Source organism: Arthrobacter sp. 01T414 (assembly GCF_056398965.1).
The window spans coordinates 1-452,117 of sequence record NZ_JBFTQK010000001.1 but is presented as its reverse complement, the minus strand read 5'-3'; the positions used below and the strand labels follow the sequence as shown (position 1 = coordinate 452,117).

General features: G+C 67.5%; 424 protein-coding genes, 3 tRNA genes, 1 rRNA gene, 2 pseudogenes and 3 riboswitches (1 of these 433 running past the window's edge). Of the genes and pseudogenes, 185 read left to right on the top strand and 245 right to left on the bottom strand.

Annotated elements, in window-relative coordinates; translation table 11 throughout:
• A protein-coding gene (locus AC1DK9_RS02150) for a tyrosine-protein phosphatase (RefSeq protein WP_476914862.1) crosses the window boundary here: on the bottom strand, window positions 1–443 show its 5' portion. Its footprint begins 265 nt before the window's first position; 443 of the gene's 708 nt are visible here — the first part of the coding sequence; it begins with the start codon at window positions 441–443; its stop codon lies off the left edge, out of view.
• Entirely contained in the window at window positions 436–1,089 is a 654-nt protein-coding gene (locus tag AC1DK9_RS02145; RefSeq protein WP_476914861.1) for a GNAT family N-acetyltransferase, read from the bottom strand. Before AC1DK9_RS02145 ends, AC1DK9_RS02150 begins: the two co-directional genes overlap by 8 nt.
• 97 nt (window positions 1,090–1,186) lie before the next feature.
• On the opposite strand from AC1DK9_RS02145, the gene AC1DK9_RS02140 reads away from it, so the two are divergent.
• A complete protein-coding gene (locus AC1DK9_RS02140) occupies window positions 1,187–1,627 on the top strand; it encodes an SRPBCC family protein (RefSeq protein WP_476914860.1) in 441 nt (146 codons plus the stop codon).
• A gap of 34 nt (window positions 1,628–1,661) precedes the next feature.
• On the opposite strand, the gene AC1DK9_RS02135 is transcribed toward AC1DK9_RS02140, so the two are convergent.
• From AC1DK9_RS02135 to AC1DK9_RS02120, 4 genes are all read right to left on the bottom strand, one after another.
• The gene (locus tag AC1DK9_RS02135; protein ID WP_476914859.1) at window positions 1,662–2,534 is read right to left on the bottom strand and encodes a 3-hydroxyacyl-CoA dehydrogenase family protein; all 873 of its coding nucleotides are present in this window, start codon (window positions 2,532–2,534) and stop codon (window positions 1,662–1,664) included.
• A gap of 2 nt (window positions 2,535–2,536) precedes the next feature.
• Window positions 2,537–3,346, bottom strand: coding sequence for an enoyl-CoA hydratase/isomerase family protein (locus AC1DK9_RS02130; protein ID WP_476914858.1), 810 nt, complete (start codon window positions 3,344–3,346; stop codon window positions 2,537–2,539).
• Window positions 3,346–4,557: a thiolase family protein gene (locus tag AC1DK9_RS02125; protein WP_476914857.1), complete on the bottom strand. Its 1,212-nt coding sequence runs from the start codon at window positions 4,555–4,557 to the stop codon at window positions 3,346–3,348. Before AC1DK9_RS02125 ends, AC1DK9_RS02130 begins: the two co-directional genes overlap by 1 nt.
• A gap of 124 nt (window positions 4,558–4,681) precedes the next feature.
• Window positions 4,682–5,350 carry a pentapeptide repeat-containing protein gene (locus tag AC1DK9_RS02120; RefSeq protein ID WP_476914856.1) on the bottom strand — a complete coding sequence of 223 codons (669 nt, stop codon included), beginning with the start codon at window positions 5,348–5,350 and terminating at the stop codon, window positions 4,682–4,684.
• A 207-nt stretch (window positions 5,351–5,557) separates the two neighbouring features.
• On the opposite strand from AC1DK9_RS02120, the gene AC1DK9_RS02115 reads away from it, so the two are divergent.
• Window positions 5,558–5,734, top strand: a complete 177-nt coding sequence (locus tag AC1DK9_RS02115; protein WP_476862553.1) for a CsbD family protein — start codon at window positions 5,558–5,560, stop codon at window positions 5,732–5,734.
• Between the two features lie 123 nt (window positions 5,735–5,857).
• On the top strand, window positions 5,858–6,622 hold the full coding sequence (locus AC1DK9_RS02110) for a dienelactone hydrolase family protein (protein WP_476862554.1): 765 nt from the start codon (window positions 5,858–5,860) through the stop codon (window positions 6,620–6,622).
• 145 nt (window positions 6,623–6,767) lie between these two features.
• Here AC1DK9_RS02110 and AC1DK9_RS02105 read toward each other — a convergent pair whose 3' ends face one another.
• The gene (locus tag AC1DK9_RS02105; protein ID WP_476914855.1) at window positions 6,768–8,228 is read right to left on the bottom strand and encodes an amino acid permease; all 1,461 of its coding nucleotides are present in this window, start codon (window positions 8,226–8,228) and stop codon (window positions 6,768–6,770) included.
• A 564-nt stretch (window positions 8,229–8,792) separates the two neighbouring features.
• Here AC1DK9_RS02105 and AC1DK9_RS02100 point away from each other — a divergent pair.
• From AC1DK9_RS02100 to AC1DK9_RS02090, 3 genes are all read left to right on the top strand, one after another.
• Entirely contained in the window at window positions 8,793–9,050 is a 258-nt protein-coding gene (locus AC1DK9_RS02100) for a hypothetical protein (protein ID WP_476862556.1), read from the top strand.
• On the top strand, window positions 9,047–10,774 hold the full coding sequence (locus AC1DK9_RS02095) for a hypothetical protein (protein ID WP_476862557.1): 1,728 nt from the start codon (window positions 9,047–9,049) through the stop codon (window positions 10,772–10,774). The genes AC1DK9_RS02100 and AC1DK9_RS02095 overlap by 4 nt, the downstream gene beginning before the upstream one ends.
• A 90-nt stretch (window positions 10,775–10,864) precedes the next feature.
• Window positions 10,865–11,614, top strand: coding sequence for a lysostaphin resistance A-like protein (locus tag AC1DK9_RS02090; protein WP_476862558.1), 750 nt, complete (start codon window positions 10,865–10,867; stop codon window positions 11,612–11,614).
• On the opposite strand, the gene AC1DK9_RS02085 is transcribed toward AC1DK9_RS02090, so the two are convergent.
• Window positions 11,571–12,944, bottom strand: coding sequence for a hypothetical protein (locus AC1DK9_RS02085; RefSeq protein ID WP_476862559.1), 1,374 nt, complete (start codon window positions 12,942–12,944; stop codon window positions 11,571–11,573). The genes AC1DK9_RS02090 and AC1DK9_RS02085 overlap by 44 nt on opposite strands.
• Window positions 12,945–13,055: 111 nt before the next feature.
• Here AC1DK9_RS02085 and AC1DK9_RS02080 point away from each other — a divergent pair, with 111 nt between their 5' ends.
• The 4 genes from AC1DK9_RS02080 to AC1DK9_RS02065 are packed head-to-tail and all read left to right on the top strand — an operon-like array spanning window position 13,056 to window position 16,585.
• Entirely contained in the window at window positions 13,056–13,496 is a 441-nt protein-coding gene (locus AC1DK9_RS02080; RefSeq protein WP_476862560.1) for a VOC family protein, read from the top strand.
• A gap of 21 nt (window positions 13,497–13,517) precedes the next feature.
• Entirely contained in the window at window positions 13,518–14,471 is a 954-nt protein-coding gene (locus tag AC1DK9_RS02075) for a 1,4-dihydroxy-2-naphthoyl-CoA synthase (RefSeq protein ID WP_476862561.1), read from the top strand.
• A 10-nt stretch (window positions 14,472–14,481) separates the two neighbouring features.
• A complete protein-coding gene (locus AC1DK9_RS02070) occupies window positions 14,482–15,645 on the top strand; it encodes an AMP-binding protein (RefSeq protein ID WP_476862562.1) in 1,164 nt (387 codons plus the stop codon).
• A gap of 58 nt (window positions 15,646–15,703) precedes the next feature.
• Entirely contained in the window at window positions 15,704–16,585 is an 882-nt protein-coding gene (locus AC1DK9_RS02065; protein WP_476862563.1) for a 1,4-dihydroxy-2-naphthoate polyprenyltransferase, read from the top strand.
• Between the two features lie 180 nt (window positions 16,586–16,765).
• On the opposite strand, the gene AC1DK9_RS02060 is transcribed toward AC1DK9_RS02065, so the two are convergent.
• Window positions 16,766–17,074 (bottom strand): DUF4229 domain-containing protein, encoded by a 309-nt coding sequence (locus AC1DK9_RS02060; RefSeq protein WP_476862564.1) that lies wholly within the window; start codon window positions 17,072–17,074, stop codon window positions 16,766–16,768.
• 169 nt (window positions 17,075–17,243) lie between these two features.
• Here AC1DK9_RS02060 and AC1DK9_RS02055 point away from each other — a divergent pair, with 169 nt between their 5' ends.
• Both AC1DK9_RS02055 and AC1DK9_RS02050 read left to right on the top strand, forming a co-directional pair.
• Window positions 17,244–17,666 carry a PLD nuclease N-terminal domain-containing protein gene (locus AC1DK9_RS02055; RefSeq protein WP_476862565.1) on the top strand — a complete coding sequence of 141 codons (423 nt, stop codon included), beginning with the start codon at window positions 17,244–17,246 and terminating at the stop codon, window positions 17,664–17,666.
• Window positions 17,667–18,304: 638 nt separating this feature from the next.
• The gene (locus AC1DK9_RS02050; protein ID WP_476862566.1) at window positions 18,305–18,979 is read left to right on the top strand and encodes a hypothetical protein; all 675 of its coding nucleotides are present in this window, start codon (window positions 18,305–18,307) and stop codon (window positions 18,977–18,979) included.
• Window positions 18,980–19,533: 554 nt separating this feature from the next.
• On the opposite strand, the gene ccsB is transcribed toward AC1DK9_RS02050, so the two are convergent.
• From ccsB to AC1DK9_RS02025, 5 genes are read right to left on the bottom strand one after another with little or no spacing between them, the layout of a single operon-like run.
• On the bottom strand, window positions 19,534–20,634 hold the full coding sequence (gene ccsB, locus AC1DK9_RS02045) for a c-type cytochrome biogenesis protein CcsB (protein WP_476862567.1): 1,101 nt from the start codon (window positions 20,632–20,634) through the stop codon (window positions 19,534–19,536).
• Complete coding sequence (gene resB, locus AC1DK9_RS02040; protein WP_476862568.1) at window positions 20,634–22,454, bottom strand: cytochrome c biogenesis protein ResB; 1,821 nt, start codon at window positions 22,452–22,454, stop codon at window positions 20,634–20,636. Before resB ends, ccsB begins: the two co-directional genes overlap by 1 nt.
• Window positions 22,454–23,209 (bottom strand): cytochrome c biogenesis CcdA family protein, encoded by a 756-nt coding sequence (locus AC1DK9_RS02035; RefSeq protein ID WP_476862569.1) that lies wholly within the window; start codon window positions 23,207–23,209, stop codon window positions 22,454–22,456. Before AC1DK9_RS02035 ends, resB begins: the two co-directional genes overlap by 1 nt.
• Before the next feature lie 10 nt (window positions 23,210–23,219).
• Window positions 23,220–23,831 (bottom strand): TlpA family protein disulfide reductase, encoded by a 612-nt coding sequence (locus AC1DK9_RS02030; protein ID WP_476914854.1) that lies wholly within the window; start codon window positions 23,829–23,831, stop codon window positions 23,220–23,222.
• A 2-nt stretch (window positions 23,832–23,833) separates the two neighbouring features.
• Complete coding sequence (locus AC1DK9_RS02025) at window positions 23,834–24,499, bottom strand: histidine phosphatase family protein (RefSeq protein WP_476862571.1); 666 nt, start codon at window positions 24,497–24,499, stop codon at window positions 23,834–23,836.
• A 214-nt stretch (window positions 24,500–24,713) separates the two neighbouring features.
• Between AC1DK9_RS02025 and AC1DK9_RS02020 the strand changes: the two genes are divergently transcribed.
• The 3 genes from AC1DK9_RS02020 to AC1DK9_RS02010 all read left to right on the top strand — a co-directional run bounded on the left by AC1DK9_RS02020 (window position 24,714) and on the right by AC1DK9_RS02010 (window position 27,247).
• The gene (locus AC1DK9_RS02020; protein WP_138768379.1) at window positions 24,714–25,262 is read left to right on the top strand and encodes a YceI family protein; all 549 of its coding nucleotides are present in this window, start codon (window positions 24,714–24,716) and stop codon (window positions 25,260–25,262) included.
• A 269-nt stretch (window positions 25,263–25,531) separates the two neighbouring features.
• Window positions 25,532–26,176, top strand: coding sequence for a hypothetical protein (locus AC1DK9_RS02015; protein WP_476914853.1), 645 nt, complete (start codon window positions 25,532–25,534; stop codon window positions 26,174–26,176).
• A gap of 213 nt (window positions 26,177–26,389) precedes the next feature.
• Complete coding sequence (locus tag AC1DK9_RS02010; protein WP_476862573.1) at window positions 26,390–27,247, top strand: hypothetical protein; 858 nt, start codon at window positions 26,390–26,392, stop codon at window positions 27,245–27,247.
• A gap of 60 nt (window positions 27,248–27,307) precedes the next feature.
• Here AC1DK9_RS02010 and AC1DK9_RS02005 read toward each other — a convergent pair whose 3' ends face one another.
• Together AC1DK9_RS02005 and AC1DK9_RS02000 are read right to left on the bottom strand one after the other, a co-directional pair.
• Window positions 27,308–28,003 (bottom strand): redox-sensing transcriptional repressor Rex, encoded by a 696-nt coding sequence (locus AC1DK9_RS02005; protein WP_476862574.1) that lies wholly within the window; start codon window positions 28,001–28,003, stop codon window positions 27,308–27,310.
• Between the two features lie 103 nt (window positions 28,004–28,106).
• Window positions 28,107–28,379, bottom strand: a complete 273-nt coding sequence (locus AC1DK9_RS02000) for a glutaredoxin family protein (RefSeq protein WP_476914852.1) — start codon at window positions 28,377–28,379, stop codon at window positions 28,107–28,109.
• A 119-nt stretch (window positions 28,380–28,498) separates the two neighbouring features.
• Between AC1DK9_RS02000 and AC1DK9_RS01995 the strand changes: the two genes are divergently transcribed.
• A complete protein-coding gene (locus tag AC1DK9_RS01995; RefSeq protein WP_476914851.1) occupies window positions 28,499–29,317 on the top strand; it encodes an HAD family hydrolase in 819 nt (272 codons plus the stop codon).
• A gap of 182 nt (window positions 29,318–29,499) precedes the next feature.
• On the opposite strand, the gene AC1DK9_RS01990 is transcribed toward AC1DK9_RS01995, so the two are convergent.
• From AC1DK9_RS01990 to AC1DK9_RS01975, 4 genes are all read right to left on the bottom strand, one after another.
• A complete protein-coding gene (locus AC1DK9_RS01990; protein WP_003792170.1) occupies window positions 29,500–29,598 on the bottom strand; it encodes a 30S ribosomal protein bS22 in 99 nt (32 codons plus the stop codon).
• Between the two features lie 194 nt (window positions 29,599–29,792).
• Complete coding sequence (locus AC1DK9_RS01985) at window positions 29,793–30,005, bottom strand: helix-turn-helix domain-containing protein (RefSeq protein WP_138768374.1); 213 nt, start codon at window positions 30,003–30,005, stop codon at window positions 29,793–29,795.
• A 193-nt stretch (window positions 30,006–30,198) separates the two neighbouring features.
• Window positions 30,199–31,311 (bottom strand): 3-deoxy-7-phosphoheptulonate synthase, encoded by a 1,113-nt coding sequence (locus tag AC1DK9_RS01980; protein ID WP_476862577.1) that lies wholly within the window; start codon window positions 31,309–31,311, stop codon window positions 30,199–30,201.
• A gap of 243 nt (window positions 31,312–31,554) precedes the next feature.
• Window positions 31,555–32,274, bottom strand: a complete 720-nt coding sequence (locus AC1DK9_RS01975) for a FadR/GntR family transcriptional regulator (protein WP_476914850.1) — start codon at window positions 32,272–32,274, stop codon at window positions 31,555–31,557.
• 102 nt (window positions 32,275–32,376) lie between these two features.
• Here AC1DK9_RS01975 and AC1DK9_RS01970 point away from each other — a divergent pair, with 102 nt between their 5' ends.
• A complete protein-coding gene (locus AC1DK9_RS01970; protein WP_476914849.1) occupies window positions 32,377–33,735 on the top strand; it encodes an alpha-hydroxy acid oxidase in 1,359 nt (452 codons plus the stop codon).
• A gap of 80 nt (window positions 33,736–33,815) precedes the next feature.
• Here AC1DK9_RS01970 and gdhA read toward each other — a convergent pair whose 3' ends face one another.
• The 3 genes from gdhA to AC1DK9_RS01955 form a co-directional block, all read right to left on the bottom strand.
• On the bottom strand, window positions 33,816–35,153 hold the full coding sequence (gene gdhA, locus AC1DK9_RS01965) for an NADP-specific glutamate dehydrogenase (protein ID WP_476914848.1): 1,338 nt from the start codon (window positions 35,151–35,153) through the stop codon (window positions 33,816–33,818).
• Between the two features lie 139 nt (window positions 35,154–35,292).
• On the bottom strand, window positions 35,293–35,823 hold the full coding sequence (locus tag AC1DK9_RS01960) for an ArsR/SmtB family transcription factor (RefSeq protein ID WP_476862580.1): 531 nt from the start codon (window positions 35,821–35,823) through the stop codon (window positions 35,293–35,295).
• 100 nt (window positions 35,824–35,923) lie between these two features.
• Window positions 35,924–37,147, bottom strand: coding sequence for an acetoin utilization protein AcuC (locus AC1DK9_RS01955; protein ID WP_476862581.1), 1,224 nt, complete (start codon window positions 37,145–37,147; stop codon window positions 35,924–35,926).
• 103 nt (window positions 37,148–37,250) lie between these two features.
• Between AC1DK9_RS01955 and AC1DK9_RS01950 the strand changes: the two genes are divergently transcribed.
• Together AC1DK9_RS01950 and AC1DK9_RS01945 are read left to right on the top strand one after the other, a co-directional pair.
• The gene (locus AC1DK9_RS01950) at window positions 37,251–38,684 is read left to right on the top strand and encodes a TrkH family potassium uptake protein (protein ID WP_476862582.1); all 1,434 of its coding nucleotides are present in this window, start codon (window positions 37,251–37,253) and stop codon (window positions 38,682–38,684) included.
• A gap of 40 nt (window positions 38,685–38,724) precedes the next feature.
• Window positions 38,725–39,363 (top strand): potassium channel family protein, encoded by a 639-nt coding sequence (locus AC1DK9_RS01945; protein WP_175321539.1) that lies wholly within the window; start codon window positions 38,725–38,727, stop codon window positions 39,361–39,363.
• A gap of 74 nt (window positions 39,364–39,437) precedes the next feature.
• On the opposite strand, the gene AC1DK9_RS01940 is transcribed toward AC1DK9_RS01945, so the two are convergent.
• The 9 genes from AC1DK9_RS01940 to AC1DK9_RS01900 form a co-directional block, all read right to left on the bottom strand.
• Window positions 39,438–40,934: an FAD-dependent oxidoreductase gene (locus tag AC1DK9_RS01940; RefSeq protein WP_476914847.1), complete on the bottom strand. Its 1,497-nt coding sequence runs from the start codon at window positions 40,932–40,934 to the stop codon at window positions 39,438–39,440.
• A gap of 84 nt (window positions 40,935–41,018) precedes the next feature.
• Window positions 41,019–41,603: an HhH-GPD-type base excision DNA repair protein gene (locus AC1DK9_RS01935; protein WP_476862584.1), complete on the bottom strand. Its 585-nt coding sequence runs from the start codon at window positions 41,601–41,603 to the stop codon at window positions 41,019–41,021.
• Window positions 41,604–41,659: 56 nt separating this feature from the next.
• A complete protein-coding gene (proC, locus tag AC1DK9_RS01930) occupies window positions 41,660–42,493 on the bottom strand; it encodes a pyrroline-5-carboxylate reductase (protein ID WP_476862585.1) in 834 nt (277 codons plus the stop codon).
• A gap of 269 nt (window positions 42,494–42,762) precedes the next feature.
• The gene (locus AC1DK9_RS01925) at window positions 42,763–43,104 is read right to left on the bottom strand and encodes a YciI family protein (protein WP_476862586.1); all 342 of its coding nucleotides are present in this window, start codon (window positions 43,102–43,104) and stop codon (window positions 42,763–42,765) included.
• A 98-nt stretch (window positions 43,105–43,202) separates the two neighbouring features.
• Window positions 43,203–44,222: a Ppx/GppA phosphatase family protein gene (locus AC1DK9_RS01920; RefSeq protein ID WP_476862587.1), complete on the bottom strand. Its 1,020-nt coding sequence runs from the start codon at window positions 44,220–44,222 to the stop codon at window positions 43,203–43,205.
• A gap of 84 nt (window positions 44,223–44,306) precedes the next feature.
• Entirely contained in the window at window positions 44,307–44,753 is a 447-nt protein-coding gene (locus AC1DK9_RS01915) for an SseB family protein (RefSeq protein ID WP_476862588.1), read from the bottom strand.
• A 130-nt stretch (window positions 44,754–44,883) separates the two neighbouring features.
• A complete protein-coding gene (locus AC1DK9_RS01910; protein ID WP_476914846.1) occupies window positions 44,884–45,909 on the bottom strand; it encodes a type IV toxin-antitoxin system AbiEi family antitoxin domain-containing protein in 1,026 nt (341 codons plus the stop codon).
• A 141-nt stretch (window positions 45,910–46,050) separates the two neighbouring features.
• On the bottom strand, window positions 46,051–48,789 hold the full coding sequence (gene topA, locus AC1DK9_RS01905; protein ID WP_476914845.1) for a type I DNA topoisomerase: 2,739 nt from the start codon (window positions 48,787–48,789) through the stop codon (window positions 46,051–46,053).
• Between the two features lie 169 nt (window positions 48,790–48,958).
• Window positions 48,959–49,621 carry an ArsR/SmtB family transcription factor gene (locus tag AC1DK9_RS01900; protein WP_476914844.1) on the bottom strand — a complete coding sequence of 221 codons (663 nt, stop codon included), beginning with the start codon at window positions 49,619–49,621 and terminating at the stop codon, window positions 48,959–48,961.
• A gap of 29 nt (window positions 49,622–49,650) precedes the next feature.
• On the opposite strand from AC1DK9_RS01900, the pseudogene AC1DK9_RS01895 reads away from it, so the two are divergent.
• A pseudogene (locus tag AC1DK9_RS01895) lies at window positions 49,651–50,952 on the top strand (MFS transporter); the annotation flags it as partial.
• A 60-nt stretch (window positions 50,953–51,012) separates the two neighbouring features.
• On the opposite strand, the gene AC1DK9_RS01890 reads toward AC1DK9_RS01895, so the two are convergent.
• Window positions 51,013–52,656 (bottom strand): DUF7059 domain-containing protein, encoded by a 1,644-nt coding sequence (locus AC1DK9_RS01890; protein WP_476914843.1) that lies wholly within the window; start codon window positions 52,654–52,656, stop codon window positions 51,013–51,015.
• Between the two features lie 184 nt (window positions 52,657–52,840).
• A complete protein-coding gene (locus tag AC1DK9_RS01885; RefSeq protein ID WP_476914842.1) occupies window positions 52,841–53,593 on the bottom strand; it encodes a MerR family transcriptional regulator in 753 nt (250 codons plus the stop codon).
• Window positions 53,594–53,765: 172 nt separating this feature from the next.
• Between AC1DK9_RS01885 and AC1DK9_RS01880 the strand changes: the two genes are divergently transcribed.
• From AC1DK9_RS01880 to AC1DK9_RS01870, 3 genes are all read left to right on the top strand, one after another.
• A complete protein-coding gene (locus AC1DK9_RS01880; protein WP_476914841.1) occupies window positions 53,766–54,221 on the top strand; it encodes a hypothetical protein in 456 nt (151 codons plus the stop codon).
• 40 nt (window positions 54,222–54,261) lie between these two features.
• Complete coding sequence (locus AC1DK9_RS01875) at window positions 54,262–54,804, top strand: hypothetical protein (RefSeq protein ID WP_476914840.1); 543 nt, start codon at window positions 54,262–54,264, stop codon at window positions 54,802–54,804.
• Between the two features lie 63 nt (window positions 54,805–54,867).
• Window positions 54,868–55,410: a DUF6023 family protein gene (locus AC1DK9_RS01870; protein WP_476862600.1), complete on the top strand. Its 543-nt coding sequence runs from the start codon at window positions 54,868–54,870 to the stop codon at window positions 55,408–55,410.
• 66 nt (window positions 55,411–55,476) lie between these two features.
• Here AC1DK9_RS01870 and trhO read toward each other — a convergent pair whose 3' ends face one another.
• Window positions 55,477–56,370 (bottom strand): oxygen-dependent tRNA uridine(34) hydroxylase TrhO, encoded by an 894-nt coding sequence (gene trhO / locus AC1DK9_RS01865; protein WP_476914839.1) that lies wholly within the window; start codon window positions 56,368–56,370, stop codon window positions 55,477–55,479.
• 162 nt (window positions 56,371–56,532) lie between these two features.
• On the opposite strand from trhO, the gene AC1DK9_RS01860 reads away from it, so the two are divergent.
• Window positions 56,533–57,225, top strand: coding sequence for a GNAT family N-acetyltransferase (locus tag AC1DK9_RS01860; protein WP_476914838.1), 693 nt, complete (start codon window positions 56,533–56,535; stop codon window positions 57,223–57,225).
• Window positions 57,226–57,285: 60 nt separating this feature from the next.
• A complete protein-coding gene (locus AC1DK9_RS01855) occupies window positions 57,286–59,700 on the top strand; it encodes a DEAD/DEAH box helicase (RefSeq protein WP_476914837.1) in 2,415 nt (804 codons plus the stop codon).
• A gap of 26 nt (window positions 59,701–59,726) precedes the next feature.
• On the opposite strand, the gene AC1DK9_RS01850 is transcribed toward AC1DK9_RS01855, so the two are convergent.
• The 7 genes from AC1DK9_RS01850 to ssd form a co-directional block, all read right to left on the bottom strand.
• Entirely contained in the window at window positions 59,727–60,116 is a 390-nt protein-coding gene (locus AC1DK9_RS01850; protein ID WP_476915232.1) for an Rv3654c family TadE-like protein, read from the bottom strand.
• Window positions 60,116–60,556, bottom strand: coding sequence for a TadE family type IV pilus minor pilin (locus AC1DK9_RS01845; protein ID WP_476914836.1), 441 nt, complete (start codon window positions 60,554–60,556; stop codon window positions 60,116–60,118). Before AC1DK9_RS01845 ends, AC1DK9_RS01850 begins: the two co-directional genes overlap by 1 nt.
• Window positions 60,557–60,642: 86 nt before the next feature.
• Window positions 60,643–60,942: a DUF4244 domain-containing protein gene (locus AC1DK9_RS01840; RefSeq protein WP_476914835.1), complete on the bottom strand. Its 300-nt coding sequence runs from the start codon at window positions 60,940–60,942 to the stop codon at window positions 60,643–60,645.
• A gap of 141 nt (window positions 60,943–61,083) precedes the next feature.
• Window positions 61,084–61,698 (bottom strand): type II secretion system F family protein, encoded by a 615-nt coding sequence (locus tag AC1DK9_RS01835; protein WP_476914834.1) that lies wholly within the window; start codon window positions 61,696–61,698, stop codon window positions 61,084–61,086.
• Entirely contained in the window at window positions 61,695–62,558 is an 864-nt protein-coding gene (locus AC1DK9_RS01830) for a type II secretion system F family protein (protein ID WP_476914833.1), read from the bottom strand. Before AC1DK9_RS01830 ends, AC1DK9_RS01835 begins: the two co-directional genes overlap by 4 nt.
• Window positions 62,555–63,820 carry a TadA family conjugal transfer-associated ATPase gene (locus tag AC1DK9_RS01825; protein WP_476914832.1) on the bottom strand — a complete coding sequence of 422 codons (1,266 nt, stop codon included), beginning with the start codon at window positions 63,818–63,820 and terminating at the stop codon, window positions 62,555–62,557. Before AC1DK9_RS01825 ends, AC1DK9_RS01830 begins: the two co-directional genes overlap by 4 nt.
• Window positions 63,817–64,923 carry a septum site-determining protein Ssd gene (gene ssd, locus AC1DK9_RS01820; RefSeq protein WP_476914831.1) on the bottom strand — a complete coding sequence of 369 codons (1,107 nt, stop codon included), beginning with the start codon at window positions 64,921–64,923 and terminating at the stop codon, window positions 63,817–63,819. The genes AC1DK9_RS01825 and ssd overlap by 4 nt, the downstream gene beginning before the upstream one ends.
• Window positions 64,924–65,186: 263 nt before the next feature.
• Here ssd and AC1DK9_RS01815 point away from each other — a divergent pair, with 263 nt between their 5' ends.
• Window positions 65,187–66,941: a bifunctional 3'-5' exonuclease/DNA polymerase gene (locus AC1DK9_RS01815; RefSeq protein WP_476914830.1), complete on the top strand. Its 1,755-nt coding sequence runs from the start codon at window positions 65,187–65,189 to the stop codon at window positions 66,939–66,941.
• Between the two features lie 167 nt (window positions 66,942–67,108).
• Window positions 67,109–67,366 (top strand): YegP family protein, encoded by a 258-nt coding sequence (locus AC1DK9_RS01810; protein ID WP_476914829.1) that lies wholly within the window; start codon window positions 67,109–67,111, stop codon window positions 67,364–67,366.
• Between the two features lie 45 nt (window positions 67,367–67,411).
• Here the strand turns inward: AC1DK9_RS01810 and AC1DK9_RS01805 are convergent, their stop codons facing one another.
• Genes AC1DK9_RS01805 through AC1DK9_RS01795 form a run of 3 tightly spaced genes read right to left on the bottom strand, consistent with a single transcriptional unit; the run spans window position 67,412 to window position 70,339 of the window.
• A complete protein-coding gene (locus AC1DK9_RS01805; RefSeq protein WP_476914828.1) occupies window positions 67,412–68,092 on the bottom strand; it encodes an NUDIX hydrolase in 681 nt (226 codons plus the stop codon).
• Window positions 68,089–68,892: an endonuclease III gene (nth, locus tag AC1DK9_RS01800; RefSeq protein ID WP_476914827.1), complete on the bottom strand. Its 804-nt coding sequence runs from the start codon at window positions 68,890–68,892 to the stop codon at window positions 68,089–68,091. The genes AC1DK9_RS01805 and nth overlap by 4 nt, the downstream gene beginning before the upstream one ends.
• Before the next feature lie 58 nt (window positions 68,893–68,950).
• The gene (locus AC1DK9_RS01795) at window positions 68,951–70,339 is read right to left on the bottom strand and encodes a hypothetical protein (protein ID WP_476914826.1); all 1,389 of its coding nucleotides are present in this window, start codon (window positions 70,337–70,339) and stop codon (window positions 68,951–68,953) included.
• 442 nt (window positions 70,340–70,781) lie between these two features.
• Between AC1DK9_RS01795 and acs the strand changes: the two genes are divergently transcribed.
• Genes acs through AC1DK9_RS01775 form a run of 4 tightly spaced genes read left to right on the top strand, consistent with a single transcriptional unit; the run spans window position 70,782 to window position 74,841 of the window.
• Window positions 70,782–72,806, top strand: a complete 2,025-nt coding sequence (acs, locus tag AC1DK9_RS01790; protein WP_476914825.1) for an acetate--CoA ligase — start codon at window positions 70,782–70,784, stop codon at window positions 72,804–72,806.
• A 28-nt stretch (window positions 72,807–72,834) separates the two neighbouring features.
• Entirely contained in the window at window positions 72,835–73,260 is a 426-nt protein-coding gene (locus tag AC1DK9_RS01785; protein ID WP_476914824.1) for an SRPBCC family protein, read from the top strand.
• Between the two features lie 58 nt (window positions 73,261–73,318).
• Window positions 73,319–73,792, top strand: coding sequence for a type II 3-dehydroquinate dehydratase (gene aroQ, locus AC1DK9_RS01780; RefSeq protein WP_476914823.1), 474 nt, complete (start codon window positions 73,319–73,321; stop codon window positions 73,790–73,792).
• A gap of 2 nt (window positions 73,793–73,794) precedes the next feature.
• Window positions 73,795–74,841, top strand: a complete 1,047-nt coding sequence (locus tag AC1DK9_RS01775) for a DUF2332 domain-containing protein (protein ID WP_476914822.1) — start codon at window positions 73,795–73,797, stop codon at window positions 74,839–74,841.
• Between the two features lie 38 nt (window positions 74,842–74,879).
• Here the strand turns inward: AC1DK9_RS01775 and AC1DK9_RS01770 are convergent, their stop codons facing one another.
• Window positions 74,880–76,064, bottom strand: coding sequence for a MarP family serine protease (locus AC1DK9_RS01770; protein ID WP_476914821.1), 1,185 nt, complete (start codon window positions 76,062–76,064; stop codon window positions 74,880–74,882).
• 191 nt (window positions 76,065–76,255) lie between these two features.
• On the opposite strand from AC1DK9_RS01770, the gene AC1DK9_RS01765 reads away from it, so the two are divergent.
• A complete protein-coding gene (locus AC1DK9_RS01765; RefSeq protein ID WP_011693220.1) occupies window positions 76,256–76,933 on the top strand; it encodes a Crp/Fnr family transcriptional regulator in 678 nt (225 codons plus the stop codon).
• 417 nt (window positions 76,934–77,350) lie between these two features.
• Here AC1DK9_RS01765 and AC1DK9_RS01760 read toward each other — a convergent pair whose 3' ends face one another.
• From AC1DK9_RS01760 to AC1DK9_RS01750, 3 genes are read right to left on the bottom strand one after another with little or no spacing between them, the layout of a single operon-like run.
• Complete coding sequence (locus AC1DK9_RS01760; RefSeq protein ID WP_476914820.1) at window positions 77,351–78,262, bottom strand: NUDIX hydrolase; 912 nt, start codon at window positions 78,260–78,262, stop codon at window positions 77,351–77,353.
• Between the two features lie 17 nt (window positions 78,263–78,279).
• Window positions 78,280–78,849, bottom strand: a complete 570-nt coding sequence (locus tag AC1DK9_RS01755) for a RidA family protein (protein WP_476914819.1) — start codon at window positions 78,847–78,849, stop codon at window positions 78,280–78,282.
• A gap of 2 nt (window positions 78,850–78,851) precedes the next feature.
• Entirely contained in the window at window positions 78,852–79,007 is a 156-nt protein-coding gene (locus AC1DK9_RS01750; RefSeq protein WP_175321496.1) for a DUF4177 domain-containing protein, read from the bottom strand.
• A 37-nt stretch (window positions 79,008–79,044) separates the two neighbouring features.
• Between AC1DK9_RS01750 and AC1DK9_RS01745 the strand changes: the two genes are divergently transcribed.
• The 5 genes from AC1DK9_RS01745 to AC1DK9_RS01725 all read left to right on the top strand — a co-directional run bounded on the left by AC1DK9_RS01745 (window position 79,045) and on the right by AC1DK9_RS01725 (window position 86,308).
• Window positions 79,045–81,348, top strand: coding sequence for a transglycosylase domain-containing protein (locus AC1DK9_RS01745; RefSeq protein WP_476914818.1), 2,304 nt, complete (start codon window positions 79,045–79,047; stop codon window positions 81,346–81,348).
• Window positions 81,345–82,292 (top strand): metallophosphoesterase, encoded by a 948-nt coding sequence (locus AC1DK9_RS01740; protein WP_476862249.1) that lies wholly within the window; start codon window positions 81,345–81,347, stop codon window positions 82,290–82,292. The genes AC1DK9_RS01745 and AC1DK9_RS01740 overlap by 4 nt, the downstream gene beginning before the upstream one ends.
• A 189-nt stretch (window positions 82,293–82,481) precedes the next feature.
• Window positions 82,482–84,299: an ABC transporter ATP-binding protein gene (locus tag AC1DK9_RS01735; protein ID WP_476914817.1), complete on the top strand. Its 1,818-nt coding sequence runs from the start codon at window positions 82,482–82,484 to the stop codon at window positions 84,297–84,299.
• Complete coding sequence (locus AC1DK9_RS01730; protein WP_476914816.1) at window positions 84,296–86,128, top strand: ABC transporter ATP-binding protein; 1,833 nt, start codon at window positions 84,296–84,298, stop codon at window positions 86,126–86,128. Before AC1DK9_RS01735 ends, AC1DK9_RS01730 begins: the two co-directional genes overlap by 4 nt.
• A 103-nt stretch (window positions 86,129–86,231) precedes the next feature.
• Window positions 86,232–86,308: transfer RNA gene (locus AC1DK9_RS01725), tRNA-Pro, on the top strand.
• A 177-nt stretch (window positions 86,309–86,485) separates the two neighbouring features.
• On the opposite strand, the gene AC1DK9_RS01720 is transcribed toward AC1DK9_RS01725, so the two are convergent.
• A complete protein-coding gene (locus AC1DK9_RS01720; RefSeq protein WP_476862246.1) occupies window positions 86,486–86,731 on the bottom strand; it encodes a hypothetical protein in 246 nt (81 codons plus the stop codon).
• 143 nt (window positions 86,732–86,874) lie between these two features.
• On the opposite strand from AC1DK9_RS01720, the gene AC1DK9_RS01715 reads away from it, so the two are divergent.
• Window positions 86,875–88,140 carry a helix-turn-helix domain-containing protein gene (locus tag AC1DK9_RS01715; RefSeq protein ID WP_476862245.1) on the top strand — a complete coding sequence of 422 codons (1,266 nt, stop codon included), beginning with the start codon at window positions 86,875–86,877 and terminating at the stop codon, window positions 88,138–88,140.
• Window positions 88,141–88,179: 39 nt separating this feature from the next.
• Here AC1DK9_RS01715 and AC1DK9_RS01710 read toward each other — a convergent pair whose 3' ends face one another.
• Window positions 88,180–89,127 (bottom strand): phosphoribosylaminoimidazolesuccinocarboxamide synthase, encoded by a 948-nt coding sequence (locus tag AC1DK9_RS01710; RefSeq protein WP_476862244.1) that lies wholly within the window; start codon window positions 89,125–89,127, stop codon window positions 88,180–88,182.
• Window positions 89,128–89,129: 2 nt separating this feature from the next.
• A complete protein-coding gene (gene purD, locus AC1DK9_RS01705) occupies window positions 89,130–90,458 on the bottom strand; it encodes a phosphoribosylamine--glycine ligase (RefSeq protein WP_476862243.1) in 1,329 nt (442 codons plus the stop codon).
• Between the two features lie 180 nt (window positions 90,459–90,638).
• Here purD and AC1DK9_RS01700 point away from each other — a divergent pair, with 180 nt between their 5' ends.
• Genes AC1DK9_RS01700 through AC1DK9_RS01690 form a run of 3 tightly spaced genes read left to right on the top strand, consistent with a single transcriptional unit; the run spans window position 90,639 to window position 93,762 of the window.
• Window positions 90,639–92,252 (top strand): molybdopterin-dependent oxidoreductase, encoded by a 1,614-nt coding sequence (locus AC1DK9_RS01700; protein ID WP_476862242.1) that lies wholly within the window; start codon window positions 90,639–90,641, stop codon window positions 92,250–92,252.
• Between the two features lie 58 nt (window positions 92,253–92,310).
• Window positions 92,311–93,327, top strand: a complete 1,017-nt coding sequence (locus AC1DK9_RS01695; RefSeq protein ID WP_476862241.1) for an asparaginase — start codon at window positions 92,311–92,313, stop codon at window positions 93,325–93,327.
• Between the two features lie 3 nt (window positions 93,328–93,330).
• On the top strand, window positions 93,331–93,762 hold the full coding sequence (locus AC1DK9_RS01690; protein ID WP_476862240.1) for a sterol carrier family protein: 432 nt from the start codon (window positions 93,331–93,333) through the stop codon (window positions 93,760–93,762).
• Between the two features lie 51 nt (window positions 93,763–93,813).
• On the opposite strand, the gene AC1DK9_RS01685 is transcribed toward AC1DK9_RS01690, so the two are convergent.
• Window positions 93,814–94,575: an SDR family oxidoreductase gene (locus AC1DK9_RS01685; protein WP_476914815.1), complete on the bottom strand. Its 762-nt coding sequence runs from the start codon at window positions 94,573–94,575 to the stop codon at window positions 93,814–93,816.
• A 147-nt stretch (window positions 94,576–94,722) separates the two neighbouring features.
• Between AC1DK9_RS01685 and AC1DK9_RS01680 the strand changes: the two genes are divergently transcribed.
• Window positions 94,723–95,679, top strand: a complete 957-nt coding sequence (locus AC1DK9_RS01680; protein WP_476862238.1) for a CHAD domain-containing protein — start codon at window positions 94,723–94,725, stop codon at window positions 95,677–95,679.
• Window positions 95,680–95,774: 95 nt separating this feature from the next.
• Here AC1DK9_RS01680 and selB read toward each other — a convergent pair whose 3' ends face one another.
• The 3 genes from selB to AC1DK9_RS01665 all read right to left on the bottom strand — a co-directional run bounded on the left by selB (window position 95,775) and on the right by AC1DK9_RS01665 (window position 99,036).
• Window positions 95,775–97,571, bottom strand: coding sequence for a selenocysteine-specific translation elongation factor (gene selB / locus AC1DK9_RS01675; RefSeq protein WP_476862237.1), 1,797 nt, complete (start codon window positions 97,569–97,571; stop codon window positions 95,775–95,777).
• 3 nt (window positions 97,572–97,574) lie between these two features.
• The gene (gene selA / locus AC1DK9_RS01670) at window positions 97,575–98,906 is read right to left on the bottom strand and encodes an L-seryl-tRNA(Sec) selenium transferase (RefSeq protein WP_476862236.1); all 1,332 of its coding nucleotides are present in this window, start codon (window positions 98,904–98,906) and stop codon (window positions 97,575–97,577) included.
• Window positions 98,907–98,941: 35 nt separating this feature from the next.
• Window positions 98,942–99,036, bottom strand: a tRNA-Sec gene (locus AC1DK9_RS01665).
• A 94-nt stretch (window positions 99,037–99,130) separates the two neighbouring features.
• Here AC1DK9_RS01665 and selD point away from each other — a divergent pair.
• The gene (selD, locus tag AC1DK9_RS01660) at window positions 99,131–100,102 is read left to right on the top strand and encodes a selenide, water dikinase SelD (protein WP_476862623.1); all 972 of its coding nucleotides are present in this window, start codon (window positions 99,131–99,133) and stop codon (window positions 100,100–100,102) included.
• 65 nt (window positions 100,103–100,167) lie between these two features.
• Here the strand turns inward: selD and nrfD are convergent, their stop codons facing one another.
• The 8 genes from nrfD to AC1DK9_RS01620 all read right to left on the bottom strand — a co-directional run bounded on the left by nrfD (window position 100,168) and on the right by AC1DK9_RS01620 (window position 109,960).
• Window positions 100,168–101,259, bottom strand: a complete 1,092-nt coding sequence (gene nrfD, locus AC1DK9_RS01655; protein ID WP_476914814.1) for an NrfD/PsrC family molybdoenzyme membrane anchor subunit — start codon at window positions 101,257–101,259, stop codon at window positions 100,168–100,170.
• A complete protein-coding gene (locus AC1DK9_RS01650) occupies window positions 101,256–102,260 on the bottom strand; it encodes a 4Fe-4S dicluster domain-containing protein (protein WP_476862234.1) in 1,005 nt (334 codons plus the stop codon). Before AC1DK9_RS01650 ends, nrfD begins: the two co-directional genes overlap by 4 nt.
• 100 nt (window positions 102,261–102,360) lie before the next feature.
• The gene (gene fdh / locus AC1DK9_RS01645) at window positions 102,361–105,669 is read right to left on the bottom strand and encodes a formate dehydrogenase (RefSeq protein WP_476862233.1); all 3,309 of its coding nucleotides are present in this window, start codon (window positions 105,667–105,669) and stop codon (window positions 102,361–102,363) included.
• A gap of 132 nt (window positions 105,670–105,801) precedes the next feature.
• Window positions 105,802–106,977, bottom strand: a complete 1,176-nt coding sequence (locus tag AC1DK9_RS01640; protein ID WP_476862232.1) for a zinc-dependent alcohol dehydrogenase — start codon at window positions 106,975–106,977, stop codon at window positions 105,802–105,804.
• A 70-nt stretch (window positions 106,978–107,047) separates the two neighbouring features.
• Window positions 107,048–107,527, bottom strand: a complete 480-nt coding sequence (locus AC1DK9_RS01635) for an HAD family hydrolase (protein ID WP_476862231.1) — start codon at window positions 107,525–107,527, stop codon at window positions 107,048–107,050.
• Window positions 107,524–107,763 (bottom strand): HAD family hydrolase, encoded by a 240-nt coding sequence (locus tag AC1DK9_RS01630; protein ID WP_476862230.1) that lies wholly within the window; start codon window positions 107,761–107,763, stop codon window positions 107,524–107,526. The genes AC1DK9_RS01635 and AC1DK9_RS01630 overlap by 4 nt, the downstream gene beginning before the upstream one ends.
• Window positions 107,750–108,052, bottom strand: coding sequence for a YegP family protein (locus AC1DK9_RS01625; RefSeq protein ID WP_476862229.1), 303 nt, complete (start codon window positions 108,050–108,052; stop codon window positions 107,750–107,752). The genes AC1DK9_RS01630 and AC1DK9_RS01625 overlap by 14 nt, the downstream gene beginning before the upstream one ends.
• 144 nt (window positions 108,053–108,196) lie before the next feature.
• Window positions 108,197–109,960: a glycoside hydrolase family 15 protein gene (locus tag AC1DK9_RS01620; protein ID WP_476862228.1), complete on the bottom strand. Its 1,764-nt coding sequence runs from the start codon at window positions 109,958–109,960 to the stop codon at window positions 108,197–108,199.
• Window positions 109,961–110,063: 103 nt separating this feature from the next.
• Here AC1DK9_RS01620 and AC1DK9_RS01615 point away from each other — a divergent pair, with 103 nt between their 5' ends.
• Together AC1DK9_RS01615 and AC1DK9_RS01610 are read left to right on the top strand one after the other, a co-directional pair.
• The gene (locus AC1DK9_RS01615) at window positions 110,064–110,822 is read left to right on the top strand and encodes a DUF72 domain-containing protein (protein ID WP_476862227.1); all 759 of its coding nucleotides are present in this window, start codon (window positions 110,064–110,066) and stop codon (window positions 110,820–110,822) included.
• Between the two features lie 48 nt (window positions 110,823–110,870).
• The gene (locus AC1DK9_RS01610; RefSeq protein WP_476862226.1) at window positions 110,871–111,953 is read left to right on the top strand and encodes an App1 family protein; all 1,083 of its coding nucleotides are present in this window, start codon (window positions 110,871–110,873) and stop codon (window positions 111,951–111,953) included.
• Here AC1DK9_RS01610 and AC1DK9_RS01605 read toward each other — a convergent pair.
• The 4 genes from AC1DK9_RS01605 to AC1DK9_RS01590 all read right to left on the bottom strand — a co-directional run bounded on the left by AC1DK9_RS01605 (window position 111,950) and on the right by AC1DK9_RS01590 (window position 115,007).
• Window positions 111,950–113,482 (bottom strand): GH1 family beta-glucosidase, encoded by a 1,533-nt coding sequence (locus AC1DK9_RS01605; RefSeq protein WP_476862225.1) that lies wholly within the window; start codon window positions 113,480–113,482, stop codon window positions 111,950–111,952. The two genes, AC1DK9_RS01610 and AC1DK9_RS01605, sit on opposite strands and share 4 nt — an antisense overlap.
• 104 nt (window positions 113,483–113,586) lie before the next feature.
• Entirely contained in the window at window positions 113,587–113,976 is a 390-nt protein-coding gene (locus AC1DK9_RS01600; protein ID WP_476862224.1) for a hypothetical protein, read from the bottom strand.
• 102 nt (window positions 113,977–114,078) lie between these two features.
• On the bottom strand, window positions 114,079–114,459 hold the full coding sequence (locus AC1DK9_RS01595) for a DnaJ domain-containing protein (RefSeq protein WP_476862223.1): 381 nt from the start codon (window positions 114,457–114,459) through the stop codon (window positions 114,079–114,081).
• Window positions 114,460–114,581: 122 nt separating this feature from the next.
• Window positions 114,582–115,007 carry an Hsp20/alpha crystallin family protein gene (locus AC1DK9_RS01590; protein ID WP_476862622.1) on the bottom strand — a complete coding sequence of 142 codons (426 nt, stop codon included), beginning with the start codon at window positions 115,005–115,007 and terminating at the stop codon, window positions 114,582–114,584.
• A 143-nt stretch (window positions 115,008–115,150) separates the two neighbouring features.
• Here AC1DK9_RS01590 and AC1DK9_RS01585 point away from each other — a divergent pair, with 143 nt between their 5' ends.
• A complete protein-coding gene (locus AC1DK9_RS01585) occupies window positions 115,151–115,438 on the top strand; it encodes a MerR family transcriptional regulator (RefSeq protein ID WP_476862222.1) in 288 nt (95 codons plus the stop codon).
• 29 nt (window positions 115,439–115,467) lie between these two features.
• Here the strand turns inward: AC1DK9_RS01585 and AC1DK9_RS01580 are convergent, their stop codons facing one another.
• Complete coding sequence (locus AC1DK9_RS01580) at window positions 115,468–116,250, bottom strand: phosphatase PAP2 family protein (RefSeq protein ID WP_476862221.1); 783 nt, start codon at window positions 116,248–116,250, stop codon at window positions 115,468–115,470.
• A 194-nt stretch (window positions 116,251–116,444) separates the two neighbouring features.
• On the opposite strand from AC1DK9_RS01580, the gene AC1DK9_RS01575 reads away from it, so the two are divergent.
• Entirely contained in the window at window positions 116,445–116,654 is a 210-nt protein-coding gene (locus tag AC1DK9_RS01575; RefSeq protein ID WP_476914813.1) for a hypothetical protein, read from the top strand.
• Between the two features lie 136 nt (window positions 116,655–116,790).
• Here the strand turns inward: AC1DK9_RS01575 and manD are convergent, their stop codons facing one another.
• From manD to AC1DK9_RS01540, 7 genes are all read right to left on the bottom strand, one after another.
• The gene (manD, locus tag AC1DK9_RS01570) at window positions 116,791–118,020 is read right to left on the bottom strand and encodes a D-mannonate dehydratase ManD (RefSeq protein WP_476914812.1); all 1,230 of its coding nucleotides are present in this window, start codon (window positions 118,018–118,020) and stop codon (window positions 116,791–116,793) included.
• A gap of 65 nt (window positions 118,021–118,085) precedes the next feature.
• Window positions 118,086–119,075 (bottom strand): sugar kinase, encoded by a 990-nt coding sequence (locus tag AC1DK9_RS01565; RefSeq protein WP_476862218.1) that lies wholly within the window; start codon window positions 119,073–119,075, stop codon window positions 118,086–118,088.
• On the bottom strand, window positions 119,072–119,746 hold the full coding sequence (locus AC1DK9_RS01560) for a bifunctional 4-hydroxy-2-oxoglutarate aldolase/2-dehydro-3-deoxy-phosphogluconate aldolase (RefSeq protein ID WP_476862217.1): 675 nt from the start codon (window positions 119,744–119,746) through the stop codon (window positions 119,072–119,074). Before AC1DK9_RS01560 ends, AC1DK9_RS01565 begins: the two co-directional genes overlap by 4 nt.
• Before the next feature lie 5 nt (window positions 119,747–119,751).
• Entirely contained in the window at window positions 119,752–120,900 is a 1,149-nt protein-coding gene (gene dgoD, locus AC1DK9_RS01555) for a galactonate dehydratase (protein ID WP_476862216.1), read from the bottom strand.
• 7 nt (window positions 120,901–120,907) lie between these two features.
• Window positions 120,908–121,789, bottom strand: coding sequence for a carbohydrate ABC transporter permease (locus tag AC1DK9_RS01550; RefSeq protein WP_476862215.1), 882 nt, complete (start codon window positions 121,787–121,789; stop codon window positions 120,908–120,910).
• Window positions 121,786–122,751 carry a carbohydrate ABC transporter permease gene (locus AC1DK9_RS01545; protein ID WP_476862214.1) on the bottom strand — a complete coding sequence of 322 codons (966 nt, stop codon included), beginning with the start codon at window positions 122,749–122,751 and terminating at the stop codon, window positions 121,786–121,788. The genes AC1DK9_RS01550 and AC1DK9_RS01545 overlap by 4 nt, the downstream gene beginning before the upstream one ends.
• A gap of 149 nt (window positions 122,752–122,900) precedes the next feature.
• Window positions 122,901–124,190, bottom strand: coding sequence for an ABC transporter substrate-binding protein (locus AC1DK9_RS01540; protein WP_476862213.1), 1,290 nt, complete (start codon window positions 124,188–124,190; stop codon window positions 122,901–122,903).
• Window positions 124,191–124,324: 134 nt separating this feature from the next.
• Here AC1DK9_RS01540 and AC1DK9_RS01535 point away from each other — a divergent pair, with 134 nt between their 5' ends.
• Window positions 124,325–125,062 (top strand): FadR/GntR family transcriptional regulator, encoded by a 738-nt coding sequence (locus tag AC1DK9_RS01535; protein ID WP_476862212.1) that lies wholly within the window; start codon window positions 124,325–124,327, stop codon window positions 125,060–125,062.
• A gap of 3 nt (window positions 125,063–125,065) precedes the next feature.
• On the opposite strand, the gene AC1DK9_RS01530 is transcribed toward AC1DK9_RS01535, so the two are convergent.
• From AC1DK9_RS01530 to AC1DK9_RS01515, 4 genes are all read right to left on the bottom strand, one after another.
• Entirely contained in the window at window positions 125,066–125,359 is a 294-nt protein-coding gene (locus tag AC1DK9_RS01530) for a hypothetical protein (RefSeq protein ID WP_476862211.1), read from the bottom strand.
• A gap of 247 nt (window positions 125,360–125,606) precedes the next feature.
• Entirely contained in the window at window positions 125,607–126,137 is a 531-nt protein-coding gene (locus AC1DK9_RS01525) for a MarR family winged helix-turn-helix transcriptional regulator (RefSeq protein ID WP_476862210.1), read from the bottom strand.
• A gap of 65 nt (window positions 126,138–126,202) precedes the next feature.
• Entirely contained in the window at window positions 126,203–127,234 is a 1,032-nt protein-coding gene (locus tag AC1DK9_RS01520) for an aldo/keto reductase (protein WP_476914811.1), read from the bottom strand.
• Window positions 127,235–127,272: 38 nt separating this feature from the next.
• The gene (locus AC1DK9_RS01515) at window positions 127,273–128,145 is read right to left on the bottom strand and encodes an NAD-dependent epimerase/dehydratase family protein (protein ID WP_476914810.1); all 873 of its coding nucleotides are present in this window, start codon (window positions 128,143–128,145) and stop codon (window positions 127,273–127,275) included.
• Window positions 128,146–128,293: 148 nt separating this feature from the next.
• On the opposite strand from AC1DK9_RS01515, the gene AC1DK9_RS01510 reads away from it, so the two are divergent.
• The 4 genes from AC1DK9_RS01510 to AC1DK9_RS01495 all read left to right on the top strand — a co-directional run bounded on the left by AC1DK9_RS01510 (window position 128,294) and on the right by AC1DK9_RS01495 (window position 130,572).
• Window positions 128,294–128,758: a universal stress protein gene (locus tag AC1DK9_RS01510; RefSeq protein ID WP_476862207.1), complete on the top strand. Its 465-nt coding sequence runs from the start codon at window positions 128,294–128,296 to the stop codon at window positions 128,756–128,758.
• Complete coding sequence (locus AC1DK9_RS01505) at window positions 128,755–129,513, top strand: SRPBCC family protein (RefSeq protein WP_476914809.1); 759 nt, start codon at window positions 128,755–128,757, stop codon at window positions 129,511–129,513. Before AC1DK9_RS01510 ends, AC1DK9_RS01505 begins: the two co-directional genes overlap by 4 nt.
• Complete coding sequence (locus AC1DK9_RS01500; protein WP_476914808.1) at window positions 129,510–130,187, top strand: hypothetical protein; 678 nt, start codon at window positions 129,510–129,512, stop codon at window positions 130,185–130,187. Before AC1DK9_RS01505 ends, AC1DK9_RS01500 begins: the two co-directional genes overlap by 4 nt.
• A 133-nt stretch (window positions 130,188–130,320) precedes the next feature.
• Window positions 130,321–130,572, top strand: coding sequence for a DUF6480 family protein (locus AC1DK9_RS01495; protein ID WP_476862204.1), 252 nt, complete (start codon window positions 130,321–130,323; stop codon window positions 130,570–130,572).
• A gap of 47 nt (window positions 130,573–130,619) precedes the next feature.
• On the opposite strand, the gene AC1DK9_RS01490 is transcribed toward AC1DK9_RS01495, so the two are convergent.
• The 3 genes from AC1DK9_RS01490 to mgtA all read right to left on the bottom strand — a co-directional run bounded on the left by AC1DK9_RS01490 (window position 130,620) and on the right by mgtA (window position 135,236).
• Window positions 130,620–131,033: a DUF302 domain-containing protein gene (locus AC1DK9_RS01490; protein WP_476914807.1), complete on the bottom strand. Its 414-nt coding sequence runs from the start codon at window positions 131,031–131,033 to the stop codon at window positions 130,620–130,622.
• A 3-nt stretch (window positions 131,034–131,036) separates the two neighbouring features.
• Entirely contained in the window at window positions 131,037–132,389 is a 1,353-nt protein-coding gene (locus AC1DK9_RS01485) for a phosphoribosyltransferase family protein (RefSeq protein WP_476914806.1), read from the bottom strand.
• Window positions 132,390–132,494: 105 nt separating this feature from the next.
• On the bottom strand, window positions 132,495–135,236 hold the full coding sequence (mgtA, locus tag AC1DK9_RS01480) for a magnesium-translocating P-type ATPase (RefSeq protein WP_476914805.1): 2,742 nt from the start codon (window positions 135,234–135,236) through the stop codon (window positions 132,495–132,497).
• A gap of 328 nt (window positions 135,237–135,564) precedes the next feature.
• Between mgtA and AC1DK9_RS01475 the strand changes: the two genes are divergently transcribed.
• Window positions 135,565–136,299 (top strand): GAF and ANTAR domain-containing protein, encoded by a 735-nt coding sequence (locus AC1DK9_RS01475; protein ID WP_476914804.1) that lies wholly within the window; start codon window positions 135,565–135,567, stop codon window positions 136,297–136,299.
• Here AC1DK9_RS01475 and AC1DK9_RS01470 read toward each other — a convergent pair.
• The 4 genes from AC1DK9_RS01470 to AC1DK9_RS01455 all read right to left on the bottom strand — a co-directional run bounded on the left by AC1DK9_RS01470 (window position 136,296) and on the right by AC1DK9_RS01455 (window position 138,712).
• Window positions 136,296–137,000 (bottom strand): esterase/lipase family protein, encoded by a 705-nt coding sequence (locus AC1DK9_RS01470; RefSeq protein ID WP_476914803.1) that lies wholly within the window; start codon window positions 136,998–137,000, stop codon window positions 136,296–136,298. The genes AC1DK9_RS01475 and AC1DK9_RS01470 overlap by 4 nt on opposite strands.
• Window positions 136,997–137,797 (bottom strand): alpha/beta fold hydrolase, encoded by an 801-nt coding sequence (locus AC1DK9_RS01465; RefSeq protein WP_476914802.1) that lies wholly within the window; start codon window positions 137,795–137,797, stop codon window positions 136,997–136,999. The genes AC1DK9_RS01470 and AC1DK9_RS01465 overlap by 4 nt, the downstream gene beginning before the upstream one ends.
• 93 nt (window positions 137,798–137,890) lie before the next feature.
• Complete coding sequence (locus tag AC1DK9_RS01460; protein WP_476862197.1) at window positions 137,891–138,280, bottom strand: DUF1304 domain-containing protein; 390 nt, start codon at window positions 138,278–138,280, stop codon at window positions 137,891–137,893.
• An 84-nt stretch (window positions 138,281–138,364) separates the two neighbouring features.
• Entirely contained in the window at window positions 138,365–138,712 is a 348-nt protein-coding gene (locus tag AC1DK9_RS01455) for a cytoplasmic protein (protein ID WP_476914801.1), read from the bottom strand.
• Between the two features lie 133 nt (window positions 138,713–138,845).
• Between AC1DK9_RS01455 and AC1DK9_RS01450 the strand changes: the two genes are divergently transcribed.
• On the top strand, window positions 138,846–139,094 hold the full coding sequence (locus AC1DK9_RS01450) for a hypothetical protein (RefSeq protein WP_476914800.1): 249 nt from the start codon (window positions 138,846–138,848) through the stop codon (window positions 139,092–139,094).
• Window positions 139,095–139,160: 66 nt separating this feature from the next.
• Here AC1DK9_RS01450 and AC1DK9_RS01445 read toward each other — a convergent pair whose 3' ends face one another.
• The gene (locus AC1DK9_RS01445; RefSeq protein ID WP_476914799.1) at window positions 139,161–139,574 is read right to left on the bottom strand and encodes a VOC family protein; all 414 of its coding nucleotides are present in this window, start codon (window positions 139,572–139,574) and stop codon (window positions 139,161–139,163) included.
• 157 nt (window positions 139,575–139,731) lie between these two features.
• Window positions 139,732–140,298 carry a type 1 glutamine amidotransferase domain-containing protein gene (locus tag AC1DK9_RS01440; protein WP_476862193.1) on the bottom strand — a complete coding sequence of 189 codons (567 nt, stop codon included), beginning with the start codon at window positions 140,296–140,298 and terminating at the stop codon, window positions 139,732–139,734.
• Between the two features lie 213 nt (window positions 140,299–140,511).
• On the opposite strand from AC1DK9_RS01440, the gene AC1DK9_RS01435 reads away from it, so the two are divergent.
• A complete protein-coding gene (locus tag AC1DK9_RS01435) occupies window positions 140,512–140,763 on the top strand; it encodes a DUF2630 family protein (RefSeq protein WP_476914798.1) in 252 nt (83 codons plus the stop codon).
• A gap of 66 nt (window positions 140,764–140,829) precedes the next feature.
• On the opposite strand, the gene AC1DK9_RS01430 is transcribed toward AC1DK9_RS01435, so the two are convergent.
• The 4 genes from AC1DK9_RS01430 to AC1DK9_RS01415 all read right to left on the bottom strand — a co-directional run bounded on the left by AC1DK9_RS01430 (window position 140,830) and on the right by AC1DK9_RS01415 (window position 145,100).
• Window positions 140,830–141,597: an enoyl-CoA hydratase/isomerase family protein gene (locus AC1DK9_RS01430; RefSeq protein ID WP_476914797.1), complete on the bottom strand. Its 768-nt coding sequence runs from the start codon at window positions 141,595–141,597 to the stop codon at window positions 140,830–140,832.
• On the bottom strand, window positions 141,594–142,862 hold the full coding sequence (locus tag AC1DK9_RS01425; protein WP_476914796.1) for a CaiB/BaiF CoA transferase family protein: 1,269 nt from the start codon (window positions 142,860–142,862) through the stop codon (window positions 141,594–141,596). The genes AC1DK9_RS01430 and AC1DK9_RS01425 overlap by 4 nt, the downstream gene beginning before the upstream one ends.
• On the bottom strand, window positions 142,859–144,178 hold the full coding sequence (locus tag AC1DK9_RS01420; protein ID WP_476914795.1) for an MFS transporter: 1,320 nt from the start codon (window positions 144,176–144,178) through the stop codon (window positions 142,859–142,861). Before AC1DK9_RS01420 ends, AC1DK9_RS01425 begins: the two co-directional genes overlap by 4 nt.
• Window positions 144,179–144,248: 70 nt before the next feature.
• The gene (locus AC1DK9_RS01415; protein WP_476914794.1) at window positions 144,249–145,100 is read right to left on the bottom strand and encodes a maleate cis-trans isomerase family protein; all 852 of its coding nucleotides are present in this window, start codon (window positions 145,098–145,100) and stop codon (window positions 144,249–144,251) included.
• 171 nt (window positions 145,101–145,271) lie between these two features.
• Between AC1DK9_RS01415 and AC1DK9_RS01410 the strand changes: the two genes are divergently transcribed.
• The 3 genes from AC1DK9_RS01410 (at window position 145,272) to AC1DK9_RS01400 (ending at window position 148,789) form a co-directional block, all read left to right on the top strand.
• Window positions 145,272–146,090 carry an IclR family transcriptional regulator gene (locus AC1DK9_RS01410; protein ID WP_476914793.1) on the top strand — a complete coding sequence of 273 codons (819 nt, stop codon included), beginning with the start codon at window positions 145,272–145,274 and terminating at the stop codon, window positions 146,088–146,090.
• Between the two features lie 117 nt (window positions 146,091–146,207).
• A complete protein-coding gene (locus AC1DK9_RS01405; protein ID WP_476914792.1) occupies window positions 146,208–147,203 on the top strand; it encodes a CapA family protein in 996 nt (331 codons plus the stop codon).
• A 119-nt stretch (window positions 147,204–147,322) separates the two neighbouring features.
• Window positions 147,323–148,789, top strand: coding sequence for a S8 family peptidase (locus tag AC1DK9_RS01400; RefSeq protein ID WP_476914791.1), 1,467 nt, complete (start codon window positions 147,323–147,325; stop codon window positions 148,787–148,789).
• Window positions 148,790–148,886: 97 nt separating this feature from the next.
• On the opposite strand, the gene AC1DK9_RS01395 is transcribed toward AC1DK9_RS01400, so the two are convergent.
• Together AC1DK9_RS01395 and AC1DK9_RS01390 are read right to left on the bottom strand one after the other, a co-directional pair.
• Window positions 148,887–150,368, bottom strand: a complete 1,482-nt coding sequence (locus AC1DK9_RS01395) for a purine-cytosine permease family protein (RefSeq protein WP_476914790.1) — start codon at window positions 150,366–150,368, stop codon at window positions 148,887–148,889.
• A gap of 193 nt (window positions 150,369–150,561) precedes the next feature.
• Entirely contained in the window at window positions 150,562–151,596 is a 1,035-nt protein-coding gene (locus tag AC1DK9_RS01390; protein ID WP_476914789.1) for an LLM class flavin-dependent oxidoreductase, read from the bottom strand.
• Between the two features lie 325 nt (window positions 151,597–151,921).
• Between AC1DK9_RS01390 and AC1DK9_RS01385 the strand changes: the two genes are divergently transcribed.
• The 4 genes from AC1DK9_RS01385 to AC1DK9_RS01370 all read left to right on the top strand — a co-directional run bounded on the left by AC1DK9_RS01385 (window position 151,922) and on the right by AC1DK9_RS01370 (window position 156,380).
• Window positions 151,922–153,286, top strand: coding sequence for an ammonium transporter (locus tag AC1DK9_RS01385; RefSeq protein WP_476862182.1), 1,365 nt, complete (start codon window positions 151,922–151,924; stop codon window positions 153,284–153,286).
• A 116-nt stretch (window positions 153,287–153,402) separates the two neighbouring features.
• Window positions 153,403–155,277, top strand: a complete 1,875-nt coding sequence (locus AC1DK9_RS01380) for a Na+/H+ antiporter (RefSeq protein ID WP_476914788.1) — start codon at window positions 153,403–153,405, stop codon at window positions 155,275–155,277.
• Between the two features lie 34 nt (window positions 155,278–155,311).
• The gene (locus AC1DK9_RS01375; RefSeq protein ID WP_476914787.1) at window positions 155,312–155,629 is read left to right on the top strand and encodes a DUF6221 family protein; all 318 of its coding nucleotides are present in this window, start codon (window positions 155,312–155,314) and stop codon (window positions 155,627–155,629) included.
• Between the two features lie 100 nt (window positions 155,630–155,729).
• A complete protein-coding gene (locus AC1DK9_RS01370) occupies window positions 155,730–156,380 on the top strand; it encodes an NADPH-dependent F420 reductase (RefSeq protein ID WP_476914786.1) in 651 nt (216 codons plus the stop codon).
• 54 nt (window positions 156,381–156,434) lie between these two features.
• Here AC1DK9_RS01370 and AC1DK9_RS01365 read toward each other — a convergent pair whose 3' ends face one another.
• The 4 genes from AC1DK9_RS01365 to AC1DK9_RS01350 form a co-directional block, all read right to left on the bottom strand.
• Window positions 156,435–157,043: a DnaJ family domain-containing protein gene (locus AC1DK9_RS01365; RefSeq protein ID WP_476914785.1), complete on the bottom strand. Its 609-nt coding sequence runs from the start codon at window positions 157,041–157,043 to the stop codon at window positions 156,435–156,437.
• A gap of 105 nt (window positions 157,044–157,148) precedes the next feature.
• Window positions 157,149–158,030 (bottom strand): MBL fold metallo-hydrolase, encoded by an 882-nt coding sequence (locus AC1DK9_RS01360; protein ID WP_476914784.1) that lies wholly within the window; start codon window positions 158,028–158,030, stop codon window positions 157,149–157,151.
• A 2-nt stretch (window positions 158,031–158,032) separates the two neighbouring features.
• A complete protein-coding gene (locus tag AC1DK9_RS01355; RefSeq protein WP_476862176.1) occupies window positions 158,033–159,721 on the bottom strand; it encodes a long-chain-fatty-acid--CoA ligase in 1,689 nt (562 codons plus the stop codon).
• A 402-nt stretch (window positions 159,722–160,123) separates the two neighbouring features.
• Entirely contained in the window at window positions 160,124–160,903 is a 780-nt protein-coding gene (locus tag AC1DK9_RS01350) for an SDR family NAD(P)-dependent oxidoreductase (RefSeq protein ID WP_476914783.1), read from the bottom strand.
• Window positions 160,904–160,994: 91 nt separating this feature from the next.
• Here AC1DK9_RS01350 and AC1DK9_RS01345 point away from each other — a divergent pair, with 91 nt between their 5' ends.
• Window positions 160,995–161,534, top strand: coding sequence for a tryptophan-rich sensory protein (locus tag AC1DK9_RS01345; protein WP_476862174.1), 540 nt, complete (start codon window positions 160,995–160,997; stop codon window positions 161,532–161,534).
• 77 nt (window positions 161,535–161,611) lie between these two features.
• Here the strand turns inward: AC1DK9_RS01345 and AC1DK9_RS01340 are convergent, their stop codons facing one another.
• From AC1DK9_RS01340 to AC1DK9_RS01325, 4 genes are all read right to left on the bottom strand, one after another.
• Window positions 161,612–162,109, bottom strand: coding sequence for an SRPBCC family protein (locus AC1DK9_RS01340; RefSeq protein WP_476914782.1), 498 nt, complete (start codon window positions 162,107–162,109; stop codon window positions 161,612–161,614).
• Window positions 162,110–162,121: 12 nt separating this feature from the next.
• Window positions 162,122–162,511, bottom strand: coding sequence for an ArsR/SmtB family transcription factor (locus AC1DK9_RS01335; protein ID WP_476862172.1), 390 nt, complete (start codon window positions 162,509–162,511; stop codon window positions 162,122–162,124).
• Window positions 162,512–162,558: 47 nt separating this feature from the next.
• Window positions 162,559–164,514, bottom strand: a complete 1,956-nt coding sequence (locus AC1DK9_RS01330; RefSeq protein ID WP_476914781.1) for an ATP-binding protein — start codon at window positions 164,512–164,514, stop codon at window positions 162,559–162,561.
• A gap of 82 nt (window positions 164,515–164,596) precedes the next feature.
• On the bottom strand, window positions 164,597–165,019 hold the full coding sequence (locus tag AC1DK9_RS01325) for a DUF7793 family protein (protein WP_476914780.1): 423 nt from the start codon (window positions 165,017–165,019) through the stop codon (window positions 164,597–164,599).
• Window positions 165,020–165,429: 410 nt separating this feature from the next.
• Between AC1DK9_RS01325 and AC1DK9_RS01320 the strand changes: the two genes are divergently transcribed.
• Complete coding sequence (locus tag AC1DK9_RS01320; protein ID WP_476862168.1) at window positions 165,430–165,633, top strand: hypothetical protein; 204 nt, start codon at window positions 165,430–165,432, stop codon at window positions 165,631–165,633.
• Between the two features lie 131 nt (window positions 165,634–165,764).
• Entirely contained in the window at window positions 165,765–167,012 is a 1,248-nt protein-coding gene (locus tag AC1DK9_RS01315) for an NYN domain-containing protein (protein WP_476914779.1), read from the top strand.
• On the opposite strand, the gene AC1DK9_RS01310 is transcribed toward AC1DK9_RS01315, so the two are convergent.
• From AC1DK9_RS01310 to AC1DK9_RS01275, 8 genes are all read right to left on the bottom strand, one after another.
• Window positions 167,009–167,974: a sugar kinase gene (locus AC1DK9_RS01310; protein ID WP_476862166.1), complete on the bottom strand. Its 966-nt coding sequence runs from the start codon at window positions 167,972–167,974 to the stop codon at window positions 167,009–167,011. The two genes, AC1DK9_RS01315 and AC1DK9_RS01310, sit on opposite strands and share 4 nt — an antisense overlap.
• Window positions 167,971–168,645, bottom strand: a complete 675-nt coding sequence (locus AC1DK9_RS01305) for a bifunctional 4-hydroxy-2-oxoglutarate aldolase/2-dehydro-3-deoxy-phosphogluconate aldolase (RefSeq protein ID WP_476914778.1) — start codon at window positions 168,643–168,645, stop codon at window positions 167,971–167,973. The genes AC1DK9_RS01310 and AC1DK9_RS01305 overlap by 4 nt, the downstream gene beginning before the upstream one ends.
• A 60-nt stretch (window positions 168,646–168,705) precedes the next feature.
• A complete protein-coding gene (locus AC1DK9_RS01300; RefSeq protein ID WP_476862164.1) occupies window positions 168,706–169,473 on the bottom strand; it encodes an SDR family oxidoreductase in 768 nt (255 codons plus the stop codon).
• Window positions 169,470–170,504, bottom strand: a complete 1,035-nt coding sequence (locus tag AC1DK9_RS01295; RefSeq protein ID WP_476914777.1) for a zinc-dependent alcohol dehydrogenase — start codon at window positions 170,502–170,504, stop codon at window positions 169,470–169,472. Before AC1DK9_RS01295 ends, AC1DK9_RS01300 begins: the two co-directional genes overlap by 4 nt.
• Window positions 170,505–170,555: 51 nt before the next feature.
• The gene (locus AC1DK9_RS01290) at window positions 170,556–171,278 is read right to left on the bottom strand and encodes an amino acid ABC transporter ATP-binding protein (protein WP_476914776.1); all 723 of its coding nucleotides are present in this window, start codon (window positions 171,276–171,278) and stop codon (window positions 170,556–170,558) included.
• Window positions 171,279–171,292: 14 nt separating this feature from the next.
• Entirely contained in the window at window positions 171,293–171,982 is a 690-nt protein-coding gene (locus tag AC1DK9_RS01285) for an amino acid ABC transporter permease (RefSeq protein ID WP_476914775.1), read from the bottom strand.
• Window positions 171,975–172,646, bottom strand: a complete 672-nt coding sequence (locus AC1DK9_RS01280; protein WP_476862160.1) for an amino acid ABC transporter permease — start codon at window positions 172,644–172,646, stop codon at window positions 171,975–171,977. The genes AC1DK9_RS01285 and AC1DK9_RS01280 overlap by 8 nt, the downstream gene beginning before the upstream one ends.
• 86 nt (window positions 172,647–172,732) lie before the next feature.
• A complete protein-coding gene (locus AC1DK9_RS01275; protein ID WP_476914774.1) occupies window positions 172,733–173,458 on the bottom strand; it encodes a transporter substrate-binding domain-containing protein in 726 nt (241 codons plus the stop codon).
• Between the two features lie 321 nt (window positions 173,459–173,779).
• Between AC1DK9_RS01275 and AC1DK9_RS01270 the strand changes: the two genes are divergently transcribed.
• Complete coding sequence (locus AC1DK9_RS01270; RefSeq protein ID WP_476914773.1) at window positions 173,780–174,514, top strand: GntR family transcriptional regulator; 735 nt, start codon at window positions 173,780–173,782, stop codon at window positions 174,512–174,514.
• On the opposite strand, the gene AC1DK9_RS01265 is transcribed toward AC1DK9_RS01270, so the two are convergent.
• From AC1DK9_RS01265 to AC1DK9_RS01240, 6 genes are all read right to left on the bottom strand, one after another.
• Window positions 174,511–175,260, bottom strand: coding sequence for an SDR family NAD(P)-dependent oxidoreductase (locus AC1DK9_RS01265; RefSeq protein WP_476915231.1), 750 nt, complete (start codon window positions 175,258–175,260; stop codon window positions 174,511–174,513). The genes AC1DK9_RS01270 and AC1DK9_RS01265 overlap by 4 nt on opposite strands.
• Before the next feature lie 14 nt (window positions 175,261–175,274).
• Entirely contained in the window at window positions 175,275–176,117 is an 843-nt protein-coding gene (locus AC1DK9_RS01260) for a fumarylacetoacetate hydrolase family protein (RefSeq protein ID WP_476914772.1), read from the bottom strand.
• Between the two features lie 119 nt (window positions 176,118–176,236).
• Window positions 176,237–177,430 carry a fumarylacetoacetate hydrolase family protein gene (locus tag AC1DK9_RS01255; protein ID WP_476914771.1) on the bottom strand — a complete coding sequence of 398 codons (1,194 nt, stop codon included), beginning with the start codon at window positions 177,428–177,430 and terminating at the stop codon, window positions 176,237–176,239.
• Entirely contained in the window at window positions 177,427–178,914 is a 1,488-nt protein-coding gene (locus AC1DK9_RS01250; RefSeq protein WP_476914770.1) for an aldehyde dehydrogenase (NADP(+)), read from the bottom strand. The genes AC1DK9_RS01255 and AC1DK9_RS01250 overlap by 4 nt, the downstream gene beginning before the upstream one ends.
• Window positions 178,911–180,257, bottom strand: a complete 1,347-nt coding sequence (locus tag AC1DK9_RS01245; RefSeq protein ID WP_476914769.1) for an L-fuconate dehydratase — start codon at window positions 180,255–180,257, stop codon at window positions 178,911–178,913. The genes AC1DK9_RS01250 and AC1DK9_RS01245 overlap by 4 nt, the downstream gene beginning before the upstream one ends.
• Window positions 180,258–180,391: 134 nt before the next feature.
• Window positions 180,392–181,120: a GntR family transcriptional regulator gene (locus AC1DK9_RS01240; RefSeq protein ID WP_476862153.1), complete on the bottom strand. Its 729-nt coding sequence runs from the start codon at window positions 181,118–181,120 to the stop codon at window positions 180,392–180,394.
• 220 nt (window positions 181,121–181,340) lie between these two features.
• Between AC1DK9_RS01240 and AC1DK9_RS01235 the strand changes: the two genes are divergently transcribed.
• From AC1DK9_RS01235 to AC1DK9_RS01220, 4 genes are all read left to right on the top strand, one after another.
• Window positions 181,341–182,675, top strand: coding sequence for an MFS transporter (locus AC1DK9_RS01235; RefSeq protein WP_476914768.1), 1,335 nt, complete (start codon window positions 181,341–181,343; stop codon window positions 182,673–182,675).
• Window positions 182,676–182,808: 133 nt separating this feature from the next.
• Complete coding sequence (locus tag AC1DK9_RS01230) at window positions 182,809–183,837, top strand: DUF6454 family protein (RefSeq protein WP_476914767.1); 1,029 nt, start codon at window positions 182,809–182,811, stop codon at window positions 183,835–183,837.
• A 41-nt stretch (window positions 183,838–183,878) separates the two neighbouring features.
• Window positions 183,879–185,576 carry a phospholipase C gene (locus tag AC1DK9_RS01225; RefSeq protein ID WP_476914766.1) on the top strand — a complete coding sequence of 566 codons (1,698 nt, stop codon included), beginning with the start codon at window positions 183,879–183,881 and terminating at the stop codon, window positions 185,574–185,576.
• A 195-nt stretch (window positions 185,577–185,771) separates the two neighbouring features.
• Window positions 185,772–186,704 (top strand): alpha/beta fold hydrolase, encoded by a 933-nt coding sequence (locus AC1DK9_RS01220; RefSeq protein WP_476862149.1) that lies wholly within the window; start codon window positions 185,772–185,774, stop codon window positions 186,702–186,704.
• 13 nt (window positions 186,705–186,717) lie between these two features.
• Here AC1DK9_RS01220 and AC1DK9_RS01215 read toward each other — a convergent pair whose 3' ends face one another.
• The 9 genes from AC1DK9_RS01215 to AC1DK9_RS01175 all read right to left on the bottom strand — a co-directional run bounded on the left by AC1DK9_RS01215 (window position 186,718) and on the right by AC1DK9_RS01175 (window position 196,620).
• Window positions 186,718–187,098 (bottom strand): hypothetical protein, encoded by a 381-nt coding sequence (locus tag AC1DK9_RS01215; protein ID WP_476914765.1) that lies wholly within the window; start codon window positions 187,096–187,098, stop codon window positions 186,718–186,720.
• A 455-nt stretch (window positions 187,099–187,553) separates the two neighbouring features.
• Window positions 187,554–189,035 (bottom strand): FGGY-family carbohydrate kinase, encoded by a 1,482-nt coding sequence (locus AC1DK9_RS01210; protein WP_476914764.1) that lies wholly within the window; start codon window positions 189,033–189,035, stop codon window positions 187,554–187,556.
• A gap of 126 nt (window positions 189,036–189,161) precedes the next feature.
• Window positions 189,162–190,055, bottom strand: coding sequence for an NAD-dependent epimerase/dehydratase family protein (locus AC1DK9_RS01205; protein WP_476914763.1), 894 nt, complete (start codon window positions 190,053–190,055; stop codon window positions 189,162–189,164).
• Window positions 190,056–190,187: 132 nt separating this feature from the next.
• On the bottom strand, window positions 190,188–190,796 hold the full coding sequence (locus AC1DK9_RS01200) for a DAK2 domain-containing protein (protein ID WP_476914762.1): 609 nt from the start codon (window positions 190,794–190,796) through the stop codon (window positions 190,188–190,190).
• Between the two features lie 21 nt (window positions 190,797–190,817).
• Entirely contained in the window at window positions 190,818–191,819 is a 1,002-nt protein-coding gene (locus AC1DK9_RS01195) for a dihydroxyacetone kinase subunit DhaK (protein WP_476914761.1), read from the bottom strand.
• 57 nt (window positions 191,820–191,876) lie between these two features.
• A complete protein-coding gene (locus AC1DK9_RS01190) occupies window positions 191,877–192,950 on the bottom strand; it encodes an ABC transporter permease (protein ID WP_476914760.1) in 1,074 nt (357 codons plus the stop codon).
• On the bottom strand, window positions 192,947–194,002 hold the full coding sequence (locus tag AC1DK9_RS01185) for an ABC transporter permease (RefSeq protein WP_476914759.1): 1,056 nt from the start codon (window positions 194,000–194,002) through the stop codon (window positions 192,947–192,949). Before AC1DK9_RS01185 ends, AC1DK9_RS01190 begins: the two co-directional genes overlap by 4 nt.
• Window positions 193,999–195,513: a sugar ABC transporter ATP-binding protein gene (locus AC1DK9_RS01180; protein WP_476914758.1), complete on the bottom strand. Its 1,515-nt coding sequence runs from the start codon at window positions 195,511–195,513 to the stop codon at window positions 193,999–194,001. The genes AC1DK9_RS01185 and AC1DK9_RS01180 overlap by 4 nt, the downstream gene beginning before the upstream one ends.
• Before the next feature lie 60 nt (window positions 195,514–195,573).
• Entirely contained in the window at window positions 195,574–196,620 is a 1,047-nt protein-coding gene (locus tag AC1DK9_RS01175; protein ID WP_476914757.1) for a substrate-binding domain-containing protein, read from the bottom strand.
• Window positions 196,621–196,810: 190 nt separating this feature from the next.
• On the opposite strand from AC1DK9_RS01175, the gene AC1DK9_RS01170 reads away from it, so the two are divergent.
• The 3 genes from AC1DK9_RS01170 (at window position 196,811) to AC1DK9_RS01160 (ending at window position 200,647) form a co-directional block, all read left to right on the top strand.
• Window positions 196,811–197,566: a DeoR/GlpR family DNA-binding transcription regulator gene (locus AC1DK9_RS01170; protein WP_476914756.1), complete on the top strand. Its 756-nt coding sequence runs from the start codon at window positions 196,811–196,813 to the stop codon at window positions 197,564–197,566.
• Window positions 197,567–197,882: 316 nt separating this feature from the next.
• Window positions 197,883–199,511 carry a purine-cytosine permease family protein gene (locus AC1DK9_RS01165; protein WP_476914755.1) on the top strand — a complete coding sequence of 543 codons (1,629 nt, stop codon included), beginning with the start codon at window positions 197,883–197,885 and terminating at the stop codon, window positions 199,509–199,511.
• Entirely contained in the window at window positions 199,508–200,647 is a 1,140-nt protein-coding gene (locus AC1DK9_RS01160) for a cyclase family protein (protein ID WP_476914754.1), read from the top strand. The genes AC1DK9_RS01165 and AC1DK9_RS01160 overlap by 4 nt, the downstream gene beginning before the upstream one ends.
• A gap of 24 nt (window positions 200,648–200,671) precedes the next feature.
• Here the strand turns inward: AC1DK9_RS01160 and AC1DK9_RS01155 are convergent, their stop codons facing one another.
• The 9 genes from AC1DK9_RS01155 to AC1DK9_RS01115 all read right to left on the bottom strand — a co-directional run bounded on the left by AC1DK9_RS01155 (window position 200,672) and on the right by AC1DK9_RS01115 (window position 204,817).
• Window positions 200,672–201,016, bottom strand: a complete 345-nt coding sequence (locus AC1DK9_RS01155) for a hypothetical protein (protein ID WP_476914753.1) — start codon at window positions 201,014–201,016, stop codon at window positions 200,672–200,674.
• Window positions 201,013–201,636: an Asp23/Gls24 family envelope stress response protein gene (locus AC1DK9_RS01150; protein ID WP_476914752.1), complete on the bottom strand. Its 624-nt coding sequence runs from the start codon at window positions 201,634–201,636 to the stop codon at window positions 201,013–201,015. Before AC1DK9_RS01150 ends, AC1DK9_RS01155 begins: the two co-directional genes overlap by 4 nt.
• Window positions 201,633–202,226: an RNA polymerase sigma factor gene (locus tag AC1DK9_RS01145; protein ID WP_476914751.1), complete on the bottom strand. Its 594-nt coding sequence runs from the start codon at window positions 202,224–202,226 to the stop codon at window positions 201,633–201,635. Before AC1DK9_RS01145 ends, AC1DK9_RS01150 begins: the two co-directional genes overlap by 4 nt.
• Before the next feature lie 118 nt (window positions 202,227–202,344).
• Window positions 202,345–202,575: a CsbD family protein gene (locus AC1DK9_RS01140; protein ID WP_476914750.1), complete on the bottom strand. Its 231-nt coding sequence runs from the start codon at window positions 202,573–202,575 to the stop codon at window positions 202,345–202,347.
• Between the two features lie 47 nt (window positions 202,576–202,622).
• Window positions 202,623–203,228: a hypothetical protein gene (locus AC1DK9_RS01135; protein WP_476914749.1), complete on the bottom strand. Its 606-nt coding sequence runs from the start codon at window positions 203,226–203,228 to the stop codon at window positions 202,623–202,625.
• Window positions 203,225–203,806 (bottom strand): hypothetical protein, encoded by a 582-nt coding sequence (locus AC1DK9_RS01130; RefSeq protein WP_476914748.1) that lies wholly within the window; start codon window positions 203,804–203,806, stop codon window positions 203,225–203,227. Before AC1DK9_RS01130 ends, AC1DK9_RS01135 begins: the two co-directional genes overlap by 4 nt.
• Window positions 203,803–204,156 carry a hypothetical protein gene (locus AC1DK9_RS01125; RefSeq protein WP_476914747.1) on the bottom strand — a complete coding sequence of 118 codons (354 nt, stop codon included), beginning with the start codon at window positions 204,154–204,156 and terminating at the stop codon, window positions 203,803–203,805. The genes AC1DK9_RS01130 and AC1DK9_RS01125 overlap by 4 nt, the downstream gene beginning before the upstream one ends.
• Window positions 204,153–204,344 (bottom strand): DUF2273 domain-containing protein, encoded by a 192-nt coding sequence (locus tag AC1DK9_RS01120; RefSeq protein WP_476914746.1) that lies wholly within the window; start codon window positions 204,342–204,344, stop codon window positions 204,153–204,155. The genes AC1DK9_RS01125 and AC1DK9_RS01120 overlap by 4 nt, the downstream gene beginning before the upstream one ends.
• Window positions 204,341–204,817, bottom strand: coding sequence for an Asp23/Gls24 family envelope stress response protein (locus AC1DK9_RS01115; protein WP_476862138.1), 477 nt, complete (start codon window positions 204,815–204,817; stop codon window positions 204,341–204,343). The genes AC1DK9_RS01120 and AC1DK9_RS01115 overlap by 4 nt, the downstream gene beginning before the upstream one ends.
• 251 nt (window positions 204,818–205,068) lie before the next feature.
• Between AC1DK9_RS01115 and AC1DK9_RS01110 the strand changes: the two genes are divergently transcribed.
• Window positions 205,069–205,728: a Type 1 glutamine amidotransferase-like domain-containing protein gene (locus tag AC1DK9_RS01110; protein ID WP_476862137.1), complete on the top strand. Its 660-nt coding sequence runs from the start codon at window positions 205,069–205,071 to the stop codon at window positions 205,726–205,728.
• A 30-nt stretch (window positions 205,729–205,758) separates the two neighbouring features.
• Here AC1DK9_RS01110 and AC1DK9_RS01105 read toward each other — a convergent pair whose 3' ends face one another.
• The 6 genes from AC1DK9_RS01105 to AC1DK9_RS01080 all read right to left on the bottom strand — a co-directional run bounded on the left by AC1DK9_RS01105 (window position 205,759) and on the right by AC1DK9_RS01080 (window position 211,006).
• On the bottom strand, window positions 205,759–206,049 hold the full coding sequence (locus tag AC1DK9_RS01105; RefSeq protein ID WP_476862136.1) for a hypothetical protein: 291 nt from the start codon (window positions 206,047–206,049) through the stop codon (window positions 205,759–205,761).
• A gap of 74 nt (window positions 206,050–206,123) precedes the next feature.
• Window positions 206,124–206,846 (bottom strand): SDR family NAD(P)-dependent oxidoreductase, encoded by a 723-nt coding sequence (locus AC1DK9_RS01100; protein ID WP_476862135.1) that lies wholly within the window; start codon window positions 206,844–206,846, stop codon window positions 206,124–206,126.
• Window positions 206,847–206,864: 18 nt separating this feature from the next.
• Window positions 206,865–207,635, bottom strand: coding sequence for an SDR family NAD(P)-dependent oxidoreductase (locus tag AC1DK9_RS01095; RefSeq protein WP_476862134.1), 771 nt, complete (start codon window positions 207,633–207,635; stop codon window positions 206,865–206,867).
• Entirely contained in the window at window positions 207,632–209,026 is a 1,395-nt protein-coding gene (locus tag AC1DK9_RS01090; RefSeq protein WP_476862133.1) for an MFS transporter, read from the bottom strand. The genes AC1DK9_RS01095 and AC1DK9_RS01090 overlap by 4 nt, the downstream gene beginning before the upstream one ends.
• Window positions 209,026–209,913: a polysaccharide deacetylase family protein gene (locus AC1DK9_RS01085; RefSeq protein WP_476862132.1), complete on the bottom strand. Its 888-nt coding sequence runs from the start codon at window positions 209,911–209,913 to the stop codon at window positions 209,026–209,028. Before AC1DK9_RS01085 ends, AC1DK9_RS01090 begins: the two co-directional genes overlap by 1 nt.
• Window positions 209,914–209,917: 4 nt before the next feature.
• Window positions 209,918–211,006, bottom strand: a complete 1,089-nt coding sequence (locus tag AC1DK9_RS01080) for an asparaginase (RefSeq protein ID WP_476862131.1) — start codon at window positions 211,004–211,006, stop codon at window positions 209,918–209,920.
• 285 nt (window positions 211,007–211,291) lie between these two features.
• On the opposite strand from AC1DK9_RS01080, the gene AC1DK9_RS01075 reads away from it, so the two are divergent.
• Window positions 211,292–212,332: a LacI family DNA-binding transcriptional regulator gene (locus tag AC1DK9_RS01075; protein WP_476862130.1), complete on the top strand. Its 1,041-nt coding sequence runs from the start codon at window positions 211,292–211,294 to the stop codon at window positions 212,330–212,332.
• 13 nt (window positions 212,333–212,345) lie between these two features.
• Here the strand turns inward: AC1DK9_RS01075 and AC1DK9_RS01070 are convergent, their stop codons facing one another.
• Entirely contained in the window at window positions 212,346–213,815 is a 1,470-nt protein-coding gene (locus AC1DK9_RS01070) for a PucR family transcriptional regulator (RefSeq protein WP_476914745.1), read from the bottom strand.
• Window positions 213,816–213,929: 114 nt separating this feature from the next.
• On the opposite strand from AC1DK9_RS01070, the gene pxpA reads away from it, so the two are divergent.
• From pxpA to AC1DK9_RS01040, 6 genes are all read left to right on the top strand, one after another.
• The gene (pxpA, locus tag AC1DK9_RS01065; RefSeq protein ID WP_476862128.1) at window positions 213,930–214,673 is read left to right on the top strand and encodes a 5-oxoprolinase subunit PxpA; all 744 of its coding nucleotides are present in this window, start codon (window positions 213,930–213,932) and stop codon (window positions 214,671–214,673) included.
• A gap of 36 nt (window positions 214,674–214,709) precedes the next feature.
• Window positions 214,710–214,949 carry an acetyl-CoA carboxylase gene (locus AC1DK9_RS01060; RefSeq protein ID WP_476862127.1) on the top strand — a complete coding sequence of 80 codons (240 nt, stop codon included), beginning with the start codon at window positions 214,710–214,712 and terminating at the stop codon, window positions 214,947–214,949.
• Entirely contained in the window at window positions 214,949–216,304 is a 1,356-nt protein-coding gene (locus tag AC1DK9_RS01055; protein ID WP_476914744.1) for an acetyl-CoA carboxylase biotin carboxylase subunit, read from the top strand. The genes AC1DK9_RS01060 and AC1DK9_RS01055 overlap by 1 nt, the downstream gene beginning before the upstream one ends.
• Window positions 216,301–217,206 carry a 5-oxoprolinase subunit B family protein gene (locus tag AC1DK9_RS01050; RefSeq protein ID WP_476862125.1) on the top strand — a complete coding sequence of 302 codons (906 nt, stop codon included), beginning with the start codon at window positions 216,301–216,303 and terminating at the stop codon, window positions 217,204–217,206. The genes AC1DK9_RS01055 and AC1DK9_RS01050 overlap by 4 nt, the downstream gene beginning before the upstream one ends.
• Window positions 217,196–218,179: a 5-oxoprolinase subunit C family protein gene (locus AC1DK9_RS01045; RefSeq protein WP_476862124.1), complete on the top strand. Its 984-nt coding sequence runs from the start codon at window positions 217,196–217,198 to the stop codon at window positions 218,177–218,179. Before AC1DK9_RS01050 ends, AC1DK9_RS01045 begins: the two co-directional genes overlap by 11 nt.
• A gap of 155 nt (window positions 218,180–218,334) precedes the next feature.
• Window positions 218,335–218,679 (top strand): cupin domain-containing protein, encoded by a 345-nt coding sequence (locus AC1DK9_RS01040; protein ID WP_476862123.1) that lies wholly within the window; start codon window positions 218,335–218,337, stop codon window positions 218,677–218,679.
• Between the two features lie 29 nt (window positions 218,680–218,708).
• Here the strand turns inward: AC1DK9_RS01040 and AC1DK9_RS01035 are convergent, their stop codons facing one another.
• Complete coding sequence (locus AC1DK9_RS01035) at window positions 218,709–219,482, bottom strand: GOLPH3/VPS74 family protein (RefSeq protein WP_476914743.1); 774 nt, start codon at window positions 219,480–219,482, stop codon at window positions 218,709–218,711.
• A 138-nt stretch (window positions 219,483–219,620) separates the two neighbouring features.
• Between AC1DK9_RS01035 and AC1DK9_RS01030 the strand changes: the two genes are divergently transcribed.
• The 7 genes from AC1DK9_RS01030 (at window position 219,621) to AC1DK9_RS01000 (ending at window position 225,298) form a co-directional block, all read left to right on the top strand.
• Entirely contained in the window at window positions 219,621–220,280 is a 660-nt protein-coding gene (locus tag AC1DK9_RS01030; protein WP_476914742.1) for a M15 family metallopeptidase, read from the top strand.
• Between the two features lie 165 nt (window positions 220,281–220,445).
• On the top strand, window positions 220,446–220,778 hold the full coding sequence (locus AC1DK9_RS01025; RefSeq protein WP_476862620.1) for a DUF7793 family protein: 333 nt from the start codon (window positions 220,446–220,448) through the stop codon (window positions 220,776–220,778).
• Window positions 220,779–220,853: 75 nt separating this feature from the next.
• Window positions 220,854–222,392 (top strand): putative bifunctional diguanylate cyclase/phosphodiesterase, encoded by a 1,539-nt coding sequence (locus tag AC1DK9_RS01020; RefSeq protein ID WP_476914741.1) that lies wholly within the window; start codon window positions 220,854–220,856, stop codon window positions 222,390–222,392.
• A gap of 9 nt (window positions 222,393–222,401) precedes the next feature.
• Window positions 222,402–223,193 carry a class I SAM-dependent methyltransferase gene (locus AC1DK9_RS01015; protein ID WP_476914740.1) on the top strand — a complete coding sequence of 264 codons (792 nt, stop codon included), beginning with the start codon at window positions 222,402–222,404 and terminating at the stop codon, window positions 223,191–223,193.
• Window positions 223,194–223,209: 16 nt separating this feature from the next.
• The gene (locus AC1DK9_RS01010) at window positions 223,210–223,845 is read left to right on the top strand and encodes a PAS and ANTAR domain-containing protein (protein ID WP_476914739.1); all 636 of its coding nucleotides are present in this window, start codon (window positions 223,210–223,212) and stop codon (window positions 223,843–223,845) included.
• A gap of 48 nt (window positions 223,846–223,893) precedes the next feature.
• Complete coding sequence (locus AC1DK9_RS01005; RefSeq protein WP_476914738.1) at window positions 223,894–224,466, top strand: MOSC domain-containing protein; 573 nt, start codon at window positions 223,894–223,896, stop codon at window positions 224,464–224,466.
• Window positions 224,467–224,548: 82 nt separating this feature from the next.
• On the top strand, window positions 224,549–225,298 hold the full coding sequence (locus tag AC1DK9_RS01000; protein WP_476862116.1) for an ABC transporter permease: 750 nt from the start codon (window positions 224,549–224,551) through the stop codon (window positions 225,296–225,298).
• Window positions 225,299–225,312: 14 nt separating this feature from the next.
• Here AC1DK9_RS01000 and AC1DK9_RS00995 read toward each other — a convergent pair whose 3' ends face one another.
• The 3 genes from AC1DK9_RS00995 to AC1DK9_RS00985 form a co-directional block, all read right to left on the bottom strand.
• Window positions 225,313–226,119 (bottom strand): creatininase, encoded by an 807-nt coding sequence (locus AC1DK9_RS00995; protein WP_476862115.1) that lies wholly within the window; start codon window positions 226,117–226,119, stop codon window positions 225,313–225,315.
• A 101-nt stretch (window positions 226,120–226,220) separates the two neighbouring features.
• Window positions 226,221–227,477, bottom strand: a complete 1,257-nt coding sequence (locus AC1DK9_RS00990) for an aminopeptidase P family protein (RefSeq protein ID WP_476914737.1) — start codon at window positions 227,475–227,477, stop codon at window positions 226,221–226,223.
• 47 nt (window positions 227,478–227,524) lie between these two features.
• Window positions 227,525–229,069 carry a purine-cytosine permease family protein gene (locus AC1DK9_RS00985; RefSeq protein WP_476862113.1) on the bottom strand — a complete coding sequence of 515 codons (1,545 nt, stop codon included), beginning with the start codon at window positions 229,067–229,069 and terminating at the stop codon, window positions 227,525–227,527.
• Window positions 229,070–229,214: 145 nt separating this feature from the next.
• Here AC1DK9_RS00985 and AC1DK9_RS00980 point away from each other — a divergent pair, with 145 nt between their 5' ends.
• Window positions 229,215–230,714: a helix-turn-helix domain-containing protein gene (locus AC1DK9_RS00980; RefSeq protein WP_476914736.1), complete on the top strand. Its 1,500-nt coding sequence runs from the start codon at window positions 229,215–229,217 to the stop codon at window positions 230,712–230,714.
• Here AC1DK9_RS00980 and AC1DK9_RS00975 read toward each other — a convergent pair.
• A complete protein-coding gene (locus AC1DK9_RS00975) occupies window positions 230,711–231,382 on the bottom strand; it encodes a GntR family transcriptional regulator (RefSeq protein ID WP_476862111.1) in 672 nt (223 codons plus the stop codon). The two genes, AC1DK9_RS00980 and AC1DK9_RS00975, sit on opposite strands and share 4 nt — an antisense overlap.
• A 155-nt stretch (window positions 231,383–231,537) precedes the next feature.
• On the opposite strand from AC1DK9_RS00975, the gene glyA reads away from it, so the two are divergent.
• From glyA to purU, 7 genes are read left to right on the top strand one after another with little or no spacing between them, the layout of a single operon-like run.
• Window positions 231,538–232,848: a serine hydroxymethyltransferase gene (gene glyA, locus AC1DK9_RS00970; protein ID WP_476914735.1), complete on the top strand. Its 1,311-nt coding sequence runs from the start codon at window positions 231,538–231,540 to the stop codon at window positions 232,846–232,848.
• Window positions 232,845–234,065 carry a sarcosine oxidase subunit beta family protein gene (locus tag AC1DK9_RS00965; RefSeq protein ID WP_476862109.1) on the top strand — a complete coding sequence of 407 codons (1,221 nt, stop codon included), beginning with the start codon at window positions 232,845–232,847 and terminating at the stop codon, window positions 234,063–234,065. Before glyA ends, AC1DK9_RS00965 begins: the two co-directional genes overlap by 4 nt.
• Window positions 234,066–234,092: 27 nt before the next feature.
• A complete protein-coding gene (locus AC1DK9_RS00960; protein WP_476914734.1) occupies window positions 234,093–234,503 on the top strand; it encodes a sarcosine oxidase subunit delta in 411 nt (136 codons plus the stop codon).
• Window positions 234,500–237,475 carry a sarcosine oxidase subunit alpha family protein gene (locus AC1DK9_RS00955; RefSeq protein WP_476914733.1) on the top strand — a complete coding sequence of 992 codons (2,976 nt, stop codon included), beginning with the start codon at window positions 234,500–234,502 and terminating at the stop codon, window positions 237,473–237,475. The genes AC1DK9_RS00960 and AC1DK9_RS00955 overlap by 4 nt, the downstream gene beginning before the upstream one ends.
• Complete coding sequence (locus AC1DK9_RS00950; RefSeq protein ID WP_476914732.1) at window positions 237,468–238,103, top strand: sarcosine oxidase subunit gamma; 636 nt, start codon at window positions 237,468–237,470, stop codon at window positions 238,101–238,103. The genes AC1DK9_RS00955 and AC1DK9_RS00950 overlap by 8 nt, the downstream gene beginning before the upstream one ends.
• Window positions 238,103–239,476 carry an L-serine ammonia-lyase gene (locus tag AC1DK9_RS00945; RefSeq protein ID WP_476914731.1) on the top strand — a complete coding sequence of 458 codons (1,374 nt, stop codon included), beginning with the start codon at window positions 238,103–238,105 and terminating at the stop codon, window positions 239,474–239,476. The genes AC1DK9_RS00950 and AC1DK9_RS00945 overlap by 1 nt, the downstream gene beginning before the upstream one ends.
• Before the next feature lie 3 nt (window positions 239,477–239,479).
• Complete coding sequence (purU, locus tag AC1DK9_RS00940; RefSeq protein WP_476914730.1) at window positions 239,480–240,376, top strand: formyltetrahydrofolate deformylase; 897 nt, start codon at window positions 239,480–239,482, stop codon at window positions 240,374–240,376.
• A gap of 19 nt (window positions 240,377–240,395) precedes the next feature.
• On the opposite strand, the gene AC1DK9_RS00935 is transcribed toward purU, so the two are convergent.
• A complete protein-coding gene (locus AC1DK9_RS00935; protein ID WP_476914729.1) occupies window positions 240,396–240,938 on the bottom strand; it encodes an ArsR/SmtB family transcription factor in 543 nt (180 codons plus the stop codon).
• A 73-nt stretch (window positions 240,939–241,011) separates the two neighbouring features.
• On the opposite strand from AC1DK9_RS00935, the gene AC1DK9_RS00930 reads away from it, so the two are divergent.
• The 6 genes from AC1DK9_RS00930 to AC1DK9_RS00905 all read left to right on the top strand — a co-directional run bounded on the left by AC1DK9_RS00930 (window position 241,012) and on the right by AC1DK9_RS00905 (window position 248,431).
• A complete protein-coding gene (locus AC1DK9_RS00930) occupies window positions 241,012–242,262 on the top strand; it encodes an MFS transporter (RefSeq protein WP_476914728.1) in 1,251 nt (416 codons plus the stop codon).
• A gap of 122 nt (window positions 242,263–242,384) precedes the next feature.
• The gene (locus tag AC1DK9_RS00925) at window positions 242,385–243,161 is read left to right on the top strand and encodes an electron transfer flavoprotein subunit beta/FixA family protein (RefSeq protein WP_476914727.1); all 777 of its coding nucleotides are present in this window, start codon (window positions 242,385–242,387) and stop codon (window positions 243,159–243,161) included.
• A gap of 10 nt (window positions 243,162–243,171) precedes the next feature.
• A complete protein-coding gene (locus tag AC1DK9_RS00920) occupies window positions 243,172–244,155 on the top strand; it encodes an electron transfer flavoprotein subunit alpha/FixB family protein (RefSeq protein ID WP_476914726.1) in 984 nt (327 codons plus the stop codon).
• A 2-nt stretch (window positions 244,156–244,157) separates the two neighbouring features.
• The gene (locus tag AC1DK9_RS00915; protein ID WP_476914725.1) at window positions 244,158–245,921 is read left to right on the top strand and encodes a cytochrome b/b6 domain-containing protein; all 1,764 of its coding nucleotides are present in this window, start codon (window positions 244,158–244,160) and stop codon (window positions 245,919–245,921) included.
• 99 nt (window positions 245,922–246,020) lie between these two features.
• Window positions 246,021–246,965, top strand: a complete 945-nt coding sequence (locus tag AC1DK9_RS00910; RefSeq protein ID WP_476914724.1) for a hypothetical protein — start codon at window positions 246,021–246,023, stop codon at window positions 246,963–246,965.
• Between the two features lie 77 nt (window positions 246,966–247,042).
• Entirely contained in the window at window positions 247,043–248,431 is a 1,389-nt protein-coding gene (locus AC1DK9_RS00905; RefSeq protein WP_476914723.1) for an MFS transporter, read from the top strand.
• Here the strand turns inward: AC1DK9_RS00905 and AC1DK9_RS00900 are convergent.
• From AC1DK9_RS00900 to AC1DK9_RS00880, 5 genes are all read right to left on the bottom strand, one after another.
• Complete coding sequence (locus AC1DK9_RS00900) at window positions 248,428–248,769, bottom strand: YciI family protein (protein ID WP_476914722.1); 342 nt, start codon at window positions 248,767–248,769, stop codon at window positions 248,428–248,430. The two genes, AC1DK9_RS00905 and AC1DK9_RS00900, sit on opposite strands and share 4 nt — an antisense overlap.
• 88 nt (window positions 248,770–248,857) lie before the next feature.
• A complete protein-coding gene (locus tag AC1DK9_RS00895; protein WP_476914721.1) occupies window positions 248,858–250,093 on the bottom strand; it encodes an RNA polymerase sigma factor in 1,236 nt (411 codons plus the stop codon).
• Complete coding sequence (locus tag AC1DK9_RS00890; protein WP_476914720.1) at window positions 250,090–250,413, bottom strand: YciI family protein; 324 nt, start codon at window positions 250,411–250,413, stop codon at window positions 250,090–250,092. Before AC1DK9_RS00890 ends, AC1DK9_RS00895 begins: the two co-directional genes overlap by 4 nt.
• Before the next feature lie 133 nt (window positions 250,414–250,546).
• Window positions 250,547–252,547 carry a vWA domain-containing protein gene (locus AC1DK9_RS00885; protein ID WP_476914719.1) on the bottom strand — a complete coding sequence of 667 codons (2,001 nt, stop codon included), beginning with the start codon at window positions 252,545–252,547 and terminating at the stop codon, window positions 250,547–250,549.
• A gap of 25 nt (window positions 252,548–252,572) precedes the next feature.
• Entirely contained in the window at window positions 252,573–253,961 is a 1,389-nt protein-coding gene (locus tag AC1DK9_RS00880; RefSeq protein WP_476914718.1) for a sigma 54-interacting transcriptional regulator, read from the bottom strand.
• Between the two features lie 92 nt (window positions 253,962–254,053).
• Between AC1DK9_RS00880 and AC1DK9_RS00875 the strand changes: the two genes are divergently transcribed.
• From AC1DK9_RS00875 to AC1DK9_RS00865, 3 genes are all read left to right on the top strand, one after another.
• Window positions 254,054–254,722, top strand: coding sequence for an MSMEG_4193 family putative phosphomutase (locus AC1DK9_RS00875; RefSeq protein WP_476862088.1), 669 nt, complete (start codon window positions 254,054–254,056; stop codon window positions 254,720–254,722).
• Between the two features lie 25 nt (window positions 254,723–254,747).
• On the top strand, window positions 254,748–255,449 hold the full coding sequence (locus AC1DK9_RS00870) for an SCO1664 family protein (protein ID WP_476862087.1): 702 nt from the start codon (window positions 254,748–254,750) through the stop codon (window positions 255,447–255,449).
• Between the two features lie 507 nt (window positions 255,450–255,956).
• On the top strand, window positions 255,957–258,362 hold the full coding sequence (locus tag AC1DK9_RS00865) for a P-loop ATPase, Sll1717 family (RefSeq protein ID WP_476862086.1): 2,406 nt from the start codon (window positions 255,957–255,959) through the stop codon (window positions 258,360–258,362).
• 157 nt (window positions 258,363–258,519) lie between these two features.
• Here AC1DK9_RS00865 and AC1DK9_RS00860 read toward each other — a convergent pair.
• The 18 genes and pseudogenes from AC1DK9_RS00860 to AC1DK9_RS00775 form a co-directional block, all read right to left on the bottom strand.
• Window positions 258,520–259,128: pseudogene (locus AC1DK9_RS00860) on the bottom strand (ABC transporter ATP-binding protein); the annotation flags it as partial.
• Window positions 259,129–259,404: 276 nt separating this feature from the next.
• Window positions 259,405–260,364 carry a PfkB family carbohydrate kinase gene (locus tag AC1DK9_RS00855; protein ID WP_476862085.1) on the bottom strand — a complete coding sequence of 320 codons (960 nt, stop codon included), beginning with the start codon at window positions 260,362–260,364 and terminating at the stop codon, window positions 259,405–259,407.
• 96 nt (window positions 260,365–260,460) lie between these two features.
• Entirely contained in the window at window positions 260,461–261,885 is a 1,425-nt protein-coding gene (locus AC1DK9_RS00850; protein ID WP_476862084.1) for a glycoside hydrolase family 32 protein, read from the bottom strand.
• Between the two features lie 310 nt (window positions 261,886–262,195).
• Entirely contained in the window at window positions 262,196–263,293 is a 1,098-nt protein-coding gene (locus AC1DK9_RS00845; RefSeq protein ID WP_476862083.1) for an ATP-binding cassette domain-containing protein, read from the bottom strand.
• Window positions 263,290–264,243, bottom strand: coding sequence for an ABC transporter ATP-binding protein (locus AC1DK9_RS00840; RefSeq protein WP_476862082.1), 954 nt, complete (start codon window positions 264,241–264,243; stop codon window positions 263,290–263,292). The genes AC1DK9_RS00845 and AC1DK9_RS00840 overlap by 4 nt, the downstream gene beginning before the upstream one ends.
• Window positions 264,240–265,166, bottom strand: a complete 927-nt coding sequence (locus AC1DK9_RS00835; protein WP_476862081.1) for an ABC transporter permease — start codon at window positions 265,164–265,166, stop codon at window positions 264,240–264,242. The genes AC1DK9_RS00840 and AC1DK9_RS00835 overlap by 4 nt, the downstream gene beginning before the upstream one ends.
• Window positions 265,167–265,198: 32 nt before the next feature.
• The gene (locus tag AC1DK9_RS00830) at window positions 265,199–266,176 is read right to left on the bottom strand and encodes an ABC transporter permease (protein ID WP_476862080.1); all 978 of its coding nucleotides are present in this window, start codon (window positions 266,174–266,176) and stop codon (window positions 265,199–265,201) included.
• A 123-nt stretch (window positions 266,177–266,299) separates the two neighbouring features.
• Window positions 266,300–267,973, bottom strand: a complete 1,674-nt coding sequence (locus AC1DK9_RS00825; protein WP_476862079.1) for an ABC transporter substrate-binding protein — start codon at window positions 267,971–267,973, stop codon at window positions 266,300–266,302.
• A gap of 77 nt (window positions 267,974–268,050) precedes the next feature.
• Window positions 268,051–269,121 (bottom strand): LacI family DNA-binding transcriptional regulator, encoded by a 1,071-nt coding sequence (locus tag AC1DK9_RS00820; RefSeq protein WP_476862078.1) that lies wholly within the window; start codon window positions 269,119–269,121, stop codon window positions 268,051–268,053.
• 261 nt (window positions 269,122–269,382) lie between these two features.
• A complete protein-coding gene (locus AC1DK9_RS00815) occupies window positions 269,383–270,381 on the bottom strand; it encodes an aldo/keto reductase family protein (protein WP_476862077.1) in 999 nt (332 codons plus the stop codon).
• Complete coding sequence (locus AC1DK9_RS00810) at window positions 270,381–271,889, bottom strand: glycoside hydrolase family 32 protein (RefSeq protein WP_476862076.1); 1,509 nt, start codon at window positions 271,887–271,889, stop codon at window positions 270,381–270,383. Before AC1DK9_RS00810 ends, AC1DK9_RS00815 begins: the two co-directional genes overlap by 1 nt.
• A gap of 242 nt (window positions 271,890–272,131) precedes the next feature.
• On the bottom strand, window positions 272,132–272,413 hold the full coding sequence (locus AC1DK9_RS00805; RefSeq protein WP_476862075.1) for a substrate-binding domain-containing protein: 282 nt from the start codon (window positions 272,411–272,413) through the stop codon (window positions 272,132–272,134).
• A gap of 495 nt (window positions 272,414–272,908) precedes the next feature.
• Window positions 272,909–274,990: an ABC transporter ATP-binding protein gene (locus AC1DK9_RS00800; protein ID WP_476914717.1), complete on the bottom strand. Its 2,082-nt coding sequence runs from the start codon at window positions 274,988–274,990 to the stop codon at window positions 272,909–272,911.
• A complete protein-coding gene (locus tag AC1DK9_RS00795; RefSeq protein WP_476914716.1) occupies window positions 274,987–276,723 on the bottom strand; it encodes an ABC transporter ATP-binding protein in 1,737 nt (578 codons plus the stop codon). The genes AC1DK9_RS00800 and AC1DK9_RS00795 overlap by 4 nt, the downstream gene beginning before the upstream one ends.
• A gap of 184 nt (window positions 276,724–276,907) precedes the next feature.
• Window positions 276,908–277,276 (bottom strand): VOC family protein, encoded by a 369-nt coding sequence (locus tag AC1DK9_RS00790; RefSeq protein WP_476914715.1) that lies wholly within the window; start codon window positions 277,274–277,276, stop codon window positions 276,908–276,910.
• A gap of 45 nt (window positions 277,277–277,321) precedes the next feature.
• Window positions 277,322–277,516 carry a hypothetical protein gene (locus tag AC1DK9_RS00785; protein WP_476862062.1) on the bottom strand — a complete coding sequence of 65 codons (195 nt, stop codon included), beginning with the start codon at window positions 277,514–277,516 and terminating at the stop codon, window positions 277,322–277,324.
• Between the two features lie 81 nt (window positions 277,517–277,597).
• Window positions 277,598–277,873 carry a DNA gyrase subunit A gene (locus AC1DK9_RS00780; protein WP_476914714.1) on the bottom strand — a complete coding sequence of 92 codons (276 nt, stop codon included), beginning with the start codon at window positions 277,871–277,873 and terminating at the stop codon, window positions 277,598–277,600.
• A gap of 59 nt (window positions 277,874–277,932) precedes the next feature.
• On the bottom strand, window positions 277,933–278,148 hold the full coding sequence (locus AC1DK9_RS00775) for a hypothetical protein (RefSeq protein WP_476914713.1): 216 nt from the start codon (window positions 278,146–278,148) through the stop codon (window positions 277,933–277,935).
• A 134-nt stretch (window positions 278,149–278,282) separates the two neighbouring features.
• Here AC1DK9_RS00775 and AC1DK9_RS00770 point away from each other — a divergent pair, with 134 nt between their 5' ends.
• From AC1DK9_RS00770 to AC1DK9_RS00760, 3 genes are read left to right on the top strand one after another with little or no spacing between them, the layout of a single operon-like run.
• Window positions 278,283–278,801 carry a hypothetical protein gene (locus tag AC1DK9_RS00770; protein WP_476914712.1) on the top strand — a complete coding sequence of 173 codons (519 nt, stop codon included), beginning with the start codon at window positions 278,283–278,285 and terminating at the stop codon, window positions 278,799–278,801.
• Between the two features lie 58 nt (window positions 278,802–278,859).
• Window positions 278,860–279,789 (top strand): VOC family protein, encoded by a 930-nt coding sequence (locus tag AC1DK9_RS00765; RefSeq protein ID WP_476914711.1) that lies wholly within the window; start codon window positions 278,860–278,862, stop codon window positions 279,787–279,789.
• Window positions 279,786–280,340, top strand: coding sequence for a GNAT family N-acetyltransferase (locus tag AC1DK9_RS00760; RefSeq protein WP_476914710.1), 555 nt, complete (start codon window positions 279,786–279,788; stop codon window positions 280,338–280,340). Before AC1DK9_RS00765 ends, AC1DK9_RS00760 begins: the two co-directional genes overlap by 4 nt.
• Before the next feature lie 52 nt (window positions 280,341–280,392).
• On the opposite strand, the gene mraY is transcribed toward AC1DK9_RS00760, so the two are convergent.
• On the bottom strand, window positions 280,393–281,496 hold the full coding sequence (gene mraY / locus AC1DK9_RS00755; RefSeq protein ID WP_476914709.1) for a phospho-N-acetylmuramoyl-pentapeptide-transferase: 1,104 nt from the start codon (window positions 281,494–281,496) through the stop codon (window positions 280,393–280,395).
• An 810-nt stretch (window positions 281,497–282,306) separates the two neighbouring features.
• Here mraY and AC1DK9_RS00750 point away from each other — a divergent pair.
• The gene (locus AC1DK9_RS00750; RefSeq protein ID WP_476914708.1) at window positions 282,307–283,362 is read left to right on the top strand and encodes a S66 family peptidase; all 1,056 of its coding nucleotides are present in this window, start codon (window positions 282,307–282,309) and stop codon (window positions 283,360–283,362) included.
• Here AC1DK9_RS00750 and AC1DK9_RS00745 read toward each other — a convergent pair.
• Complete coding sequence (locus AC1DK9_RS00745; RefSeq protein WP_476914707.1) at window positions 283,359–283,922, bottom strand: hypothetical protein; 564 nt, start codon at window positions 283,920–283,922, stop codon at window positions 283,359–283,361. The genes AC1DK9_RS00750 and AC1DK9_RS00745 overlap by 4 nt on opposite strands.
• A gap of 20 nt (window positions 283,923–283,942) precedes the next feature.
• Window positions 283,943–284,980 carry a redox-sensitive transcriptional activator SoxR gene (gene soxR, locus AC1DK9_RS00740; RefSeq protein ID WP_476914706.1) on the bottom strand — a complete coding sequence of 346 codons (1,038 nt, stop codon included), beginning with the start codon at window positions 284,978–284,980 and terminating at the stop codon, window positions 283,943–283,945.
• A 387-nt stretch (window positions 284,981–285,367) separates the two neighbouring features.
• Between soxR and AC1DK9_RS00735 the strand changes: the two genes are divergently transcribed.
• From AC1DK9_RS00735 to AC1DK9_RS00710, 6 genes are all read left to right on the top strand, one after another.
• Entirely contained in the window at window positions 285,368–285,703 is a 336-nt protein-coding gene (locus AC1DK9_RS00735) for a hypothetical protein (RefSeq protein ID WP_476914705.1), read from the top strand.
• A gap of 14 nt (window positions 285,704–285,717) precedes the next feature.
• Window positions 285,718–286,326, top strand: coding sequence for an alpha/beta fold hydrolase (locus AC1DK9_RS00730; RefSeq protein WP_476914704.1), 609 nt, complete (start codon window positions 285,718–285,720; stop codon window positions 286,324–286,326).
• 107 nt (window positions 286,327–286,433) lie between these two features.
• A complete protein-coding gene (locus AC1DK9_RS00725) occupies window positions 286,434–286,871 on the top strand; it encodes a VOC family protein (RefSeq protein WP_476914703.1) in 438 nt (145 codons plus the stop codon).
• Window positions 286,872–286,914: 43 nt separating this feature from the next.
• Window positions 286,915–287,310 (top strand): VOC family protein, encoded by a 396-nt coding sequence (locus tag AC1DK9_RS00720; RefSeq protein ID WP_476914702.1) that lies wholly within the window; start codon window positions 286,915–286,917, stop codon window positions 287,308–287,310.
• 72 nt (window positions 287,311–287,382) lie between these two features.
• On the top strand, window positions 287,383–288,219 hold the full coding sequence (locus AC1DK9_RS00715; protein ID WP_476914701.1) for an MBL fold metallo-hydrolase: 837 nt from the start codon (window positions 287,383–287,385) through the stop codon (window positions 288,217–288,219).
• A gap of 66 nt (window positions 288,220–288,285) precedes the next feature.
• The gene (locus tag AC1DK9_RS00710) at window positions 288,286–289,044 is read left to right on the top strand and encodes a YcnI family copper-binding membrane protein (protein WP_476914700.1); all 759 of its coding nucleotides are present in this window, start codon (window positions 288,286–288,288) and stop codon (window positions 289,042–289,044) included.
• A 5-nt stretch (window positions 289,045–289,049) separates the two neighbouring features.
• Here AC1DK9_RS00710 and AC1DK9_RS00705 read toward each other — a convergent pair whose 3' ends face one another.
• The 4 genes from AC1DK9_RS00705 to AC1DK9_RS00690 form a co-directional block, all read right to left on the bottom strand.
• Window positions 289,050–290,801 (bottom strand): copper resistance protein CopC, encoded by a 1,752-nt coding sequence (locus AC1DK9_RS00705; protein WP_476914699.1) that lies wholly within the window; start codon window positions 290,799–290,801, stop codon window positions 289,050–289,052.
• 94 nt (window positions 290,802–290,895) lie between these two features.
• Window positions 290,896–296,415, bottom strand: coding sequence for an Ig-like domain-containing protein (locus tag AC1DK9_RS00700; RefSeq protein ID WP_476914698.1), 5,520 nt, complete (start codon window positions 296,413–296,415; stop codon window positions 290,896–290,898).
• A 639-nt stretch (window positions 296,416–297,054) separates the two neighbouring features.
• The gene (locus tag AC1DK9_RS00695) at window positions 297,055–297,975 is read right to left on the bottom strand and encodes a 2-hydroxyacid dehydrogenase (protein ID WP_476862045.1); all 921 of its coding nucleotides are present in this window, start codon (window positions 297,973–297,975) and stop codon (window positions 297,055–297,057) included.
• 73 nt (window positions 297,976–298,048) lie between these two features.
• Window positions 298,049–298,210: a hypothetical protein gene (locus AC1DK9_RS00690; protein WP_175322402.1), complete on the bottom strand. Its 162-nt coding sequence runs from the start codon at window positions 298,208–298,210 to the stop codon at window positions 298,049–298,051.
• Between the two features lie 173 nt (window positions 298,211–298,383).
• On the opposite strand from AC1DK9_RS00690, the gene AC1DK9_RS00685 reads away from it, so the two are divergent.
• The gene (locus tag AC1DK9_RS00685; RefSeq protein WP_476862044.1) at window positions 298,384–299,220 is read left to right on the top strand and encodes an alpha/beta fold hydrolase; all 837 of its coding nucleotides are present in this window, start codon (window positions 298,384–298,386) and stop codon (window positions 299,218–299,220) included.
• 308 nt (window positions 299,221–299,528) lie between these two features.
• Window positions 299,529–300,005 (top strand): hypothetical protein, encoded by a 477-nt coding sequence (locus tag AC1DK9_RS00680; RefSeq protein ID WP_476862043.1) that lies wholly within the window; start codon window positions 299,529–299,531, stop codon window positions 300,003–300,005.
• A gap of 75 nt (window positions 300,006–300,080) precedes the next feature.
• On the opposite strand, the gene AC1DK9_RS00675 is transcribed toward AC1DK9_RS00680, so the two are convergent.
• Window positions 300,081–300,356, bottom strand: coding sequence for a hypothetical protein (locus AC1DK9_RS00675; RefSeq protein ID WP_476862042.1), 276 nt, complete (start codon window positions 300,354–300,356; stop codon window positions 300,081–300,083).
• 38 nt (window positions 300,357–300,394) lie between these two features.
• Window positions 300,395–301,057, bottom strand: a complete 663-nt coding sequence (locus tag AC1DK9_RS00670) for a uracil-DNA glycosylase (protein ID WP_476914697.1) — start codon at window positions 301,055–301,057, stop codon at window positions 300,395–300,397.
• Between the two features lie 106 nt (window positions 301,058–301,163).
• On the opposite strand from AC1DK9_RS00670, the gene AC1DK9_RS00665 reads away from it, so the two are divergent.
• The gene (locus tag AC1DK9_RS00665; protein ID WP_476914696.1) at window positions 301,164–301,688 is read left to right on the top strand and encodes a DUF488 domain-containing protein; all 525 of its coding nucleotides are present in this window, start codon (window positions 301,164–301,166) and stop codon (window positions 301,686–301,688) included.
• A gap of 9 nt (window positions 301,689–301,697) precedes the next feature.
• Here AC1DK9_RS00665 and AC1DK9_RS00660 read toward each other — a convergent pair whose 3' ends face one another.
• Window positions 301,698–302,681: an aldo/keto reductase gene (locus AC1DK9_RS00660; RefSeq protein ID WP_476914695.1), complete on the bottom strand. Its 984-nt coding sequence runs from the start codon at window positions 302,679–302,681 to the stop codon at window positions 301,698–301,700.
• A 37-nt stretch (window positions 302,682–302,718) separates the two neighbouring features.
• On the opposite strand from AC1DK9_RS00660, the gene AC1DK9_RS00655 reads away from it, so the two are divergent.
• The 4 genes from AC1DK9_RS00655 to AC1DK9_RS00640 all read left to right on the top strand — a co-directional run bounded on the left by AC1DK9_RS00655 (window position 302,719) and on the right by AC1DK9_RS00640 (window position 305,398).
• Complete coding sequence (locus AC1DK9_RS00655; protein WP_476862038.1) at window positions 302,719–302,880, top strand: hypothetical protein; 162 nt, start codon at window positions 302,719–302,721, stop codon at window positions 302,878–302,880.
• A gap of 32 nt (window positions 302,881–302,912) precedes the next feature.
• Complete coding sequence (locus tag AC1DK9_RS00650; RefSeq protein ID WP_476914694.1) at window positions 302,913–303,713, top strand: hydroxypyruvate isomerase family protein; 801 nt, start codon at window positions 302,913–302,915, stop codon at window positions 303,711–303,713.
• A gap of 89 nt (window positions 303,714–303,802) precedes the next feature.
• On the top strand, window positions 303,803–304,282 hold the full coding sequence (gene bcp, locus AC1DK9_RS00645; RefSeq protein ID WP_476862036.1) for a thioredoxin-dependent thiol peroxidase: 480 nt from the start codon (window positions 303,803–303,805) through the stop codon (window positions 304,280–304,282).
• 168 nt (window positions 304,283–304,450) lie between these two features.
• The gene (locus AC1DK9_RS00640) at window positions 304,451–305,398 is read left to right on the top strand and encodes a hypothetical protein (protein WP_476914693.1); all 948 of its coding nucleotides are present in this window, start codon (window positions 304,451–304,453) and stop codon (window positions 305,396–305,398) included.
• Between the two features lie 102 nt (window positions 305,399–305,500).
• Here AC1DK9_RS00640 and AC1DK9_RS00635 read toward each other — a convergent pair whose 3' ends face one another.
• Window positions 305,501–306,349, bottom strand: a complete 849-nt coding sequence (locus tag AC1DK9_RS00635; protein ID WP_476914692.1) for a class I SAM-dependent methyltransferase — start codon at window positions 306,347–306,349, stop codon at window positions 305,501–305,503.
• Between the two features lie 196 nt (window positions 306,350–306,545).
• On the opposite strand from AC1DK9_RS00635, the gene AC1DK9_RS00630 reads away from it, so the two are divergent.
• The 3 genes from AC1DK9_RS00630 to purM all read left to right on the top strand — a co-directional run bounded on the left by AC1DK9_RS00630 (window position 306,546) and on the right by purM (window position 309,821).
• A complete protein-coding gene (locus AC1DK9_RS00630) occupies window positions 306,546–306,872 on the top strand; it encodes a hypothetical protein (RefSeq protein WP_476862033.1) in 327 nt (108 codons plus the stop codon).
• Window positions 306,873–306,948: 76 nt separating this feature from the next.
• Window positions 306,949–308,655, top strand: a complete 1,707-nt coding sequence (gene purF / locus AC1DK9_RS00625; protein WP_476914691.1) for an amidophosphoribosyltransferase — start codon at window positions 306,949–306,951, stop codon at window positions 308,653–308,655.
• A complete protein-coding gene (purM, locus tag AC1DK9_RS00620; RefSeq protein WP_476914690.1) occupies window positions 308,652–309,821 on the top strand; it encodes a phosphoribosylformylglycinamidine cyclo-ligase in 1,170 nt (389 codons plus the stop codon). The genes purF and purM overlap by 4 nt, the downstream gene beginning before the upstream one ends.
• 87 nt (window positions 309,822–309,908) lie before the next feature.
• On the opposite strand, the gene AC1DK9_RS00615 is transcribed toward purM, so the two are convergent.
• Window positions 309,909–310,688 carry a VOC family protein gene (locus AC1DK9_RS00615; protein WP_476862030.1) on the bottom strand — a complete coding sequence of 260 codons (780 nt, stop codon included), beginning with the start codon at window positions 310,686–310,688 and terminating at the stop codon, window positions 309,909–309,911.
• Window positions 310,689–310,976: 288 nt separating this feature from the next.
• The gene (locus AC1DK9_RS00610; protein WP_346959438.1) at window positions 310,977–311,210 is read right to left on the bottom strand and encodes a DUF3073 domain-containing protein; all 234 of its coding nucleotides are present in this window, start codon (window positions 311,208–311,210) and stop codon (window positions 310,977–310,979) included.
• Between the two features lie 247 nt (window positions 311,211–311,457).
• Here AC1DK9_RS00610 and AC1DK9_RS00605 point away from each other — a divergent pair, with 247 nt between their 5' ends.
• On the top strand, window positions 311,458–312,426 hold the full coding sequence (locus tag AC1DK9_RS00605) for a hypothetical protein (RefSeq protein ID WP_476862029.1): 969 nt from the start codon (window positions 311,458–311,460) through the stop codon (window positions 312,424–312,426).
• A 146-nt stretch (window positions 312,427–312,572) separates the two neighbouring features.
• Here AC1DK9_RS00605 and clpB read toward each other — a convergent pair whose 3' ends face one another.
• Complete coding sequence (gene clpB / locus AC1DK9_RS00600) at window positions 312,573–315,230, bottom strand: ATP-dependent chaperone ClpB (RefSeq protein WP_476862028.1); 2,658 nt, start codon at window positions 315,228–315,230, stop codon at window positions 312,573–312,575.
• A 447-nt stretch (window positions 315,231–315,677) separates the two neighbouring features.
• Here clpB and AC1DK9_RS00595 point away from each other — a divergent pair, with 447 nt between their 5' ends.
• From AC1DK9_RS00595 to AC1DK9_RS00570, 6 genes are all read left to right on the top strand, one after another.
• Window positions 315,678–316,736 carry a LacI family DNA-binding transcriptional regulator gene (locus AC1DK9_RS00595; protein ID WP_476862027.1) on the top strand — a complete coding sequence of 353 codons (1,059 nt, stop codon included), beginning with the start codon at window positions 315,678–315,680 and terminating at the stop codon, window positions 316,734–316,736.
• Window positions 316,737–316,855: 119 nt separating this feature from the next.
• Window positions 316,856–318,175, top strand: coding sequence for an MFS transporter (locus tag AC1DK9_RS00590; RefSeq protein WP_476862026.1), 1,320 nt, complete (start codon window positions 316,856–316,858; stop codon window positions 318,173–318,175).
• A 93-nt stretch (window positions 318,176–318,268) separates the two neighbouring features.
• Entirely contained in the window at window positions 318,269–319,033 is a 765-nt protein-coding gene (locus tag AC1DK9_RS00585) for an SDR family oxidoreductase (protein ID WP_476862025.1), read from the top strand.
• Window positions 319,034–319,052: 19 nt separating this feature from the next.
• Window positions 319,053–319,985 carry a 3,5-dioxohexanoate:acetyl-CoA acetone transferase gene (kce, locus tag AC1DK9_RS00580; protein WP_476862024.1) on the top strand — a complete coding sequence of 311 codons (933 nt, stop codon included), beginning with the start codon at window positions 319,053–319,055 and terminating at the stop codon, window positions 319,983–319,985.
• Between the two features lie 4 nt (window positions 319,986–319,989).
• Complete coding sequence (locus AC1DK9_RS00575; protein ID WP_476862023.1) at window positions 319,990–320,979, top strand: glycerate kinase; 990 nt, start codon at window positions 319,990–319,992, stop codon at window positions 320,977–320,979.
• Between the two features lie 169 nt (window positions 320,980–321,148).
• The gene (locus tag AC1DK9_RS00570) at window positions 321,149–321,652 is read left to right on the top strand and encodes a carboxymuconolactone decarboxylase family protein (RefSeq protein WP_476862022.1); all 504 of its coding nucleotides are present in this window, start codon (window positions 321,149–321,151) and stop codon (window positions 321,650–321,652) included.
• A 22-nt stretch (window positions 321,653–321,674) separates the two neighbouring features.
• On the opposite strand, the gene AC1DK9_RS00565 is transcribed toward AC1DK9_RS00570, so the two are convergent.
• The 5 genes from AC1DK9_RS00565 to AC1DK9_RS00545 all read right to left on the bottom strand — a co-directional run bounded on the left by AC1DK9_RS00565 (window position 321,675) and on the right by AC1DK9_RS00545 (window position 325,907).
• Window positions 321,675–322,751: an SDR family oxidoreductase gene (locus AC1DK9_RS00565; protein ID WP_476862021.1), complete on the bottom strand. Its 1,077-nt coding sequence runs from the start codon at window positions 322,749–322,751 to the stop codon at window positions 321,675–321,677.
• A gap of 96 nt (window positions 322,752–322,847) precedes the next feature.
• Window positions 322,848–323,897, bottom strand: coding sequence for a sulfate/molybdate ABC transporter ATP-binding protein (locus tag AC1DK9_RS00560; protein WP_476862020.1), 1,050 nt, complete (start codon window positions 323,895–323,897; stop codon window positions 322,848–322,850).
• Window positions 323,894–324,739: an ABC transporter permease gene (locus AC1DK9_RS00555; protein ID WP_476862019.1), complete on the bottom strand. Its 846-nt coding sequence runs from the start codon at window positions 324,737–324,739 to the stop codon at window positions 323,894–323,896. The genes AC1DK9_RS00560 and AC1DK9_RS00555 overlap by 4 nt, the downstream gene beginning before the upstream one ends.
• Complete coding sequence (gene modA / locus AC1DK9_RS00550) at window positions 324,736–325,500, bottom strand: molybdate ABC transporter substrate-binding protein (protein ID WP_476862018.1); 765 nt, start codon at window positions 325,498–325,500, stop codon at window positions 324,736–324,738. The genes AC1DK9_RS00555 and modA overlap by 4 nt, the downstream gene beginning before the upstream one ends.
• Window positions 325,497–325,907: a TOBE domain-containing protein gene (locus tag AC1DK9_RS00545; RefSeq protein WP_476862017.1), complete on the bottom strand. Its 411-nt coding sequence runs from the start codon at window positions 325,905–325,907 to the stop codon at window positions 325,497–325,499. The genes modA and AC1DK9_RS00545 overlap by 4 nt, the downstream gene beginning before the upstream one ends.
• Window positions 325,908–326,069: 162 nt before the next feature.
• Here AC1DK9_RS00545 and AC1DK9_RS00540 point away from each other — a divergent pair, with 162 nt between their 5' ends.
• The 4 genes from AC1DK9_RS00540 (at window position 326,070) to AC1DK9_RS00525 (ending at window position 328,911) form a co-directional block, all read left to right on the top strand.
• Entirely contained in the window at window positions 326,070–327,404 is a 1,335-nt protein-coding gene (locus AC1DK9_RS00540) for an FAD-binding oxidoreductase (protein ID WP_476862016.1), read from the top strand.
• Window positions 327,405–327,413: 9 nt separating this feature from the next.
• Window positions 327,414–328,283 carry a DUF4031 domain-containing protein gene (locus AC1DK9_RS00535; RefSeq protein ID WP_476914689.1) on the top strand — a complete coding sequence of 290 codons (870 nt, stop codon included), beginning with the start codon at window positions 327,414–327,416 and terminating at the stop codon, window positions 328,281–328,283.
• 80 nt (window positions 328,284–328,363) lie between these two features.
• Complete coding sequence (locus AC1DK9_RS00530; RefSeq protein WP_476862014.1) at window positions 328,364–328,516, top strand: ribbon-helix-helix domain-containing protein; 153 nt, start codon at window positions 328,364–328,366, stop codon at window positions 328,514–328,516.
• Window positions 328,513–328,911 carry a VOC family protein gene (locus AC1DK9_RS00525; RefSeq protein WP_476862013.1) on the top strand — a complete coding sequence of 133 codons (399 nt, stop codon included), beginning with the start codon at window positions 328,513–328,515 and terminating at the stop codon, window positions 328,909–328,911. The genes AC1DK9_RS00530 and AC1DK9_RS00525 overlap by 4 nt, the downstream gene beginning before the upstream one ends.
• Here AC1DK9_RS00525 and AC1DK9_RS00520 read toward each other — a convergent pair.
• From AC1DK9_RS00520 to AC1DK9_RS00505, 4 genes are all read right to left on the bottom strand, one after another.
• The gene (locus tag AC1DK9_RS00520) at window positions 328,901–329,416 is read right to left on the bottom strand and encodes an SRPBCC family protein (RefSeq protein ID WP_476862012.1); all 516 of its coding nucleotides are present in this window, start codon (window positions 329,414–329,416) and stop codon (window positions 328,901–328,903) included. The genes AC1DK9_RS00525 and AC1DK9_RS00520 overlap by 11 nt on opposite strands.
• Window positions 329,417–329,457: 41 nt before the next feature.
• Window positions 329,458–329,859, bottom strand: coding sequence for a YccF domain-containing protein (locus tag AC1DK9_RS00515; protein ID WP_476862011.1), 402 nt, complete (start codon window positions 329,857–329,859; stop codon window positions 329,458–329,460).
• 75 nt (window positions 329,860–329,934) lie between these two features.
• The gene (locus AC1DK9_RS00510) at window positions 329,935–330,486 is read right to left on the bottom strand and encodes a YceI family protein (RefSeq protein ID WP_476862010.1); all 552 of its coding nucleotides are present in this window, start codon (window positions 330,484–330,486) and stop codon (window positions 329,935–329,937) included.
• A gap of 145 nt (window positions 330,487–330,631) precedes the next feature.
• Window positions 330,632–331,231, bottom strand: a complete 600-nt coding sequence (locus AC1DK9_RS00505; protein ID WP_476862009.1) for a phosphoribosylanthranilate isomerase — start codon at window positions 331,229–331,231, stop codon at window positions 330,632–330,634.
• Window positions 331,232–331,375: 144 nt separating this feature from the next.
• Here AC1DK9_RS00505 and AC1DK9_RS00500 point away from each other — a divergent pair, with 144 nt between their 5' ends.
• From AC1DK9_RS00500 to AC1DK9_RS00480, 5 genes are all read left to right on the top strand, one after another.
• On the top strand, window positions 331,376–332,017 hold the full coding sequence (locus AC1DK9_RS00500; protein ID WP_476914688.1) for a HutD/Ves family protein: 642 nt from the start codon (window positions 331,376–331,378) through the stop codon (window positions 332,015–332,017).
• 66 nt (window positions 332,018–332,083) lie between these two features.
• Window positions 332,084–332,151: riboswitch (guanidine-III (ykkC-III) riboswitch) on the top strand.
• Window positions 332,152–332,160: 9 nt separating this feature from the next.
• Complete coding sequence (locus tag AC1DK9_RS00495) at window positions 332,161–332,484, top strand: DMT family transporter (RefSeq protein WP_476862007.1); 324 nt, start codon at window positions 332,161–332,163, stop codon at window positions 332,482–332,484.
• The gene (locus AC1DK9_RS00490) at window positions 332,484–332,897 is read left to right on the top strand and encodes a DMT family transporter (RefSeq protein ID WP_476915230.1); all 414 of its coding nucleotides are present in this window, start codon (window positions 332,484–332,486) and stop codon (window positions 332,895–332,897) included. The genes AC1DK9_RS00495 and AC1DK9_RS00490 overlap by 1 nt, the downstream gene beginning before the upstream one ends.
• Window positions 332,898–333,042: 145 nt before the next feature.
• Window positions 333,043–334,053, top strand: a complete 1,011-nt coding sequence (locus AC1DK9_RS00485) for an aldo/keto reductase (RefSeq protein ID WP_476914687.1) — start codon at window positions 333,043–333,045, stop codon at window positions 334,051–334,053.
• 20 nt (window positions 334,054–334,073) lie between these two features.
• Window positions 334,074–334,724, top strand: coding sequence for an MBL fold metallo-hydrolase (locus AC1DK9_RS00480; protein WP_476914686.1), 651 nt, complete (start codon window positions 334,074–334,076; stop codon window positions 334,722–334,724).
• Window positions 334,725–334,817: 93 nt separating this feature from the next.
• Here the strand turns inward: AC1DK9_RS00480 and AC1DK9_RS00475 are convergent, their stop codons facing one another.
• The 3 genes from AC1DK9_RS00475 to AC1DK9_RS00465 form a co-directional block, all read right to left on the bottom strand.
• The gene (locus tag AC1DK9_RS00475) at window positions 334,818–336,707 is read right to left on the bottom strand and encodes a DEAD/DEAH box helicase (RefSeq protein ID WP_476862004.1); all 1,890 of its coding nucleotides are present in this window, start codon (window positions 336,705–336,707) and stop codon (window positions 334,818–334,820) included.
• A 394-nt stretch (window positions 336,708–337,101) separates the two neighbouring features.
• The gene (locus AC1DK9_RS00470; RefSeq protein ID WP_476914685.1) at window positions 337,102–338,508 is read right to left on the bottom strand and encodes an MFS transporter; all 1,407 of its coding nucleotides are present in this window, start codon (window positions 338,506–338,508) and stop codon (window positions 337,102–337,104) included.
• Between the two features lie 61 nt (window positions 338,509–338,569).
• Window positions 338,570–339,607: an Lrp/AsnC family transcriptional regulator gene (locus AC1DK9_RS00465; protein ID WP_476915229.1), complete on the bottom strand. Its 1,038-nt coding sequence runs from the start codon at window positions 339,605–339,607 to the stop codon at window positions 338,570–338,572.
• A gap of 143 nt (window positions 339,608–339,750) precedes the next feature.
• Between AC1DK9_RS00465 and AC1DK9_RS00460 the strand changes: the two genes are divergently transcribed.
• Complete coding sequence (locus AC1DK9_RS00460) at window positions 339,751–341,010, top strand: M20 metallopeptidase family protein (protein ID WP_476914684.1); 1,260 nt, start codon at window positions 339,751–339,753, stop codon at window positions 341,008–341,010.
• A 23-nt stretch (window positions 341,011–341,033) separates the two neighbouring features.
• Window positions 341,034–342,323 carry an MFS transporter gene (locus AC1DK9_RS00455; RefSeq protein WP_476914683.1) on the top strand — a complete coding sequence of 430 codons (1,290 nt, stop codon included), beginning with the start codon at window positions 341,034–341,036 and terminating at the stop codon, window positions 342,321–342,323.
• 136 nt (window positions 342,324–342,459) lie between these two features.
• Here AC1DK9_RS00455 and AC1DK9_RS00450 read toward each other — a convergent pair whose 3' ends face one another.
• Window positions 342,460–343,689 carry an MFS transporter gene (locus tag AC1DK9_RS00450; protein ID WP_476862616.1) on the bottom strand — a complete coding sequence of 410 codons (1,230 nt, stop codon included), beginning with the start codon at window positions 343,687–343,689 and terminating at the stop codon, window positions 342,460–342,462.
• Window positions 343,690–343,904: 215 nt separating this feature from the next.
• On the opposite strand from AC1DK9_RS00450, the gene trmB reads away from it, so the two are divergent.
• Window positions 343,905–344,828, top strand: a complete 924-nt coding sequence (gene trmB, locus AC1DK9_RS00445) for a tRNA (guanosine(46)-N7)-methyltransferase TrmB (RefSeq protein ID WP_476862000.1) — start codon at window positions 343,905–343,907, stop codon at window positions 344,826–344,828.
• Window positions 344,829–344,997: 169 nt separating this feature from the next.
• Window positions 344,998–345,816: a DUF1206 domain-containing protein gene (locus tag AC1DK9_RS00440; protein WP_476862615.1), complete on the top strand. Its 819-nt coding sequence runs from the start codon at window positions 344,998–345,000 to the stop codon at window positions 345,814–345,816.
• Between the two features lie 40 nt (window positions 345,817–345,856).
• On the opposite strand, the gene AC1DK9_RS00435 is transcribed toward AC1DK9_RS00440, so the two are convergent.
• Complete coding sequence (locus AC1DK9_RS00435; protein ID WP_476914682.1) at window positions 345,857–346,531, bottom strand: anti-sigma factor; 675 nt, start codon at window positions 346,529–346,531, stop codon at window positions 345,857–345,859.
• Complete coding sequence (locus AC1DK9_RS00430; RefSeq protein ID WP_476914681.1) at window positions 346,528–347,028, bottom strand: sigma-70 family RNA polymerase sigma factor; 501 nt, start codon at window positions 347,026–347,028, stop codon at window positions 346,528–346,530. The genes AC1DK9_RS00435 and AC1DK9_RS00430 overlap by 4 nt, the downstream gene beginning before the upstream one ends.
• Before the next feature lie 153 nt (window positions 347,029–347,181).
• Here AC1DK9_RS00430 and AC1DK9_RS00425 point away from each other — a divergent pair, with 153 nt between their 5' ends.
• Window positions 347,182–347,724, top strand: coding sequence for a COG4315 family predicted lipoprotein (locus tag AC1DK9_RS00425; RefSeq protein WP_476914680.1), 543 nt, complete (start codon window positions 347,182–347,184; stop codon window positions 347,722–347,724).
• Here AC1DK9_RS00425 and AC1DK9_RS00420 read toward each other — a convergent pair.
• Entirely contained in the window at window positions 347,721–348,638 is a 918-nt protein-coding gene (locus AC1DK9_RS00420) for a DMP19 family protein (RefSeq protein WP_476914679.1), read from the bottom strand. The genes AC1DK9_RS00425 and AC1DK9_RS00420 overlap by 4 nt on opposite strands.
• Window positions 348,639–348,800: 162 nt before the next feature.
• Between AC1DK9_RS00420 and AC1DK9_RS00415 the strand changes: the two genes are divergently transcribed.
• Complete coding sequence (locus AC1DK9_RS00415; RefSeq protein ID WP_476914678.1) at window positions 348,801–352,262, top strand: DEAD/DEAH box helicase; 3,462 nt, start codon at window positions 348,801–348,803, stop codon at window positions 352,260–352,262.
• A gap of 103 nt (window positions 352,263–352,365) precedes the next feature.
• Complete coding sequence (locus AC1DK9_RS00410; RefSeq protein ID WP_476914677.1) at window positions 352,366–353,982, top strand: FG-GAP repeat domain-containing protein; 1,617 nt, start codon at window positions 352,366–352,368, stop codon at window positions 353,980–353,982.
• 18 nt (window positions 353,983–354,000) lie between these two features.
• Here the strand turns inward: AC1DK9_RS00410 and AC1DK9_RS00405 are convergent, their stop codons facing one another.
• From AC1DK9_RS00405 to AC1DK9_RS00375, 7 genes are all read right to left on the bottom strand, one after another.
• Window positions 354,001–354,399, bottom strand: coding sequence for a hypothetical protein (locus tag AC1DK9_RS00405; RefSeq protein ID WP_476861993.1), 399 nt, complete (start codon window positions 354,397–354,399; stop codon window positions 354,001–354,003).
• 258 nt (window positions 354,400–354,657) lie between these two features.
• Window positions 354,658–355,080: a heat shock protein transcriptional repressor HspR gene (locus AC1DK9_RS00400; protein WP_476861992.1), complete on the bottom strand. Its 423-nt coding sequence runs from the start codon at window positions 355,078–355,080 to the stop codon at window positions 354,658–354,660.
• A 10-nt stretch (window positions 355,081–355,090) separates the two neighbouring features.
• The gene (locus AC1DK9_RS00395) at window positions 355,091–356,071 is read right to left on the bottom strand and encodes a DnaJ C-terminal domain-containing protein (RefSeq protein WP_476914676.1); all 981 of its coding nucleotides are present in this window, start codon (window positions 356,069–356,071) and stop codon (window positions 355,091–355,093) included.
• A gap of 229 nt (window positions 356,072–356,300) precedes the next feature.
• Window positions 356,301–356,969, bottom strand: a complete 669-nt coding sequence (locus tag AC1DK9_RS00390) for a nucleotide exchange factor GrpE (RefSeq protein WP_476914675.1) — start codon at window positions 356,967–356,969, stop codon at window positions 356,301–356,303.
• A 2-nt stretch (window positions 356,970–356,971) separates the two neighbouring features.
• Complete coding sequence (dnaK, locus tag AC1DK9_RS00385) at window positions 356,972–358,831, bottom strand: molecular chaperone DnaK (RefSeq protein ID WP_476914674.1); 1,860 nt, start codon at window positions 358,829–358,831, stop codon at window positions 356,972–356,974.
• A 325-nt stretch (window positions 358,832–359,156) separates the two neighbouring features.
• Window positions 359,157–359,609 carry a hypothetical protein gene (locus tag AC1DK9_RS00380; protein ID WP_476914673.1) on the bottom strand — a complete coding sequence of 151 codons (453 nt, stop codon included), beginning with the start codon at window positions 359,607–359,609 and terminating at the stop codon, window positions 359,157–359,159.
• Window positions 359,610–359,808: 199 nt separating this feature from the next.
• On the bottom strand, window positions 359,809–362,043 hold the full coding sequence (locus AC1DK9_RS00375) for an MMPL family transporter (protein WP_476914672.1): 2,235 nt from the start codon (window positions 362,041–362,043) through the stop codon (window positions 359,809–359,811).
• Window positions 362,044–362,218: 175 nt separating this feature from the next.
• Between AC1DK9_RS00375 and AC1DK9_RS00370 the strand changes: the two genes are divergently transcribed.
• From AC1DK9_RS00370 to AC1DK9_RS00355, 4 genes are all read left to right on the top strand, one after another.
• Window positions 362,219–362,710, top strand: a complete 492-nt coding sequence (locus AC1DK9_RS00370; RefSeq protein ID WP_476914671.1) for a MarR family winged helix-turn-helix transcriptional regulator — start codon at window positions 362,219–362,221, stop codon at window positions 362,708–362,710.
• 28 nt (window positions 362,711–362,738) lie between these two features.
• Window positions 362,739–363,554 carry a methyltransferase domain-containing protein gene (locus AC1DK9_RS00365; RefSeq protein WP_476861983.1) on the top strand — a complete coding sequence of 272 codons (816 nt, stop codon included), beginning with the start codon at window positions 362,739–362,741 and terminating at the stop codon, window positions 363,552–363,554.
• A 126-nt stretch (window positions 363,555–363,680) separates the two neighbouring features.
• Window positions 363,681–364,232, top strand: coding sequence for a dihydrofolate reductase family protein (locus tag AC1DK9_RS00360; RefSeq protein WP_476861982.1), 552 nt, complete (start codon window positions 363,681–363,683; stop codon window positions 364,230–364,232).
• A gap of 77 nt (window positions 364,233–364,309) precedes the next feature.
• Window positions 364,310–364,933 (top strand): LysE family transporter, encoded by a 624-nt coding sequence (locus AC1DK9_RS00355; protein WP_476914670.1) that lies wholly within the window; start codon window positions 364,310–364,312, stop codon window positions 364,931–364,933.
• A gap of 68 nt (window positions 364,934–365,001) precedes the next feature.
• Here AC1DK9_RS00355 and AC1DK9_RS00350 read toward each other — a convergent pair whose 3' ends face one another.
• Together AC1DK9_RS00350 and AC1DK9_RS00345 are read right to left on the bottom strand one after the other, a co-directional pair.
• Window positions 365,002–366,054, bottom strand: a complete 1,053-nt coding sequence (locus AC1DK9_RS00350) for a S1C family serine protease (protein WP_476914669.1) — start codon at window positions 366,052–366,054, stop codon at window positions 365,002–365,004.
• Entirely contained in the window at window positions 366,051–366,821 is a 771-nt protein-coding gene (locus tag AC1DK9_RS00345; RefSeq protein WP_476914668.1) for a DUF4386 family protein, read from the bottom strand. Before AC1DK9_RS00345 ends, AC1DK9_RS00350 begins: the two co-directional genes overlap by 4 nt.
• A gap of 203 nt (window positions 366,822–367,024) precedes the next feature.
• Here AC1DK9_RS00345 and AC1DK9_RS00340 point away from each other — a divergent pair, with 203 nt between their 5' ends.
• Both AC1DK9_RS00340 and pabB read left to right on the top strand, forming a co-directional pair.
• Window positions 367,025–367,609, top strand: a complete 585-nt coding sequence (locus AC1DK9_RS00340) for a low molecular weight protein-tyrosine-phosphatase (protein ID WP_476914667.1) — start codon at window positions 367,025–367,027, stop codon at window positions 367,607–367,609.
• Entirely contained in the window at window positions 367,606–369,669 is a 2,064-nt protein-coding gene (pabB, locus tag AC1DK9_RS00335; RefSeq protein ID WP_476914666.1) for an aminodeoxychorismate synthase component I, read from the top strand. The genes AC1DK9_RS00340 and pabB overlap by 4 nt, the downstream gene beginning before the upstream one ends.
• A gap of 41 nt (window positions 369,670–369,710) precedes the next feature.
• On the opposite strand, the gene cls is transcribed toward pabB, so the two are convergent.
• Entirely contained in the window at window positions 369,711–371,186 is a 1,476-nt protein-coding gene (cls, locus tag AC1DK9_RS00330) for a cardiolipin synthase (protein ID WP_476914665.1), read from the bottom strand.
• Window positions 371,187–371,279: 93 nt separating this feature from the next.
• Here cls and AC1DK9_RS00325 point away from each other — a divergent pair, with 93 nt between their 5' ends.
• A complete protein-coding gene (locus AC1DK9_RS00325; protein ID WP_476914664.1) occupies window positions 371,280–372,257 on the top strand; it encodes an aminodeoxychorismate lyase in 978 nt (325 codons plus the stop codon).
• A gap of 8 nt (window positions 372,258–372,265) precedes the next feature.
• On the opposite strand, the gene AC1DK9_RS00320 is transcribed toward AC1DK9_RS00325, so the two are convergent.
• On the bottom strand, window positions 372,266–373,027 hold the full coding sequence (locus AC1DK9_RS00320; protein WP_476861974.1) for a hypothetical protein: 762 nt from the start codon (window positions 373,025–373,027) through the stop codon (window positions 372,266–372,268).
• 180 nt (window positions 373,028–373,207) lie between these two features.
• Window positions 373,208–373,322, top strand: a riboswitch (SAM riboswitch).
• Between the two features lie 14 nt (window positions 373,323–373,336).
• Here AC1DK9_RS00320 and AC1DK9_RS00315 point away from each other — a divergent pair.
• The 3 genes from AC1DK9_RS00315 to AC1DK9_RS00305 are packed head-to-tail and all read left to right on the top strand — an operon-like array spanning window position 373,337 to window position 375,293.
• Window positions 373,337–373,654, top strand: a complete 318-nt coding sequence (locus AC1DK9_RS00315) for a DUF1737 domain-containing protein (protein ID WP_476861973.1) — start codon at window positions 373,337–373,339, stop codon at window positions 373,652–373,654.
• Window positions 373,651–374,088 carry a rhodanese-like domain-containing protein gene (locus AC1DK9_RS00310; protein ID WP_476861972.1) on the top strand — a complete coding sequence of 146 codons (438 nt, stop codon included), beginning with the start codon at window positions 373,651–373,653 and terminating at the stop codon, window positions 374,086–374,088. The genes AC1DK9_RS00315 and AC1DK9_RS00310 overlap by 4 nt, the downstream gene beginning before the upstream one ends.
• Window positions 374,085–375,293 (top strand): O-succinylhomoserine sulfhydrylase, encoded by a 1,209-nt coding sequence (locus AC1DK9_RS00305; protein ID WP_476861971.1) that lies wholly within the window; start codon window positions 374,085–374,087, stop codon window positions 375,291–375,293. The genes AC1DK9_RS00310 and AC1DK9_RS00305 overlap by 4 nt, the downstream gene beginning before the upstream one ends.
• Here the strand turns inward: AC1DK9_RS00305 and AC1DK9_RS00300 are convergent.
• The 5 genes from AC1DK9_RS00300 to AC1DK9_RS00280 all read right to left on the bottom strand — a co-directional run bounded on the left by AC1DK9_RS00300 (window position 375,290) and on the right by AC1DK9_RS00280 (window position 381,303).
• Complete coding sequence (locus tag AC1DK9_RS00300) at window positions 375,290–376,537, bottom strand: glutamate--cysteine ligase 2 (protein ID WP_476914663.1); 1,248 nt, start codon at window positions 376,535–376,537, stop codon at window positions 375,290–375,292. The genes AC1DK9_RS00305 and AC1DK9_RS00300 overlap by 4 nt on opposite strands.
• A 65-nt stretch (window positions 376,538–376,602) precedes the next feature.
• Window positions 376,603–378,126, bottom strand: coding sequence for a UDP-N-acetylglucosamine 1-carboxyvinyltransferase (locus tag AC1DK9_RS00295; protein ID WP_476914662.1), 1,524 nt, complete (start codon window positions 378,124–378,126; stop codon window positions 376,603–376,605).
• 129 nt (window positions 378,127–378,255) lie between these two features.
• Window positions 378,256–379,059 carry an energy-coupling factor transporter transmembrane component T family protein gene (locus AC1DK9_RS00290; protein ID WP_476914661.1) on the bottom strand — a complete coding sequence of 268 codons (804 nt, stop codon included), beginning with the start codon at window positions 379,057–379,059 and terminating at the stop codon, window positions 378,256–378,258.
• On the bottom strand, window positions 379,056–380,657 hold the full coding sequence (locus tag AC1DK9_RS00285; RefSeq protein ID WP_476914660.1) for an ABC transporter ATP-binding protein: 1,602 nt from the start codon (window positions 380,655–380,657) through the stop codon (window positions 379,056–379,058). The genes AC1DK9_RS00290 and AC1DK9_RS00285 overlap by 4 nt, the downstream gene beginning before the upstream one ends.
• Before the next feature lie 13 nt (window positions 380,658–380,670).
• Entirely contained in the window at window positions 380,671–381,303 is a 633-nt protein-coding gene (locus tag AC1DK9_RS00280) for an ECF transporter S component (protein WP_476861966.1), read from the bottom strand.
• A gap of 69 nt (window positions 381,304–381,372) precedes the next feature.
• A riboswitch (TPP riboswitch) is annotated at window positions 381,373–381,515 on the bottom strand.
• Between the two features lie 123 nt (window positions 381,516–381,638).
• On the opposite strand from AC1DK9_RS00280, the gene AC1DK9_RS00275 reads away from it, so the two are divergent.
• Window positions 381,639–382,178 carry a heme-degrading domain-containing protein gene (locus AC1DK9_RS00275; RefSeq protein ID WP_476914659.1) on the top strand — a complete coding sequence of 180 codons (540 nt, stop codon included), beginning with the start codon at window positions 381,639–381,641 and terminating at the stop codon, window positions 382,176–382,178.
• 41 nt (window positions 382,179–382,219) lie between these two features.
• Window positions 382,220–382,483, top strand: a complete 264-nt coding sequence (locus AC1DK9_RS00270; protein WP_476861964.1) for a DUF4235 domain-containing protein — start codon at window positions 382,220–382,222, stop codon at window positions 382,481–382,483.
• A gap of 94 nt (window positions 382,484–382,577) precedes the next feature.
• Here AC1DK9_RS00270 and mnhG read toward each other — a convergent pair whose 3' ends face one another.
• Genes mnhG through AC1DK9_RS00240 form a run of 6 tightly spaced genes read right to left on the bottom strand, consistent with a single transcriptional unit; the run spans window position 382,578 to window position 388,979 of the window.
• Entirely contained in the window at window positions 382,578–382,970 is a 393-nt protein-coding gene (mnhG, locus tag AC1DK9_RS00265; protein WP_476914658.1) for a monovalent cation/H(+) antiporter subunit G, read from the bottom strand.
• Window positions 382,960–383,235: an MrpF/PhaF family protein gene (locus tag AC1DK9_RS00260; protein ID WP_476914657.1), complete on the bottom strand. Its 276-nt coding sequence runs from the start codon at window positions 383,233–383,235 to the stop codon at window positions 382,960–382,962. Before AC1DK9_RS00260 ends, mnhG begins: the two co-directional genes overlap by 11 nt.
• A complete protein-coding gene (locus tag AC1DK9_RS00255; RefSeq protein ID WP_476914656.1) occupies window positions 383,232–383,777 on the bottom strand; it encodes a Na+/H+ antiporter subunit E in 546 nt (181 codons plus the stop codon). Before AC1DK9_RS00255 ends, AC1DK9_RS00260 begins: the two co-directional genes overlap by 4 nt.
• The gene (locus AC1DK9_RS00250) at window positions 383,774–385,387 is read right to left on the bottom strand and encodes a Na+/H+ antiporter subunit D (RefSeq protein ID WP_476861960.1); all 1,614 of its coding nucleotides are present in this window, start codon (window positions 385,385–385,387) and stop codon (window positions 383,774–383,776) included. Before AC1DK9_RS00250 ends, AC1DK9_RS00255 begins: the two co-directional genes overlap by 4 nt.
• Complete coding sequence (locus tag AC1DK9_RS00245) at window positions 385,384–385,950, bottom strand: Na(+)/H(+) antiporter subunit C (protein WP_476861959.1); 567 nt, start codon at window positions 385,948–385,950, stop codon at window positions 385,384–385,386. The genes AC1DK9_RS00250 and AC1DK9_RS00245 overlap by 4 nt, the downstream gene beginning before the upstream one ends.
• Window positions 385,947–388,979, bottom strand: a complete 3,033-nt coding sequence (locus AC1DK9_RS00240) for a Na+/H+ antiporter subunit A (RefSeq protein ID WP_476914655.1) — start codon at window positions 388,977–388,979, stop codon at window positions 385,947–385,949. The genes AC1DK9_RS00245 and AC1DK9_RS00240 overlap by 4 nt, the downstream gene beginning before the upstream one ends.
• 229 nt (window positions 388,980–389,208) lie before the next feature.
• Here AC1DK9_RS00240 and AC1DK9_RS00235 point away from each other — a divergent pair, with 229 nt between their 5' ends.
• From AC1DK9_RS00235 to AC1DK9_RS00225, 3 genes are read left to right on the top strand one after another with little or no spacing between them, the layout of a single operon-like run.
• Entirely contained in the window at window positions 389,209–390,609 is a 1,401-nt protein-coding gene (locus AC1DK9_RS00235) for an MFS transporter (protein ID WP_476914654.1), read from the top strand.
• A 39-nt stretch (window positions 390,610–390,648) separates the two neighbouring features.
• Entirely contained in the window at window positions 390,649–391,131 is a 483-nt protein-coding gene (locus tag AC1DK9_RS00230; RefSeq protein WP_476861956.1) for a cation:proton antiporter regulatory subunit, read from the top strand.
• A 5-nt stretch (window positions 391,132–391,136) separates the two neighbouring features.
• Complete coding sequence (locus AC1DK9_RS00225) at window positions 391,137–392,333, top strand: cation:proton antiporter (RefSeq protein ID WP_476914653.1); 1,197 nt, start codon at window positions 391,137–391,139, stop codon at window positions 392,331–392,333.
• A gap of 16 nt (window positions 392,334–392,349) precedes the next feature.
• Here the strand turns inward: AC1DK9_RS00225 and dcd are convergent, their stop codons facing one another.
• The 4 genes from dcd to AC1DK9_RS00205 form a co-directional block, all read right to left on the bottom strand.
• Entirely contained in the window at window positions 392,350–392,925 is a 576-nt protein-coding gene (gene dcd, locus AC1DK9_RS00220) for a dCTP deaminase (RefSeq protein WP_476861954.1), read from the bottom strand.
• Window positions 392,926–392,990: 65 nt separating this feature from the next.
• The gene (locus AC1DK9_RS00215; protein WP_476861953.1) at window positions 392,991–393,440 is read right to left on the bottom strand and encodes an SRPBCC family protein; all 450 of its coding nucleotides are present in this window, start codon (window positions 393,438–393,440) and stop codon (window positions 392,991–392,993) included.
• Between the two features lie 125 nt (window positions 393,441–393,565).
• Window positions 393,566–394,687 carry a glycosyltransferase family 4 protein gene (locus AC1DK9_RS00210; protein ID WP_476914652.1) on the bottom strand — a complete coding sequence of 374 codons (1,122 nt, stop codon included), beginning with the start codon at window positions 394,685–394,687 and terminating at the stop codon, window positions 393,566–393,568.
• A 143-nt stretch (window positions 394,688–394,830) separates the two neighbouring features.
• Entirely contained in the window at window positions 394,831–396,204 is a 1,374-nt protein-coding gene (locus AC1DK9_RS00205) for a glycerophosphodiester phosphodiesterase (protein ID WP_476914651.1), read from the bottom strand.
• Between the two features lie 304 nt (window positions 396,205–396,508).
• Between AC1DK9_RS00205 and AC1DK9_RS00200 the strand changes: the two genes are divergently transcribed.
• A complete protein-coding gene (locus tag AC1DK9_RS00200) occupies window positions 396,509–398,371 on the top strand; it encodes a right-handed parallel beta-helix repeat-containing protein (RefSeq protein WP_476914650.1) in 1,863 nt (620 codons plus the stop codon).
• Here the strand turns inward: AC1DK9_RS00200 and AC1DK9_RS00195 are convergent.
• The 9 genes from AC1DK9_RS00195 to AC1DK9_RS00155 all read right to left on the bottom strand — a co-directional run bounded on the left by AC1DK9_RS00195 (window position 398,300) and on the right by AC1DK9_RS00155 (window position 412,957).
• Window positions 398,300–399,523: an O-antigen ligase family protein gene (locus AC1DK9_RS00195; protein WP_476914649.1), complete on the bottom strand. Its 1,224-nt coding sequence runs from the start codon at window positions 399,521–399,523 to the stop codon at window positions 398,300–398,302. The genes AC1DK9_RS00200 and AC1DK9_RS00195 overlap by 72 nt on opposite strands.
• Window positions 399,524–399,585: 62 nt before the next feature.
• Window positions 399,586–401,025, bottom strand: coding sequence for a Wzz/FepE/Etk N-terminal domain-containing protein (locus AC1DK9_RS00190; protein ID WP_476861949.1), 1,440 nt, complete (start codon window positions 401,023–401,025; stop codon window positions 399,586–399,588).
• 54 nt (window positions 401,026–401,079) lie between these two features.
• Window positions 401,080–401,844: a CDP-alcohol phosphatidyltransferase family protein gene (locus tag AC1DK9_RS00185; protein ID WP_476861948.1), complete on the bottom strand. Its 765-nt coding sequence runs from the start codon at window positions 401,842–401,844 to the stop codon at window positions 401,080–401,082.
• 117 nt (window positions 401,845–401,961) lie between these two features.
• Window positions 401,962–407,481 carry a PKD domain-containing protein gene (locus AC1DK9_RS00180; RefSeq protein WP_476914648.1) on the bottom strand — a complete coding sequence of 1,840 codons (5,520 nt, stop codon included), beginning with the start codon at window positions 407,479–407,481 and terminating at the stop codon, window positions 401,962–401,964.
• Window positions 407,474–408,772, bottom strand: a complete 1,299-nt coding sequence (locus AC1DK9_RS00175) for a polysaccharide biosynthesis protein (protein WP_476914647.1) — start codon at window positions 408,770–408,772, stop codon at window positions 407,474–407,476. The genes AC1DK9_RS00180 and AC1DK9_RS00175 overlap by 8 nt, the downstream gene beginning before the upstream one ends.
• A complete protein-coding gene (locus tag AC1DK9_RS00170) occupies window positions 408,772–409,218 on the bottom strand; it encodes a DUF4352 domain-containing protein (protein WP_476914646.1) in 447 nt (148 codons plus the stop codon). Before AC1DK9_RS00170 ends, AC1DK9_RS00175 begins: the two co-directional genes overlap by 1 nt.
• A 368-nt stretch (window positions 409,219–409,586) precedes the next feature.
• A complete protein-coding gene (locus AC1DK9_RS00165; RefSeq protein ID WP_476914645.1) occupies window positions 409,587–410,735 on the bottom strand; it encodes a glycosyltransferase in 1,149 nt (382 codons plus the stop codon).
• Between the two features lie 175 nt (window positions 410,736–410,910).
• The gene (locus AC1DK9_RS00160; RefSeq protein WP_476861943.1) at window positions 410,911–411,369 is read right to left on the bottom strand and encodes an FAD synthase family protein; all 459 of its coding nucleotides are present in this window, start codon (window positions 411,367–411,369) and stop codon (window positions 410,911–410,913) included.
• Window positions 411,370–411,379: 10 nt separating this feature from the next.
• The gene (locus AC1DK9_RS00155; RefSeq protein ID WP_476914644.1) at window positions 411,380–412,957 is read right to left on the bottom strand and encodes a sugar transferase; all 1,578 of its coding nucleotides are present in this window, start codon (window positions 412,955–412,957) and stop codon (window positions 411,380–411,382) included.
• Window positions 412,958–413,602: 645 nt separating this feature from the next.
• On the opposite strand from AC1DK9_RS00155, the gene AC1DK9_RS00150 reads away from it, so the two are divergent.
• From AC1DK9_RS00150 to AC1DK9_RS00140, 3 genes are all read left to right on the top strand, one after another.
• Window positions 413,603–413,676: transfer RNA gene (locus AC1DK9_RS00150), tRNA-Gly, on the top strand.
• A gap of 98 nt (window positions 413,677–413,774) precedes the next feature.
• Window positions 413,775–413,924 (top strand): hypothetical protein, encoded by a 150-nt coding sequence (locus AC1DK9_RS00145; protein WP_476861941.1) that lies wholly within the window; start codon window positions 413,775–413,777, stop codon window positions 413,922–413,924.
• On the top strand, window positions 413,921–415,081 hold the full coding sequence (locus AC1DK9_RS00140; protein ID WP_476914643.1) for a N(5)-(carboxyethyl)ornithine synthase: 1,161 nt from the start codon (window positions 413,921–413,923) through the stop codon (window positions 415,079–415,081). Before AC1DK9_RS00145 ends, AC1DK9_RS00140 begins: the two co-directional genes overlap by 4 nt.
• A gap of 112 nt (window positions 415,082–415,193) precedes the next feature.
• On the opposite strand, the gene AC1DK9_RS00135 is transcribed toward AC1DK9_RS00140, so the two are convergent.
• The gene (locus AC1DK9_RS00135) at window positions 415,194–416,558 is read right to left on the bottom strand and encodes an MFS transporter (RefSeq protein ID WP_476914642.1); all 1,365 of its coding nucleotides are present in this window, start codon (window positions 416,556–416,558) and stop codon (window positions 415,194–415,196) included.
• 155 nt (window positions 416,559–416,713) lie between these two features.
• On the opposite strand from AC1DK9_RS00135, the gene AC1DK9_RS00130 reads away from it, so the two are divergent.
• Window positions 416,714–417,568, top strand: a complete 855-nt coding sequence (locus tag AC1DK9_RS00130) for a LysR substrate-binding domain-containing protein (protein ID WP_476861938.1) — start codon at window positions 416,714–416,716, stop codon at window positions 417,566–417,568.
• A 216-nt stretch (window positions 417,569–417,784) separates the two neighbouring features.
• Complete coding sequence (locus tag AC1DK9_RS00125) at window positions 417,785–418,141, top strand: hypothetical protein (RefSeq protein WP_476914641.1); 357 nt, start codon at window positions 417,785–417,787, stop codon at window positions 418,139–418,141.
• A 138-nt stretch (window positions 418,142–418,279) separates the two neighbouring features.
• Here AC1DK9_RS00125 and AC1DK9_RS00120 read toward each other — a convergent pair whose 3' ends face one another.
• Together AC1DK9_RS00120 and AC1DK9_RS00115 are read right to left on the bottom strand one after the other, a co-directional pair.
• Complete coding sequence (locus AC1DK9_RS00120) at window positions 418,280–421,822, bottom strand: bifunctional proline dehydrogenase/L-glutamate gamma-semialdehyde dehydrogenase (protein WP_476914640.1); 3,543 nt, start codon at window positions 421,820–421,822, stop codon at window positions 418,280–418,282.
• A gap of 306 nt (window positions 421,823–422,128) precedes the next feature.
• Window positions 422,129–423,592, bottom strand: coding sequence for an amino acid permease (locus AC1DK9_RS00115; protein ID WP_476914639.1), 1,464 nt, complete (start codon window positions 423,590–423,592; stop codon window positions 422,129–422,131).
• 142 nt (window positions 423,593–423,734) lie between these two features.
• Between AC1DK9_RS00115 and AC1DK9_RS00110 the strand changes: the two genes are divergently transcribed.
• From AC1DK9_RS00110 to AC1DK9_RS00100, 3 genes are all read left to right on the top strand, one after another.
• A complete protein-coding gene (locus AC1DK9_RS00110) occupies window positions 423,735–424,643 on the top strand; it encodes a LysR substrate-binding domain-containing protein (RefSeq protein WP_476861935.1) in 909 nt (302 codons plus the stop codon).
• An 84-nt stretch (window positions 424,644–424,727) separates the two neighbouring features.
• Complete coding sequence (panD, locus tag AC1DK9_RS00105) at window positions 424,728–425,156, top strand: aspartate 1-decarboxylase (protein ID WP_476914638.1); 429 nt, start codon at window positions 424,728–424,730, stop codon at window positions 425,154–425,156.
• Between the two features lie 153 nt (window positions 425,157–425,309).
• On the top strand, window positions 425,310–426,236 hold the full coding sequence (locus AC1DK9_RS00100; RefSeq protein ID WP_476914637.1) for an AEC family transporter: 927 nt from the start codon (window positions 425,310–425,312) through the stop codon (window positions 426,234–426,236).
• A gap of 50 nt (window positions 426,237–426,286) precedes the next feature.
• Here AC1DK9_RS00100 and AC1DK9_RS00095 read toward each other — a convergent pair whose 3' ends face one another.
• The gene (locus tag AC1DK9_RS00095; RefSeq protein WP_476914636.1) at window positions 426,287–428,500 is read right to left on the bottom strand and encodes a discoidin domain-containing protein; all 2,214 of its coding nucleotides are present in this window, start codon (window positions 428,498–428,500) and stop codon (window positions 426,287–426,289) included.
• Between the two features lie 401 nt (window positions 428,501–428,901).
• On the opposite strand from AC1DK9_RS00095, the gene AC1DK9_RS00090 reads away from it, so the two are divergent.
• The 9 genes from AC1DK9_RS00090 to galK all read left to right on the top strand — a co-directional run bounded on the left by AC1DK9_RS00090 (window position 428,902) and on the right by galK (window position 441,024).
• Window positions 428,902–429,975 carry a GmrSD restriction endonuclease domain-containing protein gene (locus tag AC1DK9_RS00090; RefSeq protein ID WP_476914635.1) on the top strand — a complete coding sequence of 358 codons (1,074 nt, stop codon included), beginning with the start codon at window positions 428,902–428,904 and terminating at the stop codon, window positions 429,973–429,975.
• Window positions 429,976–430,188: 213 nt separating this feature from the next.
• On the top strand, window positions 430,189–431,505 hold the full coding sequence (locus tag AC1DK9_RS00085; protein ID WP_476914634.1) for an ABC transporter substrate-binding protein: 1,317 nt from the start codon (window positions 430,189–430,191) through the stop codon (window positions 431,503–431,505).
• A gap of 42 nt (window positions 431,506–431,547) precedes the next feature.
• Window positions 431,548–432,501: a carbohydrate ABC transporter permease gene (locus tag AC1DK9_RS00080; protein WP_476861929.1), complete on the top strand. Its 954-nt coding sequence runs from the start codon at window positions 431,548–431,550 to the stop codon at window positions 432,499–432,501.
• Window positions 432,498–433,445 carry a carbohydrate ABC transporter permease gene (locus tag AC1DK9_RS00075; protein ID WP_476861928.1) on the top strand — a complete coding sequence of 316 codons (948 nt, stop codon included), beginning with the start codon at window positions 432,498–432,500 and terminating at the stop codon, window positions 433,443–433,445. Before AC1DK9_RS00080 ends, AC1DK9_RS00075 begins: the two co-directional genes overlap by 4 nt.
• Window positions 433,446–433,447: 2 nt before the next feature.
• Window positions 433,448–435,589 (top strand): beta-galactosidase, encoded by a 2,142-nt coding sequence (locus tag AC1DK9_RS00070; protein WP_476914633.1) that lies wholly within the window; start codon window positions 433,448–433,450, stop codon window positions 435,587–435,589.
• Window positions 435,590–435,598: 9 nt separating this feature from the next.
• The gene (locus tag AC1DK9_RS00065) at window positions 435,599–436,396 is read left to right on the top strand and encodes a DeoR/GlpR family DNA-binding transcription regulator (RefSeq protein ID WP_476861926.1); all 798 of its coding nucleotides are present in this window, start codon (window positions 435,599–435,601) and stop codon (window positions 436,394–436,396) included.
• Window positions 436,397–436,521: 125 nt separating this feature from the next.
• Entirely contained in the window at window positions 436,522–438,693 is a 2,172-nt protein-coding gene (locus AC1DK9_RS00060) for an alpha-galactosidase (protein ID WP_476915228.1), read from the top strand.
• 1 nt (window position 438,694) lies between these two features.
• On the top strand, window positions 438,695–439,858 hold the full coding sequence (gene galT / locus AC1DK9_RS00055; protein WP_476914632.1) for a galactose-1-phosphate uridylyltransferase: 1,164 nt from the start codon (window positions 438,695–438,697) through the stop codon (window positions 439,856–439,858).
• Window positions 439,855–441,024 carry a galactokinase gene (gene galK, locus AC1DK9_RS00050; protein WP_476914631.1) on the top strand — a complete coding sequence of 390 codons (1,170 nt, stop codon included), beginning with the start codon at window positions 439,855–439,857 and terminating at the stop codon, window positions 441,022–441,024. Before galT ends, galK begins: the two co-directional genes overlap by 4 nt.
• A gap of 13 nt (window positions 441,025–441,037) precedes the next feature.
• Here the strand turns inward: galK and AC1DK9_RS00045 are convergent, their stop codons facing one another.
• On the bottom strand, window positions 441,038–442,027 hold the full coding sequence (locus tag AC1DK9_RS00045; protein ID WP_476861922.1) for an LLM class flavin-dependent oxidoreductase: 990 nt from the start codon (window positions 442,025–442,027) through the stop codon (window positions 441,038–441,040).
• Window positions 442,028–442,195: 168 nt separating this feature from the next.
• Here AC1DK9_RS00045 and AC1DK9_RS00040 point away from each other — a divergent pair, with 168 nt between their 5' ends.
• The 4 genes from AC1DK9_RS00040 (at window position 442,196) to AC1DK9_RS00025 (ending at window position 446,752) form a co-directional block, all read left to right on the top strand.
• Window positions 442,196–443,065 (top strand): aldo/keto reductase, encoded by an 870-nt coding sequence (locus AC1DK9_RS00040; RefSeq protein ID WP_476914630.1) that lies wholly within the window; start codon window positions 442,196–442,198, stop codon window positions 443,063–443,065.
• A gap of 63 nt (window positions 443,066–443,128) precedes the next feature.
• Window positions 443,129–443,830 (top strand): type 1 glutamine amidotransferase domain-containing protein, encoded by a 702-nt coding sequence (locus tag AC1DK9_RS00035; RefSeq protein ID WP_476914629.1) that lies wholly within the window; start codon window positions 443,129–443,131, stop codon window positions 443,828–443,830.
• Between the two features lie 87 nt (window positions 443,831–443,917).
• Window positions 443,918–445,618 carry a helicase HerA-like domain-containing protein gene (locus tag AC1DK9_RS00030; protein WP_476914628.1) on the top strand — a complete coding sequence of 567 codons (1,701 nt, stop codon included), beginning with the start codon at window positions 443,918–443,920 and terminating at the stop codon, window positions 445,616–445,618.
• A 141-nt stretch (window positions 445,619–445,759) separates the two neighbouring features.
• A complete protein-coding gene (locus tag AC1DK9_RS00025) occupies window positions 445,760–446,752 on the top strand; it encodes a hypothetical protein (RefSeq protein WP_476914627.1) in 993 nt (330 codons plus the stop codon).
• 107 nt (window positions 446,753–446,859) lie between these two features.
• Here AC1DK9_RS00025 and AC1DK9_RS00020 read toward each other — a convergent pair whose 3' ends face one another.
• The 4 genes from AC1DK9_RS00020 to rrf form a co-directional block, all read right to left on the bottom strand.
• Window positions 446,860–448,821: an NHL domain-containing thioredoxin family protein gene (locus tag AC1DK9_RS00020; protein WP_476914626.1), complete on the bottom strand. Its 1,962-nt coding sequence runs from the start codon at window positions 448,819–448,821 to the stop codon at window positions 446,860–446,862.
• Entirely contained in the window at window positions 448,821–450,977 is a 2,157-nt protein-coding gene (locus AC1DK9_RS00015) for a bifunctional copper resistance protein CopD/cytochrome c oxidase assembly protein (protein ID WP_476915227.1), read from the bottom strand. The genes AC1DK9_RS00020 and AC1DK9_RS00015 overlap by 1 nt, the downstream gene beginning before the upstream one ends.
• A 108-nt stretch (window positions 450,978–451,085) precedes the next feature.
• On the bottom strand, window positions 451,086–451,373 hold the full coding sequence (locus tag AC1DK9_RS00010) for an HU family DNA-binding protein (RefSeq protein WP_011776355.1): 288 nt from the start codon (window positions 451,371–451,373) through the stop codon (window positions 451,086–451,088).
• 656 nt (window positions 451,374–452,029) lie between these two features.
• Window positions 452,030–452,117: ribosomal RNA gene (gene rrf, locus AC1DK9_RS00005) — 5S ribosomal RNA — on the bottom strand; the annotation flags it as partial.

Sequence of the window (452,117 nt, the reverse complement as noted above, 5' to 3'; positions counted from 1 at the left end):
AGCATGGCCGCGATCATGCCGCTGCGGTCCCGTCCGGCCGAACAATGGATTATGACGCCGCCGGGAGCTGCCGCTACAGCTTTGAACACCGCCGCGAGCTTCCCGGGGAAGATCCTGGCGTTGTCCGGGTAGGACACCGGGTTGTTCAGGTACGGCACACAGAGCGCGCGGAATTCAGCGTTGCTGGGATCCTCGGTGGGCGAATGCACAATGTCGAACGCCGCCAGGGTCTCCTCGCTCACTCGTGGATCGGTGTCCCGCCGGCGGATTTCGTCCGGATTCCGGAGGTCGATCACTGTCCGGATGCCGCCGTCGTAGGCCTGCTGCCAGCCGGTCTCGGTGAGCCATTCGCGGCGTCCCATCCGGTACACGCTGCCCGCAACGTGCCAGGCGTTGACAGCCCCGTCCCAGTTGACGGCCCCGCACTCCGGCAGGCTACCCACGGGGTCCCTGCTCCCGCTGCTTGGCCAGCCGGAACTCCAGGCCGCTTCGCACCATCGGCCATTCATGTTCCAGGATGGAGAACACCACCGTGTCGCGCAGCACGCCGTCGGCCGTGCGGGTGTGGCTGCGCAGTACGCCATCCTGTTTGGCGCCGAGCCGGGCGATCGCCTCCCGCGACTGGTGGTTGAGCCAGTGCGTGCGGAATTCCACGGCCGGGCAGCCGAGTGTTTCGAAGGCATGCCGGAGCAGCAACAGCTTGGAGTCCGGGTTGCTGCCGCTGCCCTGCGCCGACGCGGCGTTCCAGGTGGAACCGATCTCCACCCGGGGTGTGGCGGCGTCGATGTTCATGTAGGTGGTCATGCCGATCACCTTGCCCGGACCGCCCGTGGCCGGGTCGAGCAACCGGGTGGTGAACGGCAGCATCGAGCCGGCCTCCTGCAGGGCGAGCCGCCGGTCGATCTCGGCCGCCATCGCCTCCGGAGCCGGGACCGAGGTGTACCAAAGTTTCCAGAGCTCCCCGTCCCGGACCGCCTCCACCAGGCCGTCGTGGTGGGCATGGCTCAGCGGCTCCAGCACCACGTGCTGGCCGGTGAGCGTGATGGGTTCAATGCGCGGCGGGGTGGTGGTCGGCGGGGTGGTAGTCACTGCACCATCCTAGGCACGCCGGCGGCCGCGGGGCGCGGCCTGGGGGGGTCGGTCGCGGGTCGCCCTGGGGGCTGGACGCCGCGGGTAGGCTGGGCCCATGATCACAGTCACCGGTACGGTCCGCACGCCGCTGGAGGCCGGCCGGGCCTTCGACTACCTCTCAGCCTTCGAGCACACCCCCGAATGGGACCCCGGCACCCCGGTCGTCAAGAAGCTCACGGACGGGCCGGTCGCCGTGGGCCACCGCTACCGTGCAGAGGCGGAGTTCCGCGGCAAACGGCAGGCGCTGACCTACGAAGTGGTGGAACTGGCCGGATCCGTGATCAAGCTGCGCGGCGAAAACAAGAGCGTCGTTTCCGTCGACACCATCGAGGTCCGGCCGGCGGGATCCGGCAGCGAGGTCCGCTACACCGCGGAATTCCAGCTGAAGGGCTGGCGGAAGGTCGCCGAACCATTCGCCAGGCCCGCCTTCCAGTCCTTGGCTGACCCCGCGATGGACGGCATGAAGCGGACGCTGGACTCGCTAGCCGCGCACTAGGAAGCGCGCGGCACCCGTCCCGTCCGGGAATGGCTCAGGCGGTCCAGTCGAAGAATCCCTTGCCGGTCTTGCGTCCCAGTTCGCCGCGGGCCACCTTGTCCCGGAGGATCTGCGGCGGCGCGAAGCGCTCCCCCAGCGTGGACGCCAGGTACTCGGCGATGCCGAGCCGGACGTCGAGGCCGACGATGTCCGTGGTGCGCAGCGGGCCGGTGGGGTGCTTGTAGCCCAGGACCATGGCGTTATCGATGTCTTCGGGCGAGGCGACGCCCTCCTCCACCATGCGCATCGCTTCGAGGGCGATCGCGACGCCCAGCCGCGAGGAGGCGAAGCCCGGGGCATCGTTGACGACGACGGCGGTCTTGCCGAGCGCGCCGACCCAGCCGCGGGCCGCGGCGGCAAGCGTTTCAGAGGTCTGTTCGCCGAGGACGACCTCGATCAGCGTGGATGCGGGGACCGGGTTGAAGAAGTGCAGGCCCAGGAAGTTCTGCGGACGCTTCAGCTCGCGGGCCAGCCCGTTGACCGAAAGCGAGGAGGTGTTGGAGGCGAGGTAGGCATCCGCGGCGAGCCGTTCCTCGATTCCTTGCAGCGAGGCGACCTTCAGGTCCCAGTCCTCGGGTACGGCTTCGATCACGAGCTGCCGGTCCCGGAAGTCGTCGTAGTCCACGGTGACGGAGAGCCGGGAGACCATTTCGTCGAGGTTGGCGTCGGTGGCGCCGCGTTCGATGCTCTTGGCCGCCGCGGACTCCACGCGTTCGCGGGCCGCTTCGGCGGATTCCTCATCGCGTTCGACGACGAGGACGTTGGCGCCGTTGACCAGGAAGGCGTGCGCGATGCCGGCGCCCATCCGGCCGCCGCCCAGAACTCCGACCGATGCGGGAAGGCCCTCGGTGTGCACGGAATTGCTCATGGTTACTTCGTCCCGTCTTGCTGGTCTGAACTCTTGGCTGTCTTTTTGTTCTTCTTGTCCAGGAAAGCCTGCATGCGGTCGAACTTCGCCTGCGACTCGAAGAGAATGCCCTGCGCCAGCTGGTCGATCAGCGGGTGCGCCTCGGCGGGGGCATGGAACACGGACTTGGTGATCCGCACCGCCAGCGGGTCCTGCTGCGCGATCCGGTCGGCCAGCGCGTGCGCGCCGTCCATCAGTTCTGCGGGTTCGTGAATCTCGGTGATGAGCCCGACGGCGAGGGCCCGCTCGGCGCGGAGCACAGCGCCGGCCAGGAGGATGTCCTTGGCCACGGGCTCCCCCACCAGCTCCTTCAGGCGCCAGCTGGCCCCGGCGGCGGCGAGGATGCCGAGCCCGGTTTCCGGGTTGCCGATCCGGACCCCGGGCGTGCCGATCCGGAAGTCCGCCGCGTAGGCCAGCTCGGCGCCGCCGCCCAGGCAGAAACCGTCGAGCGCCGCGATGACCGGCATCGGCAGCTTGGCGATCCGCACGAAGATGGTGGAGTTGATGCCCTGCAGGGCGTCGTCGCGACGGCGTTCGCGCAGCTGGGCGATGTCGGCGCCGGAGGCGAACACCCCTTCCGCGCCGGTGAGGATCAGCACCTTGGGGGTCTGCTCGAGGTGGGCGCAGACGCTGTGGAGTTCGTCGACCATCTGCTGGTCGATTGCGTTGCGGACCTCCGGACGGTTGAGCTGCACCACCAGCCGGTCCTCGCGCTCCTCGACCAGGAGCGTCCCGAAGCCTGCGGCGTTCAGGCCGCCCAGCCCGGCCGCCACTAGACGCGCTCCAGCAGCATGGCCGTGCCCTGGCCGACGCCGATGCACATGGTGGCCAGGCCGATCTTGGCGTCCTCGCGTTCCATCCGGCCCAGCAGGGTGATGGCGATCCGGGAGCCGGACGAGCCGAGCGGGTGCCCCAGGGAGATCGCGCCGCCGTCGCGGTTGACGATCTCCGGGTCGAGCCCAAGCCGGCGCATGCTGGCCAGCGACTGGGTGGCGAAAGCTTCGTTGAGTTCGACGGCGCCGAGGTCGCCGACGCTGAGCCCGGTGCGCTTGAGGACCTTCTGGGTCGCCGGGACCGGGCCGATGCCCATGATCTCGGGCTCGCAGCCGGCGGAGGCGCCGTCCATGATGCGCGCCCGGGGGGTGAGGCCAAGCTTCTGGATTGCCGCTTCGGAGGCGACGATGATCGCGGAGGCGCCGTCGTTGAGGGTCGAGGAGTTGCCGGCGGTGACGACGGAGCCGCCCGCGACGACGGGACGCAGTCCGGCGAGCACGTCCATGGTGGTGCCGGACCGCGGGCCTTCGTCGGTGTCCACGATCGTCTCGCCCTTGCGGGTCTTGACGGTCACGGGAACGATCTCGTCGGCGAAGCGTCCGGCGGCGATCGCATCCAGTGCCCGCTCGTGCGAACGGACGGCGAACGCGTCGGCGTCCTCGCGGGAAATACCGTCCACACGGGCTACTTCCTCTGCTGTCTCGGGCATGGAGTAGGTCATTTTGCCATCCCGGGAGAGTTCGCCCTTTTGGAACAGCGGGTTGGCGAAGCGCCAGCCGATCGAGGTGTCGAAGATCTGGCCCGGCTTGGCGAAGGCGGTCTGCGGCTTCTCCTGCACCCAGGGCGCGCGGCTCATGGATTCAACGCCGCCGGCAATGACGATGTCCGCGGCGCCGGACTTGATCATCTGGCTGGCCATGATGATGGCGCTCAGGCCGGAGGCGCAGAGCCGGTTAACGGTGATGCCGGGGATGTGGAGCGGGAGTCCGGCCAGGATGGTGGCCATCCTGGCTACGTTGCGGTTTTCCTCCCCGGCCCCGTTGGCGTTGCCGAGGATGACCTCGTCGATGGCGTCCGGGTCCACTCCGGCGCGGGCCACGGCTTCGCGGACCACCAGCGCCGCAAGGTCATCGGGCCGGACCGCCGAAAGGGCGCCGCCGTAACGCCCCACCGGAGTGCGGGCACCGCCAACAAGAAAAGCCTCGACCATGAGAACATCCTTCACCAAGGGAGCAGGGCCGGCAGCAGAGTAAATTACCGACCGTTCGTTCTATAAAGATTACACAACGGGTCAAGGGGGTCAACCGGACGGCCCCGGATGACGCGGCCGGAAGTCAGGCCACGGTGATGCCCAGGTGCCCTGCCAGCAGCGGGGCCAGCAGGGTGAGCTGGTACTCGTCGACAATAAGCCCCGCAAGGCTGCCGAGGCCGCTGAGGGACCGGAACTCCGTGCCGCGGAGGTCGAAGTCCTTCAGCCGGGCGCCGGTGAGGTCCAGGCTTCCGATGGTGCAGTTCCTTAGGGCCATGCGGGTGGCCGTGCAGGAGCCAAGGTCCAGCTCGTTGATGATGCAGTCGCTGATCTGCACATCGACCAGCTTGGAGCCGCGGAGGTTGACGTAGTCCAGCTTCCCGCCGTCGATCCGCACCGACTGCCAGCCGCTCTCGTAGAGCTCGGCGGACCCCCAGCGGGGGTTGCGGATCTCGACGTCGCGCAGGCTTGAGCGCGCGGCGGTGAGTACCGGGGCGTAGACCTCCGCCAGGCGGCAGTCGCGGAAGCTGGCACCGCGCAGCTGGGTCTCGTTGAAGGATGCGCCGTTGAACTCGCACTCCGCGAAATCCGTGCCGCTGAGCTCCAGCCCGTCCGCGGCCGCGCGGCTGTAGCGGATGCCGTCGTAGCGCTCTCCGCGCCGGAAATCGGGGGCGGGATCCTCCGTGAGTTCGGTCAGCCGGACCGGGGCGAGGCGCGGCGCAGTGACTTTGGGCGCGCGCTGGGGCATGGCCATCACAGCGGCACCGCCTCGTTCGCGGCCCCGGCGGGGGCGGTGTTGGACTCCATGACTAGAGCCTAGCCGCGCCCGGGAAACCTCCGGGAAAACCTTCAGCCGGGGCCGGGCCGATTGATTCGGCAAAGGACTTGAAATAGTAAGCATGCTTCGTGTTATGGTGAAACTGCGTTGAATTTCAACCGGAAACGAAAGGTGGAGCACACCATGGGTATCGGAGACAAGATTCAGAACGAAGCGGAGCACCTCGGCGGCAAGGCCAAGGAAGCTACCGGAAACGCCACGGACAATGACCGCCTGAAGGCCGAAGGCCAGAAGGATCAGGTCGTCGCCGACGCAAAGAAGGTCGGCGAGAACGTCAAGGACGCGGTCAACCGCGACTAATCCTCGACATCGACGGCGTCGGACATTCCTTTGGGGGATGTCCGGCGCCGTTTTTTGTGCCCGGATGGAAGACTGTCCGAACATGGCACCAGCGTGACCCGGCAGTACGACACAGGAGCGAAGATGGCCAGCAACGCCCCCGAGGGGAAACAAACCCCGGATCTGCACAATGTCGACCTCAGCAAGGCCAGCATCGCCGCCGGCGGATCGCCGCGGCTGCTCGGCTACCTGGCGGAGCCGGAGGGCGAGGGGCCCTTCCCCGCCGTGCTGATGATCCACGAAGCCTTTGGCCTGGATGAAATCACCGTCCGGCACGCGCAGCGGATGGCGGCGGCCGGCTACCTGACCCTGGCGGTGGACCTGTTCAGCGACGGCGGCACCCGGCGCTGCCTCGTTTCGACCATGCGGTCCCTGGCCGCCGGGCAGGGCCGGGCGTTCACCGACCTCGCGACGGCCAGGCAGTGGCTCCTGGACTCGGACCGCACCACGGGAAAGATCGGCGTTATCGGTTTCTGCATGGGCGGCGGCTTCGCCCTACTGCTGGCCAATGACGGCTTCGACGCCGCGGCGGTGAACTACGGCAGGCTGCCGAAGGACCCGGAAACCGCGCTGGCGGGTGCCTGCCCGATCGTTGCCAACTTTGGTGCGAAGGACCGCAGCCTGCGCGGTACGCCGGCCCGGCTCACGTCCGTCCTCGAGGGCCTCGGCGTCGAGCACGATGTCAAGGAATTCGCGACCGCCGGCCACTCTTTCCTAAACGACGCGGAGATCGGGCCAAAGGCGCTGCGTCCGCTGTTCCGGGTGATGGGCGTGGGCCCGGATCCGCAGTCGGCGCCGGAAGCCTGGCGCCGGATCGAGGACCATTTCGCCCGGCATTTGAAGGGCTGAACCTCGTCGATTGCTCCAAGGACGCCGTTTTGAGGCCTCAAAACGGCGCCAACGGAGCAATCGATGGGTCCGGGACAGACGACGGCGGCGGCCCCCTTGCACAGGTGGCCGCCGCCGTCGTCGTGTGTGGGTTGGAACCCGCCGGCTAGCTGTACAGCTCGCTCTTGGGCTCGTTGTGTTTGACCTTCTGCCAGCCGAGCCAGAGCACCACCGCGAAGAACGGGATGGTCGCCAGGGTCCAGAGGCCCAGCTGGAAGACCTCGCCGGACTTGCTGGTCATGGTGTCGAAACCGATCAGCACCGTGATGGCCAAGAGTGCCACGAGTCCGGCCCAGCTGGTCCACGGCGACCCCGGCATCGGCAGGGAGGAGGCCTTGCCCTTGGTCTTGCGCAGTGCGATCTGGCTGGCGAAGATCGAGCCCCAGGTGAAGATGACGCCGATTGAGGCGGTGTTCAGCGCCAGGTCGAAGGCGTGCGAACCGCCCAGCCAGATGTTGAGCAGGATGCCGACCAGGTAGACCGAGCCGATTGCCAGGATCGCGGCGTAGGGCACGTGGCTCTTGGACATCCGGGTCAGCCACTGCGGGGCATGCCCGTTGTTGGCCATGGTGCGGAAGATCCGGCCGATCGAGTACAGGCCCGAGTTGCAGGAGGACAGCGCGGCGGTAATGACGATCATGTTCATCACGTCGCCCATCCACGGCAGGCCCATCTGGCCGAAGACGGTGACGAACGGGGAGGTGCCGGCCTTGTACTGGTCCGAGGGAAGCAGCATGGCCAGGAGGGTCACCGAGCCGACGTAGAACACCACGATGCGGATCACGACGGCGCGGATCGCCTTGGGGACCTCCTTGGCCGGGTCCTCCATCTCGCCGGCGGTGATGCCGACAAGTTCGATGGCGTTGTAGGCGAAGATCACGGCGTTCAGCACGAGGATCATCACCAGGGCGCCCTTGGGGAACATGCCGCCGTCGGCCGCGAAGAGGTTGTTCACGGAGGCGTGGCCGGCGCCGACCTTGGCGTTGGTGACCACCATGAAGGTGCCGACGGCCAGGAAGATCAGGATCGCGGCGACCTTGAGGACCGAGGCCCAGAACTCGAATTCACCGAAGGCCTTGACGCTCAGCAGATTCACGCCGACAAGGAGCAGCAACGCCGCGATGGCGGTCAGCTCCACCGGCACGTTGGGGAAGAAGAACTGGAAGTACAGCCCGATCGCGATCAGCTCGGCGATGCCGGTCATGGCCCAGTTGATGAAGTACATCCACCCGGACAGGTAGGCGCCCTTCCGGCCGAACATCTCGCCCGCGTAGCTGACGAATGAACCGGACGTCTGGCGGTACATGATCAGCTCGCCCAGGGCCCGCATCAGCAGGTAGGCGATGACGCCGGCGATGGCGTAGGAGAAGATCAGGGCGGGGCCGGTGGAGGCCAGGCGCCCGCCGGCGCCCATGAAGAGGCCGACGCCGATTGCGCCGCCCATGGCGATCATGGTGACCTGGCGGCCGTTCAGGGACTTCTTGTAGCCCTCGGCGCTGAGGGTCGAGTCGACGACGGCGGATTGCGCCGGCGCGCTCTTAACATCTGTGGAAGTACTTTGTGGCACAACTGTTCCTTGTAGGTCGGGGTGTTGGCGGGACGGACATCGGCTCCGGGAGCACAAATTCGACCGAATCCTGCCCTTTGCCCGGGGAAACGGGCAGGGGCGAAGGCCGAAACTCTCAACGGGTTGCAGCGTCGCGCGGCACGTCCATACTACTAGCTTTCAGCGCCGCGCCGTGACGCGGGCTACACCGGCTGGTGCGCCCAAACCGCCCGCCAGGGGGCAGGAAACCGCAATTAAAACCGTGTTTTGCCGCAAAGTCGCTGGTCAGGCGGCAGTTTCCATTACTCTAAGCACACCGGCCGGGACTTGCTCCCGGCCGTGACGCCTGCAACATCACTGCAGGCCACGGCGGTACGCCGTGAGTCAGGGGGGACTATGAAACAGAGAGCGCTACTGCCCGCAGTGCTGCTTCTCGCACTAGCGGGGTGCTCGAGCGCCGGTTCCGGTCCGGCCGGGCCCAGCGAAAGCCGCACCGCAGCACCATCAGCAACAGCAACGCCATCGCCGGCGCCGGACACCTCCGCGCCCGCAGATGTTTCCACTTCGCTGAACGCACCCGACGCCTTGCGGCAGCCCGTCTGCCGCGCGACGGCCGGCGGGTCGTGGTCCTTCACGGGGACCCTCGTCAACAGCAGCGACAAGAGCAAGGTGTTCACCGTGGCGATCGCGGTCACCTCGGGCCCTGCGGTGGCAGGGCACACGATCATCACCAAAACCGTCGCTGCAGGCCAGTCGGCCCAGATCACAGCCACGAACTTTGCCAAGACCAACGACAGTGCCGGGACCTGCACGCCGGTCGTCTCCGTAGAGGATGCGAAATGAAAAAACTACTTCTCGTCACCGCGGTGGTCTTCGGCTTGGCCGCCCCGCTGGGGGTTGGACCGGCCTTCGCCGAGACGGCGCCGGAGGTCACTTCCAGCCCGACAGCGACTCCCACCGACACTGCGGTGCCGACCGAGTCGGCGTCGGCCCCCGCAGATCCCAGCCCGGAAATCACAGTGAGCCCTGCGGTGACGGTGGAACCCACCGTTGAGCCGACGGCTCCGGTTGTGACGCCGAGTCCGACTCCGACGCCGACTCCGACTCCTACCCAGGAACCGACGCCCGCGCCCTTCGTGGTCGAGGGAGCCATCCAGGCGAAGTGGACCGAACTGAAGGGTGCAGCCGGTCCCCTTGGCGCGGCGACCGCCAACCAGGTGTGCTCTCTGGGAGTCTGCAGCCAAGCGTTTGTGGGCGGATCCGTGTTCTGGACCGCCGCCACCGGCGCCCACGCGGTCCTGCGGACAGCCGGCCACGCCGGCCCCCGCTGGCACGTCCAGGGCGGCCCGGAGCTCTACGGCTACCCGGTCACGGACGAGACAGCCGTCTCCGGCGGAACGATCCAGAAGTTCTCCAGCGGCCGGTACCTCGCGTGGACCACGAAGGGTATCCAGCAGATTTGGTCGCGGGGCGGCATTGGAGGCCTGTGGCGCGCCATGGGTGAGGTGAACGGGCTCGGCCTGCCGGTCTCCGCCGAGGTCTGCGGGCTGACGGCCCGGGGCTGCTCGCAGTTCTTTGTCAACGGAGCCGTGTTCTGGTCGCCGAAGACCGCAGCCCAGGTAATCAAGGGAACGCTTTACACCCGGTGGAAAGCGGCACGCGGGGAAGCCGGCGTCATGGGCTATCCCACCGGCGCGAGAATCTGCGCCCAGGCGGGCGGCGGATGCCTGCAGCGTTTCCAGGGCGGAACCGTTTACTGGTCCTCGACGACCGGTTCATGGATCTCGCGCGGCGGCATCGGCGCCCGGTACGTCACCGCCGGCGCCACCCGGAGCAGCCTGGGATATCCCCTGGCGAACGAAAAATGCGCCAGCGGGCAGTGCATCCAGGCCTTCCAGCGCGGGTTCATCGGCTGGGCAGGCCGAGCGGGCGCCCGGGTGTACGGAATGACGGAGTGCCAGAACCTCAACAACGGCAAGTCCAAGTACCCCACCTACGGAGCAAACCGTGTCCTGCTCACCTGGACACAGGGTTACGGGCTGAACCACGCAACCAACCTGTACTGCATGAAGGTCGCCGGAACGTATGTGCCGGACTGGCGGACTGACGGTTATGTCGGCAAATCCGGGTTCAAGGCACCGGGAGTGCCGTCCGGCCCCACCCGGAACCTGTTCTCCCCCACGGGCTCGTTCTCCGTGACCGAGGCCTTCGGCCTGGGCAACCCGGGAACGAAGCTTTCCTACCGGACGCTGAACCCCCGTTCGCGCTGGGGCGGCAACCCCTGGACGGCCACGTACAACAAGTACCACGAGTCCTCCTCCTGGGTGGGCTGGGATGAGAACATGTGGTGGTTCGCCAGCCTGGGCTACTACCGCCAGGGCGTGGTGATCAACTACAACCGGCCGAAGATTGTCCAGGATGCAGGCTTCGCCATCTTCCTGCACATGAAGAAAATCCCGACGGCCGGCTGCATCTCGCTGGATGACTGGGCTGTGGTCGACTACATCCGCAAGTCCACCCCGGGAGACCGGATCATCATGGGCACCTACAAGTCGCTGTTCCGGTAGGAACACGAAGATCAGCAACGGCAGCTAACGCCCGGCGCCCTCGGCCCGGGCGTTAGCTGTGTCCGCGCAGCGGCGGACTAGGCTGGGGTTATGGGCACAGCTCTCCGTCAACCACCCCCGCCGCGTCCGGAACTGTATGCCTTCTCCCGGCTGGACTACTTCACGGCGGGAATCTACGTGGCAGTGGCCGCCTTATTCGCCGTCGCCTCGGGGCTGCTGGCACCGCTGGTGCTGCAGCTCTCGCCCAATCCGGCGGTGGCGTCCTACGCCGTGAACCTGGCCTTCTATACGGTGATCGGTTTACTCGCGCTGGCAGCCGCCCGCCAGGTCGCCCGCCGGGACCTGCGCGTGCTGGCCACCAGGCCCTGGTTCACCCTGCTGATGGTGCCGCTGGCGGTTGTGGCTGCGATGATCCTGACCGCCGTCCTGGTGGCCGTCAGCGGCCCTCCGCAGACCTCCGCGAACCAGGCCGGCCTGCAGGCCATCATGCAGCAGGTGCCCGCCTGGCTGATGGTTCCCCTGCTCGTGGTGGTGGGGCCCTTTGTGGAGGAGTACATGTTCCGCCACCTACTGATCGGCAAACTGAGCCGGAAGCTGAACCTCTGGCTCTGCTGTGCGCTCTCCGTGGTGCTGTTCGCGGCCCTGCACATCGTCGGCCAGGAGTCCCTGACGCTGCCGGTGCTGATGCCATATCTCGCCATGGGCGCTACCTTGGTGTTTGTCTACGTCTGGACCGGCAAGAACGTGATGTTCTCCTACTTTGTCCATGCCGCGAAGAACCTGCTGGCTGTCATCTTCATCTACGCCATCCCGCCGGAGATCCTGGAGCAAGTTCAGTAGCTCCCGCGCGGAGGGGGCCACCGCGGTGTAGGCCTTTACGGGTCCGGAGGGAGTCGCGCAGCTCGGGCAGCCCGAATTCGCTGAGCAGGGCAAAGTAGGCCAATGCGTGAGCATGATTGGAGGCAAAGCGGTGCTCTGGGTCCATGTCCAACATCATGGAGCGCACCTTGTCGTCGAATGGATCAAAGAGGAGTGGAACCAACCTGTCCGCCTCCCAAAAATCGCGTGCGGACAGCACCAAGGTACTGAGTTCGTTGAAGGTCACATCGACCCGGGCCAAATAGGCGAAGCACGGCTGCCAGCGTTGGGTATCCAGGAAGACGCCGGTCCGTTGCAGCGAGATGACACGCGCCAACGACCCCACGTCGTTTCCCAGCGCCATCTCCTCCTTCAGCCCGCGAAGCGCAGCGACGTCAGGATTTAGCAGGTTCGCGGCGTCCACGTCCGTCGGCAAAACGCCTTCCGCCACAAAATGGACAGACGCTCGAGTTTCTGCACCGTCGCCGTCGAAATCGCTTGCTACGAACGTTCGGCCGCGCACTCCCAACACCATGTAGTCATCCTTTGTCACGACGACGACGCCGCATCCCAATTTCGCCGGGGAGGGAAGCCCGCTGAGATCTTCGAGCCGGGTTGGCCGCTTGTTCCAGCGTTCCCGCAGGGTCTGCTCGGGACCGCCGATGGCAGCCTTTTCCTCCGCAGTGAGATGCCGGTCCAACGATGCGCTCGTCGATGCCCAGACGAAGTAACTGGTCTTCCTCGGTACCAGCTCGTACACCGTTTCGCTTAGGGCACGGGAGCGTACGGTCTTCACCACTCCTGCATTGACGATGTCGATCGCTTCGTCGTCAGTGAACACCACGGACTCAGCCGCCGCCTTGCGAACCAGGTCCTGCAGTCGTCCATCCCTCAGCGCTGGCCATTCCTCCGGAACGCGCTGCTCCCGGTCGTCAAGAGGGGCAAACTCGAAGCGCACATGCGTTGACAGCGGGTCGCTCCCCATCGATGCCACCGGGATGATGCCGGGGATTGACATCTCACCCAGAACAAGGGCCCGCCCGTGTTCGGCTTGCCGTCGAAGGGCGGCGAGAACTCTGTCACGACGACGGCGGCGTATCCGGGCGGATAACGCATAGAACGTGATGATGAGAGCCGTGGCGGCGTTGACAGCCGCGCCGAGAGCTGCCGAGCCGAGTTGGCCCATGAATCCTAGGAAGCGTCCGTCGTCGGACGGCTCGCCCATGGCCAGAAGGAACCACGATGCCGCCAGCAGCACCATGACCAGCAGCAGCCACAATCCCGCCGTCCTCAAATTCGTCTTGAACAACACGCCCCCATAACTTCCTGTGCAGATCCGCAAAAACCCGAGTCTACGCTCGAGGATCTTGCGATCAGCCGCGAACGCCTAGCGCCGCGGACTCCGTCGTCGTAGGTTTCTCCCATGGCACTGAACATCCAGATCGCAGTTGACTGCATCGATCCGCACGGCCTCGCCGATTGGTGGGCCGAAACCCTCGACTGGGCCGTGGAGCCGCAGGACGAGGACTTCATCCGCTCCATGATCGAACAGGGCTTCGCAACCGACGCGGAGACCAAGCTGCACCACGGGAAGCTGGTCTGGCGGACCGGCGCCGCCATCCGGCCGCCGGAGGACCTCGAGGCCAAACCGCCCACCCGGCGGATCCTGTTCCAAAGCGCGGCGGAGCCGAAAAGCGTCAAGAACCGCATCCACTGGGACGTAAACCTGGCCGGCGCGGACAAGGACGAGGTCCGGGCCACCCTCGAGGCCCGGGGCGCCACGTTCCTCTGGACTGCCAACGAGGGCCCGCATTCCTGGCACACCATGGCGGACCCGGAAGGCAACGAGTTCTGCATCAGCTGAGCCGATTACTAGACTCGGACTGTGAGCAACGAAATCCCCGCCAAGGTGTCCGACGTCTTTGACCCCACCCGCTGGCGCACCGTAACCGGCTTCGACGACTTCCAGGACATGACCTACCACCGGCAGGTGGAGCGCGCCGCGGATGGCACCGTGGTCCGCGACCTCCCCGCCGTCCGGATCGCCTTCAACCGTCCGGAGGTGCGCAATGCGTTTCGGCCCGGCACGGTGGACGAGCTGTACCGCGCCATGGATCACGCCCGGATGACCCCGGATGTTGCCACCGTCCTGCTCACCGGCAACGGCCCGTCCGCCAAGGACGGTGGGCACTCCTTCTGCTCCGGCGGAGACCAGCGGATCCGCGGCCGCGACGGGTACCGCTATGCGGATGGCGAAACGAAGGAGACCATCGACCCCGCTCGCGCCGGCCGGCTGCACATCCTCGAGGTCCAGCGGCTGATGCGGACCATGCCCAAGGTGGTCATCGCCGTCGTCAACGGCTGGGCAGCCGGCGGCGGCCACTCGCTGCACGTCGTCTCCGACCTCACCATCGCTTCCCGGCAACACGGAAAGTTCAAGCAGACGGACGCGACCGTGGGCAGTTTCGACGCCGGCTACGGCTCGGCGCTGCTGGCCCGCCAGATTGGCCAGAAGGCCGCCCGCGAAATTTTCTTCCTGGCGCGCGAATATTCCGCCGAGGACATGGTCCGGATGGGCGCCGTGAACGAGGCCGTGGACCACGAACGGCTCGAGGAGGTGGCGCTGGAGTACGCCGCGGACATCGCCCGGCAGTCCCCGCAGGCCATCCGCATGCTCAAATTCGCCTTCAACCTCGCCGACGACGGCCTGGCCGGCCAGCAGGTCTTCGCCGGTGAGGCCACTCGCTTGGCGTACATGACGGACGAGGCGGTGGAGGGCAAGGAGGCCTTCCTGGAGAAGCGTGATCCGGACTGGTCCCAGTTCCCGTACTACTTCTAAGGGAACCGCCATGACTTCCGGAGCGGTGAACATCGAGCCCGCCCTCGCAGCCCTCGCGGCCGCCCTCCGAGGGGAGGGACCCGCCGTCGAACTCTCCGCCGGCCCGGACGGCTCCCCCGTCGTCGGGCTGGTGGAAACGCCCGGCTTCGAGGACGCCGCCGTCGTGGTCCGGACCTCCGGCTCCACCGGCGTGCCCAAGGCCACGGTCCTGACCGTGGACGCCCTGGCCGCCTCCTCGATGGCAACGGCCATGGCACTCAAGGGCGAAGGCCAGTGGCTGCTGGCCCTGCCGGTGCAGTTTGTGGCCGGGGTCCAAGTGCTGGTCCGGTCTCTCTTCGCCGGCACCCGGCCGTGGGCGATGGACCTCTCTGGCGGTTTCACCCCGGAGGCCTTCACTTCCGCGGCCCGCGAACTCACGGACAAGATCCGTTTCACTTCCCTGGTTCCCACGCAGTTGCAGCGGCTGCTGGAGGAGCCCTCGGCGGAAACACTGGCAGTCCTCCGGCGCTTCAACGCAGTCCTGCTGGGCGGCGCCCCGGCGTCGGCGGAGCTGCTCTCCGCGGCCCGCGAGGCCGGCGTCCGGGTGGTCACCACCTACGGCTCCGCCGAGACCTGCGGCGGCTGCGTGTACGACGGCGTCCCGCTGGAGGGCGTCGAGGTCAGCATCGCCGCGGACGGCCGGATCCTGCTCGGCGGCGCCACCATTGCGGCCGGGTACCTCGACGAGCCCGGGCTCACGGATGCCGCGTTTACGGAGGCCGACGGGACGCGCTGGTACCGCACCAACGACTTGGGCGCGCTGTCGGCGGACGGAGTCCTTGCCGTGCTCGGGCGCGCCGACGACGTCGTCATCACCGGCGGCGTCAAGGTCTCCGCCGCGCATGTGCAGGCAGAGCTGGAGAAGCTCGACGGCGTCCGGGCGGCCTTCGTGGCGGGTGTCCCCTCCGCCGAGTGGGGCCAGTCGCTGGCGGCCTACGTCGTCCTGGCCGACGACTCTCCGGAGGCGGCGGATGACCTCGCAGCGCGCTTGGCTGCAGGCGACGCCCCGGGGTTGGCGGGGGCGCTGGTCCCTAAAACCCTGCTCACCGCCGCGGAACTGCTGATGCTTCCGAACGGAAAACCGGACCGGCTGGGCATGACAGTTCGGCTGGACGCCCACCATCAGGGAAAATAGAAAAGCTTCACGCACGTCTCTTCACCAGATCAACACCCAAACCAACGAGGTACTGAACGTGGCCACAGCCGCACAATGGATCCAAGGCGCCCGACTGCGCACCCTGCCAGCCGCGATCGCGCCGGTCCTGATCGGGTCCGCAGCCGCCTATGAGATGAACGCGTTCCGGCCCGTCAACGCCCTGTTGGCCGCCATGGTGGCCTTGCTGCTCCAGATTGGCGTGAACTTCGCCAACGACTACTCGGACGGCATCCGCGGCACCGACGAGGACAGGGTGGGCCCGCTCCGCCTGGTGGGTTCCGGGCTCGCGGAGCCTGAGCACGTCAAGCGCGCTGCCTTCGCGGCGTTTGGCCTGGCAATGCTGTTCGGACTGGTGCTGGTCATCATCACGCAGGCTTGGTGGCTCATCCTCGTGGGTGTGGGCTGCGTTCTCGCTGCCTGGGGCTACACCGGGGGCAAGAATCCCTACGGCTACCTTGGCCTGGGCGACCTGTTCGTCTTTGTGTTCTTCGGGCTCGTCGCCACGCTGGGCACCACCTACACGCAGGCCGGCCAGCTCAGCCTCGCGGCCATCATCGGCGCGATCGGCACTGGCCTCATCGCCTGCGCCCTGCTCATGGCCAACAACGTGCGGGACATCCCCACCGACCGCGTCGCCGGGAAAAAGACACTGGCTGTCCGGCTTGGAGACAAGCACGCCCGCGAAAGCTACGTGCTGATGCTCGCCGTCGCGATCCTGCTGGTGATTGTGCTGGCGCCCGGGCGGCCGTGGATGCTGATCGTGCTGCTGCTGATCCCGGCAATCCTGATGCCGTCCTGGCTGATGATCGCGGGCCGGCGCCGCAAGAGCCTGATCCCGGTGCTGAAGCAGACGGGGCTGATCAACCTGGGCTACGCCGTGCTGTTCTCGCTCGGCCTGGTGCTGAGCCGCGGGTTCTAGGGGCGTTCGGGGGGGTCTGGGGGCGCCTTCGGGGCACTCTGGGGGCTAGGGGCGCTCTGGGATCTTCTGAGGGAAACTCTTAGTGCCCTCTGCGAGCCTGGGCCGGTCGCTCTGGGGGCACCTGCGCGTTAGGCTTTCGTAGACTGGTGCAGCCCCGCCTCAGTCGGGTTACCGCAGGTGCTAGGAGTCCTTGGGCCGGCTGTCGGTGCGTACGGTGACGTCGGGGTGCTCGTCCACCAGGCGGTCCTCAACGGCGGCGTCCTCGACCTCCCCCGCGCTGCGCAGCGGCTTGGCCTTGCCGGAGAAACGCTGGTGGATCGAGGCGGTGGCCGCGTCGCGCTGCTTTTGGAAGAACAGGAAGCTGATCGCGAAGGCCATCATCCCGGCGCAGAGCGCGGCCAGCAGCCAGCCGAGCTGCAAGTAGACGAACAGGGCGAACAACGGCACGAACAGCACCAAGCGGATCAGGGAGTATTTCAGGAAAGCCACACTCCCAGTTTAGCCGTCCGGGCCCGTCACAGGCGCCGGTGGCCGGGTAGCCGGGTGGTGGCGGTGCGCGAAGATAGCGCGGGTGGGTAGGTTCAGGGCCGGCCGCCCGGCGGTTGCTCGGCGTCGGCCCCCCGGCGCCGGAAGCTCGCGCGGAGGCTAAACTGAAGCTATGCTCCGTGTCGTGGTACCAATCGTTGTACTGGTCGTCTTTGTCTACGGACTGATCGACCTCATCCGGACTGACCCACGCCTGACCAAGGGCATTTCCAAGCCGGCCTGGATCGTGGTGCAGATCCTTCTCCCGGTGATCGGCGCGGTTCTCTGGTTCCTCATCGGCCGGCCCCGCGGCGAGGCCGCAGCAGCCCCGTCCAGCTACCGCCACCCCACCGCCCCGGACGACGATCCGGACTTCCTCCGCAATCTGGAGCTGCGCCGGCGCAACCAGGCGGAGGCCGACCGGCTGAAGAAGCTGAAGGACGAACTGGACGCCAAGGAGCGCGAACTAGGGGACGCAGGCGACCACCGCGGCCCGGGATCCGGCGAAGCCCACGGCAGCGGAGACCCCACGCAGGGCACCGACGAGGTCAAGTAGCTCCGGCTCCGCCGCTCTAAAGACACCCGAGGGGCCGCCAAGCACGTTGCTTGGCGGCCCCTGCGCTTTCACGCCCAGCCCAGCCTGCCGATTTCATAGCTCCCGCCACGCTTCCCTCGTACCGCGGCCTTCCCTCCAGCTCGCGCCATTCGCCACAGATGGCCGGTATGGCCGCCCGCCTGGGGCCATCTGTGGGCGAACCGCCGTCGCCTGTTGGCCGTCCCTGCGCCGGGCCCCTGGCGCCCACTAGTCCTCCACATCCTCCCTGTCCTGTGGATAACGCCCGACCCTGCTCGTACCGGGCGCAGACTTTCCATATGCGCCATCCCAGCGAGCTCCCACCGAGGCTTCGAAGCACGCCATTTACGCTCGCGGAGGCCCGAGCGGCGGGACTGAGCCGGCGTCGGACACGCTCCCGCGATCTTGTCAGCCCCTGCCACGGAGTACGCGCCGCCGCCACGACGCCGCGCACCCTACTGGCACGCGTGCATGCCTTGGCTGCTGTGACGTACGCGGTGGTGAGCCATGCAACCGCTGCCCTGCTCTGGGGCTTTCCCCTCCCGGCGGCTGTGGCGGACCTCGACGTCGTTCATCTAACCAGCCGGCCGGGCAATCGGGCTGTGCGTCGAAAGAATGTCGTGGGCCATCAACGGTGGCTTGAACCCGAAGAGATCGTGGCCGGTTCTAGGGTCCATTGCACATCACCGCTGCGGACCTGGTTCGACCTGGCCAGCATGCTTAGCCTCGACGACCTGGTGATTGCCGGCGACTTCCTGCTGCAGCGGAGGCATCCCCTGGCCACGCTCGACGAGCTCGACGCGTACCTCAGCGGACGGAAGGGAAGGCCGGGTTACCCAAAGGCCATGCGGGCCAGGGCGCTGCTCCGCGCTGGCACGGACTCCCCCAAGGAGACCGAGCTCCGCCTGCTCCTTGTCCGCCACGGCCTGCCCGAGCCGGCCATCAACGTTCCGATGTTCGATGCCACCGGCGGCTGGATCCAAGACCCCGATCTTTCATACGAACAGGAACGCGTCGCAATACAGTACGACGGCGGCCACCATGCCACTCCGGCGCAGCGTCGCAGTGACATCTTCCGGGACGAGAGCGCGCGGGATGCCGGGTGGCGGGTAGTCGTGCTGACCCAGTGGGATCTGACCCCCCTCGGTCCGGGCATGGAGCCAACGGCTGTCACTAGGGTGCGGGCCGCGTTGATGGAGCGAGGCTGGGCGCCCGATCGCAGACGGAAGCCGAAGCGGTCCGGCCGCACCTTCGGCTCCGATCTGACGCAAACGGCCGCTAACCGGGCGGGATAGCGGCCATCTGTGGCGAATGGACGGTTCACGTGGAAGGCGTAGCGGCCGTCTGTGGCGAATCGCGGGGTACGGGCCACGTTGGAGCGACTGGGTTGGAGGCCAAATGCGGAGGGAAGCCGAACCCCCTACGCACCCACCCCGACACCCCGGTACCCAGCCGATCGGGCTGTAACTCCGGTGCCATCAAGCCTGGCCGACGCCGTCGTCGCCACCCATCTGATACAAATGGCCGCTAACCGGGCGGCTTAGCGGCCATCTGTGGCGAATGGATGCTTCCCGCGGAGCGCGTAGATCGCTGGCGCGACGGGGTTGGAGGCCAGGTGGAGAAGTAAGCCTGGCTCCAATTCGCAGCCACCCCGACGCCCCCGTGCCCAGCAATTCGAGGTACAACTCCAGTGCCATCGAGCCTCGCCGACGCCGTCGTCGCCACCCATCCGACGCAAATGGCCGCTAACGGGGCACGTTAGCGGCCATCTGTGGCGAACCGAGCACTCGGCCGCAGCGACTCAAACCGATTCTGCACCCCTCGTCGCCGAAGCGCAGGAACTGAGCGTCTACAGCCCCGAGTAGGAGTGCAGTCCGTTGAAGAACTGGTTGACGATGGTGAAGTTGAAGACCACGCACAGGTAGCCCACGATCGAGAGCCAGGCCGCGCGTGTACCGGTCCAGCCGCGGGTGGCCCGGGCGTGCAGGTAGCCGGCGTAAACCACCCAGATTACGAAGGTCCAGACTTCCTTGGTGTCCCAGCCCCAGAACCGGCCCCAGGCCTTCTCCGCCCAGATCGCGCCGAACATCAACGTGAAAGTCCACCCGACAAAAGCAATCGCGTTGATGCGGTAGGACAGGTTCTCCAGGCTCAGGGCGTTGGGAACGAGGCGCATGAAGCCGAGCTTGTCGGCGCCACCGGCGGCAACGGTCTTCTGCCGGTGCGACTGGACCAGCTGCAGCGCGGACATCGCGAAGGTCAGCGTGAAGAGGGCCGAGGACAGCACCGCGATGGAAACGTGGATGATCAGCCAGTAGCTCTGCAGCGCGGGCACGAGGTGTCCCACGGGCGTCCAGAACGCGACGGACGCGGCGACCAGCATGATGATGGCCAGGCCGATCACGAAGGTGCCGAGGAAGCGCAGGTCGCGGCGGATCAGCACCAGCAGGAAGACCGCAACGGCCACGAATGCGCCGGTGGTCAGGAACTCGTACATGTTGCCCCACGGCACCCGGCCCGCGCCGAGCGCACGTGTGATGACGCCGGCGGCGTGGATGGCGGCACCCAGCACCGCGAGGGCGACGGCGACCCGCGCCGGAACGCGGCGCTCAGCGCCGTAGCGCATACCGCCGTCGGCCGTCAGGCCAGCCCCGCTGCCCTGGCTGCCGGAGACCGACGACGTCGGGCGCTCGGCCCGGCCGACCGGCCCGGCCACCTCGGAGTCGGCGCGGTCCACGGAGGCCGAAGAGGCCCCGACACCGGCACCCACCGGAACGCGGGCTGCCTCGGCGCCGGAGAGTTCCGCTGCTTTCTGGTCCACCGCGCGCAGGGTCTTGCTGCTCTTGGCCAGGTCCCAGGCGAAGGCGATGAACGCCACCGTGTAGGTGCCGGCCGCGAGCAGCATGAAGAGCTCGCTGTATTGGCCCATGGTTTCGTTGATGGGGAACATTACTGATCCTTCTTTGACTCAGGAGAGCCTGCTGTGGACTGGATGAAGTCTGTTGCGGGTTGTTCCGAGGAGGCGTCCGTGCCGGTGTCGGCGCCGGTGTCCGCCCGGCCATTATCCGCCGTCGCGCTGGGAGCAGGCTGGGAATCCTCCCCCGGTTCGTCCAGCGGCCAGGCTGCCGAGAGCAGGGCGCGGATGGCGGCGGCTTCGCCGGCCAGGCGGTGGTCCTCGCCGCGGGCCAGCAGTCCGTACTCCACCATGGTGCGGCCGTCCGCGTGGGTACCGGTGCGAACCCAGACACGGCGGCGGTTCACGTACAGCGAGGTGACCAGGCCGGCGACGGCGAGCAGCGCGAAGAACAGCGCGTAGCCCTGGCCGGGGTTGTGGTGGATATCAACGCCAACGTAGCGCTTGACGCCGTCGAAGCTGATGGTGCCCTTGCCGTTGGGCAGGGTGTGCGTGGTTCCCGGGGTCAGCACGATGCCCTTGGTGGGCAGGTTGCGGGCGTTCAGCGGCGTCAGTTTCTTCACGTCGAGCTCGAACACGTTCTGCGGAGAGCCGCTGTCCAGTCCGAGGTCGCCGTAGTACGAGTTCAGCGTCAGCTGCGGATTGAACAGTTCCGGATCGCCGCTGAAGGAAACGCCTTCCTTGGTGATGAACGCGGTGGGCAGGAAGAAGCCGGCGAAGGCGAGCTGCTCGGGCTTGGCGTCGGGAACCTTGATGACCACCGAGGAGTAGTAGTTGTCGCCCTGCAGCTTGGCCACCACCGGGCCCTGCATGGCGATGTTGCCGGCGCCGTCCCGCACCGTGACCACCGGGGCGTAGCCGTTGCCGGTCAGGTAGATGCTGGTTCCGCCCAGGCTGAGCGGGTCGTTGACCTTCAGCACTTCCTTCTTGGCAGGCGCGCCCGGGTTCTCCTTCGTGGTCACATCGGCCTGGAAATCGATGGGCTGGCCGAACTTGCCCTTCGATTCGCGGTCAAAGGTGATGTGGAACTTGTCCAGCTGGATGGAGTAGGGCTCCAGCTGGCTGCTCTGGAAATTGGTGCCCGGGCTGAACTGGTCGTAGCCCACGAGGGTGTTCACGAAGGTGTCCCCCTCGACCAGGATCCGCTGGCCGCTGTAGCCGAACAGGCCGCCGGCCGCGACGGATACCAGCACGCCGATCAGGGCCGTGTGGAAGACGAGGTTGCCCACCTCCCGGAGGAAGCCGCGTTCCGCGCCGAGCGAGGGCCGTTCGCCGTCGCGGTCCCGCACGTCGACGCGGTAACCGCGTTTCTTCAGCAGGGCGGCGGCGTCGTCGATGGCCCGCGACGCCGGGATGCCGGCGTCGGCGGGTACCACCAGGGTGCCGTACTCGGGCAGCCGGGACAGCCGCGCCGGGGTGCGAGGGGGCTGGGAGCGCATCGCCTTGTAGTGCACGATGGCGCGCGGCACCACGCAGCCGATCAGCGAGGTGAACAGCAGGATATAGATGGCGGAGAACCACGCCGAGGAGTAGACATCGTAGAGCTGCAGCGAGTCCAGGATCTTGCCGTAATCCGGGTGGTCCTTGATGTACTGGGTCACCACGGCGGGGTTCGCGGGCCGCTGCGGGAACAGCGAACCGGGAACGGCGGCGACGGCGAGCAGGAGCAGCAGGAACAGCGCGGTGCGCATGCTGGTCAGCTGCGTCCACGCCCAGCGGAGCATGCCCACCGGTCCGAGCGACGGCAGTACAGCGTCAGCCTTGGCGGCGGAAACAGCGGTGTCGACGGAGCCGCTGCCTGCCTCGGGCGTGCCGGGGGACGGGGATTTCTTCTCTACGTTCACTCGCTCGCTCATCAGATCGGCAATTTCACATCGGTTTGGAACCAGTACTGCAGCCCGGAGACCCAGGCCCCCCAGACCCCGCTGGCCATCAGCACGCCCAGGACGATCAGGATCCCGCCGCCGGTGCGCTGGATGGCGAGCCGGTGCTTGCGGAAGAAGGAGAGCACCCCGATGCCGCGGCGGACGGCCAGGGCGATCAACAGGAACGGGATGCCCAGCCCAAGGCTATACACGAACGCCAGGAGGGCGCCCTTCGCCGCGGACGATCCGCCGGACAAGCTCAGCAGCTGGACCGCCGAATAGGTCGGGCCGATGCAGGGCGCCCAGCCAAGGCCGAAGGTGATGCCCAGTAAAGGCGCACCCCAAAGCCCGGCGGGTGGCTTCGCGTGGATCTTCGCATCGCGCTGCAGCCAGCCGAAGCCGCCCATGAACACGATGCCCATCACAATCACCACGACGCCGAGTACCTGGGTGATCCAGGCGTTCTGCGACCCGGTGATCAGCGTTCCCAGCTGGCCGAAGGCCCCGCCGAGGAGGACGAAAATCACCGAGAAGCCGAGGACGAACAACCCGATCCCGGCCAGCATTCGGCCCCGCTTCTGCTTCTGCAGGTCGACGCCGGTCAGGCCCGTCACATAGCCGAGGTAGCCCGGCACCAACGGCAGCACGCAGGGCGAGAGGAAGGACACGAGTCCCGCCAGCAGCGCCACCGGAATGGCGAGCAGCAGCGAACCGTTCAGGATGGCTTCGGCGAAGGGGCTGTTCATGGCGCGTGCCCTACTCGGCCACGGCGGCTGCGATGAGGGACTTGAGGGTGCCCTTCTGGATCTCGCCGAGCACGCGGGCGGAGACCCGGCCCTGCTTGTCGAGCACCAGCGTGGTGGGAACCGCGCCGGGCGGAACCAGCCCGGAAACGGCCAGCAGCACCGCGCCGTCCTTGTCGTTGAAGCTCGGGTACGTCAGGTTGAAGGTCTTGTCGAACGCTTCCGCGGTGGGTTTCTCATCGCGCAGGTTGACGCCGAAGAACTGGACGCCTTGGCTCTTGAATTCCTGGTGCAGGGCTTCCAGCGACGGCGCCTCCACCCGGCAGGGCGCGCACGCGGCGAACCAGAAGTTGAGCACGGTCACCTTGCCTTGGAACTGCGACGCCGTGACGGTGGTGCCGTCGAACAGGGTCCCCTTGATCTCCACCGGCTTTTTCCGGTCGGCAGCGGCGAACTCGGTCACCGAGCCATCGCCGGCGACGTAGTTCTTGTTATCCCCCGCCTTGGCCTGCTTGGCGAGGTCGTCTTCCTGCGCGCAGCCGGTGAGCCCCAGAATGGCGGCCAAGGCCGCACCGCCGGCGGTGAGGGCACTGCGCCGGGACAACCCCGCATCGTTTCCGAACATGCTCAAGCCCCCGGGGTGCTGGACGCACCGGGCAGGAGGACGGCGGCAGGCTCGCTGTAGTCGACGCGAAGAAGCGTCCCGTCCTCGTTGAATACGAGGGAAGTCACGGAGGTGAGTGTGCATTCGCGCTTGCGCGGATCGTGCCATAACGGCCGGCCCTCTGCACTGAGCCGGGTGGCCCAGATGGGCAGCTGGTGGCTGACCAGGATCGCCTCGGCGCCGTCGCCACCGAGCTCAAGGGCACGGAGCCGCGCATCCTGCACCGCGGCGGTCACACGCGCGGCCTGCTCCTTGTACGGCTCGCCCCAGGACGGCCGGAGCGGGTTTCGCAGCATCGGCCAGTGCTTGGGCTTGAAGATCTCGCCCTTGGAGACCTGCAACCCCTGGAAGTAGTTGGCGGCCTCGATAATCCGCTCCTCGGTGGCGATCTCGAGGCCGAGGGCCTCGGAGATCGGCTGCGCCGTTTCCTGCGCGCGGGTCAACGGCGAAGCCGCGAGGTGAACGATTTTAGCCCCCTGCGCGGCCCGATCGCTGAAGTGCCCGGCAAGCATCCGGGCCATCTCTCGGCCCAGTTCGGAGAGGTGGAACTCAGGCAGCCTGCCGTACAGGACGCCTTCGGGATTGTGGACCTCGCCGTGGCGGAGCAAGTGAACAGTGGCTTGGGGCATGTGTACCAGTTTCTCAAAGGGCAGGGGCAATGACGAAATCTTCTACGAGAGGTAGAACTGAAACTTTTTCCGAAATGTTCCCCGGGTGCGGAATAAAAGATGCAAATGCATGTTTATACTGGGTGAAGCAGTTAGTTGAGACTTCAACCAATGAAGTTCCGGCCGACGATCAGATGACCTTCCGCACGACCCACCCGACTCAAGGAGAACCACCATGGCACTTCCCGCAAACCTCACCACCGGCACCTGGACCCTCGACTCCTCGCACAGCGAGATCGGCTTCACCGTCCGCCACGCGGGCATCAGCAAGGTCCGCGGCCAGTTCAAGGAAGCCGACGCAACCCTGGACCTCGCCGAGAACGTCGCCGACTCCAAGGTGAACGCCACCATCAAGACCGCGAGCTTCGATTCCGGCGACGCCAACCGCGACGGCCACGTCCGCGGCGAAGACTTCTTCGACGTCGAGAAGTTCCCGGAGATCTCCTTCGTTTCCAACGCCATCGTCCCCAAGGGCGACGCCTACGAACTGCAGGGCGACCTGACCATCAAGGGTGTCACCCGCCCGGTGGCGCTGGAAACCGAGCTCAACGGCGTTGCCGTTGACCCGTTCGGCAACACCCGCGCCGGCCTGACCGCCGAGACCACGATCAGCCGCAAGGACTTCGGCCTGACCTGGAACGCCGTCCTCGAGGCCGGCGGCGTGCTGGTCAGCGACAAGGTTGCCATCAACCTCGAACTGGCTTTCATCGCCCCCGCAGCGTAGTACCTCTCCGTCCCGAGCGACGGACGGAGCCGGCCCAGCGCCGGCACCCCTCCAGACACCCCGCGCCATTCCCGGATGGCGCGGGGTGTCTGGCTTTCCAGGGTCCGGCCCCGGGGCCAGCCAGGAGTCTGACCCAGGGTCCGCGCAGGGGTGCGCTGGGCGCGTTGAACAAGGGCGCCTGGGCGCGTTGAACAGGGGCGCCCAGCAGCCTCGCGTCCGGCTCCGGCGCCGGCTAGGAAGCACCGATTCAGCGGTCTAAAGTGAAATCCATGAGTACTACCGGCGACGTCCCCGAGCCAGATCAGCCAGGCGCCAATCCGCAGGGACCGGGCAACGTCCCGCCGGCCGGACCAGGCCCCGAGGGCCCAGCGTCGCAGGGACAGCCCGGGGTGCCGGGCCACCCAGGCGCCCCCGGACAGCCGGGCCGCCTCGGCGGATTCCGGCTCGAGTGGCCGGCCGACCGGCCCCAAAACTTTCGAGGCACCCTGCCCGTGGGCGGCTACTCCGGGATATTCAGCGTCCCGGCCATGCCGATGGAGCTGAAGGCCTCTTACTGGGTCTGGGTCATTGGCGGGTTGCTGGGCTTGCTCGCAGGGGTGATCGGCGTCTTTGGCGCCCTGGTGCTCTTTGTGGTTTCGCCGCCGTCGGGCATCCTGCTGCTCTTGCTGGTACTGGTGGCGGTTGGCTTGGCCGCCGCGCAGGTAACGCTGGCAATGAAGATGAAGGAGGGCTGGGAGTGGGCCCGCTTCGCGCTGACCATTGCCGCCGGAGTCAGCCTGGTGCTGGCGTTGGCCAGCATCGGCGTCGCTGGCGGCGGCAGTTGGCCCGGCTTCGCCATCAGCCTGCTGGCGACCGTGCTGATGTGGCTGCCAAAGTCGCAGGCCTGGTTCGACGCAACCAAGGGCCGCATCTGACGTTCATTTGCACGGAGCGGCGCCATGCCGCCCAAGGTCCGGAAGCCCGGGCTGCGCGGTCACGGCGACCCCGAAAATGCCCCTCAGAATCCCTCTGCGGAATGACCCAAACGGGCGCAGGCGCGGGGTACGGTGTAGTTAAACCACGCTGGGGGCAGGGTTATAGACACTGGTCCCGGCAGCCCATCCCGTCATCGAATGCAAAGGACCGCCATGAGTAACCCGCCAGTCGAGCCTTCCAACCCGGACGGACCCGAGTCGGGCAAGCAGGCTCCGCAGTACGGCCAGCAGCCGCCCGCCTATGGGCAGAACGCGCCCCAGTACGGCCAGCAGCCGCCCGCCTACGGGCAGAACGCCCCGCAATATGGCCAGCAGTACGGCCAGCAGGCGCCTGGATACGGCCAGAACGCTCCGCAGTACGGCCAGCAGTACGGCCAGCAGCCGCCGGCGTACGGGCAGAACGCGCCCCAGTACGGCCAGCAGCCGCCGGCTTACGGGCAGGCGCAGGGCCAATACGGCCAGAGCCCCTATGGCCAGTCCCCCTACGCACAGTATCCCTCGGAGCTCCCCGCGGGCGGGGCCGGGACCCGGCCGGCTCAGCTGGACCTCGCCTTTTGGCTCATCATCGGTGCGGGCATCCTGTCCTTCATCAGCAGCCTGGTGATCGCCTTCACCGCCCCGGACTACCTTGAGACCTCCATGCAGCAGGCCGCGGCGCAGCAGGGCAAGAGGCTCACGGCTGACGATCTCAACGCCGTGCGCGCCATCGTCCCCATCAGCGGCATCATTGGCGGCCTCATTTCCTTGGGCCTCTATGCCCTGGTTGCATTCCCGGTCCGCAAGGGCAAGAACTGGGCCCGCATCCTGGGAACGGTCTTTGCCGCCTTCTCGCTGCTGGGCCTGTTCGGCGGCGCGTTCGCCCTGGGTGTCCTCTCCGGCGTGCTGCAGATCATCGTGATCCTGATGGGCGTGGCCGGCATCGTGATCCTCTACCTGCCGACGGTGTCGCCCTACTTCAGCAAGCAGCAGCCGTTCGCCAACCCGTACGCGCAGAACCCTTACGGCCGCTAAGCCGGGGCCGTAAGCCAGCACCTCAGCAGGGGGCGTGGGAGCCGGAGGGACCGACTGAACTCAGTCGGCGTCTTCCGGGTCCTGCGCCCTTTGTGCGTGGTAGGCGAGGATCTGCAGTTCCGTGGCCATGTCCACCTTGCGGAGATTGACTCCCGGCGGCACCTGCAGCATGACCGGGGCAAAGCTCAGGATGCTCCGCACGCCCGCGGCCACCACCCGGTCGCACACGCTCTGCGCCACAGCGGCGGGCAGCGCCAGGACCACCATGTTGGTCCGGGTGCGTTCCAGCACGGCTTCCAGGTCAGCGGCGTCGCTCACCCGCAGCCAGCCCACCTCGCTCCCCACCACCATCTGGTCGGCGTCGAGGATCGCAACGATGTCAAAGCCCCTGGATTCGAAGCCGCCGTACCGGGCCAGGGCCTTGCCGAGGTTGCCGGCACCGACGATCGCGACCTTCCAGTCGTGAGTCAGGCCCAAGGCCGCGGCAATGTGCCGGTTCAGGTACTGCACCTCATAGCCCACGCCCCGGGTTCCATAGGAGCCCACATAGGAGAGGTCCTTGCGTAACGTGGAGGAGCTGACGCCGGAAGCCTCAGCCAGCGACTCGGAGGAAACGCGGTCCACGCCTTCAGCCAGCAGGGTGGTCAAGGCGCGCAGATAGAGCGTCAGCCGCGCCACGGCCGCGGGCGGGATCTGCTTGGCGGCAGGTCCGGCTCCCCCGGGCAGGGCGTCGGGTGAAGAATCCAGCGAAGTCACTATCTGCTCCATTGCGTCGCGTTGTGACTCCACTCTAGAGCCCCCGCAGTTCAGGCCACAAAGCAGCAGCCCGCGGGTCCCCGGTTGCCTGGCCGGGGCGCGCTCAGGCCGACTGGCCGAGGGCGCGGCGCAGGGTCCGGGCCAGCCGGACCTCGTCGATCCGCCAGAAATCCCGCTGGACTCCGTCCACCAGCAGCACCGGGATCTCCTCGGCATAACGCTCGCGAAGCTCAGCGTCGTCGTCGATCGACCGCTCGGACCAGCCGAGCCCCAGCGCAGCGGTGACCCGGCCGACGGCGTCCCGCGCGTCGGCGCACAGGTGGCAGTCAGCTTTGGTGATGAGTACGACGTCGGGGCGGGGCGCGGTTTCAGCCATGCCTCCACGGTAGCCCGGCGCCCGGCACGACGTCGACGCGAGGCTCGTCCGGCTCGCGCGGCCGGTGCGGCGGCGCCGTTCTGCGCGTGGGATCCCCCGGCATTGACTAGACTCGTGGCATGCCCGAGGAGAAGATCGTCGCTGTGGCCACGCGGCCCGTTGCGTCACCGCAGCACGGCGAAGCCGCCTTCTTCGACGTTGACAACACCCTCATGAGGGGCGCCAGCCTCTTCCATGTGGCCCGCAAAATGCATCAGCGCGGGGCGTTCACCATTCCCCAGGCGGCGGGCTTCGCCTGGAAGCAACTGATGTTCGTGTTCCGCGGCGAAAACATCGAAGACGTCCACGCCGTCCGCGACACCGCGCTGAGCCTCGCCTCGGGGTTCACCGTGCAGGACATCGAAGCCCTCGGCGAGGAAGTCTACGACGAGATGATCGAGTCGCGGATCTGGCCCGGCACCAAGGCCTTGGCCGAACAGCATCTCCGGGTGGGGCGCCGCGTGTGGCTCGTCACCGCCACGCCGATCGAGGTTGCCACCGTAATTTCCACCCGGCTGGGCCTCACCGGTGCCCTCGGCACGGTGGGCGAGATCCGCGACGGCTCCTACACCGGGAAGCTGGTGGGCGACATCCTGCACGGACCGGCCAAGGCTGTCGCAGTGCGCGCGATTGCCGAGGCGGAGGGCCTGGATCTCAACCGCTGCTGGGCCTACAGCGACTCGCACAACGACATTCCGCTGCTCAGCATGGTCGGCCACCCGGTAGCCATCAACCCCGATGCACGGCTGCGCCGCCACGCCCGCGAGCACAACTGGCCGGTCTACGACTTCCGGTCCGGCCGCCGCGCCGCCACCCTGGGCCTGAAGGCCGCCACCATCGGCGGAGCCATCTACGGTCTTTGGCGCGGCTTCTCCCGCTTCCGCGGCCCCACCGTCTAGCCGCCCTCCCCCGGGACCGCCCGGCCCGCCGCTGCGCCTTCGGACGGCCGCGCCTTCGGACGTGCGCACCCCGGATCCGCGGCGCGCTTGTCCGCCACCGCCGCGTCTTCCCGTCTCCGAGGCCCAAAAGAAAATGCCCGCCGCCGGAAAGGCAACGGGCATTGACGCTGTTCGAAGTATCTCTACTTCTTATTGCGACGCTGGTGGCGCGTCTTGCGAAGCAGCTTGCGGTGCTTCTTCTTGGCCATACGCTTGCGACGCTTCTTAATAACTGAACCCACGAAAGTTCCTTACCGGCTAGATGCAGTACCTGCCTGTTGGGGACGGTCCGCGGGCTAGGCAAGCAGACTAAACAACTGACAGGTTCTTACAATGACGTAAAACGTTCCTTAACAGGGTACCGCCTATCCGGGGCACACCACGACCGCAGGCCCCGCGGAGGGGTCTGTCGCGGCCCGGTATGACAGTGGAAGACTCAGGCCGTCTCGGTGTGTCCGTCGACGACAGCACCCTTGAGGTACTGTTCGACGGCGTTTTCCGGAACCCGGTAGGAGCGGCCAAAGCGCACCGCCGGCATTTCGCCGGAGTGCACCAGGCGATACACGGTCATTTTGGATACCCGCATGACGTCCGCGACCTCGGCCACGGTGAGAAAGCGCGCGTTGGAGAAGTTGGCCTCCGAAGACATTTCCCTATTCCTTTTGCTCAAGCGAACGGCTGCCCCGTCTGAACGACATGGCGGTGTGCCGATGCTGAGCCATCAAACAACCATGTGCTAGATACTCTAGGGGTTCATGGTGCCAATGTGAAAGGTTTCCGCAGGATTCTGCGAAGGATTTCCGCAGGATTTTTCCGCCCGGGCCGCCCTCCGGCACCCGCACTCAGCCCCGGACGCGCCGGGTGCGTGCCGAGGCCGCCAGCTGGTCCAGCAACGACGCGGTGACGTCCCAGTCCATGCAGGCGTCGGTGACGCTCTGGCCGTAGAGCAGCTGGTCGGCTCCGGCAGCGTGTTCGGCAACGTCAAGGGACTGCGCCCCGCCCACGAGGAAGCTCTCCAGCATGATGCCGGCGATGGCCGAGGCGGAGGCTCCGCCGTCTTCGAGCTGGGCGCCGATCTCCAGTGCCACCTCGGCCTGCCGGTGGTGGTTCTTGCCGCTGTTGGCGTGGCTGGCATCCACGATCAGCCGCGGGTTCAGGTGCTTGGCGGCAAGCCTGGCGGAGGCAGCCTCGACGTCGACTGCGGAGAAGTTGGGGCCGTCGCTGCCGCCGCGCAGGATGACGTGGGTGTCGGGGTTGCCGGCGGTGCTGACCAGGGCCGCCCGGCCGTCGTCGTCGATTCCCAGGAAGGCCTGGGCGGCCCCGGCGGCGCTGCAGGCGTCGAGCGCCACCTGCAGTCCGCCGTCGGTCCCGTTCTTGAAGCCGATCGGCATGGACAGCCCGGAAGCCAGCTGCCGGTGGATCTGGCTCTCGGTGGTGCGCGCCCCGATGGCACCCCAGGCGACGAGGTCGGCCACGTATTGCGGGCTGATGGGCTCGAGGAATTCCGTGGCGGTGGGCAGTCCCAGTGCGGTGACCTGCTGCAGGAACCGGCGCGCGGCGCGCAGGCCCGCTGCAATGTCGTGGCTGCCGTCCAGCCGCGGATCGTTGATCAGGCCCTTCCAGCCGACCGTGGTGCGCGGCTTCTCGAAGTAGGTGCGCATGACGATCAGCAGGTCTTCGCGGTGCTTCTCGGCCTGGCTGACCAGCCGGCGGGCGTATTCCAGCCCGGCCTTGGGGTCGTGGATGGAGCACGGGCCGACGATCACCAGCAGCCGGTCGTCGACGCCGTCCATGATCGCGCGGACCTCGTCCCGGCCGCGGCCGACGACGTCGGATCCCCGGGCATCCAGCGGGAGTTCCGCGATGATTTCCTGCGGGGTGGGCAGCGCGGTGAATTGGCTGACGCGCAGGTTGGATGTGGCCTGGTGGCTGTCAGGGGCTGCTTCGATGCTCATGTTCGGGTCCTGTTCCGGGTGCGGAGCGGGCCCTGATCAGAACCCGCCGGAGAAATGGCGAAGGGCAGAGAATCATCTCTGCCCTGTTGGCTCTGAAGGTGTGTTGGATGCGTGTCAGTTAGACGCGGGCCCCTCCAGAGCCAACGAAAAATACGCATACCAACGGTTAGTCATGCCATTGACCATAGCCCGCTCCGGCGCCGGAGCACAAAGCGGCGGCGTAATATTCCGACGGCCGGCCCGTCAGCCCTGCGGTGCGGCCGCCCCGTGCCCCGCAGGCGCTTCGCCAAGCCCGGCCTCCGCGTAGTAGCCCTCGATGTGCTCCGCCACGAGCCTGGCCGCCCCGGCGCCGTCGTGCTGGTTGATGGCGGCCAGGATGCCCCGGTGCTCCTGCCGCAGCCGCGCGGCGGTGGCGTTCCAGTCTGGCAGGTTCCCGGTGAGCCGCCCGGCGTAGTCCTGGATGGCCTCGCGCAGGGAGCCCATCATGGCACTGACCACGGCATTGCCCGCGGCGTCGGCCAATGCCAGGTGGAACCGGACGTCGAGTGCCAGGAACTCTTCGGTGGCTGTGCAGCCCTCCATTTCCGCCAGGAGGGCGGCCGCCTCAGCCAGCGCCGCCGATCCGGGCTGCGCGCGGGCCGCGGCCCAGGACTCGAGCAGCACCCGGGTCTGCACTATGTCCGCCACGGGGAAATGCGACGTGGCGACGTGGAGCCGCAGCGCCGCGCCGAGCGCCGACGTCGGGTCCGAGATCACCACCGTGCCGGCGTCGGGACCGGAGCCCACCCCGGCTCGGACAACGCCCATGGCCTCCAGGATCCGGATCGCCTCGCGCACCGAGGTGCGGGAGACGCCCAACTGCTCGGCAAGGGTGCGCTCCGCCGGAAGCCGGCCGCCCACCACGAGCCGTCCGGTGGAGAGCTGTTCTTCGATCCACTGCAGGACGAGGCGGTGCGTGCGCATGAACCAATCGTAGTTGATGTGGTTGGACCACATACCCTAGAGTGTGGTTGGACCACAGTCTTGGCTTGAGACCCGTCGGAATCAGACGCCCCGGAGGCAGCAATGACGCAACCCCTGAAGTTCAGCAACCCCGGCAACCCGGAGGCCCCCACGACGCCGGAGGACACTGCCACCACCCACGACAGTGCGGTGCCGGCTGCCGATGGCGTTCCGGCGTCTGGTGGTGTGCTGCCGGCCGCGCTCAGGCGCCGGGTACCCAAGTACGCGGACCTCGCACCGCTGATGCAGTTCAAGAAACCGGAGTTGGGCCGCGAGGCCAGGTTGCGGAGGGCGAGCACCATCTGGGACCTCCGTGACATGGCCAAGCGGCGCACGCCCAAGGCACCCTTCGATTACACGGACGGGGCGGCCGAAGCGGAAATCACCCTGCGCCGGGCACGCCAGGCCTTCCTCGACATCGAGTTCCGTCCCGGCATCCTGCGCGACGTCTCCAGCGTGGACCTCAGCACGCAGATCCTGGACAAACCCTCCCGGCTGCCCTTCGGCATCGCGCCCACAGGCTTCACCCGGATGATGCAATCCGAAGGCGAGTATGCCGGCTCTACGGCCGCCGCGGCCGCCGGCATCCCGTACACGCTCTCCACGATGGGCACCGCGTCGATTGAGGACGTTGCCGCGGCCGCCCCGGGCGGACGCAACTGGTTCCAGCTCTACCTCTGGACCGACCGGGACCGCTCGCTGGAACTGATCGAGCGCGCGGCCAGGGCAGGCAACGACACGCTCATGGTGACGGTGGATACCGCCGTCGCGGGCGCCCGCCTGCGCGATGTCCGCAACGGCATGACCATCCCGCCGGCGCTGACGCTCAAGACCGTGCTGGACGCCTCCTACCGGCCCGCGTGGTGGTTCAACTTCCTCACCCACGATCCGCTGACCTTTGCCTCCCTGTCGCGCTACACCGGCACCGTGGCGGACCTCATCAACTCGATGTTCGATCCCACGCTGACCTTCGAGGACCTCGATTGGCTGCGCGAAACGTGGAAGGGCAAGCTCGTGGTCAAGGGCATCCAGACCGTCGAGGACGCGCGCAAGGTTGTGGACCACGGGGCGGACGGCATCGTGCTCTCCAACCACGGCGGCCGCCAGTTGGACCGCGCCCCCATCCCGTTCCACCTGCTCCCCGAGGTCTCCGCGGCGCTCAAGGCGGACAACAGCGGCGCTGCCGTCATCCTGGATACCGGCATCATGAGCGGCGCGGACATCATCGCCGCGCTGGCGCTGGGTGCGGACTTCACCCTGATCGGCCGCGCCTACCTCTACGGCCTGATGGCCGGCGGCCGGGCCGGCGTGGACAGGGCCATCCAGATCCTGGAGACGGACATGCGCCGCACCATGGCGCTACTGGGCGTCAGCCGGATCTCAGAGCTCACCCCGGACCACGTCCGGCTGCTGACCCGCTAAGCCTCCGGCGCGCGAGAGGACAGCTCACGGCGGTGTTTTTGCCGAACACTGCCGTGAACTGTCCCCTCGGCGGGGAGGCCTCAGATAAGGCCCTGGGCGAGCATCGCATCGGCCACCTTCACGAAGCCTCCGATGTTCGCGCCCAGCACGTAATTTCCGGGCTCCCCGTATTCCTCGGCCGTGGCAGCACAGCGATCGTGGATTCCGATCATAATTTCGCTCAGCCGGTCCTCGGTGTGCGCAAACGACCACGAATCGCGGCTCGCGTTCTGCTGCATCTCCAGCGCGGACGTGGCGACGCCGCCCGCGTTGGCGGCCTTCCCCGGGCCGAACAGGACACCGGCCTGCTGGAAGACGGCCACGGCTTTACGGGTCGAGGGCATGTTGGCGCCCTCGGCCACGGCAAGCAGTCCGTGGCGGACCAGCCGGGCCGCTGCCTCGCCGTCGAGTTCGTTCTGGGTGGCGCACGGCAGCGCGACGCTCGCGTCGAGGTCCCAGACGGAACCGCCCTCCACGTAGTCGACGGCGGAGCGCCGGGCCGCGTAATCCTTGAGCCGTCCGCGCTCGAGCTCCTTGATCTGGCGGAGCAGCGGGACGTCGATCCCGGCCTCGTCCACGACGTAGCCGGACGAATCGGAGCAGGCCACTACGTTGGCGCCGAGGGACTGGGCCTTGGCGATTGCGTGGATTGCCACGTTGCCGGAGCCGGAGACCACCACGCGCTGTCCGTCGAAAGACTGGCCACGGGTCTTGAGCATTTCCTCGGCAAAGATCACGGTGCCGTAGCCGGTTGCCTCCGGCCGCACCAGGGAGCCGCCCCACGTGATGCCCTTGCCCGTCAGCACGCCAGATTCGTAGCGGTTGGTGATCCGCTTGTACTGACCGAACAGGTAGCCGATTTCACGGCCGCCGACGCCGATGTCCCCGGCCGGGACGTCCGTGTACTCGCCAATGTGGCGGTACAGCTCGGTCATGAAGGACTGGCAGAAGCGCATGATCTCGGCATCCGAGCGGCCGCGGGGGTCGAAGTCGGAGCCACCCTTGCCGCCGCCGATCGGCATCCCGGTCAGGGCGTTCTTGAAGATCTGTTCGAAGCCGAGGAACTTTACGATGCCCAGGTTCACGGAGGGGTGGAACCGCAGCCCGCCTTTGAAAGGCCCGAGCGCGGAGTTGAACTCCACCCGGAAGCCGCGGTTGATCTGGACGCGGCCGGAATCGTCCATCCACGGGACCCGGAAGATGATCTGCCGCTCGGGTTCGCAGAGCCGTTCGAGCACGGCTCCCTCGAGGAACTCCGGGTGGCGGTCGTGGACCGGGCCGAGGCTTTCGAAGACCTCGGTGACCGCCTGGTGGAATTCCCCTTCGCCGGGGTTCCGCGCCAGCACCGTGTCCCGGATGGCTTCAAGCCGTGCGTCCATTGCAACTCCTCAACCCATGGCGCCCCTCATTGGGCGCAACAAAACAAGCCTTTCCATAGTTGCACCGGGCAAGTGGGGAATTCTATTCGGGCAGCCGGGTGAGCCCCCGTATGACGTGCGCGCCGGAACGGCGAGGCAGCTACTTCTTGCGGCCGAACTTCGGCAGGTTGGCGAGCAGGTCCGCGGCCCGGGTGGCGGCGCGGCCCACCGTCCGGCCGATCTGCTGCGGCCGCCTGTCATCCCCGGCGGTGCCGACGGGAAGGGCGACGGCGGGGCTCAGCGTGCTGCCCGCCGGCAGGTCCGCCAACGCGGGAGCGGCCGGCTCGGATCCGGCCGCTGCCGCGGCGGCGAGGCTTTCCGGAACAGCCGGGGCCTGGGCGGCGGCCTGCGGCGCCGGTTCGGCAACGCGGCCGACGTCGAACGTCTCCAGCCAGCTGGCGACGCCGGCAAGCGGCTTGGGGTTGAGGGCGTAATAACGCTTCTGGCCCTGGGCACGCATGCTGACGAGGTCGGCCTCGCGCAGGACTTTGAGGTGCTTGGAAATGGTGGGCTGGCTCGCCTCGAGTTCCTCGACCAGCTCCCCCACCGCTTTGTCCCCCTCGCGGAGGGACACCAGAATGTCGCGCCGGGTTGCCTCAGCAATGACGGCAAATACGTCGTCTGTCACCATGCTCTCCACCCTAGCGACATATACGCCAGATGGCATCCACTAAATTACGGGCGTCCGGATGGGCGCTGCCTGGGCCGGGCCGGCGGTTCGAAAACGACCCTCAGTCGAACCACGGATCCAGGCCGTAGAGCGGGAAAACTTCCTTGCGGGTGGCCATTACGGTGCGGTCCACCTCGTCGTTGGGGTCGAAGCCGACCTCCCAGGACCGCCACCAGAGATCGACGTCGTCGCCCATCACCGTGGGCGGTTCGACGCCGTACTTGGATCCGTATTTCTCGCGCACGTACCGCCGCCAGTCCTCGGGAACCGGCGTCCGCAGCGGCACCGGCCGCCCCGCGGCAATCGCGACCAGATGGCTCCAGGAACGCGGCACCACGGTGATGACGTTATAGCCCCCGCCACCGGTGGATATCCACCGGTTGTCGCAGTACCGGGCCGCGAGGTTGCCGATCGCGGTGGCGGCCTCACGCTGCCCGTCCACGCTGATGTTCAGGTGTGTCAACGGGTCCAGGCGGTGCGAGTCACAGCCATGCTGGCTGACGATGACTTCAGGTTCAAAGGCTCCCACGAGCTGCGGCACGATTGCGTGGAAGGCCCGCAGCCAGCCGGCATCCCCGGTCCCGGTCGGCAACGCAACGTTCACGGCACTGCCCTGTGCATTGGGGCCGCCAATCTCGTTGGCGAAGCCCGTTCCCGGGAACAGCGTCAGCCCGGTCTCGTGCAGCGAGATCGTCAGCACCCTCGGGTCGTCCCAGAAGATGCTCTGCGTTCCGTCACCGTGGTGGGCATCGACGTCGACGTAGGCCACCCTCTGCACGCCGCCGTCGAGCAGCCGCTGAATGGCCAGGGCGGCGTCGTTGTAGATGCAGAAGCCGCTGGCCCGCTCGCGGGAGGCGTGGTGCATGCCGCCGCCGAAGTTGACGGCCCGGACCGCGCTGCCGTCCAGGATGGCGGCCGCCGCGAGCAGGGAACCCCCGGCCAGCCGCGCGCTGGCCTCATGCATGCCGGCGAAAGCCGGGTCGTCTTCGGTGCCGAGGCCGCGTTCCAGGTCCGGGGTGTCCGGGTCGGCGCTGACCCGGCGGACGGCGGCGACATAGTCCGCGCTGTGCACGGCACCCAGTTCCTCATCGGTGGCCACCGAGGGGGCCGCCACACTCACGTGGTCCAGGTCCAGCAGGCCCAGGCTGCGGGCCAGCCGCGCGGTGAGCTCCATCCGTTCCGGCGCCATCGGGTGGCTGTGGCCAAAGTTGTAGGCCGTCATGGCGGAGTCCCACACCACCGTCGTCGGCAGGGCGGTCTGGGCGAGTCCGGGCAGGAAGGTCATCAATCACAGGCTACCGGAGCGCACCGCGCCGATCCCCAGTCGTTGCGCGGAATATAGTGGTTTACTACTGAAGGACGCCGTTTCAACCGAGGACAAGCCGCACATGACGCAAAGCCAGTCGAGGTCACCGAGCCCGACCAGCTGGCACCCCGGCCAGCCGGAACGCGAGGGCCTGTGGATCTTCACCCGGCTGCGGGACTTCGTCGACGACATCGCCAATACCTCCCCGGCCCGCCTGGCCGTCTCCGCCTTCGCCATCGTCGTCCTGATCTTCACCACCCTGCTTTCCCTGCCGGCGTCCTCCGCCACGGGGCAGGCAACGCCGCTGCACCAGGCCCTCTTCACTGCCGTGTCGGCCGTGTGCGTGACCGGGCTGACCGTCGTCTCCACGGCGGTGCACTGGTCCTTCTTCGGCCAACTCGTGATCCTGGTCGGCATCTTTGTCGGCGGTCTCGGCACCCTGACGCTGGCCTCGCTGCTGGCCCTGATGGTCAGCAAGAAGCTCGGCGTCCGCGGCAAGCTGATCGCCCAGGAGGCCATGAACAACGCCGGCCGCCTCGGCGAGGTTGGCACCCTGCTGCGGATCGTCATCGTTACCTCCGTGGTGATTGAGGCTATCCTGGCAGCGGCGCTCATTCCCCGGTTCCTGGCCCTTGGCGAAAGCCTCGGCCAGTCGGTCTGGCACGGCGTGTTCTATGCCATTTCCGCTTTCAACAATGCCGGCTTCACTCCTCATTCGGACGGCATCGTGCCTTACGAGACGGACCTGTGGATCCTCATTCCGCTGATGATCGGCGTCTTCCTCGGCAGCCTCGGCTTTCCCGTGGTCATGGTGCTGCAGCAAAACGGGCTGAACTGGAAGAAATGGAACCTGCACACCAAGCTGACCATCCAGGTCTCCCTGATCCTGCTGGCCGCCGGCACCGTGCTTTGGGGCCTGATGGAGTGGGAGAACATGCGCACCATCGGCGGGATGAGCTTGGGCGACAAGATCACCCACTCGCTCTTCGCCTCGGTGATGACCCGTTCCGGCGGCTTCAACCTCGTAGACCAGAACCAGATGGACTCCACCACCATGCTGCTGACGGACGCGCTGATGTTCGCCGGCGGCGGCTCGGCGTCGACCGCCGGCGGTATCAAGGTGACCACCATCGCGGTGATGTTCCTGGCCATCATCGCCGAAGCCCGCGGCGACGCGGACGTGAAGATCTACGGCCGCACCATCCCGGAAGGCACCATGCGGGTGGCTATCTCGGTCATCGTCGCCGGCGCCACCCTGGTGGCCGTCTCCGCCCTGCTGCTGCTGCAAATCAGCGGCGCGTCCCTGGACCGGGTGCTGTTTGAAACTATTTCCGCATTCGCCACCGTGGGCCTGAGTACCAACCTCAGCGCCGAACTGCCCCCGGCGGGCGTCTACGTCCTGACAGCCCTCATGTTTGCCGGCCGCGTCGGCACCGTGACCCTCGCCGCTGGGCTGGCCCTGCGCCAGCGCAGCCAGCTGTACCACTACCCGGAAGAGAGACCGATCATTGGCTAGTTCCTCAGGCGCCGTCAACCGCCCCGCCCACAACGCGCCCGTGCTGGTGATCGGGCTGGGCCGCTTCGGCGCGTCCACCGCCGAGCAGCTCGTGAAGCAGGGCCGCGAGGTGCTGGCGATCGAACGTGACCGGAACCTCGTGCAGAAATGGGCCAGCGTGCTGACCCACGTGGTGGAGGCAGACGCCACCAACATCGATGCGCTCCGCCAGCTCGGCGCGCAGGAGTTCAGCTCCGCCGTCGTGGGCGTGGGCACGTCCATCGAGTCCTCGGTGCTGATCACGGTCAACCTCGTGGACCTCGGCATCGAGCACCTCTGGGTCAAGGCGATCACGCCCTCGCACGGCAAGATCCTGACCCGGATCGGCGCCAACCACGTGATCTACCCGGAAGCCGACGCCGGTGTCCGCGCCGCGCACCTGGTCTCCGGCAGGATGCTCGACTTCATCGAGTTCGACGACGACTTCGCGATCGTGAAGATGTACCCGCCGCGCGAGACCGTGGGCTTCACCCTGGACGAGTCGAAGGTGCGCTCCAAATACGGTGTCACGATCGTGGGCGTGAAATCACCGGGTGAGGACTTCACCTACGCCCGGCCCGAGACCAAGGTTTCCGCGCGGGACATGCTCATTGTTTCCGGCCACGTGGACCTGCTGGAACGCTTCGCCGCCCGGCCGTAGCGCCTGCGGTTGGTAGCTAACGCCGCCGCCTGCCTGGCTCAGCCACCCGGGCCGGCCGCCGCCGCCTGCCTGGCTCAGAGGGCATCCGGCGGCGGGCCCGCTGCGAGGTTCCTGGTGGCGGGCCCCTGGAGCACTGTGCCGTCAGTGCTGAACCGGGAGCCATGGCAGGGGCAGTCCCACGTCACGTCGGCCTGGTTGAACTCCACGGTGCAGCCGAGGTGCGTGCAGACGGCCGAGACCGCACGGACTTCCCCCGCGGGACTGACGTACACGGCGGTCTTGGCACCGTGGACGTCCACCACCTTGCCTTCTCCCGGCGCCACGTCCGCCGGAACACCCCCGGATCGCGGCGTCTCCTCCGCCAGCGGCCGGGACGGGGCCGCAATTCCCCCCTGGCTCCGGGTGCTGTCGAACACGGCTGCCCACGCGTTAGGGGTGCCGCCCAGGGTGTCCCGGAGGATCAAGGCAGCGGCAGTGCCGTTGCTGAGTCCCCATTTTCGCAGCCCCGTGATGACGTGGACGTGCCGGAACTCCGGGGCCAGGCGGCCGACGTAGGGCAGCCCGTCGGCGGGCATCGCGTCCTGGGTGGACCAGCGGAAGGCGATCTCCCCGGCTCCCAGGCGGTCGCGGGCAAAGGTCCCCAGCCTCCGGTAGCGTTCGGCGGAATCGACGGTTTCGGAGGCCCGGTGTCCTTCGCCGCCGGCCAGCACGTAACTGGTGCCGTCGACGTCGGCGGTGAGGATGGAGCGCATTGGCTCATCAACGCTGACGAAGCTGGCATCCAGCGGGGCGACGGTGCTGCGGGCTGCGACGACATACGAGCGGTGGGCGTAGCAGCGTTCGGCGTAGCGTGCGCCGTCACCGAACGGCAGGTTGGTCGCGACGATGATGTCTTTCGCCCGGACCCTTCCCCGGTCCGTCTCCACCACGGCGGGAGCGCCGTCGCGGTAACCGGTGGCGGCCGTCTCCTCAAAGACGAAGCTGCCGTTTCCGTCCACGGCACGGGCCAGGCCCTGCACGTACCGGAACGCGTGGATCTGGGCCTGCCCGTCGAAACGGACGGCGCCCCGGACCGCGAACGGAAGCGGGACATCGGTGGTGAAGGATGCGGGCAGGCCCAGCCGCGCCGCCAGTGCCGCTTCCTCCCGGACCCGGGCCAGCGCCTCGACCGATTCGGCGTAGGTGTAATTGGCCACCCGCCGGAAGCCGCAGTCGATTCCCTCCGCCGCCACAACGGCCGCGATGTGTTCAATGGCCGCCTCGTTCGCCTGCCCGTACGTGGCGGCGGCGCTGTCCCCGTGGCGGGCCGCAAGGTCGGTGTAGGCAAGCCGGTGCAGCGAGGTGACCTTGCCCGTCGTGTTCCCGGTGACGCCGGTACCTACCCGCGCCGCCTCCAGGACGGCCACCGTCTGGCCGGCCCGTTTCAGGGCCAGCGCGGCAGTCAGTCCTGCGATGCCGCCGCCGATCACGGCAACGTCCACGTCCAGGGGCGCGTCGAGGGGCGCGTAGGTGGCAGTCCCGCCGGTGGCAGACCAGAGGGAGAGGAGTCGTCCTGCCGGCTGTTCATCCACGTCCCCGACCTCCACGCGCTAGGTACCTCCGCCGTTCCCTCCGACGTCGGGCGTCCCGGCGTCGGAGGCTGAGCTACCGCAGGATCAGGGCCCTGCGGTCTTCGCCGTCTTAGCCGCGGCCTTGGCAGCCTGCTTGCTGGCCCGAACCTTGCTCAGCGACTCCGGATCCACAATGTCAGCGACCGACAGGTAGGAGTTTTCCTGGCCGTAGTGGCCGGCAGCCTCGCGCCAGCCATCGGCCTGGAGCCCGCACTGCTTACCCAGTAGCGCCAGGAAGATCTTCGCCTTTTGCTCGCCATAGCCGGGTAAAGCCTTAAGCCGCCGCAGCACTTCCTGACCGTCTGGCTCGCCCCTCGTCCAGATGGCAGTGGCATCGCCGTCCCAGTTCGTCTGTACGGTCTCAGCCAGGGCTTGGACGCGCCCGGCCATGGATCCGGGAAAGCGGTGCACGGCCGGGCGCTCCTTGAACAGCTCGACGAACTGCTGCGGGTCGTAGCCTGCAATCGCGGCGGGATCCATGGACCCAAGGCGGGTCCGGATCTTTTCCGGGCCGGCAAAAGCCGATTCCATGGTCACCTGCTGGTCCAGCAACATGCCGGTGAGCAGGGCAAAGGCGTCGTCGCTGAGGAGTTTGTCCGCCGCAGGGTCTCCGGTGATGTGCAGTTCCATGGGTCCTATCCTGCCACCCGGCCCGCTCCGCGTCATGGGCTGCGCCGGCGTTCCGGTCAGCCGAGCTGCTTGGTGATTTCGGCCGCGCGCTCGGCGGCGGCCCGGGCGCCGTCGGCGATGATCGCCGGGAGTCCGCGCTCGTCAAAGGTGGCGATCGCCCGCTCCGTGGTGCCGTTCGGGCTGGTCACCGCCTTGCGCAGGGCGGCGGGGTCGGCGCCCGGCTCGGCCAGCATCAGCCCGGCACCAGCAACCGTTTCGCGAGCCAGCAGCAGCGAAAGCTCGGCATCCAGGCCCAGCTCGGCGCCCGCCGCCGCCATTGCCTCGGCCAGGTAGAAGGCGTAGGCCGGGCCGGAACCGCTGATGGCGGACAGCGCGTCCACCTGTTCCTCGGGGATCTCGACGACGGTGCCGACGGCGGCGAAGATGTCCTTCGCCTGCTGCAGTTGCTCCGCCGAGCAGTGCTTCCCGGCGGAGACGGAGACGACGCCGCGGCCCAGCCGTGCAGGCGTGTTCGGCATAGCGCGGATCACCGGCTGTCCGGCCGGAAGCGCCGCTTCCAGCTGCTCCAACGACACCGCCGCGGCGACGCTGACCACGATGGTCTCCGGCGAGAGCGAACCGCTGATCTCCCGGGCCAGATCGGCGATGCCCACCGGCTTGACGCCCAGCACCACGACGGCGGCGCCGGTGGCGGCCTGGGTGTTGTTCTCCGGTTCTTCTTCGCCGGCGATGGCCGTGATGCCGTGGTGCCGCTCGGCCAGTTCGGCCGCCCGCTCGGCGCGGCGCACCGTGGCGACGATGTCCGCGGGGTCCGTGCCGCCCGCGATCATGCCGCCCATGATTGCCTCGTTCATTGACCCACAGCCCAGGAATGCGATTCGGTTGCTCATTCCCCCATCATTGCAGTCCCGCCCGATTCACAGCCAGCTCACATCCTCAGCGCAGCTTGCTCACAAACTCGAAGATTAGCGTAGGTACTACCTCATTGAGGGTGCGAGTGATGATAGGCAGTCATGCGGATGTCTGCCCGGCACCGGTGGGCTGCAGCGGGTTTCCCCCATTTTCCCGTAGCAGACCGCCGGTGCCTTCGTCGTTTAACGTTGTTCCGCCTGTCTCGTCCCGTCGAGTGCTGGACTCCGGGCTAGTGCCAGGTTCCGGGCTAATGCTGGATTGGCCGCACTTCGATGGGAAGCGTGGTGGCGCGGGCCATCTTCCCCGCCCAGTCCAGGGCGGCGTCGAGGTCGGGCGCGTCAATCACCGTGAATCCGCCCAGGTGCTCCTTCGCCTCGGCAAAGGGGCCGTCCGTGATGAGCATCCCGGCCCCGTCCTGCCGCACGACCGTGGCCGTGTCCGTGGGGTGGAGTCCCGCGGCGAAGACCCACGCTCCGGCGGCCTTCATTTCACGGTTCAGGGCCTCGAGGTCCCGCATGATGGGCTCCAGGACCTCCGGGGCCGGAGCCGGTCCGACGGGCTGGTAAACGCTGAGCAGGTACTGTGCCATGATGCGGTCCTCCTTGACGATTGGGCCGGCGGATTACCGGCCTTCACCCTTAAGACGAACGGCGCGCCTCCGGATCGACACCTGGGCTCTCGCGCCCGTTACGTTTCGTCCGGGCCCTCGGGGTCGGGGAGCTGCGGCACGGCGGGCTCGTCGGCCTGGGCAACATGCGGCGCGGGCTGCAGCGGCCCCTCGAAGACCAGCTGGTCCAGCCGGCGGAGGATCAGCCCTTCACGGAGGGCCCAGGGGCAGATTTCCAGGCTGGGAAACTCGAACATTTCGAGGGCCGCTTCCGCCACCAGCGCCCCGGCCAGAAGCTGGTGGGCGCGGGCTTCGGAGACGCCCGGAAGGTTCAGCCGGTCCTCCACCTCCATGGCCGAGATGCGTTGCGCCCACAGGCCAAGGTCCGTGGCGAACAATTCCCGCTTGACGTAGGGCCCGGCGCCGCTGGGGGCCGCGCCGGCGATGCGGGCGAGCGAGCGGAAAGTCTTGGAGGTGCCGGCCACGTGGTTGGCCTTGCCCAGCTTCTCGAAGTCCCGCACCACCGGCTTCAAGGTGGTCCGGATGTGACGGCGCAGTTCCTTGACGCTCTTGGCCGACGGCGGGTCCTCCTGCAGCCAGTCGCGGGTGAGCCGGCTGGCGCCGAGCGGGACCGACGTCGCCAGTTCGGGCAGTTCGTCCTCCCCGTAGGCCATTTCGAAGGAACCGCCGCCGATGTCCAGGTTCAGCATGGGGCCCGCTCCCCAGCCGTACCAGCGGCGGACGGCGAAGAACGTCATGGAGGCCTCTTCGCTGCCGGAAAGCTCGCGGAGGGTCACGGTGGTCTCGTCCTTGACCCGGGCCAGGACGGCCGAGCCGTTGGTGGCCTCACGGATCGCGGAGGTGCAGAACGCCAGCAGGTCCTCGGCCTTGTGCTTGGCCGCGAACTCCCAGGCTTCGAGGACGAACTCGATCAGCTCATGCTGGCCGGAGTCGTTGATGTTGCCGTCCGCATCGAGGAACTGCACCAGGGAGAGCGGGCGCTTATGCGAGGCGAACGGAACCGGGCGCGCGCCAGGGTGGGCATCCACGAGGAGGAGGTGGACAGTGTTGGACCCGATATCGAGGACGCCTAGCCGCATGCTGCCATTATTCTCCCCGGAGGGACTCTGCCCTAACCGGGCGCCCGGCGGGGCGTCGTGCAGAGTCCGCCCGGCGTGGAGGCCTTAGGCCTGGCTGTCGTCCTCCGCGTCCGGTTCCTGCTCGGCCGGCTTGAAGTCGCGGCGGATGTTGGCCACGCCCTCCGGATCGATTTCAAAGCCGTAGACGGCGCCGGGGTTGATGACCATGCCCAGCTGGTCACCGAGGTTGCCGATGATGGCCGAGCCCTGGGTGCCGAGCACGTTGGGGGCCGCCGCGAGGTACTGTTCGGCGACGCGGCTCGGGTGCGAGAAGACGGCCAGCACGGGCTCGCCGGCGGAGTTGGCGAGGACCAGCGGCTCCACCTGGGAATCCGGGCCTTCGAGCGTGTCGGAGCTGACGATGTAGACCTCGTTGTTGAGGAAGGACAGGATGACATCCACCGGGTTGGCGTCCGGCTGCTCCCCCCGGGCGAGCTTCTCTTCGAGGTCGTTGAGCGGCTGGAGGTCCATGGGTGCTGGCTGTTCAGTCATGTTCCTACTCGATCACGTTGAGCCTTGGTCCGCAATTCCTTCCTGGGCGCCCGGCCGGTTCGCGGGTTCCCTTCCTGCTCGCGGTACGGACACCGCGAGCCCGGCTCAAGCCCGCAAGCAGACGGCCATCTCAACCAGCCAGCAACCGAAGCAGCCTAGCCTTCAGCTCCTGCTCGCGGAACAAGTCCCGCCATTCGAGCCGGATGAACTTCCAGCCGAGTTCCATGAGTGCTTTCTCGCGGCGCCGCTCGGCAAAAACGGCCTCGGCAGTGGGCTGATAGTCGAAGTATTTGCCGCGGCCGTCGAACTCCCCCGCCACCCGCTGCTCCGGCCATGCGAAGTCCAGCCGGCATGTCCCCAGCCTCGTCCGGACCTCGAATTGGAGCTCCGGGGCAGGGATCCTCAGCCGCCTGAACAGGTCGCGGGCAAGGGTTTCGCCGGGCGACTCGGAGCGCGGATCCGCATGCGCGAGCACCTTCTTCAGCGTCGCGACACCGGGCGCCCCACGGAGCCGGGCGCACTCCAGTTCCAGTGCCTCCCGGCTGGCACCGAGGCGTAGGGCATGGTCCATCAGGATCAGTCCCTGCGAGTAATTGAGCACCAGGCAGCTGTCCGCAGCCGTTCGAACCAGCGAGGTCACCCGGTGCCCTGCCACGTGCACGATATCGGCGGGAGCCAGCGCCCGGGTGTGGGCCTTCACGTCTCCTGCGTGGCCACCGGAGGACGGGAGGAACGGCACCGTGAGGTGGATCGTATCGTCTACTTGCCAAAGAAAGAGCCCGTGGAGCCTGGCTGCAGTGGTGTGGCTAAACACGTAAGTGCCCGTTGAGCTCGTCAGGCAGCGGTGGGCGTAGGCCTCGATCCGGCAGCGGGAGGCCCCGTTCGCATCGAGAGTCACCCAGAAGGAGCGTCGGACGTAGCAGCCGCGGCGCAGCTTGAAGATGGCGCCGCTTCCAGCCAGCTGCCGGATTTGCCGTGCGGACAGGCCTCGGTCCAGCAGTTCCTCGGTGCGCCACAGCTTGGCGCTACCGGACAACGTCGTGTCCAGGACTGCTGCCGAGGGGTGCCGGGCCGTCGTCGCGGGCTGGACCGGCTCCGCGGAAGCGGCCCAGAGGGCGGCGAGGGGGTCCTCAGGCTGGGCGGTGGCGTATTCCATGCCGCCAGCCTGCCTCCGCCGCCACGGACGCGACAGCCCCGTGCAGCAGTTATGTGGACAACGACTCGCGGGTTCCGTCCGCCGTCGGCGTCTTCTGACGTCGAGCAGGGAAGGAACCCGCGAGCTGGAGCGAAATGCCGCCTATTTCTTGGCGGCGGCCTTCCGGGCGGGGGCCTTGCGGGCCGCTGGCTTGCGCTTGACCGGGCCCTTGGCGCGCTTCTCTGCGAGGAGTTCGACGGCCTGTTCCCGGGTGAGCTCCTCGATGGAGGTGCTGCGCGGCACGGTGATGTTGGTGACGCCGTCGGTGATGTACGGGCCGAAACGGCCTTCCTTCACCACGATGTTCTTCTCCGAAACCGGATCCGGACCGAACTCCGCCAGCGGCGGCACGGCGGCACGGACGCCGCGCTGCTTCGGCTGCGAGTAGATCTCCAGGGCCTGTTCCAGCGTGATAGTGAAGATTTCCTCTTCCGAGCCGATCGAGCGCGAATCCGTGCCCTTCTTCAGGTACGGGCCGAAGCGGCCGTTCTGCACCGTGATGGGGTTGCCCTCGGCGTCCTGGCCGAGCACCCGCGGCAGGCTCATCAGCTGCAGGGCCTCGTCCAGGGTCACGGTGTCCACGCTCATGGAGGCGAACAGCGAACCGGTGCGCGGCTTGGCCTTGACCGGCTTTTTCGGGGGCTTCGGCTTCCCGTTCTTGTAGTACTCCACCGGCTGGTTGGCGAGCTGCTCCTCGGTCATCTCAGGGATGACCTCGGTGACGTAGGCGCCGTAGCGGCCGTTCTTGGCGACGACGGTGTGCCCGGTGTGCGGGTCCGTGCCGAGCACGCGCTCCTCCGGGGCTGCGGTCTCCATGAGCTCGACTGCCTTGGCTGCGGTGAGCTCGTCCGGAGCCAGGTCCTCGGGGACGTTGGCGCGAGCGGACTCGATGACCTCGCCGGTCTTCGGGTCCACGGTGGGCACCGAGCTTTCCAGGTACGGGCCGAACTTGCCCACCCGCAGGGTGATGCCGTCGGTGATCGGGATGGAGTTGATTTCGCGCGCGTCGATCTCGCCCAGGTTGTTTACGATGCTCAGCAGCCCGGGCTCGGAGTCCTCGCCGAAGTAGAAGTGCTTGAGCCAGGCCGGTCCGGCTTCCTGGCCGTTGGCGATCTTGTCCAGGTCGGCTTCCATATCGGCCGTGAAGTCGTAGTCCACGTAGTCGTGGAAGTGCTGCTCGAGCAGACGGATCACGGAGAAGGCGATCCAGCTCGGCACCAGCGCGGAGCCTTGCTTCCGGACGTAGCCGCGGTCCTGGATGGTGGAGATGGTGGAGGCGTAGGTCGACGGACGGCCGATGCCCTTCTTTTCCAGTTCCGCGGTCAGCGACGCTTCGGTGTAACGCGGCGGCGGGGAGGTTTCGTGCCCGACGGCGACAATCTCCGAGGCGGTCAGGGCGTCGTCCTTGGCCACGTTGGGCAGGCGGCGCGCTTCGTCGGAGTCCTCGTCGCCGCGGCTCTCGTCCTTGCCTTCCTCGTACGCTGCGAGGAAGCCCGGGAAGGTGATGACCGTGCCGGAGGCGGAGAACTCGGCGTCCCGGCCCGCGGCCGCGCCGCCAACGGTGACCGCACCGAGGCGGATGGTCGCGGTGGAGCCCTTGGCGTCGGCCATCTGGGAGGCGACGGTGCGCTTCCAGATCAGCTCGTAGAGACGGAACTCGTCGCCGGAGAGCTGCTTGGCGACCTGCGCGGGGGTGCGGAAGGAGTCGCCGGCGGGGCGGATGGCCTCGTGGGCTTCCTGCGCGTTGGCTGCCTTGCCGCTGTAAACGCGCGGAGACTGAGGGACGTACTCGGGACCGTACAGCTCGGATGCCTGGCGCCGCGCGGCGGTGATGGCCTCGTTGCTCAGCGCATTCGAGTCGGTACGCATATAGGTGATGTAGCCGTTTTCGTAGAGCCGCTGCGCCACCTGCATGGTGCTCTTCGAGGAGAAGCGCAGCTTGCGGCCGGCCTCCTGCTGCAGCGTGGAGGTGGTGAACGGCGCCGCGGGACGGCGGGTGTACGGCTTGGTGTCGACGGAGCGGACACGGAAGTCCGCGTCCTGCAGGCCGGCGGCGAGGGCGCCGGCGAGTTCCTGGTCCAGGTGGACGACGTTGCGCGAGGTGAGCTCGCCGTCGTCGTTGAAGTCACGGCCGCTGGCGACCTTGGAGCCGTCCACGGCGGCCAGTTTCGCCTTGAAAGAGCCGGAGTCCGCACCGAACTGGCCGGTCAGGTCCCAGTACGACGCCGACTTGAAGGCCATGCGCTCGCGTTCCCGGTCAACCACCATGCGGGTCACCACGGACTGCACGCGGCCGGCGGACAGGCCGCGGGCCACCTTGCGCCACAGCACCGGGGAAATCTCGTAGCCGTAGAGGCGGTCCAGCACACGGCGGGTTTCCTGCGCGTCGACGAGGTCCTGGTCCACATCGCGGAGGTTGTCCATCGCGCGGTGGATGGCTTCCTTGGTGATTTCACCGAAGGTCATCCGGTACACGGGGACCTTGGGCTTGAGGACTTCCAGCAGGTGCCACGCGATGGCCTCGCCCTCGCGGTCCCCATCGGTTGCGAGGTAGAGCGCGTCGGCGCCCTTGAGCTGGGCCTTGAGTTCGGCGACCTTCTTCTTCTTGTCCGGAGACACGACGTAGTACGGCTTGAAGTCGTGTTCGATATCGACGGCGAACTTGCCCAGCGGCGTTTTCTTCAGCTCGGCGGGGAGCTCGGACGGCTGCGGCAGGTCGCGGATGTGACCGATGGAGGCCTCAACGATGAAACCTTCGCCCAGGTACTTGGCGATGGTCTTGCTCTTGGCCGGAGACTCCACAATCACGAGTTTCTTGCCGGTGGGGGCCTTGCTTGGCACGGTGCTCCTACAGAAAAAGGTTGCTCGGGCAGATGCGCCCATACCCGCCTAGTTCACCATATTTTGCAGATTCCCGCGCATCCGGCTGCAAAAGTCGGCCCCACGGGCACGACTTGCGGACGTCACGAAGCAACCGCGGCTGCGGCCGGGGGAACTGCGGCGGTTCCGCCTAGGAGGGCTGCGCGGCAGTGCCCCGGTCATCGGGAATCATCGACCACATGGTGGCCATCCGGACGGCCCCCTCRGGCACCCGGTCCGGGTCCTCGAGCTCGTAGTCCTTGAGCAGCTCGAAGAGCCTGTCGTTGAGCTCCCCGGCTTGGGCCGGCGTCAGGTGAAGCAGGTTGCTGGCCAGCACCACGGCCGAGGTGCCGTCCACGGCTTCGCCGCGCTGGCGCCGTTCGTCCCTGGCCTTGGCGTAGGCGTTGACGCGCCGGCGGTACGCGTCCAGCTCCAGGTCCAGGACGGCAAATTCCGGGCTGGCCACTCCCCCGCCCGAATTGATGGTGAAGTCTGTGCCGGCCGCCTTCCAGCGGCGCTCCCGGGCGTCGCCGGCGGTCGCAGCAGGTACCACAATGCCCCACTTTTGCAGGGCCCGCAGGTGGTAGCTCATGGCGCTCGGGGTGAGGCCGGTCTGCGCAGCCAGCTCCGTGGCCGTCCGGCTGACCTGGGTGGAATACAGCTCGGAAATGACCTCGAGCCGCGCGGCGTGGGCCAGGGCCCGGATCGCCTTCGGGTCAGTGATCTCGACCTTTTTCTCCGGGCGCGGCCTGCGCTTGGCGGCCGGAGCGGCGGTCTCAGCGGACAGCTCCGCCTTCGGGGTTTCTGCATTCACGTTCCTAGTCTACCGACGGCCGCCAAACTATGAAAGGAATGCTTGACACCACCTTCCCGGCGGGATACTTTGCACTTATGAAACAGATACTTCATAAAGAGCGGGTCGCCGACGGCACGCCCTCGCTCTGGGGCAACCGCGACTTCCTGCTCGCCAGCAGCTCCAGGTTCCTGGCGACGGCCGGCATGGGCGCCGTCGTCGTCAGCGTGATGCTGCACCTGCAGAACGTCGCCGCCGCCGGGACGACGCCGGCTGCCGGGCCCTGGCTCGTGGCGGCCTACCTGTTGTGCTCGGCGTTGCCGCTGGTGCTGCTGGCCCCCTGGGCGGGCCGGCTCGCGGACACGCGGGATTCCCGCACGCTCGCGACGGCGTCGTCCGTGCTCAGCGCGGTGGCCGTAGCCGGCATGGGGCTGGGCCTGCAGTACGTGGACAACCACATCCCGGTGCTGTTCGCCATGACGTTCCTCCTCGACACCGCACAGGCGGTGGCGGGACCGACCTGGCAGGCCTTGCTGCCCCGGATCGTCGGAGAGGAACGCACCCCGAGGGCGCTGGGCACCATGCAGGCCACCATCATGATCGCCGGAATGGCGGGGCCGGCGGCGGGCGGGCTGCTCAGCGGCTGGGGCGGCTCGGGGCTGGTGTTCGCCGTGGCGAGCGGCTGCTACCTGGCGATGGGGGTGGGCGCACTGCTGATCCGCACCCGCCGCGGTACCGCGGCCGAGCTGGCCGGCCGGGAGGCGCCGGCCCTGCTGGATGGCCTGCGGCTGATCCGGCGGGACAGCCTCGTGTGGGCCCTGGTCCTGGGGGCCTTGTTCTTCATTCTCGTCGGCGAGGCCACCAACGTGTTGGAGGTCTTCCTGGCCCGGGGTGAACTCGGCGCAACCGAGACCGAGTACGGGCTGCTGGCCGCGGCATTCGGGCTCGGCATGGCGGCGGGTGCGGCCGTGGCGGGCCGGATCAAGACGCCGCAAGCCCGGCTTCGGGTGCTGCTCGCAACCATGGTCCTGACCTCGGCCTTCCTGGGGGTGATGGGGCTGGTGCCGACGGTGGGGCTGCTATTCCTGGCCTACACGGCGATGGGCACGGCCTGCGGTGCACTGAACGCCTGCTTCGGCGCGATCGCGATCCTGCGCATTCCGGAGAGCGGGCGCGGGCAGGCCATGGCCATCATCGGCGGCATGACCCGCGCCGTGTCCATTGCCGCCTTGGCCATCGGCGGCCTGCTCGGCGCGGTGCTGCCGATCCGGCTGAGCTTCCTCCTCACCGGCGCGGGYGRCGTGCTGGTGGCCCTGGCCGTGACCGCCTACGTGCTGCCCAGGTTCGGGCACGAGGGTGCGCCCGCCGCGGCGACGCCGGCCGCGGCGCAGGCGCCGGCCCTGCCCGCGGAATCAGTCGCTGGCGGGGAGCAGGAAACCGTCGCGCACCAGGTTGCCGACCTCGTCCAGGAGCCCTTGCCGGAAGGCCGCACTGTCGTACCCCTCGAAGCCGCCCAGCAGGGCGTCAAGGGCGCCGATGATCTGCCCGACGGAGAGTTCGCCGTCGCACGCTGAAACGAAGCCGGCCAGCTCGGTGCTGAGCAAATTGGTGCGGCGCAGGCCGGCGCCCTGGCGCAGCAGGATCACGCCGGGGTGTTCGGCGCCGGGGCGCTGGTGCCTTTCCTCGGTGACGTCGTCGGCCACCACCAGGTGCGCGGATTCCAGTTCGTGCGCGGCCAGCCAGTCGGCGCGCTCGACGGCGGCGCCCAGGTGCGGACCCACCGGCTGTTCGATCGGGTAGCCGATCTCCTCGAAGCGGGAGATCACCGGCCGGGCGCCGGCCGCGGGGCGCCGCAGCCAGATCATTCCGAAGCCGATGCCTTCCACGTTCCGCGCGGCGAAGTCGTCCAGATACGCGGCGTACGACTCCTGGTAGAGCCGCCGGTCGCGCGCTTCGGAGGCGTCCTGCAGCCAAGTCTCGGCGTACTGTTCCGGGCTGACCTGTTCGCGCTGGATGAACCAGACGTCCGCGTCCGGGCTGGCCCAGCTCCGCGGCCGGTCGTCCCACGCTGTGCCCGCCGGGATCTCCCAGTTGCCCAGCAGCTGGGCGGTGCCGCCGGGGGCGAGGACCGAAGGGAGGTCCCGGACGAGTGCGGCCACGATCTCATCGCCCGGGAGGCCGCCGTCGCGGTAGGTGAACTGGTCCGCGGCGGTTTCCCCGGCGCCGCGCGGGGTGATGACAAAGGGCGGATTGGAGACCACCAGTTCGAATTCCTGGCCCGCCACCGGATCCAGCAACGAGCCCAGCCGCAAGCTCACCCGGCTTTCCAAGTCGGCGGGGTCCAGTTGCAGCGCCGCCGCGTTGAGCATCAGGTTGAAGCGGGTGAAGGCCAGGGCACGTTCCGAGATGTCGGTAGCCGTGACGTGCTCGGCATGGTGCAGGAGGTGGAAGGTCTGGATGCCGCAGCCGGTGCCGAGGTCCAGGGCGCGGGACACATGCCGGCGGGCGGTGACCTGCACCAGGGTGGTGGACGCCTGCCCGATGCCCAGCACATGGTCGTGGCGCAGCACGCCCGGCCGCTGGTGGGCGGCCAGGTCGCTGGCCACCCAGAGCTCGGCCCCGCCGTTGCTGACGGTGTCTTCCCCGGAGCTCCCCTCCCAGCCGTACGGACGCAGGTCCACCTTCGCCTGCACCCGACCGTCCCCCGACGCCTCCACCAGACCCAGCTGCAGCAGTCCTTCGGTGCGGATGCCCGGCAGGGCGGCGTCGAGCGTTCCGGCCGACTGCGGTTCGGCCAGCAGCCACAGACGGACGACGGCGGCGAGCGCCGCCGTCGTCGTCCCGTCCTGGGCAGCGTGCCCGGTGACGATCAGGGCCGGAATGAGCTGGTCCCGGGCCAGGGCCGCGTGGGCGGCCTGCCCAAGCAGCTCCGCGACACCGTCGACCGTGTAGCCGATGCGGCGCAGATCCGCGGCGAGCGCCGGCAGCAGATCCGGGAGATCGCTGCGGGGAGCGTCGGGGGTGTTGCCGGCCGTGAAAAGCGTAGAAGGAGTCACCGGACAAGTTTAGGCGCGGCGACTACCGTGCTGTGGGTTCCCGCCCCGCTTTCCCCGCCGCCCGGCTCCACGCGTCCCCGCTCCACGCGGCCCCGCCCCCCGGCTCCATGCAGCCCCGGCTCCACGCGGCCCGGTCGATGTCGCCATCCCGCCGATGTCGCCATCCCGGAGCTGCGCTGCGGCGTTAGAGGTGCTTGTCCGCGTACGCCTGCAGTGCGTCCCGCACGAATGCCGCCCCGGCGGGGCCGCCGTAGTTGGCGGCGAAGCGCGGATCCGCAACGTACATCTCGCCCAGGCCGGACAGGTATTGCTTTACGTTCCCGCCGGCTGCGGGGGTTCCCGGGATCCCGGCGAGCCATTCGACGTGGCGCCGGGCGAGGTCCTGCGCTTCCGGGCCGTCCGGGGCGACGCCGGACTCCGCCGCCGTAACCCACTCCTGGCTTAGCCGCGTGGACCGCTCTTTCCATGCGTCCTTTTCGGCAGCACCCATCCCGCGCCACCAGGCGTCGCCCTGCGCGTACGCGTCCTTGCCCCAGCGCTCTTGCACCTCGCCCTTGTACTGGGTGTGGTCGAAGCCGTCGAACATTTTCTCTGCCATGAGTTCCCTCCCTGCCTTGATTTCCCTGAGTGTGTGCTGGACCGAGGCGATCTGCCGCGCCAGCCTGTCCTGCTCCTGGCGCAGCCATTCGAGGTGGCCGGCCAGCGCGGGTTCGGCCTCCTGCTCCTGGTCGAGGACCTCGGCAATGGCCGGCAAGCCCAGGCCCAGGTCCCGCAGCAGCAGGATGCGCTGCAGCCGCAGCAGTGCTGCCTGGTCGTAGTACCGGTAGCCGTTCTCCCCGACCCGGCTGGGTTTGAGCAGCCCGACGGCGTCGTAGTGGCGCAGCGTCCGGCTCGTGGTGCCGGCGATCTTCGCGACCTGTTGCACCGACCAGTCCATGGTTCTCCCTCCCGCCGCCATGGGTTGCTGGCCGCTACGCCGAGCCTAAAGCTTGACGCCGCGTCAAGGTCAAGGATCACCTAGCACCGGGGTCGGGTGCTCGAGCTGATCGCCAGCTAGGGGTCCGGGGCCCGGTTCAGGAAGGCGCGGTCCCAACGGGTAAGTTGGAGGCATGCTTTACGCTCCGCCGCTGCCGTCCCGCTCCCGCGTCGTCCGTCGCCTCCTCGCCGCCGCGGCCGGCGCCGCCGTCGTGGTTGGTGCCTCGGCGTGCGCGCCCGGGGGCTCCATCGAATCCGCCGAYGTGAACGCGTGGAAAGCCACCGCCCTGCCGTCGGCCAGCGGCGTCGTGCTGGCCGACGCCGGCAAGATCCTGAACCGTGACCCGGTCGCGAAGGACGCCAGGGTCGCGGCCGGCAGCTACACGCTGACCATGACGTGCGACGGCGGCGGCAAGGAGTTCTTCGAGGTCACCCTCGACGGGAACCACCTCACTGAGGCCGGGGCCGCCTGCAACGGCAGCCGGGAAACCGCCAGGATCAAGGTGCCCTCCGCCGGCACGCTGAAGATCAGCGCCTCGAGCGTGGACGCCCCGCTCATCTTTGCCTACCAGTTGGTGGCCGCGGCCTGACCTGACTTGCGCCGGGCGTCGCTGCCACTAGGCTCGGGGCATGATTGCTGCTGGGGGTAAGCAAAGGGCCCGTGCCTGGGCGCCGCTGTTCGCGTTGGTGCTGGCGGCAGGGCTGGCCGGCTGTGAGGTCGCGGACGACGTCGGCGTGCCGGGTCCCGACGCGGCTCCCTCCGCAAGGTCGGCCGCACCCCGGCCGCCGGCGCCAACCCAGGATGCGGAGCTGGCCGCCCAGACTGCCAAGAGCATGACGGAAGTTCAGCGGCTCCTCGGGGGCCCGTCCAAAAACGAACTGATGTCGGCCTTCACCGGGGTCGGCTTCCGCCAGACCACGCCGCGCACGGCCGGCGGCCCGTATACCGTGCGGATCGCCTGCGCCGGAACACCGAGCGTACGCCTGACGGTGACACAGCCCGACCGCCGGGACGGGACGAGACTGACGCGCAGCGTCACGTGCGGGCGGCCCGTCGAGGCTGTAGTGAAGCTGGGTTCGGGGCCGACCACGGTGCAAATCGCCCCGAATACAACCGAACCCGATCCGGCAGCCGCGGTGGGGTTCCGGCTGGAGCGCCGCCCGTCCGCATAGGGCCGCAATCGCCAGGCCTGCGGTGCTCTGGCCCGCCGTCGCGGCCGGGCATACAGTCGGAGTATGCCCTCCGCGCAGGCGACCCTGCCGCTGCGGTCGCGCGGCGTGCTCACCGCCGTCGTGCTGGCCGTTGCACTGGCGTGCAGTTCGTGGCTGGCCGCTTGCGAGTACAGCTACGACGACGGTCGTTCCGCCGGGGAGGCTTCGTCGCAAGCGACCACGTTCACGGACGCGGCCCTCCCCCAGGACCCCGCCATGAACCGGCCGGTGATGGGGGCGGAACTCAAACACTGGGTGGGGGAAGCGATACCGGATGCCCAGGGCCAGGTCTTCCATACGGGCTATGGGCTGCTCGACGCCGGCGCGACGCGGACTGAGACCACCACGCAATTGCCGAGCGGAACCTACGCCCTGACGCTGGTCTGCCGCAGTACCCGGCGGGTGTCATTCACCGTCCGGGACAAGGAGAGCGTTCTGGTGGATTTGAGCCTGCGGTGCGGCACCTCGCGGGTAAACGTGGTGCAGCTCGGCGCGGACACGTTGCTGAAGGTTCGGATCGAATCCCAGGCGCCGGCGAACTTCGCGTACCGCGTGAGCAGGATCTGAGCGCCGCCCGTTAGTGGCGGCGGGGCGTGGCCTCAGGCGGGGCGTGACCTCAGGCGGGGCGTGACCTCAGGCGGCGCAGCCGTCCGGGCACCGCAGGGTGGCCGGGTCCGAGGCGCAATCCGCGCAGTACAGCGTCAGGGTGCGGCAGCTCGGGTTGGAGCAGTTCTCGAACTTGCTCGTGGGGGCGGCGCAGCGGACGCACTGGCCGATGGTCTTGGCATCCTCGCTGAACTCCAGGTGCATTCGCTTGTCGAACACGTACAGCGAGCCTTCCCAGAGCCCCTGGTCCTTGAAGGCCTCGCCGTAGCGGACGATGCCGCCGTCGAGCTGGTAGACCTCTTTGAAGCCCCGGTTGACCATCAGGCTGGAGAGGACCTCGCAGCGGATGCCGCCGGTGCAGTAGGTGACCACCGGCTTGTCCTTGAGCGCGTCATACTTGCCGGACTCAAGTTCCTTGATGAAGTCGTGGGTGGTCGCGACGTCGGGAACGACCGCGTCCTTGAATTTTCCGATCTGCGCTTCGAAGCCGTTTCGTCCGTCGAAGAAGACGACGTCTTCCCCGGCCTGCTTCTTGGTCTCCACGAGCCGGTGCAGTTCCTCGGGTGCCAGGTGCGTTCCGCCGCCGACGACGCCGTTTTCGTCCACCTTGAGCTCGCCCGGCGCGCCGAAGGAGACAATCTCGTCGCGCACCTTGACGCTCAGGCGGGGGAAGTCCGCCGCACCGCCGTCGGACCACTTCACGTCGATGCCGCGGAAGCCCTTGTATTCCCGGGTGGTCTTCACATACTGCTTGACGGCGCCGATTTCGCCGCCGACGGTCGCGTTGATGCCGTCCTTGGAGATGATGATCCGCCCGGTCAGCCCGAGTTTCTCGCAGAGGGCACGCTGCCAGAGCCGGACCGCCTCCGGGTCCGCGATCGGGGTAAAGCCGTAAAAGAGCACAATTCGATTCAAAGCCACGTATTTAAGCGTACTGGGCGGGGCAAAACCCGGGGCGGGTCCCGGCGCTTAGGCGGCGGCGCAGGCGCGGGGGGCGCCCTTCACTGTCACAATTGCGTAAGCAACGGCCCTCACCGAACCCGGCCCCTGTTGCTTGTGGCGGGGCTGGAATACGCTCATCTCATGAGTCTTGAAGCCATGGTTGACGACACCACCCACCTCCTTGAGGTCTGGGTTGCCGGGTGGGCCGGTTGCCGGGGTTATGAGACGCGCACGGAGGGCCGCTTCCCCGCGGCGCTCAGGGCTGACACGACCCACGAATGGGAATACTTCGCCCATGACCCCTCGGAATCCGAGTTCGAGGCGCTGGCGGCCAAGACCGCCGAAGTCCCGGCCCGCATCCTGACGATCCTCACCAACGATGTGCCGCGCTACACGGCCCTGGCCCAGCAGAACGGGCTGAACGTCACGTCCGCCACCCAGACCATGATGATCGTGGACATGGAAACCCAGGACGCCGAGGACCCCTGGCTTCCGGACGACGACCTGCGCTGGGTGCCCTCCACGGCGGGCGGAGTCCACCACGCCGTGGTCTACGCCGGCGAAGAGGTGGCCGCCAGCGGGCGGGTGTTCGTCGCGGACCACACTGCCGTCTTCGACAAGATCGTCACCGAACCCGGGTTCCAGCGGCGCGGACTCGGCAGCTTCATCATGCGGGCCCTGGCCGCGCAGGCATTCGAACACGACGTCGAGAGCGGGCTCCTGCTGGCCTCCCTCGACGGCCAACAGCTCTACTCGCATCTTGGCTGGACCACGGTGTGCCATGTGTTGATGCTCTCCGCCTCGGACGAGGGCGCCGACCTGTCCGTGGGGTGAGCCTGCCTCCGCGTCGATGCCTGCCCCGGGCGATTTGAGCCCGGGTGAAACAATGTTGGAGTGAATCCACATGAGTCCCTGATCCCGTTGCTGGGCCGCGGCCCGGACCCGGAACAGCTGCGGCATGTGCGCACGATACCTGCCCGGAAAGCCGTCAACGAACCGTGGCCGGAGTGGGTCCACCCCGATCTGGTGCAGGCCTACGGCTCGCTCGGCATCCACGAGCCCTACCGCCACCAGGTGCAGGCGGCCGAACTCGCCCACGCAGGCGAACACGTGGTGATCGCCACCGGCACCGCCTCCGGCAAGTCCCTGGCCTACCAGCTGCCGGCACTGGACGCGGTGCACCGCTCCGAACTGCGCGTTTTGGCCGACCCCGGCAAGATCCACGACGACGGCGCCGTGACCCTCTACCTCTCCCCCACCAAGGCGCTCGCCGCCGACCAGCTGGCTGCCATCCGCTCGCTCAACCTGCCCACGGTCCGTGCGGAAACCTACGACGGCGATACCGACCCGGCGTCCCGCCGCTGGATCCGGGACCACGCCAACGTCATCCTGGCCAACCCCGACATGCTGCATTTCGGCATCCTGCCCAACCACGCCTGGTGGGCCCGGTTCTTCCGCCGGCTCCGCTACGTGATCGTGGACGAGGCACACAGCTACCGCGGCGTGTTCGGCTCGCACGTAGCCAACCTGATGCGCCGTCTGCGCCGGATCTGCGCCTACTACAGTCCCGGCACCTCCCACCCCGGGCCTGTGTTCATCGCCGCGTCGGCCACCGCGTCAGACCCGGGCACCTCCTTCGGCCGGCTCATCGGCGCTCCGGTCCGCGCGGTGTCCGAGGACTGCTCGCCGCACGGCGCCACCACCGTCGCGTTCTGGGAACCCGCGCTGACGGAGTTGCGCGGCGAAAACGGCGCCAAGGAACGCCGGACCGCCGTGGCCGAAACCTCGGACCTGCTGGCCAACCTCGTCTCCTCCCGCATCCGCACCATCGCGTTCATCAAATCGCGCCGCGGAGCCGAGACGATCGCCTCCATCACCAAGCGCCTCCTGGATGAAGTGGACCCCAGCCTGCCGCAACGCGTGGCGGCCTACCGCTCCGGGTACTTGCCGGAGGAGCGGCGGGCCTTGGAAAAGGCGTTGCGCTCCGGCGAGCTGCTGGGGGTGTCGAGCACGTCCGCGCTGGAACTGGGCATCGACATCTCGGGGCTCGACGCGGTCCTGGTCGCCGGCTGGCCGGGAACCCGGGCCTCGCTGTTCCAGCAGATCGGCCGGGCGGGCCGCGCCGGGCAGGATGCCATAGCCGCCTTCGTCGCGAGCGATGATCCGCTCGATACGTACCTGGTGAACCACCCGGAGGCGATCTTCGATGTCTCGGTTGAGGCCACCGTCTTCGACCCCTCCAATCCCTATGTCCTGGGGCCGCACCTGTGCGCCGCCGCGGCGGAACTTCCCCTGGGCTACGCCGAGCTGCAGCTGTTCGGCCCGACAGTCGAGAAGCTGCTTGACCAGCTGGTCGCCCAGGGCTACCTGCGCAAACGTCCCGCGGGCTGGTTCTGGACCCACCCCCAGAGCGCCGCGGCCATGGTGAACCTGCGGGCCGACGGCGGCGGTCCGGTGAGCATCGTGGATGCCGACACTGGGTCTTTGCTCGGCACCATGGATTCGCCCCAGACGCACTATCAGGCGCATACCGGAGCCATCTACGTCCATCAGGGCGAAAGCTACGTCGTCGAGGATTTGAACGAGGACGAGCACTGCGTCGTCGTGCGCCGGGCCAACCCCGACTACTACACGACCGCGCGGGACGTGACCCAGATCGAGGTCCTGGAGACGCTCCGCACCACGCAGTGGGGCGACGTCGCGGTGCACTTCGGCGACGTAAAAGTGACGACACAGGTGGTCTCCTTCCAACGCAAGGCGCTGATTTCGAACGAGATCCTCGGCGAGGAACCGCTGCAGCTGGGCGCCCGGGACCTCTTCACCAAGGCGGTGTGGTTCGTGATGGACAACCGCTCCCTGACCGGCGCAGGGCTGATCGAGGCACAGTTCCCCGGCGCCCTGCACGCAGCCGAGCATGCGGCCATCGGGCTGCTGCCGCTGGTGGCCTCCAGCGACCGCTGGGACATCGGCGGCGTGTCCACGGCCATCCACGCCGACACCGGCGTGCCCACGATCTTCGTGTACGACGGCCACCCCGGCGGCGCGGGTTTCGCCGAGCGCGGCTACGACAAGGCCAGGGTGTGGCTCTCCGCGACACGCGACGCCATCAAGGCCTGCGAATGCGAGTCCGGCTGCCCGTCCTGTGTCCAGTCGCCCAAATGCGGAAACAAGAACAACCCGCTGGACAAGGACGCCGCCGTCGCGCTTGTCGAGATGCTGCTGGCCGACGCCACAGACCTCATGGGCGGCAGTGCCGAGGACCAGGGAACCGCGCCGGCCGCCGGGCACGTCAGCCACCAGCCAGGCTAGACCGGCGACCGTTTTCCGGGGCCCGCTTACCTGGGCCCGTGCGCCGGCCCGGAGCCCTCCGCCGGCGGAGGTCCTGCCCGGGCCAGGCCGGTGGCCGAACCGAACACCGTGCGGGATCGGAGTTCCGTCCGGACCTGGACGGTGTCGCCGGATTCGACCGAACAGCCCACGAGCCGCGCACCATGGCGTCCAGCGGCGTCGGCGGCTACGGCACAGGGTTCGCCGCTAGTGAGTCCACGGGCGGCATCCGCGGCCGCGAGTGCCGCCATATCCGCTGCCGTCGCGGCCTGCGAAGCCATTACCGCGGCCTGACCCAGCAGGACGACGATGGTCGTCGCCAGCAGCAGCACCATCCCCAGGCCCAGCGCAAGGACGCTCCCCGCACCTAGTTCCGGGTCCCGCACCATGGCCGGCATCACGCTGGACAGGCGAGGGCAAGGGGCGCCGTCGCCGGGGCGGAGAGGGACGGCGCGGATAAGGCCGGCGCGTCAGGGGCCTCGCTCCGCGCCCACGCCTTCGCGGTGAGGGTCCATGGGACCAGCGGACCCACCGCGCCGCTGACGGTCCCGGACACGGTGACGCTGAGCCAGACGCCGTCGGAGGCCACGGCAGCCAGCGCCGAATCCCCGGCAAGCTGCCGGACGATCCCACCAACGGCGGCTGCGTCTTCACCGCGCGCGAGCGCCCTCGCGCCGGCCCGGGCGGCTTCCTCGAGCCGAAGCTGCGTCAGCCCCGCGGCGGACCCGGCCAGCAGCAAGCCAAGCAGGAGCACTACGGCCGGCAGCGCGACGGCGAACTCGGCCGTTACGGCGCCCCGGGCCGGTGCTGCGCCGTTGCCCGCCCGGGATCCTCGCATCAAGGCGGCCACGTGCCGCGGCCGGCGAACTCCCGTTTGCGCGGAGGTACGTGCCAAGGCGCCCGGCCCGCCCCGGGAGCACCGGATCACGGCAGCGCCAGCGCAGTGCGGATGAGGTTCAGCAGAAATCCCCGGACCTCGTCGCTGCGCATGATCAGCACGAGCAGACCTGCGAAACCGACGGCGGCGAGCGTGGCGATGGCGTATTCAGCCGTTGCCATCCCCGCCTCGGACCCAAAGAGCCTTCCCCATCTGCGGGCCAGACGGGGAACGGCCTGGACCGGCGGCCCCTGCCGGGCGCCGGGGTAGATTTCCAGCACCTCTGCGGTTCCAGTCTCGGCGGTCGCACGGTCGGTTCCGGCGGGGGTGCTGCGGTGAAATGTCATGGGATTTCCTCTCTGGTTGTTCCGGTGCAGGACCGGCTCATTCCAATGTCGATCCCACGCCGTGCGCCGGTAAGTGCGGTCCGTGGCCAAGTGGACAACTCCGGCTGTTGAGGAGAAGTCGGTGCACCGCGGATCCGTCCCTCAGGGTCCGTGGGGCAGCATCGCCAGTAGCACCGGCACGATGCCCAGGCACACAAACGCGGGCAGCGAACACAGCCCGAGCGGGACGACGAGCTTCACGCCCAATGCCGCGGCCCGCTGCTCGGCAGCCCGGAAATGCTCGCGGCGCAGCCGGGCGGCTTGCGCATAAAGGATGGCCGCGGACGGCACGCCGGTCAGCGCGGCGAAGGCCAGGGCGTCCCTGAGGGCCAGCAACCGCGCTGGAACTGCATGGGTACTCCGCCACGCCGTCTCCCAGTCGGCGCCGATCGCGAGGGCGGAGACGACAGGCGTCAGAGCGCGCCCGAGCTCGGGGTCTGCGCGGCCGGCAACTAGTTCCAACGAGCGCCCGAGCCCTGCTCCGGCGTCCAGCATCGCACCGATCAGTTCCAGCATCAGTGCCGGATCACGGAGCCCGACGCCCGGTTCGGGCGCCGTCTTCGCGTCGCCGCCTGCGCCTCCCGCAGGCGCCCCGCCAGGCGGACGTCGGCCCAGCCGCCGCCACCGCATGCCTGCACGGCGTTGGTCGGCGAGCGCCACGACCACCGCCGCGGCCAGCAGCGCGGCCACCGCGAAACTGCCCACCGGAGGGATCACCACTGCAGCCGGGCTGCCGCCCGGACGAGACGGGCGGACCAGATCCTACCCGCGGCGGTGAGGGCGAGCCCGGCGACGAGCGCCGCCATGCCGAAGGGCGTCCCGAGCAGGATGCTCAAGGGGTCCACGCCGAGCAGGACACCGAGGCCAAGCCCCAAAAAGGGCAGCCAGGTCAGGATGCGGACGGTTGCCCGGGGGCCGGCGAGTGCGGTCTGCCGTGCGGCTTCGGCGTCCTCCTCGGCTTCCAGGTGGGCGGCGAAGCGGTTCAGGACCTCGGCAAGCGGGCAGCCGCTGGCCTCGGCGACGTCGAAGCATGCTGCAAGTTCCACCCAGACCGCCCGTTTCCTTTCATCAGGACCAGCGTGGGCGCCGCCGCCGGCACCGGTGGCAGCGCACGTCCGGATGGCCGACGCGACCGGGGCTCCCCGCAGTGCGGCAGCCCGGGCTGCCGCCAGAATCGCCCGCGATGTCGCATCCAAGGCGTCGGGTGGCCCGGTGCCCCGGTTGTGTCGCCAGCTCCTGCCCTGCCTCCTGCCCTGCGTGCGGTCAGGCAATTCCCGGTCCGCGTAGAGAAGCCAGAGTTCGTCCCACAGCCGGGCGGGTGTCCGGCCGCCCTTCAACAGCGCGGCCAGCTGCTGAACCAGCACGGCCATGGGGACAGCAGCCGCCACCCTGCCCTTCCTGCGCAGCGGCGCGAAGCGGCCACCCCGGCCTTCTGCCCGCCGCCCGACGGACAGCTCCGGTGCGGACCTCACGAAGCGGCCTGGAAGAGACCGCCGAATACGCCGGGCGGGCCCACCGGGCGGCGCTAGCGCCAGCCAGGATGCGAGGGCCAAGACTCCGGTCAGGAGGGCCGTCATGGCGGGCCGGCCGCGGCGCGGATGCCTGAGTTGTCGGGCGCAGCAGCCGGGTCCAGGCCCAGGCGGTCGGCGAACTCCGGCCATGCGGGCCCGGCGCGGACCTCGCCTCCGACCGTTTCCAGCGCTACGGCCACGGCCAGGCCCCCGGCGTCTTCCCCGACCAGCCCCACCGATGCCACCCGACGGCCGAGTCGTGTCCGTTCCAGGTGCACGACGGCGTCGAGGGCGCTGGCTGCCTGAAGTCGGACGGCGTCCGGCCCCATCCCCGCGAGTGCCCCGAGCGCCGTCAGCCGGGCCGGGACCGCCGCGGCGGTGTTGGCGTGGATCGTGCCGCCGGCCCCGTTGTGCCCGGTGTTCATGGCGGAAAGTAGCTCCCGGACCTCGGCGCCGCGGCACTCGCCCACCACAAGCCTGTCGGGCCGCATCCGCAAGGCCTGCCGGACCAGCTCGCCGAGATCAACGGCGCCGCCGCCCTCCAGGTTGCTGTGGCGCGATTCGAGGGACACCACATGCGGATGGATGGGATTCAGCTCCGAAGCATCCTCGATCAGGACCAGCCGCTCACCGGGCTCGCAGAGCCCCAGCAGCGTGGCAAGCAGTGTCGTTTTTCCCGAGCCCGTCGCGCCGCTCACCAGGAAGCTCAGGCGCCGGGCCACCATTCGCCGAAGGACGTCCTCGATGAACAGGCCGAACATGCCGCTCCTGCCGAGCTCAGCCAGGGAGAAAACGGACTCTCGGCGAATTCGCACGCTTAGCAAGGTCCCGGCCGTGGAGATCGGCGGCAAGACGGCGTGCACCCGGTAGCCGCGGTCGAGCCTGACATCCATACAGGGCGAGCCGTCGTCCAGCCGCCGGCCGCCGGCGGCCACCAGCCGGGCCGCCAACGCACGGACCTGCGCCTCCCCGGCAAAGCTGACCGGGGCGCGTTCAAGACCGCGCCCGCGGTCCAGCCAGACCGAGTCCGGGCCGTTGACGAAGATGTCCGTCACGAGCGGGTCGCGGGTCAGCGGCTGCAATGGCCCCAGCCCATTCAGTTCGGCACTGATGCTTTCGACAGCCGCCAGCGCCCCAGCGGTGCCGAGGAGTTTTCCGCTCCGTTGGACGGCTGCGGCCACCCGGGACGGGGTGACGGGCCCGGCGTCGGCCATGACCGACTCGCGGACGGCCTCAAGCAGCCGGGCGTCCACGCTCGGCTGGTGCCCCCTCGGCCTCCGGAGCCGCGGGCCGTCAGCGTCCGGCGCGCCGGCCGCGTGGGAGCTCACGGGTACTCGTCAGCGCCGAAGTCAAGGACAGCGTCGGTAAAGCGCTTCACGCTGTGCCGCCGTCCGGCTTCCAGCAGGCGGCCTAGCTCCGTGGCGGCGGCCGTACCGCGGACCTCGGGCATGATGCTCTGTACCGGCAGCCCCACGGCTTCGGAAATGAGCCGGACGTCCAGCGCGGCTCCCGGCTTCGCCCGGATAACCAGCGAGGTGTCCACCGGGGGAAGTTCGGTCACCAACCGGGCGGAGGCCACCGCGGCCCGGAGCTGGGCTGGCAGGACGACGAGCACGCGGTCACATTCCCATGCGAAGGCGCGCAGCGATTCGCGTCCGCGGCCGACATCGAGCACGACCAGTTCGTAGCAGCGGCGTGCGGCGTCGAGCACGCCGGCCACCGCGGCCGCGTCGACGTGCGTGGGCCGTTCCCTGTTGCCGGGCCAGGACAGAAAGGAGAAACCACCCGTCTCGGGCAGCGACTCGTGAAGTTGGTCCGGGTCGATGCTGCCGCTGGCCTCGGCAAGGTCGGGCCAGCGGAGCCCGGGCACGTCCTCGGCTGCGAGGGCCAGTTCGAGGCCTCCGCCCCAAGGATCCCCGTCGATCAGGAGCACACGGGCACCGAGCCCTGCGGCGGCCTCCGCCAGCCAGATAGCGGCGGTGGTGGCGCCGGCACCACCGCATCCACCGACCACTCCAAGGACATGGCCACCGGGGTCCGGCGCGTGGGAGCGGCTGAGGTACTCGGCAAGCCAGGGTCCTCCCTCCGGGAGGACGGCTACACGTTCCGCCCCCATGACCGCCGCCAACTGCCAGAGGCCGTCGCCTTCGCCGCTCAACCCGACGAGGACTGCCGGCGCACGGCGCCGGATCGGCAGTTCGCGGACGTCACATCCAACCAGCACCGCCCAGGCAGATTCCCAGTGCTGGGCCGCCTCCGCGGCATCCCGCGCCACAATTAGCTGCCTCCCGGCTGCGGCCACAATCCCTTCCACTTCGCCGCGCAGCACCTCGGAGCCCGTCACCAGCAGCGTCTCCGCAGACCCGCCGGGAAGCCACGACCCGGGGATAGGGGCCGCGTCGGGTGCGGCGTCCGGTCCCGACCTGCTCACCGGCTGACTCGAAGGGAGCTGGCTGCTAAGGGGCTCGCGGAGTTGATGCCTGCTCATGCCACCACTTTCTGCGCTGCGGGCGCTGCTTCCACCCGCCGACGTCGGCTATGTGGAAAACCGGGGCGATTCCGTGTGCCCCGGCACGGTCCGGCGCGCCCCGGGGCGGCCCGGTCCCCTCCGCCCCCAAAGCGCCCCGCCCAGACAAACGGCCCCGCCCCCACCCCGGTCCACCTGCCCTGCCCCGGCAGGGCAGAATTGAGCCTATGCATCTGCTGCTCGCCGCCCACGCCGACGGCGCCGCCCTGCAACGGCTCACGCCGGCCGGCCACCCCGATCCCGAGGCCCCGGCGGCGCGCGTTGTCAGCGCCGACGAGCTGCCCGGCGTCGTTCGCCAGCTGGAGCAGCAGCGCCCGCGTTGGATCTGGCACCGAACGCAAGACTGGTACCCGGCGCTGCTGGCCGCCGGGGTAGAGCTGGAACGCTGCTATGACCTGACCCTGTGCGGCGCCATCCTGGCTCATTCGGAGTTCACCTCGCATACCGAGTATGCCCGGAATGCGGAGAAGCTCACCCAGGACGACGACGTCCAGCAGCCGCCGCGGGCACTGCAGCCCCCTCCCCCGCCCGCTGACCAGGGCGCCTTGTTCGAGGACCCGGGGCTGCGCGCGGCCCCGCGTTATTCCGCCGAGCAGCTGCGCGCAGAATACGCCGCGCAGCAGGAAGCCTTGTCCGACGTCGCGCCGGACAGCGTCGCGCCGGACAGCGTCGCTCCAAATGCCGTCACTCCGGACGGCGGACGCCGGAAGCAACGGCTCCAGTTGCTGCTGGCCGCCGAATCCGCCGCCGCCATGATTGCCGCCGAGATGCAGCACACCGGCGTCCCCTGGCGCGAGGAACTGCACGAACGGATCCTCGAGGACTACCTCGGCCCGCGGCCGGCCCTAGGCCACCGCCCCGCCAAGTTGGAGGCCCTGAATAGCGAACTCCGCCGCCTGCTGCAATCCCCGGCGCTGAATCCTGACTCCCCACAGGAACTGATGCGGGCCCTGCACCGGAACGGCATCGAGGTAAAGAGCACGCGCCAGTGGGAGCTGAAGGAATCCAGCCACCCGGCGATCGAACCGCTGCTGGCCTACAAGAAGCTCGCCCGGCTGCACGCCGCCAACGGCTGGGCGTGGCTGGACGCCTGGGTCAAGGACGGCCGCTTCCGGCCCGAATACGTGGTGGGCGGGGTTGTGTCCGGACGCTGGGCCTCACGCGGCGGCGGGGCACTTCAGATCCCGCGCCAGATCCGCGGCGCCGTGCACGCCGACCCCGGCCACAAGCTGATCGTCGCCGACGCCTCGCAACTGGAGCCCCGCGTGCTGGTGGCGCTTGCCCAGGACTCCAGGATGGCGGAGGCCGCCCGAGACAAGGACCTCTACGCCGGCATCGCCGCGCAAGGTTTCGGCGGCGACCGGGCAAAGGCCAAGGTCGCGTTGCTCGGCGCAATCTACGGTGCCACCACGGGCGAATCCGGACGGCTGATGCCGCAGCTGGCCCGGACCTATCCCCGCGCCGTCGGCTTTGTCGAGCAGGCCGCGCGCGAGGGCGAAGCGGGCAAGACCGTCACCTCCCGGCTGGGCCGCAGCAGCCCGCCGCCCTCGGAGCGGTGGCTGCGTAGCCAGCAATCCGCCACCGCAGAGGAACAGCGCCGGGCCGAGTCGCTGGCGCGCTCGCGCGGGAGGTTCACGAGGAACTTCGTGGTCCAGGGTTCCGCCGCCGACTGGGCAGCCTGCTGGCTGGCGGAATTACGACGGCGGCTGCGGGGGTTGCGCGCGGACGGCTCTGCCGCCGGGGAACTGGTCTTCTTCCTGCACGATGAGGTCATGGTGCATTGCCCTGCCGACGCCGTCGATGCCTGCATCCGGGCCATCGAGGAATCCGCGGCCGCCGCCAAAGAGTTGCTGTTCGGCAGGATACCGGTGGAATTTCCGGTGAGCGTCGCCGTCGTCGACTCCTACGACAACGCTAAATAGCTGCCCATATGCGCTGTCCGACGCCGGGCCGGACACCCTGGGTAACGTACCCGTCAGTAGCGTTGCGCCCGCTCTGAGAGCCCCGTTACGCTCGAAAGAGGCCGGCGATGATCCCGATTGATCCGCCGGTGCAATGCAACAAGGCAGGGAATTGGGGAGGCAGCAGAGTGGCTGGCGTTTTCGAGATTGCAGAAGCCGGAGACGAGTCGTATTTCTTCAGGCTGACGGCACCGGACGGGACAGTAGTTGCTGTTTCACCGCTTTTCAACACCATCAAAGGAGCGGCCGCGGGCATCACCGCGGTGCGCGAGAACGCCGCGACCGGGTTGGTCGTGGACCGGTCCGGCGGAAAGCCTGGCGGCAAGCCGGGCGCCCGGCAGTCCGTCACCCAGTCCGGTAACAAACCCGCCGCGGCGGCGTACTGACGGCCCGCGGCGGCGTCCTGACGGCACAATATCGGGGACCCGACCTCAGCCGTCTATCCCGTGAAGGCGCGTCCGGTCCCACGGGACAGCCCAGCCGAGCTGGTCGAACAACTGATTGAGGATCATGCCGGTGAAGCCCCAGACCACCACGCCGTTGACGGTAAAGGCCGGGCTCTGAAAGGTCTGGCCGGCGCGGCTGACGGTCGCCATCACCCTGTTGTCGGGGTCCAGCAGGTCCCGCACGGGCACCCGGAAGACCTGCGAGGACTCGCCATAGTCCACCACCCGAACCGGTGACTGGGACGCCCACCAGCCCAGCACGGGGGTGACCAGGAAGTTCCCGCGGGGCAGCGCCAGCTCGGGCATGACGCCGAGAACCTCCACACCCAGCGGGTCCAGCCCCGTCTCCTCCTCAGCCTCCCGGAGGGCGGCCTCGATCACGGATTCCCCGGGGTCGATGCCGCCGCCGGGGAAGGCCACCTGGCCCGGATGATCATCCAGGGTCTGCGCGCGCTGGAGCAGCAGTACGTCCAGATCCGCCGGCGCCAGCAGTTTCACCGACGTCGCGGGGACGTCATCCAGCGAGCCGAACAGCATCAGCACGGCGGCCCGGCGGACCCGTTCGCCGGGCTCCACCGTAAGCTCACGCCAGCGCGGATCCGGTGACGGGGCCGTCCCGGCCTGCACCGCGGCCACGAGGTCGATCAGGTCCTGGCGGGCGGTCATTGCGGCCTTCTCTGCGATTCCATCCGGATTTCGGCGGCGCGATGCGTTTCGGCCAGCAGCTTCGCCAGCAGTTCCTCCTGGCCCGGGGCGAGTTCGTACTTCAGCAGCTTCCTGGCCTTCTCCGGATCCGTTTCGCCGGCTCCGAAGCTGGGGCACCAATTCGCCACGGCGCAGGCTCCGCAGGCCGGCTTGCGGGAATGGCAGACGCGCCGACCGTGGAACACGACGCGGTGCGAGAGCATCGTCCAGTCTTTTGGCTCGAACAGTTCGGCGACGTCAGATTCGATCCGGACCGGATCATCCGAATCCGTCCAACCGAAGCGGCGGGCCAGCCGGCCGAAGTGCGTGTCCACCGTGATGCCGGGGATCCCGAACGCGTTTCCCAGCACCACGTTGGCGGTCTTGCGCCCGACGCCGGGCAACTTCACCAGGTCTGCCAGCCGGCCGGGCACCTCGCCGTCGTAGTCGTCCACAAGCTTGGTGCACAACGCCATCAGGTTCCGCGCCTTGGCCCGGAAGAACCCAGTGGGTTTGATGATCGCTTCCAGCTCTGCGGGCTCGGCTTCGGCCATGCTGCGGGCGTCGGGGTACCGGGCGAACAACAGCGGAGTGATCTGGTTGACCAGCACATCCGTGGTCTGGGCCGAGAGCACCGTGGCCACCACGAGTTCGAAGGGACTGCGGAAATCCAGCTCTGCGTGCGCATACGGATACTGCTCGGCCAGTGCCTTGTTTATCCGGCGGGCGCGTCGCTTGAGTCCAAGCAAGGTCTCCCCACCAGCCTGCACGCGAGGCTTCACGGCAGCGGGCTTCGCGGTAGCGGGCTTTGCGGCGCCGACTTCGGTGGCCACGGTCCGGCTAGCCGCGTTCGATGTTGCTGAGATCCCGGAGCACGCCGACGCGGCCGTCCGTGTGCTGGACCAGGAACTCGTGGCCGCGGTCCTCCAGGGCCAGGACCCAGCCGCCGGGTTCGACGACGAAGGCCGGGGCGCCGGTGCGCTCGTCCACGGCGGTCCGGGGCTGTGCAACGGCGAACCAGAACGCCTCGTAGGCCGGGGCGGCCGCATTGCTCTCGGGGCGGCTTGCCGGGTCCACCGTGGCACCGATCGGCTCCTGCGAACGGACCTGCGGGGTGAGGGCCGTGGGTGCCTCGTGGCCTGCGGCGGACGGCGCCGCGGCCGCTGCCGCAGCCGGGACGCTGGCCGCCTGCGTCTCCTCCAGGGCCGCGCTCTGCCGCGCGGGTGCCTCCGAGGTGGCCGGGGATCCCGTTGAAGTTGCCGCAGCGGGAGCGGCCGCGGACTGCTCCGCGGCCACCCGGGCCGCTTCGCCTGCGGCGGGAGCCGGGGCGTACGCCGCCGTCGGCGTCGGCGATACGGCCGGCGTCGCGGTGGGGACGACGCCGTGAGCCTGGGTGGCGGGCTCGGCGGCGGCCGGGCGGGCGTATGCCGCGGCGGCGCCTGCGGCTCCTGCAGCTGCAGCGCTTGCACCTGCACCGGCGGCACCGGCTGATGACCCGCGGCCTTCGCTTGCAAGCGGGGCCTTTTCGGCAGGGCCCGCCGTCTTGTCCGTGGTCATCCGCTTGACCCAGCCAGCCAGCGGGCTGCCGCCTTCCCGGGGCGTTGAGGCTTCGCCGGCGGGCTTGGGTGCCTTGGGCGCACGCGGCTTGCGCACCGGCACCGCGGCTTCCCGCGCCACAACGTGGGCGGGGGTTTCGGCGCGGTGCAGGAAGTCGCCGGCGAGGCTGGGAATCAGCCGCGCGAGCACGGTGGCGGTGAAGAGTCCCAGCGAGCCAACGAGCCCCACCAGAAGGCTCGGCACGAATGCGCCGGCAGAGGCCAGGAAGAAGAACGCCAGGCTAAAGGACGCCACCACGGAGGCGAACTGGTCGATCGAGAGGGAACCGATCCGGATCTTCGTGCCCGGGCTGACGCGTCGGGCCACGAAGAGGGCGGCGACAATCAGCGGCAGCAGGACCCCCAGGCCCAGGAAGAAGAAGTTGCCCAGGCTCCACAGGTTGTAGCGGTCCACGAACATCGGGATCAGGGAGGCGATGAAGAGCAGCAGGGTGGAGCCGAAGACGGTGAGGTCGCGGACCGTGAAGGGCCCCACGACGGCCTCGTTGTTCTTCGGGTTCGGCTTGTCCACGGTGAAGCGTGGCTGGTCCCCCTGGCCGCCGGCCTGCGCCGGGCCTGCCTGGCCCTCGTTGCGGAGGGGCGCGTGGAGCTGCCCGTTGCTTTGCTCGTTCATTCTGTTCTCCTTAGCGTGGCCGCACCCTGGACAGTGCCGCCTAACGGCAGGCGAAACAGGACCGCCAGCGGCCCCGTCGCCCCCCATTGGATGTCACAACTCCGTCTCAGCCTAGCCAAGTGCAGAACCGATCACTAGCTGCCCGGCCGTAACTCCAGCACCACTCCGGGGAGCCTTTCGCCCTGCGCGTAAAGCGGGGTTCGGCGCGGCTCCCCGCAGGCCACGCCACCGCCCGCACCACTCGGCGCTTAATAAACACCGCTCACGGCTCCCTTTGTGACGGGGCACACGTTCTGTCACACCTGCGCGTTAGTGTGTATTTCGGAACAGCTCTTTGCGGTACGCCCGTGACCAGCCGATGCCCGGTGCCACGCAAGCACCGGGGACAGCGGCGGGATCGGTCGTTCCGCACAGCACGGATCGATGAATGATGAGGTTCACCATGTCCCAGCAGACCCCCGGCTCCACCACGGCCACCCAGGCGCCCCGGCAGGGCGATGCGTTCGAAAACCTGTCGCAGGAGAACCGCAAGTTCGCCCCTTCGGCCGAGTTCGCCGCCAACGCAGTGGTCACCGCCGCCGATTACGCCGAGGCCGACGCCGACCGGCCGGCTTTCTGGGCCAAGCAGGCCCGCGCGCTGCTGAGCTGGAGCAAGGACTTCACCGAGACCCTTGACTGGTCCAATCCGCCTTTCGCCAAATGGTTCGTCGGCGGCGAGATCAACGCCGCCTACAACGCCCTGGACCGTCACGTCGAGGCCGGCAACGGTGACCGGGTTGCCATCTACTTCGAGGGAGAGCCCGGGGACACCCGCAGCTACACCTACGCGCAGCTGACGCAGGAGGTTAAGAAGGCCGCCAACGCCTTCGAATCCCTCGGCGTGGCCAAGGGTGACCGCGTGGCCGTATACCTGCCGATGATCCCCGAGGCCGTCATCACGCTGCTGGCCTGCGCCCGTATCGGCGCCATCCACTCGGTTGTCTTCGGCGGCTTCTCCGCCGAGGCGCTCCGTTCGCGGATCGACGACGCCGAGGCCAAGCTGGTGGTCACCGCCGACGGCACTTACCGCCGCGGCAAGCCCAGCGCCCTGAAACCGGCCGTCGACGAGGCGCTGGCCCACGACGGGCACACCGTCCAGAACGTCGTCGTCGTCAAGCGCAACGGCCAGGACGTGGACTGGCACGAGGGCCGGGACCACTGGTGGTCCGACACGGTCGATGCCGCCTCGGACGAGCACACCGCCGTAGGACACGACTCTGAACACCCGCTGTTCATCCTCTACACCTCCGGCACCACCGGCAAGCCCAAGGGCATCCTGCACACCACCGGCGGCTACCTCACCCAGGGGGCCTACACGCACAAGGCGGTCTTCGACCTGCACCCGGAAACGGATGTGTACTGGTGCACCGCCGACGTCGGCTGGATCACCGGCCACTCCTACGTGGCTTACGCGCCGCTGATCAACGGCGCCACTCAGGTCATGTATGAGGGCACCCCCGACTCGCCGCACCAGGGCCGCTGGTGGGAGATCGTGGAAAAGTACAAGGTCTCCATCCTCTACACGGCCCCGACCGCCATCCGCACCTTCATGAAATGGGGCAAAGAAATTCCGGCAAAGTCGGATCTTTCCTCCATCAGGGTGCTGGGCTCGGTGGGCGAACCCATCAACCCCGAGGCGTGGATGTGGTACCGGGAGGTCATCGGCGCCAACGCCGGAAAGAACGGTGAGAAGAAGGAGAACCCGGCCCCGATCGTGGACACCTGGTGGCAGACCGAAACCGGCGCGCAGATGATTGCGCCTTTGCCCGGGGTGACCGCCACCAAGCCGGGATCCGCCCAGGTCCCGCTGCCCGGCATCGCCGTGGACGTCGTCGATGAGGCCGGTGAATCCGTTCCCAACGGCGCCGGCGGCTACCTCGTGATCCGGGAGCCATGGCCGGCCATGCTGCGCGGCATCTGGGGTGACCCGGAACGGTTCAAGGAAACCTACTGGTCCCGCTTCGAAACGATGTACTTCGCCGGCGACGGCGCCAAGAAGGACGATGACGGCGATATCTGGCTGCTCGGCCGGGTCGATGATGTCATGAACATCTCCGGCCACCGGCTCTCCACCGCGGAGATCGAGTCCGCCCTCGTGTCCCACCCGGCCGTGGCGGAAGCCGCCGTCGTCGGCGCAGCGGATGAGACCACCGGCCAGGCAGTCGTGGCGTTTGTGATCCTGCGCGGGGACGCGGTGGACTCGGGCGACTCGATCGTCCAGGAGCTCCGCAACCACGTGAGCAAGGAGATCGGGCCGATCGCCAAGCCCAAGACCATCCTGGTGGTGCCGGAACTGCCGAAAACCCGCTCCGGCAAGATCATGCGCCGCTTGCTCAAGGATGTCGCCGAGGGCCGCGAGGTGGGTGACGCCACCACCTTGGCGGACAACACCGTGATGGCCCAGATCGCGCACTCGCTCAAGAAGTGAACACGGTTCCCGTCCTGGGCCGCACCGGGTGACTTTTTCCGTATCGCGCCGGGTCGACGCGCCGGCCGAGGTGGTCTGGAAGCTGCTCACGGATACCGGCCAGTGGCCGGCGTGGGGGCCATCAGTCAGCGGCGTCGAACCGGCAACAGCGGGACTGGAGTCTTCGGAGCTTCGGTCCGGCAGCCGCGGAAGGGTCCGCACCATCCTGCGGGTGGCCCTGCCGTACACCGTGACGAGGTTCGAGGCAGGGCGGTACTGGCAGTGGTCTGTTGCCGGGGTGCGCGCCACCGGGCACCGGGTGGAGCCGCAGAAGGATGGCGGCTGCCTGGTCATCTTCACCGTGCCCTGGTGGGCGCCGGCCTACCTGCCGGTCTGCGCCCTCGCGCTGCGGCGGATTGAACGGCTCGCGAGCGGTCCGGGCAGTCCTGCCGGCCGGGGACAGGTCCGTGAATGATGAACTTCGCAGGACACATCAGGGGCATGGTCCGGGACAACGCGATACATTGGCAGGCATGAGCGAAGCCACCTCCCCGGACGCCCGGCGCGGCACCATCCTGGTCCTGAACGGGCCCAACCTGAACCTGCTGGGCACCCGTGAACCGGAAAAGTACGGCACGGCCACCCTGGCCGACGTCGAGCAGCTTGCCAAGGAGGCCGGCTCGGCGCACGGATTCGACGTCGATTGCTTCCAGTCCAACCATGAAGGCGCCCTCGTTGATGCCATCCATGCCGCCAGGGGCAAAGCGGTCGGCATCGTCCTGAACGCCGGCGCCTACACCCACACCTCGGTGGCCATCCGGGACGCCCTCACCGCAGTGCAGCTTCCCGCCGTCGAGGTCCACATAACCAACGTGCACGCCCGCGAACCGTTCCGGCACCACTCCTATCTCTCGGACATCAGCAAGGCCGTGATCGCCGGGGCGGGCATCCTGGGCTACCGCTTCGCCGTCGACTACCTCGCCGAGCTGCACGCGGACCGGGACTGAGCATGTCCCCCGGGGCGCAGCCGGCAGGGACGGCGGAGTGGTACCGCCACTTCGGCACCGTCGACGCCCCCGGCAACTCCCCCTGCTACGCGGAGTGGTCGCAGGGCATCGCGGACGACCCCGAACTCATCCGGCGCATCGACGCGTGGCCGCACAACAAACGCCAACCGCTCCTGATGCTGGCGGCCGCCCGCTTCCTCGGCGCCCGGATCGGCCCCTATGCGGAGTTCCGGAGGTTCCTGGACGCTCACTGGGACGGCATCTCCCGGATTGTCTTTTCCCGGTCCACGCAGACGAACGAGGCCGGCCGATGCGCCGCGTTGCTCCCGTCCCTCGCCCGGATAGCCGCCGCGGAGAAGCGTCCGTTGGCCCTTATCGAGGTCGGCGCCTCGGCGGGCCTGACGCTGTACCCGGACCACTACGGCTACGAATTCGACGACGAGGCGGGCAGCGTCACGCAGCTGGCTCCGGCGGGCGCCGCGCCCGGGACCTACCCGGTGCTGCGTTGCGCCACGGCAGGGCCGGTGCCACTGCCGGCCGCGCTGCCACTGGTCGCGTGGCGGGCCGGCATCGACCTGAACCCGCTGGACATCCGGGACCCGGAAGATGTCGCCTGGCTGGAGGCGCTGATCTGGCCCGAGCAGGAGTTCCGCCGTGAGCGGCTGAGCCAGGCAATCGCCGTCGCGCGGACGGATCCGCCGCTGCTGGTGGCCGGGGACCTCAACGAACAACTCGTCTCCCTGGCCGGGCAGGCACCGCCGGAGGCCGCCCTGGTGGTGTTCCACAGCGCGGTCATGGCCTACCTCGATGCCGCCGGCCGCGAACAATTCCGTGACACCATCGCCCTGCTGGCCGCGGACCGGGGCTGCCACTGGCTCTCCAACGAGGGCCACACCGTCATCGTGCAGGCGGACGGATCCAGCGTGGTTCCCGAAATGGACGAAGCACGGCTCCGCGGTCGTTTCCTGCTTTTGGAGGACGGCCTGCCGGTGGCGATCGCTGGCCCGCACGGCCAGAGCCTGGAGTGGATCGAGGCCGCCGGCGGCTGACGGGCTGGGCCGCCCGTCCCCGACTAGTTCGGCGCAGGCTATTTCTTAATGCACTGGCCCGGCGACACGGCGTCGCCCAGGCCCGGGGCCTTTGCAGCCACGGGGCCGAGGTCGTTCATGGTGATGGCGAAGCCCAGCGAAGGCTCGGACGTCGACTTCGCGAAGACGACCCCGGCCACCTGCCCGCCCGTGGTCAGCAGCGGACCGCCGGAGTTCCCGGGCTGCACGTCACCCGCGAGCCGGTACACATCCTCGGCGGCGGCGTTGTTGCCGTAGATGTCCGGGACCAGGACCGTCGTGATGTCCCGCACCGTGGCCGGCTTGGACTGGAACGGGCCGCCGTGCGGATAACCCGCGAACGCTGCCGGGCTGCCAGCGGGAAGGTCGCGTCCCAGCGGCAGCGGCGCGGCGCGTAGCCCGTCCACGGCCAGGATGGCGAGGTCATGCCGGCTGTCGAAGTACACCACCCGGCCGGGGAGGGCTCCCCCGCCGGGGACCTCGACAACGGGCTCCGGGACGCCGGCCACCACATGGGCGTTCGTCACGACCCGGCCGGGCGAGACCACAAAGCCGGTGCCGGTCTGGTTCTGGCCGCACTGGTAGGCGGTCCCGGCGATCTTCAGCACGGACGCGGCTGCCTTATTCAATGCGGGGGTGTCGGTGCTGGCATCCGGCACTGGCACAGGCCGGCCGCCGACACCACCTTCAAACAGAGTCGGAATCCCGTCCCCGATCACGGCCGAGCGCAGCTGGGCCATGGAGGTCTTCAGGGGCGTGGGCGTAACACCGTCGATGAAGCCGATCACCTTGGAGTCGGCCAGCTGTTGGGAAACGACCGGAACGCCGAGCGCGCTGATGCTGAACGCCAGCATGGACATCACCAGGGCGGACACGGCGAGGTTGACTCCGCCGCCCACCACCCGGTCGGCCAGCCGGAGCGGGCTGATCTTCACGACGCTGCGGATCCGCCGTCCGATCATGGTGCCCAAGCCGTGCCCCAGCATCATCAACAGCACGGCGGTGGCAATGATGGCGGTAAGCCGCCAGCCGGGATCGCCCACGAGGTCGCTGACGATCGGAATCGACACGAAGGCCGCCACGGCCCCCGCCGCGAACCCGGCAATTCCGCCAAGCGTCACCAGGAAGCCGTTGCGCAAGCCGTAGATCAGGTAGGACAAGAGCGTCAGAATCAACGCCAAGTCCAAGATGGTCAAGCCGAACACCGGGGCTCCTTAATGACTGGTAGGTGCCCATTCTACCGGCGCGGGCTGACAGTTTGCCGGGTCCCGCAGCAGCCCGGGACGTCACCCGCCCGCCGTTTAGTGCGTTTCGGTGCCAAGTACGTCACAGAAGCCGCAAAATTCTGAAACAATGGCTGAAGCGCCCCAGCCGACACAGTAAGTCAGGAGATTTCATGGATATCGAGGTATTGCGCCGCGCACCCCTTTTCGCCACGCTCGACGACGAGGCGTTCCGTCTGCTGACGGACGAACTCACCGAGGTGGACCTCTCACGCGGAGCCTCGGTATTCCGGGAAGGCGACCAGGGCGACCAGCTCTACTTCATCGTCTCCGGCAAAGTGAAGCTCGGCCGTACCTCCCCGGACGGCCGTGAGTCCCTGCTCGCCATCCTCGGCCCGGGCGAATTGTTCGGCGAAATGGCGCTGTTCGACCCGAGCCCGCGGACCGCGACGGCCACCGCCGTTTCCGAGACCCGCCTGGCCGGGCTGAAGAACGAGAGCCTCAACGCCCTCCTGCGCACCCGCCCCGAGGTCTCGGCCCAGCTGCTGCAGGCCCTCGCCCGGCGACTTCGCCGCACCAACGACTCGCTCTCCGACCTGGTCTTCTCCGACGTCCCCGGACGCGTGGCCAAGGCGCTGCTGGACCTCGCCGACCGCTTCGGCCGCCCCGCGACGGACGGTGTCCTGGTGGCCCACGAACTCACCCAGGAAGAGCTGGCCCAGCTGGTCGGCGCCTCGCGCGAGACCGTCAACAAGGCCCTCGCCGAGTTCGTCCAGCGCGGCTGGCTGCGCCTTGAGGCCCGCGCCGTCGTGATCCTCGACATGCAGCGCCTCCGCCAGCGCTCCCGCTAGGGTTCCGCACCGAGTTCGATAACCACAGAGTGCCGGCCCGTTTCCATGGGCCGGCCCTCGGTGGTTTTCGCGGCAGTTACCTCCGGACATGCCCATCCTTGCCCGCCAAGAGTGGACATACTCCCACTATGTCCATTGCCCAGCTGGGACGTTGAGCATGTCCAGCAACGAATTCCGGTCCCAACGAGCATGTCCATTTCTCACCTCGAACGATGAGTAGGGCCGGCTCGAACGATCGGAGCCGGCCCTTGGCATGTCGGGATCCGGAAAGTGGCATTCGGAAGCGTGCGTCTAAGCAGGGCCCCCGCCGTCAGGGTTCCCTGGCCGAGCTTGCGAGGTTAGGCAGACGGTGGGGAGGAACGAGCGAGCACGCGGAGGATGTCGCTTTTCGGGGCCAATACCGGCCCGGCGGGCACGTTACCGTTCGCGCTGAGGTTCCCCGGCCACGGTCTTGGCGGCCTCGACTTCCAGCATCAGGCGGCCGCCTTCCTCCACCAGGGCCGGCTGATAGGCGTGCGCCTTGCGTTTATAGCTGAGGTAGGCGATGCAGCCGTTGGCCGCGGCCATCTTCTCCAGCATGATCTCCGATCCCGGGACCAGGAGCTGGCCGAGCTTCAGGCCTACTGTGTTCGGCTGGCCCACCTCGTCGCCCAGTGCGGTGGTGTCGCGCTCGGCGATCGCCTTGCGGACGCACACCCAGCGCGCCCACACGCCCTTGCTGGCCAGCAGCGAGGGCTGCTGGTTCATCGGGATGGTCGCGGCGAAGTAGCGCGTGTTGAAACGGCGGTGGGCGAAGTCGGGGCTCAGCCAGTTCACCAGCGGCTTGAGCAGGTCGGTCCGCACCGAAAGCCCGCGCTTGGCGAGCACGTCGGTGAAGGACTTCTCCTGGCCGGCCACGGCTTCGCGGGCGCGCATCCACTCGGCCGTGGACGTCGCCTCCACGGTGGTGGAAAGGTCCGGCCCGGCCAACAGGACGCCCGTTTCCTCGAACAACTCGCGGATGGCGCCGATGACGTGCCGGCGTGCCAGCCCGACGTCGGACGTTCCCATCTGCTCGGCCCACCACTGCGGGGCGGGGCCCAGCCAGTTCACGGCGTCGTCGTCGGACGTTTCGAGCGAGCCACCGGGAAAGGCGAGGACGCCCAGCGGCGAGGCCCCGGGCCGGTAGCCCAGCCAGGTCTCCAGGCCGGTGGGCGAATCCCGGAGCAGGACCACGGAGGAGGCGTAGCGCGGTGCCCGGGGGGTCCGCTCGCCGTGTTCAAGCCAGCTGCGGGCTGCCCCTTCAAGGTCCGGGGGAAGATCGAACAGGCGTCGTGCTAGGTGCGGCAAGGAAAACGACCGGCCTTCTAGGCGAATTCGGCGATCAGTTCGACCTCGACCGGAGAGTCGAGCGGCAGAACTGAAACGCCGACGGCGGAACGTGCGTGCTGGCCGGCGTCACCCAGGACCTTGCCCAGGAGTTCGGAGGCGCCGTTGATGACACCGGGCTGGCCGGTGAACGAGGGGTCGGAGGAGACGAAACCGACCACCTTGACGATCCGGGTGATCCGGTCCAGGTCGCCGATCACGCTTTTCACGGCGGCCAGGGCGTTGACGGCGCAGACTTCGGCGTAGCGCTTGGCCGCTTCCGGGGACACGGTGGACTCATCCGAGGTCCCCTCGGTCCCCGAAGAGACCTTCCCGGTGGCTTCGAGCTTGCCGTTGATGAAAGGCAGCTGGCCGGAGGTGTAGACGTGGTTGCCGGAGATGACGGCCGGAACGTAGGCGGCCACCGGGGCGGCTACCTCGGGAAGCGCCAGGCCGAGCTCGGCAAGGCGCTGTTCGACGGCGGACGACGCGCCGGTGCCGGCGGCACTTTCGGCCGTGCTCGCGGGGCTCGCTGCCGCGGCCGGAGCGGTCGTTTCGGGGGTGCTCATGGCTAGTTCTTCTCCCGCTTCAAGTAGGCAACCAGGCCGTTTCCGTCCGGGCCCGGAACAACCTGGACGAGCTCCCAGCCGTCGTCGCCCCACTGGTCCAGGATCTGCTTCGTCGCGTGGATAATGAGCGGAATCGTGGCGTACTCCCATTTGGTCATGAAGTAAAGCCTAGTCCTTGCCGGTAAAGTGGAAAACATGGCGACTGGTAAGAACCCTTTATTCGACACGGCCACCACCCTCGGAAAGCTCGTACTTTTCCTGGGCGTGAGCGCGATTTGTGGTGTCCTGGCGGCGGGCCTGCTGGTCCCCGCGGCCGCCGTCTCCGGGAACGCGGCGAGCGGTTCGATCAAATTCTTCGAGACCCTGCCGGCCGAATTGAAGGTTGAACCGCCGAGCCAGTCGACCAAGATCCTGGCCTCGGACGGCAGCGTCATCGCCACAATCTACAAAGAGAACCGCACCCGCGTGTCGCTGGATCAGATGTCCCCGTACATCAAGGACGCGGTGGTCGCCATCGAGGACAGCCGCTTCTACGAGCACGGCGGCGTGGACACCACCGGCATTCTCCGCGCACTGGTCGCCACCGCGCGCGGCAATAAGCAGGGCGCCTCGACCATCACGCAGCAGTACGTGAACAACGTCATCAACTCCTCCCTCGAATCCGAGGGCAAGAGCGACCAGGTCCTGCTGAACGGTGTTAACAAGGGCGTCGGTGACAAGCTACGCGAGATGAAGCTGGCAATCGCGCTGGAAAAGAAATTCTCTAAGCAGCAGATCCTTGAGGGCTACCTGAACATCGTCTTCTTCAACCGCGATGCGTACGGCATCGAGGCGGCGTCGCGGCTGTTCTTCAGCACCTCCGCCAAGAACCTGTCGCTGCCGCAGGCCGCGCTCCTGGCCGGCGTCGTGAACAGCCCGTCCTTCTACGATCCGGTCACGCACCCGGACAACGCCAAGGTCCGCCGCAACCTCGTGCTCAAGGCGATGCTGGCGCAGGGCAAGATCAAGCAAGCGCAGTACGACACCGCCGTCGCCACCCCGGTCAAGACCAAGGTCACCCAGCCGCGCCAGGGCTGCGCCTACTCGTCCACCGCTCCGTACTTCTGCGACTACGTGCTGCACCTGCTGCTCAACAACCCCGCCTACGGCGCGGACGCCAAGGAACGCGAGCGGAAGATCTTCCGCGGCGGCCTGACGATCAAGACCACGCTGGAGCCTAAGGCCCAGAAGGCAGCCGAGGCGCAGGTCGATGCCGCCGCCGGCGCGAACCCGAACAAGTGGGGAGCCTCCCTGGTCTCCGTCGAACCGGGCACGGGCAAGATCACCAACATGGCCCAGAACACCAATTGGCTGCCGGCCAAGGGGAAATTCGACACCCAGATCAACTTCAACGTCGACAAAAACGACGAAAAGGGCAATGACCTCGGCGGCCTGGGCGGCGCCCAGCCAGGCTCCACCATGAAGCCGTTCACCTTCGCCGAATGGTTGGACGAGGGCAAGTCCATGAACACGGTGGTGGACGGCTCGGTGCGCGAGTATCGGACCGGCTTCCCTTGGCGGAACTCCTGCGGCACCACCGTCGGCACGTACAGCACCGCGGAGAAGAACGCCGGCGGCAACGCCACCGATGACCTCCAGAACGCGGAGCCGGACTACTACAAGCCCATGACGGTCCTTAAGGGTCTCTACAACTCGATCAACACCATCACCTTCGCCTCCGCCGCACAACTGGATTTCTGCGGCATTCAGCGGATCGTGGACGCGGTGGGCCTGCACAACGGCCTAGACAACAAGCCGATTGACATGTTCAGAGTGCCTAACCTGCTCGGCTCCACCCAGACCTCGCCGCTGACCATGGCCACCGCGTTCGCGACGTTCGCGAACGATGGCCGGTACTGCGCACCGATCGCGATCACCTCGGTGACGGATGCCACCGGAGCCAAGCTTCCCGCCCAGGCCACCAACTGCCGGGACGCCCTGAAGCCAGAGGTTGCGCGCGGCGTGAACTACGCGCTGCAGGAAGTGCTCAACCGCGGCTCCGGCTCGCTGATCCAGCCCCGCATTTCCACCCAGACCAACTTCCCGATTGCGGCCAAGACCGGTACCTCCAACAACAACGGCTCCACCTGGGTGGTGGGCCACACCACTGGCCTGGCGACGGCGGCCTGGTTCGGCGATCCGCTGGGTGGCCAGACACGGTCCGGGCAGAACATCACGATCAACGGCCAGTTCTATGAGGGCATCGACGGCTACATGATCGCCGGGCCGATGTTCTCCAGGTTCATGGCCGAGATCGCCCCGTCGCACGGCACCGATCCGTTCCCGGAGCCGCCGTCGAACCTGCTGGCCGAGCCATACCAGCAGCCCACCAACAACGACGCCGGCAAGAACAACAACTTTGTGCCGCCGGCGAAGCAGAACCCGGCGCCGTCGTCACCGGCTCCGTCGGCACCGGCTCCGGCACCGGCACCCAAGCCCGGGCCCTCGAAGAAGCCATGATCAGCGGAACCAAGCTGGCCAGCCGCGCCCGAAGCATCGGGCGCGGCTTTGCCGTAACCACCGCCGTCGGCGCCGCGGCCGGGGCCGCCGCGACCGGTTACGGATTGTGGGAGAAGAACCAGTTTGTGCTGCGGGAGGAGTCGCTGGCCATCCTGCCCGCCGGGTACGGTCCGCTCCGGGTGCTGCACCTGAGCGACATCCACTTCGTCCCCGGCCAGCACCGCAAGGCCGCATGGCTCCGCTCCCTCGCCGAGCTCCAGCCGGACCTGGTGGTGAACACCGGCGACAACCTTAGCCACACCAAGGCAGTCGATCCCCTGCTGGAGGCGCTGCAGCCGTTGATGGAGTTCCCGGGCGTCTTCGTCCCCGGCTCGAACGACTACTTCGCCCCCCGGCTCAAGAATCCCGCTTCGTACCTGCTGGGGCCCTCCAAGTCGCGCCCGGACCCCGTCGAACTGGACTGGCCGCGGCTCCGGGCAGGCTTCGGCATGGGGGGCTGGATTGACCTCACCAACCGCTGCCAGTCGCTCGTGATTCGGGGCCTGCGCGTGGACTTCTCCGGCGTGGACGATCCGCACCTGCGCCTCGAGCGCTACGCCGGCTGGCCGCGCGGCACCAAGGGCCAAGACGCCAAGCCGCACCTGCGGATCGCCGTCGCCCATGCCCCGTACCAGCGCGTGCTGGACCACTTCACCGAGGACGCCGCGGACCTGCTGCTGGCCGGCCACACCCACGGCGGCCAGATCTGCGTCCCGGGCTACGGCGCCCTCGTGGCCAACTGCGACCTGCCCACCTGGCGGGCCAAGGGACTGCACGACTGGGAAAGCAACGGACGCACGACGCCGGTCAACGTCTCGGGCGGCATCGGCACCTCGCGCTTCGCCCCGGTCCGGATCGCCTGCAAGCCCGAGGCCGTGCTGCTCACGCTCACCGCCCGGGCCTAGGCGCGGAACTCCTCGTCTTCCGGGGGACATGCCCATCCCCGGGCTCCATTGCGGAACATAATTACTGCAACAGATTTCGGAACGGCCCGATATCCTGTGAACCGGGTCACGCGATGGCCTAGGGTAGTTGCTACAGGAAACTACATCCAGTTGCGTAATCCATTTCGCAGTTGCAGCTAAGAAGCAGGCATGGCCAAGCAGACCCCGTTTTTCTCATCCATCAGCCGTCTCTATCCGCACGTCAGGCCGATCATGCCGCGCCTGGTCATGGGCCTGTTGTCCGCCCTGCTGGCCAGCATCGTCGCGCTGGCCATCCCCCAGGTCTTGCGGGTCCTGATCAACGATTGGCTGCGGCCCGGCGGCAGCGGCCAAGCCGTCTGGATCGCCTCGGCCGTGATCCTGGTGCTGGGCATCGCCGAAGCCGGGCTCGTGGCACTGCGCCGCCAGTTCGTCATCAACCCGGCCACCACCGTGGAGACCCGGATGCGGGTGTCGCTGTACGACCACCTGCAGGACCTGACGGTGTCCTTCCATGACCGCTGGGGTTCCGGGCAACTGCTCTCGCGCGCCATGACAGATCTGAACTTCCTCCGGCGCTGGATGGCCTTCGGCGCGATCATGCTCGTGGTCACCACGCTGACCGTGGTGATCGGCGTCGTCGTTATGTTCTCCATGAGCTGGCAGCTGGCCCTGATCTTCCTGGCCGCCGCGGTGCCGATCATGATTTACGGCTTCCGCTTCCGGACCCGCTTCAGCAAGGTGGCCCGCCGCAGCCAGGACCAGGCCGGGGACCTGGCCACCACGGTTGAGGAATCCGTGCACGGCATCCGCGTGCTCAAGGCGTTCGGACGCAGCCGCGAGGCGCTGGAGAACTTCAACGAACAGGCCGAGGAGCTCCGCCAGACCGAGATCTCCAAGGCCAAGCATCTGGCCGCCTTCAGCCTTGTGGTGACGCTGCTGCCCGAGCTGGCCCTCGGTGCCGGGCTCGTCGTCGGCGTCATGCTGGCGGCCGGCGGCCAGCTGAGCATCGGCTCGCTCGTGGCCTTCTTCGCCACCGCGGCCGTCATCGCGGCGCCGGTGGAATTCTGCGGCATGCTCCTGGCGATGGCGCTGACCGCCAAGACCGCCGTGGACCGGCACTTCGAAGTGATGGACTCGGTCAACACCATCACCAGCCCGCCGGAGCCGCGCCGTCCCGCCGAGCTCAAGGGCGCCCTGGGCTTCCACAATGCCAGCTTCGCCTTCGAGGACGCGCCGGACAAGCCGATCCTCAAGGACATCAGCCTGGACATCCGCCCCGGCGAAACGATGGCCCTGGTGGGCATCACCGGCAGCGGCAAGAGTGCCCTGCTGCAGCTGGTGCCGCGCCTCTTCGAGGTCAGCTCTGGCTCCGTCACGATCGACGGCGTGGACCTGCGCGACTTCAGCGTGGAAGAACTGCGCACCGTCGTCGCCGTCGCCTTCGAGGACACCACCCTGTTTTCCAGCTCCGTCCGGGACAACGTGCTGCTCGGAGTGCCGGGACACGAGTCGGCGGAACGCCGGGAGCAGATCCTGGCCGAGGCGCTGGACACCGCCCAGGCACACTTCGCCTACTCCCTCCCGGAAGGACTGGACACCCTGATCGGCGAGGAGGGCCTCAGCCTCTCCGGCGGACAGCGGCAACGCATCGCCCTCGCCCGGGCCGTCGCCGCCCAGCCCAAGGTCCTGGTCCTGGACGACCCGCTCTCCGCGCTGGACGTGAACACGGAGGAGCTGGTGGAAGCCAGGCTGCGCGAGGTGCTTGCCGACACCACCACCTTGATCGTGGCCCACCGGCCCTCCACCGTGGCGCTGGCCGACCGGGTGGCGCTGCTGGAGGACGGCCGGATCTCCGCCGTCGGCACCCATACGGAACTGCTCGCCGAGAACAGCCACTACCGCTACGTGATTGCCAGCCTGGACCCGGAACCACGGGACCTCGACTCCGAATTGTCCGCGCTCGAGGCCGAGGAGGTTTCCCGATGAGCACCACCACCTTCGGCACGGCCAACGAGGACAACGCCAACCTGTCCAAGGCCGAGAGCAAAGCCGTCCGGCGGCGCTCCCTGGCCCTGCTCGGTTCGCTCATCCGGCCCGTGCGCCTGCGCTTCTGGCTGACCATCGCCGCCGTCGTGCTGTCCCAGGCCGCCCGTGTGGCCGGTCCGGCCCTGATTGCCTTCGGCATCGACCACGCCCTGCCGGCCCTGCGCGGCGGGGACAACCTCCCGCTGGTGCTGGCCGGCGTGGCCTACCTGGTCGCGGCCGTCGCGACGGCCGGGCTGACCGCCCTGTACGTGACCTCGACGGCGCGACTGAGCCAGGCGATGCTGCTGGACCTGCGCGTGCGGGTCTTCCGACAGACCCAGCGGCTGAGCCTGGAGTTCCACGAGAAGTACACCTCGGGGCGCATCATCGCCCGGCAGACCTCGGACCTGGAGGCGCTGCGCGAACTCCTCGATTCCGGGGTCAGCTCGCTCGCCTCCGGGTTGCTGTTCATGATCTTCACCGCGGCCACCGTGTTCGCCCTGGACTGGCGCAGCGGGCTGCTGGTGCTCGCCGCCGGCGTGCCAATGTATTTCCTGTCCCGCTGGTACCAGAAGCATTCCGAGATCGCGTTCCGTGAATCCCGCGTCGTCTCGGCCCGGCTGATCGTCCACTTCGTCGAGACCATGACCGGCATCCGCGCCGTCAAGGCCTTCCGCAAGGAACGCCAGAACGCCGAGCGCTACGCGGAACTCTCCGAGGACTACCGCAAGGTCACCGTCCGCTCCATCAACCTCAACGGCGTCTTCCAGCCCGGCCTGGTGCTGATCGGAAACGTCTGCGTCGCCGTCGTGCTGCTGTCCGGCGGTTTTCGTGTCCTCAGCGGCGAGCTCGCCGTCGGGGTCCTGCTGGCATTGATCCTCTCCACCAAACGCTTCTTCCAGCCTGTGGACCAGATGGCGATGTTCTATAACTCCTTCCAGAGCGCCCAGGCGGCGCTGGAGAAGGTCTCCGGCCTGCTGGAGGAAGTTCCCACCGTCCGGCCGCCGAAAAACCCCGTGGCACTGCCTGAGGCGAAGGGCCGCATCGACTTCGAGAATGTCGAGTTCCGCTACGGCGACGGACCGGTCATCATTCCCGCCATGGACCTGCACATTCCCGCCGGCCAGACGGTGGCGCTGGTGGGCCAGACGGGCGCCGGGAAGTCCACCCTCGCCAAGCTGATCGCGCGCTTCTACGACGTTTCCTCCGGTTCGCTCACGCTCGACGGCGTGGACCTGCGACAGCTGACGACGGCGGACCTGCGCCGCAACGTCGTCATGGTCACCCAGGAAGCCTTCCTGTTCAGCGGCTCCGTGGCGGACAACATCGCCCTCGGCAGGCCCGAAGCTTCCCGGGAGGAGATCGAGGAGGCAGCAAGGGCCGTGGGCGCGCACGAGTTCATCACGGCGCTTCCGGACGGTTACGACACGGACGTCAACAAGCGCGGCGGACGGGTCTCGGCCGGGCAGCGCCAGCTGATCAGCTTCGCCCGGGCCTTCCTGGCCCGGCCAGCCGTCCTGATCCTCGACGAGGCCACGTCCTCGCTGGACATCCCGTCTGAGCGGATGGTCCAAGCCGGGCTGGCGAGCCTGCTGCAGGGCGTGAGCTCCGGCCAAGCGGGCCGCACCGCGCTGATCATCGCGCACCGGCTCTCCACGGTGGAGACCGCGGACCGCGTCCTCGTGGTCCATGACGGCCGCGTGGTGGAGGACGGTACGCCCGCGGAACTGATCGGCGGCGGCGGCCGCTTCGCCAGGCTGCACGGGGCGTGGAAGGATTCGCTGGTCTGATTCCCGGCTCCGGTCCCCCGCGGGCGGCGTCGTTTGCGGCACCGATTTCGCATCCGGGGCCGGAATCGGATACTCTTGTGAAGTTGCTTTTGAAGTAACGGATCGGGATGTGGCGCAGCTTGGTAGCGCGCGTCGTTCGGGACGACGAGGTCGCAGGTTCAAATCCTGTCATCCCGACCAATCAAAGAGGGCCTTCCACTTGGAAGGCCCTCTTTTTTGTCCCCGCCAGCCATCGACTGCTCCGTAGTCGCCGTTATGACCCCTCAAAAGGGCCGTTTCGGAGCACTCGATGGACTGGGCCGGGCAAAAAGGAGCCCCGGGACACCTAGGGTGTCCCGGGGCTGCCTGGAGCGTTGCTTACATCGGGTCCGGCCAGTTGCCGATCCGGGTGGTGCTCGCCATCGGATCCGGCCAGTTGCCGATCGCCGAAAGCGTGCCCTTGCTCGTGCCCATGGGATCGGGCCAGTTGCCGATCGCCAGAGTGTTGTTGCTCATGGGGTCCGGCCAGTTACCGATGGCACTTACTGACAGCACTGCGGGAGCCGCTGCGGAGAACGCCAGAGCCCCGGCCAAGGCGACGGAGGCAGCAATCTTCTTGAACATGTGGGTTCCTCAATACGAGTCGGAAATACGATTCGGAAAGTTACAAAGCCAGCACCAGCCCTTGTTGACATACATTGTAAAATTACTTGCACAGAGACTGTCAAGCATTTAGTACATCGACTGTCCGGAATTAGGAGGAACCCGTGGGGAACGGATTCGGGGAGAAACTCCGAGCTGAACGGCTGGAGCGCGGCCTCACCCAGGCGGAGCTGGGCAAGGACCTTTTCTCACCCAGCTACATCTCGCTGCTTGAGACTGGCCGCCGTGAACCGACCGCGGATGTTATCGAAGAGCTCGCCCGCCGGCTGGAGCTGGCGCCCAAGGCTTTGGAGGCCTGGAGCCAGCCGGTGTCGGTCAGCGACGCCGAATACGTGCTCGCGGGGCTGTACGCGCGACAGGCCTGGGATCTGCGCGATTATCCGCTGGCCGCCAGCCACGCCGCCACTGCCGCCCAGATCGCGCTGGAGGGAAAAAACACCAGCGCCTGGTGGAACATGACCTACATGCAGGCGGAGTGCCTCATGAAACAGGGGCAGTTGAAGGAGTGCCAGAACTTGGTGCAGCGGCTGCTGGACCACCCCATGGCCGCCGAATCGGCCGGCCTGGGGGTGCGTGCCCGGCAGATGCTGGCCGCCGTGTGCCACGGCCAGGGCCAGCTGGCAGTCGCCGTCGAGCACGCCCAGGAAGCGGTCCGGCTCTGCGCCCAGCTCCCCAAGGGCTCCACGTTGATCATTGGCGCGCTCCGCGCCCTGATCGGTGCCCTCGCCGAAAGCGGCCGGCTCGACGAAGCCTGGCAGTACTGCCAGGAGATGAACGAGCAGATGGATGGGCAGTCCATCTCCCAGCTGGCCGGCGAGGTCGCCTGGGTGATCGGGAACGTGGCGTTCATGCGGCACGACTACGCCGAGGGCATCAAGTACCACGAGAAGGCTGCCACGCTGCTCTCGCCGGCAAGCGACATCGACCTCTGGGCCAGGTTCAACAAGGCCTCCGCCGCCGTGCGCCTGTCCTCCGGGATCGTCGAACCGGAAACCCTGTCCTCGATCGAACGCGCCGAACTGGCCCTCTCGATCGTCGGCGGCAACAAGACTGACCGGCTTGAGGTGGCCTTCATCCGGGCCCGCTGGCTCTACCTCACCGGGGACATCGTCGGCGCGGTTCAGAAGCTGCGCGAGATCCACGCCGAACGGGACGCGCTGGCCAAGCACGTCGCCGGCGAGGTGGCCCTACTGCTCGGCAAGGCGCTCAAAGCAGCCGGCGAGTCCGATGAAGCCCTCGTCTACCTGGAGGAAGCGCAGAAAGACTTCAGCGCCGCCGGGGCCTCGGACCGGGTCCAGCAGGCCATGGACGCGGTGCTGGAAATCCGGCTGGCCAAGCGCCGCGCCGAAGCCGCCGCCGCGGGCAGCTAGGCGACCCGGCAGCTAGGCGACCCGGCCGCAAGGCAGCGCTTAGGCGAAGGTCCTGCCGGTGAGCAACTCGTACGCCTCCACGTAGCGGCTGCGGGTGCGGGCGACGACGTCGGCCGGCAGCGCCGGCGGCGGGGTGTCGGAGGACTTGTCCCAGCCCGATTCCGCCGAGGTCAGCCAGTCGCGCACGTATTGCTTGTCGTAAGACGGCTGCGCCTTGCCCGGCTCGTAGGTGGCGGCATCCCAGAACCGCGAGGAGTCCGGCGTCAGGACCTCGTCGGCGAGGGTGATGACTCCGGTCGCGGCGTCGATGCCGAACTCCACCTTGGTGTCCGCCAGGATGATGCCCCGGCCGCGGGCGATCTCCTCCGCTTTGGTGTAGATCTCCAAAGTCAGCTCGCGGAGCCGGGCGGCGACGTCCTCGCCCACCAGGTCGACGACGGCGTCGTAGGTGATGTTCTCGTCGTGCTCCCCCACCTCGGCCTTCGCTGACGGGGTGAAGATGGCCTCGGCGAGCCGTGACCCGTCCACCAGGCCGCCCGGCAGCGGGATGCTGCACACGGTGCCGGACTGCCGGTATTCGACCAGCCCGGATCCGGTCAGGTACCCACGGGCGATGCATTCCACCGGGAACATGTCGAGCTTCTTGCAGATCATGGCGCGGCCTTCGACCGCGGCTGGGACACCGGCGTCGACCGTGGACGCGAGCACATGGTGCTCCACGCCCAGCTGTTCGAACCACCACAGGCTCAACTGGGTGAGGATACGGCCCTTGTCCGGGATCTCGCTGGCGAGGACATGGTCGTAGGCGCTGATGCGGTCGCTGGCAACCACCAGGACGCACTCGTGGCCGACGCGCTCGGTGATGGACTCGTCCGCCGGGATATAGAGGTCGCGAACTTTACCGGAGTAGACGTGCGTCCAGCCGGGAAGGTCCAGCGCCTCGGTCTCCAGGCCGCCGGCGGGTTTGGCGGATTCGGTGGTGTTCATGCTCAAGCCTTCGCTTTCCCGGCAGCGGCGGCCGCGACAGCCGAAGCTGCGCCGGGCGCCGTCACCTTGATTTCGCCGCGCGCGGCCTTGCCGCCGATGTCGGTGCGGAACTGGCCGCCGTCGAGCTGGACGAGTTCGACGCCGTCGTACGCCCGTTCGCGGGCCTCCACGAGGTCCGTCCCGAGCGCAACCACCGCGAGGACGCGGCCGCCCGCGGAGACAACCTTGCCCTCGTCGTCGAGCTTGGTGCCGGCGTGGATGACGTGCACGCCCTCAATGGCCTCGACCTTCTTGAGCCCGCGGATCCGGTCACCGGTGCGGGGCGTGCCGGGATAGTTTTCGGCGGCGACGACGACGGCGACCGCCGACTCCTTGGACCAGCGCAGCGGCTGGACCTTGTCCAGTTCCCCCTTCGCGGCAGCCATCAGCAGGCCCCCGAGCGGGGTCTTGAGCCGGGCCAGGACAGCCTGGGTTTCCGGGTCGCCGAAGCGGACGTTGAATTCGATGACGCGGGTGCCGCGCGAGGTCAGGGCGAGGCCGACGAAAAGCACGCCGACGAACGGTGTGCCGCGGTGGGCCATCTGGTTGACGGTGGGCTGCGCCACCCGGTCGATGACCTCCTGGACGAGGCCTTCGGGGGCCCAGTCCAGCGGCGTGTAGGCGCCCATGCCGCCGGTGTTGGGACCCTCGTCGTTGTCGAAGATCCGCTTGAAATCCTGCGCGGGGGAAAGCGCCACCGTGGTGCTGCCGTCGCAGAGCACGAACACGGAGACCTCGGGGCCGTCGAGGAATTCCTCGATCACCACGGTCCCGCCGGCGTCGAAGCAGCTCTGCGCGTGCGCCAGCGCCTCGTCCCGGTTGCGGGTGACGACGACGCCCTTGCCGGCGGCCAGCCCGTCATCCTTCACAACGTAGGGGGCTCCGAAGGTGTCGAGGGCGTCGGCGGCTTCCTCGGCGTTGGAGGCTACGCGAGCCATCGCGGTGGGGACGCCGGCCTCGGCCATGACCTCCTTGGCGAAGGCCTTGGAGGCTTCAAGCTGGGCGGCGGCCTTGCTGGGGCCGAAGACCGGGATGCCTGCGGCGCGGACCGCATCGGAGACCCCCGCGGCCAGTGGTGCTTCCGGTCCGACCACCACGAGGTCGACGGCGAGCTTGGTGGCCAGCGCGGCGACGGCGTCGGGATCGTTCGCGTCGATGGCGTGCGTGGGGACCAGCTTGCTGATACCGGCGTTGCCCGGGGCCCCGTGCACCTCGGAAACGTTGGGGTCGGCGAGCAAGGATCGGACAATGGCGTGTTCGCGGCCGCCGGGGCCGATGACAAGTACCTTCACAGTTCCCAAGGGTACTTTGTGGACCCTGCAGGCTCCTAAGCTGTGACCGTCGCCGGGCATGCCCAGTCCACGCCGCGAGCGCCGGACATGCCCACTCCCCGCCGCAGGCGCCGGACATGTCCGCTCTTCGGCTCTCGGGACAATCCGCGGGCCCTCCCGCTCCGAACATCCTGTATGAACATGCCCAGCACCCCGAAGCCCGGCACCACCCGCCAGCCCAGGAAGCGGCCAGCGCTGCTGTCCGGGCCCACCGCGCTCGCCGCGCTGGCCGGGGTGGTTTCGGCCGCCGTCGTGCTGGCCGTCGCGGAACTGATCGGCGCCTTCTTCACGGCGCGGGCGACGCCGCTGATCGCCCTGGGCTCGACCTTCATTGACTTCACCCCGCCGTGGATGAAGGACTTCGCCATCGCCACCTTCGGCACGAATGACAAGGCCGCCCTGTTCGTGGGGATGGGCCTGACCATCCTGCTGCTGGCCTGCGTGCTGGGCATCGTAGCCTTCCGCAAGTGGGCCCTGGGCGTGGCCGGCGTGCTGCTCATGGGCGCGGTGATCGTAGCCAGCGTGGTGACGCGGGCCAGCGTGAAGCCCCTGGATGCCATCCCGTCGCTGATCGGCACCGTGGCCGGCCTGGTGGTGCTTCGGTTCCTGATCGGCAAGCTCTGGCGGACCCGGGAATGGCCGGAGGTGGCCTCCGACCGGGGCGCCAAGGAGCCGGACCGCCCCGCCACAAGCCGCCGCGCCTTCTTCACCGCCAGCGGCATCACCGCGGTGGCCGCCGCAGCTGCCGCCACCGGCGGCCGGCTCCTGAGCGCCGCCCGCAGCAACGTCGCCCAGGCCCGGGAAGCCCTGAAACTCCCGGCCCCGGCGAAGGCCGCCGCCGCCGTCCCCGCCGGCGTCCAGTCCAAGGCTCCCGGCGTCACCCCGTGGCTCACCCCGAACAAGGATTTCTACCGGATCGACACCGCGCTCAGCGTGCCGGAAATCGACGCGCAGTCCTGGGAACTGCGCATCCACGGCCTCGTGGAGCAGGAGGTCCGGCTCAGCTTCCAGGACCTGCTGGATGCCCAGCTGATCGAATCCCACGTCTCGCTGACCTGCGTCTCCAACCCGGTGGGCGGCAACCTGGCCGGCAACGCCAAATGGCTGGGCATGCCCATCCGGGATGTGCTCAAGATGGCCCGGCCCAAGGACGGCGCGGACATGGTGCTCTCCACCTCCGTCGACGGCTTCAGCGCCTCCACCCCGCTGGAGGTCCTGCAGGACGACCGGGACGCGATGCTGGCGATCGGCATGAACGGTGAGGCCCTTCCGCTGGAGCACGGCTACCCGGTGCGCATGGTGGTTCCCGGGCTGTACGGCTTCGTCTCGGCCACCAAGTGGGTCGTGGACCTGGAAGTGACCCGCTTTGCGGACAACAAGGCCTACTGGACGGAGCGCGGCTGGTCCGAGCGCGGTCCGATCAAGACCATGGCCCGGGTGGAGGTCCCCAAGTCCTTCGCCAAGGTCCGCGCCGGAAAGGTCGCGATCGGCGGCACCGCCTGGGCGCAGACCCGCGGCATCACCAAGGTGGAGGTGCAGATCGACAACGGCCCATGGACCGAAGCCGTCCTCGCGGCGGAGGCCTCCGTGGTGACCTGGCGGCAGTGGTCCTTCGAGTGGGATGCCACCCCGGGACCGCACTACATCAAGGCCCGCGCCACCGACGGAACCGGCGAAGTCCAGACGGACAAGCGCGCCGATCCCGTGCCCGACGGCGCCTCCGGCTGGCAGTCCGTCATGGTCACCGTGGAGTAACTCGGCTGAGCCCGTGGAGTAACCGGGCTGAGGCCGCCACGCACCATAGACTTGCAGCATGCCTTTGAACTCGCATGCCACCTTCACTGTTGAGTCCGCCGTCGAACTGGCAGTCGTTGAACGCAGCGGCTTCATCGAATCCCGCCACATCGGTTCCGCCGTCGTGATGGCCGCGGACGGCAACGTCGTCACCGAACTGGGCGACATCACCACACCGATTTTCGCGCGGTCCACGCTCAAGCCGTTCCAGGCCCTGGCCTCCATGCAGTCGGGCGTCCCGCTGCGCGGCGCGCAGGTGGCGATTGCCTGCGGCAGCCACGTCGGTTCCCTCGACCACATGGATGTGGTGGAGGGCATGCTCAAAGCCGCGGGAGTGAAGGAAGACCAGCTCCAGTGCCCCGCCGCGTGGCCCGAGGACGAGACCGCCCGGACCTGGCTGGTCCAGACCGAACGCGGGAAGTCCCGACTGGCCTTCAACTGTTCCGGGAAGCACGCCGCGTTCCTGTGGGCGTGCACCGAGAACGGCTGGGACACGCACAGCTACCTTGAGCCCAACCACCCGCTGCAGCAGCGCATCCGGTCCGTGATCGAGGAATACTGCGGCGAGAAAATCGCGCACCTCGGCATCGACGGCTGTGGCGCACCGGTGGCCGCCGTGTCGCTCACCGGCCTGGCCCGCGCCTTCTCGAGGCTTGCCAAGGCTCCCGGAGACAACAACTCCAACGCCCGCGCCGCCACGATCGCCACCTCCATGCTGGACTACCCGTGGGCCGTGCAGGGCCGGGGGCAGGCCAACACGATCGTCATGGACGAGCTCGGGATCATCGCCAAGATCGGCGCCGAGGGCGTGCTGGTCATGGCCACCCCGCAGGGGGTCTCGGTGGCGTTGAAAGTCCTGGACGGCAACATCCGCGCGACGACGCTGGTGGGGCTGACCCTGCTCGCCGCCGCCGGCGCCGTCGAGATCCCGGAGGTCTCCAGCGTGCTGGAGAAGGTCGTCGAACCGGTGCTGGGAGGCGGCCGTCCGGTCGGCAAGATCCGCCTCGGCCACGCCGTCTCGGCGCTGCTGGACTAGGCCGTGGCAGTCTCACGGCGCCGGATCCCGGTGGACGAGGGCCGCGCGGCCTTGGCCTCCTGGCGGGACGCCACCGCACCGGCACCCGACGTCGCACCCGATGTCGCAGGGAACGCAGCGGCGGACCCCGTTGCCGGCTCAGCGGGTCCGGTGTCCCGCAGCACGCTCGCGACGGCGGTGCGCTACTCCCTCGAGGAAGTCACCGCCCGGGCACCCGGCAATTCGGTGGAGGTCCGCGTCCCGCCGTTCGGGGTCACGCAGTGCGTCGAGGGTCCGCGGCACACCCGTGGCACTCCCCCGAACGTCATCGAATGCGACGCCGCCACCTGGCTCGCGATGGTCACCGGCCGGTTGAGCTGGGCGGACGCCGTCGACTCCGGCCGGGTGGCCGCCTCGGGGCTCCGGGCCGACCTGTCCGCACTGCTGCCGCTCTAGGTCAGTCCAGCCAGCGCAGTCCAGTTCCGGGGCGACTCCCGCGCCTAAGATTCAGCCGCGCCCGATGAATGGCATCCCCGCGGCGGTGATGACGAGGGATCCCACACTCGCGGAGGCGGGCATTCCGGCCATCAGCAGCACGGCGCGGGCCGCGTCCTCAACCGGAAACGTCGGCTCCGGCCTGCGGCTGCCATCGGCCTGGAGCGCGCCGTCGTCCACGCCGATCTCGTCCATCAGCCCGGTGGCGGCGTTGCCGATGTCGATCTGGCCGCAGCTGATGCCGAAGCCGCGGCCGTCGAGGTCAATGCTCTTGGTCAGGCCGGTGACCGCGTGCTTGGTGACCGTGTAGGCGACGGTGCGCGGCCTGGGTGAGTGCGCCGCGATCGAGCCGTTGTTGATGATCCGGCCGCCCTGCGGCGATTGCGCCTTCATCGCCCGGACCGCGGCGGCGGTGCACAGCATGGAGCCGGTCAGGTTCACGGCCACCGTGGCATTCCAATCCTCGACGCTGACCTCATCCACCGAGGCCTCGGGACCGAACACGCCGGCGTTGTTGAACAGCACGTCCACCCGGCCCCACTGCTCGAGGGCGACGGCGAAGAGCCGTTCGACGTCGGCCGGGCGGGTAACGTCGCAAGGGAACGCGAGCGCCTGCGCGTGGCCGGCCCCGGTCGCCAGGAGCGGCTCCTCCCGCCGGCCGGCCAGCACGACCCGGTAGCCTTCGGCCAGCATGAGCCGGGCCACCGCCCGCCCGATCCCGGAACCCGCTCCGGTCACGACCGCGACCCGGCCAAGGTGGTGCTGGTGCGTCATGTGGGGCTCCTGGGGTGGCGTGGCGGTTCCGGTCCCGGACAGCCTATGCCGAGATGACACTTCGCGGCAGTGCCGGAGACAAACATTGCCGTGATCTGTCATCTCGCGGCCCACGTCAGGGTCTTGCACCACGAAGTAGAGTGAAGCGTGGCAACCACCGCGGGCGAGGCCTTGCTGGCTTACCTGGACCAGCAGCTCGCTGAACTGCGCCAGCACGCCCCAGGAGTCCGGGAGAGACAGCCGGAAGCGGTCCACCAGATGCGTGTCGCGGCCCGCCGCCTCCGCTCCCTGCTGGCCTCGGGTCGGCCGTTGTTCGACGACGGCGCCGTGGAACCGCTACGGGACGAACTGCGCTGGCTCTCGGGACTGCTGGGCACGGCCCGCGATCCGGGAGTGGTCCGCGAGAGGCTGGCGACCCTGCTCGCCCAGGAGCCCGAAGCGCTCCGCGGGATTTCCGGACCGCACGGCCCGGCCGCCACCCGGATCGACGAGGAGCTCGATGCCTTGGCCGCGGCGGGATTCGTCACGGTCCTCGAGGCGCTCAGAAACGAGCGCTATGCCCAGCTGCTGGCGGATCTGGAACGATTCGTCACCGACGCTGCGCTGTCACCCACGGCCGCCGGCGCTCCCAGGGCGAGGTTCGGCAAGCTCGTGACCAAGGACCGGCGGCGGTTACAGCGCGCCGTCACAGCGCTTCCAGCAAGGGCAGGCGACGCCGGCGCCCGGGATGCGGGCCTGCACGAGGTCCGCAAAGCGGCGAAGCGGCTGCGCTACTCCGCCGAACTGGCCGCCTCACTACCCAAACGCACCGGGAAGAAGCACGCAAGCAAGAAGCGGCGCCGGACCGCCAAACGGACAGCGAAGTCCGCGCGGACAATCCAGCAGTTACTGGGCCTGCACCAGGACAGCGTGGTGGCACGGCAGCGGCTGGAGGAGCTGGCCCGCCGGGCCCAGGACAGCGGGGAGAACGCCTTCACCTACGGACGGTTGCACGCAAAGGAGGAGGCCCTGGCGGCCGCCACCGAGCGGGACTTCCTGGACTTCTGGGATTCGTCGTCCCGGCCTGCGCTGGGCGGGTTGAGGACAAAACAGCCGCCCAGCTAGCGGCCCATCAGGCGCGGCCCGCCGCCCGGGGAAACGCGGCACGGACTGCGCGGCACGGACTGCGCGGCCGGTCGTACAGGATTAGCGCCCGCGGGTTAGCGCACTACGGTGCGGTGGCCGGCATCCAAACGCCGGGTCCAACCGCGCGAGTCAAGATGCTCCAGCAGTGGAACCGCGATGCGGCGGGTGGTGTCGAGCGCCTGACGCGCCTGGCTCGTGGTGAACGGCTGCTCAAGGCGGGCCAGCGCACGCATGGCAACGGCCGGCGCCGAAGGTAGCAGCACCACCCCGTCGCGCAACCGCAGCAGGCGGCCCGCCCGTTCGGCGGCAGCCAGCTCCCGGGCGCCCAAGCCCAGCGCGGTCAGGTCGTCGGCTTCCGGGGCGTGGAACGGGGCCGCGGAAAGCCGGCGCTCCAGCTCAGCGACGGCGGGCTCGGCGGCGCCGAGGTCGTCGCGGCTACCGGGCACCCGGATGTGTCCGGCGTCGGCCTCCAGCGTCGCGCCGTCGATCACGTGCGGCAGCAGCCGTTCGTCCGGCAGGCTCAGCAGGCCGGCCGCGGCCCCCATGGAGAGACCGGGGGCCAACGGGTCCCGTTGCCGCAGCTCCTCGACGGCAGTCCGCAACCGCTGCTGCCACGCCTCGAGGACGGGAGCGTGCACCCACCAGTCCCCCATGACATGGATGTCGTCGAATCCTGCGGGGTCCTGACCGGTCAGCAGCCCCAGCCGCCTCAGGTGGTCCTCCCGGACCGCACCGCGGGCCGCTACCGCCCCGGCGAGGTCGCCTGTGGGGTCCATCGCGGCGAGCCGCCGCGCCCACTTGGCCCCGTCGCCGCGGCGCACCAATTCGGGCGGGTCGGCGTCGAGGATGCGGGCGCCGCCCAGGACGGAGTGCCGCCCCGGATCCCGCAGCACCAGCCGGTCCCCCAGCACCAGGGGCAGGGCCCGGTCGAGGACCAGACGGGCAAGGTCGGCACCGAAGGGGCGCAGCCGGGCTGGCACCGCGGCGGTTCCCACGTGCACCATGATGTTCTCCGGCACCTCCGTGTACTCCAGGCCCGAGGCTCGTTGGATGCCGACGACGGCGGTGGTGGGCCAGGCGTCCGGAGTCACCAGCACGTCGCCCCGGTGGATCTCGGCGGGGCCGACGTCGCGGAGGTTCAGGGCCACCCGGCTCACCGGTTCCACGGAGGTCCGCGCGATGTCGCAGCTTTGCAGCGCGCGGATGGCCACCGGCCGCTCGGTGGCATCCCCCAGCAGCATCAGCCGGTCGCCGCGCGCCAGGGTTCCGGCGGCGAGGGTTCCTGTCACCACGGTCCCGGAGCCGGTGATGGTGAAGGACCGGTCCACCCAGAGCCGCACTCGGCCGGTGAGGATTGGCGCCGGCACCCCGGCGAGGACGTCGTCGAGCGCGGCGCGCAGCTCGTCCAGCCCGGTGCCGTCAATGGCGGAGACGGCGACGGCGGGAGCGTCACGCAGGCCTGTTCCGGCCAGCTCGGCGCGGGTCCTGGCCAGGACCTCGGCGCGCCGCTGCTCCGTGGCCCGGTCGGAGCGGCTCAGGACGATCACTCCGTGCTCGATGCCGAGGGCCACGACGGCGTCCCGGTGGTCACTGGACTGTGCCTGCCAGCCCTCGTCGGCTGCGACCACGAAACAAACTACGGGCGCCGGGCCGATACCGGCGAGCATGTTCCCGAGGAACCGCTCGTGTCCCGGCACGTCGACGAAGGCCACGTCGCGGCCGGAGGGCAGCGCAGTCCACGCATAGCCCAGGTCGATGGTCAGTCCGCGGCGGCGTTCCTCTTCCCACCGGTCCGGTTCCATCCCCGTGAGGGCGCGGACCAAGGTGCTCTTGCCGGAATCAACGTGCCCGGCCGTGGCGATGACGTGCATAATTCAGGCTGCGCCCCCGGCATCGGCCGCCGCAAATCGTGACTGGGCTTGGCGGACTGCGTCGAGGATCCGGTCGTCGTCCGCGGCGGGCACGCAGCGAAGGTCGATCAGGCAGGCGCCGTCGTGCACGCGCGGAAGCACGGCCGGGCTGCCGGTACGCAGCGGCCCGGCGAGCCGCTCCGGCAGCCGCAGGGCCCAACCCGGCAGGGGCACGCCGGGGGCGCCGCCGCCGCCGACCCTGCCGTCGTGGGCCACGACCGGGACGCCGAGGGCCGCGGCGAGCCTGTCGGTGCGCCGGCGCAGCTCCCCGACGTCGGCGTGCAGGGCCTGGGACACGGGCGTGGCCCCGCCGGTGAGGGTGGCTTCGAGGGCGGCGAGGGCGAGTTTGTCGGCACGGACCGCCCGGGCCAGGGGATGGCGGGCCAGCCTGTCGATGATGTCCTTGCGGCCCAGCAGCAGGCCCGCCTGGGGCCCGCCCAGCAGCTTGTCGCCGCTGGCGATGACGACGTCGGCTCCGGCCAGCAGCGCGGAGGTCACGTCCGGCTCGTCCGGCAGCAGCGGGTCGTGCGTCAATAGTCCGCTGCCGAGGTCGGCCACCAGGGGCACGCCGCCGGACACGGTGAGCCGGCTCAGTTCGGTCAGCGGCACGGCGGAGGTGAATCCGTCGACCCGGAAATTGCTGGGGTGCACCTTGAGCACGCACCCCGTCTGCGGTCCCAGGGCGTCCGCGTAGTCGGCCAGGTGCGTCCGGTTCGTGGTGCCGACCTCCCGGAGCACCGCGCCGGTGGACTCCATCAGGTCCGTAAGGCGGAAGCCGGCGCCGATCTCGACCAGTTCGCCGCGGCTCAGGACCACGTCCTTGCCGGCCGCCAGGGCGGTGGTCGCCAGAACGAGTGCGGCCGCTCCGTTGTTGACCACCAGCGCGGCCTCCGCCGCGGGGCAGGCAGCAAGCAGGGCCGCCCGGGCGCCCGCTCCCCTGCTGGAGCGGCTGCCGTCCCGAAGGTCGAGTTCGACGTCGACGTAGCCGCTGGCGGCGACGAGGGCTTCCTTGGCGGCGTCCGAGAGCGGCGCGCGCCCGAGGTTGGTGTGGACAATGACGCCGGTGGCATTGAGCACCGGCCGCAGGGTGGTTGCCCGGCGGCCGTTCACCGCCGCCGTCAGCGTCGTTTCCACCAGGGCGGGGGCCAGTTCGCCGCGCCGGGCCCGGTCCTGGACGTCCCGGACCAGCTCGCGGATGACGTGGCCGCCGAGCCGCCCGGCGGCTTCCCGGACGGAGGGCAGGGCAAGCAGGTCGTTCGTCCGCGGAATGAATCGCCGGGGGTCGATCTGGTCCACGGTCCTCCTCGGCCGGCGGCAGTGACGCCTGAAGTTGGCGGTGGCGGACGGGAATCGAACCCGCCAGGCCGAGATGCTCGGCCGCACCGGTTTTGAAGACCGGGGGGCCCACCAGGACCCGGACGCCACCGCGCCTCAATATAGCAGGGTTGCCTTGGGGGTACGCTGGGCGGGTGACCGAGGCCCAGACACCCACCCGGAAGCCGGAGGAGAGCGCCGCGCCCATCCGGCTCACAGGCTTTGCCCACGGCGGAGGATGCGCCTGCAAAATCCCCCCGGGCGAACTCGAGGACGCCGTCCGCGGCCTGATCGGGCACCCCGGGCCGGAGGTGCTCGTCGGACTGGACAGCGGCGACGACGCCTCCGCCGTCCTGGTCCGCGAGGATCTGGCGGTGCTGACCACGGCCGACTTCTTCACTCCCGTGGTCGATGACGCGTACGACTGGGGCCGCATCGCCGCGGCCAACGCCCTCTCCGACATCTACGCCATGGGCGGCCGGCCCGTGACGGCCATCAACCTGCTCGGCTGGCCGCGTGGCGTGCTGCCGATGGAACTCATGACAGAGGTGCTCCGCGGCGGCCTGAGCGTCGCCGCCGAGGCGGGCTGCCCGGTGCTGGGCGGCCACTCCATCGACGATCCGGAGCCCAAATACGGCATGGCCGTCACCGGCGTCGCCCACCCCGATCGGTTGCTGCGCAACGACGCCGCCGAGCCCGGACTGCCCATCACGCTGACCAAGCCCATCGGCGTCGGGTTGCTCAACAACCGCCACAAGCAGACCGGCGAGGTCTTCGCCGAAGCGATCGAGACGATGGCGCGGCTCAACCGCGACGCCTCCGACGCCGCCCTAACCGCCGGGGTCAAGGCGGCCACCGACGTCACCGGCTTCGGCTTGCTGGGACACCTCTACAAGATGGTCCGCGCCTCCGGGATCGGCGCCGTCATTGACCTGCAGTCCGTCCCCCTGGTGGACGGCGCCCGGGCGGCGCTCCGCGACGGATTCGTCTCCGGCGGCACCAAGCGCAACCTCGACTGGGTGCGCGCCCACCTCGACGCCGACACCGGGATCACGGAGGATGACCTGCTGCTGCTGGCGGACGCGCAAACCTCCGGCGGCCTGCTCGTGGTGGGCGAGGTGCCCGGCTACCCGGTGATCGGCCATACGACGGCGGGCCAGGGCATCCGGATCCGCTAGACCCGGCGCGCCGACGGCCCGAGCAGGGCTGACTGCCCGGGCCCGGATCGTCAGCTGCCGGCGCGTCAGCTGCCGGTGGTGATGGCGTCGCCGGTAATGCCGGCGGCACGCCGCGCCGCCAGGCGCCGCTTCTGCGGTTCGATCGTGTAGCGGGGATCCTTGGCCGAGGCGAGCCCGGCCTCGAACACGCCGAAGCGGGTGAGTGCCGAGCCTGCCAGCAACGCCAGTCCCGACGCCGCCGCGACCGCCCGGTTCCGGCCTCCGAGCAGGGTGCCCAGTCCGCCGGCCAGGACAAGCCGCTCGCTCCACTTCAGCATGGTGCCGGCTTTGCCTTGGTGCAGGGGCTCCGCGGCCACCGGATCCATCCGCCGTTCCATGATCTTCATCGCCACCACGTCCCCGACCACGCCGAGCAGCGCGAGGTTCCGAGCGGGTCCGGCCTCGCGGACCGGGGTTGTCACCATCGCGAGCCCCGCGGAGGCCAGGCTGGCGGAGCTGACGAACACGAACGGCAGTTCCCCGTGCATCTCGTTCCAGGTCGGCGTCGCGGTGTCGCCCAGCAGGACGGCCGTGTAGGCCGCCAGCGGTCCCGCGAAGACGGCGGCTTCGAGGCCGGCCGGGCCTTCGACGGCGCGGAGCACGCCCCGCAGCGGTCCCAGCGGCAGCCGTTCGCCGCTCATCCGGTCGATCTCCGCGACGGCGGCCACGCCGGCTCCCGCGCTAAACGCGCTCAGGATCCACGAGCCGACGCTCATCGGCGAGGTCACCTTGAAGGTGCGCAGCATGTTCAGGAAGCGCTCCGGGCGTCCGAGGTCCTTGACCAGGGCGCCAGCGCCGAGGCCGACGGCGCCGAGGGCACCGAGCCGGGCGTTCCGGCGCAGCAGCGGCCGTCCGCTCAACTGGCCGCCGGCTGCCAGCAGCGCAGAGCCCCCGGCAACACCGCCGAGGAAGAGGTATGCGGCGACGTCGTCGCCCCAGGGGGCCGGCTTGACCACCGGACGGCCGTAGTACGAGGTGAATTCAGGTTCCGGCACCATGGGCACTTCCCGGGAGCCGTCACCGTTTTCCCTGCGCCGGCCGGTGCCGCGTTTACCGCCCTCCCGCCGGCGTCGGGCAGGCTCGGTGGGCCGGAAGCTGTCGAATTCCGAGAGCGTCACTCGCGTCCTCCCAGGAACGCCACCGCGGCGGCGACGGCCATGCCGGCTACCGCCATGCCGGCCCGCCGGTACATCTTCGGCAGGTCCGCCGTGGGCACCCGCGGGTCCGGCGGGAGGCCGTAGACCTCGGGTTCATCCAGCAGCAGGAAGACAGAACCGGTTCCGCCGACGCCGTCGTTCTCGTTCGCGCCGTACAGCCGGGCCTCGGTCATGCCCTGGGCGTGCAGGGTGGCAACCCGTTCCTTGGCGGTCTCCACCATGTCGTCGTGGTCGCCGAACTTGATGGACGTCGTCGGGCAGGCCTTGGCGCACGCGGGCGTCTCGTCGGCCACCAGCCGGTCGTAACACAGGGTGCACTTCTGGGCGACGCCCGCGTTGGGGACGTCGGCATGCTTGGCGTGCTGTTCCTCCCTGCTGGCGGCAACCTTCACGGTGCCGTTGCTGCGGCGCTCGATCACGCCGAACGGACACCCGGCCACGCAGGTTCCGCAGCCGTTGCAGACGTCGTCCTGGACAACGACGGTGCCGAACTCGGTGCGGAACAACGCTCCGGTGGGGCAGACGTCGAGGCATCCGGCGTGCGTGCAGTGCTTGCAGACGTCAGAGGACATCAGCCAGCGGAAGTCCGCCGTGTCCGGCGGGGTGGTATCGGCGTCAGCGAGGTCCGCCACGCTGGGTGGGGCCGGCGGACCGATGCGCGGCATGCCAAGGCTGACCAGGGCACGGCCTGATTCCCGGGCCTCAGCAATGCGCTCCTGGCCCTGTTCGATGAAGGCGACATGCCGCCAGGTGCTGGCACCCAGCGACCCGGTGTTGTCATAGGAGGACCCGAGCAGTTCGAGGTTTCCGTCCTGCGGGTTGTGGTTCCACTCCTTGCAGGCAACTTCGCAGGCCTTGCAGCCGATGCAAATCGATGTGTCGGTGAAGAACCCCTTGCGCGGATGGTTGTGCTCCCAGTGGGCATCGGCGGTGGGGTCGGTCGGTCCGGTCAGCTGGCCCATTCGGTCCTCCAAAGTCGGGTCGGTGTCCGGGCGGCGGCGATGTGCCGCCACCCGGACCGGGCAAGATGTGCTGCGCTCGGGGCAGCTGGCGGGGCGGGGATCACGGCGTCTGCCCGCCCGGATGTTCGCCCTCGGCGGCCGGATGGGTCACCGTGCTGTTACTGGTCTCCACCGTGAGCCCGGCCCGCGCCTGGTACTCGGCGACGAGCGCCAGCAGCTCCGGTCCCCGCGGCCTGCGCCCAGGGCGGATGTCACAGGAGGCCACCTTCGATTCCTGGATCTGGACGTTGGGGTCGAGGGTCACGCCCAGCAGGTCGTTGGCAGCGTCGCCACTGACGACGGCGCTGTTCCCGACGCCCCAGTGATAGGGCAGCCCGATCTGGTGCACGGTGTGGCCACCCACGGTCAGCGGCGTCATCCGCTCCGTGACCAGCACCTTCGCCTCGATGGCCGAGCGCGCCGAGATGATGGTGGCCCAGCCGTACGGCTCCAGTCCGCGCTCGGCGGCCAGTTCCGGCGAGACCTCGCAGAACATCTCCGGCTGCAGCTCGGACAGGTACGGCAGCCATCGGCTCATGCCCCCGGCCGTGTGGTGCTCGGTGAGCCGGTACGTGGTGAACACGAACGGGTAGACGTCAGCGCCAGGGTCGCCTGCGCTGGGCGCGCTGAGGTTGTCCTTCCGGGGGTACTTCAGGCGCGCCGGGCTCTGCTGCTGCGGGTACAGCCCGTTGGCCACTGGCGACTCCTGCGCCTCGTAGTGGGTCGGCAACGGACCGTCCACGAGTCCCTTCGGCGCGAACAGCCAGCCCTTGCCGTCAGACTGCATGATGAACGGATCGTCGCCGCTGAGCGCGGCCGGACCGCCCACCGACGGGTCGGGCTTGCTGCCGGGGGCGAGGGTCGGCGGGAAGTCCGGGACGTCGTCGCCCACCCACTTGCCCTGCTCCTCGTCCCACCAGATGTATTTCTTGCGTTCGCTCCACGGCTTGCCGTCCGGATCGGCGGAGGCCCGGTTGTACAGGATCCGCCGGTTGGCCGGCCACGCCCAGCCCCACTCGGGGGCCGCGGGGCCCTGCTCCTGGCCCGGCTTCCGGTTGGCTGCCTGGTTGACGCCGTCGGCGTAGACGCCGGTGTAGATCCAGCAGCCCGCCGTCGTGGAGCCGTCGGCGCGGAGTTCGGTGTAGGCGGAGAGGGGCTTGCCCGCGTCGGGGCCGGTCAGGTGACGGCCGTTGATTTCGGCAAGCACCGACTCGGGGTCCGGATCGCCGTGGTCGTCAGTGGGGTAGTCCCACGTCAGGTCCAGCAGCGGCCGATCCCGTTCGTCCTGGGAACCGGCAAGCCTCTGCCGGATCCGGTGCCCCAGTTCGTAGAAGAACTGGAGTTCGCTCTGGCACTCGCCCGGCGGGGCCACGGCCTGGTGGCGCCACTGCAGCAGCCGCTGGGTCTGGGTAAAGGACCCGGCCTTCTCCACGTGCGTTGCCGCCGGCAGGAAAAAGACCTCGGTCTCAATGTCCTCGGTGCGGAGCTCCCCGGATTCGATTTCCGGGCCGTCCTTCCACCAGGTCGCCGATTCGATCATGTTCAGGTCGCGGACCACCAGCCACTTCAGGTGGGACATGCCCAGGCGTTGCATCCGGCCGTGGGCCGAGCCGACCGCAGGGTTCTGGCCAAGCAGGAAGTAGCCTTCCACCTCGTCCCGGAGCATGCTCATGACGGTCTCGTAGGTCCCGTGGGCACCGGTCAGGCGGGGCAGGTAGTCGTACGCCCAGTCGTTGTCCGCGGTCGCCGCGTCACCCCACCAGGCCTTGAGCAGGCTGATGGTGTACGCGTCGGCGTCGGCCCAGAATCCCTTCTGGTTTTTCGAGGCGTTCGCCTTGAGGTACTCCTCCAGGGTGTCGTGCCGGCCGGCGCTGGGCATCGGCAGGTAGCCGGGCAGCAGGTTGAACAGCGTGGGAATGTCGGTAGAGCCCTGGATGCTGGCATGGCCGCGCAGGGCCATGATTCCGCCGCCGGGGCGTCCCACGTTCCCCAGCAGCAGCTGAAGGATGGCGGCGGCGCGGATGAACTGCGCTCCCAGGGAGTGCTGGGTCCAGCCCACGGCATAGGCGAAGCAGGTGGTCCGGTCGCGGCCGGAGTTCTCCGTGAGGGCCTTCGCCAGATAGGCAAAATCCGCTTCGCTGATGCCGCACATGTCGCGCACCATCTCCGGGGTGTAGCGGGCGTAGTGCCGCTTCACGATCTGGAAGACGGTCCGGGGGTTCTGGAGCGTGTCGTCCCGCAGCACCTCGGCGTGCTCGAGGGGCGGGCCGCCGCTGCCGAAGGTATCACCGGAGGCCCGGGCGCCGGCCTCTGCGCCGTGCTCAGGACCGGCCGGTTCGCCGATGGAGCCTTCCTCGGCCTCCTCGTAGGCCCAGGACGAGTTGTCGTAGGCGCCCTTCTCCGGATCGAACCCGGAGAACAGGCCGCCCAGGTCCTCGGCGTCGCGGTAATCCTCGTGGACCAGCGTGGCCGCGTTGGTGTACGCGGTCACGTACTCCTTGAACCACAGGTCATTGGCGATGACGTAGTTGATGAGGGCACCAAGGAGCACGACGTCGGATCCGGCCCGGATCGGCAAGTGCTTGTCAGCGACCGCCGAGGTGCGCGTGAACCGGGGGTCGATGTGGATGACCTTGGCTCCGCGCGCCTTGGCCTCCGCCACCCACTGGAATCCGACCGGATGGCACTCGGCCATGTTGGATCCCTGAATGATGATGCAGTCGGCGTTGGCCATGTCCTGCAGTGATTGCGTTGCACCACCGCGTCCAAACGAGGCTCCCAAACTGGGAACCGTGGCGGAGTGTCATATACGGGCTTGGTTCTCCGTCTGTACCGCCCCGGCGGCGGTGAAGAGCTTCTTGATCAGGTAGTTCTCTTCGTTGTCCAGGGTGGCCCCGCCCAACGAGGCGATACCCATGGTGCGCCGCAGCAGGCGGCCTTCGTCGTCTTCCTGCTGCCAGGTCCTGCGCCGGCTTTCGATGAACCGGTCGGCGATCATGTCGACGGCGGTGGAAAGGTCCAGCCGTTGCCATTCCTTGGCGCGCGGGGCACGGTACAGGACCTTGGTCTGCCGGCCCGGCGAGTTAACCAGCTGTTCGCTGGCGGAGCCCTTGGGGCACAGCCGGCCGCGCGAAATGGGCGAATCGGGGTCGCCCTCGATCTGGACAACCTTCTCGTCCTTGACGTAGACGCGCTGTCCGCAGCCGACCGCGCAGTAAGGGCAGACGCTCTGCACGACGCGGTCCGCCGTGGCGGTGCGCGGCGCGATCGCCTGGGTCTTGGCCGAGGTCACGGCGGGCCCGCGCCCCAGCAAATCGCCGGTGCTCAGCTGCCGGATAACCGGCCATTGAAGAAAACTTCGCGGTGCCATTTCAGGAGCATATCCCAATCCAGGAACGAGTGACAGGACAGGTTTTCGGCATATCCGCCCGCGTTCCTACGTGTTTTCAAGGGCAGTCTCGCTGCCGGTCGGCCCCCGGAGGACAGACCGGCAGCGGCACCGCTACGGCTTCAGGACAACCTTGATGCAGCCGTCCTGCTTCTTCTGGAACTTTTCATACATGGCCGGGGCTTCGTCCAGGCTGGCCTGGTGCGTCACGAGGTCCATAACCCCCAGCGGGTCGGCGTCGGCTTCGACCAGCGGCAGCAGGTCCTCGGTCCACCGCCGCACGTTGCACTGGCCCATCCGCAACTGGATCTGCTTGTCGAACATGTGCATCAGAGGCATCGGGGTCGCGCTGCCGCCGTAGACTCCGCTCAGCGAGACGGTGCCGCCCCGGCGGACCGCATCCAGCGCCGTGTGCAGGGCGGACACCCGGTCCACTCCGACGGTCTCGAAGGCCTTCTGTGCCAGCTTGTCCGGCAACAGCCCGGCCGCGTGCTGGGCGAAGGCAGCCACGGGCGAATCATGGGCCTCCATGCCGACCGCGTCCACGACCGAGTCGGCGCCGCGGCCCTGGGTCATCGAGCGCAGCTCATCGGCCACGCCCTTGGAGTAGTCAAGGGTCTCGACGCCGTGCCGTTCCGCCATCGCGCGGCGCTCCGGCACGGGATCGACACCAATGACGCGCAGGCCGAAGTGTTTGCCGATCCGCGAGGCGAACTGTCCCACGGGTCCCAGGCCCAGCACCGCGAGGGTGCCGCCGTCGGGTACGTCCGCGTACTTCACGCCCTGCCAGGCCGTGGGCAGGATATCCGAGAGGAAGAGGTAGCGCTCGTCCGGGAGTTCCGATCCCACCTTGATGGGGCCGTAGTCGGCGTGCGGGACCCGCAGGTATTCCGCCTGGCCGCCCGGCACGGAGCCGTACAGCTCGGAGAAGCCGAAGAGTGAGGCGCCGGAACCCTTCTCCTTGACCTGGGTCGTTTCGCACTGGGACTGCAGGCCCTGGCGGCACATGAAGCAGTGGCCGCAGGAAATGTTGAACGGGATGACCACGCGGTCACCCTTGGCCAGGTTGGTGACGGCGCTGCCCACCTCCACGACGACGCCCATTGGCTCATGGCCGACGATGTCGCCTTTGTGCATGTAGGGGCCGAGGGTCTCGTAAAGGTGCAGGTCCGAGCCGCAAATAGCCGTCGAGGTGATGCGCACGATCGCGTCAGTGGGTTCCTGGAGCACCGGATCCGGAACTTCTTCCACGCTTACGGACCGTTTGCCCTGCCAAGTAAGTGCCTTCATGTGCTTGCCTTTCGGTTGCGGTCTGAGGGGAACAGTTGGGGAAGGGGGCSGGGGGTGCGGGCCGGGGGCGTCAGTTGCCCCGGACCCGCGCGGCCAGCTTGCCGATGGCGCTCCCGGCGAGGTTGTCCAGCAGCGCCCGCGGGCTTTCATAGACCTCCGCGGCGCCGGCTGCAAGGAGTTCAGCCTCGCTGGTGCCCCCGCAGGTGAGGCCGATCGCCGGGATGTCCAGCTTTCCGGCGGCGTAAATATCCCAGACGGCGTCCCCCACGTAAACGGCGTTGCCGGCGGGTACGTCGACGGCTTTGAGCGCCGCGGCCAGGATGTCCGGCGCGGGCTTGCTTTCCTTCGCGTCCGCGGAGCTGGTGGCGGCGTGGATGTAGGCATCGGCGTCGATGGTGGCGCGGAGAATTTCGAGGTCCCGGTCCCGGGCGGAAGAGGCGAGCGCGACGGCGAGGCCCGACTCGAAGCACTGCGCCAGCAGCTCCCGCGCACCGTCGAGCCGGCGCAGCGAGGGCCAGAAAGTAGAGAAGACGGCGGCATGGGAGGTCATGATGTCCGCGTCGCCGTCCGGATCGCGGTTTCCGGCAGCAGACGGTCGAGGATCCGGTCCCCGCCCATCCCCACCGAGCGGTGGATGCTGGCCATCGGGACGTCATAGCCCGCCTGCCGGAAGGCCTGCCACCACGCGAGCGTGTGGATATAGGACGAGTCGACCAGCGTCCCGTCGACGTCGAACAGGACCGCGGCCTGGCGCTCCCTGGCGGGCTGGTTGTCAGTGGTGGGCACGGGTACGCTTCGTGGCCGCCAGGGTGCCGCCGGAGAGCGAGGAGCCGCGTCCGGCGCCCCCGCCGGTCCGCCGCTTGGCCAGGGAGGCCATGACGGCCGACTGGCTGTCGCCGCTGCGGTCACGGATCAGGCCGGTGCCGGCGATCTCCCGCGCCTGGGCGATGCCGGCCACGGCCGCGCGCTTCGTGGGGAAGGTAACCGAGACGGCCATCAGGTCCCCGGCAGCGTCCACCATCCGAATCCGGTAGCCGCCGTCGGGCGCATCCACGAGCTCGAAATATCCAGCCATTGCATACTCCTTCAATCCTCCACCCCGCCTGGGGATATTAGTAAGTATACTTATCTAAGCTCTGGAGGAAAGTCCGGATCCGCCTCGGGGCCATGACCTACGCCGCCGGGCGGCCCGGTTGGCGGGCGGTTTCAGCAGCCCGGGTCAGCGGCCGTCCCCCTGCAGGTGGAGGGCGCTGCGCACCAGGGCAAAGTGGCTGAAAGCCTGGGGCGTGTTCCCCAGTTGCCGCGCCCCCTCGACGTCCCATTCCTCGCTCAGGAGCCCGACGTCGTTGCGCAGCGCCAGCAGCCGTTCGAACAGCTCCCTGGCCTCACGGCGCCGCCCGGCACCGATCAGCGCGTCCACCAGCCAGAAGGAACACGCGAGGAAGACACCCTCGCCGCCGGGGACGCCGTCGTCGCTCTGATCCTGCCGGTAGCGGAGCACAAAGCCGTCCTGGGTGAGTTCCCGCTGCACCGCCTCGATGGTGCCGATAACCCGCGGATCATCCGGGGCAAGGAAGCCCACCCGAGGAATCAGCAGCAGGCTGGCGTCGAGTTCGGGCCGCCCATAGGACTGCACGAAGGTGTTGCGTTCGGCGTCGAAACCGTTGGCCATCACATCGGCGTGGATCTTGTCCCGCAGGGCCTCCCAGCGGTCCGCCGGGCCGGAGAGGCCGAAATCACGGACGCCCTTGACCATCCGGTCCGCCGCCACCCAGGCCATCACCTTGGAGTGGGTGAAATGGCGGCGCGGTCCGCGCATCTCCCAAAGACCGTTGTCCGGCCGGTCCCAGGCGGTCTCCAGATGCTCCATCAGCGCCACCTGGACGTCCCAGGAATCATCGCCGTCCTGCAGCAGCGAGGTCCGGGTCAGGGCAAGGCAGTCCAGCACCTCGCCCCAGACATCCAGCTGCAGCTGCCCCGCCGCGCCATTGCCGATCCGGACGGGCGCCGACCCCTCGTAGCCGGCCAGCCAGTCCAGCGTCATTTCCGGAAGCCTCCGCTCGCCGTGCAGGCCGTACATGATCTGCAGGTCGGCCGGATCCCCGGCCACCGCCCGCAGCAGCCAGTTGCGCCACGCCGCGGCCTCCTCGGAGTAGCCGTAGGCCAGCAGCGCCTGGAGCGTCAGGGTCGCGTCACGGAGCCAGCAGTAGCGGTAGTCCCAGTTGCGTTGGCCGCCGAGCTCCTCCGGCAGGGAGGTGGTCACGGCGGCCACAATGCCGCCGGTCGGAGCGAAGGTCAGGGCCTTTAGGGTGATCAGCGAGCGCAGCACGGCGTCACGGTAGGGGCCGGTCACATGGCACTTGGCCGACCATTGCTGCCAGAACGCTTCGGTGGCTGCGAGGACGCCTTCCGGATCCACCCTGCGCGGACGGCCGAGGTGGCTGGGCGCCCACGTCAGCACGAAGGGAATGCGCTGCCCGGCTTTGACGGTGAAGTCGCTGGCGGTCTCCATGTGCTCGCCCCGGAGCGGCGCCTCCGTGACCAGGTATGCGGCATCCGGGCCGGCCACCGCGTGGATCCCGTGTTCGTCGTGGCGCACCCAGGGAACGATGTGGCCGTAGTCGAAGCGCAGCGCCAGCTCGCCGCGCATCCTGACCGTCCCGCGGATCCCCACCACGATCCGCACGATGTCCGCTGCCCCGTCGCGCGGCGACATGAAATCGATGACCTTGGCCTTGCCGTCCTCGGTCTCCCATTCAGTCTCAAGGATGAGGGTGTTCTTGCGGTAACGCCGCCGGGTGCATTCGCCGCCGGACGCCGGCGCCAGCAGCCAGCGGCCCGCCTTGGGGGTGTCCAGCAGGGCGTTGAAGCAGGCGGGCGAGTCGAAGCGGGGCAGGCACAGCCAGTCGATGGAGCCTTCCGTGCTGATCAGGGCGGCGGTGTGCAGATCGCCGACCATTGCGTAATCCTCGATGCGTGCCATGCCTCTTACAGTGCCACACGGGACGCTGCCGGACGAGGAGCCCGGCGCTCCTCCAGGGGGCAGAGGGCTGGGCGCGGCCGCCCGCCCGGGCTAGGATTCAGGCATGCCCGAACAGGATTTCCGGGCTCCGGGTGCGCCGCACATCGGAACCAGCGGCTGGAGCTATGACCACTGGGAAAGTGTGCTCTATCCGCCCGGGCTGCCGGCACGGGACCGGTTGGCCCACTACGCCTCGCGGTTCACCACGGTGGAGCTAAACGCGAGTTTCTACCGCTGGCCGCGGGAGAGTTCCTTCGCCGGGTGGCAGCGGCGGCTGCCGGAGGGCTTCACCATGTCCGTCAAGGCGCCGCGGGGGCTGAGCCACGGCAAGAAGCTCTACGGCCCGGAAGCCTGGGTGGAGCGGATTGCGCGGTGCTGGCACGAGCTGGGTGACAAGCGGGCCGTGTTGCTGGTCCAGCTGCCGCCGGATTTCGCCCGCGACGACGCCCGGCTGGGTTACTTCCTGGCCGCCCTGCCCGGCTGGATCCGCGTGAGCGTGGAGTTCCGGCACCCCAGCTGGGACCACCCGGCGGTGTATGAGTTGCTCGAACGGCACGGCGCCGCCTACTGCGTCATGAGCGGCGCCCAACTGCCCTGCATCCTGCGGGCCACGGCGCCCTTCGTCTACGTGCGGCTGCACGGGCCGGATCCGGACCACCTCTACGCTGGTTCCTACTCCGAGCAGGAACTCACTTGGTGGGCGGACCGAATCCGCGAATGGCTGGCGTCCGGCAAGGATGTCTACGCCTATTTCAACAACGACGGCGGCGGCAACGCCGTGCGCAACGCCGCCAGGCTGCGTGAACTGCTGGGCGACGCCTGAGGGCGGACGCAACGCCGGCCGGACCTGCCGCTGTGGGAGAGTGGAGGTATGGAATTGGCGTCGCAGGAACCAGCGCAGCAACCACAGCCGGACAAGAAGGTCTCGGGCAGCCAGGCCTTCCGGCTGGCCCACTGGGTCTCGGACTCGGTCAACCACCTCCGCCTCAAGGCAGCCCGGCGCTGGAAGTTCAGCCCGCAAACCATCGCCTACCAGGGCTACGGCTCCACCGAGTGGGTCCGGGTGCTGGGCCGCGTGCTGCTCACGAGCAAGCCCACTCCCGGCAGCCGGGCGGAGCAGGCTGCCCAGAACGGCAACCAGAATATCCGCGGCTGGCGTGCCTTCACGTCTGTCCCGATCCAGTTCGTCGAGGTGGAGATCGAAATCGGCGGCGTCACCACCTGGGTGCACGCCGATCGCGGCGGCCTCGTGGACACGGTTGTCCCGGTGTCATTGACGCCGGGCTGGCACCGCGCCGTGCTGCGCGCCGAGGGCACCGAGCCTGCGGAATCGATGATCTACGTCATTTCCCCGGACACCACGCTGGGCATCGTCTCGGACATTGACGACACGATCATGGTCACGGCTCTGCCCCGGCCGTTCCTGGCATTGTGGAACACCTTTGTGCTCAACGAACGGGCCCGGATGGCGACCCCGGGCATGGCCGTGCTGATGGACCGGCTGCTGGTGGAGCACCCCGAGGCTCCGGTGATCTACCTGTCCACCGGCCCGTGGAACGCCGCCCCCACGCTGGCACGCTTCATCACCCGCAACATGTACCCCACCGGCGCCCTGCTGTTGACCGACTGGGGCCTGACCCACGACCGCTGGTTCCGCAGCGGCCAGGACCACAAACGGCGGAACCTGGAACTGCTGGCGCAGGAGTTCCCCAACATGCGCTGGCTCCTGTTCGGCGACAACGGCCAGCATGACGAGGCCATCTATTCGCAGTTCGCCAAGGACCACGGCGACCGCGTGGCCGCGATCGGCATCCGCCAGCTGTCCACCGGTGAGGCCGTGCTGGCCGGCGGCCACTCCGTCGACGGCGACCACACGGGCTCCACGGTCCCGTGGATCTACTCCCCCGACGGCGCCGGCATCGCCAAGCGCCTGCAGGAGCTGGAGCTCCTCTAGCCGGCCGTCTGGGTTCCGGCCGCGGTTTCAGCTTGCGTGTCAGCTCCGGCTGCCGGGGTTTCGACGGCGGCGCCCGCACCGGAGGCGTCCCGCTTTCGGGCCGCCATGAGCTCGCGGAGCCAGAAGTAGGAGGCCTTCGGCGTGCGGACCATGGTGTCCCGGTCCACGTGCAGCAGGCCGAACTGCTGCTTGTAACCGGCGGACCACTCAAAGTTGTCCATGAGCGACCACACGTAGTAGCCGCGAAGGTCGATCGACTCGGCCGCGCCGCCGGGCGAGGTGGCCTCGATGGCAGCCTCGATGTGCTCGGCGAGATACCGGACGCGGCGCTCATCCGGGACGATCAGCCGGCCGTCCGCGTCGTGGATCTCCAGGTCTTCAAAGCTGGCGCCGCCTTCGGTGATGTAGACCGGCGGCAGTTCCGGGTAGCGCTCGGCCATCTCCGCCAGCGCCACGGCCATGTAGTCCGGCTTGATCGGCCAGCCGTAGGCCGTGATCTCGGTGTCCGGGAAGCTCTGGACGTGGAACGGCGTCGGGGATCCGTCGCCGTCGAGGTCGTTGCCCATGGCCTCGGCCATGCCCTTGGGCACCGTCCCCTCACCCGGCCCGGCAGCCACGCGGGTGGGCATGTAGTAGTTCAGCCCGTAGAAGTCCAGCGGCTGCGAGATCAGCTCCATGTCCTCGCTGGACGGGCTGAAGGAGGAGAAGAAGGTGGCGGCCCTGACGGCGTCCGGGTACTTGCCCAGCAGCACCGGGTCCGCGTACAGGCGGTTCTGGGCCATATCCATGAGCCCGGCACTGACCTTGTCCAGCGGATTGGCCGAGGCCGGAACCATGGGCGAATACACGTTGGTCAGGCCGATTTCGCCGGGCACCTTCGCCGCGCGAAGTGCCTGCATCGCGAGCCCGTGGCCCAGCAGCTGGTGGTGGACGCTCGGAAGCGCCTTGAGCATGTGGGCCTCGCCCGGGGAGTGAACGCCCAGCATGTAGCCGTTCGCACTCACCGTGGCCGGTTCGTTGATGGTCACCCAGCGGGCCACCCGGTCCCCGTAGGCCGCCGCGGCGATGGCGGCGAACTCGCCCAGCCGGTAGGCCGTGTCCCGGTTCATCCAGCCGCCGGCCTCGTCCAGTTCCAACGGCGTATCCCAGTGGTACAGCGTGGCCATCGGGGAGATCCCGTTGGCCAGCAGCAGGTCGATCAGCCGGTCGTAGAAGTCCAGGCCTTTGGGATTGACCGGACCGCTGCCGCCGGGCTGGATCCGGGGCCAGGACAAGGAGAACCGGTAGGAATCGATCCCCAGCTCCTTCATCAGCGCCACATCTTCGGGCATCCGGTGGTAGTGGTCGCAGGCGATGGCCGGGCTGTGGTCGTTGACGATCGTGCCGGGCTTGGCCGCGAACATGTCCCACCCCGAGGGCCCGCGCCCGTCCTCGTCCAGCGCCCCCTCGATCTGGAAGGCGGCGGTCGCCACGCCCAAGGTGAAATCGGCCGGCAGCAGGGCGGCCAGATCGTGGGCGGAAGCATTCATTGGCGGATCCCCTATGCAGTTGCGCTGGTGGTTGATTGATTTTAGGCCCCGGCGGGTGCCCGCGCCACAACCGGCGCGTCGACATCCACCGGTGCGGCCAGCGCCTAGTAGGTGGCGGCCTCCGGCCCGAAGAGGAACCCCTTGGCGTGGGCGACGGCCTTCTTGAACGCGTCGTTCCGCAGGCTCAGCAGCTGTTCCGCCTCATCCGCCGCCGGCTCGAGGTAGCCGGTGAACCCCGGCCGGAGCACCCAGATGTCCCCGGCCGGCGGCAAATAGAACACCCCGAACGAGCGGTGCTGGCTGTCCTCGGCGGTCCAGACCGGCACCACGGCCAGCGCGGCGCCGGTGTCCACGTTGATCCATTGCGCACGCGGGAGGGGAAGTTCGTGGGCTTCCGGGTCAAGGAACGGTGCGGTGCCCTCTCCCCAGCGTTCCTCGAACCGTTCGTGGAAGGCCGGGATGAGGTGCGAGTCGTAACGCCGCCATGCGCTCATGGCTGTACTCCTTTTCTTGTGCTGCTGCCAGGGTGCGGATGTGAGGTGCGGATGTGGAGTGCGGATGTGGGGTGCGACGCCGCCGGGAAACAGGCGCCCGCGTCATTCGGGCCCCCGCTCCCACCGCACCGGGGTAACGCGCAGGACCGGCTCCTCGCCGCGGTGGTGGCGCACCGGAATGTCCCGGCCAGCTGGGGCATTGTCGCCCCTGCCGGCCGGGCGGGCGTAGGGGTCGTACTCCGCCCGGGATTTCGGATTCCTTAGGACGGCGTAGGACTCAAGAATGCGCCGAACCTCCTCCGCGCCATCGGGCACGACGCCGGACGCGGCGCCGGTCGCGGTGCCGGACGCGGCCGGGGCGGCGGCTTCGACGTCGGGATGACGGCGTCTCATCAGCGCCCGGAAGGACCGCTGGATCTCCGCCGGCGTCGCATCCGGCGTGACCCGCAAGGCGCCGTAGAATCCGCGCGGATCACGATTCATCGACTCACCCCCTGGCTGGATTGCGAAGCCACTGCCCCGGACCAAGCGGGGACCGCCTGCCAACCCGGCAGGACCCGGCCCCCGCTCTCCTCGGCCGCCCCAGGGCATCCGCCCCGGCACTGCTACTTCCCGATCTCCTGCAGCTTGTCCTGCGTGTGCGTGATTTCGATCTTCCGCGGCTTGGCCTGCTCCAGCACCGGAATCCGGAGCGTCAGGACGCCGTCGGCGTAGCTCGCCTTGACGTTTTCGGTGTCCAGCGTCTCGCCCAGGATGAGTTGGCGGCTGAAGACCCCGCGTGGCCGTTCCGAGGCAATCAGCTCGACATTGGGCTGCGCTGGCTCGCGCCGTTCGGCCCTGACGGTCAGGACGTTGCGCTCGATATCGAGATCGACCGAGTCAACGTTGACTCCGGGAAGATCGAATGCGACGACAAACTCGCCGTCCTCCTGCCACGCATCCATGGGCATGGCGGCGGGGCGTGCCGCCGTTCCAAAGACCTGCTGGGTCAGCCGGTCCAGTTCACGGAACGGGTCCGTACGCATCAACATCATTTCCCACTCCTTCATGTGAGAGTCCCAGGTTTTCTGTCTATCCAGCACCCAGTATCTGTGGTGGTGGATATAGATTTTTTATAGCACCGGTGCCAAACTGATGCAAGGGGAATTTCGGGAAGACAGGAAGGAGCCGCGCAATGGCGGACCGTGACGGCGACGCCGGTGTCTACGCGATCTCCGTGGTGGCCCAATTGATCGGAACCGGCCAGCAGAACATCCGGCTTTACGAACGGAAGGGCCTCCTCACGCCGGACCGCACCGCGGGCGGAACGCGGCAGTACAGCGACGCGGACCTCGCCGTCCTCCGGCGGATCAGCGAACTGCTTGAGGAGGGGCTGAACCTGGCCGGCGTGGCCAAGGTCCTGGAGCTGGAGGCGGCCAACGCCAGGCTCCTCGCGGAGCTTAAACGACGCAGGGCGCGCTGACCGGCAGCGCGCCCCGCATCTCCGGGCCTTTATTCGGCTCCGGTCTCCTGTTTGGAAAGTTCCCCGGTGATCTGCTCGCCCGGAATCCGCGCGGTCCGCCAGGTGTCCAGCAGGATCACGGCGCCAAGGATCACAAACGAGATCGAGAGCGAGGCCGCGGCATCCGTGGTCCAGTGGTAGCCGAGGTACAGCCGGCTCACGGCGGCAAAAAAGATCCCGATGCCGGCCACGACGAATCCGGCGACGGCCGCCTTCGGGTTCTTGCGGCGCGAAAAGATAAGGAACGTCGTGATCAGGAGGAAGTCACATGCTCCCAGGACGTGCCCGGAGGGGAACGAGAAGGTGGTGTCGGCCCCGAAGAGCATGAGGTCCACCGGCGGCCGGTGCCGCTCGACCGTCCGGCCGATGAGCTGCGCCAGGATGACCCCGGTGAGCATCCCACCAGCGAGGACCATCGGCCGCCACGCGTGCTTGGCCAGCAGCCCCCAGACAACAGTGAAAACCAGGATGATGATCGGCAGCCCGATGGGGCCGAAAACGATGGCCAGGATGATCATGATCGTCGTGGTCGGTTCCCCACGCAGCTTCACCAGGCCGGAGCGCACCGGCTCATCCACCACGCTGATGCCGGTGTGCTGAAGCACGCTGACCAGGATAAAGACGAACAGCGCGGCGCCGAGAATCATGAGTGCGACGGCGATCCGGTACAGATTCCGGCGCGCATCCGGGCTCATGTAGCGTTCCTCCACCACGAATTTGTCGTGGAAGACCCGCCACCAGCCGGACGATTTCCCTGATTGGTCCTGAGCCATTGCCCGCATCCGCCTCTTCAGTGTGTGGTTATTTCTTCCGTGAAGATTATCGCGGTTCGAAGCCCAGCGCGTTTCCCGGGCTCGACACGGCCTGGAACCCGCCCGCGTGGTGAGTTGACTCACATTTAAATCAGACGTTATTCTCGCTTCAGCCGCTGGGTTCCACGGCAATCCACTTCAAGGAAGACAGTGCGATGACGACAGCTAACGAATGCATCGAGATCCAGGTCGAGAACCGCCGGGTGCTGGACGACCGGCTCAATGACGCCGTCCTAGGGCTGCAGCGACTGGCCATGCTCACCGGCACCCACGRCATCCTGCTGACCCGGCACAAGCCCGGGCACTACACGGCGGCGCTCTCGGACCAGGTGCCGTTCGGAATGACCCGGGAACTGGTCCACTAGGCCGGACCCGCTGCGGGCCCGCGTCCGGGCCTTAACGAGCCAGGTCCCGGGCGGCTGAGCATCGACTCGCCGCCCGGGACCTTCGTCGTTTCAGCGGCTGCTTCCGGTGCAGCCGCAGTTCACCGCAGGAGCCCGGTCACCAGTCGTGGACCGTTCCGTCGACCAGTCGGTTATAGGGCAGGTAGGCCTGCTGGTACGGGTAGGCCGCGGCGGCCTCTTCATTGAACTCGACGCCGATGCCCGGGTTGTCGCCCGGGTGCAGGTAGCCGTCGACGAACGTCATGGACTGCTCAAAGACCTCGTTCGTCGCGTCCGAGTGCTGCATGTACTCCTGGATGCCGTAGTTATGGATGGCCAGGCCCACGTGCAGCTGGGCGGCGAACCCGACCGGGGAAATGTCCGTGGGACCGTGGAAGCCCGACTTGACCTGGTACTGCGCGGCGAAATCCATCATCTTCTTCAGCGGCGAGATGCCGCCAAAGTGCGTCGAGGCGGCGCGGACGTAGTCGATCAGCTGCTCCTTGATCAGGGTCTGGAAGTCGTAGACGGTGTTGAAGACTTCCCCGATCGCCAGCGRCGTGGTGGTGTGCTGGCGGACCAGGCGCAGTGCCTCCTGGTTCTCTGCCGGAGTGCAGTCCTCCAGCCAGAACAGATCGTAGGGTTCCAACGCCTTGCCCAGCTTCGCGGCCTGGATCGGCGTCATCCGGTGGTGCCCGTCGTGCAGCAGCGGGATTTCCGGGCCGAACTCGTTCCGGACCGCCTCGAACACGGTGGGCAGGTGCCGCAGGTAGGCCCGGGTGTCCCAGTCCTCCTCCTGTGGGAACGCGCCGCGGCCAGCCGGTTCATAGTCGTACCGCTCCCCCGAGGCCTGCGCCTGCGCCGCGACCCCGTACACGGCCTTGATGCCGGGCACCGCGGTCTGGATCCGGATGGACTTGTAGCCCAGCGCCAGGTGCTCACGGACCGAATCGAACAGCGACTCCAGGTCCGATCCGGAGGCGTGGCCGTAGGCCCGCAGGCCGTTCCGGGAAGCGCCGCCCAAGAGCTGGTAGACCGGCATGCCGGCCAGCTTGCCCTTGATGTCCCACAAGGCCATGTCGACGGCGGCGATCGCGGCCATCGTGACCGGGCCACGGCGCCAGTACGAGGACCGGTAGAGGAACTGCCAGGTGTCCTCGATCCGGTGCGGGTCCTTGCCGATCAGCAGCTGCGCGACGTGCTCCTTCAAATAGGCGGCGACGGCCAGTTCGCGGCCGTTGAGGGTCGCGTCACCGATGCCGGTGACACCGTCCTCGGTGGTGATCCGCAGGGTGACGAAGTTGCGGGAAGGGCTGGTCACAAAGACTTCGGCGGCAATGATTTTCACGGCTGGTCCAGGCTTTCGGTGTCGGTGCGGAGGGCTTCCGGGGGTGTCCCGGCAGGGCGGGGGTCTTAGCGCTGGGTACTTCCATCCGGGACGGCGCCCAGCAGCGCCAGTTCCGCGGCACTGGGCAGGCCTTCACAGTCGCCAGCGGTGCTGACCGCAAAGGCCCCGGCGAGGGTGCCGCGCTTGAGCCGGGCGGCGACGTCGCCGCCGTCGAGCAGGGCCGAGAGATAGCCTGCAGTGAAGGCATCGCCGGCTCCGACGGTGTCGATACTGGTCACCGGGACGGCCGGGGCTTCCCAGCGGCCCGCGGCGGTGTGGACGCCCGCGCCGGCGGCGCCGCGCTTGACCACCACCTCCCCCACTCCGCGCTCCAGCAGTTCGGCGGCCATGGCCAGTTCGGCGGCCTCCGTTCCTGCCGAGCCGGGGCCGCCGTTGCCGGGTGTTCCTCCGCCGTCGGCGACGAGGCCGAGTTCGTCGTCGGAGGCGATCAGGACCGTGGCGTGCCGGGCCAGCGGGGTGAGGACGGCGCGGGCCTCATCGCGGGACCACAGCTTGCCGCGGTAGTTGACGTCGAGGGACACCACCAGGCCCTCCGCCGCACCGCGCGCGGCGGCGTATTCGACGGCGCGCCGGGCCTCCGGGCTGAGGGCTGCGGTGATGCCCGTCAGGTGCAGGACGCGCGGGCCGGCGGTGAAGGCCCGGTCCACGTCCTCGCGGCTGATCGTGGACCCGGCCGAACCGGCCCGGTAGTAATAGGCGCGGCTGAGGTCCGCCGTGCGGCGTTCCAGGAACATCACTCCGGTGGCCCGGGCGGTGTCCACCCGGTGCTGCACGGCAATTCCTTCGGAGCGCAACTGCCGCAGGATGAACTCGCCGTGCGGATCCGCCCCGACAACGCCGGCCCAGGCGACGCTGTGGCCCAGCCGGGCCACGCCGACGGCGACGTTGGACTCCGCCCCGGCCACGTGCATGGTCAGCCCGCCGCCGGCGGACAACGGCCCCGCGGAGCGCAGCGAGACCATCGATTCGCCGAGGGTGAGCAGCTCGAGGGTCACCGTGCAGGCTCCGCGGCCGGCTGCCGGCCGTACCCGGACGCCAGGTCCACAAAGGCGCGGGCCCGTTCGCGCATCGGGGCAAGGTCCCCGCCCGAGCCGGCGTCGCCGAACAGCGGGCCGCCGAGTCCGACGGCGATCGCGCCGGCGTCCCAGTAACCCGCTGCCTCGTTGATCCCGACGCCGCCCACCGCGATGAACGGGATGCCGGGGAAGGGATCGCGGAGTGCCTTGAGGTAGCCGGGACCGCCGATGGAGGCCGGGAAGAGCTTAACCGCGGTTGCGCCGCGGTTCATCGCCTCGTATGCCTCGCTGGGGGTCAGGGCCCCCGCGAGGACGGGAATCCCCAGGCGGGCGGACTCCTGGATCGAGCTCGCGAGCGAGGGCGTGACCATGAACTGTCCGCCGGCGTCGGCGACTTCTTCCACGTCCGCGGCGGTGAGCACGGTGCCCGCCCCGACGAAGCAGCCTGCGGGCGCCGCCGCCCGGACCGTGCGGATCGCCGCCAGCGCATCCGGGGTGGTCAGGGCTATTTCGACGTAACGGAAGCCCTCCTCCATGGCCGCGAGGGCAGCCTCGGCGGCGGCCCCGCCGTCGGTTCCTCGCACGATCGCCACGAGGCGGGTCTCGCGGATTCCGGCCAGCAAGTGTTCGGGGGTCAGTGCGTTTCTCATATCGTTCACCATTCTGCGAAGGCGCCGTCGGGGTGGCGCCAGACCGGTCCGCGCCAGGCGTGGCCCCGCTTGTCCGCTGCACGGACCACGGCCTCGTCGATCTCGATGCCGAGGCCCGGCCCGGTCAGCCGTTGGATATGGCCGTCAACAAACTTGAGCGGGCTCTTGTCCACCACGTAGTCCAGGACTTCGGCACCCTGGTTGTAGTGGATGCCGATGCTTTGTTCCTGGATCAGGAAGTTGGGCGTGGCGAAGCCGACCTGCAGGCAGGCTGCCAGCGCCAGCGGCCCGAGCGGGCAGTGCGGGGCCAGCTGGACCTCGTAGATTTCGGCCAGCGAGGCAATCTTGCGCACCTCGGTGATGCCGCCGGCGTGCGAGAGGTCCGGCTGCGCCACGGCGATGCCGGCCTGCAGCGCCGGCAGGAATTCCTGCCGGCTGTAGAGCCGCTCGCCGGTGGAGACCGGCGTCGTGGTCGAGGAGGTGAACTCCCGCAGCAGGTGGGTGTTTTCCGGGACTACGGGCTCTTCAAGGAAGAACGGCCGGTACGGTTCCAGCAGCGGCGCCACCCGCCGGGCGTTGGCCAGGCTGAAGCGGCCGTGGAAGTCGACGGCGACGTCGCGGTGGTCCCCGAGCACCTCGCGGGCCGCGGCGACCCGGCGGACGACGCCGTCGAGCTCGGCCACCGACGCGACCGGGCTCATCCGGCCGCTGGCGTTCATCTTCACCGCGGTGAGTCCGACCTCCAGCTGGGCGCTGATCTGGTCCGCCACCTCGTTGGGCTCGTCCCCTCCCACCCAGCCGTACATCCGGATCCGGTCGCGGACGTGGCCGCCCAGGAGCTGGTGCACGGGGGTGTTGAAGTGCTTGCCTGCGATGTCCCAGAGTGCCTGGTCCAGGCCGGAGACTGCGCTGGCGAGGATGGGGCCGCCGCGGTAGAAGGAACCCTTGGTCATCACCTGCCAGTGGTCCTCGATCCGGAGCGCGTCGTTGCCGATCAGCAGCTCGGAGAGTTGCTCGACGGCGGTGCGCACGGTCTCGCTGCGGCCTTCGCAGCTGGCCTCGCCCCAGCCGACGATGCCGCTCTCGGTCTCGATCCGGACGAAGAGCCAGCGCGGCGCGACGAGGAAGGTTTCAATCCTGCTGATGCGTGTCATGTGTGGCCTAGCCCTTGGTCGCACCGGCGGTGAGGCCGGAGACGATGTACTTCTGCGTGAAGAGCGCGATGATCATGATCGGGATGGTGACCACCGTGGCGGCGGCCATCAGTCCGCCCCAGTCGATGCTGGCGTAGGAGACGAAGTCGAAGATCGCCACCGGCAGGGTCTTGGTCTTGGAGCCGGAGAGCACCAGGGCGAACATGAAGTTGTTCCACGAGAAGATGAAGGACAGGATCCCGGCGGTAGCGATGCCGGAGACGGACAGCGGCAGCGTGATCCGTCGGAACGCACCGATCGGGGTGAGCCCGTCCACCTGCGCCGACTCTTCCAGTTCCAGCGGCAGCGAATCGAAGTAGCTCATCATGATGTAGACGATCAGCGGCAGCGCGACGAACATATGGCTCAGGATCAGCACCTCGAAGCCGCCGACCATCTTCAGGTTGGAGAATACGTAGTACCAGGGCACCAGCAGCGAGACGCCCGGGATGACGCGGGCCATCAGGACCACCAGCGCCGACCGGCCCATGGTGAAGCGGCTCATCGCGTAGGCCGCCGGGACACCCAGGACCAGCGACAGGGCGGTGGAGACGAACGCGACCCAGAAGCTGTTGAAGATGAAGATGAAGTAGTTGTTCCGCTGCAGCACGTTGGCGTAGTTCTCCCCGGTGGGGGTGAACACGAAGGACTTGGCCGTGTCGTAGATGTCCACGTTGGTCTTGAAGGAGGCCAGCAGCATCCAGAACAGCGGGGCGATCAGGAACAGCACCACGGCGACCAGCGCGAGGACCCTGAACACCTTGTAGGCGCGGGTGGCCAGCGGCTTGCGACGGCGCGGGGCCGGCGCCTGCCGGGCGGCGGAGGTCTGGGTTGGGGTCAGGACGGTCATTTGCTTACCGCTTTCTTGCGCATGGTCAGCAGCCACATGGTGCCGATGATGATCATGAAGAACAGGATCAGCACAGCGGAGGAGAGCCCGTACTGGTTGTAGTCGAAGCTCAGGCCGTAGGCGTAGACGTTGAGGGTCTCCACTTCGTGGAAGGAACCGCCGCCCTTGCCCTTGGTGGCGTAGAGGATGTCGAAGGTCTTCAGGGCGTCGATGCCGCGCAGCAGGATGGCGACGATCACGGTCGGCATCATCAGCGGCAGCGTGATGAAGAAGAAGCGCTGGAAGGAATTGGCGCCGTCCATCCGGGCGGCCTCGTCGGGTTCTTCGGAAAGGGAGGTCAGGCCGGCGAGCAGGATCAGCACCACCATCGGTGTCCACTGCCAGATGTCCATGAAGATCGTAGTTCCCAGGGCGGTGTCCTGGCCGGAGAGCCACGGCTGCGCGGGGATGCCAATCATGCCGAGCAGTTGGTTGACGAAGCCGATGTTCGGGTCGAAGATCAGCCGCCACATCATGCCGACGGCCACCGGGGTGGCGACCAGCGGCAGCAGGATGGCGACGCGCACCCACTTCTCGCCGCGGAATGGCCGCCACAACAACAATGCGATGCCCATGCCCAGGACGACTTCGCAGACCAGTGCGACGCCGGTGAAGGACAGCGTGCGCCCGACGGCGGGCCAGAACCGTTCGACGTCGGAGAGCACGGTCACGTAATTCTCCAGGCCAATGAATTCCGTCGCGGCGCGGACCGAGCCCTGCGAGTCGGTGAGGCTCAGGTAGAGCGTCCAGGCCAGCGGGAAAACGATCAGGACGCCGACGAAGATCATGGCCGGCGCGGCGAAAAGCCACTTGCGGTGCCGGTTGGCCCAGGCGGAGAAGTTCTCCCGCGGACCGGGCGTGCGGGCCGTGCTGCGGCCGGCGCCGCGGGTTGTGTCGCCGCGGGAGGTGTTCAGTACAGACATGGTTCACCTAAGGAGTTGGGGGTGAAGTGAAGAGCGTGGCCGCGGCGGGACGGCGGTTGGGCAGCCGTCCCGCCGGGCAGGGGTGCATCGGCAGATTGCCTTAGGCATTCGCGTCTGGCAGTTTGCGGTGGACGCGGGGTGCCGGGACGTTACTTCTTTTCGCTGTCCAGGAACTTCTGGAAGGCGTCGTTGGCCGTGTCGGCCGCGGCCGACGCATCGTCTCCGGTGATGGTGGCGACGATCGGGGCGCCGACGATCTCACGGGCCTTGCCCACGGTGACCACCTGGGGGCGGTCGTGGCCGACGCCGTTCTTGGCGCTGGTGGCGATGGCCTCGGCAAGGTCCTTCGGGTAGGTGGAGGTTCCGGCCGGGTCAGCCCAGACCGAGGCACGCGGGCCGGGGACGCCGGCCTTCTGCGCTGCCAGCGTGCGTTCCTTGCTGGTGGCCCACTGGATGAACTTCCATGCGTTTTCCTGGTTGCCGGAGGCCTTGTTCACGGCCAGGCCCCACGACGGAATGTTGTACGGCTTGGAACCGGCGGGGCCGGCGGGCAGTGCGGCAAAGCCAACCTTGTCCGCGACCTTGGACTTGGCCGGATCGGTGGCGTTCTTGTAGAGCGAGTCCGCTTCGGTGTAGAAGGCGGCCTTGCCCTGCGTGAAGATGGCCATCGCTTCGGGCCAGCTCATGTCCGTGCTGACGTTCTTCGGGCCGTAGTTCTTGATCAGGCCGCCGTAGAAGGAGTAGGCCTTCTTTGCGGCGTCGCTGCCGACTGCCGACTTGCCGTCGGCGTCGGTGAAGTCGCCGCCGAAGCTGTAGAGGAAGCTGGAGAACTGGGTCACGGCCGCGGACTTGGCCGTGCGGGCCACGAAACCGGCGATGTCCGGGTTGGCTGCGGAGACCTTCTTGGCCGCTGCCTCGAGCTCGTCCATGGTCTTGGGGACCTGGACTCCGGCGGCCTGCAGCAGGTCCTTGCGGTAGTAGAGGACTTCGCGTTCGGTGATGATCGGGACGCCGACCACCTTGCCATCGACGGTGCTGGCCTTGACCGGGCCCTCCTGGTAGTCCTTCCAGTCCCAGTTCGCGTCGGCGGAGACCTTGGAGGTCAGGTCGGCGAGGTAGCCGTTCTTGGCGAAAGCCTTGCCCTCCTGAAGCGGGCGGTACATCATGACGTCGATTTCATCGCTGCCGGCGTTGAGCTTGACGTTGTACTGGTCCGAGAGCTGGTCCTCGCCGAGCTGGGTGAGTTCGACCTTGAGCCCGGTGGCCTTTTCGAATTCCGGAATGGCGGCCTTGATGCCTTCGGTCCATACGTGGTTGGCCAGCGTGACCCGGACCGTGCCGGCGGCCTTGGCGTCGCCGCCTCCGCTACCGCAGGCGGTCAGCCCGAGCGACAGCGCCGCGGCAACGGCCGCGTACTTCACAATTGAACGTCGCTTCATTACGACTCCCTTGTCTTCAGGGCCGGATCAAGCTCCAGCCACCCGCGGATGCATCTTTACATCTGCTCTGGAGCGATCTTAGAGAAATAAAGCAGACTTAAACAACCCCTTGCGCCCACCCGTATGATTTATTCATGCAAACCCCAAAGGCGGAGTCTTCAGCAGACCTGCACTCCGTGCTCGTCCAAACCCTGGGACTCGCCATCGCCGAGGGGACCCTCGCGCCGCACTCGATCCTCCGCCTGGACGAGCTTGAGGCGCAGCACAATGTCTCGCGCTCGGTGGTCCGGGAGGCGACCCGGGTTCTGTCCTCGATGGGCATGCTGGAATCCCGGCGGCGGCTTGGCACGGTGGTACAGCCGGAGGAGTCGTGGAACCTCTACGACCCGCAGGTGATCCGCTGGCGGCTGGCCTCATCCAAACGGGTGGACCAGCTGCGGGCGCTCAACGAACTCCGCGGCGCGATCGAGCCCCAGGCGGCCCGGCTGGCGGCCGAACGGGCCTCCTGGGACACCGGCAGCGACCTCGTTTCGCAGGCAGCGCGGCTCTGGGCGGCGGGGCAGCGTGGAAACCAGGACGAGTTCCTGAGGCTCGACATCGAATTCCATGCCGCCGTGCTGCGGGCCTCGGGCAATCCGATGTTTTCCCAGCTGCACAACCTGGTCGCCGAGGTCCTCACCGGCCGCACCGAACATGGGCTGATGCCGCACCTGCCCCAACACGAGGCCCTGCAGCTGCACGTTGACGTGGCCAGCGCCATTCAGCGCGGCGAAACGGACACCGCGCACGCGGCCATGCGCCGGATCGTAGAGCAGTCCACCGAGGAAATCGGCGACATCTGGTCCAGCCACCAGGACGGCGCGACGCCGTAAGGGCTAGCGGAGGATTTCGGCCAGTTCGGCGGCGGTGAGGCTGGCTGCCAGCCGCAGCGTTTCGTGCCCGGCGCCGGCCGCGGCCGCGCTCCGGATGGCGGAGTTGAAGGCGGTCTCGGCCGCGTCCATCTCCCATTGCAGGCTCTCGAGCCTGCCCGAGGCGGCCCGGACGGCGGCCAGGGGGTCGGCCGCCGGCGCGGCGTCCTGCCGGAAGCCGCACGTGCATGTCCACTCGCCGAGGCCGGAGTAGAACTGCGCCCACGGCAGCGAAGCATCCGGACCGGGCGATGAGGTCATCTGAACACCGCAGTGCTCCGGCACAGCATTGGCCGACACATCCTTCGCCGGAGCCGTCACAGCGCGGAAGGGACGGTGCAGCGACCCGGCGAAATCTGCCTCAGGCCGCCTTTCCGTCCAAGCGGCGTCCGTGATTGAAGCGCTGGCGTTTCCCGCCCGGCCGGCGCCGTCCCGCTCGACTACTGCTGTCATACGACTTACCGCCTCTAGATAGCTAGCTAACAATGTAGCTAGCCTATCTAGTTTTTTAGCTTTGTCCAGCCAGCGCCAACAGCGGGTGCCCGGCGTCGACCTGATCCACGGCGTCCCGCATCTTGAGGAGGAAGTCCGTCACCGCTTCGGCCATCTCCGGGCTCAAAGATTCGGCGACCTCAATCATGCGCTCGTGCATCTGGCTCAGCGTTTGCCGCACTTCCTCGTCTGCGCCCGGAGTCGGGCGCAGGATGATGGCGCGGCGGTCCACCGGGTGCGGTTCACGGGTAACGTAGCCACCCTTGACCATCCGGTCGACCAGGGCCGTCATGGAGGCCGAGGTCATGCCAAGGCGGCTGGCTAGCTCCTTGGGCCGGATGCCGGCGCCTGCCCTTTCGGCCTCCAGCAGATAGCGGAGGGCCAGCAGGTCAGTCTCGCCCATCGCCATGGACGACCTGGTCCGACGGCGCATTGCGGTTTCCGAGGCACGGTATTCCCGAAGCGCATTCAAGACCCCGACCGCCGAGGCGCGGCGGTCCTGTTCCGGGGGGTACCAATAGCCTTCGCCGGTACCATGAGCGTTCATCGCAGATTCCTTCGATGGCCTAGTTGTACGACTGTCTAAGCAATCATAGGCCACCGGTCAGGGAATCAGCGCCCGCCCTCGAGTTTGCGGCTGCGCTGTTCCTGCGCCATGGGCCCGTACGGGTAGACGCCGACGCGCGGCTCGCTCACCTCGGTCAGCCGGGTGGCTTCCGCCTCGGTAAGCACCAGGTCCGCCGCTGCCAGGTTGTCCGCGAGCTGTTCGGTGTTCCGCGCGCCCAGGATTACCGAGGTGACCGCAGGCCGGCCGGCCAGCCACGCCAGTGCCACCTGGGACGGGCTTACCCCGTGCCGCTGGGCCGTTTCCTGCACCGCGGTGATGACATCCCAGGTGCGCGGGTCGCTGTTGCGGGCCTCCCACGCCTCCATCCCGCGCTTCGGGTTCTCACCGAGCCGGGTGGCGCCGGCGGGCGGCTGGTCGCGCGTGTACTTGCCGGACAGCCAGCCGCCGCCCAGCGGCGACCAGGGCAGCAGCCCGATCCCGGCGTCGAGCGAGGCCGGGACGATTTCCGACTCGATTTCCCGGACCAGCAGGCTGTACTGCGGCTGCAGGGTCACCGGCGGGCTCCAGCCGTGGGCCTTGGCCACGTGGACGGCCTTGGTCAGCTGCCAGCCCAGGAAGTTGGAGAAGCCGTAGTAGGCGATCTTGCCGCTGCTGACGGCGTCGTGCAGGAAGCGAAGGGTCTCCTCCAGCGGAGTCACCGGATCCCAGGCGTGCAGCTGGTACAGGTCGATCTGCTCCACGCCGAGCCGGCGCAGCGAGTCATCCAGCGCCCGGACGAGATGGCGGCGGGAGGTCCCGACGTCGTTGGGTGCCTGGCCCATCGGGAAACGGCCCTTCGTGGCTACGACGGCCCGGTCCCGGACCTCCGCCCGGTCGGCCAGCCAGCGGCCGATGATCTCCTCGGACACCCCCGAGCTGTAGACGTCGGCGGTATCGATGAAGTTGCCGCCGGCCTCGAAGTACGCGTCCAGGATGGCATGGGACTGCTCTTCGGTGGCCTCGGCGCCGAAGGTCATGGTGCCCAGCGCGTAGTTGGAGACAACGGCGCCGCTGTTGCCCAGGGTGCGGTATTGCATGGAACTCCTTAGGTGTCGCTGGATTGGCCGGGGGCGCCTCAGTCTTCTGTGGGCGTCGTCCGGTTTGAGTGGTAGTTCCGCCAGCTGTGCTCCGGGGCGTAGCCGAGGAGCCGTTTGGCCTTGTCGATCGAGAGCATCGTCTCGTGCTCGCCGAGCTCCTTGACCACCTTGACGTTGGGGAACACCTCGGCAGCGAGCTCGCTGCTGGGCCGGCTCATCACGGTGTCCTCGTTGGCGATGATGAAGGCCTCGAAGCCCGGCTTGCCGTGCTCCAGCGCCCGCGCGACGGCCTGTGCGCCGTCCCGTCCATCGATGTACCCCCAGAGGTTCCACTTGCGAAGCCGGGCATCGGCGTCGAAGGACGGGAACTCCTCGTAGTCCTCCGCGTCCATGACGTTGGAGAACCGCAGGCCGGTAATGCTGAGCGTCGGGTCCCAGCGGGTCAGCTGGATCGCCATCTGCTCTTCGAGGTGCTTGACCAGCGAATAGGTGCTCTCCGGCCTGGCCGGGTATTCCTCGTCCACCGGGATGTAGGGCGGGTCGACATCGAACGGCAGCCCCAGCACGGTCTCGCTGGAGGCGTAGACGATGTTTTTGATGCCGGCCCGCCTGGCGGCTTGGAAGACGTTGTAGGTGGCCTGCATGTTGTTCTCGAAGGTTGCGGCATCGGGAGCGAGGCCCGGGGCCGGGATGGCGGCCAGGTGCACGATCGCGTCGAAACCCTCGTGACGGTCGTCCAGGCCGAGGATGACGTCGACCACCTGGCCGTAGTTGCGCAGGTCCACCTGGGTGAAGCCGGGGTCCCGCTCGCCGGTCTGGTCCAGGTTGGTGACCTGGTGGCCGTCGTTGCTGAGCCTGCGGACCACATGCCTGCCGAGCTTTCCGCTTCCTCCGGTAACTGCAATTCTCATTAGGGTCTCCTCCGTGGTCGGGGCGGCTGCCGTACCCCACCCTAGAACGGACGGCGCCCAGGTGCACCCCACGGCCCGCCGGGGCACGGGCCGCGGCGGTGACCTTTGGCCCTAGGCACTGCCGGGGTGACCGGGCAGGGTGGGTGCCATGAGCGGAGATCAGCGGATAGTCGTGGGCGTGGACGGCTCCGAGTTTTCGACGACGGCCCTCCGGCTCGCCGGACGCATGGCCACCAGCCTGGACGCCCCGCTGGACGTCATTACGTGCCTGGGCACCTCGGATTTCTTCCTCGCATCGCACCTGCCGGAGGAACGCACCGCATCGCCAAGCGAACTCGAGGAGACAGCCAAGCGCCTGGTGGAACAGTCGCTGGAACGGGCCTTCGGCGACTCCCGCCCGGAGCACCTCACCCGGCAGATCAAGTTCGGGCCGCCGGCCAAGGTGCTGATCGATGAGAGCAAGGATGCACAGCTGCTCGTTGTCGGGCGGCGCGGCCAAGGCGGCTTCCTCGCCCAGGTCATGGGCTCGGTCAGTGGCGCCTGCGCGGCCCACGCCCATTGCCCGGTACTGGTGGTTGGCCAGGAGGCCGGCGAAGGCCAGCCGGCCAAATGAACGCTGGCCGCACGGCGCAGTCGGCGGCCCGCTTGCCTGCCGGGCTGAAGGGGCCACTCGCGGCGCTGGCTGCCGCGGCGGCGGCCGCAGGCTACGTCCTCGCTGTACGGCCGAGGCTGCTGCGCTGGGGAGCGACCGCCCAGGAAGCGGCAGGCCCCTTGCCGGGCGATGAACTGGTGACCACCCCGCGCCTCCAAAGCACCCGGGCCGTTAACATCGCCGCGCCGCCCGCCGTCGTGTGGCCGTGGCTCGTCCAGCTGGGGTCCGGCCGCGGCGGAATGTACAGTTACGACGCCTTGGAGAACGCGGTGGGGCTGGGCATGCACAGTGCTGATCGGATCCTGCCGGAGTTTCAACAGCTCGACGTCGGAGCCACCATTCCGCTCTCCCCCGGCGGCGGCCTCACGGTCCGGCGGCTCGAACCCGGCGCGGTACTGGCCCTGGGCGGCACTCTGGACCCGCGCACCGGACGCGCCGCTCAACGCACCGCCGGGCACGCCGCAGCGGAGGTGCGCAGTGTGGCCGCCCCGCGGGTGGAGACGGGCTGGACCTTCGTGCTGCAGCCCCTCGGCGCCAGAAGCACCCGGCTGCTCTTACGGACCCGCCATGACTATTCCCCGCTGTCCTTGGGCATCCCGCTGCGGGTGTTGCTGGAACCGGTGCATTTCCTGATGGAGCGCCGGATGCTGCTGGGGATCCGCGCCCGCGTCGAGCGCCGGCGCCCCCGCAGGCACCGCCAGGGAGGTACGAGGTGAGTCCGGCAAAAACCAGCATCATCGCGGGCATTGTCCTGATGGCGGTCGGCTTGCTGCTACTGCTCGATCTGCTCGGCATCGTCCGGAGCCTCGCCTATCTGCCGCCGTTGATCTTCGCTGCCGTCGGAGTGCTGTTCCTGTCCCTCTTCCTCCGCCGCCGGGAGAACTGGTGGGCCGCAATCCCCGGCTCGGTGTTCCTGGGCCTGGCCGCGGTCGTCACCGCCACGCAACTCACGGATGGCCGCGCGGGCGGGGCGCTGTTGTTCCTGTTTATGGCTGCCGGCTTCGCCGCGGTCTACCTGCGCGAACGGGCCAATTGGTGGGCCCTGATCCCCTGCGGGGTGATGATCACGCTGGCCGTCATCGTGGTCCTCCCCGCGGAACTGCAGGGTCCGCCCGTGGCCGCCGTCCTGTTCCTCGGCCTCGCAGCTACCTTTGGTCTGCTTTCCCTTGTCCCGGTCCGGACTGCGGACCACACCGGCCGGATGAGGTGGCCCCTGGTTCCCGCTGCCGCCCTGGCCGTACTGGGGGTGGTGTTCGCTCTGCAGGCGGCGGCGCTGCTCCTCGCGATCGACGTCGTCCTCCCGGCGGCCATGATCCTGGCCGGAATCGGCCTGCTGGTGTACGCCTACCGAGCCAGGCACAACGCGCAGCACARGGCTCACGGCGCCTAGGGACTGGACTCCCCTCGGCGCAACCTCGTTTCGCCACTGTGGCCTCACTGTGGCCGCATTCGGGCCGCACCGCTAAGATAATCAGCATGCTTATTAAGCGTCCAGAGTTAGCGAAACTAGGGAAGGCAGAACCATGAGCACCTATCACCCGGAAAATGACCCGGCCAATCCCGATCCGCCAAAACCGGGCGGCGGCTCGGCGCGTCCGCAGCACGTGCCCGGTGCCGCGCCGGGCGGCGACCGCGCGGACGACCCCGGTGCCTCGGCGAACCCGGATCCGCTGGACGGCAAGATCACCGGGCTGGAGCCCGGCGGAGGAGTCCCGCCCGGAGAGACACCGCCGGCGGAGGACCAGATGAGCCGCGACCAGGGACACAGCGAGTAACTCCCACGGGCCAGCGCGTTTCTGTCCGGCGGCTGGACTGCCCGGAGCTAGGCTTCCGACGCCAGCTGGGCCAGGGCAGCGCGGAGGCGGGTACCGGCGTCGTCCGCCACCTCGCGGACCGCGGCCGTGTCGCTGAGCTGCACCATGGTCTGCGGGTCGATCACGTCCACCGTGGTGTCGGCAGCGCCCGGGCCGCGACGGACCACCACGTTGCACGGCAGCAGGGCGCCCATTTCCGGCTCGGCCGCCAGCGCCCGGCTCGCCAGCTGCGGGTTGCAGGCCCCGAGGATCACATAGTCACCCAAGGCCTGCGCGGCGTCCTCACCGAGCTTGGCGGCGAAGGTGTTGCGGACGTTGATCTCGGAAAGGATCCCGAAGCCTTGGGCTGCCAGCGCGGCACGGATCTTCTCGACGGTGTCCGCCCAGCCCAGCGGGACGACGGCGGTAAAGGTGTAGCTCACGGCTCACTCCTGGCGGGTCGGTTCGGTCACGGGGAGAAGATACTTGGCGAACCAGTCCCTGGCAAGGATGGCTGCCGCGGCCAGCGTTCCGGGCTCCTCAAACAGGTGCGTGGCACCCTGGACCACGGCCAGCTGGTTGGGACACCGCATCATGGCCTTCGCCTTGCGGTTGAGCTCCAGCACCTCGTAGTCGACGCTGCCCACGATCAGCAGCGTCGGCGCACGGACGGCGGAGAGCCTCGGGCCGGCCAGGTCCGGGCGGCCGCCGCGGGACACGACGGCGGCAACCCGGGCGGAGGGTTCGGACGCTGACCACAGCGCGGCGCCCGCACCGGTGCTCGCTCCGAAATATCCGACGGCGCAGGAGGCGGTGTCCTCGCGGGTGGCGAGCCAGTCTGTGGCCGACGACAGCCGGCGCGCCAGCAGTTCGATGTCGAAGACGTTGGCGCGGTTGCGCTCCTCCCCCGGGGTGAGCAGGTCCAGCAGCAGGGTGCCCAGCCCGGCCCGTTGGAGCAAACTCGCCACGAATCGGTTCCGCGGGCTGTGCCGGCTGCTGCCGCTCCCGTGGGCGAAAACCACCACGGCCCGGGCGGGGACAGGCAGGTGAAGATGGCCCTGGAGCCGGACCCCCCGTGACGGGATCTCCACCTCTTCATCGAATTCCACCGGGTCCTCGGAGACCGCCGTCGTTGTCCCGGCCGGCCGGGGCGAATCCTTGAGGCGCCGGGCCGCGGAGTCGAGCAGCTGGATCACCTCGTCGTCCTCGGTGGGAGAGAAGTCGCGGTAGTGGTAGCCGACGGCGGAGAAGTGCCGGGGGGTGGCCAGGCAGACCACCTCGTCCGGCTCGCTCAGGGTGGCCAGGGTGTCGGCGGGCGCAACGGGCACGGCCAGGATCACCCGCGCGGCGCCCAGCTTGCGCGCGATCCGGCAGGCCACCCGGGCGGTGGATCCGGTGGCGATCCCGTCGTCGACAATCACAGCGATGCGTCCGGTCAGGTCCTGGCGCGTGCGGCCCTTCCGGAACCGCGCCACCCGGTTCTCCAGCACGGCCCGCTCGTGGTCCTCGACAGCCTGCAGTTCCTGCTCGCCCACCCTTGCCTGGGCCAGCACGTGCTCCTCAAGCACCCTGGCTCCGCCCTCGCCGATTGCCCCCATGGCAAGCTCGGGCTGGTACGGCAGTCCGAGTTTCCGCACCACAATCACGTCCAGCGGCGCGTCCAGGGCGGCGGCCACCTCAAAGGCAACCGGGACTCCGCCGCGGGGCAGGCCGAGGACCACGATGTCCTTGCCACGCAAATCCGCCAAACGCCGCCCCAGTTGCCGCCCGGCGTCAACCCTGTCTTCAAAGATGCTCATTGTCTTGGCTTTCCATTCGGGCGCCGGCCGCAGGGCTCATCCGGCCGCTTTCCGGGGGCCGGGCATCGGTCCAGGTTGGCCGTTTCATCCCACTATCCGTCAGGACTAACCCGGATGTGAGGGCCCTTGTACCCGGTTTCGTTTGCGCCGGGCAGGACTCCCCCGCCGCGGTCCCAGCGGGGCCCTACGTGCGTGCCGGGTGGCCGGTTCCGTGGTGCTGAAGCGTGCGGCACGGCGGGCCACATGGTGGTCCTTGCCCCGACGCCGGACCCTTGGCAGCACCGGCGCGGCGGGCTGCTGGGCCGCCCGGGAGAAGAACCACTGCTTGGCCAGTTCCACCAGCACCAGGTACACCACAGTCATGCCCAGCAGGGCCAGGAAGAACGGAACGGGCAGCGGATCGAAGCCCAGGACTCCGGCGAGCGGGGACAGCGGGAGGTAGACGCCCAGGGCCACCACGCCCAGCGACGCACCGATCAATCCGGGCGACGGCCGGCTGCGCAGGAAGGGCACCCGGCGGGTCCGGATGGCAAAAATGATCAGCGTCTGGGTCGCAATCGACTCGATGAACCAGCCGGCGCGGAACTCCCCGGGGACGGCGTCGAAGACGAACAGCATCAGGGCGAAGGTCGCGAAGTCGAACACCGAACTGATGGGGCCGAAGAGGAACATGAAGCGCCGGATGAACGCGATGTTCCAGTGGGCCGGTGCCAGCAGTTGCTCCTTGTCCACCCGGTCCCCCGGAATCGCGAGCTGGCCGGTGTCGTAGAGCAGGTTGTTGAGCAGGATCTGCCCCGGCAGCATCGGCAGGAAGCTCAGCACCACGGACGCCGTTGCGGCGCTGAACATGTTCCCGAAGTTGCTGGAGGTGCCCATCAGCACGTATTTGATGGTGTTCGCAAAGATCCGCCGGCCCTCCATCACGCCGTCGGCCAGCACACCGAGGTCCTTGTCCAGCAGCACGACRTCGGCGGCGTCCTTGGCGACGTCGGTGGCACTGTCCACGGAGATGCCGATGTCGGCTTTGTGCAGCGCCAGCGCATCGTTGACGCCGTCGCCCATGAACCCGACCGCGCCGCCGCTCTGGCGCAGCAGCCGGATGATCCGGGCTTTCTGCTCGGGCGAGACGCGGGCGAAGATGCTGGCCTCGCGGGCAGCCGCGCTCAGCTCCGGATCGGACATGGCCTCCGCCTCGGCGCCGGTAATGGTCCCGCCGGAGAGCACGCCCAGTTCGTCACAGACCCGCTCGGCCACCTTGGCGTTGTCCCCGGTGGCGATCTTTACCGTGATGCCCAGCGCTTCCAGCCGGTCCAGGGACTCCCGCGCGTTCGCCTTGGGCCGGTCGAGAAAGACCAGGAAGCCGGCCAGGACCAGCTCCTTTTCGTCGGCCGGGGACATGTCCTCGAGCCCGGCTGCGTCACGGGTGGCGACAGCCACCACCCGTGAACCGGCGTCGAATTGTTCGTCCAGCAGGGCCTGCACCTTGGCGGACGTCGGGCCGCAGAGTGCCAGGACATCCTCCGGCGAGCCCTTGGTGATGATCCGGGCGGGGCCGCCGGCGTCGCGGACCAGCACGCTGGTGCGCCGGCGCTGGTGGTCAAAATCGATCACATCGAGCCGTTCATAGCGCAAGGGATCGAACGCCGCGGCCTGCGGAGACTGCCAGAGCGCGGCGTCCAGCGGGTTCTGCCCGACGACGGAGCGCTTCGCCTCCGCGTAGTCCGCCTCGGTGGCGAGCAGGCCGAGGCTGAACAAGTCCTGCACTGACATGCCGGCCGCCACCGGGAGGGCTGCCGTGAAGCTGATCCGGCCCTCCGTCAGGGTTCCGGTCTTGTCCGTGACCAGGATGTCCATGTCGCCGAGGTCCTCGATGCAGACCAGCCGCTTGACCAGCACCTTGCGTTTGGCCAATTGGCGAGTGCCGGTGGCCAAGCTCGTGCTGACGACGGCGGGCAGCAGCTGCGGGGTGATCCCCACGGCGATGGCGAGGGAAAACAGCAGCGACTCGATCACCGGCCGTTGCAGGAGCAGGTTGGCGATGAAGATGAGCGAGGTGAGCGCGATCGCCACCTGCAGCAGCAGGAAGGAGAACCGCTTGAGCCCGAGTTGGAATTCGGTCTGCGGCTGCCGTTCGCCCAGGCCGAGCGCTATCCGGCCGAATTCCGCCCGGCCGCCGGTTGCCACCACCACCCCGGTGCAGCTGCCGGACTGGATGACCGTTCCCATGAAGAGACAGGACGACAGGTCCCCCAGCGCGGCGGCTCCCGCTACCGGCGCGGGGTCCTTGGCTACCGGCAGCGACTCCCCGGTCAGGATGCTTTCGTCGCAGAGCAGGTCCTTGACCGCCAGTAGGCGCAGGTCGGCCGGGATGATCGCCCCCAGGCCCAGCTGCACGACGTCGCCGGGCACCAGGGCGGTCACGTCCACCTCCCGGGCGGTCCCGCCGCGGAGTACGACGGCGGTATGCGTGACCCGCGAATGCAGCGCCTCCGCAGCCCGTTCCGCGCGGAATTCGTTGCTGAAGCCCAGGCCCACGCTGACGAACAGAATCACGCCGATGACGACCGAATTGGTCGCGTCCCCCAGGAACAGCGAGAGCCCGGCGGTGACGAGCAGCAGGATCAGGATGGGGCTGCGGAATTGCCGGCCCAGCACAGACCAGCCGCTGGCCTCATGGCTACGGACCGCATTCGGCCCCAGCACGGCAAGCCGCTGCGCCGCTTCCGCTTCCGCCAGGCCGCCCGCCGATGATCCCAGCATGGCGAGCACCGCCGCGGCCTCGGTTCGGGCGGCGTCGGCGATGGTAAGCGGCAGGGAGGCGGACTCCCTGGTTTCGAGCTGTGACATACAGAATCCGTCCGACTACCTCGAGGTACCGCTAAGACTACGTCGGCAGCCCCCCGGAGTCATTTGCCTCCCGGGAGTCATTTGCCTCCCGGGAGGCTTCCGGTCCGGCCGTGCTGCTCGGGCGGGGTGCGTCAAAAGTTCCAACGAATGCCGGGACTATACGGCCGCAAAGTCCTGTATATAATTTGTCCCGGTACGGTTTAGCAGAAGGCCGTTGGATAGTTCTTCGATCCGGCTCCGCTCCCGCTACCACCGCCCTAGTTCGCTGCTGTGGTGCGTTCCGCCTCGCCGGTTCGATTCGACCCGAGCGAAACGGCATCAAGGAATAGTGGTAAGCGAGTCAACCGCAACATCGATCAACCAGCACCTGCATCAGCTCGTGTTGAACAGCGCCGACGTGGAGGAATTCCTCGGCGAACTGGCCCGGGTCTCGGCGCGCAGCCTCTCCGAGCCCGGCGACGAAGTCCTGTGTGGCATCACGTTGCTCCGGCAGCGGAAGGCCGCCACGGTGGCCAGCAGCAGCGCCGCCGCGCAGGCGATGGATGAAATCCAATACGGCTTCGGCGACGGCCCGTGCGTAACGGCCTCGCGCGAACAGGAAACGGTCTACATTGCCGACCTGGATGAGGACGCGCGCTGGCCGCAGTGCGCCGCGAGGGTCCGGGAGCACGGAATGCGTTCCATCCTCGCCGTGCCCTTCCTCCTCGATGGCGAAACCCATGCCGCGCTGAACCTGTACTCGCACCGAAGCCACCGCTTCGACAAGCGCGCCCAGGAACTGGCGAGCATCTTCGTGCGGCAGACGACCATGGCCTTGGGCTTGGCGGTGCGTTTCGCGCATTTCAGCGACACGGCGGACAACCTCAAGGCGACGCTGGAGTCGCGCACCGCGATCGACGTCGCGGTCGGAATCATCATGGCGCAGAACCGCTGCAGCCAGGCCGAAGCCTTTGAGCTACTCAAGACCGCGTCGAGCACCCGCAACGTCAAACTGCACGCCGTGGCCTCCGCAATCGTCGACGGCCTGGGCCAGGGCCCAACCCGGACCCACTTCCAGGACTAGCTGCCCTGGCCGGTGGCCGCGGCGCGGGCGGGTGCGTACGCTTCCGCCAGGACGGTGCGGATCGTCTCCTCCTGGGCGAGGATCCGGAAGTGGCCTCCTGTGTCCAGCTGGACGTTCCGTGCTCCGGGAAGCACGCTGCCCTCGGGGATATGCGGATCGAAGAGTCCGAAGACGGAGGTGATGCGCTCGTTGACGCCCTGTTCGCGGGACAGCTGCACGGTGACGGCGTTGCGCGGCGACAAGGCCCGCAGGCTGGGCAGGAGCATGTAGCCCGCGTACCGTGAGCCCGAGAACGGGGAGCACACGGCCACCATTCGGCTGATGCGCTGCTCCGGGTCCAGCGACATCATCGCGTACTTGCCGATCAGCCCGCCCTTGCTGTGGGCCACGATCATCGTGTCCGTGAGGTCTCTTTCGCGGAGGTAGCCTGCAATGAGGTCCGCCGCTTTCGGTACCGCGAGCCGGTTGCGCTGCAGTACGGTCACCACGTGCACCGGATGGCCGGCCCGGTGCAGCTCCCGGATCAGCGGCAGCATGAAGCGCCAGTCTTCGAAGATGCCGGGGATCACGACGACGGGCCGGCCCGTGCCGCTGAGGAACTCGTCCGGGCTGACCCGGGATACCGCGCTGCGCAACTGCCTGCCGACGGCGTAGGCATAGTCCCGGGCCCACCAGCCGGAGATCTGGAGAGCCGTGCTCACGCGGCAAACCCCTGCGATGCTTCTCCTTCGGCGGCGGCGATGCCGGCGAAGGAGAGGATGGATCCGGCAACCTCGACGGCGCGGTTGTGCTGGACCACGTGTCCGGTCCCCTCGATCTCGACGAACTGCGCGGCGCCTGCCCGTTCGGCCAGCCTGCGGCACCACGCCGGCGGGGCAACGGGGTCGTTTGCGCCGCGCATCACGAGGACGGGGGCGGCGACGTCGGCGATTCTCTCTTCGATCCGGTAGTCCATCATGACCCGGAGGTTCTTGAGGTACCAGCTGGGTCCGCAGCGCAGATAGTCGGTGAACACCAGGGCGTTGGAGGACGGGCTCTCGAAGAACAGGCAGTCGCGGCCGAGCGCCATTGCCTGTTGTGCCACGGTGCACCGCTGGTCGTTGACCACGGGGCCCATCAGCACCACGTGCGGGATCCGCGAGGGCTGTTGCCGCGCGGCTTCGACCGCGAACTGGGTGCCCATCGAGTGGCCGACAACCACGAACTCGAGCACGCCGAGCTGCTCCAGGGCGCCGAGGACGTAGGTGGCCTGGTCCTCAACGCTGAGTGCGCGGGGCGGCCTGGGCGTGGCGCCGAACCCGGGCAAATCCACTGAGTAGGTGTCAACGGTCCTGGCCAGCAAGCCGTGCAGCCGGCGCAGGTAGCGGTGCGAGGCGCCGATCCCGTGGATGAGCACGACGGCGGGCCCTCCGCTTGCCGTACCGGCCGGCCGCGGGGAGGCGAAGACATGCCCCACATGGCCGGCGGCCTCAACCTCGATGCGCACGGGCCTGCTCATAGTGGGTCTCGTTTCTGTCAGCGCCTCGGGTCAGCGTTCCGTAAGCATACTGACAGACGCTGGACGGAGGCCGTGAAGCTGGGGCTCCCCCGGTCAGAGCCCGAGCAGAGTTGCGGCCACGGCGATGAGCGGCAGGATGCCTTGCCGCAGGGCAGCGGGCCGCTTATCGGGGTTGGAGACAAACAGGACCAAAGCGGCGGCCGCCATCGAACCCGTGCCGGCCAGAACGAGCGCAGTGCCGATCCCGGTCCCGGTCCCGGAGGCGATGACAAATCCAATGCCGGCTCCGGTCACGAGGGCGAGGAACAGATTGTAGAAACCCTGGTTGAACGCCAGTGCCCGCGTGGTTTCGACCTCGGCTGCGGTGGCCGGGCCGAAGACACGCCGGGCCGCCGGGCCGTCCCAGGCCAGCGACTCCATCCAGAAGATCACGACGTGGAGCGCGGCAGCCAGGCCCGCGAACACCATTCCAAGCACCAGCATGAGACCCCTGTCGACGACTACTGCCTAGTATGGCCGATCATCGTCGGCACGGCGGACGGTCCACGCGGCGGGGAGCCAACAGGACTAGCCAGCGGCCGGCCCGAGCGGTTGCTGGATATCAGCTGGCGCCCCGGCCGTCTCCTTGAGCTCGACGAAGATCGCGTGCGTCTCGGTGTCGCCGGTGTTTTCCCCGGAGTGGGATTGCGCCGCCAGCCAGCGGGAAGCGCCCGCAGGAAGTTCGACGTCGACCTCCCGGCCGTTGCCGGAGAGCCGACGCCGGAAGCTGCTGAGCGTGATCATGACACTGTCCGGGTGCGAATGCTCGACCGTTTTATCGCCCGGCCGGTCAAAGTACTCCAGCACGCGCACCCGTTCGTTTTCGAATACCACCCGATACAAGGAGGGGTTGGTCACCACCGGATCCTGGCCCATGGCGTGACTCTAGTCCGCCCGGGACCCCGGCACCAGAGCGGGCTGGCCCGCCTGTACGCCGGCGCGGCGCCCCCTGTAACTTGGGGGAACAGCCGGGATGGAATTCCCTCGCAGGCCAGCATCGGAGGAACGCATGAGCAGCAAGCCGATCGAACCCGAAGACATTGTGAGCGACGGGGTGGAAGAAAGCGGGAAGCCGGTTCCGCGCGAAAGCGGCAGCGCCACTGGGGCAGGGACGCCGGCGGCCGGTGCCGGAGCCCAGGAATCGGAAGGGCGGGCACCCGGGCAGGGCGACTCGCACAAGGTGCCGGGACCCGCCGAGGAACAGGACGAACAGGCGGCCGACGACCGCGGCCTCACTACCGACACCAGCCCGGACTAATCGCGCGGCGGTCAGCGAAACGCCGGGCCGTCCCCAGGCCGGGGACGGCCCGGCTACTTACCGACGCTAGCTCGCGGCGGGCGCGATGTTGACGAGCCAGTCCACCCCGAACTTGTCCTTGCACATGCCGAAGGTGTCGCCCCACGGGGCCTTCTCCAGCGGGACGGTGACGTTGCCTCCGTCGGACAGTTTGTCCCAGTAGCGGCGCAGTTCAGCCTCGTCGGTGCCGCTGAGGGAAACCGAGAAGTTGTTCCCGGGGGTGTAGTCCATGCTGTTCGGGGTGTCGGCCCCCATCAGCACCAGATTGTTTTCCCCGGTCAGCATGGCATGCATGATCTTGCCCTCCTCGGCAGGATCCTCGCTGGCCTGGAAATCGGCGAAGGTGCTCATGTTCAGCTCCCCGCCAAACACGGACTGGTAAAAAGTCATGGCCTCCCGCGCGTTGTCGCGGAAGCCGAGGTAGGGGTTAAGCGTGGTCATTTCCGGGACTCCTTGGTAGCGGGTGGTGCCGGCGCGGACGAAGGGCATCGCCCGCGCCGGCGCAGCTTACAGGCATATCCTGCCCGAAAGCGGGCCCACTTCATAGGGCCGCCCCGCCGCTTCGGGAACACCCCCGGCGGCGGGCGACGGCGGCCGCCTAGGCGGTCTGGCCGGCGTGCTCCCCTTCGGCGATTTCTTCCAGCAGCTTGTTGTTGAATGCCGGCAGATCATCCGGGTTGCGGCTGGTTACGAGGCCCTGATCGACCACGACTTCCTCATCCGTCCAGTTGGCGCCGGCATTCTTGAGGTCCGTCTCCAGCGTGTAGTACGAGGTCAGGTTCCGCCCGTTCACCACGCCGGCGTCGATCAGCAGCCAGGGCCCGTGGCAGATCGAGGCCACCGGCTTGTGCTGTTCGAAGAAGCCGCGGGCGAAGGCCTGGGCGCCCTTGTCGGCGCGCAGATGGTCGGCGTTCACGACGCCACCGGGGATCACGAGGGCGTGGAAGTCCGAGGCATTGGCCTGGTCGACGGTCAGCTCGACGTCGAAGGTCTCACCCTTGTCCGTGCCGTCGTAGCCCTGCAGTTTGCCGCCCTTGAGCGCCACCAGGGTGGGCTCACCGCCGGCTTCCTTGACCGCGTTCCACGGGCTGGTGAGCTCGATCTGCTCCACGCCGTCCGTCAGCAGGAATGCGACCTTCTTGCCCGCAATATTGTGTTCCGACATGTGTCCTCCTCTAGCCAGCGCGAGGGTCCAGAAGCCGTTCGGCCGATCATGTCCCACGCGGAGAGATTGGTGCCTTACGCAATCAACTCTAGGAAACCGGAAAATAATAAGCAAGCTGACTATGTGCGGGCCGGGCGGCCTCTGGTCAGGGCGCGCGCCCGTGATTACGCTGGCGGGTACGCACAGCCCCAGGACCGCAGGAAGTAGGACACCATGGACGAACGGGACATCCTCCAGCGCATTACCGCCCTTGTGGACGAGGAACGGGAGCTCCGGGAACAAGCCGAGTCCGCGAGCGCCGAGCACGACTACGTCCCGGACCGGCTTCGGCTAAGGCAGCTCGAAGAGGACCTGGACCAGTGCTGGGACCTGTTGCGGCAGCGACGCGCCAAGCGCCAGTACGGCGAGAACCCGGACGAGGCGGAAGCGCGGCCCATCACGCAGGTGGAGGGCTATAACGGCTAGGCCGCCGCGCGCCACCACCGGGATGCGAAGCCGCACCCCGGCGGCGACCCGCCGTCTTACTGGTTTTCAGGCGCTCTTCCGGCGCAGGAAAGCCCCGACGCGCCACGCGAACTCTTCCGGATCCACCACGGGTCCCACCGGCAGCTCGCGGGCAGGCTGGGACAGCGGCGCGAGGCCGGTGTCCACGGCGGCTTTGGCGGCCCGAAGCGATGACGCGGAGAGTCCCTGCCAGGCCGCGAGGAGGTCCCTAAGACCGGCCTCGGCGCCGTCGTCGCCCACGCACGAGCTGACCAGCCCCATGGCATGCGCTTCGCGTGCCCGCAGCAGCGTCCCGCGGTAAAGCAGGTCCTTGGTGCGGGACGGGCCAATCCGCAGGCTCAACCGGTTCGCGAAGGACGGCGGCACCAGGATCCCGAGCCGTGCGATCGGCATGCCAATGAGGGCCGAGTCGGCCATCAGCTGCAGGTCGCAGGACAGGGCCAACTGGCATCCTGCCCCGGTCGCTGCGCCTTCGACGAGGGCCACGGTCGGCATCGGCAGGTTCTCGACCTGCTGCAGAGCCCGTTCGATCGTGGCGAAAATTTCCCGGACGTCCCCGGCTTCGGAATGTTCCCATTCGCGCAGGTCCGAGCCTGAGCAGAAGGTGCCGCCCCTGCCGCGGATGACGACGGCGCCCACCTCCCTGCCGGCCAGGAACCGTGCGGCCTCTCCCAGGGATTCCCAGCCGGCCGCTCCCATCGCGTTGAAGCGCTCCCCCGTGCCGACCGTGATGGTGGCCACCGGCCCGGAGCATTCGACGGCGACCGCTTCCATCGTCTGCTGCCCCGCAGTCACTGGACCGCGCCGGAGCGCCGGAGCTCGGCGATGGAAGGCTCGTCCATGCCGAGGCCGGCCAGGACGTCGTCGGTGTGCTGGCCCAGCAATGGCGGCGCTGTGCGCACCGACGCCGGGGTGCGCGTCAGGCGAACCGGGCAGCCCACCACTTTCATTGGCCCGGCCGTGGGGTGCTCGAGCTCGGCCACCATGCCCCGGGCCAGGACCTGCGGGTCGGCCAGGGCCTCGTCCACCGTCTGGATCGGCCCGACGGGCACGCCCGCCTCATCCAATGTCCGCACCCAATGATCGGTACTGCGGGTGCGCAGGACCGCCTCGATCCGTGCAACCAGGACGTCCCGGTGCGCCACCCGCGAGGGGTTGGTGGCGTAAAGCGGGTCTCCTGCCAGTTCTTCGTCCCCGAGGACCGCGGCGAAGCGTCGCCAGAGACCGTCGTTGCCGACGGCGACCATCACGAAGCCGTCCGAGGTGGGGAACGCCTGGTAGGGAGCGATCGTCGGATGGGCCGAGCCGTAGCGTTTGGGGATGTCCCCGCTGGCGAAGTATCCGCTGGAGACATACGTCAGCCACGAAACCGATCCGTCGAGCAGGCTGATGTCCACCCACTGGCCGTTTCCGGTGCGCTGTTTCTCATGCAGGGCGGCGAGCACCCCGATGGTCGCCCACATGCCGGCGACGAGGTCGGCACTGCTGACGCCGACGCGCACGGGCGGGCCGTCGGGCTCGCCGGTGACGCTCATGATGCCGCTGCGCGCCTGGGCGATCGCGTCGTAGCCCGGGCGGAGGGCGTCGGGGCCGGTCTGGCCGTACCCGCTGATCGAGGCGTAGACCAGCCCGGGGTTGTCTCGGGCGAGCTCCTCGTATCCGAGGCCGAGCCGGGCGGCCGTGCCCGGCCGGAAATTTTCGACCAGTACGTCGGCCTTCAGGGCAAGGCGCCGGACCGCAGCCAGGCCTTCCGGCGACTTGAGGTCGACGGCCAGGCTGCGCTTGTTCCGGTTCACGGAGAGGAAGTACGCGGCTTCCTCACCCTGGAACGGCGGCCCCCACTGGCGTGTGTCGTCACCCTGGCCGGGCTGTTCGATCTTGACCACGTCGGCCCCGAGGTCCGCCAGCGTCATGGTGGCGAAGGGCCCGGACAGGATCCGGCTCAGGTCCAGGACCAGGAGATCCTTCAGCGGGCCCGGCTGGTCCGCCGGCTGCGGGGCAGCCAGCGGTCCGGCGTCGGCCGTCTGCTCGGGGGCGGTGTCCACGTGCGTGATGCTCATACCGTCGCTTCCGTCTTGGCCGGGTGGCTGCCTTCAAAGCGGTGCGCCGCCTTCGGCAGGAAGATCAGCGCCAGCATCGCGATGACGCAGCACGCAATGATGTAGAGCGCGATCGCGGTGGAGTTGCCGTACTGGGCCAGCAGCGCGGCGGCGATCAGCGGTGCGGGGCCGCCGGCTACGACGCTGGCCAACTGGTAGCCCAGGCCGGCGCCGGTGTAGCGGATGTCGGCGTCGAAGCTCTCTGCGATGAGGGCCGCCTGCGGACCGTACTGGATGTCGTGCAGGATCAGGCTGACGACGATCGCCACGCCTACGATGAAGGGCTCCTTCGTGTCCAGCAAGGCAAAGTAGGGGAACGCGAACAGGGCCGTGAGCACGATGCCCACGCCGTATACGCGGCGCCGGCCGAACCGGTCGGAGAGCCAGCCGAAGAACGGTACGCTGACCAGGCCCAGCGCGGCCGCGATCAGCGTGTCGTCGAGGATGGAGTTGCTGCTCAGCTGCAGGTGCTTGACCGCGTAGGTGATCACGAAGGTGATGAACAGGTAGAAGGGCGCCTGTTCGGACATGCGGACCAGCGCGGAGAGCAGGATCTCCTTCGGCTGCCGCTTGATGACTTCAATCAGCGGGTTGCGGACGATCTTGTTGGACTTGCGGACGGCCTCGAACTCGGGGCTCTCGATCACCCGCAGGCGGACGAACAGGCCGACGCCGATCAGCAGGATGCTGATGATGAACGGGATACGCCAGCCGAAGGACGCAAAGCCTTCGGTGCCCGTGATGCCGGAGGTGATCCGCACGACGCCGGTCGAGAGGACCAGGCCCAGCGGCACACCGATCTGCGGCCAGCTGGCGGAGAATCCCCGGCGGCCTTGGTGGCCCCATTCCATGCTCAGCAGCACCGAGCCGCCCCATTCGCCGCCGACGCCGATGCCCTGGATGATCCGCAGCAAGGTGAGCAGGATCGGCGCGGCGACGCCGATGGCCTGGTAGGTGGGCAGGAAACCGATCAGCACGGTGCCGAAGGCCATCAGGAACAGGGTGACCATCAGCGTGGTCTTGCGGCCGATGCGGTCGCCGTAATGGCCGAAGATCGCAGCGCCGACGGGGCGGGCCACGAAGCCCACGAACTGGGTGCCGAACGCGGCCAGCACCCCGGCGAATGCCGACTGGCCGGGGAAGAACAGCTGTGGGAAGACCAGGGCGGCGGCGGTGCCGTAGAGGAAAAAGTCGTACCACTCGATGGTGGTACCGACGACGCTGGCAACGGTCGCGCGGCGTGCCGCCTGCTCCCGGGTCACTGCTTGGGTTGTCATCATCACTCCGTTGTATTGACGTTGAGGCCATCGGCCCCTTGGGATTTTGCCGTGGTGGTGCGGTGGAATGTCAGGCGGGAACCGCTGTTTCGGCGCGCACGGCGCCCGCCAGCAGGCGCCCGGCGCCGCGGATGGCCGGCGGGTGGCCCAGCGCCTTGAGAATCTCGTAGGTGGTGGCGGTTGCGGCCGTGATGACGGGCAGGCCCAGCGCATCCTCGACCGTCTGCACGGATGCCAGCGACGGCATCTGCACGCAGGCGGAGAGGACGACGGTGTCCACCCCGTCCGTGTTTAGCCGGCGCACGATGCCCGGCAGCGCGAGCGGATCGAGCCTGCCCACTGCCAGGTTGTCCGCCACCGAGAGGCCGATCACGTCCTGCACGGTGATTCCCGCGCCCTCGATGTAGTCGCTGACCGTTCTGGTCAGTTCCGGCAGGTACGGCGTCACCATGGCCACCCGGCGCGCCCCCATGTCCCGGAGGGTCCGCACCAGGGCGCCGGCGCTGCTGGTCACCGCCGCCGGATGCCCGTTAGCCTCGGCCGCCTTCGCAATGACCTCCTCGGAGCCGTCGTGGGCGCCGGGGCCCTGGGCCATCACCGCGACCAGGCAGGCATAGGCGATGACGTCGACGTCGGCGTCGGAGACGGAAGTGGCACAGTCCGCGGCCTTCGCCACCATGGCGGCGAGCTCGGCCGGTGTCACATTCTTCAGGGCGGCCCGGGCCGAGTGGAAGGTGTAGCGGTGGCCCGTCGCCTCGCCCTGCCGGCGGAAGAGCTCAGGAAGTTCGGTTTCCATCGTGGTGTTCGAGCTGGGAACGATCAGCCCGATCCGGGACGAGCCGGCCGCCGCTCGCGGCGAACCGGGGTGCTCAGTTCCGGGGTGCTCAGTTCCGGGACGCTCCGTGCCCGACGTTGTGCTCACAGGCTGCTTCTCCAAGTCGTTGAAAGAATGGACTTTGACCCACATTGTGAGTGCGGAACCCATCCTGCGGGAAATGTTAGTCTGATGTCAATAGGCTTGGACGGCCCCCGACGGGCGCTCGACGCAGCAAACGGACGGCAGGATCCGCCCCGATCAAAGGAAAAGACCGCGTTGGCAAAAGAACAGGGCACCGGATCGACCCCGCTGCTCGTCCTGGGCAAGGTCACCGAAATCCTCAACTGTTTCTCGCTGGAGGAACCGGACCCCACCTTGGCGCAGATTGCGCGCCAGACGGGACTGCCCACCAGCACCTGCCAGCGGCTCGTGCAGAACATGGTCCGCGAGGGGTTCCTGGACCGCGACGGCGACCGCTACCGGATCGGCCTGCGCCTGGTCCAGTGGGCCAGCCCGGGGACGTTCGGGCTGGACATCGTCCGCATCGTGCGCCCCATCTTGCAGCAGCTCCGGGACGAGACCGGCGAAACGGCCTGTCTTTACATCCGGGACGGAGCGTTCCGGACGGTCGTCGCCGTCGCCGAGACCCGCCATGTAGTGATGCGCCCGTTCCGCGTGGGGCAGGTCATGCCGATCCATGCCGGGGCGCCGGGCAAGATCTTCCTCGCCTTTGACCCGGGGGCGCGCGAAGCGCTCACCGGCATGGAGCTGACGAGGTTTACCCCGAACACGCCCGCAAGCTGGGAAGTCCTGGACGAGCAGGTCGAGCAGGCGCGCGCACAGGGCTTCTATGCAGCCTTTGGTGAGCGCAACAGCGACGTCGGCTCGATCAGCGCGCCGGTCTTTGACCACACCGGCGAGCTCGCCGGCGTCCTCGGAGTCGGCTTCCCCACGCAGCGGGTGACCGTGGCCGACGTCGATCGCCTGGGTCCCGCCGTGTCGGAGGCGGCCAGGTCCGCCTCCGTTGCCTTGGGGCACCATTTCGCTTCGGCGCCCCCCAAGGCCGGACGCTCCCGCCGGTCCGCAGCACGCTGACGCCCCGGAAACCGCCCATCGCCTTCCGAGGTCCGCCAGGCCGGCCGGCGGAAAGCGGCGCGAGCGTCCGCCGCCGTCGTCCTTTCGCTTCCCCGGCCGGCGGTCCATGCTGGTGCCATGCAGATCGCATTCCTGGGCGACGTCATGCTCGGCCGGCTGGTCAACGAACGTTTGAAGACCGCCGCCCAGGCCTACCCCTGGGGTGACACCTTGCCGGTGTTGCGGCGGGCGGATCTAAGGATCGCCAATCTCGAATGCGTGCTTGCCGACGGCGGAAGTCCCGAGCCCGGCAAGGTCTTCACCTTTCGCAGCGACGCGAAGAATGTGCGCAGCCTGGTCTCTGCGCAGATCGATCTGGTGTCGCTGGCCAACAACCATGTCCTCGACTACGGACCGGAGGCGCTGCGCGAGATGCTGCCCGCCCTGGACCGGCACGGGATCCTGCATGCGGGTGCGGGCACCGACCTCGCTTCAGCCCGGCGGCCGGCCATTCTCAGGGCGGCCTCCACCGCCGTCGGGTTCGTGGCGTTTACCGATAACCAGCCGGACTGGGAGGCGGCGCCCGGTTCCCCGGGCGTGTTCTACGTCCCCGTTCCGGACCGCGGCGAACGGGCCGGGGAACGGGCAGGTGAGCGGGCCGGGGAGCTGCTGGGCCTGCTGGAGCGGACCAAGGCGCAGGTCCAACTCCTCGTCGTTTCGGCGCACTGGGGCGGAAACTGGGGCTCCGACGCCCCTTCCGAGCACCGCGCGCTGGCGCGGCGGATGGTAGAAGCGGGCGCCGACGTCGTGTTCGGGCATTCGCCGCACATCTTCCGCGGCGTCGAGGTGTACCGAGGCCGGCCGATCATCTACGGTGCGGGCGACTTTGTTGATGACTACGCGGTGGACCCCGAGGAGCGCAACGACCTTTCCTTCATCTTCCTGCTTGAGGCCGACGGCGGAACGCCCATTCGGCTGCGCCTGTTTCCCACCGTCATCGCCGACTTCCAGGCCCGGCTGGCAGTCCGGAACGCCCGCGCCATAGCCGGCCGGATGTCCCGGCTGTGCTTGGAGCTGGGCACCTCAAGCACCTGGAATGCCGGCGAACGGTGCCTGGAGACCCCGCTGGCGTAGCCGACGATGCCGCCGGAACCCGGGCTCGAAGTCCGATTGCCCCTGATTTTTCCGCGCTGCAAGGCCTACGATATGCACGGGGGGCACTCGAAAAGCACCATGCTTACTGGGAGGCCACGATGTTTAACACTGTCCGCAAGCTTTTCCCGCACGTGCGAAAAACATTCGTGGATCCCGGCTGGCGCCGGCCCCGGAACGGCGCCGCCGCTCCCCCGCCGGACAGCACCCGGCGCTTCGTGGGCGGGCTGGCCGCCCTCGCGCTGGCTACGGGCGCATTGGCTACGGGCGGGAGCCTTGCAGCCGCCGCGCCGTCGTCCGCAGCCGAGCCGGCACAGAGCTACATCGTCGTACTCAAGGACGGCGCCGGCGATGCCGGGGCCGTGGCCGCGGCGCAACAGGCCAAGTTCGGTTTCAGCGGATCCAACGTCTACCGAAGCGCGGTGAGCGGCTACTCCGGCACCATGACCGCCAGCCAGGCCAGGAGACTCGCCGCCGATCCCAGCGTCGATTTCGTCACCCTCGGCCGGCACTTCGAGGAACCCGAAGAGCCCGCCAAACCCAACACCGAGATCGCCCCGTTGTGGTGGCAGCGGATCGGCGGCGATCCGGAAGCCGCCAAGGACGCCGTACGCGCCGGCGCCGGCAATGACGATGGCTCCGCCGTCAACGTGGCGGTCATCGACAGCGGGATCGACAGCAAGCACCCGGACTTGAACGTCAAGGGAGGCATCGACTGCACCTCCGGCAAACCTGTCGAAGTGACGCCCATCGACGTTCTTGGCCACGGCACGTCGGTGGCGGGGGTCATCGGCGCCCGGAACAACGGCTCCGGCATCATAGGCGTAGCACCGGGCACCCCGCTCTGGTCGGTCCGGGTGGTCTCCAACAACGGCTCCATCACCGAGGAGAGCCTGATCTGCGCCATTGACTGGGTGACCTCAACCCACAGGGACGACAACGAGGACAACGACATCGCCGTCGCCAACATCAGCATCGGCGGCCCGGGCTCGGACACCGCCAATTGCGGCAAGGGCACCGACCCCATGCACTACGCGATCTGCCGCTCGGTCAGGGCCGGCGTGACGTACGCCGTCGCGGCCGGAAACTCGGCCGCTGACCTCGCCGGAACGGTCCCCGCGGCCTACCACGAGGTGCTGACCGCGACCGCCATGGCGGACTTTGACGGGAAACCCGATGGCCTTGCTGCCAGCCTTTGCGGCCGCGATGACTGGCGCCCCATCGGCCAGCGGGACGACTACCCTGCGTTCTTCTCGAACTTTGCCGTCAGCGCGAGGGACAAGGAGCACACGGTAGCGGCGCCGGGCGTGTGCGTTCTGTCCACCGTGCCCGGCGGGTACGGCATAAACCACGGCACCAGCTTCGCCAGCCCGGCGGTGGCGGGCGCGGTGGCCCTGTGCATTGACCAGGGAGCCTGCCAGGGATCGGGCGCGGAGGTCGGCCGGCAGTTCCTGGACACGGCCGAGTCATACAACAACCGGCACCCTGACTTTGGGTTCGTCGGGGATCCGCTCCGCCCGGCCGGTGCCAAGTACTACGGGTATCTGACGCAGATCAGCCGGCTCTGAGGCCGCCCGTTTCGACGGTTCCCTGCCGGTACGACGCTTGGATACGTCGAGGGTGCAGGGAACCGTCGAAACGGCGCAACGGGAGGCCGACGACGGGTCAGGCCACCGGGGTTCCGGCGAGCGCGCCGGGCCTCGGTTCCGCGGCCAGCCGGCCGCCGTCGTGCGGGTAGATCATTTCCGCCGGCGCCTTGGAGTTCCGCTTGGCCAAGGGGTAGAACACGAGGGCGGTCACCACGAGCCCCACCAGCCAGGAAATGTCAGATCCGCCGAGCAACTCGGTCATCGGGCCGGTGTACAGCGTCTGCGCCAGGAACGGAATCTGGGCAACAATGCCGATCGCACAGGAGATCAGGGCCGACGCGTTCCAGCGTCCGTAGCGGCCGTTGGGGTCGTACAGCGCCGGGATGTCCACCTTCTCCTTGGAGATCAGGTAGTAGTCCACCAGGTTGATGGAGCTCCAGGGGATAAAGACCATGAGCAGCAACAGGACGAAGTTCTTGAAGTTGGCCAGGAAGTCCGGGGAGGCCAGCACCGCGATGATCACGCTGAGGCCGATGAAGCCGATCACGTAGGCGAGCCGGGTCCGCGACGAGGCGTCGGACTTGCGCGTGAAGGCCGTGACGGACGTCAGCATGGTCATGTAACCGCCGTAGGCGTTCAGCGTGTTGACCGTCAGCTTGCCGGTCACGATGACGAGGTAGATGACGACGGCGATCAGGCCGCCGCCGCTGAGGTTGCCCAGGAAGGCCACCTGACCGTCAAGGAAACGCTGGCCCTTGGGCAGCGCGAGGGACGCGAACAGGGCGCCCAGCGTCATGGACCACTGCGAGCCCAGCACGGTTCCGAGGAACGCGGCCAGGAAGGTCTTGCGCGCCGGAGTCTTTGAGGGCAGGTACCGGGAGTAGTCCGCGACATAGGGGCCGTAGGTCAGCTGCCACCCGGCGCCCAGCGAAATGGCGAGCAGGAAGGTGGGGAACTGGAAAGTGCCGGAGGCGAGGAGGGCCCCGACGTCCTGGCTCGCGAACAGCCGGATCCCCAAGTATGTGAAGCCCAGGACGCCGATCACCGTAGAGATGCGGCCCAGCAGGTGGATGTACTTGTAGCCGAGGGTCGCCACGAGGACGGTGAGTGCGCCGAAGATCACCATGCCGACGGCGGGGGTGCCGGTCCGGGTGATCTGGTCGATGGCCTGGCCGGCGAGGACGGTCCCGGTCGCCGCGAAGCCGAGGTACATGATGATGACGAGTACCAGCGGGATCACCGCCCCGAAGACGCCGAACTGCGCGCGGCTGGAGATCATCTGGGGCAGGCCGAGCTTGGGTCCCTGGGCTGCGTGCAGGGCCATCACCGCGCCGCCGAGGAGGTTGCCGACCAGGAGTCCCAGGATTGCCCACAGCGCGTCAGCGCCGAAAAGCACGGCCAGGGCGCCGTCGACGATTGCGGTGATCTGCATGTTCGCCCCGAACCACAGCGTGAACTGCTGGCCGGGAGATCCGTGCCGTTCATTTTCCGGAACGAAGTCGATGGAGCGGCGCTCGACGCCGCGCCCGGCGGTATTCGTTCGTGTCGAAGCTTGCATGCTCGTCCTTACTGAAGATCAGGATGGTTTCGTCCACCCATCTGAACACTTTCCGTGACCTGCATCACGGGGACAAGCGTTGATGTTGTCCGGTATTCCGGACAGTGAGCCGCGAAGGCGCGCGTTCGGCGGTCGCTGGGCTTATCCGGGTTTATCCGGGTTTATCCGGGGGCCTCGGGGCCCGGACCGGCGGCTAGCCGGCGGCGCCGATTTCGCGGTTCACGGCGGGCATGATTTCGGTGGCCAGCAATTCGATGGAGCGCGCGGTTTCGGCAAACGGCAGGCCGCCGAGTCCGATCTGAGCCATGTACCGGGTGCTGCCCAGCGTTGAGTGGATTTCCAGCAGCTTTTCAACGACCTGCTGCGGACTTCCCACCAGGAGGCCACCGCCGGGCTCGGTCCACTCGTCGAAGGTGGAGCGCGGGAAGTGGTCCAGGGGCCGCGGCATGTTCTGCTCGAAGTACGCCCGGTAGTACGGGTAGAAGGTGTCCCGGGCCCGTTGCGACGTTGGGGCGGCGTAGAAGTGGCCGCCCACCCCCACCTGCAGTCCGGMAGCGTCATGGCCGGCGTCGTGAGCACTTTGCCGGTAGAGCTCGACGAGCCGCCGGAACCTGGCCGGACCGGACAAGAGCGCGATGAACAACGGCAGGCCCAGCCGCCCGGCCCGGGCAAAGCTCGCCGGGGTTCCGCCCACACCCACCCAGACAGGCAGCTTGTCCTGCGCCGGACGCGGCGCGACGTCCATTCCAGCCAGCGTCTGCGTCAAGTTCCCCTGCCAGTTCACGACGGCGCTGTCCCGCAGTTCCAGCAGCATCCGCAGCTTCTCGTCGAAGAGGCCGTCGTAATCCTCCAGCCGGTGGCCGAACAGCGGGTAGGACTCGACGAAGGCGCCCCGGCCCACGATGATTTCGGCCCGGCCGTCCGAAATCAGGTCCAGCGTGGCGAACTGTTCAAAGAGGCGCACGGGATCCTGCGTCGAGAGCACCGTAACGGCCGTGCCTAGCCGCAGGTTTGTGGTTTCCCGGGCAATCGCGGCGAGCACGATTTCCGGCGCTGACAGGGCAAAGTCATGCCTATGGTGTTCCCCGAGGCCCAGGAACCCGAGGCCGGCCTGGTCGGCCAGCTTCGCCAACTCGATGATGTCCTTCAACCGCTGCTGCGGGGACAGCGCGGCTCCTGTGCTGATGTTTCGGGAAAGCTCGCCAAAGGTAAAGATGCCAAAGTCCATGATTTATTGAACATTCAAGTATCGCCGTTCATTCCCGGGGGTGCCCCCTGGAGGTCCCCATTTCGACGGTTCCGTGCGCATTCGACGCTTGGAATCATCGAGTGCGCAAGGAACCGTCGAAGCGGCCGCAACGACACCGCCGGATAGCACCCGTTTACATCCTCGAAACAAACCCGACACGAGCCCTTCACGAACCGCCGATTTCTGTAACTTCCCTGCAACGTGGCGCCCGACTGCCTGAAACACAGCCCCGGGAGGATTGAACCCGGTTGGGGACCGGCGGCGAGGTGTCCCGGTACGGCGAAATCGTTGGAAGGGAACGCAGGTGGAACTCACCGCGGGAAACGTCTGGATCATGGTCTCAACAGCCCTCGTGCTGCTCATGACCCCCGCCCTCGGGCTCTTTTACGGCGGCATGACCAGGGCCAAGGCCTCACTGAACATGATCATGATGAGCTTTGCCTCGGCCGGGATCGTGGGCGTTGTGTGGGTGCTCTGGGGCTATTCGATGACCACGGGCAAGGGCGTCCTGGGCATCTTCGGTGACCCCTTCGCCAGCTTCGGCCTGTCCAAGCTCATGGGCTCCCCAGAACTCCTCAAGGCCGGCTTCAGCGCAACCTTCGCAATCATCACCGTCGCCCTGATCAGCGGTGCCATCGCCGACCGCGCCAAGTTCACCGCCTGGGTGCTCTTCGTCCCGGTCTGGATCACCCTGGTCTACTGCCCGCTGGCCTTCATGGTCTGGGGCGGCGGCCTGATGAGCGCCGGCGGCGCCGTGAGCTCCATCTTCGGCCAGGTGATCGACTTCGCCGGCGGCACCGTGGTCGAGATCAGCTCCGGGACTGCAGCCCTGGTGCTGGTGTTGATCCTCGGCAACCGTCACGGTTTCGGCAAGGACCCGGCACACCGCCCGCACAACATTCCCTTCGTCATGCTCGGCGCCGGCATCCTCTGGTTCGGCTGGTTCGGCTTCAACGCAGGCGCTGCCGCGACGGTGGAACAGGCCGGCCTGATCTGGGTCAACACCCTGGCTGCCCCAGCGGCCGCCATGCTCAGCTGGCTCGTCGTCGAAAGGATCCGCCACGGCCACCCCACCTCCCTCGGCGCCGCCTCCGGCGTGGTGGCCGGTCTCGTTGCGATCACGCCGTCCTGCGCCAACGTCAGCCCCCTCGGCGCCGTTGGACTGGGCCTGGTGGCCGGCGCCGCGTGCTGCGTCTTCGTGGACCTGAAGTACAAGTTCGGCTTCGATGACTCGCTCGACGTCGTCGGCGTCCACCTGGGCGGCGGACTGATCGGGACGCTGGCGCTGGGCCTCATTGCCCTTCCGGTTGACGGCCAGGGCGGCGGGCTCTTCTACGGCGGCGGCCTGCACCAGCTGATCGCCCAGACCGTCGCCGTGCTGATCACCGTCGCGCTCTCCGCCCTCGCGACGGCGGTCATCGGCCTCGCGATCCACAAGACCGTCGGCTTCCGGGTCAGCCACGAGGCCGAAATTGCCGGCGTGGATCGCTCGGAACACGCCGAGACCGCCTACGAATTCGACGGCCTGGCGCACAGCCGCTTCAACCCGTTCGGCCACCACGTCCAGTCCCACCAGGCGCCGGCCCGTTCTGCCGCAACGCCGCACGCCCGCCCAACGGCAACCCAGCACGCCCAGCCCGAGCGCGTCAAGGAAGACAGCCTCGCCTAGCGCCTCCGGCTCCTAGCCCGTCTTCCCCGCCCGGCCATCCCCCGGCCACCCGCCGCCTAGCCCCTCCGGCCACCCCCGCGGGCGCGGCCGGGACAACCGCCTGACAGAATGGCCTCATGGAACTCGCCCTCGGACTGCTGGTTCTCGTGGCCGTGGTCTGTGCCGGCAGCGCCCTGGGCCGGAAGCTCAACGTTTCCGTCCCGCTGCTGCTGGTCCTGGCCGGCGTCGCGGGCTCCTTCCTCCCCTTCATTCCCCCTATCGACCTGAACCCGGAACTGGTCCTCGTCGGGCTGCTGCCGCCGCTGCTCTACGCCACGGCCTTGCGGACCTCGCTCTTCGATTTCGGTTCCAACCGCCGCGCCATCGGCCTGCTCTCCGTCGGCTACGTCATCTTTGGGACCCTCGCCGTCGGGTTCGTGGTCTGGTGGCTGTTCCCCGAAATCCCGCTGGCCGCCGCGATCGCCCTCGGCGCCGTCGTCGCGCCGCCCGATGCCGTCGCGGCAACCGCCATCGCCCGGAAGGTGGGCATGCCCCGCCGGATCGTGACCATCCTGGAGGGCGAATCCCTGGTCAACGATGCCACCGCGCTGGTCTGCCTGCGGGCCGCCCTCGCCGCCATCGCCGGGACGGTGTCCGCGGCGGGAATCGCCAGCGGCTTCGTGCTGGCGGCCGGCGGCGGGCTGGTGGTCGGCCTCGCCGCGGCCTACGTGCTGACCGAACTGCGGAAGCGGATCCGGAACGTCGCGATCAACACCTCGACGTCGCTGATGGCACCGTTCGTCGCATACCTACCGGCGGAGGCAATCCACGCTTCCGGTGTCCTCGCCGTCGTCGTCACCGGGCTGGTGATGGGAACAAAGGCACCTTCGATGCCCAACGGCGCGGCCCGGCTGAGCCAGCGCAGCAACTGGAACACGGTGCAATTCCTGCTCGAAAACTCCGTTTTCCTACTGATCGGCTTGCAGGTCCGGACCATCATCGAGGGCATCCAGGACGATTCGCTGGGTGCCGGCCGCATCTGGGCCGGCTGTGCCGTGATCCTGCTCGCGGTGTTGCTGCTCCGGCCGGTGTGGGTGTTCCCGGCAACGTACCTGCCCCGGCTGATCCCGGCTGTGCGCAGGAAGGATCCGGCGCCGCCATGGCAGTTCGCCGCAATCGTGTCCTGGGCCGGGATGCGCGGGGTGGTGACGCTGGCCGCGGTGCTGGTGCTCCCGGCGGACCTGGAACACCGGTCCGTGCTGATCCTGGCCGCCATGGTGGTGGTCGGCGGGACCCTGACCCTGCAGGGCTTCACCTTGCCGGCGCTGGTCAGGATGCTCCGGATCCAGGGCCCCGACCAGCGTGAGGACGCCCTGAACCAGGCTTCGCTGATGCAGGGCGCCACCGCGGCCGGGGTGCAGCGGTTGCAGGAACTGCGCACCCCCAACGACCCGCCGGAAGTCGTCGCCATGCTCAAGCGCCGGACCCAGGAGCGCGGGCTGGCGGCCTGGGAGCGGCTGGGCCGGCCGACGTCGGAGGCCGCAACGCCCAGCCAGCGCTATGCCCAGCTGCGGCTGGCCATGCTGGAAGCGGAACGAGCCAAGGTGCTCGAGTTGCGGCGCGGCGGCGCTTACGCCCACGAAGTTCTCAGCGAGGTCCTGGACCGCCTCGACGTTGAGGAATCCATGCTGGACATCTCGCTCGAGGAACTGGACACCCCCGCCGACGGCGGCGGCGAAGGCATCGCCACGCCCGGCGGCGTCTGCGGCCACCTCGAGTCCGCGGCCGACCCCGAAGTTCCGGCCGATCCGTTCTGCGCGGACTGCCGCCGTGAAGGCACGACGCCGGTCCACCTCAGAATGTGCCTGGCATGCGGGAACGTGGGCTGCTGCGATTCCTCGCCCGGGACGCATGCTTCGCGGCACTTCGAAGCGACCGGCCACCCCGTGATGCGCAGCGTCGAACCGGGCGAGGACTGGCGCTGGTGCTACGAGGATGAGCTGCTGGGGTGATGCCAAGGCCGCCCGCCGCGCGTACCCTCGGTTTGTGGACATAGTCGAGTTTTTGTCCGAGCGCATTTCCGAGGATGAGGCAGCGGCCCGGACACTCCTCAACGACCGGACCGTGTCCAAATCCGGCGAGTGGTACGAACAGCGGCTGCTGCTCGAGTGCGAGGCCAAGCGGCGGCTGATCGGCGTGGTGGAGGCGGCGCGGCAATCGGCGCTGGCCGCGATGGTCAGCGACTCCCTTCAGGAGACCCACTGGGCGCCGCGGTCGCTGGACTGGATGGAACGCTCCCTGCAGGCCTTGGCGCTGCCTTATTACGACCACCCGGACTTCGAGCAGGGCTGGCTGCGGCCCTGAGCCACCCCTCGCCCGCGCCCGCTCCGCGCCCACTCCGCGCCCGCCCGCGGGACGTGCCCATCCCTGAAATATCCGCGCCCGGGATGCCGTTAGCCCGGATATGACAACTATCGGAATCATCGGTGCAGGACACATTGGCAGCCAGCTCGCCCGGAAGGCGGTCCAGCTCGGCTACGACGTCGTGATCAGCAACTCCCGGGGACCGGAAACCCTGGCGGAACTCGTCGCCGAACTCGGGCCGCGTGCCCGTGCGGCAACCGTGGCGGAGGCCGCGGCGGCCGGCGATTTCGCCGTCGTCACCGTCCCGCTGAAGAACATCAAGGACATCCCGGCGGAGCCGCTGGCGGGCAAGATCGTCATCGACACGAACAACTACTACTGGGAGCGGGACGGCCGGTTCCCGGCGCTGGATAACGGCGACGCCACCACCTCGGGGCTGCTCCAGGAGCACCTGCCCCAGTCCAAGGTGGCCAAGGGCTTCAACCACATCATGTACTCGCAGATCACCACGGACGGCAGCCCGGCGGGAACGGAGAACCGGCGCGCCCTGGCCACCGCGAGCGACTTCCCCGAGGCGGCGGAGCTGGTGACACGGCTTTACGACGAATTCGGCTTCGACACCGTCAACATCGGCCCGCTCTCCGAAAGCTGGCGCGTGGAACGGGACCGCCCGGCCTACGTCGTCCGCCAGAACGCGGCCGAACTGCGGGAGAACCTCGCGAAGGCTCCCCGCACCGTCCCGGCGCATTGACTCGCCCAGATGACAGTTCACGGCAGTGTTCGCGCCGGACACTGCCGTTAACTGTCATCTCGCGCGCTTCTCCAGGCCTAGTATCCGGCGCCACCACGGCCGATCCGGTTCCGGTTCGTCCGGGACGACGGCGGATGCCCGGGCCCGACGGCGTTCGCGCCAAAGCTCCACTTCGGCGTCGACGTCGCGGGTACTGGTGGTGACGGGCGGGCCGCCTTGGAGTTGCCGGCGGGCGTCGATCACGCGCGCATTGAAGTCGGCAAGGAGGTCCCGCACCTGGTGCTCCGTCGGCTGGGCGTCCAGTCGTTCGTCGAGCTCTGCGTCCTCCGTGCGGAGCAAGATCGCCGTGGGGCCCAGTCCGGTGATGTTCTCGCGCTGGAGCAGGCCCTTCACCCACCAGTCCGGATCGTAGACCTCGCCGAGGCCCGGGATGGGTTTGCCGGCGTATTTCAGGTTGTCGAACTTACCCTGCGCCATGGCGTCACGGATCAGGTATTCGGCTTTGGCGGCGTCGTCTACCTTTGCGCGTTTCTGCCTGAGTTCCTCCTCGGCGGCGCTGAGCTCGTCATTTTCCTGGACCGTGCTGCCGCTGGCCCGGATGGAGCGCAACTCTGCCGCCCGTTCCACCCGGCGCCGGTACGCCGAGCGCCCCGCGTCGCTCATGAGCCACCATCCTTCCCGGCTGCCGGAACACCGAATCTGGATTCCAGTATCCGCAAATCCTGCAGGCGGCGAAAGRCACGCCCTCGAAGCGGCCGAGGCGGCGGTTCAGTCGTCCAGGCAGATCACGAAGCTGGGGAATACATGCCGGCCCGGGCGTCCGTCCACCATGTCGATGGCCCTCCGGAGCTCCTCGAGGTGCTCCGGCGCCAGCTGCAGCGGCGGTTCGTCCGGCTGGTAGCTGGTGTAGATCGGATAGTCGACGCCGGGATCCCGCGACATTTCGATGTGGCAGCCCAGGACGTGGCTTACTGGGTGCGCAGCGCAGAACTGGATCAGCCGGTCGATGGTGCGGACGAACGCCGGCCAGTCGTGGACGTAGAGGCGGCCGGGGTAGACGGTGTCCCCGGTGAACAGGATGCCGGTGTCCGCGTCGTAGAAGGTGACGGCGGCGCTGTGGTGCCCGGGGCTAGGCCAGCATTCCAGGACGCGGCCGCCCAGATCCACCCGGGCCACCGCGCCGCCCGCACCGCCGTCGTCGTCAAACCCGAAAAACTCCCATGCGCTGCGCTGCCCGGCATCCACCACGAGCGTGCCGGGCCGGTCCGCGAACTGGGCGTCCCCCGCAACATGGTCGCCATGCGGATGGGTGTGCAAGACCAGCAGCCCGTAGTCATCCCGGGGGTGTGCGGCCAGCCAGTCATCGATGAGGCCGTCGACGACGCGGCGCAGCGGGAAGAACTCCGCTTCGGCCGTGGCGCCGGTGTCGATCAGCACGGCGCGGCTGGCGCCGAACAGCAGGAACATGAACGGCGCCTCGTAATTGACCGCCATGTTCTGGCGCAGCACGAAGGTGTGCTCATCGTAGGCGTGGACCTGGATGTCCGGGTCCGTGTTGTGCTTGGCGGACTCCGAGCCGTGGATCCAGGACACGTCGAGGTTCCCGGCGCGGGGGACGCCGGGGGTGAAGTCGAGCGCGGCGCCGTCCATTCCTACAGCCCCGGCAGGACCTGGTCCCGGACCTGCTTGCGCAGGATCTTGCCGAGCATCGAGCGCGGCAGGTCCGGGACCGGAACCACCCGCCGCGGCACCTTGTAACCTGCCAGGTGCTCGCGGCAGTAGCTGCGCAGGACCTCCTCATCCAGTGCGGTGCCCGGTTCGAGTTCGACGGCGGCCACCACCATTTCCCCGCCTCGTTCCAGCGGTTTGCCCACGACGGCGGCGTCGCGGACGTCCGGGTGCAGGCGCAGCACGGCCTCCACCTCGGTGGGCGAGACATTGAAGCCGCCCGTGATGATCAGTTCCTTGGCCCGGTCCACCACCGTGGTGAAGCCGTCCTCGTCCACCGTCACGACGTCGCCGGTCCGCAGCCAGCCGTCCGGGGTGAGGGTTTTCGCGGTTTCCTCCGGGTTGTTCCAGTAGCCCTGGAAGACCTGCGGGCCCTTGATCAGCAGCTCGCCCGGATGGCCCTGCGGGACCTCCACGGAGGGATCGTCGACGTCGACCACCTTCATCAGGGTGGATGGGAACGGCACGCCGATGGTGCCGGTCCGTCGGGTCGGATGGAACGGATTGCCCAGCGCGACCGGGGAGGATTCGGTCATGCCGTAGCCCTCCACGAGCAGGCCCCCGGAGACCGATTCCCAGAGTTCCACCACGTGGTCCGGCAGGTTCATCGCGCCGGAGATGCAGTACTTGCAGGAGCGCAGCGAGACGCCCTTCTCCTTCGCAGCCATGGCGGTGCGCTCGTAGATCGGCGGAACGGCACAGTAGACGGTGGCGGGCGACTTCTTCATCGCGTCCAGGATCAGGTCCGGGTCGAATTTGGGGAAGAGGACCAGCAGGCCCTGCTTGCGGATGCCGTAGGTCAGATACAGGGTCATACCGAAGGCGTGGAACATGGGCAGGATCGCGTAGAAGATTTCCTTGCGGTACTCCGCGCCCGCCATCCAGGCCTCGCCCTGCAGGGCGTTGGAGTACAGGTTGAAATGCGTGAGCATCGCCCCCTTCGGCCGGCCGGTGGTGCCCGAGGTGTACTGGATCGCTGCGAGGTCGTTGACCGTGGGGCGGGGGTGGGCGGGGTCGATCCGGCCGTGGCCCAGGAGTTCCTTCCACGGCATGGTTCCCGGTGCGGGGGCTGTCAGTGACGCACGTGTTTCCCGCAGCTTTTTCACCGGCAGCTTCAGGGCCAGTCGTTTGACGGCGGGGAAGGCCTCGAGCAGGTTGACGGAGACCACGTGGTCGATTTCGACGTCCGCCGGGAAGTCGGCGATCGCGGCCGCGGCCTTGTCCCAGGCGATGACGACGCGGGCCTGGTGGTCCTCGAACTGGTGGCGCAGTTCGCGGGAGGTGTACAGCGGGTTGTGTTCGACGACGACGGCGCCCAGGCGCAGCACCGCGTAGAAGGCCACGACGTGCTGCGGGCAGTTCGGCAGGATCAGGGCCACCCGGTCGCCGGCGCGGACGCCGAGCCGACGCAGGCCCTCGGCAGCCCTGTCCACCTGCTCGCCGAGTTCGGCGTAGCTGGTCCGCCGGCCGAAGAACTCCAGCGCCGGGGCGCTGCCGGCCTCGGCCACGGACCGCTCCAACATCGCCACGAGCGATTCCGTGGGCAATTCGATCTCGGCCGGGACGCCCGGCTGGTAGTTCTTTACCCAGGGCTGCTGGTCAGTGTGCTCCATGCCCACATCATTTCGCGAACTCCGGGCCGGGGCGAATCCGAACGCTCCCTCACCTTTGGCGGCTTATCCCCCAAGGCTCCCTCATCTATGGCAGCAATCCCACCGACGCTCCCTCAGTTGTGGCAGCAATCCCACCGACGCTCCCTCAGTTGTGGCAGCAATCCCACCGACGCTCCCTCACCTTTGGCAGCAATCCCACCGACGCTCCCTCAGTTGTGGCAGCAATTCCCCAACGCTCCCTCACCTGATCTGCGGGAGCATCCATCAGAGCTCCCCCAAACCTGGAGCGTCCACCACACATCCCCCAAACCTGAGGGAGCGTCCACCACACATCCCCCAAACCTGAGGGAGCGTCCACCACAAACCCGCCGGATCTGAGGGAGCGTCCGGGGTGGGTGTGAGCTACAGCGCGGACCAGCCGCCGTCGGAGGCGAGGATGGCGCCGTTGACGTTGGTGCCGTCGTCGCTGAGCAGAAAGGTGATCGAGGCCGCGAGTTGCGCCGCGGTGGCGGGAGTGGGGATGTTGGCGCCCATCAGCGGCCCGAGACGTTCGGCCGCTAGTTGGGAGCCCCAGTCGGCCACGATGTTGGTGATGGTCGCGCCAGGTGCCACCGCGTTGAACCGCAGGCCCTTCGGCCCGTACATCACCGTGGAGTTCTTGGTCAGGCCGACGACGGCGTGCTTGGACGCCGTGTAGGCGGCCCCGGCGGCGGAGCCTCGCAACCCGGCCTCGGACGTCACGTTGACCACGGACCCGGCGCCGGCCTCCAGCATCAGCGGGACCACGGCGCGGGTCAGTCGCATCAGAGCCGTGACGTTGATGCGGAACACCCGCTCCCAGACGGCGTCGTCCACCTCATGAACAGGGGCAAAGTTGTCCATGATCCCGGCGACGTTGGCGAGGGCGTCCACGCGCCCGCCTGCGGCGGCAAGCACGGCTGCGACGGTCTCCTCGGTGGAAATGTCCCCCGCCACCGGCACGAGGTCCAGGCCGGCATTCCCGGCCACCAGATCGTCCAGGCGTTCCTTGCTGATGTCCGCCGCAATGACCCTGCCGCCTTCCTTCGCGACGCGCAGCGCGGCGGCGAGGCCGATGCCGGAGCCTGCGCCCGTCACGATCACGGTCTTGCCGGCGAAGCGCCCCGGAGTGATGGTTTCCTGCCATGAAGCGTCGTTGCCCATGATGTCCTTCCAGACGTGGTCGGTCCTGATGAGGGCGGGAGCCCGCCGTCGTAGTTTGACGGGAGGGCTTGCGGTTGTCCAGAGTGAGTCAGTGCTCTTGAACGTTGAACAAAGCGCCCCGGGCACTCTTGCCCCCGGCGCTCAGCCCCGGCGGCGGCAGCTTGCGGCTCTTTTCGGGTTTCTGGCGGCCTCCTGGGCCGTATCGCTGGTGGGCTCCCTGCCGATCCGGATGAACGCGGTCTGGTATGCGGCTGCGGACACCGCGCCGTGGACTCCTCCGGTGTGGATGTTCGGCTCAGCGTGGCTGGTGCTGTACGCGGCCATGGCCGTGGCGGCATGGATGGTGTGGCGGCAGCGGATCTTTCCGCGCCGCGAGGCACTCAAGGTTTACGGTGGCCTGCTGCTGCTGAATCTGGCATGGCCGCTGATGTTCTTCGGCCTGTACCCCGTGATGGGAACGGCCGCTCTCTGGCTGGCGCTCCTCATCATCGCGGCCCACGCCGCGTTCGCGGTGTTTGCGGTGCTGCGCTTCGGACCGATCAGCACGACGGCCGGGGTGCTGATGCTTCCCTACGTTTCATGGCTCGTGTTTTCGGCCAGCCTGAACCTTTACGCGGCTCTGCACAACTAGGCGGTCAGACCTCGCGCAAAGAGGACGACGGCGGGACTCGCCCGCCGTCGTCCAGCAGCTCCGGCCTCCGACGCGGCCTAGGCGTTGGCGTGCTCGGCGAGGATCGCGTCGACCTGGCCCAGCGCCCCCTTCATGCCTTCCTCCATGCCCATGGCCACGATCTTCTCCATTTGCTCCTCGGTCTCGAAGGTGGACAGCACGGTCATCCGGGTGCGGTCGCCAATCGGTTCCAGCGTCACGATCCCGTGGATGGTGCCCATCTCCGCGACCGGCTCGCCGCTGTCGTCCGAGAAGCCGTCGTCGAACTCCAGACGGTGCGGTGCGTCGATGCTGACGAACCGCCACCAGCCGCGCGCCTTCTCCCCGTCCGGTCCTGTCATGAAGTAGCTGGCCTCCCCGCCCGGGACGAAATCGTGCTTTTCGAAGGTGGCCGGCCAGGTGGGCGGCCCCCACCAGCGCTCGAGCTGGCGCGGGTCCTCCCAGATCCGCCAGACGCGTTCGACGTCGGCGTCGAACTCCGTGACGATGCTGAGGCTGAGCGCTTCAAGATTCTTGACTGAACTGATGACTGTCATGATGAACCCTTCCTATCCCGCTGCTTCGTTGGTTTCTGTGTTGCCTGTGGATTGCCCGCTTGTTCCGGGGTGCGTCTCTGCCAGCAGCTCGGCGATCCGGTCCGCCCGTTGCCGCCAGATGACCTCGTACTCATCGAGCAGCCTGCGGGCCTTTTGCAGTCCGTCGTGATTGGCCCGCACAATCTGCTCCCTTCCGCGCTTCTCCTTGGTCACCAGGGAGGCGCGTTCCAGCACCGCCACGTGCTTCTGGACGGCGGCGAAACTCATGGCGTAGAGCGAGGCGAGCCCGGAAACGGAATACTCCCCTACCGTTACGCGGCGGATGATGTCCCGGCGGGTCGTGTCGGCGAACGCCTGGAACAGACGGTCCACCGCTTCGTCACTCAACTGATCTACAACCATTTGGTTGTAGAATAGGCCGACGCCGACAGCGTGTCAATGGGGGTGGCTTACCCCAGGAACGTTCGATGGATGTCGCTGCCGTAGCGGCCGATGATGTCCCGTTTAGCTCTTTTGAACGCTTCGAGATCTCCGGCATGGCCGTGCTGCTCGACGCGGCGCCGGGCGAGCTCGTCCGCGATGACGTCCAGGAAGAGTTCGGCCAACAGCAGGCGTGCCGAATCGCGGAAGCGTCCGCGACCGTCGACGTACAGCTGGACCGTGGGCGCGGCGGTGTTGATGATGACCTTTCGTTCTTCCGGGCTGTAGACGGCACGGTCGGCGGTGTTGTGCAGGCTGCGGAAGTCGTAGCCCGTGAAAAGGTCGACGCCGTGGTCCCGGCTCGCGCGGTGGCCCTCCCGATGCGCCGCCGGTTGCACCCCCGCCTCGGCGCGCACGGCGCCTGCCGCCACGGCAAGGTGCGGCGGCTGGTCGACGCTGCGGCGCGAGGCATGTTCGGCGACAACGATTTCGCACAACGCCCAAAAGTCGCCGGCCCGGACGGTCAGTTCCCCGCGCTCGCCCGCCCGCTCCCCCACTACGGTCCATTCAACTCGCCGGGTCTGCCCCAGCTCAGCCACGGCGATCGGCACCGGTTCCGGGTCGATCCGCAGCGAACCGGGGAGATCCACCTCGAACGTGAGCATCCCGCCGTCGGGCAGCCGGGCCGGATCCAGCAGGAGGGACACTCGGAACGGGTGCCCCGGCGGACGGTAGTAGAAGGGGGTGGTGAACCGCAGCGCGGCGGGCTGCTCCCCAAGCGTGAGGCCCTCGCCGCCGGACGCCGGATCCGTCTCCAGCCCGAGATCGACGACGGCGGCCTCGTTCATATGCTGCAGCAGCTGCTCGATCATTTCGGCGGTGCGGCCCGACGTCGTGGCGCGCTCAAGATGCGTGAGCTTCTCCTTCTCGGCCTGCACGGCACCGGCGATCATCCGGCTGACGGCCTCGGAGAACGCCGCCACGAAGGGGTCCCGGGGGTTCAGTCCCTCCCGTTCGTCGCTGATGATGGCCCGGCCGCGGCCCAGCATCCCGGTCAGGGCGTCACAGGACACCGTGCCGAAGAGGTATTCGGTGCCCACCTGGTTTTCAAAAGCGAACAGTTGGCAATCCAGCGCCGCCTTCCCGGAGAGGACGACGAGGCCGTTGGTGCGTTCGTCCCCCTTGAGTGTGAGTTCGGTGGCCTTGGCGCGTTTCAGCGTGAGGGTGAAGGGATGCGCCTGGCCTTCGAAGCTGACGCTTCCAGGCTGGTCCGGGCCGAGCAGCACGTCCGCCGCAGGCTCCCGGAACCGGACCGGCTCGCGGCGGCCCTCTCCCGAACCGGGTTGCCCGTGCTCCAACTCGACGCTGCGCCGGTCCAGCACCGCACGGAGGTAGAAGTTGTCGGACAGGGACTGCAGCAGGGTGCTGTATTGGGTGATCCGGACGCGAGGATTGTCGACGACGACGCTCACCCGGGTGCCGCTGGCGTCCGGTGCTACATCGATGCCAAGCCGGGCGTAGTCGGCCGGGAACGCGCGGCGGTCCTCGCCGCCGTCGTCGTACAGGTAGCCGCCGTTTTCGCCGCGGAAGACGTCGATCCGCGTGAAGCGGCCGTCCTGGATGGTCTCGATCCAGCCGTGTCCCAGGCCGAAGATCGCCTGTTTCAGGCCGCGGCCGAAGTAGCCGCGGCCGTCGCCCTCGCCGCGGGCGAGTGGGCTGTGCGCGCCGCCGTAACTGAGGATCCGGCCCGCCTGCTCGAAGGACATGCCCTCCGCCTGGTCGCCGACCATCAGCACGGCCCCGGTGAGATGCCGCTCGTACCGGACATGGATTCGGCCGCTGACCTGGGCGCCGGCCTTTTCGAGCCGGGCGTAGCTGTCGTCGCTGTTGGTGATCAGCTCCACCAGCGCCTTCTCCACCGAGGCGAAACGCCGCGAGTCGATCCCGATTACGCGCTGGTCCACTTGGATTTCGGCAACCGTCATGAAGATTCCCTCGCCGCTGTTAGCACGCACCGGAGGCGCGCACGCCGTCTACCGGGACAGTAGCAGTCCGGCGGGCGTCAGCCTAGGGAGTTGTGGCCGCGGACTGCCGGCCGGATTCGTCCTGCGGCTCGGTGGTGTCCATGAGGGTGTTGAGCCACTCGACGGCGTCCGACCGAGAGGTGAAGAATTCATGCGGGTACTGGGTGTCCCGGCTGGTAGCGGCGGCCACCACACGGTCCACCGCACTGGATCCGAGGACAGCGATGGCGCTGACGTCGGACGACTTGGCGAATTCGTAGCGGGCCGCGGCGCTGATTTCGACGTCGGCCATGACGGAGAGCATCGGCATCCGCCGGCCCTGGCAGATCCGCTCGGTCGCTTTCATGGCATCGCGGGCATCGTCCACGTCGACGAAGGATCCGGGGGTCCACACCGATTCGATGATGCCGCCGCTGATCCGCAGGGTGTTCTTCCCGCCGGCAGCGTGGATGGTTTCTGGCATCATCTGGCCAATTCTAGGTGCGGCATGCCTCAGCACCGGGACAACACGGCCGGGGCCAGCGACAAACCCGAAAGTGACGCCGAACCAGCCCCGCCACCGGCTGCCGTAACGGCCCGATCAGCTGTGATGAGTCTCACCCGCAATAATCGCCATCTGGCTTGAGCCGCCGCGCGGCCGCTGTGCATCATGAAAAGGCAGGCCGGGACCGCTACCCGGCAGGCAGAGCCCCGAGCCGGAGACCGACGCGATGCGCCGGAACCAGTCGAGGGGCGCCATCCTGGTGGACGCAATGAGGCCAAACCGGTGAGCTCGCAGAGCTACCCTCGGCCGCAGGCGTTCCTGGTTTGGCCACGGCGGCTCCGCATCGGTGCGGCAGCCGGACACCCCGGATTCAGAAATGGAAGCACTGAACAATGACGTTTGAAACTGCCAACCACGCTGTCACCCACAAGCTCGTAGACCGCTCTACGATGCACCACGAACTCGATGCCTTGGTCCACGACCTTTCGGTCCGGCACAACACCGCCAAGTCCAACATCGCGGTCCACGCCAGCGGCCCGAACACCTTCACCCTCAGCCTGAACGGCGCGGCCAACCTCGATTCGGCCTCCGCTTAACAGCACCAGCACGCAACAGCACGACGACGGCGGGAGGCTACCGCCGTCGTCGTTGCTTCTGCGGACGACGGCGGCGCGGCGCCCCCACGAGCCTCTCCCCTCCCCGAGGCTCCGGCTGGCAGACTGGGCCGATGACCGATCCCCTTCACCAGTCCCGACGGCCCGGGATCCGCGCGGCCATGTTCGTGGATTTCGACAACGTCTACACGGGGCTGCTGGCACTGGACCCCGCGGCCGCGAAGAGGTTCGCCGAGGATCCCAAGCATTGGACCGAGGCACTGGCGGACGGGGTTAGCGGTGAGGAATCCCGACGCTTCCTGATCCGCAACTGCTATCTCAACCCCGTCATCTATTCCAAATACCGGCCATATTGGACCCGGGCGGGCTTCCGCGTGATCGACTGCCCCTCCCTCACCCAGCGGGGCAAGAGCAGCACCGACATCAACCTGGTGCTGGATGCGATGGACGCATTGTCCGGCGCTGCACATATCGAGGAATTCTTCGTCGCCTCCGCGGACGCAGACTTTACGTCCTTGGTGCAGCGGTTCCGCGCCGCCGACCGAATGACGACGGTGATTGCTGCCGGCGCCGTAGCCTTCGCGTACCGGGAGATGGCCGACAGCGTGGTGGAATCCCACGACTTTGTGTCCATCCTGAGCGGGACGTCGCTGGAGCCGATCCACGCCGTGGAGGCTTCCAAGCAGCCAAATGTCCAGACCCCTGCCAAGGCGAAGCCGAAATCCGCGTCACCCGCAGTCCGTGAGGTGGTCAAGTTGGTCCGCAGCGCTCAGGGACCGGTTGTCGGCGCGATGGTGGCCCACCGGGCGCTCGCGGCTGACCCCTCGCTGAAGACTGACTGGGGCGGGGCCGGCAAGTTCGGAACCTGGGTGGCCCAGCTCGGCCAAAACGTCCAATACTCCCCGTCGCAGGGCGGCTGGGTGTGGGACGCCAAGCGGTTTTCAATCGAGGACCTCCCGGCCGCCACGGATGTGCAGCCCGGCATCGAGGAGCAGGTCGCCCGGGTGACAGACGTCCCTGCGCTCTCGGCAGCCCAGTTCCGGCAGGTGTTCGTGGCCTTGGCTGCGCGGCTTCGCGAGCAGGGGCTGAACCGCAACGAGCTGCCTAGGCTTGTGCGCGACGACTGCGTCAGCGCGGGCCAGCCGGTCTCCCGCAACGCCGTGAACTTCATCCTGCAGGGACTGGCCTACGCCAATTTCCAGCTCAACGATGACGCCACCCCGGCCGGTCTCGCCGCCGCGTGGACCGCGAATGTGGAAGAGCTCTGCCGGGTCGCGCTGATGGAGTTCGACGACGCCGAAAAGCTCGCGTTGAAGCGCTGGGCCAGTGGCGGACTGCTGGAGGCCGCAAACCGTCCCTAGCGCGTGACTGCTTCGTTTTGTGCCAGCAGGCCAAGTTCGGCCCGGCGCGGGAGCCCCTCCCAGTCTCCGTAGGCGAGGCAGGCGAAGGCGCCCGTCTTCGCGGCCAACTCGAGTCGCTGTGCCGGGGAGCCTCCGGCCATAAGTTCTGACAGGTAGCCGGCCACGAATGCATCTCCTGCACCGACGGTGTCCACCACTTCAATTGGCACGGCGTCCTGCTGGAAGAATTCGCCGTCAATGCAGGCGACGGCGCCCTCGCTGCCAAGCTTGACCACTGCCTGGCCAGGACCCAGGCTGGCCATCCGTTCCGCCAGCTCAGCCGGGCTCGTCGCGTTGCCGACCGCCAGGGCTGCTTCTTCGTCGCCGGCAAAGACTACGTCGGCCAGCGGGATCAGCCCGCGGTAGGCGTCTGCCGCTGCAGCCGTGGTCCAGAGGTTGGACCGGTAGTTGAGGTCGAAAGAGACGGTCACCCCGCTGGCCCTAGCGATCTGCATGGCTTCGCGGACGGCAGCTGCCGCGGACCCGGACAACGCAGGTGTAATGCCGCTGACGTGCAGAACCGAGGCGCCCGCGATCAACAGCGGGTCCAGGTCCGCCGGTGCGAAGCGCGAACCGGCGCTACCCGCCCGGTAGTAGCTCACCTTCTGCGTCGAGGCAGTGCGGCGCTCCTTCAGCATGAGCCCGGTCGGCGCGGCTTGATCCTCCGTTATCCTCAGCGTCACGCCCTCCGCCCGAATCTCCCGGGTGACGAGCTGCCCCAGGGCGTCTGCGCCCACCCTTCCGCACCACACGGCGTTGCCTCCGAGTCGTTGCACGCCGATGGCCACGTTCGATTCGGAGCCGCCGATGCCGAGCCCCATCGTCGCAACGTGAGCCAGCGGTCCCGGCTGACCCGCGGTCAGGAGCGCCATGGTCTCTCCCATGGTCACCAAGTACGGTCCTGCCGGGACAGGGCCGCTCATTTCGCTGCCTGTGCCTCGGCCACCAGGCCGCGCAGCCGGACAGCCCGTTCGGTGAGCTGCTTTCGGTCTCCGCCGTGGAAGGCGTCTCCGATCAGCGGGCCGCCCATACTGACGGCGAGGGCTCCTGCCCTGATCCAGGCTGCGGCGTCCGCGATGTCCACGCCTCCTGACGGAACGACTTCGATGTCCGGAAAGGGACCCCGGAGCATGGACACGTAGCCCGCGCCCACCAGCGACGCCGGGAATACCTTCACGGCCGTGGCTCCCGCAGACCAGCCTGCGAGCAACTCCGTGGGCGTCAGTCCACCCGGGTAGATGGGAATCCCCTCCTCGACGGCTGCTGCGACGATTTCCGGGTTCGTCGACGGAGTTACCAGGTACTTCGCCCCGGCATCGATTGCCCTCATCGCCTCGGCCACCGTGGTGACGGTTCCCACTCCGAATTCTGCAGCGTCGCCGAAGCGCTGCTGCAGCCGCGGAAGTTCCTCGAAGACTCCGGGCGTGCTCAATGTCAGTTCGACGCTGAGGACACCACCGGTGAGCAGCGCTTCAATGACCGGCGCGCAGTCGCGGGCGTGGGCCGCACGCAGGACCGCGATCACCCGTGTCTCGAGCAGGATTTGCGACGGCGCGGGCCGGACGGCCACGGCCTGGCTTGGGGTGGGGCACACAGGACATTCCTTACGATCGGGTGGTTCCGGGCGTGTGATTCAGCAGGACACGTGGTCGCGTCAGCGGCCGAGCCAGCCGCCGTCGACGGGCAGGATCACGCCGTTGACATAGTCCGAAGCCCGGGAAGCCAGGAAGACCGTTGCGCCGACGAGGTCGTCGGGGCGCCCCCAGCGGCCCGCAGGAATGCGCTCGATGATGCCCTTTTCGCGAACCGGATCGTCCTGCAGCGCTTGGGTATTGTCGGTGGCAATGTAGCCCGGGGCTATGGCATTCACGTTCACGCCCCTGGGCGCCCACTCGTTGGCCAGCGCCTTGGTGAGACCGGCGACGCCGGCCTTGGACGCCGTGTACCCCGGCACGTTGATGCCGCCCTGGAAGCTCAGGAGCGAGGCCGTGAAAATCACCTTGCCGCTGCCGCGCTCCACCATCGCCCCGCCGAGTTCCCGGCTCAGCACAAATTGGCTGGAGAGGTTGACTTCGATGACTTGGTCCCACAGTTCGTCGGGGTGTTCCGCGGCAGGCTTCCGGGCTATCGTGCCGCCATTGTTGACCAGGATGTCTATCGGGCCCATGGTCAACAGGTCGTCAGCGAGTCCGCGAACGGCGTCGCGGTCGGCAAAATCCGCGCTGAGGCCGGTGAAACGGCGCCCAAGGCTGGTGACCCGTTGCTCGACGACGCTCCCGTCGGGCTCGAGCGTGGCGGAGACCCCGATGATGTCCGCTCCGGCCTCTGCCAGCGCCGTTGCCATGGCTAGGCCGATGCCGCGCCGCGCCCCGGTGACGACGGCTGTTTGCCCCGTGAGGTCGAAAAGAGCTCCGGCATTCATGAGGTGGCCTCGGCAGTCGCGCGGCAGTCGACCAAGACCTTCATGGCGCCCCCCGATTCCAGCGCCTGGAAGCCTGCCTCGACGTCGTGCAGGGCGACGACCCGCGAGATCAACCGCCGCGCCGGGACCGACCCTGCCGCCACCAGCCGAACTGCCTCCTCAAAGTCCTCGCGCTGATAGAGGCGGGCACCAAACATCTCCAGTTCCCGCCAGAAGAAGCGGTGCAGATCGATCTCCTTGGGCCGCGGATGGATCGCGACCATGACCAGCCGTCCCCGGGTGGTGAGGACCTCGACGGCAGAGTTCACGCCTGCCGCGGCGCCGGAGACCTCGAAGGCCACGTCGGCTCCGGCCCCGGACGTTTCCCGCATCACCAGGTCCATCAGGTCCTGCTCCCGCGGGTCCACCGTGGCGATGCCCGATTCCTGCGCAAGCGCCCGCCGGGCGGGATCCAGTTCGACCAGCACGACGCGCGCTCCCCGCTGCAGCGCAACCGACGCGATGAGCTGCCCGACCGGGCCGCCGCCGATCACGACGACGAATTCGCCTTCCGCCAGCCTCGCCCGCCGGACATCGTGGACCGCCACGGCGGTCGGCTCGATCAGTGCCGCCTCGTCCAGCGCAAGGTCCGTCGGCAAAGCAACAACGACTTCCGCCGGCACGTTCCAGTAGTTCTGCATGGAGCCGGCCGAGTCGATGCCGATGAAGTCCAGTTTGTGGCAGACGTTCCCGTGCCCGCGGGTGCACGCTGCGCAGGATCCGCACGACAAGGTGGGCATGACGGTGACCGGCTGGCCTACGGACCATCCGGTCACGCCGTCGCCCAGGTCCGCGATGGTCCCGGACATCTCGTGGCCGATGATCGCCGGCATGCTGACGCGGGAGTCCATGTCGCCATGGAAGATGTGCAGGTCGGTGCCGCACAGCCCGGTGTAGGACACGGCGATCTGCACTTCTCCCGGCCGGGGCGGGTCAGGCGGCAGTTCGCTGGTGCTGAAGGTGCGGGATCCGTTGTACGTGGCGGCGGTCATCGAGACAGGCTCCTTGCGGTGGTGGGAAAGGTGTGGCGGGGCCGCGAGCGGCTAGAGAACCTTGCTCAGGAACCCCTGGGTGCGCGCATGGCGCGGCGAGGAGAAGATCTCCTCCGGCGTGCCTTCTTCCACGATCAGGCCTTGGTCCATGAACAGCACCCGGTCGGCCACTTCGCGGGCGAATCCCATTTCGTGGGTGACGACCACCATGGTCATCCCCTCGCTCGCCAGGTCCTTCATGACCGTCAGGACTTCGCCGACGATTTCGGGGTCAAGCGCCGAGGTCGGTTCGTCGAAGAGCATGATTTTCGGGTCCATCGCCAGCGCCCTGGCGATGGCGACGCGCTGCATCTGCCCGCCGGAGAGACTTCCCGGGAAGACGTCCATTTTCGCCGCGAGGCCCACTTTGGCCAGCAACACCTCAGCCTTGGCCCGGGCCTCTTCTTTCGAGACTTTGGCGACTTTCAGCGGGGCCAGCATGACATTGTCAATGACGCGGAGGTGCGGGAAGAGGTTGAAGTGCTGAAACACCATCCCAGCTTCCTGCCGGACCAGGTTGATGTTCGTCTTCGAATCGTCCAGCCGGTGCTTGTTAATGACGATGCTGCCGGAGGAAATCGATTCGAGGCCGTTCATGCACCTCAAAAAGGTGCTCTTCCCCGAGCCCGAGGGGCCGATGACGCACACGACTTCCCGTTCACGGATGTGGCAGTCGACGCCCTTCAGGACATGGACGGGGCCGAATTTCTTGTGCAGGTTCTCAACAAAAATCACTTTTGAATTCCGATCTAGAGGCCCGCGGGCTCTGGGACTTTGAGAGGGTCGACGTGGATGCCAGTCCGTTTCTCGTACAGCCGGCCCAGCCAGGAGATGCCGTAGCAAATGACGAAGTACATCGCGGCTACGATCAGGAAGGTCTTGATGGGATCGCCGGTCAGGTTGGTGACGACGTTTCCTGCGTGGGTCAGCTCGAGCAGGCCGGTGACGGTGACCAGGGACGAATCCTTGACCAAGCCGATGAGGAACCCGATGCCCGGTGGAACCATGATCTTGACGGCCTGCGGGAGGATGACGTACCGCAGCTTCCGCCAGTAGTCGAGCCCCAACGCGTCGGCCGCTTCGCTCTGGCCCTTGGCCACGGCTTCGATGCTGCCTCGCACGATTTCAGCCACGTAGGCGGCGGCGAAGCAGGTCAGCGCGATGACGGCGGAGGAGAACTTGTCCGGTTCCAGGCCCGGAAACAGCAGCGGGATGCCGAAAAACACGAAGAAGATGATGACCAGGATGGGAATGCCGCGAACGCAGCTGATGTAAATGGTGCTGATCCACCGGGCAATCCTGCTTGGCGAGGTCCGGGCGATGCCGAGAACCAGGCCGAAAATTACGCCCAGGATGCCGGAGACGGCGCAGAGCTGAAGGGTCAACCAGGCACCCTCAAGCAGCGGCAGGAGGTCCTGCCATTCGAAAGGCCTAAACATGCGTCCCCACCGCCCACCGGAAGATCGTCGTCTCGGCCCGCTTGGAGATCAGTGACATCAGTGCGGAGACCGCGAGATATAGGAGGCCGCCGACCGCGAGGACTTCAATGGTCCGGTACGTGGTGTTGCTGACGCTCATGATCGCGTTGGTCAGTTCAGGGAGCGAGATGATAGATCCAATCGACGAGGCCAGGAACAGCAGGATGAGCTGATTGGTCAGTGCGGGGAAAACGTTCCGGGTGGCTGGAAGCAGAATGATGTAGCGGACGATCTGGGCGGGTTTCATGCCCAGCGCCTTGCCGGCTTCACGCAGGCCGCGGGGCACCGATTCGAACCCGGCCCGGTAGATCTCGGCCGTGTACGCGGCGTTGTTCAACGTCAGTCCGATCACGGCGGCCCAAACAGGCTCAAGGTTGACGCCCAGGGCGGGGAGGGCGAAGTAGATGAGGTACAGCTGCACGAGCAGAGGCGTGTTGCGAATGGCCTCGATGTAGAACGTGCAGAGAACACTGAGCGGTTTTCCGGGCCCGACTTTCCCCAGGTAGACGAGGACACCGAGCGCGCTTCCGGCCAGCATGGCCACGAGTGTGATGTACAAACCGGTCCAGAGCCCCTCGAGAAGAAGCGAGGAGTAAGGGAGAAGGTCTCCGAAATATAAAGCCATGTGCAAGTGGTCCTGTCCGTGAACGGCAGCGCGGGTGGAGGCTTCCTGAACCTCCACCCACGCTGGAGGGCGCGTCCGAAATACTGTTAGTGGGCGAGGAAGGGCGGCAGACTCAGCCCGAACCACTTCTGCAGCGAAGCCTCGTTCTGTCCGGAGATGTTGTAGTTCCGGATGAAGTTATTCAGATAGTTGAGCCAAGTCTGGTCACCCTGCTTGACCCCGATCGAGAACAGTGCCGGCTTGATCGGGTCGCCCTTGAGGACCTGGAACTTGGACGGGTCGTTCTTCACTAGGCCGCCAACGATGGCGTTGTTTTCAATCAGGGCGTCCACCTTGCCGCTCTTGAGCGCCTGGATCGAGTCCGCCGTCGTGTTGAAGCCGGTCACCTTGGCCTTCGGGAAACTGGACTTGAGGATCTGTTCGCCCACGCTTCCCCTCGAGGTGGCCACGGATTTGCCGTCCAGGTCGGCGTAGCTGGCGATCGGGCTTCCCGCCGGCACCATGAAGACCGTGGAGCTGGCGGCATACGGGTCAGACATCTCAACCACCTGGGCCCGCGCATCCGAGGCGGTGAACGTGGCAATCACGGCGTCCGCCTTGTCGGTCTGCAGCAGCGGGATACGGCTCTCATTCGTGGCGGTAACGAACTCAACCTTTGCCCCCAGCGAGGTGCCGAGCGCGTTGGCGAGGTCAATGTCGAAGCCCTCGCGGCCGCCCGACGAATTCATGAACCCGTAGCCCGGCGAGTCGGCGCTGACGGCGATCCTGACCGTCTTCGACTTGAGGATCTGGGTGAGGTGGCTGTCTGCCACGGCTCCTGTGCCGGCGCCGGCGTTTGCAGCGCCGCCCGATGAGCAGCCCCCCAACGCCAGGGCCAAAGCGACAGCCGGAACAAGAAGCAACTTCGGTGTTGCTCTGAACATGGGAACTCTCCTGTGATCGTTACTGCGTATGGGTAGCGGGCGCTGGCGGCAGCCCGGGCCTCTCCTGCCGCTGACGCGACGAGGATCGTATAGGAATATGTTGTATCATATATGCAATGTGATCCAGGTCAAGCTTTGTGAATTAGGTCTGTCGCACAAACGCCAGCGCGCCGCCCGCAGAGTCCGGGCGGCAACCGAGAGGAAAGACAAATGACGGCACCTACCGCAAGCGACGCCACGACGGCCAGGGTCGCTGCCGGCGGGGTCTATTCGGCGCTCCGCCAATCGATCCTGGACGGCGAAATTACGCCGGGCACGCGCATCAACATCGACGCAGTCTCGCGGCGGCTAGGGGTGTCGCACACGCCTGTGCGGGAGGCTCTGCAACGTCTTGAGGGTGACAACCTGCTGACGTATGTCCCGAGCCGGGGGTACAGCACCACCCCGCTGCTGAGCCTCGCGGAGCTCCGCTCCCTGTTCGAATTCCGGCTCCTGGTTGAGCCGTGGGCGGCACGCTCGGCCGCGGTTGAGCGCCTGACAAACCCCTCCGGGGCGCTGCGGACCGAGCTCGCGGGGCTCGAGCGCAATGTCGATGTCACAGCAAATCTGCGTCAGGACCTCGTGGGTCACGACGCCCGCTTCCACGCCCTGATCCTGGCGTCGGCCGGCAACGAGGTTGTTCAGCAGGCGTACGTGCAGACCCACTGCCACCTGCACATGTTCCGGCTCTATCCCGCCGATTTGGACGGCCGGATCACCCTGCTGGAGCACCGGGGCATCCATGAAGCCATTGCCGCCCGGGACCCGGGCGCTGCGGAGGCGGCGATGAGTGAGCACATCCGCAACTCGTTCTACCGCTTCGCAAAGGCCTTCGATGAGGAACCGCCGGCCCTGGCCGAGGCCACGCTCGTGCGCATGGCCCCGGGCCGACCGGCTGCCTCCTAACCGGCCGGCCGCAGGCGCAGCGCCTGCATGCCGCCGTCGACGGCCAGTTCGGTACCCGTGGTCGAACCGGCCAGGGGGCTTGCGAGGTAGGCGATCGCCGCCGCGACCTCGTCCGGGGTGACGAGCCGGCCGTGCGGCTGGCGGGCCTCAAGTGCCGCCCGTTCCGCTGCCGGATCCCCTGCACGGCTGAGCAAACGACTGACCCACGGAGTGTCGGCGGTGCCCGGATTGACGCAGTTGACCCGGATACCTTCACGAATGTGGTCGGCGGCCATGCTGAGCGTCAGGGCGCGCACGGCTCCCTTGGTGGCCGCGTAGAGGGCCCGCTCCGGCAACCCTGCGGTGGCAGCGATGGACGAGGTATTGACGATCGCTGCGGCGTGAGACTGCCGGAGGTACGGCAGCGCGGCCCGGCTTACGCGCACGGCGCCCACCACGTTGATATCGAAGACGCGGTGCCATTCGGCGTCGTCGTTGTCCGCGACGGTGCCCTGCGCACCGATCCCAGCATTGTTAATCACGACGTCGATCCCGCCCAGTGCCCGCGCCACCTGCTCGACCGCCCCGCGCACCGAAGAATCATCGGCGATGTCGCATTGGACCGCGAGCGCGGGAGCGGGCACAGCATCCGGGTTGAGGTCCAAAACGGCCACTCGGGCACCACGGCTCAGCAGGTGCGACGTCGTGGCCGCACCTATGCCGGATGCGCCCCCGGTAACGATGACCCTGATGCCTTCAAACTCCATGCCTGGCACCCCGCTCACGCTACGAACTCATGGCGCTGGCGTCCGATGCCTTCGATTTCGATCTCCACAACATCGCCGGCTTTCAAGTAGGGAAAGCGTCCGGAGAGGGCCACCCCCTCCGGAGTGCCGGTGCAAATCAAGTCGCCCGGTTCAAGCACCATGTACTGGCTCAGGTTCCACACGATGGTCTCGACGTCGAAGATCATGTCCGCCGTGGAGGAGTCCTGGCGCAGTTCCCCGTTGACCCAGCTGCGCAGCCGCAGGTTGTCGCTTTCCACCTCATCGGCGGTGACCAGATAGGGCCCGGCGGGGCAGAACCCCGGGGAACTCTTGCCCTTGGACCACTGGCCGCCGGAAACGTTCAGCTGGAAATCCCGTTCGGACAGGTCATCGACCACGACGAATCCGGCAATGTGGTCGCGGGCGGCTTCCCTGGACTCGAGGTAGGAGGCGCGGCTGCCAATGACGACGCCGAGTTCCACCTCCCAATCTGTCCGGGTGGATCCTCGCGGGATGGCCACCGGATCATCCGGGCCGCCGACGGTGTTGGGTGTCTTGAGGAAAATGACCGGATGCTCGGGCGGTTCCGCACCGGATTCCGCTGCGTGCGCGGCGTAGTTCAGGCCGACGCAGATGACGGCTGACGGCCGGGCAATAGGGGGGCCGTAGCGGACGCCGGTGGAATCGACTTCCGGCAGTGTCCCGGCAGCCAGTGCTGCGGCCGCCGCCGCCGGTCCGCCTTCGGACAGGAAGCGTCCGTCGATCGCCGGGGTCAGGCTGCTGAGCGAATAATGCCGGCCCTCGTGGACGAGAACCGGCTGCTCGGCGCCCTGGGCGCCGATCTGTGCAAACTTCATGGATTTTCCTTTCGAGCTTCGAGGTATACGCAAAAGGACGACGGCGGAAACCAGCCGCCGCCGTCCTTCTGAATAGCACGGACCGCCGCCCCACTCTCCGGCCGGGCGTCCAAGGCGGGTCAGCCGGCGCTGACGGAGGATTCCTGGACGATGCTTTGGTCGTGCAGATAGCCGAAGAGTTCCCGCAGGCCGTAGGACCACGGCGGCAGTTCTTCCGCGGCTCCGACACGGTTGACGAGGGCACCCAGGTGGCTGCTGCGGATCGTCACGAGGTCGCCTGGCCGGTGGGTGAAGCCCTGACCGGGCTCATCCCGGTCCTGGGTCGGCGCGAACAGCGTCCCGGTGAAAAGCGCAAACCCGTCCGGGTACTGGTGGTGCTTGCCAAACGTTGCCGCCACAAGTTCCTCAAACGGCCTGCTGATCCTCGCCACAGAGTTCCGACCTTCCAGCGCGTAGCCGTCCTCTCCCTGCACGCGGAGCAGGATTTCTTCCTGCCGCAACGTCTCCAGGGTGAAGCTGTCGTCGAACAACCGGATCAGTGGACCCAAGGCGCTGGACGCGTTGTTGTCCTTCGCTTTGCCAAGCAGGAGCGCGCTCCGGCCTTCCACGTCCCGGAGATTGACGTCGTTTCCGAGCGTTGCGCCCACAACGGCGCCCGTTGAGCTGGCCAAGAGCACCAGCTCCGGTTCCGGGTTGTTCCACGAGGAGAATGAAGGAATTCCGATTCCTGCGCCGAGACCCACCGAGGAGAGCACCGGAGCTTTCGTGAAGACCTCGGGGTCCGGGCCTATGCCGACCTCCAGGTACTGGGACCATAGCCCCTCGGCGACTAGCACTTTCTTGGCCTCAGCCGCTTGCGCCGACCCCGGGCGGATGGCGGCCAGGCTGCCGCCAAGCGCGCGGCCCACCAGCTCGCGCATCTCGAGGGCGCGGCTGGCGTCTCCGCCGCAGCGCTCCTCAATGACGCGCTCGATCATGCTGTCCACGAAGGTCACGCCGCAGGCCTTGATGACCTGAAGGTCCACCGGGGCAAGGAAGTGCGGGCGGTCCGTTTCCTGCACCAGGGATGCGCTGATAACGTCGGCGGTGCTCCATCGGGGGCGGGTCAGCGCGGCCCGAACAGCGGCCGGCAGGTCGGGAAGTTCGAGGAGTTCGGAGACCGTCCCGGCTAGGCCGGTCAGGTCGTAGACTTCACCCTCCTCGACCGCAACCACCCTTGGGCCTGCCGTTTCGGGATCCCAAAGCCGGCCCACCAGCAGGGCCCGTGCCGCATCGTCCGGCAGGACGGAGACCGTGGGAGCGGGCGCGCTCACGGCTGCTGCTCGCTTTGGCCTGCGCGTTCGGCGGCCGCGGGCAGTTGCCAGGTCCCGTCGACACGCTGCGGCACTTTCCACGGGTTGGCATCCCGTAGGGGTTCCGGCAACTGTCCTTCCGGGAAGGACTGGTAGGCCACGGGACGAAGGAAACGGCGGATGGCGGCAGTGCCGACCGAGGTGGTGGCCGACGTCGTCGCCGGGTAAGGCCCTCCGTGGTGCTGGGCATAGCTGACCGTGACGCCCGTGGGCCAGCCGTTCCAGAGCACGCGGCCGCTGATGTCCGTCAGGCGTGCGGCGAGCTCGGCGACGTCGTCGTCCGGCTCCGCCTGGAGGGTGGTGGTGAGCTGTCCCTCCAGGAGCTGGGCGAGCGCGGGGAGCTCGGATTCGTCGTTGTACTCCACCAGCACACTGGCGGGCCCGAACATCTCCTGCCGGAGGATCGACGGCTCCTGGCGCACCGCGGCCGATGTGGTGTGCAGCAGCGTGGGCGCCGGGGTCTCGGCGAAGTCGCCCTCGACCAGGACATCCACCCCTGCCCCGCTTTGCAGCGAGCGGACAGCGTTCGAGAACCCCTCATGCAGCCGGTCGCTGAGCAGCCGGGCCGGAGCGAAGCCGGCCAGGGCGCCAGTCACGACTTCCCTGACCGCCTCGGTCTGGCCGCCCGGGACAAACAGCAGTCCCGGCTTGGTGCAGAACTGGCCCATGCCCATCGTGAAGGAGCCCGCATAACCGCTAAGGATCTCGTCACGCCGCCGGGCCCAGGCGTTTGCGGTCACGAAGACGGCATTGATGCCGCCCAGTTCGCCGTAGAACGGGATCGGATCCGGTCGGGCGTTGGCGCGGTCGAACAGCGCCCGGCCGCCCGCCGTCGAACCGGTGAAACCGATGGCTTTCACCAAGGGGTGGTCCACCAGGCCCTCGGCAGCCGCCCGTCCGGTGACGAGCGAGAAAAGCCCGGCGGGGGCACCAGCCGCATCCAGCGCCCCCACGACCGTCTCGGCCGTGCGCAGGGCGAGGTTCAAGTGCCCGTCATGGGCCTTGTGCACGACGGCACAGCCGGCAGCGAGCGCCGAGGCGCTGTCCCCGCCGATCACGCTGAAGGCAAAGGGGAAGTTGGAGGCGCCGAACACGCCGACGACGCCGATTGGCACGTTGAGCCGGCGCAGGTCCGGCCGCGGGCCCATTCCCCACTGCGCATCGGCGTGGTCGATGGTCGCGTCGAAGTGCTCGCCGGCACGGATTTCCGCCGCAAAGAGGCGGAGCTGGAAGACGGTGCGCTTCAGCTCGCCACGGAGCCGGGCCTCGCCGAGGTGCGTCTCCTGGTCCGCCAGTTCCACCAGCGCATCCGCGTCCGCCGCCAAGGCATCAGCCACGGCCTCGAGCCAGCTTCCGCGGGTCCGGGGATCCGCGGTTCGGCCTTTTTCGAATGCGGCGTGCGCCGCCTCGACTTTGGCTGCCAGTTCGGAAACCGCCGTGCTCATCGGACCGACCCGGTGGGCGTCATCGTGGCGCCCGTGACGGCGGCGCGGTTGCCGACTTCAAGCCAGCCGGCGCCGCCCGGAAATTCCCACCGGGAGCGCGAGGCACTGATCATTTCGGCGCCGGTGCCCGGCAGTTGCGGCGCGGCGTAGCGGCCGTTGACGATGCGGACCGGCTCGGCGAAGTGCTCGTGGAGGTGGTCCACGTACTCGATCATGCGACCGTCCTGGCTGCCGCTGACCGCGGCGTAGTCAAAGAAGGAGAAGTGCTGGACCAGCTCGCACAGCCCGACTCCGCCCGCGTGCGGGCAGACAGGCACCTGGAAGCGGGCGGCGAGGAGCAGGTTGGCGATATTTTCGTTGACGCCGCCGACGCGGGTGGAGTCCAGCTGGAGTACGTCGATGGCCCCGGCCTGCAGCAGCTGCTTGAAGACGATGCGGCTGGCGACGGCCTCGCCGGTGGCTACACGAATGGGAGAGACACCCTTGCGGATGTCGGCGTGGCCCAAGATGTCGTCGGTGCTTGTGGGCTCCTCAATCCAGTAGGGGTTGAACTCGGCGAGCTGGTTGACCCACTCGATCGCCTCGGAGACTTCCCAGCGCTGGTTGGCGTCGATGGCGATGGGCAGATCTCCGACCGCCTGCCGTGCCAGGGCCATCCGKCGGCGGTCGTCGTTAATATCGCCGCCGACTTTGAGCTTGATCATGGAGAAGCCGTCKGCWGCMGCTTCCTTGCTGAGCCGCACCAGCTTCTCGTCGCTGTAGCCCAGCCAGCCGGGCGACGTCGTGTACGCCGGGAAACCTTCTGCCTTTAGGGACGCGATGCGGGCGGCCTTGCCGTCCTCGCCGGCCCGCAGGATGTCGAGTGCCTGCTCGGGGCTCAGCGCATCCCGGATATGGGTGAAGTCGACGACGTCGACAATCTCCTCGGCGGGCATTTCACTGAGCAGGAGCCACAGGGGCTTGTTCTCGCGGCGTGCGCGGATGTCCCAGAGGGCACTTACGAGCGCACCGCAGGCCATCTGGGTGACGCCCTTTTCCGGGCCGAGCCAGCGGAGCTGGGAGTCGTGGACGAGGCGCTTGGAGGCGCCGCCCAGGTCGTAGATGAGTTCCTCGATGTCGCGGCCGAGCAGCAGCTTGGCGTAGGCATCAATCGCATGCGTGAGGATCTCATTGCCTCGGCCGCAGCTGAAGACGAAGCCGTGGCCCTCGTCGCCCGCGTCGGTGCGGATGACGACGTAGGCGGCCGAGTAGTCGGGGTCAACGTTGACCGCGTCGGAGCCGTCAAGTTCGAGGGACGTGGGGAAACGTACGTCCTGGGTATGGATGGAAGTGATGGAAGGCACAGTTATCTTCTCTCTGGTCAATTCAACGAGTGGACGCAATTCCTATATGAATTTAGCTAATCATATAGGAAGAGTGATCCAGATCAAGTGCCAGGGAAATAAAGAAGCCCCGGCCGGTTGGCCAGGGCTTCAATTCAGTCGACGATATGCCTTCGCGGGGGACCGCTTTCCTCCAGTGGAGGTAGGTCCTCGCTCCCCTCGAACGCCTGGGCGAACCGGGAGAACGAATTTCGAATATGCTGCGCCATCGCCTGTTCCGCCTGGTCCGGCAGGCATTGCGAGATGGCATCCCGCACGGCGGAGTGCTCCGCCGCAGTGATGGCGCCGTCGATGTCCGCCGGGTAAAGCCTGAAAGTGTGCAGGTGGCAGTGCGTCTGCGCGAAGGCGTGCCGGACCACCGGGTTCCCGGCCGCGGCGAGGATGGTGTCGTGGAAGCGGGTGTCATGGGCAACCAGATCCTGCCTCAGCTCACCCCCCGCCTCCATGGTGGCGCGAAATTCGGAGAGCTCCCTTTCGAGCGCTGCTGCCGGGTTGGCGAGGCGGTCCACCGCCGCGGACCGCGCTGCCCATGGCTCCACCAGCAACCGGAACTCGAAGAGTGCGCGCAGCGCCGGGAGGTCCAGCAACGGTGTGGTGCTGTAGCCGCGGCCAGGGCTGTAGACCACAAGGTTGTCGCCCTCGAGCCGCTGAAGCACTTCCCGGACCGGCGTTTGCGACACACCCAGGCTGCGGGACACCGCATCAATGTTGATGCGCGTTCCGGGCGCAATTTCGCCCTTGAGGATCGAAGCTCGCATCGAAGCGTAGACGTCGCTGACGCCCGCTTTGCTCTTGGACGCATCGGACGGTTGACGAGGGGGCACGCGGTTACCTCTTTGTGCTGGTTGAACGGAGTCGCTGTGGGAATCATAAGCCACGGCCCGACGGGCGCTGTGTCGCAACATTTGCCGGCCGGTATCCGTCCCGTCTCGCGCCCTCTATATGATTGGCCGGGTTTCGGCATGGCTTTGAAGACGGCATGCACTGCGTGTACTCTCCCGGCGCTCGGGCGCCCGAAGCTTCATCGACGTCAAAGGAGACCGTATGACTGCCCTGGGCAATGGGCGCCCGGCCCCACCGTCCCCGGCGGTAGCCACCACTATGTCCCGCAAGCGCTGGGTGATCATCTGGCTCGCCTTCGCCGGGCTGAGCATAAATTACCTGGACCGCTCCAGCCTGGGCGTGGCGCTGCCGTTCATGGGTGAGGACTTCCAGCTCTCAGCGACACAGCAGGGGCTCATCTTTGCCGCCTTTTTCTGGGCCTATGACTTCTGCCAGCTGGCGGCCGGCTGGTACGTGGACAAAGTCGGGCCCCGGAAGTCCTTTTCGCTGGCGGCGGTGTGGTGGTCCGTCTTTACTGTCGCGACCGCCGTCGCACAGGGTTTCTGGTCGCTGTTCGCCGCCCGGTTCCTGCTCGGAGTCGGTGAGAGCCCGGCTCCAAGCAGCGCTGCCAAAGTGGTGGCCACCTGGTTCCCCGTCCGTGAACGAGCCCTTGCCACCAGCATCTGGGATTCCGGGTCCCGCGTCGGGGCAGTCATCGCGCTTCCGATTATCACCTTGATCGTCGGCTTCACCTCGTGGCACGCGGTTTTCATCATTATTGGTGTGGTCGGTCTGATCTGGGCGGCAATGTGGTGGAAAAATTACCGCAACCCAGAGGAGCACCCCGGGGCCAACGCCGAGGAACTGGCCCACATCCGGGACGGTGGCGCCCGGAGCGAAGCAAGCGACCAGGAGGATGCTGCGAAGCTCCCGTGGCGTGCCCTTTTCAGATACCGCACCATTCTCAGCATGATGTTTGGATTCTTCTGCCTGAACAGCGCCATCTACTTCTTCATCACCTTCTTCCCGAGCTACCTCGTGAAGGAACGCGGTTTCGACCTGCTCAGCCTTGGCGTCTTCGGAGCCATCCCCGGCATCTGTGCGGTCGCCTTCGGGTGGTCGGCCGGCTACCTGGCCGACCGCGCGGTCCAGCGGGGAACCTCGGTGACCCGCGTCCGTAAGGCCGCCATCGCCGGCGGCCTCGTCGGCGGCTCGGTCATCATGTTCGCGGCGGTGGTTCCGGAGGCGTGGATGGCGTTGGCGCTGCTGTCCATGGCCTACTCCAGCCTCACCGTGGCCGCCACCGGAATCTGGTCACTGCCCGCGGACGTTGCCCCCAGCTCCCGGCACGTGGGATCCATTGGCGGCCTCCAGAACTTTGCCTCCAACCTGGCGGGCATCTTCACGCCCGTCCTAATCGGCGTCCTGGTGGATCAAACGGGATCCTTCGTGGCGCCCCTCGCGGTCATCGGATGCATCTCGCTGATCGGTGCCGCAAACTACCTTTTCGTCCTGGGCAAGGTAGAGCCGTTGAAGGTGCCTTCGCCCACGGCCTAGGAGCCCAACCGCGCCGCAGCCCCGATCCGTGGATCTCCTCTGCCTGCCGTTCACCAAGACTCCATAAGCGGTTCATTACCGCCGAGTAAGTTGGCGGGGTCCTGTTGAGATCCAACCTTTGRGAGGCTCCCCCATGAGCGCTACTCGCACCCGAGGCATCCTCACGGCCGCCGCATCCATCCTCCTTGCCGCGTCCGCAATCGGCGGCACGACGGCCGCCCAGGCCACCGGCGCCAACGATCGGCACGGCGGGGACGGCGCCGGCTCGGGCTCCCACCGCGAAACGGACAGCGCACTGGCCAATGCGTTCAGCGCCGTCGACCGGAACACGAACTGGCAGCAGACCGGCAAGCTGAAGCTGGACTTCCCCACCTATCACACCGAGGGAATCGCCTTCAGCGGGGACCACATCTTCCTCTCGGCCGTCCAGATCACCGAGCCGACCACAAAGTTCGCCTCCCCGCAGGGCGGTTACGACCGTACCCCCGGCAAGGGCATCGGCCACCTGTTCGTGATGGACAAGGCCGGGAAGCTGCAAAAGGACATCATCCTGGGCGAGGGCGACATGTACCACCCCGGCGGCATCGACTTCGACGGCACCAACGTCTGGGTGCCGGTTGCCCAGTACCGGCCCGACAGCAGCGCCATCATCTATCGGGTGGACGCCAAGACCCTCAATGTGCACAAGCAGTTCGAGGTGAAGGGCCACTTCGGCGGCATCGTGCTGGACAAGCAGACCGGCCATCTGGTCGGCAACACCTGGGGGTCCCGGCGCTTCGCCGAATGGGACCTTCGCGGCCGGCAGCTCTCCACCTGGCAGAACCCCAACTACTTCGTTGACTACCAGGACTGCCAGTATGTGCCCTCCTCGAAGATGCTTTGCGGCGGGGTCACCAACCTCCCGCAGACCCCGGCCGCGGGCGTCGCCGGCTCCACCTACGAACTTGGCGGGATGGCAATGATCGACCTCAAGTCCCGCAGCGTCACCCGCGACGTCCCCTTCCAGCAGTGGTCCACCGCCGGGCACGCCGCCACCCGCAACCCGTTCAAAATGACCGCCGACGGCGACCACCTCACCCTGAAGGTAGCGCCGGACAACGGCGACGAGGGAAACGGCACCGAAATCCTCACCTACGAAGCCACCGTCACCCCCGCCAAATAGCGGCTCCCGACCCACAGCAACAGAAACGAATGGACTCCCCCATGCCACAACTTGCGCACCGCTCCACCCGTAAGCGCCTCGTCGCCGCCACAAGCGCCACCGCACTGGCGGCGTCGGCCCTTGCCGCCGGCCTGATCGGCGCCGGGCCCGCCGCCGCCAGCGAAAAACACGACGAAACCGCCACGCCCATCAAGCACGTCGTGGTGATCTTCCAAGAGAACGTCTCGTTCGACCACTACTTCGCCACCTACCCGAAGGCGGCCAACATCCCCGGGGAAACCCAACAGGGCTCCGGCACCAAGGCGGCGAGCTTCACCGCGGCGAAGAACACGCCCAAGAAGATCGACACCCTGGCCATCGCGGGCCTGCTGGCACCAAACAACCCCAACTCGGTCCAGCCGTCCCGGCTCTCACCCCAGCAGGCCGTCACCTGCGACCAGGACCACAACTATGGTGCCGAACAGAAGGCGTACAACGGCGGCCTGATGGACAAGTTCGTGGAGTACACCAGCCGGGACGCGTGCGGGACCAACCAGTACGGCCGCAACGGACTGACCATGGACTACTACGACGGAAATACGGTCACCGGCATCTGGAACTACGCCCAGAACTACGCCATGAGTGACAACCACTTCAGCACCGTCTTCGGCCCCTCCACCCCGGGCGCGCTGAACCTGGTCTCCGGCCAGACGCACGGGGCCACCGAGTTCACCGCCGACGGCAAGCCCGTCACGCCGGCGGCCAGCGACTACACCGTCCGCCAACCGGACGCGAACGGCGTCGGCACCGTGATCAATGACCCGGACCCGGTCTACGACGACTGCTCAAACAGCAGCCATGCCAAGACCAACAACCTGGCCGGCATGAACGGCAAGAACATCGGTGACCTGCTCAACGCCAAGGGCACTTCCTGGGGCTGGTTCCAGGGCGGCTTCACTCCCACCACCGCCGCGTCCGGGACGAGCCCGGCGTCGTGCCTGTCCAGCCACACGAACGCCGCCGGCGCGTCCGTGGTGGACTACTCGCCCCACCACCAGCCGTTCCAGTACTACAAGTCGACGGCCAACCCCCATCACCTGGCGCCGGCGTCGGACGCGGAGATCGGCCACAATGGCCGGGCCAACCACCAGTACGACCTCACCGACTTCAACAAGGTGGTCAACACGGACAACCTGCCGGCCGTATCCTTCCTGAAGGCGGGGATGTACCAGGACGGCCACGCCGCCTACTCCGACCCGGTGGACGAGCAGAACTTCATCACCAGCACCGTCAACCAGATCCAAAAATCCAAGAACTGGGACAACACCGCCGTGGTGCTCGCCTACGACGACTCGGACGGCTGGTACGACCATGCGGCCGCCAAGGTGAAGAACTCTTCCAACAGTGCCGACGACGCACAGTGGTGCCAGAGCGCCGCCGCYCGCGGCGTTCCGATGGCCGGCGGCTACGCGGACCGCTGCGGTCCGGGCCCGCGCCAGCCGCTGGTGGTTATCTCCCCCTTCGCGAAGAAGAACTTCGTCGACCACACCGAGACTGACCAGGCCTCGATCCTGCGCTTCATCGAGGAGAACTGGCACACCGGCCAGATCGGCGATGCCTCAGCGGACGCGGCTGCCGGCTCGCTGGAGGCAATGTTCAACTTCCACAAGCAGCGCACGGACAAGGTCCTGCTCGACGAACAGACCGGCGCCGTCGCCTCGATCACCAACCACGACGGCGGCCCGACTCACCGGCGGTAACACCCGCGGAGACCTGCCTCTGGCGGGCAGACGCACAGAAACGCCACCCGGCGGTTGCCGGGTGGCGTTTCTGTTTCCCTTCGGGGAAAGTGCCCAGCGGCCGGCTGCGAGAGGCGGCCCCGCCTTTCCGGTCCAGAAACCTCTCGGCTCCGAATCAGACGTGGGCACCAGCCGCAGAAGGGGACCGTGAGGGTTTTGAATGAAACAGCCGCCGAGGCGACGACGCTGCTGCGTCATGTCCTGCCGACGGAGCTGGGTCCCTGCACAGTGCATGTCCGCCAGGACGCCGACCAGCAGGGACCGGCCTCAGGCACCGCAGATGTCTACCTGCACGGCGCGGCGGGGTCCTGGACCAATTTCGTGCCCTTGCTCTCCGGAACGCCGGCCCGTCCACAGGTCCTGATTGACCTGCCTGGCTGGGGTGAGTCCACCGAGGGTGCACGGCCGGAACAATTCGGCATCGAGGCCATGGGCCAGGCTGTCGTCGGGGTCCTCCATTCGCTCGGCTACCGCCGGTGGAACCTGGTGGGACATTCCATGGGAGGCTTCCTCGCGCTGCACATCGCCGCGGACTGGCCGGACAGGACGGCCAGCGTCGCCGCCATTTCGGCCACCACCTTCGGGGTGTCCGAGGCGGCCCGGAATCCACTGCGCGGACTGGTCGGGTTCCCGGCCTTCGTAGGAATGCTGCTGATCATGCGCTCCCTCGCGGGCCTCGGCCCAGCTGGGTCGGCCTTGGTCCGCGCAACCCGCAACTCTGCCGTGATGCGGCCACTAATGTCACCATTCTTCGCGGCTCCCGCTGCCATACCCGCGCGGGTTCTCCGTGCGCTTGGCGACGACGCCCGACCGGCTAGTTTCTCCGCAGCCAGCAGAGCCGCAGCCGGCTACGACTTTGACCGGTGGCGCGGGATCCGCTGCCCCGTGCTGGCGATCCGCGGGGACTCCGACGTATTTACCCCGAAATCCGACCTTGACCGCTTACGTGAACTGATCCCGCTCGCCCGGCTGGTGACGATCCCGGACTGCGGCCACTTCGCCAACTTCGAACGGCCGGAGGAATTAACGCGACTTCTCGAGGACCACTGGGCGCCGTTCCGGATTCAAGGCCTTCCGTCGACGGGCTGACGCTTCATGGCGGCTACCACCCCAGTGCAGTGGCGAACGCCAGGCCGGCCAGCACCAATGACACCGGGACCATGACCCGCCGCTCGTCGCTGCTCTTCGACGCAAGGTTGGGCAGGACGCTCAGCAACAGATAGCCCGCAATGATCCACATGGCGACCACGTCGGCGGGTGCCAGGAGGAACGAAACCAGCCCGGCCCGGTCCAGCGCAACGGCTGCGAAGGCCGCGTAGACCAGGATCGACACCGCACTTCCAACGCGCAGCCGGGCCGGCAGCACCGCATTTTGCCCGCCCCAGGCGAACYGGCCGAGGGGAAGCCCGATGATGAGCAGCACTTGGAAAACGGCAAGGATGCCGAGCAGTGCGCAAAATGCCAGAGGGATAGCCAGCGTCATGAGCTGAAGACTAGCTGGGCAAGAAAGCCGACCGGACTTCCGACACTCTTAGCTGCCGGCTTCCCTGCGAAGGGCGCCCGGTTCACCCCGCCCAGCGCGCCCAGTATCCATCCGCGGCCTGCAGAAAGCGCCGGCGCTGGATTCTTACTCCGAAAGGGGGTGGCTTTCTGGCCGGCCCACTGATCCTGACGAACTTCCGTTCGGAGTGAAGCTCACGGCTATGGCTGCGGCAACCACGAATGTGCACAGGAAGGTCAGCGCTGCGAGGATCAGCCCGGCCGGTCCCGGTTGCTGCCCATATCGGGTTCGGAGCCGGAAGCCGCCGAGATAGCTACCCAGGGAAGTTCCGCGGGCGTAGAGCGCCCAGTTAATGGTCATGGACGCTGCAAGGACCAGTGCAAGCGGGATCCAGCGGCCGGGCGCGAGGGGTCGGCCGGACAACGGGTGCCACGCCCTCAACCAGAGGGCCTCGACAAGGCCACGAGCCGATGAGTCAGCGAGGAGGTCGATTCGTAAAGCTCTCGATACAGCGAGTAAAGGGCGCCGTAGGATTCGGATAGATCAGGATTTGGCTGCACAACTGAAACAACCGGGTTCCAATCACCGATATCGACTGGTTGGAGGGCGCTTGCCGCCAGAAATGCATTCCCAAAGCTTGCTCCCACGCTTACCGAAGGAATCCGTTGCTCCCGTCCAGTCACGTCCGAAATGATCTGAGTCCAAAGTCCTCCTTGGGTCCCACCGCCGACGGCCATCACCCGATTCACAATTGCTCCGTGGGCCTCCAGTGCCTCCAAATTGTGGCGGACTCCGAAAGCCGTCGCCTCAAGGGTTGCCCGGTAAATGTCGCCACGGCCATGGTCCAGCGACAAACCGGCGATGAGTCCGCGGGCATTTGGATCTGAAATAGGGGTTCGTTCGCCGGCGAAATAGGGAAGCATCAGGAGGCCCCTGGCTCCCGCACCGGAAAGTTCCGCTTCCTCCAGTAGTTCCGAAAAATCCGGCGAACCCGCCAACCGCCGGATCCAAGAGGTAACGGCCCCTGAGGTCGCCATGCCCCCGGCCAAACTGTAGGTTCCGGGTGCCGCACCCACCGTTCCCCACAGGGTCGACGACGTGGCCCGCTCACTAAGCGTGTTGATGAGAAACATCGTGGTTCCGTACATCAACATCAGGTCTCCCGGCGCGTGAGCGCCAACGCTCACGGCCTCGGCCCAGGCATCGATTGTTCCACCCGTGACCGGGACACCGCGGGGAATGCCAGTTCGTGCAGCAGCTTCCTCGCCCACGTGACCGACGACTTCACCCGGCCAAACCAGTCGGGGCGGCTCTATGGACTGCATCAGTGGCTCTGCATAAGGTCCATGCCATTCACGGGCACGCGTGTCGTACATCGGTGTGCACTGGCTCGCAGAATGGTGGTCGAGGACGTACTCGCCCGTTAGCTTGTAAACCAACCACGAGCTGGGCATGAACAGCATGCGGGCCTTGGAAAAAGCATCCGGTTCATGATCCGCGAGCCACGCAAGTTTGGGCCCGATCGCTTGGGACGACAAGGCGGATCCGCAGCGCTCCACAATTGTTTGCTGCCCGATCGCGTCGTTTAACCTGTCAATCTGCACGCCGGCGCGCGTGTCAATGCCATAGAGGATGGCCGGGCGCAGGGCAGTCCCGGCTTCATCCGTTATTGCTGCGCACGGCCCCATTCCGCTAACGCCGACCCCGACGATCCGAAGGTTCCGGTTGGCCGACAACTCGCGGGCTATGCTCTCGAACTCTTTCGACCACAGGTCGGGATCCATCTCAACATGCCCTGGTCGCGGACGGTCGACGTCGTGGTTCCGCGTTGCACGGCCTTCGATCCTGCCATCGAAACCGACGAGCACCCCTTTGCTGCTGGATGTCCCGATGTCTACGCCCAAGACAACTTCGCGCATATCTTCCACTTTGTTTGTGGCCCGCCCCGCTGGGGGCGGGCCGCCGGTCAATACCTGCTGGCGTTCGTCTCGCCAGGCACTCCGCCGGCCGCAACCCAAAGACCCCGGCCTGGCATCAGCCTTATATCAGCTCGTAGGCGTCTGGAGAGCTCGGCCGTCCGAGTCGAGGTAATCCCGCCACGAGCGCTTGGCTTTCCATCCAAGCATCCGCTCCGCCTTTGCGCAGGAGATCCCCGAAGCATCAGTGCGGCTCAGCTTCCGGAGTTCAATCTTGTCGCCGTAGTACTCCTTGAGCACAGCCGCGAAGTCGCGGCCGCCTACGTTATCGGGATTAGCGATGTAGAAGACCTCGTGCCCCGGGATGTCGGATTCGACCGCCAAAACGATCGCGTCAGCGAGGTCATCCGAATCCACGTAGCTCCAAAGATTGGGGCTCAACTTGCCGGCGTCGCGGACCTGGGCACCGAGGTTGCGCTCGTAGTTTCCGGCGTGCTGGACGTGGCTGGGCCGAATTGAGATACAGCGCATATCACTTCGCCGAACAGCCGCGTCACAGAGTTCTTCACCAAAGAGCTTCGAGAGTGCGTACGGATCCTGCGGTTCGATCGGATGGCCTTCGTCGACCGGCGCGTACTCCGGAAGCACGGGACGCTCGGGGAAAAAGAAACCGGGAACGGTCTCGCTGGATATGTTGACGAACACTTTGACCCCGGCACGAATGGACGCCTCAATCATGTTGAAAGTTCCCATGATGTTGTTTTGGAAAACCACGTGGGGAGGATTGTGCGTGGGTTCGGGAATCGCCCCGGCGTGGACCACGGCATCGAAGTCGCGGACCATCCCGTAAACCTGCCCGGCGTCGGTCAGGTCGGCTTGCTGGTAGTCGGGCTCACCGGGAAGAATGCGGTCAAACGGGTGGCGACCAAGGTCTGAGCCGGTCACTTGGTGTCCGGCAGCGATGAGGGCGCGGACAACAGCGGTGCCCACTTTCCCCCGGGAACCAGTTACGAGAACTTTCATGTTCGTTGCTCCTTCAAATTGCGTAAGTGTGTGCTGCGAGGCGGAGGCTGACCTGGCGGCCGGCGAATCTGCGATGGGACGCCGGTTCCAAACCAATACGGTTCGCCCACGAGGAGTGGTTACCCCCACTCCTCAGAAACGCGCGAGCGCCCCGGCGGCCCGCCAAGACTCAAGGAAACGCCACATCGCCGTCGCTCCCGGATCCTGGAGACCGATACTGCGCTCCTGGAGCCAGGCGGCACGGCCGCGCCGTGAACGCAAAGACCGCGTATCCACGACGGCCTTTTCTGCCGCCGCTATGGCGGCGTCCAGGCCGTCGGGTCCACTCTGGCTGGCCTCGAGGGCGTCGGCGGCAGGCATGATCGCATCGACGATTGTTTTGTCGCCCAACTGAGTCTTCCCGCGCTGGGCAATGTTGTCCCCGGCCGCCCGGACGAAACGGGCCGCCTCGGCGACGTCAACGTCCGCGACGTCTTTCCAGACCTTTGATCCTGCGAGCAGCCCTCCTGCGACCAGGGCCGCCATGGTGGACGGGTTGGCGTTAGCGAAGGCCTTAGCGCACGCCCGTGCGATCTCCGACGGGCTGGCCGCTTCGGGGAGTTCGGCAAGGGCGTCAATAACCGCACTGGCGCCCAGGCTGATCGTGATGCCCAAGTCGCCGTCTCCCAGCGCCTGGTCCAAGTCGCGGAGTTCATCCGCGTATTTGACGACCTCTTTCAGGCTTCCCTGAATCTGTGCCACGAGTTCTGTCGAGTGCATGGTTTATACCTCCAAGAAGAAGGGCGATGCGGCCGGCGCCTGCAGCAGGGCCAGACGTTCGTCGTTGAGCTTGAGCAGGGAGATAGAGGCGCCTGCCATTTCCAGGCTCGTCGCGTACTCACCTACATAGTTTTTGCTGACTGTGACGCCGTGGTCAGAGAGGATCTGGTGCGCACGACGGTACATGACGTACAGCTCTTCCAACGGCGTGGCGCCCATTCCATTGACCAGAATTGCGACTCTGTCTCCCTCGGTCAGCTCAAGGTCGTCGATCAGGGCCCCAACGAGACGTTCGGTGATAGCGTCAGCGGGTTCCAGAGCACCGCGGTGAATGCCCGGTTCCCCATGGATTCCGATTCCAATTTCCATTTCGCCGTCGGGCAGGTCGAAACTCAGGGAGCCCGTGGTCGGGAGGATGGTGGGGGAAAGTCCGATTCCCATCGTCGCGGTGTTGTCGACAATATCCTCGGCGACCGCGGCCACATCATCCAGGGTGTCCCCGCGCTCGGCCGCGGCGCCCGCAGCCTTATAGGCGAAGATCAGTCCGGCGACCCCTCGGCGTTCCAGGCGATTGTCCTTCGGCTGGCTGGCGACGTCGTCTCGGCCCACGACCGTGCGGGTCTCAATGTCTTCAAGTTCGGCCAGATCGGCAGCCAGATCGAAGTTGAAGACATCGCCGCCGTAGTTGCCATACAGATACAGGACGCCGGCCCCTCCGTCGACTGCTTTGGTCGCCTCGAAGCACTGCTGGGAGCTGGGCGAGCTGAACACGTTTCCGATTGCCACGCCGGAGCATAGGCCCTGTCCCACGTAGCCCTTGAAGAGCGGCAGGTGGCCGGAGCCGCCTCCCGTCACGATGCCGACTTTGCCGGCGACGGGTGCGTCAGCCCGGACGAGGATGCGGGGGTCGTCCCCGGGCGTCTTCAATTTCTCCGGATGTGCCAGGAGGATCCCTTCGATCATCTCGTCGACGAAGTCCTCGGGCTTATTAATGATTTTCTTCACGGGTTACTTTCTGTTTGCGAGTCACGGGTTGTGGTGCCCGACGGCGGAAGGGCGGGTCTAAACGGGCTGGACGGCGGGCTGCGGCCGCCGGCGGCGTCGGCGCCAGCGGACTTGGTCGATGGCCATGACCGCCACGAGGATCACGCCCTGGGCGATCGCGTACTGGTACGAGGAGAGCCGCAAAGCGGTGAAACCGCTTGAGACGATTTGGAGCGTAAGCGTCGCCAACACGACGCCGAAGACCGTCGCGAATCCGCCGTTCGGGTTGGTGCCTCCCAAGACGGCAATCACAATGACCAGCAGTACGTACGACGCCCCGTAGTCAGCGGAGGCGGTGGGGTTGCGGGCGATGAAAAAGACGCCTGCAATGCCACTGAGCAGGCCGGTCAACACGTAGGTGCTCATGAGTGTTTTCTGCCGGCCAATGCCGGAGTACCGTGCCGCCGTCGGGTTGGCGCCCTGAAGCTGGATCCGCAGCCCCAGCGGGGTGCGGTTGACAATGATGCCAACGGCCACTGCCAGGAGGACGAATACGAAGAAGAGCGTCGGAATTCCACCCAGCGTCGACGCGCCAATAGCTGTCAGCGCAGCAGGCGTACCGTCCAAGGTTTTGCCGCCCGTCCACGCAACGGCAATCCCATTGAAGATTTGGAGGGTGCCGAGGGTGGCCAGGATCGGAGTGATGCCTATAACTGAAATGAGTAGGCCATTGATGCAGCCGCCGATAACCCCCACGGCTATGCCCGCGAGGACGATGAGCACGAAGCCTTGTTCGGCCAACGCAGGATTAGAAGCGGAGATGCTCGTGTACAGGGTCGACATGGTGATGGCCGCGATGTTTGCGATCGCCACCAGCGACAGGTCAATTCCCCCTGTCAGCATCGCCAGCATCATGGCGATGGCGATCACGCCGATCTCCGGCGAGTTAAGAGCGATGTTGCGCAGGTTCGTGCCGCTAAGGAAAACGGAAGGCTTCAGGACCGCGAAGATGGCGAAGGCGAGGACCAGAAGAACCAGCATCCGCCTGACGCCGCCGTGCGGGCTGAGCCGGCCAAGCATACGAGTCCAGGCAGAGTCAATGGAGTCGTTTACGCGGCCCAGGGTATTCACGTCCGAGTTCTCGGTTTTCATGCTGCAACTTCCTGTTTCCGAGGGGCTTCATCGAGGATGCGGGGCCGGCTGGGTCGCCGCGAGGCCAGCGCCTGGACGCCTACGCCGACCAGGAGGAGCACGCCCACCGCGGTCCGCTGCCAGGCGCTGGGAACGCCGGCGAGGATGAGGCTGTTGTAGATGACCTGCACCAGCAGGACGCCAAGCGTGGTTCCCAGAACGGAACCGCGTCCACCGAAAATAGATGCCCCGCCGAGGACGACTGCGGCAATAATGTCCAGTTCGCTGCCGACAAGAATCTGGGGGCTGGCGCTGCGGCCCATTATTACGTAAATGAGACCACCGATCGCCGCCATGGTCCCCGCCACGACATATACGATCATCTGCGTTCGGACAACGCGTATGCCGGCCCGGCGGGCGGCCTCCACATCTCCACCGATGGCGTAGATGCTCCGCCCAAACATCGTGTTCCTCAAGATCCACGCAAGTCCGAGGGCTAGAAGCACAGCAGGGATCACCAAGACGTGCAGGTACGCGCTCCCGCTCGCCGTGGATACCTCGAAGATGTTCGAAGTGGAGATCTGTGCCATGGAATCCGGCAGATCGGCAATGTAGCGGGAGCCAACATAGGTGAGCAACGCGCCCTTGAAAATGCCTTGGGTACCAAGTGTGACGATCAGCGTCGGCAGTCGAAACTTAGCGATCAGGAACCCGTTGATGGCGCCGAGCGAGGCGCCGATCAGCAATGCAAGGAGAAAAACTCCTACGAGCCCGAAGTCCGGCATCCCGGTCTCAAGTGCCCGGACTGTGGTGTAAGCCGCGAACACGGCGATCGCGGCAAACGAAACGTCGATACCGCCGGAAATGATTACCATGAGCACGCCGAGGGCGAAGATCAAGGGGACGATCGAACTGCGGAGGATGCTAAATGCCGTCGGCAGGGTGAAGAACACCGGGTTGGCGACGGACATAACCACTACCAGGGCCAGGAGGACGACGGCGAGGACGCCTTCGTTGTTGGCGCCCCGGAGCCGCCCGAGGCGTTCCAGGGTGCCCAGCTTGCTGCGGATCATGCAGCCACCTTCTCTCGTATGGTGTCGACTGCGACGTCGTCGCCCTCGAGCGTTTCGACTACCCTGCCGTGCCTGACCACCAGCACGCGGTGGCAACATGCCACGAGCTCGGGTGCGTCGTCCGAAATCACGATGATGCCCATGCCCTCCGAGGCTTCCGCACGGAGGATGTTGAGGATCTCTGCCTTGGATCCGATGTCAACGCCGACGGTTGGTCCGTTCAGCATCAGGATTCGCGGCTTTCGGGCCAGCCATTTGGCAAGCACTACACGCTGCGCGTTTCCGCCGGAGAGGCTCCGTACGGGTGCCTGAACGTTGGGGGCTTTGACCCTCAGTCGTTCGAAGAGGAACTGGATCGTCTGCTTCACAGCGCGAAGATCGAGCGTTCCGAGCCTGGTCTTATGCTCTGCCGGGGAGCCGGCAATTATGTTGTCGGCGATTGATTTGTCCATGAACAGGCCTTGGGTCAGGCGGTCCTCGGGGACATAACCTATGCCTGCTTCGATGGCGTCCTGAATTGAACGAATAATCACTTCTTTGCCGTCGATTTTCACGCTACCCGAGTCGTGAACCAGCGCGCCGAAGAGGGACTCCGCTATTTCGGTCCGGCCTGAGCCCAGAAGACCTGTCACACCCAGAATCTCTCCGCGCCGAAGGCTGAACGAGACATCATCGTAGGCGCCTTGGAGGCCCAGCCCGCTTAGTTCCAGGACAATTTCCGCAGATGGGTCGAGCTGACTGACGTGTCTGGTCTCATCGAGTTCTCGCCCGGTCATGTGAAGGGCGATAGCCCCGGGGTTCAAAGTCGATGCCGGACTGGTGACCACGTTCCTGCCGGAGCGCAGAATCGCGACGCGCTGGGAGATTTTGAGTACCTCGTCCAACTTGTGCGAAACGAAGATCAACCCAACACCCTTTGAACGCAGCCGCTCCACGATTTCGAAGAGTCGGTCCACCTCAGTGTGTGTAAGCGCAGTCGTGGGCTCATCCATGATGAGCACTCGTGCGTCACTGACCAGGGCGCGGCAAATCGCGGTTAGCTGCTTATCGGCGACGGAAAGCTTTTCCACGTCCGCGTCCAGGTCGAGATTCAACCCGAGGTCGTCGACGATTGCCTGTGCCTTCCGGTGCGCTTGCTGACCGGAGTGCAGCCGCTGGCGGCTGGCCACTGCCGACGTCAAGACGATGTTTTCAGCCACGGTCAGGTTTGGGAACAGCGAGAAGTCCTGGTAGATGACTTGGATGCCGCTCTTGATCGCCGTGGCGGGGTCCATCGACGGGTAGGTACGGCCGTCGACGATGATGTCCCCGGAGTCCGGCCGCTCCGCCCCGGAGATGATCTTGATGAGCGTCGACTTTCCGCAGCCGTTCTCGCCCGCGAGGCAGAGCACCTCACCGGGTAGAAGATCCAACGACACGTCGCTAAGCGCTGCGACGCCTCCGAACGTCTTGACAATGTTCCGCACCTCGAGAATCGGAGGAGGCGGCCCATGGAGGGCAGTACTTGTCATATTGCTAACCCTTTCGAGAGGGCGTGGGGCACCACGTTGTCAGCCCCACGCCCCGGACTATCAGAAGTTGTACTGCTTTGCCGTCTCGGCGTCAGCCTCGATGGACGCGTCGCCCAGGAACACGTTGTCGTACCCGTCCAGCTTCTTCAGGCTGTTGTAGCCCTTGATGCCGAGATCCGTTCCGGTTTCGATTTTTCCGCCGGTGGCCAGGATCCGGGCGATCTCAAGCTGGGCCTCGCCGGCGAGCGCCGGATCCCAGAAGAAGATCTTGTCGATCCCGCCGGTGGCCAGGTACTTGCTTGCCGCGGAGGGGATGGACGTTCCCATGACGCAGGTGTCCTTTGCCTTCCCTGCTTCTTCCACAGCACGAGCAATACCCGGAACGTCGTTGCCCGCCGACCCCTCAAAGCCCTTGATGTTGGGGTGCTTGGCGAGAATTTCCTTGGCCTTTTGGTATGCCGCGGCCTCGTTATCCGTGCTTTCGATCGGATCTTCAACGCGCTTCATGTCCGGGAAATTCTTCTTCTGGTAGTCGTAGGCCGCCCCCACCCATTCCATGTGGGTCTTGGCCGTAAGTCCACCCACAAACTGGACGTACTCGCCCTTGCCGCCCATGCAGGTGCCCAGGCTCTTCATGATCTTCTCGCCGTAGACCTTGTTATCAAACGCTTCGATATCGATGTCTACGTTCTTGATGCCAGTCGCCTCATGCGCGACGGTGATGATGCCCTTGGCCTTGGCCTGTGCAAGGACGTTGGCGACGGCCTCAGGGGAGTTGGGCACGACGGTGATGGCTGTCGGTTTCTGCGCCACCAGGTCCTGAATGATCTTGATCTGCTTCTCCGGGCTGACGTCATCACCGCCCTCCGTGCGGGTATCGATTCCGGTGCGCTTGCCGTAGCTCTGCACGCCTTCATCCATGCGGTCGAACCAAGCGATGCCCTTGAGCTTCACGACCGTAACCATGGTCATGTCCGAGGGCTTGGTGTCACCGGTCGAGCCGGGCGCAGCGGTAGAGGCCGCCCCGTCATTCACGGAGCCGCAGCCCGTCAAGAGAATGGCCGAGAGGCCGGCCGCAAAAAACGCTGATGTACGCAAAAGCTTCATCAATTCACTCCTTTGTGATCACGCAGTACGGATGCCTGAATCCGTGCATCGGTTTCTCCGATCTGTGCATACGCTAGGTCATATATGCGCAACTGTCGAGGGATTTGCACAATTTTGAGACGACTTGTGCGGATATTGCGCGAATTCGTGCGCCGGTCTACCCTTAGCTCAGACTTAAGAAAGGGGCCCGATGTCGCGCCGCCAGGAGATCGTCGAGCTCATCGAGGAGCAGGGCTTCCAGAGCGTAACCACGCTTGCCCGCAGATACGGGGTGGATGGGTCCACCATCCGGAGAGACCTGGAGCGTCTCGCCGAGGAGAAGAAGATCAGGCGCACCCACGGCGGCGCCGCACCCGTGGAGCCGCTTTCCCCTGCTCGGGCATCAGAATTTGAGTCGAAGGAAAAAGAGGCGATCGGGGCCGCCACTGCCGACCGCATCCTTGAAAACCAAACGGTACTGCTGGACAGCGGGACCACGTGCCTGGAGGTTGCTCGGCATCTGAATCACTCCCGCCTGACTGTGGTTACCCACGACCTTCTGGTCGGAATCGAGATTTCGCGCAAGCCCCGGATTAATCTGGTCTTCATCGGCGGGGAGCTGCTCCCCGGCAGCACCGCGATGTGGGGTCCGGCGTCGCTTCAGCAGCTTGAGAACATGCGGGTAAATGTTGCCGTCTTCGGCGCGGGCGCCGTGATGGACGACGGGATTTACGCGAGCTCCAGCTACTCGATCGAGCTCAAACGCAAGATGCGGTCAGTCGCCGGCGAGGCCTTCTTTGTCGCGGACAGCTCGAAGTTCGGGCGTGAAGCGCTCTTCAAGGTGTTTGGATTTGAAGACTTCACTGCAGGGATCACCGATGATGGCATCGACCCGATCCGAGCGGCCCACTGGCCAATCCCGCTGATCCGGGCACCTAGGCCGTCCAGCTCACGGAAACGCGCCTAACCCCGCCTCAGCCCGTGCGGGGCGTGTTATTTGATCGGCTAGCCGAAATAACGCGGGTCGAGCACATTGCGGGCACTGCGCGAGGGGCACAGCTGCGTAGACATTTCCGCCAGTCACCCCTCTGGCAGCGACCCATCCCCCGGCCGTTCTGCGCGGCGCCCTCAGGGCAACCCGCCGGCAGAAGCCCACGCACCCAGTTTCCGGCCTTGTCGCGCCGCTTGCTGTGAGCCGCTTGCTGTGAGCCGCTTCACAATGTAGCCTTCGGAACAACTTGTGATGCTTATTAAGCAACAGCTTCTTTCGGATGGAGACAATCGTGGCAAAGACGCAGCGGGCGGCGTACGCCGGCGACATGGCCGGCGGCAAGGTGACGCAGGTGGAGACCTACGGGATCGAGCAGATTCCGGAGAAGGACCGGAACGCCAGCGCCTTTGACCTGTTCCGGGTCTCGTTCGGCGGCGCCAACACCTTCGCGACCGCCTTCTTGGGAGCATTTCCCATCCTCTTCGGGCTCTCCTTCTGGCAAGGCCTGGCGGCGACGCTGACGGGACTGGTTATCGGCGCGCTCCTGCTGGCCCCCATGGCCGTGTTCGGCCCCACCAACGGCACCAACAACGCGGTGTCCTCCTCGGCGCATCTCGGTGTGCACGGCCGGATCGTCGGATCGTTCCTCTCCCTGCTGACCGCGACGGCGTTCTTCTCCATCTCCGTCTGGAGTTCCGGGGACGCGCTGGTGGGGGGCCTGAACCGGCTCGTCGGCGTCCCCCAGGACATGGGCTCGTTCGCGGTGGCGTACGGCCTGTTCGGAGCGCTGGTCCTGGTGGTTTGCATCTACGGATTCCGGTTCATGCTCCTGGTCAACAAGATCGCCGTCGTCGCCGCCACCTTGTTGTTCGTCGTCGGGTTCATTGCCTTCGCCGGCGACCTCGACCTCAACTTCGCCGGAGCCTTCGGCACGGGCCTGGACGGCCTGGGCATCGAAGGCTTCATCCCCGCCTTCATCGGGGCAGCGCTGATCGTCATGTCCAATCCCATCTCCTTCGGCGCATTCCTGGGGGACTGGGCCCGCTACATTCCCACCGCCACGCCGAAGCGAAAGGTCATCGGCGCCGCCTTCCTCGCCCAGGTGGCAACGCTGGTGCCGTTCGTGTTCGGGCTTGCCACGGCATCGATCATCGCCACTAAGGCACCGGAATTCATGGACCCGGCGGCCCCCAACTACGTCGGCGGACTGCTGGCCGTCTCGCCGGCGTGGTACTTCATCCCGCTGTGCGCCATCGCCCTGATTGGCGGCATGTCCACGGGTGCCTCTTCCCTGTATGGAACCGGCCTGGATTTCAGCAGCGTCTTCCCCCGCTTCAACCGTGTCCAGGCGACCGTGTTCATCGGACTGCTGGCCATCGCATTCATCTTCATCGGCCGTTTCGCCTTCAACCTCGTGCAAAGCATCTCCACTTTTGCAACCCTGATCGTCACCTGCACCGCGCCCTGGATGGTGGTGATGATCATCGGTTTCATCACCCGCCGCGGCTGGTACGACGCCGATGCCTTGCAGGTCTTCAACCGGCGCCAGACCGGCGGCCGCTACTGGTTCAACCACGGCTGGAACCTGCGCGGCATGTTGTCCTGGCTGGTCAGCGCGGCGGCCGGCCTGAGCCTGGTCAATATGCCCGGCCAGTTCCAGGGACCGCTCGGCAACCTGGCCGGCGGCGTGGACATCAGTCTTCCCGCCTCCCTCGTCCTCGCGGCTGTGCTCTACCTCGGGCTGTTGTGGCTCTTCCCCGAGCCGCGCGCCGTTTTCCCTGCCGCAGGCCCGCGCTGGGTCCCGAGCCGTGAGACCCCGATTGCCCCGCTAAAAGACAGCTCCGGGAACACCGTCGTCCCCGCTACGGCCGGTCCCAAGAGCGCCGAGCACGAGTCGGCCGAATTGGTGGCCCAGCCGTGACTTGGCTGGACCTCAGCGTGCCACTCAGGTCGGGCATGCCCGTCTACCCCGGCGACCCCGCAGTCCGCATCGCCCCGGCCCTAACGGTGTCCGACGCCGGTGCGAACGTGCTGTCGCTTTCCATCGGATCCCATTCGGGAACCCACGTCGACGCCCCCTACCACATCCACGATGACTGGGAGCGGCTGGACGAACTGGCGCCGCCTCGCTTCAGCGGCCCGGCGGAGCTGGTGGATGTCCGCGCCGCCGGACCGGGAGGCACAATCACCACAGGACACCTGGCCGGCCTCCGCCCGGCGTCCGACGGGGACGGCGGGCCGGAGCGCATCCTGCTGCTCCACACCGGGTACGCCGAGCACTGGGAATCCCCGGAGTACTCCAACCACCCGTTCCTTGACGCCGCTGCGGCCCGGCTCATCGTGGACCGTGGATACCGCACGGTGGGACTGGATGCCCTCAGCGTGGACAGGAGCACGGATGCGGACTCGGAGCCGGAGGAGGCCGTGGACGGGACGTTTCCAGCCCACCACGTCCTGGCCGGAAACGGCTGCGCCATCGTAGAAAACCTGACCGGGCTTGACCGGGTCGCGCAGGTCCTCGCCGCCGGCGCCGCGGTGGAAGTATTCTTCTTTCCCCTCAGCATTCCGGGCGCCGACGGCGCCCCCATCCGCGCGATGGCCCGCGCCACGCCCGCCGAACGGCACGCGCAGGCGGACACCTCCGCGGCCCCGCTCGAGCTGACCCGTCAGGACGTCGAAGCCGCAGCAGCACGGCTGGTCGCCGCCTTTGCCACCACGGATACCGAGGGCTACTTCGCGTGCTTCAGTCCGGCTGCGACCTTTATCTTCCATCCGGAACCGGCCAGGCTCGGTTCGCGGGACGAATACCGGCGGCTCTGGGATGGCTGGATCGCAGCCGGGTGGAAGGTGCTCAATTGCCAGAGCAGCGAGCAGGACATCCAGCTGGCGGCCGGCACGGCCGTGTTCACGCATCGGGTTCTAACGACTGTGCAAACGGATTCAAGCGGGATGACGGCAGTCAGCGACGAACGGGAAACGATCGTTTTCACCCGCACAGCCGATGGCCAGATCCTCGCCGTCCACGAACATCTCTCCGCCGTGCCGTCGAGAACGTAGAAACCAGCCGGACTCCGCCCGCAATCAGCCGCCGAGCTGCACCACCACGACTTCGACGGCGCACCGCCTCGGATGGAGGTACTGCCGGACCGCCCGGGCCACGGAGCGGGCCACATCCGGTGCCTGGTGCTCCGCGTCGACGCCGATCCGTGCCTTGACCGTCACGCCGTCGGGGCCAGTGGCGACCACGACCGGCAGGACCGCTTCCCCGGTCACGGCGGAGACCGCGGCTCCGGCGATGCTTTGCCACAACGGCTGAGCCGGGAACAGCGCTGTCACGCCGTCGACCGCCAGGATGACCGCCTGCAGCTCGGATGAGGCCATTGCGGACAGGGCGGTGTTCTCGCCGCCCGGCAGGGACTTGGTCATCGCTTCTCCTTGGGATCGCTCGGACCGGCGGCCCGGTCTTCGGCGTCCGTCGGCCGGGGTTCCAGTACGTCGGTGATCGTGACCTGGATTTCCGTGATGTTCAGTTCCGTATGCCGGCTGAGTGCCTCGGCTAGTTGCCAGCGCAGCGCGGCGGCCCGCTCCTTCAGCGGATGGCCGTATACGACGGCGAGTTCGATGTCGACGGTAATCGGTGCGCCGGGATCGGTGACGTCCCCCTGCAGCCGGCACTTGCCGGCGGCGGTTCCCGGCATGCCGTCGGCGATGGAGCGGATGAGCGCCGAGATGGAGCCCTCCGTCTCGGCGAGGATGTCCCCGGGTTCCTCACCGCGGACGGGAATGCTTCGGCCGGGCCGGAGTTCGAGGCGCAGATTGCCCAGAATAGCCTGCATCCAGTCGTCGGTTCCGCTGCCGGCTTCGGTGATGTCGGCGTCGACCAACTCGTTTCCGAGGGCAGAAAGCCTGCGCAGCGAGCCCAGGCCGGCCTGGCATTCCGGGCATTGCGCGAGGTGCTCGGGGTCGCCGATCAGGCCGGTATCCAGGTACTCGCTCAGTTCCGCGAGGCTGTGCCCGCAGTCGAGGGGGTCGCTGGGTGTGCTCATCGCCATTCCTCCATTTCGCGCGCCAGGGTGATCCGCGCCCTGGCCAATCGGCCGCGGACGCTTGCAGTGCTGATGTTCAGGGTTCGCGCGATGTCCTCGTAGCTTTGGTCGTTGAATTCCTTGAGCACCCAGCATCTTCGCTGTTCTTCCGGGAGGGCGGCAAGCGCGGCCTTCAGTGCCTCGACCCGGGAGCCGCTGACGGCGGCCGACTCGGGATCGGCCTTCACTCGCGGCGTACTCCCTGCTTGGGGTTCGACGGCGTTTTCCACCGTGGTGAGGTCCGTGTGCAGACGTCGCTTGCGGAGGTGGTCGATGCTGCGGCTGCCGGTGATCCGCAGCAGCCACCCCTTGACCGCCGCCGGGTCGCGCAGGGTGTCCAGCTGCCGCCAGGCCTGCATCAGGGACTCCTGCACGACGTCGTCGGCGTCTGCGAAGGACCCGGTCAGACGGCGCGCGCTGGCCCGCATCTGTGGGCCGTGGCGCCGGGCGAGGGCCTCAAAAGCGGCGGTGTCGCCGTCGGCTGCCCGTCCAGCCAGCAGTGCATCCGGAACCAGGTCCAGTTGATGCGGCGCCGGGGGTGAACCAGTCACGTATCTATCGCTTTCATCGCGGGGGTCCGGGGGTGTGGGTGTGGTTATTCCGGAATGACGTCCGGACTTACGTCCGCTGCGCCGGCCCCCAAGGGCGGAGCCGGCGCAGCGCACCGAGTTAGTCCTTGCTGAAGCCCTCCTTGAGCTTCCGGGCGGCGTCCTTGAGGTTTTCGCCGACGCCGGCAGCGGCGTCCTTGACCTTCTCGCCGGCCTCCTGAAGCTTGGCCTGGGCCTGGTCCCGCTGGCCTTCGCGCTCCAGCTCCTCGTTGCCGGTCATCTTGCCGGCACCTTCCTTGGCCGCGCCGAGGTGGTTGATGACGGTGTTGTTGACCTTGTCGTCGATTCCCATGATCTTGTTACCTTTCCTGTGGTTACTGCTTCGGTTCATTACGGGAGTTACCGGGCGCGTTCAGGTCCAGCCAGCTTCGATCTGGGTCCGCTGGTGATTCGGACCAGCACCGGAACCGGATGACCCAGCCACGCGTCGATGCCGCGGACCAGCTCTTCGGCGGTGTCCGCCAGCTCGCGGGGGGACGCGCCCTTTCTTGCCTGCAGCCGCAGCCGCAATGCCGTGCCGCGCCGGCTTTCCCAGGCCGAGACTGCGGACCCGAGCACCAGGCGGTTGCCCTCCAGCGCTTCGTTGACAGCCGCGGCGACCAGCCCGGCATCGACCACCGTGGCGCCCTGGTTTCCGTCCTCTTCCCGCGCCAGCCGGGGTGTCCGGCCGCCGCCTTGGGAGGCCAGCCACGCCACACACAGCCCCGCGGCCAGCACCAGCGCGGCAACGCCGGCTACGGCCCACCAGCTACGGGCGGGCCCCGGCAGCGGAGCCGCGGCGAGCGTGGCACGGGCGCGGTCCATGAGCGACGTTCCCGCAGCGGCCCACTCCCCCGCGACCCCCGGCACGAGCCCGGCGGCGGCGGTAGCAGCACCGGCCGCCAGCAGCACCAGCCCGGTGACGGCCAGCAGAATCCGGTTGAGTGCCCTGTTGGTGTTGCTCACTGCCCCACTACTCCTTCGCTCATGACGCGGACCGTCGGCGCGACGCGGCGATCCAGTTGGTACGCGAGTAGCTCGCCGTCGACCGCCGCGTGGATGGCATCCCTATCGACCGGAACCCCCGACGTCGGGCGCACCAGGACACGGACGGTCCGCCCGGACACGGTGCTGGTGACTTGGCCGGGGGTCAGTCCCACGGCGAGCCGGGCCCGCCGCGACACCGCGGCGGCGATGACCTCGTCATCGACCACGACGGCGCTGCGCTCGCTGCGCAGCGAACGCCGGGACCGGCGGCCTCCCGCCAGTGCGGCTCCGAGAAGGAAGATCCCCAGCACGGCCAGTCCGGCACCCGCGGCGACCAGCCAGGCCGGGAGGGTGTTGGCCGGCAGGCCGGTCAGCCAGCGCCCCAGCTGGCCGGGACCGGCCAGAAGCGGGTCTTCCCGGAGGAGTGCCAAAACCGTTTCGAGAGCGAGCCACAGGAAACCGGCGGCAAGCACGGCAGCCGTCAGGGCGGACACCGCGGCCCGGGACGAATGGGTTTCCCGGCGGACGAGGCGCCGGATTGATCGCTCCTGGCTCACGCCACCCTCCTTTCCTGGTGCTCCTGTGACTTGGCGGCCGGTTTGGCTGCGCTGAGCCGGATGTCGACCCGGCCGAGGTCCATTCCGGTGAGCTCCCCGCCACGGGCCATGATGGTTTCCCGGGCTGCCCGGGAACGGTCAAACAGGCTGGCCGGGCCCGCCTGCGGCCGGGGTCCGAGCAGGGGCGGCAGCGCCAACTGCACGGTGACGGAGGCGGCGAGCCGGCCGGCGTCGTCCTCCAGTTCAGCGGCGACTCTGCCCCGCGGCACCCCGAAGGCCTGCGCGGTGACTGCTTCGATGGTGTGCCGCAGGGCCGTCCGGGTGATCCGGGTGTGGCCGGCCCGCGTCATGAGGAGGAGCGCTTGCCGCGCAGGGCGTCCAGCACTCCGGCGAGGTCCAGCTTGCCTTCCGTGCTCCGGCCCAGCACGGCCCCGACACCCATGAACAGCGCGGTGAGCAGCAGCCCCCAGAACCCGAAGGCCAGGGCCACGACGGCCAGCACAGCGCCGGCGGCCATCCCGGTTACCGTGGGGCTCACGCGACCCTCGGCTCACGCTCGGCATCAGCGACATCCTCGTCATCGGAAGGGACGTGGATGTCGGTGATGGTGATGTTGACTTCGGTCACTTCCATACCCACGAGGTCCTCGACGGCGGTGTAAACAGCGTCCCGGGCGTTGTCGGCGACCTGCTGGAGCGGGTGCGGGTATTCGACGACGAGGGTGACGTCGACGGCCACCTGCGTCTGGCCGACCTCGACGCTGACGCCCTGGGTGAGGTCCTTCTGGCCGACCTTTTCGCGAAGCGTGCCGAGGGCGCGCGCCGCTCCGCCGCCGAGCGCGTGGACGCCGTCGATCTCCTGGATTGCGATGCCGGCGATCTTGGCGACGACGCCGTCTGCAACCGTGGTGGCGCCGCGGCCGTCGTTGCCGGCGGACAGTGCGGTCTTCGCGGCAGGGGCCGATGCGGTCTTGGCTTGGACGTCTGCGGGGGTGTGCGTCTGGGTGGTCATTGCTATCACTCCTGATCTGTTGAGGAAGGCGCACTGAAGCGCCGTCACTAGATAAGACGGTGCCCGGCGCGCATTCGTCACGGTCGAATTTGAGTGAGCTGCATCACAGCAAGGTCCGGAGCGGTGGGAACTGTCCAGCGGCCCTTCCTAGCCAGCACCACGCCCCCGCTGGCAGACTGGGCCGATGACCGGACCCATCCGGAGATCCGGAGGGCCGGGATCCACCGGCACTGTTATCGCAGGGGGCACGTTTGAAGCTTTTGCTTACCTCAGGCGGCGTGACGAACCCGAGTATCCACTCGGCGCTCGTGCAGCTTCTCGGCAAGCCGATCGACCAATGCCACGCCCTGATCATTCCGACAGCACAGTGGGGTCACCCGATGTGCGGGCCGGCGTCTGTGCAGCGGCTCGTGGCGGCCGGGCAAGGCTCCCGACACTTGTCCGGGCTGGGTTGGGCGTCGCTCGGCGTCCTCGAACTCACCGCGCTGCCCACCATCGGCGCCGAGCGCTGGATCCCCTGGCTTCGGGAGGCCGATGTGCTTCTGGTCGACGGCGGTGACGCGGCGTACCTCTACCACTGGATGCGGGAGTCCGGGCTGGCCGAACTGCTGCCGACACTTCCGGAAACGGTGTGGGTGGGAGTGAGCGCCGGAAGCATGGTGATGACGCCCCGGATCGGAAAGTATTTCGTCGAATGGCCGTCCGCACCGGACGATCGCACCTTGGGGATGGTGGATTTCTCGATCTTTCCGCACCTGAACGCCTTCCCTAGCAACACCCCGGCCAACGCAGAACGCTGGGCCGCCAGCCTGGACGTCCCTGCCTATGCCATCGACGAACAGACGGCCATTAAAGTCGCTGACGGCTCCGTCGAGGTGGTTTCCGAAGGAGAATGGACGAAGTTCGGGTAGGGGCCGCCCGGCATTCCTGACGCGCTTCCCCTACGGCGCCCCACCCGGCCGTTCCCGGGACAGGCGGTGTCCGAGTGCCAGCACGCGCGAGGCGATACCGTCGTCGTCCGCGGCCGCGGGCCCGACCGCGGCGGCCAGCGGAACGCCCGCGCGGCCGCGGAGCACCGCGGTCCACAGCGCCTCGACGGTCGAGACAGTCTCGATGGCCCCCGTCGACTTGGACACCAGCCACCCTCCCGCGGTCGCTGCCACCTTCGGGGCACCGGCCCAGGACCGGCAGAGGTCGTTGACCGTCTGGGCGACGATCAAGTGTTGGCGCATCGTCCGCACCGGTCCCAAGACGGGATCGGCAACGACGGTCTGTCCGCAGGCTCCGCACATACGTTCGTCCTTCCCTACGGCATGACGTCGCCGGAGTTGGGTCCCAGCGTCTGGCCCACGTACAGGTTGCCGCCCGGGTCGCTGGCCAGCAGCAGCGCGGTGGGGGCCACCTCGGCGGGGAGGCCGAAGCGGCCCAGCGGAAGCTCGGCACGTTTGGCCGCCTTCCAGTCCTCCGAGATGCCCTCCACGAGCGGGGTTTCGATTGGCCCGGGTGCGATGCTGTTGACCAGCACATTGTCACCGGAGACTTCCAGGGCCAGGGCCTTGGTCAGCCCCACCACCCCTGCCTTGGCGGCACTGTAATGGGCGAGCCCGGTCCCGCCCTTGATGGCCAGCTGGGACGCAATGTTGATGATGCGGCCCCACTTCCGTTCCCGCATCTCACCCACCACTTCGCGGCAACACAGGAAGACACCCGTGAGGTCAACGGAGACGGTTTCGTTCCACGTGGCCAGTGTCATGGCTTCCAGCGGCGATTCGGTCAGCAGCCCCGCACTGTTCACCAGGATGTCGATCCTGCCCAGCTGCGCGCGGGCGGCAGCGAACGCGGCCTTGACGCTGTCTTCGTCTGAGACGTCGACGGCGATCCTCCCGGCTCCGCCGTCCCGGTCCAGGACGGCTACCGTGTCGCCGTTCGCGGCAAAAGCCTCGGCGATCGCCTTACCGATGCCGCTGGCACCGCCGGTAACGACGACGGCCCGGCCCGTCGAGTGCGGGGACGTGTCAGTGTTCTGCATACTTTCCTTTCAGAAGGTTCAGGCGCGCATCTTGATGGTGAGTCCGCCGTCCACGATCAGCGATTGACCGGTGACGTAAGCGGCGGCGTCGGAGGTCAGGAAGCCGATAACGCTGGCGACCTCTTCGGGACGGCCGACCCGCCCCCACGGGATGTCCCGCCCGGCCCGTTGCAGGCCGTCGGGGCCGAGCGAGTTTACCGGGTCCAGGGACTGGGGCGTCTCGATCAGGCCGGGAATAACCGCGTTGGCCCGGATGCCGCGCGGTCCAAGCTCGGCGGCCACGCTGCGGACGAGCCCGAGCACGCCGGCCTTGGCGGCCGCGTAGTGCGCGTGTTCCTCCCAGCCATAGACCCCGCCGGCGATCGACGACACCGCGACCATCGCTCCGCCGTCGGCCATCCTGGTAGACCCGGCCCGGAGGGTCCGGAGCACGCCGGTGAGGTCGACGTCGAGCATGTCCTCCCAGCGGTCATCGGTCATCTCGCCCAGGGGCGAGTTGCGCAGGATGCCGGCGTTCGCCACCGCGTAGTCGAGCCTGCCGTACTCGTCGACGGCTCGCTGGGCGAACGCGTCGACGGACGGCGTGCTGCGGACATCCACTTCGTGGATCACCGCCTGGCCCCCCGCATCCTTGACCTGGCGCAGCGTTTCCTCCGGGTCGTGGGGATCGCCGGGGAAGGTGCCGATCACCGAATGAACGCCGCGGCTGGCGTAATGGACCGCGAGCGCGCGGCCGATGCCGCTGGCCGCCCCGGTAATGACCGCCACCTGCGCCGCATCCGGGCTCATGCCTGGACCTCGTGCGGGTGGTCCTCCAGGAGGGCCTCCGCCGGAGGCTTGGCAGCGATCATGAGGAGGCCGGAGACCAAGGTGCCCACGGCACCCACCCAGACGGCCGCGGTCCCGGTTCCGCTGCTGGCGGCGATCGCGGTGAAGATGGCGCCGCCGATGATGGTGCCCGGCTGGCTCATGGCCCCGATGAAGGCAGTTCCGGTGGCACGGCAGCTGACCGGGTAGCACTCCGCCATGAAGTACTGGATGGCGGCGTAGGGGCCGACCAGGAAGAACAGGCCGGCGCCGTAGGAGACAATGATCGTAAAGGCGTTGGTGGCGAGGGGGCTGAGCATGATGGTGAAGGAGATGCCGGACAGGATCCAGCCACCGATGATGGTCTGCTTGCGGCCGATCTTGTCGCCGAGCCAGCCGTGGAAGACGTAGCCGAAGTAGGCGAGCAGGTTGATCACAATCAGCATCCAGAAGGCGTCGGAGAGTTCCACGCCCTTGGCGTTCTTAAGGACCGAACTGCCCAGGACACTGAAGATGGTGATGCCGAAGAAGTTCACGATCCAGGCCAGGGAGAACACGATGGTGTTCCGCCGCAGGTGCGGTTCCCAGATCCGCTTGAGCGGGGCCGCGGAGGAGTGTTCGACGCCGTAGGCGTGGGCCAGGGCGTGGGCCTCATCCGACTGTCCGCTCTTCTCCAGTTCCGTCAGCTTGTGGTGCAGCTCGAACTGGGGGGTTTCCTTCAGCTTCTTGGCGATCACCCACACAATGACGGCGGCCGGGACGGTGGCCATCAGGTACAGCGCGCGCCAGCCGAGGGAGGGCAGGAAAGCGAGTGCGAGGGCGCTGGCCAGCAGGAAGCCCAGCGGCCATCCGCCCTGGATGAACGAGTAGTGGAAGCCGGGACGCTTGCGCTTATCCGCGACCTCGGTCACCTGGTAGACCTCGTTCATGTAGGTCGCGTTGACCGCCTGTTCCGAGAAGCCCAGGCCACCGAAGGACCGGATCAGGACCAGCAGGCCGTTGCTGAGGAAGGGGATGCCGGTCGGGATAAGGGCGGTCAGACCGGACACGACCGCGGTGCCGCCGATGGTGGTCATCATGCCCTTGCGGCGGCCCAGACGGTCGATCACGGGGCCGATTCCGAAGCAGACAATGGCGGTGCCCACGGCGATCCAGGTGTTGATGGCATAAGCCTCGGGCGCGGTCCAGCCAAACTCCTCCTGCATGGCCGGTAGCAGCGTCCCGAACAGTCCGTAGTCGAAGACGGCGATGGTCCAGGCGAGCAAGGCCAGGACAGTAGCGATGCTGGTGTTCTTCTTGGAGAAGACCGGGAAGCGGCGCTTCTCGTCCGGCCGCGGCCGGGTCAGGTCGACGGCGGGTTCCTGAATGCTCATTACTGGTTTTCCTTTCGGGGGCTGCGGGCGAGGAACGAGTCCGCGATCTGGTCGAAGGTCATCCAGTTGACGCCCTCGTGGGAGTTGATGTGCTCGATCAGGCGTTCGAGCATGAGCAGTACCTGCGGACGGCCCGAGACGTCGGGGTGGATGGTCATCGTGAAGACGGCCTGGTCCATTTCCCGGTAGACCCAGTCGAACTGGTCGCGCCACATCTGTTCGATATCGCGGGGGCTGACGAAGCCGTGCGAGTTCGGGGAGGCCTTGATGAACATCATGGGAGGCAGGTCGTCGAGGTACCAGTTGGCGGGGATCTCGACCAGGTCCGTTTCCTTTCCGCGGACCAGCGGTTCCATCCAGGTCTGGGCGTCCTTGGTGTAGTCGATCTTCTTCCAACTGTCGCCCACGCGGACGTAGTAGGGCTCGAAATCGCGGTGCATCAGGGAGTGGTCGTACTTGATCCCGCGTTCGAGCAGGATCTCGTTCGTGACCGGGGAGAATTCCCACCAGGGTGCAACGTAGCCGGTGGGACGGCGGCCGGAGACCTTCTCGATGAGTTCAATCGAGCGGTCGAGGATGGCGGTTTCCTGCTCCCGGGTCATGGCGATGGGGTTTTCGTGCGAGTAGCCGTGCACGCCGATTTCGTGGCCGGCGTCGACGATCATCCGGGTCAGGTCCGGGAATGTCTCGATGGAATGGCCCGGCACGAACCAGGTGGCGGGAAGACCGTACTTTTCGAAGAGGCGGATGAGGCGCGGGCCGCCGACTTCGCCGCTGAACAGGCCGCGGGAGATATCGCACGGGGAGTCTTCACCGCCGTAGGAGCCGAGCATGCCGGCTACGGCGTCCACGTCGACGCCGAATGCGACTTGGATGTCCTTTGTCATGGGTTCAACCTTTCACTGCGCTTGTTGTTGGTTTCTGTTGTTCTGGGTTGCCGGCCGCGGGTCTGTCCGGATCCGGGGCCTTGCCGCGGAGCGCGAAGGTTTCGGCGATGCGGTCCGGACCCGCGTCCAGCCTGAGCAGCGCGCTCAGCAGGATCAGGGACTGGGACGGTCTGAGACATCCGGACGGTATGGCGCCAGCCTCGCGCAGGTCTTCGCCGCCGCCGTCGCCGTAGACGGGAACGACGGCGCCGGCCTCCACGCGGGTACTGGTCACCACCACGACGCCCGCCGCCGCCGCTTCGGCCACCGCCTGGCAGATGGGGTGGTTCGCGTTGCCGGTCCCTGTTCCCTGCAGCACGATCCCGGCCGCGCCCGCCTGCACTGAACTCCGCAACTGGGTGGCATCGGCGCCTGGGTAGACAGCGACGAGATCCACCCGCGGGGAACCGGCACCGGCACCGGCACCGGGCAGCGGCAGCGCGGTGTGCTGCGGAGGGGTTTCCGTGAAGCTGACCTCCCCGGACTCGGTGACGGAGCCGATCGTTCCAAAGTCAGGGTTGGCAAAGGCGTCGGGCTTGGTGGTGTGGCATTTCCGCACCCCGGGTGCGGGAAAGATGGCGCCGGCGAACGCCAGCAGCACGCCTTTCCCGCGGGCGGCCGGTGAGCCGGCGACGGCGATCGCCCGGGCGAGGTTTCCCGGCCCGTCGGGGTGTGGGGAATCGGCCGACTGCTGCGCCCCGGTGAAAACCACCGGGCGGGGATCATCGTGGGTCAGCGCCGCCAGGTAGGCGGTCTCCTCCATGGTGTCCGTGCCGTGGGTGACCACGACACCGAGGACCTCCGGGGCAGAAAGCGCCTCTCGGATCCGGGCGCAGATGGCGATCATGTCATCCACGGTCAACAGGTAGGACCCTTTCCGGAAGACGTCGACCACACGGACCGGGTGGGCGGACGGTCCGCCGATGCTGGCGAAAACCTGCTCACCGGTGTCGGACGCAACCGCGCCCCCGCCTGTCCCGGAACCGCGGGAAGAGATCGTCCCTCCCGTGGCGAGCAGCACCACGTGGGCGCCGTTCGAATCTGTGACAGTCATGTGTACTCCATTGCTCTTGCGTCCGTTGCCGGACACTCACCCAATCGATTGGGTATGTGGGTAGAAAGTATCTTCGGGATGTTTCGTGCAACTGCCGTCCGGCGTTTCGTCCGCGTAAACACTTTGGTGTCGGCCGCCGACCGCCGGTCTACCCAAACGATTGGGTTGGGGGTAAAACTGACTATAGGATGTGACCTGTGACACGTCAAGGGCCCTATGGCGGGAGATGTCCGCCGTATCCGGCAGTCTTGGTGTGACGCCTTCTCGAGCTGCGGCAGGGGACCAATGAAGGAAAATTCGGCCGACGGCCGCACCGTGACACTCAAAGACCTGGCCAACGAGCTGGGCATCCACCCGTCTACCGTGTCCAGGATCCTGCACTCGGGCTCCGAGGTGGCACGCGGCGCCGCGTCCGTGGCAACCGCCGAAAGGGTCCGCGAACTGGCGCGGAAGCGCGGCTATTCACCCAACCCGCAGGCGGCCGGGCTGCGGACGCGGCGGACCCGACTCATGGGCGTCATCGTGCCGCGACTCTCCGACCTCGTCCTGGCCATCATGTACGAGGGCATCGAGGAAGCCGCGGCCGAGCTCGGCTACTCCACGTTCGTGATGAATTCCCGTGACGATCCGGAGGAACAACGCCGGAAGACGGACACCATGCTGGCGCGCAGGGTGGACGGGTTGATCATCGGCGACGCCCACCTGGACGGCAGCCACTTGCGCGAGCTCAGCGACCGCAACGTTCCCTTCGTGCTCATGAACCGCCGTGTTGCAGGGTACCCGTCGGCCACCTGCGACGACGTCCTCGGCGGCCAGCTCGTCGCCGACCACCTGTGGGGCAGCGGCCACCGGAATGTGGCAGTCATTGCCGGGGAACCCTACGCCAGCACGGCCGTGGACCGGACCGGGGGCTTCGTGGACCGATGGAAAGCCCTGGGCGGCTCAATTTCACCGGAGGCCGTGGTTTGGTCAAGGTTCGATACCGTCGGCGGCCATGAGGCCACCGAAACCATCCTGGCCAGCGGACTCACCCGGCCGACTGCGATCTTCGCGGTCAACGACTTCGCCGCGATCGGCGCCATGGGGACGCTGCGGTCCCACGGCCTCACCGCCGGCCGGGACGTTGCGGTCGTGGGCTTCAACGACACCTCCGTCGCCGCCGAGCTGCCGATCCCGCTGTCATCGGTCCGCTCCCCCATGCTGGATATCGGGAGGACGGCAATGCGGCTGCTGAAACGCGTGCTCGACGGCGAAACGGTCGAACCCGTCCTTCTCGAACCGACTCTCTGCATCCGGGAAAGCAGCGCGCAGACCGTCCACGGCTGACCCGGCGGCGCGGTCAGCCGGCCGCGCCCCCGCCGGACCGGTTGGCTGCGCCGACAATGCCGAGGGCCAACGTGCACGTTGCGCGGACTTCCCCGTCGGCGAGGTCCAGCTGCAGCAGCTCCTCGATCTTGCGCATGCGGTAGCTGAGCGTGTTTCGGTGAATGAAAAGTTCGGCGCAGATTTTGGGGGCGCTGCCGCTGTGCCGCAGGTACGCCTCGAGAGTATCCAGCAGCGTGCCGGCCCCGTCTGCGGTCAGCGGGGCAAGGAGCCGCCGGCACATGGCCACGAGTCCCTGGCTAGGAAGGCCCTGCACAATGCCGGCGAGATCGGCGGGCGGCGCCTCGTGCACACCGGGCGGTCCCACCTGGCGGCGGGCGAGCTGGAGCGTCAGCGGCAGTTCCCCCAGGCTGCCGGATTCCGCCACGACGACGGATATTTCCGGCGCATCCCGGAAGAACTCTCTGACCGTCGCCAGCAGGCCGGCCGGCTCCTCGCGCCGCTGGAGCAGCAGCGAGGTGAGGCCCGCTTCCTCCATGAACCGCACCGTGCCGAAGACGCCCTGCAAGCCCACCCGGGCCCGCCAGGCGACGGCTCGCAGCCGCGCCGGGGCCACTTCCCCGGTGCCGCCGATCAGCACCGCGCTCCACTCTGCGCCGGGATCGAAACCTGATTCGAGGGCAAAGCGGCGCAACGGAACGCCCGGATCGCCGCGGTCCACATAGAGCGCCTCCATGAAACGTGCAGCTTCCCGCGAATGCAGGGGCGAACGAGAGCCCAGGGTGTAGCTCAGCTGCATGCCGATCACCGCAGCTACGGGACCCAGGATGGGCTGGAGGACCAGGTCCGCGCCGATCCCCTCGATGGAGAGCCGGAACTGGTCCGCGGCACCGCTGGGCAGCCGCAGGGTGGTCCGGGCGGTCCCGCCGTGCGCCGAGCCGGCGGCCACCAGCTGGAAGCCGTCCTGGTCGATCACAGCCACCCTGGCATCCACGGCGTCCCCGACCCGGGAGAGCACCTCGGCGAGCGACCGGCCGTCCGCAGCCAGCCTGGTGCAATCGTCCGCCAGCTCCCAGCCCTGCCTCAGCTCTTCGAAGCGCTCGGCGGCGATGACCTGCTCCACGTGTTGCATGACGAGCACGAACGGCACCTCCGGCGGGAGCTCCAGCAACGGCAGGCCATGCGCCTCGCACGCCTGCAGCAAGCCGGCCGGCAACTCACGGTGCGCCGCGCCCAGCCCAAAGGCCAGCGCGGAAACGGGGACGTCCATCAGGCGTTCAACGTAGGCATCCCAGATCCTGAAGTCCCGCACGTTCAAGCCCATGCCGTTGGTCAGCACCAAGGCATTGACGCTGAGGAACGGCCGCGGATCCATGTGTTCGGTGGGAGCGCACCAGGCGATGGGCCGGTTCAGCCTGCCCTCGCCTCCCGGGACGCGCAAACGGACGTCCAGCCCGATGTCGGCGACAAGTTCTGAGATCCTCATGGTCCCTTCCAACAGAGAGAAGCCCCCGTATAGTGCTGCCAGCATATCTACCCGCCGCCACTTCGGCACTTTGCACAATATCCCTGCTGCACGATGCTGAGTAGCGTGGCACCCATGCATAAAAATGTGACCGACGGCACCTCGGGCCGCGTACTTTTGAATTCGGACATGGGCGAAGGCCTGGGCCTTCACGAGTTCGGCAACGACGAAGAGCTGATGCGCATCATCGACGTCGCCAATGTGGCCTGCGGATACCACGCGGGCGACCCCGACGTCATGAACCGGACAGTGGAGCTCGCCGCCGCGCACGGCGTGGCTGTCGGCTCCCACCCCGGGCTGCCGGATGTAGTGGGCTTCGGCCGGCGCCGGATGGTGCTCACCCCCGCAGAAGTCGAATCGATCATCCTGTACCAGACGGGGGCGCTGACGGCGTTCCTCGCCAAGCACGGCCTTGCCCTGAACCACATCAAGCCCCACGGCGCCCTCTACGGCATGCTGGCCGGGGACGAGGAGCTCATGCAGGCAGCCGCGGGGGTGGCACAGCAGTTCGGGGTCCCCTTTTACGGCCTCGGCGGGACCGCCCACGAGGAAGTGTGCCGCGCCATGGGCGTGGAATTCGTTCCCGAACTGTACGTGGACCTCAACTACGGCCCCAAGGGGGAGCTGCTGATCCAGCGCCGCCCGGTTCCAACAGATCCCGACGCCGCCGCGGAACGCGTAACCCGCGCCCTGGCCGGCAAGCCGGTGCTCGCCGTCGACGGCACGGAGCTTGATATCCCCTTCCGGAGCGTCTGCGTGCACTCCGACGCACCCAACTCGGTCGCAGTGGCCAGCGCCGTGCGCACGGTCCTGGGCTGAAACCCCTAAATCCAACCAGCTGAAAGCGAGCACCCCATGGCTAACATCGTCTCCCCGCTTCCCGGGATCTTCTACCGCAAACCCGGCCCGGGCAAACCCCCATTCGCCAACGAGGGCGACACCATCGAGGTCGGACAAACCGTCGGCATCGTCGAAATCATGAAGCAGTTCACCGAGATCCAGTCGGATGTGGCCGGAATTCTCGAATCGTTCGCTGTGAATGAGGGCGACATGGTCAACCCGGGCGACACGATCATCGTCGTCCGAGAAGGGTAATGATGAAACGGCTACTGATCGCCAACCGTGGCGAAATCGCCGTGCGCATTGCCCGCACGGCCCGCGAGATGGGCATCGAGACGCTGGTGGTGGTCAGCGAACCCGACGCGGATTCGCTGGCAGCGCGTTCCGCGGACAACTTCGTAGTCGTCGGGCCGGCTCCGGCGCCCGCCAGCTACCTGAACCAGGACGCGATCATCGCCGCAGCGCTGGACAACGGCTGCGACGCCGTGCATCCGGGCTACGGGTTCCTCTCCGAGAACGCGGAGTTCGCCCGGAAAGTAGTGGAGGCAGGGCTGACCTGGGTCGGTCCCGACGCCGGGGCCATCGAAACGATGGGCAACAAGTCCATGGCAAGGGATTCCGCCCGGAAGGCCGGGGTCCCCGTGCTCCGCGGGTCCGACGGCCCGCTGGATCCCGAGGCCGATGCCCTGGCGGTGGCCCGTGACATCGGCTACCCGCTGGTGGTCAAGGCCTCCGCCGGCGGCGGCGGCCGGGGCATCCGGTTCGTCCATGACGAAGCAGAGTTGCTGACCACCATCGAGATGGCGCGCGGTGAGGCGGCATCCGTCTTCGGCGACCCGACCGTCTACCTCGAACGTTTCGTCAAGCACGCCCGGCATGTCGAGGTCCAGGTGCTCGGTGACGGAAAGGACTTCATCCATCTCGGGGACCGCGACTGCTCCATGCAGCGCCGTTCCCAAAAGGTAATTGAGGAAGCGCCCGCCCCGGACCTCCCCGATGCCGTCCGCCAGACCATCCGGGAATCCTCCGTGGAACTGGCCCGCGAGTGCGGCTACAGCGGGGCGGGCACGGTCGAGTTCCTCTACGACCCGGTCAACCATGAAGCAGCATTCATCGAGATGAACACCCGCATCCAGGTCGAGCACCCCGTCACCGAGGCGGTCACGGGCGTGGACCTGGTCCGCGAACAGCTGCTCATCGCGTCCACCGGATCGATGTCGGTCCGGCAGGAGGATATCGAGTTCAAGGGCCATGCCATTGAATGCCGCATCAATGCCGAGGATCCGCACAACAACTTCTTCCCGAGCCCCGGCGTCATCAGCGTCCTGGACTGGTTCGAGGGCGAAGGCGTCCGGATCGACGCCGGCGTGGAGGCCGGGTCCACCGTGAGCCCGTACTACGATTCCATGCTTGCCAAGCTCATCGTCCACAAAGACACCCGGGAAGCCGCCATCGAGGGCGCACTGGAGGCCCTCTACGGGACCCGGATCGAAGGAGTCAAGACTACGATTCCGGTGCTGAAGAAGCTCCTGGACCGGCTGGAATTCAGCGCCGTGAAGCACCATTCGAAGTTCATCGAAACCGTCGACAACCTGATGGAGTCCAAATGAGTAGTCCGGCAACCGCCTCCATGGAGGCCCGCTACACCTGGGGCGGTGACGAGTTCCTCTTCGTGGAAGTCTCCGAGGCCATGAGCCTGGCCGCCAATTTCAAGGTGATGTCCATCGCTGAGAAGCTTGCCGCCGCCGAACTGCAGGGCGTCGTGGACATCTGCCCGGCCAACGCCTCCCTGCTGGTGAGGTTCGATCCCGACGTCCTGCCGCCGTCAACCCTCGAAGAGGCCGTCCGGGCGATCGAAGCGGACCTGGCGCACCACCAGCTGCAGCCGCTGGAGACGCGGATCGTCGAGGTTCCGGTCTGGTACGACGATCCGTTTACCGCGGAAGTGGCCGAGCGGTTCCGCGAAGGGTTCCACCAGGAGCCCGGCGGAAGCGACATCGACTACGCCGCCAAGGTCAACCACCTCAAGGACGCCGCGGAGTTCATCCAACGGCACCACGAGCAGCCGTGGCTGGTCTCCATGGTCGGGTTCGTCGCCGGCCTGCCGTTCCTGTTCCAGCTTGTTGGCCGCGAGAAGCAACTGGAGGTGCCCAAGTACCTGAGTCCGCGCACCGACACCCCCAAGCTGACGGTGGGCCACGGCGGCTGCTTCGGCTGCATCTACTCGGTGCGCGGCGCCGGCGGCTACCAGATGTTCGGGGTCGCCGCCGCACCGATCTTCGACCCGGCACAGTCGCTGGCTGACTTCAAGGACTTCATGGTTTTCTTCCGCCCGGGCGACATCGTGAAATTCAAGCCGGTGACCGAGGCCGAATACAACAGCATCCAGGACGAGATCAGCGCCGGGACCTTCCGCTACCGTCAGGCGCCCGTGACATTCGACCTGTCCAAGGCGCTTGCGGATCCGGAAGGTTACAACCAGGAACTCATGGAGGCCCTCAATGGCATTTGACATCAAGAGCCCAGGCCTGGCCACCACCGTCCAGGACCAGGGCCGCACCGGCCATTACAACGTGGGCATTCCGCAAAGCGGATCCATGGACCAGTACTCGGCCGAACTTGGCAATGCGCTGGTGGGTAACACCGCCAGGGAAGCCGTCCTCGAGTGCACGTATCTGGGCCCGACCCTGACCACGGACCAGGACGCCGTCGTCGCGGTCACCGGCGCGCCGGTAGAGGTGAAGGTCAACGGCGAGCCACGGCCGCAATGGACGCGGCTGCAGCTTAAGGCCGGGGACGAAATCAGCTTCGGAGTCATTCAGGGCGGCACGCGGTACTACATCACGGTGCAGGGCGGGATCGATGTTCCCGAGGTGCTGGGCAGCCGGTCCACCTACAGCCTGGGGGCCATTGGCGGTTTCCAGGGCCGGAAGCTGGAGGCGGGTGACCACGTCCCCGTCGGCAGCCCGCTCGACGGCGGCGCCTTGCCGGCCGCTGAGGCGGTTCCGGAGGAGTTCCGCCCGGTCTTTTCCAAGGAGCAGGAAGTCCGGATTGTCCTGGGCCTCTACGACCACCGGCTTACCGACGAGGGGCTTGGGAACCTGCTGAACGGCGAATGGAAGGTGACGCCGGTGGCTGACCGCATGGGCCTGCGCTACTCCGGCCCGGGGGTGAAATGGAAGGAGCGGGAGCAGCCCTTCGGGGCAGGATCCGATCCGTCCAACATTGTTGACGCCGGCTACGCAGTTGGGTCCATCCAGATCCCCGGCGGCACCCAGCCGATCGTCCTGCACCGCGACGCGGTCTCGGGCGGCGGCTACGCCATGGTGGGAACGGTGATCAGCGCGGACATGGACCTGGTGGCCCGCGCGGCCCCCGGAACCTCGACCCGGTTCGTCGCCGTCAGCCTGGAGGAGGCTCTCGCCGCACGCAAGGAACTGAGCGAACGCGTGAAGGAAGCGAAGGCCGCGCTCGGCACTGCTTGATGCCCGCCGAATGAAGGTACACGCGGCAGGAACCCGGGGAACACCGGGTTCCTGCTGCGTCCCCGGTGGTATTGCCCCTCGCGCCGCCCGGGAGTAAACCTGCAGCTGGGGCCGCCAATCCGCGGCGGCCCCGGTTGCAGGCGTAGGAGGGCACGATGAATACCGACGAGGCCATACCGGAAAGCGCCGGAGTCACAACCCGGCTGCTGTCCACCGTGGATCTGGGCCCCGAAATCGAGGGGATGGCCGGCCGCCAGCTGCGGATGCGGCTGATCACCATCGAACCGGGCGGCGTCTTCGGGCCGGTCCACGACCACAGGGGCCGCCCCGGGCTGGTCTACATCCTGCAGGGCAACATCACGGATCACCGGAACGGCACCGAGACCGACTACGGCCCCGGGGCGGGTTGGCCCGAGGACAAGGACACCGTCCACTGGCTCGAAAACAAGGGAACCGTCCAGGCGGTGGAGGTCTCAGTCGACATCGTCCGGCAAGACTAGCCCGGGTCAGGCGCCGGCAGGTGGGCCTCCTAGAGGGTGGCTGCTTCTTCCTGCGCAATCCTGATGAGCCGAAGTTCGTCCTCCACGGCCCGGGCGGGCCAGTAGTCCTTGGCCAGCTCGTCGGCTCGGACCCGGTCCGCAGCCGGGAAGAGCTTGCCCAGCAGGCCGGCCGCGTGCAGCAGGGCAATGAGCGCCGTGGTCCGGGCCTCGGCGGCCATGGCGTCAGGTTTCTCGGCGGCTGCAGCGGGGCCGGGCGTCGCGGCGCCAGCGCCTCCGGCGTCGGCGGCTACCTGGGCTGCGGACTCCGCAGGAGGCGCGTCGGCGTCAGGCACCGCGCCGTCGGGCGGCGCGCCGCTGAGCACCGCCTGGAGCTTCGCCAACAGCGCAGCCTCCGGGCCGTGGTCTTTCTCCGGGTACCGCACGGACCTGAACACCCCAAGATGTTTTTCACCGATGTGCTCCACGATGCCCCGCGATGCCATCCCCTCGTAGACACGCTGCACCTCGGCGCGGCCCTCCAGCATGGCGACCCAGCGCTTGGGCGTGTGGGGGCGCGACTTGCCCCGGATGAGTTCGAGCTCGTGCTGGAAGTCCGTCGGCGGGGCCACACGGGTAGCCCGCACGTTCTTGCCCTGCAGCTCAATGGCGCCGGCCAGCTCCAGTTCGGCCAGGATTGCCCCCGCCAAAGTGGTGCGGAGGGCGAACACCGGGATTTCGGGTTTTCCGTCCTGGTCCCGCGTTGCCAAGAGCAGGAAGGCTTGGGGGAGGTTCAGCTCGGCCGCCTTCGGCGTTTCAGCGTTCATACGATCATGGTGGCGCAGTCCGGTAGCCGTGGCATGAGGATTTCGTCCCGGGCCCTGCCGGGGCGAAACACCCTCGACGCCGGCGGTGAGGCCCGGTAGGGTTCCCGCATCTGTTCCCACCACTTCCTGGAGGCCACGGTGCTAAAGAGACTCGGCAGGATCACGGCTGCAGCGGCGGGGCTGCTGCTTTCGCTCGGCATGATCGCCCCCGCGGCGCCGGCAGCGGCCACAGATTACGACATCGATTCAGCCGCAAGCCTTCAGGTGGTGGTCAACAAACACCGGCCACTGAACCCCGCCACCTACGTGCCGGCGCAGCTGGTCAGGATCCAGGGGGAACGGCTGCGGAGCGAGGCCGCGGACGCCTATAAGCAGCTGGCCAAAGCTGCGAAGGCGGCAGGCGTGAACATCATTCCGGTCAGCGGCTACCGCTCGTACAGCCAACAGGCAAGCCTCTACGACAGCTACGTGCGCCAGTACGGCCAGGCGACGGCGGATACGCTCGCCGCGCGGCCCGGCTTCAGCGAACACCAGACCGGGCTGGCGATGGACATTGGCAATGCCAGCGGAGCCTGCGCCCTGCAGGCCTGCTTCGCCACCACCCCGGCAGGCAAGTGGGCGGCCGCGAACGCCGCGAGGTACGGATTCGTCATCCGTTACCCGGCGGGGTCCGAGGCGGTGACCGGTTACACCTACGAGCCGTGGCACCTGCGCTTCGTGGGCCGGGACCTTGCCTCGCAGGTCAGCACCACCCTGGAGGATTACTTCGATCTGGAAGCGGCCCCGGATTACCTCTAGGCCGGCGCGCCCCGGGCACGGTTTTCCCGGCCGCCGCGGCGGGGTTTATAGGCAATCGGGATCGTCGCTGTAACTTTAGGGGTCAGTGAGGGTTCAGTTGCGGATTCGGGAGGGCCTGTGAGCGTAGCGCCGGATGCTGTGGACGGCGGCAAGGGCAGCGTCCTGATGCGCGACGACGGTCTTGTGCATCTGCGGTGGGAGCCCGGCATCACCATTGAGGTGGACGACGCCCGGGCCGCGATGGCCAAAGTAAACGAGGTCTGCCAGGGCTCGCCGCACCCGATGCTTGTGGACATGGCAGCTGTCACTTCGGTCACCCGGGAGGCCAGGAGCATCTGGTCGATTCCGTGCAGCGCCTCCCGCATCGCCCTGTTGGGACGCTCACCCGTGGACCGGGTCCTGGCGAACTTCTTCCTCGGCGTGCACATCCCGCCCTGCCCTACCCGGTTCTTCACGTCCCGGACCGAGGCAATGGACTGGCTCGATGCCTCAGGGTAGGTCGCCGCGGGCCGCTACGGGGAACCGCCGCAACACCGTGACCGCGGCGCTAATTCCCGACCCTTACGCGGCTCCGTGACCTCGGGCGGAGGCATCGACGACGAGCGCCTGGATCGGCTTCTCGACGGGATCGTCCGGCTGGCAGCTGGAGATCTGAACTCCCGCATCGAGCCGTCGGAGCAGCGGGACGCGGTTGACGCCGTCATCACGGGCGTCAACCTCCTCGCTGAAGAGCTCGGACACATCCACGCCGAACTCGAAGAGCGCGTCGCTGCCCGCACCGCGATGTTGCGTCGGACGCAGGTGGAACTGGAGCAACTGGCCAAGACCGACAGCCTCACGGGCCTGGCTAACAGAACCCGGCTCAACGAACGGATCAACGAGGCAATCCGCAGTCGCGACCAGGACAGCTCCGCGACCGCTGTCCTCATCCTCGACCTGGATTCCTTCAAAGCCATCAACGACACCCTGGGGCACAGCACCGGCGACGCTGTGCTGGTCGAGGTCTCCACCCGGCTGCGCGCCTCCGTGCGGGCCGGGGACACCGTTGCCCGCCTCGGCGGCGACGAGTTCGCCGTCCTCGTCACGGGAGCCACCGAAGCGGAGGTCCTGCAGGTGGCGCAGCGGATCTGGGAAGCCCTGCAGGACAGCGTGCAGATCGGGACGGAGACGGTCTGGACCACGGCCAGCATCGGCGTCTGCTTCCACGAACCCGGATCCACGGCAGAGCAACTGCTACGCGATGCGGACATCGCCATGTACCAAGCCAAATCCCACGGCCGAAACAAAATCCAGACGTTCCACCCCGACATGCTCGATGCCGTGCAGGAGCGGTCCCGGATCACCGCCGAACTCCGCACTGCGGCCGCCAATGGTGAACTGTTTCTTCACTACCAGCCGGTGATCGAGCTCTCTACCGGCAGGGTAGCCGGCGTGGAGGCACTGGTCCGCTGGCGCCACCCGGTCCACGGGATGATCATGCCGGACGGGTTCATCGCCATCGCCGAAGAAACCGGTCTGATCTTCGAACTCGGCGGGTGGATCCTGCATGAAGGAATCTCCCAGCTCCGCCGGTGGGAGCTGGCCGCGCCCGACCGGGCGGACTTCCGGCTCCACATCAATCTCTCGGCCGCCGAACTCCTGAGGGCTGACCTCGTTGACGACGTCCGGGAGACTCTTGCCGTGCATGATTTAGACCCCCGGCGGCTTGTCCTGGAAATCACCGAGAGCGTCCTCATGTCCCGCAAAACCGGGGACGAGCAAATCCTCGAGAAGCTCCGCGCCCTCGGCGTCGGGCTGCAAATCGATGACTTCGGCACCGGATATTCCTCCATCAGCTACCTGCGGTCCCTCCCTGCGGACACCGTGAAGGTGGACCATTCGCTGATCAGGAACCTCGAGTCAGACCCCCGGCAGCGGAAATTTGTCCCCGCCATCCTGCAACTGATCGATGCGGCGGAACTGGACGCGATCGTTGAGGGCATTGAAACCGCAGAACAGGCCGCGCAACTGGCCGCCATGGGATGCCTCTATGGGCAGGGCTACCACCTCGGACGGCCTGTCCCAGCCGAGGGCATCCTTGAGCGCATCAGCGGGGCCGGGGAGGATCGATAGGGTGGGAGCATGGTGAAGCTTTGGGACCGCATGCGGCTGATCCCCACTGTCGCACGCCTCGCGTCGCGGGCCCCGCGGGATCCCCACACGGCGTGGGACGGGTACTGGAAGGGCATCCGCACCACGGGCCCCGGGGGCGACGTGTTGTGGGACTCAGGTTCCGCGGCCGAACACGAACAGTACGCCGGCCTTATTCGCGCCCACTTCGATCCGGCACTCCCCGTGATCGACGTCGGTTGCGGAAACGGCACCCACACCCGCTGGCTCTCCGGATATTTTCCCCGGGTCGTCGGCGTCGACGTTTCCCCGGATGCCGTTCGGCGCGCCGCCAGTGAATCGCGGGGCATCAGCAATGCGGAATTCATGGTCCTCGATGCTGCCCGGCCTGGCGCCGGAGATGCCCTGGCGGACAAACTGGGAGCGGCGAACGTCTTTGTTCGCGGAGTCTTCCATGTGCTCAAGCCGGACAAACAAGCAGCCGCCGCAGCGAACATCCGGACGATTGTCGGCGACAAAGGCCACGTATTCGTAGCCGAAACCAACTATCCCGGCGACAGCCTCGCCTACCTGGCCGAGCTCGGGGCGACCTCGGGACACGTTCCCCCACAGCTCCAGCGGGCCCTGGAGAACCTCCCCCGCCCCGGCCGCTTCGGAGCCCCGGAACGGCACAAAATCTTTCCGGATACCCAGTGGCAACTGATCGCCGACGGCCCGGTCGGGATAGACGTGGTCGCGATGGGACCCGGCGGCCTCCCGCAGCAGGTACCGGGCTACTTCGCGGTCATGTCCGGCACTCGCTGAACGCAGGAGCGCCGAGGTGACTTCCAACAGCAAGTATCCCGGTTCCGTGGCCGGGCGAGTCCCCAGGGACGAATTTCTCGATTGCCCCACCGGTCTGGTCGAGTTTTTCTTCGCGGACGGTGAATTTCGCTGGTCGGACGGGCTGTACCGGATTTACGGGTATGAACGGGGCGAAGTGGTCCCGTCCATGGAAATGGTTCTTCCCCATGTCGAGCCCGAGGACCGGCCCAAGGTCCAGGCGTATTGGGAGCGGGTGGCTGCGGTGGGCGGCCCGTCGTCCATCTACGTGTCCATTCGCGACCGCAAGGACCGCCAGCACAAATTGCTGTTCTCAGCGGACTACATCCTCGACGGGACCACGCCCGTCGGCGTCTGGGGCGTCGTCGTAGACCTCACCCAGTCGATCCATACCGACCGGCACCAGCTTGCCACCGAGGCGGTCGCGGCGTCCGCCGTGCATCGGGCGGCCATCGAGCAGGCCAGGGGCATCCTCATGGGACGCACCGGGGTCGACGCCGACCAGGCCTATGAGCTCATCAGCAAGCTGAGCAGCGAACGGAACCGCAAGGTCCACGCCATTGCCCAGGAAATCATTGACCGCGCCACCGCCGCGGGCCGGGACCCGGAGGACCGCAACAAGCCCCTGCTGTAGCTGCTCGGGCGGCACCCGAGATGGGTCCCGGAGCGGTAGTTTGGAGGGATGACCGCCAGTTACCGGTACGACGTCGAGATCCTGCACCTGCTCGTCTCACCGGCGCACGCCTACTTCGGCCGCGCCCGCGAAGGCGCCGCCGACGTCCCCACCACGGATGCCCGGCAGGCGACACTCGTGGCCGGCAAGGGAATCGTCGGGGACCGGTTTTTCGGCAAGGCCGCGCACATGGACGCCGCCGTCACGGTCTTCGCCGTCGAGGCCCTCGAGGCGATCGCCGCCGAGCTGGGAACGGAAGCGTTCAATCCCTTGCTGACCCGCCGCAACGTGGTGCTGCGCGGGGCGCACCTGGCGCCGCTGCTCGGCCACGACTTCGAGCTTGAATCAGCCGGGGCAACGGTGCGGCTCAAGGCCGGCCGCCCGGCCCATCCGTGCGCGTGGATGGATGAGATGCTCGCCCCCGGCGCGCACAAAGCCATGCGCGGCCGGGGCGGCGTGCGCTGCCAGGTGCTGTCCGACGGCGTCCTGCACCGCGGGCCCGCCGTGCTGGTCAGCCCCGTCCAGCTGGACCCGGAGCGCGCCGGCGAGGCGACACTGCTTCGCCCCTCACGGCTTCCGTAGTAAATACGCTTGGCGCCGGCGCGGCGACCGGCGCCCGAAGGGGTACGGATCAACACGCCTCAGCAAATACTAGGCTGGCGCTATGGACCTGCCCGGCGGTGTAGTCGCGACCCTGTCCGGAGTCGCCGTGCTGGTGGCCGCCACAGTCGCGGTGCTGACGCTTTATCGCGTGCCGGCGCGGTTGGCGCCGGCTTGGGCGATTCTTCGCGGGGCCGCGCAGCTGGCCGCCATCAGCCTGGTGCTGGGCGGCATCATCACCAACGCGTTACTCGTCGGGCTGGCACTGCTCGTCATGTTCGCAGTGGCAGCGGCCACGGCAACCAGACGCCTCGGGTGGAACTGGACCACGTTCGCACACGTCTGCACGGCAATGGGCGCCGGGGTAATTGCCACCCTGGCGATTGTCTTCGCCACCGGCGCCATCGACTTCACGCCCCGCTATGCCCTGGCCATAGGCGGCATCGTGATCGGCAACGCCATGTCCATCACCACCCTCGCGGGCCGGCATTTCAGTCAGACCGTGATCTCCCGGTGGGAAGAAGTGGAAGGGTGGATGGCTCTGGGGGCGAGGCCCCGGGAGTCCACGGCCGGGTTGGCGCGGGAAGCCGTGCACTCGGCCCTGATCCCCTCCACCGACCAGAGCAAGACGACGGGCCTGGTCACCCTGCCCGGGGCCTTCGTCGGGGCGATCTTCGGCGGTATCTCTCCCCTTGCCGCGGGTATGTTCCAGATCGTGGTGTTGGCGTCGATCATGGCGGCAGGGTCCATCACCGCCGTCGTCACTATCCTGTTCCTGGCGCCGCTGCGCACGCGTCCGCTGCCGCTGCCCTGACCGGGGCGGCCGGGCTACCTCGGGGCGGGCGCCGCCGCTGCCGGTTCGCGGACCAGTTCAGTGACGATGTCGGCGACCAGATCTTCGAGAACCTGCTCGTACAACAGGCTGCCCTTGGCGGCACTGGATCCTGCCGCCGAGGAGAGGCAGCCCGTGGCCGGAGTGCGCTCGGGCACCACCGGAAGCCGGTCGAAGCGTGGCAACACAGCAGCCGGGCCGTCCACCAGCCGGTCCATGGCCACCCGCGCCGGTTCCAGATGGAGCATTAACGAGGTTTCCAGGACGCCCCCGTGCTCGATTTCCCAGCCGGGGAATCCGTCAGGATAAACCTGCGAAAGGGTGTCCTGGCTGACAAAGTCCCAGTAGGACAACAACAGGACGCTCTGTTCCGCGCCGGGCTTGATCCCCAGGTCTTCCAGGGCCAGGTCGATTCCCTCGTAGAGGAACTGGTAGTTCTCGAAGTGGCCGTTGATGAAGACCAGGTGCCGGACGCCTTGGTTCAGGAAGGACTTCACCAGGTTGCGCACCATCCCGATCAGGGTGGTCCCGTCCAGGCTCGTGGTGCCGGCCAGGTGGTTGCCGCCGCCCGATTTCTGCTGGGACTTGTAGCCGTACGCGATGGGTTGGGCCACCAGGGCACCCACCTGCCGGGCGACCCCCTCGGCAAAGCGGGATGAGAGGACGGTGTCTGTGCCCAGCGGAAGATGGGGGCCGTGCTGTTCCAAGGAACCGACCGGGATGAGGACCATCGCCTCGCCGGAGCCGAGGACTTCGCGGTAGCCGAAGGCATCCAGGTCTTCCAGGAATACTGACTTTTGCATGCTGGTGGTGCTCCTTGTTAGTGCGGCGTCGATGCGGCCGCAGGGTGCGGCGCCACGGTGTCCGTGGCGCCGCACCCTGCCCGTTGCCGGTGGCGCAGGTGTTAGGCGCCGATGATGTTGTATTCGGGGCCGAAGGGGAACTTGGTGATGTTCTCGGCCCCGTCCTCGCCCACCACGAGGATGTCGTGCTCGCGGTAGCCGCCGGCGCCGGGCTGGCCGTCCAGGACGGTGATCATCGGTTCCATCGAGACCACCATGCCGGGCTCGAGTACGGTGTCGATGTCCTCGCGGAGCTCGAGTCCGGCTTCGCGGCCGTAGTAGTGGCTCAGGACGCCGAAGGAGTGTCCGTAGCCGAAGGTCCGGTTGGCGAGCAGTCCGTGGCCCACGTAGATCTCGTTCAGTTCGGCGGCGATGTCCTTGCAGACGGCCCCGGGCTTGATCAGTTCCAGGCCGCGCTTGTGGACCTCGACGTTGATGTTCCACAGTTCCAGCGAGCGGGCATCCGGTTCGCCGTAGAACAGGGTGCGTTCCAGGGCGGTGTAGTAGCCGGAGGTCATCGGGAAGCAGTTCAGGGACAGGATGTCGTGTTCCTGGATCTTGCGGGTGGTGGCCCAGTTGTGGGCGCCGTCGGTGTTGATGCCGGACTGGAACCAGACCCAGGTGTCGCGGATTTCCGAGTCCGGGAAGGTGCGGGCGATCTCGTGGACCATGGCCTCGGTGCCGATCAGGGCCACTTCGTATTCGGTGATGCCGGCGGTGATGGCGTTGCGGATCGCCTCGCCGCCGAGGTCGCCGATGCGCGCCCCGTGCTTGATGACCTCGATCTCTTCTGCCGACTTGATCATCCGCTGGCGCATGGCGGCCTGGGCGACGTCCACTAGGGTGGCCGAGGCAAAGGCTGCCTGGATCTTGTTGCGGTTGTCCAGCGGGAGCGAATCGTCTTCGACGCCGATCCGGCGGGGGTTGATGCCGCGGGTGCGGAGCACCTCCTGGATGGCGAAGATGTAGTTGTCACGGCGCCAGTCCGTGTAGACCACGTTCTCGCCGTAGCTGCGGCGCCAAGGCATCCCGGCGTCGATGTTGGCCGTGACGGTCACGGTGTCATCCTTGGTGACCACCATGGCGTAGGAGCGGCCGAAGTAGGTGAAGAGGAAGTCGGAGTAGTACTTGATCGAGTGGTAGCTGGTGAGGACGACGGCGTCGAGGTCCTTCTCGGCCATAATCTGGCGGAGCCCGCCGAGGCGGCGCTCAAACTCAGCGTCGGAGAAGGTCAGGCTGACCTTCTGGCCGTTGTTGAGGACCTTGAGGCGCTCCAGCTCGGAGACGTTTGCAGCGGGGGCGGAAGTCGTGATGGTCATGCGTGTTCCTTACGTTGCGGGGTTTTCAGGGGAAGGCTGGTGCCGGTTCAGGCCACGGGGGCCGGCGCCGGGAGGCTGTGCTTGTCTTCGCAGGCGTCGCCGTGTTCGGCGAGCACCGCGTCTTCTTCGAGGTCTAGGCGGATGCCGATAGGCACGCCGGCCCGGATGCGCTTGCGGAAGCGTGCGTAGCCGAGGGCGAAGTAGATGGCGGACGAGGTGACGGTCCCTGCGAGCCAGGAGAAGTCGACGCCGCCCATGGCCGTGGCGATCGGGCCCTGCAGGGCCGGGATGCCGCCGTACATGAACATCCAGGTCATCAGGATTCCGGCGAAGAAGGCGATGAACGCCGCGGGGTTGACGGACTTCAGGGAGGTCTTCTTCGAATCGAGGAACAGGTAGGAGAAGTCCTTGTGCTTCCGTTCGAAGATGAAGTAATGGACGGCCATGATGCCGCCCCAGGTGGCCACCCATGCCACGATCGCGCCCAGCCAGGAGTCGAGGATCATCGCGAAGTCCTCGGCGAACATGAATGCGATGACCGCCACCATGGACAGTATTCCGACGATGATGGACAGCTTGCGCCGCGAGATCTTGACGTCGAGGGCCTGGAAGGCCACGCCGAAGGTGTAGAGGTTGATGATGTTCGTGGCAATCGGTCCGTGGATGACCAGCAGGATGACCGGGATGGCCATCGTGCCGAAGTTGGAGACGATCAGCTCGCCGGGATCGGCTTGGCCGTTCTTGGTCGCGAGGCTGGCACCGAGGATGCCAAGCCAGACCACGGGCAGGAACTGGCCGAGGACGCTGACGGCGAACAGCTTGGCGGGCTTGACCTTGCGGCTGACGAAGCGGGAGTAGTCCGGCGCGTAGGTGAACCAGCCGATGCCCCAGCCGATGCCGATGACCGTCATGATCGAGGACATGGCGGCCAGGCGCGGCAGCCCTTCCAGGACAGCGCCGGCCGGGCCGGCGTAGCTCCAGTTGATGTCCAGCTGGGTCCACGCGACGATGGACATCGCCACCAGGACCAGGATGGTGGGAGGCATGGTAATCCGCTCGAATTTCGAGATGGCGCGGTAGCCGCGGTAGCAGATGGCGACCTGGACGGTCATGATGACTGCCGCCACCAGGATGCGCACGCCGATGTTGCGTTCGGCGGGATCCACCCAGCCGATCATGCCGAACAGCGCGAGGATCAGGTCGAGGATGACCCACGTGTTGACCGCGGACCAGCCGATGGCGATGGTCGCCTGGATCGCGGCCGGCAGGTAGGCTCCGCGGCGGCCGAACGCGCCGCGGGCCAGGAGCATGCCGGTGGCGCCGGTCCGCTGGCCGAGGATGACGAAGAAGCCGAAGCCCGCCATGCCGATCAGGTTTCCGACGATCAGCACCAGCAGGGTGTCGCCGAGGCCGAGGCCAAGCTGGATACCGAGGGCGCCAAGGATCCAGTTGATGGGGGCAACGTTCGCGCCGGCCCAGATCCAGAACTGGCCGGAAAGTTTGGTGGTCCTTGCGGACTCAGGAATGGGTTGCAGGACATCTTCAACCTCCACAGTGGCTGCTTCATGCGAGCCTTGTTGAGCTTGGTTCATGCTGTGCCTCAATTCACTACGTTGTGATGAAGAACGGGGAGTGAATCCAGTTTATTGGTGATCTAACGCACAAAGTAGAGTCGTTTTGATTACACTGAAGCCCTATCAAGTGACACTATGACGCACCCCAAGGGAGCAGGCCTCCATGATTACGCTCGCTGAAGTGCTCGCCACCCCCTCGATGGCGGCGGCCAACCCGGTGGTGCGCAGCAGCGTCCCGGACACCCTGGAGCGGGCCGTCCGCTGGGTGCATTCCAGCGAGGTGCTGGAGATCGCACCGCTCCTGCGCGGCGGGGAACTGCTGCTTTCCGGCGGAGAGTCCCTGCTGGCACTCCCCGCCGAAGAGCAGGCGGCGTATGTCAGGAGCCTTGCCGCCCGGCGAATCGCGGCGCTGGCGCTGCAAACCGCGGGGCAGTCGCTCCCCCTCCCGGAGGCGCTGGTCGAAGCTGCTGACAGCAGCGGACTGCCCTTGATCGAGCTGCGTGCGGTGGCGCCCTTCGTGGATATTGCCGAGGCGGTCAACCGGCTGGTGATCAACCAGCAGGCGGCCGCCCACCTGGTGGTTGACGACGTCTCGCGGCGCATTGCCCGGCAGATCACCGACAAGGGTCCGCACCTCCCGACGATCCTCGAACTGGTGGCCGGGACCCTGAAGGCGGAGGTCTTGCTCGTGGCTCCCGATGGGTCCCTGCTCGGCCACGCGGGGGAAACGGTCGCCGAGGGAGGCTTTACGGCAGAGGTCGGCATCGTGGTCGGCGGCCAGCATGCGGCCCAACTGACGCTGCGGTCCCCGTCGGAGGACCCGCTGCTGCTTGAGCTTGCCGCCGACCGCCTCTCAGGGATTCTGGCGCTGGCCATGGCGCAGGCTTTCCGCCCCACGCCTGCCCAGGTGGCCGAGGCGCGCCTGCTGGAGGCCGTGATCGAAGGGGGCGACGCCGAATCCATCCAGCGGTTCTGGCTGCAGGCCGGGCTCCCGGCCGGCCATGCGGCGATCGTGGCGGTCTTCCGCGCGGCCGGGAGGGACACCAAGTTCCCCGCGGTCGAGCGCGCGCTGCAGCAGCGCGGGATCCACGTGCGATCCCACGTCTCCGACGGCGAGCGCGTGGTGTTGCTGGCACTGCCGCACCAAGGCGCCAGGGCTGCCCGCGAAGTGCTGCTCCGCGCGGCCCGGGAGGCGCTGTCCGATTCCGACACCTGCGCCGCCTTCGGACCAAACGTGGCCGACGGGTCCCGAGCGCGCGACTCCTACGTGGAAGCACGGGAAGTCATGAAGCTGGGCATGCCCGGCGCCGGAGAAGTCCTCGATGCGATGGATTTCCTGGGCCGCCGGATCCTCGCCGCGGTGCCGCATCCCGCCTTCCTGGACTCCTATGTGGAGTCGGCGCTGGGCGAAGTCCTCGAGTGGGACCGCCGGCACGGGACCGCCCTGCTGGACACCCTCCTGTGCTGGCTCGATTCGGGGTGCAATACGACGGCGTCTGCCGTGGCCTTGAATGTGGAACGGCAGACGATGCACAAACGGTTGAGCAAGATCCAGGCGTTGCTCGGCGGCGACCCGCGGACTTCGGGCAGGCTGTTCAGCATCCACATCGCTGCCGCCGCGGCGGCTGCGGGGTCCCCCGGACCGGCCGGAAGGACGCCCTAGAGCACGCTCCGGATGGTTTTCTCGAAGCTCGTGACGTGCTCGAGTGCCAGCTTCGCGGCCAGGTCGGCGTCGCCGTCGGCCACTGCCTCGAGCAGACTCACGTGTTCGGTGATGTGCCCCTGCACCGAAGGCACCTTATCCAGCACGAGGCACCAGATCCGTGTCGCCAGGTTGTCGTGGCGGATCAGGGTGTCCTCCAGGTGCGGGTTTCCGGCGGCGCGGTAGATCAGCCGGTGCACGGCCAGGTCATAGCGCATGAGCTCACGCTTGTCGTCCGGCTTGGAGTCAAGGGAGGCGATGGCACGGGCCACTTCGCGAAGTTCGGCGCGCATGGCGGCGCTGGCGTTGATGGCTGCGCGCCGGGCGGCCAGGGGTTCCAGCAATTCACGGATATCGGAGACGTCCGCCAGTTCGGTGATGTCCACGATCGTGGCGAACGTGCCACGGCGCGGATAGGAGACCACCAGGCGGTCCACCTCTAGGCGCTTGATCGCCTCGCGGACAGGCGTCCTGCCGAAGCCCAGCTCGGCCGCCAGCTGCCCGTCATTGATGGGTTCGCCGGGCCGGATCTCCAGCATGATCAGCTTGTCGCGGAGCTGCCGGTACGCGGCCTCCGCCTGGGACAACGCCTCATCCTCCGCAGGGGACAGGACTGGAAGCTCATTCAAGGCGCTGCTCCTTTTCTCGCTGCTCAAACCCGTTCTCGATCCAGGCGTCGCTGAAACTTTCGGACATGCTATTGACTCGGTGTGATCTCAATCATACCATTGACCTCACACTGATATATCAGTTACACCAATAGTGGTATTTCAAAGGAGTATTCGTGGTTGAGCAATTGAACGAGCGGCTCTCGGTGGCAGATCCCGAGGTCCAGCAGGCCATTGCCCGCGAGTTGGACCGCCAGCAGTCGACGCTTGAAATGATCGCGTCGGAGAATTTCGCCCCCTCCGCCGTGATGGAGGCACAGGGCTCGGTGCTGACCAATAAGTACGCCGAGGGCTACCCGGGCAAGCGCTACTACGGCGGCTGCGAGCATGTGGACGTGGTGGAGCAGCTGGCCATCGACCGCATCAAGGATCTTTTCGGCGCAGAGTTCGCCAATGTCCAGCCCCATTCCGGCGCGCAGGCCAATGCCGCGGCCATGTTCGCCCTGCTGAACCCGGGCGACACCATCATGGGACTGGACCTGGCCCACGGCGGCCACCTGACCCACGGCATGCGTATCAACTTCTCCGGCAAGCTCTACAACGTGGTCCCGTACCACGTGCGTGAATCCGACCTGCGGATCGATATGGCAGAGGTCGAGGCTTTGGCCTTGGAACACCGGCCCAGGCTGATAGTCGCCGGCTGGTCCGCCTACTCCCGGCAGCTGGACTTCGCCGAGTTCCGCCGCATCGCCGACCTCGTGGGCGCCTACCTGATGGTGGATATGGCCCACTTCGCCGGCCTGGTGGCCGCCGGGCTGCACCCGAACCCGGTGCCGTACGCCGACGTCGTCACCACCACCACGCACAAGACCCTCGGCGGCCCGCGCGGCGGTGTGATCCTGGCCAAGGAGGAGTACGCCCGCAAGATCAACTCCGCTGTCTTCCCCGGCCAGCAGGGCGGGCCGCTGGAGCACGTGATCGCCGCCAAGGCCGTGGCGTTCAAGCTCGCCTCCGGGGACCAGTTCAAAGACCGCCAGCAGCGCACCTTGGACGGGGCCAAGATCCTGGCCGAGCGCCTGCTCGCGGCCGACGTGGCCCAATACGGGATCTCCGTGGTGGGCGGCGGCACCGACGTGCACCTGGTCCTGGTGGACCTGCGCAACTCCGAACTGGACGGCCAGCAGGGCGAGGACCGGTTGCACCGGATCGGTATCACGGTAAACCGCAACGCCGTCCCCTTCGACCCCCGGCCGCCGATGGTCTCCTCCGGCCTGCGCATCGGTACCCCGGCGCTGGCCACCCGTGGCTTCGGCAAGGCCGAGTTCACCGAGGTTGCCGACATCATCGCCGAGGCCCTCAAGGGCGAACTCACCGAGGAAACCGCGGTACTGCTGCGCGACCGGGTCACCGTCCTGGCCGAGAAATTCCCCCTCTACCCCCACCTCTCCGGCCATTCCGGAACCTCTACGAACGGAGTCGCACAGTGAGCACCCCCCACCTTCCGGAGCACCCGGACTTCCTCTGGCGCAACCCGGACCCTAAGAAAAGCTACGACGCCGTGATCGTCGGCGGCGGCGGCCACGGCCTCGCCACCGCCTACTTCCTGGCCAAGAACCACGGGATGACCAACATCGCGGTCTTGGAAAAGGGCTGGCTGGCCGGCGGCAACATGGCCCGGAACACCACCATCATCCGCTCCAACTACCTCTGGGACGAGAGCGCCGCGATCTACGAGCACGCCCTGAAGCTGTGGGAAATCCTGCCGGAGGAACTGGAGTACGACTTCCTCTTCAGCCAGCGCGGCGTGATGAACCTCGCCCACACCCTGGGCGACGTCCGCGAGAGCATGCGCCGCGTGGGCGCCAACAAGCTCAACGGTGTCGACGCCGAATGGCTGGATCCGCAGCAGGTCAAGGAACTCTGCCCCATCCTGAATATCAGCGACAACATCCGCTACCCGGTCATGGGCGCCACGTACCAGCCCCGCGCCGGCATCGCCAAGCACGACCACGTCGCCTGGGCTTTCGCCCGCAAGTGCGACGAACTGGGCGTTGACATCATCCAGAACTGCGAGGTCACCGGCTTCGTCAAGGACGGCAACCGGGTGACCGGCGTCAAGACCAACCGCGGCACCATCAACACCGAAAAGGTCGGCCTGGCCGCTGCCGGGCACAGCTCGGTGCTGGCGGAAATGGCCGGCTTCCGGCTCCCCATCCAGTCCCACCCCCTCCAGGCACTGGTGTCCGAACTGCACGAGCCGGTCCACCCCACCGTCGTCATGTCCAACCACGTCCACGTCTACGTCTCCCAGGCGCACAAGGGCGAATTGGTCATGGGAGCCGGCGTCGACTCCTACAACGGCTACGGCCAGCGCGGCTCCTTCCACGTGATCGAGCACCAGATGGCTGCCGCCGTCGAACTCTTCCCGATCTTCGCCCGGGCCCACGTGCTCCGGACCTGGGGCGGGATCGTGGACACCACCCTCGACGCCTCCCCGATCGTCGGCACCACCCCGGTGGAGAACATGTTCGTCAACTGCGGCTGGGGAACCGGCGGCTTCAAAGCCACCCCGGCCGCCGGCCTGACCTTCGCCCACACCATCGCTACCGGCACCCCGCACCAGCTGAACAAGCCGTTCGCACTGGAGCGCTTCGAAACCGGAGCCCTGATCGACGAACACGGCGCCGCCGCCGTGGCCCACTAGCCGCCCACCAGAAAGTAGAAGACGCACATGCTGCTCATTTCCTGCCCCAACTGCGGCTCGCGCGACGAGACCGAGTTCCACTACGGCGGCCAGGCCCACGTGCCCTACCCCGAAAACCCCAATGAACTGACCGACCGTGAATGGGCCGAATTCCTGTTCTACCGGGACAACACCAAGGGCGCCTTCGCCGAGCGCTGGCTGCACAGCACCGGCTGCCGCCAGTGGTTCAACATGCTCCGGGACACCGTCACGTACGAGATCCAGGCCGTCTACCCGATGGGCGCACCCCGCCCGGACGCCGCCCCGCAGGCCGCCACCACCGAGTCCGGTACTGCCAGCACCGCCGCTGACAGCACCACCACGGGCAACGCCGCCCCGGACACCGCCGGCACCAGCACGACCACCAGCACCACTGCCCCGGAAGGAGCAACAAAGTGACTTCCCAGAAACCAGGGACTTCCCAGAACGCCCGTCTCGCCGCCGGCGGCCGCATCGACCGCACCATCTCCTGGCGTTTTACCGTGGACGGCCAGGAATTTACCGGCCACCCCGGCGATACGCTGGCCTCAGCCCTACTCGCCAACGGCCGGATCGCCGCCGGCAATTCGCTCTACGAGGACCGTCCCCGCGGCATCCTGGCCGCCGGCGTGGAGGAACCGAACGCCCTGGTCCGGGTGGAGCCCCGCTTCCCCGGCCACGTGGCCGAATCCATGCTCCCCGCCACGACCGTCACCCTGGTGGACGGTCTCAAGGCCGAATGGCTGAGCGGCCTGGGCCGCCTGGACCCCGCCGATGACAAGGCCGAATACGACAAGAAGTATGTCCACACCGATGTCCTGGTGGTCGGCGGCGGCCCGGCAGGCCTGGCGGCCGCCCGCGAGGCAGCCCGCACCGGTGCCCGGGTGATCCTGATGGACGACCAGCCCGAACTGGGAGGCTCGCTGCTGTCCGGTTCGACTTCGCCCGAGCTGGCCGAGAGCATCGAAGGCAAGCCGGCGCTGGAATGGGTCGCGGACGTCGAAGCCGAGCTCGTCTCCGGCGCCGAAACCACTGTCCTGAACCGCACCACGGCCTTCGGCGCCTACGACGCCAACTACGTCATCGCCGTCCAGAACCGCACCGACCACCTCTCCGGCCCCGCCGCGTCCGGGGTGTCCCGGCAGCGGATCTGGCACGTCCGTGCCAAGCAGGTGGTCCTGGCCCCCGGAGCCCACGAACGTCCGCTGGTTTTCGAGGACAACGACCGGCCCGGCATCATGCTCGCCTCGGCCGTCCGCAGCTACCTCAACCGCTACGCGGTGGCGGCGGGCCAGCGCGTCGTCATCGGCACCACGAATGACAGCGCCTACGCCCTGGCCGCGGACCTGCGCGCCGCAGGCGTCAAGGTTGCCGCCGTCGTCGACGCCCGCGCCAGCCTCAGCGACGTTGCCGCGGCGGCCGCCGAATCCGGCACCCGGGTGCTGATCGGCAGCGCCGTCGCAGCCACCGGGGCGGACGCCGACGGCCGGCTGGACACCGTCACCATCCGCAGCATCAACGACGACGGCGAGCTCACCTCCGGCATCGAGGAGATCGCCTGCGACCTGCTGGCCGTCTCCGGCGGCTGGAGCCCGCTGGTCCACCTCCACTCCCAGCGCCAGGGCAAGCTGCGCTGGGACGAGGACCTGGCGGCCTTCGTGCCGAGCACGGTCGTTCCCAACCAGCAGACCATCGGCTCCGGACGCGGCAGCGTCGACCTCGGGGATTGCCTCGCCGAGGGCGTCTCCGCCGGAGCCGCAGCGGCCATCGCCGCCGGCTTCGCCCCCGAAAATCCGACCGCAGTCACCGTTCCGCTGGTCCTCCCCGAGCCGAAGGCGTCCGCCCCCACGCGGCAGCTCTGGCTGGTTCCCGGCCAGGAGGGCACCGCCGACGACTGGCACCAGCACTTCGTCGACTTCCAGCGGGACCAGAGCGTCGCCGACGTGCTGCGCTCCACCGGGGCCGGGCTGCGTTCGGTCGAACACATCAAGCGCTACACCTCGATCAGCACCGCGAACGACCAGGGCAAGACCTCCGGCGTGAACGCGATCGGCGTCATCGCGGCGGCCCTCCGGCAGGCCGGCGAGGCATCCCGGGGCATCGGCGACATCGGCACCACCACCTACCGGGCACCCTTCACCCCGGTTGCTTTCGCGGCACTCGCGGGACGCCAGCGCGGCGAGTTGTTCGACCCCGCACGGGTCACCTCGATCCACCCCTGGCACGTCGCCCAGGGTGCGCTGTTCGAGGACGTCGGGCAGTGGAAGCGCCCCTGGTACTTCCCGCAGGACGGCGAGGACATGGACGCCGCCGTGCTGCGTGAATGCGCCGCCGTCCGGGAGTCCGTGGGCTTCATGGACGCCACCACGCTCGGCAAGATCGAGATCCGGGGCAAGGACGCCGGTGAGTTCCTCAACCGGATCTACACCAACGCGTTCAAGAAGCTCGCCCCGGGTTCGGCCCGCTACGGCGTCATGTGCATGGCCGACGGCATGATTTTCGACGACGGCGTGACCCTCCGTCTCGACGAGGACCGCTACTTCATGACCACCACCACCGGTGGCGCGGCGAAGGTGCTGGACTGGCTGGAGGAATGGCTGCAGACGGAATGGCCGGAGCTGGACGTGCACTGCACCTCGGTGACCGAGCAGTGGACCACGATCGCCGTCGTCGGGCCCAAATCCCGGGCGGTGCTCGCGAAGGTGGCACCCGAACTCGCCGCCGGCGGCGGACTCGACGCGGAGGCCTTCCCGTTCATGACGTTCCGCGAGACCACGCTGGCCTCCGGCGTGCAGGCCAGGATCTGCCGGATCTCCTTCTCCGGCGAACTCGCCTACGAAATCAACGTGCCTGCCTGGTACGGGCTGAACACCTGGGAGGCCGTTGCCGCGGCCGGTGCAGAGTTCAACATCACCCCGTACGGCACCGAAACGATGCACGTGCTCCGGGCTGAAAAGGGTTACCCGATCGTCGGCCAGGACACCGACGGCACCGTCACCCCGCAGGATGCCGGGATGGACTGGGTGGTTTCCAAGGCCAAGGAATTCATCGGCAAGCGCTCCTACGCCAGGACCGACGCCGGGCGCGAGGACCGCAAGCACTTGGTCAGCGTCCTGCCCGTGGACACGAGCCTGCGTCTCCCCGAGGGCACCCAGCTCGTGGAACAAGGGATCACCACGAACCCCGCCTTCGGGCCGGTCCCGATGCAGGGCTTCGTGACCTCGAGCTACCACAGCGCCGCGTTGGGCAGGTCGTTTGCCCTGGCGCTGATCAAAAACGGACGCAACCGGATCGGCGAGACCCTCGTGGCCGCCGCCGGCGACCAGCTGGTCGACGTCGTCGTCGCCGAAACCGTACTGTTTGACCCCGAAGGGACCCGCAAAGATGGCTAACACCGCAGCACTCACCGGCATCAATGGACTCCGGGAAATCCGCCGCAGCCCCGCCTCAAGCCTGGCCGAAGCACTGAAAACCGGCTCCATCCCCGGAACGGTTACCCTGAAGGAAATCCCGTTCCAAACCATGGCCGGGGTCCGCGTCGAGCCGCGGTCGGAAGCCGCGGCAAGGATCGCGTCCGTCACCGGCGGCCTGCCCGCCGGCTGCGGCGAGGTGGCCGGGACGGAGCCGGTCAGCGTGCTCTGGCTGGGACCGTCCGAGTTCCTGGTGGTCGCCCCGGAGGATGCCCACGACAGCCTCGGCGGGGAACTGCTCGGCTCCCTCACCTCCGCCCTGGGTGACGCCCCGGGCCAGGTGGTGGACCTCTCCGCGAACCGCACCACGTTCGAGCTCAACGGCCCGCTGGCCCGGGCGGTGCTGGAGAAGGGCTGCGCCCTGGACCTTCACCCGCGCAGCCTCAAGCCCGGGACCGCGCTGGCCACGGAGGTCGGCAACATTCCGGTGATCCTGCTCAAGAGCGGGGAGGAGAGCTTCCGGTTGTTCCCCCGCGCGTCCTTCGCGGACTTCCTGGGCCGCTGGCTCCTGGACGCTATGAGGGAGTTCGCCTCCCCCGAGGTTCCCTGATGGCCCTCAGCGTCCTGGACCTGTTTTCCGTTGGCATCGGGCCGTCGTCCTCGCACACGGTCGGCCCGATGCGGGCGGCGAAGCTCTTCGCCGACGGCCTGAAAGCCGACGGCCAGCTCAGCGCCACGGCCCGCGTCCAGTCCGAACTGTTCGGCTCGCTCGGCGCCACCGGCCGCGGCCATGGCTCGGACAAGGCGGTGGTGCTGGGCCTGCAGGGCCTGGACCCGGAAACCGTGGACACCGCCACCGCCGACGACCAGGTGGCCGCGGCCGCCCTCGACGCCGAACTCCGGATCGGCGGGGACCACCGGGTGGACTTCAACTGGGACGAGGACGTGGTCCTGCACCGGCGCAAGTCCCTGCCCGCCCACCCGAACGGCATGACCTTCCGCGCCCTGGACCACACCGGGGCCGTGCTCAGCGAAAGGAGCTTCTACTCGGTCGGGGGCGGCTTCGTGGTGGACGGGGACGCCGACGGGGGCGACCAGGTGGTGGCGGATGACACCGTGCTGCCGTACCCGTTCACGACCGCGGACGAGCTCCTGGCCGTCTGCCGGCGGGAGGGCATGTCCATCTCCGAGGTAATGCTGGCCAACGAGCTCGTCTGGCACAGCGAAGCCCAGCTCCGGGAGAAGCTGCTGGCGCTCTGGGCCGTGATGCGCGAGTGCGTGGACAACGGCTGCGCCGCGGAAGGAATCCTTCCCGGCGGGCTGAACGTCCCGCGCCGGGCGCCGTCGCTCTTCCAGACCCTGTCCGCGGACACCGGGACCACCGATCCGCTGCGGGCCATGGAATGGGTGAACCTCTTCGCCCTCGCGGTCAACGAGGAGAACGCCGCCGGCGGCCGGATCGTCACCGCGCCGACCAACGGCGCGGCCGGCATCGTGCCCGCGGTGCTGCACTACTACGCCAAGTTCGTCCCAGGAGCCGACGACGACGGCGTCGTCCGCTTCCTGCTGGCGGCGGCCGCCGTCGGGATCCTGTTCAAGATCAACGCCTCCATCTCCGGCGCGGAAGTTGGCTGCCAGGGCGAGGTGGGTTCGGCCTGCTCCATGGCCGCCGCCGGACTCTGCGAGGTACTGGGCGGCACCCCCGAACAGGTGGAGAACGCCGCCGAAGTCGGGATCGAACACAACCTCGGCCTGACCTGCGACCCCGTGGGCGGCCTGGTGCAGATTCCCTGCATCGAACGGAACGCGATCGCCAGCGTCAAGGCCATCAACGCCGCTCGGCTGGCGCTGCACGGCGACGGCAGCCACAAGGTGTCGCTGGATAAGGCCATCAAAACCATGCGTGAGACAGGAGCGGACATGAAAACCAAGTACAAGGAGACCTCCCGCGGGGGCCTCGCCGTCAACGTGATCGAGTGCTGAGCCATGACTGCGATCCAGACTGAAATTTCCCGCCCGCTGCCGGTCACCACAGTGGAGCATGTCCTGACGCTCGACTGCCCGGAGACGCCAGGGATTGTCCACGCCGTCTCCGGCTTCCTGCTGGAGCAGGGCGCCGACATCATCGACAACAAGCAGTTCGGCGAACGTTCCGAAGGGCACTTCTTCATGCGCGTGCACTTCGCTTCCGACGGCGATGCGTCCACCGCGGACACCCTGCGGACCGCGTTCGCCCCGGTGGCCGAGCGCTTCGGGATGAGCTGGCGGCTGGAACCCCACCGTTCCAAGCGCCGCGTGCTGATCATGGTGTCCAAGTTCGGGCACTGCCTCAACGACCTGCTGTTCCGGGCAAGGATCGGCGAGCTCCCCGTCGATGTGGTGGCCGTGGTCTCCAACCACACGGACCACCAGGCGCTGGTGGAATGGCACGGCATCCCGTTCTTCCATGTGCCCGTCACGGCCGCCACCAAGCCCGAGGCGGAGGGACGGCTGCTGGAACTCATCGATGAGTTCGACGTCGAACTCGTCGTCCTGGCCCGCTACATGCAGGTCCTCAGCGACGGCCTCACCCGGAAGCTGGACGGCCGCGCCATCAACATCCACCACTCCTTCCTGCCCAGCTTCAAGGGCGCCAAGCCGTACCACCAGGCCTATGCCCGCGGCGTGAAGACCGTGGGCGCCACCGCCCACTACGTCAATGGCGAACTGGACGAGGGGCCGATCATTTCCCAGCAGGTGGTGGAGGTGGACCACACCTACGGCCCGGACGAGCTCGTGGCCGCGGGGCGTGATTCCGAGTGCAAAGCCCTGTCCAACGCCGTGCGCTGGCACTGCGAGGGCCGGGTAATCCTGCAGGGGAACAGGACAGTGGTGCTGAGGTAGCCCACCCGCGTGCCCGGACCTAGTCCGGCGAGCGGTGGAGGACGAAGATTCCGCCGTACGCCGGCTGGTCCAGCCGCTGCCGGTCACTGTCGGTGTAATCGTTCAGCACGGCCTGTATGCGCTGAACGAAATCGTCGGCGTCGGCGTCGGAGAGGTGCAGGACGAAGCGTGAGAGGCTGGCGAGGGCGTCCGGACCGGCCTCCGCCAGCTCTTCACGGAACGCCTCGACCGGTGCCAGCGGGCCGTCCGGACCGGCATCGCTAAGTGCGGTATCGAGGTTCCATGACCGGCCCGTGGAACGGTACGGCTTCTCCAGGGCGCCGCTCTCGCCGGCGCGGACCGTGGCGGCTTCAAGGAATCCGGCGGCAAGCAACTGCCGTACGTGGTACAGCGTGGTCCCCGGATCCTGGCCCAGCCGGTCGGCGAGCTGCTTGTTGGTCAGTTCGTGAAGCCCGCACAGACGAAGGATCCGAAGGCGCAGCGGGTGGGCCAGCGCCTTCACCTCACGGGCGCTGGCGGCGGGTCTCTCCACGTTCGTGCCCGTCGGCGCTGCGTCCGTCATGTCCCCATCCTATGATCGATGCACTTAATTCAACCACCTTGAATTTTCTCAATCGATGCGGCAGGGTTCAGCTATGACCAGTCACGCAACGAAGCTTGAGGCTCGGGTCCGCGCGCCGCTGGGGGCGTCCTTTTGGAGGTTGTGGACCGCCTCCGGGCTGTCCAACCTCGCGGACGGCGTCTTCAAGATCGCACTGCCGCTGCTGGCAATCCAGTTCACCCAATCGCCCACCCTGGTCGCCGGGCTGAGCGTCGCCGCGACGCTTCCCTGGCTGCTCTTCGCCCTCACCGCCGGGGCGCTGGCCGACCGCCTGGACCGGCGCAAACTGATGCTCTGGGCCAACCTCGGCCGCGGGGTGCTGCCCGCGCTGCTGGTTTTTCTTATCCTGCTGGACCTGGGCTCCATCTGGGCCCTGTACGTTGTCGCGTTGCTGGTGGGGGTGGCTGAAACGCTCTACGACACCTCCGCGCAGTCGATCCTGCCGCAGCTGGTGCACCGGGATCAGCTGTCGCGCGCCAACGGCAGGCTGTACGCCGTCGAGCTCACCGCCAACCAGTTCGTAGGTCCCCCGCTGGGCGGGCTGCTGGTGGCCGCGGGTGTCATCGCGGGCTTCGCCGTGCCGGCGGCACTGTGGCTGGCGGCTGTCGGTGGCCTGCTCCTGGTTCCGGGGGTTTTCCGTGTGGAGCGGGCGCAGAAAACCACGCTGCGGTTCGACGTCGGCGAGGGCCTGCGGTTCCTCTGGAACCAGAAAATCCTTCGCACGCTGGCGGGCATGACGGGGGTATTCAACTTTGCCTCCAGCGCGGCCTTCGCGGTCCTGGTGTTGTTTGCCGTCGGTCCGACGTCGGCCATGCAGCTTTCCGAGGTGGGATTCGGCCTGCTTCTGACCGCCTCGGCCCTCGGCGCCTTCGTCGGCTCGTTCATTGCCGAGCGGGTCGAGGCCAGGCTGGGCCGGTCAAAGTCCCTGGCCCTAACGATCATGGGCGGTGCGCTCCTTGTTGGTGCGCCCGCTGTGACCAGCAACCCCTACGTCCTCGGGCCAATCCTCTTCGTTGGCGGCATGCTGGTGGTGCTCTGGAACGTCATCACCGTGTCCCTGCGCCAGCGCATCACCCCGGACCGCCTACTGGGCCGCGTCAACAGCGCTTACCGCCTGCTGGCGTGGGGCACCATGCCCCTGGGCGCAGCGGCGGGCGGCCTTCTGGCGCAATGGCTGGGCCTGCAGGCCATGTTCGGAATCATGGGAGTGCTGACCCTCGCGCTTCTCGGGATGATGCCCATCCTCACGGACAAGGCAATTGCGGCCGCCGAGGACGACTACTAGACCGTGCACTTGGGTGCGGCGACACGCGCCCTGCAAGCCGAGGTGGCCGCACTTTCGTAGACTCTAGGGAGATCCGACATGTCTCCCCTGTGGCGACATGCCCGCCACAGGAAGAGCCATCGATGAAGATTATCGTCCTAGTCAAGGAAGTCCCCGACACCTACGGGGACCGAAAACTGAACCTCGAGACGGGCCTCGCCGACCGGGAAGCCAGCGAGACAGTCATTGACGAAATCGGCGAGCGCGCCCTGGAACTGGCCCTAAGCTACGCCGACGCGAACGAGGGCACCGAGGTCACCGTCCTGTCCATGGCTCCCGAGGCGGCGACGGCCACAATCCGCAAGGGGCTGGCAATGGGTGCCGGCAGCGCAGTCCATGTCTGCGACGAGGCGCTCCGGGGCGCCGACCTTGGACTGAGCGCGGAAACCCTCGCGGCAGCGATCCGCCGCGTTGAATTCGACCTGGTCATCACCGGCAACCTCTCCACCGACGGCTCCGGCGGCATGATCCCGGCGATGCTCGCGGAACTGCTCGACGTGCCGCTAGCCACCGGCCTCAGCTCCGTTCAGATCAGCGACGGCACGGTCTCCGGCACCAGGGGCGTCGACGCCGGCGTGCAGCAGGTCTCCGCGCAACTGCCCGCGGTCATCTCCATTACCGAAGCCCTCCCCGGACCCCGCTTCCCCAACTTCAAAGGCATCATGGCGGCGAAGAAGAAGCCCCTGGAGGTCCTGACGCTCGCTGACCTGGGCGTCGAGGCCGAGGATCCGGACGCAGCCCGCTCCATCATGCTGGCCGTGGCCGAGAAGCCGCCGCGTGAGGCCGGTGTGAAGATCGTCGACGACGGCGACGCCGGCGAAAAGCTCGCCGACTTCCTGATCGAAAACCGACTGGCGTAGGAGCAAGGACATGACTGAATTCCCTCGTGACGCAATCCTCGTCGTCGTGGAAGCCCGGACTTCCGGCGAACTCGAGAAAGCTGCGGCCGGGCTCTTCGGTGCCGCCGCCTCGGTGGGCACCCCGGTTGCCTTGGTCCTCGCCGCTCCCGGAACCGGGAGCGGCGCCGCAGCCGAGGTCGCCGAACTGGGTGCCGCGCAGGTGCTCATCGCAGAGGCCCAGGATCCGTCCGCTCTGGGCGTGCCGGCCGTTGATGCGCTTTCCGCCGCAGCGGAGCAGGTCCAGCCGGACGCGATCCTGATTTCGCATTCCCTGAACGGACGGGATCTGGCCGGCCGCTACGCCGCCCGTTCGCGGGCCGCGGTCTGCGTCGACGCCGTGGGCGTATCGCGCGACGATGAAGGCGTGGTGGCGCACCACTCCGTCTATGGCGGCGCCTACAACGTGACCTCCACGGCCACCTTCGGGGCGCCGGTCATCACGGTCCGCCAAGGCTCCATCGAGGCGCGCGCGGCGGCCCGTCCGCCGGCGTCGGAGACTCTGGCCGTGACGCCCTCCGGGAAGCCCGCCGCCCGGATCGACTCGTTCGAGGAGGCGGCCGCCGCCACCTCACGACCGGAGCTGCGAGGCGCCGCCAAGGTGGTCGCGGGCGGCCGCGGCCTTGGCTCCAAGGAACAGTTCGCCCTGGTCGAGCAACTCGCCGACACCCTGGGCGCGGCCATCGGCGCCTCGCGCGCCGCGGTGGACGCCGGCTACATCCCGTCTGCGCATCAGGTGGGCCAGACCGGGGTGTCCGTGTCCTCCCAGCTGTACATCGCACTCGGCATCTCCGGCGCGATCCAGCACCGCGCCGGCATGCAGACCGCCAAGACCATCGTCGCCATCAACAAGGATGCGGACGCGCCGATCTTCGAGATCGCGGACTTTGGCGTGGTGGGCGATGTCTTCAAGGTTGTCCCGCAGCTGATCAGCGCCCTCGAGGCTCGGAAGAACTAGGGATGGCCACTCAGTCCGGGTCCATCCGACGGGGCCTGCCGCGCGTGCCGGGCGGCGAGCCCTGGCCCCCTGCCGGCGAAGCACCCGCACGCCTTCTCTCCGCCGCCGCTACTGCCGCCCCCGCGCTGCAGCCGTCAGCGGAGACGGCACCGGAAACCGCGCAGGGCACGACGCCGGCGCCCGCCGCAGTACCTGCCGTCGACGCCGCTGCCGCGCAGGTCGCTGAGCCCCGAGTGGACGTTCCCTCGCGAAGCACCGCCGTCCGGCCTATCCGCCGCGGGCTGCCGCGCGTGCCGGGCGGCGAACCCTGGCCGCCCGCGGGCGAGGTCTCGGTGTCGGTTCGCGCATCGCTCCCGGCTCCGGCCACGGCGCCCACCACGACTGCCGCGCCGGCGGCCGCCGCAGAGCCCGCGTCGGTAGCCGGGCCTGTTCCCGCCGCTGCCGCCGCGGTGACAGAACCCCCGGCGCCGTCGCCTGCAGTTGCTTCGCTTACGGCGTCCGCGCTCCCGACGCCGGGAGGCGTCCAGCTTCGTCGCGGACTCCCCCGCGTCCCCGGTGGCGAGCCGTGGCCCCCGGCCGGGCTTGCCCCGGCGCGCGCTGTCACCACCACGGTGGTACAGGCGCCTGCTACCGCCGCAGCGCAGACCGCCCCGGACCTCACCCCCGCGCTACCGGCACCTGCCACCGTGGCGGAAAGGCCTGCCACGCCCGAACCTCAAGGGACCGCGAGCGCCCCCGCGGAGCCCGCGGCGCCCGCCGTCCCGGCGTCGGCGTCGGCGGCATCCGCCGCCGTTCAAAAGCCCTCCGCCGCAAAGCCCGCTGCCGCAAAGCCCGAGAAGCCCGTCGCCCCCAAGCCCGAGCCAAAGCTCTACGGCTCGCGCACCCTGGCCCAGTGGATCAAGCGCGTGGTGCTCCTCGCCGTCGGCGCCATAGTTGCCGCCGGCATCCTGGTGCTCGCGGCGCGCGGCGTCACGACGCTGCCTGGCGTGCCGGAGTTCCTCAGGCGGTACCCCGGCGAGTATGCCCTGCCGCAAGGCGCCGAGCCAGGTTTCCCCTGGTGGGCGCAGTGGACCCACTTCCTGAATATTTTCCTGATGGTGCTCATCATCCGCTCCGGCTACCAGGTGCGCACCCAGCAGAAGCCTCCGGCGTTCTGGACGCCGAAGCGCGGCGGCAAGAAGATCAGCATCAACCTGTGGCTGCACCAGTCGCTCGACATTTTGTGGCTGGCCAACGGACTCATCTTTGTGGTGCTGCTGTTCGCTTCGGGCCGCTGGGTGCGGATCGTGCCCAGCAGTTGGGAGGTCTTCCCCAACGCGGCCTCTGCGCTGCTGCAGTACATGACGCTGGACTGGCCCGTCGAGACCGGCTGGGTGAACTACAACAGCCTGCAGCAGCTCATGTACTTCCTGGTGGTGTTCGCCGCGGCTCCGCTGGCGGCGATCACGGGGGTGCGGATGAGCGAATTCTGGCCGAAGAACGCAAAGGCGCTGAACAAGGCCTACCCGGTGGAGGTTGCGCGCGCACTCCACTTCCCCACCATGCTGTTCTTCGTGCTGTTCATTCTGGTCCACGTGTTCCTGGTATTCGCCACCGGGGCGCTCCGGAACCTGAACCACATGTTCGGCGGGACGGACGAAGTGAACTGGGCCGGATTCTGGCTCTTCGCGGCCGCAATCGCCCTTACGACGGCGGGCTGGTACGCCGCCCGCCCGCTCGTGCTCGCACCCATCGCGAAGGCGTTCGGGCAGGTGAGCAGCCGCTAGGGACGGCTCACCAGACGGGTTAATCCATTCGGTATAGTATCCGGGTGGGCTGGCGCCGTCTGCGCCGGTTCCCCCTGACTCTCACACCAAGGAGCCTCCGTGGGCCAACAAGCGACGGAAACGACTGTCCCCGATAGCCGACGTGGCCGGTCTGCCGCCCGGGACGCATTGTGGAGTGTGCTGATCGGCGTCCTGGCCGGGATTCTCGGGCTGGGCCCCTGGTTGATCACCGGGGCGCAACTCCCCCTGCAGAACATGTGGGCCTCCGGGACTGCACCGGACCAGATGCCTGTGTCACTCCTGCCGCTCAGCCAGTACGAACTGACCACCATCGTGGCCCTCCTTACCGTGGGCGGCGCGGCAGCAGGGCTGGCGGTGCGGCTCTGGTCACCCGCCCGACGGCGGTTGGCGGTGTGGTGTGCGGCGGCCGGCGTCCTTGGCGTCCAGTTCACGGCGACGGTGCAGTCCTTCACAGTGCTCGACGGCGGGCTGGCCGACGGAACGATGGCCCGCCTCTACTTCGCCGGGTTGTTTGCGGGCGTGGTCGCGTCCCTTGCCGCGGCCCTCGTCGCGCTCCTGCTGCTCTCCTCGAAGTCGCGGGCCCTGGTGGCATTGGGTGTCGGACTGATGGCCGTACCGTTTGGATCGTGGCTGATGGAGTGGGTAGTCGGCTTCGTGGGGCCATTCAACATCCCGGCCGTAGTACCGTCACTTGCCCGCTGGGTCCCCGCCATCCTGGTCGGTTGCGCCTTGGCCTGGTGCGGCGTTCGTCCGTGGCCGCGCGCGGCGGTGTGGCTTGCGGACCTGGCCCTGTTGTGGGTGGTTCCCGCCCTGTTCATCTCCGTCAATTACGTTCTGGGAACGCGCGTGGCGGCCGGCGACCTGCAGGAGATGCTGTTGATGAGCAGGCAGATCCTGGCGGCCACCCTCGGACCCGCCGGCGGAGCACTGCCCACGGTCCTGCTGGCCCTGGCCATCGCCCTGGCGGGCCTGGGAGCCCGATCCGCCCTGGCCCGCCGTCGTCCGGCCGTGCCCGCGGAGTGATCCTGCCGTAGCAACCCGTCCTTTTCCATCGGGCTGGGCCATGTTCCTCCCGGTTGGCCGTCAGTAAACTGGGAACCATGACCGAGCAGGAACCGGTCCGCCAGACGGCCGCTGTGGCTGCCGACGCCGTCGACGAGCCCTCGCGGAGCCCGGAGCAGCGCCACCGTACCTTTATCGGGATCCTGGTGAACACCGGCCTCGCCAACATCACCACCAGCTACCTGTGGTTTGCACTGACGTTCTGGGTGTACCTGGGGACRCGGAATGTGATCGCCACCGGCGTCGTCGGCGGCTCGTACATGCTGTTGATCGCCCTTTCCAGCATCAGTTTCGGCACCTACGTCGACCGCTATCGCAAGCTGGCCGTCATGCGTTTTGCGGCCGCCTTTACCCTGGCAATGTTCTTGCTCGCCGGGGCCATGTTCCTGCTGACGCCCGGCGACTCGCTGCTGGATCTGGCGCAACCGTGGTTCTGGGCGTTCATGCTGGTTGTCCTGCTCGGCGCCGTTGTGGAAAACATGCGCAACATCGCCCTCGCGGCGACCGTCACCATCCTCATCGAGCCGGACCGGCGGGCGAACGCCAACGGGCTGGTGGGCATGGTGCAGGGTCTGATGTTCATCGTCACCTCGGTGTTTTCCGGGGTGTCGGTCGGTCTGCTGGGCATGGGCTGGACGATCGTCGTGGCCCTGGCGCTCACCGCGCTGGCGTTCCTGCACGTGCTCACCCTGCGCATGCCCGAGGAGGTCCGCGCAGCCGCCACGGATGCGAAAGGCGGGTTTGACCTGCGGGGATCCCTGGCCGCCGTATGGGCCGTTTCCGGACTGTTCGCCCTGATCCTGTTCTCGACGTTCAACAACTTCATCGGTGGCGTCTACATGGCGTTGATGGATCCCTACGGCCTGGAAATGTTCTCCGTCGAGCTGTGGGGCACCTTCCTGGCGCTTGGTGCCACCGGCTTCATCGTGGGCGGGGCGCTGGTCAACAAGTTCGGGCTCGGGTCCAACCCCTTGCGCACTCTCCTCGTCGCCGTCGTCCTCATGGGGGTTCTGGGCGCGGTGTTCACCCTGCGGGAGTGGCCGTGGCTGTACGTCGCCGGGATCTGGCTGTATCTCGTCCTGGTGCCTGTAGCTGAGGCGGCCGAACAGACTGTCATTCAGCGGGTGGTGCCCCTGCACCGGCAGGGGCGGGTGTTCGGATTCGCCATGGCGTTCGAGTCCGCGGCAGCGCCGATTACCGCCTTCGTCATCGCACCGATCGCCCAGGTATGGATCATCCCGTACGCGCGCTCCGCTGAAGGTGCAGCCCAGCTGGCCCCGCTGCTGGGCGAGGGTACGTCCCGCGGCATCGCCTTGGTGTTCCTGATATCAGGGATCATCCTGATCGCGGCTGCGCTGCTCGCCTTCCTGACCCCGGTCTACCGACGGGTCTCGGCGTCGTATGCGAAGACGGACGCCGGAACCTAGCTAGCGGGGTCGTACCCGAAGGCGCGCACCTCCTGCGCGCAACGGCAGGACGTAGCGAACTTCGCGGCCCACTCCAGGGCCGCCTCATACGAGGGCAGTTCCAGCACCGAGTAGCCGCCTTCAAGCTGCGCCGTCTGCGTGTAGGTGCCCTCGCGCACCGATCCGTCGGCGTCCACCATCACCGGAGGGATGCTCTCGTCGATGCCGCCGCCGAACACCCAGACGCCCGCGTCCTTGGCCTTCTGGACCACGGCGTGCGACGCATCCGAAACGGCCTGCATCTCCTCCTCCGGGACGTCCATGGCGGCACTTGGAAATGAGATCAGGTACTTGGTCATGGCGTCGACTCCTTTGTCGCGGCTCGGGGGATGGCGTACATCCTTGCCGATGCCGCCGCGCCGCGCAAGAGCCCTTTTAGCCATTGGTTCAGGAGGCCAGCTGGCCGCGGCGGCGTTTCAGTGTGGCGGCCTCGGCGGAATTGCCCGCCAGCTCGATCGCCTTGTCGTACGCGAGTCGTGCCTCGGCGCCGCGTCCCAGCCTCCGCAGCAACTCGGCCCGGGTGGCGTAGTAGGCGTGGTAGCCGGCCAGCTCGTTTGCCAGCCGGTCGACGGCGGCCAGGGCCACCCCGGGCCCGTCCATCTCGGCCACCGCCACGGCCCGGTTGAGCGCGATCACCGGCGACGGGTCCAGCCCTGCCAGCCTGTCGTAGAGCGCGACAATCTGCGACCAGTCGGTGTCCCGGACGTCGCGGGCAGAGGTATGCACGGCATTGATGGCGGCCAGGAGCTGGTACGGACCGGGCTGCTGCCCGGAGGCCAGGCGCTCCCACACCATGGCGTGGCCTTCGGCGATCAGCGCCGCATCCCAGCCGCCCCGGTCCTGCTCATCGAGGGTGACGAGCTCACCGGTGGCCGAAATCCGGGCGGCCCGGCGGGCCTCGGTGAGGAGCATCAGGGCCAGCAGCCCGGCCGCCTCGCCGTCGTCGGGCAGGAGGGCGAGGACCAGGCGGGTGAGCCGGATCGCCTCGTCGGTCAGCTCAGCGCGGACAGGGTCGGATTCCGGCCCGGTGGCCAGATAGCCCTCGTTGAAGATCAGGTAGAGCACGGCGAGCACGCCGGAGACGCGCCCCCGGAGGTCCTCCACGGACGGCACCCGGTACGGGATCCGGGCGGCCTTGATCTTGGCCTTTGCCCGGGTGATCCGCTGCGCCATGGCGCTCTCCTGCACCAGGAAGGCCCGCGCGATCTCCGGCACGGTCAGGCCGCCCAGCATGCGCAGGGTCAGCGCCACCCGGGCCGGCATGGCGAGCGCCGGGTGGCAGCAGGTGAAGATCAGGCGCAGCCGGTCGTCGTCGACGGCGCCCAGCGGCTCCGCCGGTTGGTCGTCAAACAGCACCTGGGCCTCCTGGTGCTTGCCGTCGCGCTTGCTCTCGCGCCGGATGCGGTCAATGGCCTTGCGCTTGGCGGTGGTGGTCAGCCAGGCGCCCGGGTTGGCGGGAACACCGTCGGACGGCCAGCGTTCGACGGCGGTGGCAAACGCCTCGGCCGCAGCCTCCTCGGCGAGGTCGAGGTCACCGAACCGGCGGGTCAGGGCGGCCACCATCCGGCCCCACTCCGCGCGGTAGGCCCGGTTGACTGCATCCACGACGTCGGTCCCGCTCACAGGAACGCGCGCACCTCGACCTTGCGGTTGCAGGCCTTGGACCCGTCGGCGGCGAGCCTGAGCGCCGCATCGAGGTGGGGGGCCTCGATGATCCAGAACCCCGCGAGGAACTCCTTCGTCTCCACGAACGGGCCGTCGGTCACCACCGGAGTCGCACCCCGGTTGTCGATCACGGTGGCCGTGTTGGGGAAGCCAAGGCCGCCGGCGAAGACCCAGTGGCCGTCGGCCTGGAGGCGGTCGTTGAATTCGTCGATGGCCGCCATCTCGTCCGACGGGGCGAGCTCAAGCTGGTCATGGATCACGGAAAGCAGATACTGCATCTCGCATCATCTCCTGCGGTTGGGACACCCCTCCTGGGCGGCCGCTCACCATTACTACGAACTACTCTGCCCCGATCCGACAGCAAAGGTGCGGATTTGCCGACGTCGGATCTGCCCGGACCGCTGAGCCCGCCTACCGCGCCCAGTCGTCGTCGCCGAACGCCCGGCCGCGGAAGTGCGCGCGGAGGTACTCGCCGACGACGGCGGCGCCCAGGTGCCCGGTGTCCGGCGCCACCACCCGGCCGTCGACCCGGCGGGCCAGCTTCTGGATGAAGCGTTCCAGCCCGGGATCGCGGCCCAGCCGGAAGAAGGTCGCCTGCACCCCGGCGCGGCCCAGCCGGTCGAGTTCGGCGACGGTGACGCGGATGGTTTCGGCGTCCGGCGGATAGTTGAACCACGAGTCGCCGTCGGCCAGCAGGTGGGCGGTGGGTTCGCCGTCGGTCACCACCAGCAGCACCGGCTGCATGGACGGGTGCTTGCGGAAGAACCTGCCCGCCAGCAGCAGCCCGTGGTGCAGGTTGGTGCCCTGTTCGCGCAGCGCCGGCAGGGCCGTCAGCTCGCCGATGTCCATTGACTGGGCGTACCGGCCGAACGTGATCAGCTGCAGCCGGTCGCCGCGGAACTTGGTCGAGACCAGGTGGTGCAGGGCCAGCGCGGTGCGTTTCATCGGCACCCAGCGCCCCTCCGCGGCCATCGAGAAGGAGACATCCACCAGGAGCGCGACGGCGGCCTGGGTCCGGGCCTCGGTCTCGGTGACCTCGATGTCGTCCACGGCCAGCCGCAGGCCGCGGCGCGGGTCGCCGCCGTCGGCGATGGTGCGGCGGATCGCGTTGGTGACGGTGCGGGTGACGTCCCAGGGCTCGGCGTCGCCGAACTCCCACGGCCGGCTGGAACCGGTCTGCTCCCCCGCGGCGCCGGCCATCCGGGTGTCCCGGCGGCCCTGCCGGCCGAGCTGCTTGGCGGTGTCCCGCAACAGCGAGCGGCCCAGCCGCCGCATGGCCTGCGGCGAGAGCTTCAGGTCCCCGTCGGCGCCGCGCTGCAGGAAGCCGCCGTCGTGCATGGCCTTCTCAATCTCCGCGAGCGTCCGCGCCGAGACGGCCGCGTCCTGCCCCAGCTGGCGGGCCAGGGCCTCCAGGTCCAGGTCATCCAGCCGGGAACCGTTGTAGGACTGGGAGAGCTGCTCGGCGAGTTCGTCCAGTTCGGCGAGGTCCTGCAGCACGCCGGTGCCGTCGCCGAGGCCCAGCCCCTCCTCGCCGTTGAACTGTTCGGAGCCGGACCAGTCCTCGCCGGGGCGCAGGGCCTGCAGGTTGGCGTCGAGTTGGCCCAGCTGTGCCATAAGCTCCGGCGAGCCGAACGCCTGGGCGGAGAGCTGCATCAGTTCCTCGCGCTGCTCGGCAGACATGGAGCGCAGCATCCGCTGGGCGGCGGCCGCGCGCTCGGCGAGCGCGTCGATCAGTTCCTCGACCGACTGCGGGTTCTCCGGGAAAAATTCGCCGTGCTTGGCCATGAAGTCCTGGAAGTCCGCGTCGGTGTCCTCGCCGCGGCGGTGTTTGTCGAGCAGTTCGTTGAGGTCGCCCAGCATCTCCGCGACGGCGGCGCGGTCCTCCTCGGTGGCGCCCTCGAGCGCCTGCTTCATGCCGGCGAAGCGCTGGTCCAGGATCTCGCGGCCCAGCAGGTCCTTGATCTGCTCGTAGGCTTCCCGGGCGGTGCTGGACTGCCAGTCGTAGGAGGCGAGTTCGTTGACCGCCGCGGCCGTGGACTTGGGCAGGTTCTGCAGCTGCAACTCGCGGAAGGCGCGGTCCGTGTCGTCCATCCGGACGTCGCGGGCCAGCTGCTTGCGCTCCTCCAGCACCGCAGTCTCCAGCAGCTTCTGGACCTCGTTGAGCGTGCCGTCCAGCTTGTGCCGGCCCAGCAGGTCCTTGCGCCGTTGCTGCACCCGGCCGGCGAGTTCGTCCAGCCCGTCCCGGTTCCGGCCGCCGCGGCGCAGGTATTCCTGCAGGGCGTGCCGCGGCGAGTAGCCGGCCATGACGTCCTCGGCGACGGCGTCCAGCGCCTCCGCCAGGTCCACCGGCGGCGCGAGCGGATCGGGGCCGCCCGCGTAGCGGCTGTACCGGGAGCGGTGGTGAGCGGTCATGGGCCCTCCTTAGCCGTAACGGCGCCTAACCGTAAACCGTCGCCTCGTCGTCGGAATCCTTGGAGATCCGGCGGGCGAGGTAGAGGCCTTCCAGGGCCAGCTCGACGGCGGCGGCGCGCTGCCCGTCGTTGGTGGCGCCCAGGCGGTCCCCGATGTCGTCGTAGAGGCTCGATCCGTTGAGCGAGGGGAGGCCCTCCAGGAATTCGCGCGCGGTGACCAGTTCCCCGGTGGTGACCGTGGTGTGGCCGTCGAGCGCGGCGACGAGGTCGCCCATGTCGAGGCCGTGGAAGTGCGCCCGGACGGCCTCGGCGGTGGCCATCCGCAGGAGGTGGTCCAGGATGTCCTGCTCCCGCCCTTCCTCACCGGATTCGAACTCGATCTTCCCGGCGAGGACCTCCACCGCGGCGTCGAGGTCGATGATCCGGGCGACGGCCTCGTCCTCGCCGCGCACGCTGGCCCGGCGCAAGGCCGCGGCCGCGACCGTCTCGGCGCCGGCGATCGCGAACCGGGCCGACACGCCGGAGGTCTGGTTGATCGCCGGGGACTGCCGCAGCGCCCGGGTGTAGCGGGCCAGGATCTCCAGGATGACGGGCGGGACGCCGGCCACCAGGTGGCCCTCCTGCCTGATGACGGCCACCTCGTCCTCGAGCTCGATCGGGTAGTGCGTGCGGATCTCGGCGCCGAACCGGTCCCGCAGCGGGGTGATGATCCTGCCGCGATTGGTGTAGTCCTCCGGGTTGGCGGATGCGACCACCAGGACGTCCAGCGGCAGCCGCAGCACGTAGCCGCGGATCTGGATGTCGCGTTCCTCCATGACGTTGAGCATGGAGACCTGGATGCGTTCGGCGAGGTCGGGGAGTTCGTTGATGGCGATGATGCCGCGGTTGGAGCGCGGCACTAGGCCGTAGTGGATGGTTTCCGGGTCGCCCAGGCGGCGGCCCTCGGCCACCCGCATCGGGTCGACGTCGCCGATCAGGTCCGCGACGGAGGTGTCCGGCGTCGCGAGCTTCTCGACGTACCGTTCGGAGCGGTGCCGCCACGCCACCCGCAGCCGGTCACCCTCGGTGAGGGCCAGGGCGCGGGAGTGCTCGGTGATGGGGTCGTAGGGGTGTTCGTTCAGTTCCGAGTCCTCGATCACCGGCGACCACTCGTCCAGCAGCCCGGCCAGGGTGCGCAGCAGCCGGGTCTTGCCCTGCCCGCGTTCGCCGAGCAGGACGACGTCATGCCCGGCCAGCAGGGCGCGTTCGAGCTGGGGCAGGACGGTCCGGCTGAAGCCGTACATCCCGGGCCAGGGGTCGCGGCCGACGGCGAGCGCGGCCAGCAGGTTGTCGCGGATCTCGCGGCGCAGGTCCTTGTGGACGTGCCCGGAGGCGCGCAGTTCACCAACAGTGAAGATTTCGGGGCGATCACTCACTCCTCCACCGTAGACCTGTACCCGGCGGGGAATCGAGGGATTTGGTGAGATTCCTGCGCATGGTGGTTGGTGCGGACGTAGGGTTGTTATCGATGGCTACAGCAACCGAATCAACTCCTCCTCCGTCGCCCGCACGTCCGGCCACCCTCCTGCTGCTGGTGCGCCACGGCCAGACGCCGACGACGGGCTCCGTCCTGCCGGGCCGGGCTCCGGGGCTGCACCTCTCCGACCGCGGTCGGGAGCAGGCCGAGCGGGTCGCGGACCGGCTCGCCGGCCTGCCGGTGGACGCCCTTTATTCCTCCCCGCTGGAGCGCGCCTGCGAGACGGCGGAGCCGACGGCGGCCCGCACCGGTTTGGCGGTGAAGCACGACGACGGGCTGCTGGAGTGTGATTTCGGCGGCTGGACCGGTTCCGCGATCGCCGATCTGGCGGCCCTGCCGGAGTGGCAGACCGTGCAGCACAGTCCGTCCCAGTTCCGCTTCCCGGACGGCGAGAGCTTCCCGGAAATGCAGGCCCGCATCGTGGGGGCGATGGAGGCGCTGTGTGCTGCCCACGCCGGCGGTGTGGTGGTGTGCTTCTCGCACGCCGATCCCATCAAGGCAGCGGTGGCGCACGCCCTGGGCACGCCGCTGGACCTGTTCCAGCGGATCATGATCAGCCCGGGCTCGGTCTCGGCCATCACGTTCGTGGAGGGCCAAGATCCCGCGGTGCACATGGTGAATTCGACGGCGGAACCACTGAGCGGGCTCCGGGCGTCATGAAGCTGCTTCCGAGGCGGGAGGGACCGTGTCCGGCCGGGAACTGACCCTGCTCACCGAGGGCAGCATCGAACTGCTCGGCCTCATCCCGCGCAGCAGCAACCAGACGTTCCTGGTCCAGGTCACCTGCGGCGAGGAGGAGGGCTATGCGGTCTACAAGCCGGAGGCCGGCGAGCGCCCGCTCTCCGATTTCGAGCCCGGGCTCTACAAGCGCGAGCGCGCGGCCTACCTGCTCAGCGAGGCGCTGGGCTGGGGCTTCGTCCCGCCGACCGTGATCCGCGGGGACGCTCCCCTGGGCGTCGGGTCGCTGCAGTGGTTCATCGAGTGCGACTTCGAGCAGCACTACTTCACCCTGTTCGAGGACGCCCCGGAGACACACGCTGAGCTGGCCCGGGTCGCTCTGTTCGACTTCGTCGCCAACAACACCGACCGCAAGAGCGGGCACGTGCTGCGCGGCGACGACGGCAGGATCTGGGGTATCGACCACGGCCTCTGCTTCTCGGCAGCCTTCAAACTGCGCACGGTGATCTGGGACTTCGCCGGGGAACCGATCCCCGATGCCCTGCTTGCGGACATCGCCCCGCTCGCCGAGGCCGTGCCTGCCGAACTGGCGGATCTGCTCGACGACGACGAGGTCACCGCCCTGCAGCGCCGCGTCCATCGAATGCTGCTCGCGGGAGCGCTGCCGGTGGACCGGACGGGCATGCGGTACCCGTGGCCGCTGGTTTAAGGGCTTTCAGGCCCCACGCCCCGGAGCGTCAGAAACCTATTGACTGAACCTCGTTGAGACCGCAACCTTTGACGTGGCTCGCATCTAGGCCCTTGGCCGAGCATGGGTTCAGCCCCTCGAAGACCGCTCGCAGTCCTCTTGATCAACAACGACCGTTTTGGGTCAGTATTTGCCGGCAGTGGACGGCCATATTCATATGGCGGTGGGTGAGTCGTGGTTTGAGACCATTCGGGGCAAGGCAAAAATGACACTTTTTCTCCTAAGTGTCGAAGACTTCGCAAACACCTCTCGGACTGCTGCATGGTCAATAACCACAACGGAATCGGTTGCGAACAGGATGCGATGCTGGCTCCCGTTTGGAGAAGTCGCTAGCGTCTCTTGTATCGCCAACCTCGCGGGCACTGACTATGCGCTGGTTGAGAGCTCATGTGCACCCAATGAGAAGAAACAGAACGCCGCATCCGAATGCACCCGTGCTATTCACGCAAAGCATGAGATTCTGGTGCCATGGAACCCGAAGGCATATTTTTCGCATACGCAGGCTATCCGCCTCTCCGAGCAGAGACTCTACGAGATGCCGTAACCTCACTCAATGAGCGCGGACTGATAGCCCGGGGCTGGGAAAGTTTGGCAATTGAGGGCCAACTGCTCATTGCCACAATATGCGAGGCGATTGACAGCTCCTCGGCTGTCGTAGCAGACGTTAGTACCATGAACAGCAATGTGCTTTTTGAAGCGGGCTACGCTTTGGGTAAAAACAAGGTTCTCTGGCTGGTCCTGGATGAAACCGATGAAGGTGCATTGCGGGTGTGGAATGACCTTTCGCTTCTCTCCACGGTTGGGCGGTTCGGTTACAACGGCAACTCGGAGGAGTTGAGTGCTCGAATATTCACCGAGCGACCGGACATGGATGAGCCAAAGCTCTTCGACACCTTGCTTGCCGGGGCCAGCGCACGTGAACCGAGCGCTATCTTTGCCCCATCCCTTCCTATCAAGACCAATGCGGCAACATCCCTGAGCAAAATGCTCGAACGAGATACCACGCTCAAGGTCCTGGGAGCGAGCGACGACTTGGGGCTCGCTCCGTTGCAGTTCTACGTCCGGGAAATCTACCGCTCATCGGCCGCCATCTTTCATCTACTCCCGCCAACCCGTGTACGGGCCAGCCAACACAATGCTAGGGCTAGCTTCTTGGCCGGCGTGGCCTACGGTTTAGACTTGCCGCTGCTCATGGTCGTTGAGAGCGGATTCGTGGCACCTCTGGATTATAAAGATCTTCTTTTTGCCTACCCGACCTCCGCCTCGCTCCAAGAGCATGTCCGGAATTGGCTTGCCAACCTGCCGAAACCAAACGGGTCTAATAAACGCCTCGGTCGCTTGGCGCTGGATATTGAACTCCCCATCCGGTCTTTTGGACAGTACGTCGCTGAGTATGAGGCAGATGATCTAAACGACTACTTCATCGAGACCAGTGAGTTCAGGGCCATACTGGACGGCAAAGCGAAAGTTTTTGTTGGCCGCAAGGGCACCGGAAAATCTGCCACGATGACTCAGGCGGTTGCCGAACTCCAGAAGGATCGTCGTAACCTCGTCGTGCCGATCAAGCCGTCCTCGTACGAGCTGACAGGGCTCTTGGAACTTTTGCAGAGACTCAGGACCACTTCGTCGTCCGACTATTTGGTCTCAAACCTATGGACCTTTCTGATTTACTCCGAGATTGCCATTCATGCCGTTCGAGCCGCACGTCTCAAACCCGCAGGAGTAGCTGAGGGGACCCCAATGCGCACTCTGGAAATTGAGCTCGAAAACCTTGGTATTAACGTGGACAGCGATTTGGCGGATCGTTTGGAAGAAGTAGTGGCAAACCTCCTCGCCCAAAGATTGGACCCGTCGGAGGATGAAAAGCAGTTCATTGCGAACGGGCTACGAGTTCATGCGCTCAACAACCTAAAGAGGTCACTTCGCGCCGCACTGCACGAGTTCGGAAGAGTGGCGGTGCTAATTGACAACCTCGACAAGGCTTGGGAGACCGGGGCCGACTACAAGCTCATGTCCAAGTTCCTACTTACCCTCTTGACTAGCAGCGGCAAGATGGAAAAGGATTTTTCCCGGAGCGACCGAGACAATGCCCCGGTCAATTTGACGTTGAGTGTTTTTCTCCGGACGGACATTTTCGATGTCATGTCCAACTTCGCCAGGGAACCCGACAAGATCGGCCAGCTGTCAGTCCATTGGGAGGATCCTGAGCTTCTCGCCCGCATCCTTGAGGAAAGATACGGCGCCAAGAAGGTGAAAAACAAACGTCACACCGGCGACCAGCTATGGAACGATGTCTTCGTCCCGGATGTAAAAGGCACACCGACTCGGGACTACATGCTGTGGCGCACGCTGCCGCGACCACGGGACTTGATCTACTTTGCCAACGCGGCTCTCACCACTGCCATTAACAGGAAACACGAATCAATCCAGGAAGCCGATATAGTGCTGGCGGAGAGTCAGTACTCGAAGTTCGCCATAGAAGCCCTCCTCGTGGAAAGCGAAGCGGAGAGTTTTGATCTTGAAGAGATACTCTACGAGTTTGCGGGAATGGATTCAACACTGAATGAAGCAGAACTTGGTGAGGCGCTCGCGGGAGCGGACAACGCTGACGAGGTTAAATCGTGGCTGATAAAAACCTCTTTCCTGGGAATCGAGATAGCCGATGGCGATTTCGTCTACGTCGAAGGTGAAACAGCGGCCAGAAGAAAGCTGAAGGTGGCCGAGAGGCTCTCAAAGCGATCGAGCCGGCCCGTTCAGTTTAGAATCCATCCTGCTTTCCGCCACTACTTGGATGTCCGTGACGACGACCTGCATGCCCAGGAATTAGTCGATGAGACGTTAAACTGGGACACCGCGGCCATGACGCACTCATAGCAGGGTTGGTGACCATCTATGACCCGGCTGTGCCCAGCGTAGGACTGCCGAGCATGCCCCTCGATGGATAGCTGCGAATTTGGATGCCTTGGCCTCAACGGCGATTGAAATCGGACGCCCAGCCACTTCTCCGCCCTAACCACAGTCCCGTCGCGCCTCAGACCTCCGCAACCGGAGCCGCGAACTGGGCCTCGTACAGCCGTGCATACGCCCCGCCTGCCTCCAGCAGTGAGGCGTGCGTCCCCTGTTCCACGATCTGGCCGGCCTCCATCACCAGGATGAGGTCGGCGTCGCGGATGGTGGAGAGGCGATGGGCGATGACGAACGAGGTCCGGTCGGAGCGCAGCGCGCTCATGGCTTTCTGCACCAGCACCTCGGTGCGGGTATCCACCGAGGATGTCGCCTCGTCCAGGATCAGCACCGACGGCCGGGCCAGGAACGCGCGGGCGATGGTCAGCAGCTGCTTCTCCCCCGCCGAGACGTTGCCGCCTTCGTCGTCGAGCACGGTGTCGTAGCCCTGCGGGAGGGACTTCACGAAGCGGTCCACGTAGGTCGCCTTCGCCGCCTCGAGGATCTCCGCCTCCGAGGCGCCGGGCCGGCCGTAGGCGATGTTGTCCCGGATGGTCCCGCCGAACAGCCAGGTGTCCTGCAGCACCATGCCCATCCGCGAGCGCAGCTCGTGCCGCGACATCAGCGCCACGTCCACCCCGTCCAGCGTGATCCGCCCGGCGTCGAGCTCGTAGAAGCGCATCATCAGGTTCACCAGCCCTGGACTTGTCTGCTCGTCACGGCGCCGCGGACCACGTAGGCCAGGATCTTCCGCGGCAGTCGCTCGGACGGACGCTGGAGCGTGGCGGGCTCGAAAGCTGAGCCGGGACGGTATCCGGGGCTTGGCAATTCCCGCTCAGGTGATTCAGGCGACTGTGACAGGCTTGGAGGGCGGCTATTTTCTGGTCCCACTTCGTGACTCGCCGGGCAGTTATGACGGCCATAGCAGGGACCTTCGTGTCAATTAGTTCCGCAGCCCACGGGCGGAGACGGTCTAGGCGAAAGTATTAGGCGCGAAAGTAGGTGCTTCCATTGCTGATCTCAGTTCGGCAAGGGTCGGCGGGTTTGCTCCGGCCCGTCGAACGGTGATGGCCGCCGCCGCAGCTGCCGTGCGTCCCAGTTGCTCCAACACCCCGGGGGCGAAGCCGTCGGTTCGGCGAGTGAGGAGACACAGGATCAGTGCAGCCATGTAGGAGTCCCCGGCGCCTATGGTGTCCGCAACGTTGGCTTTGACAGCGGGGATAGTGATGCTTGCGGCACAGGAGGTGAATTGGGAGCCTTCAGCTCCCTTAGTTATCGCTACCAGTCCGGTGCCCAGTCGGAGGATATGGCCTGCGACTTCCTCGAGTGTTTTCCCGGGGTAGAGCCAATGGGCGTCCTCGTCGCTGAGTTTCACAACATCGGTCAGGGAGACGAGTTCTTCGAAGGTCGCTTTGGCTTCGGCATGACTGCCAAGCAGGGATGGCCTGATGTTGGGATCGTAGGTGATGGTGGAATGCTTGTGGGCTTGTTCCAGCAGGGCTTTGACGGCCGTGGCGCCAGGGTCCAGGAACGTGGCTATGGAACCTGTGTGGAGGATTTTGGGGAAGTAGGCTGGCGCTTTTGGGGGCAGGTCCCAGTAGATGTCGAAGTCGTAGGCGGCGGAACCGTCAGGCCCAAGGGTTGCTGTGGCCGTCGCTGTACGGGCGAGGGATTTTGACCCGGGCAGGAGCGTTACTCCTGCCCGGCGGAGGTGGTCTTCTATCGACGTTCCCCGTGCATCGGGCGCGATGGCCGTGAGCAGGCCTGTGGAGACGCCGAGGAGCCCGAGGCCGTAGGCGACGTTGGCCGGCGATCCACCGGGATGCTCTACCTGGCTACTCGGGGTGGTGACCACGTCGATCAGCGCTTCTCCGACAACGACCACGTCGAGGGGTTGTTGGGCATAATGCAGTGCTGCTTTGAGGTTATCCATGTTTGTCTCTCGGGCAAGTGATAGTACGGGAGCGTCTAGGTCATTCTGGCGGTCTATGGCTGTACGGAATGACCTACCGGAACGTTTCGGGTTGGGTTAAGGTGCCGCGCTGATTTCGTTGATCGTGAGGTTGCGGAAAGTGGCAGTTCCTTCGTGAGCGTAGAGACGGATGCCGTTGTCCCCTTCGAGTGGGAATACGCGATGGGAGTGCACGACTCGTCCGTCTCCCACGAACATTTCGACGCTTGTGCTGTCTACGAGGACACGAAGTGTGAGGCGCCCTGCCGAGGGGTCGACGGGCGTCTGGCTCTCGCCGCCGGTGGGGTTGATAGTGGGTCGCCGGTTGAGGTACGCGAAAGGTCCGCGGAGGAACGCACCGGCGGCGACATGCCGACCTCCGCCAGCTGCACGACAGATCTCGAGACCGATGTTGGCTGGCGGGGTCGCCGGATCCCATACGATTTCACAGGTCAGGTCGTAGGCCAGCGATCGGATATCGAGGTCGTGAGTGCCCGATACCGCGACATCACCAAGTCGGTGGCTGCGCTTGACGTAGTTGTCCAGGCCGGCTGTCGGGGATGAGACGAGATAGTAGCTTCCGACTCCCTTCTTGAGGCGGATGTCGCGCACGATCATGTCATCGCCGTTGTAAGCGTCGGTCGCCAATGTCGGAGTGTTGTGGGGGTAATCCCAGAAGTTCGCCCATCCGAGCGCCCTGCGCAGGGCGGCATCCTCTGTACCGGAGGAGTCGTGATGGGGATAGGTCACTGCTCCGTAGAAGTCATAGCCGTAATCCAGCCATTCCGGCTCGGCATGGTCAGGAGCAAAGGTGGTGCCGTTGAAGGCCCCTGTCCAATAGGCATAAGTGGCCGGCAGCCCCCTGCCCTTGCCGTTGGCGCTGGTGCCAAGAATCCAGTGGGAAGTGCCGTCGTCGGCGGTCATACGGAAAAGGTCCGGGCACTCAAGTACCCCAAGATCCGTGCGGACGAATTCGCCGACGCGCTGCCAAGAGCGCAGGTTGGGAGATGTGTAGAAGCCAAGCTTCTGCCCTTCGGCGTTGACCATGAACCACTGCCCCCGGTCCGCGTCCCAAATTACCTTCGGGTCGCGGAAGTCCTGCACACCTGGGTTTGGCAGTACCGGGGCTGTGCCACCGGGTTGGAATGTGCGCCCACGGTCCGTCGAGTACCAGAGATACTGGGCCTGACGGCCCTGTGGTGCCTGTGTAACGAGGGCTATCACGGCATTTTCACCGTAGCCGGCGGTGTTTCGTTCGTCGACGATAAGGCATCCTGACCAGCAGTCGCCGTTGTCATTGCTGAATTTGGGGATGGCGACGCCGCGGTCGCGGAAGGAGACGTGGTCGGTGGTGGTCGCACGGCGCCACGACGTACCTCCACCACCCTGAATGTAATCGCCGTTGTAGAGGTAGTAGTAGTGGTATTCGCCGTCGATGTAAATGGGCCGCTGAGGGTCGTTCTTCCAATTGTCGGGGACGCTGAAGTGATAGGTCGGGCGCATACGGGTTGGTCCTTTTGAGAGCGGCATGGCCTGCGCGGTGCCGGGACTGTTTGGGGGCGCGGCTGCCGCTGACTCGGAGAATGTAGTGGAAAGCGCGAGTGACCCGGTGAGGGCAACGGCTCCACTTCCGGTCAGGAGTGCACGCCGGGAGACGGCGGGGGAATCTTCCATGGTTCCCTTTCGGTGGGCAGCTTCGGTGCTTCGGCTGCATGGATGATGATGTTTTTGGGCAGTGCAGGTCCTCATTTGGCTTGAATCTGAGGGGATCCTGCTAAGACAGAGTGGTTGACCCGTTCGTGGAACAGGATTTTCAGAGAGTTTCCCCGTCTGCAGGTTGTGGTTTCGGCAGGGGTTCTGTCGCCAGGGCATGGCCGCTGGCGCCAGCGCGTGGACGGTAGAGGTGGCAGCGGACCCAGTGGCGGTTGAGGGGGTCACCCACCTGATGCCGGACGGGTTCCTCAGATGAGCAGGGCTGATGGGGGTCATTTGCGAAGTCGCAGGCGGTGGAAGCCATGACGGCCTGCCTGAGCTTGGCGCGGTGAACTGGGTCGTATGACCCGGCCCGGGATGGGTCCGGGACCGCTGAGACCAGCAACTGTGTGTAGGGGTGGGCCGGATTGGCCAGCAGGTCCAGTGATTCGCCCTCTTCAACGATCTCGCCGGCGAACATGACGGCGGTCCGGTCCGCGAGGTACCGGGCGGACGCGAGATCGTGGGTGATGTAGAGCATGGAGATGCCCTGCTCATCGCGAAGTTTCCGCATCAGGTTTAGCACCCCGATGCGGACCGATACGTCCAGCATGGACGTTGGTTCGTCGGCGAGGATGACTTCTGGTTCGACGGCGAGCGCGCGCGCGATAGAGACTCGTTGACGTTGCCCGCCGGAGAGCTCATGGGGGTAGGAGTTGAGCATGTCGGCCTGAAGCCCCACGGTGGTCAAGAGCTCTTCAAGGCGGCGCGTGGTCTGCTCTTCGGAACCGCGCTGGCCGGTGCCGCCTTTGCCGTGGATCGCAAGGGACCGTCGGAGGAAGTGCTCGATCCGGTGTGCGGGGTTTAGGGAGCCGAAGGGGTCTTGGAAGACCATCTGCAGCTGTGATCGGAACATGCGTGAGGCCTGGAAACGGTCTCTTTTGAGGACGTCGACGCCGTCGAGCAGGATGGCGCCTTCGCTGGGTTTCTCGAGCCGGGCCACACAGCGGGCCAGGGTGCTCTTGCCCGACCCGGATTCCCCGACCAGTGCCACGATTTCCCCACGGCCGATGGTCAGGTCGACGCCGTGCAATGCCCGGACTGCCTGGTTGGAGAATAGGCCGCCGATGCGGAAGGACTTACCCAGTCCCCGCACTTCAAGAGCCGGCGTCTGGGGTGAAGTGTCCGGCCTTGCCGCGGAGTGTGCGGTCTGGTTCATTGTGCTGCTCCTTCTAAAACGGCGGCTTCGGCGTCGGCATCAAATGGGGCCACGAAGTGGCCCGGAGCGACTTCGGCGAGGTCCGGGATATTCTGGAACTTCACGCCTTCGGGCAGGCCTTTGAGTGGAACCCGTGGGCCGGTAAGCGGCGGAAACGCGCCCATGAGGGCCCTGGTATAGGGGTGCCCGGGCGTGGTGTAGATGTCGTGGGCTTTTGCGGTCTCCACGATCCGGCCGCCGTACATGACGGCCATGCGGTGCGAGAGTTCCACCATCAGGGACATGTCGTGGGTGATGAACAGGACGGAGAATCCCAGTTCGCGCTGGAGATCCTTGATCTGGGCCATGATCTCCTGCTGCACCACCACGTCCAGCGCGGTGGTGGGCTCGTCCAGAATCAGGAGTGATGGCTTCAGTGCTACGGCCATGGCGATGACGGCGCGTTGCCGCATCCCCCCGGAGAGTTGATGCGGATACGACTTGAGGCGGGCCGGATCGATTCTTACGAGCTCCAGCAGCTGTGCTGCGCGTCGAAGGGATTCTTTACGGGAGTAGCCGGCGTGTGTGGTGAAGATGTCTGCCATCTGTTCCCCGATGGTCAGCACCGGGTTCAGCGAGTTCATGGCGGATTGGAACACCATGGCAACGTCCTGCCAGCGGAAACGACGCAGCTCATCCTGGCTCATGGCCAGGACGTCCTTGCCGCCGAAGGAGATGCTGCCGGCGGTGATCTTCGCCGGATCCTTGAGCAGACGCATGATTGAGTTGGCGATGGTTGATTTTCCGCAACCGGATTCACCGGCCAGCCCGAACACCTCACCTACGCCGATGCTGAAGGAGACGTTGTCCACGGCAGTGGTCGAGCGGGTGTCGCCAATGTACTTGACGGTGAGGTTCTTGACGTCGAGGACTGCTTCGTGGGAGCCGAAGGAGACTTGAGAGACAGTCACTTTGCGGTGCTCCTTTCGGTGGTGGCGGGCTTGCGGATCTTCCGCAGCCGCGGATTGGTTACTTCGTCGACGGCGTAGTTGACCAGGGCCAGGGCGAAGGCCACCAGTGCAATGCAGAGGCCGGAAGGGACAAATACCCACCAGCTCCCGGTGAGCAGGGCACCTTCGTTTCCGGCCCAGAAGAGGTTGTTGCCCCAGGAGACGGTGCTGACGTCTCCCAGCCCAAGGAATTCGAGGCCGGCCTGGGCACCGATACCGTAGATGACGCAGGCAAGCAGCGTGCCCATCACGATCGAGGCCATATTTGGCAGAATTTCGCGGAACATGATCCGCCCGGCGCTCTCACCTGATACGACGGCGGCGGCCACGAAATCCTTGGAGCGGATGGACAGGGCCTGTGACCGGAGGACGCGCGCTGATCCTGCCCATCCCGTGACCGTGAGTACCAGGATCACGGTGCCCAGCCCCGGCGGCAGGAAGGCAGCCAGGATGACGAGCAGCGGCAGTCCGGGAAGGAGGAGGAAGACGTTGGTCAGCAGCGACAGCGCTTCGTCGATAAATTTGCCGAAATAGGCCGATGCCAGTCCTACCAGAATCCCGATAAAGGTGGACGCGAACCCGACTGTAAGGCCTACCAGCAGGGAACTTCGGGAGCCGTAGATGGTCAAGGCGAGCACGTCCTGGCCTTTGGCGGTGGTTCCGAGCCAGTGCTCAGCGTCCGGTTCCAGCGAGGCCATGCCGGTGATCCGGGAGGGGTCGCCGGGGAACAGTACCGGCGCGGCCAGCGCCAGCACGATGAAGACGAGCATGATGGCCATGCCTGTCATGGCCTTCTTGTTGGTAATAAGTCCGTGGATGAAACCGCGGTTGGTTTTGCGTGCAGCTTTTGGTTCGATCGGCTGCTGGAGGATAACGCTGGTCATGGTCGGTCCCTTGGTTACTGGGTACGCAATGGTCAGTTGCTGCGCACGCGGGGGTCGAGGCGGACATAGAGAATGTCCACCAGGAAGTTCGCCAGCAGTACGGCGGCGGTGATGGTCAGGAACAGGCCCTGCATGAGCGGGTAGTCAAGGCCCTGGACGGCGTTCAGAAGCTGGTAGCCGACGCCGGGGTAGGCGAATACGACCTCCGTGAGAAGGGCGCCGCCCACCACGAAACCCAGGCCCATGCCGAAGCTGGTCACCGAAGGCAGCATCGCGTTGCGGGCGGCGTAACGGAGCATAATCCGTCCGGGGCGTAGGCCCTTGGCCTCCGCCATGGTGATGTAGTCCTCAGAGTTGGTGGCGATCATGGTGTTCCGCATACCCAGCATCCAGCCGCCGATGGAGACCAGCACGATCGTGAGCGCCGGGAGCACGAGGTGGGCGGCGGCGTCGCCGATGAACTCCCAGGTGAAGCCGGGCTCCAGCCCATCCGTGAACGCGTGGCGGATTGGGAACCAGCCCAGAACGACGCCGAACAGATACAGCGCGCCCATCGCGAGCCAGAAGTACGGGAAGGATCCGATGAAGACCAACAGGGGAGGCAGCACCGAATCGATGGCTCCGCCCCGGCGCCATGCTGCCAGGATGCCGAGCAGGTTACCGACGACGGCGGCTATGACAAGGGCGGTCCCACCGAGCAGGAGGGTCCAGCCGACTTGGGACGAGATGACCTCGGTGACGGGGGTGGGGAATCGTGAAATGGATACCCCCATCTGCCCGGTGAGGATGTTCTGGAGGTAGCCGGCGTACTGCTCCCAGATGGGCCGGTCGTCCACGCCGAGCAGCTTGCGCAGGGCCTCGATCTGTTCGGGCTGCATCCTGTCCTGGGAGCGGGCGAACATGCGTGATACGGGGTCCCCGGGCATGAAGCGCGGGAGCAGGAAATTCAGGGTGATGGATGCCCAGAAGGCGAGCAGGTAGAAACCCAGGCGGCGCAGGATGAAGCGCACGGTTTCCCTCCAATTCGGGAGTGGTCAACATGGTGGGGTACGCCCGACGGCCGGCTTTCGAATTGGCCAGGCCGTCGGGCGTGGGTGGCATGAGGGCGGTTCGGCCTCATGCTGCGCGTGACGCTACTTGCGCGGTTCCAGGCTGGTCAGCACGAGAACCGTGGTGGGTGCGCGGACCGAGAGGGTGGCGTAAGGGTTGTCCTGAGTCGGCCAGCCGGTGAAGCGGGTGTCGTTGTACGCCCCCCATTCCGGCCCGGAAAACAGCGGCACCAGCGGCGCGACGGCATCGTATTCGTCCTGCAGCTTGTTGGCAATGTCCTTCTGCTTGGACTGGTCCGTCGCTGCAGCGAACTCCGCCAGCAGAGCATCGGCTTTGGGATCGCCGAAACGGTGGTAGTTGTCGAACGTCTTCGTGCCCACAGGCTTCACCGTTTTGGTGGACATGGAGGTGTTGAAGTACTTATACGGGCTCGGATCGTTGGCGCTCCATACAATGCCGGAGTCGAAGTTACCCGTTTCGTACCCTGCCACCACAGCGGCCCAGTCCGGGGAGTCCACCTTCGCGGTCACGCCCACCTCCGCCAGGTTCTGGGAGATCACGTTGGCAACGGACAACCAGTCGGACGATGTTGCACCCACGGAGATCTTGAACTGGAAAGGAGAACCGTCCTTGAGCGTCCGTTTGCCGTCGGGGCCCTTCGGGTAGCCGGCCTTGTCCAAGAGGTCGTTGGCTTTTTGGACGTCGTGGTTGGTCCAGGTGCAGTTGTCCTTGACCTGGGTGTTCTTCCACGTCTCGTAATTTCCGGAGAGGCCGGTGCAGTCCGCGGGCTGGGCGTAACCGCTCATACCGATCTTGGTGACCTGGTCCCGGTCCACAGCCATGCTCAATGCCTTACGGACATCAACGTCGTTGAACGGTGCCTTGGCGGTGTTGAGTTGCCAGTTGATCATGGCACCCGTCGGGGGGAACCAATAGTGCCGGTGTTCCTTGTCTTTCGAGACGAACGTCTTTTCGATGTTCGGGATGTATTGCGGGGCCCAGTCCACGTCACCATTGGCGGCAGCGAGGTTTGCGCCGTCGTTCCCAGCGAAGGCGAGCATCTTGATGCCGGCGATCTTCTGCTTCTCCGGCTGCCAGTAGTTGGGGTTCTTTTTCAGCACGAAGGACTGGGCCTGGAAGCTGTCCACCTCCGTGTAGGGCCCTGTGCCGACGGGCTTGGCGTTGGCGTCCTTTTCCGGATCAGCCAGCGCGGACCAGACGTGCTTGGGCAGGATGCTGAGCTGACCGACGTCGTACAGGGCGGGTGACCATGGTTTGTTGAACTTGAACGTGACCTTGTTGCCTTCTGCGGTCACGGCGTCGAGGTACTCGTAGCCACCCTTGAGTTTCTTCTGAAGCTCGAAGGTGTATGCCACGTCGTCGGCGACGAACGGCTGGCCATCGGACCATTTCACCCCGTCACGCAGTGTGAATGTGATAGACCTTCCGTCTTTGGCTGCCTTCCAGTCGGTGGCCAGCCACGGCACGGTGTCGCCTCTGGCCGGGTTGAAGACCAGGAGAGACTCGTAAATGGACTGCTGGACCATCGGGTTGACCGTCGGTGCGAAGGGGTTGAAGTTCCGCACGAAAGTGCCCATGTCCTCACGCGGGATAGTGAGGAACGCACTGGCGTTGGTCGCGGCGCCACCGTCTGCGGGCTTGTTGACATTGGCTACGCAGCCGGTCAGCAACATCGCGCCTACCGCCAGTCCGGCCGCGGCGATGCGGGCCGACCTGAAGTTTTTGGGGTGTGTCATGATGGGTTATCTCTTTCCTGTCTTCATCAGCAAGGTGAAGGGTGGGTGGGGTTAGCTCTTCGACGTTGATTTCGCGGTCAGACCGAAGAGCGTTCTAGCAGCGGACAGTCGACCAACTGCTGGCCGGCAGTGATCGGCTGTCCTGCTGTAAGAGCAGCGAGCGTCTGGACTCCCAGAGCGCCCATCTTTTCGAACGGCAAAGCCACTGTGGTCAGCTTGGGCCTGAGGTAGGCGGCAATGAGTTCCTGGTTGTCGAAGCCGATCACGGCGATGTCCCCGGGTATGGCCAGGCCGCGTTCCTTGATGGCGTCGTAGGCGCCCATGGCCATGCGGTCATTGAGGCAAAACAGGGCGGTTGGCCTGTCCTTGGCGGGGTACCGGTCAAGGATTTGGCAGGCAGCGTCGTAGCCGCCATCGGCGGTCGCGTACCCGGCCACCACCAGTTCCGAATCAAGCTCCAGACCCACCTCGGCCAAGGCCTCGCGGACTCCTTGCAGACGCCCGACAGCCGCCGGAATGTGCGGGTCCAGATTGATCACACCGATCCTGGTGTGACCGGCCCGGAGGAGCCGTTCGACGGCGACCCGTCCCCCTGCCCGTTCATCGGGGACAATCGAGGGCAGCTTCCCATCCAGGTCGAAACAGTTGATGAGCACCGTGGGCACCTCGTGAGCGCTTGGGGGCACATGCACGCCGCGGTGGTGCGTTGCGGCATACAGCAAACCTTCGACCCGCTGTTCCAGCAACTTCTCAACGGCAGCATCCTCCATGCCCTGGGTGGGGCCGGCCGCAACACCTTGGTCCGAGGGGGCGATAAGGAGGAATCTGCGGTCAATCCAAGCCTGGTCCTGAGCGCCTTTGATGATGTCCACAGCGAAGGGTGCGGTTACGATCTCGGTGACAATTCCGTACCAGTCGCTGCGCTGGGATGCCAGCGCCCTCGCCCCGGCGTTCGGACGGTAGCCCAACGCCTGAACCGCGTCGGCGATGCGGGTCCGCGTCTCTTCCGAAATGCTCGCGTTTTCGCGGTTGCTCAGCACGAATGAAACAGCCGTTCGGGACACTCCGGCGTGCTTAGCGACATCATTCATGGTGACCCCACGCGGCCTGGCAGTGCCCCTATTGCTTGGGGAGGTGGTTTTCGCCATTGAATGCTCCAGTGGTCGTCGTTGAGCTTGGTGATGCCGGCGCTAACGGGAGAAAGTCGGCCCGGTCCGCTTTGGTAACTCGCGTTACCTAGCGGCTGTGATTCAAGTTACCCGCGTTACTCCCGGGTGTCAACAAATTTTTCGTGTCGATGGGTGTAAGTTGCAGGTTTCCATCCGGGGTGCGGTGGGCAGCGCTCCGGACGCAGTGCGGCTAAGCCCGAACGTCCAGCGCCGCCGCCCCTCGTTGGCTAGCAGGGCGGTTCAGGGACGGTTCTTGAAGGATTCGACTTTGCCCGGGTCCCTCTCGATCACGGGGCCGAGGATGTCATCGACCCTCTGGAGCAGTTCAGGGTCGAGTTTGACTCCCGCGGCACGGACGTTGTCGACGAGCTGCTCGGGCCGGGATGCGCCGACGATGGCCGCTGAGACGTTGGGGTTCTGCAGTACCCATGCGACAGCGAAGGCTGCCATGGACAGTCCGGTCTCTTCGGCGAGGGGTTTCAGTTTCTGGACGCGGGTGAGGATGTCCTCGCCGAGAAAGCGGTGGTCGTCCTTGAGATCGCCGTTGTCGGCACGGAAGCGGGAGCCTTGAGGAGCCGCCGCACCGGGGGCGTACTTGCCGGTAAGGACTCCCTGGGCGAGCGGCGACCAGCAGATCTGGCCGATGCCCAGTTCCTCGCTTAGAGGAACGATCTCCTGTTCGATGACGCGCCACAGCATGGAATACTGCGGCTGGTTGGATATGAGCTGAAAGCCAAGTTCGTTGGCCAGGGCAACTCCGGACCGTATCTCGTCTGCCGTCCACTCCGACACCCCGATGTAGTGCGCTTTCCCGGCCCTGACAATATCGGCGAAGGCCTGCATCGTCTCTTCCAGTGGGGTCTCGTAGTCGTACCTGTGAGCCTGGTAGAGATCGACGTAGTCAGTTTGGAGCCGGCGGAGCGATGAGTTGATGGACTCCATGACGTGTTTTCGGGACAGGCCTCGGTCGTTCCGGCCCTCCCCAGTAGGGAAGTAGGCCTTGGTGAAAATCTCCACGCTTTCACGGCGTGTTCCTTTGAGCGCCTGGCCCAACGCTTCCTCGGCCCGGGTTCCGGCATAGGCATCGGCGGTGTCGAAAGTGGTGATGCCCAGGTCCAGCGCCTGCTTCACGCACTGCGTCGCAGCGGCCTGGTCGATCTGCTCACCGTGGGTGAACCAGTTCCCGTAGGCGATTTCGCTGATGTACAGGCCGGAGGAACCCAGCTTGCGGTGTTCCATCAGGCTACGTCCTTTCCGAAGTCGGTGAGTTGGAGCGCAGCGTCCGCTGTGCCGCCGGTGGAGTATAGGGTGAGGGATGTTTGGGCGGCAGCGGGGAAGATCAGTTCGGTCATGGCGACGAGCCCAGCGCTCCCGAAGACTTCCACCGAGCAGTGGTCAACGAAGATCTGCAGGGTGTAGCTGCCGTCCGGTCCGGCAGCAATCGGGGCGCGGCTGGTGGACGGAAAGGCCTCATGGAAGCCGGTGTCACCGGAGCGGGTACGGTCCACTACAAGTTCTCCGCTGCCGGGACGGATCCCGATCCGCGTCCCGACCGTGCCGTCGGTTGACCCCCGGACCACAAGGCCGAATTCATCGGCACTACCGGGCGTGAAGGTGACGTCAACGAGTTGCACTGCCGCGCCGCCGTCAACTGCCGCGGGACCGTCTAGGGTCACCCGCCTCACGGGACCGGGTTGCGACGTTATTCTCACTTCCGGCACGGGTTGCTGGACGAGCCGGGGTTGCCCGCTCACGGAAACGAGGGACACGTCCCGGACGAGGCTCATGGGGCTGCGCCAGGGCGATGTGGGAATGTGGTTGGCATACTGCCAGTTGTTCATCCAGCCGATCATCAGCCGCCGGCCGGCTGGGACGTTGCTGAACGAGACGGCGGCGTAGTAGTCGCGGCCCCAGTCCAGCCATTGGTAGTCGGTTACGCGTTGCGGGTCCTCCATCCCCTCGGTGAGGGTTGTCTCTGAGCTGAACGTGACGCCGTCGAACTCTCCCACGAAGTACTGGCCTGCGGAGCCGCCGTTTGGGCCCCCCGGGTTCATGTTTACCGTCAGGACCCATTTAGTAGCCGCGGCGTCGCCGTCCAGCGGCAGCTCAAAGAGGTCCGGGCATTCCCAGATGCCACCGGTGCCGTTCGCAGGGCCGAAGGTGCTGAGGTATTCCCAGTTCTTGAGGTCCTCGGAGCGGTAGAGCAGAACAGTGAAGTCGTGCGCTTCGACGGCCACCATTACCCAGTAGCTGCCGGCCGGACCGCTGTAGCGGAAGACCTTGGGGTCCCGGAATTCCGGGGAATTCCTCGTCAGGACTGGGTTGCCGGCGTACTTGGTCCAGGTGTAGCCGTCGTCGACGCTCCACGCGATGGACTGGGCCTGGGTGCCCTGGTGAGGGGAACCCGGTTTGTACGCGCTCGTGTAGATGGCCACCAGCGGGGCTTTCCCGTCGGCGCCGAATCCGCTGGTGTTGGCAGTGTCCACCACGATGCTGCCGGAGAAGATGTCCTCGTTGTCATCGCAGGGAATGGCTACCGGTTGTTCCTCCCAGCGGACCAGGTCTTTGGAGGTGGCGTGGCCCCAGGACATGTTGCTGTGGACGTTTCCGAAGGGGTTGTTCTGGTAATACAGGTGGTAGATGCCCTCGTGGAAGACGAGTCCGTTGGGATCGTTAAGCCACGTGTCCCTGGCAGCGTAGTGCATGGCCGGCCTGTAGGTCTCAAGGGTGGAGGGGACGCTGTTCATTGTTCTCGTTTCATGACGGTGCGTGGGGTCCGCGAACCTGTGAGGTAGGGGTGTTTTCGCGTGGAGGAGCAGCCTGAAGTCGGACAGGGTGCTGCAGGGTGCTCAGGAGCTCATTTTCTGGGCACACTCCTGGCGGCCCGTCCGGAAGATTTTGGGTTGTGTCATGATGGGTTATCTCTTTCCTGTCTTCATCAGCAAGGTGAACGGTGGGTTGGGTAAGCTCTTCGACGTTGATTTCGCGGTCAGACCGAAGAGTGTTCTAGCAGCGGACAGTCGACCAACTGCTGGCCGGCAGTGATCGGCTGTCCTGCTGTAAGAGCAGCGAGCGTCTGGCCTCCCAGAGCGCCCATCTTTTCGAACGGCAAAGCCACTGTGGTCAGCTTGGGCCTGAGGTAGGCGGCAATGAGTTCCTGGTTGTCGAAGCCGATCACGGCGATGTCCCCGGGGATGGCCAGACCGCGTTCCTTGATGCCGCCGTCGCCCACCGCAAACTCGGCCACGACCAGCTCCGGATCACTCTCCACACCCACGCCAGCCAGGGCCCCGCGGACGCCCTGCAAACGCGGGCTGCTCCCCGCCGGGGCGGCGCCGGAGACCAGTTCAGGCCCCTGTTCAAGGGGGCGATATCCGCCATTGAATACTCCAGTGGTCTTCGTTGAACTGGGTGACGCCAGCACGGAGGGATTTGGGGTGAACGCTCTAGGTAACTCGCGTTACCTAGAGCGTGTGATCAAAGTTACCCGCGTTATCTGGGCAGTGTCAAAAGGTTTGTTGGCGTTGAGGACAGACTTCCCCCGCGCCACGGCGGATCATCACCATCCGCAGCTCCAATACCGGTCAGCCGCACGGCCGCCACGCTGGACGGATGGAGCAACGCCCTTGGGTGAGGGGCGGCTGTCTCGCGGCCATCGGGAGAGGGACACCATATGCGGAGAACGACATCACCCTCGACTTCTGTGCCGGAGGCATCGCATCAGTGGAAAACTCAGCACGGGACTGGAACGATGCCCTCCCGGCCCCTAGACCTCCGCCACCGGCGCCGCGAACTGGGCCTCGTACAGGCGCGCGTACGCCCCGCCGGCCTCGAGCAGTGACGCGTGCGTGCCCTGCTCCACGATCTGCCCGGCTTCCATCACCAGGATGAGGTCGGCGTCGCGGATGGTGGAGAGCCGGTGGGCGATGACGAACGACGTCCGGTCGCTCCTCAAAGCGCTCATCGCCTTCTGAACCAGCACCTCGGTGCGGGTGTCCACCGAGGACGTCGCCTCGTCCAGGATCAGCACCGACGGCCGGGCCAGGAACGCCCGGGCGATGGTGAGGAGCTGCTTCTCCCCCGCAGAGACATTGCCACCCTCGTCGTCGAGCACGGTGTCATAACCCTGCGGCAGGGACTTTACGAACCGGTCCACGTACGTGGCTTTCGCCGCCTCCAGGATCTCCGCCTCCGAGGCATCGGGCCGGCCGTAGGCGATGTTGTCCCGGATGGTCCCGCCGAACAGCCAGGTGTCCTGCAGCACCATGCCCATCCGCGAGCGCAGCTCGTGCCGCGACATCAGCGCCACGTCCACGCCGTCGAGCGTGATCTTCCCGGCGTCGAGCTCGTAGAAGCGCATCATCAGGTTCACCAGCGTGGTCTTGCCCGCCCCGGTGGGCCCCACGATCGCCACGGTCTGCCCCGGCTCGGCAACCAAAGAAAGTGAAGAGATCAGCGGCTTGTCCGGCGAGTACGCGAAGGACACATCCTCGAACACCAGCCGCCCGCGCGTCGTCTCCGGCTTCAGCGGCACGTCCGGGTCCGAGAGCTGCTCCTCAGTGTCCAGCAGCTCGAACACCCGCTCGGCGGACGCCACCCCGGACTGCAGCAGGTTCGCCATCGAGCCCAGCTGGGCCAGCGGCTGGGTGAACTGCCGAGAGTACTGGATGAACGCCTGCACATCGCCCAGCTGCATCGCCCCGGAGGCCACCTGCAGCCCGCCCACCACGGCGATCCCCACATAGACCAGGTTCCCGATGAACGTCATGGCCGGCATGATCAGCCCGGAAATGAACTGCGCGCCGAAACTGGCCTGGTACAGCTCCGCGTTCTTCTGCCGGAACGTCTCCTCCACCTCGCGCTGCCGGCCGAAGACCTTCACCAGCGCGTGCCCGGTGTACGTCTCCTCGATCTGGCCGTTCAGCTCGCCGGTGTTCTTCCACTGCGCCACGAACAGCTTCTGCGAGCGCTTGGCGATCAGCGCCGTGGTCACCAGGGTCAGCGGAATGGTCACCAGCGCGATGACCGCCAGCGTCGGTGAGAGGATCACCATCATCACCAGCACCCCGGCCACGGTCAGCAGCGAGGTCACCGCCTGGCTGATGGACTGCTGCAGGCTCTGGGAAATATTATCGACGTCGTTGGTCACCCGGCTGAGCAGCTCGCCGCGCTGCACGGTGTCGAAGTAGCGCAACGGCAGGCGGTTGATCTTCGCCTCGATCCGCTCGCGCAGCCGGTACACGGTCCGCTGCACCACGCCGTTGAGGATATATGCCTGCATCCACATAAACGACGACGCCAGCACGTACAGCACCAGCGCCCACAGCAGCACCGAGGACAGCGCGGTGAAGTCGATCCCGGTGCCGGGCGTCAGCGCCATGGCACTGAGCATGTCCGCCTTTTGGTTCTCCCCCGCGGCGCGCAGCTGCGCGATCAGCTGCTCCTTGCTCACCCCGACGGGCAACTGCTTGGACACGACGCCGGCGAAGATCAGGTTGGTGCCCTCCCCCAGCAGCCGCGGCCCGATCACCGACAGCGTCACGCTCACGACGGCGAGCCCCAGGACCAGCGCCAGCCAGAGCCGCTCGGGGCGCAGTTCGCCCAGCAGCCGCCGGGCGGACGGGCCGAAGTTCATCGCCTTCTCGGCCGGGACGTTCATCCCGGCGAACGGGCCGCCGTGGCCGGGGCCGCCGCGCGGCCGGGGAATCCGCAGCGGGGCTTCCCGGCCGGCGCCCGGTGAACCTGCAGCGCCGGCGCCCCGCCTGTCGCCCGAGCCCGCAGGATCGGGGGCGCCGGCACCGCCCGCGCCGCCGCCCGCCGTCGGCCGCTGGGATTCGACCTTGCTCATACCGCCTCCTCCGCCGCCAGCTGGGAGTTCACAATCTCGTTGTACGTCTCCGAGGTCTCCAGCAGCTCCTCGTGCGTGCCGTGCGCGACGATTCGGCCGTCGTCGAGCACCAGGATCTGGTCCGCGTCCACGATGCTGGAGACCCGCTGGGCGATGATCACCAGGGTCGCCCCCGCGGTGTGCTGCTTGAGCGCCTGCCGCAGCCGGGCGTCCGTGGCGGTGTCCAGCGAGGAGAACGAGTCGTCAAAGATGTACAGCTCCGGCCGTTTCACCAGCGCCCGGGCGATCGCGATCCGCTGCCGCTGCCCGCCGGAGACGTTGGTGCCGCCCTGCGAGATGGGCGCGTCCAGCCCGCCCTCCATCGCGCGGACAAAGTCCTCGGCCTGCGCGATGGCCAGCGCCCGCCAGAGTTCGTCCTCGGTGGCGTCGGGCTTGCCGTAGAGCAGGTTGCTGCGGACCGTGCCGGAGAACAGGTAGGGCTTCTGCGGGACCAGGCCGATGTGCCCCCAGAGCTGGTCCGGGTGCAGCTCGCGGACGTCCACGCCGTCGATCCGCACCGAGCCGGAGGTGGCGTCGAAGAGCCGCGGCATCAGGTTCACCAGGGTGGTCTTGCCCGACCCGGTGGAGCCGATGATCGCCGTCGTCTGCCCGGCGCGGGCGGTGAAGTCCACGTCGGAGAGGACCGGGGCCTCGGCACCCGGGTAGGCGAATCCGACGTCGCGCATCTGAAGCTCGCCGCGGGCTGCACCGGCGAGGCTGACCGGGTGCTCCGGCGGCCGGACGCTGGATTCGGTGCCCAGCACCTGCCCGATCCGGTCCGCGGAGACGGCGGCGCGCGGGATCATGATCGCCATGAACGTGGCCATCATGACGGACATCAGGATCTGCATCAGGTAGCTCAGGAACGCGATCATGGTGCCCACCTGCATGGAGCCGTCTTCGATCCGGTACGCGCCGAACCAGATCACGGCCACGGAGGAGACGTTCAGGACCAGCATCACGGTGGGGAACGCGAGCGCCATCAGCCGTCCGGCGCGAAGCGCGGTGTCCGTGACGTCCTCGTTGGCGCGGCCGAAGCGGGCGGTCTCGATGTCCTCGCGGACGAAGGCGCGGACCACGCGGATGCCGGTGAGCTGTTCGCGCAGCACCCGGTTGACCGTGTCGATCCGGGTCTGCATCAGCCGGAACAGCGGCACCATGCGGGTGACGATCAGGCCCACGGCGATAAGCAGCACCGGGACGCTGACCGCGATCAGCCAGGACAGCTGCACGTCCTGCCGGATGGCCATGATGACGCCGCCGATGCTGAGCATGGGCGCGGTGACCATCAGCGTCGCGGACATCAGCACCAGCTGCTGGACCTGCTGGACGTCGTTGGTGGAGCGGGTGATCAGGCTGGGCGCGCCGAATCGGGTGACCTCCTGCTCGGAGAATTCCGCCACCCGGCTGAAGATCGCCCCGCGCACGTCCCGGCCCAGCGCCATCGCGGCCTTCGCGCCGAAGTAGACGGCGGCGATGGTGCAGGCGATCTGCAGCAGGGTCACCATGAGCATCACGCCGCCGGTGCGCAGGATGTAGTCGGTGTCCCCGCGCGCCACACCCTGGTCGATGATGTCCGCGTTCAGGGTAGGCAGGTACAGCGAGGCGATCGAGGCGGCCAGCTGGAAGACGACGACGGCGAGCAGCAGCCCGCGCTGCGGCCGCAGGTAATGCACGAGCAGTTTCCAGAGCATCCGGTCTCCATCTACGCACGGTCCCCGGTTGGTGGTCCGGAGGTCAGTTTACGTCCGGATGCTGGGTGTGAAGGGGGTTATTCTCTGGGCGGATTTGGGAGTTTGGTGCGGCGACGGCGGTGGATGCGTGTCCTTTCCGCCGCGGGGATACGTTGACGGGCACTCGCGTGGTCCGTCCGAACCTTCAGCTGTCGGAAGCGGCCTTCTTGCGGCGTCCCAGAACGCAAAACTCGTTGCCTTCTGGATCCTCCAGTACAGTCCACGGCTGCTCGCCCTGACCAACATCGACCCTGCGGGCACCCAGAGCGATCATCCGCTCGACCTCGGCCGCTGGATCGTCCGGCCGAAAATCGAGGTGGAGACGGTTCTTCGTAACCTTCGAATCTGCCACTGGCACAAAGACCAACCCCGGCAACCGGTCCGGTGCAGAACGAATTTCGAACTCATCGTCACCGTCTATAGTCACGACCCAGCCCAAAGCTTTGGCCCACCAATGTCCAAGCTCAGCCGGCCGCGCCGAATCGACAATTACTTGTTCCCATTCGAGACTCATGCGTGCCACTCTACTGAGCCGGATCGCTACCGGGTGAAGAACCGCTCACTGGTCTTCTGGCGCTGAGCTGCCCTGGGTCCGGCGATGTTCCTTGAATCCCGACCGCAGAGTGGTGAAGATCGCGATGCCCATGGCCACCGCGGTGAACCACAGACCGGTCGATCCCTGAAGGGCGAGAGTTAGGGAGATGATCAGGAGCACTGCGGCAACCGAGAGAAATGCCCATCGTCCTGCGGTCATCAATTCCCCTGTTCGGTGTGCTGGTGAAACGTGCCTTCGACGGAGTGGGCGAGCAGCAATAAGGGACGTCGACGCCGAGTCCTAACGACCATCAGCCAACCGTGATCTAAGTTCGTCTGCATGGGTAGCGAGTGCCTGACGCTGGTCTCGGGTGAACCTCCTAGCCTGCAGGTCGAGAACGGCCAGGCTGGGCCCCTCTTCCACCCCCAACAGTTGACCCACGCGATGGATTGCTTCGTCCACGTCCTCTGATTCGTCGATCACCCGGAAAACTTCGTCGCGCTGATTCATAGCCTCCACCAGCGCCTCAACGATCATCAACTGCTGTTCCCGCATCTGCCGATCATGCTCATCCATGCGGCGATTCTCGCACGACGAAGGTAACTGGCAGGAAGGCTGCCCGTACGCAGCAGGCTTTACCAGCCTTTCTTCAGGTGCACCGTCCGGGGCTTCTTGAGTTGTTCGTTTATCCCCGCAGCGTGGGCTGCGTTGGCGGCTCGTGTACGGGCGCCCTCGTGCCGGATGGTTCCGATGGCTGCGCCGGTGAGGGCGGCGTTAACGACGTTTCCTGCGACGATGAGTCTCTGGGTACGCTGCTGCTCAGCCAGTAGTTCAGCCTGATTGTTTTCCACTCGGGCTCGGTGCAGGTCGGTCTCGTAGAGATTGAGGGCGGTAGAGGTGTCGTTGGCACGATGATTCTGGACGGCCTCAGCGCAGAAGGCAGTCGCTGCCGGCACCCACTCCGGTGCTGATGGAGAATCGGTGGATGGTGAGCACAGTGCACGGTGACGGTTTCGTGGTTCAATCGGGCGGCCAGTCGCGAGCTGAGGTCCTGCAATTGCTACACAGCGCCGGCGACATGCTCAATGCTCACGCCGAGACGCTGCTCGCCCACCCCTTCTTCGACGCCCCAGTGGCACGAAGCTTGAGGATAGTGGAACGAACGGTAGGAGAGCTTGGCTTTGAGCGCGGGGCGGTTCAGTCCCGGGTCTTCACCGCTGCGAGGAACCAAGGCCTCGAACTTTGCCCCTTGGTGACGGGCCCCTACCTCCGCTTGGCAATCATGGAGCAGACGAACGCACCGGACTCCGTCTTGTCCGCTGGCCGCGCCCCGACCGGAGCAATTCACGTCGCCTCGGAGCCGCTGAGCGAGGACGTGGAGTACCCCAAGGGGTTTTACCTCCGTGTCGTGGATGGGCAGCCCTGGCTAAGGGGCTATCGGTGCGATGACACCTACGTATGGGCGCCGGAACAGCGGCTCGCGTTCGTAGTGCCAGCTGACTAAAGAGCGCCTACTGATTTGCCGGACACCGGCAGACCTGGGTCCATATGAAGTGGGCGCCATGGCTGGCATCGTGTTCCCTCCCTTTGTCGTAACCGCGGTGGCCATTCGTCCGCAAGGCTCCCGTCGACCCAGCGAAGGCTGGGGGCCGGGGCCAGCGGCCCGCTCCGCCGCCGGAAGTATGCTTACCGGACCCGCCTTGGGTCAGGGTGGGTCAGTGAAGTTGAATGGGGTGCTGTTTATGTCTTCGCGAGATATTTCCTCAACAGGTGCACCATGTTGGGTTGATACATGGCAACCGGATCCCCGGGCCGCTGTCGATTTCTACGGTGATTTGTTCGGCTGGAGCTTCGACAAGCCAATTCAGATGTCGGGTTTCAGAGGTGAGTACTACCCTGCTCGTCTGGCCGGACGTTTGGTGGCCGGTGTGGGGCAAGCTCCACCGCAGTCCCCAGCGGGATGGCTGACCCATATCCGTGTGGACGACGTCGGGAGGGCAGTGGCTCTTGCTGAGCAGGCTGGTGGCCGCGGGCTCGCAAAGTTTGGGGCCCCGACGCCCACGGCATTGGTTGCCGACTCCTCCGGAGTCATGTTTTGCCTACGGCAGGCTGGCAACGATCGCGGCGTCGAACTCGTCGACCAGCCCAATTGTTGGGCAATGAGTTCGCTGCATACTCCGGATCTGGAAAAGGCAAGGGACTTCTACCAGGCGATGTTCAACTGGGAGCTGAAGTCTTCGCCGGGCGTCACCTTTTCGCGATGGGTTCGAGAGGGCCAGATGGTGGCAGTGGCTACCACCACCGACGGCACCGATATCCCTCCGCACTGGAGTGTCAATTTCTCGGTCGACAACGCAGACGACATCGCCGACAGGGCGGCGGATCTTGGGGGCGGCATCGTAATGGCCCCCTCAAATACCCCAGGGTTTAGAAACGCGGTGATCCGGGACCCGTGGGGCGGCGTCGTCGCGGTTAGCGCGGTCACCGCTTGAATATCGCAATTCAGCTGCGGCGGCATGAAGATCTCAACAGGAGGGAACTTGCGGCCCTTGAGGTGCTTTTCGACAGTGAGTACCTGAGCGACTACGGCCGGTGGGCTCCCGACGCGCCGTACGGCTACTCGCCGGCGGATTTCCATGTGCTGGCATACCGAGGCTCTGAACTGGCGGCGCACGTGGGCTTTCAACGTCGGGTGATCTCGGTGGGAACGGACGACGTCGTCGTCGCTGGCACAGGAGGTGTGCTGGTTGATCATCGCTTTCGCGGTCTTGGCTTCGGCGGCCGAGCGATGCGTCACGCCCAAGAGGCGATGCGTAGCGAGGCCGGAGCCGACTTCGGTTTCCTCGGATGTCGAAAAGAGGTGGTCCCCTTCTACGAGTCTGCGGGCTGGGTCCGGGTGCATGCGACCGAACGGTGTCTGTCCCGAGTAGACCAGAGCTCGGTTATCGTGTCCCAAGGCGGGCCCATGCTTATCTGTTCGTCGACGCGAGATGCGAGTGAGTGGCCGAACGGCGACGTCGATCTTCGAGGGACACCTTGGTGATGACAAAACGGAACGCCCTGCGTCCCGGGGTTCTCTAGCGGAGCGCGCAGGCCTACAGCAGCACCACCCATTCGGCGTAGAAGATTCCAAGTGCGACGGCGACGAAAAGACCCGCGATGATCCAGAAGCGGGCCACCACGGTGACCTGTTCCCAGCCCTTCAATTCGAAGTGGTGATGCAGCGGCGTCATGAGGAAGACGCGCTTGCCTCCGGTGAGTTTGAAGAAGCCCACCTGGATGATTACGGAGAGGGTGATCATGACGAACAGGCCGGCCATGATGACCAGGAGCAGCTCGGTGCGCGAGAGGATCGCGAAGCCCGCAATTGCGCCCCCAAGGGCGAGTGATCCGGTGTCACCCATGATGATCTTCGCCGGAGTGGTGTTCCACCAGAGGAATCCCACGAGGGAGCCGCACAGCGCCGCCGCGATCAGGGCCAGGTCGAGCGGATCCCGCACCTGGTAGCAAATATTGGCCGGGACGCTGGGATCAGCGCACCGTTGGTTGAATTGCCAGATGCCCATCAGCATGTAGGCGCCGAAGACAAGGATCGACGCTCCCGCGGCCAGGCCATCCAGTCCGTCGGTGATGTTCACGCCGTTGGATGTCGCGGTGAGGATCAGGATGGACCAGAGGATGAACAGAATCGCGCCGACCAGCGGCCCGGCAAAGGCCAAATCCAAGGACGTGTCCCGAACGAAGGAGATTGCGGTGGAGGCCGGAGTGCGTCCGTTCCCATCGGGAAAGTTGAGCGCGAGCGCGCCGAACGTCACCCCGACGGCTGTCTGGCCGACGATTTTCGCCGGCGCTGTGAGCCCGAGGCTGCGCTGCCTGGAGACCTTGATGTAGTCATCGCAGAAACCCACCAGGCCCATGCCGACCGTGACCATGAGGAGCAGTAGTCCCGAGGCTGTTGGGCCCGACGATGGACCAAGCACCGCCATGATCCCGTGCGTGGCGAAGTAGGCGATCACCACCGAAGCAATGATCCACGCCCCGCCCATGGTGGGAGTGCCACGTTTGGTGTGGTGGGTGGTGGGGCCGTCGTCGCGGATGAACTGGCCGTACCTCTTCCTAACCAGATAGCGGGCGAGGACTGGCGTGCCGCTCAACGACAGGACCAAGGCCAAAGCAGCGGCGATCAGCAGCGCAATCATCGGGAGGCGCCCCTTCTGTTTCCCGGACTAGGTCCGTTGCATGACTCGGGTGGATCGCCGGGCACCCCCGCCGACTCGTTCGACGCCGATCCTAGCCGATCGTTTCGTCGGCACCAGCGTCAACGACTCTTCACTCGAGCCAGGGGAATCCTCCAGGCTTGGCAGACGCGCGCCTAGACACGGCTTCGAAGTCGTGGAGCTCCGGGGCGAGCGGCAGGTCGTGGGGCCCGACTACTATTTCGGCCAGGACAGGAACGGGCTCGGTGCTGATGAACTGGCATTCGGTAATCGGGCCAAGAATGGGGTCCGTGTGGCTGGGCATCCTTGTGAAACTTCTGCCGGGAAGTACGTAGACCACCCCGGGCCCGGTAGGAGGCTGGCCGTCCGCGGTTGCAGCATACGAGAGGAAGATACGCCGTTCAGACCACCCTCCGGCTGCGGTGCCGGGATAGAAGCAGGCGTTTAGGAAGCGTCGGCATGACGATGAACGGATCGCGTACGCGACCGCCCATGACGGGTCTTCGGTCGCGTAGACGGCTGTCGTCTTTGAAAAGTCGTCAAGGCTGAAGTCGAGGGGCGCCCTTGGGGTAAGCGAGGTAAGACCTGGTGTCTGCGACCCGTGCAGCAGGACATCACTGGTTGCGACAAGTCTGGCAAGTTGAGTCCAGGTCTTGCCACCTTTGGCCGGAGCGGGCACGTGCCAGGTGAATGCATCCACGCGACAAACGCTAGCAGCGCCGCGACCGCGGACACCGTCACGGACCGGCGTGGAAGCCAGGAGATGGGATGACCGACTGCTCTCATGAGCTGATGACGTCACAGAACCTGACTGCCCCTGCGAAGGCCCGCCCCGGCGATCGGGTCGCGATCCTCTCTCCAGCTTTTGCGGCACCGGCAGTCTCCGAGGCGGTCCACGAGCAGGCTATGCGGCGGCTGACGGAATCCACGGGGCTGATTCCAGTGGAGTACGCGACTACGCGGCAACTCGGTGCAAGCGCCCAAGCACGGGCTGCCGACATCACGGCCGCCTTCGCCGATCCAACGATCCGGGCCGTTCTTGCGACGATTGGGGGCAATGACCAGATCACGGTCATCAAGCACATCGACGCCGGTGTCGTCGCCGACAACCCGAAGCCGTTCCTTGGCTACAGCGACAACACGAACCTGCACAACTTCCTGTGGGGTCTCGGGATCCCCAGCTACTACGGCGGCTCCACGCAGGTGCACCTTGGAGCAGGTCCGCACGTGGACAGCGTGCACCTTCTCTCGCTTCGCGCCGCACTCATCGACGGCGGAACCATCGAGTTGTCTGATCCCGGAGAGTCAGAAGACTACGGCGTCGCTTGGACAGACCCTCGCGCCCTGACCCAGTTCGGCGTCCGCGAGGCGACGGAACCGTGGACCTGGTCCGGTCCGCAGACGGTTGTGGAAGGACGGTCGTGGGGCGGCTGTCTCGAGGTGATCGACCAAATTGCGATGGCTGACCGGATGCCGGCCGTTGGCGACCTCGAAGGGGCGATCCTCCTCTTCGAGACAAGCGAGGTGCTGCCGGCCGCGGACGACGTCAAGAGATGGGTACGGGCCCTGGGCGAGCGGGGAATCCTTGAAGCCGCCGCCGGCGTACTCGTCGCCCGTCCACCCGTCAGCCAACTGGGCGCACCAGTTCCGGCACCCGACGAACGAGCCCGCCTGCGGACGGAACAGCGCGAGGTAATCATCGAGCAGGTCAGCGCGTACAACCCGGACGCCGTCGTCTGCGTCGGAGTTCCCTTCGGCCATACCCGGCCCCAGTGGATCCTTCCCCACGGTGGACTCATCCGCCTCGACGGAACCACCAAAACACTCACCGCTGACTACGGCATCTAACGGGGGTTTATGGTCACGGAGTCGGCGCCGCACGTGAGCCGTAGGCGCGCGTTTGTGGCTAGAAGCCGACAATCCCGGTCCTTGACCCGAGGGAACCCAGCCAGTTCATCAGCGGAACCGTGCCTGACGTAGTGGAACTCGTCGTACTTGGTAAAGATCTCCACGACGTCGCCGTCGAACCCGTCCTGGGTTACGAGTACGGATTGACCGGTGGGGGCCTCCAGTTCAACGTCGTCGCCGATTCCAGCGGCGCCAAAATAGGCGGCAAGCACGACCGCTGCAAGGTAAGGCGCCGCCAGGGTGGAGCCGGCGCACGCTGTCCATCCCACGCTTCGCCGGATCCACCGCTGGCGGATGCGGCCGATCAGCGCGGGGACCAGCAGAAACGCGCCCACGGCGCCTCCGAGCAGACTGAGCAGCTGAATCCATCCGGTAATCGCAGACCCGGAAACACCCCGGTGAAAGAAGACGACTTGCCGGCCGTAGGCGTCTGAGGCAGGTGCGCCCCAAATGGCCGTCGCCCACCAGAAGGCGAAAACGGCTGTGGCAACAAGCGCCACGCCCCAGCCTTCACGCCGCGTCATTGATCGCCCGCTCCCACGGCTCCCCCACGCAAGGACATCGCCGAGAGACGGACGCGTTCCAAGCGCGCGCCGAAGCCTGCCGGCACTTCAGCCGGCAATGCGTCGATCGGAAACCATCGGACGTCCTCACTTTCATCGCTCACCGAGATCTCGGCATCCGGGGCGATCACGGCAGCGAAGCCCACGTCCCAATGGGCAGCACACGAGAACCCCGAATTCAGATCGTGCCGATCAAGATCCATGATTGCGGGAGAGAGCAGGACAAGTTCGGCTATTCCTGACTCCTCGCGAGTCTCTCTCTGGGCGGTTTCCGCCACCGATGCGTCCGTCGACTCGATGTGGCCGCCGAACTGCACCCAGAACTGCCCCTTGCGATGGAATGACAAGAGAACTTGGTCGAAGGCGGGAGAAAATACGAAGCAGGACCCCGTGACATGCTCTGGGCCGCCATTTCGACGCAGCGCCGCTTCCCCGGCTGCGTTCAGGAACCGCAGATATGCGTCCCGCGGTTCCGATTCAGGAAGGGCGCTCAGGCTAGTGTGCAGGTCCTCGAGCGGCAACCTGGGGCCGGCCCCTGCTTCGCTGGCCCTGCGGGACCAGCGGGATCCGCTTCCTTCGCCGGCAGCCGTGTCCCCGGGATTCACCAAGGAGCACCGCTGCAGGGAGAGGCAACCACAGCCGATGCAACTCTCCAGGGAAGTTTCCAGTACGCGTAGTTCACGGATCCGCCGCTCTACTAGTTGAGCCCACTCGCGGCTTATCTCTGACCAGTCAGCCTGGCTTGGGGCCTTGTCCCGGGGAAGCCTGTCCAACACTGTTTTGATCTGTTCGATTGACAGTCCCACCCGTTGACCGGCCGCAACCAGAGCCAGCCGTCGAAGAGTCATTCTCTTGTAGCGCCGTTGGTTGCCGCTGGTCCGCTGGGAGTACACCAACCCGCGTTCGTCGTAGTAGCGCAGCGTGGGCACGGTAATGCCGGCGCGGGAGGCTATCTCGCCCACAGACATCAGGGAATCAGGGGTGGTTTGCGGCATTCGGGCAGTATGCCACAGCGACGGATTTGACCTCAAGTCAACTTGAGGTTGTTGAGTTGGTCTTGGCAAATACCCCTCAGGAAGAAAAGCAGGCCAATGAGAAATCCCCTTCAGAATCGTTCCAGGACGTCAACGCCGGGCGAGCCGACCCGCCTCGAGGAAACACACCGGCGTCACCTGCGGCCGTGGGAAACGAAGGCGCTCGACGCGGCCTTGTCGTCCATCGCGCGCATTCGGTAGCGGCTGCCCCAGGGCTTGCGCCGGCGGCGTCACCCCGACGCCGCCGGCGCTGGAGCAGCTTGGCCTGTGCTTCAAGATTCCAACGGTGCATCGACCGTTCCGTCGGAGTCTCCGGGCTTGGTCCGGCGGTGCTGTACAGTCCGGGCTATGCAAGCAATCGTCAGGGAGCGCACGCAAGTAACCAGTGCCGCCGGGAATCTCGAGGCCCTGATTCACTATCTTCCTTCGGCAATTCCCCAGCCGGGACTGGTCTTGGTGGACGGTTCGGGAGACGGCACGGCGGATGGCTGGGGTGGTGCGGTTGACCTCCTGGTCAGGTGCGGCGCTGTGGTCCTCACGCATGACAAGCCTGGATGCGGAAACTCGATGGGCGACTGGAGGAATCAATCCCTGACCGACCGGGCGGAAGAGTCTCTTGCAGCGGCGACGCTGCTTAGGTCCACCCGGCTGTGGCCGGCATGGCGTGCGGCCTTTACGGCGTGAGTCAAGGCGGTTGGGTGGCTTTGATCGCCGCAGCCCTCGACAGCAGGATCCAGTTCGTTATCTCGAACTCAGGACCAGGGGTGTCGCCGGCACGGCAGGACCGATTCAGAATCTTGAACGACCTCCGGCAGGACGGCCAAGACGAAACTGCCCTCGCGGAGGCCGGCCTGTGGCTCGATGAACGTACAAACCTTTTGCTCTCCGGGCAGGTCCTCGAGGAGGTCCTGAGCTACCAGGAAAGTTTTAGCGACAGGCCTTGGTACGAAATCGCGACAAAATACTTCGACACGGTCGCGATGCTGGGCTTCCTCCGGAGGGTTCTCGACTTTGACCCGGCGGTGATCCTGCCCGAGGTCCCGTGTCCGGTCCTGGCCCTGCTGGGAGCATCCGATCCCTTGGTTCCGGTTCCTGAAAGCGTGGCAGCCTTCTCCTCGCTCCTCCCGCCACTACCGGGCAATCCACACGGCATAGCCGTGTTTCCAGGCGCGGGGCACGGCCTGTTCACGGAAGCTCCAGATCCAAGCAAGGACAGAGCCTCGCAACTGGCACCGGGTTTCATCCCCATGGTCGAAGCCTTCATTGGCAGACATGCGTTCTCCACCGACCCCGGCATGCTGAACTGACGCGAAGGAAACCCGGCGCCGTTCAGTTGCCCCCGGTCGGCCCGGACGCCCGACGGCCCGCCGGTCGCCTCTGGAACTGCGCGTGTCCGGCTCGGTAGCGTGTGCGCATGAGCATCAAACTGGAGAACGTCGGCATCGCCGTGCGTGACCTCGAGGCAGCGATCGCATTCTTCACCGATCTCGGCCTCGCGGTGATCGGCCGTGACACCGTCAGCGGCGAGTGGACGGACACCGCCGTCGGCCTGGACGGAAATCACGCAAACATCGCCATGCTGCAAACGCCGGACGGCCTCGGCCGCCTCGAGCTTTTCGAGTACCTCCACCCCGAGGCGATCGAGACGGAGCCCACCCTGCCCAACGAGATCGGCATGCACAGGGTCGCGTTTTCCGTGGAGAACATCGACAAAGCCCTGGAAATCGCCGCGCGGCACGGCTGTTATCCGCTGCGCGGGGTGGCCACCTATCAGGACATCTACAAGCTCAGCTACGTCCGCGGCCCCAGCGGCATCATTGTGATGCTCGCCGAGGAGTTGAAGAAAAGCTGAGGACCGGCCGCGCGCCGGGCTGACCCGGGTGTAGCTTGGCCAGATGCTGAGCATAGGTTCGATCGTCATCAGGGTGGACAACCTGGAGCGGCAGATGCGGTTCTGGCAGGCGGCGCTCGGCTATGTGCCGCGGCACGAGGCAAGCGGCGACTTTGTCATCCTGCAGCCACCGGACGGCGCGGGCACCTGCATTTCGCTGGACCGCGTCCCGGCAGCGCTTCAGATCCCGCCGCGCCTGCACCTCGACCTCTACGCCAGTGACCAGGCTGCCGAAGTGGAGCGGCTCCTCGCGCTCGGTGCCACCCGGGTGCACTGGGACAAACAGCCGGCGGACGCGGACTACGTCATCCTGGCCGACCCGGAAGGCAACCGGTTCTGCGTGGTGGACACCGCCGGGCCAGGAAATTCTCCCGCCCCGGGTGAAAAAACGACGCCGTAGTCCTTGCGCTCCACCACCGCCCGGGAATACCGTCTCGGCAGGCACTACCAACCACGAGGGGGAGGGCACGTCGTGCTGAAGCAAGTCGCAGAGGGCGTTCTGGTCCATGAGAGCAAAATCCTGCAGAGCAACTGCGTCATCGTTCAAGGACAGGCCGGCGCGCTGCTCATTGACCCCGGCATAACAACGGGCGAAATGGCGGCACTCGCGGATGAGCTTCGTGAATTGGCCCAGCCCGTCGTGGCGGGCTTTTCGACCCATCCTCATTGGGACCACGTCCTCTGGCACGCGGACTTCGGCGACGCGCCCCGTTACGCCACAGCCCGCTGCGCGGCACCGATCCAGGAACTGCTGTCGCAGCCGGACTGGCAAGCCCGCGTAGCCGGAGTGCTTCCGCCGGACTTCGCCGAGGAGATCCCGCTGGATCTCCTCGGCCTCATCACCGCGCTGCCCACCGGCACCACGCAGATCCCCTGGGATGGCCCCGCAGTCCGGATCCTCGAGCATCAGGCCCATGCCGCGGGCCACGCGGCACTGCTGATCGAGGAGCGCGGCGTCCTGGTCGCCGGCGATATGCTGTCCGACATCCTGATTCCGTTCCTCGATCTGAAGGCCGCGGATCCGGTCGAGGACTATCTCGCCGCGCTGCGGCTTTTCGACGGCGTGGCCGACGACGTCCTCGTCGTCGTCCCGGGACATGGCTCGGTCAGCGGAGCCGGGCAGCTGCGGACGCGAATCGACCAGGACCGCGCGTACGTGGAGGCCCTGCGGGACGGCGCTGAGCCGGACGACCCGAGGCTCGGTCCGGCGGCTCCGCTGGACTGGCTGACCGACGTGCACCAAGGCCAGCACCAGCAGCTCCCCCAAAGAGTGCAGCACGGGACGCCAGGTTCCGGTCGCCGCGACTAGCCCTTACCTCCCCTTTGCCGGCCGCGCCCGCGGCCCTTGGTGTACCGCTTCTTGAAAGGCATCGACATGAAAACCCCGATCCGTGGAACCATCAAGACCGTCGCTACAGCCTCCGCGACAGCAGGGATCATACTTCTGGGCGCCACCGCCGCCTCCGCCCACGTCAGCGTGAACCCTGACGACACCGGCGCCAATGGCTACGCGCACCTGACGTTCAACGTTCCGAATGAATCCAAGACCGCGAGGACCAGCAAACTTGAGGTCAAGCTGCCCACGGACACCCCCTTCACTTCGGTTTCGGTCAAACCTGTCGAGGGCTGGAGTGCCCAGGTCATCACCGGCGACCTGCCCAAGCCGGTCACCGTGTCCGGGACGACCGTCACCAAGGCCCCGACCTCCGTGGTCTGGACCGCCGACGCAACGCACCAGCTGGGAAAGAACGAATATCAGGCGTTTTCACTCTCCGTCGGCAGGCTCCCCGCGGCGGGCACGACCGTCACCTTGAAGGCAGCCCAGACCCTCACCGACGGGACCGTCGTGAACTGGGACGAGGAAAGCGCCGAGGGCCAGCCCGAACCCGAACACCCGGCGCCGTCCTTCACCACCACCGCCGAAGACGGAACCGCAGCCGCCGCTCCGGCCGCAACGGCTCCTGCTGCCGGGTCCCAAGCTGGCGCGCCCCAGGCCACCGCCAGCCGGGCCGCAGAGACTGCCGGCGACGGGGCCTCGGTGTGGGGGCTTGTCCTGGGCGCCGCCGGATTCGTGCTCGGTGCAGCCGCCCTAGCACTCGTCCTGACAGGTCGCGGCCGCACGGCAGCTAAGTAGCCAGCTCAGCGCACCACCACATCTACGACGGCGGCGGGCTGTTCCAGCTCGTTCACCCGGACGGCGGCGGTGATTTTCCACTGCCCCGCTGCGGGCAGTACGACCTCCGCCCGGTAGCTCCCCGGCGTCTCCCCGGGCTCGACTTTGGCGGCCACCGGTCCGAGGCTCAGGTTCGGCTCGGCCAGGCTGACCTGCGGCAGGGCAAGCGGCACGATCGGGGCGCCCCCGGCGTCGGTGAGCCTGAAGGTAATGACATTGACTCCCACCGTTCCGGGGCTGAACCGGCCGGTCAGGTGGCCGGTTCCGAGCTCGGCGAGCACCGGTGTCCCGGCCGGAGCGGCGACCCCCGCCGCTGCCGGAACGGGTGCAGCGGCCGTTTCGACCTCGCGGGGATTCTGCAGCGTTAGAGCCGAGGTGAGGCCAAGGACCACCACCACCCCGGCGGCCTCCAGCCGGACGGCAAGTGCCAGCCGGCGCCAGGCGTTCCCCGTAGTGCCTTCGCGGGCCACGCGAGGGACGAGCCCGAACCGGTTCCATGCCGCCAGGCCGCCGATCACCGCCACCAGACCAAGCTTGGCCAACAGCAGCAGTCCATAGGAGGTTCCGACGAGCGCCGTCACCGAGCCGACGATCACCACGCCGAGGATGGTCCCGGTGACGCCCAATAGGACAACGAGGCCACCGGCCAGCGTGGAGAACCTGCCCAGGACCAGGGAAGCTTCGGCCGGATCGCCGTCCCGCCGTCGGGCGCGGACAAGGTGCAGCACCAGGCCCACGAGACCGCCCAACCAGACCGCTGCTGTGGCGGCGTGGACCAGGTCGGCGCCCATCACCAGCCAGCTAGGTCCGAAGGTCTGGGTGTGGCCGACGGGCAGCACCGAGGCCAGTGCGGTCACGGCGCCCACCGTCCCCGTCCAGAAGCCCGCCCGGCGCGGCAACCGTACCCGGAGGAGCATCAGCGCAACCCCTGAAGCGGCGAGGACGAGGGTCAGCGCCGGCCCTCCGGACCATCCCGTGCTGATGACCGCAGGATCGAATAGCGCGCCGAGGCCCAGCCCCCGCTCCCGCACCTCAGTGAGAGGCACCAAGATGACGTACGCGCTCACGGCGACGGCGGCGGCTATCCTGGACAGCCGACGCCCTGACCCGCTGGAGCGGGCGACAAACAGGTCAAAGACCGTGAGGCCCACCAGAGAGAACAAGCCGACGTAGCCGAAAGCGGTGAGCACCCCGTAGAGGACGTCCACGGGTCCGGCGTCGTGCTCTGCAATTGCCGGGACCTGTCCGCCGGCCCGGCCCACAGAGAAGGACAGCATCCCGGACTCGGGGTGGGAGTCGTCGGAAACCACCCGCCAGCCGAGCACGTAGCTGCCCTCCCCAAGGTCCGGCGGCAGGCTAACCCGGACAACCGCGTCCACCGCTTCGGCCGGAACAGTGCGGTGGCCGCCGCTGCCGTCGTAGAGCTGGAAGCCGTCCGGGACCAGGAAGACCGGTTCGCCGAAAACGAATTCAACCGAGCCGGGCGCAGCGGCCAGCACCGCGCCCTCGGCCGGCGTCGTGGACAACAGCTCAGCGTGCGCCCAGGCCGGGACCGGAGGCAGCACCAGCACCAGGGCCAGCACGGCGAGCAGCAGCCGGGCGAGCCGGAGGCCCAGCGGTCCCCGGCCGCGGGTTCCCCGGCGCAGGTTTCCCTGGCCCTGGTTTCCCCGGTGCAGGAATCCCCGCCCCCGGAGCCCCTGGCGCGTTCCTGTCGACACGATCGTCTCCTTGTCCTGCATGGCAGTGGCGTGAAAAGCCGAGCGCACCCCCGCCCGGCTCTGGATGCCGGGCGGCGGTGCGCTGCGGGTGGTGCTATTTACCGGTTATGAAGGTCCAGGAAACGGGGGCCAGCTGGTTGCCGGCACCGTCCTTGATCCCGCTGCTGAGCGTTACGGTATACCTCGTATTGGCCAGCAGCGTGCTGGTCGGGTTAAGTGTTGCAACCCTCCTGGCACTCGAGTAGCTGACGGCTGCGGGGACCGGAGCGCCAGTCGTCGTCCGCTTGATGGTGAACTTCCCCCTCGCCATGGCCGGACTCTGCAACCCGATGACCGCCTTGTTGAAGGCCACCGTGACATTCGCCGTCCGGCTGACCCTGGCCGCATTGACCCCCGGGGTGCGGGCAATGAGGGCCGGTGCGGCACCGGTGGTGAAGGTCCACGACTTGCTAACCAGCGGGTTTCCGGCCAGGTCCTTGACTCCGCTGCTCAGGGTCAAGGTGTAGGTGCGGTTACTGGCCAGCGGTGCGTCCGGGACCAGCGTCACGACCCGTGTGGCGGCGTCGTACGTCACCTTCGAGGCGATGGTCGCAAACCCCAGCCTCAGGGTGTAGTTGGACGTGCTGGCGGCGCTGGTGGGCAGGCCGGTCACGGGCTCGCTGAACGTTGCACGCAGCGGGGTCCGTGCGGTGGCCGTGCCCAGTCCGACGCCGGTGGCTCCGGCGGCGGGATTGGTGGAGGTGACCGTCGGGCGGGGTCCGGTAATGAAGTCCCAGCTCGTCGCGGCCAGCGATCCGCCCGACACGCTCTTGATGTCCGTGGTCAAGGAGAGCGTGTAGGTCTTGTCAGCGGCCAGCGCCGACGTCGGGACGAGGGTGGCCGTCCGTGACGCCGCGCTGTAGCTCACCGACGCCGGAACCGACGTGGCGCCCTGCTTCAACGTGAACGACGTGTTGCTGACGCCGGTGACAGCCTCGCTGAACGTGACGGTCGGCCGGACATTGCTCGCCACCGCAGTCGCCCCTGGTGCGGGGTTCTGCGCGGTCACTCTCGGCGTCGACGACGCGGTGAGCACCGGTGCGGACACCGTGTTCCCGGCCGCGTTCCACGCCGTGACCCGGTAGGCGTACTGCCCGGTCCCGGCGGTCTTGTCCGTGTAGGTGGTCACGTTCGCCAGGGTGGTGGCGATCTGGGCGTAGGTGCCGGCCCTGCCGTTGACCAGCGGCGCCCGCTCGATCTTGTAGCCGATCTCGTTCTTCGGGTTACCCCAGGTCGTGGGATCGTTGATCGAAATCGGGGTCCCGTCGGTCCAGCTCAGCAGCACATCACTCGTGGGTCGAGTGAAGCTCAACACCGACGCGTCCGGCAGCGTGCGGGGCGCGCTGACCGAGATGGGCCGCATCATGTCCATCTCCTCGTGGCTGAGAATGTGGCAGTGCCACACGTACTCCCAGCCGAAGTTGGTCATCTCGTTGCTGATCGGGTCGATCGGGTCACCGTTGGTGTCGGTGTTGTTGAACCCGGCTTCGGATCCGTTCGGGCCGGTGGTAGAGCCCTTGGCGCCCAGCGGCATCATCGGGTTGAGCGGCCGGTTGCTGTCCGGGATGGCGAACGGGAGTTTCGGCAGGATGGGCCGAACCGCCACGATCGTGTCCTCCAGCGGGCTGACCCGCACGGTGTCCTTCCAGCCCAGTTCTGTCGGTTCGGGCGGGATGATGATGTTGTCCCAGGTGACCCTGTTCAACACCTGCACGTCGTTGAGGTGGAAGTGCAGCGGATGGGTGTCCACGCCGTTGTGGGTGATCTTCCAGATCTGTGTGCCGTCGGCGGCTGTGGAAATCGGCGTCACGTCGAGGCTGTTCGTCCCCTTGGTGCCGTCGAGTTTCTCCGTCGCGGGATTGACGAAGGGATACAGAATGACGTTTTGGAGCAGCGGCGTTGCTCCGGGGGCCTCCAATCCGATGTTGCCGCTCATCCGTCCCCATTCGTCGAAGTTCGCCGAGTTCATCTCATCGTGGACGCTCTTGCCCTCGATAGGAATGCTGAGCTGGTTGCCCGCTAGGGTGTCGAACTTGAATTTGTCTCCTCCTTGCTCGGCGATCCGGGCGAAGCCGTCGCACTTGGCGGCGGGGGTGATCGCCGCGTTGCAGGCACCGCTGCCGACGAAGCTCTTCCCGTAGGCCTGGTTGTATGCGGCCTGGCCAACCACGATCGGGTTCTGGCTCGATTCGAAGACCCCGGCAGGCTTGCCGGCGGCGTCGGTGTGGTGGTCGAACGCGGCCATCAGCTTGCCCATCTGGTCAGCCGTGGTGTTCGGCCGGTCGAAGGCCAGCGCCGGTGCGGCGGTGGAAACCTTGACCTGCATGACGGACCGGGTGTCGGGTCCGTAGCCGGGCAGCGTAGTAGGAGCGCCGGCCGGGGACATGTCCGGTCCGTTGGTGTAGTAGTCGTAGCCGGGGATCCGGCCGGGGAACGCCGCCGGAGCGTCGTTGTAGAGGATCAGCGTCTTGCCCCGGTAGGCGGAGAAGTCGACGATCACGTCGGCGCGTTCGGCCGGTGCCAGCAGCAGCGAGTGCTGGTCGACGTTGCCGACGTCGAACCGGGTCGGGTCGGTGATCCACGTCGTCTCGTGGGCGGGGACCACGGCCGGGGTCGGCAGGAAGCCGCCCTCGTTGCCGATCTGGATCCAGTCAGGGCCCTTGGGGCTCTTCGTGGTGTCCGGCGTCGGCGTGACCACCGGATCCGTCTGCGCCATGGAGACCTCGCTGGCCTTCAGCGCCACCTCGGTGCCCGTGGCGGGATCGGCCACGTACCAGGAAAGGTTCCAGAACCGGTCGTCAGAGCCGTTGAGGATCCGGAACCGGTAGGTCTTCGGGTCCAGGGTCTTGGTCGGGTAGGCGGTGCCGTTGACGACAGGGGTGTCGTGGAAGGCTTCCATCCCGACCGAGTTGTTGGGTGTGGACGGGATCAGGGCCGGCTCGCAGAAGTCGGCGGTGTTCGGGTCGCAGTTGGGGTCGTAGTAGGGGTTGGCCATGGGCGGGTACTTGGCGTCCTTGGCCGGCGGCCAGAACCACGGTCCGTAGAACCAGCGGCCGAATGCGCTCATCCCGCTGGGGTCGCCGGGGTTCTGGGCGGGCATGTAGACGTGCGGCTGCCAGAGGTTGCCCTCGCCGCCCCACTTCTTCGCGTCCCATGTCGGGTCGAGCTGGGCCATCCGCTTCGCGCTGGGCACGAAGGTCTTGTCCTGGATGGTGAGCTGGGTGCCCATGCCGAGGCCTTCGAGGGCGCCGCCGGGAGCCATCAACTTCTTCTCGGCGTCGTCGGTGATCATGTAGCCGGCTTCCTCGCCGGCGTAGACGTTGAGTCGCGTGATGCCCCAGGCGTGGTCGTGGTAGAACATCATCCGGGCGCTCTGCTGGTTGGTGTAGAAGAACGTTTCCGCACCGGGGCCGGGATCCGGCATGTCCGGGACGTTGCTGACGCTGACACCCTTCGGGTATGCGGTGTTCTCACCGGTCGGGGTGACCCACTGGTGCGGCGTGCCATCGCTGATCCAGGGTGTGATGCCGCCGTGCAGGTGCAGGGTGGCGCGGTTCTCCGAGTAGCAGGTGGTCGGCTTCGGCGTCTGCCCGCACATCGGGTTGCGCACGCCGTCGAGGACGCTCTTCTCGTCCTTCGCCATGTCCATCGGGATCTTGGTCTTGGGGTCGAGCGTCATCATCTTGGGGCCGGCACCCGCACCCATCACCGTGGTGTCCACCGGGAGGAACAGGTCGCCGTCCGTGCCCGTGGGCAGCAGATTACGGAACAGCACCCGGACGGGCCGGTTCTTCGTGGCGACGATGGTCGGGCCAAGGTAATGCGGCCCGTCGACGCCAGTGAAGTTGATCGGGGTATCCGGCAGTGCCGGGTCAAGGTTGGCGTTGCCGAGGGCGACCTTCTTGCCCGGGACGACGCTGGTGGAGAGCTGGACGTAGCCGCGGAGCAGGGTGGCCGGCAGGTCGCGGTGGAACTTCATCCGGTACTGCACAACGGCGATCTCGTAGTAGTCCGTGCCGGGGTAGGTGGTGGTGTCGGGCACCGCGACCGGGATGTACTGGCCCAGGTCGTTGGCGTTGGCTTCTCCCTCCCCTGGCAGGGTGTCGACGAACTTCTTGATTCCGGGGGTGAGGTAGCCGGCGCCGGGGCTGGTGACCACAATGTCGGTGACCGAGCCCTTGACCGCTACCTTCGCGGTGGCGCTCGCGCCCTTGTCCGGTGTTCCCACCGTGTCGGCAATCGTCACGGTGGGTGCTGAGTCGTAGCCCGCGCCGCCGTCGGTGACGTCGATCCGGGTAATGCCGATGGTGGCCTCAACCTTGGCCTCGAGTTCGGGAGCGTTCTTGCTGGCGTCGCTGATGATCACGGTCGGGGCGGAGGTGTAGCCGCTGCCTCCGTTCGCAATCTCGACGCCGGTGACGACGCCGTTAGCGTCCATCGTCGCTTTGCCGGTGGCCTGCTCGCCGTCGGCGAGGTCAGGCTTGGAGATCTCCACCAGCGGCTGGGCCTGGTAGCCCTTGCCGCCGTCGTTCAGCTTCAGGTTGTCGACCGTCCCGCTGGCAAGGGCGTGGGCCTCCGAGCCCGCGGTGGGGTTGCCTCCCGTCAGGGTCACGGCCGGCTTGGAGAATCCGTAACCGGTCTCGTTGACGTCGATGCTGGTGATGACGCCGGTAGCGATCTTGGCGGTGGCCTTCGCCACCGCCGTGGGGGTGACTCCGGCGGTGGTGATTTCCACCGTAGGCGGGACCGCGTAGCCGGCACCCGGGCTGGTGACGGTGACTCCGGAGATGGCTCCGGTCTTCGGGTCTACCGAGGCGGTGGCTTCCGCACCCGTGCCCGGGTCGGTGATGGTCGGCGTGACGTCGGCGCCGAAGGAGTAGGTGCGGTCGTGGGAGAAGTCAGGGTAGTTGGAGGCTCCGAGCTTGACCGTGCTGTCCTTGGCCGGCGCCACGTTGGTGGTCATCGTCGGGTCACCGCTTGCCGGCGTGCTCAGGGCGTCGCCGTTGGCGGGGACTTCGGTGTCGACCGGCACCCCCTGGCCGTAGAAGCCGATGACGTCGTCCTTCTGCACTGCCACCGGCGGCACGGCGTAGGTCTCGACCTCGCCGGTGGCAACGGTCGGCGTCGGCACCTTCAGTTCGTCACTGGCGTACACGACGGTGTACTCCCCGGCGGTGCCGGTCGGCCGCAGCACCAGCGCGTGGAAGATGTTGCCGGCCGAGGTGGTGGGGCTGCCACCGGCGGTGCCCTGGTTCCAGCTCTGGAAATCTTTGAGTGTTCCGGCGGGCAGCTTGGTGTGGTCCAGAATCACCAGCACCGGACCCATCTCACCGGTCGGCTTCGCCCAGTCGGTCGCGTACTTGCGTTCGACCAGCGGGTTGCCGTACAGGACCGGCGTGGGGGTTCCGACGCTGATTTTGACCATGGCGTCGGCTAGGGTCTGCGGGCTGTTTGCCCAGTTGGGGTAAGGGCCGAAGTAGTGCGGGACCTTCGACTCATCGGTCGCGCTCGCGGGAACCGCGGCTTGAGCCGCTTCCGGGCCGAAGATGCTGGGCGTCCCGACGAGGGGGCCCATGCTGCTGGCCAGGAGCGCGAGAGCCGCGACGGCGGCCGGTCTGGTTAGGCGACGCCTGGAAACTTGTCGTACTGGTGGACGGGCAGAGGATTGCATGATTCCCCCCAATTTTCAGTGAATGGTCTGGCTGAAGAAGCTGCCAAGCCAGAGGCTAAGGTGGGGGTTTCTCCGCGAGCGCGGGTAGAAGCTACCGGACTTCCGGCCACCTGTACCCGTGTTTGCGCAGCTTCTACGCGGACGCTGGGGCTGGCTACTCGGCCCGGACTGCCTATGCGGGGAAACGGCGGGCGCCCGCGCCGGCGCGGGACCCCTCCCGAGGAGCGGAATTCACCCACCGCCGGGGGTGTTTCTGCCATGGATTCTGGAGCGACAGCCGGCGCCGTGGGCGGCATTCACGGCCGCTGGAGGGGGCATCGACCCAGCTCGGGGCCCTGCGGCGCGGAAATTTGTGCCCATCCGTACAAACCGGGCCGCAACCACGGAGATTTGGTTGGCGAGTTTGCAGGGCGGCCCCTGGACACGGCGGGAGCGGTACCTGAGTGTCCGTGGACTGCGTTTGTGGCCGTCCCGAGGGCCCAGACGCCAAAAAGGGGGGCACCCCAGTCCGGGCTCCCTCCCCCTCAGCCGGCCCGGACCTGCCTAGCCGCCGATTACGACGTTCGCAGGCGGTTCGTCCGCGAGCATGAGCTCAATCTGGCGCTGCAGCAGCTTCCCCATCCGCGGGCGCATGGCCGAGGTGGCTCCGCCGATGTGCGGGCTGATGATGACTCCGGGGGTGGACCAGAGCGGGTGGTCCTGTGGCAGCGGCTCCGGGTCGGTGACGTCCAGGGCGGCGCGGATCCGGCCCGAGGCGGTGTGCTTGACCAGCGCCTCCGTGTCCGCGACGGGGCCGCGGGCAACGTTGACCAGCAGCGCGCCGTCGGGCATCGCCGCGAGGAAGGCGTCGTCAATGAGGTTCCGGGTGGACTCGCTCAGCGGAACGACGACGACGACGATGTCCTGGTCCGGCAGCAGGCCGTGCAGTTCATCGATGCCGTGGATCTGGCCGCGCGCGTCGGACCGGGCCTTGCTGGCCACCCGCGTGACAGAGGTTTCGAACGGCAGCAGCCGGTCCTCGATCGCCTTGCCGACGCCGCCGTAGCCAACAATCAGCACCCGCCGGTCCGCGAGGCTGGCGGTGGGGCGGCTCTCCCAGCGGCCCTCCTGCTGGTTCAGCAGCATCCGGGGAAATTCCCGCTGGCTGGCCAGGATCAGGGCCAGGGTGAGCTCGGCGGTGGATGCTTCGTGGACACCCGCGGCATTCGCCAGCACCCGGCCGGACGGCAGGAAGTCTTCCACGCCGTCGTACCCGATCGACTGGCTCTGCACCAGCTCCGTCTCCACGTTTTCCAGTCCGCGCAGAGGGGCCCACCCGCCCATGTACGGCGGCACGACGATGTCGATCCTTGGCTGCGGCGCTTCGCCGGACAGGTCCCACTCGAGGATGGTCACGTCCGGGTGGGGCGGGAGGTACTCACGCAGGGTCGCGTCCGGCAGGCTGACGGTGATCTTCTTCGGCATAGTTGCCAGCCTAGTAGGCCGGGGCGCCGGACGACGGCGGCCACCCGCCGCCGTCGCCTGGCGCCGGATGTTCCTAGCGGCCGAACAGCTTGGCGAAGAAGCCGGTCTTGGGCTCGTCGGCGTGGCCCTTGCAGCGGTCCGCGCTCTTGACGCCGCGCATGACCTGGTCAACGTGCTGGCCGCAACCGGCCCAGGTGGTCTTACCGCACTTCTTGCATGCAACCTGTCGGCACATCTGGTGTCTCCCTTAGCTCGGTCTGTGACCTCGGTGGTCTACGACCAATTTATACCCCCAGGGGTATCGGGAGCAAATTCGTGGAACACCCTGTCCGGCGGAGGCGTTAGGTTCCTACAGTGGGACCCACCACGGGACGCACGCACCGACTTCAGACCGAGAGGACCGCTTTCATGGCATACATCAAGGTTGGAACCGAGAACAGCACCGACGTCGAGCTCTACTACGAGGACCACGGGGCCGGGCAGCCGGTGGTCCTGATCCACGGCTATCCGCTGGACGGCTCGTCCTGGGAGAAGCAGACCACCGCACTCCTCGCCGCCGGGTACCGCGTCATCACCTACGACCGCCGCGGCTTCGGCCAGTCCAGCAAGCCCACCGAAGGCTACGACTATGACACCTTCGCCGCGGACCTCAACACCCTGATGACCAGCCTGGACCTCAACGACGCCGTCCTCGTCGGCTTCTCGATGGGCACCGGCGAAGTGGGCCGCTACCTGGGCAGCTACGGCTCGGCGCGGGTGGCGAAGGCGGTGTTCCTGGGCTCGCTGGAGCCCTACATCCTGCAGGCCGGGGACAACCCGGAGGGCGTCCCGCAGTCCGTGTTCGACGGGCTGATGGAGGCGGTCACGGCGGACCGCTACGCCTTCTTCACCGACTTCTTCAAGAACTTCTACAACAGCGACACTTTCCTGGGCACCCCGCGGCTCAGCGAGGAAGTCATGCGGGCCGGCTGGAACACCGCCACCGCGGGCGGCCCGACGGCGTCGGCCGCCGCACAGCCCACCTGGCTCACCGACTTCCGCGGGGACATCCCCAAGATCGACGTCCCGGCCCTGATTGTCCACGGCACCGCGGACCAGATCCTGCCGATCGACGTCACCGGCCGCCGTTTCGCCAAGGCCCTGCCCAGCGCGGAGTACGTGGAGATCGACGGCGCCCCGCACGGAATGCTTTGGACCCACGCCGCCGAGGTCAATGAGGCGCTGCTGGGGTTCCTGGCGAAGTAGCCTCCGCCGCCGCGGTTTCCGCACCGGTTCCGGACGGGGGCACCCCGGGTCCGGGGTGCCCCCGTCCGTTTCCGTGGCGCTTTTCAGAAAGCGCCGCGGGACTGGCGAAGGCGTGTCCGCAGGCGCACGATTAACGTACCGGGAGCGCCATCTGCAGCCTCGGCCTGGGCCCCCAGTTAGCACGGGCAAGCTAAATAAGTACTGGACGGCGTGCCACCGCATAGGCGGTGCCACCGCTGCGTGGTCGCGACCGGCGCACGCCGTCCGCCCCTGTAGATCCGCATCCTCCAGTAGGAGCACCAAAAGAAATGTCCGTTACTACCCCTTCAACAAAAACCCGCCCCCTGGCGGCCAGGTTCACCCTGGTCTCGGCCGTCACCTTGGGGCTTATCGGCGGCCCTGTCGCCCTCGCCGCCCCGGCCGATGCCTCGACTTCGCTTCGTGGCTGCACGGTGGAACCGTTGAGGCCCACCGAGCGCAACCACTGGGTCGATTTCCGCATCAGGGTGGACTGCAAGGACAACAAGGCCGTGCAGATCAGGCAGCTGCGCTATGAAGACGAGCGCGGTCGCAACGACGATTTCCTGGGCAGGTCCACGTTCTGGCAGTCCTTCAACCGCCCCGACGACTCGGTCACCATTCACAGCTATGACCGCGTGCCAATCCAAGGCCGCCACAACAGCGAGCAGGTGTACCAACTCGTTTCGTTCCGCGTGCGCACCGGCAAGCACTGGTCCGATTGGACCCGCTGGGAAATGAGCAAGGAGGGAACCGTCCGGCGCTGACGACTAGGCGCTGACATCGCCTCACCGGAAAGCCAAGGGAAGTCCCTTGGCTTTCCTGCGCTCGGTTACGGACGGTTAGACCTCGTCGTCCCACCCGCCGGCGTCGACGGCGTCTTCCGGCTTGTCGTCCGACGTCGGGTCGCCTGACCCGATGTAGGCCGCAGGCACGGTTCCGGCGGCCTGGGTCTGCTGTTCCTCGCGGATGTTGCCGGCGCTGCCAGGTTCGGCGTGCGGCTGTCGGGCCTCGACGGCGTCGTCGTCGCCTTGCTGCTGGCGAGCTTTCGCGGCCTCCGGGTCGCCGGGCCCGCGCAGGCCGGCGGGATCGTTGCTCGGTTCGTTCGGATCACTCATGGCACTGCCTTTCATCCGGGGATGGACTTTCTCCCACACTAACTTGGACACTCACCGCCGGCGCCGGCTGCGATCAGCTCTTCGAGTCCGCGTTTGAAGCCGGACCGGCCGCCGTGGGCCGGGTGCCTGATTTTCGTCACATCCAGGCCGCTGCGCTGCAGGCTGTGGTGCGCCACGTTGCCCACCGCCACCACCGTTTCTATCGCAAATTCCGCCGCGAGCGCCTGCCAGAACGGGGTTCCCAGCGCGGCCTCGGACGCGTTGGGAGTGCGGTTGGACAACGGCTTCCCGGGCACGTGGGTGTGCCACGGACACGCACTCCAGAGCAGCGGCAGGAATCCCAGCTCGGCCAGCACGTCCCACATCACGGTCGCCGTCGGCTCCGCGGCAACTCCAGCCGCATCCGGCGGCAGCACGTAGCCCTTCCCCGGCCCGAACAAACCAAAGGCGTTGGCAGGCCCCTCCATGATGGTGCGGTTCGTGAACGGAACCCCGGTGAGCCGCATGCCGCGGAAGCCCGGTGCCTCCCCCAGCAGCAGCACCTTGGGGGAACGCTCCCGCATTTCCTGCAGGTAGATAGCCAGGTTCCGCCGGCGCAGCGCATTCGCGGGCACGGAGTGGTCGAGGAAGTTGGCGCACCCGGGCCCGGTCCGCACGGACGCGAGCCAGTCTACAAAGTCATCGATCGAGGGTGCAATCATCTCCCGGTCCGTTCCCATGGCAGCTTGGCAGCTTGGCGGCTTCTAGGTCCACCAGACTATCCGCGTCGCTTCCGCACGGACATTGACACCGCCCTAGCATGGGGACATGACGGACACGACCATCTTCACGGTGGGGCACTCCACTCATCCCATCGAGGAATTCATCGGCATCCTCAAGGCCCACGGCATCAAGAAGCTGATCGATGTGCGCACCGTCCCGAAGTCGCGGCACAATCCGCAGTTCAATGCGGACGCCCTCGCGGCGAGCGTCCGTGCCAGCGGCATTACGTACCGGCGGATGGAATCCCTCGGCGGCCTGAGGCACACCACCAAAGACAGTCCTAACGGCGCTTGGCGGAACGCGTCGTTCCGGGGCTACGCGGATTACATGCAGACCGAGGAGTTCGCCGCCGCCGTCGAACAGCTGATGGAACGCGGACGCCACAGCGACGCCGCCATCATGTGCGCGGAGGCCGTGCCCTGGCGCTGCCACCGGTCCCTGATCGGCGACGCGCTGCTGGTGCGGAACGTCAGCGTGCTGGACATCATGTCGGCAACGTCCGCCAAACCGCACACCCTGACCTCGTTCGCCCGCGTCGACGGCCGCCGGGTCTGGTACCCGCCCGAGTAGGGCCCGCGGCTACCAGCGCGGGTGGATCGCCGCGCGGAAGTAGCGGTCATAGACCTCGTGGACGCCGACGTCGAACGTGGAGTCGATGCCGCTGACCGTCGCGGCCTCGGCGTTGGCGCGCGCCTGCTCAACGTTTCGGGCGCCCGGAATCACCGTGCTGACGCCGTCCTGCGCGGCAATCCAGGCGAGGGCCGCCTGGGCGGTGCTGACGCCGTCCGGCACAAGCTGTTCGAACTCGGCCACGGCTTTGAGTCCCTCGCCGAAGTCCACGCCGGAGAAGGTCTCCCCCACGTCGAACGCCGAGCCTGTCCGGTTGTAGTTGCGGTGGTCGTCCGCCGCGAAGGAGGTGTCCGCCGTGTACTTGCCGGAGAGCAGCCCGGAGGCGAGCGGCACGCGGGCGATGATGCCGACGCCGGCGGCTGCCGCAGCGGGCAGCACCTCGTCCAGCGGCTTGAGCCGGAAGGCGTTCAGGATGATCTGCACGCTGGCTGTGCCGTCGTGGCGCATCGCTTCGAGGGCTTCGTCGGTCCGCTCCACGCTGACCCCGTAGTTCCGGATGGCGCCGTCGGCTACGAGGGTGTCCAGCGCGTCGTACACCTCGGCGTTGCTGTAGACGGCGCTGGGCGGGCAGTGCAGCTGGACCAGGTCGAGCTGCTCGACGCCGAGATTCCGCCGGGACCGGTCCGTCCAGGCGCGGAAGTTGGCGAGGTTGTAGTTTTCCGGACGCTGCTCCACCCGGCGGCCCATCTTGGTGGCGACCGTGATGTCCAGGCCCGGGTTGTCCGCGAGGAAGGTGCCGATGGCCTGCTCGCTGCGGCCGTCGCCGTAGACGTCCGCGGTGTCGAAGAATGTGACCCCGGCCTCCACCGAGGCGGCCAGGATGGCCTGCGCCTGCGCCGGATCCACGTTGCCCCAGTCTGCACCGAGCTGCCACGTGCCCAGGCCAATGATGGAGACGTGCCGTCCGGTCTTGCCCAAGATTCGCTGTTCCATCATCCGACTATAGGCGTTGGCTTGCTAGCCTGAGGCTGTGAAGTACGAGTCCTTGTGGATCGGAATGCTCGTTGGCGCGGCCATCGGCTTCGCCGTCGGCGTGGCCACCGTGGACAAGCCCTTTACCGGCCTGTTGATCGGGTTGGCTATCGGCGCGCTGGTGGGCCTGGCCGCCCGGAAGGATCCACGCAAGAGATAGGGCATCCACGCCCGGGCCGGAAGGAAACCGCGTTGAGCTACTCCGTGAACTGCTCGATCATGCTGGATGACCTCCCGCTGCTCGAACGGCCTGCTGCGGCAAAGGCTGCCGGTTTCGACGCCGTCGAGTTCTGGTGGCCGTTCGCAGAGTCCGTGCCCGGCGACGCCGAGCTGGACCGCTTCGAACGCGCGATCACGGACGCGGGGGTCCAGCTTGCCGGCCTCAACTTCAACGCCGGCGACATGCCCGCCGGCGACCGCGGCCTCGTCTCCTGGACCGGCCGTTCCGCCGAGTTCCGGGACAACATCGAGGTGGTGGCAGGCATCGGCGGCCGGCTCGGCTGCACCTCGTTCAACGCCCTCTACGGCAACCGGCAGACCGGGCACGCCGCCGAGGCCCAGGACGAGCTCGCGATAGAGAACCTCGCTGCCGCCGCCTCCTCCGTGGCCCGCATCGGAGGAACCGTGCTGCTCGAGCCGGTCAGCGGAGCCCCCGACTACCCGCTCCGCACGGCCGAAGACGCCGTGCGGGTGATCGACCGGGTGCGGGAGGAAACCGGCGCCTTGAACGTCAAGCTGCTCGCCGATTTCTATCACCTCTCGGTCAACGGCGACGACGTCGACGCCGTGATCGAACGGTACGCCCCGGACTTCGGCCACATCCAGGTCGCGGATTCGCCGGGGCGCGGCGCTCCCGGAACCGGCGGGCTGCCGCTGGAGCAGTGGATCGCCCGCAGCCGCGAGCTCGGCTACGCGGGCCGCGTCGGCCTGGAATACAAGGCGCCGGCGGCCTCGGCGTTCGACTGGACCAGCGGGCAGCGCACGGCTCCCTGATCGGTTGCTGGAGCGCCGGAATACCGGATCCGCCCGGGGTGTTGTGCACCACAGACCAATTTCCAGCCGCCACCAAGCGAAGGACTCCCATGAGCCAGAACCTCACCGTCAAGCTTCAGCCCGGAACCCCGGCCCCCGATTTCACGCTGCCCGACGCCGAGGGGAAGCCCGTGTCCTTGGCTGACTACCGCGGCAAGAACGTCATCGTGTACTTCTACCCGCAGGCCGCCACCCCCGGATGCACCACCGAGGCGTGCGACTTCCGCGACAGCCTGGCCTCCCTGCAGGGCTCCGGCTACGAAGTTCTGGGCATCTCCCCTGACGCCCCCGAGGCGCTGGCGCACTTCACCGGCGACTTTGCCCTGACCTTCCCGCTGCTGGCCGATCAGGACCACGCTGTGGCCCTCGCCTACGGCGCGTGGGGCGAGAAGCTGGTCCGCGGCGAGATCACCGAGGGCATCGTCCGCTCAACCGTGGTCCTCGATACCGAGGGCAAGGTGAAGCTGGCGCAGTACCAGGTCAAGGCAGAGGGCCACGTCGCGGCGCTTAAGGACGAGCTGGGCGTCTAGGGAGTCCGCGCCATTTTCGGATATCCGCGGCGTTTCCGGACAGGCGCACGCCCGATCCGGCCTGCCTGCGTCCGAAAGCGCAGCGGAAATCCAAGGGCATAGCAGGACTTGTCCACATCCGCCGTCGGCCCCGTTGCCGACGACCGGGCGGCAGGACAGCATCGGGGCATGGAACTTCCCGGGCTCATTCTCAGCAGCGACTCGGCACGGCTCGGCCGGGACGCCCGCGAATTGTGCCGTCGGGCCGCGGCGGGCGAGCTGCGCCGAATCAGGCGGGGCGTCTACGTTCAGTCGGCGGCCTGGGACGCGCTGCCGAGCTGGGACCGGTACCCGCTCCTGATCCAGGCGGCCGCCTCGACGCTGCAAAGCCGCACCGTGTTCTGCCGGAAGTCCTCGGCCGCACTGTGGGACCTTCCGGTGCTGGGCCGCCCCACGCTGGTGCATGCCTGCACCTCCGACGACGGCGGTGGCCGCTCGCGGGCGGGCGTCCGTCGGCATTACGCCGACCAGACGTCCCTGCAGGTCGAAGAGCGCCGGGGGCTGCTGGTCACGGGGCGGCTCCGGACCGTCCTGGATCTGGCGGCGTTCGAGTCATTTGAACAGGCCGTCGCGGTACTTGACCACGTGCTGCGTCCGCAGCCTGGGCTGCCTGCACTGAGCAAGGAGGAGCTCGAAGACGGCATCGGAACCAACTACAGCGCGGCAGCGGCGCGCAGAATCCGGGCCGCAATCGACTTCGCAGACCCTGCGTCGGGATCTCCCGGGGAATCGGTGAGCCGCGCGCTAATGCATCGGCTGGGCTTCGAGCCCCCTCGCTTGCAGACACCCATCCGTGATGCCCGCGGACTGGCCGCCTACACGGATTTTGAGTGGCCGGAGGAGCGGCTGTGCGGGGAATTCGACGGCCTGGTCAAGTACCAGAAGGCCGAGTACCTCCAGGGACGGACCCCCGCAGAAGTCGTCATCGACGAGAAGCGCCGCGAGGACCGGATCCGGGCGACCGGGCGGCGGGTCATCCGTTGGACCTGGACCGAGATCTCCGGACCGGCGAAATTCACGGCGTTCCTCGCTGCCCACAGGGTCCCGCGGCTGGTCAGGCCGGCATGCCGCCGGTGATGCCGCGCTGCTTCCGGAAATCCGCGCCGGTTACGGACAGCCGCGGCCCGGATCCGGGGTGCATCGGTCCGTAACCGGCGCGGAATTCGCCGCGGACAAGAGCTACGCCCGGGTGCCCGCCACGATCGTCGCCGTCGACCGGAGCCTGAGCGCGCCCTGGTGCCCATAGCGGCCCAGCATCTGGAACACGTCGGAGCGGATCAGCAACCGTGCTTCCTTGTCCGCCATGGCCAGGCCCGTGGCCACCGTGGTCGCGATATCAGTGATGAACTCCCAGTAGCTGTCCGGGGAGTCATGCACCAGGTCCGTGCTGACCTTTCGCTCCGCAACGTCCGTCAGGCCGGCGTCCCTGAACATCCGTGGCATGACTCCCGGCGCGGAGCAACGGAACAGTCCGGGCAAGTCCGCGGGCGGGGAAGGCAGTTCCGTATGATGAGCGAGGGTGCCGAGGATGAGGCTCGCCCACGGATTTTCTGCGGGCCGGCCCCAGACGGCGGCGCTGATCCTCGCCCCGGGCTTGGCCGTCCGCACCATCTCCCGCAGGGCGGCTTTCATGTCGGGAAAGAACGTGACGCCGAAACAGCACAGGACGGCGTCGAACGTGCCGTCGTCGAAGGGCAGCTCTGCGGCGTCGCAGACACTGAAGCTCACGTTGGCCAGGCCCCGTGCGGACGCTTTGTCCTCGGCCACGTGCAACATTCCGGCCGAGATGTCGGTCAGGACCACTTCACCGTCTGGCACCAGGGTCGCCGCGGTGAGCCCTGGCTCGCCGGTGCCCGAGGCGACGTCGAGCACCATGGAGCCGGGCTGGAGCCTGGCGTCCTGGATCACGGCGTCGACGAAGGGTTGTTGCCAGCCGAGCAGTTCCGCGTCCCACTTTTTCCAGCCCGCCGCGAACTGGTCCCAGATGATGCGCTGACGGTCCCGGATACTGTCCGCTGCAACTGACATGGTGCGTCCTTAAAAAGTCCGGACCGCACCCTCCCCCACCCCTTAGTGTGCCCCGCCGCCCGGGTTCCCGCTAGGGTCCCGGATTTCTGCCACGGAATCGGACAGCCGCGCCGCGGATCCGGGTAGCGGCGGTCCGGAACCGGCGCGAAATCGCCGCCGCCAAAGCAGGGCCGGTGCGGGCAGTAGGCTTAACCGCATGGCTCCTGAAGACTCCCCCGTTGCGCCCGAGCGCCGCTCCGTCACCGTCCGTCGCGCTCCGAAGTACGTGCCGTTCCTGATCCTGGGCGGGCTGCTGGGCGTAGTGGTGGCCGCCGTCATCGCCTACGGGCTGCCGGGCGACGAGGGCTATGACGCCAACTCGGTCTTCGGCTTCTTCCTGACCTTCTGCATCGCCGGTGGCGCTATCCTGGGTGCCGCCGTCGCCCTCGTGCTGGACCGGCTGAGCGTCCGCCGGGCCGAGCGCGCCGTCGTCGAATCGGTTCCGGACTCCGTTCCGGACACCGACGACGAGGATCGCGCCTAAGCGGGCGGACACCGAACGTCAGGTCATAAACCGGCCCCCGGAAAAGTCCTAGCGCACAACGTGAGATAATCGACCAGTGGCACGCGGCGATGGAAAACTTTCTCATGACCTTCTCTCTGGCGAAAAAGGCCCGCAGGACGCATGTGGCGTCTTCGGGGTCTGGGCTCCCGGCGAAGAGGTAGCAAAACTCACCTACTACGGGCTGTACGCGCTGCAGCACCGCGGTCAGGAGTCGGCTGGTATTGCCACCAGCGACGGCAAGCGGATCAACGTCTACAAGGACATGGGCCTCGTCTCCCAGGTCTTCGACGAAACCACGCTGAACACCCTGACCGGGCACCTGGCTGTCGGCCACTGCCGCTACTCCACCACCGGCGCCAGCCACTGGGCCAACGCCCAGCCCACCCTCGGCGCAACGGCCACCGGCACGGTCGCCCTGGCGCACAACGGAAACCTGACCAACACCGCCGAGCTCAAGGCCATGATCGTGGACCGCAACGGCGGCCAGCTCACCGGCGAAATGAAGCAGGGCAACACCTCGGACACCGCCCTGGTCACGGCCCTGCTCGAGGGCGAGGAGGGCAAGTCCCTCGAAGAGACCGCCATTGAGCTGCTGCCCAAGATCAGGGGCGGCTTCTGCTTTGTCTTCATGGACGAAGGCACCCTTTACGCGGCCCGCGACACCTACGGCATCCGTCCGCTGGTCCTCGGCCGCCTGGAGCGCGGCTGGGTGGTGGCGTCCGAACAGTCGGCCCTCGCCACCGTCGGCGCGAGCTTCATCCGCGAGATCGAACCCGGCGAATTCATCGCCATCGACGAGCAGGGCGTCCGTTCCCAGCGCTTCGCCGAGCCGACGCCGGCTGGCTGCGTCTTCGAGTACGTCTACCTCGCCCGCCCGGACGCCGCCATTGCCGGCCGCTCCGTCTACGAATCCCGCGTGGAGATGGGCCGCCAGCTGGCCCGCGAAAACACCCAGGAAGCGGACATCGTCATCCCGGTGCCGGAGTCCGGCACCCCGGCCGCCGTCGGTTACGCCGAGGAATCCGGCATCCCGTTCGCGCACGGCTTCGTCAAGAACGCCTACGTGGGCCGTACCTTCATCCAGCCTTCGCAGACGCTGCGCCAGCTCGGCATCCGGCTCAAGCTCAACGCGCTTGAGTCCGTGATCCGCGGCAAGCGCGTGGTGGTGGTGGACGACTCGATCGTCCGCGGCAACACCCAGCGCGCCATCGTGCGGATGCTCCGCGAGGCCGGCGCCGCCGCCGTGCATGTAAAGATTTCCTCCCCGCCGGTGAAGTGGCCCTGCTTCTACGGCATCGACTTCGCCTCCCGCGCCGAGCTGATCGCCAACGGCGCCACCATCGAGGAGATCTCACAGGCCATCGGCGCGGATTCACTCGCCTACATCTCCGAGGACGGCATGATCGGCGCCACCCGGCAGCCGCGCGAACGCCTCTGCACGGCCTGCTTCACCGGGCAGTACCCGATCGAGCTGCCCGGTGCCGACAAGCTCGGCAAAAACCTGCTGGAGCGCACGGACTTGGGTGGCCTGCCCGCCGCAACGCCCGTCGCAGCCGGCACCGCCGCACCCGGGGCTCCCGCGGCCGACGCCGCTGCAAACGCCGTGTCCGACGCCGCCGTCCCGGCCGACGAGGATCCCGCCGAGAAAGCCGGCGCCACGGGTTGCGATCCGGGACCCGACGCCGAATTCGAAGAACTGCTCACCGACGCCGACCGCGTACCCGCCGACAAGCTTGATGCCGACAAGAAAGAGCCAGTATGACTTCCGCCTCCACGGCCGCTGACATGAACGACGCCCAGAACACCGGGATCACCTACGCCTCTGCCGGCGTCGACGTCGAAGCGGGCGACCGCGCCGTCGAACTCATGAAGGACGCCGTCAAGGCGACCCACAACGCCTCGGTGATCGGCGGCGTCGGCGGGTTCGCCGGCCTGTACGACGTCTCCAGGCTGCTGACCTACAAGCGTCCGCTGCTGGCGACGTCCACCGACGGCGTGGGCACCAAGGTGGCCATCGCCCAGGCCATGGACATCCACGACACCATTGGGTTCGACCTGGTGGGCATGGTGGTGGACGACATCGTCGTGGTGGGCGCCGAGCCGCTCTACATGACCGACTACATCGCCTGCGGCAAGGTGGTCCCGGAGCGCATCGCGGACATCGTGCGCGGCATCGCGGCGGCCTGCTCGGTCGCCGGCACCGCCTTGGTGGGCGGCGAAACCGCCGAGCACCCGGGCCTGCTGGGCGAGCACGAGTACGACGTGGCCGGTGCCGCCACCGGCGTGGTCGAAGCCGACGCGCTGCTGGGCCCGGACCGCGTCCGCGCCGGCGACGTGGTGATCGGCATGGCATCCTCCGGCCTGCACTCCAACGGCTACTCCCTGGTCCGCCGCGTGGTCAACCACGCCGGCTGGGCCCTGGACCGGCACGTTTCCGAATTTGAGCGCACCCTGGGCGAGGAACTCCTCGAACCCACCCGCGTGTACGCCGCGGACTGCCTGGACCTCGCCCGCACCTTCCCGGTGGACGGCTCCGCCGCCGGCCGGGCCGTGCACGGCTTCAGCCACGTCACCGGCGGCGGGCTGGCCGCGAACCTTGCCCGCGTCCTGCCGCAGGGCCTGCTGGCCACCGTGGACCGCGCCACCTGGGAACTGCCCGCCATCTTCAAGCTGGTGTCCCAGCTGGGCAACGTTCCGCTGGCCGACCTCGAGCGCACCCTCAACGTGGGCGTGGGCATGGTGGCGATCGTCTCCCCCGAAGCCGCCGACGCCGCCGTGAACCACCTCAACGCCCGCGGCCTGCCCTCGTGGATCATGGGCACCGTCGGGGAAGACTCCGATTCAGCCGTGCGGACCGGCCCGGACTACGTCCAGGGCGCCAAGGGCGTCGACGGCGGCGCCGTCCGGATGGTCAACGCCTACGCCTAAGGCTTACGCGCCGCACACCCGAATCGAGTGCTCCGTATCTGCCGTTTAGACCCCTCTAAACGGCAGATACGGAGCACTCGATCTGCTTTAAATCTCCAGCACGCTGAAAAAGCCGCCCTGCGGATCGCCCAGGGTCGCGATGGTGCCGGCTTCCTCGACGTCCTCCGGCTCGACCACGACCGTGCCGCCCGCGGCCACGGCTGCTGCGACCGCATCCGCGACGCTTGCCACGCCGAAGTACACCTGCCACCCGGGCTTGAGCGCGTTCCCTGACGCGGGAACAGTGGCGATCCCCGCCACCTCGGCGCCGCCCACCATCAGCGTCGTGTAGGTGCCGCCGTCGTCCTGCGGGTACTCCGTCACCTCGTGGCCGAACAGCTGCTGGAAGAATCCGACGGCGGCCTGCGGCTCGGGCGTCAGCAACTCCGCCCAGGCCAGGGCGCCGGGTTCCTCAACCCGTCCCGCGCCGAGGTGGCTTCCAGCCTGCCAGGCGCCCGTGGTGCCGCCGCCGGGCGGGGCGAAGAAGACCATCACGCCCGTCCCACCCACCTTTTCGGGGCCGAACTCCAGCGCTCCGCCGGCATGCGGGATCTCGGCGGCGAGGTCGGCGGCGTCGTCGACGGAAAGGTAGACGTTCCACTGCCCCGGGGCCGCCGACAGCTGCTGCTGCGGGTTCTGCGGCGCGATGACGGTCACCAGTTCCTGGTCAAGGAACGCCTGGGAATAGCTGCGGCCATCCGGGGTGGGCAGGTCCTCATACCGCCAGCCGAAAATGGTTGCGTAGAACTCCTTCGCCGCGGCCACATCGGAGGTCTGGAGGTCCGCCCAGCAGACCTCACCGTGGGCAAACCCGGAACGAATGGCCATGGAAGTCCTTCCCGAAGAACGCCGGGCAGTCCGGCAAGTCCAAGTTAGCCCGCGGCGGGTGGCGCGGCAACCGACTCCGTGCCGCCACTTCGACGGTTCCGTGCCCACTCGATGTTCCGATACGTCGAGTGGGCACGGAACCGTCTAAACGGCGCTGGGCGGGGGCGTCGCGCCCGGGCGCGGGGACGCGAAAAACCCGCCGGGCACGCCCCAGAGAAGGCATGCCCGACGGGCTTAAAAACTTGGTGGGTGCCTTGCCCTGGCAAGGGAACCCTGGAGAAGTGTCGACTAACCTATCCGACGAGAATCTACCTCGTCGTCGTCCTCTTCCACATCGTCCGCGTACTTATCCACGTAGGCCGAATAGTCCGGCTCAACCGGCTCACTCGAAAAACGACTCGGTGCGCGACCTTCGGAGCTCTTGAGCTCACGCTGAAGCGCAGTGTAGTCAGTGTTCGGGGAATAGTACTTAATATCCCGAGCCTGCTTGGTAGCTTTTGCCTTTTGACGGCCGCGCCCCATGGCGTGACCCCCTTTTGTACTCGGACCGGAGGTGGTCACCATTGGCGTTAGTGAGGCCCCGGAATGTTTGGTCAATTTGTCGTACACCTAGATTACATGCTTTCGGCTGTCACTGCTTGCCGCCCGGGCGCCTGCGCATGCGGCCCGGCGCGCATCTTCGATAGAGTCTCTTGATGGGCTCCCGGAAACGCGGCCCGCGCCGGACGTCCAGCCCCGGCAAGTACGCACGGAAGAGGTGAATTCCCGAGTGACCGAAAAGCCTGTGAGCGGCGAGAACGCCAGGCGCGGCGATGCCGGAATGCCTGAAGTTCCCCCGGCGGACGACGCCGGCGAGCGGCCGGCCCCGCCGGTTCGGATCCCCTCCTCCATATATATTCCACCGCGGCCGACGGCGCCGCCGACTTCCGCGGTGCCGCTCGTGGCCCGCAACGACGCCGCAGCGCGTCCCGCAGCAGCCGGCCCCGAAACCCCGCCAGAGCCGGCGGCGCCGTCGGAGGCTCGCGGCGATAAGGCGGCAACCCGAACCAGCAACCGCAGGACCGCCTCCGGCGCCTCCCAGCTCGGCAAGCTGCTCTCAGCCCAGGCGGCGCAGCTCAAGTCCTCGGACCTGGGACCGCGCGCCCGGCAATTCGGCGGGAAGCTGGGCACCGGAGGCCGACGGTTCGGCCATGCCGTGTGGGCCACCGCCAACCGGTGGGGCCTGGCAAAGGTCGGCGCCGCGCTGGCCGCCGTCGTCGTGCTGGGGCTGGTGATCTGGTGGCTGACCTCACTGGGCACGGCGAAGCAGCCGGAGGCCGGCACCTCCCCCGCCCCCGCGGCCGAAGCCTCCTCCGCGGCCCCCGCCAGCCGTGGCCCGCTGCCCCTGGAGGGCGTCAATCCGCTGGACTTCCGGCTCGGGGACTGCTTCAAGGACTTCGACGCGAACGCACCAACCTCCACCGTGGTGGCCTGCGATACCGGGCACTCGGCGCAGCTGGTCGCGGTGGACAGGTACGCCGCCTCGGACGCCTACCCGGGCCGCGAGCCGCTGAAGCAGAAGGCACTGGACACCTGCAAGGCAGCGCCGCTGACGGACAAGTCTCGCGACTACCAGTTCAGCTACAAACTGGCCTACCCCAGCTCCTCCAGCTGGGGCACGGGAGACCGCAGGGTTGACTGCTACTTCGTGGCCGACGGCGGGAACGTCATCAAGGAATCCCTGATCCCCCGGCTCTAGGTTTGGACCGACCCGCGCTAGCGCGGACCCCCGGCCCGCGTCGGGGGCACGCAAAAAGGGTCGGGGGCACGCAAAAGGGCTGCCGCCGTCGTTGAACGGCTGGCAGCCCTTCGCGTTTGCCACCGGCGGCCGGGGGGACCCCGCGCCTACTCCTTGCGGCGGACCGAGAGCCCGCTTCCGGTGGAGGCGCCGCCGGCGGGGCGGTCGGACACGTCCGGACCGCCCATCGTCAGCTCCATCAGGTCCGGCGCGGTGTCCACGACCACGGTGTCGCCGTCGGAGATCTCGCCGGCCAGGATGGCCTTGGCCAGGCGGTCGCCGATCTCGCGCTGCACCAGGCGGCGCAGCGGCCGGGCGCCGTATGCCGGGTCGAAGCCGGTGACGGCCAGCCACGCCCGGGCGCCCTCGGACACCTCGAGGGTCAGGCGGCGGCCCTTGAGTCGTTCGCCGAGCTCCTTGACCTGCAGTTCCACGATCTCGGCGAGTTCCTCGACGGTGAGCGGGTCGAAGAGGACCACCTCGTCGAGCCGGTTCAGGAACTCCGGCTTGAAGGAGGCGTGCACCGTCGCCATTACCGCGTCCCGCTTGGCTGCGGCATCCAGCCCCGGGTCCACGAGGAACTGGCTGCCGAGGTTGGACGTCAGCACCAGGATCACGTTGCGGAAGTCCACGGTGCGGCCCTGGCCATCGGTGAGGCGGCCGTCGTCGAGCACCTGCAGGAGGATGTCGAAGACCTCCGGGTGGGCCTTCTCCACCTCGTCCAGCAACAGCACGGAGTAGGGGCGACGGCGGACGGCTTCGGTCAGCTGGCCGCCTTCCTCGTAGCCCACGTAGCCGGGAGGTGCCCCGACCAGCCGCGCCACGGAGTGCTTCTCCGAGTACTCGGACATGTCGATCCGCACCATGGCCCGCTCGTCGTCGAACAGGAAGTCCGCGAGCGATTTGGCCAGCTCCGTCTTACCGACGCCAGTGGGACCCAGGAAGAGGAAGGACCCGGTGGGCCGGTTCGGGTCGCTGATGCCGGCACGGGCGCGGCGCACGGCGTCGGACACCGCGGTGACGGCCTTGGCCTGGCCGATCAGCCGCTCCCCCAGGACGTGCTCCATCTCCAGCAGTTTCTGGCTTTCGCCCTGCAGCATGCGGCCGGCCGGGATGCCGGTCCACGCCGAGATCACCTCGGCGATATCGTCCGCGGTGACCTCGTCGGCCACCATCTGCCCGGACTTGTCCGTCACGGAAGCTTCGGCTTCGGCCGCGGCCTTGAGCTCGCGCTCCAGGGCCGGGATCTCCCCATAGAGGATGCGGGATGCCGTCTCGAAGTCGCCCTCGCGCTCGGCCTTTTCCTCTGCGGACCGCAGCTCGTCCAGCTTGGCGCGCAGGTCACCCGCACGGTTCAGGCCGGCCTTCTCGGCCTCCCAACGGGCATTCAGGGCCGCGAGCTCCTCCTTCTTGTCCGCCATGTCCGCACGGAGGGTGGCGAGGCGCTCCACCGACGCCGGATCCGTCTCGCCGGCCAGGGCCAGTTCCTCCATGGTCAGCCGGTCCACCTGGCGACGCAGCTGGTCAATCTCCTCCGGGGCGGAATCGATTTCCATCCGCAGCCGGGACGCGGCCTCGTCCACCAGGTCGATCGCCTTGTCCGGCAGCTGCCGGCCGGAGATATACCGGTTGGACAGGGTGGCGGCGGCCACGAGGGCAGAGTCGGAGATGGAGACCTTGTGGTGCGCCTCGTAACGTTCCTTGAGTCCGCGCAGGATGCCGATCGTGTCATCCACGCTCGGTTCGCCGACGAAGACCTGCTGGAAGCGGCGCTCCAGGGCAGGGTCCTTTTCGATGTTCTCGCGGTATTCGTCCAGCGTGGTGGCGCCGATCAGCCGGAGCTCGCCGCGGGCCAGCATCGGCTTGAGCATGTTGCCGGCATCCATCGAGCTGTCCCCGGACGCGCCCGCCCCCACCACGGTGTGGAGCTCGTCAATGAAGGTGACGATCTGGCCCTCGGAGCTCTTGATCTCCTCCAGCACCGCCTTGAGCCGCTCCTCGAATTCACCGCGGTACTTGGCTCCGGCCACCATAGAGGCCAGGTCCAGGGCAATCAGGGTCTTGCCGCGCAGGCTCTCCGGCACGTCGCCGGCCACGATCCGCTGGGCGAGGCCTTCGACGACGGCGGTCTTGCCGACGCCGGGCTCGCCGATGATCACCGGGTTGTTCTTGGTCCGGCGGCTGAGCACTTGGATGATGCGGCGGATCTCGGCGTCGCGCCCGATGACGGGATCCAGCTTGCCGGACCGCGCGATCGCGGTCAGGTCGGTGCCGAACTTCTCCAAGGCCTGGAAGGTGTTTTCCGGGTCGGCGTTGTCCACCTTGCGGTCGCCGCGGACGCCGGGGAGCGCCGCGAGCAGCGCTTCGTGCGAGGCGCCGGCGTCGCGCAGCAGCCGGCCGACGTCGTCGCTGCCGGACGCGAGGCCCAGCAGCAGGTGCTCGGTGGAGACGAAGGTGTCGCCAAGGCGTTCGGCCTCGTTCTGCGCGTTCTTGATGGCCTGCATCGCGGCGCGGGAAAGCTGGGCCTGCTGCACCGAGCTGCCCGAGGTCGACGGGAGCGCCTTGATGGCGGTGCTCGCCTGGACGCTGACAGCATCCGGATCGGTCCCGGTGGCGCGCAGGAGCGCCACGGCCACCCCTTCGCGCTGGTCCATCAGCGCCTTGAGCAGGTGGGCCGGTTCCAGCTGGGGGTTGCCGGCCGTCGAGGCGTTCATGGCTGCTGCCGAAAGAGCCTCCTGGCTCTTGGTGGTGAATTTCGCGTCCAAAGAGAGCTCCTTCCGGGGATAAGACTGTCGTCAAAGTTGAGTCTAACCCGCTCAACTTTGGATTCGGCCCCTTTGGCTCCATGTTTGCCCACGGCGAAACTGCTGTCTAGAGCCGGAGTCCCCCGGAGGCCGCGGGGCGCCCGGTCCGACGGACATGCCCAGCGCTCAGGCAGTCCGGTGGGCATGTACCGCGGCCGCCTTCCGCCCTTCCGGACATGCCCATCCTGGGCGCCGACCAGTGGACATAATCCGAATATGTCCACCGCTCGAAGCCCGGACCGGGCATGTCCCCTCGATCAGGCGGCGAAAGAGTGGGCATGCCCCCTCGGCGGAGCGGCAAAAACCGGCCCACCAGAGGCCAGACCACTTAACGTTGCTTAACGTTGTGCGGGCTAATTACTGTAACTGAGGTCACAAGGACAGAAACCGACGCGAGGGAGGGTCAGGATGCAGGAGCAAGCCAGCACTGTCACCGCCGACGGCCCGGTTGCGCCGGTATCGGCGGCCGCTGTTGCCCGCGCCGCGGGGGTTTCCTCCGCCGCAGTGTCCTACGTCCTCAACGGCAAGGCCGGCGTCTCTCCGGAGACGCGGCGCCACATCATCCACGTGGCGAACGAGCTGGGCTTCAGGCCCCGTAAGTCCTCCCAGTCCACCGATCTGCAGCGGACCCGGGTGGTCGGGCTGGTCCTGCCGAACATCATCAACCCGATGTTCCCCCGCTGGGCCCAGGGCATCATTTCCGCGGCGGCCGACGCCGGCTACGAGGTCTTCGTCGCCACCACCCAGGACGACCCCGAAGTCCTGGCCCAGGTCACCGCCACGCTCGCGAACCGGGCGGTGGACGGCGTCATCCTCGCCGCCTCGCTCCGGGACGACGCGCGGGCCCTCCGCACCCTGCGGGCCGCCCGGATTCCTTACGTCTGCCTGTCCCGCCGGGCGGATTTCCTGGACTCCGACTTCGTGGGGATCGACGACGACGCCGCGGCCACGCTGCTCATGCAGCACATGCTCGGTCACGGCTACACCGAGATCGCCACCGTGATCGGCCCCCGTTTTTCCACCGCCTCGCTGGCCCGGGAACAGGCGTTCGTGCGGACGGCGGCAGCCGCCGGGGTCGTCATCAGCGGGGATCGCAAGATCAGCACCCGGGTCAACAACGAAGGCGGCCGGCTGGCCGCGGAACGCCTCTTCGCCTCCGGGACCCCGCCACAGGCGGTGGTCTGCGGCAGCGACGAGCTCGCCATCGGCGTCATGGAGTACGCGCTGGCACGCGGCCTGCGGATCCCGGACGACGTGGCTGTGGCCGGCTGCGACGGCCTTCCGCACAGCCGCTCCGGCCTGATCAACCTCACCAGCATTGTCCAGCCGCAGCAGGAAATGGCCCACGAAGCCTTCGCCATGCTGCTCAACCGCATCGAAGCCCCGTCCCGGAGCTACACCTCCCTGGTGTGCCGGCACCGCCTCCACATCGGCCGCACCTGCGGTTGCACCCCCGCCACCTCCTGACACCGCAACACCGCAACACCGACTGAAATTCACCCCGTGGCAGCTCCGACTGCCGACGGAATACTGCCCGCTGTCCATCCTGATCATCAATCCTGACCCCAATTCAAGGACGAAGACCTATGTCAGTTGTATCCGCACCAACGAAGATGCGCACACCGCAGGAGATTAACGGCGTGATCCTGCGCCGCGTCATGCCGCTGCTGATCGGCGCCTACATCATGGCGTTCCTGGACCGAACCAACATCGGCATGGCCAAGGACCGCCTGGAGATCGACCTCGGCATCTCCGCCACCGCCTACGGCATCGGCGCCGGCCTGTTCTTCCTGACCTACGCCCTCTCCGAGATCCCCTCGAACCTGATCATGCACAAGGTGGGAGCACGCTTCTGGATCATGCGGATCATGATCACCTGGGGCATCATTTCCGCCGGCATGGCCTTCGTCCAGGGCGAGTGGTCCTTCTACATCATGCGGATGCTGCTCGGCGTCGCCGAGGCCGGACTCTTCCCCGGCGTCATGTACTTCCTGACCCAGTGGTTCGTGGTCAAGGACCGCGCCAAGGCCAACGGCATGTTCCTCCTCGGCGTCTCGATCGCCAACATCGTCGGCGCCCCGCTGGGCGGCCTGCTGCTGACCCTGGACGGCCTCGGCGGCCTGCACGGCTGGCAGTGGATGTTCCTCGTCGAGGGCCTGCCCGCCTGCGTCCTCGCCTACGTCGTCTGGAAGAAGCTCCCGGACCGTCCCAGCCAGGCCAAGTTCCTCAGCCCCGAGGAGGCCGCGGACCTCGAAGCACGGATCGCCGCCGAAGAGACGGCCGGCGCCGAAGCCTCCGGCAACCACCGCCTGCGCGACGCGCTCAAGGACAAGCAGATCCTGCTGGTGGTGGGCGTCTACTTCACCCACCAGATCGCCGTCTACGCCCTGTCCTACTTCCTGCCGTCCATCATCGGAACCTACGGCAAGCTCAACCCGCTGCAGATCGGCCTGCTGACTGCCATCCCGTGGATCTTCTCCGCAGCAGGAGCCCTGCTGGTGCCGCGCTTCGCCACCGACGGAAGGCGCTCCCGCCTCCTGGTCACCGGCACCATGATCGGCATCATCGCCGGCTTCGCGCTCGGCGCCGTCGGCGGCCCGCTGCTCGGCATGATCGGGTTCTGCCTCGCAGCGTTCAACTTCTTCGCCCTGCAGCCGATCCTCTTCACCTACCCGGCCACCCGCCTCAGCGGCGCAGCCCTCGCCGGCGGCATCGCCTTCGTCAACACCATCGGCCTGCTCGGCGGATTCCTCGGCCCGTACGTCATGGGCTTCATGCAGGATGCCACCGGCTCCAAGCTCTCGGGCCTGTGGTTCATTGTGGGCATGTGCGTCATCGGCGCCCTCCTGTCCCTGATGCTCAAGCGCGGCACCGAAAAGCCTGAGGGCATCCCCGCCGCCCACTAAGGGCGGCGCCACCACACGCTCCACCACTGACGCTCCGCCGGCGCCACAACGCACCGGCGGAGCGTCCCCGAACCACCATCGCAAGGAAAACCCATGGATTTCACCGCAAAGCGCGTCCTGGTCACCGCCGGCGCCAACGGCATCGGCCTGGCCATCGCCAAGAAGTTCCAGGAACTCGGCGCCGCCGTCTTCGTCACCGACATCGACCCCGACGCCGTCGAGAAGGCCCGCGTCAACGGCCTCGCCGCCGCTGTCAGCGACGTCTCCGACGAAGGTCAGGTCCGCGAACTCATGGCCACGGTAGCCGCGGAGCTGGGGGGCCTGGACGTGCTGGTCAACAACGCCGGCATCGCCGGGCCCACCGGGCCACTCGAGACTCTCGATGCCGGCGCCTGGAAGGCCACCTTCGACGTCAACATCCACGGCCAGTTCTATTGCATCAAGCACGCGCTGCCCCTGCTTCGGAAGGGCGACGGTGCCTCGATCGTGAACCTCTCCTCGGCGGCCGGAAGGCTGGGCATGGCCGGCCGAAGCGCCTATTCGGCGTCCAAGTGGGCCGTCGTCGGACTGACAAAGACGCTCGCGATCGAACTGGGCCCGGACCGGATCCGGGTCAACGCGATCTGCCCCGGCGCTGTCAACGGCCCGCGGATCGACGCCGTGATCGCCGCCAAGGCGCAGATGCTGGACCTCCCGGCGGAGCAGGTCTCCGAGCTCTACCACAACCAGTCATCCCTGGGCCGGCTGATCGAGGCCGAGGACATCGCGAACATGGCCGCTTTCGCCGCGAGCGACCTGGCCCGCAACGTCAACGGCCAGGCCCTCGCCGTCGACGGCAACACCGAAAAGCTTTACTGACCCCCGAAGGAGCGACCCCATGGCTGCTGCACGCAAAGTCATCATCACCAGCGCCGTCACCGGCGCCATCCACACCCCGTCCATGTCACCGCACCTGCCGGTGTCCCCGGATGAGATTGCCGACGCCGCGATCGGCGCCGCCGAGGCGGGAGCCGCGATTGTGCACATGCACGCCCGCGACCCGAAGGACGGCCGTCCCTCGCAGGATCCGGAGCACTTCGCCCCGATCCTGGACAAGCTCAAGCGCAACACCGACGCCGTCATCAACCTCACCACCGGCGGCTCCCCCCACATGACCGTGGAGGAGCGCATGCAGCCGGCCGCGCTGTTCAAACCCGAGCTGGCCTCGCTGAACATGGGGTCGATGAACTTCGGCCTCTACCCGATGCTGGAGCGCTTCACCGAGTTCGGCCACGAGTGGGAGCGCGAAGGCCTCGAGAAGAGCCGCGACCTGGTCTTCAAGAACACCTTCCAGGACATCGAAACCATCCTCGGCATCGGCAACGAGAACGGCACCCGGTTCGAATTCGAGTGCTACGACATCTCACACCTGAACAACCTGGCCCACTTCCACGCCCGCGGCCTGGCCCGCGGGCCGCTGTTCGTCCAATCCGTATTTGGCCTGCTCGGCGGGATCGGTGCCCACCCGGAGGACCTCATGCACATGCGCCGCACCGCGGACCGCCTGCTGGGCGAGGACTACCAGTGGTCCATCCTGGGCGCTGGCAAGAACCAGATGCCCCTCGCCACGATCGGCGCGGCCATGGGCTCCCACGTCCGGGTGGGCCTGGAGGACTCGCTCTGGATCGGCCCCGGCCAGCTCGCCGCGTCCAACGCCGAACAAGTCACCCGGATCCGCACCATCCTGGAGGCCCTCAACTTCGAGATCGCCACCCCGGACGAGGCCCGCGAAATGCTGCAGCTCAAGGGCCGGGACAAGGTGGGATTCTAGGCCGGTGGGCATCCTGGTCGCCCCGGACAGCTTCAAGGGGACCTTCGCGGCCGCCGACGTCGCCGCCCACATTGCCGCCGGGATCCGTGCGGCCGGCGCGGCTGCCGTCGAACTGCCCGTGGCCGACGGCGGCGAGGGGACCTTCGATGTGCTGGTCCGGGGGCTCGACGCCCGGCCGGTCCGGGTCCGCACGACGGGCCCCTGGGGCGACGACGTCGAAACGGTCGTCGCGCTGGCCCCGGATGGAACCGCCGTCGTCGAGCTTGCGTTCGCCAGCGGACTGCACCTTCCCACCGCCGGTGACCGTGACCCCGTCCTGGCCAGCACATACGGCACCGGGGTGCTGGTGGCGGAGGCTGTCCGGCTCGGGGCGCGGCGCGTGCTGGTGGCCGCGGGCGGCTCCGCGACAACCGATGGCGGGGCCGGGGCGATCACCGCGATCGAGGAACGCGGCGGACTGGACGGCGCCGAGGTGGTGGTCCTCAGCGACGTGACCACCCGCTTCGCCGATGCGGCCCGGGTTTTCGGGCCGCAGAAGGGCGCAGACTCTGCCACGGTGGAGGCCCTGACCCGGCGGCTCGAAGAGCAGGCGGACGGGTTTGCCCGTGAGCTGGGCCGGGATCCCCGGCCGGTGGCCAGGACCGGGGCGGCCGGCGGCTTCTCCGGTGGAATGTGGGCGCAGTACGGTGCGCGGCTGGTGTCCGGCGCGGACTATGTCCTGGACCTGCTCGGCTTCGATGCCCGCGCCGCCTCCAGCACCGCGGTGGTGGTCGGCGAGGGCCGGCTGGACTCCCAGACCGGCCAGGGCAAGATCATCGCCGCCATCCTGGCCCGCAGCGGCACCACGCCGGTGTACGCCGTCGTCGGCTCCGTCCATGAGGACCTGGGCGACTATGCGGACAACTTTGCTGGCCTGATCGTGGCCAGCGACGCGGACGCCCTGGCCGCGGCTGGATCCGAATTGGCCCGCACCGCCGGACATGCCCGTCCCTGACACGGGCGGACGGGCATGCCCCGCCAAAAGAAGCGATCCGGCGGTCGGCTCCCCCAAGGAACCGACCACCGGATCGAATAGTGGCTACGGGTAAAGCTTGTCATACGTTTGACAAGCTTGTCACATGACGCGCGGGCGAGGCGGCGGCGACCTCTGTAATCTGGGACCCATGGATGAGACCTCGGCACCAGAGCACAGCACCCGCAGCGTTTTCCTGGACAAGGCGCACCCCGCCGCGTGGCGCGCACTGAACGGCCTCGGATTGAAGGCCAAGGAAGCCGCAGACGAGGCGGGGCTGGACCAGACACTGATCGAACTGCTGAACGTCCGCATCTCGCAGATCAACGGCTGCGCCTTCTGCCTGGATCTGCACGTGGGCGACGCGGTCAAGAACGGCGAATCGGCGCAGCGCCTGGCGGTGCTCCCGGCCTGGCGCGACACGAATCTCTTCACGGAGAAGGAACGTGCAGCGCTGACCCTGGCCGAGGCGATCACCAACATCTCCGACGCCGAAGCCCGGGAGCACGAAGGCCGTCTGGCCCGCAAGCACCTCAGCGACGCCGAATTCTCCGCGGTCAGCTGGCTCGCCATCACCATGAACGCCTTCAACCGGGTCTCGATTGTCAGCCAGCACCCGGTCCGGGACAAGGGCAAGGGCACCAAAGCCGAATAGCCAACTCCGACCGACGCCGCGGTCAGGGAATCAGCCGGTCCGCCCGGAGCCGGTCGAAGAGCGCCGTGAACGAGTCCAGGGTCCTGCGGTAGCCGGTGAAGCCCGCGAGGCGGCTCTTGCTCATGTCGGCCAGCACCTCGATGTTTCGGCCCAGGTCGCCGTCGGTGTGCCACCACGAGGAAACCCGCGCGAGGTCCGGTTCGGCGAGCCCGTGCCGGGCGGCCATGTCCGCCCACACCGATTCCATCCCGCGCATCTGCTCTTCCAGCGGACGGGGCTCTTTCTCGAAACCGGCCGCTTCGACGCCGAAGTATGCGGCCAGCCGCGGCCACATCCAGCGCCAGCGGAAGACGTCGCCGTTGACGATGTTGTAGGCCTGGTTGGCTGCCGTTTCCGCCGTCGCTGCCCAGAGCATGTGTTCGGCCAGCAGTCCGCTGTCGGTCATGTCGGTGAGGCTGTTCCACTGCGTCTCGGAGCCCGGGAATATGAATGGCCGGTTCAATTCCTTGCAGATGGACGCCTGAACCGCGAGGGTGAGCCCCATATTCATCGCGTTGCCCACCGCGTGGCCGATGACCGTGTGGGCGCGGTGCACCGACCAGCTAAAGCCTTGGCGTTCGGCCGCCGCCCACAGTTCGTCTTCCTGGGCGTAGTAGAAATTGGGCACCGGCAGCCGCGGTTCCTCCTCGTGGAAGGGCGTGTCCGGCATTTCGCCCGCCGCATAGGCCTCGAACGGGCCAAGGTAGTGCTTCAGCCCGGTCATCAGGGCCACATGCTTCACCGGGCTGTCCTGCAAAGCGTTGAGCAGGTTCCGCAACAGGGCTGCGTTGACCTCGATGTTTTCCCGCTCCGTGTCCTGCCGTGACCAGGCGGTGAAGAACACGTGCGTCGGGCGTTCGCCGTGCAGCGCAGCCGCCAGGCTTTCCGGTGAGCCGAGGTCCGCGCGGATGGGCCGCGCGCCGGGGCGCGCAACGCCGCCGCGGGACAAGGCCAGGACTTCCCACCCCGTCCCGGCAAGGAGGTCGACGAGGGCGGAGCCGGCAATGCCGCTGGCTCCGACCACCAGTGCGGTGCGTCCATGGGCTGAGCTGTCGTGCACGTAAATCCTCCTGGTTGCGGGGCGGGCCTTTATCCACCCTACGGCTGGGGCCGGTGCACGCCCCAACCCGGCCCCGGCCCTATGCCCACCCCGGGCCTACGCCGGGTAGATCGAGACCGCGGCCGCTTTGACGACGAAATAGACGCCCACCCCCGGAGCCAGGCCCAGATCGGCCGACGCGGCGGGGGTGACGTCCGCGGACAGTTCCCCGGCCCGGACCCGGATCTGGTCGCCGTGCGGTTCAAGATCGGTCACCGTGACGGGGAACGAGTTCCGCGGGCTGCCGTGCGCCTCGGAAAGGAAGACGGAGACGGCCGACGGCGGGAACGCCGCCACGCCGCCTTGGCCGGGAACCGGTGGATCCTCGTGTCGGCCGGCGAATTCCTGGCCCGCGGCCGTCCGGAGCCCGGCGGCGGTGACGGTGCCGGCTACGAGGTTGAGGCCCGCCAGCCCCGCGGCGAAGCGGCTTCGGGGGCGTTGGAGCACGTCCCGGGTGGGGCCCGCTTCGGTGATCCGGCCCTGTTCCATCACGATCACGCGGTCTGCGAGCATGTAGGCGTCCAGGACGTCGTGCGTAACGATGATGGCGCGGCGCCCGGCCAGGACCCGTTTCAGCAACCGCCGCAGCAGCGGAGCCGCGTGGACGTCGAGGGCGGCCATCGGCTCGTCCAGCAGCAGCAGTTCGGGGTCCGCGGCCAACGCCCGGGCCACCGCCACGCGCTGGGCCTGCCCCCCGGAGAGCTCGGCAGGGCGCCGGCTGGCAAGGTCTGCCGCGTCGACCTGCGCGAGCCAGTGCCGGGCGGTCTCCCGCGCCCGGGCCCGGGGGGAACCGGCGCTGCGCGGACCAAAGGCAACATTGTCGAGGGCGCTCAGATGCGGGAAGAGCAGCGGCTCCTGTGCCAGCAACGCGGTGCCGCGGCGGTGCGGCGCTGTCCAGGCGTTCAGCCCGGGCCCCAAATCGAAGAGCGTCCGCCCGTCCACTTGCGCCCGTCCGGCGTCCGGGCGGAGAAGGCCCGCGACGATGGAGAGCAGGGTGGATTTCCCGGCCCCGTTGGGCCCAAGCACCGCCACCGTTTCCCCCTCGTCTAGGCTCAGCGAGACGTCAAAGCCGCGGGCGGCGACGGCGGCGTCGAGCGTGAACGTCATGCCCCCGCCTCCCCGTCCGCTGCGTTGCCGGCCACAGAGCTCCTCGACGAGCGCCCGACGGGCGACGGCCCCCGGTAGCTGAGTCCGACGACGATGACCGCCACGGCGACGAGCAACAGCGACAGCGCGACGGCGGCGTCGGCGTCGGTCTCCCGCTGCAGGTAGATCTCCAGCGGCAGCGTGCGGGTGACCCCCTGGAGGCTGCCGGCGAAGGTGAGGGTGGCGCCGAATTCACCGAGGCTGCGGGCAAAGGAGAGCACGGCCCCGGAGGCGAGGCCCGGCAGCACGAGCGGCAGGGTGACGCGGCGCAGCACCGTGGTGGGTCGGGCACCGAGGGTGGCGGCCACGGCCTCGTACCGGCTGCCGGCGGAGCGCAATGCTCCTTCCAGGCTGACCACGAGGAACGGCAAGGCGACGAAGGTCTGCGCGAGCACCACCGCCGTCGTCGAGAACGCGATCTGGATGCCGGCAAGCTCGAGGCTGCGGCCCAGCAGCCCCTGCCGCCCAAAGGTGTAGAGCAGTGCGATGCCGCCCACCACCGGCGGCAGCACCAGAGGCAGCAGCACGAACGAACGCAGCAGCCGCTGGCCCCGGAACTCCGCCCGCGCCAGTGCCAGGGCCAGCGGGACGCCGAGGAATACGCAGAGCACGGTGCTGGCCGCCGCCGTGCGCAGGCTGAGCCCCAGGGCCGTGAGCGAGGCTTCCGAGGTAAGCAGGGGAATGAACCGCGGCCAGTCGACCCTGGCGACCATGGCGACGAGCGGCAGCAGGACAAACAGCGCGCCGACGGCGGCGATGGCCAGCACCCAGCGTGGAATGCCGCTGTAGCCGTGCCGGGTCACGGCTTGCCGAAGCCCGCGTCGTCGAGGATCTTCCGGCCCGACGCGCCGGCAACCGCCGAGAGGAACGACGCTGCCAGGTCCTGGTTCCGGCTGCTCTTCAACGCCGCGATTGGATAGTGATTGACGGCGGCGACCGCCTCGGGGAACGGGACCGCCTTGACCTTGCCCGCGGCGGCGCGGACATCGGTGACATAGACAAGTCCGGCGTCGGCTTCCCCGGAGGTGACCTTGCCCAGCACGTCCGTTACGGAGGATTCCTCGCTGACCGGTTTGAGGGCGACGCCGGTCTTCCCCTCGACGGTTTTCGCGGCCGCGCCGCAGGGAACCTGGACCGCGCACACCACCACTTTGACTCCGGGTTTGGCCAGGTCGGCGAAGGTTCCGATCTTCGCGGGATTGGCCGGAGGCACCGCGATCGCCAGGACGTTGCTGGCAAAGTTCCGGGGTGTGCCCTCCACCAAACCAGCGTCCGCGACTTTAGCCATGTTCTTCACGTCCGCGGAGGCGAAGACGTCCGCGGGTGCGCCCTGGCCGAGCTGGGTGGCGAGGTCGGCCGACCCGGCGAAGCTGAGCACCACCTTGGTGCCGGGGTGGGTGCTCTCAAATTCCTTGGCCAAGGCGGTGAAGGGCGCCTTGAGCGAGGCCGCAGCGAACACCGTCAGTTGCTGGCCTCCCCCGCCGGCCGGCGCGGCACAGGCGGCCGCCCCGGCGGCCAAGACTCCGGCAAGCAGGAGGGCGGCAGCTTTCCGAATCCGGTTCAAATGAGGGCCTTTCCGTGCGGGCTTTCAATGATCACCGTGGTGGCTTTGACGACGGCGGTGGCCACCGAGCCGAGTTCCAGGCCGAGGTCACGGACGGCCTCGCTGCTCATCAGCGACACCACCCGGAACGGTCCGCACTGCAGTTCCACCTGCGCCATCACGGTGTCCGCGGTGATGGCGGTGACCAGCCCGACGAAGCGGTTGCGGGCCGAGCTTCCGGCGCGCGCCGGGTCTTCAGGCAGTTTTGCCTGCTCCCGGGCCATCCGGGCGAGTTCCAGGCCGTCCACGACGAGCCGCCCCGACTCATCCTTGAGCGGCGTGAGGCTTCCGTTCTCGGTCCAGCGGCGGACGGTGTCATCGCTGACGCCGAGGAACCGGGCGGCTTCTGAGACGCGAAAACTAGGCATAGAGACACTGTAGCCCGCATTTGCGAAGATTCAGCACCAAATCCACCTCATTCTCGGGAGTAGCGGCCGTCCCGGTGAGGAGCCGCCGCTGTAGCCCAGCGGCCGCGGCAGCCGTACGATTTTTAGGTGGGGTGAGGCCGCGGTCGGCTAGGGAGCACTGCCATGAAATGGGTCAGGCCGGACAACTCGGACTACGACGAAGCTCGGAAACTTGTCAATGCCATGATCGACCGGCGCCCGGCCGTCATCGCACAATGCGCGGACGCGGCCGAGGTGGCCGAAGCCCTCGCCTACGCCGGAACCAACAACCTCGACGTCGCGGTCCGCGCTGGCGGTCATTCAGTGGCCGGGATGTCCACCAACGACGACGGGCTGGTGGTTGACGTCCGCCCGATGAAGTCCATCGCCGTGGATCCGGACAACAGGACCGTGACGGTGGGGGCGGGCGTCACGTGGGGCGAATTCGACCGGGCCACGCAGGAACACGGCCTCGCAAGCACCGGCGGCCGCGCCTCCACCACCGGCGTGGCCGGCTTTACCCTCGGCGGCGGATCCGGGTGGCTGGAACGCTCGTACGGCTTCGCCTGCGACAACCTGCTCTCGGTGGACCTTGTCACGGCGGCCGGCGAGCGCGTCACCGCGAGCGCCGAGGAGAACCCCGAACTATTCTGGGCGCTGCACGGGGGCGGCGGTAATTTCGGCGTCGCCACGAAGTTCACCTTCGGGCTGCACGAGCTGGGGCCCACGGTCCAAGCCGGGATCATGCTGTGGCCCGGCGATGCCTCAGCCGATCTTGCCCGCGCCTACCGCGACCTGTCGTTGGCCGCACCGGACGCCGTCGGCAGCGCCTTGGTGTTCATAACCGCGCCGCCGGAGCCCTTTGTGCCGGAGGACCTGGTGGGCAAACCCGCAGTGGGCCTCGCCTACCTCTACGCCGGCGACGCTGCAGCCGGCGCGGAGCATGCGGTGCCGTTCCGTGAACTGGGGCCGGCCGTGGACCTGGTGGGCGAGATGAACTATGCCGACTTCCAGTGCATGATCGACGACCCGCCGGACCTCTACCACTACTGGAGCGCCGACTACCATGACGAACTGCCGGATGCGGCCCTGGACGTAATCGTGGATGCGGCCCGGCACTTGCCCGGACCGTACTCCCAGCACCTGGTGGCCCGCTGGGGCGGGGCTGTGGCGGGGCCGGCCGCAGCCAAGACGCCGCTGCAGAACCGTGGCGCCAAGTGGGTCACGCACCCCTACGGGATGGAGGCAACGGCGGCGGCCGGCCAGGCTGCGAAAGCCTGGGTGAAAGAGTTCCGCCAGAACATCGCCCCCTACGCCACCGGCGGCGTCTGGCTGAACTTCGTCGGCGACGAGGGCCAGGCCCGCGTCCGCGCCGCCTTCGGCGAGGAAAACTATGCCCGGCTGGCGCAGGTGAAGCGCGAGTTCGATCCCGGCAACGTCTTCCGCGGCAACCAGAACATCCTGCCTGCCGCCTCGTAGACTGCCTGCATGGCCGTCTACCTTGATCCGCCGCTCTGGCCCGCGCGCGGAACCCACTTCTCGCACCTCATCTCGGACAGCTCGCTCGAAGAACTGCACGCGTTCGCCCGCGCCGCAGGCATCCCGGAGCGCGCGTTCGACGGCGACCACTACGACGTGGCGGAGGCCCGCCTGGGCGCGCTCGTGGCCGCCGGCGCCATCCCCGTGGAAGGCCGCGCCCTGGTCCGGAAGCTGATCGAAAGCGGCCTGCGGATCCCGGCGCGGCGGCGCAACGGTTCGTTGAAGCTTCCCCTGCTGACCCGGTGGGACGAGGTGCTTCCCGGACACGACGCGCTGTTCCTGGACCTGCTGGACCGCTGGGGCGAGGAGCACCGGAAGTACCACGGCCGCACCCACCTGCTCGCCGTACTGGAGGCCCTGGACCTGCTGACGGCGCCGGCCCGCCCGCCCCGCAGTGTCCTGCTCGCGGCCTGGTTCCACGACGCCGTCTACCGCGGCATCGCCGGCGAGGACGAAGAGGAATCGGCCCGGCTCGCCGAGGAGCGGCTGGAACACTCGGGGCTTCCCGCGGACGAGGTGGAGGAGGTCGCCCGGCTGGTCCGGATGACGGCGGACCACCGGCCGGATCCCGACGACGGGCCCGCCGCCCTGCTCAGCGACGCCGACCTTTCCGTGCTGGGCGGTGAACCCGAGGCCTACGCCCGCTACCTCGCGGCCGTCCGTCAAGACTTTGCGCACATCGGCGACGCCGACTTCGCCGCGGGACGCGCCGCCGTCGTACGCCAGTTGCTCGAACTGGACCCGCTCTTCCACACCGCCCGGGGCCGCGAACTGTGGCAGGACGCCGCACGGAGGAACCTGCGGGCCGAACTCGCCTGAACCGGATCCGGACGAAACTGCGGGCAAGCTGCTGAGAAAAACCCTTGTGGCCCGTGGGTTAGCTTGCTAGCATCCTAGCCATGACAGAGAAGGTGCAGTTCAATATCTACCTGCCGGGGCCGCTGGTGAAGCGGGTCAAGCACGCCGCCATCGAAGAGGGCCTGTCCCTCTCCGCGTTCGTGGAAAACGTCCTGACCCGGGCCCTGGACAACGAGAAAGGTGAAAGCGAATGAGAATTACCCCGATCCGGTTCGTGCGGGACGTTGAGGCATCCCGCGCCTTCTACGCAGCGCTGGGCCTGGCCGAACGGTCCGAGGCGACGAGTGGAACCTGGTCCGAACTTCGCGCAGGCGGTGGCTCGTTGGGCCTGCATATCGCGAAGGACCCGGGCACCCATGACGACGCGGGGTCGGTGGCCCTGCAGTTCACCAGCGATGAGCCCCTCGAACCCCTGGCGGAGCGCCTGGCCGCAGCCGGCTACGAGACTTCACCGGTGACCGACGAGACCTTCGGCCGGTTCTTCACGGTGCGCGATCCGGACGGTTACCTGATTCAGGTCAACGAAGCCGACGAAGAGCTCCAGGGCCTCAGCTACGAAATCCGGGAGTCGGCCGCGCTCAAGCAGTAGCCCCTGTCGGGTTGGACCCGACGCCCCTGCGCAGGTGCTCGGCGAGGCGGTCGAAGGACTCCCGCCAGCCTGTGCCGTTGGCGTCCCGGTTTTCTGCCGTGTCAAAAGGCCCCTGCATGAACGTCATCCGGGTGCCGCCGTCGATCTCCTCGAGCTGGAACGTCACCTCCGTCTCAAAGCCGCGCGTCCCGTCGGCTTTGTCCCAGGCATGGGTGAAGACGAACAAGTTCGGCGGTTCGATATCCGTGTGCACGCCGCTCCACCAGTACTGCTGCCCGGTGGCGTCCTGGATCATGCAGGCGCGGTACAGGCCGCCGATTTCCAGGTCCGCATCGATGCTCTCGCGCGGCGTGTGGAAGCCGCGCGGCCCCCACCAGGCGGGCGCCTGCTCCGGATCGGTCAAAGCGGACCAGACCGCCCGGACCGGAACCTGGAACTCGCGGGTGATGACCAGCATCAGTTCATCGTCGCTGGTTCCTACCACCGGGATTGTCGACTCTGGCATTGCTCGTCCCTCGGCTTCCTGGGGTTGCTCGGCTCCCGGCGCTAGCGGTAGCTGACCGCAAACGGCCGGTCGGTAGGCACAATCTGCTTGCCCAGCGGCATCAGGGACACCGGGATGAGCTTGAGGTTGGCGATGGCCAGCGGGATGCCCACAATCGTGATGGCCATGGCGAAAGCCGTGACCACGTGCCCGATCGCGATCCAGATGCCGGCCACCAGCAGCCAGATGACGTTGCCCAGCAGGGTAAAGACGCCGGCGCCGCCCGGCTTGTCCACCACCATGCGGCCGAACGGCCACAGGGTGTAGGACGCGATCCGGAACGAGGCCAACCCCCAAGGAATGGTGACGACCAGCAGGCAACAGACAATGCCGGCAAAGAAGTAGCCAAGCGCCAGCCAGAGGCCGCCGAAAAGCAGCCAGATGATGTTGAGCAGTGTCTTCATGGCTCCATTCTCTCCCGCCGGCCGCGGATCCGGATCAGGGGTTTGCCCTGATCAACCCCTGATCCGGAATGGCCGCTAGGCGTCGGCCTGCTTGACCAGGGCCGCTTCGAGGTTGATCTTGACCTTGTCGCTGACCAGCAGCCCGCCGGCTTCGAGGGCTGCATTCCAGGTCAGGCCGAATTCCTTGCGGCTGATGTCGGTCTCGGCGCTGAAACCGGCCCGGGTGGCGCCGAAGGGATCAACCGCGACACCGGTGAACTCGACCTCCAGATCCACCGGCTTGGTCACCCCGCGGATGGTGAGATCGCCGGTGAGCACGTAGTCCTCGCCGTCGCCCCTGATGGACGTCGCACGGAAGGTCATCTCGGGGTAGTTTTCGACGTCGAAGAAGTCCGGGCCCCGGACGTGCCCGTCCCGGTTGGCGTCGCCGGAGTCGAAGCTGGCGGTCTTGATCGTGGCGTGCAGGCTGGCATCGGCCAGGGACTCCCGGACCCGCGCCTCCGCGGAGGCTTCGTTGAAGCGGCCGCGGACCTTGCTGATCCCGGCATGGCGGACGCTGAAACCGATCTCGCTGTGGGACATGTCCAACGTCCAGACGCCGGGGGTCAATCCATTGGGTAGGGTCATCGCCGTTCTCCTTCGCATACGTGGCGGGCGGGCCCGCCGGGATTCAGAAGTCGTCAAGAAGCATGCTAACGAGGAAGCCCCCGCGGGGATAGGTGCCGACGGCAGGGCGGGCGATGGCGGTGGAGTGCCGCCGCCAGGTTTCCGGCTAGAGGCCCTTGGCCGCCGTCACGAAAGCCCTGATCTTGGCCAGGTCCTTGACGCCGCGGGATTGCTCGACGCCGGAGGAAACATCCACTCCCCAGGCGCCGGCCGCCGCGGCGGCGTCGCCGACATTGGCCGGATCCAGCCCGCCGGCCAGCAGCCATTCCCGGTCCTCCAGCCCGAGGGCGCGGACCGAGGCGTAGTCCCAGGCCTCCCCGGAGCCGGGCACGGCCGCGTCGATGAGCAACAGTTCCTCGCCCCAGTCCGCAAAGTCTTCCCGGGCTGCGGACATCGTGACGGCGCGGATCAGCTTCAGCCCGGCTTCGTGCACCGTACGCACATCACCGGGCGTGCGGTCGCCGTGCAGCTGCACCCATTCCAGTCCGGCCGCGCGGGCCACGGCGACGGCCTCGGACGCGGCCTCATGCCGGAAGACGCCCACCGCAGGAAGCCCGGCCGGCACCTCGGCGAGCAGCTCGCGGACACGGTCCGGGGACACCTCACGCGGGCTGCGGGTCAACACGAAGCCGACGGCGTCGGCCCCGGCGTCGACTGCGGCCCGCACCGACTCAGGGGTGCTGAGGCCGCACACTTTGACGAACATTTCCGGCTCCCTACGCAGTTTTTCGCTGCTTTGACGTTAGCAAGTCCGCCCGGAACATGCCGCCGACGTTGCGATCCCGGGCCGGCTCAGTGGGGGCTCGGCGACTGACGCGGACGCCTGGCTGCCGGCGGCTAGGCTGGGTGGATGGAGATTATCCGGTACGCCAAGCTCAAGCCCGTCCCCTGGCGCAACGGCGGCGGAGTGACCCGCGAAGTGGCCAGCTTCCCGCAGAACGCGGGTCCAGGTGCCGCGGCGGGCGACGGCTGGGACTGGCGCGTGAGCATCGCCGAGGTGACGCGGGCCGGTGCTTTCTCCCGTTTCGCCGGGATGGAACGGGTGCTCACGGTGGTCGAGGGCGAGCTGCTGGCCCTGACCGTGGACGGCGCCGAGCATCCGCTCGAGAAGTACCGGCCGTACCGCTTTTCCGGCGATGCGGAGGCTGCCGGCGCCCTGCCGACCGGCGACATCCGGGACCTGAACGTCATCACCCGCACGGGCGCCTTCAAGGGCTACACGTCCATCATTGAGCTCTCCAAGAAACGCGCCCACCCGCTCTTTGCCGGCCAGTTCGGCATCCTGCTGCAGGGACAGGCCACCGTCAGCACCGGAGCGGACACGGATGCCGGAGAAACCGCACCGCAGGCGCTGGAGCGTTACGACGCCGTCGTCGGCTCTGACACCGGCACCCCGGAAATCCTCGGCCGCGGCTTCCTCGCCGTCGTCTCGATTGATCCGGCAGAGCCGGCCGAGCCGTCTGAGCCGGACGCGGGGAACGTCGCCGGCTAGCTTTCCTCGTCCTTCGCCCGGGCCGCACCGACCGGCCAGTTCCCGACCAGGCTTGCTAGGCTGGATTCAAGGCCCCTCCTTTGGTGGCCTCCGGACGACGGTTCAGTACCCGGCACGCGACAAGACTGGCCGCAGGAGCAGTCATGTCGTGGTTGATTCTCATCCTTTCCGGCGCTTTGGAGGCCGTCTGGGCCGCAGCCCTGCACCGGACCTCGCAGGCCACCGGCCGACGGCGGATCCCGCCGGCCGCCCTCTTCCTCGTTTCCGTCCTGGCCAGCACCGGCGGCCTGGCTATAGCGATGCAGTCCATCCCGACCGGGACCGCCTATGCCGTCTGGGTGGGCGTCGGCGTGGTGCTGACCTCCGCCTACGCCATGGCCACCAAAGTTGAGCGGGCGACCGGTGGACGGATCCTGCTGCTCGGCGGCATTGTCGCCTGCGTGGTCGGCCTGAAGGTTGTGGCGTGATGGCCGAACCGGGGATCGGGCGGGTCGGGGCACCCGCAACGACGCTGGCGTGGTTGATCCTGCTCGCCTCCGCCGTGCTTGAAGCCGTGTGGGCCACAGCGCTGGGACTCTCCGACGGTTTTACCCGGCCGCTGCCCACGCTCGTGTTCGCGGTGGCCGCCACGCTGAGCATGGTGGGGCTGGGTGTGGCGGTGAAGCGCATCCCGCTCGGCACGGCTTACGCCGTCTGGGTGGGAATCGGGGCTGCCCTGACGGTCGGCTGGGCGATGGTCACCGGCGTCGAGCCCGCCAGCCCGCTGAAGCTGCTGTTCATTGCCGGGATCGTGGGCTGCGCGGCGGGCCTGAAGCTGCTCCCGGCCGGCGAACCCGACCCGCCCCGTTCACTTCCGCACGGTACGCTCCCGCCCGGTTAGTCCGCGGCCGAGGCGGGATTCCGGGGCGACACGCCGTGTCCCAGGCCCGGCCGCCAACACGAACTGGGCAGGAGCGTCGGAATAGCCGCGCGCCTGCCGGAGTTCTTGGCTGGGACGGCAATTCCGGCAACGAAGGAGTTCAAAGATGACGGCAGCATCAGTCCAGCTCGGCGACGGCCTCAGCGTCAGCCCCCTGGGGTTCGGCGGCATGGCCCTGACCCCGGTGTACGGCGAAGTGGATCCGGCCGAGGCCCTGGCCACCCTGCACCATGCCGTGGACGCGGGTGTGAGCTTCATCGACACCGCGGACATCTACGGCGGGGGCAGCAACGAGGAGTTGATCGCCAAGCTACTCAAGGATCGACGCGGCGAGGTGCAGTTGGCTACCAAGTTCGCCCTGGTGGGAACTCCGTCGACCGGCTACTCGGACATCCGCGGCGACGCCGCCTACGTGAAGCAGGCCGTCGACCGCAGCCTGCAGCGCCTGGGCACCGACACCATCGACCTGTACTACATGCACCGCCGTGACCTCCGCGTTCCGATTGTGGAAACCGTGGAGGCCATGGCGGAGCTTGTACAGGCCGGGAAGGTCAAGCACCTTGGCCTGTCCGAGGTGACGGCTGAGGAGCTGCGCGAGGCCAGTAGCGTCCACCCGATCGCCGCAGTCCAGAGCGAGTGGTCCATCTGGAGCCGCGACGTGGAACGCAACATCGTGCCTGCCGCCGCCGAGCTCGGCGTGGGCTTTGTGCCGTATTCGCCGCTCGGCCGGGGATTCCTCACCGGCACGGTCGACGCGTCGAAGCTGGGCAGCAACGACTTCCGCCGCAATATCCCCCGCTTCGCCGAGTCCGCACTGGATGCCAACCAGGCCGTGGTCGCCACGGTCCAGGCGGTCGCCGCGGAACTCACCACCCCGGCCAACGCCGCAACGCCGGCCCAGGTGGCGCTGGCCTGGTTGCTGGCCCAGAGCCGCAAGTTCGGACTGCCCGTGGTCCCCATCCCCGGCACCCGCAAGGCAGCCCGGATCGATGAGAACTGGGGAGCCCTGGCGCTCGAGCTGACCCCAGCGCAGCTGGAACGGCTCGACGCTGCCGCGGACGCCGTCGTCGGATCCCGTGCTGCGGACCCCAACTGGGTCTCGCAGGGCCGCGAATAGCGGGTCCTAGACTGAAGCCCATGGACTCACTCATTCATTCGCTTCGAGACGTCACCATCCGCCGGATTTCGGTCAGCGAGATGGACAACAACGTGTACCTGCTGACCGCGAAGGCTTCCGGCGCGCAGCTCCTGATTGATGCGGCCGACGACGTCGACGCCATCCAGGGGCTGCTCGCCGACGCCGCTGCGGACACGGCCGCGACGCCGAAACTGGCACTGATCGCCACCACGCACCAGCACTGGGACCACGTCCGTGCGCTGCCGGCGCTGGTAGAGGCCACGGGCGCCAAGACGGCCGCCGGAACGGACGACGCCCCGGAGCTGCCGGTGAAGGTCGATGTACTCCTGGACCACGGCGACGTCGGGAACTTCGACGGGTTCGACGTGACGGCGGTGCACCTGCGCGGCCACACCCCGGGTTCGGTCGCCTTCATGTACCAGGACCCGGAGGGCCCGGCACACATCTTTTCGGGCGACTCGCTGTTTCCCGGCGGAGTGGGCAACACCCAAAAGGATCCGGACCGGTTCGCCCAACTGCTCAGCGATGTCACCGAGCGGCTGTTCAACGTCTATCCGGATGACACCGTGGTGCACCCGGGCCACGGCCAGCCGACGACCCTCGGCGCGGAACGCCCGCACCTGGAGGAGTGGCGCGCCCGCGGCTGGTAGGCCCCGCCAAGCGCATCGGCTGCTCCGAAACCGCCGTTATGAACCTTCTAAACGGCGGTTTCGGAGCATTCGTTGCGGATTAGCGGCTACGGCCTAGCGGCTGCGGCGTTCGTTCGACGCCGGTGCCGACGCGCGGCGGGGGCCGCCGCTGCGTGCCGGACGGCCTTCGCCGGAACGGCCGTTGCCGCCGCCTGCGTAGGATCCGCCGGAGGTGCCACCGGTGTTGGAGGACCAGACCGGAGCGGAGCCGCCGGACTTGGCGCCGGCTGCGGCGCGCTGGCCGGTTGCCGGACGTCCGCCGCGCTGGCCACCCGTGGAGCCGCCTGCACGGCCGGCGCCGGTGCGCGGTGCCCCACCGGTGCGCGGTGCGCCGCCGGTACGGGGAGCGGAGCCGCTGCGGCTTTCAGCTGCCCGGCCGTCGGAGCCCCTGCCGGCCGAGGCGCGGCCGCCAGCGGCGGGAACATCGTTGTGGTGCGCGTAGGCAGTGGTGCGGCCACGGCCCCGTGCATTGCGGCGCTCGGCGCGCTCGGCGTCGGCCCGGTCCTGGTTCTTCTCGGCGACGCGCTCGGCGGCGTTGCGGGCAGCGGCCTGGCCCTCATAGGCCACGGCACGGCGCTCGGCGCGGGGAAGATCGGTGCGGGGGGCCTCTGCGGAAACCCGTCCGCGTCCGCCACGGCCGCCACGGCCACCGGCGGTGGGTGCAGCCTGACGGCGGGCGCGCTTGCGCTCGGCGTTGGCGCCGGTGGAGGTGCCACCGCCCTGCTTGGCGGCCTTGGCAGCCAGCAACGCCGCACGGGTGCGCGGATCGATCTTCTCGGCCATCTCGCCCACCAGTTCTGCAACCAGCGGCGAGTTGGCGGTGACGCGCTCGAAGTTGACCTCGACGCCGGCGGCCTTCATCAGCTTCTTGACGTCGGACTGCTGCTCCGGCAGGGTCAGCGTGACCACGGTGCCGTCGGAACCGGCGCGGGCGGTACGGCCCGAGCGGTGCAGGTACGCCTTGTGCTCGGTGGGCGGATCCACGTGGATGACCAGCTCGACGTCGTCGACGTGGACGCCGCGGGCGGCAACGTCGGTGGCGACGAGGACGCGGACATCGCCGGAGGAGAACTCGGCCAGGTTGCGGTCACGGGCGTTCTGCGAGAGGTTGCCGTGCAGGTCGACGGCGGGGATGCCGGCGTCGGTCAGGGTCTTGGCCAGCTTGCGGGCGTGGTGCTTGGTGCGCATGAACAGCACGCGGCGGCCGGCGCCCGAGGCGAGCTCGACGATCAGCTGCTTCTTGACGGTCTGGTCGTTGACCACGAGGACGTGGTGCTCCATGGTGGTGACCGCTGCCTGCGGATCGTCCACCGAGTGGGTCAGCGGGTTGGACAGGTAACGCTGGACGATCTTGTCCACGCCGTTGTCCAGGGTGGCCGAGAACAGCAGGCGCTGGCCCTGGCTGGGGGTCATGTCCATGAGCTTCTTGACCACCGGAAGGAAGCCGAGATCGGCCATGTGGTCGGCCTCGTCCAGGACGGTGATCTCGACGGCCTCGAGGGTCAGGATGCGCTGGCGGATCAGGTCCTCCAGGCGGCCCGGGCAGGCGATGACGATGTCGACGCCGGCGCGGAGGGCCTTTTCCTGGCGGGCCTGGGAGATGCCTCCGTAGATCACGGTGGTGGTCAGGCCGGCGGCCTTGGCCAGCGGCTCGATGGTGGCGTTGATCTGGGTGGCCAACTCACGGGTGGGTGCCAGGACCAGGCCCATGGGGCGGCCGGGCTTGCGGAAGTGCGCGGCTTCCCGCTCAGCGAGTCGTGCGACCAGCGGGATGGCGAAGGCGATGGTCTTGCCGGAGCCGGTGCGGCCGCGGCCCAGGACGTCGCGACCCGCCAGGGTGTCCGGCAGGGTCTTGACCTGGATGGGGAACGGCTCAACGATCCCCTGGGCGGTGAGGGTGTCGGCAAGGGCCTTGGGCGTGCCGAGGGCAGCAAATGTAGTCATGTTTTTCGAAGGTCTTTCAGGCGGTATCCGTGCGGATATCGGCCCCCGGCGCCGGTTGGACCAGGGGTTCGCCGAAGAAAAGTCAGGTGATCAACCGGGCTGCCTGCAAGCTTTCGCGGGCCGCCGGGACCAAATAGAACGCGTTCATCGACGCAGGATGTGCCTCTCACATGAATAAAGCCCACGTCCTGCGCTCGGAAATCCGGAGGAATCCTGCAGGGGATGCGGCCGGTTGGCCGAGTCCAAAGTGGGCATCACTGCACATCAAGTTCCTCCAGTCTAGCATCTGCGTGTGCCCTCCCGTTTTTCGACTCCGCCCAACTAGCTCGCAGTTGTTGTCGTTTTGAGCCTCCATAACGACAACAACTGCGAGTCAGTTGGGTGCGGAACGCGCCTAAGCCGGGCCGGCGCCGGACACGCGCGGGGCGACCGCCACGCCCAGGACGCCGATTGCCGCAGTGAGCGCGAAGACCCCCGCGAAGGGCGCGGCCCCGCCGCCCGCCGTCGTCGTGAAGGCAGCGAAGACGATCCCGGTGGAGGCGAGCGCCAGGGCGCCGCCGAGTGAGTCGGAGATGGACATGGCGGAACTGTTGAAGCCCTCGGTGTCCTTGGTGGACAGCGCCAGGGTCATCACGCTCAACCGCGGATACATCAGCCCCATACCGCCGCCGGCGAAGATCCAGCCGGTGATCGCGACGGCGGCCGGCCAAGCCAGCAGCGTGGTCGCGAGCGCGAGCAGGACGGCGCCGAGGATCAGCGCGGAGCCGATCCTGATCGCCCGGCGGTGCTCCAGCCGGGCTCCGAGCCTGCCCTGGATCGCARAGGCCGCGGCCCAGGCGAGCGCCCCGCCAGTGAGGGTCAGCCCGGCGAAGGTGGGCGTGAAGACGTAGCGTTCCACCAGCAGGTACGGCAGGTATACCTCCGCGCCGAAGAAGGCCGCCGACGCGAGTCCCCGGGCGAGGATGACTGCGGGCAGGCCGCGCCGGGCCGTCAGCGTCCCGCGGGGCACCAGCGGGCGCACCGCCACCAGCGCGACGACGACGGCGGCCGCCGCGAGCGCCCAGCCCGCCGCCGGCAGTTCCACGGACAGGTTCAAGCCGAGGACCGCGAGCGCTGCGAGGGCGGCCCAGGCCAGCCGGCCGTAGTCCCACGGCCGGACGGACGAACCGCCGTCGTCCGAGCCGCCGGGGAGCCCGCGAAGGGCGGGGACAATCATGAGCAGGGCCGGCACCACCAGGCCCACCACGCCGAGGAAGACCCAGTGCCAGCTCAGCAGTTGAGCCACCAGGCCGGCGGCGAACGGRCCTACAAGTGACGGGATGACCCATGCCGCGGCAAAAGCGGCGAAGATCTTGGGGTGCAGCACAGGCGGGTAGACGCGGGCCACCACCACGTAGAGGGCCACCGTCATCGCGCCGCCGCCGAGCCCCTGGACCAGCCGCCCGGCGAGGAGCACGGCCATGGTCCCTGCCGATCCGGCGATCAGCAGGCCCAAGACGAACAGTGCCACGGACGCATAGAGCGGGCCGACCGGGCCGCGCCGGTCCGACCAGTTCCCTGCGGCCACCATCCCGATGACGCCCGTCGCCAGCGGACCGGCGAACGCCAGCGCATAGAGGCTGGCGCCGTCCAGTTCACGGCTGACCAGCGGCATGATGGTGGTCACTGCTAGCGACTCGAAGGCCGCCAGGAACACGAGGGCCAGCGCGCCGAGGCTCACCAGCAGGTAGCTCCGGTGGAAGATCCCGCCGGTCTCCGGGGCGGGGTCAACACGCGGCTGGCGCGGGAGTTTTCGGGGCACGTGCCACAGCCTACAAGAGGCGCAGCCGGCGGAAGCGTCCGCCCCTACGGTCCGGCACGGCTCACCCTGCCGCGTCGAGGCCCTGGGCCGGAACCACGACGGCGCCGCTCGCCCGGGAATCCGGATTCAGCATCCAGCCCACGCGTTTGACCGTGCTCAGCATGACGACGCTTTCGACCAGATCGATCCCGGGCACCTTCTGCTGCAACGCCAGTTCAATGCTCATGACATCCGCCAGGGACTGCAGCCACATGACGATCACAAAGTTGGTCGGGCCGGTAGTGGAGGCGCTGAGCCGCACATTCCGTATGGTCCGGAGTTCGGCGGCCGCCGCCTCGTGCCGTCCGGCAGGGACGTTGACGAACCACTGGCAGGTGACGGGAAAGGCCGAAAACCGTTGGGCGACCTCGCAGCGGAAGGACAGGATGCCGCTCGCCAGCACCCGGTTCAGCTGGCGCTGGACGGTGGCCGGATGCCTGCCGAGCCCGCGGGCGATCTCCGCAGCCGTCGCCCGGCCGTCCTTGGCCAGGAACGGCAGCAGCGCCAGGTGGCTGGCGGGGAGGTTCTCCCGGGCGGCAGCCGGGATGCCTCCGGTGGCCTCGGCCCCGGCCAGCGCCTTCACGGTGGCCTGCTGCGCACGACTGAGCACATTGAGCCGCCAGGATCCGCCGCTTGCGTGCAGCCTGGTGCACAGCGCGGTCTGGTACTTGAGCAGCCCGTCGATCTCTTTCAGCCTCGAGACCACCTTCGTGCTGAAGTCATCAAGGGAGGGCGTGATGACGGTCAGCATGAGGTCCCGGTTGCTGGCGGCCTCCTCTACCGTGATGATTTCCGGCATCTCGGCCAGCCGGGCGGTGACCTCCGCGCGGCGGTGCATCTCGCAGTCCACGGCGACAAATGCCAGGCACATCTGGTGCGGGTCACCGATCAGGTGGGCGGTGATCCAGGAAACGCCGGCATCCCGGAGCCGCTCCCAGCGGGCGGCGAGGGTGGTGGCGTGAACGCCCAGCACCTCGGCGGCATCGGCCCAGCTCAGCCGGGGTGCGATCTGCAGGACGTTGATCAGGGCGAGGTCATCTTCGCTGAGTTCAAGCAACAGACCCTCCTCTGTGCATAAAAAATGTGAATTCGCGCGCCTGGTGAATTTTTCCAGCCCTTTGGCGGCTTGTGAACCGCATCACTTCAGAATAGTCGAGGAAGCCCCCGCTGGGCTCACCCTCCCCCGACCATCAAGGAGAACACGTGCCGATCACCGCAGACGCCCGGGAAATGCAGCCGGACCTTGCCCGCTTCCGCCACGAGCTGCACCGTGAGCCCGAGATCGGGCTGGCACTGCCCCGCACGCAGGAGAAGGTGCTCAAGGCGCTCGACGGGCTCGGGTACGAGATCACCCTGGGCACGGACACCACCTCGGTCACCGCCGTGCTGCGCGGCCAGGGGTCCGGCAACGGCGCGGAGACGCGCCCCGCGGTGCTCCTGCGGGCGGACATGGACGGTCTTCCGGTGCAGGAGAAGACGGGAGTGGACTTCACGTCCAGGGTCGACGGCGCCATGCATGCCTGCGGCCACGACCTGCACACCGCCATGCTCACCGGCGCCGCGACGCTGCTGGCCGAACGGCGGCACCGGCTGGCCGGCGACGTCGTGCTGATGTTCCAGCCCGGCGAGGAGGGCTTCGACGGCGCCGCCCACATGATCCGCGAGGGCGTGCTGGACGCCGCCGGCCGCCGGGTGGATGCCGCCTACGGCATGCACGTCTTCTCCGCACTGGAGCCGCACGGCACCTTCTGCACCAAGCCCGGCGTCATGCTCAGCTCCTCCGACGGCCTCATGGTGACCGTGCTGGGCGCCGGCGGACACGGCTCGGCCCCGCATTCGGCCAAGGACCCGGTCACCGCGGCCGCCGAAATGGTCACCGCCCTCCAGGTCATGGTCACCCGCCAGTTCAACATGTTCGACCCGGTTGTGCTCTCCGTCGGGGTTCTGCAGGCCGGCACCAAGCGCAACATCATCCCGGAGACCGCCCGGATCGAGGCCACCATCCGGACCTTCTCCGAGGCCTCCCGGCAGAAAATGATGGACACCGTGCCGCGGCTGCTGAAGGGCATCGCCGCAGCGCACGGGCTCGAGGTCGACGTCGACTACCAGCAGGAATATCCGCTTACCATCACGGACGAGGACGAGACCCACACCGCCGAGAATGTCATCGAAGGCCTGTTCGGCGACTCCCGGCTCGCCCGCTGGGCCACGCCGCTGAGCGGTTCGGAGGACTTCTCGCGGGTCCTCGCCGAGGTCCCCGGCACGTTCATCGGGCTGAGCGCCGTCCCCCGCGACGCCGACCACGCCACCTCCGCGTTCAACCACTCCCCGTACGCCACGTTCGACGACGCTGTGCTGTCCGACGGCGCGGCACTCTATGCGGAGCTTGCCGTTTCCCGGCTGGCTGCCCTCGCGGCCGCCCAGGCCCCCGCTGCGGCCAACGCCGCCTCCACCCTTTCCTAGCCCTACCCCTGAGGGAGAAACCCATGACAGCAACCGCGTCCCTGCCGACGGCAAACCGGACCTCCACCCGCAAGACGATCATCGGCACCGGCATCGGCAACGCCGTCGAGTGGTACGACTGGGCGATTTACGCCACGTTCACCCCGTTCATCGCCAGCCAACTCTTCAGCAAGGCCGATCCCGCCTCCGCCGTACTGTCCACGCTCGCGATTTTCGCCGTCGGCTTCGTGGCGCGGCCCTTCGGCGGTTTCCTGTTCGGCTGGATCGGCGACCGGATCGGCCGCAAGGCCTCCATGACGCTGGCCGTGGGGCTCGCCTCGGTGGGCAGCCTGATGATCGGCATCGCACCGACGTTCGCCGCTGTGGGCGCGTGGGCCTCGTTCATGCTCCTGGTGGCACGCCTGGTCCAGGGCCTGGCGCACGGCGGCGAGCTGCCGTCGTCGCAGACCTACCTGTCCGAGATGGCACCTAAGGAACACCGCGGCTTCTGGGCCACCCTGATCTACACCTCCGGCACGGTGGGAATCCTGTTCGGCACCCTGCTGGGCGCGGTGCTGAACATGGTCCTGAGCACCGAGGTGATGAACGCCTGGGGCTGGCGCATCCCGTTCCTGGTCGGCGCCGCCATGGGCCTGTACGCGCTGATCATGCGGTCCCGGCTGCACGAAACGGACGTCTTCGCCGGCGAAGCGACGGCGGAGAAGCGCGCCCCGATCTGGCCGCAGATCGTCCGGCACCGCAAGCAGGCCCTGCAGGTGATCGGCCTAACCGTCGGCCTTACGGTGATCTACTACATCTGGGGCGTCGTGGCCCCCAGCTACGCCACCACCGCACTGAAGATCGACCGCGGCGAAGCGCTTTGGGCCGGTGTGATCGGCAACATCGTGTTCATCGCGGCGCTGCCGTTCTGGGGCAAGCTCTCGGACCGGATCGGCCGCAAGAAGGTGCTGTGGTCCGGGGCGATCGGCGCAGCCACCATGCACTTCCCGATGACTGCACTGCTCAAGGATTCGGCCTGGCAGCTGGCCGTCAGCATGTCCGTAATGCTGATTTTCATCGCCGCGAGCGCCGCGATCGTTCCCGCCGTTTACGCCGAACTGTTCCCCACGAGCATCCGCACGGTCGGCGTCGGCGTGCCCTACTCGATCTGCGTGGCTCTGTTCGGCGGGACCGCACCCTACCTCCAGCAGTGGCTCGGCACGAGCCTCCAGCTGCCGCAGCTGTTCAACGTGTACGCGGTGATCCTCCTGGTCATTTCCGCCGCGTGCGTGTTCACCATTCCGGAAACAAAGGGCAAGGACCTCACCCTCTGACCTGGCGCGCCCCTGGGTTGCTCTCTCACTTGTGGCTGCTCTGAGGGGTTCAGAACAGCCATAAGTGAGAGAGCAACCGGCGGATGCCGGGAAGTGTGGGCGGGGCCGGGCGGGCCAGACACGGCCGGGGTTTGGGTCAGCCGCCGACGAACCGGTCCTTGCCGGCCCGGTAGCCGAACACGGCGGCCAGCGACCCGACGACCAGAAAGAGCAGTCCGGCCGCGGCGAAGGATCCCGTGGCCTGGTGCAACTGGCCCACCAGCAGGGTCCCGACCGACCCGACACCGTAGCCCACCCCCTGCATCATGCCGGACAGGTGGGCTGCGGTGTGGCCGTCGCGGGTGCGCAGCATGATCATGGTCAGGGCCACCGCGGTGAGGCTGCCCTGGCCCAGGCCCAGCAGCCCGGTCCACACCCAGACCAGGTCCAGGGGGCCGAAGATGCTCAGGGCAAACCCCCCTCCGGTCATCAGCGCGACCACGGTGTTGATGGCGCGCTGGTCCCGGAGCCGGGCGGCGAGGGCCGGGGCAAAGAGCGAGCCCAGCATCTGCAGCACGATCGAGGCGGACACGATCAGTCCGGCAGTGCCGCCGTCGACCCCGCGTTCGCGCAGGATCGGCGCGAGCCAGGCGAAGACGCTGAAGGACATCATCGCCTGCAGCACCATGAAAATCGTCACCTGCCAGGCGATCGCCGAGCGCCACACGTTGACGCCGCCGGCGGCCATCTGGTGCCGCCCGTGGGGCTGGGCCACCGCCAGCGGCAGGAACAGCAGGAGCGCGACGCCGGCGGGCAGCGCCCAGAACCACAGCGCCGCCGTCCATTGACCGGTCGCCCTGAACAGCGGGTAAGTGAAGCCGGCGCCGAGGGCCGCTGACGCGCAGATCGCGGTGGTGTAGAGCCCGCCCATCAGGCCGAGACGGTGCGGGAAGTCGCGCTTGACCAGGCCCGGAAGCAGGACATTGCAGAGTGAGATGGCCGCGCCGCAGGCTGCCGTGCCGGCCAGGAGCGCGGGCAGGTGCCCGGCGCCGGGTAGGTCCAGGGGACGCAGCAACAGGCCAGCGGTCAGCACGGCCATTGCTCCCAGCAGCACCCGCTCCGCGCCGAAGCGGCGGGCCAGCCGCGGCGCGAGCGGGGCGAACACGCCGAGCAGGGTCACCGGGGCCGTGGTCAGCGCCACGACGGCCCAGCCCGGCAGGCCGGCGTCGGAGGTCGCCTCCGGAAGGACCGCGGAGAAGCTGGAGAAGACAGTGCGCAGGTTCAGCCCGATCAGCACCAGGCAGACGCCCAAATAGGCCAGCGTCCGGCGGCTGCCGAGCACGGTGGGTCCCGCGGCGGGAACGTCGTCCGCCTCGGCGTCCACCAGGGGATCCACCCGGTGGGGCGGGGCGGCGTCGTCGGCGGTGCGGGCGCGCCCGGGCGCGTTTCTTGGCGTGGTCACGGACCCATTCTGGCAGGCCTGCAGCGCCGCCCCGAAAGCATGTCCGAGCCGCGATACGGACGCCCGGGCCCTGCCCCGTGTGGCCGGGCGGCAGCCCTTCAGTCCGCCGGGGGTGCGCCAACTCCACTATTCTGGAGGTGATGAGTGAATCCCCAGAATCCCCCGAAATGCCGCAGCCTCCCCGGCCGGTGACCCCCGGCAGCCAGGCGTCGTTCGGCACCTACGGCGGCCGGCCGGTCAGTTTCGTGCGCCGCGGCACCCGCCTGCAGGGGCGCCGCCAGGCCGCGTGGGAAGAACACTCGGACCGGTGGGCGGTGGAGGTCCCCCGACACATCGCCAACACCTCCGTGCACCCCGACTACGTGTTCGACGCCGAGGCCGAGTTCGGCCGGAAGGCGCCCCTGATCGTCGAGATCGGCTCGGGGCTCGGCGACGCCGTCTGCCATGCGGCCGAGGAGAACCCGGACAAGGACTTCCTGGCCGTGGAGGTTTACACCCCGGGCCTGGCCAACACCCTCATCAAGATCAACAGCCGCGGCCTGAGCAACGTCCGGGTGGTGGAAGCCAACGCCCCCGAGGTGCTTGCCACCATGCTCCCGGAAGGCTCAGTCACCGAGCTCTGGGTCTTCTTCCCCGACCCGTGGCACAAGTCCCGGCACCACAAGCGTCGCCTCATCCAGCCCGCCTTCGCAGACCTGGCGGCCCGGGCGCTCAAGCCCGGCGGTATCTGGCGCATCGCGACCGACTGGTCCAACTACGCCGTACATGTGCGCGAGGTCCTGGCCGGCTCCCCCGACTTCGAGAACCTGCACGAAGGCGAGCGCAGCGGCGATGACAGCCCGCTCACCCAGGTCTGGGAATCGGGGGTGGAGTCCGTCGTCGGCGGGGCCCCGGTCAAGGAGGGTCGGGCGCCGGTCAGCACGGAACACACCGGCCCGAACGAGGGGGTCGACGAGACCGGCGGCTGGGCGCCGCGGTTCGAAGGCCGGATCCTGACGAGCTTCGAGAACAAGGCCCACGAGGCCGGGCGGCTCATCTTCGATCTCTGCTACCGGCGCCGCTAACACCCGCACACAGCCTTACTCAGCCCAACAGGGGGCCTAGCCGGCGGCGAGCAAAGGCAACCGCGGTAAAGGTGCTGTTGCGCAGCAGATTCCCATGGCACGATTACCGAAGATGCATGGTTGGCGCCGGTAAGACGCCAGCACAGCCTGAAGACGCGAAGGACCGATCATCAAAAGAGAACTCAAAGACGCCGCCGAAGTCGCCGAGGACGTCACCAATTCCAAGCCGCTCGAATACGCGGCACGGGCAGGCTTCGCCGTTTCCGGCATCCTGCACTTCCTGATCGGTCTCGTCGCGATCCGGCTCGCAATGGGCGGCCGTGGCCAGGCTGATGTCAGCGGCGCCGTTGAGGAACTAGCGAAGCAGCCGGCCGGACCGGTGCTGCTGTGGAGCGCCTTCGCAGCCTGCGTCGCCCTCGCCATCTGGCAGACCAGCGACGCGGTGTTCGACTTCAGCCATCTGCCCACCAAAGACAAGGTCGCCAAGAAGCTCAAAGCCGCCCTGCAGGCAGTGGTCTATGCCGGGTTCGGGCTCACGCTGGCGTCGGTGGCCCTCGGCGCCCATGCCGATCACCGCCGTTCCACCAGCGACCTCACCGTGCAGCTGATGAAGGCGCCGGGCGGTGTGCTGCTGCTGATCGTCATCGGTGCCGCCGTCGCCGTGACCGGCGTCGTCTACGCCATCCGCGGCTTCCGGAAGTCGTTCCTCAAATATCTGCGCCTGCCCGCCAATGAACACACCCGCACCGCGGTGACCGTTGCCGGCGTCGCCGGCTACGCCGCCAAGGGGGTGGCCCTGCTGCTGACCGGGTTGCTGATCGTGATCGCCACCGTGAAGGCCAACCCGGCGGAATCGACCGGGCTCGACGGCGGCCTGAAGGCCCTGCGTGAGCAGCCGCTCGGCGTCTACATGCTGGCCGCCGTCGGCGCGGGCCTGATCTGCTACGGCATCTTCCTGGCGGTACGGGCCCGGCTCGCCCGGATGTAGCAACCGGCCGCCGGTCCGACAGTAAGGCCGCCGTCCGGCCTCAAGGGCGCGGAACCGTGATGACCGCGACGGCCTGCTGCTGGCCGTTGCGCATCTCGATGCTGGCGATGCTGGCCAGCTGCAGCGGAGTGGCTCCCGTGATCCGCACCTTTCCGCTGGGGGTGGCCGTCCACGAGCACGCCCGGTCTTCGCCGCCGTCGCGGCCCTTCACCCAGAGCGAGAGCGTGCCGTCCACGGGCATGCTCCTGCCATCGACGGCCAGTTCGGTGCCCCACGTCTTCTTCACCAGCCCCACGCTGAGCTGCAGCCCGTTGCCGGCCGCCACCGAGTAACTGGCATCCGGTTTGGGTTGCTGCGCCAGCAGCGGCCCGGCCAGGAAGCCCACTGCCAGGCAGACGGCGGCGACTCCCGCCAGCGCGCCGGACCACAGCAGCCGGACCCGGCGACGTTGCGCTGCGAGCCTCGTGAGCAGGGCCCCCGGAAGCAGCCCCGCGGGAAGCGGTGCCGGCTCGGCCGTCCTGGAAGGCGTGGTGAGCGCGACGGCGTCGGACACCGGAACCGCGTCGAGCAGCGCCGGCAGGCTGGCGAGTTCCTCGAGGCCCGCGCGGCAGTCCCGGCAATCGGCGAGATGCCGTTCGAAAGCCATGGCCTCCTCCGGTTCCAGGCCGCCGAGCAGATACGCGCCGAGCAGTTGGTGGAGCTCTGTACCCGTCACTGCTGCACCCCCATCTCGTCGAGGATAGTTCGCAGGGCCCGGACGGCGTAGTACGCCCGGGATTTCACCGTGCCGGCTGGGATATTCAACTGCACGGACGCCTCTTGGACCGTGAAACGGCGGTAGTGAAGGGCCACCAGGACGTTTCGGTGCTCGGCGCTGAGCCGCAGCAGCGCCTCCTCCATCAGGACCCTGTTGAGCAGTTCGTCGACCCGTTCCGCGGCGCCGGCAGGGTCCGCGAACTCACGCTCCACGGCCTCGCGCGGCCGCCGCTGGGCCTTGCGGTAGTTGTCGATCATGATGTTGCGCGCGGTCCGGAACAGATAGCTGCGCAGGCTGCCGGTGATCTGCGGCGCCTGCTGCCACACGCGCAGCACCGTTTCCTGCACGACGTCGTCCGCCAGTTGCGGGTCATGGCAGGCGCCCAGGACGAACCGCCGCAGGGCCGTACCGTGCTCGCGGTAAATCGCGGCCACGACGTCTTCATCCAGCGGCATGCGGCACCTCCCGGGCTTGGTCCCTCTGCCCCACTAGGACGTATATGCCGGCCCGTAAGTTCAACGGAACGCCCTTGAACCATTCTTCACCCGCCGCCGTCGTATCAGCTAGCCGGACAGCGAGATGGCCGGCACCGAGCCAAGGAGCCAAAAATGACCAAGCACTTCGGCGCCACCCTGTCGGCCCTTGCCCTCGCCGTCGTCGTTTCCGGCTGCGCTGGGGGCAGCGGGACCACGACGACGGCGGCGGCCTCCCCGGCGCCGACCACGTCGGCAGCAGGCACAGCGGCGCCGGCCACAGCGGGGTCCAGCACCCCGGCGTCGGCCGCTGAATTGAAAACCGCGTCGACCAGCGCCGGACGCGTGGTGGTGGACGCAAAGGGCATGAGCGTCTACCTCTTCACCAAGGACACGAAGGACTCGGGCACCAGCGCCTGCACCGGCTCCTGCATTGCCGCCTGGCCGCCGGTGCTCGCCCGTTCCGAGGCACCGGCGGTGGACGGCATCACCGGCAAGGTGGGCACCATCGCCACGCCGGACGGCAAGAAGCAGCTGACCATCAACGGGATGCCCGTCTACTACTACGCCAAGGACCGGGCGCCCGGCGACGTCACCGGCCAGGGCGTCGGGGGTGTCTGGTTCCTCGTCAACCCTGCGGGCGAGATGGTCAGCTCCGCCGCCGGCGGCGGCTACTAGGCGCCGGCGCCGAAGCCGGCGTCGAGCTCCTCCTCGACCTCTTCCTCGAACTCGACGGCGGCAACGATCTCCCGCGTCTCGGGGTGGATCATGTACGCCTCCTCGTCGTCCTCCAGCATGAGGAACTCGCCCTGGTCGGTAGTGAAGTGCCAGGCCAGGACCCGCTCGCCGTTGTGCCCGTGGTTCGGGTCGCCCATGGTGATCTTCAGCAGGGTATGACCCGCCACCTCGCAGAGCTCCCGGATGATCAGTTCGAACTCCGGAGCACTGCTGAGTTCCTCCTCGGCGGCCGCCGCCTGGCGCTCCGCCAGGTTGGGGATCCGGGCCACCCGTTCGTGGATGTGCCGGTCGAGTTCGTCCTCGTCCAGGACCAGCAGGTCCGGCTGGCTGCGGAGCCAGGCGGCGTTGAGCGCGACGATGTCCTCGGTTTCCAGCAGCGGCTCGAACTGGTCGTCGAGTTCCTCCAGGAGCTGGACGGCCTCGGGCGGGGCACCGCCGTCGTCGGCGCCGTCTGCGTCGCCAAGCTCGGCGTCGCCGTCAAGGTAGGCATCCGCTTCCTCCTCCGAGAGCGAGTCATAGGCCGCCACGCTGCGGTTGAACAGATCCAGGTGCGCGGTGGCGCCCATGCCTGCAAGCCCTTCGCGGACATACGCGTCGATCTCTTGGCGCTCCGGGACGGTGAAGACGTACTGGGCGAAGCCGCCGCCGAGCGCCTGGGTCAGGTAGAAGTCCACGTAGTAGCTGCGCAGGGCGCTGGCCGCGATTTCGTCGGCATCGAGCAGCTCCGCGTACATGGCGTTGACGATGTCCACATTGTTGTCCACGACGTCCACGTTGCCGCCGTGGAGGCTCTCCCGGGTCAGGACCGGGGCGTGGCCGGCGGCGGTCGGGGTCTCGGTCAGGCTGCTGCTCATGGGGGTCCTCACGATGGTGTCTGATGCTGCTGCGATCCCTTCCACGCTATGCGCGCCCGGTTCCGGGCGGCCGAGCGGGAGGTGAACGTCCGGCGAAGTTTCCGGGTCCCGCCAGGCTGGCTAAGATGGATCAGATGACCAACTGCTGAAAGTAGTGCGCACATGCCATCCCATCCGGACGAGAGTGCGGCACTGGCAATACAGACCCCCGCAATCAACGACCGCTCCCTCGCGGCCGGGCTTGCCTACGCCATGGGAAGCCGCGTCACCGGGATGTCCTTCGATCCCGCCACCGGGCTGATGCTCGGCAAGGTCCGCGGCGGCGCCGAGGTGCCGTATTCGACGACGGCGAAGCTGGTCCGGAAGGGCGGCGGCTGGAGCTGCACAGTGGGGGTCTGCAGCTGCCCGGTCCGCAAGGACTGCAAGCACGTCGCGGCCCTGCTGTTTGCCGCCGAGGACAACCCTGCCACCCGGGTCCAGCTGCTCGCCCCCGCGGAGTCCTCCCGGCTTGCCCGCCAGCCGGCGGCGCTGGACCTGCCGGACTGGGAGCAGGCGCTGAGCCCGCTGATCGCCCGGCCGGGGATCACCCAGTCGACCAGCGGCGTCCCGCTGGCCCTGCAGTTCGAGATCGAGGAGCCGGCCCCGCACTTCTCCTACACAGGACGCCGGGACCCGCTGCGCAGCATCCGCCAGCTCAAGGCGCGGCCCGTCATCATGGGGGCCAAGGGCAAGTGGATCCGCGGCGACGTTTCCTGGAACACGCTGAGCTACCTGAATTACCGGCGTGAGTGCAACGAGGCCCATGTGGAGTGGATGCAGGAATTCCTCGCCTCGCACACGGCCCAGGCGAACCGCCAGCACGCCGGCACAGCGCCCTGGCTGGGGCTGAACACCTACGCCGGCAAGAACCTGTGGAGCCTGCTGGCCGAAGCCCGGAAGATCGGCCTCGCACTGGTCCACGGCAAGGGCGACGAACCCGTCCGGCTGGCCGAGGAGCCTGCCGCCGTCGGGCTCAACCTCACCCGGCTCGGCGCGGAGGAGGCCGACGGCGGCGGCCTGGCCCTCGCACCGACCATCACCGTCGAGGGCACGGTAGTCGATCCGGCGTCGGTCGGGACCATCGGCCGCCCCGCGCACGGGATCTTCCTGACCTCCGCCGCCGGCGCGCTGCCCGGCATCCCGCCGGGAGACTCCGGGATCACGCTGGCACCGCTGGAGGGCGGGCTCAGCGAAGAACTCCTGACCTTCGTCACCGGCGGCACCACACTGCATATCCCGGCCCGGGACGAGGGGCGGTTCCTGACCGGTTTCTATCCCAAGCTCAAGCAGACGGCCCGGGTGACCGCCTCCGACGACTCCGTTGAGCTGCCCACCCTGGCCGTGCCCACCCTGTCGCTGCTGGCCAACTACGGCGCAGACCACCGGGTGCGGTTGCACTGGGAATGGCATTACAAGGCCGGGAACCTGGTCACGGCCCAGCCGCTGTGGCGCCACCCCGGCGACCACGGCTACCGGGACGATACTGCCGAGGCCCGGATCCTGGAGACCGTGGGTCAGCCCTGGGACGTCGTCCCGAAGCTCGGCGAATCCGCCACCGGAGGCTGGGGCACGCCACGGCTGGCTGCGTCCGCGGAACTCAGCGGTTTGGACACCCTGGCCTTCACCGAGGAAGTCCTCCCTGCGCTCCGCGAGCTTCGGGAGGTCTCCGTGGACACGGCGGGCGAGATTGCCGACTACCGCGAGGCCGAGGAAGCGCCGGTGGTATCGATCTCCACCAAGGCCACCGACCAGCGGGACTGGTTCGACCTGGGCATCCAGATTTCGCTCGAGGGCCAGCCGGTGTCCTTCGCCGCCGTGTTCTCCGCCCTGGCATCCGGCCAGACCAAGATGTTGCTGCCCAGCGGCGCGTATTTCTCCCTGGACCTGCCCGAGCTGCACCAGCTGCGTGCCCTCATCGAAGAGGCCCGGGAGCTGCAGGACAACAAGGACGCTCCGCTCCAGATCAGCCGGTTCCAGGCCGGGCTCTGGGACGAGCTGGCACAGCTGGGGATCGTCGATGAACAAGCGGCCGCCTGGCGCGAGGCCGTCGGCGGGTTGCTGGAGGGCGGCGTCAAAGGCCTGCCGCTGCCCGCCACGCTCAACGCGGAGCTGCGCCCCTACCAGCTCGAGGGCTTCAACTGGCTGAGTTTCCTCTACCGCCACGGGCTCGGCGGCGTGCTGGCCGATGACATGGGCCTCGGCAAAACCGTCCAGGCCCTGGCGTTGATCTGCGCGGCCAAGATCGCAGCGGAGGCGGCTGTCCCGGAGACGCCTGCCCCGGGGGCCGACGACGGCGACGCCGCGGCCGCCGTCGTCGGAGTCTCGCCCGGTTCCTCCCCCGGCGGTGCACCGTTCCTGGTGGTCGCTCCCACCAGCGTGGTCGGCAACTGGCAGGCCGAGACCGCGCGGTTCGCGCCCGGCCTCACGGTCCGGGCCATCAGCGAGACCTTCGCCAAGAGCGGTTCGGTGCCGGCCGAGGCCATGGCCGGGGCGGACATCGTGATCACGTCCTACGCGCTGTTCCGGATCGATTACGAGGCCTACGCCTCCCGGCAGTGGGCGGGCCTGGTCCTGGACGAGGCGCAGTTCGTGAAGAACCACCAGTCCAAGGCCTACCAGTGCGCCCGGAAGCTCCCCGCCGGCTTCAAGCTCGCGATCACCGGCACCCCGCTGGAGAACAACCTGATGGAGTTCTGGGCACTGACCTCCATCGTGGCGCCGGGACTCTTCTCCAGCCCCAAGCGCTTCGCCGAGTACTACCAGAAGCCTGTCGAGAAGAACGGTGACAAGGCGCAGCTGGACAAGCTCCGGCGCCGGGTCCGGCCGCTGATGATGCGCCGCACCAAGGAACAGGTCATCCATGATCTTCCGCCCAAGCAGGAGCAGATCCTTGAGGTGGTGCTGAATCCGCGGCACCAGAAGGTCTACCAGACGCATCTGCAACGCGAGCGGCAGAAGATCCTGGGCCTGATCGAGGACGTCAACAAGAACCGCTTCACGATCTTCCAGTCGCTGACCCTGCTGCGCCAGCTCAGCCTGGACCCGTCACTGATCGATCCCTCGCTCTCCGGGGTACGTTCCAGCAAGCTGGACGTGTTGTTCGAGCAACTGGAGGACCTGGTGGCCGAGGGCCACCGCGCGCTGATCTTCAGCCAGTTCACCGGCTTCCTCGGCAAGGTCCGCGAGCGGCTCGTCGAGGAGGACATTGAGTTCTGCTACCTCGACGGCAGCACCCGCAACCGCAGCGACGTCGTCAACGAATTCAAGAACGGCGCGGCCCCGGTCTTCCTGATCAGCCTCAAGGCCGGCGGCTTCGGCCTGAACCTCACCGAGGCGGACTACGTGTTCCTCCTGGACCCGTGGTGGAACCCGGCCTCCGAGGYGCAGGCCGTGGACCGCACGCACCGGATCGGCCAGGCCCGCAACGTGATGGTCTACCGGCTGGTCGCCAAGGACACCATCGAGGAAAAAGTCATGGCGCTCAAGGCCAAAAAGTCCCAGCTGTTCGCGGACGTGATGGAGGGCGATGCCCTCTCCGGCGGCGCGCTGACGGCCGACGATCTGGCCGGACTGTTCACCGACTGACGGCCAGCCCCCTGGCGGCGAGCCGTCCAGCCCTACCGCGGGCCTACGCTCCGGGTGTCCAATGGTGCATATCGGAACGAGCCTGGGCGAAGGAGCGGTAGCCATGGCCGCGCGGATACGTTTCAGGGGCGCGGCGGCGCGCCGGCAGCGTCGGCTGGCATCGGTGCTGGCATCAATGGCGCTGGTGCTGGGGCTGATGCCGGGCACCGCTCCGCCGGCCGCGGCGGCCACCCTGTATGGACACGACATCTCCTGGCCCCAGTGCCCGACGGCAGTGGGCGGCCTGGGGCTCCCGTTGCCGCCGGCCACCACCCAGTTTGTGGTGCTGGGTCTGACCCGGGGGCTGCCCTTCACCGAGAATCCGTGCCTGGCCAGCCAGGTGGGCTGGGTCGGCACCAACAATAAGCGCGCCCATGGCTACACCATGGCGGCTTTCCCCACCGCGGCCCAGCTGGCCACCTACCGCGGGCAGGGACCGTGGTCCGCGGGTACCCGGGCCGGACAGCTCTCGAATGTCGGCTACGCCGAGGCCCGCTTCGCCGTCGGCAGCCTGCAGCGGGCAGGCTTCCGGCCTCCCGTCGTCTGGATCGACGTGGAGCCCCGTCCGGCCCAGCCCTGGCCCGCCGCCACCGCGGTGCAGCGGCGTGAGAACCGGTACGTGGTGGAGGGCCTGATGCGGGGCCTCCGGGATGCTGGCTACTCCTACGGCGTCTACTCCTATGCCGCCGGCTGGCAGGACATCACCGGCTCGTGGTGGCTGCCGGGCGTTCCGGTCTGGGCCACCGCCGGGCGCCTCGATTACCCGGCCGAAGCCCTTGACCGGTGCCGGCAGGCCAGCTTCTCCGGCGGCCGCGTCTATCTCTCCCAGTGGTACGACGACGTCCGCGACTACGACCTCACCTGCGACCCCTATGGCTTCACCGCCCTGCCGGTGCCTGCCTCCACTCTCTCCCGGGCGACGGCGGACTTCAATGGCGACTGGAACAACGACGTGCTGGCCCGGGTCGCGGCCACCGGCGAGCTGCGGCTCTACCCCGGGACGGGGCGGGGTACCCTGTCACCGGGCATCAAGATCGGGACCGGTTGGTCCGGTTTCAACGCCATCGAAACTCCCGGGGATGTCAACGGCGACGGCCCGCTGGACGTCGTCGCGCGGGAGACCGCGACCGGCAACCTCTGGCTGTACCGAGGCAACGGCAAGGGCGGCTGGCTCCCCCGGGTACTGGCCGGCAAAGGCTGGCAACTCATGAACGGCATCGTCGGACCGGGCGATTTCAACGGGGACCAGCGCGTCGACCTGCTGGCCCGCGAGACGGCGACCGGCGTCCTCTGGCTCTACCCGGGCAACGGCGCGGGCGGCTGGCTGCCCCGGGTGCGGGTCGGAAGCGGCTGGAACATCTTCAATGCGTTCGTCGCCCCGGGGGATTTCGACGGCGACGGTGCAGCCGACGTCCTGGCCCGGGAGACGGCCAGCGGCCGGCTGTGGCTCTACCGCGGCACGGGCACCGGAGGCTGGCTTCCCCGTGTGCTCGTCGGCAACGGGTGGAACAGCATGAGCGCCGTAATGAGCCCCGGGGACCTCACCGGCGACCGCACGCCGGACGTCCTTGCCCGCGACAGCGCCGGCTCGCTCTGGCTATACCCGCGGAGCGGAAGCGGATCATGGCTCCCGCGGGTCCGGGTCGGGGACGGCTGGAACATTATCAATGCGATCGCCTGAAGCGGTTCGCCCAGCGGCTCAAGCGGCGGCCGGTGCGGTCGCCGGCGGCGCCGCCAGTTTCCCGCGAAGCCAGCGTCCGAGCGCCTTCCCCTTGCCCGTCCACCAGCTGTCCTCGTCCGTGTCGTGGTGCCAGCGGAAGATCACTGCCACCAGGACGAAGACTCCGGCGGCCACCTGTTCCCAGGCACCGGACGCGGCATGGACCAGCACGACGAGGGACATGCAGATAATGGACGGCAGCGCCAGCGTCCGGAACACGGTGTTGGCGATGTAGCGTCGCCTGGAACGCGGCACGGAGACCGTCCGGACCATATCGAAGCAGACGCAGACCACCACGATGGCTTGTCCAAGAGAGAGCAGGAGTAGGCCCGGCAGGGAATGTCCGAAGAGAGCCACGGCGTACAGCCCGGTGTTCATGGCCGGCCCGCGATCGTTGCGGACGCCGGCGCTGCCGCGCCCGGAATGGTTGACTGAAGCATGTGCTGTGCCCCCCGACATTTTGCACTGGAGCCGTGTCATTCGGCTGTCCCTTTGGCGGCCGTCCGGCTGCCAAGACCATTCAACCGGGCGGGCAGGCGGGAAGTCACGGCCTGCCGGTACCCGACTATGCGGTCTGAACCACCCGAATTTTCGCTCGAGTACTCAGTTCATCCCGGCCGACTACTTGGAGCCGGTTTAGGGCATCTCCCGGGGGCGCCACAGCACCAGGGCTTGGGAACGGGGCCGGGGCCGCTGGCCGCGGGCGAGCGTCACGACGTCGCCGGCCGCCCCGGCCGCGAAGATGCGGGAGTCCAGCGGCTGCCTGCGCCGGCCAAGCTCCTCGGTCAGCTCGGTGACCCGGTGCTGCAGCGCGGCCACCTGGTTCTCCAGTTGCAGGATCCGCTTGATGCCTTCGAGTGAGACACCCTCCTGCGAGAGCCGCTGCACCTCGCGGAGCATGTTCACGTCGCGTTGCGAGTACCGCCGGGATTTGCCGGGCGCGCGGCTGGGCGAGACGATGCCGAGGCGGTCGTACTGGCGCAGCGTCTGCGGGTGCATGTCCGCCAACTCCGCGGCGACGGAGATGACGAAGATGGGCTGGTCGAACTCGATGTCCATGGCAGGACTCCTACAGCCGGGCCTTGGCTGCCAGACCGGCGCGGACGTCCTCGCCGGCGGTGGCCGCGGCGAACGCCTTGACGGCCTCCTCCGCGTCCTTGTTCAGCTTCTTCGGCACGGCGACGTCGATGGTGACCAGCAGGTCCCCGGTGGCCTTGGCATGCTTGACCCCGCGGCCCTTGACGCGCAGCGTTCGGCCGGTGGGGGTGCCCGCGGGCACCCGGACCTTGACCTTGTCGCCGTCGAGGGTGGGAACCTCGATGTCGGCACCCAGGGCAGCCTCCGGGAAGGTGACCGGGACATGGATCCGCAGGTTGTCGCCGTCGCGGATGTAGAAGTCGTGCGGTTTGACCGAGACGGTGACCATGAGGTCGCCGTTGCCGGCCGGGCCGTACTGTCCCTTGCCGCGGACGCGGACCTTCTGGCCGTCTTTGATGCCGGCCGGAATGCGCACGTCGATCACTTCGCCATCCGGCTCGCGCAGCCCGATAGTGGTGCCGCGGATGGATCCGGCGAAGGAGATGCTGGTGGAGGCGGTCCGGTCGGCGCCCTTCTGGGGCCCGCGCTGGAAGGACTGGCCGCCGCCGAAGCCGCCGCCGCCGAACAGGTCGGCGAATTCAGGCGGGATGCCACCGGCGGTGCTGTAGCCGCCGGAGTGGCGTCCGCCGCCGCCGGTGAAGAGGCCGCCGAAGAGGTCCTCGAACCCCGCGCCGCCACCGGCACCGCCGGCGCCGCCGGGGGCGAAGCGGGCGCCGCCGCCCATGGCCCGGATGGCGTCGTACTGCTGGCGCTCGTCGGCGTCGGAGAGCACCGAATAGGCCTCGGAGATGTCCTTGAACTTCTTTTCCGATGCGGTGTCCCCCGCATTGGTGTCCGGGTGGTGCTGCCGCGCGAGCTTCCGGTAGGCCTTCTTGATGTCGGCGTCGGAAGCGTCCTTGGCGACACCAAGGATCTTGTAAAAGTCCTTGTCCACCCAGTCCTGGCTAGCCAATGGCGTTTCCTTTCAACGTACAAAGAGATAAGGCGACATTACCGCTGTTCGCCGTAGCGGATGAGGGGGCCCGGGAGTGGCTTCAAAGGATCTGACCGAGGGCCCCGACACGAGCTTGCGAGTGTTGGGAGGACCGATCCGCTGCCGGAGCGTGGCGGCTGTGGTCCGCAGGACCATAGCCGCCACGCGTAGGGGCGGGGCCCCCTCATCCGCGAAGGCGGGGTGGTGACTACGCCGGAACGGCCACGATCACCTGGGCCGCGCGGAGGACCCGCTCGCCGGACTTGTAGCCCGAGCGCAGGACCTGGCTGACGGTGTCGGTTTCGACGTCCGGGCCGGGCTGCTGGATGAGGGCCTCGTGGATCGTGGGATCGAACTCCACGCCGGTCTCATCGATGCGTACCAGGCCGTACGTCTTCAGCGCGTTCTCCAGCTTCGCGGCGATCGCGGCGAACGGTCCGTCCGCCAGGTCGCCGTGCTGCCGGGCGGCGTCGACGTCGTCCAGCACCGGAAGCAGGGCGTTCAGGACGCCGATGACGGCCATCTCCCCTGCCACGGCGCGGTCACGTTCGACGCGCTTGCGGTAGTTGACGTACTCGGCCTGCAGGCGGCGGAGGTCGTTCTTCAGTTCCTCCGCCTCCCCGGCACCCGCGCCCTGCGCCACGGACTCAGCGGCCGGAACGTCGACGCTGTTGAGGATGTCCTCCGCCTGGGACAGTGCGTCCCCGGCGTCGGGCTCCCCTGCAGCGGCGCGTTCCTGGTCGGGGTGACGTGCCTGGCCGGTCTTCGGATCAACCTTGCGGTTGTCGTGGATCACCGGCTTCTGGTTCTCGTCGCGGCTCTCGTCGCGGCGGTCTCCGGCGGCTCCGTGCTCTTCTTCGTTACCGTGGTGCGGCATGATTACTTCTTCTCGTCTTCGTCAACGATCTCGGCGTCGACGATGTCCTCATCGGCTGCGCCCTGTTCGCCGGCCGGAGCACCCTGGGCGCCAGCGGCACCGTCGGGGGAACCGGGCTGGGCGTAGATGGCCTCGCCGAGCTTGGTCTGCGAAGCCTGGAGCTTCTCAAACGCGGTCTTGACGGCGGCGTCGTCGGTACCTTCGAGCGCTGCCTTGAGGGCGTCGACGTCGGCCTGGACCTCGGTCTTGACCTCTTCCGGGAGCTTGTCGGCGTTGTCCGCGATCAGCTTGTCCACGGAGTAGGCGAGCTGCTCTGCAGTGTTGCGGGTGTCGGTCGCCTCGCGGCGGGCCTTGTCCTCTGCAGCGTGCTCCTCGGCGTCGCGGACCATGCGGTCGATGTCTTCCTTGGAGAGGCTGGAGCCGCCCGTGATGGTCATCGACTGTTCCTTGCCGGTGCCCTTGTCCTTCGCGGAGACGTGCACAATGCCGTTCGCGTCGATGTCGAAGGTGACCTCGACCTGCGGCACACCGCGCGGGGCGGGTGCGATGCCGGTCAGTTCGAAGGTGCCCAGCGGCTTGTTGTCGCGGGTGAATTCGCGCTCGCCCTGGAAGACCTGGATCGCCACGGACGGCTGGTTGTCATCCGCCGTGGTGAAGGTCTCGCTGCGCTTGGTGGGGATGGCCGTGTTGCGCTCGATCAGGTGCGTCATGACGCCGCCCTTGGTCTCGATGCCCAGGGATAGCGGGGTGACGTCGATCAGCAGCACGTCCTTGCGCTCACCCTTCAGCACACCGGCCTGCAGTGCGGCGCCGACGGCCACGACCTCGTCCGGGTTGACGCCCTTGTTGGGCTCCTTGCCGCCGGCGAGTTCCTTGACCAGCTCGGAGACGGCGGGCATGCGGGTGGAACCGCCAACCAGCACGATGTGGTCGATGTCGGAGAGCTTGATGCCGGCTTCCTTGATGACATCGTGGAACGGCTTCTTGGTGCGCTCGAGCAGGTCCTTGGTGAGGTCCTGGAACTTCGCGCGGGTCAGCTGCTCGTCCAGGTGGACCGGACCGTCGGGGGTGACGGAGAGGTACTGGAGCGAGACGTTGGTGCTGGAGGAGGAGGAGAGTTCCTTCTTGGCCTGCTCGGCGGCTTCACGGAGGCGCTGCAGGGCGATCTTGTCCTTGGACAGGTCGATGCCCTTGACCTTGAGCTGGTTCAGCAGGTAGTCCACGACGCGCTGGTCCCAGTCGTCGCCGCCGAGGCGGTTGTCACCGGCGGTGGCGCGCACCTGGATGGTGGAGAAGTCGTCTTCGTCCTTGCCAACCTCGAGGAGGGAGACGTCGAAGGTTCCGCCGCCGAGGTCGAAGACGAGGATGAGTTCGTCTTCCTTGCCCTTGTCCAGGCCGTAGGCCAGGGCCGCCGCGGTGGGCTCGTTGACGATGCGAAGCACCTTGAGGCCCGCGATCTCGCCGGCTTCCTTGGTGGCCTGGCGCTCAGCGTCGTTGAAGTACGCGGGAACCGTGATGACGGCGTCCGTGACCTTCTCACCGAGGTAGGACTCGGCGTCGTTCTTGAGCTTCATCAGGATGCGCGCGGAAATTTCCTGCGCGGTGTACTTCTTGTCGTCGATCCCGACGTTCCAGTCGGTGCCCATGTGGCGCTTGACCGAGGCGATGGTGCGGTCGATGTTGTTGACGGCCTGGCGCTTGGCGATCTCGCCGACCAGGACTTCGCCGGACTTGGAGAACGCAACAACCGACGGCGTGGTGCGGCCACCCTCGGCGTTGGCAATGACGGTGGGCTCGCCACCTTCGAGAACGGAGACGACGGAGTTGGTGGTTCCGAGGTCGATACCTACTGCACGTGACATGTGTTGCTTCCTTCTTTCCTTGGAAACTTGCTGGCCCCGGCCATCCGGCGGACGCCCGGCGGCCGGGCCATACCCGGAGTTCGAGCCCGTCGAGATCGAGGGCGCACCCACTTATTGAGCGCTCTGCACTCAACTTTACGCAGCCCGCGTGAGATGTCAATCCGAAGTTGAGTCAACCCGACTCAACTTCGGATGACCGGCATATTCGCGGAGGCCTGCAGCGCCGGAAAACCGCGGAATTGCGCGGTTTCCGGTCAACGCGACGGCGCCGCACCAGGGATTTCGCTGTGCGAGAAAGCGAGCGGGCGCGGAATCCGACGAGGAGTTAGAGGCCTTCGCGGCCGGCGTCGTCGCGGACGGTGCCGTCACGCCCGGCAGGCTCGTCCGCGAGGGCATCCCCGGCGCGGCGGCCCGTGCGCCCGGCGCCCGCTGCCCCTGCGGCGCCATAGTCACCCTCGGGATATTCGCCTTCTTCGCCCGCCGTCGCGTCCGGGGCGGTGGATCCTGCGGCGCCGTAATCGCCTTCGGGGTAGTCGCCTTCCTCGGTTCCGACGGTCGAGCCGGTCGCCACTCCCGCCCTGCCATAGTCCCCCTCAGCATATTCGCCTTCGGGTGCCCCGGCCGGGTTCTCGCCGGCGACGCCCGCGTCACCGTAGTCGCCCTCGACATACTGGCCGGCGTCGGCCTCGAGCCCCGCCTCCCCGGCGCCGGCCGGAACCGGGTCCGAGCCGTGCCGCTTCTCTGCTGCCGTTCGATCAAACTCACTGTTTTCAGACATGTGTGGATCCCTCCTGCAGGCGTGGGCGCCCCCTCGGGCGCAGTCGCAGTCTATCGAGCGCCGCGGAGAGGCAACAGGGGTTCCCGCAGGGCGCTGGACTCCGGTCCGGGGGGCATCGAGCGCCGCTGTTCCGCTTAACGGAGCAGCCGCCGCGGCCGTCGCCTGGTGTGGGGACCAGGGACATCGACGGCGGCTGCAGTCATGGGCGAAGGCTAGCGGATTCCGACCTCGGCAGACTCGGGCTCCGGGGCCGCGGGCGCCGCGCGGCGGCGTCGGCCGACGGCCGGCCGAGCTTGCTCGGCCACCAGATCCGCGGGCCAATGTCGTAGGCCAGGGCCGGGACCAGCAGCGAGCGGACCAGGACGGTGTCGAGCAGCACCCCGAACGCCACGATGAAGGCCAGCTGGACCAGGAACATGATGGGGATGACGCCCAGGGCGGCGAACGTCGCCGCCAGGACCACCCCGGCGGAGGTAATGACCCCGCCGGTAACCCCCAGGCCGCGCAGGATGCCGGGCCGGGTGCCGTGCTTCAGGGACTCCTCGCGGACCCGGCTCATCAGGAAGATGTTGTAGTCAACGCCCAGGGCGACGAGGAAGACGAAGCCGAAGAGCGGGACGGTGGCGTCCGCCCCYGGGAAGCCAAAGATGTTGTTGAACACGACGGCGGAGACGCCCATCGCGGCTCCGTAGGAGAGCACCACCGAGGCGACCAGCAGGACCGGCGCCAGCACGGAGCGCAGCAGCAGCATCAGGATGACCAGGATCACCGCAAGGACCACCGGGATGATGGTGACCAGGTCGCGCTGGGCTGTGGTGTTGGTGTCCAGCGCCGTGGCGGTCACCCCGCCGACCAAGGCTCCACTGTCGATCTTCTTCAGTTCCTGGCGGAGGCTGACCACCACGTTCTCGGCCTCATTGGAATCCGCGGCGTAGTTCAGCGTCGCGTTGATCAGCACCTTGCCGTCCCGGACCGCCGGGGCCGTAGGGGCGGCAGGCGCACCGGGCGCACCCTGGCCGCCGGGGACGATTGGCACGTTGCCTTCGGCCAGCAGGTAGGCGTCGCCGACGCCGTCGCTCGCCTTGACCTTGTCCAGCACGTCCTGCGCCTTCGCCTCGTCGGCGACGATTACGGCGGGGCTGCCGGAACCGGCGTCGAAGTGCCTGGCCAGGGCGTCCTGGCCGTCCACCGCGTTGGAGGCGGCGAGGATGACGTCGGTCTGCGGCACGCCGTTGGCCTTGAGCTGGAGCACGCCGGCGGATGCCACCAGGAGCAGCAGCACCGAAGCGATCCAAACGGTGCGGGGCCGGCGGGATACCAAGGAGCCGGTGGCGCGCCAGATACCCTTCTGGCCTTCCAGTCCGGTGACGAGCTCCGGCTCACGCTCCGTCTCCGGCAACAGCTTGGGGCGGAACGGCCAGAACGCAACGCGGCCCAGCAGCGCCATCATCGCCGGAAGCAAAGTCAGCGCCGCGAAGAGCGAACACAGGATGCCCGCGGCCGCCACCGGCCCGAGCGCCTTGTTCGAGTTGAGGTCGGAAAAGAGCAGGCAGAGCAGCGCGATGATGACGGTGGCTCCCGAAGCCAGGATCGGCTCCCAGGCGGCCTTCCAGGCCGTGAGCGCCGCGGCCGTGCGGTTGGTGGTGTGGGTCAGGGCCTCCCGGAAGCGCGCTACGTAGAGCAGGGCGTAATCCGTGGCGGCGCCGATCACCAGGATGGAGAGGATGCCCTGGCTCTGCCCGTTCAGCTGGATCCAGCCCAGCTTGGCCATGCCGAAGACCAGCAGGATCGCGGCGCAGAGCGCGAAGACGGAGGTGAAGAGCACGGCAATCGGCAGCAGGAGGGAGCGGTAGACAACCAGCAGGATCAGGAACACCGCCGCCAGCGCCACCAGCAGCAGGATGCCGTCGATGCCGGCAAAGGCGCTGACCAGGTCCGCCGTCAGTCCGGCCGGCCCGGTCACGAAGGTCCGCATTCCTTCCGGGGCGGACGCCGACACCTCATCTCGCAGCACCTTGATCACGGTTTTCACCTCATCGGAGGACGCGATGGGCACCACAAACTGCACGGCCTTCGAATCCTCTGACGGAATCGGCCCGATCACAGTGCTGCCGACTTGCAGGGCTTCGAGCTTGCCCTTGAGCGCGGCCGCCTCGCCGAGCTGGCCCCGGGTGAAGGCGGAATCGCTTTCGATCACAATGACGGCCGGGATCTCCTTGGAGTCGCGGAACTTGGACTGCCAGTCCTGCGCTTCCGTGGCTTCGGCGCCCGCGGGCAGGAAGGACGCCTGGTCGTTGGAGGAGACCTCGCTCAGCCGCCCGAACGTTGGGCCGCCGATGCCGGCAATGCCGAGCCACGCGACCACCAGTACGACGGGCACCAGCCAGCGTAGCCAGAACGGGACACGGGTGGAGTCTTGCCGATTGCGTTTCATGGCGTCCTTCTCGGGATGGCGTTGCGGAGTAGACTTTAGTAAACCATAGATTATCTCCATGATCGATATAAGTGACAGTCTAGAAAAATCTGACTTTGCAGCTCAGGCGCCTGGAGTAAACTCCGGAAGGCGCTAACAGCGCAGGCCTCCCGGGGCGCCGAGCAGGAAGGGTGACATGTCAACTGAGATGCCGGCAATCCCTGACGCCGCCGGTCCGCCACCGCTGGTCAGCCTGCTTCAGGATTTCAGCCTCGAAGCTAATCGCTACGCGGACTCGGCGGGCGCCCGGAACGACATGCACCGCACCGACCTCAACGCGTTGTCCGTGATCATGCAGCACACAGCGAGGAACCAGGTGGTAACGCCGGGCCTGCTGCGCAAGGAGCTTCATCTCAGCTCGCCCGCCACCACCGCCCTGATCGACCGGCTGGACAAGTCCGGCCACGTGGTCCGGGAACGGCAGGGCACGGACCGCCGGCAGGTGCAGCTCAGGATGACCCCCAAGGCCTACCGCGACGGCGGCGCCATGTTCCTGCCGCTCGCCCGGCATATGGGGGCGGCCATGGAGAATTTCACGCCGGCCGAACTGGAGATCGCCACGCGATTCCTGCACGCCATGATCGAGGCCACCGTCCGCGCCGGAGAAGAAGCCGCCACCGGGCCCTAATTCGGCCCCGGAGGCGTAGCGTTTCCCTATGGACGAGCAGCAACCCGACGATGTCTACACCCACGGCCACCACGAGTCGGTGGTGCGCGCGCACGCCTCACGGACAGCGGAGAACTCCGCAGCATTCGTCCTCCCGCACCTGACGCCCGGCGTTTCGGTGCTCGACGTCGGCTGCGGTCCCGGCAGCATCACGTGTGATTTCGCTGCCCTGGTGGCCCCCGGCGAGGTCACCGGCGTCGACCGTTCCCCCGAGGTGATCGCCCACGCGTCCGCCCTGGCCGCGGAACGCGGGGTCGCCAACGTCCGCTTTGTCGCCGGCAACCTCTACGAACTGGACTTTCCCAACGAGACGTTCGACGTCGTCCACGCGCACCAGGTGCTGCAGCACCTCACCGATCCGGTAGCCGCGCTGCGGGAAATGCGCCGGGTGGCCAAGGCCGGCGGGATCGTGGCCGTACGCGACGCAGACTTCCACGGCATGAGCTGGTATCCGGCCGTGCCGGAGCTGGATGAATGGATGGAGCTTTACCAGCGGATCGCCCGCCGGAACGGCGCCGAGCCCGACGCCGGAAGGCGTCTCGTATCCTGGGCGCAGGCCGCCGGGTTCACCGACGTCGCGCCGTCGAGCAGCAACTGGCTCTACGCGACCGGGCAGCAGCGGCGCTGGCAGGCCCGGGTCTGGGGTGAACGGGTGCTGCACTCGGCCTTCGCGGACCAGGCGCTCGAATACGGGTTCGCCACCGCCGCCGATCTGGCCCGGATATCCGCCGGGTGGCACCGCTGGGGCTCCACTGGCGACGGCTGGTTCCTGATCCCGAACGGCGAAGTCATCGCCCGGGCCTGAGCGTCAGCCAACCGTCCACCCTGTCGGCATCGTTCGCGGCCGGGGTTAGGAGTTCAGGAGCAGCCATTCCCCGCCGCCCAAACTCCCGCTAGGGTGCACTCAAAGACCCCGCAGCGAGGAGAAACCATGCGCAAAGTGACGGCCGGCCTGTTCAGTTCCGTGGACGGGGTGGTGGAAGACCCCTTCCTGTGGCAGTTCGACAGCTTCGATGAGGAGCTGGGGGCCGGGATGGGCGAAATGATGGGCCGGATCGACACCGGGCTGCTGGGCCGCGTCGGGTACCAGCAATGGGCGGAGTACTGGCCGAACGCCAAGTCGGACGACGATTTCGGCCGCTTCATCAATCCGCTGCCCAAATATGTGGCGTCCCGGACCCTGACCGGCGACCTCGGCTGGCAGAACTCCCGGCTGATCGAGGGCCCGCTGGAGGACTTCGTGGCGGAACTGAAAAAGGGCGAGGGCGGCGACATTGGAATCTTCAGCAGCATCTCGCTGGTCCGCCAGCTGGTGTTCGCCGGCCTGGTGGACAGCCTGATGCTGATCGTCCATCCGGTGGTCGCGGGCAGCGGCCGGCGGCTCTTTAATGACGGCGATCCCCTGACCCGGCTCGAGTTGCAGTCCTCCCAGCAGACCAGCAAAGGCAACATGATCCTCAGCTACGGACTCCGCCAGGGCTGACCCGCGGTCGAGGACAGGCTGGCCGCCTGCCGCGTCTTAGAGCCCGCGGGCCCCGGCGGGAAACGTAAACTTGGTAGGTGCAACTCTCCCTTTGGCTGGCCTTGGCCGGCGCCGGCGTCCTGATCAGCTTCACCCCGGGCGCGGGCGCCATCAACACGATGAGCAACTCCCTCAACTCCGGCTTCCGGCGCTCCATCTGGGGGATCCTTGGCCAGCAGGCCGCCCTGGTGGTGCACATCCTGATCGTGGCCCTCGGCGTCGGCGTGCTCGTGGCCAGCTCGCCGCTGGCCTTCAACATCATCCGTTACGCCGGTGCCGCCTACCTCGTCTACCTCGGCATCCAGCAGTTCCGGCACAAGCCCGACCTGGACCAGGAGAAGGCGGCGGCGCTGCGCAACGAGCCCGCGCTCTCGATGTTCCGGCGGGGCCTGTGGGTCAACCTGCTCAATCCCAAGGCGATCGTCTTCTTCCTCGCCTTCATGCCCCAGTTCATCCGCCCTGACCTGCCGCTGCTGCCCCAGTACCTGGTGCTGTCCGCCACCGTGATCGTGATCGACATCCTGGTCATGTGGTTCTTCTTCGCGGCGGCCGCCAAGAGCTTCCAGCGCTTCACCCACGACGCCCGCGGGCAGCGGATCCTCAACCGGACCTTCGGGGTGCTGTTCATGGCCGTCGGCGTGCTGCTGGCAGTGATCCACTAACCGGCGGCCGGGGGTGGCCGCCGGGGTCCGTTCGCGCCGACTGCGGGCCTAACCTCCCGACGTCGGTCTTAGCCGCCTGCGCGCAGGGCCGGGAGCAGGGACCGCACCGTGTCAGCGGCGATGGCGAAGCCGATCCCGTTCGCGGCGGTCCGCGCGGTGGACGTGGCCACCATGGTGTTGACGCCGACCACCCGGCCCGCGGCGTCCAGCAGGGGCCCACCCGAGTCGCCCGAGCTGATCGGCGCATCGGTCTGCAGCAGATTGGTCAGCCGGGAATTCCTGCCGAAGCCAGCCTCGGCTGCGGCGGTGCGCCCGGTGGCCGAGATGATGCCTGTGGTGACGCTGGGGCCGCCTTCCAGCCCCAGCGCGTAGCCGATGGCAACGACTGAGTCACCGGGGGCCGCGGACCCTGAGTCGCCCAGCTCCAGCACGGGCAGGTTACTCACGCCGGAGACCTTCAGCAGCGCCACGTCGTGCGCGCTGTCGACGGCGACGATTTGGGCGGTGCGCGTGCTCGAGTCGTGGAAGGTCACGGTCACGGTCGAGGCGCCGCCGACTTCCCCCCTGACCACATGGGCGTTCGTGAGGATCTCCCCCGTCACGCCAATCACAATGCCTGTCCCCTCGGCCGTCACCCGGCCGCCGCCGGCCGGATCCAGGAAGGGGTTCGACTGAGTGGTGGCGGCCTTCACCGAGACGACGGCGGGCAGGGCGGCCGCCAACAGTCCCTTGATATCGGCAGGATGGCCGGACCCGCCGCCGGCGACGTACTGCTTGACCACGGTCTCGGATCCCCAGCCGGTGGACCGGGCGACCAGCAGGGCTGCACCGGCACCTGCGAGGGCGGCCGCCAGGATGATGCCCAGCAACTGCAGGAACCCGAGCGGGAACTGCTTCGCCCGGCCACCAGGGGCGTTTCCTTGGGGCTGCGCGGCAGGTTCTTCCCGCGGAGCAGGATGCGGCGGGACCTGCTCACGCTCACCAGGACCGGCACCCGCCTCGGCCTCGGCCTCGGCTCCAGGCTCGGCCTCGGCCCCGGGCCCGGCCGGGGCACCGTACGGCGCGTCGCCGTCCGCACCCAGCGCCGGCGCACGGGCGGCCGGGGAGTCCCGATCCGTCACGGGCTCAGCTTGGAAGCCGGCGCCGCGTTTCCGACCCGGCCACTGGAGCCCGGCTGCAGACGCAGCAGGCTGACGCCGACGGCGATGAACCACGCCCAGAGCAGGAGTCCGTAGCCCCAGTAGAACTCGGGCGCCGCGAACCGCAGGGCCTCGCTGACGACGCCAAGGGCTCCCGTCGCCAGGCCGAGCCAGGCTACGACGCGGGGCATCACCCCTTTGAGCATCACCGCCGAGACCAGAAAAATGCCCACCGGCGAAAGCAGGCCGGCGATGGTGGGAGTGTTGTTTTCGGCAATAATGGCCTCTGCGGCAGTGGCAAAGACCCCCCGCTCACCCGCCGATCGCGCCGCCACGTAGCGGTCGCTGAGGTAGACGAGGCTGAGCGAACCACGGCTGGACACCGGCACCGCGAGCAAGAGAGCCCAGGGCAGCCCTGCGACGACCGTGGCGACAAGCGCCGAACTCCGGCCGAGCGGGGCCAAGGCTACGAAGAGAGCCAGGAACACGATCACCGGCAGAATGCCGGGCAGGATCCAAAGAATCTGCTCGGCAATGTAGGGCTCCTTGTTCGCCGCGATGAACTCAAGGGTTGCAGCGCCCCCATCCACCGGCGGCGGGGACACGAAGTCGACAACCAGGGCCAGGAGCAACAGCGCCACGAAGAAAATCGCGGCAATGCCGGCGGACCGGTAGAGTCCCCGCCAAGGCCACTGCTCTTCGCCGAGGGACACGCCTGGGGCCAGCCCGGAAACTCGCCGCTCATCCATAGTGCAAAGCTAGCCAGCGCCACCCCGGCACGTCAGGGCCGAAAGTCTCCCGCCGGGTGGCCGGAAGAACCCGCAGGGCCAGGAGGACCGCCCCTTGCTGCCCGCCCCAACACTTGTCAAATTACGTATAGTGAAATGACTCATCTGTAACATTCGCGGCCGCCCCGCTAGCCAAGACGCCACCGGATCCGCCATGCTTAGTCATGACCTCAACGTCGAGCCAGTACCGGATCATCACGGTCTGCACCGGAAACATCTGCCGGTCCCCGATGGCCGAACTGATGCTCGCAGAAGCCGCCGCCGTCGCACAATTGACCGGCGTCCAGATCGACTCCGCCGGCATCACCTCCTACGAGGCAGGCCGTCCGATCGATCCCCGGGCCGCCCGCAAACTGGCAGCCCACAGCATCTCCTCCGAGCGGCACATCGCCCGCGAGTGGCGCAGCGAGTGGTTCCACTCACGTGAGCTGATCCTAGCCCTGGATGTGGACCACTACGGCTGGCTGCGCCAGGCTGCACCGGACCACGCCTCGCTGGCGAAGATCCGGATGCTGCGCAGCTTCGACCCCGCAGTCGCCGGCAAGGACCCCCTGGACCAGGGCATTGAGGACCCATGGTTTGGCGGACACACCGACTTCGACAACACCTGGGAGCTGATCCACGCCGCCATCCCGGGCATCCTTGAGCACGTCAGGGCGCAACTGCAGGAAAGCGGCGGGCGCGTGGAGACCAGCCCGGACCAACCGCACCGGGACGACGCGGGGCACCGGGTACGCTCTAGTTCATGAGCCCCGCACCCGTCATCATCGCCATCGACGGGCGCTCCGGCGCAGGGAAGACCACCCTGGCGATCGAACTCGCGGCCCGCCTCCGGGAACACCACAAGGTCTCGCTCTTCCATCTGGAGGACATCTACCCCGGCTGGAACGGGCTGGCTGCCGGCATTGAACGCTATGCCGCCACCGTGCTTGCCCCGCTGCGCCGCGGCGAACCGGCCCACTGGGTCAGCTGGGACTGGGAACGGCACTACGACGGCGCGGCCCGCCTCACGCAGCCGGCCGAAATCGTCCTCGTCGAGGGCGTGGGCGCCGCCGCCGCGGCCGCCGCGGCCTTCCTCGACGCCGTGGTCTGGGCCGATTCCTCCGACGAGCAGCGCCGCGCCCGGGCGATTGCCCGCGATGGCGCGAGCTATGAGCCTTTCTGGGAGCAGTGGGCCGGCCAGGAAGATGAGTGGCTGGCCGTCGACGACGTTCCTTCCCGGGCCGATGTGCGGGTTCTCAACCTCGCCGACGGCGCCGCCCCGGCCGAGGTGCTGCAGGCCCTCCAATACCTACCAGCCCTGGCGCCCGTGCTGCTCCCCGAGCTGTCGGCCAGCCGCGGACTCCAGCTCCGGGCCGAACGGATCGACGCCGAGCCGCACCCCGCCCGGCTCTTCGAGGCGCTCTACGGCCGGTCCCGCAACGCGGTCTGGCTGGATTCCTCACTCCCCCCGGATGGCCAGGACGGCCGGGGCTGGGGCGGGGAGGCCGCCGAACGCAGCCGTTTCAGCATCCTGGCGGACGACGGCGGCAGCTACGGCCAGTCGGCCCGTCACCGCTCCGGCCGGACCGAGGTGCGCGTTGGCAACGCCACCGCGCAGACCGAGGGAGGGTTCTTCCGCTGGCTTGACGGGGTCTGGGGCCGCGACGTCGTGCGCTGTCCGGCGGGCTATCCGTGCGAGTTCACCCTGGGCTGGCTCGGCTACCTCGGCTACGAGCTCAAGCGCGAGACGGGCGGCAGCGACGTCGGTGCCAGCTCCGCGGATGCCAGCCTGATCTTCGCCGGCCGCGCCGTTGTCCTGGACCACCGGGAGGGTGCGGCCTGGCTGCTCGCCCTCGACTCCCCCGATGCCGGGGACTGGCTGGCCACGGCGCGGGCGGCGGTGGCGGCGGCTTCCGCGGACCGGGAACCGGCCAGTACCGGTCCCGCCGCCGGTAACGGCACCGCCCTGGCGTTCAGCGCCCGCGACACCGAAGCTGCGTACAAGGCCAAGATCGGCGCGGCGCAACACGAGATCGCGGAGGGCAACAGCTACGAGGTCTGCCTCACGACGGCGCTGACGGCCACCGCGGCCGCCGGGGATTTCGAACCGTGGCAGGCGTACCTGGCGCTGCGCCGGCGCAACCCCGCACCGTTCGCGAGCTACCTGCGCTTGGACGACGTCACCGTGGCCAGCACCTCGCCGGAACGCTTCCTGCGGATAGACGCCGACGGGGCGATGCGGGCCGAACCGATCAAGGGCACCCGGAGCCGGGCCTCCGACGCCGCCCGGGACGAGCTGCTGCGCCGCGAGCTGGAATCTTCGCCGAAGGACCGGGCCGAGAACATCATGATCGTGGACCTGCTCCGCAACGACCTGAGCCACTTCGCGGTGCCCGGATCCGTGTCGGTCAGCAGGCTGTGTGCGATCGAAAGCTACGCCACCGTCCACCAGATGGTCAGCACCATCGATGCTCGCCTCCGGCCGGGCATGCCGCGGGCCGAAGCCGTGGCGGCCTGCTTTCCGGCCGGGTCCATGACCGGCGCCCCGAAGGTCAGCACCATGGCCATCCTGGACCGGCTCGAGGGCGCGCCGCGGGGGGTCTACTCCGGGGCGATCGGCTACTTCTCGCTCAGCGGCGCCACCGATCTCGCGGTGGCGATCCGGACCCTGGTGGTGTCCCGCGGGGCGGACCAGGCCAGCACCCTCACCCTCGGCGTCGGCGGCGCCATCACCGCCGATTCCTCGCCGCAGGAAGAGTACGAGGAAATTCGGACCAAGGCCTTCGGCGTGCTCTCGGCCCTCGGCGCGGAGTTCCCGCCGGGCTAGGCGGCACGCCGGGGCACCGGCGGCCGGGCTATTGCAGGGGCCTACTGCAGGGTGGAGGTGAGCCGGGCGACGTTGTCCACGTACTTGACGCCCACGGGCCGCTTCATCCAGTCCTCGAGCGTGAGTTCCCGCGAGATGCCCCGGTAGGTGTCCTCGACGGCGCTGATCCGCCGCACAATGTCCTCACCCAGGAGCATCACCGAGACCTCAAGGTTCAGCGAGAAGGAGCGCATGTCCATGTTGCTGGAGCCCAGCACGGCGACCTCGTTGTCGATCGTGAAGTGCTTGGCGTGCAGCACGAACGGGGCCTTGTAGAGGTAGATCCGCACCCCCGCCTCCAGCAGGGCCTCGTAGTACGACTGCTGGGCGTGGTGGACAAGGAACTGGTCGCCCTTTTCCGAGACGAAGAGCTCAACATCCACGCCGCGCTGCGCCGCCGTCGTCACCGCATACAGCAGCGAATCATCCGGGACGAAGTACGGGCTGCAGATCGAGATCTTGTGCTGCGCGGAGTAGATCAGGGTGTTGAACAGGCGCAGGTTGTTCTCGGTGATGAAGCCGGGGCCGCTGGGCACCACCTGGGCGGTGATGTTGCCGGGGTGCGCTTCCGGCCTGTGCGCCAGCTGGTGTTCCAGGGATTCGTCGGTCTCGCTGAGCCAGTCGGTGGCGAACACCACGTTGAGGGTGGTGACGATCGGCCCGCGCAGGCAGGCCATCAGTTCGACCCATTCCCGGCCGATCTTGCGGTGCCGCGGGTTGTTGTAGGAGGGCTCGATCAGGTTCTGCGAACCGGTGAAGGCGACTTCCCCGTCGATCACCATGATCTTGCGGTGGTTGCGAAGGTCCGGGCGGCGCCACTGGCCGTGCACCGGCCGCAGCGGGAGCATGGGCCGCCAGCGGATTTTGCTGGCCTTGAGCCGGGCGATGAGCTTGCTGTAGCCCTTGATCCGCAGGGTGCCCAGGTGGTCGAACAGGAGGCGGACCTCGACGCCGCGCTCGGCGGCCTCTTCCATCGCCGTGAGCAGGTCGTCCGTGACGTGGTCCGAACTCAGGATGTAGAACTCGGCGTTGATAAAAGACTCGGCTTCGCGCACGGCGGCCGCCATCGCCTTGATGGAGTCCGGGTAGCCGGGCAGGAGCTCCACGTGGTTGCCGTCCACCATCGGCAGCGAGCCGAGGGTCTTGTTCAGCTCCGCGGCGGAGGACACCCATTCCGGGCCGTCATAGTGGCTTTCGACCGTGGCCAGCTCGGACGTGCCGGCCCGCACCCGGGTATTCACCGCGTCCTGCTGAGCACGGCGCTTGCGGGAGAGCCGGAAATTACCGAAGAGCAGGAATAGGACCAGGCCCACGGCCGGGACGAAGAAGATGATCAGGAGCCAAGCCATGGCGGTGGTCGGACGCCGGTTTCCGGGAATGATGCCGAGGGCAAGGACCCGGATGCCGAGATCGACGACGGTCAGGATCAGGATCACCCAGGACGGAAGCGAATCCGCAAGCGAAAATGGCCACAGCACAGGTGAACCCCTCAAGTTCCAGACCCGCGGAACAGTTCCGGAACGGGTAACCGTCAAATCCTATCCCGTCAACTCCCGCACTAAGCTGAAGGCATGACTACCCCCGCCTCTGATCCGGCCCGCGCAACGGTGCTGGTGTTCCTCGATCCCGCGTTTGAGAACGGCCGCGTCGCCGACTCGTCCAAGCCCCAGCTGATGGCCACCGATCAGGGCGCCACCCGCGGGGACGGCATTTTCGAGTCGCTGCTGGTGGTCGGGGGGCGCCCGCGCAAGTTGCAGGCACACCTGAGCCGGCTGGCGGGCTCGGCACGCGCGCTGGAGCTGGACATCCCCGGCGAGGACGCCTGGCGCCGCGCGATCGAGACCGCAGTCAGCGAATACCGCGGCGGGACGGCCCAGTCGGCCGGGCAATCCGTCAGCGGCGACGGCGAAGCCGACGAGGTCGTGGTGAAGCTGCTCGCCAGCCGCGGCGTCGAGGGCGCCCCCACGCCGACGTGCTGGGTGCAGGCCTCACCTCCCCCGGAGGCCGGCCGCCGGCAACGGGAGACCGGCATCGACGTCCTCCTGCTGGACCGCGGCTACGACAGCGAGGTGGGCGAGCGCGCCCCGTGGCTGCTGCTGGGCGCCAAGACCCTGTCCTATGCGGTCAACATGGCGGCGCTCCGGTACGCCCACCACCAGGGCGCGGACGACGTCATCTTCACCTCCGCCGACGGCCGGGTCCTGGAGGGCCCGACGTCGACCGTGCTGCTGGCGCACCTGGAGACCAGCGACGACGGCGCGGGCGGAGTCCGCACCGTGCGCCGGCTGATCACCCCGCAGCTGGACAGCGGAATCCTTCCCGGCACTTCCCAGGGCGCCCTGTTCACCGCGGCCAAGGCCGCCGGGTGGGAGCTGGGCTACGGCCCGCTCGTCCCGGACGACCTGTACGACGCCGACGCCGTCTGGCTCATCTCCAGCATCCGGCTTCTCGCGCCGGTGAACCACATCGACGGCAAGGAGATCGRCACCCCCGAACTGCGGCGGCAGCTCACGTCCGAGCTCAACGAACTGTTCGCCACGATCGAGTAGAGCGGGGCTTAGCCCCGGGCGCCGCTCAGGCTGACGGCGTCGTTGACCAGCCGGGTCAGCTCGGCCGCGGACGTCTTGGTGACATCCGGTCCGGTGGCGACAGCCGTGGCCGAGAACCCGCCGGTGACTCCCATGACCACCAAGGTGCTGATGGTCTCCTTGTTCGGCAGCGTCTGGACCATCAGTGTCGAATAGGTCTTGTCCGCATTGGTCTTCACGTCCAGGGGCACGGTCTTGTTCGTGACCTTCTGGCCCTGGACCTCGATGGTGAAGTCGGCGCACTCCTTGCTGACCTTGGCGGAACTCTCGAGGTTCTTGGCCAGGACTGCCGGATCCTTGACTGCCACAAGGGTCACTGCCGTGACGGCGCGCATCTTGGCCGACTGCGACCCACCGGCGGCGTAGGTGCTGCCCGCCGGGATCTGGGCGTTGCTGTCCGCCACCGCGGCACAGGCCTTCGGGGTGATTACCACCGAGGACATCATTTCCTTGGACGAGGCGATACCCTTCTCCAGCTCGGCCGCCGGGATTGCGGTCAGCCGCTTGTCCTGGCTGTCCCGAAGGCCGGCGACGATTCCAGCCAGCTCCGTCCTGGTGTACGTCCTTGCCTCGGGAGTCGGGGTCGGGCTCGGCGACTCGGTGGCGGACGCTGCCGCGCTCGGCGTTCCGGCGGGGGACGTCCCGGCCGGGGCGGTCGAACCGCCGCAGCCGGCGAGGGCGACGGCGGCAGACATCAAAAGCGCGATCGGCGCGAGGCGTCGCAGGTACATGTGGATCCCCAATTCATTGTGTGAGAGCGCGGATGGGCGCCGGCAGTTCCCCGGAGGCGCGTCAACGGTGACACTACGACATTGGACCGCTCCGGGAAAGGTGCCATGCCAGCGGGAGCGTGACTTAACATGACGACGCCGCCGTGGCGGCCGGCGTCGTCAGTGCTACGTTTTTGAATGAGTAATGAGACCCGGCGCCAAGCCCTGACTTGCCGGTCGGCAACCCTCCCTTTCGCGGCGGGGTGCCTCAGGTGAATACTCGGCATATCGACCATTCGAGCTGCAAGCGTGAAAGTAAGGAGATCCGTCATGCCCGACGCATCCGCATCCGCCGTGCCCGCCACAGCCCCCGCCCAGTCCCCCGCCGGCGGGGCGCCGGCCGAGGAAAAACTGGCCTACCGCCTGTTCACCGGACCCGACGACCGCAGCTTCTGTGAGCGTGTCTCCGCCGCCCTGGCGGAGGGCTACGTGCTGCACGGGAGCCCCTCCGCGACGTTCAACGGCAGTACCGTGATCGTGGCCCAGGCGCTCGTGCTGCCGGCCGCGATCGCGAGCGCCGACGCCGCGGTCGCCAACGCGGTGGACGAGCTGGACGGGGCGGAGTTCGCTGGCGAGGGCCACGCATGAGCTACGCCGGAGACCTGAGCCCGCAGGAAGCCTGGGCCAAGCTGGAGGCGGGCGCCGTCCTGGTGGACGTCCGCACCGAGGGGGAATGGGCGCAGATCGGTGTCCCGGCCACCGCGGCCGCCACCGAAAAGCGGCAGGATCCGCTGTTCGTCCAGTGGAGCCTGGCCGGCGGAGCCGCCAACCCGCAGTTCCTGGAGCAACTCCAGCGGCAACTGCGCGAACAACTGAAGCAACAGGCGAAGGGCACCGAGCTCGTCTTTCTGTGCCGTTCCGGCGCCCGCTCGGTCGCCGCCGCCAACGCCGCCACGGCGGCCGGCTTCACCGCCTACAACGTCCTGGAGGGCTTCGAGGGTGAACCCGGACCAACGGGCAGCCGGACCGTGAACGGCTGGAAGAACCGCGGCCTGCCCACCAACCAGGAAAGCACTAAGTGAGCTTCAATCCCGACGCCCAGGGCTGGAGCCCGGACACCCAGGCCGTCCGCGGCGGACTCGACCGGACCGGGTTCCAGGAGACCACCGAGCCGATTTTCCTGAACTCGGGCTTCGTCTACGAATCCGCCGCCGCAGCCGAGCGCGCCTTCACCGGCGAGGACGAGCGGTTCGTCTACTCCCGCTACGGCAACCCCTCGGTGGCAACGTTCCAGGAAAGGCTCCGGCTGCTGGAGGGGACCGAGGCGTGCTTTGCGACCGCGTCGGGCATGTCCGCCGTGTTCACCGCACTCGGCGCCTTGCTGGGGGCCGGCGACCGGGTGGTCGCGGCCCGCTCGCTCTTCGGCTCCTGTTTCGTCATCCTCAACGAAATCCTGCCGCGCTGGGGCGTGGAGACAGTCTTCGTGGATGGCCCGGACCTCGAGCAGTGGCGGTCCGCGCTGGCCGTTCCGACGACGGCCGTGTTCTTTGAGTCGCCGTCGAACCCCATGCAGGAAATTGTGGACATCGCCGCGGTGAGCGAACTGGCGCACGCCGCCGGTGCGACCGTGGTGGTGGACAACGTCTTCGCCACTCCCCTGCTGCAGCGCTGCGGGGAGCTCGGCGCGGACGTGATCGTGTACTCCGGCACGAAGCACATCGACGGCCAGGGCCGGGTCCTCGGCGGCGCGATCCTGGGTACCCGCGAATTCATCGAGGGCCCGGTCAAGCAGCTCATGCGCCACACCGGCCCGGCACTGTCCGCCTTCAACGCCTGGGTGCTGAGCAAGGGCCTGGAGACGATGGCCCTGCGGGTGAACCACTCCTCCGCCTCGGCGCTGCGGCTCGCCGAATGGCTGGAGGCCCAGCCCGCGGTCAACTGGGTCAAGTACCCGCTGCTGCCGTCCCACCCGCAATACGAACTGGCCGCCAAGCAGATGAAGGCCGGCGGCACTGTGCTGACGCTGGAGCTCTCGCCTTCGCCCGGCCGCTCGGCCAAGGAGGCTGCCTTCGCGCTGCTGGACGCGCTGCGGATCATCGACATTTCCAACAACCTCGGCGACTCAAAGTCCCTCATCACCCATCCGGCCACCACGACGCACCGCGCCATGGGCCCGGAGGGCCGGGCCGCGATCGGGCTGAGCGACGGGGTGGTGCGGCTGTCGGTGGGCCTGGAAGACGTCGAGGACCTGATCCGCGACCTCGGACAGGCACTCAAGCAGGTCTAGCTCCGGCGCACCGGCGAGAGCAGCGCGGCCTGCTCCGATGCTCCTTCGTCGTCCGCGCCGAGCATCGTGACGCGGACGGCATGGGCGACGACGGCGGCCAGGCCGGCGTCGTCGGTGGGCGTGTCCAGCCCCGGTGCGCAGAGCGCCTGGCGCTGCAGCTGCGAGCCCGTGCCGTTGGCCAGCACCCGGTCCACGCCGCGGCGCGCCAGCTCAAGCTCCCCCTGCTCCGCTAGGACGGGGGCGACGAAGTCGACAAGGGCATGGACCACCTCGCCGGCCGGAGCGGGCCGGAAGCTGCCGAAGTCGAGGAGTTTCCCGCGCAGCCCGCAGTTGCTGGCCTGCCACGCGGCCATCTTCAACAGCACGGTCGGCACGGGGACGGGATCCACGCCGTCGCGCCACTCCCGGCTGGCGGACTCTACCAGGGCCCGCACCAGGACGGCGATCAGCGCCGCGTCCTCCGCCCGCAGGCAGACATCCGCGACCCGGACCTCCACCGTGGGGTGGTGCCGGGCCAGCCGGGCATCGAAGTAGATCATCCCTTCGTCAAACAGCACCCCGCTCTCCAGCAGCCGCGTAACCACCCGACGGTACACGGGAAGGCTTCCGAAGATCATGGAGGGCCCAGCGGCCGGCCAGCGGTTCCAGGCCTGGGTGCGGTAGCTCTCGAAGCCGGTCTCCGTCCCGTTCCAGAACGGCGAGTTGGCGCTGAGCGCGATCAACACCGCCAGTTTGTCCCGGATCCGGTCCAGGACGGCGACGCCCTCTTCCGGGGACTCGATGGAGGTGTGGACGTGGAACCCGCAGGTCAGCTGCTCCTGGACGGTGAGGCCGAACCGCTTCTGCATGGTGGCGTAGCGCGGGTTGGGCGTCGTGTGGGTGGCAGATTCCAGCGGCGAGGTGGCCAGCGCAGCCACCCGGGCCCCGTGCATCCGGGCAACCCGGCCCGCGAAGGCCCGGGACTGCCGGATCTGCTGCAGCAGCGCGCCGTGGTCCTGGCTGGGCACGGTCTGGGTCTCGATCTGCTCCAGCTTGAGTTCAAAGCTGAAGCCCGGATCGTCATGGTCCGGATCGGCGGCGGTAGCAGCGGGGCCGGCGGCGGAAGCGGACTGGCCCGCCGTGGCCGCTGCGGATGCAGCAGCGGCGGGTTTCAGCCCGCGCAGCAGTGCGTCGGCCAGTGCCAACGGAACCCCGGTCACGGGATCCACGATCAGCAGTTCCTCCTCCACGCCAAAGGTGCGCATGCAACCATTGTGCGTCAGCACCCGCCCCGGCGCGCTACCCCCAAACGGCGGGGTCGCCGGCGGAGTCAGTCCTGGAAGTACTCGATCTTGGCGCCGATGGTGTTGAGCCGCTCGGCCAGGTCCTCGTAGCCGCGTTCGATCACGTAGATGTTGCGCAGCTCGGAGACGCCCCGCGCGGCGAGCATGGCCAGCAGCAGGCAGGCCGCCGGGCGCAGGGCCGGCGGGCAGCCGACTTCCGCCGCACGCCATTTGGTGGGTCCGTTGACGTAAATCCGGTGCGGGTCCAACAGCTGGACCTGAGCCCCGAGCCTGTTCAGCTCGGTCAGGTAGATGGCCCGGTTCTCGTAGACCCAGTCGTGGATCATCGTCTGGCCGTGGGCATTGGCGGCGATCACGGCGAAGAACGGCAGGTTGTCGATGTTCAGGCCGGGGAAGGGCATCGGGTGGATCTTGTCCTCCGGAGCCCGCAGCACCGAGGGCTGGGTGGTGACGTCCACCAGCCGGGTGCGGCCGTTGCGGGCGACGTACTCCGCCGATACCTCCAGGCGCTGCCCCATCTGTTCGAGCGTCGCCAGCTCGATCTCCATGAATTCGATCGGGACCCGGCGGATCGTCACCTCGGAGTTGGTCACGATGCCGGCGGTGATCAGGCTCATCGCCTCGATCGGATCCTCGGACGGGAAGTACTCGATGTCGACATTGATCGACGGGCGGCCGGCGATCTTCAGCGTCGTGGTGCCTACGCCGTCGATCTCCACGCCCAGGCCCTGCAGGTAGAAGCAGAGGTCCTGGACCATGTAGTTGGGGCTGGCGTTGCGGATCACGGTGGTGCCGCGGCGGTGGGCCGCGGCCATGATGGCGTTTTCGGTCACGGTGTCGCCGCGCTCGCTCAGCACGAAGGACCGGTCGTGGCCGTCCGCGGGCGGCGCCTGCACGCTGTAGAAGCCGGACTTTGCCTCCACACTGAGGTCGAACTGGCGCAGGGCCTGCATGTGCGGCTCCACGGTGCGGGTGCCCAGGTCGCAGCCGCCGGCGTAGGGCAGGCGGTATTCGGCGGACTCATCGAGCAGCGGGCCCAGCAGCATGATGACGCTGCGGGTGCGGCGGGCGGCCTCCACGTCCATCGAGTCGAGGTCCAGCACGGCCGGGCGGCGGATCTGCAGGTCGTTCGCGTTGAGCCAGGTGCACTCGACGCCGATGCTGGTCAGCACCTCCACGATCCGGTTAACTTCTTCGATCCGGGCCAGCCGGCGCAGGACGGTGGTGCCGCGGTTGATGAGGCTGGCGCAGAGCAGCGCTACGCCGGCGTTCTTGCTGCTGTTCACGTCCACGGCGCCGGAGAGCGTCCGTCCGCCTTCCACGCGCAGGTGGGTCATCTGCGGCCGGCCGACTTTGACGATCGCCCGGCCGAAAATGGATTCGAGCCGCTGGATCATCTTCAGGCTCAGGTTCTGCTTGCCCTGCTCCATCCGGGCGATGGCGCTTTGGCTGGTTCCCAGCTCGGCCGCGAGCCTGCCCTGGGTCCAGCCCTTTTCGCCGCGGGCGTCCCGCAGTACGGCGCCGACGTGTTCAGCAGTCTGTTGAGTCATATATCAATCAATATCACGGATGATTTATCCGACGCCGCGAAACCCCCTGCACTGCAGGCAAGCTCACAAAATATTCGTCTGGTGCGATATTTCTTCTAATGACGGGGTCGGAGGGCAGGGATCCGCCGGCTACTGCTGCCCGAGAAACACCATATTCCACGTCCCTGCAGCGAGGGCCGCGGCCACGGCAGCGCCGGAAATCAGCAGGCCGCCGAGGACCACCCATGCGTCCAGCCGGCTGAACGAGGCCGCCCGAGCCCAGGTCCGCTGCGCCCCGCCGAAGCCGCGCGCTTCCATGGTCACCGCGAGCCGGGAAGCGCGGCGGACCGCCTGGACCATCAGGCCGAAGCTTTGCCCCAGCGTAGCTTTCATCCGCTGCCAGGGATTACCGTGCGAGCCGACACCGCGGGCGCGCCGGGCCATGCCGATGGTCTGCCATTCCTCGGCCATGAGCCCCACCAGCCGCATCGCGGCCAGGGTGCCCAGCACGAAGCGGTGCGGCAGCTTCGCCTGCTGTGCCAGGGCATCGGCCAGGTCCGTAGGATCCGTGCAGCTCATCAGCAGCACCGCCGGCAGCGCGATCGCGAGGCCGCGCAGCAGGAAGCCCAGTCCGAGCTGCAGCGATCCTTCGCTGATGGACCAGATGCCGACGTCGAGCAGGATCCGTCCATGGTCCGGGGCCAGGATCGCGGTGCTCCAGCCGCCCACGGCCGCCGCGAGGATCAGCGGCCAGCCGCGCTGCCAGAGCAGGGCCAAGGTCAGGCCGGCAAGCGGGAAGAGCAGCAGTTCGGAGGCGAGCGCCACGGACGCGGACACCCAGTCGATGGAGAGCGCCAGCGCGATCGTGATGAGCACGACGCCGGAGAACTTGGCCAAAGGGTTGGCGCGGGTCAGCAAAGCGTGGTTTCCGCGCAGGGTCAGCGCGTCCCTCATGTGGCCGCCACCCCGTCCGGCTGGGGTGCGCCGAGTTTCAGCTCGGCGCCGCCCAGGACCTGGCTGAATTCCGCATCGTGGGTCACCGAGACCACCGCGGTCCCGGCGTCGAGGAGCTCGGAGAGGAAAGAGGCCAGTTCCGCCCAGGTGTTGGCGTCCTGGCCAAAGGTGGGCTCGTCCAGGATCAGCACCCGCGGGTGCGCAGCCAGCACGGTAGCCACCGAGAGCCGCCGCTTTTCGCCCCCGGAGAGCGTATAGGGGTTGGCGTCCACGAGGTCGCGGAGCCGCAGGCGTTCCAGCAGCTCGTCCACCCGTTCTTCGCCGCGGCCCAGCTGCCGGGGACCGAACATCAGTTCGTCCAGCACCCTGCCGGTGACGAACTGGTGCTCGGGTTCCTGGAACACCGTGCCGATCCTGGCGATCAACTGCTGGGCCTTCCACTTGTAGGGATCGATGCCCGCGCCCTCGCTCAGCCCGGTCGTAGCGGAGACCGCCCCGGCCACCGGTGCCAGCAGGCCCGCCAGGGTCAGGGCGAAGGTCGACTTTCCGGACCCGTTGGGGCCGGTGATGGTCAGCGCCCGGCCCGCCCGGACCTGGGCGGCGATGCCGGACTGCACCGGCGCGGGCGGAACCGTGTGGAAGCCCCGCAGCAATCCGGCGCGGCGCGGGCGTTCCCGGGATACGGCCAGCCCCTCGGCAGCCAGCAGCAGTTCACCGGCAGCGTCATCCCCTTCCGCGTCCGCTCCGGCGTTGCGGGGGCGGGTGGCCGGCACGTGGCCCGGCACCCAGACTCCGGCGGCGATGAGCATGTCGCGTGCCTGTTCCAGGACCTGGTCCGGAGGCCCGTCCAGCAGCACGGCGGAGTCCGTCCCGGAGCCGGGCTGCAGCACGACGATCCGGCCCACCAGGTCCTTCCACACGGCAACCCGGTGCTCCACCACCACCAGGGTGGCCCCCGTCTTGTCCAGGGACCTTCCTACGGCGTCGCGGACCTCCAGGACCCCGGCCGGGTCGAGGTTGGCTGTGGGCTCGTCCAGCAGCAGCAGTCCGGGCCGCATCGCAAGGATCCCGGCGAGCGCCAGCCGCTGCTTCTGGCCGCCGGAGAGCGCCGACGTCGGGTGCTGCAGCGGTAGGCCGCCGAGCCCGACGTCCTCGAGCGCCTCCGCCACCCTGCGCCAGATGTCCGCCGGCGGGACGGAGAGGTTTTCGGCTCCGAACGCCACGTCGTCACCGAGCCGCGAGAGCACCACCTGGGTCTCCGGGTCCTGCTGCATGAGCCCGGCCCGGCCGCGCCGGGCCCGCGGCGGGGCGCCGTCGATGAGCAGGGTGCCGGTTTCGTCGTCGTCCTCGGCCTCCGCTGGAACGGCGGCCGAGGTGGCTGCCGCAGTTCCTGCGGCGCTGTTGTCGCCCAGCACCCCCGCCAGGGCGTGCAACAGCGTGGACTTGCCCGCGCCGGACGGGCCCAGCAGGAGCACACGCTCGCCCGGGCTGATGTCCAGGTCCAGGCCGCTCACGGCGGGACGGGACCGTCCGGCGTGCCGCCAGCCCCAGCCGCGGGCACTGACCGCGGCCGGGCGCACGGAGTCGTTGGATGTCATGCGGATGCGTTCCTTAGGAGAACACAGGTTCCGATGCCGCCTTGCGGGACGCGAAGGAGGCCAGCACCCCGGTCTTGGCCAGGCCGCGGGTGGCGAGCCAGGACAGTCCGCCGGCGATCACTGCTCCGGAGATGGCGCAGAAGATAATGTAGGCGAGCTTGTCCCCGGCTTCGTACGCGATGTTCCAGCCCCAGGGCAGGAAGGAGTCGTTCAGGCCGCAGAACAGGCCCGCGCCGGCGCCGGCCAGCAGGGACACGGGCAGGTTGAACTTCTTGTACAGGAACGCGGCGAAGACGAGTTCCGCGCCGAGGCCCTGCAGAATGCCGGAGATGAGCACGGTGGTGCCGTACTGCGAACCCATGATCAGCTCGCTGGTGGCCGCCACCGCCTCGCAAAACAGGGCTGCCCCGGGCTTGCGGACCACGAGCATGCCCAGCACCGCCGGGATCATCCAGCCGCCGGCGTAGAGCCCGGTGAGCGGCGGGTAGGCCGCGGTGAGCGGGCCCGTCACGAGGTTGGCGCCCTGGTCCCAGGCCCAAAAAATCACGCCGCCGGCAACAGCGATCAACGCGGCCACCACAATGTCGACTACGCGCCAGCTGTACTTGCCGGCGGTAAGCGTCTGCTTCGCAGAAATGTCAGTCATGTCGTCCTCCTGAGGTACAGGAGGGGAGGGCGCTCCGGCGGCGCCGCGGCTTTCGCCACGGGTGCCGGGCACCCTGAGAACTCGACTCCCTTGCGCCGGTACTAACCGGATCAGGTTCGAGGGTCTGCGGCTGTCCGCACTCTCAGCGCCCACCTACGGTTCCCTGGACTGCTCCAGTGATGCCCGACGGCGGCGCTCCCCTGTCGTATGTAATTCGCCCTTGTGGGCTGGCCCAGTTTACACCCGGCGGCCCTCTTCGGCGGTGCCCCGCAACGGCCCGCTTGGTAGAGTCGGCCCAGGAAGCGATTACCGGACACTGACGGAAGCTGAAGCCCTTGACCGACTCACCAGTGACTTCCCCCGACTTCGACCCGGATTCCGCGGAGCCGCAACCGCCAGGATCCCTGGCGGCGCTGATCGGCCGCATCCTGGCGGAGATCGACGAGCTGCAGTTCCAGGCGTTCAGCAAGGACGACGCCCTGGACCTGGGGCTGCTGCTGGTGCAGCTCGGCCGGCAGCGTTCCCATCCGATCGCCGTCGACATCACCAAGGGCGAGCAGGTCCTGTTCCACGCCGCGCTGGAGGGCGCCACGCCGGACAATGAGCGCTGGATCAAAGCCAAACAGCGCACCGCCGTGCGGTACGAAGTCCCGTCCCTGCTGGTCGGCCTCCGGGCCCGCGCCGCCGGAGGAAGGATGGAGGACAACGCCTGGTTCGACCAGCGTGAGTTCGCCGCCCACGGCGGCTCGTTCCCCATCTATGTGCGGGGAACCGGGATGGTAGCTACTGTCACGGTGTCCGGGCTGCCGCAGAAAGGCGACCACGAGCTGGTGGTCGAGGCACTTACCGAAATCCTCGGCCGCTCGGGACGCTAGGCTAGGGGAAGCCCTGTTTCCTCCCGCAAGGAGTACGAAGTATGAACATCTTCATCAAACTGCTTGGCACTGGAGTCAGCCTCCTCGCCGGTTTCGTCGGCACCAAGGTGGTCGACACCGTGTGGGAAAAGACCACCGGCAACAAGCCGCCCAAGGGCCACGACGACGACGTCCCCACCACGCTGCGCCAGGCCCTGACCTTCGCGCTGATTTCGGCCTCGGTCAGCGCCATCATCCAGGTCCTCGCCAACCGCGGCACACAGCGGGCGATCACCCGCTTCGCCAAGACCCAGGACATCGTCTAGGCGCATCGTCTAGGGCGCATCGTCTAAGAGCAGTACCTGAGGTTCCCGGCCTGGTCGGACCGCCATGCGGGCGGACTGCCCGCGGCCGGGAACCTCACTCGTCGTCGGTGAAGCCTTTTTTGCCCGCCGCCTGCTGGACCACGGCTTCCAACTCATCGGCGCTGAGCAGTTCCGGGTGCAGGTGCTTGGTGCGGTAGCCGGCGCGGCCCACCATGTGCGCCGAGACCGGCACCGTGAGYAGCTGGAAGATCCACGCCACCACGAGCACCGGCCATACCCACCAGGTGCGCAGCTGCAGCCCCACCGCGCAGAGCAGCAGGAACAATCCCAGCACCTGCGGCTTGGTGGCGGCGTGCATCCGGCTCATGAGGTCCGGGAACCGTAGCAGGCCGATCGCGGCGCCGAGGGACATCAGCGCCCCCACCACCATGAACACGGCGGAGACGGCGTCGATCACGGCGTCGGCGGACATCGCCTCAGGACTCATTCGGCTTCCTCCGGTCTGCCACGAAACGGGCCACCGTCACCGACCCGACAAAGCCGATGATCGAGATGGACACCAGCAGCATCAGGTTGTTCAGGTGCCGGTTCACGGCCATGTCGATGCACAGCGCCGCGCCCAGGATGGCCAGCAGCACATCGGCGGCCAGCACCCGGTCCAGCAGCGAGGGCCCGTGCGCGATGTGGATGATCGCGCCGCCCGCGGCGAGCGAGAGCACCACAGCGGTAATCGTCAACACCAGCGGCATCATGCGCCAACCTCCTGCTCGAGTGCGGACAGCTCGGCTTTGGTGCCCATGATCCTGATCAGCCCTGCCTCGGTGTCGCGGACCTCCTTGCGGAGCTTGTCCGCGTCCTCGGCGTCGCGGACGTTGATGCCATGGATGTAGAGCGTGGACGTGGACCTGTCCACCTCAACCACCACGGACCCCGGGATCAGCGAGATGACGTGTCCCGTAGCGGTCACCAGCAGGTCGGAGTGGCTGCGGAGCGGGACGGCGACGACGGCGCTGATCACCTTGGGCCCCCGCACCACGGCCAGGTACAGGACCTGGAAGCTGGCAGCGACCACTTTGCCCAGGAAGACCAAGGCAAAGGGTACGGCGCGCAACACATTGAAGCGGCCGCCCAGCTCCACCGGCGGCAGGTAGAACAGCCGGGCCACCACCACCGCGATCAAGGCGCCAAAGAGCAGGTTGCCGGCGCTGAAGTCCTGCCAGAGTGCACCCCAGACGATGACGAGCCAGACCAGCAGGGGCAATTCCTGGCGCAGCGAGATCCTCTTGCGCGTCATTTCCCGCCCTCCTGCCGCAGCGGTTGGGCGATCGGCGGAACCGGCGCCTCGTCCCCGAGCACGGCGTGGATGTAGGCGGAACGGTTCAACATCTCCTCGGCGGACTGCCCGGCAACCCGGAAGAGCGGCCCGGCGAACACCGTCAGCGCCACCCCGAACAGCACCAGGCCCAGGGTGGAACCCACCATGGTCCGCGGCAGCAGCGTCACATTACGCTGGCCCGCGCGGTCGCCGGTGGCCGCGTCGGCGGGAGCGGCGAGCAGGACGGGGTCGGGATGTTCGGCATCCTCGGGCTTGCGCCAGAAGGCACGGTTCCAGACCCGGGCGATGGCCAGCAGGGTCAGCAGGCTGGTCAGCACGCCGCCGGCCACGAGCGCGTAGGCCAGCGGGGTCCCCAGGGAGACGCCGGCCTGCAGCAGGCCGAGTTTGCCCAGGAAGCCGGATAACGGGGGGATTCCGGCCAGGTTCATGGCGGGCACGAAGAACAGCACGGCCAGCAGCGGCGAAAGCTTCGCCAGCCCGGCGATCCGGTCCACCGAGGAACTCCCGGCCCGGCGCTCAATCAGGCCGGTCACCAGGAACAGGCTGGTCTGGATGGTGATGTGGTGCGCCACGTAGAACACAGCGGCTCCCAGGCCCGCCACGGAGGACATCGCCAGGCCGAACACCATGTAGCCGATGTGGCTGACCAGGGTGAAGGAGAGAAGTCGCTTGATGTCGCTTTGCGCCAGGGCGCCCAAAATCCCCACCACCATGGTCAGGAGGGCCGCAACCATCAGCGGGGTGTTGAACGTGTCCCCGGGAAAGAGCAGGGTCTCGGTGCGGACCATCGCGTACACACCCACCTTGGTAAGCAGCCCGGCGAACACGGCCGTGACCGGGGCGGGTGCGGTGGGATAGGAGTCCGGGAGCCAGAAACTCAGCGGGAAGACGGCGGCCTTGATGCCGAATGCCACGAGCAGCAGCACGTGCAGGAGGTTCCGGGTGCCCTGGTCCAGGTCGACCAGCTTGACCGCCAGGTCCGCCATGTTGATGGTCCCGGTGGCGCCGTAGATCATGGCGATCGCGATCAGGAAGAGGACCGAGGAGACCACCGAGACCACCACGTAGGTCACGCCGGCGCGGATCCGCGGACCCGTCCCGCCGAGGGTCATCAGGACGTAGCTGGCGGTCAGCAGGATCTCGAAGCCCACATAGAGATTGAAGAGATCACCGGAGAGGAAGGCGTTGGACACTCCCGCCACCAGGATCAAATAGGTGGGGTGGAAGATCGACACGGGGGCGTCGCTGTCGCCGTCGGCCATGCCCTGCCCGGTGGCGTAGACCAGCACGGCGAGGCTGACGGTGGAGGACACCACCAGCATGAGCGAGGAGAACTGGTCCACCACCATCACGATGCCCCAGGGAGGCAGCCAGCCGCCGATGTTGACCGCCGCCGTGCCGCCCTGCCAGACGGAGGCAAGCAGCAGGCATTCAAGCAGCAGGGTCAGCGAGAGGAGGGCTATGCTGACGGTCCGTTGCGCCCGTGGTTGCCGGATCAGCAGGAAGGTCAGGGCGGCCCCGAGGATGGGGAGGACGACGGCGAGCGGGGCAAAGCTTGCGATGTTCACTCGGTCCCTCCTTCCGGGGCGGGGGTGATGTTGCGGGAACCGGGCTGCTCTTCGGCGGCGGCGTCGACGGCCGGCATCCGGCGGGCACCGGCCTGCACGGTGTCGGTCGGATCCGGGGCAACGTCGGCTTCCGCCGGATCGGCCGCCACCAGCGGGAATTCCGAGGTCTCCGCGGGAATGACGGCATCGTCCTCGGCGTCGAAGCTGGGGGTCTCGGCCACCCGGCGGTCCTCGGCGTCGTCCTGGATGTCGTCCTGCCGGGCCAGCACCCAGGTGCGGTAGATGATGCCCAGCATGAAGGCCGTGACGGCGAAGGAGATCACGATTGAGGTCAGGATCAGCGCCTGCGGGAGCGGGTCGCTGTAGTCCCCGGCGGCCGTGTCCTTGTTGAACAGCGGGGCGAGGCCCGCATAGCCGCCGGTGGCCAGGATCAGCAGGTTGGTGGCGTTGGCGAGCAGCATCAGGCCCAGCAGGACCCGCGTGAGGCTGCGTTCCAGGATCAGGTAGATGCCGCAGGCGTACAGGGCTCCCATCACCGTCAGCAGGGTCAGATTGACGCTCATGCGTTCCCCTTGGCGGTGGTTTCGGCCGGGGCGCCGTCGGCTTCCCCGATTTCGGACGGCTGCGCGGATTCCTCCGCGGGCTGCCCTTCCGGCTGTTCCTTTGGCTGTTCCTCGAAATGCTCGTCGATTTCAGCGCCGAGGCTGCGCAGCACGTCCAGGGCCAGGCCGACGACGACGATGTACACGCCGATGTCGAAGATGGTGGACGTGACGAACTTGATGTCACCGAAGACCGGCAGCCAGAGTTCGATAATGGCACTTTGAAAGACCTGGCCGCCAAGCAGCAGCGGCGCGACGCCGGAAGCCGCGGCGGTCGCGAGGCCTATGCCCAGCAGGGCGCCGGCGCTGACCGGGGTGGCTTCGCGCAGTTCGAACCGGCCCCCGGCGAGATAGCGGATGGTGAGGGCCAGGCCCGCCGTGAGCCCGCCGGCGAAACCGCCGCCGGGAAGGTTGTGGCCCGCGAGCAGCAGGTAGATGGAGAAGACGATCATCGAGTGGAAGATCAGCCGGGTAACCACCTCAAAAATGATCGAGCGCCGCTCCGGGGCCATGGTCCGTCCGGCCACGAGCCAGGCATCGCGCGTCGACGCGGCAAACCGCCGGCTCATGGCGAGCGCCGCGTTGTCCCTGGTGTGGGCGGGCCGGTCAGTCCGGCGGCCCACGGTACCCTCCGCCACGGAGGCCGAGGGCCCGATACGGTCGCCGCGGCCGCGGACGAAGATCAGGCTGGCAACGCCGGTGGCGGCGAGCGCCAGGACGGAGATCTCGCCGAAGGTATCCCAGGCCCGGATGTCCACGAGCGTGACGTTGACGACGTTCAGCCCCCCGCCGCCCTCGTAGGCCAGGCGCGGGAAATCCAGCGAGACCGGGGTGGCGACGCGGGACCCCAGGGCATAGATCGCCACGAAGACCATTGTGAGGCCGAACGCCGCGCCGATGATCACCCGGATGACCCGGTACTTGCCGCCGGTACGGTCCCGCAGCTCCGCCGGCAGGCTCCGCATGGCGAGGACAAAGGCCACCAGGATGATGGTTTCCACCAGCATCTGGGTCAGGGCCAGGTCCGGGGCACCCTGCAACGCGAACATCAACGCGATCCCGTAGCCGGTGACAGAAACCATCAGCACGGCCAGGAAACGCTTGTTGGCACGCACCGCGGCGAGCGCGCCGATCACGATCCCGGCGCCGGCAACGAGCTGCAGCGGCGAACCGGGGTCGATGAAGTACAGCGTGGCGGGCAGCGGCTTATTGGCCAGCAGCATCGCCGTGAGTGGCAGCGCGAAGGCGACCGTCAGGATGACGGCTAGGTAGAAGAAGAGCGAGCCTCGCTGGGTGCGGCCGGTGACCCAGACGGCGGCGTCGTCGAGGGCCCCGATGGTGCGCTGGTAGCTGCGGTCGCCGTCGATCCAGCCGGGCACCATGGCCTGGACGCGGGAAACAGCGTTGCGGCCGTAGAACATTGCCAGCCCCAGGGCGAAGGTGATCGCGGTCAGGCCCAGCGCAGGGGTGAAGCCGTGCCACAGCGCGAGGTGGCCTGCGGCATCGGACTCCGCGCCCTCGTGGCCGGCGAACAGTGCGGCGTAGGGCTGGATCCAGCCGTCAACCGGGTCCGGCCACGCGCCATAGAGAACCGTCAGCAGGCTCAGCAGGGCCGGAGCGGCCAGGAACGACGGCTTGACGGCCTTGAAACGCGTGGCCGGCACACCGGCTTTGACCGCGAAGGCGCCCCACATGAAACGTGCGCTGTAGGCGAAGGTCAGGATCGAGCCCAGCACCAGGCCCACCAGGATCACCGGGCCCCGGGGCCCGACGCCGGCATGGTGCACGAAGGCCTCGAAGACGGATTCCTTGGCCACGAAGCCTGCCAGCGGCGGTACACCAGCCATCGAGGCCGCACCGATGGCCGCCACTATGGCTAGGGCGCGGGAGGAACGGTACACCCCGGAGAGCTTGCGGATGTCGCGCGTTCCGGCCTGGTGATCGATGATGCCGACCACCAGGAACAAGGTGGCCTTGAAGAGGCCGTGGGCCAGCAGCAGGGCCAGGCCTGCGAGGGCCGCGTCGGGCTTGCCGAGCCCCACCACCATGGTCAGGAAGCCGAGCTGGCTGACCGTGCCGTAGGCGAGGATGAGCTTGATGTCGGTCTGGCGCAGGGCGCGGTAACCGCCCACCAGCATGGTGGCCAGTCCCAGGCCCAGCACCACCGGGAGCCAGAACGCCGTCTCGGCGAACCCGGGGGCGAGCCTGGCGACAAGGTAGATGCCGGCCTTCACCATGGCGGCCGCGTGCAGGTAGGCGCTCACCGGCGTGGGCGCCGCCATCGCTCCGGGAAGCCAGAAGTGGAACGGGACCAGCGCGGACTTGGTGATCGCGCCGGCCAGGACCAGCACGACGGCGGCGGCCACAGCGGCCGCTGCCGGCCCGGCCACCAGTTCCGGGGCCGCCTGCAGGATGGCGGAGATCCGGTAGGTCCCCGCGGTGGAGCCCAGCATGATCAGTCCCACCAGCATGGCCAGGCCGCCTGCGGTGGTGACGACAAGCGCCTGCAGCGCCGAGCGCCGGGCCGACAACCTGGTGCGGGCGTAGCCGATCAGCAGGTAGGACAGCACCGTGGTCAGTTCCCAGAAGATGAACATCAAGAGCAGGTCATCGGCGGTGACCAGGCCGAACATTGCCCCGGCGAAGGCCAGCAGCTGGGCGCCGAAGCCGCCGAGGTAGCTGTCCTTGTTCTTGAAGTACCGGGCACAGTAGACCAGGACCAGCGCACCGACGCCCAGCACCAGCAGGGACATCACCCAGGCCAGGGCATCGATCCGGAAGGCCAGCTCCAGCCGAAGGTCCGGAATCCACGGAAGGGTGACGGAGGTGGCCCCGCCGTCCGAATACACCGCGCCATGCTGCAGAAGCAGCCAGACGAAGGAACCTGCCGGCACCGCCGCCAAGGCGAAGAACGCGTTCCGGCCCAGCCTGCGGAAGAGGAACGGCGCCACAGCAGCCACCGCGAAGTGAACGGCAAGGACTGTGATCACTGGAATCTCCGCAACGTCAGGAATTCGATTGTCAAAAGTTGGAGCAGGCGGGGCATTGGTTAGGTTCGGTGCGGCTAGTTTACCAAGCGTGCACAAATTGTTTTTCCGTGACGTGCCCCAGAAGGTACCGGCCCGGCAAACCGCGGTGCGAGAGCCAAGCGCAGAAGAAGCGGTCGTTGCCGGCCCGTTTCTCCGCCGCCGGCATGCCACGGACGGCTAACATCGGGCTATGAACTCTGCCAGCGCCCCCGAGGCCATGCGTCCGGCCTCGGAACTCGAGTCCGGCAGCCACGCCACCGGCAAGGGCCGGGTGGTGGCCTGGGCCGCCTGGGACTGGGGGTCCGCGGCCTTCAACGCGGTGATGACCACCTTCGTCTTCACCGTCTACCTGACCTCCAAGGCCTTCGGCGGCGAAGACCAAGCTTCGGCGGTCCTCGGCTCCGCCCTGGCTATCGCGGGGGCGGCCATCGCACTGCTGGCCCCGGTCACCGGCCAGCGCTCGGACAGCGGAGGCCGCCGCAAGCTGTGGCTCGGCGTCAACACCGCCGCCGTCGCACTCCTGACCGGACTCTGCTTCTTCGTTTTCCCGCGCCCCGAATTCCTGCTCCTCGGCGTCACGCTGATTGCGCTTGGCAACGTGTTCTTCGAATTTGCCGGAGTGAACTACAACGCCATGCTCGCCCAGATCTCCACGCCCGCCAACATCGGCAAGATCAGCGGATTCGGCTGGGCCTCCGGCTACCTCGGCGGCATCGTGGCGCTGCTGATCGTGCTGCAGCTCTTCGTCCAGCCCAGCATTGAATGGTTCGGCGCCTCCACCGAGGAGAGCCTGAACATCCGCCTCGTGGCTGTGTTCTCCGCGCTCTGGCTCCTCATCTTCGCGATCCCGGTGATGCTCGCGGTTCCGGAAGTGCCCAAGGCCCGGGGCTCCCGGCTGGGTTTCTTCGCCTCCTACGCCCTGCTCGTGCGCCGCATCCGCGCCATCTACCGGACCAGCCCGCACACCATCTTCTTCCTGCTGGCCAGCGCCATCTTCCGCGACGGGCTGGCTGCGGTCTTCACCTTCGGCGGGATCATCGCTGCCGGCACCTTCGGCTTCGAACTCAAGCAGGTCATCTTCTTCGCCATCTTCGGCAACGTCGTCGCCGCGGTGGGCGCGCTGCTGGGCGGCTTCCTGGACGACCGTGTGGGGCCCAAGGCGGTCATCATCGGCTCGCTCGTGGGCCTGCTCATTGCGGGAAGCGTGCTCCTTGCGCTGGGGAACGGAACCTATTCCTTCTTCGGTATGGACTGGGCGGGCAGCACGACGTTCTGGGTGTTCGGCCTGTTCCTGTGCCTCTTCGTGGGGCCGGCCCAGTCCTCCTCCCGTGCCTACCTGGCCCGGCTCGCCCCGCACGGTGAATCGGGCGAGCTCTTCGGCCTCTACGCCACGACCGGCCGGGCCGTCAGCTTTCTGGCGCCGGCGCTCTTCACCCTGTGCATCACGGTCGCGACGCCCCTGGTTGCCCCCGGCGAAGCGCAGCGCTGGGGAATTCTCGGCATCATGGTGGTCCTATTGGCCGGGCTGCTGGTGATGCTGCCCGTCAAGCCGCCGGGACGGACGGAAATCGCCGTCGTGCCCGGGGCCTGAACCTGCCCCAAAACTGCACCGGCACATTAGGCTGGAGGCATGAACGTGGATGAGACAGACCTTCCCGGCCTGGGCCGGCGCAAGGACTTCATGACCGCATCCGGACGCCGGATCGGCGTCGTCGAGTACCGCGAAGGCCAGACCGAGCTGATCGTCTCGACCTGGGACGATCCGGACACCTGCCAGGCCTCCATCCCGCTGACCGCCGACGAGGCCGCCGCCCTCGGCAACCTGTTGGGCGGACAGCGCCTGGCCATGCAGCTCTCCGAGGCGCACCGGGAAATTCCCGGGATCGTCACCCGGCAGTTCTCCATCGGCGCGGACTCCCCCTTCCAAAACCAGCCGATGGGCAAGGCCTGCATCCGGACCCGCAGCGGTGCCTCGATCGTGGCCATCATGCGCGAGGGTGAAGTCCTCCCCTCGCCCGGCCCCGACGTCGTCCTGCACCCCGGCGACCTGCTCGTCGCCGTGGGCACGCAAGAAGGTCTGGACACGGCAGCCAGCATCCTGCGCAACGGATAAGCGGCATGGATCCGCTCGCCCTGACCCTCATCGAACTGGGGGCCGTCGTGTTCTGCCTTGGCCTGCTGGCCAGGCTGGCCGGGCGGATCGGCATGTCCCCCATCCCGCTGTACCTCGTCGGCGGCTTGTTCTTCGGCGCCGGAGGCCTGGTCAAGCTGGAAGGGATGCACGAGTTCGCACATCTTTCCAGCGAGATCGGCGTCATCCTCCTGCTACTTATGCTCGGCTTGGAATATACGGCGTCCGAACTCGTGACCGGGCTGCGGCGCTCCTGGCAGGCCGGCGTGCTGGACCTTGTGCTGAACTTCCTGCCGGGTGCGGGCCTCGCACTGCTCCTGGGCTGGGGGCTGGTGGGGGCGATGGTGATGGGCGGCGTCACCTACATCTCCTCGTCCGGGATCGCGGCAAAGGTGATCAYGGACCTCGGCCGGATCGGTAACCGCGAGACGCCGGTGATCCTTTCCATCCTGGTGTTCGAAGACCTGGCGATGGCCGTCTACCTGCCGATCCTGACGGCCACGCTTGCCGGTGTCAGCTTCCTGGTGGGCCTGCAGACCGTGGGGATCTCCCTCGCCGTCGTCACGCTGGTGCTCGTGGTCGCCCTGCGCCACGGACACCACGTGTCCAAGGCCGTGCACAGTGAGAACTCCGAGGTCTTCCTGCTCAACCTGCTCGGCGCTGCGCTGCTCGTTGCCGGACTGGCCGCCGCCATGCAGGTCTCCGCGGCGGTCGGCGCGTTCATGCTCGGAATTGCGATCTCCGGTGCCACGGCCCACAGCGCCACCCGGATCCTCGAACCCCTGCGGGACCTCTTCGCGGCGATCTTCTTTGTGGTCTTCGGCCTCAACACTGACCCCACGTCCATCCCGCCGGTGCTCGGCTGGGCCCTGATCCTTGCCGTGCTGACGGCGGCGACCAAGATGATTACCGGGGTCTGGGCTGCCAAGCGGGCCGGGATCGCGCTGCCCGGCCGCTTCCGTGCCGGGGCGGCCCTGATCGCCCGTGGAGAGTTCTCGATTGTGATCGCCGGGCTCGCGGTGGCGTCCGGCGTCGTGCCCCACCAGCTCGCGGCACTGGCCACCGCCTACGTGCTGATCATGGCCGTAATGGGCCCGCTGGCGGCCCGGTTCGTGGAGCCGGTCGTGCGGATGCTGCGCCGGCCGGCCAAACGGACGCCCGTCCCGGTCCGGCCCGTCAGCTGAGGCCGTTCCGGACTGCCTAGATTTCGGTGCGGTGGAAGTTCAGGTGGCTGCGGCTCGCCGTCGGGCCGCGCTGGCCCTGGTAGCGGTTACCGTACTCGCCGGAACCGTACGGGTGCTCGGCGGCCGAGGTGAGCCGGAAAAAGCACAGCTGCCCGATCTTCATGCCCGGCCACAGTTTGATGGGCAGCGTGGCCATGTTGGAAAGTTCCAGGGTGACGTGTCCGGAGAAGCCCGGGTCGATAAACCCTGCCGTCGAGTGCGTCAGCAGGCCAAGGCGGCCCAGCGAGGACTTGCCCTCGAGCCGGGCCGCGATGTCGTCCGGCAGCGTGACGGTCTCGTAGGTGGAGCCGAGCACGAACTCGCCAGGGTGCAGGATGAACGGCTCCCCCGCGTCGACCTCCACCAGTCGGGTCAGCTCGGGCTGGTCCTCGGACGGGTCGATGTGCGCGTATTTGTGGTTATCGAAGAGCCGGAAAAAGCGGTCGATCCGGACGTCCACCGACGATGGTTGGACCATGTCGGGGTCGAACGGCTCCAGCACAATCCGCTGGGAATCGATTTCGGTACGAATGTCGCGGTCAGAGATCAGCACAGGATCAAAAGTACCCCAGGAAATGCCGGCCGGGCTGTGTGCGGCAACTGTTACCGCGACGGCGGCTAGGCTGCTTCCTGGACGTGTTCCAGCTCCAGCACGGATTTGAGCTGTTGCAGCTCAGCGACTTGAGCCTTCAGGGCCCGCTGGATGCTGGGGTACCTCAGGAGCACGGCCAGGCCCGGCCGGCACCGCAGGGCAAAGCGTACCCGTGTGCTGTCGCTCTCCGTGCTGAGGTAGTAACCGCCGTGCGGACGGACCGGTCCGGACACGACCTCAAACTCGATCTCAGCGCCGGGGCGGGTAGCGGTCAATGCGAAGTCCGCGTCTTCGGGCCCTCCGGCTCCGGCAAACAGGGGACGATAGACCGCGCCCTTGGAGCCGGACGCCCCGGAGATGAGCGTGACGCCGCGGATTCCGGGCCGCCAGGAGGGCAGATTGCGGGGGTCCAGCAGGAAGTTGTAAACGCTCATCGCGTCGCGCTGGATCACGACTTCGTACTCTGCAAAGGCCACGGAAATCCTAGGTTGACGGGCGGCTGATGGACGTAGCCCGTTCCCCGGAGACTGCAGCTAACCCACTCAGGGTATCCAGCCAGACCTGCCGCGGGCCCCGTGTACGGCGGGCCTTTACCGAAGAGTTACCCGGCAGGAGCCGGACGTGGCGGCGAATCAGCGCCGGGCCGGGGCAGATCTTCGCTGGCGGCGCGGAGGTGCTGCCGCATCCGCCGCACAGTGCCGGCCCAGGAGTATTTCTCCAGCACCCTCGACGTGCTGGCCGGGTCAGGTTCCGCGTCGAGGACCGATCTGATGCCCGCGGATGCGGCGGCCAGGTTGGTGGGATCGACGAACACTGCGGCTTCACCCATGATCTCCCTGAACACCGGGATGTCGCTTGCCAAGACCTTGGTCCCGAAGGAAAGGGCCTCCAAGAGCGGCATTCCGAATCCTTCGTCCAGGGACAGGAACACAAAGGCATCCGCCCGGGAGTACAGCCAGGCCAACTCCTCGTTGGAGGTGTATCCGAGGAAGCGGATCGCCCCCGACTCGACGGCCTCGCGTAGCCGTGGCGAAAACTCCGCAACCTTGCCGGATTCAGCGCCCACGACCACCAGCGGGTATTGCGCCGAGATCCGGCCGGATTCGAGTGCGGCGTCCAAGGTCATGCCCAGGTTCTTGCGGATGTTGAGCCGGCCAACGGACAGGATGAACCCGCGGACCCCGGCCAACTCAGTAACCGGCCGGGGGGCGGCATGAATAACCCCTGTGTTGGCGCCGAGCCCGATCGGATGGACCGGCTTACCCTTCGTCGAAAACCGCCGGATCCTCTGCGCCTCGTTCTTCGACGACGTGAAAATCATCTTTGCGCGGCGGGCCAACAGCGGCATAAATCCGAAGTACCGCCGCTCCGCAAATGTGAACCATTCGGGATTGGTCAAAAACAGGAAATCGTGGACAAAAACAACGGACGGGCCAAATGCAGGGGCGAAGTTGTGTGCGATCATCACGTCGGCTTTATGCCGCAGGTTCAGCAGCGGGAGTTCAAGAATCGCACTGACACCGTGCGGGGAAAGCCGCGTCGGGACCACCTGGACGTCCTTGCCAAGCTCGTTCCGCACGGCACCGACGTGCCTCCTCGGCACCGCCAGCACAATCTGGTCACCGGCGTAGTCGCGGCTCCACGTCAGCACGATTTGCTTGAGGACTTCCCGGTTCGAGGCCGGTCCGTCGACCCACCAGTGCCCGTCAAAAAGTACTTTCACTAAAGCTACCTTTCCCTGATGGGGTCGGAAGGATCATTCTGACCTGGCGGACTAAGCACCTATAGCGCCGACACATAGCTCAGAACCGGGGTCGGTTACCGACTCAGGACGCCCAGCCCCCGCTTTTCTAGCAGGATTCTCGCTTATCCGAGGCTGACTGTCACGTGCCGGAATTCGACTCCAGGTTGACCGCTGTAGTTTTTGCAGAGCGAGAAGTATCTTCCCTTCTCGGAAGAGTCGTCGACAGAAGCGACAGCCCCGCCTTCGTCCAGGCGTGCAATTCGGATTGAATCGGGGGAAACGTCCACCTGGAATTGCATCCATTCACCGACACCCGGTGGAACGGTGTGGACGGTGGCCAGCTTCGTGCTACCGGAGGCAGCCTCTGTCCGTCGGAAGAGGGCTAGGTCGCCGGAAGCGTCCATTGTCACGTGGTAACCGGAAGGCCCGGGCGACGTGGGCACATAGGGAGCGTCACTGTGCTGCCCGAAAGCAAGGCCTGCCCGGGCTACGGCGGAGGGTTCTCCAGTCCACCGCATGTTGAAGTTGACCGTGTACGTCCCGCTCGCCGCTGGCGCCATTGAGCCCAGACAGTAGCTGAGCGGCGGGTCGTTAGCCAGGAGCACGGATTGGGTTTCCGCCTTGATCAGCGGCTGGGCTGTCCAATTAAGGTTGGAGGGCAGGTCCCCTGCCGCGCGCAGGCCCGTCCCGAAGGCGTCTGCCATTCTCGGCGCGGCGCTTCCCATGACGTACGGGATGTTTGAACACATCATGCCCTGGACCCCCAAGCCCGTCAGCCGCTCGCGCATCCAGCGCGTGTGCACCTCCCAGCAGATGGTCGGTTTACCGAAAGCGACCAACTGCCGGATCTCATCGTCAGTGGCGTTGTGGAAGATGCCCAGCAGGTCGTGCCTGACGGCGTACCGCTGGAACTGGCCGCCTGAACCATCCATGAAATATCCCCAGGTCTTGTACCCGCGGTCCTGCGCCTCCCGGTACGACGGCGAGGCGGCTGGTTGTTTCCACACGAAATGTTCGGTTGGCTGCGGGTAGCTGTCCATGAGGTCCAACAGGTGCTTGGTATTCGTTCCCTGCTTGTCCTCGATGAAAATTACGTGTTTGGCTGCGTGCGCATCCAGCACGTCCTGGAGTTTTGGAATCTGCTCGAGAGGAGCCGCGGGGCCAAGCCATTGGCGCGCATCGGCCCGAAGCGCGGACACGGCGGCATAGTCCAGATCCTTGATCCGATGGTCCTGCCCGGTGAGCCGCAGCGTCGACTCATCGTGATGGCAGACAAGCACTCCGTCGCTGGTGGCATGGACCGAGACTTCGATCGCCGTTGACCCGGCGGCGATCGCCTGGCTGTAGGCGGCCGCCGTGTGCTCGGTCCAGTTATCCCCGGAACCCCGGTGCGCAACGAAGAACGGGGCGGAGCGGAGCAGGCCCTCGATCGTGTAGTTGTCGCCGGTAGGCTGGGATTTCGACGGCGCGCAGCCCCAGACAGGCAGCAGCAGCATAGAGCTCGCAGACAAAGCCACTAGCTGGCGCCTCGACAACCAGGGCCCCGCAGGCATGCATTCGCCAGAACTCAAAAGCTTCCTCCCCAGCCTCAAGCCGCCGTGATTTACTCAGCGTAGGCCCTGCGGGGAAAATTGCCGACAACGCCGCAGCAGGGGCGTCCGCCGTCGTGCTGAAGGCCGTTCGCCGCCCGATTTCGGCGCTCTGGACTTCTTCCGGATGCCCCGCCGCCATGCAACAATCGTCGGACGGTCTCTCGTTCTGCGGTCTCACCTTCAACCATTCCCACTCAAAGGACTGCGCATGGCTATCCTCAGATTCCGAGGCTCTTCCCGGCTGCACGTCAGGCGTCACGCCGTTGGAGCGGCAGCCCTCACCCTGATCGTGGCCGCCCCGCTCTTGGCGACGGCGCCGGTGCAGGCGGCGTCGGCAGGGTCGCGGCCATCCGCCGCTGTGACGGTCATAGACCCGCCGCCCGCCATGGACCTTTCAGGCACCCGCATCGCGGCAGGTTCGCCGACGGTGGGTTCGACGGCGTACCCGGTACCAACAGGCGCCCTGTTCGTTTCCCCCAACGGATCGGACTCGGCGCCCGGCGCGTCGGCCAACCCCGTGCGGACGGTCGCTCGGGCCATTGCCCTGGCCGCCAGCGGACAGACGATTGTGCTGAGGCAGGGGCAGTACCACGAGACCGTTACCGTCCCGGCGAATAAGCGATTGATCATTCAGCCGTATCCCCACGAGGCCGTGTGGTTCGACGGAAGCGTCCCGGTGCAGAACTGGGTGGCGAGCGGAAATGCCTGGGTTGCCAGCGGCTGGACCGCACGATTTGATGCGAGCCCCACGTACACCCGTGGCGCGCCCGACGGCAGCGCCGCCAACTGGACCTTCGTTAACCGCGCGCACCCGATGGCCGCCCACCCGGACCAGGTCTGGATCGACGGGAAAGCCCTCGCCCAGGTCCAGGCATTGGACCAGGTCAAAGCGGGGACCTTCTTCGTCGACTACGCCGCCAAGAAGTTGTATGTCGGGAGCAACCCGGCGGGTCACAGCGTCCGCGCCAGTGACATTTCCAAGGCTGCGACCCTCCAAGGCGGGGGCACCGTTGTCCGGGGCGTTGGGTTCCGGCGGTATGCGCCGTCGATCCCGGATATGGGCGCGGTCACGGCGGAGAAGGACGGCGTCACGATCGAAAACGTCGCCGTCATTGACAATGCAGGCACCGGCATCCATGCCGTCGGCGCCAACATCACCTTCCGTAACCTGACCCTGGCCCGCAACGGGATGCTGGGCGGCAGCGCCAGCACGGCGGACAACTTCAAGGCCACCTCGGTGCTGGCCTACGGCAACAACACGGAAGCGTTCAACCAGTCCCCCGTAGCAGGCGGCTTCAAAGTGACCCGCTCCCGCACGGTCAAGTTCAGCAACAGTTCGTTTGTGCGCAACGCCGGCCCCGGGCTCTGGCTGGACGAATCCGTCTACAACGGTGTCATCACGCGCAACGACTCGATCGCCAATCTGGGGCATGGCCTGACGATGGAGATCTCAGCCAAGTTCCTGGTCGCCGACAATTACATCGCCGGGAATCTGGGCAACGGCGTCAAGCTCAATGACACCAGCAACGTGGACCTGTGGAACAACACCGTCAGCGGCAATGGCCGGAACTTGAATATCGTCCAGGACAGCCGCCGGGCCAGTAACCGTTCCTTGCCCGGCCACGACCCACGCCAGGCGTTCCCCGACCCGACGATGACATGGATCAACACCAAGATCGCCGTCCGCAACAACATACTTGCCGGCGGGACCGGCAATTGCCTTCTTTGCGTGGAGGACTACTCCCACCAGTTCAGCGCCGAACAACTCGGGATATCGGCCAAGGGCGACGTCTACCAGCGCCCCTCGGCCGGCAGCCCAGCGTGGGCAGTCGTGTGGTCGCGGGGGCCGGGCAATCCCGCCGTGTTCACGACCGTCCCAGCCTTCAAGTCGGCCACCGGGCAGGAATCCTCCCACTTCGTAGTGGACGGCCGGCCAGCCCTGAACGGCTGGCAGCCCACCTCCGAGGTCACGGCCAGGGACGCGACTGTCGCGCAGCCCCTACCGGCGGTCGTAGCGGCCGCCCTGGGAAGGAACGCGGGCGTGCAGCACCTGGGGGCCTGGCTGGCCTGATCCGCCCCATTTTTGTTCGGGTCCGACAGCCTGGCCCGTGGTCCTGACACGCTCAACCAGCAGCGAAACCGTCAGGAAAACGATGAAGGGCACGTTGGAATCGACGAGGCCGTTCTCGAGGAAGCTCCGAATCAGGATGAAGGCCAGGATCGGGGTGGTGATCGAGCGGACACCCCTCGCCGACAGGCTGCCGAGCACTGCGGAGAGTGACCAGGCCGCCAGTACCGCGGTGCCAATGACACCGGCCTGGGCCAGCGCGGAGATCCAGCTGCTGTCCAGCACTTGGTCCTGCCAGTACTGGCCCTCCACGGCTACTTGTTTTACGGACAGCCCCGCGCCCACCCACCGCTGCCAGGTCTCCGGCGGCGTACTGAGCACGGTGTCCCACGCGATCGTTCGGGCGTTGAGCGTCAGCAAGTCCGCGCCGGCCGCATCTCCTCGCTCCAGGATGCTTGAAACCAGCGGGGTCTCCGTCACAACAAAGAACGCCGTGGGGACCAGCGCGATGAGGGCCAGCCCGGCACCGACGCGAAGCCGCCGGGCGTGCAGCAGGATCAACACGCATGCCACGGCAAAAGCAAAAAGACCCGTCCTTGACCCGGTCATCCATACGGCAGCCAGCAACGCGGCCAGAAGCGGAAGACCCGTCCTGTTCTTCATGCTGCCAATACTCAGTTCGTGCACCACGCCCAGGGCCGGCAACCCGCAAAGGAGAGAAATTTCGTTGGGGTTCAACGGCGGGAACACACCGTAGATCCGCCCCTCAACCCCCAGGGTTTCCAGCCCGGACACGGTCGCGCACAGCCCCACCAGGGCCATCATTGCCAGCAGCGACTGCAACAGCGTTCGGGCAGGGAACGTGCCGGCCAGCAGCACAATGGTTACGGCGATGAGCACCACCCGGACGGTCAGTATTAGCGACGCCGGTACGTTGCCGTCCGAGATCGCCCCTAGGACCGAGACCGACACATAGACCATGAGGAAGGCCAGCGTCCGGCCGCCGGCCCGCAGCCTGCCCTGGCCGCGGCGGAAGCTCCAGGCTGCGGCTGCCAGCGCCGCAAGCCCCACGACGGCCTTGATGACCACCACGGGATCCAGCCCGCCGGAAAAATAGACTCCCCTTCGCCAGGAAACGACACTTGCCAGCGTCAATAGCCACACAATGTACGGCGCGGCGCTTCTCCGCGGCTCGAGGGCGCCGGGCAGCGGCGGCATCACCGGTACTCGTGGACTCTTTGCAGCTCAAACTGCAGATCGGTATCGCGGAAGTCGCCCGACCGCCATCCGTCGGTGACGGGCACGCGCCGGGAACCCGGCACCGACGTCATGACAACACCGAGGGGCCGCAGCCCGAATGCCTTCACTTCGGCCAGCAGGCGGGCGAGGTCGCGCTTGCGGGTTGTCCCGTGCTCCACGGCCAGCAGAACACCGCCCGCAGATGGAGCCACCATCGCGAGACTCAGTGCAGCCGAACGCGGACCGGCCTCCGCCAGAATCACGTCAAAGCTTTCGCGGAGCCTGTTGGCCACCATGGGGAACCGCTTTTGCGTGACGAATTCGCTGGGTGCGGCAGCCTTGGAGCCAGCCGGCAGAATCTGGAATTGGCCATCGGCACTTGGGGTAAGCGCCTCGACCAACTCGCACTTTTCGCTGAGCAGATCTGCCAGGCCACGGGTACCGGACGGCAGCGCAGCGTCGTCCGCTGAGCCGGCCGGCGGCTCCGATTCCAGCAGGCAGACGGCTCTGCCAGTGCTGGCGAGGGTCGCGGCCAGTTCCTGCCGCAACGAGTACTGCGCCTGCCAATCGAGTTCCGAGACGAGGACCAACAAGTTCGGCAGCCTGCCGCCGGCAACAAGCTGCAGGTTGGTTACCAGATCCTGGTGGGACCGGGTCTCATCCTGGGCCGACCGGCGCCGGGACGGGATGACAGTTTGGCGGCGGCCCTTGCGGTTCAACACACCGAGGACCGGCAGATCGCTGGCCGCTCGAACGTCATCGGCAGTGCGGATCCGTTGGCCGAACCGCTTGCCAAGAACCGCCGTCGCGAGCCCCAGCGAGAGTCCTATCAGAACCCCCAAGGCGCCGTTCAGCGGCAGGCTTGGAGAGGTCCTGCTCGAGGGCGGGGAGGCGGGAACCGTCTGCACAAGCGAGACGGCGGAAGTAGCTTCGCCTTTGGCCGTCTCCAATACCCCGACCTGCACAGCCAGGTTCTTGGCGACCGCGTTGGCCACTGCGGCCGCCTGTTCGGCGGAGCTGTCCTCGGCCTGCACCTTCAGGAAGAACGTATTGGTCGGGTTGGCAGCCGAGACACGAGCCTGCAGGTCCTCCAGCGAGCCGCCCAGTTTGAGCTCCGCCATGACGGGCAGGAGCACATCGGGGCTCTGCACGACGGCGGGATACGACTTCACCCGTTGAAGGCCGAACTGGGAACGCTCGTAAAGGGAACCTGTCTTGGAATCAACCTTGAGAAAGAGAGTCGCTTCTCCGGTGTAAGTCGGCGGGATGCGCTGAGTAATGAGCCCCGCCAGCCCTCCTCCGACCAGGGTGCAGACCAGGATCAACAGCCAGCGTTCCCGAAAAGCCTTCAAATAGTCGGATAGCTCCATGAGATTTTCCCGATCGCAGTTCCCGTCCCACTGGGGTTTGTAGTACATAGCATTACATCCAAACTAGTAATTGACGAGGAAAAGTGCGCAGAAACCGCCAGGCTACGCTTTAGCAAATGCCCGTACTTCCCGGAACCACTTCGGGAGGGCCAGGCCGAGAAATACGATGTTCGCGATTAGCAGTGCGGCATAGACAGTGATGAAGGCCTGYGGCAGCCAAAGCAGGCCGAACACCACGATCATCAGGCCATAGTCGGTGGGGACAACAGCCAGTGAATACCACACGGACGAGCGCCCCTCCCCCTGAAGGAACATCGCTGAGCTGCCGCGGTGCTGGCGGCGCAACTGGTCCGTCAGGATGACCGCGAAAAAGAACACGGACGACACGACGGTGTAGGCCAGGGGAACCAGATACCAAGCAGCGTCCAACTTGTAGAACTGCCACCAGCACAAGAGGACCGCTATGTGCAGGAGATTGGCTTTGAAAGCATCGACCACATGATCCAGCCATTCGCCGGCGAAGGTACCCCCGCCGCGCAAGCGGGCCAGTTGCCCGTCGGCTGAGTCGAGCGCGTACCCGGCCATGAGCAGGAAAACCGCGGCAAGAGACGTAAATGCCCGGGGAGGCGTGGCGGCCACAATCAGCAGGCCGAAAAATGTCAGGCCCGCGCTTATCGCCGTCACTTGATTCGGTGTCATCTTCCAGGCATATGCCAGCGCGGCGAGGGGCCTTCCCAGCGGCCGATTAATGTACCGGGAGTATGCCGGAGCACCTTTCGTTGTTTTCTGTGCCGTCCTCAGCGTCTCTAAAGCGACCCTGAAAACCTGGATGGAGCCCAGGCGGGAAATGTTCAGTGCATTCGACATTCCGGTCCTTCCTTGGATAAACAATTCACCGTTCTTCCGGTGGCAACTCAGCTCCCCGGGGGCCGAGGCCTCAGGCGGTCTTGCCCGCCTGAGGCCTCGGCTGGATAGCATCCCGGGCTATTGGTCCGCGCTCTCCCCGGCCCACCAGTTGTCCCACGAGGCGACGACTGGTGCAACGGTTGCGGACCCGGAGAGGTAGGAGAACAGTCCGACGGAGCCTGCTACCTGTAGGCCGGCAGTGGAGTCGGTGCCCGTCTTCGTCCAGGTCGCGGGCTCCGGAGTGCCCGCCTTCCAGACCTTGGCTTTCACCGTCGTCGGGGATGTTCCCGTTACCTGCACCCGAATGTTCAGGAGGTCTCCGACTTGGTAGGTGAGCCCTGAGACCACCGACTCGGCCGCCACCATGGTGCCGACCCCGGAGGTGTTCACACGGAACAGGCCCAGGGTGACTCCCCCGTTGGCCAGCAGGTTGACCTTGGCGCGGTAGTCGCCTTGCCCGTCAACGCTGCGGCCAATGACGGACAGATTGATTCCGCCGCCTGTCGGCGCCTTGTCCACTCCAACGGCCACCCGAATCTCGGCGTCAGTCTGGCTTACCGACTTCTGGAAGATGGAAGGGCCCGATCCCGGACCCGCCATGCGGATGTTCCCCTTTCCGTTGGTGACCGAGAAGTTGCTGGCACTGGAAGTGCTAGTCCAGGCGCCGCCCTGGTCGGCAGAACCGAAGCCGCCGGTGACGGTCCGGGAGAACGTATCTTGGGAGAAGCTCCGCTGCGTCACCACCACCTGGGCATTCTTGGTGGAGCTTGCCCCTTGATCATCGGTGGCCGTGAGGCGGACAGTAAACGTTCCGGGCTTCCCGTAGCGGTGCGACGCGGTCACTCCCGTGCCGGTTGCCCCGTCACCGAAGTCCCAGGCGTAGCCGACTACCGATCCGTCGGAATCCGTCGACGTAGAGCCGTCGAAGGAAACCTGCAGGCTGCCCGCCGAATTGGTGAAGGCCGCCACCGGAGGGGTGTTCGGCGCCGCTGTGGCCGTGACCCGGTGCGTGACCGAGTTGGTCGCCCCGGAGTTGTCGGTCACCGTAAGCACGGCGTCGTAGTCGCCCGCGGTTGCATAGCTGTGGGTCGCCGTGGCGCCCGTCCCCGTCGCGCCGTCCCCGTACGCCCACTCGTAGCTGCTGATGGTCCCGTCCGAATCGGTGGAAGCCGATCCGTCGAAGCTGACCTTCAAGTTCTGCACCTGGGACGTGAATGCCGCCACCGGGGCTGCGTTCGCGGGCGCTGAGGCCGTCACCTTATGGACGATGAAGTCCGTTGCTCCCTTGTTGTCAGTGACAGTCAGAGTGACCGAGTAATCGCCGGCGCTGACGTAGTTGTGATTCGCCGTCGCCCCCGTTGCCCCGGTTCCGTCGCCGAAGTCCCACGCGTAGCCGGCGATCGTGCCGTCCGGATCGGATGAGGCTGCGCCGTCGAACTGTCCGCTCAGCCCGTTGACCACACTCGTGAACGAGGCGACCGGCGGCGCATTTGGCGGTGGGGCGGCTGTCACTGTGACCGCGTGGACCACGGCGTCCCGGGCACCCTTGTTGTCGGTGACCGTCAGGGTGACGTTGTACGTTCCCGCCGCGCCGTAGGCATGCGCGGGCGCGGCCCCGGTTGCGGTTGACCCGTCGCCGAAGTCCCACGCGTACGCGTCGATCGTTCCGTCCGGATCGGACGACGCCGATCCGTCGAAGGCGGCCCGGAGATCGGTGGTGGTGAACGCGTAGGCCGCCGTCGGTGCCCTGTTGGGTGCAGGGGCGACCGTGACGTCGTGGGCGATCCGTGCCTGGCCGCCGCGGTCATCGGTCACCGTCAGTGTGACGGTGTATGTGCCGGCAGCCGCGTAGCTGCGGTGCGCGGTTACCCCGGTCCCGGTTGAGCCGTCACCGAAGTCCCAGCTGTAGTCCACGATCTGCCCGTCAGAGTCGCTTGAAGCCGAGGCGTCAAAGGATCCGTCAAGGCCCTGGATGGCCGGGGTGAAGGCAGCGGTGGGCAGCACGTTTGGCGGCCGTTCCACGGTCACCTCCCGGGTGGTGGTGCTGGTCCCGGCCCGGTTGTCCGTCACGGTCAGCGTCACGGTGTACTTCCCCGGATTCAGGTAGGTGTAATCCGTGTTCACGCCCGTCGCTGTGTGCCCGTCACCGAAGTCCCAGGCGTAGTCCACCAAGGTGCCGTCCGGATCGTGGGACGCCGCTGCATCCACGGATACCTTGAGGTTCGCCACCGAAGCGGTGAAATCCGCCGACGGCAGCTGGTTAGGCGGTTCCGTGACAGTTACGTCGTGGGAGACCGTCGATTTCCCGCCGCGGTTGTCGGTAACGGTCAGCTTGACGACGTACGTGGAGGCAGCCGTGTAGCTGTGGGTTGCCGTGGCCCCGGAGCCCAACTGGCCGTCACCGAAGTCCCAGGCATAGTCCGCAATCTGCCCGTCAGGGTCGCTGGACTGGGTGCCGTCCACTGTGACGTTCAGGTTGTCGCCCGTGGAGGTGAACCCGGCGACAGGCAGGACGTTGGCCGGTGCGGCCAGGTTGTAGTGGGCAGCCACCCGATCTGCGCTCAGCGCCTTCGAGTACACCGCTACTTCGTCGATGGTGCCCTCGAAGTAGGGGCTGGACGATCCCCAGGTCGTGTCCCCGCCGACGCGCCAGTAGCCGGTGTAGGGCTGGGCTTGCGTCTGCGGGTTGGTTCCCACCAGGGCGCCATCGAGGAACAGCTTCATCCCGTCACTGGACTGCTCGGCGACCATGTGATGCCATTTGCCGTCGTTGTAGGCGACCGGGGTGATGATCAAGTTCGGCTGGCCTGTCCAGACTCCGAAGGCGAGAGTGCCGTCGTCCTGCATGTAGACGTGGCGGTCGTAGTTACTGGACAGTCCCGTGTTGCTGTTGCCAAAGCCGATGATCTTGCCGCCCCGGGTGGTGGTCGTCTTGAACCACGACTCGAGGGAGTAGCTCGTCGGATTGGTGAGCGAGCTTTGGCCGGCAACTGCTGCGTCCTGGCCGTTGAAGCTGGCCGCTGTTCCGCTGTAGCCCGGGATCACGCCGGTAGCGCCCTTGGTTACGCCGCCCTGGTAGGCGCCGTTGTTGCTGGACTGGCTGGAGTCCGCAGCCACGTTGCCTGCCGACTCGTCCAGCCTCCAGTAGAGATCCGGCTGGTCGGATGTTACGGACGTTCCGTAGGCGTCCGTCGGCGCCGGGGGAAGGCTCGATTCCCGGCCGCTCGCAGTGAAGTGCGAGAGGACTGTCTGCCGTGAAAGCACCGTCGGGTAGATGGCAACATCGTCGATGGCACCGGCGAAGTAGGAGCTGTCCGGCTGGTTGGGCCAGCCTCCGAGGTTGTCGCCGCCGATGCGCCAGTAGCCGTTGTAGGCCTGGCCGGAGGTAACGTCGCTCCTTTGACCCGCGGGGACCCCGTCGATGAACAGGTGCATTCCGTCAGCGCCCAGGCTGGCGGTGACTTGGTGCCACTGTCCGTCGTTGTAGGTGTTGCTGGTGCTCAGTGTCTGGACCCCTCCGGGGTAGACGCCAAACCAGATATGCCCTGCGTTATCCATGTAGATGTGGCGGTCGTAGCTCCCCGAGTTTCCGGTTGCCGAGGCGCCAAAGCCGAGAATCTTTCCGCCCCGCGTGCTGGTGGTGTTGAACCATGCTTCCGCCGTGAACGTGTCGGGCCCCGGAGCGGCGCCCCGGGTGGCAGCGAACCCGGCGCCGGAGCCGTCGAAGTTCGACGCCGCGTCGTTGGGAATGGCGCCCGCCGCACCGCGGGTGACTCCGGTGCCGGCGTCGGCATCCGCGAAGGAGGCGTTGTCGAAGACGACGGACCCGGTGGGCTCATTCAGCGGCCAGTAGTTCGTGGCCCCGTCGGCGATGATCTTCCGGGCGTAGGCGCTGGGCGTGGCCGAGGAAACTACGACCGCATCCGACCGGCTGCCCGTGTAATTGTTACCCGACGGATCTTTTACCCGGACACGGTAGGTGTGGCTGGAGCCCGGCACGAGGCCGGTGTCCGTGAACCCTAGCTGAGGCAGCGCCCACCACGGTGATTTGGCGTCGATGCTGAACACCGGGACCGTGCCGTTGTCGCGCAGCACTTCGTAGGTCAGAGTGCCGTCGTCGATATCCGAGGTGCCGGTCCAGGCAACCCGGGTTGTCCCTGAGTTGAGGGACAGAACGGAAGGCTTCATCGGGCTGTAGGCCGGCCCCACCTTGTTGGGGGCGACGGATCGCTTCGCGAAGGTGGCGAGGCCCTGCTGGTTCTGCCCGTTTACCCGCGTGAATTCACCACCCATGACGAGGTAGGTTCCGTTGTTGGCCAGCGCCCAGCCGCCCTGGTACATGCCCGTGTAGCTGCCGGCGTTGACTTCGGGGTACCACGGCAACTGCGTGGGTACCGGCTGATAGGCGTAGTTCATGTTTGACCCGGGGGCCCCCTGGTCAGTACCGGTGGCGAAGGTCGTGTCGGCCGTGGCCCGCTTCCAGATCTGCGGGTCGTGATCGGCGAACGTGCCAACCGACGTGCAGTCGTGGGCATGGCCCACGGAGTACATGACCTGGTCCATGACGGACACACCGTACGTGGCGCCGTAGCAGTTGTTCAGCCAGAGCAGGTCGCCGGTAGCGAAGTCAGCGGCGAACCGGCCGTCGAACCAGTGCCCGCCCTCGCCGTCTGCGCTGGCGTAGACCACGCCGCCGACCAGGGACAGTTCGGTGACTCCGGAGCGGTTGGTATCCTGCCGCGTTGGAATGGGGCGGCTGGTCCAGGGAAGCAGCCCGCCGCTGGCGCCATCCACGGCCCCGATGCCGACAACGGGCGAACCGTTGAGCTGCTGGAAGCGGCCGCCGACGACGACCCTGCTGCCGTCCGGCGCGGCCACGACGGCCTCTACGATGTCGTCGGACGCGGGATTCCACGGCAGCAGTGCGCCTGCGGCGGTGGTGAACGAGGCCATGTTGCGGCGGGTCGCGCCGCCGGCAACACCGAATGATCCGACGACATAGACCGCGGTGTTGCTCGCCGCGACGTTCCAGACCGAACCGTTGACGGTCGGCTTGAAGTTGGGGTCGAGCGCGCCGGTGGCGGCGTCAAAGGCCGCAACTTTGCCGCGTGTGCTGCCCGAGACGGTGGTGAAGTCGCCGCCCAGGTAGATCTTCTTTTCATCCGGCGAGACTTTGATGGTCCGGGCCTGGGCGTTCAGGTTTGGGTTCCAGGGCAGGATTGCCCCCGTCAGGATGTTGAACGCCATCGCATTGTTCCGGGTAACTTCGTTGGTACCCGCCGCGGAGCCCGACGGTCGGGCCTTGGTGAAGCTGCCCACCGCGTAGGCCGTGTTGCCGATGACCGCCGTCTTCCATACGACGCCGTTGATCTGTGGGGTGGGCAGCACATCGCCGCTCACTGTTGGTGGGAGTTGGGGTGGCGGCGGGGGGTTGTCCGCTGCCGCGGCGGCCCCGGCGCTGAAGAAGGCAGCAATGACGACGGCTGCGGTTGCGCCCGCGAGGCCCCGGATGGAACGCCGGAAGCCGATATCGCCCGCCTTCCTGGCCGACGCCCCCCTGAACGAGTGTTCCTGCGCTGGATACTTACTGCTATGCACGATGTGCCACCTTTCGAGACCGCGGATATTGAACTACTGCCTGTGATTGAATTTCGGAAGTAAGCAGGGGCCGGATGAGCAACCTGCGTATGAGGGGCCCTCCCAGCAAGGAGCCCACCGCCATCAGCGCCGGAACCAAGGTGTATCCAGCTGTGAAGGCGACGAAAGCTCCGGCGAGCATGAGGGATAAAACGGAGTCCACCAGGCGCAGGCCGAGGACGCCTGCCTGTTTTCCCCGGACGGCGGCTAGGGCACCGTACGGCGTTACTGCCGCCACGGAGGTGGCGTAGGCGATCCACCCGAGGACGGCCGCCGCATCGGGTTGCTGCCCGGCCACCACCCTGCCGATGCTGGGCAGCGAAGCCATGGCGATGATGCCGGCTCCCAGCGCGACGACGGTCAGCACGGCCACACCCCGGTCTGCCCTCCGCAGCAGCTCCTTCATCGAAACGGTGTGTTCCCGGGCGAAGGCTGCAAAGAGGTACGAAGATGCCCCGCTGACCATCAACATGATCGGCGCGACGTAGATCCGCGCGACCTCTAGGTGACCGGTCGCGGCCAGTCCGACCATGAGGGTGACCGTCACCCGAACGGCCGTCAGCAGTGCGGGGCGGACGGCCTGCTGGAGGGACCGCCAGATCCCGTACCGTGCCACCTCCGGGGAAAACTTACGGGCCCTGGCAACGAGGTAGCGGTCGCTTTTCGGCAAGAGCACGATCCCGACCGCAAGCGCCGCCAATTGCCCCCAGATCAGGGCCGCGAAGAAGGAGGTCAGGTCAAGCGGACCGGCAGTTGCGGCCAAGCCCAAGGCCGCCAGGGCCCCACCGAGCCCGAACAGGTCAACCACCACGATCTTCCAGAACAGGAGGTGCGCCATGAGCAGCCGCCTCACTGTGTCCTCGAGGACGAAGGCGATGATCGCGCCCCCGAAGATCCAGGCTCCGGACGGCGCCAGCAAACCCGAAGCCAGCGCGACCACGGCGCCGCACAGGCCGGTCCCAAGGCTCAGGCCGAGGCACCAGAGCTGAAGGGTGAACCTGATCGACGAGTCGCGGCGGTCCAGTACGGTCAGGGTGTCGCCCACGAAACCGCTCACGATCGCGGTGATCAAAAGAATGACGCCGTACAAGATGGCGAATTGCCCCAGGCCATCGAGCCCGAGAGTCCTCACCGCCAGAAGCTGCAGTCCAAAGCTTGCGAGCGCCTGGGATCCTTGGGCCGCGACACCGCCCGCCATCCCCCGGCCGCCGGTGGCGGCCGGGTTCTTTTGCTGGACCTTGTGACTGCCCACTACCGTGGCAGGTTTCCGCTGAGGGCAGCCGGCGTGTGGGCGCCGTCGATGTCTACGAAAAGCGTTCCGGCATCCGCGTCTTTCGGGATCAGGAATGCGTATCCACGGACCTGACTTTCACCGGCCTTGATGGTGCCGCCGAAGTCGGCCTCGTCAGCGCCGTCGTAGAGCGGCGCAGCTGCAATATTTTGCCCTCCGTACCGCAGGGTAACGACGACGTTGGATACCGCCAGGTCCTTGCTGGCGCCGTTTTGAATGGTCACATCCATGTGCACGAAGGGCGCCCCCGTTATTGAACCTGGGCCAGTGGCCGTCACCACACCGCCGCGCAGGCCGCCCACGGACACCACCACTCCGTCGTCGTATTTTGCCGGCGAGGTCCCGAAACCGCCCGCCACGGCTTTGGCCTTTGCCGCAGCAGGCTTTTCGTTATCCCGCTTAACCACGGGTGCACCCTTGGAACCATCGACGAATCCCGGGCCGCCTGGCGGCAACGTCGGTCCTTCCGCCGTGGGCTTGGGGTCACTGGCTCCGGCGTCTGAGTGCGACACAGTACCGGCCTGCCCGACACCCAACGTGGAGGGAGCGTTGCAGCCCGACAAGAGGGCGATGCTTGCGGTAGCTCCTACGACGGCAGCGAGGACTTTCCTCATCAGCGGGCCGCCTCTTGAACCCCTATAAGCGAAGGTTGGCTGTACCGCCGGGCTTTGGTGCATTGGAACCTCCATAAGCGCACTACTGGAAACGGGCAGAGCGGCGCCACCGCCGCTTCGGATCGGGTCCGGACTCCCGGGAGCTCCCGGGCTCAGGCGGGTCACGACGCCACCTGGCTTTCGTCCGGCGCGTGGCTGGCCACGGCGTCCGTCCGGCCACGACCTCGGCCCTGCGCCCTCGTCAGCGTCCGGGATGCCAGGGCAATGCAGAGGGCCTCATAGCGATCGGCCACAACGTCCCAGTCGTACCTCGTGGCGACATCCCTCGACTGGCTTCCCCTGGAGCGGATATCGGCAGGGTGCGCTTCCGATTCCTCTACCAGGCGCGCGACGTCGCCCGGGTCCCGGAAGTACCGCCCGGCCGAGCCGAGGACCTCCCGGTTGAAGTTCACATCGAATGCATTTGTTGCCGCGCCGGCACCGATGGCCCGCAGCAGCGACGGATTGGTCCCGCCCACGGAATGCCCGTGCCAGTAGACCAGCGCGTTGGCGTAGAGCTCATCCAGCAGGTCTTGGTTCCAGACTCCGCCGAGGAATCTCACCCTTTCGTCCGCTGACGCCGTGAGCCTTTCGTTGTATTCGCGGCCATAGGGTGTGGAGCCGACGACGATCAAGGGGAGTTTGGCGTTGCTGCGTACATAGCCCTCCACGATGGTGTGGACGTGGTTCTCCGGCTCAAGCCGGGCAACCACCAGATGGTATTTGCCGGAAGCCAGATCAAGGGACGCCAGCTCTTTGGGCTCCCGGGGCGCAAGCAACGGCGCACCGTATGAAATCAGTTCGGTATCCGCGTCAAAGGTGGCCCGGTAGTAGTCGCGAATGCCGGCCGCATCCGCGATCAGTGCATTGGAGAACCGAACAGCGAAGCCCTCGGCCCAGCGGTAATAGCGTTGGCCGACGGGGCCCCACTTGGCGCGCTTCCATTCGAGGCCGTCCATGTGGGTGGCGACCGGAAGCCGGCCCAGCCGGAGCAGTGGAAGCCAGGGCGCATTAGCTGCGTTGAAAACTATCGTGGCATCCGCTCGGCGCGTCAGGAGGTGAGCCACAGAAAGTCCGGTGTGGCTCAAAGTCTCAAGGGAGCGTCGTCGTAGGGCGGGCAGGTGCACCAGCCGCATGCCGGCAAATTCCCGGGCTTCCTGGCCGGGGCTGTTACCGGTGCGGCAGTAGACGGTCACCCGGTGCCCGCGTTCCGCGAGTCGGCGCCCTACTTCCTCTACGCAGGTTTCGAATCCTCCATAGTGTGCCGGCACGCCGCGCGTACCCACCAAGGCAATCCGTAAACCGTCAGACGGGCGAGTTGAATGCTTCACTTTTACCCCCACAGGTGTTTCTTGTTGATAGAGACCGAGCTGTAAATGGAGACCGAGCGTTGATCGAGACCGGGCGTTGCCTTGGTAAGCGTGCGGACAGCTGCCGGGCTGGCTTTCAGGGCAGGCTTTGCAGAGCCCCCCTCTCCTGGGCCCCGGAGTTCATGAGCTCCAAAGTCCTTCGGAGTGCGGTGCTGGACGTGTGCATCGTGTACGGGAAATAGGCAACCTCCACGCCGACCGCCGCGAATTCGCGCTCCAGCGCGAGGCCCTTCGGCGTTCCCCGCCAGTCGTCGCCTTTGAAGAAGACATCGAACGGATGGCTGCGCCAGGTGTCGATCTTGCGGGGCAGGGTCTCTGCTATTGCTTCGTCGACGTAGCGGATGTTTCGGACGATTTCCAGGCGCTCGGCCAGCGGAATCACGGGTGACCGGCCCTTCGACTGGACCAGCAGCTCGTCCGACACGACGCCAGCGATCAGGAAGTCGCAGTGCGCCTTCGCGTGCCGCAGCAAATTCAGGTGGCCAATGTGAAACAGATCGAAAGCACCGGCCGCGTAGCCAATTCGCGTTGTCATGGTTGCTCCATCAGTAAGCGCCGACTGGGCTGCGCATGGCTTTGAAGGTTCTCCACAGGATCAGCAGGTCCCCGGTGAGTGACCAGTTCTCCACGTAGTAGAGATCAAGCCGGATGCTCTCCTCCCACGGGAGGGTGGAGCGGCCGTTGATCTGCCACAGGCCCGTGATGCCGGGCTTGATCAGCAGCCGGCGGTTGGTGAACTTCTCGTAGCGTTCGACTTCCGCGGGCAGCGGTGGCCGGGGGCCGACCAGGCTCATTTCGCCGGTCAGCACGTTCCAGAACTGTGGAAGCTCATCCAGCGAGTACTTCCGCATCCAGCGCCCGCACCCGGTGACCCGTGGATCGTTCCGCATCTTGAAGAGCGGCCCGGACCCCTCGTTGAGTTCGCGCAGGGCGTCGAGGTCCGTTTCGGCTGTTTGGACCATCGACCGGAACTTCAGCATGTAGAAAGGCTCACCGTTCCTGCCTGCCCTCAGCTGGCGGAAGAAGATGGGGCCGGCGCTGTCCCGTTTGACGATGATGGCGAGCGCCAGCATCAGCGGCGACAGCATCATCAATGCCAGGGAGGCGACGGCGATATCCATTACCCGCTTGAGCACGTGCTTGGCGCCGGCATACTGCGGCAGTTCCACGTGCACGAGGGGAAGTCCGTCGACAGGGCGCCAGTGGATCCGGGGACCGGCAACGTTCGTGAGCGTTGAAGCAAGGACGAGTTCCGTCCCCGTCGCCTCAAGCTTCCATCCCAGCTCCCGAATGTAGGTGCTGCCACCCGGGACGCGGCCCGCGACGATGACGGCGTCCGCGCCCGAGACTTCCACCATCCTCGATACATCGGCGAGGGTCGACACGACGGGCACCCGGTACCAGGGCGGCCGGAGCTCCATGGACTTATCCAGGGTGGACAACCCGACGCCTGTGATCTCGTAGCCGGCGGTCGGGTTCTTCTGGACCTGGTTGATCACGTATTCGACGTCGGGCCGGTCGCCGATCACGATCACCCGGGACAGGTACTTGCCCTGGTGCCTCTGGAGGTTCAGCCACCGTCGCCAGAACCACCGGCTCCCGGTCAGCAGCACCAGCCCCAAAGGCAGGGCGACAGCGAAGTATCCGCGGACGACGTCGAACCGCACAAAGACCATTGCGATGGCCAAGGCACCGAAAAGTTTCAAAGTGGCCTGTGCGACGCGCTTGTATTCGGCTGCACCGACCCCGAAGATCCGGGGGTCACGGGTGGGATAGATCTCCAAGACGGCGATCCAAGCAGCCAGAAGCAGCACGGAAACCGCCACGTACCTTGCCTCGAATTCCGCTGTGGCCCCGGTCGGCACCTCGACCCCAAACCTGAACAGGTATGCCGAAGCCAAGGACACGGCTATCGCCGCCACGTCGGTGAGTCGCAAGCGGTTCGCGAACTTTCGCCACCGAAGGGAGACCTCCCTCCTGGAAGCCGTCGTCTGAGTCCGGGATTCGTTGTCCCACACCGAGTGCTGGGACCTCAGGGAAGCGTGCGATCGTGCATGGGTCCTGGTTGGAGCCGCCGGCCGGCCCACTGCATGGAACGGCCGGCGATGCTTGACCTCGCTCATGCCCGCCCCAGCGCGGAGCCTGCGGCTTCTTCAGCCGTTCGGGGAGAGGGGTCGACGTGGCCGGAGACGGAAGCACGCCCTTGGAACATATCCAATAGCCGAAAAACATGAACACGGATCGGCGCTCCACAAACCATGGTGAGACCTTCTAGTGAATAGGGGTTGGCTGCGATCTCCCCTAGTCAAATAGATGACTTTTAGGCGCACACGAGTGTGCGCTACCCCTTTAAGCCCCGGGATTACGCTTCGTGGCAGGAGGCACTACGCAGAACTGAGATGGGTCTACCTATTCGCGTGGGGATTCGGTGCGAACCCGACGCAACGACGGGCCTCAAGAAGCAGCAAGTGGGGGTGGGCACGCGGGCCCTTGCCCTCGCCAGTCCCCGGGCTTCACGAACCATCCTCTGCCGCATCCGAACGCGTCGGCGAGGGGTGTACTGACTACTTGGAAAGATTCACGCCGGCACTTCGTCGACGGCGGAGCTTGTGAGTGGGCCGGCAGGGGTCCAGCACCGGCCAGCCAGGGCAGCGACCGTTGCTTTGTGGAGCTCAGTGGCGTGTGGCTGTTCTGGGAAACCCTCCGGCTGGGGTAAGGTAAATCTCGTTGTCCAGCAGGCCCCGATCCGGGATCCTGCCGGCCCCTTTGCGGCTGTAGCTCAATGGTAGAGCGCTAGCTTCCCAAGCTTGATACGCGGGTTCGATTCCCGTCAGCCGCTCCAGTTATTTCCCCCGCTCCGGTCCGCGCCAGGAGCCCGTTAGGCAGCTACCTGTATTGTCAGGAGTCTGGAACCTCTTCGGTTCCGCTACAGGAGCAATCATGGCTGACAAGTCCCCCCGTCAAGCAGCATCCAAGAAATCCAGCAAGTCCATCAAGGAAAAGCGAGCTGACAAGAGGGCCGCTGCGGCGCCCCCCAGCTCCCTCGACAAAGTGGCCGCCGCCAAGACCGCGAGCCCCAAGAAAAAGTGACCGGTTCCCCGAACCACCTCACCCTCGGCGTCCTGGCCACCACGCGCAAGCCGGACGAACGCCGCCTTCCCATCCATCCCCGGCACATTGAACGCATCACCCCGGAGCTGAGGCAGCAGCTGATCCTGGAAGAGGGCTACGGGGAACGCTTCGGCATGCCCGACGCTCAGCTGGCTGGCCTCGTCGGTCGAATCGCGCCGCGTGCGCAGCTGCTGGCTGAGGCCGACGTCGTGCTGCTGCCCAAACCGCAGCCGGCGGACCTGACCGAACTGCGCGACGGGCAGGTCCTCTGGGGCTGGCCGCACTGCGTCCAGGACGCAGCCATCACCCAGCTGGCGATCGATAAGAAGCTCACGCTCATCGCTTTCGAGGCGATGAACCACTGGGCTAGCGACGGCGGCTTTGGCCTGCACGTCTTCCACAAGAACAACGAGCTGGCCGGCTACTGCTCGGTGCTGCATGCCCTGGCCCTGACCGGTACCACCGGCGACTACGGCCGCCGGCTGAGCGCCGTCGTGATTGGTTTCGGCGCCACCGCACGCGGCGCCGTGACCGCCCTCAACGCCCACGGCGTACACGACGTGCAGGTACTCACCAGCCGCGGGGTCGCGGCAGTGGGTTCCCCCATCCACTCGGTGCGGATCGCACAGTTCGACCACGACAACGAGGCGCCGTTCCTGAGCGAAGTCATCACCGAACGGGGCAGGGTGCCGCTGGCGCCCTTCCTCGCGGAGAGTGACATCGTGGTCAACTGCACCCTGCAGGATCCGAACGCGCCGCTGACCTACCTGCGCACCGAAGATCTGGACGCTTTCCGGTCCGGCAGCCTGATCGTGGACGTGTCCTGCGACGAGGGCATGGGCTTCAGCTGGGCGAAGACCACCACCTTCGCCGAGCCGATGTTCACGGTGGGTGACCACATCGACTACTACGCTGTGGACCACAGCCCGTCCTACCTCTGGAACTCAGCCACCTCCGAGATCAGCGATGCGCTTTTGCCGTTCCTGCCGACGGTGCTCGCCGGGCCCGCGGCCTGGGACAGCAACGAAACCATCCACCGAGCGATCGAAATCCGCGACGGCGTCGTGCTCAATCCGGATGTGCTGGAGTTCCAGCAGCGGGAGCCGGACTACCCGCACCTGCCTTTGGCCGGCTAGCAGCTTCCGCGCCGGCGCCCGGTTTTCTGCGCCGCTTTCGGACAGCCGCTACGCCGATCCGCGTAGCGGCTGTCCCTTTCCGGCGCGGAAAGCCCAATCCGGTGCGCAACAGCTAAGCCCGGACGATCCGTAGCAAGGGGCGCCTATTCGCCAGGTCCACTTTGAGCGTCAGCTCGCCGCGCCGGGCCAGCACGAGGGCCACTGCCGCGGCCGCCAGGGCCGGCACGCCGCCGGAGACCAGGATTGCCGTGCGGGGATCCAGGTGCTCGGCCAGCCATCCCATCAGCGGGCCGCCGATGGCCTGCCCGCCGATGAGCACCATGATGTACAGGCTCATGACCCGGCCGCGGATGCCCATGTTGGCGCTGACCTGGACCAGCTGGTTGGCCGCGGTGAGGAACATCAGGCACCAGAAGCCGGCCAGCACCATGGTCGCGCCGAACAGCTCTTGCGAGGGCGCCGCAGCGGCCAGGCAGAGCATCAGCCCGTACATTCCCGCGCCCAGCACGACCGAGCGCAGCCGGAGCTGCCGGCGTCGGGCGGACGTGATCGCCCCGGCTAGCGCCCCGAGTGCCACCAAGGCGTTGAGCATCCCGTAGCCGCCTGCACCCGCGTGGTAGACGTGGTCGGCGAACGCCGCCAACAGCACGGGCAGGCTCATCGCGAACACCGCGACAAAGCCAGCCATCAGCCAGGGCCAGTAGATGGTGGGCTTGGCCAGGGCGTAGCTCAGCCCCTCCCGGAGCATGCCCTTGCGTTTGGCAGCCGGCAGCGTGAGGTGCAGCTCATCCTTGCGCAGGACCATCAGCATGGTCAGCGTGGAACAACAGGCCACGGCGTTGGCCGCGAACGCCCAGCCCGCACCGACCGCGCTGAGCAGGACACCGGCGACGGCCGGGCCGATCAGGCCGCCCAGCTGGAAGATTGTGGAGTTGACGCTGATGGCGTTGCGCAGGAAGGCAGGTCCCACGAGTTCGTTGACAAAGACCTGCCGCGCCGGCTGGTCCAGCACCGTGACCAGCCCCAGCACCAGCGCAATCGTGTACACATGCCAGACCTCAATCCGCTGCGTCAGGGCCAGGCCGGCCAGCGTCGCAGCCAGCACGGCGGCCACGCTCTGGCACAGCATCAGTATTTTGCGCTTGGCGAAGCGGTCAGCCATCATGCCGCCCCAGGGGCCGAGCAGCAGCGAGGGCAGGAACTGCAGGGCCACTGTGATGCCGACGGCGGTGACGGATCCGGAGAGCTGGAGAACCAGCCAGTCCTGGGCGATCCGTTGCATCCACAGGGCAACCACAGCGATGAAGTGTCCCATCGCGAAGATCCGGAAGTTGCGTACCTTGAGGGAAATGAAGGTGTGCCGCCACGGCAGCCGCTCACTAACGACGCCGACCGGCTGGGTGACGGGCTGCAGGGGGACCGCCGCGGCTCGGTCATGCTGAGCCTCGGCGGCTTCGAGGGGCGAAGGGGGTGGCACAAAGAATCCTCAGTGAGCGGGCCTACGGGGTTGCCTTAACGCTAAGCTGGCCGGAATTGATAATGGAAGGCTATTCCGCGCATAACTAGCATCACGAAATGCAATGGACGGGGCGATTGTGGATCGAGTAAGGCACGCACTGACCAGGGGCCAGCATGTTTGAGCCCGCCCAGCTCCGTTCGTTCCTGGCGGTGGCCGAGACGCTCAGCTTCACGAGGGCGGCCGAACGCCTTGGGCTGGCGCAGCCGACCGTCAGCCAGCACGTCAGGAAACTGGAGGCCGCCGCCAAACGCACCCTGATTGCCCGCGATACCCGCGATGTCCGCCTGACGGACAACGGCGACGCCATGGCCGGGTTCGCGCGCAGCATCCTCGCCGCGCACGATTCCGCCGCCCGCTACTTCTCCGGCTCGGCCATGCGCGGCCGGCTGCGCTTCGGCACAGCGGACGATCTGGCGATCACCGGGCTGCCCCGGATCCTGCGCGAGTTCCGCCAAATCTACCCCCAGATCAACCTTGAGCTGACTGTGGGCCAAAGCGATCAGCTGTACAAACGCCTCAACGCCGGCCAGCTGGACCTGGTCTTCGTCAAATGGGTGGCGGGGGCCAAGGACGGCACCGTCGTGCAGCAGGACTCCTTCTCCTGGGTGGGCCTTGAGCAAACCGTCCTCGGCCCGGGCGACCCGGTGCCGCTGATCGCCTACCCCGCGCCCAGCCTGAGCAGGAAGCTGGCCATCGACGCCCTCGAAGCCACGGGCAGGACCTGGCGCATTACGTGCACCACCCGGCAGATCAGCGGCGTGCTGGCGGCCGTTCGGGCGGGAATCGGCGTCGCCGTAATGCCGTCGTCGCTGGTCCCGGAGGACCTGAAAATCATTACCCGGCGTTTCGACCTGCCGCCCGTCGGCGACGTCGACTTCACCCTGATCCGGAATCCGCTGGCCAATACCGAGGTCATTGAAGCGCTTACCCAGGCCATCGCCGGCCGGGCCTTGAACCGCTCCAACTAGCCCGCCTACCCGGGCGGCTACTCATCCGGGGCCCGGGGCTACCCCCTAAAGTACTCGGCCGGACGGGTCTCAACGCACCCATTGAACCCAAGTGTTACTTGCCCTATCCTGACCTTGTTGAAGGTCAAGCAGAGGCCCACCACCACTATTCGAAAAACGAACGCTCGCCCACGTTGCTGCGTGCGGCACCGGGGAAGCGCTCGGGATAGGCCAGCAATGACGCCAGCCATAAACCGACCCCACCCCACAGTGCGGTCCGGCCGACCACTGGGTTCCGCCCGACCGCTGGCTGCAACCGGCCGCGTCGAGAGCGTGCCGCACCCCAGCCTCGGACGGCTCGACCCGCATGCCGGCTTCGCCCGGAGTGACGACGACTTCGTCGGGATTCCCTACTGCGAGCGGTGCGGGACGGACGAATTCGTCTACCTGGAGACGTTCGTTCCCGCAAAGCACCGACGGGATGGCTCCGTTAGCAAACTCGGCGAGGTCACCTACTTCTGCTCGGGCTGCGACGATTTCTCTGCGCACTCCGTTCCGGCGTCCTGGGTTCCGCCGGGCTGGTATCTCGGCTGAGTGCCGGAACCGGGCTGCAGGCCCCAACCACCTCCTCAACGGCAATCGCCGCCGTGACCGCACAATGGTGCGGTCACGGCGGCGATGCTGTCTGACGGAAAGGGAGCTGGCCGGGCCGGCGGCACCCGCCCGGAGCGGCTAGATGAGGCCGTCCGAGAGGTGGTTCGCGGTGCCGAAGCGGTGTGCCGTGATGCTGACGGCCTGCTCGTGCAGGAACGGCAACAGCTCCACCCGCCCGGCCTCCGTGACCGGGTGGGAGTAGACGGCCAGGTCGGGCCGGCCGCCGGCGGCCTCTGCCAGCGCCTTCGCATCCCCGCCGATCAGGCGGATCCGCGTCACGGAAAGCTTCGCGGTCCCGGCGAGCCGGGCAACGGTGGCCAGCCAGTCGGCGTCGTCCTCCACCGTGACGGCGATCCCCAGACCGGACAGTACGGCGCGCAGCTGGGACGGCAGTTCCACAGCGCTGGACACCGCGAGCCTCGACCCCGCCTGGACGCCGGCCGCGATGACGCGGACCAGTTCGCCGAGCGGCTTCCCTTCCGAGAGGCGCACCGTGACCGGCAGCGGGCGGTAGCGGAAGACGTTGCGCTCGGCGCTCAGCCCGGAAACGTCCTTGGCGGTGCCGAACTCCTCGGCCCAGGCGAGGGCGTCGGAAGCCAGCGAGCGTTGCAGCGGCGCCAGTTCGTCGGCTGCCAGGAATCCCTTGGCCGCATCCTCGATCCGACGCACGCCGGAGTGGGCCGGCGTGGCCGCGGCGGTGCTGGGCTTGCTGATCCACTCGCCGAGCCCGGCGAGATAGTTGGGACCGCCGGCCTTGGTGCCTGCTCCTACGGCGGACTTCTTCCAGCCCCCGAACGGCTGACGCTGAACGATCGCGCCGGTGATGCCGCGGTTGACGTAGAGGTTGCCCGCTTCGACGGTCTCCAGCCACAGCGCCAGCTCGTCGGAGTTGAGCGAGTGCAGGCCGGACGTCAGTCCGTACTCGATCTGGTTCTGGATCGCGATGGCCTCTTCGAGGGTCTCGGCGGTCATGACGCCCAGGACCGGGCCAAAGAACTCGGTGAGGTGGAAGTAGGAACCGCGCCGGACGCCGTGGCGCACACCCGGGCTCCAGAGCTTGCCGGATTCGTCCAGCTGCTTCGGCTCGACGGCCCAGGCCTCGCCCTCGCCGAGGGTGGTCAGCGCGTTGAGGAGCTTGCCGCTGGCGGGCTCGATGATCGGGCCCATCTGGCTGGCCGGATCCTCCGGGTAGCCGACCTTGAGCGAGGTGACGGCGTCGATCAGCTGGTTGTGGAAGCGCTTGGACGTCGCGACGGACCCCACCAGGATCACCAGCGAGGCCGCGGAGCACTTCTGGCCGGCGTGGCCGAAGGCGGAGTACGCCACGTCCTTCGCCGCGAGGTCCAGGTCGGCGCTCGGGGTGACGATGATGGCGTTCTTGCCGCTGGTTTCTGCCAGCAGCGGCAGGTCCTTGCGGAAGGAGCGGAACAGTTCGGCGGTCTCGTAGCCGCCGGTGAGGATGACGCGGTCCACGGCCGGGTGCGAGATCAGCTGCTGCCCGAGCTCACGCTCGCCGAGTTGCACCATGGTGAGCACGTCGCGGGGCACGCCGGCCTCCCAGAGCGCCTCGATCATGACGGCGCCGCTGCGGCGGGCCTGCTTGGCCGGCTTGATCACGACGGCGGACCCGGCAGCGAGCGCCGCGAGGGTGGAGCCGGCCGGGATGGCCACCGGGAAGTTCCACGGGGGCGTCACCACGGTCAGCTTCGCCGGCACAAAGATGGCGCCGTCGACGTCGTCGAGCTTGCGGGCGGACTCGGCGTAGTAGTGCGCGAAGTCGACGGCCTCGCTGACCTCGGGATCGCCCTGGTCGATGGTCTTGCCGGTTTCGCTGGCCATGACCTCGAGCAGTTCGGCGCGGCGGGCCTCGAGGACGTCACCGGCCCGGTGCAGGATCTCGGCGCGCTCGGCGCCGGAGAGGGCACCCCAGGCCTTGCCCTTTTCAAGGGCGGTTTCGATGACGGTGTTGAGCGTCGCCTCGTCCTTGATGGTGGCGGCCTCGACGGCGGCGTTGCCCAGCGTGGACGTCGCCACGCGTCCCAGGATGGCGCGGCCCCAGTCGCGGTTTGCCGGCAGCGATGGGTCCGTGTCCGGCGTGTTCTCGAACGAGTCGTGCGGCATGGGCTCGGCCGGGAGGGCTCGGTTCTGCCGGCGGTTGGGGGCGGGAACCTCGTCGTCGAGCTTGGCGAGGGAGGCGAGGAAGCGCTGCTTCTCGCGTTCGAAGAGCGATTCGTTCTCGCTGAGTTCGAAGACGGCGGACATGAAGTTGTCCTGGCTGGCGCCCTCTTCGAGCCGGCGGATCAGGTAGGCGATCGCGACGTCGAACTCGGCCGGGTGGACCACCGGGGTGTACAGCAGGAGCGAGCCGACGTCCTTCTTGACCGCTTCGGCCTGGCCCTGGGCCATGCCGAGCAGCATCTCGAATTCGATACCCTGCTCTGCGGTATCCGCGATACCGCGCTGTTTGGCCAGCAGCCAGGCGAAGGCGATATCGAAGAGGTTGTGGCCGGCGACTCCGATCCGGACGTTGCGGATCCGCTCCGGGTGCAGCGAGTAGTTGATGACCCGCTTGTAGTTGGTGTCCGAGTCCTGCTTGGTGTTCCAGGTGGCCAGCGGCCAGTCGTGCAGGGAGGCCTCGACCTGCTCCATCGGCAGGTTGGCTCCCTTGACCACGCGGACCTTGATCGCGGCGCCGCCGTCGGCGCGGCGGGCCGCAGCCCAGTCCTGCAGGCGGATCATGGCGGAAAGGGCGTCCGGCAGGTAGGCCTGAAGCACAATGCCCGCCTCGAGGTTCTTGAACTCGGGCTTGTCCAGGATCCGGGTGAAGACCGCGATGGTCATGTCCAGGTCCTTGTATTCCTCCATGTCCAGGTTGATGAACTTGGCCTTCCGGCCGCCTGCGGCAAAGGACGCGGCGCGGGTGAAGAGCGGGGTGAGCTTTTCGACCACGTGCTCCACGGCCTCGTCGAACGCCCAGGCCGAGTGCGGGGCCACGGTGGAGGAGACCTTGATCGAGACGTAGTCGACGTCCGGCCGGGCGAGGAGGGTGTGCGTGCCCTCGAGCCGGCGGGAGGCCTCGTGTTCGCCGAGCACGGCCTCACCGAGGAGGTTGACGTTCAGCTTGATGCCGTCCTTGCGGATCTTTGCGATGGCCGGTCCGAGCTTGGCGTCGGTGGCGTCGACGATCAGGTGGCCAACCATTTCGCGCAGCACCCGGCGCGCGATTGGGATGACCACCTGCGGCAGGACCGGCGCCATGGTGCCGCCGAGGCGGACCGCGCTGCGCATGTACCAGGGCAGGAAGGCGGGGACCTTGGGGGCCAGGGCGGCGAGGTTGCGCGCGGCGACCTGCAGGTCCTCGGGGCGCACGACGCCGTCGACGAATCCAACGGTGAAGTCCAGGCCGTTCGGGTCCTTCAACACGCCGGCCAGCTGCGCGGCGGAGGCGTCGACGGGGATCTGCGCTGCCGCGGTGAGCCAGCGGCGGACCAGCGAGATGGTCTCCTCGGCGAGGGCTGCGGCCTCAAGCACGGGCGAGCCTTCCGAAACGGCGGCATGCGTGGCCTCGTTGCCCGCGAGCGCGCCGGTGTTCAGGCCGGATTCCGTTGAGGTGTTGGTCATGGTGGCACTCGTTCTTTCTCAAAATGTGGACCGTTCTTGATTCAGTATGCGACCGGATTTTCATAAGATAAAGCGATGTTTTCTGAGCAATACTGGTTAGGAAACTCGAATCTTTCCCGCGCCGCTCCGCCACCGCTCCCCCTCTCCGCCCATCCCCCTGCGACGCTCCCTCACATCCGGTGGGAAATGACGAAACCCTCCCCCAAGAAGTGGGGGAGGGTTCGGCGAAAACGTGCCGGATCTGAGGGAGCGTCCGGGGTGGTGCGGGAGGTGCCGGAGGCTGGTCAGCCGGTCAGCCGGTACCGGTCAGCCGACGTGCCGGTGCATCTCCACGGCCTCCTGGTGCCGCGGACTGTCCGGGTTCATCAGCGAGTGCTTCCGGCCGTAGCCGAAGTAGATGGCCAGGCCGACCACCAGCCAGACGCCGAAGCGGACCCACGTCTCCCAGTGCAGCTGGAGCATAAGGAACGCCGAGGCGAGCATGCCGAAGAGCGGGACCAGCGGCATCAGGGGCAGCCGGAAGGTTCGCGGGGCGTCCGGGCGCTTGTACCGGAAGATGATCACAGAGAGGCAGACGACGACGAACGCGGCCAGGATGCCGATGTTCGTCAGGTCCGCGACGGCCTTGATCGGGAAGACGCCGGCCAACACCGCCGAGGCCACGCCCGCGATCCAAGTGACGCGCTGCGGGGTGCCGTGGCGGTCGGTCTTGGCGAACCAGCCCGGCAGCAGCCCGTCGCGGCTCATCGAGAACCAGACCCGGGTGACACCAAGCAGGAAGGTGAGCATGACGGTAAGGATGGACAGCACGGCGAAGACGGAGATGATGGTGGCGATCACCGGCAGGCCGACCCCGTTGAAGGCGGAGGCGAATCCGGCCTTGGGATCGATGTCCTGGTAGTTCTGCATGCCGGTGAGGACCAGGGTCGCGGCGACGTAGAGGAGCATGGCCACGATCAGGGACAGGATGATCGCCTTCGGCATGTGCTTCTTGCCGTCCGTCGCTTCCTCCGCGGCGGTGCTCATCGCGTCATAGCCGAAGACGGCGAAGAACACGGTGGCGGAGCCTGCCAGCACGGGGCCGAAGCCGCTGGGCATGAACGGGTTGTAGTTGTTGGTGTTGATGTAGAAGATGCCCAGGCCGATGATKAAAAGGATCAGGACAACCTTGATGGCAACGGCCACGAGCTCGAAGCGGCCAAAGGTCTTGGTGCCGCGGGAAAGGATCCAGGTCACCAGCAGGCAGACGGCAATGGCGGGGATGTTGACGACGCCGCCCTTGCCCTCGTCGAAGGTCGAGGTCATCCAGGCCGGCATGTGGATGCCGATACCGGAGAGGAACGCGTCGAAGTAGCCGGAAATACCGATGGCCACCACCGCCACGATCGCAATGTATTCCAGCAGCAGGTCCCAACCGATGAACCAGCCGATCACCTCGCCCAGCGCCACGTACCCGTACGTGTAGGCGGAGCCTGCCCGGGGGATCATGCCCGCGAATTCGGCGTAGGACAGGGCCGCGGCGGCGGAGGCCAGGCCGGCGATCAGGAAGGAAAACAGGACGGCGGGCCCGACGCCGGGTTCGCTCTCGCTGCCATGGGCCACCAGCCCGGCAAGTGAGAAGATGCCGACGCCGATGATGCCTCCGACGCCGATGGCCGTCAGTTGCCACAGGCCAAGGCTCTTGAACAGGCCGCTGTGCTTGCTCTCTTCTTCGATGTCGTCAATGGGCTTGCGCCGCATAATTGATTTAGCTAATTCTCTGGTGCTCATCAGGGTCTCCTGCTCGGAAGTGGCGCCCATCAATCCACCCTGTGATGGGGGTAACTCGGTGAGAACAGTATGCAAGCCCGATTGCATTAGATAAAGTGAATTCTCCTAATCAATAACCATTAGAATTCACAAAGGAATAGCGATGCTCGACGTCCGGCGACTGCGCCTCCTGCGCGAACTCAAGATCCGCGGCACCCTCGCCGAAGTCGCCGAAGCGTTGCAGTACAGCCCTTCTTCCGTCTCGCAGCAGCTGGCCCTGCTGGAAAAGGAAGCCGGCGTCGAACTTCTGCGCAAGACGGGCCGCCGCGTCCAGCTCACTCCGCAGGCTGAGGTGCTGGTCGCCCATACCTCCCAACTGCTGGAAACCCTGGAACAGGCCGAGGCCGACCTCGCGGCCTCGCTGACCACCGTGACCGGAACGGTGCGGATAGCGGTCTTCCAATCCGCGGCCCTGGCGCTGATGCCCGACGCCTTGACCCGGATGGCGGCCAGCTACCCGGAAGTCCGCATCGAGATGATCCAGCGCGAGCCCGAAACGGCCCTCCATGAAACCTGGGCCCGGGACTTCGACCTGGTCATCGCCGAGCAGTATCCGGGCCATGCGGCGCCCCGCTACGCCGAACTGGACCGGATCCGCCTGACCGGCGACGCGATCCGGCTCGCGGTGCCGCCCGCCTCCCCGGACCGGCCTGCCGTCGCTTCCCTCGCCGACACGGCGGGCCTGTCCTGGGTGATGGAACCCCGGGGCGCGGCGTCCCGGCACTGGGCCGAGCAGGCCTGCCGGAGTGCGGGGTTTGAGCCGGACGTGCGCTTCGAAACCGCCGACCTGCAGGCGCAGATCCGGCTGATCGAATCGGGTAATGCGGTCGCGTTGATGCCGGACCTGGTCTGGACGGGGCGGGGAACCACGGCCCAGCTGATCGACCTCCCGGGCAATCCGCACCGCACGGTCTTCACCTCGGTCCGCCGCTCCAGCGCCAAGCGCCCGGCCATCGTGGCCGCGCGCGAAATCCTCGCCGAGACCGCTGCGTCCATCGCCCCGGCGGCGTGACCTCGGCCGCCGTCGTCGGACCCTCACGGCGGTGTTCCCTGGCTCACAGCGCGCCGCGGGTGCCGGCGTTAGACTGGTCTTGTTATGAATCGCACAATGTTCAAGTCCAAAATCCACCGCGCCACGGTCACCCACGCGGACCTTCACTATGTCGGCTCGGTCACCGTGGACCTGGACCTGCTGGAAGCCGCCGACATCCTGCCCGGCGAACTCGTCGCGATCGTCGACGTCACCAACGGCGCCCGGCTTGAGACATACACGATTGCCGGCGAGCGCGGGTCCGGCGTTATCGGCATCAATGGCGCAGCCGCCCACCTGATGCACGAAAATGACATCGTCATTCTCATCACCTACGCCCAGATGACCACGGAAGAGGCCAAGGCCTACACCCCGAAGGTGGTCCATGTGGATAAGGACAACAAAGTCATCCAGATCGGCAGCGACCCCGCCGAAGGGCACACCGCCGGCCTCCTGCGCCCGCCGCACGCACTGAACAACGCTGCCCTGAACTAGCGCGTGGCCGCCGCCGGCCGGACCCATCCCGTCCGACCGGGGCGTTTCATGTCGCCACATGGCCGGCCCTGCCGGCATCCCGGATAAATCTGATTATTGTGGGACGGTGTTCCACACCCTTTTCCCGCCCCCGTTTTCTTGGGCGGTTGACCCGTGCTAGGCGTATTGGCGGGCTTCTTCGTCGTCTGGTTCATCATCCTCGTGGGAATGTTCGTCGGCCGGCGCAACATTTTGGGCGACAACGCCCGGCACGTCCTGAGCGCGCTCACGTTTTTCGTGGCGAGCCCGGCGCTGCTATTCGAGACCCTCAGCAAAGCCAGGCTCCATGACGTCTTCGCGGCTCCCCTGCTGGTGACAGCCGTGGGAGCGATCACGACCGCTGCCATCTACTTCGGTGTGGTGCGCCTGCTGTTGAAGCGCTCATTGCCGGAAGCCCTGGTGTCGTCCATGAGCGCGTCCCTGGCCAACTCCGCCAACCTTGGCATCCCGATTGCGGTGTTCGTCCTGGGCGACGCCAGCTACGTGGCGCCCCTGCTGATCTTCCAGCTCGCCTTCTTCACGCCGTTGTTCCTCATGGCCCTCGATGCCACGACCAGCGCCCACCGGACAACACCGCTGAGTTTCGCCCTCATGATCCTGCGCAATCCCATGATCGTGGGCTCCGGGCTCGGCCTGCTGGTGGCCGGAACGGGCTGGCGGGTTCCAGACTTGGTCTTGCAGCCCATCCACCTGATCGGCGGCGCGGCGATTCCTGCCATGCTGTTGTCCTTCGGCATGAGCCTGAACGGCTCCCGGCCGCTGCAGGCCTCGGCCGCACGCCGGACCGACACCCTGCTGGCCGGCGGTTTCAAACTCATCGTCCACCCGCTGCTCGCCTACCTCTTCGCACGGTTCGCCCTCGGCATGCAGGACCAGGCGCTCTTCGCCGTGGTGGTTACCTCCGCGTTGCCCACGGCGCAGAACGTCTTCGTGGTGGCCAACCGGTACAGAACCGGACTCACGGTCGCGAAAGACACCGTACTGATCACCACCGTGGTCGCCGTCCCGGCCATGATCGGGGTGGCCCTTCTCCTCGCCTGAGAAAACGGACAGCGACGACGGTGTTCGGCACTTACATGATGCGCCGCGCCTTAGCCCGGGGCCGTGGCCACCGAGATGCTGTACGGCGGCAGCGTTATGGTGGCGTGCCTGTCCGTGCCCACCGTGGTGCTCACCGGCGGATCATTCGGCTCCGGATACCCTCCGTTGCCCCTTCCCCGTGTCGGGTTCCACTTGTACTGCTCGGCGGAGTACTGGTCGAGCTCAAGGCCGCCCTCAACAACCTGGGAGTTGCCGTCCTTTTCCTGCATCAGCCGGACCGTGATGGCCCGTTTGGGATCCTTGTTGAACAGGAGCACGCTGAGCTTGCCGTCGGGGCGTCGCACCGTATAGGCCGTGACCAGCTCCTGGCCCTTCGCGTTTCGCACGTCACTGGTGGTGTTGAACATGGTGTGGCTGCCGGTGCCGGCCTCCAGCCAGCTGTGGTTCACCAGCCTGGCCGCTTGGTAGGCGGCCACGGGCCGGATTTTCCACTCATCGTAGAACTGGAACAGCATCAGATTGCCCCGCGTATCGCATTTTTCACCGACTTCGTCCTGGAACACCCAGTTCGGTTCGATGCCGTAAAAGTAGCTGCTCTCGCCGCCCATCGCCAGGAACATGGCGGACGTTTCCGCGTTGACGATGGCGCCGGGCAGCTCCAGTTCGACCTGTCCGACAAACGAGGAGTAGCCGTACTCCGTGATGACCTTGGGAACTTCGGCCGGCAAACCGGCATCCTCGTCGCGTTTGAGCAGCCGCCTCAGCAACTCCGGGTTCTGGGGCAGGGTCCCGGCCGGATTGGCGCACACGTCGTCGAAGGGGTACCACTCGAAGGAAAAGAAGTCGAAGTCGGACATCGCCCCGCGGTGCTGCAGATAGGAGACAAATCGGCCGGTCCAGGACCGGACCCCCTTGCTGTCCGGCCAGTGCACCCAGTCGGGCAGTGTGGTCTGGTAGCCCGGGCCGCCGAACTCCAGGGACGGGTTCACGGCCCGCATGGCCGCGGCCATCTGGACGTACAGCGCCCCGTAGTGCTCCGGCTGGGCGAGTTGGCCGTCCGGTTCCTCACCGATCTCGATCCGTTTGACCGGATAGCCGCGCTTACCGAGGTAGCGGGCCAGGGCAGCGGCGTCGTCGGGCGTTCCGTACAGGGCCGGAACCGGGACCATCATGGGCTCGTCCTTGGTGATCCCGCTGGCAAAAAGCCGCTCGAAGCTGGCGTGCTCATAATCCTTGTCGATGTCGTCCTTTCTATGCCACGGGTCCGTCGAGGAGGTCCACATGACCGTCTGCCGTTGGGACTTCCGGTGCCGGACGTGGTCGAGGAACGCACCGGCCTGCTGCTGCCCGATGTAGATTTCACGCACGGCGACCCCCAGCCGGTCGCGGATGTCGCGGGAGCCGACAGGGGCGGTGTTCGAGTCCGCCGTGAACAGGATGCGCACGTATTGGGCGTTTATCGGCGTGGACGCGATCCGTACCGTCTGCGACCCCCCGGTTCCCTGCTGTACGGCCTGGGGGAAATCCCGCCAGTTGCCCTTGTCAACGGGGAAGCGCGCGTCGCGGCCGGTCCAGTACTGCACCTTGAAGCGGGTGGCGTACGGGGTGCCCCAATCGAAGCGGACGGTGTCCATCGGCAGGGCCTGCGGGAACTCAACCATGATCCACTGCGGATTGAGGCTGTCAGGTTCCCCGGTGAAGTGGGAGTCCAGATAGGGGTTGCTCTTCCAGAAAGTGTCGACGTCGCCGTCGTCGAGGCGGGAGTGGCCGCTGTTCTTTCCTTGATCGATGGTGTTGCCGCGCCGGGGAAGGCGGTAGCCGTACGACACCCCGTAGTCCTCCGCAGGCTCCGAGGAGGACGTCCAGTAGCCCTGCTCCTTGTCCGGCTGGCTCCACGTCCCGCGCGGATTCCAGTGCCACGCCTTGACGCCCAGTTCGGTGCGCAGCCGGTAACTCACCGGGCCGAAACCGGCTGACTTCATGGCTTGGACATTCGGGGCCGACCAGACCCGATCGATTTCGTTTTCTTCGAGGCCGTCGACGCCGACCCCCATGGCCCGGTGGCCATCGAACTTGTTCACCGGCTTGTCCATCTCGATGCTGATGATCCCGTCGGCGTGCGGAAGCGGCGCCGGCGGGGTGCCGCGCAACGCAACGGTCGAACCGAGCCAAATACCCACCGCCGCGAGGCCCGCGACCGACAGCAGGATTGCGCGCCGGGAGGGCAGGACGGTCCGTTTCTTGCGCTCAGGGTCAGGTGCCATGGCATCCTCAGATCCGGTGTGGTCCGTTCAAGGCTTGGGGAGCTTGTTGGGGCAGCCCCGGCCGCAGGCCGCACGCCACCGGCCCCAAAGTGCATCGCTGTGCTGGTTGATGGCGATCAAATCCCAGTCTGCACGGACGCGCTGGAATTATCTACGGCCCTGTTGCCCTTACTTGCACCCTGCCGGACCTGCATTACCCCGGGCCACCCTGCCGGCTCAGCGCCTCTTGACGCGGCGCTCCATTCGGGGGCCGCCCGCCGGCCGCCGGGATACCCCGCGTGGCTCCGGCACGACGCCGGGGACTCCGCCGGTAGGCTGTGAAAGGCCGGAAACCGGCCGCGGCCAGGCCAGTAGTGGGGGAAAAATTGCGCAGCATTGATTTTGGCGACACCGGTAACGGCATGGCTTCATCGGCCACCGGTCGCCGCCGGGGCGGCATCGACTGGATCGCCTGTGGCATCGCCGGGCTGCTGCTGGTCTCGTCCACCGCCTGCGCCGGGCCCGCTGCCGCCCCCGGAAGGGCAGCCGTCGACAGCGCGCCGCCCGTCGTGTCGGCGCCCTTGGCCTCCCCCTCCGCGCCATCGACCGCGCCGTCGACCGCGGCCGGCGCCGCCCCCAAGGCATCGGCTTCCACGCCCAAGGGAGCCTTGACCCAGCCCTCGGCAGCGCACAAGCGGCCGGCTTACGCCAGCAAGGCGCTGGCCGTACTGGCCACCCTCCCGGTTAAGGGCAGGGCGCCCAAGACCGGCTATTCGCGCGACCAGTTCGGCCAGGCCTGGGCCGACGTCGACCGCAACGGCTGCGACACCCGCAACGACACGTTGCGCCGGGACCTCACGGCGGAATCGCTGAAACCCGGCACCCGCGGCTGCGTGGTCCTCTCCGGCGTCCTCAAAGACCCCTACACCGCCAAGGTCATTCACTTCCTCCGCGGTGCCGGCACCAGCAGCGCAGTCCAGATCGATCACGTCGTGGCGCTCAGCGACGCCTGGCAGAAAGGCGCCCAGCAGCTGAGCCCTGCCCGACGGCTGGCCTTCGCCAACGATCCGCTCAACCTCCTGGCCGTGGACGGACCAGCGAACATGCAGAAGAGCGACGGCGACGCGGCCACCTGGCTGCCGGCGAACAAGTCGTACCGCTGCGCCTACGTGGCACGCCAGATCTCGGTCAAAGCCAGCTACGCGCTCTGGGTCACCCGGGCCGAGCACGACGCGATGGCCCGGACTCTGGCCGCCTGCCCGGGGACTTTGGCGCCGGCTGGCGTGAAGGCTGCGCCTCCCACGGCCGCCCCCGCACCGGCGCCCGCCGCGCCGTCGTCCCCGAAAGCGGCGGCCCCGGCGGCGCCCGCGCCTTCCTCGGTGTACTACGCAAACTGCACCGCGGTCCGGGCTGCCGGCGCGGCCCCGATCCGCCGGGGACAGCCCGGTTTCAGCAGCAAGTTCGACCGCGACGGCGACGGCATCGGCTGCGAGTAGCCCGCCGGCCGGCCCCTGCCGCCGGCCTGTACCGCTGGTGCTGCTGAGCGGACCGGTGTTTGAGCTGCCATGCTCCGGCAGCATCCTTCACGAGATTCCCTTGCCGCGTTCCGTCATGTTCCTTTTTGCCTCTTGACGTTCCTTATTGTGCGATTATGATAGATAATTATGTGAGCTGCTTCACACCACCCGCGCTGTTTCAAAGGAGAAATCATGACCATGCAAGAAGACGCATTGCGCCGAGCCTCCAGCCAGGGCGGGTGGGACCGGCGGACGCTGCTGAAGACGTTCGGTGCGGGTGCCATCGCCATGGCCGGCGCCCCGCTGCTGGCCGCATGCACGGGCGGCAGCGGCCCGGCCGCCAGCGCCAGCAAGACGGTCTCCTTCGGTTCGGGCTCCTCGGATGAGGTCCCCAAGGCCGCGTACAAGGCCGTCACCGATGCGTTCACCAAGAAGTCCGGGATCGCGGTGACCACCAACGTCGTTCCGCACAACGACTTCCAGAACAAGATCAACACCTACCTGCAGGGCAGCCCGGACGACACGTTCACCTGGTTCGCCGGATACCGCATGCAGTACTACGCGGGCAAGGGCCTGCTGGCGCCGATCGACGACGTCTGGGAGAAGATCGGCGGCAACTACTCCGAGGCCATGAAGAAGGCCTCCACCGGCGCCGACGGCAAGATGTACTTCGTCCCCAACTACAACTACCCCTGGGGCTTCTTCTACCGGAAGAGCCTCTGGGCGGAAAAGGGCTACGAGGTCCCCACCACCTTCGACCAACTCACCACTCTGGCCAAGAAAATGAAGGCCGACGGCCTCATCCCGATCGAGTTCGCCGACAAGGACGGCTGGCCGGCGATGGGCACGTTCGACTACCTCAACATGCGCCTGAACGGCTACCAGTTCCACATGGACCTCACGGCCCACAAGGAATCCTGGGACCAGAAGAAGGTCAGCGATGTCTTCGACACCTGGAAGGAACTCCTGCCCTTCCAGAACCCCAACGCCCTGGGCATGACCTGGCAGGACTCGGCGAAGAACCTCGGCGCCAAGAAGTCCGGCATGTACCTGCTCGGGTCCTTCCTCACCCAGCAGTACACGGACAAGACCGTCGCCGCCGACATCGACTTCTTCCCGTTCCCCGAGCTGGCGGTGGAGGGCCGGGACGCCGTTGAGGCTCCCATCGACGGGCTCCTGCTGTCCAAGAAGGGCGGCCAGAACCAGTCGGCCAAGGACTTCCTGGCCTACCTCGGCACCCCCGAAGGCCAGGATGTCTACGCCTCCGTGGACAGCTCGAATATCGCCGCCGCCAAGGGTGCCGACACGTCCAAGTTCTCGCCCCTGACCAAGAAGATGGCCGACGTCATCTCCAACGCCAAGAGCATCAGCCAGTTCTTTGACCGTGACRCACTGCCGGCCATGGCCAACAACGTCATGATCCCGGCGCTGCAGTCCTTCATCAAGGACGGCAACGTGGACGTCAAGAACCTGGAAGCCCAGGCCAAGTCGCTCTACGCCGCCCAATAGGGTCTCCCGGCCACCACGATCCGGCACTAAGGAAATGTTCTTGTGAGTACACCATCAGATACGAGCCCCGCCGGGGTGCGGCCCCGCGCCGTTGCCCCGGCGGGGCGGGTCCGGCGGCTTTCCCGCCGCGATAAGTGGGTCCTGAGCCTCATGGTGGGCCTGCCCACCCTGATCCAGTTGGTCCTGGTCTGGATCCCGACGCTCCTGTCGGCGGCCCTGTCCTTCACCCGCTGGAACGGCCTGAGCTTGGAGGACATCAAGCCGGCGGGGATGAGCAACTACGAATTCATCGCCCAGAACTATCCCCCGTTCTGGCCCGCCGTGCAGCACAATGTGCTTTGGCTGGTGTTCCTCGCCCTCGTTGCGACGCCGTTGGGGCTGCTGCTGGCAATCCTTTTGGACCAGAACATCCGCGGCAGCAAGATCTACCAAAGCATCTTCTTCACGCCGGTGATGCTGTCCCTGGCCCTGATCGGGGTTATCTGGCAGCTCTTCTACAACCGGGACAGCGGGCTGCTGAACTTCCTGCTTGGCACCGCGGGAACCCCGCAGGCCGTGGACTGGTTCGGCGACTCCGGGGTCAACATCTGGGCCGCGCTCATCGCCGCCACCTGGCGGCACGCCGGCTACGTCATGATCCTGTATTTGGCCGGCCTGAAGGGTGTGGACCCCACGCTCCGCGAAGCCGCGCAGATCGACGGCGCTAACGCGGTACAGACTTTCTTCCGGGTCATCTTTCCGGCCATGCGGCCGGTGAACGTCATCATCATCGTGATCACCGTGATCGAGTCCCTCCGGGCATTCGACATTGTCTACGTGATCAACCGCGGCACCAACGGCCTGGAACTCATCAGTGCCCTGGTCATCCAAAACCTGGTCGGCGAGGGTCAGGTGATCGGCGTCGGATCGGCGCTGGCCGTCATCCTCCTTGTCATTTCCCTGGTCCCCATCACGTTCTACCTGTCCAGGGCATTCGGAAAGGACAAAGAGGCATGAGCATCGCACAGCCCACGGATGCGCCCGCAGCGAGCAACTCGGCCGCCGGGCGGAGTGCCGGTACGGGCTCCCGCCAGCCGGCCAACGCGAAACGCGGCAAGCGCCACTACGGCATCCACATTTTCCTCATGGTGCTCGCCATCATGTGGCTCATTCCCTTGGTGTGGACCATCTTCACGGCCCTGCGGCCCAAGGCGGACACGGACAAGTACGGCTACTTCAGCTTCGAGGGATCCTTTAATTTCGACAACTTCAGCCAGGCCTGGACGCAGGGCGGCTTTGCCCAGTACGCCTGGAACTCCGCCCTGATCACCATCCCCTCGGTCATCCTGGTGCTCTTCTTCGCTTCAATGATGGCGTTCGCGGTGAGCCGGGTCAGCTGGAAGTTCAACGTCACGCTGCTGATCATGTTCACGGCTGGCAACCTGCTCCCGCCGCAGGTTCTCGCCGCGCCCCTGTTCGAAATGTTCAAACTGCTGCCGCTGCCGTACAGCGTCAGCGATTCCGGGAGCCTGCTCAACACCTACATCAGCGTGATCGCGGTTGATACCGCGTTCCAGATCGGCTTCGTGACCTTCGTCCTGTCGAACTACATGAAGGCGCTCTCCCCCGAACTCACGGAGGCAGCCCTGGTTGACGGGGCCGGAATCTGGCGCCAGTACTGGGACATCATCCTGCCGCTGTGCCGCCCCGCGCTGGCCGCCATGGGCACGCTGGAAGTCATCTTCATCTACAACGACTTCTTCTGGCCGCTGCTCTTCCTGCAAAGCGGAGACCGCCTCCCGCTGACCACAGCGGTGAACAACCTCCAGGGCCAATTCCTCTCCAATTACAACCTCATCGCCGCGGGCGCCATGATCACGGCCATCCCCGCCCTGGTGATCTACCTCCTGCTCCAGCGGCACTTCGTAGCCGGCCTGACGCTCGGCTCCAGCAAAGGATAATTGTGGACAACACCACCAACCACCACAACACCGCCATGGACTACATCACCGCACGCCTCGGTTCCGAGGGATCTCCGATGCTCGGCTTCGGCGGCGACTACAACCCCGAGCAATGGCCGGAGGAGACCTGGGAAGAAGACGTCCGGCTGATGAACGAGGCCGGCGTCAACCTGGTCAGCGTGGGCATCTTCAGCTGGTCGCTGCTGGAACCTTCGGAAGGCGTCTACGAGTTCGGCTGGCTGGACCGGGTGCTGGATCTGCTCCACGCCAACGGCATCCGGGTTGACCTTGCCAACGCCACGGCCTCTCCGCCGCCCTGGTTCAGCCACAAGTACCCGGAGTCGCTTCCGGTTACCGCCGACGGCGTCCGGCACAGCTACGGTTCCCGGCAGGCGTTCGCTGCCTCCAGCCCCGACTACCGGCGCGCTGCCGCGGCGCTGACCGAGCAGATCGCCAGCCGCTACAAGGACCATCCGGCGGTCGTCATGTGGCACATCCACAACGAATATGGCTGCCACAACCAGCCGGACTTCTCCGACGGAGCCGCGGCCGGCTTCCGGGTTTGGCTGAAGAACCGCTACGGCACCCTCGACGGGCTCAACGCCGCCTGGGGCACCGCGTTCTGGTCCCAGCGCTACTACGACTGGGAGGAGATCCTTCCGCCGCGGACCTCCGGAACGTGGGTCAACCCCACCCAGCAACTCGATTTCGCGCGGTACTCCTCGGATGAACTCCTCGAATGCTACAAAGCCGAAGCGGCCATCATCCGCTCACACTCGAAGCACCCGGTCACCACCAACTTCATGGGCTTCAACATGGGCCTGCACATGCCGGTGGACTACTGGCGCTGGTCCGAGGAGATGGACGTGGTCTCCAACGACCACTACCTGATTGCCGAGGACCAGCGGAACTTCCAGGAACTGGCCGCGACGGCGGACCTGACCCGGGGCTGGGCCAAGGGCAAACCGTGGCTGCTGATGGAACATTCCACCTCGGCGGTGAACTGGCAGCCTCGCAACATCGCCAAAGCGCCCGGGGAGATGCTGCGCAACGCGATGCAGCACGTGGCCCGCGGCGCCGACGGCGCGCTCTTCTTCCAGTGGCGGGCCTCGCGCGCCGGCGCCGAGAAGTTCCACTCCGGGATGCTGCCGCACGCCGGAACGGACACCAAGGTCTGGCGCGAGGTGGTCCAGCTCGGCCAGGCGCTGCGCAGCCTCGCCGAAATCAGCGGCTCGACGGTCACCGGCGCCTCCGGCCGGGTGGACGTCGCCATCCTGCACGACACCGACGCCCGCTGGGCCTCGGAACTGGACTCGCATCCGAGCGTAGACGCCTCCAACATCGACGAAACCCGGCGCTGGCACGATGCCTTCTTCCGGGCCGGCATCCCGACGGACTTCCGCCAGAGCACGGACGAGCTGTCCGGCTACCGGCTTGTCGTTGCGCCGATGCAGTATCTGGTCAGCGACGCCGGAGCAGCGAAACTCGACGCCTACGTGCGCGCCGGCGGCCACCTCGTGGTCACCTATTTCTCGGGTATCGTGGACGAAAATGACCACATCAGGCTTGGCGGCTACCCCGGCGCGTTCAGCGAGCTGCTGGGCGTCCGGATGGAAGAATTCTTCCCGCTGCGTGCAGCGGAAACCGTCCGGCTCGATAGCTTCGGCGCCGGCTCCTGCTGGAACGAACTGGGACAGGCCACCACCGCCGAGGTCCTCGCGGCCGTGGCAGAGGGCCCGGCGTCAGGTTCCCCCGCCGTGACCCGCAACCGTGCCGGCAGCGGCCGCTCGTACTACGTCTCCACCACACTGGCCCCCGAAGGGCTGGGTGAACTGCTGACCCTCGTCTGCGACGACGCCGGCGTGCAACCCCTGGTCCCGGACCTGCCGGACCAGGTGGAGGTCTCCCGGCGCAGCAAGGACGGGACCGACTGGACGTTCTGCATCAACCACGGAGAGCGGGACGTCCGGTTGCCGCTGGACGGCGTTGACGTTCTCTCGGGGACCGAACTCGACGGCGGACTCGGCCTCGCCGCCGGCGCGGTCGCCGTCGTCCGGTCGCCCGCCGCCCAGCTCGCCGGCTCTTCCGCCAGCCACTCCAACCAATCCAGCGGCTCCGCACAGCCAAGCCGCTCAAGCCTCTAAGGACGCCACATGCTCGCCGCAGCCCGACACTCAGCCATCCTCGCCGAGGTCCAACGTGAACGGATCGTCCGGGTCGCGGACCTCGCCAGGATGCTGGGCGTCTCGCTGATGACGGTGCGCCGGGACATCGACGCGCTCGATGCCGCCGGCGCGGTCGAGAAGATCCACGGCGGGGCCAAGCTACCGGGCGGCGCCAGCACCCACGAGCCTGGCTTCGAGCTGAAAGTAACCCAGCTCAAGGACGAGAAGATGGCCATCGCGCACGAGGCGGCCGCCCAGGTGCGCGAGGGCATGGCGGTGGGTCTGAGCGCGGGAACCACCACCTGGGCGCTGGCCCAGTTGCTGTCGACCGGTCCACGAATCACCGTGGTCACCAACTCGGTGCGGATTGCGGACGTCTTCCACCAGAGCTCCTCGTCATCCACGGTGATTCTGACCGGCGGCGAGCGCACCCCGTCCGATGCGCTGGTGGGACCGCTGGCCACGTCCTCGCTCAAGCAGCTTCATCTGGACGTGCTCTTCCTCGGCGTCCACGGTGTCGATGCAGACGCCGGTTTCACCACCCCGAACGTGCTCGAGGCCGAAACCGACAGGGCCTTCGTGGCCGCGGCGCGGCGGGTGGTGGTCCTCGCCGACCACACCAAGTGGGGCACGCTCGGCATCAGCACCATCGCGGCGCTTGAGGACGCAGACGAACTCATCAGCGACGACCGGCTGGGCAGCGAGGCCAGGCGCGTCCTGGGCGAACGCGTCGGCCGGCTGCGCCTGGCCCCCACCGGAGCAGCGTCCGGCGCCGCTGCCGGCTGACGCACCCCGGCCCCCTACGACCCACATCCAACCTGACAACGCCAGGAGCTGCAGTGCACAACCCGGACTTAAACCTTGCCGCGGATCCCCAGGCAGGCACCACCACGCCCCCGGCACCGCTTTACCTGCGGCGCTCCGGGACGGCGCTGCTGATCGACTTCAGCACCGGCGAACCGGCCCTGTTGCACTTCGGCGCCGACCTTGGGCCGGACCTGCCGGACCTTTCCCTGCTGCGTGACCCCGTCCCGCACTCGGCGCTGGACACGCCGGTCACGCTGGGGCTGGTCCCGCAGGCGTCCTCGGGCTGGCGCGGGCGTCCCGGCCTCCGCGGCCACCGCAACGGCCGGGCGTTCTCGCCCCGCCTCCGGCTGGCATCAGCCGACGTGAACGACGCCGGCTACGCCGTCATCACGCAGACCGACCCCGAGGCCGGCATCACCATCCTGACCGAGATCCGGCTCAACGACGGCGGGCTGCTCCAGTTGCGCCACCGCCTGACAAACGACGGACCGGACGAGTACACCGTCGAAGAACTCGCGGCGGTGTTGCCGGTGGGCCGCGCCGCCAACGAAATCCTGGATTTGACCGGCCGCTGGTGCCGGGAATCCCACCCCCAGCGTCTCCCGCTCCACCAGGGCACCTGGGTGCGCTCCGGCCGGCACGGCAGGACCGGCCACGATGCCTCGCTGCTGCTCGCGGCCGGCAGCGGCGGGTTCGGGTACCGCCACGGGCAAGTGTGGGCTGTCCACCTGGGCTGGAGCGGGAACCACGAAAGCTTCGTCGACACAGCCGGCGATGGCCGGACGGTGATCGGCGCATCGGAGCTGCTCGGCTCCGCTGAGGTCACGTTGGCGCCCGCGGAGCGCTATGACACGCCCTGGCTCTTCGCCGCCTACTCTGGCGCCGGGCTCGATGGCATCAGCGAGGCCTTCTACGCCTGGTTCCGCGACCGGCCGCACCACCCGGGCGTGGCCTCGGGCAAGCCCCGGCCGGTGGTCCTGAACGTCTGGGAGGCGGTCTACTTCGACCACCGGCTGCCGGCCCTGCTGGAGCTGGCCGACGCCGCAGCCAGCCTCGGCGTGGAACGCTACGTGCTCGACGACGGCTGGTTCCGCGGCCGAAGGAACGACACCGCCGGCCTGGGCGACTGGTACGTTGACGAACAGCTCTGGCCCGATGGCCTGACGCCACTGATCGACGCGGTGACAGGCCACGGCATGGAGTTCGGCCTCTGGGTGGAACCGGAAATGGTCAACGAGGACTCGGACCTGGTCCGCGCGCATCCGGACTGGATCGCCGGACCGGCTCCGCACCCGGGAACGGGCGCCTCGGGCGACGTGCGGTTGCCGGAGCGGTGGCGGCACCAGCAGGTCCTCGACCTGGTCAACCCGGAGGCGTGGCAGTACATCTACGACCGGCTCGATGCCCTCCTGCGGGAGAACCGGATCAGCTACCTCAAGTGGGACCAGAACCGGGACCTGACCGAGATGGGCCACGCCGGGCGGCCCTCCGTGCACGCCCAGACCATGGCCGTCTACCGGCTCCTGGACGCACTGCGCGCCGCACACCCCGGCGTCGAAATTGAGAGCTGCTCCTCGGGCGGCGCCCGCGTGGATCTCGGCATCCTGGAACGCACGGACCGCGTCTGGGGTTCGGACTGCAACGATGCCCTGGAACGCCAGACCATCCAGCGCTGGACCGGGATGGTGGTGCCGCCGGAGCTGGTCGGCTCGCACATTGGGCCCACCACGAGCCACACCACGGCCCGCACCCACGACCTGTCGTTCCGCGCCATCACCGCCATGTTCGGCCACTTCGGCCTCGAGTGGGATGTCCGCGGACTCGACCCCGCCGAGCACACGGAGCTCGCGCACGCGATAGCCCTGTACAAGGAGTACCGCTCCCTGCTGCACAGCGGCCGGATGGTGCGGGCGGACGAACCCGATCCTGCCCTGAGGCTGCACGGCGTCGTCGCGCACGACGGCAGTGAAGCGCTGTACGCCTTGGTCTCCACGGCGACGTCGTTTGCCGAAGTGCCGGGGCGAGTCTGCCTGCCGGGGTTGGAGCCAGAACGTCGCTACCGGGTGGAGGCCCTCTACCCGGCTCCGGACGACTCCCACGCGTTCATCCAAACCGCGCCGCCGCCCTGGCTCGGCACCGGCATCGAGGCCAGCGGCCAGTTCCTGGCAGCGTCCGGCCTGCCGATGCCGGTCCTCAACCCCGAGCACGGCGTCCTCCTCGCAGTCCGCCACGCGCACGACCCCGCCAGCGGCGGCCAGCCCGTAAGGAACTCCTAGCATGGGCCAGATCACCAAGCGCGCCCACCGTCTCTCCGACGGACGGGACCTGATCTACTTCGACGACGCCGACACGACGCTCGGCCCCGAGCGCGGGCCGGACCTTCGCGAGCCGGCAGCACGGCCGCCTACCGCGACCATGCGCCAGGACGTCCTCACCGGCGAATGGATTTCGATCGCCGCCGCCCGGCAGAACCGGGTGGTGCTGCCGCCGTCGCACCTGGACCCGCTGGCGCCGGCGTCCCCGGAGAACCCCTCGGAGATTCCGAGCCTCTACGACGTGGCCGTCTTCGAGAACAAGTCCCCGTCCTTCGGGCCAGCGCTGTCCGGACCGGACGCGCCCGAGGGCCTTGAGGACCTTGCCCGGGTGGGCCTGGGCCGGAGCCGCCAGTCGGTGGGCCGATGCGAAGTGGTGTGCTTCTCACCCGAGCACACCGGGTCCCTCGCGCGGCTCTCCCTCTCGCGGATGCGCACCGTGGTGGAGGCCTGGGCGGACCGGACGGCCGCGCTGTCTGCGCTGCCCGGCGTCGAACAGGTTTTTCCGTTCGAAAACCGGGGCGAGGCAATCGGTGTGACCCTGCACCACCCGCACGGGCAGATCTATGCCTACCCCTACATCACCCCGCGCACCGCCCAACTGATCCGCACCATCGAGGACTACGGCGGCACGCTATTCGAGGACATCCTGAGCTTCGAGCAAAAGTCCGACCGGGTACTGCTCCGGGGCGATCACTGGACGGCGTTTGTCCCGTTCGCCGCGCGGTGGCCGCTTGAGGTGCATATGCTCCCGCACCGGCACGTCCCGGACCTCGCCGCAACAACGGACGATGAACGCGACGAATTCTCCCGGCTCTACAGCCGGCTGCTCCGCGGCGTCGACGCGCTCTACGACACCCCCACGCCCTACATTTCGGCCTGGCACCAGGCTCCGGTGCATTCCCACCGGGAGGATGTCCGGCTGATGCTCCAGCTGACCTCGCCCCGGCGGGAGGAGAACAAACTCAAGTACCTGGCCGGCTCCGAGGCGGCCATGGGGGCATTCATCGCCGATATTCCGCCCGAGACAGCGGCCGCGCGGCTCCGGGCCGCCATCGCCAAGGTAGACATCCACCAGGAAGCCGCCAACCAGAAAGCCCCAGCACAGAAAGCAACAGCACAGCCATGACCGACCTTGCCCAGCGCAGCCGCGCCTTCTTCACCAGCCAGTTCGGTTACGCACCGGAGGGTCTGTGGTCCGCTCCCGGCCGCGTTAACCTCATCGGCGAACACACCGACTACAACGACGGCTTCGCCTTCCCCCTGGCCATCGGGATGCGGACCGCCGTGGCGGCCGGCGTCCGCACGGACCGGCTGTTCCGGGTCACGAGCGATTCGTTCCCCGGCGTCGTGGAGCTCGACTTCGAGGCGCTGACGCCGGAAAACCTGCAGGGCTGGGCCGCCTACCCCTTGGGGGTGGCCTGGGCCATGTCCCGCGCCGCGGCCGAGCGAGGAACGGCCGATTCACTTCCCGGCCTGGACCTTGCACTGAGCTCGGATGTGCCGGCCGGGGCAGGCTTGTCCTCGTCCGCCGCCCTTGAGTGCGCCGTGGCGGTTGCCCTGAATGAGCTGTGGGGGCTGGAGCTGGGGCGGCCGGAGCTGGCCCGGATCGGCCAGCTGGCCGAGAACGGGGTGGTCGGAGCGCCTACCGGAATCATGGACCAGTCGGCGTCCCTGTTGGGCGAGCCGGACCACGGCATCCTGCTCGACTGCCGCAGCCTGCAGACACAGGCGGTCCCGCTCGGATTCGCGAGCGGCGGCTTGTCGCTGCTCGTGATCGACACCCGCACCAGCCACTCCCACGCCGACGGCGGCTACGCCAGCCGCCGCAGCGCCTGCGAGGCCGGGGCCAGCGCCCTGGGCGTCGAAGCCCTGCGGGACCTCGGGCCGGAGGACTTGCCGCGCGCCGAGGCAGTACTGGACCCGGAGACCTTCCGCCGTGTCCGGCACGTCATCACCGAAAACCAGCGGGTCCTGGACACCGTCGCCGCGCTGCGGGCGGAAGGCCCGGGCGCCATCGGCGCGTTCCTCGACGCCTCGCATGTGTCCATGCGGGACGACTTCGAGATCTCCACCCCCGAGCTGGACCTCGCCGTGTCCAGCGCCCAGCAGCTGGGCGCCATCGGTGCGCGCATGACAGGCGGCGGCTTTGGCGGCGCCGCCATCGCACTGGTCCGGGACGCCGACGTCGGAACGGTCGCCGAGGGGATTGCCCAGGCCTTCGCCCGGGCGGGATTTAGCGCACCGAACATCTTTCCCGTCACGGCAGCCGGCGGCGCCCGCCGCGAACCCTAGGCCGCCAGTCGCGTCAGACGCGCGCGAGCCCGGCGACCTCGGCGAGCAGCTCCACGGAGCGCAGACGGTCCTCCACTGCGGCGCTCTGGTGCGCGACGATCAGCTCGTCGGCGTCGGCGTGTGCCGTGAACTCGTCCAGGTATTCCAGCACGGCGCCCGGGGTGCCCACGGCGGAGTACTTCATCATCTGCGCCATGTGCTGGCCCTGCGGCGAGTCCAGGATCATGTCCGCCTCGTCGTCGCTGAAGACGCGGCCGTTGCCGAAGAACAGCGACACCCGGGCCCGCTTGGTGGCCTGGAACATCGCCTGCGCGTCGGCGGCGGAATCGGCGGCGATCACGTTCACGCCGGCGATCACGTGCGGGGCCTCGAGCTGCTCGGACGGCCGGAACTCGCGGCGGTAAAGCGCCACGGCGTCCTGCAGGGCGTTGGGCGCGAAGTGCGAGGCGAAGGCGTAGGGCAGCCCCAGCTGCGCCGCCAGCTTGGCACCGAAGAGCGAGGAACCGAGGATGTACAGCGGGACGTTGGTGCCCTTGCCCGGGGTGGCCTCAACACCGGGGATGCGGGTGGGTCCGGTCAGGTAGCCCTGCAGTTCCAGGACATCCTGCGGGAAGCTGTCCGCGCTCATCGGATCCCGGCGCAGGGCGCGCATGGTGTTCTGGTCGCTGCCCGGCGCACGGCCCAGGCCGAGGTCGATCCGGCCCGGGTGCAGGGTCTCCAGCGTGCCGAACTGCTCGGCAATGGTCAGCGGCGCGTGGTTGGGCAGCATCACGCCGCCGGCCCCGAGCCGGATGGTCTTGGTCTGCGCGGCGATGTGCGCGATCAGCACACTGGTAGCCGAGGAGGCAATGGACGACATGTTGTGGTGCTCGGCGTACCAGATGCGCCGGTAGCCCAGTTCCTCGGCGCGCTGCGCCATGGCCACGCTGCCGGCGAAGCTGTCTGCCGCCGTCTGGCCCTTGCCGATGATTGCCAGGTCAAGGATGGAAAGCGGAACAGTCACGGAAAAGCCGGCCTTTCGTAGCGGGGAAGTTGGGAGGTGCGCGGGGCCGTCCTGCGGTCGGGCGCCTACAGGTGGCAACGACGGCGGTGCCCGTCTTATTTCTGCCAATCTCCGTTGCGGTGGCCACACTGCCGGAATACTCAGCACCCTTACTGTGTTGCCGCCACTATGAGCAACGACAACCCGCAGTATCAGGATCTGTCCGCGACGATCGACTTGAAAGACGTGGGAACCGTGCACCGCCTGGGCTTCGGCGCCATGCGCATTGTCGGGGACGGCGTCTGGGGCGAACCCGCCGACCGGGAGGCGGCCATCGCCGTCGTCCGCCGGGCCGTCGAGCTCGGCGTCGACTTCATCGACACCGCCGACTCCTACGGGCCCAACATCAGCGAGGAAATCCTCGCCGAGGCCCTGCACCCCTACCGGGACGGCCTGAAAATTGCCACGAAGGTCGGGTTCACCCGGACCGGCCCGGATGAATGGATCCCCCTGGGCCGCGCCGAATACCTGCGCCAGCAGACCGAGCTGAGCCTGCGCAAGCTCAAGGTGGACGCGCTGGACCTGCTGCAGCTGCACCGGATCGACCCGAAAGTGGATCCGGATGAGCAGTTCAGTGTGCTCCGCGACCTGCAGAAGGAGGGCAAGGTCAAGGCCCTCGGGCTCTCCCAGGTCAGCGTGGCCGAACTGGAGCAGGCCGGGAAGTACTTCACCGTCTCGACGGTGCAGAACCGCTACAACCTGACGGACCGCAGCTCGGAGGACGTCCTCGACTACGCCGAAGAGCACGGCATCGGCTTCATCCCCTGGGCCCCGATCTCGGCCGGCGAACTTGCCCGCCCGGGCGGCCCCCTGGACGAAGCCGCCACGCGGCTGGGCGCCACGACCTCCCAGGTGGCCCTCGCCTGGCTGCTGCGCCGCTCCCCCGTCATGATGCCCATCCCCGGCACCGGCTCGGTCAAGCACCTCGAAGAGAACCTGGCCGCCGCCGGCGTCGTCCTCGACGACGCCACCTTCGCCGAGCTCGACGCCGCACGCTAAGCCCCACACCACCCCATCCCCACCTTTGACCGGCCCCGTGGCCGGCAGAACAGGAGCAAGAACATGGCTAACATCCTGATGGTCGTATCCGCCGCCGATTCCCTCACCATGCGGGACGGCAGCAAGCACCCCACCGGCTACTGGGCCGAAGAACTCGTGGTCTCGCACCAGACCCTGCGCGACGCCGGGCACAGCGTCAACATCGCAACCCCCGGTGGCGCCAAGCCCACCGTCGACGAGGTCAGCCTCGCCCCCGAATCCGCCGGCGGCCAGGACCGCGCCGACGGCTTCCGCAAGTACATTGCCGAGATCGACGGCGAGCTCTCCGCCCCACTGGTGCTGGCCGACGTCGACCTCGCCGGGTACGACGCGATCGTGATGCCCGGCGGCCACGGCCCGATGGCCGACCTGTACCAGGACGCTGACCTGGGCCGTCTGCTGACCGAGGCCAACAAGGCCGGAAAGATCATCGCACCGTTCTGCCACGGCCCCGCTGGCCTGCTGAGCGCCGTTGACGACGCCGGAACCTTCGCCTTCGCCGGGCGCCGCCTCACCGTGTTCACCAACGAAGAGGAACTCGGCGGCGGCACCGGCGAGAACACTCCGTGGTTCGTTGAGGACGTGCTGAAGGAGAAGGGTTCGACCGTGGAAAACGGCGCAGCCTGGAGCTCCAACGTGGTCCGCGACGGCAACCTCATCAGCGGCCAGAACCCCCAGTCAAGCGAGGACGTGGCGAAGGAAGTCCTGAAGGCCCTGGCCGAATAACCGCGCCGGCTAGGCCGCAAAACAGGGCGAGAATAAAACATTGGCCGAAGCCGGGTCCGCACTGGCGGACCCGGCTAAGCTAGCCGCATGGCCATCAAATCCACTGCAGATAAAGTCGCCACCATCCAGAAGGGCTACACCCTGGAGGGGCCCACGATCGAGCTGGGGGCCGCGATCGTCGACGGCGAACTCCACAAAGACGCCCCCATCCGCCTGCCGCTGGCGATGATGAACCGCCATGGCCTGGTGGCCGGTGCGACCGGCACCGGCAAGACCGTGACCCTGCACATGATGGCGGAGCAGCTCTCCACGGCCGGCGTCCCCGTGTTCCTGGCGGACATCAAGGGCGACCTCTCCGGCCTCGCCACGGCCGCCACCGGTTCGGAGAAGCTGAAGGCCCGCACCGACAGCATCGGGCAGGCCTGGTCCGGCAAGACCTTCCCGGTGGAATTCCTGGCCCTCGGCGGCGATGGCGCCGGCATCCCGGTCCGTTCCACGATCACCTCGTTCGGTCCCATCCTGTTGTCCCGCGTGATGGAGCTCAACGAAACCCAGGAGTCCAGCCTGCAGCTGGTCTTCCACTTCGCGGACAAGAACAACCTGGAACTGATCGACCTGAAAGACCTGCGCGCGGTGATCCAGTTCCTGACCTCGGACGAGGGCAAGGACGAGCTGGAGAACCTCGGCGGGCTCTCGAAATCAACCGCCGGCGTCATCCTCCGCGAACTCATCACGCTTGAGGCGCAGGGCATGGAAAAGTTCTTCGGCGAGCCGGAATTCGACACCGCCGAGCTGCTGCGGACCGCGCCGGACGGCCGCGGCGTGGTGACCTGCCTCGAACTGCCCACCCTGCAGACCAAGCCCATGTTGTTCTCCACCTTCCTGATGTGGCTGCTGGCCGACCTGTTCGAGGACCTGCCCGAGGCGGGCGACCTGGACAAGCCGAAGCTCGTGTTCTTCCTGGACGAGGCGCATCTGCTGTTCAACGGCGCGTCCAAGGCCTTCCTTGACGCGATCACCACGACGGTGCGGCTGATCCGGTCCAAGGGTGTGGGCATCTTCTTTGTGACCCAGACGCCGAAGGATGTTCCCGCCGACGTTCTGGGCCAGCTGGCCAACCGGGTTCAACACGCCCTGCGCGCCTTTACCCCGGAGGATGCCAAGGCGCTCAAGGCGACAGTCTCCACCTTCCCGATGAGTGACTACGACCTGGAGGAGACCCTGACATCGGCCGGAATCGGCGAGGCCGTCATCACCGTCATGAATGAGAAGGGCGCACCCACCCCCGTGGCCCTGACCCGGCTGCGGGCGCCTGAGTCAGTGATGGGCCCGAGCGACGATTCGCTGATTGCCAGCACGGTGGCTGGATCGGCCCTGCTCGCCAAGTACGGCACCGCCGTGGACAACGTTTCCGCCTACGAGAAGCTTGCGGGCCGGCAGGCAGCGCCCACCGGCCCGGCAGCCGGCGGCTCCGCCTCCGGTTCGGGTTCCGACGGCGGGATGGACCCCAACGCCGTCGACGCCGACGCCCGCCGGATCGAGGAAGAGATCCTGGGCCGCCCCAGCAGCCGCCCGGCACAGTCACCGGCACCCGAACGGGACCGGGCGCCGCAGCGTCGTGCCCCGGAGCCGGAGTCCGGCGGCGGAATGGCCGGCGACCTCGCCGGCGCGCTGGGCGGCGCCCTTGGCGGCGGCCTGAAGAGCATGGCCCGCTCGCTGGGCACCCAGATCGGCCGGGAGCTGCTCCGCGGCGTCTTCGGCACCTCCTCCCGGCGGCGCCGGCGCTAGGAGGCAGCCGGCGCTAGGCAGCCCGGCGGGCAGCCGGCCAGGCGGAAAGCCGTGGCCGCCCGGCTGGAATGGTGCACGTCACAACCGGACCTCTTGACACCAGCGTTCCGCGGGCGTGCAGGTAACCTAAGGTACGTGCAGATGAGTCAGGCGTTGGTCAGGATTGCAGCCATGTGGCTGTTGGGCCTGATGCTCGCCGTGGCGGGCGCCGTCGTCGCAATCAATCTGGTGAACAATTCCATTGCCAGCCCGCAGCAGCCGGTCCGTGAGTACCTGGACGCGCTGCAGAAGGGCGAAGGCGGGAAGGCGCTCGGCCTGCTGCACGCCTCCGTGCCGCAAAGCAACCCGGGCATGCTGGACGGTGAGGCGCTGAAGACCGCGGCCGCGAAGATCTCCGACGTAAAGATCGGCAACGCGCAGGACCGCGGCGGAAACCAGGTGATGGTTCCGATCGACTACACGATCGACGGCAGCCAACAGCGCACAGAGTTCCTGCTGCAACGCTCCGGCACCCAGTGGCTCTTCTTCCACGACTGGTCCTTCGTCCCGTCCGCGCTGCCGGTCCTCGACGTCACCGTCGTGAATTCGAACCAAGCCTCTCTCAACGGGGTCCCGGTCAACATGCCCAACGGCCGCAACTCCTTTGCCGTGTTCTACCCTGGCGAGTACGAGGCATCCCTGAACGGCCAGTTCTTCGCCGCCCCCGCAACCCGGACAACCGTTGCCAGCCGGGATATGCCCTCGGCACCGTTGAACCTGCTCACCCAGGCCACGGACGGGCTCAAGAGCGCCGTCACCGCCAAGGTCAAGGAGTTCCTGGACAACTGCGCGGACCAGGCCGACAAGCAGCAGCGGCTGCAGCCCGACTGCCCGTTCTACCACGCCACGAACAACCGGGTGGTGGACGGGACGATCGACTGGAGCATCACCGACTACCCTGCCGTCAGCATCGAGCCCTTCGGCGGCCGTTGGGTGGTCGCGCCACTGGACGGCAAGGCGCGGATCAAGGCCCGCCAGGAGGACCTGTTCACCGGCGCCGTCACGGAGCTCAACGCGGTCCACGACTTCAGCTTCACCACCCGCCTGGACATCGACGGCGACACCGTCAAGCTCACCCCGCAGCTAAGCAACTAGGACTGCCGCACCGCGTCACGCGGGACCTCCCGTGGCACGCAAAAGGCTGCCGCCCGCGACCAGCTGGGTCGCGGGCGGCAGCCTTTCGTGTGTCTATGCCGGTCGGTTTAGTCCATGCCGCGCAGGTCCAGGACCAGCTCGGTGTCACCGTCCGCCTGCAGCACCACCGGGATTCCCCAGTCCTGCTGGTACAGGTGGCACGCCGCGTGGTCCGGGATCTCGCCGTCGGCGTCTTCCGGGCCGTCGCAGGCCGCGGCGCGTGCAGTAATGTGCAGCACGCCTTCGGGGACGTCGGCGGCGAGCTCCAGGGTGCGGAGCAGGCCCACGGAGGTACCGCCGCCCGCCACCAACAACTCGGGCGGGGTGGAGGAGATCTTCAGCTGCGTCGGGTCGCCCCAGCGGTCGTCAAGCTTCTGCCCGGTAGGAGCCGTGAACCGAACCGTCAGGGACATCAGCCCCGGGGCGACGGGGCTCTTGGGGCGGTGGGTCTGGGACGCCCCTTCGTCGACCTGCTGTGCTTCCTTGGGGATGGGCACGTAGACGAGCTGGTGCTTGTTGGCCTCGACCACCACCAGCAACGGCTCGGCGCCGGCCACATGGGTGTGGTCCACGATCACGTCCGAGGGTTCGGAAAGGCCCCGGGCAAGCGTGGAGACCGTCCCGGTGGCGGGGTCGTAGCGGCGGACGGCACCGTTGTAGGTGTCCGCGATCGCCACCGAGCCGTCGGGCAGCACCGTCACGCCCAGCGGGTGCTGGAGCCGGGCCTCCGCGGCCGGTCCGTCGCGGAAGCCGAAATCGAACAGGCCCTTGCCCACGGCGGATTCCACAGTGATGGCGCCGTCGTCGGAAATGACGAGTCTGCGCAGCGCCGAGGTCTCGGAGTCGGCCACCCAGATGTTGCCGTCGGCGTCCTCGGCCAGGCCGGAGGACTGGGCGAACCAGGCTTCTGCGGCTGGACCATCGAGCAGACCCTCGAGGCCGTTGCCGGCGACGATGTTCACGGCGCCGGACAGCGGGTCGAAGCTAAAGATCTGATGCACGCCGGCCATCGCTACCACGACCGCGTTGAGCTTGCTGGACCAGACAACGTCCCAGGGCGAGCTAAGTGAAACCTGCAGCGGATCCGCTTCAAGCCGGGCGCCGTAGGCGGCACCCTCCTCGTCTACGCGTGCCGGGCCGGTCTCAAGCAGCCGCTGGACCCCGTTGCCGGCCAGCGTGGTGACGGTGCCGTCCGCGAGGGACAGCCCGCGGAGCCGGTGGTTGACGGAGTCGGCAACCACGACGTCGTAGCCGGCCTTGGCGGCGACTTCCTCCGGGAGCAGGACCAGGCCCTGCGGCTCGTTAAAACGCGCGTCGGCGCCGCCGTCGGCGTAGCCCTTCTCGCCCGAGCCATAGGTGCCCAGCACCGTCTCGAAGTCGGTGGAGAGCTCCACCAGGCGGTGGTGGCCGGTGTCCGTCACCAGCCAGGAACCGGCGTCGGCGGCTGCAGCGGAGTCGCCGCGGCCGGCCGGAAGATAGAGGGCCTTGCCCGGGAACCGCAGCGTGCCCGACGTCGGCTCCGGCGCCACGTACGGACCGTCGCCGCGGTGCAGGGTGCCCTTGGCCTCGTGCTCGGCGATCAGCTCGGGGATGAGCACGGCCAGGCCGTCCGCGTGGCCCTCACCGGAGAGGTGCGCCACGATGTACCCCTCGGGGTCGATCACCACGAGGGTGGGCCAGGCACGTGCGGTGTAGGCCTTCCACGTGTCCAGCTCCGGGTCGTCCAGCACCGGGTGGCGGATCTCGTAGCGCTCGACGGCGGCAGCCAGGGCCACCGGATCCGCTTCGTGCTCGAACTTGGGTGAGTGCACGCCGACGGTCACCAGGACGTCGGAGTACTGCTGTTCGAGCGGGCGGAGTTCATCCAGGACGTGAAGGCAGTTGATGCAGCAGAAAGTCCAGAAGTCGAGCAGCACGATCTTGCCGCGCAGGGATTCGAGATCCAGGGACTTGCCGCCCGTGTTCAGCCAGCCCCGGCCCACAAGTTCGGAGGCCCGGACCCGGAGGTGGGTGCGTACGGTTTCGCTCATCAGCGTCCTTCCAGCTTTGAATTGCGTTCTGCCAGCTTCGCGTCGCGTTCGGCGAGCTGGGCAAACATATCGTTGTAAGCGGTGAGATCGGCGTCGTTATTCCTGTCCGCAGCGCGGTCGGTGCGTTTAGACTCCCGCGCGTCGGAGCGGGACCACATGACGGCGACGCCGATCGCCACCAGCAGGGTCGGCACTTCGCCGATCCCCCACGCCACCGCGCCGCCCATCTGCTGGTCCAGCAGGGCCGAGGGCCCCCAGGTGCGGCCCAGGTTGCCGAAGTAGTCAGCGGCCAGCAGTCCGGTGCCGCCCATGATGGAGACGCCGAAGAAGGCATGGAAGCCCATGGTGGCCAGCAAGAGCAGCAGCCGCATCGGGTACGGTGCGCGCCTGGGCAACGGATCCGTGCCGATCATGGTCAGCACGAAGATGTAGCCGGTGAGCGTGAAGTGCAGGTTCATCAGTTCGTGGCCCACATGGTCGCGCATGGCGTAGCCGAAGGCGTCCGAGTAGTAGAAGAGGATGATGGAGCCGGCGAAGTTGGCCGCGGCGAACAGCGGGTGCGTGACGAGTTGCGAGAACTTCGAGTGCACGAAGATCAGCAGCCATTCCCGCGGCCCCCGGGAGCTGTCACGCCGCGCGGTCAGCGCCCGCAAGGCGAGCGTGACGGGCGCGCCCAGAACCAGGAAGATCGGGGCCACCATGGTCAAGGCCATGTGGTCCACCATGTGTGCCGAGAACAGTACCCGGCCGTAGACCGACGGCGGCCCGGACGTGATGTACGTGAGGACCACCAGGCCGATCACCCAGTTCACGGTACGGAACCAGGACCATGAGTCGCCCCGCCGGCGCAGCGTCCGGATGCCCAGGACGTAGGAGACCAGGCCAAAGACGGCGACGGCGACCCAGAGCCAGTCGAACCGCCATTCGGTCAGCCAGCGCTGCGGAGTCAGCTCCGGGGGAAGTTCGTAGCCGGACAGAATGAAGGCCGGCGACGCGTCCGGGGCGAAGGTGGTGGGCTCCGGCGGGGCCGATCGGCCAAGCGCGACGGCGATTCCCGACGTCGCCCCCATGATCAGGAGCTCGACGAGGACCAGCTGCCAGAGCACGCGGCGGGCGGACAGGCCAGCGCCCTTGACACCGAGCTGCGGAATGACCCACTGACGGTGCATCAGGCCGACGCCGCCGAGGATCAGTACGGCGGCGGTCTTGGCCATGATGAGTTGACCGTACGCCGATCCAAAGAGGTCGCTCCAGCTGGAGATCCTGATGCTGGTGTTGACAACGCCTGAGGCGAAGACCAGGACGAAGGCGAAGCCGGCGAGGGCTGAGAAGCGGCGCAGGGTGGGCTCGGTGATGTCGGCCCTGCCCTGGGCTCCGGTGCCGGGCGCGCCGCCCAGGATGCCGGAGAGCAGCGCCAGCACGATGATGCCGCCCACCCAGGCCGAGACCCCGACAAGGTGCAGACCGAGCGAGTTGATGGCGCCTTCGTGGTCATTCGAGCTGGCCGAGTGGCCGATCAGCGCAGCGGGCACCAACCCGGCGACGGCCAGGATCAGCGTGAGTGCAAGCGCTCCCCTTGATCGGACGCCAAACAGCGCGGTGGTGGCCACGGCGGCGATGATGACCACCGCAAGCCAGGCCCTACCGGTATCGATGTCAGTCATGAAGTAGACGAGGGACTTGGTGAACTCCGGGTCCCCCGAGATGGTCTGGCCCGCGATGTCCGAATAGCTCAGGACCAGCACTGACACGGCCGAGAGGGTCCACGCGACGCCGGCGACGGCGGCAACGGCCAAGGCCCGCGTGAACGCGGGATGCTCGGGGGCATCCTTGGCCTTGGACTGCCGCCCGGAAAGATTCCGGGGCAGGATGCCGACGGCGAAGATGAGGCCACCGATTACGGTGGCAAGGGAGACGTTCTGAACGGCCTTGCTGATGGGCAGGCCCCAGCGGACCAGAGCGCCGGGGTCAGACACTGCGCGGGCTCCGGCTGCTCCGGAGAAGAGCAGCGCCACCACGAGGCCCAGGAACAGCGCCGCCAGCCCGGCGAGCTGCCAGGGGCCGGAGATTCCCGGGCTGCCAACTCCTCGACCACGAGCTCCGCCCGTCGGGGTGGGAGCTGCTGAGGTTCGGGTTTTCGCTGCAGAAGGCACAATTCCATTGTCCGCTACCCCTGCCCGCGCGCCGAATCCGTCAAGCGGCGGTTAACGCAAAAGGAGCGGCAACCCATCGGGTTGCCGCTCCTTTCAAGCGTTCGAAGAAGGCTACTTCTTCTTGGCGACTGCAGCCTTCAGCTTGGAGCCGGCGGTCAGCTTGACGCTGTGGCCTGCGGCGATCTGGATGGTCTCGCCGGTCTGCGGGTTGCGGCCGGTACGGGCTGCACGGTCGGTGCGCTCGACGGCGAGCCAACCCGGGATGGTGATCTTTTCGCCCGCGGCGACAGAGGTCTCGAAAACCTCGAACAGTGCATCGAGCACGGAGTTGACGGCTGCCTGGCTGGTGCCGGCCTTGCCAGCTACCTCTGCAACAAGTTCACTACGGTTCTTAGCCATTTATGTCCTCCTGGACGGTTCTAATCTCTGAAGCCTGCACACGGCATGCGTACAAGCCACTCTTCGAAAACTTACCAGCTTGCCACCGCCGAGGTGGCAAAATTCCGCGTGTTTTCGCCCTTTTCTGGGAAAAAGTCCGGGTTTCGAGGGTGTTGGGGTCCCTTTTCAGCCGTCAGCGGACGTTGCCTCGCTTCTGACCGGTTACCAACCGACGCTCCCTCACCTCTGACCGGTTACCAACCGACGCTCCCTCACCTCTGACCGGTTACCAACCGACGCTCCCTCACCTCTGACCGGTTACCAACCGACGCTCCCTCACCTCCGACAGGTTACGCGGGCCGGAGCTGAGGGAGGTTCGTCCGGGACCGCACCGGTACTGAAGGAGCATTTGGGATATCTGCACCGGTGCTGCAGGAGCGTTGGTGGTTTGGGCTCCGGTGCTGAGGGAGCGTCGGTGGTTTGGGCTCCGGTGCTGAGGGAGCGTCGGTGGTTTGGGCTCCGGTGCTGAGGGACGGTTGGGGATGTGCCGGCCACTTCGGGGGAGGGACCGGCGTATACCCAGCGGTGCGGGCGCCAGTGCTGTGGGTGCGGTGGTTTTGGTGGTTAAAGGGGGAGAGCCTCCAACCTGGTGGTTGGAGGCTCTCGACCTAATGTATGTCCGGCGGTGACCTACTCTCCCACACCCTCCCGGGTGCAGTACCATCGGCGCTGTGGGTCTTAGCTTCCGGGTTCGGAATGGGACCG

Bases quoted from the DNA above. Each gene is read 5' to 3' on its own strand.
- AC1DK9_RS00935 (WP_476914729.1), bottom strand. From the start codon at position 240,938: ATGACGGACGCAGCGCCGACGGGCACGAACGTGGAGAGACCCGCCGCC.
- panD (WP_476914638.1), top strand. From the start codon at position 424,728: ATGAATCGCACAATGTTCAAGTCCAAAATCCACCGCGCCACGGTCACC.
- AC1DK9_RS00855 (WP_476862085.1), bottom strand. From the start codon at position 260,364: ATGGATAACCTCAAAGCAGCACTGCATTATGCCCAACAACCCCTCGAC.
- AC1DK9_RS01695 (WP_476862241.1), top strand. From the start codon at position 92,311: ATGCCTTTGAACTCGCATGCCACCTTCACTGTTGAGTCCGCCGTCGAA.
- AC1DK9_RS01745 (WP_476914818.1), top strand. From the start codon at position 79,045: ATGGCGACTGGTAAGAACCCTTTATTCGACACGGCCACCACCCTCGGA.
- AC1DK9_RS01850 (WP_476915232.1), bottom strand. From the start codon at position 60,116: ATGCCGGCCATGGTGCGGGACCCGGAACTAGGTGCGGGGAGCGTCCTT.
- AC1DK9_RS01720 (WP_476862246.1), bottom strand. From the start codon at position 86,731: ATGTTCAAGAAGATTGCTGCCTCCGTCGCCTTGGCCGGGGCTCTGGCG.
- AC1DK9_RS01730 (WP_476914816.1), top strand. From the start codon at position 84,296: ATGAGCACCACCACCTTCGGCACGGCCAACGAGGACAACGCCAACCTG.
- AC1DK9_RS01960 (WP_476862580.1), bottom strand. From the start codon at position 35,823: ATGGTGACAGACGACGTATTTGCCGTCATTGCTGAGGCAACCCGGCGC.
- AC1DK9_RS00995 (WP_476862115.1), bottom strand. From the start codon at position 226,119: ATGCAAAAGTCAGTATTCCTGGAAGACCTGGATGCCTTCGGCTACCGC.
- AC1DK9_RS00585 (WP_476862025.1), top strand. From the start codon at position 318,269: ATGGATTTCACCGCAAAGCGCGTCCTGGTCACCGCCGGCGCCAACGGC.
- AC1DK9_RS00145 (WP_476861941.1), top strand. From the start codon at position 413,775: ATGGCTGACAAGTCCCCCCGTCAAGCAGCATCCAAGAAATCCAGCAAG.
- AC1DK9_RS00480 (WP_476914686.1), top strand. From the start codon at position 334,074: ATGGACTCACTCATTCATTCGCTTCGAGACGTCACCATCCGCCGGATT.
- AC1DK9_RS00455 (WP_476914683.1), top strand. From the start codon at position 341,034: ATGACAGCAACCGCGTCCCTGCCGACGGCAAACCGGACCTCCACCCGC.
- AC1DK9_RS00930 (WP_476914728.1), top strand. From the start codon at position 241,012: ATGACCAGTCACGCAACGAAGCTTGAGGCTCGGGTCCGCGCGCCGCTG.
- AC1DK9_RS01560 (WP_476862217.1), bottom strand. From the start codon at position 119,746: ATGAGAAACGCACTGACCCCCGAACACTTGCTGGCCGGAATCCGCGAG.
- AC1DK9_RS00570 (WP_476862022.1), top strand. From the start codon at position 321,149: ATGGATGAGACCTCGGCACCAGAGCACAGCACCCGCAGCGTTTTCCTG.
- AC1DK9_RS00535 (WP_476914689.1), top strand. From the start codon at position 327,414: ATGGCCGTCTACCTTGATCCGCCGCTCTGGCCCGCGCGCGGAACCCAC.
- AC1DK9_RS02035 (WP_476862569.1), bottom strand. From the start codon at position 23,209: ATGAACAGCCCCTTCGCCGAAGCCATCCTGAACGGTTCGCTGCTGCTC.
- AC1DK9_RS00875 (WP_476862088.1), top strand. From the start codon at position 254,054: ATGGCTACAGCAACCGAATCAACTCCTCCTCCGTCGCCCGCACGTCCG.
- gdhA (WP_476914848.1), bottom strand. From the start codon at position 35,153: ATGGACGCACGGCTTGAAGCCATCCGGGACACGGTGCTGGCGCGGAAC.
- AC1DK9_RS01205 (WP_476914763.1), bottom strand. From the start codon at position 190,055: ATGAAAGTTCTCGTAACTGGTTCCCGGGGGAAAGTGGGCACCGCTGTT.
- AC1DK9_RS00595 (WP_476862027.1), top strand. From the start codon at position 315,678: ATGCAGGAGCAAGCCAGCACTGTCACCGCCGACGGCCCGGTTGCGCCG.
- AC1DK9_RS00710 (WP_476914700.1), top strand. From the start codon at position 288,286: ATGAAAACCCCGATCCGTGGAACCATCAAGACCGTCGCTACAGCCTCC.
- AC1DK9_RS01755 (WP_476914819.1), bottom strand. From the start codon at position 78,849: ATGAGCACCCCCGAAACGACCGCTCCGGCCGCGGCAGCGAGCCCCGCG.
- AC1DK9_RS01545 (WP_476862214.1), bottom strand. From the start codon at position 122,751: ATGTCTGTACTGAACACCTCCCGCGGCGACACAACCCGCGGCGCCGGC.
- AC1DK9_RS02140 (WP_476914860.1), top strand. From the start codon at position 1,187: ATGATCACAGTCACCGGTACGGTCCGCACGCCGCTGGAGGCCGGCCGG.
- AC1DK9_RS01090 (WP_476862133.1), bottom strand. From the start codon at position 209,026: ATGAGCATTCAGGAACCCGCCGTCGACCTGACCCGGCCGCGGCCGGAC.
- dnaK (WP_476914674.1), bottom strand. From the start codon at position 358,831: ATGTCACGTGCAGTAGGTATCGACCTCGGAACCACCAACTCCGTCGTC.
- soxR (WP_476914706.1), bottom strand. From the start codon at position 284,980: ATGCCGCAAACCACCCCTGATTCCCTGATGTCTGTGGGCGAGATAGCC.
- AC1DK9_RS00700 (WP_476914698.1), bottom strand. From the start codon at position 296,415: ATGGGCCCCCTCGTCGGGACGCCCAGCATCTTCGGCCCGGAAGCGGCT.
- AC1DK9_RS01625 (WP_476862229.1), bottom strand. From the start codon at position 108,052: ATGGCTGGATATTTCGAGCTCGTGGATGCGCCCGACGGCGGCTACCGG.
- AC1DK9_RS01615 (WP_476862227.1), top strand. From the start codon at position 110,064: ATGCCCGAACAGGATTTCCGGGCTCCGGGTGCGCCGCACATCGGAACC.
- AC1DK9_RS00960 (WP_476914734.1), top strand. From the start codon at position 234,093: ATGCTGCTCATTTCCTGCCCCAACTGCGGCTCGCGCGACGAGACCGAG.
- AC1DK9_RS00950 (WP_476914732.1), top strand. From the start codon at position 237,468: ATGGCTAACACCGCAGCACTCACCGGCATCAATGGACTCCGGGAAATC.
- AC1DK9_RS00835 (WP_476862081.1), bottom strand. From the start codon at position 265,166: ATGACCAGCGTTATCCTCCAGCAGCCGATCGAACCAAAAGCTGCACGC.
- AC1DK9_RS00810 (WP_476862076.1), bottom strand. From the start codon at position 271,889: ATGAACAGCGTCCCCTCCACCCTTGAGACCTACAGGCCGGCCATGCAC.
- AC1DK9_RS01235 (WP_476914768.1), top strand. From the start codon at position 181,341: ATGACTGCCCTGGGCAATGGGCGCCCGGCCCCACCGTCCCCGGCGGTA.
- AC1DK9_RS01580 (WP_476862221.1), bottom strand. From the start codon at position 116,250: ATGGCTCAGGACCAATCAGGGAAATCGTCCGGCTGGTGGCGGGTCTTC.
- mraY (WP_476914709.1), bottom strand. From the start codon at position 281,496: ATGATTGCGCTGCTGATCGCCGCTGCTTTGGCCTTGGTCCTGTCGTTG.
- AC1DK9_RS00845 (WP_476862083.1), bottom strand. From the start codon at position 263,293: ATGAACCAGACCGCACACTCCGCGGCAAGGCCGGACACTTCACCCCAG.
- AC1DK9_RS01585 (WP_476862222.1), top strand. From the start codon at position 115,151: ATGGCGGACCGTGACGGCGACGCCGGTGTCTACGCGATCTCCGTGGTG.
- AC1DK9_RS00850 (WP_476862084.1), bottom strand. From the start codon at position 261,885: ATGCGCCCGACCTATCACTTCAGCGTCCCCGACAATTGGAAGAACGAC.
- pabB (WP_476914666.1), top strand. From the start codon at position 367,606: ATGAGCCCCGCACCCGTCATCATCGCCATCGACGGGCGCTCCGGCGCA.
- AC1DK9_RS01315 (WP_476914779.1), top strand. From the start codon at position 165,765: ATGACCGATCCCCTTCACCAGTCCCGACGGCCCGGGATCCGCGCGGCC.
- AC1DK9_RS01105 (WP_476862136.1), bottom strand. From the start codon at position 206,049: ATGCGCCAACACTTGATCGTCGCCCAGACGGTCAACGACCTCTGCCGG.
- AC1DK9_RS00865 (WP_476862086.1), top strand. From the start codon at position 255,957: ATGGAACCCGAAGGCATATTTTTCGCATACGCAGGCTATCCGCCTCTC.
- AC1DK9_RS00120 (WP_476914640.1), bottom strand. From the start codon at position 421,822: ATGACCAACACCTCAACGGAATCCGGCCTGAACACCGGCGCGCTCGCG.
- AC1DK9_RS01060 (WP_476862127.1), top strand. From the start codon at position 214,710: ATGGCTAACATCGTCTCCCCGCTTCCCGGGATCTTCTACCGCAAACCC.
- selB (WP_476862237.1), bottom strand. From the start codon at position 97,571: ATGCACGTCATCGCCACGGCCGGGCACGTTGATTCCGGCAAGAGCACC.
- AC1DK9_RS00365 (WP_476861983.1), top strand. From the start codon at position 362,739: ATGGACGAGCAGCAACCCGACGATGTCTACACCCACGGCCACCACGAG.
- AC1DK9_RS01995 (WP_476914851.1), top strand. From the start codon at position 28,499: ATGCCCGAGGAGAAGATCGTCGCTGTGGCCACGCGGCCCGTTGCGTCA.
- AC1DK9_RS00900 (WP_476914722.1), bottom strand. From the start codon at position 248,769: ATGACCAAGTACCTGATCTCATTTCCAAGTGCCGCCATGGACGTCCCG.
- AC1DK9_RS01830 (WP_476914833.1), bottom strand. From the start codon at position 62,558: ATGACGGCCCTCCTGACCGGAGTCTTGGCCCTCGCATCCTGGCTGGCG.
- AC1DK9_RS01370 (WP_476914786.1), top strand. From the start codon at position 155,730: ATGACAACTATCGGAATCATCGGTGCAGGACACATTGGCAGCCAGCTC.
- AC1DK9_RS00020 (WP_476914626.1), bottom strand. From the start codon at position 448,821: ATGAGCGAAACCGTACGCACCCACCTCCGGGTCCGGGCCTCCGAACTT.
- AC1DK9_RS00245 (WP_476861959.1), bottom strand. From the start codon at position 385,950: ATGAGCGTCAATCTGACCCTGCTGACGGTGATGGGAGCCCTGTACGCC.
- AC1DK9_RS01540 (WP_476862213.1), bottom strand. From the start codon at position 124,190: ATGAAGCGACGTTCAATTGTGAAGTACGCGGCCGTTGCCGCGGCGCTG.
- AC1DK9_RS01485 (WP_476914806.1), bottom strand. From the start codon at position 132,389: ATGAGCATCTTTGAAGACAGGGTTGACGCCGGGCGGCAACTGGGGCGG.
- AC1DK9_RS00025 (WP_476914627.1), top strand. From the start codon at position 445,760: ATGAGTCAGGCGTTGGTCAGGATTGCAGCCATGTGGCTGTTGGGCCTG.
- AC1DK9_RS00785 (WP_476862062.1), bottom strand. From the start codon at position 277,516: ATGACCGCAGGACGATGGGCATTTCTCTCGGTTGCCGCAGTGCTCCTG.
- AC1DK9_RS01035 (WP_476914743.1), bottom strand. From the start codon at position 219,482: ATGAACGCTGAAACGCCGAAGGCGGCCGAGCTGAACCTCCCCCAAGCC.
- AC1DK9_RS01465 (WP_476914802.1), bottom strand. From the start codon at position 137,797: ATGAGCAGGCCCGTGCGCATCGAGGTTGAGGCCGCCGGCCATGTGGGG.
- AC1DK9_RS00290 (WP_476914661.1), bottom strand. From the start codon at position 379,059: ATGAGGGACGCGCTGACCCTGCGCGGAAACCACGCTTTGCTGACCCGC.
- AC1DK9_RS01210 (WP_476914764.1), bottom strand. From the start codon at position 189,035: ATGCGCGAAGTTGTCTTGGGCGTAGACATCGGGACATCCAGCAGCAAA.
- AC1DK9_RS01650 (WP_476862234.1), bottom strand. From the start codon at position 102,260: ATGGGCCAGCTGACCGGACCGACCGACCCCACCGCCGATGCCCACTGG.
- aroQ (WP_476914823.1), top strand. From the start codon at position 73,319: ATGAGCGAAGCCACCTCCCCGGACGCCCGGCGCGGCACCATCCTGGTC.
- AC1DK9_RS00285 (WP_476914660.1), bottom strand. From the start codon at position 380,657: ATGACATCCAACGACTCCGTGCGCCCGGCCGCGGTCAGTGCCCGCGGC.
- AC1DK9_RS00545 (WP_476862017.1), bottom strand. From the start codon at position 325,907: ATGCCTAGTTTTCGCGTCTCAGAAGCCGCCCGGTTCCTCGGCGTCAGC.
- AC1DK9_RS01005 (WP_476914738.1), top strand. From the start codon at position 223,894: ATGACCGCCAGTTACCGGTACGACGTCGAGATCCTGCACCTGCTCGTC.
- AC1DK9_RS00510 (WP_476862010.1), bottom strand. From the start codon at position 330,486: ATGACCCTACCCAATGGATTGACCCCCGGCGTCTGGACGTTGGACATG.
- AC1DK9_RS00695 (WP_476862045.1), bottom strand. From the start codon at position 297,975: ATGCCGAAGAAGATCACCGTCAGCCTGCCGGACGCGACCCTGCGTGAG.
- AC1DK9_RS00495 (WP_476862007.1), top strand. From the start codon at position 332,161: ATGTCGTGGTTGATTCTCATCCTTTCCGGCGCTTTGGAGGCCGTCTGG.
- AC1DK9_RS01975 (WP_476914850.1), bottom strand. From the start codon at position 32,274: ATGCGCACGCACCGCCTCGTCCTGCAGTGGATCGAAGAACAGCTCTCC.
- AC1DK9_RS01335 (WP_476862172.1), bottom strand. From the start codon at position 162,511: ATGGTTGTAGATCAGTTGAGTGACGAAGCGGTGGACCGTCTGTTCCAG.
- dgoD (WP_476862216.1), bottom strand. From the start codon at position 120,900: ATGACACGCATCAGCAGGATTGAAACCTTCCTCGTCGCGCCGCGCTGG.
- AC1DK9_RS00790 (WP_476914715.1), bottom strand. From the start codon at position 277,276: ATGAGTCTCGAATGGGAACAAGTAATTGTCGATTCGGCGCGGCCGGCT.
- AC1DK9_RS00310 (WP_476861972.1), top strand. From the start codon at position 373,651: ATGAGCTACGCCGGAGACCTGAGCCCGCAGGAAGCCTGGGCCAAGCTG.
- AC1DK9_RS00420 (WP_476914679.1), bottom strand. From the start codon at position 348,638: ATGAGCAGCAGCCTGACCGAGACCCCGACCGCCGCCGGCCACGCCCCG.
- AC1DK9_RS01980 (WP_476862577.1), bottom strand. From the start codon at position 31,311: ATGAGCATCGAAGCAGCCCCTGACAGCCACCAGGCCACATCCAACCTG.
- AC1DK9_RS00670 (WP_476914697.1), bottom strand. From the start codon at position 301,057: ATGATTGCACCCTCGATCGATGACTTTGTAGACTGGCTCGCGTCCGTG.
- AC1DK9_RS00110 (WP_476861935.1), top strand. From the start codon at position 423,735: ATGCTCGACGTCCGGCGACTGCGCCTCCTGCGCGAACTCAAGATCCGC.
- AC1DK9_RS00660 (WP_476914695.1), bottom strand. From the start codon at position 302,681: ATGGAACAGCGAATCTTGGGCAAGACCGGACGGCACGTCTCCATCATT.
- AC1DK9_RS00360 (WP_476861982.1), top strand. From the start codon at position 363,681: ATGCGCAAAGTGACGGCCGGCCTGTTCAGTTCCGTGGACGGGGTGGTG.
- AC1DK9_RS02010 (WP_476862573.1), top strand. From the start codon at position 26,390: ATGAGTAACCCGCCAGTCGAGCCTTCCAACCCGGACGGACCCGAGTCG.
- AC1DK9_RS00640 (WP_476914693.1), top strand. From the start codon at position 304,451: ATGGAACTTCCCGGGCTCATTCTCAGCAGCGACTCGGCACGGCTCGGC.
- AC1DK9_RS00125 (WP_476914641.1), top strand. From the start codon at position 417,785: ATGACGCCAGCCATAAACCGACCCCACCCCACAGTGCGGTCCGGCCGA.
- AC1DK9_RS01590 (WP_476862622.1), bottom strand. From the start codon at position 115,007: ATGTTGATGCGTACGGACCCGTTCCGTGAACTGGACCGGCTGACCCAG.
- AC1DK9_RS00130 (WP_476861938.1), top strand. From the start codon at position 416,714: ATGTTTGAGCCCGCCCAGCTCCGTTCGTTCCTGGCGGTGGCCGAGACG.
- AC1DK9_RS01330 (WP_476914781.1), bottom strand. From the start codon at position 164,514: ATGACGGTTGCCGAAATCCAAGTGGACCAGCGCGTAATCGGGATCGAC.
- AC1DK9_RS01155 (WP_476914753.1), bottom strand. From the start codon at position 201,016: ATGACCAAGTCCCTGCCGGGCGGCGAGAACACCGCCCTGTCCGCAATG.
- pxpA (WP_476862128.1), top strand. From the start codon at position 213,930: ATGCATAAAAATGTGACCGACGGCACCTCGGGCCGCGTACTTTTGAAT.
- AC1DK9_RS01300 (WP_476862164.1), bottom strand. From the start codon at position 169,473: ATGAATGCCGGAGCTCTTTTCGACCTCACGGGGCAAACAGCCGTCGTC.
- AC1DK9_RS01405 (WP_476914792.1), top strand. From the start codon at position 146,208: ATGCAGATCGCATTCCTGGGCGACGTCATGCTCGGCCGGCTGGTCAAC.
- AC1DK9_RS00035 (WP_476914629.1), top strand. From the start codon at position 443,129: ATGGCTAACATCCTGATGGTCGTATCCGCCGCCGATTCCCTCACCATG.
- AC1DK9_RS00345 (WP_476914668.1), bottom strand. From the start codon at position 366,821: ATGGATGAGCGGCGAGTTTCCGGGCTGGCCCCAGGCGTGTCCCTCGGC.
- AC1DK9_RS00915 (WP_476914725.1), top strand. From the start codon at position 244,158: ATGGCCACTCAGTCCGGGTCCATCCGACGGGGCCTGCCGCGCGTGCCG.
- AC1DK9_RS00430 (WP_476914681.1), bottom strand. From the start codon at position 347,028: ATGCCGCTGGATGAAGACGTCGTGGCCGCGATTTACCGCGAGCACGGT.
- AC1DK9_RS01080 (WP_476862131.1), bottom strand. From the start codon at position 211,006: ATGACTGTCACAGATTCGAACGGCGCCCACGTGGTGCTGCTCGCCACG.
- AC1DK9_RS00765 (WP_476914711.1), top strand. From the start codon at position 278,860: ATGGCTGGCATCGTGTTCCCTCCCTTTGTCGTAACCGCGGTGGCCATT.
- AC1DK9_RS00890 (WP_476914720.1), bottom strand. From the start codon at position 250,413: ATGCAGTATCTGCTTTCCGTGATCCATGACCAGCTTGAGCTCGCCCCG.
- AC1DK9_RS00065 (WP_476861926.1), top strand. From the start codon at position 435,599: ATGCTCGCCGCAGCCCGACACTCAGCCATCCTCGCCGAGGTCCAACGT.
- trmB (WP_476862000.1), top strand. From the start codon at position 343,905: ATGAGTGAATCCCCAGAATCCCCCGAAATGCCGCAGCCTCCCCGGCCG.
- AC1DK9_RS01185 (WP_476914759.1), bottom strand. From the start codon at position 194,002: ATGATCCGCAGCAAGCTGGGCACCCTGGAACGCCTCGGGCGGCTCCGG.
- AC1DK9_RS01985 (WP_138768374.1), bottom strand. From the start codon at position 30,005: ATGTCTTCGGAGGCCAACTTCTCCAACGCGCGCTTTCTCACCGTGGCC.
- AC1DK9_RS01860 (WP_476914838.1), top strand. From the start codon at position 56,533: ATGAGTCTTGAAGCCATGGTTGACGACACCACCCACCTCCTTGAGGTC.
- AC1DK9_RS02095 (WP_476862557.1), top strand. From the start codon at position 9,047: ATGAAAAAACTACTTCTCGTCACCGCGGTGGTCTTCGGCTTGGCCGCC.
- AC1DK9_RS01445 (WP_476914799.1), bottom strand. From the start codon at position 139,574: ATGACCACGCTTAACCCCTACCTCGGCTTCCGCGACAACGCGCGGGAG.
- AC1DK9_RS01610 (WP_476862226.1), top strand. From the start codon at position 110,871: ATGGAATTGGCGTCGCAGGAACCAGCGCAGCAACCACAGCCGGACAAG.
- AC1DK9_RS01620 (WP_476862228.1), bottom strand. From the start codon at position 109,960: ATGGCACGCATCGAGGATTACGCAATGGTCGGCGATCTGCACACCGCC.
- AC1DK9_RS00090 (WP_476914635.1), top strand. From the start codon at position 428,902: ATGGCTTCATCGGCCACCGGTCGCCGCCGGGGCGGCATCGACTGGATC.
- AC1DK9_RS01175 (WP_476914757.1), bottom strand. From the start codon at position 196,620: ATGAAGCTTTTGCGTACATCAGCGTTTTTTGCGGCCGGCCTCTCGGCC.
- AC1DK9_RS01595 (WP_476862223.1), bottom strand. From the start codon at position 114,459: ATGAATCGTGATCCGCGCGGATTCTACGGCGCCTTGCGGGTCACGCCG.
- AC1DK9_RS00630 (WP_476862033.1), top strand. From the start codon at position 306,546: ATGGCTCCTGAAGACTCCCCCGTTGCGCCCGAGCGCCGCTCCGTCACC.
- AC1DK9_RS01285 (WP_476914775.1), bottom strand. From the start codon at position 171,982: ATGTTTAGGCCTTTCGAATGGCAGGACCTCCTGCCGCTGCTTGAGGGT.
- AC1DK9_RS01885 (WP_476914842.1), bottom strand. From the start codon at position 53,593: ATGGACTGGTCGGTGCAACAGGTCGCGAAGATCGCCGGCACCACGAGC.
- AC1DK9_RS01815 (WP_476914830.1), top strand. From the start codon at position 65,187: ATGCATCTGCTGCTCGCCGCCCACGCCGACGGCGCCGCCCTGCAACGG.
- AC1DK9_RS02110 (WP_476862554.1), top strand. From the start codon at position 5,858: ATGGCCAGCAACGCCCCCGAGGGGAAACAAACCCCGGATCTGCACAAT.
- AC1DK9_RS02000 (WP_476914852.1), bottom strand. From the start codon at position 28,379: ATGGCTGAAACCGCGCCCCGCCCCGACGTCGTACTCATCACCAAAGCT.
- AC1DK9_RS01000 (WP_476862116.1), top strand. From the start codon at position 224,549: ATGGACCTGCCCGGCGGTGTAGTCGCGACCCTGTCCGGAGTCGCCGTG.
- AC1DK9_RS00675 (WP_476862042.1), bottom strand. From the start codon at position 300,356: ATGAGTGATCCGAACGAACCGAGCAACGATCCCGCCGGCCTGCGCGGG.
- AC1DK9_RS00980 (WP_476914736.1), top strand. From the start codon at position 229,215: ATGATTACGCTCGCTGAAGTGCTCGCCACCCCCTCGATGGCGGCGGCC.
- AC1DK9_RS01640 (WP_476862232.1), bottom strand. From the start codon at position 106,977: ATGAAGGCACTTACTTGGCAGGGCAAACGGTCCGTAAGCGTGGAAGAA.
- AC1DK9_RS00920 (WP_476914726.1), top strand. From the start codon at position 243,172: ATGACTGAATTCCCTCGTGACGCAATCCTCGTCGTCGTGGAAGCCCGG.
- AC1DK9_RS01250 (WP_476914770.1), bottom strand. From the start codon at position 178,914: ATGAGCACGGCGGTTTCCGAACTGGCAGCCAAAGTCGAGGCGGCGCAC.
- AC1DK9_RS02020 (WP_138768379.1), top strand. From the start codon at position 24,714: ATGGCACTTCCCGCAAACCTCACCACCGGCACCTGGACCCTCGACTCC.
- AC1DK9_RS01685 (WP_476914815.1), bottom strand. From the start codon at position 94,575: ATGACGCACCAGCACCACCTTGGCCGGGTCGCGGTCGTGACCGGAGCG.
- AC1DK9_RS00815 (WP_476862077.1), bottom strand. From the start codon at position 270,381: ATGGAACACCGCAAGCTGGGTTCCTCCGGCCTGTACATCAGCGAAATC.
- AC1DK9_RS00030 (WP_476914628.1), top strand. From the start codon at position 443,918: ATGGCCATCAAATCCACTGCAGATAAAGTCGCCACCATCCAGAAGGGC.
- AC1DK9_RS01425 (WP_476914796.1), bottom strand. From the start codon at position 142,862: ATGAGCATCACGCACGTGGACACCGCCCCCGAGCAGACGGCCGACGCC.
- AC1DK9_RS01845 (WP_476914836.1), bottom strand. From the start codon at position 60,556: ATGCGAGGATCCCGGGCGGGCAACGGCGCAGCACCGGCCCGGGGCGCC.
- AC1DK9_RS00410 (WP_476914677.1), top strand. From the start codon at position 352,366: ATGGCCGCGCGGATACGTTTCAGGGGCGCGGCGGCGCGCCGGCAGCGT.
- AC1DK9_RS01025 (WP_476862620.1), top strand. From the start codon at position 220,446: ATGCGCGACGACGGTCTTGTGCATCTGCGGTGGGAGCCCGGCATCACC.
- kce (WP_476862024.1), top strand. From the start codon at position 319,053: ATGGCTGCTGCACGCAAAGTCATCATCACCAGCGCCGTCACCGGCGCC.
- AC1DK9_RS01380 (WP_476914788.1), top strand. From the start codon at position 153,403: ATGGAACTCGCCCTCGGACTGCTGGTTCTCGTGGCCGTGGTCTGTGCC.
- AC1DK9_RS01920 (WP_476862587.1), bottom strand. From the start codon at position 44,222: ATGCGGCTAGGCGTCCTCGATATCGGGTCCAACACTGTCCACCTCCTC.
- AC1DK9_RS01460 (WP_476862197.1), bottom strand. From the start codon at position 138,280: ATGCTGGTGCTTGGAATGGTGTTCGCGGGCCTGGCTGCCGCGCTCCAC.
- AC1DK9_RS00560 (WP_476862020.1), bottom strand. From the start codon at position 323,897: ATGACGTTCACGCTCGACGCCGCCGTCGCCGCCCGCGGCTTTGACGTC.
- AC1DK9_RS00485 (WP_476914687.1), top strand. From the start codon at position 333,043: ATGACGGCAGCATCAGTCCAGCTCGGCGACGGCCTCAGCGTCAGCCCC.
- AC1DK9_RS01805 (WP_476914828.1), bottom strand. From the start codon at position 68,092: ATGACCGCCCGCCAGGACCTGATCGACCTCGTGGCCGCGGTGCAGGCC.
- AC1DK9_RS00780 (WP_476914714.1), bottom strand. From the start codon at position 277,873: ATGGATGAGCATGATCGGCAGATGCGGGAACAGCAGTTGATGATCGTT.
- AC1DK9_RS00750 (WP_476914708.1), top strand. From the start codon at position 282,307: ATGACGTCACAGAACCTGACTGCCCCTGCGAAGGCCCGCCCCGGCGAT.
- AC1DK9_RS00390 (WP_476914675.1), bottom strand. From the start codon at position 356,969: ATGCCGCACCACGGTAACGAAGAAGAGCACGGAGCCGCCGGAGACCGC.
- AC1DK9_RS00405 (WP_476861993.1), bottom strand. From the start codon at position 354,399: ATGAACACCGGGCTGTACGCCGTGGCTCTCTTCGGACATTCCCTGCCG.
- AC1DK9_RS01505 (WP_476914809.1), top strand. From the start codon at position 128,755: ATGAACGCTGGCCGCACGGCGCAGTCGGCGGCCCGCTTGCCTGCCGGG.
- AC1DK9_RS01870 (WP_476862600.1), top strand. From the start codon at position 54,868: ATGCCCTCCGCGCAGGCGACCCTGCCGCTGCGGTCGCGCGGCGTGCTC.
- AC1DK9_RS00255 (WP_476914656.1), bottom strand. From the start codon at position 383,777: ATGACGCGCAAGAGGATCTCGCTGCGCCAGGAATTGCCCCTGCTGGTC.
- AC1DK9_RS00720 (WP_476914702.1), top strand. From the start codon at position 286,915: ATGCTGAGCATAGGTTCGATCGTCATCAGGGTGGACAACCTGGAGCGG.
- AC1DK9_RS02015 (WP_476914853.1), top strand. From the start codon at position 25,532: ATGAGTACTACCGGCGACGTCCCCGAGCCAGATCAGCCAGGCGCCAAT.
- AC1DK9_RS00985 (WP_476862113.1), bottom strand. From the start codon at position 229,069: ATGAACCAAGCTCAACAAGGCTCGCATGAAGCAGCCACTGTGGAGGTT.
- AC1DK9_RS01950 (WP_476862582.1), top strand. From the start codon at position 37,251: ATGACGCAAAGCCAGTCGAGGTCACCGAGCCCGACCAGCTGGCACCCC.
- AC1DK9_RS00380 (WP_476914673.1), bottom strand. From the start codon at position 359,609: ATGTCTGAAAACAGTGAGTTTGATCGAACGGCAGCAGAGAAGCGGCAC.
- AC1DK9_RS01115 (WP_476862138.1), bottom strand. From the start codon at position 204,817: ATGACCACCCAGACGCACACCCCCGCAGACGTCCAAGCCAAGACCGCA.
- AC1DK9_RS01280 (WP_476862160.1), bottom strand. From the start codon at position 172,646: ATGGCTTTATATTTCGGAGACCTTCTCCCTTACTCCTCGCTTCTTCTC.
- AC1DK9_RS01015 (WP_476914740.1), top strand. From the start codon at position 222,402: ATGGTGAAGCTTTGGGACCGCATGCGGCTGATCCCCACTGTCGCACGC.
- AC1DK9_RS00590 (WP_476862026.1), top strand. From the start codon at position 316,856: ATGTCAGTTGTATCCGCACCAACGAAGATGCGCACACCGCAGGAGATT.
- AC1DK9_RS01050 (WP_476862125.1), top strand. From the start codon at position 216,301: ATGAGTAGTCCGGCAACCGCCTCCATGGAGGCCCGCTACACCTGGGGC.
- AC1DK9_RS01100 (WP_476862135.1), bottom strand. From the start codon at position 206,846: ATGCAGAACACTGACACGTCCCCGCACTCGACGGGCCGGGCCGTCGTC.
- AC1DK9_RS01600 (WP_476862224.1), bottom strand. From the start codon at position 113,976: ATGAGCGCATGGCGGCGTTACGACTCGCACCTCATCCCGGCCTTCCAC.
- AC1DK9_RS01510 (WP_476862207.1), top strand. From the start codon at position 128,294: ATGAGCGGAGATCAGCGGATAGTCGTGGGCGTGGACGGCTCCGAGTTT.
- AC1DK9_RS00615 (WP_476862030.1), bottom strand. From the start codon at position 310,688: ATGGCCATTCGTTCCGGGTTTGCCCACGGTGAGGTCTGCTGGGCGGAC.
- galK (WP_476914631.1), top strand. From the start codon at position 439,855: ATGACCGACCTTGCCCAGCGCAGCCGCGCCTTCTTCACCAGCCAGTTC.
- AC1DK9_RS00500 (WP_476914688.1), top strand. From the start codon at position 331,376: ATGGAGATTATCCGGTACGCCAAGCTCAAGCCCGTCCCCTGGCGCAAC.
- AC1DK9_RS00315 (WP_476861973.1), top strand. From the start codon at position 373,337: ATGCCCGACGCATCCGCATCCGCCGTGCCCGCCACAGCCCCCGCCCAG.
- AC1DK9_RS01070 (WP_476914745.1), bottom strand. From the start codon at position 213,815: ATGAGGATCTCAGAACTTGTCGCCGACATCGGGCTGGACGTCCGTTTG.
- purU (WP_476914730.1), top strand. From the start codon at position 239,480: ATGACTGCGATCCAGACTGAAATTTCCCGCCCGCTGCCGGTCACCACA.
- AC1DK9_RS00040 (WP_476914630.1), top strand. From the start codon at position 442,196: ATGAGCAACGACAACCCGCAGTATCAGGATCTGTCCGCGACGATCGAC.
- AC1DK9_RS00010 (WP_011776355.1), bottom strand. From the start codon at position 451,373: ATGGCTAAGAACCGTAGTGAACTTGTTGCAGAGGTAGCTGGCAAGGCC.
- ccsB (WP_476862567.1), bottom strand. From the start codon at position 20,634: ATGTTCCCCATCAACGAAACCATGGGCCAATACAGCGAGCTCTTCATG.
- AC1DK9_RS00690 (WP_175322402.1), bottom strand. From the start codon at position 298,210: ATGTGCCGACAGGTTGCATGCAAGAAGTGCGGTAAGACCACCTGGGCC.
- AC1DK9_RS00260 (WP_476914657.1), bottom strand. From the start codon at position 383,235: ATGATGCCGCTGGTGTTGACGATTACCGCTGTGGTGCTCTCGCTCGCC.
- AC1DK9_RS00800 (WP_476914717.1), bottom strand. From the start codon at position 274,990: ATGAGCAAGGTCGAATCCCAGCGGCCGACGGCGGGCGGCGGCGCGGGC.
- galT (WP_476914632.1), top strand. From the start codon at position 438,695: ATGGGCCAGATCACCAAGCGCGCCCACCGTCTCTCCGACGGACGGGAC.
- AC1DK9_RS01635 (WP_476862231.1), bottom strand. From the start codon at position 107,527: ATGACCTCCCATGCCGCCGTCTTCTCTACTTTCTGGCCCTCGCTGCGC.
- AC1DK9_RS02125 (WP_476914857.1), bottom strand. From the start codon at position 4,557: ATGGTCGAGGCTTTTCTTGTTGGCGGTGCCCGCACTCCGGTGGGGCGT.
- AC1DK9_RS01340 (WP_476914782.1), bottom strand. From the start codon at position 162,109: ATGACAGTCATCAGTTCAGTCAAGAATCTTGAAGCGCTCAGCCTCAGC.
- AC1DK9_RS01395 (WP_476914790.1), bottom strand. From the start codon at position 150,368: ATGCAAGCTTCGACACGAACGAATACCGCCGGGCGCGGCGTCGAGCGC.
- AC1DK9_RS01795 (WP_476914826.1), bottom strand. From the start codon at position 70,339: ATGAACGAGCAAAGCAACGGGCAGCTCCACGCGCCCCTCCGCAACGAG.
- AC1DK9_RS01875 (WP_476914840.1), top strand. From the start codon at position 54,262: ATGATTGCTGCTGGGGGTAAGCAAAGGGCCCGTGCCTGGGCGCCGCTG.
- AC1DK9_RS00490 (WP_476915230.1), top strand. From the start codon at position 332,484: ATGGCCGAACCGGGGATCGGGCGGGTCGGGGCACCCGCAACGACGCTG.
- AC1DK9_RS01295 (WP_476914777.1), bottom strand. From the start codon at position 170,504: ATGACCGCCGCCACGTACAACGGATCCCGCACCTTCAGCACCAGCGAA.
- AC1DK9_RS00770 (WP_476914712.1), top strand. From the start codon at position 278,283: ATGGTGAGCACAGTGCACGGTGACGGTTTCGTGGTTCAATCGGGCGGC.
- AC1DK9_RS01735 (WP_476914817.1), top strand. From the start codon at position 82,482: ATGGCCAAGCAGACCCCGTTTTTCTCATCCATCAGCCGTCTCTATCCG.
- AC1DK9_RS00340 (WP_476914667.1), top strand. From the start codon at position 367,025: ATGACCTCAACGTCGAGCCAGTACCGGATCATCACGGTCTGCACCGGA.
- AC1DK9_RS01055 (WP_476914744.1), top strand. From the start codon at position 214,949: ATGATGAAACGGCTACTGATCGCCAACCGTGGCGAAATCGCCGTGCGC.
- AC1DK9_RS00205 (WP_476914651.1), bottom strand. From the start codon at position 396,204: ATGCTGCTGCTGCCTGTCTGGGGCTGCGCGCCGTCGAAATCCCAGCCT.
- AC1DK9_RS01170 (WP_476914756.1), top strand. From the start codon at position 196,811: ATGTCGCGCCGCCAGGAGATCGTCGAGCTCATCGAGGAGCAGGGCTTC.
- AC1DK9_RS00370 (WP_476914671.1), top strand. From the start codon at position 362,219: ATGTCAACTGAGATGCCGGCAATCCCTGACGCCGCCGGTCCGCCACCG.
- AC1DK9_RS01515 (WP_476914810.1), bottom strand. From the start codon at position 128,145: ATGAGAATTGCAGTTACCGGAGGAAGCGGAAAGCTCGGCAGGCATGTG.
- AC1DK9_RS00270 (WP_476861964.1), top strand. From the start codon at position 382,220: ATGAACATCTTCATCAAACTGCTTGGCACTGGAGTCAGCCTCCTCGCC.
- AC1DK9_RS01710 (WP_476862244.1), bottom strand. From the start codon at position 89,127: ATGAACACCACCGAATCCGCCAAACCCGCCGGCGGCCTGGAGACCGAG.
- bcp (WP_476862036.1), top strand. From the start codon at position 303,803: ATGAGCCAGAACCTCACCGTCAAGCTTCAGCCCGGAACCCCGGCCCCC.
- AC1DK9_RS01915 (WP_476862588.1), bottom strand. From the start codon at position 44,753: ATGACTGAACAGCCAGCACCCATGGACCTCCAGCCGCTCAACGACCTC.
- AC1DK9_RS01260 (WP_476914772.1), bottom strand. From the start codon at position 176,117: ATGAAGTTTGCACAGATCGGCGCCCAGGGCGCCGAGCAGCCGGTTCTC.
- AC1DK9_RS00820 (WP_476862078.1), bottom strand. From the start codon at position 269,121: ATGGCGAAAACCACCTCCCCAAGCAATAGGGGCACTGCCAGGCCGCGT.
- AC1DK9_RS00725 (WP_476914703.1), top strand. From the start codon at position 286,434: ATGAGCATCAAACTGGAGAACGTCGGCATCGCCGTGCGTGACCTCGAG.
- purM (WP_476914690.1), top strand. From the start codon at position 308,652: ATGACTTCCGCCTCCACGGCCGCTGACATGAACGACGCCCAGAACACC.
- AC1DK9_RS01765 (WP_011693220.1), top strand. From the start codon at position 76,256: ATGGATATCGAGGTATTGCGCCGCGCACCCCTTTTCGCCACGCTCGAC.
- AC1DK9_RS00635 (WP_476914692.1), bottom strand. From the start codon at position 306,349: ATGTCAGTTGCAGCGGACAGTATCCGGGACCGTCAGCGCATCATCTGG.
- AC1DK9_RS00400 (WP_476861992.1), bottom strand. From the start codon at position 355,080: ATGGACATCGAGTTCGACCAGCCCATCTTCGTCATCTCCGTCGCCGCG.
- AC1DK9_RS00235 (WP_476914654.1), top strand. From the start codon at position 389,209: ATGAACTCTGCCAGCGCCCCCGAGGCCATGCGTCCGGCCTCGGAACTC.
- AC1DK9_RS00885 (WP_476914719.1), bottom strand. From the start codon at position 252,547: ATGACCGCTCACCACCGCTCCCGGTACAGCCGCTACGCGGGCGGCCCC.
- AC1DK9_RS01310 (WP_476862166.1), bottom strand. From the start codon at position 167,974: ATGAGCGGCCCTGTCCCGGCAGGACCGTACTTGGTGACCATGGGAGAG.
- AC1DK9_RS02115 (WP_476862553.1), top strand. From the start codon at position 5,558: ATGGGTATCGGAGACAAGATTCAGAACGAAGCGGAGCACCTCGGCGGC.
- AC1DK9_RS00300 (WP_476914663.1), bottom strand. From the start codon at position 376,537: ATGCGCACCTTTGGCGTGGAGGAGGAACTGCTGATCGTGGATCCCGTG.
- AC1DK9_RS02055 (WP_476862565.1), top strand. From the start codon at position 17,244: ATGCTCCGTGTCGTGGTACCAATCGTTGTACTGGTCGTCTTTGTCTAC.
- AC1DK9_RS00825 (WP_476862079.1), bottom strand. From the start codon at position 267,973: ATGACACACCCCAAAAACTTCAGGTCGGCCCGCATCGCCGCGGCCGGA.
- AC1DK9_RS01550 (WP_476862215.1), bottom strand. From the start codon at position 121,789: ATGACCGTCCTGACCCCAACCCAGACCTCCGCCGCCCGGCAGGCGCCG.
- AC1DK9_RS01265 (WP_476915231.1), bottom strand. From the start codon at position 175,260: ATGGAGTTTGAAGGCATCAGGGTCATCGTTACCGGGGGCGCATCCGGC.
- AC1DK9_RS02090 (WP_476862558.1), top strand. From the start codon at position 10,865: ATGGGCACAGCTCTCCGTCAACCACCCCCGCCGCGTCCGGAACTGTAT.
- AC1DK9_RS01970 (WP_476914849.1), top strand. From the start codon at position 32,377: ATGACGCAACCCCTGAAGTTCAGCAACCCCGGCAACCCGGAGGCCCCC.
- AC1DK9_RS01925 (WP_476862586.1), bottom strand. From the start codon at position 43,104: ATGGCACAGTACCTGCTCAGCGTTTACCAGCCCGTCGGACCGGCTCCG.
- AC1DK9_RS01230 (WP_476914767.1), top strand. From the start codon at position 182,809: ATGAGCGCTACTCGCACCCGAGGCATCCTCACGGCCGCCGCATCCATC.
- AC1DK9_RS00190 (WP_476861949.1), bottom strand. From the start codon at position 401,025: ATGTACTACAAACCCCAGTGGGACGGGAACTGCGATCGGGAAAATCTC.
- AC1DK9_RS00945 (WP_476914731.1), top strand. From the start codon at position 238,103: ATGGCCCTCAGCGTCCTGGACCTGTTTTCCGTTGGCATCGGGCCGTCG.
- AC1DK9_RS00075 (WP_476861928.1), top strand. From the start codon at position 432,498: ATGAGCATCGCACAGCCCACGGATGCGCCCGCAGCGAGCAACTCGGCC.
- AC1DK9_RS01180 (WP_476914758.1), bottom strand. From the start codon at position 195,513: ATGACAAGTACTGCCCTCCATGGGCCGCCTCCTCCGATTCTCGAGGTG.
- AC1DK9_RS00525 (WP_476862013.1), top strand. From the start codon at position 328,513: ATGAGAATTACCCCGATCCGGTTCGTGCGGGACGTTGAGGCATCCCGC.
- AC1DK9_RS01150 (WP_476914752.1), bottom strand. From the start codon at position 201,636: ATGAGCACACCCAGCGACCCCCTCGACTGCGGGCACAGCCTCGCGGAA.
- AC1DK9_RS01840 (WP_476914835.1), bottom strand. From the start codon at position 60,942: ATGACATTTCACCGCAGCACCCCCGCCGGAACCGACCGTGCGACCGCC.
- AC1DK9_RS01435 (WP_476914798.1), top strand. From the start codon at position 140,512: ATGGACGAACGGGACATCCTCCAGCGCATTACCGCCCTTGTGGACGAG.
- AC1DK9_RS00475 (WP_476862004.1), bottom strand. From the start codon at position 336,707: ATGACTACATTTGCTGCCCTCGGCACGCCCAAGGCCCTTGCCGACACC.
- AC1DK9_RS02070 (WP_476862562.1), top strand. From the start codon at position 14,482: ATGACTTCCGGAGCGGTGAACATCGAGCCCGCCCTCGCAGCCCTCGCG.
- AC1DK9_RS01075 (WP_476862130.1), top strand. From the start codon at position 211,292: ATGAAGGAAAATTCGGCCGACGGCCGCACCGTGACACTCAAAGACCTG.
- AC1DK9_RS00280 (WP_476861966.1), bottom strand. From the start codon at position 381,303: ATGACTGACATTTCTGCGAAGCAGACGCTTACCGCCGGCAAGTACAGC.
- AC1DK9_RS01495 (WP_476862204.1), top strand. From the start codon at position 130,321: ATGAGCACCTATCACCCGGAAAATGACCCGGCCAATCCCGATCCGCCA.
- AC1DK9_RS01605 (WP_476862225.1), bottom strand. From the start codon at position 113,482: ATGAATGCTTCCGCCCACGATCTGGCCGCCCTGCTGCCGGCCGATTTC.
- AC1DK9_RS00735 (WP_476914705.1), top strand. From the start codon at position 285,368: ATGCAAGCAATCGTCAGGGAGCGCACGCAAGTAACCAGTGCCGCCGGG.
- AC1DK9_RS01125 (WP_476914747.1), bottom strand. From the start codon at position 204,156: ATGACGCGGGCCGGCCACACCCGGATCACCCGGACGGCCCTGCGGCAC.
- AC1DK9_RS00295 (WP_476914662.1), bottom strand. From the start codon at position 378,126: ATGACTCAACAGACTGCTGAACACGTCGGCGCCGTACTGCGGGACGCC.
- AC1DK9_RS00610 (WP_346959438.1), bottom strand. From the start codon at position 311,210: ATGGGGCGCGGCCGTCAAAAGGCAAAAGCTACCAAGCAGGCTCGGGAT.
- AC1DK9_RS00925 (WP_476914727.1), top strand. From the start codon at position 242,385: ATGAAGATTATCGTCCTAGTCAAGGAAGTCCCCGACACCTACGGGGAC.
- AC1DK9_RS01450 (WP_476914800.1), top strand. From the start codon at position 138,846: ATGAGCAGCAAGCCGATCGAACCCGAAGACATTGTGAGCGACGGGGTG.
- AC1DK9_RS01535 (WP_476862212.1), top strand. From the start codon at position 124,325: ATGCAAACCCCAAAGGCGGAGTCTTCAGCAGACCTGCACTCCGTGCTC.
- resB (WP_476862568.1), bottom strand. From the start codon at position 22,454: ATGAGCGAGCGAGTGAACGTAGAGAAGAAATCCCCGTCCCCCGGCACG.
- AC1DK9_RS00200 (WP_476914650.1), top strand. From the start codon at position 396,509: ATGGCTATCCTCAGATTCCGAGGCTCTTCCCGGCTGCACGTCAGGCGT.
- AC1DK9_RS01190 (WP_476914760.1), bottom strand. From the start codon at position 192,950: ATGAAAACCGAGAACTCGGACGTGAATACCCTGGGCCGCGTAAACGAC.
- AC1DK9_RS02120 (WP_476914856.1), bottom strand. From the start codon at position 5,350: ATGGCCATGCCCCAGCGCGCGCCCAAAGTCACTGCGCCGCGCCTCGCC.
- AC1DK9_RS02030 (WP_476914854.1), bottom strand. From the start codon at position 23,831: ATGTTCGGAAACGATGCGGGGTTGTCCCGGCGCAGTGCCCTCACCGCC.
- AC1DK9_RS01350 (WP_476914783.1), bottom strand. From the start codon at position 160,903: ATGGGCAACGACGCTTCATGGCAGGAAACCATCACTCCGGGGCGCTTC.
- AC1DK9_RS01270 (WP_476914773.1), top strand. From the start codon at position 173,780: ATGACGGCACCTACCGCAAGCGACGCCACGACGGCCAGGGTCGCTGCC.
- AC1DK9_RS00425 (WP_476914680.1), top strand. From the start codon at position 347,182: ATGACCAAGCACTTCGGCGCCACCCTGTCGGCCCTTGCCCTCGCCGTC.
- AC1DK9_RS01530 (WP_476862211.1), bottom strand. From the start codon at position 125,359: ATGACCTCATCGCCCGGTCCGGATGCTTCGCTGCCGTGGGCGCAGTTC.
- AC1DK9_RS01420 (WP_476914795.1), bottom strand. From the start codon at position 144,178: ATGACAACCCAAGCAGTGACCCGGGAGCAGGCGGCACGCCGCGCGACC.
- AC1DK9_RS00505 (WP_476862009.1), bottom strand. From the start codon at position 331,231: ATGTTCGTCAAAGTGTGCGGCCTCAGCACCCCTGAGTCGGTGCGGGCC.
- AC1DK9_RS00320 (WP_476861974.1), bottom strand. From the start codon at position 373,027: ATGTACCTGCGACGCCTCGCGCCGATCGCGCTTTTGATGTCTGCCGCC.
- AC1DK9_RS02135 (WP_476914859.1), bottom strand. From the start codon at position 2,534: ATGAGCAATTCCGTGCACACCGAGGGCCTTCCCGCATCGGTCGGAGTT.
- AC1DK9_RS01750 (WP_175321496.1), bottom strand. From the start codon at position 79,007: ATGACCAAATGGGAGTACGCCACGATTCCGCTCATTATCCACGCGACG.
- AC1DK9_RS00160 (WP_476861943.1), bottom strand. From the start codon at position 411,369: ATGACAACGCGAATTGGCTACGCGGCCGGTGCTTTCGATCTGTTTCAC.
- AC1DK9_RS01955 (WP_476862581.1), bottom strand. From the start codon at position 37,147: ATGACCTTCCTGCCCGGACTCGCCCAGACCGCCCTGCCGACGACGGTG.
- AC1DK9_RS00795 (WP_476914716.1), bottom strand. From the start codon at position 276,723: ATGCTCTGGAAACTGCTCGTGCATTACCTGCGGCCGCAGCGCGGGCTG.
- AC1DK9_RS00685 (WP_476862044.1), top strand. From the start codon at position 298,384: ATGGCATACATCAAGGTTGGAACCGAGAACAGCACCGACGTCGAGCTC.
- AC1DK9_RS01775 (WP_476914822.1), top strand. From the start codon at position 73,795: ATGTCCCCCGGGGCGCAGCCGGCAGGGACGGCGGAGTGGTACCGCCAC.
- AC1DK9_RS00515 (WP_476862011.1), bottom strand. From the start codon at position 329,859: ATGAAGACACTGCTCAACATCATCTGGCTGCTTTTCGGCGGCCTCTGG.
- AC1DK9_RS01700 (WP_476862242.1), top strand. From the start codon at position 90,639: ATGCCCAGCACCCCGAAGCCCGGCACCACCCGCCAGCCCAGGAAGCGG.
- AC1DK9_RS01355 (WP_476862176.1), bottom strand. From the start codon at position 159,721: ATGGAGCACACTGACCAGCAGCCCTGGGTAAAGAACTACCAGCCGGGC.
- AC1DK9_RS01440 (WP_476862193.1), bottom strand. From the start codon at position 140,298: ATGTCGGAACACAATATTGCGGGCAAGAAGGTCGCATTCCTGCTGACG.
- AC1DK9_RS00520 (WP_476862012.1), bottom strand. From the start codon at position 329,416: ATGCCAGAGTCGACAATCCCGGTGGTAGGAACCAGCGACGATGAACTG.
- AC1DK9_RS01045 (WP_476862124.1), top strand. From the start codon at position 217,196: ATGGCATTTGACATCAAGAGCCCAGGCCTGGCCACCACCGTCCAGGAC.
- AC1DK9_RS01525 (WP_476862210.1), bottom strand. From the start codon at position 126,137: ATGAACGCTCATGGTACCGGCGAAGGCTATTGGTACCCCCCGGAACAG.
- AC1DK9_RS01520 (WP_476914811.1), bottom strand. From the start codon at position 127,234: ATGCAATACCGCACCCTGGGCAACAGCGGCGCCGTTGTCTCCAACTAC.
- AC1DK9_RS01085 (WP_476862132.1), bottom strand. From the start codon at position 209,913: ATGACAAAGGACATCCAAGTCGCATTCGGCGTCGACGTGGACGCCGTA.
- AC1DK9_RS01320 (WP_476862168.1), top strand. From the start codon at position 165,430: ATGACGTTTGAAACTGCCAACCACGCTGTCACCCACAAGCTCGTAGAC.
- AC1DK9_RS01365 (WP_476914785.1), bottom strand. From the start codon at position 157,043: ATGAGCGACGCGGGGCGCTCGGCGTACCGGCGCCGGGTGGAACGGGCG.
- AC1DK9_RS01400 (WP_476914791.1), top strand. From the start codon at position 147,323: ATGTTTAACACTGTCCGCAAGCTTTTCCCGCACGTGCGAAAAACATTC.
- AC1DK9_RS00540 (WP_476862016.1), top strand. From the start codon at position 326,070: ATGAAATGGGTCAGGCCGGACAACTCGGACTACGACGAAGCTCGGAAA.
- proC (WP_476862585.1), bottom strand. From the start codon at position 42,493: ATGAGCAACCGAATCGCATTCCTGGGCTGTGGGTCAATGAACGAGGCA.
- AC1DK9_RS00095 (WP_476914636.1), bottom strand. From the start codon at position 428,500: ATGGCACCTGACCCTGAGCGCAAGAAACGGACCGTCCTGCCCTCCCGG.
- AC1DK9_RS00665 (WP_476914696.1), top strand. From the start codon at position 301,164: ATGACGGACACGACCATCTTCACGGTGGGGCACTCCACTCATCCCATC.
- AC1DK9_RS01360 (WP_476914784.1), bottom strand. From the start codon at position 158,030: ATGGACGGCGCCGCGCTCGACTTCACCCCCGGCGTCCCCCGCGCCGGG.
- AC1DK9_RS01040 (WP_476862123.1), top strand. From the start codon at position 218,335: ATGAATACCGACGAGGCCATACCGGAAAGCGCCGGAGTCACAACCCGG.
- AC1DK9_RS01095 (WP_476862134.1), bottom strand. From the start codon at position 207,635: ATGAGCCCGGATGCGGCGCAGGTGGCGGTCATTACCGGGGCGGCCAGC.
- AC1DK9_RS01910 (WP_476914846.1), bottom strand. From the start codon at position 45,909: ATGGAATACGCCACCGCCCAGCCTGAGGACCCCCTCGCCGCCCTCTGG.
- AC1DK9_RS00530 (WP_476862014.1), top strand. From the start codon at position 328,364: ATGACAGAGAAGGTGCAGTTCAATATCTACCTGCCGGGGCCGCTGGTG.
- AC1DK9_RS00680 (WP_476862043.1), top strand. From the start codon at position 299,529: ATGTCCGTTACTACCCCTTCAACAAAAACCCGCCCCCTGGCGGCCAGG.
- AC1DK9_RS00155 (WP_476914644.1), bottom strand. From the start codon at position 412,957: ATGAGCGAGGTCAAGCATCGCCGGCCGTTCCATGCAGTGGGCCGGCCG.
- AC1DK9_RS01455 (WP_476914801.1), bottom strand. From the start codon at position 138,712: ATGGGCCAGGATCCGGTGGTGACCAACCCCTCCTTGTATCGGGTGGTA.
- AC1DK9_RS01325 (WP_476914780.1), bottom strand. From the start codon at position 165,019: ATGATGCCAGAAACCATCCACGCTGCCGGCGGGAAGAACACCCTGCGG.
- acs (WP_476914825.1), top strand. From the start codon at position 70,782: ATGTCCCAGCAGACCCCCGGCTCCACCACGGCCACCCAGGCGCCCCGG.
- AC1DK9_RS01140 (WP_476914750.1), bottom strand. From the start codon at position 202,575: ATGGGAATCGACGACAAGGTCAACAACACCGTCATCAACCACCTCGGC.
- AC1DK9_RS02025 (WP_476862571.1), bottom strand. From the start codon at position 24,499: ATGCCCCAAGCCACTGTTCACTTGCTCCGCCACGGCGAGGTCCACAAT.
- AC1DK9_RS02080 (WP_476862560.1), top strand. From the start codon at position 13,056: ATGGCACTGAACATCCAGATCGCAGTTGACTGCATCGATCCGCACGGC.
- AC1DK9_RS00230 (WP_476861956.1), top strand. From the start codon at position 390,649: ATGAACGTGGATGAGACAGACCTTCCCGGCCTGGGCCGGCGCAAGGAC.
- AC1DK9_RS01935 (WP_476862584.1), bottom strand. From the start codon at position 41,603: ATGGAACTGCACATCACCGGAGACCCTGCGGCGGACAAACTCCTCAGC.
- AC1DK9_RS01740 (WP_476862249.1), top strand. From the start codon at position 81,345: ATGATCAGCGGAACCAAGCTGGCCAGCCGCGCCCGAAGCATCGGGCGC.
- AC1DK9_RS00990 (WP_476914737.1), bottom strand. From the start codon at position 227,477: ATGACCATCACGACTTCCGCCCCCGCTGCAAACGTCTCCGAGCTGGAG.